399 protein-coding genes, 6 tRNA genes, 1 other RNA gene, 6 pseudogenes, 1 CRISPR repeat array and 1 riboswitch (2 of these 414 only partly in view) are annotated in these 455,641 nt (G+C 58.5%); of the genes and pseudogenes, 152 read left to right on the top strand and 260 right to left on the bottom strand.

Annotation, left to right across the window (positions count from 1 at the left end; all coding sequences use genetic code 11):
- Positions 1-1,947, bottom strand: the 5' portion of a protein-coding gene (locus AC22G1_RS13755) for a S41 family peptidase (RefSeq protein ID WP_487313872.1). Its footprint begins 1,326 nt before the window's first position; only the first 1,947 of its 3,273 coding nucleotides appear in the window; its start codon is at positions 1,945-1,947; its stop codon lies beyond the left edge, outside the window.
- A gap of 223 nt (positions 1,948-2,170) precedes the next feature.
- On the opposite strand from AC22G1_RS13755, the gene AC22G1_RS13760 reads away from it, so the two are divergent.
- Positions 2,171-4,162 carry a putative bifunctional diguanylate cyclase/phosphodiesterase gene (locus AC22G1_RS13760; RefSeq protein WP_487313873.1) on the top strand — a complete coding sequence of 664 codons (1,992 nt, stop codon included), beginning with the start codon at positions 2,171-2,173 and terminating at the stop codon, positions 4,160-4,162.
- On the opposite strand, the gene nlpI is transcribed toward AC22G1_RS13760, so the two are convergent.
- The 15 genes from nlpI to rlmE form a co-directional block, all read right to left on the bottom strand.
- Positions 4,089-4,967 carry a protease adaptor lipoprotein NlpI gene (gene nlpI, locus AC22G1_RS13765; RefSeq protein ID WP_487313874.1) on the bottom strand — a complete coding sequence of 293 codons (879 nt, stop codon included), beginning with the start codon at positions 4,965-4,967 and terminating at the stop codon, positions 4,089-4,091. The two genes, AC22G1_RS13760 and nlpI, sit on opposite strands and share 74 nt — an antisense overlap.
- Positions 4,968-5,062: 95 nt before the next feature.
- The gene (gene pnp, locus AC22G1_RS13770) at positions 5,063-7,261 is read right to left on the bottom strand and encodes a polyribonucleotide nucleotidyltransferase (protein ID WP_487313875.1); all 2,199 of its coding nucleotides are present in this window, start codon (positions 7,259-7,261) and stop codon (positions 5,063-5,065) included.
- Between the two features lie 154 nt (positions 7,262-7,415).
- Entirely contained in the window at positions 7,416-7,685 is a 270-nt protein-coding gene (rpsO, locus tag AC22G1_RS13775; RefSeq protein WP_050658528.1) for a 30S ribosomal protein S15, read from the bottom strand.
- Between the two features lie 94 nt (positions 7,686-7,779).
- Positions 7,780-8,712 (bottom strand): tRNA pseudouridine(55) synthase TruB, encoded by a 933-nt coding sequence (gene truB / locus AC22G1_RS13780; protein WP_487313876.1) that lies wholly within the window; start codon positions 8,710-8,712, stop codon positions 7,780-7,782.
- Positions 8,709-9,110 carry a 30S ribosome-binding factor RbfA gene (gene rbfA, locus AC22G1_RS13785; RefSeq protein ID WP_487313877.1) on the bottom strand — a complete coding sequence of 134 codons (402 nt, stop codon included), beginning with the start codon at positions 9,108-9,110 and terminating at the stop codon, positions 8,709-8,711. Before rbfA ends, truB begins: the two co-directional genes overlap by 4 nt.
- Before the next feature lie 65 nt (positions 9,111-9,175).
- A complete protein-coding gene (gene infB / locus AC22G1_RS13790) occupies positions 9,176-11,839 on the bottom strand; it encodes a translation initiation factor IF-2 (RefSeq protein WP_487313878.1) in 2,664 nt (887 codons plus the stop codon).
- A gap of 27 nt (positions 11,840-11,866) precedes the next feature.
- Positions 11,867-13,378 (bottom strand): transcription termination factor NusA, encoded by a 1,512-nt coding sequence (gene nusA / locus AC22G1_RS13795; RefSeq protein ID WP_487313879.1) that lies wholly within the window; start codon positions 13,376-13,378, stop codon positions 11,867-11,869.
- A 30-nt stretch (positions 13,379-13,408) separates the two neighbouring features.
- The gene (gene rimP / locus AC22G1_RS13800) at positions 13,409-13,864 is read right to left on the bottom strand and encodes a ribosome maturation factor RimP (protein ID WP_123421643.1); all 456 of its coding nucleotides are present in this window, start codon (positions 13,862-13,864) and stop codon (positions 13,409-13,411) included.
- Positions 13,865-14,082: 218 nt separating this feature from the next.
- Positions 14,083-14,159, bottom strand: a tRNA-Met gene (locus AC22G1_RS13805).
- Between the two features lie 59 nt (positions 14,160-14,218).
- Positions 14,219-14,305 (bottom strand) — tRNA-Leu (locus AC22G1_RS13810).
- Between the two features lie 13 nt (positions 14,306-14,318).
- A complete protein-coding gene (gene secG / locus AC22G1_RS13815; RefSeq protein ID WP_050658490.1) occupies positions 14,319-14,651 on the bottom strand; it encodes a preprotein translocase subunit SecG in 333 nt (110 codons plus the stop codon).
- A gap of 194 nt (positions 14,652-14,845) precedes the next feature.
- A complete protein-coding gene (gene glmM / locus AC22G1_RS13820; protein ID WP_487313880.1) occupies positions 14,846-16,186 on the bottom strand; it encodes a phosphoglucosamine mutase in 1,341 nt (446 codons plus the stop codon).
- Between the two features lie 3 nt (positions 16,187-16,189).
- Positions 16,190-16,987 carry a dihydropteroate synthase gene (folP, locus tag AC22G1_RS13825; RefSeq protein WP_487313881.1) on the bottom strand — a complete coding sequence of 266 codons (798 nt, stop codon included), beginning with the start codon at positions 16,985-16,987 and terminating at the stop codon, positions 16,190-16,192.
- 54 nt (positions 16,988-17,041) lie between these two features.
- Positions 17,042-18,964 (bottom strand): ATP-dependent zinc metalloprotease FtsH, encoded by a 1,923-nt coding sequence (gene ftsH, locus AC22G1_RS13830; RefSeq protein ID WP_487316726.1) that lies wholly within the window; start codon positions 18,962-18,964, stop codon positions 17,042-17,044.
- 45 nt (positions 18,965-19,009) lie between these two features.
- On the bottom strand, positions 19,010-19,639 hold the full coding sequence (gene rlmE / locus AC22G1_RS13835; protein ID WP_487313882.1) for a 23S rRNA (uridine(2552)-2'-O)-methyltransferase RlmE: 630 nt from the start codon (positions 19,637-19,639) through the stop codon (positions 19,010-19,012).
- Positions 19,640-19,714: 75 nt separating this feature from the next.
- Between rlmE and yhbY the strand changes: the two genes are divergently transcribed.
- Positions 19,715-20,008: a ribosome assembly RNA-binding protein YhbY gene (gene yhbY, locus AC22G1_RS13840; protein ID WP_050658485.1), complete on the top strand. Its 294-nt coding sequence runs from the start codon at positions 19,715-19,717 to the stop codon at positions 20,006-20,008.
- 42 nt (positions 20,009-20,050) lie between these two features.
- Here the strand turns inward: yhbY and greA are convergent, their stop codons facing one another.
- A complete protein-coding gene (gene greA / locus AC22G1_RS13845) occupies positions 20,051-20,527 on the bottom strand; it encodes a transcription elongation factor GreA (protein ID WP_050658484.1) in 477 nt (158 codons plus the stop codon).
- Between the two features lie 178 nt (positions 20,528-20,705).
- Here greA and AC22G1_RS13850 point away from each other — a divergent pair, with 178 nt between their 5' ends.
- A complete protein-coding gene (locus tag AC22G1_RS13850; RefSeq protein ID WP_487313883.1) occupies positions 20,706-20,954 on the top strand; it encodes a hypothetical protein in 249 nt (82 codons plus the stop codon).
- A gap of 83 nt (positions 20,955-21,037) precedes the next feature.
- The gene (locus tag AC22G1_RS13855) at positions 21,038-21,706 is read left to right on the top strand and encodes a YiaD family glycine zipper/OmpA-like lipoprotein (protein ID WP_487313884.1); all 669 of its coding nucleotides are present in this window, start codon (positions 21,038-21,040) and stop codon (positions 21,704-21,706) included.
- 26 nt (positions 21,707-21,732) lie between these two features.
- Here the strand turns inward: AC22G1_RS13855 and AC22G1_RS13860 are convergent, their stop codons facing one another.
- Genes AC22G1_RS13860 through phbB form a run of 3 tightly spaced genes read right to left on the bottom strand, consistent with a single transcriptional unit; the run spans position 21,733 to position 24,412 of the window.
- On the bottom strand, positions 21,733-23,307 hold the full coding sequence (locus AC22G1_RS13860; protein ID WP_487313885.1) for a PHA/PHB synthase family protein: 1,575 nt from the start codon (positions 23,305-23,307) through the stop codon (positions 21,733-21,735).
- Between the two features lies 1 nt (position 23,308).
- On the bottom strand, positions 23,309-23,656 hold the full coding sequence (locus AC22G1_RS13865; protein WP_050658480.1) for a phasin family protein: 348 nt from the start codon (positions 23,654-23,656) through the stop codon (positions 23,309-23,311).
- 12 nt (positions 23,657-23,668) lie between these two features.
- Positions 23,669-24,412, bottom strand: coding sequence for an acetoacetyl-CoA reductase (gene phbB, locus AC22G1_RS13870; protein WP_487313886.1), 744 nt, complete (start codon positions 24,410-24,412; stop codon positions 23,669-23,671).
- 464 nt (positions 24,413-24,876) lie between these two features.
- Here phbB and AC22G1_RS13875 point away from each other — a divergent pair, with 464 nt between their 5' ends.
- On the top strand, positions 24,877-27,135 hold the full coding sequence (locus AC22G1_RS13875) for an Ig-like domain-containing protein (RefSeq protein ID WP_487313887.1): 2,259 nt from the start codon (positions 24,877-24,879) through the stop codon (positions 27,133-27,135).
- 425 nt (positions 27,136-27,560) lie between these two features.
- On the opposite strand, the gene carB is transcribed toward AC22G1_RS13875, so the two are convergent.
- From carB to AC22G1_RS13930, 11 genes are all read right to left on the bottom strand, one after another.
- Positions 27,561-30,776, bottom strand: coding sequence for a carbamoyl-phosphate synthase large subunit (gene carB / locus AC22G1_RS13880; RefSeq protein ID WP_487313888.1), 3,216 nt, complete (start codon positions 30,774-30,776; stop codon positions 27,561-27,563).
- 2 nt (positions 30,777-30,778) lie between these two features.
- On the bottom strand, positions 30,779-31,909 hold the full coding sequence (carA, locus tag AC22G1_RS13885) for a glutamine-hydrolyzing carbamoyl-phosphate synthase small subunit (RefSeq protein WP_487313889.1): 1,131 nt from the start codon (positions 31,907-31,909) through the stop codon (positions 30,779-30,781).
- 320 nt (positions 31,910-32,229) lie between these two features.
- The gene (locus AC22G1_RS13890) at positions 32,230-34,074 is read right to left on the bottom strand and encodes an alpha-amylase family glycosyl hydrolase (RefSeq protein WP_487313890.1); all 1,845 of its coding nucleotides are present in this window, start codon (positions 34,072-34,074) and stop codon (positions 32,230-32,232) included.
- 10 nt (positions 34,075-34,084) lie between these two features.
- Positions 34,085-36,424, bottom strand: coding sequence for a glycoside hydrolase family 31 protein (locus tag AC22G1_RS13895; RefSeq protein WP_487313891.1), 2,340 nt, complete (start codon positions 36,422-36,424; stop codon positions 34,085-34,087).
- Positions 36,421-38,250: a glycoside hydrolase family 13 protein gene (locus AC22G1_RS13900; RefSeq protein ID WP_487313892.1), complete on the bottom strand. Its 1,830-nt coding sequence runs from the start codon at positions 38,248-38,250 to the stop codon at positions 36,421-36,423. Before AC22G1_RS13900 ends, AC22G1_RS13895 begins: the two co-directional genes overlap by 4 nt.
- Positions 38,250-40,268: a glycoside hydrolase family 97 protein gene (locus tag AC22G1_RS13905; protein WP_487313893.1), complete on the bottom strand. Its 2,019-nt coding sequence runs from the start codon at positions 40,266-40,268 to the stop codon at positions 38,250-38,252. Before AC22G1_RS13905 ends, AC22G1_RS13900 begins: the two co-directional genes overlap by 1 nt.
- A 112-nt stretch (positions 40,269-40,380) precedes the next feature.
- Positions 40,381-41,901, bottom strand: a complete 1,521-nt coding sequence (locus tag AC22G1_RS13910) for a tryptophan halogenase family protein (protein WP_487313894.1) — start codon at positions 41,899-41,901, stop codon at positions 40,381-40,383.
- A 70-nt stretch (positions 41,902-41,971) separates the two neighbouring features.
- Positions 41,972-44,785, bottom strand: coding sequence for a TonB-dependent receptor (locus AC22G1_RS13915; RefSeq protein WP_487313895.1), 2,814 nt, complete (start codon positions 44,783-44,785; stop codon positions 41,972-41,974).
- A 285-nt stretch (positions 44,786-45,070) separates the two neighbouring features.
- Positions 45,071-45,868 carry a 4-hydroxy-tetrahydrodipicolinate reductase gene (gene dapB, locus AC22G1_RS13920; RefSeq protein WP_487313896.1) on the bottom strand — a complete coding sequence of 266 codons (798 nt, stop codon included), beginning with the start codon at positions 45,866-45,868 and terminating at the stop codon, positions 45,071-45,073.
- Positions 45,865-49,005, bottom strand: coding sequence for an efflux RND transporter permease subunit (locus tag AC22G1_RS13925; RefSeq protein WP_487313897.1), 3,141 nt, complete (start codon positions 49,003-49,005; stop codon positions 45,865-45,867). The genes dapB and AC22G1_RS13925 overlap by 4 nt, the downstream gene beginning before the upstream one ends.
- A complete protein-coding gene (locus AC22G1_RS13930) occupies positions 49,002-50,069 on the bottom strand; it encodes an efflux RND transporter periplasmic adaptor subunit (RefSeq protein WP_487313898.1) in 1,068 nt (355 codons plus the stop codon). Before AC22G1_RS13930 ends, AC22G1_RS13925 begins: the two co-directional genes overlap by 4 nt.
- A gap of 232 nt (positions 50,070-50,301) precedes the next feature.
- Here AC22G1_RS13930 and AC22G1_RS13935 point away from each other — a divergent pair, with 232 nt between their 5' ends.
- Entirely contained in the window at positions 50,302-51,600 is a 1,299-nt protein-coding gene (locus AC22G1_RS13935) for a Na+/H+ antiporter NhaC family protein (protein WP_487313899.1), read from the top strand.
- A gap of 26 nt (positions 51,601-51,626) precedes the next feature.
- Here the strand turns inward: AC22G1_RS13935 and AC22G1_RS13940 are convergent, their stop codons facing one another.
- Positions 51,627-52,535 carry a LysR family transcriptional regulator gene (locus AC22G1_RS13940; protein ID WP_487313900.1) on the bottom strand — a complete coding sequence of 303 codons (909 nt, stop codon included), beginning with the start codon at positions 52,533-52,535 and terminating at the stop codon, positions 51,627-51,629.
- A gap of 94 nt (positions 52,536-52,629) precedes the next feature.
- On the opposite strand from AC22G1_RS13940, the gene AC22G1_RS13945 reads away from it, so the two are divergent.
- On the top strand, positions 52,630-53,484 hold the full coding sequence (locus AC22G1_RS13945; protein WP_487313901.1) for an aldo/keto reductase family oxidoreductase: 855 nt from the start codon (positions 52,630-52,632) through the stop codon (positions 53,482-53,484).
- Positions 53,485-53,757: 273 nt separating this feature from the next.
- Positions 53,758-55,824 (top strand): putative bifunctional diguanylate cyclase/phosphodiesterase, encoded by a 2,067-nt coding sequence (locus tag AC22G1_RS13950; protein ID WP_487313902.1) that lies wholly within the window; start codon positions 53,758-53,760, stop codon positions 55,822-55,824.
- A gap of 37 nt (positions 55,825-55,861) precedes the next feature.
- Here AC22G1_RS13950 and AC22G1_RS13955 read toward each other — a convergent pair whose 3' ends face one another.
- From AC22G1_RS13955 to AC22G1_RS13975, 5 genes are all read right to left on the bottom strand, one after another.
- Positions 55,862-56,230, bottom strand: a complete 369-nt coding sequence (locus AC22G1_RS13955; RefSeq protein ID WP_487313903.1) for a VOC family protein — start codon at positions 56,228-56,230, stop codon at positions 55,862-55,864.
- Positions 56,231-56,293: 63 nt separating this feature from the next.
- On the bottom strand, positions 56,294-56,992 hold the full coding sequence (locus AC22G1_RS13960) for a helix-turn-helix transcriptional regulator (protein WP_487313904.1): 699 nt from the start codon (positions 56,990-56,992) through the stop codon (positions 56,294-56,296).
- Positions 56,993-56,998: 6 nt separating this feature from the next.
- Positions 56,999-57,736: a CDP-diacylglycerol diphosphatase gene (locus AC22G1_RS13965; RefSeq protein ID WP_487313905.1), complete on the bottom strand. Its 738-nt coding sequence runs from the start codon at positions 57,734-57,736 to the stop codon at positions 56,999-57,001.
- 70 nt (positions 57,737-57,806) lie between these two features.
- Complete coding sequence (gene pssA / locus AC22G1_RS13970) at positions 57,807-59,162, bottom strand: CDP-diacylglycerol--serine O-phosphatidyltransferase (protein ID WP_487313906.1); 1,356 nt, start codon at positions 59,160-59,162, stop codon at positions 57,807-57,809.
- A 168-nt stretch (positions 59,163-59,330) separates the two neighbouring features.
- Complete coding sequence (locus tag AC22G1_RS13975) at positions 59,331-60,704, bottom strand: sugar porter family MFS transporter (RefSeq protein ID WP_487313907.1); 1,374 nt, start codon at positions 60,702-60,704, stop codon at positions 59,331-59,333.
- Between the two features lie 372 nt (positions 60,705-61,076).
- Here AC22G1_RS13975 and AC22G1_RS13980 point away from each other — a divergent pair, with 372 nt between their 5' ends.
- From AC22G1_RS13980 to AC22G1_RS13990, 3 genes are all read left to right on the top strand, one after another.
- Positions 61,077-62,021, top strand: coding sequence for a cation diffusion facilitator family transporter (locus AC22G1_RS13980; protein WP_487313908.1), 945 nt, complete (start codon positions 61,077-61,079; stop codon positions 62,019-62,021).
- Between the two features lie 252 nt (positions 62,022-62,273).
- A complete protein-coding gene (locus tag AC22G1_RS13985) occupies positions 62,274-63,785 on the top strand; it encodes a pectate lyase family protein (protein ID WP_487313909.1) in 1,512 nt (503 codons plus the stop codon).
- A 179-nt stretch (positions 63,786-63,964) separates the two neighbouring features.
- Positions 63,965-64,186: a hypothetical protein gene (locus tag AC22G1_RS13990; RefSeq protein ID WP_487313910.1), complete on the top strand. Its 222-nt coding sequence runs from the start codon at positions 63,965-63,967 to the stop codon at positions 64,184-64,186.
- Positions 64,187-64,219: 33 nt separating this feature from the next.
- Here the strand turns inward: AC22G1_RS13990 and AC22G1_RS13995 are convergent, their stop codons facing one another.
- Positions 64,220-65,014, bottom strand: a complete 795-nt coding sequence (locus tag AC22G1_RS13995; protein WP_487313911.1) for a M48 family metallopeptidase — start codon at positions 65,012-65,014, stop codon at positions 64,220-64,222.
- 141 nt (positions 65,015-65,155) lie between these two features.
- On the opposite strand from AC22G1_RS13995, the gene AC22G1_RS14000 reads away from it, so the two are divergent.
- Positions 65,156-65,620, top strand: a complete 465-nt coding sequence (locus AC22G1_RS14000; RefSeq protein ID WP_487316727.1) for a GNAT family N-acetyltransferase — start codon at positions 65,156-65,158, stop codon at positions 65,618-65,620.
- Positions 65,621-65,670: 50 nt separating this feature from the next.
- Here AC22G1_RS14000 and AC22G1_RS14005 read toward each other — a convergent pair whose 3' ends face one another.
- The 4 genes from AC22G1_RS14005 to grpE all read right to left on the bottom strand — a co-directional run bounded on the left by AC22G1_RS14005 (position 65,671) and on the right by grpE (position 70,145).
- On the bottom strand, positions 65,671-66,087 hold the full coding sequence (locus AC22G1_RS14005) for a DoxX family protein (RefSeq protein WP_487313912.1): 417 nt from the start codon (positions 66,085-66,087) through the stop codon (positions 65,671-65,673).
- Positions 66,088-66,288: 201 nt separating this feature from the next.
- Complete coding sequence (gene dnaJ / locus AC22G1_RS14010; RefSeq protein ID WP_487313913.1) at positions 66,289-67,431, bottom strand: molecular chaperone DnaJ; 1,143 nt, start codon at positions 67,429-67,431, stop codon at positions 66,289-66,291.
- A 67-nt stretch (positions 67,432-67,498) separates the two neighbouring features.
- Positions 67,499-69,421 (bottom strand): molecular chaperone DnaK, encoded by a 1,923-nt coding sequence (gene dnaK / locus AC22G1_RS14015; RefSeq protein WP_487313914.1) that lies wholly within the window; start codon positions 69,419-69,421, stop codon positions 67,499-67,501.
- A gap of 178 nt (positions 69,422-69,599) precedes the next feature.
- Complete coding sequence (gene grpE, locus AC22G1_RS14020) at positions 69,600-70,145, bottom strand: nucleotide exchange factor GrpE (RefSeq protein ID WP_487313915.1); 546 nt, start codon at positions 70,143-70,145, stop codon at positions 69,600-69,602.
- Between the two features lie 107 nt (positions 70,146-70,252).
- On the opposite strand from grpE, the gene nadK reads away from it, so the two are divergent.
- From nadK to AC22G1_RS14035, 3 genes are all read left to right on the top strand, one after another.
- Positions 70,253-71,131, top strand: a complete 879-nt coding sequence (gene nadK / locus AC22G1_RS14025; protein ID WP_487313916.1) for an NAD(+) kinase — start codon at positions 70,253-70,255, stop codon at positions 71,129-71,131.
- A 64-nt stretch (positions 71,132-71,195) separates the two neighbouring features.
- Positions 71,196-72,860 (top strand): DNA repair protein RecN, encoded by a 1,665-nt coding sequence (recN, locus tag AC22G1_RS14030; RefSeq protein ID WP_487313917.1) that lies wholly within the window; start codon positions 71,196-71,198, stop codon positions 72,858-72,860.
- Positions 72,861-72,928: 68 nt separating this feature from the next.
- Positions 72,929-73,312 (top strand): outer membrane protein assembly factor BamE, encoded by a 384-nt coding sequence (locus AC22G1_RS14035; protein ID WP_487313918.1) that lies wholly within the window; start codon positions 72,929-72,931, stop codon positions 73,310-73,312.
- Here AC22G1_RS14035 and AC22G1_RS14040 read toward each other — a convergent pair.
- Together AC22G1_RS14040 and AC22G1_RS14045 are read right to left on the bottom strand one after the other, a co-directional pair.
- Positions 73,309-73,689, bottom strand: a complete 381-nt coding sequence (locus AC22G1_RS14040; protein ID WP_487313919.1) for an RnfH family protein — start codon at positions 73,687-73,689, stop codon at positions 73,309-73,311. The two genes, AC22G1_RS14035 and AC22G1_RS14040, sit on opposite strands and share 4 nt — an antisense overlap.
- Positions 73,649-74,083 (bottom strand): type II toxin-antitoxin system RatA family toxin, encoded by a 435-nt coding sequence (locus AC22G1_RS14045; RefSeq protein WP_050658525.1) that lies wholly within the window; start codon positions 74,081-74,083, stop codon positions 73,649-73,651. Before AC22G1_RS14045 ends, AC22G1_RS14040 begins: the two co-directional genes overlap by 41 nt.
- A 109-nt stretch (positions 74,084-74,192) precedes the next feature.
- Between AC22G1_RS14045 and smpB the strand changes: the two genes are divergently transcribed.
- Positions 74,193-74,669 (top strand): SsrA-binding protein SmpB, encoded by a 477-nt coding sequence (gene smpB, locus AC22G1_RS14050; protein WP_050658446.1) that lies wholly within the window; start codon positions 74,193-74,195, stop codon positions 74,667-74,669.
- A 30-nt stretch (positions 74,670-74,699) separates the two neighbouring features.
- On the opposite strand, the gene AC22G1_RS14055 is transcribed toward smpB, so the two are convergent.
- The 23 genes from AC22G1_RS14055 to flgB form a co-directional block, all read right to left on the bottom strand.
- Positions 74,700-74,933, bottom strand: a complete 234-nt coding sequence (locus AC22G1_RS14055) for a hypothetical protein (RefSeq protein WP_487313920.1) — start codon at positions 74,931-74,933, stop codon at positions 74,700-74,702.
- A 143-nt stretch (positions 74,934-75,076) separates the two neighbouring features.
- Positions 75,077-76,057 (bottom strand): flagellar motor protein MotB, encoded by a 981-nt coding sequence (locus AC22G1_RS14060; RefSeq protein WP_487313921.1) that lies wholly within the window; start codon positions 76,055-76,057, stop codon positions 75,077-75,079.
- Complete coding sequence (gene motA, locus AC22G1_RS14065; protein ID WP_487313922.1) at positions 76,057-76,914, bottom strand: flagellar motor stator protein MotA; 858 nt, start codon at positions 76,912-76,914, stop codon at positions 76,057-76,059. The genes AC22G1_RS14060 and motA overlap by 1 nt, the downstream gene beginning before the upstream one ends.
- A 2-nt stretch (positions 76,915-76,916) precedes the next feature.
- The gene (locus AC22G1_RS14070; RefSeq protein WP_487313923.1) at positions 76,917-77,618 is read right to left on the bottom strand and encodes a FliA/WhiG family RNA polymerase sigma factor; all 702 of its coding nucleotides are present in this window, start codon (positions 77,616-77,618) and stop codon (positions 76,917-76,919) included.
- Positions 77,619-77,628: 10 nt separating this feature from the next.
- Complete coding sequence (locus AC22G1_RS14075) at positions 77,629-78,123, bottom strand: flagellar basal body-associated FliL family protein (protein WP_487313924.1); 495 nt, start codon at positions 78,121-78,123, stop codon at positions 77,629-77,631.
- Between the two features lie 12 nt (positions 78,124-78,135).
- Positions 78,136-79,386, bottom strand: a complete 1,251-nt coding sequence (locus AC22G1_RS14080) for a flagellar hook-length control protein FliK (RefSeq protein ID WP_487313925.1) — start codon at positions 79,384-79,386, stop codon at positions 78,136-78,138.
- The gene (gene fliT, locus AC22G1_RS14085) at positions 79,386-79,679 is read right to left on the bottom strand and encodes a flagellar protein FliT (RefSeq protein WP_487313926.1); all 294 of its coding nucleotides are present in this window, start codon (positions 79,677-79,679) and stop codon (positions 79,386-79,388) included. The genes AC22G1_RS14080 and fliT overlap by 1 nt, the downstream gene beginning before the upstream one ends.
- A gap of 187 nt (positions 79,680-79,866) precedes the next feature.
- Positions 79,867-80,250: a flagellar export chaperone FliS gene (gene fliS, locus AC22G1_RS14090; protein ID WP_050658438.1), complete on the bottom strand. Its 384-nt coding sequence runs from the start codon at positions 80,248-80,250 to the stop codon at positions 79,867-79,869.
- 18 nt (positions 80,251-80,268) lie between these two features.
- Positions 80,269-81,579 (bottom strand): flagellar filament capping protein FliD, encoded by a 1,311-nt coding sequence (gene fliD, locus AC22G1_RS14095; protein WP_487313927.1) that lies wholly within the window; start codon positions 81,577-81,579, stop codon positions 80,269-80,271.
- 63 nt (positions 81,580-81,642) lie between these two features.
- A complete protein-coding gene (gene lafA / locus AC22G1_RS14100; protein ID WP_487313928.1) occupies positions 81,643-82,479 on the bottom strand; it encodes a lateral flagellin LafA in 837 nt (278 codons plus the stop codon).
- 217 nt (positions 82,480-82,696) lie between these two features.
- Positions 82,697-83,524, bottom strand: a complete 828-nt coding sequence (gene lafA, locus AC22G1_RS14105) for a lateral flagellin LafA (RefSeq protein ID WP_487313929.1) — start codon at positions 83,522-83,524, stop codon at positions 82,697-82,699.
- A gap of 122 nt (positions 83,525-83,646) precedes the next feature.
- Positions 83,647-84,633 carry a hypothetical protein gene (locus AC22G1_RS14110; protein WP_487313930.1) on the bottom strand — a complete coding sequence of 329 codons (987 nt, stop codon included), beginning with the start codon at positions 84,631-84,633 and terminating at the stop codon, positions 83,647-83,649.
- 5 nt (positions 84,634-84,638) lie between these two features.
- Positions 84,639-85,538: a flagellar hook-associated protein FlgL gene (gene flgL / locus AC22G1_RS14115; RefSeq protein WP_487313931.1), complete on the bottom strand. Its 900-nt coding sequence runs from the start codon at positions 85,536-85,538 to the stop codon at positions 84,639-84,641.
- Entirely contained in the window at positions 85,538-86,878 is a 1,341-nt protein-coding gene (gene flgK, locus AC22G1_RS14120; RefSeq protein WP_487313932.1) for a flagellar hook-associated protein FlgK, read from the bottom strand. The genes flgL and flgK overlap by 1 nt, the downstream gene beginning before the upstream one ends.
- 1 nt (position 86,879) lies before the next feature.
- Positions 86,880-87,299, bottom strand: coding sequence for a rod-binding protein (locus AC22G1_RS14125; protein ID WP_487313933.1), 420 nt, complete (start codon positions 87,297-87,299; stop codon positions 86,880-86,882).
- Between the two features lie 11 nt (positions 87,300-87,310).
- Positions 87,311-88,429 (bottom strand): flagellar basal body P-ring protein FlgI, encoded by a 1,119-nt coding sequence (locus AC22G1_RS14130; protein WP_487313934.1) that lies wholly within the window; start codon positions 88,427-88,429, stop codon positions 87,311-87,313.
- A 13-nt stretch (positions 88,430-88,442) separates the two neighbouring features.
- Entirely contained in the window at positions 88,443-89,108 is a 666-nt protein-coding gene (flgH, locus tag AC22G1_RS14135; protein ID WP_487313935.1) for a flagellar basal body L-ring protein FlgH, read from the bottom strand.
- An 11-nt stretch (positions 89,109-89,119) separates the two neighbouring features.
- On the bottom strand, positions 89,120-89,905 hold the full coding sequence (gene flgG, locus AC22G1_RS14140; RefSeq protein WP_050658428.1) for a flagellar basal-body rod protein FlgG: 786 nt from the start codon (positions 89,903-89,905) through the stop codon (positions 89,120-89,122).
- Positions 89,906-89,924: 19 nt separating this feature from the next.
- Positions 89,925-90,656 (bottom strand): flagellar basal-body rod protein FlgF, encoded by a 732-nt coding sequence (flgF, locus tag AC22G1_RS14145; protein ID WP_487313936.1) that lies wholly within the window; start codon positions 90,654-90,656, stop codon positions 89,925-89,927.
- 10 nt (positions 90,657-90,666) lie between these two features.
- Positions 90,667-91,857 carry a flagellar hook protein FlgE gene (flgE, locus tag AC22G1_RS14150; RefSeq protein ID WP_464948978.1) on the bottom strand — a complete coding sequence of 397 codons (1,191 nt, stop codon included), beginning with the start codon at positions 91,855-91,857 and terminating at the stop codon, positions 90,667-90,669.
- Positions 91,854-92,516: a flagellar hook assembly protein FlgD gene (locus tag AC22G1_RS14155; protein ID WP_487313937.1), complete on the bottom strand. Its 663-nt coding sequence runs from the start codon at positions 92,514-92,516 to the stop codon at positions 91,854-91,856. The genes flgE and AC22G1_RS14155 overlap by 4 nt, the downstream gene beginning before the upstream one ends.
- 9 nt (positions 92,517-92,525) lie before the next feature.
- Positions 92,526-92,963: a flagellar basal body rod protein FlgC gene (flgC, locus tag AC22G1_RS14160; protein ID WP_487313938.1), complete on the bottom strand. Its 438-nt coding sequence runs from the start codon at positions 92,961-92,963 to the stop codon at positions 92,526-92,528.
- A gap of 1 nt (position 92,964) precedes the next feature.
- Positions 92,965-93,384: a flagellar basal body rod protein FlgB gene (flgB, locus tag AC22G1_RS14165; RefSeq protein WP_487313939.1), complete on the bottom strand. Its 420-nt coding sequence runs from the start codon at positions 93,382-93,384 to the stop codon at positions 92,965-92,967.
- Positions 93,385-93,541: 157 nt separating this feature from the next.
- Between flgB and flgA the strand changes: the two genes are divergently transcribed.
- From flgA to flgN, 3 genes are read left to right on the top strand one after another with little or no spacing between them, the layout of a single operon-like run.
- Complete coding sequence (gene flgA, locus AC22G1_RS14170) at positions 93,542-94,177, top strand: flagellar basal body P-ring formation chaperone FlgA (RefSeq protein ID WP_487313940.1); 636 nt, start codon at positions 93,542-93,544, stop codon at positions 94,175-94,177.
- 59 nt (positions 94,178-94,236) lie between these two features.
- Complete coding sequence (locus tag AC22G1_RS14175) at positions 94,237-94,497, top strand: flagellar biosynthesis anti-sigma factor FlgM (protein WP_050658421.1); 261 nt, start codon at positions 94,237-94,239, stop codon at positions 94,495-94,497.
- Positions 94,494-94,922: a flagellar export chaperone FlgN gene (gene flgN / locus AC22G1_RS14180; RefSeq protein WP_487313941.1), complete on the top strand. Its 429-nt coding sequence runs from the start codon at positions 94,494-94,496 to the stop codon at positions 94,920-94,922. The genes AC22G1_RS14175 and flgN overlap by 4 nt, the downstream gene beginning before the upstream one ends.
- Here flgN and AC22G1_RS14185 read toward each other — a convergent pair.
- The 16 genes and pseudogenes from AC22G1_RS14185 to AC22G1_RS14260 all read right to left on the bottom strand — a co-directional run bounded on the left by AC22G1_RS14185 (position 94,882) and on the right by AC22G1_RS14260 (position 109,201).
- Positions 94,882-95,301, bottom strand: a complete 420-nt coding sequence (locus tag AC22G1_RS14185; RefSeq protein ID WP_487313942.1) for a flagellar FliJ family protein — start codon at positions 95,299-95,301, stop codon at positions 94,882-94,884. The genes flgN and AC22G1_RS14185 overlap by 41 nt on opposite strands.
- Positions 95,301-96,617: a FliI/YscN family ATPase gene (locus AC22G1_RS14190; RefSeq protein ID WP_487313943.1), complete on the bottom strand. Its 1,317-nt coding sequence runs from the start codon at positions 96,615-96,617 to the stop codon at positions 95,301-95,303. The genes AC22G1_RS14185 and AC22G1_RS14190 overlap by 1 nt, the downstream gene beginning before the upstream one ends.
- The gene (locus AC22G1_RS14195) at positions 96,614-97,273 is read right to left on the bottom strand and encodes a FliH/SctL family protein (protein WP_487313944.1); all 660 of its coding nucleotides are present in this window, start codon (positions 97,271-97,273) and stop codon (positions 96,614-96,616) included. The genes AC22G1_RS14190 and AC22G1_RS14195 overlap by 4 nt, the downstream gene beginning before the upstream one ends.
- A gap of 2 nt (positions 97,274-97,275) precedes the next feature.
- Complete coding sequence (locus AC22G1_RS14200) at positions 97,276-98,271, bottom strand: FliG C-terminal domain-containing protein (protein WP_487313945.1); 996 nt, start codon at positions 98,269-98,271, stop codon at positions 97,276-97,278.
- Positions 98,258-99,940, bottom strand: coding sequence for a flagellar basal-body MS-ring/collar protein FliF (gene fliF, locus AC22G1_RS14205; protein WP_487313946.1), 1,683 nt, complete (start codon positions 99,938-99,940; stop codon positions 98,258-98,260). The genes AC22G1_RS14200 and fliF overlap by 14 nt, the downstream gene beginning before the upstream one ends.
- An 11-nt stretch (positions 99,941-99,951) precedes the next feature.
- Entirely contained in the window at positions 99,952-100,284 is a 333-nt protein-coding gene (gene fliE / locus AC22G1_RS14210) for a flagellar hook-basal body complex protein FliE (protein ID WP_487313947.1), read from the bottom strand.
- Between the two features lie 9 nt (positions 100,285-100,293).
- Positions 100,294-101,280, bottom strand: coding sequence for a sigma-54 interaction domain-containing protein (locus AC22G1_RS14215; RefSeq protein WP_487316728.1), 987 nt, complete (start codon positions 101,278-101,280; stop codon positions 100,294-100,296).
- Between the two features lie 54 nt (positions 101,281-101,334).
- Positions 101,335-101,613, bottom strand: a pseudogene (locus AC22G1_RS14220) (sigma-54-dependent Fis family transcriptional regulator); the annotation flags it as partial.
- Positions 101,610-102,371 carry a MotY family protein gene (locus AC22G1_RS14225; protein ID WP_487313948.1) on the bottom strand — a complete coding sequence of 254 codons (762 nt, stop codon included), beginning with the start codon at positions 102,369-102,371 and terminating at the stop codon, positions 101,610-101,612. The pseudogene AC22G1_RS14220 and the gene AC22G1_RS14225, both read right to left, overlap by 4 nt.
- Positions 102,372-102,714: 343 nt before the next feature.
- Positions 102,715-102,802: riboswitch (cyclic di-GMP riboswitch) on the bottom strand.
- Between the two features lie 189 nt (positions 102,803-102,991).
- Positions 102,992-105,058, bottom strand: coding sequence for a flagellar biosynthesis protein FlhA (flhA, locus tag AC22G1_RS14230; protein WP_487313949.1), 2,067 nt, complete (start codon positions 105,056-105,058; stop codon positions 102,992-102,994).
- A gap of 6 nt (positions 105,059-105,064) precedes the next feature.
- On the bottom strand, positions 105,065-106,198 hold the full coding sequence (gene flhB / locus AC22G1_RS14235; RefSeq protein WP_487313950.1) for a flagellar biosynthesis protein FlhB: 1,134 nt from the start codon (positions 106,196-106,198) through the stop codon (positions 105,065-105,067).
- Positions 106,195-106,983: a flagellar biosynthetic protein FliR gene (fliR, locus tag AC22G1_RS14240; protein WP_170164096.1), complete on the bottom strand. Its 789-nt coding sequence runs from the start codon at positions 106,981-106,983 to the stop codon at positions 106,195-106,197. Before fliR ends, flhB begins: the two co-directional genes overlap by 4 nt.
- Complete coding sequence (gene fliQ, locus AC22G1_RS14245; protein ID WP_050658410.1) at positions 106,980-107,249, bottom strand: flagellar biosynthesis protein FliQ; 270 nt, start codon at positions 107,247-107,249, stop codon at positions 106,980-106,982. The genes fliR and fliQ overlap by 4 nt, the downstream gene beginning before the upstream one ends.
- Positions 107,250-107,256: 7 nt before the next feature.
- On the bottom strand, positions 107,257-107,982 hold the full coding sequence (gene fliP / locus AC22G1_RS14250; RefSeq protein ID WP_487313951.1) for a flagellar type III secretion system pore protein FliP: 726 nt from the start codon (positions 107,980-107,982) through the stop codon (positions 107,257-107,259).
- Positions 107,979-108,341, bottom strand: coding sequence for a flagellar motor switch protein FliN (fliN, locus tag AC22G1_RS14255; protein WP_487313952.1), 363 nt, complete (start codon positions 108,339-108,341; stop codon positions 107,979-107,981). Before fliN ends, fliP begins: the two co-directional genes overlap by 4 nt.
- On the bottom strand, positions 108,338-109,201 hold the full coding sequence (locus tag AC22G1_RS14260; protein ID WP_487313953.1) for a FliM/FliN family flagellar motor switch protein: 864 nt from the start codon (positions 109,199-109,201) through the stop codon (positions 108,338-108,340). Before AC22G1_RS14260 ends, fliN begins: the two co-directional genes overlap by 4 nt.
- Positions 109,202-109,348: 147 nt before the next feature.
- Between AC22G1_RS14260 and AC22G1_RS14265 the strand changes: the two genes are divergently transcribed.
- On the top strand, positions 109,349-109,849 hold the full coding sequence (locus tag AC22G1_RS14265) for an Mpo1 family 2-hydroxy fatty acid dioxygenase (protein WP_487313954.1): 501 nt from the start codon (positions 109,349-109,351) through the stop codon (positions 109,847-109,849).
- A gap of 77 nt (positions 109,850-109,926) precedes the next feature.
- Positions 109,927-110,544, top strand: coding sequence for a LysE family translocator (locus AC22G1_RS14270; protein ID WP_487313955.1), 618 nt, complete (start codon positions 109,927-109,929; stop codon positions 110,542-110,544).
- Between the two features lie 6 nt (positions 110,545-110,550).
- Here AC22G1_RS14270 and AC22G1_RS14275 read toward each other — a convergent pair whose 3' ends face one another.
- The 4 genes from AC22G1_RS14275 to AC22G1_RS14290 form a co-directional block, all read right to left on the bottom strand.
- Positions 110,551-113,148: a hypothetical protein gene (locus tag AC22G1_RS14275; RefSeq protein ID WP_487313956.1), complete on the bottom strand. Its 2,598-nt coding sequence runs from the start codon at positions 113,146-113,148 to the stop codon at positions 110,551-110,553.
- Positions 113,149-113,264: 116 nt separating this feature from the next.
- The gene (locus tag AC22G1_RS14280; protein WP_487313957.1) at positions 113,265-114,236 is read right to left on the bottom strand and encodes a calcium/sodium antiporter; all 972 of its coding nucleotides are present in this window, start codon (positions 114,234-114,236) and stop codon (positions 113,265-113,267) included.
- The gene (locus tag AC22G1_RS14285) at positions 114,236-115,084 is read right to left on the bottom strand and encodes a mechanosensitive ion channel family protein (RefSeq protein ID WP_487313958.1); all 849 of its coding nucleotides are present in this window, start codon (positions 115,082-115,084) and stop codon (positions 114,236-114,238) included. The genes AC22G1_RS14280 and AC22G1_RS14285 overlap by 1 nt, the downstream gene beginning before the upstream one ends.
- 126 nt (positions 115,085-115,210) lie before the next feature.
- Positions 115,211-117,136, bottom strand: coding sequence for a methyl-accepting chemotaxis protein (locus AC22G1_RS14290; RefSeq protein ID WP_487313959.1), 1,926 nt, complete (start codon positions 117,134-117,136; stop codon positions 115,211-115,213).
- Between the two features lie 346 nt (positions 117,137-117,482).
- Between AC22G1_RS14290 and AC22G1_RS14295 the strand changes: the two genes are divergently transcribed.
- Positions 117,483-118,313, top strand: a complete 831-nt coding sequence (locus AC22G1_RS14295; RefSeq protein WP_487313960.1) for a L,D-transpeptidase family protein — start codon at positions 117,483-117,485, stop codon at positions 118,311-118,313.
- Between the two features lie 37 nt (positions 118,314-118,350).
- Here AC22G1_RS14295 and AC22G1_RS14300 read toward each other — a convergent pair whose 3' ends face one another.
- Positions 118,351-118,614 carry an Lpp/OprI family alanine-zipper lipoprotein gene (locus tag AC22G1_RS14300; RefSeq protein WP_050658400.1) on the bottom strand — a complete coding sequence of 88 codons (264 nt, stop codon included), beginning with the start codon at positions 118,612-118,614 and terminating at the stop codon, positions 118,351-118,353.
- Between the two features lie 111 nt (positions 118,615-118,725).
- Positions 118,726-118,890, bottom strand: coding sequence for a hypothetical protein (locus AC22G1_RS14305; protein ID WP_157052901.1), 165 nt, complete (start codon positions 118,888-118,890; stop codon positions 118,726-118,728).
- A gap of 547 nt (positions 118,891-119,437) precedes the next feature.
- Between AC22G1_RS14305 and AC22G1_RS14310 the strand changes: the two genes are divergently transcribed.
- Positions 119,438-120,451, top strand: a complete 1,014-nt coding sequence (locus AC22G1_RS14310; RefSeq protein WP_487313961.1) for an alpha/beta hydrolase — start codon at positions 119,438-119,440, stop codon at positions 120,449-120,451.
- Between the two features lie 39 nt (positions 120,452-120,490).
- Here AC22G1_RS14310 and AC22G1_RS14315 read toward each other — a convergent pair whose 3' ends face one another.
- Positions 120,491-121,054, bottom strand: a complete 564-nt coding sequence (locus AC22G1_RS14315; protein WP_487313962.1) for a TetR/AcrR family transcriptional regulator — start codon at positions 121,052-121,054, stop codon at positions 120,491-120,493.
- A 547-nt stretch (positions 121,055-121,601) separates the two neighbouring features.
- On the opposite strand from AC22G1_RS14315, the gene AC22G1_RS14320 reads away from it, so the two are divergent.
- The 8 genes from AC22G1_RS14320 to AC22G1_RS14355 all read left to right on the top strand — a co-directional run bounded on the left by AC22G1_RS14320 (position 121,602) and on the right by AC22G1_RS14355 (position 129,924).
- Positions 121,602-122,924 carry a PAS domain-containing sensor histidine kinase gene (locus AC22G1_RS14320; protein ID WP_487313963.1) on the top strand — a complete coding sequence of 441 codons (1,323 nt, stop codon included), beginning with the start codon at positions 121,602-121,604 and terminating at the stop codon, positions 122,922-122,924.
- Positions 122,917-123,552, top strand: coding sequence for a response regulator transcription factor (locus AC22G1_RS14325; protein WP_487313964.1), 636 nt, complete (start codon positions 122,917-122,919; stop codon positions 123,550-123,552). The genes AC22G1_RS14320 and AC22G1_RS14325 overlap by 8 nt, the downstream gene beginning before the upstream one ends.
- A gap of 105 nt (positions 123,553-123,657) precedes the next feature.
- Positions 123,658-124,026: a response regulator transcription factor gene (locus tag AC22G1_RS14330; RefSeq protein WP_487313965.1), complete on the top strand. Its 369-nt coding sequence runs from the start codon at positions 123,658-123,660 to the stop codon at positions 124,024-124,026.
- 785 nt (positions 124,027-124,811) lie between these two features.
- Complete coding sequence (locus tag AC22G1_RS14335; RefSeq protein WP_487313966.1) at positions 124,812-127,565, top strand: bifunctional diguanylate cyclase/phosphodiesterase; 2,754 nt, start codon at positions 124,812-124,814, stop codon at positions 127,563-127,565.
- Positions 127,566-127,608: 43 nt separating this feature from the next.
- On the top strand, positions 127,609-128,043 hold the full coding sequence (locus AC22G1_RS14340; protein ID WP_487313967.1) for a hypothetical protein: 435 nt from the start codon (positions 127,609-127,611) through the stop codon (positions 128,041-128,043).
- Positions 128,044-128,145: 102 nt separating this feature from the next.
- Positions 128,146-129,090 carry a GlxA family transcriptional regulator gene (locus AC22G1_RS14345; RefSeq protein WP_487313968.1) on the top strand — a complete coding sequence of 315 codons (945 nt, stop codon included), beginning with the start codon at positions 128,146-128,148 and terminating at the stop codon, positions 129,088-129,090.
- 135 nt (positions 129,091-129,225) lie between these two features.
- Positions 129,226-129,516, top strand: a complete 291-nt coding sequence (locus AC22G1_RS14350) for a putative quinol monooxygenase (protein ID WP_487313969.1) — start codon at positions 129,226-129,228, stop codon at positions 129,514-129,516.
- Positions 129,517-129,648: 132 nt separating this feature from the next.
- Positions 129,649-129,924, top strand: a complete 276-nt coding sequence (locus AC22G1_RS14355; RefSeq protein ID WP_487313970.1) for an Rdx family protein — start codon at positions 129,649-129,651, stop codon at positions 129,922-129,924.
- 24 nt (positions 129,925-129,948) lie between these two features.
- Here AC22G1_RS14355 and zigA read toward each other — a convergent pair whose 3' ends face one another.
- From zigA to AC22G1_RS14370, 3 genes are all read right to left on the bottom strand, one after another.
- Complete coding sequence (gene zigA, locus AC22G1_RS14360) at positions 129,949-131,151, bottom strand: zinc metallochaperone GTPase ZigA (RefSeq protein ID WP_487313971.1); 1,203 nt, start codon at positions 131,149-131,151, stop codon at positions 129,949-129,951.
- Positions 131,152-131,258: 107 nt separating this feature from the next.
- Positions 131,259-132,038 carry an SDR family oxidoreductase gene (locus AC22G1_RS14365; RefSeq protein WP_487313972.1) on the bottom strand — a complete coding sequence of 260 codons (780 nt, stop codon included), beginning with the start codon at positions 132,036-132,038 and terminating at the stop codon, positions 131,259-131,261.
- Positions 132,035-132,364 carry a nuclear transport factor 2 family protein gene (locus tag AC22G1_RS14370; protein WP_487313973.1) on the bottom strand — a complete coding sequence of 110 codons (330 nt, stop codon included), beginning with the start codon at positions 132,362-132,364 and terminating at the stop codon, positions 132,035-132,037. Before AC22G1_RS14370 ends, AC22G1_RS14365 begins: the two co-directional genes overlap by 4 nt.
- Before the next feature lie 109 nt (positions 132,365-132,473).
- Between AC22G1_RS14370 and AC22G1_RS14375 the strand changes: the two genes are divergently transcribed.
- On the top strand, positions 132,474-132,788 hold the full coding sequence (locus AC22G1_RS14375; RefSeq protein ID WP_487313974.1) for a winged helix-turn-helix transcriptional regulator: 315 nt from the start codon (positions 132,474-132,476) through the stop codon (positions 132,786-132,788).
- 24 nt (positions 132,789-132,812) lie between these two features.
- Here the strand turns inward: AC22G1_RS14375 and AC22G1_RS14380 are convergent, their stop codons facing one another.
- Genes AC22G1_RS14380 through AC22G1_RS14390 form a run of 3 tightly spaced genes read right to left on the bottom strand, consistent with a single transcriptional unit; the run spans position 132,813 to position 134,971 of the window.
- The gene (locus AC22G1_RS14380; protein WP_487313975.1) at positions 132,813-133,706 is read right to left on the bottom strand and encodes an SDR family oxidoreductase; all 894 of its coding nucleotides are present in this window, start codon (positions 133,704-133,706) and stop codon (positions 132,813-132,815) included.
- Positions 133,707-133,715: 9 nt separating this feature from the next.
- Positions 133,716-134,231: a hypothetical protein gene (locus AC22G1_RS14385; RefSeq protein ID WP_487313976.1), complete on the bottom strand. Its 516-nt coding sequence runs from the start codon at positions 134,229-134,231 to the stop codon at positions 133,716-133,718.
- Positions 134,232-134,233: 2 nt separating this feature from the next.
- Entirely contained in the window at positions 134,234-134,971 is a 738-nt protein-coding gene (locus AC22G1_RS14390) for an SDR family oxidoreductase (RefSeq protein WP_487313977.1), read from the bottom strand.
- Positions 134,972-135,082: 111 nt separating this feature from the next.
- On the opposite strand from AC22G1_RS14390, the gene AC22G1_RS14395 reads away from it, so the two are divergent.
- Positions 135,083-135,973 (top strand): LysR family transcriptional regulator, encoded by an 891-nt coding sequence (locus AC22G1_RS14395; RefSeq protein ID WP_487313978.1) that lies wholly within the window; start codon positions 135,083-135,085, stop codon positions 135,971-135,973.
- A gap of 32 nt (positions 135,974-136,005) precedes the next feature.
- On the opposite strand, the gene AC22G1_RS14400 is transcribed toward AC22G1_RS14395, so the two are convergent.
- The 9 genes from AC22G1_RS14400 to AC22G1_RS14440 form a co-directional block, all read right to left on the bottom strand.
- Positions 136,006-138,162 carry a TonB-dependent siderophore receptor gene (locus AC22G1_RS14400; protein ID WP_487313979.1) on the bottom strand — a complete coding sequence of 719 codons (2,157 nt, stop codon included), beginning with the start codon at positions 138,160-138,162 and terminating at the stop codon, positions 136,006-136,008.
- A 113-nt stretch (positions 138,163-138,275) separates the two neighbouring features.
- Positions 138,276-139,460 carry a PP2C family protein-serine/threonine phosphatase gene (locus AC22G1_RS14405; protein ID WP_487313980.1) on the bottom strand — a complete coding sequence of 395 codons (1,185 nt, stop codon included), beginning with the start codon at positions 139,458-139,460 and terminating at the stop codon, positions 138,276-138,278.
- Between the two features lie 8 nt (positions 139,461-139,468).
- Positions 139,469-140,050, bottom strand: a complete 582-nt coding sequence (locus AC22G1_RS14410; protein ID WP_487313981.1) for an MlaC/ttg2D family ABC transporter substrate-binding protein — start codon at positions 140,048-140,050, stop codon at positions 139,469-139,471.
- Entirely contained in the window at positions 140,047-140,505 is a 459-nt protein-coding gene (gene mlaD, locus AC22G1_RS14415) for an outer membrane lipid asymmetry maintenance protein MlaD (RefSeq protein ID WP_487313982.1), read from the bottom strand. The genes AC22G1_RS14410 and mlaD overlap by 4 nt, the downstream gene beginning before the upstream one ends.
- A 32-nt stretch (positions 140,506-140,537) precedes the next feature.
- Positions 140,538-141,332: an MlaE family ABC transporter permease gene (locus AC22G1_RS14420; RefSeq protein WP_487313983.1), complete on the bottom strand. Its 795-nt coding sequence runs from the start codon at positions 141,330-141,332 to the stop codon at positions 140,538-140,540.
- Positions 141,332-142,129, bottom strand: a complete 798-nt coding sequence (locus AC22G1_RS14425) for an ABC transporter ATP-binding protein (RefSeq protein ID WP_487313984.1) — start codon at positions 142,127-142,129, stop codon at positions 141,332-141,334. Before AC22G1_RS14425 ends, AC22G1_RS14420 begins: the two co-directional genes overlap by 1 nt.
- 7 nt (positions 142,130-142,136) lie before the next feature.
- Entirely contained in the window at positions 142,137-142,460 is a 324-nt protein-coding gene (locus AC22G1_RS14430; RefSeq protein WP_487313985.1) for an STAS domain-containing protein, read from the bottom strand.
- Positions 142,461-142,471: 11 nt separating this feature from the next.
- Positions 142,472-142,876: an ATP-binding protein gene (locus tag AC22G1_RS14435; protein WP_487313986.1), complete on the bottom strand. Its 405-nt coding sequence runs from the start codon at positions 142,874-142,876 to the stop codon at positions 142,472-142,474.
- A 195-nt stretch (positions 142,877-143,071) separates the two neighbouring features.
- Complete coding sequence (locus AC22G1_RS14440; protein ID WP_487313987.1) at positions 143,072-143,512, bottom strand: c-type cytochrome; 441 nt, start codon at positions 143,510-143,512, stop codon at positions 143,072-143,074.
- Between the two features lie 136 nt (positions 143,513-143,648).
- Here AC22G1_RS14440 and ssrA point away from each other — a divergent pair.
- Positions 143,649-144,008: a transfer-messenger RNA gene (ssrA, locus tag AC22G1_RS14445) on the top strand.
- Positions 144,009-144,772: 764 nt separating this feature from the next.
- Complete coding sequence (locus AC22G1_RS14450; RefSeq protein WP_487313988.1) at positions 144,773-146,299, top strand: Eco57I restriction-modification methylase domain-containing protein; 1,527 nt, start codon at positions 144,773-144,775, stop codon at positions 146,297-146,299.
- 3 nt (positions 146,300-146,302) lie between these two features.
- On the opposite strand, the gene AC22G1_RS14455 is transcribed toward AC22G1_RS14450, so the two are convergent.
- On the bottom strand, positions 146,303-147,319 hold the full coding sequence (locus tag AC22G1_RS14455) for a BsuBI/PstI family type II restriction endonuclease (RefSeq protein ID WP_487313989.1): 1,017 nt from the start codon (positions 147,317-147,319) through the stop codon (positions 146,303-146,305).
- Between the two features lie 684 nt (positions 147,320-148,003).
- Between AC22G1_RS14455 and AC22G1_RS14460 the strand changes: the two genes are divergently transcribed.
- From AC22G1_RS14460 to AC22G1_RS14480, 5 genes are all read left to right on the top strand, one after another.
- Positions 148,004-148,465: a (2Fe-2S)-binding protein gene (locus AC22G1_RS14460; RefSeq protein WP_487313990.1), complete on the top strand. Its 462-nt coding sequence runs from the start codon at positions 148,004-148,006 to the stop codon at positions 148,463-148,465.
- Positions 148,462-150,696, top strand: a complete 2,235-nt coding sequence (locus tag AC22G1_RS14465) for a xanthine dehydrogenase family protein molybdopterin-binding subunit (RefSeq protein ID WP_487313991.1) — start codon at positions 148,462-148,464, stop codon at positions 150,694-150,696. Before AC22G1_RS14460 ends, AC22G1_RS14465 begins: the two co-directional genes overlap by 4 nt.
- A 21-nt stretch (positions 150,697-150,717) precedes the next feature.
- A complete protein-coding gene (locus AC22G1_RS14470) occupies positions 150,718-152,031 on the top strand; it encodes a c-type cytochrome (RefSeq protein ID WP_487313992.1) in 1,314 nt (437 codons plus the stop codon).
- Positions 152,032-152,235: 204 nt separating this feature from the next.
- Positions 152,236-152,817 (top strand): TetR/AcrR family transcriptional regulator, encoded by a 582-nt coding sequence (locus AC22G1_RS14475; protein WP_487313993.1) that lies wholly within the window; start codon positions 152,236-152,238, stop codon positions 152,815-152,817.
- Positions 152,818-152,956: 139 nt separating this feature from the next.
- Positions 152,957-153,460 (top strand): hypothetical protein, encoded by a 504-nt coding sequence (locus AC22G1_RS14480; RefSeq protein WP_487313994.1) that lies wholly within the window; start codon positions 152,957-152,959, stop codon positions 153,458-153,460.
- A 57-nt stretch (positions 153,461-153,517) separates the two neighbouring features.
- On the opposite strand, the gene AC22G1_RS14485 is transcribed toward AC22G1_RS14480, so the two are convergent.
- Positions 153,518-154,678: an MFS transporter gene (locus AC22G1_RS14485; protein WP_487313995.1), complete on the bottom strand. Its 1,161-nt coding sequence runs from the start codon at positions 154,676-154,678 to the stop codon at positions 153,518-153,520.
- Positions 154,679-155,377: 699 nt separating this feature from the next.
- On the opposite strand from AC22G1_RS14485, the gene AC22G1_RS14490 reads away from it, so the two are divergent.
- Together AC22G1_RS14490 and AC22G1_RS14495 are read left to right on the top strand one after the other, a co-directional pair.
- The gene (locus AC22G1_RS14490) at positions 155,378-155,923 is read left to right on the top strand and encodes a hypothetical protein (RefSeq protein ID WP_487313996.1); all 546 of its coding nucleotides are present in this window, start codon (positions 155,378-155,380) and stop codon (positions 155,921-155,923) included.
- A 233-nt stretch (positions 155,924-156,156) separates the two neighbouring features.
- Positions 156,157-157,197, top strand: coding sequence for an MsnO8 family LLM class oxidoreductase (locus AC22G1_RS14495; RefSeq protein WP_487313997.1), 1,041 nt, complete (start codon positions 156,157-156,159; stop codon positions 157,195-157,197).
- Between the two features lie 31 nt (positions 157,198-157,228).
- On the opposite strand, the gene AC22G1_RS14500 is transcribed toward AC22G1_RS14495, so the two are convergent.
- Complete coding sequence (locus tag AC22G1_RS14500) at positions 157,229-158,119, bottom strand: LysR family transcriptional regulator (RefSeq protein WP_487313998.1); 891 nt, start codon at positions 158,117-158,119, stop codon at positions 157,229-157,231.
- A gap of 103 nt (positions 158,120-158,222) precedes the next feature.
- On the opposite strand from AC22G1_RS14500, the gene AC22G1_RS14505 reads away from it, so the two are divergent.
- From AC22G1_RS14505 to AC22G1_RS14515, 3 genes are all read left to right on the top strand, one after another.
- Positions 158,223-158,666 (top strand): (R)-mandelonitrile lyase, encoded by a 444-nt coding sequence (locus AC22G1_RS14505; protein ID WP_487313999.1) that lies wholly within the window; start codon positions 158,223-158,225, stop codon positions 158,664-158,666.
- Between the two features lie 239 nt (positions 158,667-158,905).
- Positions 158,906-159,760: a DUF3737 family protein gene (locus AC22G1_RS14510; protein WP_487314000.1), complete on the top strand. Its 855-nt coding sequence runs from the start codon at positions 158,906-158,908 to the stop codon at positions 159,758-159,760.
- An 8-nt stretch (positions 159,761-159,768) separates the two neighbouring features.
- Positions 159,769-160,926 (top strand): MalY/PatB family protein, encoded by a 1,158-nt coding sequence (locus tag AC22G1_RS14515; protein WP_487314001.1) that lies wholly within the window; start codon positions 159,769-159,771, stop codon positions 160,924-160,926.
- 49 nt (positions 160,927-160,975) lie between these two features.
- On the opposite strand, the gene AC22G1_RS14520 is transcribed toward AC22G1_RS14515, so the two are convergent.
- The 7 genes and pseudogenes from AC22G1_RS14520 to AC22G1_RS14550 all read right to left on the bottom strand — a co-directional run.
- The gene (locus AC22G1_RS14520) at positions 160,976-161,413 is read right to left on the bottom strand and encodes a cyclophilin-like fold protein (protein ID WP_487314002.1); all 438 of its coding nucleotides are present in this window, start codon (positions 161,411-161,413) and stop codon (positions 160,976-160,978) included.
- The gene (locus AC22G1_RS14525) at positions 161,406-162,602 is read right to left on the bottom strand and encodes an MFS transporter (RefSeq protein WP_487314003.1); all 1,197 of its coding nucleotides are present in this window, start codon (positions 162,600-162,602) and stop codon (positions 161,406-161,408) included. Before AC22G1_RS14525 ends, AC22G1_RS14520 begins: the two co-directional genes overlap by 8 nt.
- Positions 162,603-162,648: 46 nt before the next feature.
- Positions 162,649-162,876, bottom strand: a complete 228-nt coding sequence (locus AC22G1_RS14530; protein ID WP_487314004.1) for a tautomerase family protein — start codon at positions 162,874-162,876, stop codon at positions 162,649-162,651.
- Positions 162,877-162,886: 10 nt separating this feature from the next.
- Positions 162,887-163,669 (bottom strand): carboxymuconolactone decarboxylase family protein, encoded by a 783-nt coding sequence (locus tag AC22G1_RS14535; protein WP_487314005.1) that lies wholly within the window; start codon positions 163,667-163,669, stop codon positions 162,887-162,889.
- A gap of 55 nt (positions 163,670-163,724) precedes the next feature.
- Entirely contained in the window at positions 163,725-164,471 is a 747-nt protein-coding gene (locus AC22G1_RS14540; protein WP_487314006.1) for an SDR family oxidoreductase, read from the bottom strand.
- 163 nt (positions 164,472-164,634) lie between these two features.
- A complete protein-coding gene (locus tag AC22G1_RS14545; RefSeq protein WP_487316729.1) occupies positions 164,635-165,018 on the bottom strand; it encodes a cupin domain-containing protein in 384 nt (127 codons plus the stop codon).
- Between the two features lie 51 nt (positions 165,019-165,069).
- Positions 165,070-165,555: pseudogene (locus AC22G1_RS14550) on the bottom strand ((R)-mandelonitrile lyase); the annotation flags it as partial.
- A 270-nt stretch (positions 165,556-165,825) separates the two neighbouring features.
- On the opposite strand from AC22G1_RS14550, the gene AC22G1_RS14555 reads away from it, so the two are divergent.
- The gene (locus tag AC22G1_RS14555) at positions 165,826-166,722 is read left to right on the top strand and encodes a LysR family transcriptional regulator (protein ID WP_487314007.1); all 897 of its coding nucleotides are present in this window, start codon (positions 165,826-165,828) and stop codon (positions 166,720-166,722) included.
- A 28-nt stretch (positions 166,723-166,750) separates the two neighbouring features.
- Positions 166,751-167,653 carry a LysR family transcriptional regulator gene (locus AC22G1_RS14560; protein ID WP_487314008.1) on the top strand — a complete coding sequence of 301 codons (903 nt, stop codon included), beginning with the start codon at positions 166,751-166,753 and terminating at the stop codon, positions 167,651-167,653.
- Between the two features lie 3 nt (positions 167,654-167,656).
- On the opposite strand, the gene AC22G1_RS14565 is transcribed toward AC22G1_RS14560, so the two are convergent.
- Both AC22G1_RS14565 and AC22G1_RS14570 read right to left on the bottom strand, forming a co-directional pair.
- Positions 167,657-168,571, bottom strand: coding sequence for a LysR family transcriptional regulator (locus tag AC22G1_RS14565; protein ID WP_487314009.1), 915 nt, complete (start codon positions 168,569-168,571; stop codon positions 167,657-167,659).
- A gap of 10 nt (positions 168,572-168,581) precedes the next feature.
- On the bottom strand, positions 168,582-169,283 hold the full coding sequence (locus AC22G1_RS14570; RefSeq protein ID WP_487314010.1) for a hypothetical protein: 702 nt from the start codon (positions 169,281-169,283) through the stop codon (positions 168,582-168,584).
- A gap of 173 nt (positions 169,284-169,456) precedes the next feature.
- Between AC22G1_RS14570 and AC22G1_RS14575 the strand changes: the two genes are divergently transcribed.
- The 7 genes from AC22G1_RS14575 to AC22G1_RS14605 all read left to right on the top strand — a co-directional run bounded on the left by AC22G1_RS14575 (position 169,457) and on the right by AC22G1_RS14605 (position 175,997).
- The gene (locus AC22G1_RS14575) at positions 169,457-170,455 is read left to right on the top strand and encodes an LLM class flavin-dependent oxidoreductase (protein ID WP_487314011.1); all 999 of its coding nucleotides are present in this window, start codon (positions 169,457-169,459) and stop codon (positions 170,453-170,455) included.
- A 9-nt stretch (positions 170,456-170,464) separates the two neighbouring features.
- The gene (locus tag AC22G1_RS14580; RefSeq protein WP_487314012.1) at positions 170,465-171,568 is read left to right on the top strand and encodes an alkene reductase; all 1,104 of its coding nucleotides are present in this window, start codon (positions 170,465-170,467) and stop codon (positions 171,566-171,568) included.
- Positions 171,569-171,600: 32 nt separating this feature from the next.
- Positions 171,601-171,927 carry an EthD family reductase gene (locus tag AC22G1_RS14585; RefSeq protein ID WP_487314013.1) on the top strand — a complete coding sequence of 109 codons (327 nt, stop codon included), beginning with the start codon at positions 171,601-171,603 and terminating at the stop codon, positions 171,925-171,927.
- A 44-nt stretch (positions 171,928-171,971) separates the two neighbouring features.
- Positions 171,972-172,907 (top strand): nuclear transport factor 2 family protein, encoded by a 936-nt coding sequence (locus AC22G1_RS14590; protein WP_487314014.1) that lies wholly within the window; start codon positions 171,972-171,974, stop codon positions 172,905-172,907.
- A gap of 288 nt (positions 172,908-173,195) precedes the next feature.
- Positions 173,196-174,410, top strand: a complete 1,215-nt coding sequence (locus AC22G1_RS14595; RefSeq protein ID WP_487314015.1) for an MFS transporter — start codon at positions 173,196-173,198, stop codon at positions 174,408-174,410.
- A gap of 54 nt (positions 174,411-174,464) precedes the next feature.
- Positions 174,465-175,433, top strand: coding sequence for an alpha/beta hydrolase (locus tag AC22G1_RS14600; protein WP_487314016.1), 969 nt, complete (start codon positions 174,465-174,467; stop codon positions 175,431-175,433).
- Positions 175,434-175,574: 141 nt separating this feature from the next.
- Positions 175,575-175,997 (top strand): MerR family transcriptional regulator, encoded by a 423-nt coding sequence (locus tag AC22G1_RS14605; RefSeq protein WP_487314017.1) that lies wholly within the window; start codon positions 175,575-175,577, stop codon positions 175,995-175,997.
- A gap of 39 nt (positions 175,998-176,036) precedes the next feature.
- On the opposite strand, the gene AC22G1_RS14610 is transcribed toward AC22G1_RS14605, so the two are convergent.
- From AC22G1_RS14610 to AC22G1_RS14620, 3 genes are read right to left on the bottom strand one after another with little or no spacing between them, the layout of a single operon-like run.
- A complete protein-coding gene (locus AC22G1_RS14610; protein WP_487314018.1) occupies positions 176,037-177,455 on the bottom strand; it encodes a coniferyl aldehyde dehydrogenase in 1,419 nt (472 codons plus the stop codon).
- Between the two features lie 3 nt (positions 177,456-177,458).
- Positions 177,459-178,712 carry a saccharopine dehydrogenase family protein gene (locus tag AC22G1_RS14615; RefSeq protein ID WP_487314019.1) on the bottom strand — a complete coding sequence of 418 codons (1,254 nt, stop codon included), beginning with the start codon at positions 178,710-178,712 and terminating at the stop codon, positions 177,459-177,461.
- On the bottom strand, positions 178,709-179,596 hold the full coding sequence (locus AC22G1_RS14620; RefSeq protein WP_487314020.1) for an acetoacetate decarboxylase family protein: 888 nt from the start codon (positions 179,594-179,596) through the stop codon (positions 178,709-178,711). Before AC22G1_RS14620 ends, AC22G1_RS14615 begins: the two co-directional genes overlap by 4 nt.
- 162 nt (positions 179,597-179,758) lie before the next feature.
- Between AC22G1_RS14620 and AC22G1_RS14625 the strand changes: the two genes are divergently transcribed.
- Positions 179,759-180,670 (top strand): NAD-dependent epimerase/dehydratase family protein, encoded by a 912-nt coding sequence (locus AC22G1_RS14625; RefSeq protein ID WP_487314021.1) that lies wholly within the window; start codon positions 179,759-179,761, stop codon positions 180,668-180,670.
- Here the strand turns inward: AC22G1_RS14625 and AC22G1_RS14630 are convergent.
- The gene (locus tag AC22G1_RS14630; protein ID WP_487314022.1) at positions 180,663-180,974 is read right to left on the bottom strand and encodes a hypothetical protein; all 312 of its coding nucleotides are present in this window, start codon (positions 180,972-180,974) and stop codon (positions 180,663-180,665) included. The two genes, AC22G1_RS14625 and AC22G1_RS14630, sit on opposite strands and share 8 nt — an antisense overlap.
- A 224-nt stretch (positions 180,975-181,198) precedes the next feature.
- Between AC22G1_RS14630 and AC22G1_RS14635 the strand changes: the two genes are divergently transcribed.
- The 3 genes from AC22G1_RS14635 (at position 181,199) to AC22G1_RS14645 (ending at position 183,970) form a co-directional block, all read left to right on the top strand.
- Positions 181,199-182,023 (top strand): radical SAM protein, encoded by an 825-nt coding sequence (locus AC22G1_RS14635; protein ID WP_487314023.1) that lies wholly within the window; start codon positions 181,199-181,201, stop codon positions 182,021-182,023.
- Between the two features lie 31 nt (positions 182,024-182,054).
- The gene (locus AC22G1_RS14640; protein ID WP_487314024.1) at positions 182,055-182,951 is read left to right on the top strand and encodes a bestrophin family protein; all 897 of its coding nucleotides are present in this window, start codon (positions 182,055-182,057) and stop codon (positions 182,949-182,951) included.
- Positions 182,952-183,079: 128 nt separating this feature from the next.
- Positions 183,080-183,970, top strand: a complete 891-nt coding sequence (locus AC22G1_RS14645) for a LysR family transcriptional regulator (RefSeq protein ID WP_487314025.1) — start codon at positions 183,080-183,082, stop codon at positions 183,968-183,970.
- A gap of 107 nt (positions 183,971-184,077) precedes the next feature.
- Here AC22G1_RS14645 and cydB read toward each other — a convergent pair whose 3' ends face one another.
- The 4 genes from cydB to AC22G1_RS14665 form a co-directional block, all read right to left on the bottom strand.
- Positions 184,078-185,088: a cytochrome d ubiquinol oxidase subunit II gene (gene cydB / locus AC22G1_RS14650; RefSeq protein WP_417360939.1), complete on the bottom strand. Its 1,011-nt coding sequence runs from the start codon at positions 185,086-185,088 to the stop codon at positions 184,078-184,080.
- 14 nt (positions 185,089-185,102) lie between these two features.
- A complete protein-coding gene (locus AC22G1_RS14655; protein WP_487314026.1) occupies positions 185,103-186,476 on the bottom strand; it encodes a cytochrome ubiquinol oxidase subunit I in 1,374 nt (457 codons plus the stop codon).
- A 98-nt stretch (positions 186,477-186,574) separates the two neighbouring features.
- Complete coding sequence (locus AC22G1_RS14660) at positions 186,575-188,899, bottom strand: FdhF/YdeP family oxidoreductase (RefSeq protein ID WP_487314027.1); 2,325 nt, start codon at positions 188,897-188,899, stop codon at positions 186,575-186,577.
- A 323-nt stretch (positions 188,900-189,222) separates the two neighbouring features.
- Positions 189,223-190,503 carry an alginate export family protein gene (locus tag AC22G1_RS14665; protein WP_487314028.1) on the bottom strand — a complete coding sequence of 427 codons (1,281 nt, stop codon included), beginning with the start codon at positions 190,501-190,503 and terminating at the stop codon, positions 189,223-189,225.
- Between the two features lie 276 nt (positions 190,504-190,779).
- Here AC22G1_RS14665 and modA point away from each other — a divergent pair, with 276 nt between their 5' ends.
- From modA to modC, 3 genes are read left to right on the top strand one after another with little or no spacing between them, the layout of a single operon-like run.
- Positions 190,780-191,427 carry a molybdate ABC transporter substrate-binding protein gene (gene modA, locus AC22G1_RS14670; RefSeq protein WP_487314029.1) on the top strand — a complete coding sequence of 216 codons (648 nt, stop codon included), beginning with the start codon at positions 190,780-190,782 and terminating at the stop codon, positions 191,425-191,427.
- 8 nt (positions 191,428-191,435) lie between these two features.
- Entirely contained in the window at positions 191,436-192,122 is a 687-nt protein-coding gene (modB, locus tag AC22G1_RS14675; protein ID WP_487314030.1) for a molybdate ABC transporter permease subunit, read from the top strand.
- Positions 192,123-192,131: 9 nt separating this feature from the next.
- Positions 192,132-193,226 carry a molybdenum ABC transporter ATP-binding protein gene (modC, locus tag AC22G1_RS14680; RefSeq protein WP_487314031.1) on the top strand — a complete coding sequence of 365 codons (1,095 nt, stop codon included), beginning with the start codon at positions 192,132-192,134 and terminating at the stop codon, positions 193,224-193,226.
- On the opposite strand, the gene modE is transcribed toward modC, so the two are convergent.
- Positions 193,223-194,032 (bottom strand): molybdenum-dependent transcriptional regulator ModE, encoded by an 810-nt coding sequence (gene modE, locus AC22G1_RS14685; protein ID WP_487314032.1) that lies wholly within the window; start codon positions 194,030-194,032, stop codon positions 193,223-193,225. The two genes, modC and modE, sit on opposite strands and share 4 nt — an antisense overlap.
- A gap of 124 nt (positions 194,033-194,156) precedes the next feature.
- On the opposite strand from modE, the gene AC22G1_RS14690 reads away from it, so the two are divergent.
- Positions 194,157-194,420 (top strand): DUF4031 domain-containing protein, encoded by a 264-nt coding sequence (locus AC22G1_RS14690; protein WP_487314033.1) that lies wholly within the window; start codon positions 194,157-194,159, stop codon positions 194,418-194,420.
- A 4-nt stretch (positions 194,421-194,424) separates the two neighbouring features.
- Here AC22G1_RS14690 and AC22G1_RS14695 read toward each other — a convergent pair whose 3' ends face one another.
- Positions 194,425-194,916: a DMT family transporter gene (locus tag AC22G1_RS14695; RefSeq protein ID WP_487316730.1), complete on the bottom strand. Its 492-nt coding sequence runs from the start codon at positions 194,914-194,916 to the stop codon at positions 194,425-194,427.
- Positions 194,917-194,918: 2 nt separating this feature from the next.
- Complete coding sequence (locus tag AC22G1_RS14700) at positions 194,919-195,356, bottom strand: DMT family transporter (protein WP_487314034.1); 438 nt, start codon at positions 195,354-195,356, stop codon at positions 194,919-194,921.
- 111 nt (positions 195,357-195,467) lie between these two features.
- Between AC22G1_RS14700 and AC22G1_RS14705 the strand changes: the two genes are divergently transcribed.
- Positions 195,468-196,403: a LysR family transcriptional regulator gene (locus AC22G1_RS14705; protein ID WP_487314035.1), complete on the top strand. Its 936-nt coding sequence runs from the start codon at positions 195,468-195,470 to the stop codon at positions 196,401-196,403.
- 22 nt (positions 196,404-196,425) lie between these two features.
- On the opposite strand, the gene AC22G1_RS14710 is transcribed toward AC22G1_RS14705, so the two are convergent.
- Complete coding sequence (locus AC22G1_RS14710; protein WP_487314036.1) at positions 196,426-197,421, bottom strand: aldo/keto reductase; 996 nt, start codon at positions 197,419-197,421, stop codon at positions 196,426-196,428.
- 391 nt (positions 197,422-197,812) lie between these two features.
- Here AC22G1_RS14710 and AC22G1_RS14715 point away from each other — a divergent pair, with 391 nt between their 5' ends.
- The 3 genes from AC22G1_RS14715 to AC22G1_RS14725 all read left to right on the top strand — a co-directional run bounded on the left by AC22G1_RS14715 (position 197,813) and on the right by AC22G1_RS14725 (position 200,509).
- A complete protein-coding gene (locus tag AC22G1_RS14715; RefSeq protein WP_487314037.1) occupies positions 197,813-198,085 on the top strand; it encodes a XapX domain-containing protein in 273 nt (90 codons plus the stop codon).
- A gap of 88 nt (positions 198,086-198,173) precedes the next feature.
- Positions 198,174-199,070, top strand: coding sequence for a glyoxalase (locus tag AC22G1_RS14720; RefSeq protein ID WP_487314038.1), 897 nt, complete (start codon positions 198,174-198,176; stop codon positions 199,068-199,070).
- A 53-nt stretch (positions 199,071-199,123) separates the two neighbouring features.
- Positions 199,124-200,509 (top strand): alginate export family protein, encoded by a 1,386-nt coding sequence (locus AC22G1_RS14725; RefSeq protein ID WP_487314039.1) that lies wholly within the window; start codon positions 199,124-199,126, stop codon positions 200,507-200,509.
- A 43-nt stretch (positions 200,510-200,552) separates the two neighbouring features.
- Here AC22G1_RS14725 and AC22G1_RS14730 read toward each other — a convergent pair whose 3' ends face one another.
- Positions 200,553-201,680 (bottom strand): branched-chain amino acid aminotransferase, encoded by a 1,128-nt coding sequence (locus AC22G1_RS14730; RefSeq protein ID WP_487314040.1) that lies wholly within the window; start codon positions 201,678-201,680, stop codon positions 200,553-200,555.
- A 191-nt stretch (positions 201,681-201,871) separates the two neighbouring features.
- On the opposite strand from AC22G1_RS14730, the gene AC22G1_RS14735 reads away from it, so the two are divergent.
- Complete coding sequence (locus tag AC22G1_RS14735) at positions 201,872-202,129, top strand: YkgJ family cysteine cluster protein (RefSeq protein WP_487314041.1); 258 nt, start codon at positions 201,872-201,874, stop codon at positions 202,127-202,129.
- Here the strand turns inward: AC22G1_RS14735 and AC22G1_RS14740 are convergent.
- Positions 202,126-203,025, bottom strand: coding sequence for a LysR substrate-binding domain-containing protein (locus AC22G1_RS14740; protein ID WP_487314042.1), 900 nt, complete (start codon positions 203,023-203,025; stop codon positions 202,126-202,128). The two genes, AC22G1_RS14735 and AC22G1_RS14740, sit on opposite strands and share 4 nt — an antisense overlap.
- A gap of 128 nt (positions 203,026-203,153) precedes the next feature.
- Between AC22G1_RS14740 and dkgB the strand changes: the two genes are divergently transcribed.
- Complete coding sequence (dkgB, locus tag AC22G1_RS14745; protein WP_487314043.1) at positions 203,154-203,957, top strand: 2,5-didehydrogluconate reductase DkgB; 804 nt, start codon at positions 203,154-203,156, stop codon at positions 203,955-203,957.
- Positions 203,958-204,011: 54 nt separating this feature from the next.
- Here the strand turns inward: dkgB and AC22G1_RS14750 are convergent, their stop codons facing one another.
- Complete coding sequence (locus AC22G1_RS14750) at positions 204,012-204,548, bottom strand: carboxymuconolactone decarboxylase family protein (protein ID WP_487314044.1); 537 nt, start codon at positions 204,546-204,548, stop codon at positions 204,012-204,014.
- A 118-nt stretch (positions 204,549-204,666) separates the two neighbouring features.
- Here AC22G1_RS14750 and AC22G1_RS14755 point away from each other — a divergent pair, with 118 nt between their 5' ends.
- Positions 204,667-205,578: an AraC family transcriptional regulator gene (locus AC22G1_RS14755; protein WP_487314045.1), complete on the top strand. Its 912-nt coding sequence runs from the start codon at positions 204,667-204,669 to the stop codon at positions 205,576-205,578.
- Here the strand turns inward: AC22G1_RS14755 and AC22G1_RS14760 are convergent.
- On the bottom strand, positions 205,523-207,325 hold the full coding sequence (locus tag AC22G1_RS14760; RefSeq protein WP_487314046.1) for a PAS domain-containing sensor histidine kinase: 1,803 nt from the start codon (positions 207,323-207,325) through the stop codon (positions 205,523-205,525). The two genes, AC22G1_RS14755 and AC22G1_RS14760, sit on opposite strands and share 56 nt — an antisense overlap.
- A gap of 352 nt (positions 207,326-207,677) precedes the next feature.
- Between AC22G1_RS14760 and AC22G1_RS14765 the strand changes: the two genes are divergently transcribed.
- Positions 207,678-209,024, top strand: a complete 1,347-nt coding sequence (locus AC22G1_RS14765; protein WP_487314047.1) for a diguanylate cyclase domain-containing protein — start codon at positions 207,678-207,680, stop codon at positions 209,022-209,024.
- On the opposite strand, the gene AC22G1_RS14770 is transcribed toward AC22G1_RS14765, so the two are convergent.
- The 3 genes from AC22G1_RS14770 to AC22G1_RS14780 are packed head-to-tail and all read right to left on the bottom strand — an operon-like array spanning position 209,021 to position 211,338.
- Positions 209,021-209,659, bottom strand: coding sequence for a cytochrome b/b6 domain-containing protein (locus tag AC22G1_RS14770; RefSeq protein WP_487314048.1), 639 nt, complete (start codon positions 209,657-209,659; stop codon positions 209,021-209,023). The two genes, AC22G1_RS14765 and AC22G1_RS14770, sit on opposite strands and share 4 nt — an antisense overlap.
- A gap of 9 nt (positions 209,660-209,668) precedes the next feature.
- On the bottom strand, positions 209,669-210,211 hold the full coding sequence (locus AC22G1_RS14775; protein WP_487314049.1) for a response regulator transcription factor: 543 nt from the start codon (positions 210,209-210,211) through the stop codon (positions 209,669-209,671).
- The gene (locus tag AC22G1_RS14780) at positions 210,208-211,338 is read right to left on the bottom strand and encodes a sensor histidine kinase (protein WP_487314050.1); all 1,131 of its coding nucleotides are present in this window, start codon (positions 211,336-211,338) and stop codon (positions 210,208-210,210) included. Before AC22G1_RS14780 ends, AC22G1_RS14775 begins: the two co-directional genes overlap by 4 nt.
- Positions 211,339-211,540: 202 nt before the next feature.
- Between AC22G1_RS14780 and hpf the strand changes: the two genes are divergently transcribed.
- A complete protein-coding gene (hpf, locus tag AC22G1_RS14785) occupies positions 211,541-211,897 on the top strand; it encodes a ribosome hibernation-promoting factor, HPF/YfiA family (protein WP_487314051.1) in 357 nt (118 codons plus the stop codon).
- On the opposite strand, the gene AC22G1_RS14790 is transcribed toward hpf, so the two are convergent.
- On the bottom strand, positions 211,894-213,561 hold the full coding sequence (locus AC22G1_RS14790) for an EAL domain-containing protein (RefSeq protein WP_487314052.1): 1,668 nt from the start codon (positions 213,559-213,561) through the stop codon (positions 211,894-211,896). The two genes, hpf and AC22G1_RS14790, sit on opposite strands and share 4 nt — an antisense overlap.
- A 159-nt stretch (positions 213,562-213,720) precedes the next feature.
- Here AC22G1_RS14790 and AC22G1_RS14795 point away from each other — a divergent pair, with 159 nt between their 5' ends.
- Both AC22G1_RS14795 and AC22G1_RS14800 read left to right on the top strand, forming a co-directional pair.
- The gene (locus AC22G1_RS14795; RefSeq protein ID WP_487314053.1) at positions 213,721-216,015 is read left to right on the top strand and encodes a penicillin acylase family protein; all 2,295 of its coding nucleotides are present in this window, start codon (positions 213,721-213,723) and stop codon (positions 216,013-216,015) included.
- Positions 215,991-217,541: a VRR-NUC domain-containing protein gene (locus tag AC22G1_RS14800; protein WP_487314054.1), complete on the top strand. Its 1,551-nt coding sequence runs from the start codon at positions 215,991-215,993 to the stop codon at positions 217,539-217,541. The genes AC22G1_RS14795 and AC22G1_RS14800 overlap by 25 nt, the downstream gene beginning before the upstream one ends.
- A 45-nt stretch (positions 217,542-217,586) precedes the next feature.
- Here the strand turns inward: AC22G1_RS14800 and AC22G1_RS14805 are convergent, their stop codons facing one another.
- From AC22G1_RS14805 to AC22G1_RS14850, 10 genes are all read right to left on the bottom strand, one after another.
- Entirely contained in the window at positions 217,587-218,360 is a 774-nt protein-coding gene (locus tag AC22G1_RS14805) for a DNA/RNA non-specific endonuclease (protein WP_487314055.1), read from the bottom strand.
- Between the two features lie 282 nt (positions 218,361-218,642).
- Positions 218,643-223,711: direct repeats of the CRISPR family, unit length 28 nt; unit sequence TTTCTTAGCTGCCTGGGCGGCAGTGAAG.
- A 129-nt stretch (positions 223,712-223,840) separates the two neighbouring features.
- A complete protein-coding gene (cas6f, locus tag AC22G1_RS14810) occupies positions 223,841-224,404 on the bottom strand; it encodes a type I-F CRISPR-associated endoribonuclease Cas6/Csy4 (RefSeq protein ID WP_487314056.1) in 564 nt (187 codons plus the stop codon).
- Positions 224,405-224,406: 2 nt separating this feature from the next.
- Complete coding sequence (csy3, locus tag AC22G1_RS14815) at positions 224,407-225,432, bottom strand: type I-F CRISPR-associated protein Csy3 (protein WP_487314057.1); 1,026 nt, start codon at positions 225,430-225,432, stop codon at positions 224,407-224,409.
- A gap of 14 nt (positions 225,433-225,446) precedes the next feature.
- Positions 225,447-226,418, bottom strand: a complete 972-nt coding sequence (gene csy2, locus AC22G1_RS14820) for a type I-F CRISPR-associated protein Csy2 (RefSeq protein ID WP_487314058.1) — start codon at positions 226,416-226,418, stop codon at positions 225,447-225,449.
- Positions 226,411-227,754, bottom strand: a complete 1,344-nt coding sequence (gene csy1, locus AC22G1_RS14825) for a type I-F CRISPR-associated protein Csy1 (RefSeq protein WP_487314059.1) — start codon at positions 227,752-227,754, stop codon at positions 226,411-226,413. Before csy1 ends, csy2 begins: the two co-directional genes overlap by 8 nt.
- Before the next feature lie 38 nt (positions 227,755-227,792).
- Entirely contained in the window at positions 227,793-231,164 is a 3,372-nt protein-coding gene (gene cas3f, locus AC22G1_RS14830) for a type I-F CRISPR-associated helicase Cas3f (protein WP_487314060.1), read from the bottom strand.
- Positions 231,161-232,141, bottom strand: a complete 981-nt coding sequence (cas1f, locus tag AC22G1_RS14835; protein ID WP_487314061.1) for a type I-F CRISPR-associated endonuclease Cas1f — start codon at positions 232,139-232,141, stop codon at positions 231,161-231,163. The genes cas3f and cas1f overlap by 4 nt, the downstream gene beginning before the upstream one ends.
- A 90-nt stretch (positions 232,142-232,231) precedes the next feature.
- Entirely contained in the window at positions 232,232-233,086 is an 855-nt protein-coding gene (locus tag AC22G1_RS14840) for a BrxR family helix-turn-helix transcriptional regulator (RefSeq protein WP_487314062.1), read from the bottom strand.
- Between the two features lie 104 nt (positions 233,087-233,190).
- Positions 233,191-234,381: a M24 family metallopeptidase gene (locus AC22G1_RS14845; protein WP_487314063.1), complete on the bottom strand. Its 1,191-nt coding sequence runs from the start codon at positions 234,379-234,381 to the stop codon at positions 233,191-233,193.
- A 62-nt stretch (positions 234,382-234,443) separates the two neighbouring features.
- Positions 234,444-236,852 carry a beta-L-arabinofuranosidase domain-containing protein gene (locus AC22G1_RS14850; protein WP_487314064.1) on the bottom strand — a complete coding sequence of 803 codons (2,409 nt, stop codon included), beginning with the start codon at positions 236,850-236,852 and terminating at the stop codon, positions 234,444-234,446.
- A 103-nt stretch (positions 236,853-236,955) separates the two neighbouring features.
- On the opposite strand from AC22G1_RS14850, the gene AC22G1_RS14855 reads away from it, so the two are divergent.
- Both AC22G1_RS14855 and AC22G1_RS14860 read left to right on the top strand, forming a co-directional pair.
- On the top strand, positions 236,956-238,710 hold the full coding sequence (locus AC22G1_RS14855; RefSeq protein ID WP_487314065.1) for a DUF885 domain-containing protein: 1,755 nt from the start codon (positions 236,956-236,958) through the stop codon (positions 238,708-238,710).
- A gap of 396 nt (positions 238,711-239,106) precedes the next feature.
- Positions 239,107-242,106 carry a TonB-dependent receptor domain-containing protein gene (locus AC22G1_RS14860; RefSeq protein ID WP_487314066.1) on the top strand — a complete coding sequence of 1,000 codons (3,000 nt, stop codon included), beginning with the start codon at positions 239,107-239,109 and terminating at the stop codon, positions 242,104-242,106.
- Between the two features lie 387 nt (positions 242,107-242,493).
- Here the strand turns inward: AC22G1_RS14860 and AC22G1_RS14865 are convergent, their stop codons facing one another.
- The 8 genes from AC22G1_RS14865 to nhaC all read right to left on the bottom strand — a co-directional run bounded on the left by AC22G1_RS14865 (position 242,494) and on the right by nhaC (position 255,549).
- Positions 242,494-245,178 carry a DUF5695 domain-containing protein gene (locus AC22G1_RS14865; RefSeq protein ID WP_487314067.1) on the bottom strand — a complete coding sequence of 895 codons (2,685 nt, stop codon included), beginning with the start codon at positions 245,176-245,178 and terminating at the stop codon, positions 242,494-242,496.
- A 20-nt stretch (positions 245,179-245,198) separates the two neighbouring features.
- Positions 245,199-248,342 (bottom strand): beta-galactosidase, LacZ type, encoded by a 3,144-nt coding sequence (gene lacZ, locus AC22G1_RS14870; RefSeq protein ID WP_487314068.1) that lies wholly within the window; start codon positions 248,340-248,342, stop codon positions 245,199-245,201.
- Positions 248,343-248,407: 65 nt separating this feature from the next.
- Positions 248,408-249,844: an aldehyde dehydrogenase family protein gene (locus tag AC22G1_RS14875; protein WP_487314069.1), complete on the bottom strand. Its 1,437-nt coding sequence runs from the start codon at positions 249,842-249,844 to the stop codon at positions 248,408-248,410.
- Between the two features lie 11 nt (positions 249,845-249,855).
- Positions 249,856-250,854 carry a 4-hydroxyproline epimerase gene (locus AC22G1_RS14880; protein ID WP_487314070.1) on the bottom strand — a complete coding sequence of 333 codons (999 nt, stop codon included), beginning with the start codon at positions 250,852-250,854 and terminating at the stop codon, positions 249,856-249,858.
- A 16-nt stretch (positions 250,855-250,870) separates the two neighbouring features.
- On the bottom strand, positions 250,871-251,767 hold the full coding sequence (locus tag AC22G1_RS14885) for a dihydrodipicolinate synthase family protein (RefSeq protein ID WP_487314071.1): 897 nt from the start codon (positions 251,765-251,767) through the stop codon (positions 250,871-250,873).
- A 123-nt stretch (positions 251,768-251,890) separates the two neighbouring features.
- A complete protein-coding gene (locus AC22G1_RS14890) occupies positions 251,891-253,123 on the bottom strand; it encodes an NAD(P)/FAD-dependent oxidoreductase (RefSeq protein ID WP_487314072.1) in 1,233 nt (410 codons plus the stop codon).
- A gap of 135 nt (positions 253,124-253,258) precedes the next feature.
- Positions 253,259-253,909: a GntR family transcriptional regulator gene (locus AC22G1_RS14895; protein WP_050658307.1), complete on the bottom strand. Its 651-nt coding sequence runs from the start codon at positions 253,907-253,909 to the stop codon at positions 253,259-253,261.
- A 215-nt stretch (positions 253,910-254,124) separates the two neighbouring features.
- Positions 254,125-255,549: a Na+/H+ antiporter NhaC gene (gene nhaC / locus AC22G1_RS14900; RefSeq protein ID WP_487314073.1), complete on the bottom strand. Its 1,425-nt coding sequence runs from the start codon at positions 255,547-255,549 to the stop codon at positions 254,125-254,127.
- A 28-nt stretch (positions 255,550-255,577) separates the two neighbouring features.
- Between nhaC and AC22G1_RS14905 the strand changes: the two genes are divergently transcribed.
- On the top strand, positions 255,578-255,769 hold the full coding sequence (locus AC22G1_RS14905; RefSeq protein WP_487314074.1) for a hypothetical protein: 192 nt from the start codon (positions 255,578-255,580) through the stop codon (positions 255,767-255,769).
- An 89-nt stretch (positions 255,770-255,858) separates the two neighbouring features.
- Here AC22G1_RS14905 and AC22G1_RS14910 read toward each other — a convergent pair whose 3' ends face one another.
- From AC22G1_RS14910 to ffh, 8 genes are all read right to left on the bottom strand, one after another.
- Positions 255,859-262,515 carry a M36 family metallopeptidase gene (locus AC22G1_RS14910; RefSeq protein WP_487314075.1) on the bottom strand — a complete coding sequence of 2,219 codons (6,657 nt, stop codon included), beginning with the start codon at positions 262,513-262,515 and terminating at the stop codon, positions 255,859-255,861.
- A gap of 116 nt (positions 262,516-262,631) precedes the next feature.
- Positions 262,632-265,352 (bottom strand): protein kinase domain-containing protein, encoded by a 2,721-nt coding sequence (locus AC22G1_RS14915; RefSeq protein ID WP_487314076.1) that lies wholly within the window; start codon positions 265,350-265,352, stop codon positions 262,632-262,634.
- Entirely contained in the window at positions 265,345-265,881 is a 537-nt protein-coding gene (locus AC22G1_RS14920) for an ECF-type sigma factor (protein ID WP_487314077.1), read from the bottom strand. The genes AC22G1_RS14915 and AC22G1_RS14920 overlap by 8 nt, the downstream gene beginning before the upstream one ends.
- A gap of 145 nt (positions 265,882-266,026) precedes the next feature.
- Positions 266,027-266,380 (bottom strand): 50S ribosomal protein L19, encoded by a 354-nt coding sequence (gene rplS / locus AC22G1_RS14925; RefSeq protein ID WP_050658305.1) that lies wholly within the window; start codon positions 266,378-266,380, stop codon positions 266,027-266,029.
- A 30-nt stretch (positions 266,381-266,410) separates the two neighbouring features.
- On the bottom strand, positions 266,411-267,157 hold the full coding sequence (gene trmD / locus AC22G1_RS14930) for a tRNA (guanosine(37)-N1)-methyltransferase TrmD (protein WP_487314078.1): 747 nt from the start codon (positions 267,155-267,157) through the stop codon (positions 266,411-266,413).
- Positions 267,157-267,675: a ribosome maturation factor RimM gene (rimM, locus tag AC22G1_RS14935; RefSeq protein ID WP_050658303.1), complete on the bottom strand. Its 519-nt coding sequence runs from the start codon at positions 267,673-267,675 to the stop codon at positions 267,157-267,159. The genes trmD and rimM overlap by 1 nt, the downstream gene beginning before the upstream one ends.
- Positions 267,676-267,711: 36 nt before the next feature.
- Positions 267,712-267,954: a 30S ribosomal protein S16 gene (rpsP, locus tag AC22G1_RS14940; protein WP_050658512.1), complete on the bottom strand. Its 243-nt coding sequence runs from the start codon at positions 267,952-267,954 to the stop codon at positions 267,712-267,714.
- A 157-nt stretch (positions 267,955-268,111) separates the two neighbouring features.
- Positions 268,112-269,479, bottom strand: coding sequence for a signal recognition particle protein (gene ffh, locus AC22G1_RS14945; protein WP_487314079.1), 1,368 nt, complete (start codon positions 269,477-269,479; stop codon positions 268,112-268,114).
- Positions 269,480-269,613: 134 nt separating this feature from the next.
- On the opposite strand from ffh, the gene AC22G1_RS14950 reads away from it, so the two are divergent.
- Complete coding sequence (locus tag AC22G1_RS14950) at positions 269,614-270,414, top strand: cytochrome C assembly family protein (RefSeq protein WP_487314080.1); 801 nt, start codon at positions 269,614-269,616, stop codon at positions 270,412-270,414.
- Between the two features lie 60 nt (positions 270,415-270,474).
- Entirely contained in the window at positions 270,475-271,743 is a 1,269-nt protein-coding gene (locus AC22G1_RS14955) for an HlyC/CorC family transporter (protein ID WP_487314081.1), read from the top strand.
- A gap of 35 nt (positions 271,744-271,778) precedes the next feature.
- Here the strand turns inward: AC22G1_RS14955 and AC22G1_RS14960 are convergent, their stop codons facing one another.
- On the bottom strand, positions 271,779-272,378 hold the full coding sequence (locus tag AC22G1_RS14960; RefSeq protein ID WP_487314082.1) for a transglycosylase SLT domain-containing protein: 600 nt from the start codon (positions 272,376-272,378) through the stop codon (positions 271,779-271,781).
- Between the two features lie 472 nt (positions 272,379-272,850).
- Here AC22G1_RS14960 and AC22G1_RS14965 point away from each other — a divergent pair, with 472 nt between their 5' ends.
- Positions 272,851-273,975 (top strand): trans-sulfuration enzyme family protein, encoded by a 1,125-nt coding sequence (locus AC22G1_RS14965; protein ID WP_487314083.1) that lies wholly within the window; start codon positions 272,851-272,853, stop codon positions 273,973-273,975.
- A 29-nt stretch (positions 273,976-274,004) separates the two neighbouring features.
- On the opposite strand, the gene gshA is transcribed toward AC22G1_RS14965, so the two are convergent.
- Positions 274,005-275,576 (bottom strand): glutamate--cysteine ligase, encoded by a 1,572-nt coding sequence (gene gshA, locus AC22G1_RS14970; protein ID WP_487314084.1) that lies wholly within the window; start codon positions 275,574-275,576, stop codon positions 274,005-274,007.
- Between the two features lie 251 nt (positions 275,577-275,827).
- On the opposite strand from gshA, the gene AC22G1_RS14975 reads away from it, so the two are divergent.
- Positions 275,828-277,069, top strand: a complete 1,242-nt coding sequence (locus AC22G1_RS14975; protein ID WP_417357346.1) for a dicarboxylate/amino acid:cation symporter — start codon at positions 275,828-275,830, stop codon at positions 277,067-277,069.
- Positions 277,070-277,134: 65 nt separating this feature from the next.
- Positions 277,135-277,308: a hypothetical protein gene (locus AC22G1_RS14980; protein WP_487314085.1), complete on the top strand. Its 174-nt coding sequence runs from the start codon at positions 277,135-277,137 to the stop codon at positions 277,306-277,308.
- 151 nt (positions 277,309-277,459) lie between these two features.
- Here AC22G1_RS14980 and AC22G1_RS14985 read toward each other — a convergent pair.
- The 10 genes from AC22G1_RS14985 to AC22G1_RS15030 form a co-directional block, all read right to left on the bottom strand.
- Positions 277,460-277,536 (bottom strand) — tRNA-Arg (locus tag AC22G1_RS14985).
- Between the two features lie 25 nt (positions 277,537-277,561).
- Positions 277,562-277,638 (bottom strand) — tRNA-Arg (locus tag AC22G1_RS14990).
- 56 nt (positions 277,639-277,694) lie between these two features.
- A tRNA-Arg gene (locus AC22G1_RS14995) sits at positions 277,695-277,771 on the bottom strand.
- Positions 277,772-277,787: 16 nt separating this feature from the next.
- Positions 277,788-277,878: transfer RNA gene (locus tag AC22G1_RS15000), tRNA-Ser, on the bottom strand.
- A 155-nt stretch (positions 277,879-278,033) separates the two neighbouring features.
- Entirely contained in the window at positions 278,034-278,228 is a 195-nt protein-coding gene (csrA, locus tag AC22G1_RS15005) for a carbon storage regulator CsrA (protein WP_487314086.1), read from the bottom strand.
- Between the two features lie 118 nt (positions 278,229-278,346).
- Positions 278,347-279,549: an aspartate kinase gene (locus AC22G1_RS15010; RefSeq protein WP_487314087.1), complete on the bottom strand. Its 1,203-nt coding sequence runs from the start codon at positions 279,547-279,549 to the stop codon at positions 278,347-278,349.
- Positions 279,550-282,174: an alanine--tRNA ligase gene (gene alaS, locus AC22G1_RS15015; protein WP_487314088.1), complete on the bottom strand. Its 2,625-nt coding sequence runs from the start codon at positions 282,172-282,174 to the stop codon at positions 279,550-279,552. It lies immediately after the preceding gene.
- Positions 282,175-282,195: 21 nt separating this feature from the next.
- On the bottom strand, positions 282,196-282,627 hold the full coding sequence (locus AC22G1_RS15020; protein WP_417357341.1) for a regulatory protein RecX: 432 nt from the start codon (positions 282,625-282,627) through the stop codon (positions 282,196-282,198).
- Between the two features lie 11 nt (positions 282,628-282,638).
- Positions 282,639-283,688 (bottom strand): recombinase RecA, encoded by a 1,050-nt coding sequence (recA, locus tag AC22G1_RS15025; protein WP_487314089.1) that lies wholly within the window; start codon positions 283,686-283,688, stop codon positions 282,639-282,641.
- A gap of 69 nt (positions 283,689-283,757) precedes the next feature.
- Complete coding sequence (locus tag AC22G1_RS15030; RefSeq protein WP_487316731.1) at positions 283,758-284,270, bottom strand: CinA family protein; 513 nt, start codon at positions 284,268-284,270, stop codon at positions 283,758-283,760.
- Positions 284,271-284,321: 51 nt separating this feature from the next.
- Between AC22G1_RS15030 and mutS the strand changes: the two genes are divergently transcribed.
- A complete protein-coding gene (gene mutS, locus AC22G1_RS15035) occupies positions 284,322-286,880 on the top strand; it encodes a DNA mismatch repair protein MutS (RefSeq protein WP_487314090.1) in 2,559 nt (852 codons plus the stop codon).
- Here the strand turns inward: mutS and rpoS are convergent.
- The 16 genes and pseudogenes from rpoS to rlmD all read right to left on the bottom strand — a co-directional run bounded on the left by rpoS (position 286,877) and on the right by rlmD (position 302,096).
- Positions 286,877-287,809 (bottom strand): RNA polymerase sigma factor RpoS, encoded by a 933-nt coding sequence (gene rpoS, locus AC22G1_RS15040; RefSeq protein ID WP_487316732.1) that lies wholly within the window; start codon positions 287,807-287,809, stop codon positions 286,877-286,879. The genes mutS and rpoS overlap by 4 nt on opposite strands.
- Positions 287,810-287,899: 90 nt before the next feature.
- Positions 287,900-288,271, bottom strand: a pseudogene (locus AC22G1_RS20410) (murein hydrolase activator EnvC family protein); the annotation flags it as partial.
- Positions 288,272-288,693: 422 nt separating this feature from the next.
- Positions 288,694-289,272 (bottom strand): YqaA family protein, encoded by a 579-nt coding sequence (locus tag AC22G1_RS15050; RefSeq protein WP_487314092.1) that lies wholly within the window; start codon positions 289,270-289,272, stop codon positions 288,694-288,696.
- Complete coding sequence (locus AC22G1_RS15055; RefSeq protein WP_487314093.1) at positions 289,269-289,907, bottom strand: protein-L-isoaspartate(D-aspartate) O-methyltransferase; 639 nt, start codon at positions 289,905-289,907, stop codon at positions 289,269-289,271. The genes AC22G1_RS15050 and AC22G1_RS15055 overlap by 4 nt, the downstream gene beginning before the upstream one ends.
- Positions 289,908-289,931: 24 nt before the next feature.
- Positions 289,932-290,681 (bottom strand): 5'/3'-nucleotidase SurE, encoded by a 750-nt coding sequence (gene surE / locus AC22G1_RS15060; protein WP_050658284.1) that lies wholly within the window; start codon positions 290,679-290,681, stop codon positions 289,932-289,934.
- Positions 290,678-291,679: a tRNA pseudouridine(13) synthase TruD gene (gene truD / locus AC22G1_RS15065; RefSeq protein WP_487314094.1), complete on the bottom strand. Its 1,002-nt coding sequence runs from the start codon at positions 291,677-291,679 to the stop codon at positions 290,678-290,680. The genes surE and truD overlap by 4 nt, the downstream gene beginning before the upstream one ends.
- A complete protein-coding gene (ispF, locus tag AC22G1_RS15070; RefSeq protein WP_487314095.1) occupies positions 291,676-292,152 on the bottom strand; it encodes a 2-C-methyl-D-erythritol 2,4-cyclodiphosphate synthase in 477 nt (158 codons plus the stop codon). The genes truD and ispF overlap by 4 nt, the downstream gene beginning before the upstream one ends.
- A 3-nt stretch (positions 292,153-292,155) precedes the next feature.
- Positions 292,156-292,842 carry a 2-C-methyl-D-erythritol 4-phosphate cytidylyltransferase gene (ispD, locus tag AC22G1_RS15075; RefSeq protein WP_050658281.1) on the bottom strand — a complete coding sequence of 229 codons (687 nt, stop codon included), beginning with the start codon at positions 292,840-292,842 and terminating at the stop codon, positions 292,156-292,158.
- The gene (gene ftsB / locus AC22G1_RS15080; protein ID WP_050658280.1) at positions 292,835-293,146 is read right to left on the bottom strand and encodes a cell division protein FtsB; all 312 of its coding nucleotides are present in this window, start codon (positions 293,144-293,146) and stop codon (positions 292,835-292,837) included. Before ftsB ends, ispD begins: the two co-directional genes overlap by 8 nt.
- Before the next feature lie 65 nt (positions 293,147-293,211).
- The gene (locus tag AC22G1_RS15085) at positions 293,212-293,886 is read right to left on the bottom strand and encodes a glutathione S-transferase N-terminal domain-containing protein (protein WP_487314096.1); all 675 of its coding nucleotides are present in this window, start codon (positions 293,884-293,886) and stop codon (positions 293,212-293,214) included.
- Between the two features lie 79 nt (positions 293,887-293,965).
- Positions 293,966-294,673 carry a hypothetical protein gene (locus AC22G1_RS15090; protein WP_487314097.1) on the bottom strand — a complete coding sequence of 236 codons (708 nt, stop codon included), beginning with the start codon at positions 294,671-294,673 and terminating at the stop codon, positions 293,966-293,968.
- A gap of 43 nt (positions 294,674-294,716) precedes the next feature.
- A complete protein-coding gene (eno, locus tag AC22G1_RS15095; protein ID WP_050658511.1) occupies positions 294,717-296,012 on the bottom strand; it encodes a phosphopyruvate hydratase in 1,296 nt (431 codons plus the stop codon).
- 59 nt (positions 296,013-296,071) lie between these two features.
- The gene (gene pyrG / locus AC22G1_RS15100; protein WP_487314098.1) at positions 296,072-297,709 is read right to left on the bottom strand and encodes a CTP synthase; all 1,638 of its coding nucleotides are present in this window, start codon (positions 297,707-297,709) and stop codon (positions 296,072-296,074) included.
- A 114-nt stretch (positions 297,710-297,823) separates the two neighbouring features.
- On the bottom strand, positions 297,824-298,615 hold the full coding sequence (gene mazG / locus AC22G1_RS15105; RefSeq protein ID WP_487314099.1) for a nucleoside triphosphate pyrophosphohydrolase: 792 nt from the start codon (positions 298,613-298,615) through the stop codon (positions 297,824-297,826).
- Complete coding sequence (gene relA, locus AC22G1_RS15110) at positions 298,612-300,792, bottom strand: GTP diphosphokinase (RefSeq protein WP_487314100.1); 2,181 nt, start codon at positions 300,790-300,792, stop codon at positions 298,612-298,614. The genes mazG and relA overlap by 4 nt, the downstream gene beginning before the upstream one ends.
- Positions 300,792-302,096: a 23S rRNA (uracil(1939)-C(5))-methyltransferase RlmD gene (gene rlmD / locus AC22G1_RS15115; RefSeq protein ID WP_487314101.1), complete on the bottom strand. Its 1,305-nt coding sequence runs from the start codon at positions 302,094-302,096 to the stop codon at positions 300,792-300,794. The genes relA and rlmD overlap by 1 nt, the downstream gene beginning before the upstream one ends.
- An 87-nt stretch (positions 302,097-302,183) precedes the next feature.
- Here rlmD and barA point away from each other — a divergent pair, with 87 nt between their 5' ends.
- Positions 302,184-304,877 carry a two-component sensor histidine kinase BarA gene (barA, locus tag AC22G1_RS15120; RefSeq protein WP_487314102.1) on the top strand — a complete coding sequence of 898 codons (2,694 nt, stop codon included), beginning with the start codon at positions 302,184-302,186 and terminating at the stop codon, positions 304,875-304,877.
- Between the two features lie 221 nt (positions 304,878-305,098).
- Here barA and AC22G1_RS15125 read toward each other — a convergent pair whose 3' ends face one another.
- Complete coding sequence (locus tag AC22G1_RS15125; protein ID WP_487314103.1) at positions 305,099-305,881, bottom strand: ImmA/IrrE family metallo-endopeptidase; 783 nt, start codon at positions 305,879-305,881, stop codon at positions 305,099-305,101.
- Positions 305,882-306,467: 586 nt separating this feature from the next.
- On the opposite strand from AC22G1_RS15125, the gene AC22G1_RS15130 reads away from it, so the two are divergent.
- Entirely contained in the window at positions 306,468-307,298 is an 831-nt protein-coding gene (locus tag AC22G1_RS15130; protein WP_487314104.1) for an undecaprenyl-diphosphate phosphatase, read from the top strand.
- Positions 307,299-307,345: 47 nt separating this feature from the next.
- Here AC22G1_RS15130 and AC22G1_RS15135 read toward each other — a convergent pair whose 3' ends face one another.
- The 13 genes from AC22G1_RS15135 to rpoE form a co-directional block, all read right to left on the bottom strand.
- The gene (locus AC22G1_RS15135; protein WP_487314105.1) at positions 307,346-309,436 is read right to left on the bottom strand and encodes a phosphatase PAP2 family protein; all 2,091 of its coding nucleotides are present in this window, start codon (positions 309,434-309,436) and stop codon (positions 307,346-307,348) included.
- A 175-nt stretch (positions 309,437-309,611) separates the two neighbouring features.
- Positions 309,612-309,977 carry a holo-ACP synthase gene (gene acpS / locus AC22G1_RS15140; RefSeq protein ID WP_123420246.1) on the bottom strand — a complete coding sequence of 122 codons (366 nt, stop codon included), beginning with the start codon at positions 309,975-309,977 and terminating at the stop codon, positions 309,612-309,614.
- Positions 309,974-310,699 (bottom strand): pyridoxine 5'-phosphate synthase, encoded by a 726-nt coding sequence (gene pdxJ / locus AC22G1_RS15145; RefSeq protein ID WP_487314106.1) that lies wholly within the window; start codon positions 310,697-310,699, stop codon positions 309,974-309,976. Before pdxJ ends, acpS begins: the two co-directional genes overlap by 4 nt.
- Entirely contained in the window at positions 310,696-311,376 is a 681-nt protein-coding gene (gene recO / locus AC22G1_RS15150; RefSeq protein ID WP_050660682.1) for a DNA repair protein RecO, read from the bottom strand. Before recO ends, pdxJ begins: the two co-directional genes overlap by 4 nt.
- On the bottom strand, positions 311,376-312,269 hold the full coding sequence (gene era, locus AC22G1_RS15155) for a GTPase Era (RefSeq protein ID WP_050660683.1): 894 nt from the start codon (positions 312,267-312,269) through the stop codon (positions 311,376-311,378). Before era ends, recO begins: the two co-directional genes overlap by 1 nt.
- Entirely contained in the window at positions 312,262-312,936 is a 675-nt protein-coding gene (gene rnc / locus AC22G1_RS15160; protein WP_487314107.1) for a ribonuclease III, read from the bottom strand. Before rnc ends, era begins: the two co-directional genes overlap by 8 nt.
- A 44-nt stretch (positions 312,937-312,980) precedes the next feature.
- Entirely contained in the window at positions 312,981-313,898 is a 918-nt protein-coding gene (gene lepB / locus AC22G1_RS15165; RefSeq protein WP_487314108.1) for a signal peptidase I, read from the bottom strand.
- 28 nt (positions 313,899-313,926) lie between these two features.
- On the bottom strand, positions 313,927-314,847 hold the full coding sequence (lepB, locus tag AC22G1_RS15170) for a signal peptidase I (RefSeq protein WP_487314109.1): 921 nt from the start codon (positions 314,845-314,847) through the stop codon (positions 313,927-313,929).
- Between the two features lie 9 nt (positions 314,848-314,856).
- Positions 314,857-316,647, bottom strand: a complete 1,791-nt coding sequence (gene lepA / locus AC22G1_RS15175; protein ID WP_050660687.1) for a translation elongation factor 4 — start codon at positions 316,645-316,647, stop codon at positions 314,857-314,859.
- Between the two features lie 70 nt (positions 316,648-316,717).
- Positions 316,718-317,188, bottom strand: coding sequence for a SoxR reducing system RseC family protein (locus AC22G1_RS15180; RefSeq protein WP_487314110.1), 471 nt, complete (start codon positions 317,186-317,188; stop codon positions 316,718-316,720).
- Complete coding sequence (locus tag AC22G1_RS15185; RefSeq protein ID WP_487314111.1) at positions 317,185-318,219, bottom strand: MucB/RseB family sigma factor regulatory protein; 1,035 nt, start codon at positions 318,217-318,219, stop codon at positions 317,185-317,187. The genes AC22G1_RS15180 and AC22G1_RS15185 overlap by 4 nt, the downstream gene beginning before the upstream one ends.
- Positions 318,216-318,797: a sigma-E factor negative regulatory protein gene (locus AC22G1_RS15190; RefSeq protein WP_487314112.1), complete on the bottom strand. Its 582-nt coding sequence runs from the start codon at positions 318,795-318,797 to the stop codon at positions 318,216-318,218. Before AC22G1_RS15190 ends, AC22G1_RS15185 begins: the two co-directional genes overlap by 4 nt.
- An 11-nt stretch (positions 318,798-318,808) precedes the next feature.
- Positions 318,809-319,393, bottom strand: a complete 585-nt coding sequence (rpoE, locus tag AC22G1_RS15195; RefSeq protein ID WP_123420569.1) for an RNA polymerase sigma factor RpoE — start codon at positions 319,391-319,393, stop codon at positions 318,809-318,811.
- 180 nt (positions 319,394-319,573) lie between these two features.
- Between rpoE and nadB the strand changes: the two genes are divergently transcribed.
- Positions 319,574-321,175 carry an L-aspartate oxidase gene (gene nadB / locus AC22G1_RS15200; RefSeq protein WP_487314113.1) on the top strand — a complete coding sequence of 534 codons (1,602 nt, stop codon included), beginning with the start codon at positions 319,574-319,576 and terminating at the stop codon, positions 321,173-321,175.
- Here nadB and AC22G1_RS15205 read toward each other — a convergent pair.
- Complete coding sequence (locus tag AC22G1_RS15205; protein WP_487314114.1) at positions 321,147-321,503, bottom strand: hypothetical protein; 357 nt, start codon at positions 321,501-321,503, stop codon at positions 321,147-321,149. The genes nadB and AC22G1_RS15205 overlap by 29 nt on opposite strands.
- On the bottom strand, positions 321,478-321,741 hold the full coding sequence (locus tag AC22G1_RS15210) for an FAD assembly factor SdhE (RefSeq protein WP_487314115.1): 264 nt from the start codon (positions 321,739-321,741) through the stop codon (positions 321,478-321,480). The genes AC22G1_RS15205 and AC22G1_RS15210 overlap by 26 nt, the downstream gene beginning before the upstream one ends.
- Before the next feature lie 128 nt (positions 321,742-321,869).
- Between AC22G1_RS15210 and ygfZ the strand changes: the two genes are divergently transcribed.
- Entirely contained in the window at positions 321,870-322,850 is a 981-nt protein-coding gene (gene ygfZ / locus AC22G1_RS15215) for a tRNA-modifying protein YgfZ (RefSeq protein ID WP_487314116.1), read from the top strand.
- Positions 322,851-323,033: 183 nt separating this feature from the next.
- The gene (locus AC22G1_RS15220; RefSeq protein ID WP_487314117.1) at positions 323,034-323,381 is read left to right on the top strand and encodes a DUF3718 domain-containing protein; all 348 of its coding nucleotides are present in this window, start codon (positions 323,034-323,036) and stop codon (positions 323,379-323,381) included.
- A gap of 26 nt (positions 323,382-323,407) precedes the next feature.
- On the opposite strand, the gene AC22G1_RS15225 is transcribed toward AC22G1_RS15220, so the two are convergent.
- Positions 323,408-324,064 (bottom strand): COG3650 family protein, encoded by a 657-nt coding sequence (locus AC22G1_RS15225; protein ID WP_487314118.1) that lies wholly within the window; start codon positions 324,062-324,064, stop codon positions 323,408-323,410.
- Positions 324,065-324,237: 173 nt separating this feature from the next.
- Between AC22G1_RS15225 and AC22G1_RS15230 the strand changes: the two genes are divergently transcribed.
- A complete protein-coding gene (locus tag AC22G1_RS15230) occupies positions 324,238-325,494 on the top strand; it encodes an NAD(P)/FAD-dependent oxidoreductase (protein ID WP_487314119.1) in 1,257 nt (418 codons plus the stop codon).
- Here AC22G1_RS15230 and AC22G1_RS15235 read toward each other — a convergent pair.
- Complete coding sequence (locus AC22G1_RS15235; RefSeq protein ID WP_487314120.1) at positions 325,469-327,742, bottom strand: putative bifunctional diguanylate cyclase/phosphodiesterase; 2,274 nt, start codon at positions 327,740-327,742, stop codon at positions 325,469-325,471. The two genes, AC22G1_RS15230 and AC22G1_RS15235, sit on opposite strands and share 26 nt — an antisense overlap.
- A 91-nt stretch (positions 327,743-327,833) precedes the next feature.
- Here AC22G1_RS15235 and AC22G1_RS15240 point away from each other — a divergent pair, with 91 nt between their 5' ends.
- Both AC22G1_RS15240 and AC22G1_RS15245 read left to right on the top strand, forming a co-directional pair.
- Positions 327,834-328,907, top strand: coding sequence for a metalloprotease (locus tag AC22G1_RS15240; protein ID WP_487314121.1), 1,074 nt, complete (start codon positions 327,834-327,836; stop codon positions 328,905-328,907).
- A gap of 25 nt (positions 328,908-328,932) precedes the next feature.
- Positions 328,933-329,967, top strand: a complete 1,035-nt coding sequence (locus AC22G1_RS15245; protein ID WP_487314122.1) for a sensor domain-containing diguanylate cyclase — start codon at positions 328,933-328,935, stop codon at positions 329,965-329,967.
- Positions 329,968-330,056: 89 nt separating this feature from the next.
- On the opposite strand, the gene AC22G1_RS15250 is transcribed toward AC22G1_RS15245, so the two are convergent.
- On the bottom strand, positions 330,057-330,692 hold the full coding sequence (locus AC22G1_RS15250; RefSeq protein ID WP_487314123.1) for a response regulator transcription factor: 636 nt from the start codon (positions 330,690-330,692) through the stop codon (positions 330,057-330,059).
- The gene (locus AC22G1_RS15255) at positions 330,692-331,750 is read right to left on the bottom strand and encodes a sensor histidine kinase (protein ID WP_487314124.1); all 1,059 of its coding nucleotides are present in this window, start codon (positions 331,748-331,750) and stop codon (positions 330,692-330,694) included. Before AC22G1_RS15255 ends, AC22G1_RS15250 begins: the two co-directional genes overlap by 1 nt.
- Positions 331,751-332,095: 345 nt before the next feature.
- Between AC22G1_RS15255 and AC22G1_RS15260 the strand changes: the two genes are divergently transcribed.
- The 7 genes from AC22G1_RS15260 (at position 332,096) to AC22G1_RS15290 (ending at position 338,659) form a co-directional block, all read left to right on the top strand.
- A complete protein-coding gene (locus AC22G1_RS15260) occupies positions 332,096-332,518 on the top strand; it encodes a hypothetical protein (protein WP_487314125.1) in 423 nt (140 codons plus the stop codon).
- A gap of 72 nt (positions 332,519-332,590) precedes the next feature.
- Positions 332,591-333,493 carry a DUF2726 domain-containing protein gene (locus AC22G1_RS15265; protein ID WP_487314126.1) on the top strand — a complete coding sequence of 301 codons (903 nt, stop codon included), beginning with the start codon at positions 332,591-332,593 and terminating at the stop codon, positions 333,491-333,493.
- Positions 333,494-333,632: 139 nt separating this feature from the next.
- Positions 333,633-335,210 (top strand): ABC-F family ATPase, encoded by a 1,578-nt coding sequence (locus tag AC22G1_RS15270; RefSeq protein WP_487316733.1) that lies wholly within the window; start codon positions 333,633-333,635, stop codon positions 335,208-335,210.
- Positions 335,211-335,331: 121 nt separating this feature from the next.
- A complete protein-coding gene (locus tag AC22G1_RS15275) occupies positions 335,332-336,141 on the top strand; it encodes a tetratricopeptide repeat protein (protein ID WP_487314127.1) in 810 nt (269 codons plus the stop codon).
- Between the two features lie 91 nt (positions 336,142-336,232).
- Positions 336,233-336,613, top strand: a complete 381-nt coding sequence (locus tag AC22G1_RS15280; RefSeq protein ID WP_487314128.1) for a GntR family transcriptional regulator — start codon at positions 336,233-336,235, stop codon at positions 336,611-336,613.
- Positions 336,606-337,349, top strand: a complete 744-nt coding sequence (locus AC22G1_RS15285; RefSeq protein WP_487314129.1) for an ABC transporter ATP-binding protein — start codon at positions 336,606-336,608, stop codon at positions 337,347-337,349. Before AC22G1_RS15280 ends, AC22G1_RS15285 begins: the two co-directional genes overlap by 8 nt.
- Positions 337,346-338,659, top strand: a complete 1,314-nt coding sequence (locus tag AC22G1_RS15290) for a hypothetical protein (RefSeq protein WP_487314130.1) — start codon at positions 337,346-337,348, stop codon at positions 338,657-338,659. Before AC22G1_RS15285 ends, AC22G1_RS15290 begins: the two co-directional genes overlap by 4 nt.
- On the opposite strand, the gene AC22G1_RS15295 is transcribed toward AC22G1_RS15290, so the two are convergent.
- Positions 338,656-340,980: a DNA polymerase II gene (locus AC22G1_RS15295; protein WP_487314131.1), complete on the bottom strand. Its 2,325-nt coding sequence runs from the start codon at positions 340,978-340,980 to the stop codon at positions 338,656-338,658. The two genes, AC22G1_RS15290 and AC22G1_RS15295, sit on opposite strands and share 4 nt — an antisense overlap.
- Positions 340,981-341,094: 114 nt before the next feature.
- Positions 341,095-343,023 (bottom strand): methyl-accepting chemotaxis protein, encoded by a 1,929-nt coding sequence (locus tag AC22G1_RS15300; RefSeq protein WP_487314132.1) that lies wholly within the window; start codon positions 343,021-343,023, stop codon positions 341,095-341,097.
- Positions 343,024-343,485: 462 nt separating this feature from the next.
- Here AC22G1_RS15300 and AC22G1_RS15305 point away from each other — a divergent pair, with 462 nt between their 5' ends.
- The 6 genes from AC22G1_RS15305 (at position 343,486) to AC22G1_RS15330 (ending at position 348,066) form a co-directional block, all read left to right on the top strand.
- On the top strand, positions 343,486-345,036 hold the full coding sequence (locus AC22G1_RS15305) for an EAL domain-containing protein (RefSeq protein ID WP_487314133.1): 1,551 nt from the start codon (positions 343,486-343,488) through the stop codon (positions 345,034-345,036).
- An 83-nt stretch (positions 345,037-345,119) separates the two neighbouring features.
- Positions 345,120-345,344, top strand: a complete 225-nt coding sequence (locus tag AC22G1_RS15310; RefSeq protein WP_487314134.1) for a hypothetical protein — start codon at positions 345,120-345,122, stop codon at positions 345,342-345,344.
- A 165-nt stretch (positions 345,345-345,509) separates the two neighbouring features.
- Entirely contained in the window at positions 345,510-346,046 is a 537-nt protein-coding gene (locus AC22G1_RS15315; RefSeq protein WP_487314135.1) for a cytidine/deoxycytidylate deaminase family protein, read from the top strand.
- A gap of 132 nt (positions 346,047-346,178) precedes the next feature.
- Entirely contained in the window at positions 346,179-346,832 is a 654-nt protein-coding gene (nfsB, locus tag AC22G1_RS15320; RefSeq protein ID WP_487314136.1) for an oxygen-insensitive NAD(P)H nitroreductase, read from the top strand.
- Positions 346,833-346,966: 134 nt separating this feature from the next.
- Positions 346,967-347,410, top strand: a complete 444-nt coding sequence (locus tag AC22G1_RS15325) for a hypothetical protein (RefSeq protein WP_487314137.1) — start codon at positions 346,967-346,969, stop codon at positions 347,408-347,410.
- Between the two features lie 116 nt (positions 347,411-347,526).
- Positions 347,527-348,066 (top strand): phosphatase PAP2 family protein, encoded by a 540-nt coding sequence (locus AC22G1_RS15330; RefSeq protein ID WP_487314138.1) that lies wholly within the window; start codon positions 347,527-347,529, stop codon positions 348,064-348,066.
- An 81-nt stretch (positions 348,067-348,147) separates the two neighbouring features.
- Here AC22G1_RS15330 and AC22G1_RS15335 read toward each other — a convergent pair whose 3' ends face one another.
- The 7 genes from AC22G1_RS15335 to AC22G1_RS15365 all read right to left on the bottom strand — a co-directional run bounded on the left by AC22G1_RS15335 (position 348,148) and on the right by AC22G1_RS15365 (position 358,392).
- Positions 348,148-349,668 carry an FAD-dependent monooxygenase gene (locus AC22G1_RS15335; RefSeq protein ID WP_487314139.1) on the bottom strand — a complete coding sequence of 507 codons (1,521 nt, stop codon included), beginning with the start codon at positions 349,666-349,668 and terminating at the stop codon, positions 348,148-348,150.
- Between the two features lie 273 nt (positions 349,669-349,941).
- Positions 349,942-350,784: an alpha/beta fold hydrolase gene (locus tag AC22G1_RS15340; protein ID WP_487314140.1), complete on the bottom strand. Its 843-nt coding sequence runs from the start codon at positions 350,782-350,784 to the stop codon at positions 349,942-349,944.
- Between the two features lie 434 nt (positions 350,785-351,218).
- On the bottom strand, positions 351,219-352,928 hold the full coding sequence (locus AC22G1_RS15345) for a methyl-accepting chemotaxis protein (RefSeq protein ID WP_487314141.1): 1,710 nt from the start codon (positions 352,926-352,928) through the stop codon (positions 351,219-351,221).
- Positions 352,929-353,120: 192 nt separating this feature from the next.
- Complete coding sequence (locus AC22G1_RS15350; protein ID WP_487314142.1) at positions 353,121-354,503, bottom strand: M16 family metallopeptidase; 1,383 nt, start codon at positions 354,501-354,503, stop codon at positions 353,121-353,123.
- Positions 354,500-355,828, bottom strand: coding sequence for a M16 family metallopeptidase (locus tag AC22G1_RS15355; protein ID WP_487314143.1), 1,329 nt, complete (start codon positions 355,826-355,828; stop codon positions 354,500-354,502). Before AC22G1_RS15355 ends, AC22G1_RS15350 begins: the two co-directional genes overlap by 4 nt.
- 137 nt (positions 355,829-355,965) lie before the next feature.
- Positions 355,966-357,147 carry a carbohydrate porin gene (locus AC22G1_RS15360; RefSeq protein WP_487314144.1) on the bottom strand — a complete coding sequence of 394 codons (1,182 nt, stop codon included), beginning with the start codon at positions 357,145-357,147 and terminating at the stop codon, positions 355,966-355,968.
- Positions 357,148-357,351: 204 nt separating this feature from the next.
- Complete coding sequence (locus AC22G1_RS15365) at positions 357,352-358,392, bottom strand: GGDEF domain-containing protein (RefSeq protein ID WP_487314145.1); 1,041 nt, start codon at positions 358,390-358,392, stop codon at positions 357,352-357,354.
- A 167-nt stretch (positions 358,393-358,559) separates the two neighbouring features.
- On the opposite strand from AC22G1_RS15365, the gene AC22G1_RS15370 reads away from it, so the two are divergent.
- The 8 genes from AC22G1_RS15370 (at position 358,560) to AC22G1_RS15405 (ending at position 363,428) form a co-directional block, all read left to right on the top strand.
- The gene (locus tag AC22G1_RS15370) at positions 358,560-360,029 is read left to right on the top strand and encodes an ankyrin repeat domain-containing protein (protein ID WP_487314146.1); all 1,470 of its coding nucleotides are present in this window, start codon (positions 358,560-358,562) and stop codon (positions 360,027-360,029) included.
- Positions 360,026-360,367 (top strand): YceK/YidQ family lipoprotein, encoded by a 342-nt coding sequence (locus tag AC22G1_RS15375; protein WP_487314147.1) that lies wholly within the window; start codon positions 360,026-360,028, stop codon positions 360,365-360,367. The genes AC22G1_RS15370 and AC22G1_RS15375 overlap by 4 nt, the downstream gene beginning before the upstream one ends.
- A 349-nt stretch (positions 360,368-360,716) precedes the next feature.
- Positions 360,717-361,190 (top strand): hypothetical protein, encoded by a 474-nt coding sequence (locus AC22G1_RS15380; protein ID WP_487314148.1) that lies wholly within the window; start codon positions 360,717-360,719, stop codon positions 361,188-361,190.
- 163 nt (positions 361,191-361,353) lie between these two features.
- Positions 361,354-361,674 (top strand): hypothetical protein, encoded by a 321-nt coding sequence (locus AC22G1_RS15385; protein WP_487314149.1) that lies wholly within the window; start codon positions 361,354-361,356, stop codon positions 361,672-361,674.
- Positions 361,675-361,739: 65 nt separating this feature from the next.
- Entirely contained in the window at positions 361,740-362,096 is a 357-nt protein-coding gene (locus AC22G1_RS15390) for a hypothetical protein (protein ID WP_487314150.1), read from the top strand.
- 109 nt (positions 362,097-362,205) lie between these two features.
- Positions 362,206-362,670: a hypothetical protein gene (locus AC22G1_RS15395; RefSeq protein WP_487314151.1), complete on the top strand. Its 465-nt coding sequence runs from the start codon at positions 362,206-362,208 to the stop codon at positions 362,668-362,670.
- Positions 362,671-362,904: 234 nt separating this feature from the next.
- Positions 362,905-363,144: a hypothetical protein gene (locus AC22G1_RS15400; RefSeq protein ID WP_487314152.1), complete on the top strand. Its 240-nt coding sequence runs from the start codon at positions 362,905-362,907 to the stop codon at positions 363,142-363,144.
- A 122-nt stretch (positions 363,145-363,266) separates the two neighbouring features.
- Positions 363,267-363,428 (top strand): transposase, encoded by a 162-nt coding sequence (locus tag AC22G1_RS15405; protein ID WP_487314153.1) that lies wholly within the window; start codon positions 363,267-363,269, stop codon positions 363,426-363,428.
- Positions 363,429-364,001: 573 nt separating this feature from the next.
- On the opposite strand, the gene msrA is transcribed toward AC22G1_RS15405, so the two are convergent.
- From msrA to xerD, 10 genes and pseudogenes are all read right to left on the bottom strand, one after another.
- Positions 364,002-364,508 (bottom strand): peptide-methionine (S)-S-oxide reductase MsrA, encoded by a 507-nt coding sequence (gene msrA, locus AC22G1_RS15410; RefSeq protein WP_417362078.1) that lies wholly within the window; start codon positions 364,506-364,508, stop codon positions 364,002-364,004.
- A 1,042-nt stretch (positions 364,509-365,550) separates the two neighbouring features.
- Positions 365,551-367,668 carry a putative Ig domain-containing protein gene (locus AC22G1_RS15415; protein ID WP_487314154.1) on the bottom strand — a complete coding sequence of 706 codons (2,118 nt, stop codon included), beginning with the start codon at positions 367,666-367,668 and terminating at the stop codon, positions 365,551-365,553.
- A gap of 84 nt (positions 367,669-367,752) precedes the next feature.
- Positions 367,753-368,220, bottom strand: a complete 468-nt coding sequence (locus AC22G1_RS15420) for a hypothetical protein (RefSeq protein ID WP_487314155.1) — start codon at positions 368,218-368,220, stop codon at positions 367,753-367,755.
- Positions 368,221-368,468: 248 nt separating this feature from the next.
- Positions 368,469-368,641, bottom strand: a pseudogene (locus AC22G1_RS15425) (amino acid--tRNA ligase-related protein); the annotation flags it as partial.
- Between the two features lie 71 nt (positions 368,642-368,712).
- Positions 368,713-369,894: a hypothetical protein gene (locus tag AC22G1_RS15430; RefSeq protein WP_487314156.1), complete on the bottom strand. Its 1,182-nt coding sequence runs from the start codon at positions 369,892-369,894 to the stop codon at positions 368,713-368,715.
- Between the two features lie 180 nt (positions 369,895-370,074).
- Positions 370,075-371,583, bottom strand: coding sequence for a lysine--tRNA ligase (gene lysS / locus AC22G1_RS15435; protein WP_487314157.1), 1,509 nt, complete (start codon positions 371,581-371,583; stop codon positions 370,075-370,077).
- A 54-nt stretch (positions 371,584-371,637) separates the two neighbouring features.
- Positions 371,638-372,736, bottom strand: a protein-coding gene (gene prfB / locus AC22G1_RS15440) for a peptide chain release factor 2 (protein WP_123420289.1) whose coding sequence is annotated in 2 segments (ribosomal slippage) — positions 371,638-372,660 and positions 372,662-372,736 — 1,098 coding nt in all. Because the reading frame shifts where the segments join, the coding sequence is not laid out codon by codon here.
- Positions 372,737-372,804: 68 nt separating this feature from the next.
- Positions 372,805-374,514, bottom strand: a complete 1,710-nt coding sequence (gene recJ, locus AC22G1_RS15445; RefSeq protein ID WP_487314158.1) for a single-stranded-DNA-specific exonuclease RecJ — start codon at positions 374,512-374,514, stop codon at positions 372,805-372,807.
- A 77-nt stretch (positions 374,515-374,591) separates the two neighbouring features.
- Positions 374,592-375,299, bottom strand: a complete 708-nt coding sequence (dsbC, locus tag AC22G1_RS15450) for a bifunctional protein-disulfide isomerase/oxidoreductase DsbC (RefSeq protein WP_487314159.1) — start codon at positions 375,297-375,299, stop codon at positions 374,592-374,594.
- Between the two features lie 76 nt (positions 375,300-375,375).
- On the bottom strand, positions 375,376-376,287 hold the full coding sequence (gene xerD / locus AC22G1_RS15455; protein WP_487314160.1) for a site-specific tyrosine recombinase XerD: 912 nt from the start codon (positions 376,285-376,287) through the stop codon (positions 375,376-375,378).
- On the opposite strand from xerD, the gene fldB reads away from it, so the two are divergent.
- Positions 376,286-376,810, top strand: a complete 525-nt coding sequence (gene fldB / locus AC22G1_RS15460; RefSeq protein ID WP_487314161.1) for a flavodoxin FldB — start codon at positions 376,286-376,288, stop codon at positions 376,808-376,810. The two genes, xerD and fldB, sit on opposite strands and share 2 nt — an antisense overlap.
- Positions 376,811-376,834: 24 nt before the next feature.
- On the opposite strand, the gene brnQ is transcribed toward fldB, so the two are convergent.
- Both brnQ and AC22G1_RS15470 read right to left on the bottom strand, forming a co-directional pair.
- Entirely contained in the window at positions 376,835-378,151 is a 1,317-nt protein-coding gene (gene brnQ, locus AC22G1_RS15465; protein ID WP_487314162.1) for a branched-chain amino acid transport system II carrier protein, read from the bottom strand.
- Between the two features lie 68 nt (positions 378,152-378,219).
- Positions 378,220-378,918 (bottom strand): tRNA1(Val) (adenine(37)-N6)-methyltransferase, encoded by a 699-nt coding sequence (locus tag AC22G1_RS15470; protein WP_487314163.1) that lies wholly within the window; start codon positions 378,916-378,918, stop codon positions 378,220-378,222.
- 83 nt (positions 378,919-379,001) lie between these two features.
- Between AC22G1_RS15470 and srmB the strand changes: the two genes are divergently transcribed.
- A complete protein-coding gene (gene srmB, locus AC22G1_RS15475; protein ID WP_487314164.1) occupies positions 379,002-380,351 on the top strand; it encodes an ATP-dependent RNA helicase SrmB in 1,350 nt (449 codons plus the stop codon).
- A gap of 47 nt (positions 380,352-380,398) precedes the next feature.
- Here the strand turns inward: srmB and AC22G1_RS15480 are convergent, their stop codons facing one another.
- Positions 380,399-380,758: a YkgJ family cysteine cluster protein gene (locus AC22G1_RS15480; RefSeq protein WP_487314165.1), complete on the bottom strand. Its 360-nt coding sequence runs from the start codon at positions 380,756-380,758 to the stop codon at positions 380,399-380,401.
- A 253-nt stretch (positions 380,759-381,011) separates the two neighbouring features.
- On the opposite strand from AC22G1_RS15480, the gene AC22G1_RS15485 reads away from it, so the two are divergent.
- From AC22G1_RS15485 to AC22G1_RS15495, 3 genes are all read left to right on the top strand, one after another.
- Entirely contained in the window at positions 381,012-381,401 is a 390-nt protein-coding gene (locus AC22G1_RS15485) for a DUF6491 family protein (protein WP_487314166.1), read from the top strand.
- A gap of 102 nt (positions 381,402-381,503) precedes the next feature.
- Positions 381,504-381,872, top strand: a complete 369-nt coding sequence (locus AC22G1_RS15490) for a DUF6491 family protein (RefSeq protein ID WP_487314167.1) — start codon at positions 381,504-381,506, stop codon at positions 381,870-381,872.
- A 175-nt stretch (positions 381,873-382,047) separates the two neighbouring features.
- Complete coding sequence (locus AC22G1_RS15495) at positions 382,048-383,655, top strand: endonuclease (protein WP_487314168.1); 1,608 nt, start codon at positions 382,048-382,050, stop codon at positions 383,653-383,655.
- A 27-nt stretch (positions 383,656-383,682) separates the two neighbouring features.
- Here the strand turns inward: AC22G1_RS15495 and AC22G1_RS15500 are convergent, their stop codons facing one another.
- Both AC22G1_RS15500 and AC22G1_RS15505 read right to left on the bottom strand, forming a co-directional pair.
- Positions 383,683-384,789 carry an HD domain-containing phosphohydrolase gene (locus AC22G1_RS15500; RefSeq protein ID WP_487314169.1) on the bottom strand — a complete coding sequence of 369 codons (1,107 nt, stop codon included), beginning with the start codon at positions 384,787-384,789 and terminating at the stop codon, positions 383,683-383,685.
- On the bottom strand, positions 384,776-387,274 hold the full coding sequence (locus tag AC22G1_RS15505; RefSeq protein ID WP_487314170.1) for a sensor histidine kinase: 2,499 nt from the start codon (positions 387,272-387,274) through the stop codon (positions 384,776-384,778). Before AC22G1_RS15505 ends, AC22G1_RS15500 begins: the two co-directional genes overlap by 14 nt.
- A gap of 423 nt (positions 387,275-387,697) precedes the next feature.
- Between AC22G1_RS15505 and AC22G1_RS15510 the strand changes: the two genes are divergently transcribed.
- Positions 387,698-389,377 carry a methyl-accepting chemotaxis protein gene (locus AC22G1_RS15510; RefSeq protein WP_487314171.1) on the top strand — a complete coding sequence of 560 codons (1,680 nt, stop codon included), beginning with the start codon at positions 387,698-387,700 and terminating at the stop codon, positions 389,375-389,377.
- A gap of 42 nt (positions 389,378-389,419) precedes the next feature.
- Here the strand turns inward: AC22G1_RS15510 and yaaA are convergent, their stop codons facing one another.
- Both yaaA and AC22G1_RS15520 read right to left on the bottom strand, forming a co-directional pair.
- A complete protein-coding gene (gene yaaA / locus AC22G1_RS15515; RefSeq protein ID WP_487314172.1) occupies positions 389,420-390,193 on the bottom strand; it encodes a peroxide stress protein YaaA in 774 nt (257 codons plus the stop codon).
- 76 nt (positions 390,194-390,269) lie between these two features.
- A complete protein-coding gene (locus AC22G1_RS15520; protein WP_487314173.1) occupies positions 390,270-391,745 on the bottom strand; it encodes an alanine/glycine:cation symporter family protein in 1,476 nt (491 codons plus the stop codon).
- Between the two features lie 184 nt (positions 391,746-391,929).
- Between AC22G1_RS15520 and rdgC the strand changes: the two genes are divergently transcribed.
- Entirely contained in the window at positions 391,930-392,844 is a 915-nt protein-coding gene (gene rdgC / locus AC22G1_RS15525) for a recombination-associated protein RdgC (protein WP_487314174.1), read from the top strand.
- A gap of 38 nt (positions 392,845-392,882) precedes the next feature.
- Here the strand turns inward: rdgC and AC22G1_RS15530 are convergent, their stop codons facing one another.
- On the bottom strand, positions 392,883-393,737 hold the full coding sequence (locus AC22G1_RS15530) for an HDOD domain-containing protein (protein ID WP_487314175.1): 855 nt from the start codon (positions 393,735-393,737) through the stop codon (positions 392,883-392,885).
- Positions 393,738-393,853: 116 nt separating this feature from the next.
- Between AC22G1_RS15530 and trhP the strand changes: the two genes are divergently transcribed.
- From trhP to AC22G1_RS15565, 7 genes are all read left to right on the top strand, one after another.
- Positions 393,854-395,137 carry a prephenate-dependent tRNA uridine(34) hydroxylase TrhP gene (gene trhP, locus AC22G1_RS15535; RefSeq protein WP_487314176.1) on the top strand — a complete coding sequence of 428 codons (1,284 nt, stop codon included), beginning with the start codon at positions 393,854-393,856 and terminating at the stop codon, positions 395,135-395,137.
- Entirely contained in the window at positions 395,134-395,373 is a 240-nt protein-coding gene (locus tag AC22G1_RS15540) for a YfhL family 4Fe-4S dicluster ferredoxin (protein ID WP_050657684.1), read from the top strand. Before trhP ends, AC22G1_RS15540 begins: the two co-directional genes overlap by 4 nt.
- 122 nt (positions 395,374-395,495) lie before the next feature.
- Complete coding sequence (locus AC22G1_RS15545; RefSeq protein ID WP_487314177.1) at positions 395,496-396,875, top strand: YjiH family protein; 1,380 nt, start codon at positions 395,496-395,498, stop codon at positions 396,873-396,875.
- A 75-nt stretch (positions 396,876-396,950) separates the two neighbouring features.
- The gene (locus tag AC22G1_RS15550) at positions 396,951-397,892 is read left to right on the top strand and encodes an aq_1923 C-terminal domain (RefSeq protein WP_487314178.1); all 942 of its coding nucleotides are present in this window, start codon (positions 396,951-396,953) and stop codon (positions 397,890-397,892) included.
- 81 nt (positions 397,893-397,973) lie between these two features.
- Complete coding sequence (locus AC22G1_RS15555; RefSeq protein ID WP_487314179.1) at positions 397,974-398,534, top strand: lipid-binding SYLF domain-containing protein; 561 nt, start codon at positions 397,974-397,976, stop codon at positions 398,532-398,534.
- 144 nt (positions 398,535-398,678) lie between these two features.
- A complete protein-coding gene (locus AC22G1_RS15560; protein WP_487314180.1) occupies positions 398,679-400,220 on the top strand; it encodes a methyl-accepting chemotaxis protein in 1,542 nt (513 codons plus the stop codon).
- An 86-nt stretch (positions 400,221-400,306) separates the two neighbouring features.
- Positions 400,307-400,957 carry an HAD family hydrolase gene (locus tag AC22G1_RS15565; protein WP_487314181.1) on the top strand — a complete coding sequence of 217 codons (651 nt, stop codon included), beginning with the start codon at positions 400,307-400,309 and terminating at the stop codon, positions 400,955-400,957.
- 29 nt (positions 400,958-400,986) lie between these two features.
- On the opposite strand, the gene gpt is transcribed toward AC22G1_RS15565, so the two are convergent.
- The 6 genes from gpt to pstS form a co-directional block, all read right to left on the bottom strand.
- Positions 400,987-401,457: a xanthine phosphoribosyltransferase gene (gene gpt, locus AC22G1_RS15570; protein WP_487314182.1), complete on the bottom strand. Its 471-nt coding sequence runs from the start codon at positions 401,455-401,457 to the stop codon at positions 400,987-400,989.
- Between the two features lie 4 nt (positions 401,458-401,461).
- Positions 401,462-402,793, bottom strand: a complete 1,332-nt coding sequence (locus AC22G1_RS15575; RefSeq protein ID WP_487316734.1) for an NCS2 family permease — start codon at positions 402,791-402,793, stop codon at positions 401,462-401,464.
- A 130-nt stretch (positions 402,794-402,923) separates the two neighbouring features.
- Positions 402,924-403,724 (bottom strand): phosphate ABC transporter ATP-binding protein PstB, encoded by an 801-nt coding sequence (gene pstB, locus AC22G1_RS15580; RefSeq protein ID WP_487314183.1) that lies wholly within the window; start codon positions 403,722-403,724, stop codon positions 402,924-402,926.
- Positions 403,724-404,557 (bottom strand): phosphate ABC transporter permease PstA, encoded by an 834-nt coding sequence (gene pstA, locus AC22G1_RS15585; protein ID WP_050657692.1) that lies wholly within the window; start codon positions 404,555-404,557, stop codon positions 403,724-403,726. Before pstA ends, pstB begins: the two co-directional genes overlap by 1 nt.
- Entirely contained in the window at positions 404,554-405,489 is a 936-nt protein-coding gene (pstC, locus tag AC22G1_RS15590) for a phosphate ABC transporter permease subunit PstC (protein ID WP_417354446.1), read from the bottom strand. The genes pstA and pstC overlap by 4 nt, the downstream gene beginning before the upstream one ends.
- Before the next feature lie 76 nt (positions 405,490-405,565).
- A complete protein-coding gene (gene pstS, locus AC22G1_RS15595) occupies positions 405,566-406,609 on the bottom strand; it encodes a phosphate ABC transporter substrate-binding protein PstS (protein ID WP_487314184.1) in 1,044 nt (347 codons plus the stop codon).
- 27 nt (positions 406,610-406,636) lie between these two features.
- Between pstS and AC22G1_RS15600 the strand changes: the two genes are divergently transcribed.
- The gene (locus tag AC22G1_RS15600; RefSeq protein ID WP_487314185.1) at positions 406,637-407,131 is read left to right on the top strand and encodes a hypothetical protein; all 495 of its coding nucleotides are present in this window, start codon (positions 406,637-406,639) and stop codon (positions 407,129-407,131) included.
- 63 nt (positions 407,132-407,194) lie between these two features.
- On the opposite strand, the gene AC22G1_RS15605 is transcribed toward AC22G1_RS15600, so the two are convergent.
- The 6 genes from AC22G1_RS15605 to scpC form a co-directional block, all read right to left on the bottom strand.
- Complete coding sequence (locus AC22G1_RS15605) at positions 407,195-408,736, bottom strand: M17 family metallopeptidase (protein WP_487314186.1); 1,542 nt, start codon at positions 408,734-408,736, stop codon at positions 407,195-407,197.
- Positions 408,737-408,844: 108 nt separating this feature from the next.
- Positions 408,845-410,275 carry a PepSY-associated TM helix domain-containing protein gene (locus AC22G1_RS15610; protein WP_487316735.1) on the bottom strand — a complete coding sequence of 477 codons (1,431 nt, stop codon included), beginning with the start codon at positions 410,273-410,275 and terminating at the stop codon, positions 408,845-408,847.
- 5 nt (positions 410,276-410,280) lie between these two features.
- The gene (locus AC22G1_RS15615) at positions 410,281-410,529 is read right to left on the bottom strand and encodes a hypothetical protein (RefSeq protein WP_050657697.1); all 249 of its coding nucleotides are present in this window, start codon (positions 410,527-410,529) and stop codon (positions 410,281-410,283) included.
- Positions 410,526-410,729, bottom strand: coding sequence for a hypothetical protein (locus AC22G1_RS15620; RefSeq protein WP_487314187.1), 204 nt, complete (start codon positions 410,727-410,729; stop codon positions 410,526-410,528). The genes AC22G1_RS15615 and AC22G1_RS15620 overlap by 4 nt, the downstream gene beginning before the upstream one ends.
- A 91-nt stretch (positions 410,730-410,820) precedes the next feature.
- Positions 410,821-411,867: a DNA polymerase IV gene (dinB, locus tag AC22G1_RS15625; RefSeq protein WP_487314188.1), complete on the bottom strand. Its 1,047-nt coding sequence runs from the start codon at positions 411,865-411,867 to the stop codon at positions 410,821-410,823.
- A gap of 93 nt (positions 411,868-411,960) precedes the next feature.
- Positions 411,961-413,463: a succinyl-CoA:acetate CoA-transferase ScpC gene (gene scpC, locus AC22G1_RS15630; protein WP_487314189.1), complete on the bottom strand. Its 1,503-nt coding sequence runs from the start codon at positions 413,461-413,463 to the stop codon at positions 411,961-411,963.
- Positions 413,464-413,743: 280 nt separating this feature from the next.
- Between scpC and AC22G1_RS15635 the strand changes: the two genes are divergently transcribed.
- Positions 413,744-414,484 (top strand): outer membrane protein OmpK, encoded by a 741-nt coding sequence (locus AC22G1_RS15635; protein ID WP_487314190.1) that lies wholly within the window; start codon positions 413,744-413,746, stop codon positions 414,482-414,484.
- Between the two features lie 22 nt (positions 414,485-414,506).
- On the opposite strand, the gene AC22G1_RS15640 is transcribed toward AC22G1_RS15635, so the two are convergent.
- A complete protein-coding gene (locus AC22G1_RS15640) occupies positions 414,507-414,734 on the bottom strand; it encodes a hypothetical protein (RefSeq protein WP_487314191.1) in 228 nt (75 codons plus the stop codon).
- 110 nt (positions 414,735-414,844) lie between these two features.
- Between AC22G1_RS15640 and AC22G1_RS15645 the strand changes: the two are divergent.
- The 11 genes and pseudogenes from AC22G1_RS15645 (at position 414,845) to AC22G1_RS15695 (ending at position 425,618) form a co-directional block, all read left to right on the top strand.
- Positions 414,845-417,280, top strand: a pseudogene (locus AC22G1_RS15645) (heavy metal translocating P-type ATPase).
- Entirely contained in the window at positions 417,277-417,918 is a 642-nt protein-coding gene (locus tag AC22G1_RS15650; RefSeq protein WP_487314192.1) for a class I SAM-dependent methyltransferase, read from the top strand. The pseudogene AC22G1_RS15645 and the gene AC22G1_RS15650 overlap by 4 nt, the downstream one beginning before the upstream one ends.
- Complete coding sequence (locus AC22G1_RS15655; protein WP_487314193.1) at positions 417,912-418,265, top strand: cupredoxin domain-containing protein; 354 nt, start codon at positions 417,912-417,914, stop codon at positions 418,263-418,265. Before AC22G1_RS15650 ends, AC22G1_RS15655 begins: the two co-directional genes overlap by 7 nt.
- 56 nt (positions 418,266-418,321) lie before the next feature.
- Complete coding sequence (locus tag AC22G1_RS15660; protein WP_487314194.1) at positions 418,322-418,804, top strand: TspO/MBR family protein; 483 nt, start codon at positions 418,322-418,324, stop codon at positions 418,802-418,804.
- A 49-nt stretch (positions 418,805-418,853) separates the two neighbouring features.
- The gene (locus AC22G1_RS15665; protein ID WP_487314195.1) at positions 418,854-419,729 is read left to right on the top strand and encodes a patatin-like phospholipase family protein; all 876 of its coding nucleotides are present in this window, start codon (positions 418,854-418,856) and stop codon (positions 419,727-419,729) included.
- Positions 419,730-419,752: 23 nt separating this feature from the next.
- Positions 419,753-421,399 carry a sensor domain-containing diguanylate cyclase gene (locus AC22G1_RS15670; RefSeq protein WP_487314196.1) on the top strand — a complete coding sequence of 549 codons (1,647 nt, stop codon included), beginning with the start codon at positions 419,753-419,755 and terminating at the stop codon, positions 421,397-421,399.
- Positions 421,400-421,438: 39 nt separating this feature from the next.
- Positions 421,439-422,134: a glutathione binding-like protein gene (locus AC22G1_RS15675; RefSeq protein ID WP_487314197.1), complete on the top strand. Its 696-nt coding sequence runs from the start codon at positions 421,439-421,441 to the stop codon at positions 422,132-422,134.
- A 74-nt stretch (positions 422,135-422,208) separates the two neighbouring features.
- Positions 422,209-423,402 carry an aminotransferase class V-fold PLP-dependent enzyme gene (locus AC22G1_RS15680; RefSeq protein WP_487314198.1) on the top strand — a complete coding sequence of 398 codons (1,194 nt, stop codon included), beginning with the start codon at positions 422,209-422,211 and terminating at the stop codon, positions 423,400-423,402.
- The gene (locus AC22G1_RS15685; RefSeq protein WP_487314199.1) at positions 423,399-423,776 is read left to right on the top strand and encodes a SufE family protein; all 378 of its coding nucleotides are present in this window, start codon (positions 423,399-423,401) and stop codon (positions 423,774-423,776) included. Before AC22G1_RS15680 ends, AC22G1_RS15685 begins: the two co-directional genes overlap by 4 nt.
- 2 nt (positions 423,777-423,778) lie before the next feature.
- The gene (locus tag AC22G1_RS15690) at positions 423,779-424,603 is read left to right on the top strand and encodes an AraC family ligand binding domain-containing protein (protein ID WP_487314200.1); all 825 of its coding nucleotides are present in this window, start codon (positions 423,779-423,781) and stop codon (positions 424,601-424,603) included.
- A gap of 67 nt (positions 424,604-424,670) precedes the next feature.
- Positions 424,671-425,618 carry a DMT family transporter gene (locus AC22G1_RS15695; protein ID WP_487314201.1) on the top strand — a complete coding sequence of 316 codons (948 nt, stop codon included), beginning with the start codon at positions 424,671-424,673 and terminating at the stop codon, positions 425,616-425,618.
- Here AC22G1_RS15695 and tcdA read toward each other — a convergent pair.
- Complete coding sequence (gene tcdA / locus AC22G1_RS15700; RefSeq protein ID WP_417362018.1) at positions 425,608-426,381, bottom strand: tRNA cyclic N6-threonylcarbamoyladenosine(37) synthase TcdA; 774 nt, start codon at positions 426,379-426,381, stop codon at positions 425,608-425,610. The genes AC22G1_RS15695 and tcdA overlap by 11 nt on opposite strands.
- A 141-nt stretch (positions 426,382-426,522) precedes the next feature.
- On the opposite strand from tcdA, the gene AC22G1_RS15705 reads away from it, so the two are divergent.
- Positions 426,523-427,704 carry an acetyl-CoA C-acetyltransferase gene (locus AC22G1_RS15705; protein WP_487314202.1) on the top strand — a complete coding sequence of 394 codons (1,182 nt, stop codon included), beginning with the start codon at positions 426,523-426,525 and terminating at the stop codon, positions 427,702-427,704.
- A 38-nt stretch (positions 427,705-427,742) separates the two neighbouring features.
- Here the strand turns inward: AC22G1_RS15705 and AC22G1_RS15710 are convergent, their stop codons facing one another.
- The 5 genes and pseudogenes from AC22G1_RS15710 to AC22G1_RS15730 all read right to left on the bottom strand — a co-directional run bounded on the left by AC22G1_RS15710 (position 427,743) and on the right by AC22G1_RS15730 (position 433,481).
- Positions 427,743-429,617 carry a putative bifunctional diguanylate cyclase/phosphodiesterase gene (locus AC22G1_RS15710; protein ID WP_487316736.1) on the bottom strand — a complete coding sequence of 625 codons (1,875 nt, stop codon included), beginning with the start codon at positions 429,615-429,617 and terminating at the stop codon, positions 427,743-427,745.
- Positions 429,618-429,728: 111 nt separating this feature from the next.
- A pseudogene (locus tag AC22G1_RS15715) lies at positions 429,729-430,268 on the bottom strand (CBS domain-containing protein); the annotation flags it as partial.
- 78 nt (positions 430,269-430,346) lie between these two features.
- Positions 430,347-431,498: an HD-GYP domain-containing protein gene (locus AC22G1_RS15720; protein WP_123420316.1), complete on the bottom strand. Its 1,152-nt coding sequence runs from the start codon at positions 431,496-431,498 to the stop codon at positions 430,347-430,349.
- 113 nt (positions 431,499-431,611) lie between these two features.
- Positions 431,612-433,048, bottom strand: a complete 1,437-nt coding sequence (locus AC22G1_RS15725; protein WP_487314203.1) for a coniferyl aldehyde dehydrogenase — start codon at positions 433,046-433,048, stop codon at positions 431,612-431,614.
- 67 nt (positions 433,049-433,115) lie between these two features.
- A complete protein-coding gene (locus AC22G1_RS15730; RefSeq protein ID WP_170163980.1) occupies positions 433,116-433,481 on the bottom strand; it encodes a DUF3293 domain-containing protein in 366 nt (121 codons plus the stop codon).
- Between the two features lie 359 nt (positions 433,482-433,840).
- Between AC22G1_RS15730 and arcA the strand changes: the two genes are divergently transcribed.
- Positions 433,841-434,569, top strand: coding sequence for a two-component system response regulator ArcA (gene arcA / locus AC22G1_RS15735; RefSeq protein WP_050657719.1), 729 nt, complete (start codon positions 433,841-433,843; stop codon positions 434,567-434,569).
- 52 nt (positions 434,570-434,621) lie between these two features.
- On the opposite strand, the gene arcB is transcribed toward arcA, so the two are convergent.
- Positions 434,622-436,946 (bottom strand): aerobic respiration two-component sensor histidine kinase ArcB, encoded by a 2,325-nt coding sequence (arcB, locus tag AC22G1_RS15740; protein ID WP_487314204.1) that lies wholly within the window; start codon positions 436,944-436,946, stop codon positions 434,622-434,624.
- Positions 436,947-437,328: 382 nt separating this feature from the next.
- Between arcB and gltB the strand changes: the two genes are divergently transcribed.
- The 10 genes from gltB (at position 437,329) to AC22G1_RS15790 (ending at position 450,322) form a co-directional block, all read left to right on the top strand.
- Positions 437,329-441,654 carry a glutamate synthase large subunit gene (gene gltB / locus AC22G1_RS15745; RefSeq protein ID WP_487314205.1) on the top strand — a complete coding sequence of 1,442 codons (4,326 nt, stop codon included), beginning with the start codon at positions 437,329-437,331 and terminating at the stop codon, positions 441,652-441,654.
- The gene (locus AC22G1_RS15750) at positions 441,648-443,057 is read left to right on the top strand and encodes a glutamate synthase subunit beta (RefSeq protein ID WP_487316737.1); all 1,410 of its coding nucleotides are present in this window, start codon (positions 441,648-441,650) and stop codon (positions 443,055-443,057) included. Before gltB ends, AC22G1_RS15750 begins: the two co-directional genes overlap by 7 nt.
- A 48-nt stretch (positions 443,058-443,105) precedes the next feature.
- Positions 443,106-443,816 carry a 5'-methylthioadenosine/S-adenosylhomocysteine nucleosidase gene (mtnN, locus tag AC22G1_RS15755; protein ID WP_464949143.1) on the top strand — a complete coding sequence of 237 codons (711 nt, stop codon included), beginning with the start codon at positions 443,106-443,108 and terminating at the stop codon, positions 443,814-443,816.
- A 34-nt stretch (positions 443,817-443,850) separates the two neighbouring features.
- Positions 443,851-444,657 (top strand): hypothetical protein, encoded by an 807-nt coding sequence (locus AC22G1_RS15760; protein WP_487314206.1) that lies wholly within the window; start codon positions 443,851-443,853, stop codon positions 444,655-444,657.
- A gap of 58 nt (positions 444,658-444,715) precedes the next feature.
- Positions 444,716-445,093 carry a DUF2721 domain-containing protein gene (locus AC22G1_RS15765; protein WP_417362004.1) on the top strand — a complete coding sequence of 126 codons (378 nt, stop codon included), beginning with the start codon at positions 444,716-444,718 and terminating at the stop codon, positions 445,091-445,093.
- A 60-nt stretch (positions 445,094-445,153) separates the two neighbouring features.
- Positions 445,154-445,624, top strand: a complete 471-nt coding sequence (locus AC22G1_RS15770; protein ID WP_487314207.1) for a nuclear transport factor 2 family protein — start codon at positions 445,154-445,156, stop codon at positions 445,622-445,624.
- Between the two features lie 87 nt (positions 445,625-445,711).
- The gene (locus tag AC22G1_RS15775) at positions 445,712-446,593 is read left to right on the top strand and encodes a kinase (RefSeq protein WP_487314208.1); all 882 of its coding nucleotides are present in this window, start codon (positions 445,712-445,714) and stop codon (positions 446,591-446,593) included.
- On the top strand, positions 446,586-447,335 hold the full coding sequence (locus tag AC22G1_RS15780; RefSeq protein WP_487314209.1) for an HAD-IIB family hydrolase: 750 nt from the start codon (positions 446,586-446,588) through the stop codon (positions 447,333-447,335). Before AC22G1_RS15775 ends, AC22G1_RS15780 begins: the two co-directional genes overlap by 8 nt.
- A gap of 2 nt (positions 447,336-447,337) precedes the next feature.
- The gene (locus AC22G1_RS15785) at positions 447,338-448,564 is read left to right on the top strand and encodes a glycosyltransferase family protein (RefSeq protein WP_487314210.1); all 1,227 of its coding nucleotides are present in this window, start codon (positions 447,338-447,340) and stop codon (positions 448,562-448,564) included.
- Positions 448,565-448,567: 3 nt separating this feature from the next.
- Positions 448,568-450,322 carry a sugar phosphorylase gene (locus tag AC22G1_RS15790; protein ID WP_487314211.1) on the top strand — a complete coding sequence of 585 codons (1,755 nt, stop codon included), beginning with the start codon at positions 448,568-448,570 and terminating at the stop codon, positions 450,320-450,322.
- Between the two features lie 32 nt (positions 450,323-450,354).
- Here the strand turns inward: AC22G1_RS15790 and mdoH are convergent, their stop codons facing one another.
- Both mdoH and AC22G1_RS15800 read right to left on the bottom strand, forming a co-directional pair.
- Positions 450,355-452,469 carry a glucans biosynthesis glucosyltransferase MdoH gene (mdoH, locus tag AC22G1_RS15795; protein WP_487314212.1) on the bottom strand — a complete coding sequence of 705 codons (2,115 nt, stop codon included), beginning with the start codon at positions 452,467-452,469 and terminating at the stop codon, positions 450,355-450,357.
- Positions 452,466-454,001: an OpgD/OpgG family glucan biosynthesis protein gene (locus AC22G1_RS15800; protein WP_487314213.1), complete on the bottom strand. Its 1,536-nt coding sequence runs from the start codon at positions 453,999-454,001 to the stop codon at positions 452,466-452,468. The genes mdoH and AC22G1_RS15800 overlap by 4 nt, the downstream gene beginning before the upstream one ends.
- Positions 454,002-454,212: 211 nt before the next feature.
- Between AC22G1_RS15800 and AC22G1_RS15805 the strand changes: the two genes are divergently transcribed.
- Positions 454,213-454,797, top strand: a complete 585-nt coding sequence (locus AC22G1_RS15805) for a nucleoside deaminase (protein ID WP_487314214.1) — start codon at positions 454,213-454,215, stop codon at positions 454,795-454,797.
- Between the two features lie 164 nt (positions 454,798-454,961).
- On the top strand, positions 454,962-455,641 hold the 5' portion of the coding sequence (locus AC22G1_RS15810) for a S8 family serine peptidase (protein ID WP_487314215.1). Its footprint extends 1,354 nt past the window's final position; only the first 680 of its 2,034 coding nucleotides appear in the window; the start codon lies at positions 454,962-454,964; its stop codon lies off the right edge, out of view.

A 455,641-nucleotide genomic window follows, 5' to 3' on the forward strand; every position in this document is an offset into this window, starting at 1 on the left:
TTCTGGCTGGCTTTGCTTGCGCACAAAAAGCTGCTTGCCGTCATCAGACAGCCCGTACTGGGCAATATCCCCGGCAAAGGTTTCCAGCTTGGGCGAGAGCCGGTCAAAGGCCAGGGTTTTGAGGCTGGCCGCGCCCTGCCCGGCCGGACTGTCTTCCACATAGAGGCGGTCTTGGCTCACGCTGAGCACGCTGTAGTTACCGGCGGCCACCGGCACCTGCCACAGGCGGGCGGCAATAGAGCCCCACTCGATGCCGGCTTTGCCGTCATCGGCCTTCTCAGCGGCGGCCAGCAGCTCGCTGGGCTTTTGGAAGGGGAACACCGCTTTAGGGTCCAGGGCCAGGGCAAAGATGTCGGTGCGTTTGTCGAACATCGGCCCCATGTTGCGATCGCCCCAGGGCGAGCCGGGAGTGGCGTTAAAGCTGCGGTTAGAAAGGAAATACAGCCACTTGCCGTCAGGGCTGAAGGCCGGCGAGAAAGACTCGTACTTGCTGCTGGTCAAAAACTGCTGCTTGGCGGTAGCGGTGTCAAACAGCAATACCTGGCTGCGCTCATGGCCCACAAGGGCGGCGCCGATGGCCAGGTAGCGGCTGTCGGCCGACCAGGCAAGATCGCCAAAGGGGCCAAGGCCGGGGCCATTACCCAGGATCTTGTTGTTGCTGCCGCTATTAAGGTCAAGCAAGTAGAGGTTGCCGTCGTTGTCGTCGTTGGCCAAGTAGCGGCCATCGGGCGAGAGGCTCAGGCTCCAGCGCAGGCTGTGGCCGCCCTGGGTAAGCTGCTTGGCATCGTTGCTGCCGTCGGCGGCAAAGCGCCAGATCTCCTGCTCGCCGCTGGCATCGCAAATGGCATAGACCCATTTGCCGTCTTTACTCAAAAGCGCGCTGCGCACCCGGCTTTGGGCCGGCACGGCGATATCCACCAGCCTGGAGCCATCGGTGCCGGCAATGGCAACCCGGCCCCGGGCGGTCAGCACCACCTTGTTGCCCTTGGCATTAAGCTCGGCGTCGGTGGCGTATTTGAGCGGGTCTTTAAGCCAGCGGGGCTGGCGATAGGGCTCGTCGGTATTGAGGGTGATATCGAGCTTTTGCGCCTCGCCCTTGGCGAGATCCAGCAGCATCACATCGGCGCCCAGTTGAAAGACAATGCGGCCCTCTGAAAGCCGTGCATCCTTGACCGGCCAGTCGCGGTAGTGGGTGAGCTGGCGAGTGTCGCTGCCATCGCTGGCCATGGACCACAGGTTGGGGTTGCCGTCTTTGTCGGAGACATAATAGAGGCGGCCCTGATAATACATGGGGTCGCGCTCGGAGCCGGCGTCTTTGGCGCTCAGCAGTTGGGCCTCGTCGTTGCTGCCCAGCTTGAAACGCCACAGCTCACCCTTGGCGCCGCCCCGGTAAACCTTGGCGTGGTCACCGGTAACCTGCAGGCCGAAGCGGGCAAAATAGAGGTACTGGCCTTGCTCGTCCAGGCTGCCTTGGATGGCATTGGCCAGCGGCAGCGCCGTAACCTTGAGGCTGGCAGGGTCCACCTCCTTGAGCACCCAGGTGCTGGAAGGGCCAAAGGCGTTGTCGGTGGCGTAGAGCAGCTTGCCGTTAGCTGTCCAGCCTTGCAGCCGCACATGGCTTTGCTCGAAGGTCACCCGTTTGGGCAGGCCGCCGGCAACCGGCATCACATAGGCCTCGGGGGCACCTTCATAATTGGCCACGAAGGCCAGGCTCTTGCCGTCTTGGGACAAAACCGCGCCCGACTCCTCGGCCGGTTTACTGGTCAGGCGATGGGCGCTGCCGCTGCCCAGTTCATCCACCCAGATATCCCCTTCAGATGTGAAAACCAGGGTGTCGCCACGTAAGTCGGGCTGGCGGTAGTAACCGCTGTGGCCGCTGTTGGCCAGTGCCTGGCCGCTCATACCCAGAGCAGCCAGACAGCAAAGAAAGCTGTAACGAAGTTTCATAGCGCGTTCTCTTATTTTTAGGATGGGGTGCCGCCGTCAACGTAGCTCAGTTCAAGCTACTCTCGCTGATACTCAGATAAAACAGCCACCAAGGTAAAGTGCGAGTGATCTCCGCCGGATGACCGGCCTCGGTACTTCAGCAAATAATGTTAAGGCTTTGTTGACCTTCGCCTAAAAAGGCATCACTGTAAATAAACGAGCAGTCATGCCTACTAGGTTTGCCATGATCAAACACCAAAAAGCCAAGCTCAGCAGACGTTTGATGCTGTCTACCTTGAGCCTGAGCTTCCTGATGATGGTGATGCTGATCCCGGTTCAGTATTTCATGGACAAGAAAGAGGCCGAGAACGGTGTTGCAGCAACCAGCACCCAGATAGTCCAGGGCTATCTTCCCACCTTGGCAGCCGCCATTTGGAACTTCGACCCTGACCGCACCCGCCTTAACCTGCAAAGCCTTATTCAGCAACCTTTTGCCGCCTACGCCGATGTCAGTGGTGACATTGCCCTGACCGTGGGGGTAAAGCCGGTCAACAGCATCGATTTTCAATACCCCATAGTGGCGGATAACGGCAGTCATCTAGGTCAGCTCTCGGTGAGCTTTGACAAAGACGTTATCAGCAAGCACGCCTGGGACAAGGTACGCAGCGCCTTTTGGACCTTGAGCCTGTATACCCTGATCCTCTCTGGCTTGCTGCTGTGGCTGGTGCAAAAGGTGGTAACCCGCCGGCTGCTGCGTCTTTCCCAGTTCGCTCAAGGCCTGCGCCTGGATAACCTGGAGGTCGCCCCTACCCTCTACTTCAAGCGCAGCCAGGACGAGCTGGACCAGCTCACCAAAAGCCTGTTGGACATGCGTAACCAGCTGGCCGCCGACCGCAACGAACTAAAACGCTTTGAGACCGAACTGGCCCGGCGCGCCAGTGAAGACCAACTGACCAGCCTACCCAACCGCTTCAGCTTTTTAGAGGCCCTTTACCGGCAGCTGGAAACCGACGCTCAGTTCTCGCTGATGTTTTTGGACTTGGATGGGTTCAAGAAGGTTAACGACGGCCTTGGCCACAGCATCGGTGATGAGCTTTTAAAGAAAACCGCCCAGCGCCTCAAAGAGCTGGGGGGCGAGTGCAGTTTCCTGGCCCGCTACGGCGGCGACGAGTTTGTCATTCTGGTCAATCAGGGCAGTGAAGAGAGTATCAAGGCCATTGCCGACCGCCTCACCGACGGCTTCTCCCGGCCCTTTCACGTGGCCGGTAACGTCCTCTATCTGTCGGTGAGCATTGGTATTGCCCGCCACCCCCAGGACGCCGACAACGGTGAAGAGCTTATCCAGCGGGCAGACGTGGCCATGTACCAGGCAAAAAATCTGGGCCGCTCTCGCTACCTCTTTTTCGATCAATGCATCTACGACAACATGCGCCTCAAGCTCAGCATGGAAGAGCAGCTTCGCAAAAGCCTTGAGCAAAAGGATTTCACCCTGGTCTACCAACCTATCTACAACACCCATACCGGTAAGATAGTGTCGGCCGAGGCCCTGCTGCGCTGGCCTTACGGCAGCCCTGATGTGTTTATTCCACTGGCCGAAGAAACCGGGCTTATTCTGCCGCTGGGGCTTTGGGTGTTGGAAGAAGCCCTGACCCAGGCCAAGCGCTGGCAAGATGCCGGTACGCCGCTGGTGGTCTCGGTTAACGTCTCCCACAATCAGTTACACCAGCCGAGCTTTGCCGACAAGGTTTGCGAGCGCCTGCAAAAATGCGGCCTGGAACCGTCCATCTTGCAGCTGGAGATCACCGAAACCGCGCTGATGGAAGACTGGCAAGTCAGTATCGCCAATATCCAAAAACTGCGGGACATGGGGGTGCGCATCGCGCTTGACGATTTTGGCACCGGTTATTCGTCGCTGTCGCACCTGCAGCAGTTGCCACTTGATTGCCTGAAAATAGACAAGAGCTTTATGGCGCGGATCCACGAGTCGCCTCGGGATATGGCCCTGGTCCAGGCCTTGGTGGAACTGGCCAAGGCCTTGTCATTGAAGGTGGTGGCAGAAGGGATTGAGTATGAAGAGCAAATGCTGCTGGCCAGGACCCTCGGTATTCATTACCTGCAAGGTTTTTTCCTGGCCAAACCGCAGCCGGTAGAGCAGTTGGAGCTTAACCGGCCTTTTGCAGCGTTAAGTCACGGCGCATCCGCTTCAGCTCAAGGCGTGCATAACGGAACTCGATAAAGTCCTGCACATTGGTAGTAAGCGCCAGCTTAAAGAAGTTGATGGCCGCGCCTACCTCACCCTTCTGCTGGTGCAGTTTGCCCAGGTAAAAGTAGGCTTCACAGAGGCGCTCGGCCAGGGTGCGGTTGGAGTCGACGTTGTCTTTAAGGCCATCGATAAAGGCCGCTTCACTGATCTTGCCCTCATAGAGCGCCACCAGTTGGTTGGCCCACACATCGCCATGGAGCTTGGTGGCGTTATAGGCCAGCCGGGTTTTAGCCTCGGCCGGGTTGGTCGCTTCTTCAGCCAAGTACAGCCACAGCACCCGGTACGGGTCGTTGGGCTGCAGGTTCAGGAAGGTTTCCAAATCCTGGGTGGCCAGCTCTGGCCGGTCGCCGTAATACAGGGCAATGCCGCGGTTAAGAAAGGCGTACTCGTGCTTTGGGTCCAAATCGATGGCCGCATCCAGCGCTTCATAAGCCTGCTCGTACTCTTCGGCAGAAATGGCCTGGATACCGATAAAGTTGTAGGCATCGGCCATGTCCGGCTTGAGCTGGATGGCGCGGTTAAAATCGCGCCGGGCCAGGGCCTTGAGCCCCACCGAGTCGTATACCACGCCACGACGGTATAACACCTGGGCACGCTGCTCGTTGTTCAGGTCGGCACGGTTCAGGATCTCTTCAAGACGGGCCAGCTCCACTTCAGACTGAAAAGAAGTGGCCAGGGGCTCGGCGAGGATAAGTTTGCTGTCTTGCTGGGAGGTCGAAGGCAAGGAGGCACAGCCTGCCAACATCAGTGGGATCAGGACGGCCAGTGTCTTTCGCATAATCCGTGTCTCTTCTCTGCAATGGCTACATCCTGCCAGAAGCCCAAACAAAAGGGGAGCCAAAGCTCCCCTTTTTCCAAAATAAGACCTAGGTCTTATTCGGTTTTGTTGGCGTCGGCCTGGGCTTCGGCTTCCACTTCAGCAACCGGCTCGGCTACGTCGGCAGCAGGGGCCGGCTGAGCAGCTTCAGCGGGGGCTTCGGCTTGCTCGGGCTTGGGCAGCGCTTCTTTGATGGACAGGCGTACACGGCCTTGACGGTCCACTTCCAGACACTTGACCTTCACTTCCTGGCCTACTTTCAGGTGGTCAGCCACGTTTTCGATACGCTCTTCGGCGATCTGGCTGATGTGCACCAGGCCTTCTTTACCGGGCAGAATGGCAACGAAAGCACCGAAATCAACGATCTTGGTGACTTTACCGTCGTAAACGCGGCCCACTTCCACTTCGGCGGTCAAGTCTTCGATACGGCGGATAGCGGCCTGAGCCTGCTCACCGCTGACGGCGGCGATTTTCACGGTGCCGTCGTCTTCGATCTCGATGGTGGTGCCGGTTTCTTCGGTCAGGGCGCGAATGACGCTGCCGCCTTTACCGATCACATCACGGATCTTCTCGGGGTTGATCTTCATGGTGTGGATACGGGGCGCGTAGGCAGAGATGTCTTCACGCGGGCCGTTGATGGCCTGGTCCATCACACCCAGGATGTGGATACGGGCATCGTGGGCCTGTTTCAGGGCCACTTGCATGATTTCCTTGGTGATGCCTTCGATCTTGATGTCCATCTGCAGGGCGGTAACACCCTCGCGAGAACCGGCCACCTTGAAGTCCATGTCGCCCAGGTGATCTTCGTCACCCAGGATGTCGGACAGCACCACAAAGTTCTCTTCTTCTTTCACCAGGCCCATGGCGATACCGGCCACGGAGGACTTGATCGGTACACCGGCGTCCATCAGCGCCAGAGAGGAACCACAGACAGAGGCCATGGAAGAAGAACCGTTGGATTCGGTGATCTCGGAAACCACACGCACGGTGTAGGGGAACTGCTCGGCAGAAGGCATCACTGCCAGTACGCCGCGCTTGGCCAGACGGCCGTGGCCGATTTCACGGCGCTTAGGGCTGCCCATCATACCGGTCTCACCTACGCAGTAGGGAGGGAAGTTGTAATGGAACAGGAAGTTGTCAGTGCGCTCACCAGTCAGCTCGTCGAGGATCTGGGCGTCACGGGTGGTACCGAGGGTAGCCACTACCAGAGCCTGGGTTTCGCCACGGGTGAAGATGGCGGAGCCGTGAGTGCGGGGCAGTACGCCGGTGGCCACGTCCAGGGCACGGATCATCTGCGGGTCGCGGCCATCGATACGGGGCTCGCCAGCCAGCACACGGCCACGGACCAGGGTCTTCTCGACTTTGGAGAACAGATCGCCGGCTTCTTTGGTGTTCAGCTCGGCGTCGTCGGCCAGCAGGCTTTCCATCAGGGCAGACTTGATGGCGCCGATGGCAGCGTAACGCTCCATTTTGTCCTGGATGCGGTAGGCGTCGCCCAGTTTTTCCCAGACAGCGGCTTTGATTTTGTCTTTAAGCTCGGTGTTTTCGGCAGGGGCAGTCCACTCCCATTTGGGGGTGTTCACTTCGGCAGCCAGTTCGTTGATGGCGGTGATCACGGTCTGCATCTGTTGGTGACCGAACATCACGGCGTCCAGCATCACTTCTTCAGCCAGCAGTTCGGCTTCGGATTCCACCATCAGTACCGCACCTTCGGTACCGGCAACGACCAAGTCCAGCTTGGAGGAGGCCAGTTCGGCGGTGGTGGGGTTCAGCACCAGGTGGTCGTTGATGTAACCGACGCGAGCGGCGCCGATGGGGCCGGCAAACGGAATACCGGAGATGGCCAGGGCGGCGGAGGTGCCGATCATGGCAACCAGATCAGGGCTGACTTGCGGGTTGACGGAGACAACAGTCGCCACAACCTGGACTTCATTCTTGAAACCGTTGGGAAACAGGGGGCGGATAGGACGGTCGATGAGGCGAGCAGTCAGGGTTTCGCCTTCGCTGGGACGGCCTTCACGCTTGAAGAAACCGCCGGGGATCTTACCGGCTGCGTAGGTGCGCTCCTGGTAGTTCACGGTCAGCGGGAAGAAATCTTTGGATTGGTCGGCTTCTTTTTTACCGACAACGCTCACCAGAACTACGGTGTCGTCCATGCTGGCGATAACGGCAGCGGTGGCTTGACGCGCCACGGCGCCAGTTTCCAGAGTAACGGTGTGCTGACCGTACTGGAAGGTCTTGATAATTGGTTTCACAGATTGTCCTTAGGATCAGCCGATCCTTGATTTTTTTGGTCGCTTACTTTGCGCGCCAAGTATATAGCAGCTATTCGGCAAGAGGTAGCCACCCGGCTTTAGAACAAAAAAAAGGGGGCCGAAGCCCCCTTTTCCTTGCAAGGTCAAAGTCGAATTAACGACGCAGACCCAGCTTGCCGATCAGATCGGCATAACGCTGAACGTCTTTCTTCTTCAGGTAGTCCAGCAGTTTGCGGCGCTGGGAAACCATGCGCAGCAGACCACGACGGCTGTGGTGGTCTTTCTTGTGCTGGGAGAAGTGACCTTGCAGATGGTTGATCTGGGCAGTCAGCAGGGCAACTTGAACTTCCGGGGAACCGGTGTCGTTTTGGCCGCGGCTGTGTTCAGCAACGATTTGAGCTTTTGCTTCAACGCTTAGTGACATGATGTACTCCTGATTGATAAAAGCATGGCCGATCACTAATTCAGCCATGCACGAGGCTGCGCATTCTACCCCAGGGCCGGATGGCTGCCAAGGGTCAGTGCGCAACCACCATACGTTTGGGGGCAACCTTGCCGTCGTCGTCGATAATTCCGACGCCGATAAAGGTGCCCTCTTCCAGCAACCGCACCAGCCCTTCGCTGGGCGCACCGGGTACCTGCACGGCCTGGCCTTGCTTGAGGTAATAGGCGCTGGCCTCTTTCACCTCAACCGCTGGCATGTCCTGCACGGCGCTGTCCATGGGCAACAAGAAGCTGTCGAGGTAGTCGCCGGGGCTCACTTCGTCGGCCCTGGCCTTTTCCAGCAGCGCTTCCAGGCGCTCCAAGGTCACCACCCGCTCCATGGGGTAGTCGGACACCTTGGTGCGGCGCAGCATCACCACGTGGGCGCCGCAGCCCAGCACTTCGCCGAGGTCGTCCACTATGGTGCGGATATAGGTGCCTTTGGAGCACTCCACGTCCAGCTCCACTTCGTCGCCTTCAAAGCGCACCAGGGTCAGCTTGTAAACGGTGATGGGGCGCGCTTCGCGGGGTACTTCGATGCCTTCGCGGGCGTATTTGTACAAGGGTTTGCCCTGGTATTTGAGGGCCGAGTACATGCTGGGCACCTGCATGATGGGGCCGCGGAATTTATCCAGGGCTTCCAAGAGGTCGCCCATCACCACATCCACGGGCCGCTCTGACACCACTTCGCCATCGGCATCGGAGGTATCGGTGCGCACCCCCAGCTTGGCGATGACCCGGTAGCCTTTATCCGAGTCCAGCAAGAACTGCGAGAACTTGGTGGCTTCCCCAAAGCAGATCGGCAGCATGCCGGTGGCCAAGGGGTCCAGAGCGCCGGTGTGGCCGGCCTTCTGGGCAAAGAAGATGCGTTTGACTTTCTGCAGGGCGTCGTTGGAACTCAGGCCCTGGGGTTTGTCCAGCAGCAGGACACCGTCCAGCGGACGGCCCTTGGACCGACGCTTGCTCATTCCTTGTCCTCGTCCTCGCGACCGCTTTGCACTTTCTTGGCCTCGTCTTTTGCGATGGCTTGGCTGACGGCGTTGGAGATCCGCATCCCTTCAATCAGGGAGGTATCGTGGACGAATTTCAGCTCCGGCACGATACGCAGGCGCAGGCGGCCGCCCACTAGGCTGCGGATATAAGGTTTGGCTTCTTGCAGACCCTTAAGGGTTTCCTTGACCTTCTCTTCATCCTGTTCAAACAGGGTGATGAACACCTTGGCGTGAGAGAGGTCGCGGCTGACATCCACCCCGGACACGGTGACCATGCCAACGCGGGGATCTTTGACTTCGCGCTGCAGAATCATCGCGATTTCCCGTTGCAGCTCTTGGCCGACACGGCGGGTACGACTGACTTGACTTGCCATATGATTTGCCTTTTTAAAGACAAGGACGGGGGCGCTTGGCCCCCGTCCTTATGGTTGTTGTTTCCTTAGAGAGTCCGTGCAACCTCAACGGTTTCAAAGACCTCAATTTGGTCACCGACGCGAACATCATTGTAGTTCTTAACGCCGATACCACACTCGTAGCCGTTCTTAACCTCGGCCACGTCGTCTTTGAAGCGGCGCAGAGATTCCAGCTCGCCTTCGTAGATAACCACGTTTTCACGCAGCACGCGGATAGGCGCAGAGCGCTTGACCACACCTTCAGTGACCATACAGCCGGCCACGGCGCCGAACTTGGGCGACTTGAACACGTCGCGCACTTCGGCCAGACCGATGATCTCCTGCCTGAATTCCGGTGCCAGCATGCCGGTCATGGCTTGCTTCACTTCTTCAAGCAGTTCGTAGATCACGCTGTAGTAGCGAAGATCCAGGTTCTCGGTCTCAACTACCTTGCGGGCAGAAGCGTCGGCACGGACGTTAAAGCCAAGCAGGATAGCGTTGGAAGCGGCAGCCAGGGTGGCGTCGGTCTCGGTGATACCACCTACGCCGGAGCCCACCACTTTGACCTTCACTTCGTCGGTGCTGAGTTTCAGCAAGGAGTCGATGATGGCTTCCACAGAGCCCTGTACGTCGGCTTTGAGTACCACGTTCAGCTCGGAGACTTCGCCTTCGGCCATGTTGGCAAACATGTTCTCAAGCTTGGCCTTCTGCTGGCGAGCCAGCTTGACATCACGGAACTTGCCTTGACGATAGAGCGCCACCTCACGGGCTTTCTTCTCGTCACGCACAACGGTGGCTTCGTCACCGGCTGCCGGCACGCCAGACAGACCCAGGATCTCAACCGGAATGGAAGGACCGGCTTCTTTGATTTCGGCGCCCACTTCATCACGCATGGCGCGGACACGGCCGTATTCCAGACCGCACAGTACGATGTCGCCCTGCTTGAGGGTACCGGACTGCACCAGCACGGTGGCCACGGGGCCACGGCCTTTATCCAGGCGCGATTCCACTACCACACCGGTGGCCATACCGTCTTTGATGGCGGTCAGCTCCAGTACTTCAGACTGCAGCAGGATGGCGTCCAGCAGGTTATCCACACCCTCACCGGTTTTGGCGGAGACAGGTACGAACTGCACTTCACCGCCCCAGTCTTCGGTCAGCACGTCGTTCTGAGCCAGTTCGCTCTTAACGCGGTCCGGGTCGGCCTCGGGCTTGTCCATCTTGTTGACGGCAACAATCAAGGGAACACCGGCCGCCTTGGCGTGCTGGATGGCTTCCTTGGTTTGCGGCATGACGCCGTCGTCGGCGGCAACAACCAGTACCACGATGTCGGTGGCTTTGGCACCACGGGCACGCATGGCGGTAAAGGCGGCGTGACCAGGGGTGTCGAGGAAGGTGATCATGCCTTTCTCGTGCTCGACGTGGTAAGCACCGATGTGCTGGGTAATACCACCGGCCTCGCCTGCGGCGATCTTGGCCTTACGGATGTAATCCAGCAGTGAGGTTTTACCGTGGTCGACGTGACCCATGATGGTCACCACCGGCGCGCGAGGCAGAGCCTGGGCTTCGGTGTCACGGTCCAGCAGTACCGCTTCTTCCAGTTCGTTTTCTTTGCGCAGTACAACCTTGTGGCCCATTTCTTCGGCCACCAGTTGCGCGGTTTCTTGATCGATCACCTGGTTGATGGTGGCCATGGCGCCCATTTTCATCATCGCTTTGATGACTTCGGTCGCTTTTACCGCCATCTTGCTGGCCAGTTCGCCAACAGTGATGGTTTCACCGATCTGTACGTCGCGGGTTACCGGCTGAACAGGCTTGTTAAAGCCATGCTGCATGGAAGCCGGGGTACGGCCCTTGCCCTTCTTGGGCAGGCGGGAGCTGCGGCGGTCAGCATCACGCTCACGCTTATCGCTGTTGCGTTTGCTTTGGCCTTTGGCCTTGGCAGCACCACGGCGGCGACCTTCGGACTCGCGCTCGGCTTCCACTTCTGCTTCTTTGACGTAGGTAGACTTATCGTCTTCGTCTTCGGCAGGCTTGTTCTTGGCTTCCTCAGCCAGGCGCTTTTCGCTTTCCTCGGCCAGGCGGCGGGCTTCTTCTTCCAGGCGCACAGCGTCGGCTTCGGCCTTTTTCAGGGCCTCTTCTTCCTGCTTACGCTTGAGGGCGTCAGCTTCGGCTTTCAGGCGTTGCACTTCAGCATCGTCCTTTTTGGCAGTGCCGGCAGCTTTAGGCTGGTTACCGGCAACGGCTTTGGCCTGAGCTTCTTTGCGGGCTTTGTCTTCCGCTTCGCGCTTGGCCTTGGCTTCAGCTTCAGCAGCAGCGCGAGCAGCCGCTTCCTGGCGAGCCTTTTCTTCGGCTTCCAGGCGGGCTTTCTCAGCAGCCGCTTCGGCTTCCTGGCGCGCCTGCTCTTCAGCCGGATCGCGTTTTACGAAAGTGCGCTTCTTACGCACTTCCACCTGTACCTCTTTGGTACGGCCACCAGCACCACCGACAGACAGGGTGCTTTTGGTCTTACGGGTCAGGGTCAACTTGTCAGGGGCACCTGCATTGCCGCCATGCTGCTCTTTGAGGTGAGACAGCAAGGTCTGCTTTTCGTCTTCGCTGACCTCGTCTGAAGCGGCCTTTTTGATGCCGACCTCAGCAAACTGTTGGATCAGGCGATCAACCGGCGTACCTACATCATTGGCAAGTTTTTCAACTGTAACTTCTGCCATCTAAATCTTTCCTCCGTTGATCCCGTTTTAGGCCTCGGCGTTGTCACCGAACCAGCAGATGTTGCGGGCGGCCATGATCAGCTCGCCTGCTTTGGTTTCATCCAGCTCTTCGATGTCGGCCAAATCGTCAACGCCTTGTTCAGCCAGGTCTTCCAGGGTACGAACGCCTTTGCCTGCCAGTTTAAAGGCCAGGTGGCGGTCCATCCCTTCCAGATTCAAAAGGTCCTCAGCCGGCTCGGCGCCTTCGAGGCTTTCTTCGTTGGCCAGTGCAGCGGTAGTCAGGGCTGCCTTGGCGCGATTACGCAATTCTTCTACCAAGTCCTCGTCGAGACCATCGATCTCGAGGAACTCGGAAGTGGGGACATAAGCAATTTCTTCAAGGGTCGAGAAACCTTCTTCCACCAACAGCGCCGCGAAATCTTCGTCGATTTCCAGCTTATCGATGAACTGCTGCAGCAGTTTGTCGTTCTCGGCCTGGTGCTTGGCTTTCATGTCCGCCACGGTCATGACGTTCAGTTCCCAGCCGGTCAGCTGGCTGGCCAGACGCACGTTCTGGCCGCCACGGCCGATGGCCTGGGCGAGATTGCTCTCTTCCACGGCGATGTCCATGGCGTTGGCATCTTCATCAACGATGATGGAGGCCACGTCGGCCGGCGCCATGGCGTTGATAACGAATTGAGCCGGGTTGTCGTCCCACAGCACGATATCGACGCGCTCGCCTTCCAGTTCACCGGAAACAGCCTGAACGCGGGCACCGCGCATACCGACGCAGGCGCCGATAGGGTCGATGCGGCGATCGTTGGTTTTAACGGCGATCTTGGCGCGGCTGCCAGGGTCACGGGCAGCGCCCTTGACTTCAATCAGCTCTTCGCCAATTTCCGGCACTTCAATGCGGAACAGTTCGATGAGCATCTGCGGCTTGGCGCGGCTCAGGAACAGCTGGGCACCACGGGCCTCGGGCTTGACCGCAAACAGCAGGGCGCGAACCCGATCGCCGGGGCGGAAAGATTCGCGGGGCAGCATTTCGTCGCGGTACAGCACGGCCTCGGCGTTGTTGCCAAGGTCGAGGATAACCATGTCGCGGCTAGCCTTTTTAACGGTACCCGTCACCAGTTCACCGACGTTGTCGGCAAACAGCTCAACCACCTGGGCGCGCTCGGCTTCACGGACCTTCTGCAGAATGACCTGCTTGGCGGTCTGGGTGGTGATGCGGTCAAAGGTGATGGAGTCGATCTGCTCTTCGATGAATTCACCGGCTTGCAGTTCGTCGTTTTCTTCCATGGCGCGGGCGGCGGACAGCGTCACTTCTTTGAGCGGGTGCTCCAGGACGTCGTCACTGTCTTCAACAATCAGCCAACGGCGATAGGTGTCGAAGTCACCGGTTTTGCGGTCAATGGCGACGCGGACGTCGATTTCCTTGTCATGCTTTTTCTTGGTGGCGGTCGCCAGGGCTGCCTCCAGCGCTTGAAAAATCTTCTCGCGCGGTACGGCCTTCTCGTTAGAGACAGCGTCGACAACCAGCAGGATCTCTTTATTCATCAGGATGCCTCGTTACACCTTTGCCGTTATTCAAAACTGTGGAACCAGGTTGGCTTTATCGATATTGCTGAAAGCGAAGCGGTCTTCCTTGCCTTCGTATGCCAACTGGATCATGTCACCTTCAATGGCAACCAGCTTGCCTTTAAAGCGGCGACGACCCGCCACCGGCACAACCAGTTTGATTTCGATGTCCGAGCCTACCACTTTTTGAAAGTGCTCAGGCACAAACAGCGGCCTGTCCAGGCCGGGAGAGGACACTTCAAGGAAGTATTCGCTCTGAATGGGATCCTCGACATCCAGCACAGAACTGACCTGGTGGCTGACCTCGGCACAATTATCCACCGTCACCCCATTGGGGCTGTCGATATAGATCCGCAGTGTGGCACTGCGGCCAGCGCGGGCCATTTCAACGCCTAGCAGTTCAAAGCCAAGGGCTTCGACGGCGGGCGTCAACATCTCTGTCAATTGCTGTTCCAGTCTTGCCAAGGGCAATCCCTCCAAAAACAAAAAAAGGGCTAACGCCCAGTATCACAGCCGACTACGCGCGAAAGCATAGTCGATACCCCCACCGCGAGGCGATAAAGCGGCCTGCCGTGGACTTTAGATAGCAAAAAGCCCCGAACGATGCGGGGCTTTCTTCAACCTTAGTTGACAGACCCCGCATGGGGCCGGCTAATCAAAGGCAGCGCCTCTGATTAACTGTTTGGTTGCGGGAGCCGGATTTGAACCGACGACCTTCGGGTTATGAGCCCGACGAGCTACCAGGCTGCTCCATCCCGCGACAAACAGGTCGGCATCTTACTGGACTTGAAGGATTTTATCAAGCCAAAGAGCCTTGGTTGGTGCCGAGAGCGGGACTTGAACCCGCACGCCAATTAAGGCACTACCCCCTCAAGATAGCGTGTCTACCAATTCCACCATCTCGGCAAATTCACTTACATCAGTTGGTCGGTACGTCCGGCTTTTCTGATGACGGCTGCTCTTGCTTTTGTTGCTCAGCGGCCGGTTTTTCCAGGTTCTGCCATTTATCGTCTGGCTTGGCCTGGTGGGCTGTCATGTTACCGAGCACCAGGCTCAGAACGAAAAACAGCGTTGCAGCTATCGCGGTAGCCCGGGTCAGAAAGTTTCCTGAACCACCGGCACCAAATACGGTATTCGAGGCACCTGCTCCGAAAGACGCTCCCATATCGGCACCTTTACCTTGCTGGATCATTACCAGACCGATAAGTGCCAGCGCCACGAGCAGGTAGACCACTAACAGAACTTCATACATATCAGCAGTTTCCTGTCTCTGGCAGGGAGTGGTCCCCGCCGCGCCGTGATTGTCGCAAATTAACAACCACTGTCAAGCGGCTTCGAGATGACTTGCCAGCGCTTAGCGCCCTTCACCTCGAAAGCGGGGCAGATATTAACGAAGCCCTCGCCCCCCCGCAAGCTGATTTTCAAAAAAGACAACCGAGTGCTGTTTTATTGGGCAACCCTGGTTACAACGTCGGCGATCGCGCGGGCCAAACGGTCAACTTGGCCAGATTCGGCCCCTTCCACCATCACCCGTACCACCGGCTCGGTACCGGATTTTCGCAGCAAAACCCGGCCGGTATTGGCCAGTTCCGCTTCGGCATCAGCCACCGCCTGCTCTACATCGGTGTGGGTAACCGGGTCCTGGCCCTTCTGGTAACGCACGTTGATAAGCTTTTGCGGATACTTGGGCATCTGCGCCGCCAGCTCGGCCAGGGGCTTGCCTGTGACCACCAGGGCGTGCAGCACCTGAAGCGCGGCAATGATACCGTCACCGGTGGTGGTGTGGTTAAGGCTGATAATGTGCCCTGACGACTCGCCGCCCAGGTTCCAGCCATTGGCCTTGAGTTTTTCAAGCACGTAGCGGTCACCCACCTTGGCCCGCTCGAAGGCAACGCCCATTTCCTTGAAGGCCACTTCCATACCGAAGTTGGACATCAAAGTACCGACAACGCCGCCGCTCAGCAGCCCTTGGCTTTGCCAGAAGCTGGCCAGGATAAAGATAAGCTGGTCGCCATCCACCAACTTGCCGTTATGGTCCACCATCATCAGGCGGTCGCCGTCACCGTCCAGGGCTATCCCGAAGTCGGCCCGCACTTCCTTGACCTTGGCCGCCAGGGCCTTGGTGTCGGTGGCACCGAAACCGGCATTGATGTTAAAGCCGTCCGGGTTGGTACCGATGGTAACCACATCGGCGCCCAGCTCACGAAACACCTCAGGGGCAATGTGGTAGGTGGCACCATTGGCGCAATCGACCACCATACGCAGCCCTTTTAGCGACAGCTGCGACGGGAAACTGGATTTACAGAATTCGATGTAACGGCCAGCGGCGTCGTCCAGGCGGCGGGCCTTGCCCAAATGCTCGGAGTTGATACCGGCCATGGGTTTATCCAACTCGGCCTCGATGGCCAGCTCGATTTCGTCAGGCAGTTTTTCACCGTCGGTGGAGAAGAACTTGATGCCGTTGTCGTGATAGGGGTTGTGGGACGCGGAGATCACGATACCGGCTTCGGCCCTGAAGGTACGAGTCAGGTAAGCCACTGCCGGGGTGGGCATAGGGCCCATCAGCTCGATATTGATACCGGCCGCCGACAAACCGGCTTCCAAAGCCGACTCGAGCATGTAGCCTGAGATACGGGTGTCTTTACCAATCAAAATCTTATGGGTGCCCTGACGGGACAACACCTTACCGGCCGCATAGCCCAGTTTCAGGGCAAATTCGGGGGTAATGGGGTGCTCACCCACTAGGCCACGGATACCGTCGGTGCCAAAATACTTACGTTCGCTCACGCCTTAGACTCCCTGCTCAGTCGCTTGCCAGACCCGTATTGCATCACAGGTTTCCTGGACATCATGGACGCGAATAATACCAGCCCCCTGCTGAACCGCAATCAAGGCGCAGGCGATGGAGCCTGCCAGCCGCTCGCCAAGGTCCCGGCCCAAGAGATGACCTATCATGGACTTTCGCGACATACCCACCAGCAGTGGCAGCCCCAGGCTTTCAAACTCTCGCAGCCTTTTGAGCATCACGTAGTTATCGCCAAGGGATTTGCCAAAACCAAAGCCAGGGTCGAGCCACAGGCGCTCACGGGCAATCCCTGCCGCCTCACAATCGGCAACGCGCTCGGCCAGAAAGGTGCTCACCTCGGCCATCAAATCTTGGTACTGGGGCGCCTGCTGCATGGTGCGGGGCTGGCCCTGCATGTGCATCAAGCAGACTTGCACCTTGGAAGCAGCCACCGCCGCCAGCGCACCGGGTTCGAGCAGGGCGCGAATGTCGTTAATCATATCGGCGCCAAAGCGGATGCTTTCACGCATCACCACGGCTTTGGAGGTATCGATGGAGACCTTCACGTCAAAACGTGCCTTGATGGCTTCAACCACCGGCACCACCCGGTCGACTTCTTCTTGCTCGGGCACCTCAGCGGCGCCAGGGCGGGTAGATTCGCCGCCGATATCCAGCCAGGCGGCGCCTTCCTTTATCAGCTGCTCGGCGTGGCGCAGGGCGCCGTCAAAATCGTTGTGGCGGCCGCCGTCCGAGAAGGAATCGGGGGTGACGTTGAGAATGCCCATTACTTCAGGCTGAACCATGTTTATTCCTTAGCACGATAAAAGAAAACCCCGAGCAAGCTCGGGGTTTTGGCATCAGTTGGCGGGGGCCTCACCACCGGTTGGTCGGATTGGCTTATCAGCCGTTCCTTCCGGCGGCGGCGTGTTATCGGACTTGGGCGGTTGCCAGTCGGCAGGGGCCCGGACCTCGCGACGGTTCATCAGATCGTCGATCTGTTTGGCGTCGATGGTCTCGTACTTCATCAGCGCGTCCTTCATGGTGTGAAGGATGTCCATGTTCTCTTCCAAGATCTTCTTGGAACGCTGATAGTTACGGTCGATAACGTGCTTGATCTCTTCGTCTATGGCGCGAGCGGTGTCGTCAGACATGTGCTTGCTCTTGGCCGCGCTGCGGCCCAGGAACACTTCACCGTCGTCGTCGGCGTACAGCAGCGGCCCCAACTTCTCGGAAAGGCCCCACTGAGTCACCATTTTACGGGCGATGTCGGTGGCGCGTTCGATGTCGTTGGAGGCACCGGTAGTCACCATTTCAGAACCGTAGATGATTTCCTCGGCCAGACGGCCACCAAAGAGGCTGGAGATCATGCTCTCAAGCTGCTGCTTGGAGTGGCTGACCCGGTCACGTTCCGGCAGGTACATGGTCACACCCAAGGCGCGGCCACGGGGGATGATGGACACCTTGTATACCGGGTCGTGCTCGGGTACCAGACGACCGACGATGGCATGGCCCGCTTCGTGATAAGCGGTCATTTCCTTTTCTTTCTCGGTCATCACCATGGAGCGACGTTCGGCGCCCATCATGATTTTGTCTTTGGCTTTTTCGAACTCTTCCATGCCGACCAGGCGTTTGCTGGTACGGGCAGCAAACAGCGCCGCTTCGTTAACCAGGTTAGCGAGATCTGCACCTGAGAAACCGGGGGTGCCACGGGCGATCAGCGCTGGCTCGACATCGTCGGCCACCGGCACTTTGCGCATGTGCACTTTGAGGATTTGCTCGCGGCCACGAACGTCCGGCAGGCCTACCACCACCTGGCGGTCGAAACGGCCGGGGCGCAGCAGGGCCGGGTCAAGCACATCAGGCCTGTTGGTGGCGGCGATAACGATAATGCCTTCGTTACCTTCAAAGCCGTCCATCTCAACCAGCATCTGGTTAAGGGTCTGCTCGCGCTCGTCATGACCACCGCCAAGGCCGGCGCCACGTTGGCGACCAACAGCATCAATTTCGTCGATAAAGATGATGCAGGGGGCGGCTTTTTTGGCTTGGTCGAACATGTCACGGACACGGGACGCACCCACACCCACGAACATTTCAACGAAGTCGGAGCCGGAGATGGTAAAGAAAGGTACCTTGGCTTCACCGGCAATGGCTTTGGCCAGCAGGGTTTTACCGGTACCGGGAGGGCCTACCATCAGCACGCCCTTGGGAATTTTGCCGCCCAGTTTCTGGAACTTGGAAGGGTCGCGCAGGTAATCCACCAGCTCGGACACTTCTTCCTTGGCTTCTTCCACACCGGCTACATCAGCGAAGGTGGTTTTCACCTGATCTTCCGACAGCAGTCTTGCCTTGGATTTACCGAAGGACATGGCGCCTTTGCCGCCACCGCCTTGCATCTGGCGCATGAAGAAGATCCACACACCGATAAGCAGCAGCATCGGGAACCAGTTGATGAGGATGCTGGTCAGCAGGCTGGGGGATTCAGGCTTGGTTGCATAAGCCTGGACACCGTGGGCTCGCAGGTCGTTGATGAGGTCCTTGTCGTACCCGCCAGGGATAACGGTCTCAAAGTGCTCACCACTGGTTTTAGTACCGGTGATCACGCTGGTCTTGTTATCAACCCGGACGTCCTTGATCTGGCCCTTTTCGGTCCAGTCAACGAACTGGGTATAACTTACATTACTGCTGCGGCTCGAGTCCGAACCGTTGAAGCTTTGGAATACCGCCATCAACACAACAGCGATAACCAACCAGAGAATCAGATTTTTAGCCATGTCGCTCAACTTAAGCACCTCTTGAGGCTGTGGGGCGCGCTAAACGGCAGGGTACTATAACTTGTACCCGGTCGCCACAATGTATACTTCCGATGACCGTGATCGGGATGAGTCCGGTTTTCGGGTCTTGACCGTTGTAAAAGCGGCTCTTACCGACTTCATGTAATCCTCGAAGCCTTCACCCATAAAGACTTTGACCACGAAGCTCCCGCCAGGTGCCATGACCTGACGGCACATATCCAATGCCAGTTCCACCAAATACATGGCCCGGGGCTGGTCAACGCCTTTGGTTCCGCTCATGTTCGGCGCCATGTCGGACAGTACCACACTGACTTTCTGGCCACCGATACGTTCCAAAAGGGCGTTAAGCACCGCTTCTTCACGAAAATCGCCCTGCAAAAAGGCAACTCCCGGCAAAGGGTCCATGGGCAGAATGTCGCAGGCAATCACTTCACCCTGCTCGCCCACCAGTTCACTGGCATATTGCGACCAGCCACCAGGAGCGGCGCCCAAGTCCACCACCGTCATGCCGGGGCGGATCAATTTGTCGCGCTGCTGAATTTCTTCAAGCTTGAACACCGCCCTGGACCTCAGTCCGCGCTTTTGGGCCGCCAGGACATAAGGGTCATCAAAATGCTCTTTTAACCAGCGACTAGAGCTGGCGGAACGCTTCTTCTTGGGCATGAAGGTCTCTTGACGTTTATCTTGGACTATAAATGGCGATAAAATTACGGTTTTCAACCCACAAGGGTCATTTACATGGAACTCACGCCGAAACAACGGCAACACCTCAAAGCGCTGGCGCATCCCCTCAAGCCAGTTGTACTGCTTGGCAGCAATGGTCTGACCGAAGGCGTGCTGGCCGAAATCGACCAGGCGCTTGAGCATCACGAACTGATTAAAGTGAAGGTGCCAACCAAAGAACGTGAACTGAAAGTTGCCATCTTTGAAACCATCAGCCAGCAGCTGTCTGCTGCCAAGGTTCAGATGATCGGCCACATGCTGGTGCTGTACCGCCCGGCCAAAGAGCCGGTGATCCGCCTGCCCCGCTAAGTTTCAATGCAAAGAAAAAGGCCGCCAACGCGGCCTTTTTTATCAGACGTAATCGACCTGGGTAATTTCAAACTCTTTGGCACCGGACGGGGTCTGTACCGTAACCACGTCGTCCAATTGCTTACCCACCAGCGCTCTGGCAATGGGTGAGCTCACCGAAATCAGGTTCAATTTGATGTTGGCTTCGTCGTCACCGACGATGCGGTAAGTCACTTCATCGTCGGTATCAAGATTCAGCACCGTCACAGTGGCACCGAAAATAACCCGGCCGTTGTTGGTCATCTTGGTGACGTCAATGATCTGAGCATTGCTCAGTTTGCCTTCGATTTCTTGAATGCGACCTTCACAGAAGCTCTGCTGCTCACGGGCAGCGTGATACTCCGCGTTTTCCTTGAGGTCGCCCAGTTCCCTGGCCGTCGCAATGGCTTCAATGATCTGCGGACGACGCACGCTTTTAAGGTGCTTGAGTTCTTCCCGCAGCTGGTCGGCGCCCGCTTGGGTCATGGGGATCGGCGTCATGGCGTCTCCAATTAATAAAGTGGCTAGAAACAAACAATAGAAGACCGACAAAACCCATTGGGTTATGCCGGTTCCGTCATACTTTTCCCGCATTCTAGCCAAAACCCTCACCCAAGCGCCAGATCTAGCGTCCAGAAGCATCTACACTGTTTTAGATTGGGCTAATGGAGCATATGAGATGAGCGCAACGCTGCCACCAGCTGAACGCCGGAACGACCCCAAAGATCTCCGGCAAAACTTCGAAATATTGGGAGAGCTTCAGCTGGATGCTGTGTATGCCTTGATGAAAGTGGGCGCCAGGTTGCTCTTTGTCAGGGCAGCGCAACTGGCTCCCCTGGCGGTGCTGGAGCACGGCAGCCATTACATCACCGTCGACGATGAGGGCAAAATCGATCTCCACCCGGCGATCAGTATTCGAAGTCACTGAATTAATTATGAACCTAGCCGTTGAGACCTGTTCTGACTCCAACGAGCTTTGTTAATATCCAAAAAAAATTCGGAGACACTTCCATGTTCAACTCCAAACGTATCGCCGTTACCGCCCTGGCCGGTGCCATTATGCTGGCCGGCTGTACCACAGTTGACTCCCAGACCGGTGAGCAGCGCACCAATAAAACCGGCACAGGTGCCGCCATTGGTGCCATCGCTGGTGCCATTCTTGGTAAAGCGACCGGCAGCCATCACCGTGACCGCGCCCTAGTTGGGGCAGCCGTTGGCGCCTTGGCTGGCGCCGCTGTCGGTAACTACATGGACAAACAGGAAGAAGAAATTCGCCAGCAAACCGCCGGCTCCGGCATTGATGTGCAGCGCAATGGCGACAACCTGCTGCTGACCATCCCCAACGGCATCACCTTTGATGTTAACCGCGCCGACGTCAAACCCGAGTTCCAAGGCGTGCTGACCGATCTGGCCAGCACCCTTAACAAGTATCCCAAGACCATGGTGGAGATCTCCGGTCACACCGATAGCACCGGCTCTGCGGCCTACAACCAGACCTTGTCCGTTAACCGTGCCGATTCGGTGAAAAGCTTTTTGGTGCGCCGTGGTGTGATGCCCGAGCGCTTGAGCACCGTTGGTTACGGCCAGACCAAACCCATTGCCAGCAACGCTACAGCAGAGGGCCGCGCCAAAAACCGCCGGGTGGAGATTGAGCTCATCCCCATCGTCGACAATAACTAAGAAAAAACGCCCCGAGGGGCGTTTTTTTATATCTTCACTTTCACATACTGCCCGGGGGCCGGGGTGATGCCTTCGGGTACCGCTCTTGCCGGCACCATGGCGTCGGATTGCTTGTCCAGCCACTGATACCAATCCGGCCACCAGGAGCCCGGCTTGGCATCCTCTTCACCATCCACCTTATAACCATATTTATTTTTGGCTGGCGGGTTGACCACCCCTGCCACATGGCCGGCACCGGAGGTTACCAGCCGCTTTTTGTTACCGCCAAAGAGCCGCGCCGAGGCAAAGGCGCTCTTGGGGGGAACGATATGGTCTTTGTCTGCCGCCAGCACATAAACCGGTACGTTGACCCGGCGAAGATCCATCTTGTAGCCGTCGAGCTTCCAGCTTCCCGGCTCGGCGAGACGATTTTCCAGGTAGGTGTTTTCGATGTACTCCCTGAAAAAGGTGGCTGGCAAATGGGTAACATCGGAATTCCACACCAGAATATCGAATGCCGGTGGCTTCTGGCCCAGCAGGTAGCGGTTCACAAAGGCCGGCCAGTAAAGCTCCTGCTCGCGGAGCAGTGAAAAGCCGGTCGCCATCAGCCTGCCATCCATATAGCCAATCTGGTCGGTTACCGTCATCACGCTCTTAAGCAGCGCCGGCACCAGCAGCAAACCCGGCTCGCCGGGTTCGGCAAAGTCCAAGAGTGTGGTCACCAGAGTCAGGCTGGCAATACGTTTGGCGCCGCGGGCAGCAAGCCAGGCCGACGCCAAGGCCAGCAAGGTGCCGCCGACGCAGTAACCCATGGCATGCACTTGGTTCTCTTCGGTCAGTTCCCTGACCCAGTTGATGGCCTCAATCACCCCTTGCATGTATTCAGTCATGCCCAGGTCGGCATGCTGGGCGGTGGGGTTGACCCAGGACATCAAAAACACCGTGTGGCCCTGGTCTACCAAGTGGCGCACAAAGGAGTTTTCGGGTTTTAAATCCAGCACGTAGTACTTGTTGATGCAGGGGGGGACCACCAGCACCGGCGTCTTGTGTACCTGCTCGGTACTGGGGGCATACTGAATGAGTTCAAACAGGGGAGATTGTCTTACTACTTGGCCAGGGGTGGTGGCCAAGTCTTTACCCAGCTCATAGAGCTTGGTGTTGCCCAGGGGAATATTGAGCCCGATGGGGCTGTTGTCCATATCCTCCACCAAGGATCCCAGGCCCCGCACCAAGTTGTCGCCGCCCTCTTCCAGGGTCTTGGCAAGCACCTTGGGGTTAGTAAGCAGGTAATGGGCAGGGTCTTGCATCTGCATGGTTTGGCGCGCCCAAAAGGCCAGCTGCTTCTTGTCCTTGTTGGGCACATGTTCGAGGTTGTCGATGCTCTCCTGCCAATAACCATTCATCAGCTTGTGGCTTTGCTGGAAGTATTGCCAGTACTCCTCAGGCTTACCGTCACTGAGCATCTTTTCGACGTTGTCTTGCCAGAGGCGACTCTGCGCCTGCCACCAGTTGGCCCCCGCTGCCCAGAAAGCCTGGGGCTGGTTGGCCGCGGCAGTTACCAGTTGGTCACCCATGGCCAGCATGGGAGGCCAGCAGGCCTCCCAGGGGTTGTCATGGGGCATATCAGCCTTTCACCTCTTCCTTGGCGATATCGGCAAAGACCTGGCTGAACTCCTTTCGCAGGCCTTCATTGAGCTCTAGGAAGGACTTGCAGTCCTGCATGAAGCGTTTGTTCAAATCAGCCATCTGGCTCATCTGCACCTGCCCGACCATGGCGGTATCGCCCTTGGCGGCGGCGTCGTTGAGCTTTTTGGCGTACTCGATTTGGCTCTGGGTGTAGGTGTCCAGGGCATCAATCTGGTACTTGCTGAGCTTGGCCACGTTATCCAGCAACATGGTGTTGATTTGCGCCAGCGGCTTAAGCACATCCTGTTGTTGGCCATTGGCTTGGCGGATCCAATCTTGAAACATAACGATCTCCTTTTAATGCATGTGTTGTCCGCCATTGGCGGAAATATTGGAACCGGTGATAAAACCTGACTCGGGGGAAGCGAGAAAGGCGACGATGCGGGCGATCTCGGCCGGGTCGCCAAGGCGACCAACCGGGATCTGGGCAATGATGGAGTTGCGGATCTCCTCAGGCACCGCCATTACCATTTCGGTGGCGATGTAACCGGGGGAGATGGTGTTGACGGTAATACCTTTATTGGCCACTTCCTGGGCCAGGGCCATTGTCAGGCCGTGCAGGCCGGCCTTGGCGGCCGAGTAGTTGGTCTGGCCCAACTGGCCTTTTTCGCCGTTGATGGAGCTGATGTTGATAATGCGGCCGTATTTGTGATCCAGCATCTGCGGCACGGCGGCGCGGCAAAGGTGGTAGGCACCGGTGAGGTTGGTCTGGATAACCTCCAGCCAGTCATCTTCCATCATCTTTCTAAGGGTCTTATCGCGGGTGATACCGGCATTGTTGACCACCACCGACAACGGCCCCAGCTCCTTCTCAATAACCGAGATAGCGCTGAAGACACCGTCCTGGTCGCAAATGTCGGCCAGTACCAGATAAGGGTCAAAGCCCAAGGCTTTTTCCTGCTCAACCCAACGTGCGGCTTTTTCAGGGCAGCGACACAGCGTCGCCACCTTGTAGCCTTCCTTTGCTAAAGCGCGGCAGATCGCCGTGCCAATACCGCCATTTGCCCCAGTAACTAAGGCGACTTGTCCTTGTACGTCCATCGAGTTCCCCTGAGAGAGCAGTTGATTTTCTCTAAAGCTAGTCCAGGGCTAGAGCCTCAGCTCTAAATTTTCATGAAGATTTTTTGTACAACAGATTAATCCATGATCAGGATCAAAATACGGCGGCCAGAAGGGTTACCGCTGTAACATGCGGAAAACAGAGTGGTTTCTGATATGAAACAGCAATCATTGGCAATAGTTGCCTCGTTCAGTTCCTTGCGTGCATAAAGGCCACACTGGCGAAAACGCCGTTTTCCGCCCCTAGTTGTTGCGGATGCACACTTTTATCACCTTACGAAGTTCCGTACCTTCAACGGCTTAGTTCTGTAGTCGTCCACGCCAGGCAATTCGGCGGTCAAGACGTTTTGGCACAAAAGTAGGCAAGATTAAAAAACCAAATAAAGTGATTTGCTAAACATGTCGTTTTAATAGGGGGTCAACGTAGTACACAAAAGGAACGCTGTGTGATTAAGAAGACCTCCCTTGCCCTTTTTGCGGCAACCTTGCTGTCAGGATGTGGCAGCAGCAGTGACGATACCTCTACTTCCCCCGAGGTCCCTGCCAACCAGGCACCGCAATTTACGTCTACAACCCTTGAAAGCATCAACGGCGTGGCCGTGCCGGTAACACTCAACGACCTGGCCAAAGACCCTGACGGTGATACTCTTTCACTGGTCAAAATTACCGCACCACAGCATGGCAGCCTGAAGTTGGTCAATGACACCTTAAGCTACCAACCCGCCGCCGGATTCATCGGTAGCGACAGTGCCGAGCTCACTTTGACCGACGGTCAGGCTCAAACCACTGCCACCTTGAACCTGCAATCTTTTGCTCAGGTCACCCTAAACGGCCAAGTGGTAGATGACCCCATCCCCGGCGCCACTGTGACCGCCAAACTCGGCAACAATACTTTCAGCGCCAAAGCCGACAACCAAGGCAACTACCAGCTGCTAATCAAGAGCCTGAGTAATAATGATTTTGTGACCCTTACCGCCACCGGCGATGCCAGCCAGGGTATGGGAGCGGTCAAACTGGTGAGCCTACTGGGTGAAATGGCAGGACTGGTCGGTAAAGCAGGTGAGGACGCAGTGCTGGATGCCGATGAAGATAGCGCTACCCAGGTGACCAACCTCTCCACCGCCTATTACCTGCTGCAAAAAGAAGCCAAAGGCAGTGAGCCGGCCAGCGATGCCGATATCGCCACTTACGCTCCGGCCATCTCGCCAGAGAAAATGCTGGAAGTGGCCGCCGTCATCAAGCTCATCCTTGATGACAGTAACTACAGCCTGCCTCAAGGCTTTAGCGATGTGCTGGCCTTCACCGCCGACATCGCCGCCTACAACAGTTTTGTGACTAGCCTGACCGCAGCCAACCCGGACGATAATGCGCTGACCCAGATGGTCAATACCATCAAAGCCGACCCGGTGCTGGCCTCTAAATTCAGTACCGATACCCTGCCAGGCAGCTATTACACTCTCTCATCGGCCATTCCCGGATACTTGGCTGTGGGTGCTGACAAGCTGAGCTTTAATGCCGATGGCACAGGGCAACTAGTATCAAATTCAGGAGCTGCTTCATTTACGTGGCAAGTTGAGAACGGGCAACTGGTAACAACCTTCACCACCCCCTCGACTTATCTACAGTACAACACCAGCGTATATGGTCTATTGGACTCGAAGCAAACCTCTCTCTATATCCAAGCCCACGGGACCGACAGCATCAAAGTCACTCGCCAAGTAACAGGGTTGACCATCAAATTGCTGGCCGATGGTAGCCCCAACAAGGTAGTGGCCATGGACATGACCTACAACGACCTTATAGGCGACATCGTCCTTGACGGGCAGACCATCAACATCGACCAGTTAGATCAGCACTGGCTATACCTGACTGCACTGGTAGATGCCAAAGCTAACGCCCTAAATTTCGATGTCGATGACATTGCCGGTACCTGGGCCCTGCCCACCCCTTATCAGCCAAGTGACCTACGTAGTACTCCCCGTCCCTTCAACGATGACGTGCTGACCCTTAACGCCGATGGCACTGGTTATGCACAACTTGCTGATGCAGCAGTCAGCTGGACCCTTGATGCCGGTAAACTAAACCTGCACTTTGCCGATGGCCGTTATGAGACAGTGACTCTTGCCGCCAAGGCAGACCAACTGCAAACCGGCGCCGTTGAGCTGTTTGATGCCAATCAGCAGCTGCAAAGCTTCGACTACGACTATATCGTCAAACAAAGCCCAGATATCGTCTTTACCCCGGCGCAGCTGGTGGTGCCTGAAAACCAGTACTGGGTGAGCCTTCTTAACGTTTGGGACAGTCAATGCTGGCATGACGGCAACTTTGACTACAGCGGCTGTGGCGATTTTGGCTGGGAGTTCTTTGCCGATGGCACCGGTAGCAACCTCTATCACGACGTGGATTACGACACTGGCGCCTTAACCCCAGTGCGGCAAGAGTCGACCTGGCAGATAGCCGAGGATGGCTCGCTGGATTTCACGCGTAAAATCTCTGAGAGCCTCACAGAGCAGCGCCACTGGCTCCCCTTGGCGTTCCAGCAAGATGGGTTGATGATTACCTTTGAATCAGCCAGTCGCCCCGACGGCAATGGCGGTACCTATTCGCTTGTTGAGCCGCGTATCAACCTGTACCGATTGTGGCAATTGCCTGAAAACAGCCAAGCAGCAGCGACTCGTATCCAGGCCATTCATCCCAAGCAGTAACAGTACAAACCGGCGTATTGGAAGCTGGTTTGATGCTGAAAGTAAAAAACCACCTTCTTAGAAGGTGGCTTTGAGAGAAGGCCCCCTAGAAGGGGGCTTTCGTCTTTATGAGCCCGCTGACAGTAGTTCTAGCTGTTCTGACTCTTTCTCTTTTTTCTCTTGGTGACGCACATAGGGTTCTACCCCGTTTCTACGGACGGTTTAATAACGGGGTAGAACCCGGCGCCAGTAGACGTGCGATGATGATTTGTAACGCCTCACGCTAGTTACTCTCCTTCGACTGTTGGTAGCAATCGTTGGCTAGTGTCTAGCGTGGGCTCTCTACGGGCATAGCCCAGACTTGACGATCACCACCTCCATAGGAGGTGGTTTAACGCTGACAACAAAAAGCCCCGCATCAGCGGGGCTTTTTTACACTTAAGCGCTTAGCACTGCTGGTGCATTTCCTGGACGGAAATAACCGAGTCGCGGTCGGAGACCAGCAAGCTCTGACAGGTGGCAAAGGCGGCATTGAGGGTGGTGGTGTAGCTCACCTTGTTCATCAGTGCCCCGCGGCGCATCACCTTGGAGTCCTCGATGGCCTGGCGACCTTCGGTGGTGTTGATGATGTAGCTGTACTCACCGTTTTTGATGCGGTCCACAATGTGTGGGCGGCCTTCATGCACTTTGTTCACCAGGCGCGGGTTGATACCGGCTTCGCCCAGTACCACGGCGGTACCGTGGGTGGCGTCCAGTTCAAAGCCCAGGGCCAGCAGCTGACGAGCCAGCTCGACGGCGCGCGCCTTGTCGGTGTCACGCACGGAAATGAGCGCCCGGCCACCTTTGGGGGTGACGCTGTTGGCGCCCAGCTGCGACTTGGCATAGGCCTCGGGGAAGGTTTTACCCACACCCATGACTTCACCGGTAGAGCGCATTTCTGGGCCCAGGATGGGGTCAACACCCGGGAACTTGGCAAAGGGCAGCACCGCTTCTTTAACGCAGTAGTAAGGCGGGATCACCTCGCTGCTGATGCCCTGCTCGGCAAGAGACTGGCCAGCCATGACGCGGGCGGCAATTTTGGCCAGAGACAAGCCGGTAGCCTTGGACACGAAGGGCACGGTACGGGACGCGCGGGGGTTTACCTCGATGAGGTAAATCTCGTTGTCCTTAACCGCGAACTGGGTGTTCATCAGGCCGATAACGTTGAGCTCAAAGGCGAGCTTACGCACCTGTTCACGCATCCGGTCCTGAATGTCTTTGGACAGGGTGTAAGGGGGCAGTGAACAGCCGGAGTCGCCGGAGTGCACGCCCGCTTGCTCGATGTGCTCCATGATGCCGCCAATCAGCACGTCGGTGCCGTCACAGATGGCATCGATGTCCACTTCCACGGCGTCGTCCAAGAAGCGGTCCAGCAGCACCGGGCTGTCGTTGGACACTTTCACGGCGTCGGTCATGTAGCGGCGCAGGTCCACTTCGTCATAGACGATTTCCATGGCGCGGCCGCCCAGCACGTAGGAGGGGCGCACCACCAGCGGGTAACCGATGGTCGCCGCCTTGGAGATAGCCTGCTCCAGGTTGGTGACGGTGGCGTTCTCGGGCTGCTTAAGGCCCAGGCGCTCAACCGCTTGCTGGAAACGCTCACGGTCTTCAGAGCGGTCGATGGCATCTGGGCTGGTACCGATGATAGGCACGCCGGCCGCTTCCAGGGCACGGGCCAGTTTCAGCGGAGTCTGGCCGCCGTACTGAACGATAACGCCCTTGGGTTTTTCCAGGCGCACTATTTCCAGCACGTCTTCGAAGGTAATGGATTCGAAGTAGAGACGGTCGGAGGTGTCGTAGTCGGTGGACACGGTCTCGGGGTTACAGTTGACCATGATGGTTTCATAACCGTCTTCGCGCATGGCAAGGGCGGCGTGAACGCAGCAGTAGTCAAACTCGATACCCTGGCCGATACGGTTCGGGCCGCCACCGATAACCATGATTTTCTCACGGTCAGAGGGGTTGGCTTCGCACTCTTCGTCGTAGCTTGAGTACATGTAGGCGGTGGAGCTGGCAAATTCAGCCGCGCAGGTATCGACGCGCTTGTAAACGGGCACGATGTTGTTGGCGTGGCGGATTTTGCGCACTTCACTCTCGGCTACGCCGAGGATGGCCGCCAGGCGGGCATCCGAAAAGCCCTTGCGCTTGAGTTTGCGCAGGAACACCGGGTCCAGACCGGCTAGGCCCTTCTCGGCCACGGCTTTTTCGTCTTTGAGCAGGTCTTCGATTTGCACCAGGAACCAGGGGTCGATGTTGGTCAGCTTGAACACATCGTCCATGGTCATGCCGCTGCGGAAGGCATCGGCGATGTACCAAATCCGCTCGGCGCCGGCTTCTTTAAGCTCACGGCGCAAAATGGAGATGGCTTCCGGGTCTTCCAAGTCCACGATGGGGTCAAAGCCGTTGGCGCCCACTTCCAGGCCGCGCAGGGCTTTTTGCAGGGATTCCTGCTGGTTACGGCCAATGGCCATCACCTCACCCACGGACTTCATCTGAGTCGTGAGGCGGTCGTTGGCACCGGCAAACTTCTCGAAGTTAAAGCGCGGGATCTTGGTAACCACGTAGTCGATGGACGGCTCGAAGGACGCCGGGGTCTTGCCACCGGTGATGTCGTTCATCAGCTCGTCCAGGGTGTAACCTACCGCCAGCTTGGCCGCCACCTTGGCGATGGGGAAGCCGGTGGCCTTGGAAGCCAGGGCTGAGGAGCGAGACACCCGCGGGTTCATCTCGATAACCACCATGCGGCCGTCTTTGGGGTTCACACCAAACTGCACGTTGGAGCCGCCGGTTTCCACACCAATCTCACGCAGTACCGCCAAGGAGGCGTTACGCATGATCTGGTATTCCTTGTCGGTCAGGGTCTGAGCCGGCGCCACGGTGATGGAGTCGCCGGTGTGGATACCCATGGGGTCGAAGTTTTCGATAGAGCAGACGATGATGGCGTTGTCGTTGCGGTCACGCACCACTTCCATCTCGTACTCTTTCCAGCCAATCAGGCTCTCGTCAATCAAGAGCTCGTTGGTGGGGCTCAAATCGAGGCCGCGGCGGCAAATTTCTTCGTATTCTTCTTTGTTGTAAGCAATACCGCCACCGGTGCCGCCCATGGTGAAGCTGGGGCGGATAATGCAGGGCAGACCGATGTCATCAATGATGTCTTCGCAGTCTTCCCAGCTGTGGGCGATACGGGCGCGGGGCACGGCCAGGTTGATGTTGGCCATGGCATCAACAAAACGCTCGCGGTCTTCGGCCTTGTCGATGGCATCGGCAGTCGCGCCAATCATCTGTACGCCGAATTTTTCCAGCACGCCGTGCTTGTCCAGGTCCAGGGCGCAGTTCAGCGCGGTCTGGCCGCCCATGGTGGGCAGAATGGCGTCGGGGCGTTCTTTTTCGATGATCTTGGCCACCACTTCCCAGTGTACCGGCTCGATGTAAGTAGCATCGGCCATGCCCGGGTCGGTCATGATGGTGGCGGGGTTGGAGTTCACCAAAATAACCCGGTAACCCTCTTCACGCAGGGCCTTACAGGCCTGGGTGCCGGAGTAGTCGAACTCACAGGCCTGGCCGATAACAATGGGGCCAGCGCCGAGGATGAGAATGCTTTTAAGGTCGGTACGTTTTGGCATGATTACCCCCTGGCCGCCATCAGTTCGATAAAGTGGTCGAAGAGCGGTGCCGCATCGTGCGGACCCGGGCTCGCTTCAGGGTGGCCCTGGAAGGAAAACGCCGGCTTGTCGGTGCGGGCAATACCTTGCAGGGTGCCATCGAACAAGGATTTGTGGGTAGCGCGCAGGTGCGCGGGCAAGCTCGCCTCGTCTACCGCAAAGCCGTGGTTCTGGGCAGTGATCATCACCACGTCACGGTCCAGGTCTTTAACCGGGTGGTTACCGCCGTGGTGGCCGTGGCCCATCTTGACGGTCTTGGCGCCAGAGGCCAGCGCCAGCAGCTGGTGACCGAGGCAAATACCAAAAACCGGAGTGTCGGTTTCCAAGAAGGCTTTGATGGCGTCGATGGCGTAGGTGCAAGGCTCCGGGTCGCCAGGACCGTTGGAAAGGAAGATGCCATCGGGGTTCAGGGCCAGCACCTCTTGGGCAGAGGTTTGGGCAGGTACTACGGTCAGTTTGCAGCCCCTGTCAGCCAGCATGCGCAGGATGTTGCGTTTAACGCCGTAGTCATACGCCACTACGTGATATTTGTAGTGCTCGTCGCCGAATTGCTTGAAACCCTCACCCAGGGTCCAGCTGCCTTCCGTCCACTGGTAGCTTTCCTTGGTGCACACCACCTTGGCCAAGTCCATGCCCTTAAGGCCAGGGAAGGCTTTGGCGGCGGCCAGTGCCGCAGCTTCGTCTACGTCACCGGCAATGATGCAGCCGTTCTGAGCGCCTTTCTCACGGAGAATGCGGGTCAGCTTACGGGTGTCGATATCGGCGATGGCAACGATATTGCGGGCTTTGAGGTAATCAGAGAGAGAAGCCTGATTACGGAAGTTGGAAGCAACGAGGGGAAGATCGCGGATCACCAGGCCAGTGGCCCAGATTTTATCGGCTTCTTCGTCTTCGGTATTGGTACCGGTGTTGCCGATATGGGGGTAGGTCAGGGTAACAATTTGTTGGGAATACGAGGGATCAGTAAGAATTTCCTGGTAACCCGTCATTGAAGTATTAAAAACTACTTCGCCGACCGCTTTTCCAGTGGCCCCAATGGCCGTGCCCTGGAAGACGGTCCCGTCTTCAAGGACCAAGAGCGCTGGCTGACTCAAGACAACCTCCATAGAGTTAGTAACTGAGAGAAATCAGTAACTTACCATCGGAGCTGAGCATCAAAATGATGCGTTTTACCGAGCTTTTGGCAAATTGGCGGTATGATAAAGACGTGGGCTGACCTTGTCCATTAATTTTTTAGAAAAGGTTTTCGTGATGAAAATGACGCCAAGGCGCCATTTTCACAGCTTTACGTGTACGCAAACCGCCGTTGACTGACTGCATAAAGCGCGCAAATTCTCACATAAAAATTCAACTAAGCGCAATAAAAAACCGGCCATAAAGCCGGTTTCAATAGTTTAGCCCCGTTTTCTGGGTGTTATTGCAGTTTTGGCTCGAAGGCGGCAGCGCCATAAGCGCCCAGCTGATAGTGCCACTGCCCTACCCCTTTGCTGACCACCAGGGTGCCGCTGTTGCTGCCAAGAATGTCGCTAAGGGCGTATTGGCCGTCGGCCAGTTTCCACTTTTCAATCAATGCCTTGGGCACAGCTACCTGACCTTCTTTGGCGCTCGCGGCAAAGTTGGTGGCCACCAGCACCTGCTGGCTGCCCTGCCAGCGGGCAAAGGCAAAGACCTTGTCATCGCTCTGCGTCAGCGCCTGGCCGGCGCCACCGAAGGCGCCCTGGCTACGGCTGAGGTTCAGCAGCTTTTGGTAAAAGCCGCGCAGGGCCTTTTCCTTGGCAGACAACTGGCCGCCGTCAAAGGCGCCGCCGTTCATCCAGCGCTGCACGCTCGGCACATCCCAATAGTCGAAGATGGTGGTGCGGCTGGCTTTGCCAAAGCCAGCGTCGCGGGCGCCGGGCTCGCCAAGGGCCTGGCCGAAGTAAACCATGGTGGCGCCGTCATCCATCAGCGCCGACACCGCCATGGCCGGAATGGCCTTGACCGGATCGCCGGCAAACTCGGGGCTGGCGATGCGCTGCTCGTCGTGGTTTTCCAAAAAGTGCAGCTGGTGGGCGGCAATGTCCTGGTTACGCACCAGAATATCGGCGAGCGCCTGGGTGCCTTCTTTACCTTGGATGATGGCTTTGAGGCTGTCGTAGGTTTCTACCTTGTCGTAGAGGTAATCCATTTTGCCCAGGCGAATGTAGTCGCGGTACTGGGCCGGGTTGTAGACCTCGGCCATCAGCAGGGTGTCGGCCTTGTGCATCTTGATGGCGCTGTTGAGGTAGCTCCAAAATTCCACCGGCACCATTTCGGCTACATCGTAGCGAAAGCCGTCGACGCCCTTATCCAGCCAATAAAGGGCGATGTCCTTGTACTTAACCCAGCTGTCCGGCACCGATTTCCCCTGCCAAAAAGCCGCGTGGGCGCGGTAATCCTTGTTTTCAAAACCGGCGGGTAGCTGCGGGAAGTCATAGCTGCCGTCGGGGCGCACCCCGTAGTTTATCTTGACCGTTTCATACCAGTCGTCCAGGGCCGGCTGCGGGCTGCGGCTGCCGTTACCTGTCCACTTGGCGGGGTTTTCGGCAAACTGGCCGTCGGCCAGGGGATGAGGCAAGCCGCCCAGGGGTTTGTCCCCTTTCGGCACTTTAAACGCCTGGCCCGGTACGTAATAGAAGTTGTTGTCGCGCTTATAGACCACACTGCTGTCGTCGTTTCGGCCAAAGTCCCGGTCCGGGTAGACGCTGGAGTGATAGCGGCGGGCCACGTGGTTGGGCACGATGTCGATGATGACCTTCATGCCGTGGGCATGGGTGCGCGCAATCAGGGCCTCGAACTCTTCTAAGCGCTTGGCCGGGTGGGTGGCCAAGTCCGGGTCAACGTTGTAGTAGTCCTTGACCGCGTAGGGCGAGCCAGCGCGGCCCTTGACCACGTCCGGGTCGTCTGCCGCTATGCCGTAGGCGCTGTAATCGGTGACCTGGGCATGCTCGGGAATGCCGGTGTACCACAGATAATTGACCCCCAGCGCCTTGATGGAGGCAAGGGCGGCGTCGTTGATGTCGGCAAATTTACCGACCCCATTTTGCGCTAGGGTGCCCCAGGGCACCTGGCTGTCGACCTTGTTGCCAAAAAGGCGGGTAAACATCTGGTAGATAACCGGCTTGCCGGAGCCTTGGGGCTGCACGCTGGCCGACGCCTCTTGAGCGGCATTGCTGGCAACCGGTGCCTCCGAGCAGGCAGCAAGCATCACGCAAAGGGCCAGGGAAGAGAGCTTGTTCATGATGTCATCCTTACTGCAAGTCGAGGGTGCGCGCGGCGCCGTCCCAGTCAAAGGTTAGGGTCAGCTGGTCGCCGTCTTGTTTGAAGCTATGGGGTTTGCCGTCCAGTAAGGCGGCCTTGACGGCGCCTGGGTGGTGGATAACCAGGGTCAGGCGGCGGCTCTTGGGCATGCCGGGGTATTGGCCTTGGCTGGCAAGCGTCACAGTCAGGCCTCCTTGCTGGCGGGCGCTAAAGCGCAGCAGCTGGTATTGGCCCTTAGCGTAGGCGTCCGGGGTGTGGCCGTCGTCTTCATACATCTGGCCCTGGGCCTCGGTTACCGACGGGTCGGCCCAGTAATGCAGGGTCAGCGCCTTGCTGGAATAGCTGTCGGTGCTTTGGGTTGGCGCCACCATGGGCACGAAGCTACCGGCTTTTACCAGCACCGGCAGGGTCTCGACGGTGGTGGCGCGGGTGTAGCTTTGCCCCCCTTCGATGCGCTTACCGCTCCAAAAATCAAACCAGGCGCCCTTGGGCAATTGGGTGGTCACGGTTTTGGCGCCCTGCTCGGTGACCGGGGTCACCAGGAAGGCATCGCCCCAGAAGTAGCTGTGGTGATTGTCAAAGTCTTTGACATCATCGCTTTGCATCAGCATCGAGCGCATCAGCGGCTTACCGGTGGTGCTGTTCTCAAAGGCCAGGCTGTAGTTGTAGGGCAGCAGGCTGTAGCGCAGCTTGATGTAATCCCCCACCACTTTTTGGATATGGGCGTCGTGGAACACCGGCTCAGGGGCGATTTCCTCCTGGCCGTGGGGGCGAAACACCGGCTGGAACACGCCGTATTGCAGCCAGCGCAGGTAAAGCTCAGGGTCGAACTTACCACCACCGGCAAAGCCGCCGAGATCCGAGTGAATATACCCCAAGCCCTGGGCGCCCATTTGCAGCGCCAGCTCCACTTGCGGCTTGAGGCCACCCCAGCTGCGGGACACATCGCCGGTCCAGGGCATCATGCCAAAGCGCTGAGAGCCGGCATAACCGCTTCGCATCAGGATAAAGGGCCGCATGTCAGGGCGATGCTGGCGCACCCCGTCGTACACCATCTCGGCCCAGCGGTGGCCGTAGGCGTTATGCAGGGCATCGGCTGAGCCTTCGGCATGCACCAGGTTCGAAGGGTGCACTTCCGGCTCGCCAAGGTCGCCCCAGAATCCGGCTACCCCTTCATCCAGCAAGCTCTGGTATTTACCCCAGAACCAGTCGCGGCCCTTGGGCGAGAACACATCCACCAGGCCCGTGTGGCCGAAGAAAAAATCATAGGTTGCCGGTTTGCCGGTGGCGTCCGGGGTGATGGCGCCAGCGCTGAGCGCTTCGTTCCAGCACTTGGAGGTGGTGAGGATAAAGGGCTCGGTAATGAGCACCGTTTTTACCCCGTCTTTTTTAAAGTCGCGGATCATCCGCTCCGGGGTTGGGAAGGCGGTTTTATCCCAGGCCAGGTTGCCCATGTGGCCTTTGACGTCTTTGCCGAACCAGTAAAGGTCCAGCACGATGGCGTCCAAAGGAATGCCGGCTTCTTTAAAGCGGTTAACCACATCCCGGGCTTCGGCTTCGCTGTGGTAGCCAAAGCGGGAGGCAAAGTTACCCAGCGCCCAGCGCGGCGGCAGCGGCTGGTGGCCGGTCAGCTGGGTGTATTCTTCGGTGAGCCCGGCGTAGTGGTCACTTGCTACCACCACATAGGCGCGCCGGCCGGTCTCGGCACTGAAGGTCATTTGGTCGCCCTGGCTAGCACCCAAATCCATCTCGCCAGAGGCGGTGTTGTCAAACAGCAGCAGGTATTTTTCGCTGGAGAGGATCAGCGGCAAGCTGTAATACATCTGCGCCGCTTCGGTGGTGTAGCCGTAGCTCGCCTTGTTGTAGAGCGGCAGTTTGTGGCCGCGCCTGTCCATGCCCAGCACCCGCTCGCCGCCGCCCATGAGCTTTTCACCCTGTTGCAGCGAAAAGCCAAGGTTTACCCCCTGTTCGCCTTTAAAACCGCTACTTTCGGCCAGTAGCAGGTGCTCACCTCTGTAGTAGCGAATTGTAAGGTTCCGGGTGTCTATCTCAGCCCTGAGCCCCGGCAGGCGGTACACCAGGGTGTCGCCCTTTTGGCTGAGCTCGGCCTTGACCGCCGTTTGGTGAACGATGGCCCGGGAGGCCGGTTGCTGGCTGCCAGCCTTGAGGTATTCGGTTTGGATGGCATCGGCATCCAGGGGGGTGAGCACCAGCTCACCGCCAGCCTTAGGGATCACCAGGCGATTGCCGTCCAGGTGATAGGCAGGCTTGCTGGCACAACTGGCCAGCAGCACGGAAAGGGATAAAGGCAGATAACGCAGTTTCATCATTTAAGCTCCAGCACCCAGGCTGTTTTGGCAGGCACCGTCAAGGTGCCGGTCAGGGAATAGGTATTGCCGCTCAGCACCTCATGGCCCAGTTGGTGGCCCTTGAGTTCGGCAAAGCGGCCAAGGTCCAGGGTCTGGGCCTTGTCGTTCTTGTTCATTACCACCATCACCTGCTGGGCAGGGCTGAGGCGAAAATAGCTGTACACCCCGTCTTGGGGCACGTAGTGGACCAGACGGCCGCTGATGGCAGGCGCCGTTTTGCGCCAGTTCAGCAGCTTTTGCATAAAGCCCAGGGCCTGGCGCTGGCCGCCATCAAGGCCGGTACCGGTAAAGGCGTTGACCTTGTCCCCCGGCCAGCCGCCGGGGAAATCGGCCCGCAGCACGCCGTGGTCACTGCTGTTGGGGTCCATGGCCAGCTCGGTGCCGTAAAAGAGCTGGGGAATGCCACGGGTGGTGAGGATAAAGGTCATGGCCATCTGCCACAGGGCCCGGTCGCCCTGGAGCTGGGTCATCACCCGCGCCATGTCGTGGTTGTCGGCGAAGATCACCAGGTTATTGGGGGCGCTGTAGAGAAAATCGTTGGCAAGGGCCTGGTAGAGCATGCTGATGCCGCTGTTCCAGGTTTCAGGCTCGGTCAGGCCCTTGATGAGGGCGTCTTGCAGCGGAAAATCCATCAAGGACGGCAAGTTGCTGACATAGCCGTCTTTGGGGTGATTGCCCCGCTGCCAGTAACTGGTGATGGCTGGGTTAGTGCTCCACTCCTCCCCCACCATGTTCAGATGCGGGTACTCGCCCATCAGCGCCGCGCTCCATTGGGCCAGGAAGGTTTGATCGGAGTAAGACCAGGTATCGATACGGATGCCGCTAAGGCCAGCGTATTCCACCCACCAGATGCTGTTTTGAATGAGATAAGTGGCCAGATGCGGGTTGCGCTGGTTGAGATCCGGCATGCTGGGCACAAACCAGCCGTCGTTAAACTGGGCCCGGTCGCTGGCCGCCACATGGGGGTCGTGCAGGGTTTCGCGGCGATGGTTGGTGGGGTGAAAGTGAGTGCCGTTCAGCCAGTCCTGGCTGGGCAAGTCTTTCACCCAAGGGTGGTTGCTGCCGATATGATTGAGCACCACATCGATGATAAGGCCCATGCCGCGGGCCTTGGCGGCCTGACTCAAGGTCCGGTAATCGGCATTGCTGCCAAAGCGCGGGTCCACCTGGTAAAAATCGGTGGCCGAGTAGCCGTGGTAGCTGTAACTCGCCATGGCGTTTTCCACCACGGGGTTTAGCCACAGCTGGGTTACCCCAAGCTTTTCAAGGTAATCAAGGTGGTCCATCACCCCTTTGAGGTCACCGCCATGACGGCCACCGGGCAGGCTGCGGTTTGCCTTATCGCCGTAACCTTTCACATCGTCATTGCCGGGGTCGCCATTGGCAAAACGGTCCGGGGTGATGAGATAAATCACGTCTTTTTGGGAAAAGCCCTGGCGCATCGCCGAACCCGGGGCCCTGGCCAGCAGCGGATAGTGGCGGTCAAAGTGCTGCCCGGCCACCTCAAAGGCCAAATTAAGCTCCCCGGCCTTGGCCTTTGGCGCTATGGCGAGGGTCACAAAGAGGTAGTCGGGGCTTTCAAGGGCCTCTGCTTTGACCAGCGACACCCCGGCATGGGGAGCCAGGGTGACCTTAGCCTTGGCAATGTCCTTGCCGTAGACCATCAGTTCGACGGTGGGCCTTTTCATCCCCACCCACCAGTTGGCGGGCTCGATTTTATCTAAGGTCGCGGCCTGGGCTGCCGTCGCTGTCAGCAGGGCTAACACACAGAAAAACAGGCGCATCATTACTCCAGAGCCTTGAAACGGATGGCGGCGCCGCCACTGGTGGCGAGCCTCAGGGTCAGGGTGTCACTGCGGCTCACCGTCTTTTTCTCGATGACATAATCGTAAGGATTGCTCTGCCAGTCGGCCTTGGCGCCATCGCGGTAAATTTGCGCTTCATAGCGTGTGCCGCTATCCAAAAAATCCAGCTTCACTGGCAGCACCCGCGCCTGCTCATCGGTAATGGCGCCCAGGTACCAGTCCTTGCCACCCCGTTCCTTACGGGCCATCACCAGGTAGTCGCCAACGGCGCCAGCCAGCGCCTTGCTCTCTTCCCAATCGGTGGGCACGTCGCGGATAAACTGAAAGGCGTCCAGGTGCTTTTGGTAGTTTTCAGGCAAGTCCGCCGCCATCTGAATGGGGCTGTAAATGGTCACATAGAGGGCCAATTGTTTGGCAAGGGTGGTCTGCACTCGGTTACCGTCTTTGAGATCGGTGGGCGCCAGGTCGAAAATGCCGGGGGTAAAGTCCATGGGCCCGGCCAATAACCGGGTAAAGGGCAGCATCACGGTGTGTTCGGGGCTGTTGGGCGGCGTGCCCCAGGCGTTGTATTCCTGGCCACGGGCCCCTTCTCGGCTGATCCAGTTGGGGTAGGTGCGGCGAAGGCCGGTGTCTTTGATGGGTTCGTGGCTGTTGATGGCAATATGGTATTTGGCCGCTTCGGTCACCACCTTCAGATAGTGATTAACCATAAACTGGCCGTCGTGCCATTCATGGCGGCGAATACCCTTTGAGTCGCGACGGTCGATTTCGCCGCCGTCAGCCACGTAACCGGTTTTAACCTGGCTGACCCCCAGCCGTTGATAAAGCGCCATGGCGTCATCCAGTTGCGCCTCGTAATTGCTGACATGCCCGCCGGTTTCATGGTGGCCAATCAGTTTGACCCCTTTGCCGGCGCCATAGGCAGTGACGGCCTTTATGTCGAAGTCGGGATAGGGCTTGGTAAAGCTAAACTTATCGCCGTTTTTGACCCAGTCACCGTCCCAGCCCTGGTTCCAGCCTTCGACCAACACGCCGTCAAAACCATAACGAGCGGCAAAGTCCATGTAACGCTCGGCATTGGCGGTGGTGGCGCCGTGATGCGGGCCGCTGCCCCAGGTCATCCGCCCCAGATGCATGGCCCACCAGATACCGATGTACTTGCCGGGTTTCACCCAGGACACATCTCCCAGCTTATTGGGCTCATTGAGGTTGAGGATGAGGCTGGAATTGACCAAATCGGTGGCGCTGCCCACTTCGAGGGTGCGCCAGGGGCTCATAAAGGGGGCGGCGGTTTTCACCTTGATACCGTCGCTCCAGGGGGTGAGGTCGGCCTTCAATACCCCGGGACGGCGCTGGTTGAGGGTCATGGCGGCGTAATTGACCAACGCCGCTTCGTGGATACTTAAGTGCACGCCCCCCGGCAACTTCATGGTCAGCGGCGTCTGGGCACTTTGCACCGCCTCAAGGGCGCTGGTGCGATAGGGGTATTCGTAGCGGTCCCACTGGCGGGCAGGGATAGACCAGGCGGTGACCTTGTCGCTTTCGGCGATACGAAATTCGGTGCGCTCGTCGGTGATATTCACGGTGCTCAGATGCGGCTGAGCCGGTACTTCGTAGCGAAAGCCAAGGCCATCATCAAACACCCGGACCCGCAGCACAAAGCGTTGGCCGGCGTCGTTGGCAAAGGTGGCGGCCAGCTCGTTGTGGTTATCTTGCACATAATGGCGCTCCCCCCAGGGCTGCTCCCATTGGCTGTCGCTGTGATGGCGCGCCACCTTGACTATCCGATAGCCAGGGCCCATGTCGCCAATTTCCAGCGTGCTCAGCCCAAGGGCAGAATCCCCCAATAGCGCCCGGCCCTGGCGGCTGACTTGATAGTGAGGGCTATCGTCGTCACTCAAAGTAAAGGTCAGCTTGCCGTCGGGCGAACTCACCGCCAGGCTTTGAGCCAGCACAGAAGCCGGCCCCAGCATCAGCAATAAAGGCAACATGGCGCGCATGGTGATCTCCTCAGTCGCGGGTGCATGCCGGCGACATGTTATTGGCCCAAGGGGCAACTTGACGCTTACGCTAACGGCCGCAGCCGTTGGCAACAAGGCATTGCAAACGTATTCAACCCTTTGTCGTCAATCCCTTACCTTTGGTCGCGGCCAGTTCCCTAGCTCTGGCCAGAAAATCGCCATGACGGGGCAATTTGTCGCGGGTGGCGGTGATGATGGTGGCCAGATTGGCCAAAAAGCCCTCCAGCTCCTTGCCATCGAGGCTGTCGGCCAGCGGGTCGTAGTCGGCCGGCAGCAGGTTCTGGCCAATCAATACCTGTTGCCAGGCCACCTCGCTAAATAGCTCGGCGCCTTCCCTGAACACCCGGCCGCAATCACCAAAGAGTGCCAGGCGCCGGCTCAGGCTCGGGGGCAGCGCCATCTCGCGCATGGCCTGCCAAAAGGGCTCGGGCCGCTGGTTAAGGTGATAGTGCAGGATGATGAAGTCGCCAATAGCCTCAAATTCCTCGGCGCTTTGGCGGTTAAATTCCGCCACCGCCGAGGCGGCGATGCCCGTGCGCGGGAAGAGTTTGATAAGGCGGGTGATGCCGCTTTGCACCAGGTGCAGGCTGGTGGACTCCAAGGGCTCTAAAAAGCCGCTGGCAAGGCCGAGGCTGACGCAGTTTTTCAGCCACTGCTGGCGCTGGCGCCCGGTTTTAAAGCGAATGAGCCTCGGCTCGGCCAGGGCCTTACCGTCAATGGTGGCCAACAGCTTCGCCCGGGCTTCGTCGTCCCCCAAGTAGCGGCTGGCATACACCAGGCCGTTGCCGGTGCGGCGTTGCAGCGGAATTTGCCACTGCCAGCCCACATCATGGGCGATGGCGCGGGTGTAGGGGCGCGGCTCGCCGGTATTTTCGCTCGGTACCGCCAGGGCGCTGTCGGCCGGCAGGTAATGGCCCCAGTCTTCAAACTGGCCACCAAGGGCTTCGCCGATAAGCCGGGCCCGCTGGCCACTGCAATCGATAAAAAGCTCCCCCGCTACCCGCTGGCCAGAAGCCAGCACCAACTCGCCAATGGCGCCTTGCTCATCCAGCGCCACCTCCACCACCTTGCCCTCGATACGCTTGACCCCAAGGCCTTCGCTGTAACGGCGCAGCAAGCCGGCGTAGAGCCCGGCGTCAAAATGGTAGGCGTGTACCAAGCCCTTGAGAGGGCTGTCTGGCACCTTGGGCAGGGGAATAAAGCGCCCGGCCTTGGCGGCCTGGTAGTTAAGGGAGTAATCCCACAGCCCCCGCCGGTGGCCTTGCTGGCGTGCCCTCAGCCAGTAATGCATAAAAGGGGTGATGCCGAGATCCCGGCCCAGCTCGCCAAAGGCGTGCATGTAGCGCTCCCCTTCCTTCCCCCAGTTTTCAAACTCGATACCCAGCTTGATGGTGCCCTGGGTTTCGGTCAAAAACTCGGCCTCGTCGATGCCAAGGTAGCGATTAAAAAGGCCGATGGGCGGGATGGTGGCCTCCCCTACCCCGACGGTGGCAATCTCGTCCGACTCCACCAGGGTAATGGCCAGTTGCTTACCCAGGCTCTTTACCAGCATCGCCGCACTCATCCAGCCGGCGCTGCCGCCGCCGAGGATCACCACATTTTTGATTGTCATCACCGCCCCCTAAAAAAATGCCCCAACAACCGTTGGTTGTCGGGGCAAGTGTCATGGTCACACAGAGAGATTAGAACTTGTAGTTAACGCCGAGCAGGTAGTTACGACCGTACACCTGGTAGTCACGCACCTGGCGGGCATCGCCGGACTCGGTGGTGGTAAAGGGCTCGTTGGTCAGGTTCTGGCCCTGGAGCATGATGGTCAAGCCCTTGAGGGTTTCGATACCGGACTCAGAGAAGTCGTAGCTAATCTGCGCGTCCCAGATCTCGGAGCCTTTGACATTCACCGGGGTGCGGGCAAAGGACAGGCCGGACACCTCACCGTTGAAGTCGCTGCGCTTACGCATGCTGGTACGGAATTGGAAGCCGTTCTTCTCGTAGAACAGGGTGGCGTTGTAGATCTGGCGAGACAGGCCGGGCACCTGGATGTTGGTGCTGGCGTAAGTCACGCTGTTGTCGGCGTTAATGGCAGACGGGTAGTTAAAGGACACGGCACTGGTGTTGTAGGTGGCACTCAGGATGGCACCAAAACCTTCCAGGTAGTCGCTAAACAGCTCGCCCGGCAACGACAGGGTGAACTCGGCGCCCTTGATGTAACCGCCGTCGGTGTTCTGCCAGGTGTTAACCACGCCCTGGTACTGGTACACGGTACCGGTAGTGAGCGGCGGCACACCGGAGAAGTCCTCGATGGTGGGCACTTCAAACTGCCAGTTTTTCAGGTCTTTGTAGAACAGGGCGGCACTGAAGTAACCTTGGCCTGCAAAGTAGTTCTCGTAGCTCAGATCGTACTGGTTGGCGATATAGGGCTTGAGTTCGGGGTTGCCGCCACCGCCGCTCCAGGGGGAGTTACCCACCGGGGCGTTTGGCACGTTAAGGGCCGGGTTGAAGCTGTAGCCGTAGCTGGAGTTCATGCGGTCCATGCGTGAGCGGGTCAGGGTGCGGGCAGCACCGAAGCGCACGAACTGCTGATCGGCCACTTCAAAGCTCAGGTTCAGGCTGGGCAGGAACTCGTTGTAGCTGGTGCCACGGTCCACCTTCTGAATTTGGGTAGCACCGTCCACAACGGTGGTCTGGTTACCCAGGGAGCTTTGGTTGGTGTGCACGTACTGGGTACCGACGTTGCCTTTTACCGGCAGGCCAAAGACCATGCTGTCGATATTGGCCATCACGAAACCGGTGGTGACTTTCTCTTTCACTTCCCAGGAGTTTTGCGCCCGTTGCGGCTCGGTGGCGCCCTGGTCGAACTCGTCGTAGTAGCCGTCGTCGTACAGACGCTTGGAGTCATAGCTCAGCATGTTGCCCATGCCGATGAAATCAAGGCTGGTGGGCGACAGCAGGTACTCAGCAGGCACCGCCAGCATACCGGGGTAGGCTTTAAGGGTCAGGTAGGTGCCGTGGTCCTCGCGGGTCTTGGTGCGCTCGGAGTAGTGCACGCCAAATTTCACGCTGCTAATCACGCTGTTGTCGGTGTAGCGCTGGGCGGTGAATTTAACGGCTTTGATTTCGTCGTCGATTTCGGGGCGGTTGATAAAACCGTCCTGGCCGTCGCTGGGTACGGCAATACCGTTACCCCAGCTCAGCGGGCCGCCGAGCATGATGAGGTTCGGGTCGGAGTAATCCAGGCCTGGGGTGAAGTGAGCACCCTCGGCGCCGCCGTTGAGGTTAAAGCCGATGTCGTCAGCCACACCGCCGGTGTCGCCGCGGCCGGTACCGGAGTAAGACTCAAGACTGAAAATTTCCCGCTCGACCTTGGAGTAGCTCAGGTCGCCACCCAGCACCCAGTTTTCGCCCAGGTTGTATTCGAGGTTCAAGCCAAAGGAGTTGAGGTCAGCCTTGCGCTGGTCGTAGTCGTTACGTACCACAACCCGCTGGTCGTGAATGATGCCGCTGGTGACAAAGCCGTCGTCTACTTGCAGGTTCTCGATGCTGCCCTGGCCGTAGAATGCCGGGATCTCGATACCGCGCAGCCGCTTCTCGTCTTTGAAGTTGATGTGCATGGCATCAAGGGTGGCGTGGAATTTGTCGTTAGGCGCAAATTCCACAACCCCCATAACAGTGTCGCGGGTCAGCTCGCTTGAGCGTACATAAGGCTTGGCGCCGCCCAGTACCAGATTGCCGTCGGCATCGTTGGCAAAGCCCCAGCTATTCCAGCGCTGCTCGTTGCTGGGAGAATCCATGTGGGCGTAGGCAATGGCCACACCGATGGTGTCGTCGGCAAACTGGTCGATGTAAGACACGCTGGAGCGCCAGCCTTTGTCTTTGCCATCGGGGTTGAGCTTGCCGATGTCGTTTTTCTCACCGGTCAGGGTGGCAGAGAAGCTGCGCTTGCCTTGTTTTAGGGGGCGCACGGTCTGCAGATCGATGGTGCCAGCAATGCCCTGGCTGGTGAGGCTGGCGTCGGGGGTCTTGTAGACCACCACCGCGTTCATGATCTCGGAAGGATAGAGGTCCATTTCCACGCCACGGCCGTCACCGATGGAGACCTGCTCGCGGCCGTTGAAGGTCACGGTGCTGAAGTCTTCGCTCAGGCCGCGAATGGAGATACCGCTGGCGCGGCCGTCGAGGCGCTGGGCAGCCACACCGGGCAGGCGGGCGATGGACTCGGCGATACTGGAATCGGGCAGCTTGCCGATGTCTTCGGCGGAAATGGCCTCAACGATGGAGGTGTTGGTCTGCTTGATCGCCTGAGAGCGTTGCAGACTGGCGCGAAAGCCCGTGACTTCAATCACTTCGACGTCTTTGTCGGCGTCCTGTTTTTTGTTCTTGGTATCAGCCGGTGCCTGTTGATCAGCATCAGCGGCCCAGACTTTGGCAGGCAGCACGGTTACGGTCATACCTGCTGCGGCCAGCGCCAGTGCCAGTACATTTGGCTTGAATGTTGCCATCGTTTCCCCCAGACCCAATTGGGCTATTGTTCGACTCATCAGGCGGCTGATTTATTGGATTTACCTTTACGTCAACAGGCAGCCGCTACCCGACCTGAATGCTACGCAATAGCCAGAACCCCCGACAACGCTATGCATACGTATTCAGAAGCAATTGGTCATATTCTTTTAACCTGTTGTTCGAAAAAACCTGACCTGGGTCACCCTCGGCCATTGCCGCATGCGTCAAGGCGCGCCCATAAAAAAACCGCAGCCAAGGCTGCGGTTTTTGTTAACAAAAGCGGCTTAGCCGTTAAGGCCCAGCACGTCTTTCATGTCGTAAAGGCCAGGGCCTTTACCGGCCACCCAATGGGCGGCGCGCAGGGCGCCGGTGGCAAAGGTGTCGCGGTTGTGGGCCTTGTGGGTCAGCTCGATACGCTCGCCGTCACCGGCAAAAAGCACGGTGTGCTCGCCGATAATGTCGCCGGCCCGCACCGTGGCAAAACCGATGGTCTGGCGGTCGCGCTCGCCGGTAATGCCTTCACGACCATAGACGGCGCAATCTTTAAGGTCACGGCCCAGGGCCTTGGCCGCCGCTTCCCCAAGGGCCAGGGCGGTACCGGAGGGGGCGTCTTTCTTGTGGCGGTGGTGGGCTTCCAGTACCTCGATATCCACCGTGTCCCCCAGCACCTTGCTGGCCAGCTCCACCAGCCCCAGCAGCAGGTTCACCCCCACGCTCATGTTGGGGGCAAACACCACCGGCACCTTTTTAGCAGCATCGGCCAGCGCCGCTTTTTGCGCCCCATCAAGGCCGGTGGTGCCGACGATCAGCGCTCGGCCCTGCTTGGCGCAATCAGCGGCCACCAGGGCGGTGTTTTCTGGGGAAGTAAAATCGATAACCACATCACCGCGGATGTCTGTGCCCAGGTTCACGCCCAGGGCGTCGATACCGGCGAGGCTCCCGGCATCCACCCCGATAAGGCTGTTGCCGGGGCGCACCTGGGCGCTGGCCAGCTCGGCTTTGGGGTCGGCGGCCAGGGCGCGAATAAGGGCGCGGCCCATACGGCCGTTGGCGCCCAGAATGGCAATGCGTGTCATGGTCATAGGTCTTCCTCCAGCGAGGGCAACACTCTAACCGCTTTTCCTTCCTGTTTCAGCGCTTCATTGAGCTGACGGGCCACATGCTCGGGGGAGCGGGTGCGCCGCGCCATCCAGGCGTACATCACCGGGGTCACCAGCAGGGTAAAGAAGGTGGAGATGATGATGCCAAACAGCACCACGACCCCAATCACGTAGCGAGTCTCGGCGCCGGCGCCGCTGGCCAGCACCAAAGGCACGGCGCCGGCGGCGGTGGTGATGCCGGTCATCAAAATGGGCCGCAGCCGCTGGGCACAGGCGTTTAAGAGCGCCTCGTCAAAGCGCTGGCCCTCGTCGCGCAGCTGGTTGGCAAACTCGACAATCAAAATGCCGTTTTTGGCCGCCAGGCCAATCAGCATGATGATGCCTATCTGGCTGTAAATGTTGATGGTTTGCCCAGTGAGATAAAGCCCCACCAAGGCGCCCAGCATGGCCAGCGGCACCGCCAGCATGATAACCACCGGGTGTATGTAGCTCTCGAACTGGGCCGCCAGCACCAAGAACACCACCCCCAGGGCCAGGGCGAAGATGAAGTACACCGAGCTGCCGGAGTTTTTGTAATCCAGCGACGGCCCCTTGTAACTGATGGAGGCCTCGGCCGGCAGCACCCGGGCGGCCAGGTTGTCCATGAAATCCAGGGCCTGGCCCAGGCTGTAGCCGTCCGCCAGGTTGGCTTCCACGGTGATGGCCCGCATCCGGTTGTAACGATTAAGGGCCGAGGCGTCGGCAATTTCCTCGATTTTCACCACCGAGGAGAGCGGCACCAGCTCGCCGCTCTTATCCGAGCGCACATAGATGCCGCCAATGGCCTGGGGCGAGCGCTGCTTGTCGCGCTCCCCTTCCAAAATCACGTCGTATTCCTCGCCGCCGCGCACAAAGGTGGTCACCACCTTGGAGCCGAGCATGGTTTCCAAGGTGCCGCCAATGGTGCTCATGGTGATGCCAAGGTCGGCGGCGCGGCTGGTATCAACCGTTATCTTGAGCTGGGGTTTGGTTTCTTTGTAGTCGTCGTCTATGCCCACCAAACCGGGGTTTTTGGCCGCTTCTTCTTCGATGATGTCGCGCCAGGCCCGCAGGCTGTCATAATCGGGGCCGCCAATAACAAACTGCACCGGCTTGGCGGTGCCGCGGCCAAAGGCGCTGCGCACTATGGTAAAGGCCCGCACCCCGGAGATATCGCTTATACGAGCGCGAATATCGGCGGTCACTTCGCTGATGGGCCGGCGCTCGGACCAATCTTTCAGCGACACCACGATCTGCCCGGTGTTGTAGGCCCGCACCCCGCCCCAGCCGCGAGGGGCGCGGCTTATCATGCGGTTAACGTCTCCATCGGGGCCAGCCATGGGCAGCAGGCGGCGCTCTATCTCGTCCATGTACTTTTCCATGTAGGAGTAGGAGGCGCCTTCGGGGCCGTTGATCAGCACAAACAGCGAGCCACGGTCTTCGCTGGGGGTAAATTCGCTGGGCACATGCTCAACAAACCAGGCCACCGCCCCCATGCTGGCGATAACAAAGCCCAATACCCAGATGGGGTGGCGAATAAGGTGCTCAAGGGCGCGCCGGTAACCACGGCCAAGGCTGTCAAGGCGCCGCTCCATAAAGCCTGAAAGCCCGGAGTGACCGTCATGGCGGGTGAGCAGCTTAGAGCACATCATCGGTGACAGGGTCAGCGCCACGATGGCCGAGAACACCACCGCCGAAGCCATGGCCACGGCAAACTCGGTAAAGAGTTTGCCAAGGTCCCCTTCCAAAAAGGTGATGGGCAAAAACACCGACACCAGCACCGCCGTAGTGGCAATGACCGCAAAAGACACCTGGCGCGAGCCCAAAAACGCCGCCACCAGGGGCGACTCGCCCTCTTCAATGCGCCGGTGAATGTTCTCCAGCATGACGATGGCGTCGTCCACCACCATGCCGATGGCCAAAATCAGCGCCAGCAAGGTCAGCAGGTTGATGGTGTAGCCAAGGGCATAAAGGATGATCACCGCCCCCATCAAGGATACCGGCAGCGCCAGGGCCGGTATGAGCATGGCCCGCACCGATCCTAGGAAGATGTAAATCACCACCACCACCAGCACCATAGCGATAAAGAGGGTCTCGTACACCTCTTGCACCGAGCGCTCGATAAAGACCGAGGAGTCGTAGCTGATGGCAAGCTGCATCCCCACCGGCAGGGTTTTGTTGAGGCTCGCCACCAGTTTGTGGGCGTCGCGGGCCACTTCCAGGGTGTTGGCGGTGGAGGTTTTACCTATCCCCAGGCCCACCATGTTCTCGCCGTTGCCGCGAAACAGCTTGCGGGTTTCGTCGGTGCTTTCTTCCACCCGGGCCACGTCCGAGAGTTTGACCAGGTAGCCATCAGAGCCGCGCCCTATCACCAAGTTGGCAAAGTCTTCCTGTTTCTCGTATTGGCGCTGCAGGCGCACCGTGAACTGGCGGTCCTGGGCTTCCAGATCCCCTGCCGGTAACTCCACGTTCTGGCTGCGAAGGGCGCTTTCTACGTCGGTCACAGTAAGATTACGGGCGGCCAGGGCTTGGCGGTCCAGCCAAATACGCATGGCGGTGCGCTGCTCGCCGCCGATGCGTACCCGCGCCACGCCGTTGAGTACCGAGAATTTGTCGACCAGGTAGCGGTCGGCGTAGTCGGAGAGCTCGCGCACCGTCATCCGGTCTGACGAGAGGTTCAGCCACATCACGGTTTCGTCGTCGGAGCCGGCCTTGGACACCTCCGGCGGGTCGGCTTCTTCCGGCAGGTTATTGAGCGCGCCGGAGATCTTGTCACGCACGTCGTTGGTGGCGGCATCGATGTCGCGGCTGATATCGAACTCGATGGTGATATTGGAGCTGCCGTCTTGGCTGCTGGAGGTGATGTTGCGAATGCCCTCGATGCCCGAGACCCGGTCTTCAAGAATTTGGGTGATGCGCGACTCCACCACCGCCGCCGAGGCGCCCCGGTAGCTGGTTTGAATGTTCACCAGCGGCGGGTCGATGCTGGGGTATTCGCGCAGCGGCAGTTTGCCAAAGGCGACGATGCCGAAGATAACCAATAGCAGCGACAGCACCGACGCCACCACGGGGCGGCGCACCGACATATCGGTGAGCATCATGCCTTGGCCTCCGGGAAGTCTTCCTTACGCACTTCCACCTTGGCCCCTTCGCGCACCTTCAAAAGGCCGCGGATGATCACCTGCTCCTTTTCCTTAAGGCCTTGGGTGACCTCGACAATACCGGGCTGGCGCAAGCCGATGGTCACCGGCCGCTGCTCAACGATGTTGTCTTCATCCACCACAAAGACGTAATGCTGGGATTTGATTTGAAAAACGGCGGCAGCCGGCACCGCCAGCGCCTCACGGGCCTCTTTAACCAGGCGAATGCGCAGCAACATGCCGGGGCGCAGCAGGCCGTCTTTGTTGTCCAGTTCCGCCCGGACTGCGGCGCTGCGCGACACCGGGTCGATACGGGTATCGACGCTGGACACCTTGCCCTGGAAGCGCTCGGAGGGCACCGCTTCAGCGGTGGCATAAATGTCTTTGCCGGGTTTTAAGATGGGCAAGAACCGCTCCGGCACCGTGAAGTCGAGCTTGATGGGGCTGACATCATCGAGGGTAGTAATGGCGGTGCCGGGGCTGATCAGGGCGCCAGTACTGACTTCCCGAAAACCCAGCACCCCGTCAAAGGGGGCGCGCACGAAGCGGTCGTCCAGTTGAGCCTGGGCCTGAGCCACTTTGGCCTTGGCTATCTCCACGGCGCTTTGCAGGCGGTCAAGCTCGGAGGCGGCAATGGTTTTGGTGCGCACCAAATCGGTAATGCGGCGGTATTCGCGGTCTTGTTCTTTTAAATCTTCGTTGGCCGCATCCAGAGCAGCCTGTTCTTCCTGGTGGGTCAGGGTCACCAGCAATTGCCCGGCTTTGACCTGCTGGTTATCACGAAAGTGCACCTTTTCAATCTTGTCGCTGACGGTGGCAGTCACGGTAATGGACTCAAAGGCCTTGGTGGTGCCCAGGGCCTCGATTTCGTCAGACAGCAGTTGCAGCTTGACCGGGCTGGTCACCACCCTTACTACCGTTGCCTGAGGGCCGGTGTTGGCCACCGGCGCCTTGCCCTGGTGCCACCAGAGCCCCGCTGCGGCTCCTGCCAGGATCACGGCCCCCACTACCGCTGCTTTTTTCATTTCGCTGTACTTCCGTTCTTTTTTCACTATTTGTAATAGTCGCACCAATAGTGAATACCTTGTTACGGGATCAGATATGCCGATAGCAGGCCGCGATAAGAGGTGTAACCGGGTAGCAACAGGGATTTCCATCTGGACGTCCAGACGTTGACACTGATAGCCTGCTGACGTAAATTTGCGCGCCTTTACGCCCAGTGGGCTCCTTTTTTAATCGGTACCCTTGAGGAATTTGATGTCCAAGCCCCACGCCTCTCCCCTGCCCCTGCTGCCGCTCCTGGTGTTTTTGGCCCTGTTTTTGGGTGTGGGTACGTACCTGAGCCTGACCGGCGTTGATTACGCTTTTTACCAGCTGCCGGCTCCGGTGGCGGTGTTGCCGGCGCTGATTGTAGCGGTGCTTATCTCCCGCGACAGCATCAATAAAACCGTCGAGCAGTTCCTGGCAGGCTGTGGCCATTCCAACATCATGGCCATGTGCATCATCTATCTGTTGTCCGGTGCCTTTGGCGCCGTGGCCAAGGCTACCGGCGGTGTCGATGCCACCGTGGCCCTGGGCCTGAGCCTGGTGCCGGCTTCCTTGCTGTTGCCGGGGCTTTTTGTCATTGCCGCCTTTATCGCCACCGCCATGGGCACCTCCATGGGCACCATCGCCGCCCTGGCGCCGGTGGCCCTGGGCCTGGCCCAGCAAGGGGACTTGCCGCTGGCGCTGACCGCCGGGGCGCTGCTCTCAGGCGCCATGTTCGGCGACAACCTCTCCATCATCTCCGACACCACCATCGCCGCCACCCGTACCCAGGGCTGCGACATGAAAGACAAGTTTCGCGCCAACTTCCGCCTGGCCCTGCCTGCCGCCATCCTGACCCTGTTGTGGCTGGGTTTTGCCAGCAGCGGCAGCCATGTTATTGACGCCAAAGACTTCCAACTGCTGCCGATACTGCCCTATGTCACCATCCTGGTGCTGGCGGTGGCCGGCCTTAACGTCTTTGTGGTGCTCATTTTGGGTATCGTACTGGCCGGTTTGGTGGGCCTGAGTGGCGACTACAGCCTCGCCAAGTACGTCAAAGACATCTACGCCGGCTTTACCGGCATGCAGGAGATTTTCATGCTGTCCCTGCTGATGGGGGGCCTTGCCTACCTGATGGAAAAGCAAGGGGGCCTTGCCTGGCTTGCCGCCAAACTGGGCCACGGCAGCACCGGTAAAAACGGTGAGCTGGCCATTGCCGGCCTGGTGTTTACCACCAACTTCTGCACCGCCAACAACACCGTGTCCATTATCGTCAACGGCCAACTGGCCAAGGACATCGCCCAGCAAAACGCCATCAGCCCGGTGCGAAGCGCAAGCCTTTTAGACATCTTTGCCTGCGTCAACCAGGGCCTGGTGCCCTGGGGCGCCCAAGCCTTGCTGCTGGGCTCAAGCTTTACCCTCTCGCCCCTGGCGGTGGTCAGCCACTCCGGCTACGTGCTGGTGCTGGCCGCCATTACCCTTGCCACGGTGCTGGTGCCCGCTGCCCGGCGGCTGCTGGTCAAGCACTGAAAAAAGCCCCTCAGTCGAGGGGCTTTTTATACCTGCGGCGCTTGGGTTTTGACAAAGTCGATAAAGGCCCTGAGCGGCGCTGGCACGAGGCGCCGTCCCGGATAATAAAGATAAGGGCCGCTGAACCATTGCCACCAGGGCTCCAGCACCGGCACCAACCGGCCATCGGCCAGGTAAGGGGCCAGCCACTGCTCGAACAGTTGGATAACGCCGCTACCAGCAACTGCGGCGTCCACCGCCAAATCCATGGCAGCGCCAATGTTCACCGTCAAAGGGCCAGTCACTTCCACTTTGAGCGCCTCACCGTCTTTTTCAAACTCCCAAGGCTCGGGGGCACCCTGGCCAAAACGGCCGGTAATACAGGGGTAACCCAGTAATGCAGAAGGGTGGGCAGGCTCTCCCAGCTTTGCCAACAACGCAGGCGCCGCAGCAATGGCAAAGCGTTGGCGCCTCGGACCGATGGGCAGGGCAATCATGTCTTGCTGGAGCTTCTCGTCGTACCGAATGCCGGCGTCGCAACCGGCTTGAACGATATCCGTTACGTTACTGTCCGCCATCACTTCTAGCTTGATATCCGGGTAAGCGGCTAAAAAGGCCGGCACGATGGACGGCAATACCAAGCGCACCGCACTGACCGGCACATTAAGCCGCAAAGTGCCGGCTGGTTTTTCGCGAAACAGATTAACCGCGTCTAGGGCCGCTTCGACTTCGTTCATGGCGGGAGCCAATTTAGCCAGCAGCGTCTGGCCAGCCTCAGTCGGCACGACGCTGCGGGTGGTACGGTGCAACAACCTCACCCCAAGGGCAGCTTCAAGGCGGCGAAGCGCATCGCTCAATTGCGAAGCACTGGCACTGCCAACCCTGGCCGCTTGGCGAAAACCGCCGGCTCTTGCCACCGCCACAAAAGCATTGAGATCGCCAAGCCCCACATTCATTGTCCGATATCCCGCACAGCCCATAGTCATTTATTCGTATTGTTGCACATGCAGCAGGCGCCTAGGCTACAAAGCTCGGCAAAAGGAGTAACTCATGCACACTGATACCTTCACACTGGGCGACAAACCGGTTCACCGGCTGGGCTATGGCGCTATGCAATTGGCAGGCCCCGGCGTGTTCGGCCCACCCAAAGACTGGGCCCAGGCCACAGCCGTTTTGCGCCAAGCTCTGGAAGCCAGCGTCAACCATATCGACACTTCTGACTTTTATGGCCCCCACCACACCAATAAGCTCATCAAAGCGGCCTTGCATCCCTACCCAGAGAGGCTTTGCATCGTCACCAAGGTTGGTGCTCGCCGCGACGACAAAGGCGCTTGGCTGCCAGCCTTCAGCCGCCAAGAGCTGATTGATGCGGTACACGACAACTTGCGCCACTTGGGGTTGGAGCAACTTGATGTGGTGAACCTACGGGCGATGTTTGACACCCACGGCCCGGCTGAAGGCGACCTTGAAGCGCCGTTCTCGGTGCTGGCAGAACTCAAGGAACAGGGGCTTATCAAGCACTTGGGGCTTAGCAACGTCACCCCCAGGCAAGTGGCGGAGATGCGCCGTATAGCGCCTATTGTTTGCGTGCAAAACCACTACAACCTGGCTCATCGCCGCGATGACGCCCTTATCGATGCCCTGGCCTGCGACAACATTGCTTACGTGCCCTACTTTCCTTTGGGCGGCTTCTCGCCATTGCAATCATCTACGTTAAATGACGTTGCCAGCAGCCTTGGCGCCACACCGATGCAGGTAGCCCTGGCCTGGTTACTAAAGCGCTCGCCCAATATTCTCGCCATTCCCGGCACTTCATCGGTTGGCCACCTCGCCGAGAACCTAGCCGCGGCCCACTTGGTGCTGCCAACCGAAGCAATGGCACGATTGCACGAGATAGGCGCCTAAAAGAGGCCCCTCTGTTGAGGGGCTTTTTATTTGCGCCAAGGCCGCCCGGCCTTGGCATCTTTGCCAACCTGTCTTTTTCAACTGCTTTACCTCTGTAGCGCCCCACCTAAACTTGATAGGGATCAACTCGCTGTTTGGCGAGGCCGCAGCCTCGCCAGACAGCGACTAAGCTGGATATCGGCACATTCAAAAATTGCCACCCCATTCTGCCGATGTTCGCAGTGGCCTGTAGCAGGTGCTTTATGTATCCCGCGCCAAGGAGTCTCAACCCACATGCACAAGGCTGCCTATACCAACCCCCAACAACAGCGCCAGCACTGGCGGCGCAGCACCCTTGTCTATGTGTTGGCGCTGGCTTTTATTGCTGTCTTGTCCCTTACCTCTCATTTTTTGGTGCAAAGCATTGTTAATAAACAAGAAGCCACCGCCCGAGTCGTCAACCTGGCTGGCCGTCAGCGGATGCTGTCCCAGCGCATTACCCTCTTTGCCAGCGAGCTGCTGACCAGCCGCCAGAATTACGCTGCCGAGATTTTGCGTGACGATTACCTCGATGCCATCAACACCCTGGAAAAGGTGCACCTGGCGCTCCTTAATGGCTCAGAGGAACTGCATATTCCCAAGCCCAGCTCCGCCGATATCGTGCAAATTTTTACTGCTTCGCCGGTCAATCTGGACCAACGTATCAAGCAGTTTCTGACCCAAGCCCGGCGCATTGCCGACCCGGCCCTTAGCCTTGATGAGCGCACCAATGCCTTCGAGCAAATAAAGGCCACCGCCTATTACGATATTGTCGGCTCCCTGGACACCCTGCTATTCCAGTACCAAAAAGAAAGCGAAACAGCGATACGCAAGCTTCAGAATTACAACAAGATCTCCCTGCTCGGCATGATCACCACCTTGATCATCGAGGCCTTTTTCATCTTCCGGCCGTTGCTGCTGAGCCTGTACCGGCGCGAACAGCAATACCTCAAGCTGTTAAAGGAAATGGACAGCGAGATAACCGAGCGGGTGCGCTTTCAAACCTTTACCGATTCCCTCACCGGCCTTCTCAACCGTTTGTCGATGCTGGAGCGAATTCAAACCTGTATCGAACTTGCCGAGCAGGGCAAAGGCAACTTTGTAGTAATTTCAGTGGGGGTTGACCGCTTTGAAGACATGAACAACAGCCTGGGCCACGACAAAGGTGACGAGCTGTTGTTCTCCATCGCCAACCGCCTGCAAAAGCTGGCCAACGGCTCCGGGGGCTTTATCGGCCGCATCACCGGTGAAGAATTTGCCATTACCCTTGAGCAGCGCAAAAACAACATGGAGCTGATGCGCTTTTTGCGCCAGCTGTCTCAGTCCATCGCCAACCCGGTGCAAACCGAGCATTTTGCCATTCAGGTGACTGCCTCGGTGGGCCTGGCCTTCTACCCGGATGACGGCCATGACGCCCGCGAGCTGCTGATGCATGCCAACCAGGCCATGCGCATTGCCAAAGACGAGGGGGGAAATTGCTTCCGCTTCTTCCAGCCGGCCATGACCACCTACATGACCCGCCGCATCAAGCTCGAGCAGGAGCTGCGCCAGGCGCTGGCTGACCCGTCGCAGCTGCGCCTCTTCTACCAGCCCAAGGTGGATTTGGGCAGCGGCAGCATTATTGGCGTCGAAGCGCTGCTGCGTTGGCACCACCCGGAGGAAGGGATGATCTCCCCCATGGAGTTCATCCCTATCGCCGAAGACTCGGGGCTTATTCTCGATTTGGGCGACTGGGTACTGGTGCAAGCCCTGGAGCAGCTGAGCCGCTGGCAGCGAGGAGGGGTCGATATCGGCATGGCCATCAATGTTTCGGTCAAGCAGCTTTTGCACCGCGACCTTTGCGACCGCATCCTGGCCCTTAGCCAGCAGCAGGGTATCGCTCCCGATGCGGTGCAGTTGGAGATCACCGAAACCCACATCATGAACGACATGGGCCGCATCATCGCCGCGCTGTGCGCTCTGGATAAAGCCGGCTTCACCCTGGCCATAGACGACTTCGGTACCGGCCATTCCAGCTTGTCGAGACTGCGGGATTTGCCGGTCAAGGTGCTGAAGATTGATAAATCCTTCGTCAAAAACGCCATGCGCGATAAAAAAGAAGCGCAGATAGTCAAAGCCATTATCGACATGGGCCATTCCCTGGATAAAACCATCATTGCCGAAGGCATCGAAACCCAGGAGCAAATGCAGCTACTGACCGAACTGGGCTGCGACGAAGGCCAGGGCTATCTTTTTGCAAGGCCGATGCCGGTGGAGGAGCTGGATCTGTTGCTGCGCCAAAACGCGCGGTACTGGCACCCCAAAGACCGGGCCGGCCCCTGAAATGCCCTCATAAAAAAGGCGCCGTTAGGCGCCTTTTTTATTTTGCCGGGCAACAAACCCGCAGCAGATGGCCGTCGATATCTTCGGCCACAAAGGTGTAGCCAAAGGGCATGGCCTGGGGCTGCTGGGTAATGCGCAGGCCAAGCTCCCGCCAATGCTCAAAGCGGCGGTTAACATCGCTGATGTCGTCCACCAACAACACCAGTTCGGCGGCGCCGGCAGCCGGCAGGGTTTCTGGCAAGACCGACTGGCGGCTTTTCAGGGCCACGAAGCTGCCGCCATCGAGGGCAAACATCGCAAAGTCGGTAGAGTGCTGCGCCGCCGGGCGGGCCAGCAGCGCCTGGTAGAGCGCTTGGCTTTTGGCGCAATCATTAACGTAAAACAGCACCATGGTTTGGGTTTTCATCTGCGTTTTCCTTGGCAGTGTTGAAGACCCGGCCATAGTGGCAAAAGGGAGTGTCAGAAAGTGTCAGCAGCCGCCGGTCGGGTCGATACCCTCGGCCTGCTGCCACTGACGCAGCAGGCGCTGGCGCGATACTGGGTAGCGCTCATCAAGGGCGGTGAGCTGCTGGATGCGGTCTACTCGAAAATGGCGATGGGCGCCCCGCGCCTCGCACCAGGCCACCAGCATCCGGCAATGGTCGAAAAAGCCCATGGCAAAGGGCCATACCACCCGCTGGCTGGGGGCGCCGTCCTTGTCTTGGTAATCAATGAGCAGCTTGTGCTGGCGGCGGATGGCCTGGCGCAGCATGCCAAGGTCGGTTTGGGTGGCCGGCAGCGCCGGGCCGGGGCCGATCAGCAGGTTGGTGGCAGCAAGCTCTTGGCGAAGGCTCTGAGGCAGCACCGCCGAGACCTTGGCCAGCATGTCACGGGCGGCGCCTGCAAGCTCCGGGTCGGCCCGCTGGCTGACCCAGCGCGCCCCCAGCACCAGGGCTTCAATCTCCTGGGCACTTAGCATCATCGGCGGCAGGGTAAAACCGGGTTTAAGGCTATACCCCAACCCCGCCTCTCCTTCGATATCCGCCCCCTGGGCCTGCAAGGCAGCAATGTCTCGGTACAAAGTGCGAAGGCTCACCCCAAGCTCGGCCGCCAGTTCCTGGCCACTGACCGGAAAACGGCGGCGGCGAAGGTTTTGCATCAGTTGCAACAACCGGGCGGCGCGAGACACGGCTTATCAGCCTTTCACTATGGCGCAGTCGTGGTCCTGAATTTCTTCGGCCGAGCCCTGGCTGCCACCAGTGCCGGCGCGGGTGGCCATCAGTACCAACTGGCCGTCAGGCAAGGTGGCCATGGCCATGCCATAGCGCCCCATCTCGCCCTTGGCACCTGGCACTTCCTCGGCCAGGTGCATAAAGACGCTCTCCTGGCCCAGCTCGTTCGGGCTTAGGGTACGCAGCAGGTAAGGATGCCCCATCAAGCTTTGGCTTTGCCATTGGCGGCCAAGGCCAGGGGCCAAGGTGTCAAGCTGCTGGCGAAGGGCCGGGCGCAGGCAGGAGATATGCACGTGCAGCTGATTTTGGCTGCGTCCATAGGCCGAGTTGATGGCCAGCGACAAATCGCTGTCTGGCACCTTGTGGCCATAATGCTGGCTGGCGAGCTGGCGCTGTTGCCAGGCCAGGGCAAAAAAGTGCGGCGTCGATGCCTTGAGCAGCAGCGGGCTTTCCATCCCGGTGATTTTGGCGGTGGGCATCACCAGGTATTGCAGCACGCCACGCCGGTCTTTTAGGGTGACAAACCCGGCTTTGACATCAACCGACTGGCAAGGCGCCGGCTCGCCCTTTTGCGCCATACCCGGCACGCATTTTTGGCTGATAAGTTGCCACAGGGCATCGGAATTATGCGGCGCAGCATTGGCGCAGCCGCCGAGCATCAGCACTGCCAGCAGCATTCCCAAGGGACGAAGAAAAGGCATGTGGATTTTCCTTATTTTTGATAAGCGCAGCCAGCATAGCGCCAACGGATGACAAGACGCTTAGGCCTTGTCAGAGAATGCGGTTAATCAGCCTGTCGATGCGTACCCGGCGCAGGCGGCGGATCAGTTTTTTGACCTTGGCCGGGTAATCGCCAATGGCCTGCAAGTCGGTAAAGTGCACCACTTGCTGGCAATGGTGGCGAATACAGGCCAGCTCTTGCTGGCGCAGCTCGCGAAGCTCGGCCTTGGGGTCGTCAATCAGCACGGCGTTTTCCAAATCCAGGCGCCAGGCACGGGGATTGAGGTTGTTGCCGGTGATCATGGTCCAGCGCTCATCGACCCAGATACCCTTGAGGTGATAGCTGTTGTCACCGTCCTTCCAAAGCCGCACCACCAGTTGGCCGCTGTCCACAAAGGTTTGCAGCCGCGCCAGGAACCGGCGTAGGTTTATCTCGTAAAGATAAGGCAGGGCGCCAATCACCCGAAACGGCTGGTCCGGGGAGATAAAAAAGTCATTGGCAGTCTTGTCGCCGACAATGATCTCCACGGTTTTGCCCTGGCGCAACAAGCGGATAATGCGCTTAACCAGCTCCCCCGGCAGGTTGAAATAAGGGGTGCACAGGGTCAGGCTCTGCTCGGTGGCGCTGAGCAGGTGGCTGATGGTGCTGTTAAGGGCGTTGCCTTTGCCGAGCCCCACCAAAGGGGTAACCGCCAGCTCGCCACGGCGGCTGTTGTCGGTGAATTCATATCCCCTGCCCTGCAGCTCTTTTCTGAAGCGGCGCATGGCGTTTTTCAGCTGCTGGCTGGAGGGGCGGTCTGCCAGGTTCAGGCGATTAACAGCCTGGCCGCCAATCAGGTGGCTGGCTATCCAGTTGTAAAAGGCATCGGCCAGGGCCGGGTTTTGCAGCAGATGGTAACGGTCGTAGCGGTATTTTTGGTGCTGCTGCAGGTAAACGTCGTTGAGGCTGGCACCGCTGTAGAGCAAGGTGTCGTCGATGATAAAGCCTTTAAGATGCAGCACTCCCAGCGCTTCGCGGGTATTAACCGGCACCCCGTACACGGCGATATCAAGCTCAGGATGGGCCATCGCCTCCTGGCAATACCAATCGGCATTGGTGGCCGATTTGGCATCCCCGATGCGCCCGCGCTGAGCCCGGTGCCAGTCCACCAGTACCGACACCTCCAGTTGCGGCCGCGCCGCCTTGGCAGCATAGAGCGCAGCCAGCACGCTGCGGCCACCGTCGTCGTTTTCAAGATAGAGGGCCGACAGGCAGATGCGGCATTCGGCCTTGGCGATGCATTCGAGCAGGGTTTGGTGAAACTGGCGGGCGCCGTGCAGCACGGTGATGCCGGCAGCGTCTTGCGACAACCTGGGCAGGTTTTCGAGGTATTGCAGGTGCTTGTGGCGCTTAAACAGGGACAACATCAAAGGCGCTTCTTATTGTTCATCCATGGCCTCCATGCCATCGAATTCTGACTGGGCGGCAATACTACCACTGGATAAACAGCCACTTCCATTTGTCACCTGCCCAAAAGGCGGCCCCGGTCACCTTTTCGCGCCCCAAAAGAAAAGGGGCCAAAGGCCCCTTTCACATCAGCTTGGCAAGCCTATGGCCTTGAGCTTGGCCCCGCTCATCAGGTTGGCTTCAATACGCTCCAAAGCCACCCCTTTGGTTTCGGGCACGAAGAGGATGGTCACCACGATAAAGACCGCGTTGAGGCAGGCGTAAAGCCAGAAGGTGTTGGTGGTGCCGATGCTCTCCATCAGGGTCAGGAAGGTGGCCCCCAGGATCATGTTGGATACCCAGTTGGTGGTGGTGGAGCAGGAGATCCCGAAATCACGGCCTTTAAGCGGCTGAATTTCGGCGCACAAGATCCACACCATGGGCGCGGCGCTCATGGCATAACCAATGATGCAGATAATCGCCATCAGCACCGCCAAGTAAGCCAGCACCGGGGTGTGGTTGCCGCCCTCAATCATCTTCAGCAGCAGCCCCAGGCAGAACATACCGGCGCCCATAATGGCAAAACCGATTTTCAGTGCCGGCTTACGGCCCCAGGTATCAATGAACGGCGCCAGGATGGCGGTGGTGATCACAAAGGCCAACCCCACCAGCACGGTGCTTATCATCTGTTCAAGGTGGCTGGTAAAGCCGGCCAGCTTGAACACGGTGGGGGCGTAGTACATCAGGATGTTCATGCCGGTAAATTGCTGCATAAATTGCAGCACCATCCCCAGACCAACACTGCGGCGAAAATGGCGGTTGGTTTTAAACAGCTCAAAGCCAGACTGCTTTACCTTGAGGCTGTCGACGATATCCGAGTACTCGCTATGGGCTTCGTGGTCAGACTCGCGAATGCCATGCAACACGGTTTTGGCCTCATCCATGCGGCCACGGGAGGCCAGCCAGCGAGGGCTCTTGGGCATCATCATCACCGCCCAAATCAGCAGCACGGCCGGGATAACCAGCACCGCAAACATCGCCCGCCAGTTGCCGGTCAAACCGAAATAGGTGTCGGACAAAAAGGCCAGCACGATGCCGGAGTTGATCATCACCTGATACATGGCAATGCGTTTACCCCGCTCTTCCTTGGGGGACATTTCCGACAAGTACAGCGGCGCCGAGTAAGAGGCAATACCGATGGAAAAGCCTTGGATAATCCGAAACACCAACATGGTGGTCAGGTTAGTGGCAAAGGCGCAGCCCAGGGTGCCAACGGCAAACAGCACACCACTGCCGATAAGGCTGGAGCGCCGGCCTAAACGCGACGACAACCAGCTGTTGGACACCGACCCCAAAGCGGCCCCCAACATCATGGTGCTGACTATCCATTCTTGGTCTTGCGAGCTGATTTGCCACTCGCTGGTGATAAAGGGCAAGGCCCCGGCGATGATGCCGATATCCAGGCCAAAGAGTAACCCGGCCAGGGCGGCAGCGATTGTTACGATGCGCTTTCTGCTGAACATAACCACAAGTACCTATTGTCAAAATAAAGGGCGCAGACGCCATTACGCGAACGAGCCAGTAATGGCAGTACCTTTACGTCTACGGAAAACCTACCCCGACATAGATAAAGCTTTGGCGTCAAAACCTCAATAAGTAATTTAATACTACAATAGTATTAGATCGGTTATCAGCTTGCTGCTAACGCGCATTTAACCCAATAAAAACAAAAGGATGAGAAAAGGACGCCACAGGCCTTACCGCCAAAAGCAGCGCTAAAAACAGTGCGAATTTATCGAAGCAATCCCCATGGCAGCGACCTGACGCCACGCTTTGCCCACCCCGTTTGGCGTGTCACACTTAGCGCTTTGCACCAGAAAAGGACCTGTTACAACGTGGCTTCTGAATCCAAGGCCGTGATCTACGCCGCCATGGCCGGCAACCTGCTTATCGCCGTCACCAAATTTATCGCCGGGGGCATTACCGGCTCCTCGGCCATGCTGTCCGAAGGCATTCACTCGGTGGTAGACACCGGCAACCAGGGCCTGCTGCTGCTTGGCCTAAAACGGGCCCAGCGCCCCGCCGATGCCAACTTCCCCTTCGGCTACGGTAAGGAGGTGTATTTTTGGAGCTTTGTAGTGGCGATGCTGATTTTCAGCATCGGCGCCGGGGTCTCTCTCTATGAAGGGGTGCGCCATGTGCTGCACCCAGAGCCCATGACCTCGCCGATGGTGAACTACGTCGTGCTGGCGCTTGGTATCGTCTTTGAGGGAGCCTCCTGGGCCTTTGCCCTGAACGAGTTTCGCAAAACCAAGGGCAAATGGACTTACATGGAAGCGGTGCAGCGCGGCAAGGACCCGTCCATGTTCATGGTGGTGTTTGAAGACTCGGCGGCGCTGCTGGGGCTTTTTGTCGCCCTAGGCGGGGTGGCCCTTAGCCAAGTCACCGGCAACCCGGTCTTTGATGGCGCCGCCTCCATCGTTATCGGCCTTATTCTGGCCGGCACCGCCATTTGGCTGGCCATTGAAACCAAGGGCCTGCTGATCGGCGAAAGTGCCAATAAAAGGGTGGTAGACGGCATTCGCCGCCTGGCAGAGAAAGAGCCGCTGGTTGAGGCCGTTCATGAGCTGCTGACCATGCACATGGGCCCTGATTTCGTGCTGGTTAATATTAGTGTGCGTTTTGACAGCCAAAGCAGCGCCGTGCAAATCGAGCAGTGCATTGCCCGCCTGGATAAAGCCATTAAAAACGAATTTACCACCGTCAAGCGGGTCTTTGTGGAAGCCGAATCCTATTACGGGGTGGATAACGGCACAGTTGAAAACTCAGAAAACAGCTAACACAGCATAACCCTGGCTAAAGGACCCTGTATGAAAATACGGGGTCTTTTTATAGGCGATTAAAAAGTAAAAGAAAAATAAAGAATAGCAGCAGATTACTTTTTCACTTTATTACCAAGTGCTTTTTCATTGAGGGAAAGTTTCAAATGTAAAACACCGGCATTTTCTCACTACCTATACTCGGCAACGCTATGCAGCGAGTACATCGACAAGATGTTTCATCATAAAGACAAAAACGCCGAGGAATAAAATATGTTCACCGTTAAAAGAACCAGCCCGGGTTTAACCCTCGGGCTGCTGGGGAGCCTTTTTGCCAGCCATCCGGCCCTGGCCGCCATCGAAGGTTATGCCACCTTAAATGGCGGCACCACCGGCGGCGCCGGCGGCAATGTGGTCTATGCCACCACCGGCACAGAGATCAACCAGGCCATGTGCAGCCGGGCCGCCGACGACACCCCGCTTATCATTTACGTGACCGGCACCATCAACCACGGCAACACCAGCAAGGTATCGGGAAGTTGCGATACCACCGACAGCGAAATTCAATTCAAGCGAGTCAGCAACATTTCCCTTATCGGTACCGACCAGGGCGCCCTGTTTGACCAGATAGGCATTCATATCCGCGAAGCGTCCAATATCATCATCCGCAATATCCATGTGCGTAACGTGAAAAAGTCCGGCTCGCCCCTTTCCAACGGCGGCGATGCCATCGGCATGGAAAGCGACGTGCACAATATCTGGGTAGACCACAACGAGCTGGAAGCCTCAGGGGGCGAAAGCGACGGCTACGACTCCCTTATCGACATGAAGGCCACCACCCAGTATGTGACGGTGTCCTACAACTACCTGCACCATTCAGGCCGGGGCGGCCTGATGGGCTCGAGCGATTCCGACACCGACAACACCTATGTGACCTTCCACCACAACTGGTACGAAAACGTCGACTCGCGCATGCCGCTGCTGCGCCACGGCACCGCCCACGCCTACAACAATTACTACAACCACATCAGCAAGTCCGGCATGAACCCCCGTATCGGCGGGCAGATCAAAGCCGAGAACAACGTCTTTGAAGACGCCCAGAACCCCATCGGCACCTTCTATACCGACGACATGGGCTTTTGGGATGTCAGCGGCAATATCTTCACCAATGTTACCTGGCTGGATAACGACACCAACCACCCGGCCGGCCCCAACCCGGTATCCACCACCAGTATCAGCATCCCCTACAGCTACCAACTGGATGATGCCAATTGCGTCAAAGCCATTGTGCTGGCCAGTGCCGGGGTCAATAACGGCCTGCAAGTCTCCGATGGCAGTTGCAGCACCCAGGGCGGTGGCGACAACGGCGGCGGTGACAATGGCTCGGGCGGCGATAACGGCGGTGGCAGCGGCGAACTGGGCAGCAACCTCTCCCTTGGCGCCGGCTCCGACGGCTCCAGCAAAGGTAGCGGCAGCTATGGCGATGTGCGCGATGGCGACATGGCAAGTTACTGGGCCCCCAGCAGCGCCACCGGCCGCATCTCCATCAAATGGAGCAGTGCCACCAGCCTTAACACCATCGTTATTCGCGAAGCGGCCGGCTTTGAAGGCCATATTCAAAACTGGACAGTGGTGGACAACGATACCGGCAACACCCTGGCCAGCGGCACCGGCGCCGGTACCATCACCTTTAATAGCGTCAGTACCCATAAGGTGAATTTCAATATCACCAGCAGCAACGGCACCCCGACGGTGGCGGAGTTTGAAACCTATAATGCCCAATAAAATAAAAAGCCCCGCCCGGGGCTTTTTTATTTTTCAAAACCTGTAGGAAATGACAGTTGCTAGAAAAGTATTCACAGCCTTTCCCCCACTTAATTCCTTTGCTGTGATGTTACTCACACTCAAAAAATTAAAAAACAATTAAAAGATAACAACTAACTTACAAACAAGGAGTGTTATCCATGAAGAAAGTCATTTCACTTTTTTTCGCCACAATGACATTGCTTTCTGCATTCAGCTTACAAGCGGCTGTTCCCCATGCCTTCCTCATTTACTACTACGATTCTCCGGAAATGGTAAATGTTGTCGGCTGGTATTACCGAGGCTGCTACACAACAAACAGCTGGGGAGTAAAAACCCCGTACTATCGCTACGATGAAGAATCGAATTTCGAGTGCGAATAAATCAGTGAGAAAAAGGCGCCCAAGGGCGCCTTTTTAGTTAGTGGCTCTTTTACACTGCGGATGTATAGCTGCCTTTTGGTAATAAGGCATCACCTTGGGCACTTGGTCCGACAGCGCCTGGATACGGCTGGCAGGGCTGGGGTGGGTAGAGAGCAGTTCTGGCGGGGTGTCGCCGGCGTTTTTCTCCATGTTGTGCCACAGCACCACCGCCTGGTTGGGGTCAAAACCGGCCTTGGCCATCAGCTCCAGGCCGATTTGGTCGGCTTCCGATTCGTGCTTGCGCGAATAAGGCAGCAGCACCCCCACCGTCGCCCCCACCCCAAGAGCCGCCATATAGAGCCCTTTGTTGTCGACATTGGACAGGCCAAGGGCCACAGCGGCCAGCACCGAGACGCCCGAATAAATCTGGTTTTGGGTGAGCCGCTCGTTGGAATGGTGAGCCAATACGTGCCCAACCTCATGGCCGATAACGGCAGCCAGCTGATCTGGGGTTTGCGCCACTTTAAGCAGGCCCGAGTACACGCCAATCTTCTTGCCCGGCAAGGCAAAGGCGTTTACTTCTTTGGAATCAAACACCACCACTTCCCAATCCCCTTGCTGCTCGGCTGGCAACACCCGGGTGATGGCACCGGCCACGCACTGCACGTACTGGTTGGTCTTGGGGTCGGTATCAATCTTCTCTTTCTTTTTCAGCTCGTCAAAAGACTGGGTACCCATCTGGGCCATGGTCGACTCGTTGTTAAACAACAACTGCTCACGGCCGGTGGGGCTTTGGGTACAGGCGCTCATCAGCAATGCCACCATGGCCAGGCTGAAGGTCTTCTTCATCTTGTTGCTCCTCCTGGAGTTTTCCCTATTGTTTCCTCAGTCGCCGCTGAGCGCAACAGCCCTTGGCCTGTGCCGGCCTTGTGTTAAGTTATCGACCTGTTTATTGCAGGAGTATCCCAGGTGCCTTATCACATTCGCCCCATGAAACCGGCCGACAACGCCGCCGTCGCTCAGGTGATCCGCGACGTCTCAGCCGAATATGGCCTGAGCGCCGACAAAGGTTATGGGGTGTCCGACCCGCACCTAGATAACCTTTTTGACTACTACCGGGAGCTTGGCGGGCGCTATTGGGTGGTGGAGCTTGACGGGCACATTCAGGGTGGCGGCGGCATGGCGCCATTAAGCGGCGCCAGCGACACCGTTTGTGAGCTGCAAAAGATGTATTTTCTACCCTCGCTTCGCGGCCAGGGTGCTGGCAAGGCCCTGGCCGAGCTTGCCATGGCAGAGGCAAGGCAAAGCGGCTTTAAGCTCTGCTACCTCGAAACCACCGCCGCCCTTGGCGAGGCGCTGGGGCTTTACCAAGCTTTGGGGTTCAAGCAGCTCACCCACCCCATGGGAGAAACCGGCCACGGCGACTGCGAGATTTGCATGGCAAAAACCTTGTAACGCCCACAACGCAAAAAAGCGCCCGATGGGCGCTTTTTTACTGCTAAGGCTTAGCCTTTGAGTTTGGCGTCGATGCTGAAGCGGCCAGCGCCCAGGACCATCAGTGCCAGGTAACCACCGGCGATGGAGATGTTTTTGTAGAAGTTCAAAAACTGCGCCTGGTCACTCAGGTTAGAGTGGAAGATAAAGGCGGAGACAACGCTGAACACAGCCATGGCCAGGGCCACAAAGCGGGTTTGGTAGCCGACCAGCAGGGCCAGGGAACCACCCACTTCCAGCAGGATAACCAGCGGCAGCAGCGCACCGGGTACGCCCATGGATTCCATCCAACCAGCGGTGCCTTGGTAGGCGGAAATTTTGCCGATACCAGCCTGGATAAAGAGCAGGATAAGCAGCACGCGGGCACCCAGGGTAAAGACGCCAGCCAGGGTAGAGTTGGGGTTAAATTTGATGATTTCGGTTTTCATGATGATTGCTTCCAAATCGTGTTGAGTTGATGGAGAGCATTATCCTCTTTTAATTTAGAACTAAAACTCCATAAAATCAGCAATACCATTCTATTTTATAGAATAATTGAAGCGCCCAGCGTTTTCTCACCAAGGCCAGCTATCACTGAGCTGCAGGCATAAAAAAAGCGCCCTATGGGCGCTTTTTCAATGGCTTAAGCCTTAGCTCGATAAGTCGTCAAAGAAGCGTTTCACGCTGTCAAAGAAGCCTTCGGCCTTGGGTTTGTGACGCTTGGCAGACTCACCGGCGAGGGTCTTTTCCAGCTGTTCGAGCAGCTCACGCTGTTCGCTGGTCAGGCTGACCGGGGTTTCCACCACGGTTTTGACCATCAGATCGCCAATGGCGCCGCTACGTACCGATTTCACACCCTTACCGCGCAGGCGGAACATGCGCCCGGTTTGGGTGCCCTCAGCCACCTTGAGCTTGACCCGGCCATCTAAGGTCGGCACTTCAATCTCGCCGCCAAGGGCCGCGGTGGTAAAGCTAATCGGCATTTCGCAGTAGAGGTTGTTACCGTCACGCACGAAGATGGGGTGGTCTTTGACGTGCACCTGCACGTACAAGTCCCCCGCCGGCGCACCAAACTGGCCCGCCTCCCCTTCTCCTGCCAGGCGAATACGATCGCCAGTGTCGACCCCGGCGGGGATCTTCACAGACAAGGTCTTGGTCTTTTGCACCCGGCCCTGGCCGTGGCACTTATCGCAAGGGTCGGTAATTTCCTTACCAGAGCCGCCACAGGTAGGACAGGTCTGCTGGACCGCAAAAAAGCCCTGGCGCATCTGCACCTGGCCTATACCGTTACAGGTAGAACAGGTCTTGGCGCTGGTGCCGGGCTTGGCGCCGCTGCCGTCACAGACATCACAAGGCGCGTAAGTGGGCACCTTGATCTCTTTGGATACCCCACGGACCGCCTCTTCCAGGCTCAGCTCCATGTTGTACCGCAGATCGGCGCCCCTGGCTTGCTGCCGGCCACCGCCACGACGGCCGCCACCGAAAATGTCGCCGAACACATCGCCGAAGATATCGGCAAAGTCGGCGCCACCGGCGCCACCACCAAAACCGCCGCCGCCCATGTTCGGGTCGACCCCGGCATGGCCGTAACGGTCGTAAGCGGCGCGTTTGTCGCTGTCGGTCAAGATCTCGTAGGCTTCTTTAACCTCTTTGAACTTGGCCTCGGCTTCAGCGTCGCCAGGATTGCGGTCCGGGTGATATTTCATGGCGAGCTTTTTATAAGCCCGCTTGATGTCTTTCTCTTCGGTGCCGCGCTCGACGCCCAGCACTTCGTAGTAATCACGCTTCGACATAAATCTCAGGTCCGCTTGAAACGATTGACGGGCGCACATGGGCGCCCGTGTTTATAAGGCCGGGGCCTTACTTTTTATCGTCGTCTTTAACTTCTTCGAACTCGGCGTCAACCACGTCGTCACCGCCCTGGTTGCCACCGGCCTGTTGGCCGCCGGCAGCTTGTTCCTGCTGCATTTTTTGCTGCAGAATTTCCATCAGCTTGCCAGAGGCTTCAATCAAGGCCTGTTGCTTGGCTTCAATTTCGGCTTTATCGGTGCCTTTGATGGCGGTTTCCAGCTCGCCAAGGGCCGCTTCGATTTTGGCCTTGTCGTCGCCGCTCACCTGGTCGCCGGCTTCTTCAAGCTGCTTGCGGGTACCGTGTACCAGCGCGTCGGCTTGGTTACGCACCGACACCAGCTCTTCGAACTTCTTGTCTTCCTCGGCGTGGGCTTCGGCGTCGCGCACCATTTTCGCCACTTCGTCGTCGGACAGACCGGAAGACGCCTTGATGGTGATCTTCTGTTCTTTACCGGTGGTTTTGTCCTTGGCAGACACGTGCAGGATACCGTCGGCATCGATGTCGAAGGTGACTTCGATTTGCGGCATACCGCGCGGGGCGGCCTGGATACCGTCCAGGTTGAACTGGCCCAGGGACTTGTTGTCGCTGGAGCGCTTACGCTCACCTTGGAGCACATGGATGGTCACTGCAGACTGGTTGTCTTCGGCAGTAGAGAACACCTGGCTGTGCTTGGTGGGGATGGTGGTGTTTTTCTCGATGAGCTTGGTCATCACACCGCCCATGGTCTCGATACCCAGCGACAGCGGGGATACGTCCAGCAGCAGCACGTCTTTTACGTCACCGGCCAGTACGCCACCTTGCACCGCAGCACCGGCAGCCACCGCTTCGTCAGGGTTGACGTCTTTACGGGGCTCTTTGCCGAAGAACTCGGTTACCGCTTGCTGCACTTTAGGCATACGGGTCTGACCGCCGACCAGGATAACCTCGTCGATGTCGGACACGGACAGGTCAGCATCCGCCAGGGCCACTTTCAGCGGCTCGATGGTGCGGGTGATGAAGTCTTCAACCAAAGATTCCAGCTTGGTGCGGGTTACTTTGATGTTCATGTGCTTGGGACCGGTGGCATCTGCGGTGATGTACGGCAGGTTCACGTCGGTCTGCTGCGCAGAGGACAGCTCAATCTTGGCTTTTTCAGCCGCTTCTTTCAGACGTTGCAGGGCCAGCTGATCTTTAGTCAGATCAACGCCTTGCTCTTTCTTGAACTCTTCAACCAGGTAGTTGATCAAGCGGTTGTCGAAGTCTTCGCCGCCCAGGTGAGTGTCACCGTTGGTGGCCAGTACTTCGAAGGTGTGCTCGCCGTCCAGTTCGTCAATCTCGATGATGGAGATATCGAAGGTACCGCCGCCAAGGTCGTATACGGCGATTTTCTGGTTGCCTTTTTTCTTGTCAAGGCCGTAAGCCAGCGCGGCCGCAGTGGGCTCGTTGATGATGCGCTTCACTTCCAGACCGGCAATTTTACCGGCGTCTTTGGTGGCCTGACGCTGAGAGTCGTTGAAGTAAGCCGGCACGGTAATAACCGCTTCGGTTACCGGCTCGCCGAGGAAATCTTCGGCGGCTTTTTTCATTTTCTTCAGCACTTCGGCAGAGATCTGCGGCGGAGCCAGTTTTTTGTCTTTTACGCCAACCCAGGCGTCGCCGTTGTCGGCAGCGATGATGGAGAACGGCATGATTTTCACGTCACGCTGTACTTCATCGTCAGTGAAACGACGACCGATCAGACGCTTGATAGCGAACAGGGTGTTTTTCGGGTTAGTCACCGCCTGACGCTTGGCGGACTGGCCAACCAGGGTCTCGCCATCGTCGGTGTAGGCGATAACAGAAGGGGTAGTACGAGCACCTTCGGCGTTTTCAATAACGCGCGCTTTGTCACCATCCATGATGGCCACACAGGAGTTGGTGGTGCCCAGGTCGATACCGATAATTTTGCCCATATCAGTCTCCACTAAACAGCTTGATAGTTGATGGTTGATAACGTGGGGGCCTTGCTTGAATTTTCAAGTCCGTTATCAACGAATTGCCTTTGACCCTTATGTGGGGAGGGACAAATCCCTTTTCAAGGCAAAAACAGAAAAAAACCCGGCTTTTGCCGGGTTTTTTAGCAAAAGCACGTTAACCGGCGGTGCTGACCACCACCATGGCCGGGCGCAGCAGGCGGCCATTAAGGCTGTAGCCCTTTTGCACCACGGTCAGCACGGTGTTGGCCGGATGTTCGGGGCTTGGCTGCATGGCCATGGCCTGGTGCAGTTCAGGGTTGAAAGGCAGGCCCACCGGGTCTACCACTTCCAGACCGTATTTGTTGGTGGCTGAGTGGAAGGATTTCAACGTCAGCTCAATACCTTCAAGCATCGGCTTGAGGGCTTCGTCGCTGACATCACCCAGCTCCAGGGCGCGCTCCAGAGAGTCAGCCACCGGCAGCAGGTCGCCAGCAAACTTCTCCAGGGCAAATTTATGGGCCTTTTCCACATCCTGGGCGCTACGGCGGCGGATGTTGTCTACTTCGGCCTTGGCCCGCAGCACGGCTTCACGCTGCTCGTTCAGCTCCGCTTCCAGGCGGGCCACTTCCGTTTGCAAATCCACTTCTGGCAGGTGCTCTTCGGCCGCTGCAGCTTCATGGGCTTGCTGCTCATCCATTGGCTTGTCCGTTTCTTGGGTCATTGCCTGTCTCCTCAATACAACGTGCGGCTTATTATGGGGGCGATAACGCGGGTTTCAAGAGATGCGCGCTCGGTTATACTGCCGATGAAGGCCAAAGGGGCGGATAAATGACGCAAGCTTTTAAAACCATTGCATTAATTGGCAAACCCAAACATGACGGCGCCAACCAGACCGTGATGGCCCTGTACCGTTGGCTGGCGGACCAGCAATATCACCTGCTGGTGGAAGAGCGCACCGCCGAGGGCTTGGACGTGCCCAAAGCCTGCCTGCGCGACCTCGCTTCCCTCGGCGAAGAAGCAGAGCTTGCCATCGTTGTAGGCGGCGACGGCAACATGCTGGGCGCGGCCCGGGTGCTGGCCCGTTTCGATGTGGCAGTGATTGGCGTTAACCGCGGCAACCTCGGCTTTTTAACCGATCTTGCCCCCGACAACTTCGAAGCGCCCCTAAAAGAGGTGCTGGCCGGGCGTTTTCAAACCGAGTACCGCTTTTTGCTCGATGCCCAAATTTACCGCCATAAGCGGCTGGTGGCTTCCAATACCGCCGTCAACGAGATGGTGCTGCACCCCGATAAGATTGCCCACATGATCGAATTCTCGGTGAGCATCGACGAGCAGCATGTCTACAGCCAGCGCTCAGACGGCCTGATTGTCTCCACCCCAACAGGCTCCACCGCGTATTCACTGTCCGGCGGCGGCCCCATCGTGCACCCGAAGATGGACGCCATCGTGTTGCTGCCGATGTTCCCCCACACCCTGTCGAGCCGGCCGCTGGTGGTGGAGGGCAACAGCCTTATCACCCTGAAAGTCACCTCCAATACCGACGACTTGCAAATCACCTGCGACAGCCAAGTGGTGCTGAGCCTGCAACCTGGCGACGAAATCCGCATCCAAAAGAGCGCCTTTCCGCTGCGCATGGTGCATCCGCCAGGCTACGACTACTACGAAGTGCTGCGCTGCAAATTGGGCTGGGGCTCAAAACTTTACTAGCCCCCTCTTTACTGTATGAAAATCCAGCTTATACTGGATGCAATTACAGTAAGGAGCTTTCTCAATGCTGGTCCAACTCACCGTCAGTAACTTTGCCATCGTGCGTTTTCTGGAACTGGAGTTCAGCCGGGGCCTGACCGCCATCACCGGTGAGACCGGTGCCGGTAAATCCATCGCCATCGACGCCCTGGGCCTTTGCCTTGGCGAGCGCAGTGAGGCCAGCATGGTGCGCCCTGGCGCCGACAAGTGTGAAGTGGCGGCCCGCTTTGATGTCAGTGCCCTGCCCCTGGCTCAGGCCTGGCTAAAAGACAATGAGTTGGACGACGAGCAGCAATGTATTTTGCGCCGCACTGTCACCTGCGAAGGCCGCTCCCGCGCCTTTATCAACGGCCAACCGGTGCCGCTCTCCCAGCTAAAGCAACTGGGGGAAAGGCTGGTGAATGTACACGGCCAGCATGCCCACCACGCCCTGTTAAAGCCCGACCATCAGTTGGTGCTGCTGGACCAATACGCCGGCCACAAAAGCCTGCAAGAAGAGGTGCGCAGCGCCTGGCGCGCTCAAAAGGCCCTGCGCCAGGAGCTTAGCGAGCTGCAAAGCACCGAGGCCCAGCGCGACGCCCGCCGCCAACTGCTCGAATACCAGGTTCAGGAGCTGGACCAATTCGCCCTGGAAGAAGGGGAATTTGAGAAAATTGAGGCAGAGCACCACCGCCAGGCCAATGCCGCCAACCTCATCAGTGAATCGGGCCAGTGTTTGGCGGTACTGTGCGAGGATGACCAGCTCAACGTCAGCGACATGCTGCGCCAGGTCACCGACCGCCTTGGCCGCCTGCAAGGCGACGACGCCGCCCTTGAGCCCATAGTAGCCACCTTGTTTGATGCTGCCGCCTTGCTGGACGATGCCAGCCACGAGCTGAGCCGCTACCAGCAGCGCCTGGAAATCGACCCCGAGAGTTTTGCCCAGCTCGAAGAACGCCTCAGCAGCGCCATTAATCTGGGGCGCAAACACAAAATTCCCACCCACGAACTGCCAGTACTGCACCAGCAATTGGCCGAAGAGCTTAAATCCCTCACCGACAGCGACGACCGCTTGGCCGCACTGGAAGCGGAAGTGGCAAAAGCCCAGCAAGATTACCTGGCCTGCGCCCAGCGGCTCAGCCAAAGTCGCGATCGTCACGGCAAAGCCTTGGCTAAAGCGGTGCAAAAAGTGGTGCGGGAGCTCGCCCTACCCCACGCCCAATTCGATATCGACATCGCCTTTGACGGCGAAGCACCCGGCGCCAGTAACGGCCTGGATAAAGTGCAGATGCTGGTTTCCACCAACCCCGGCCAGCCGCTGGCGCCCATGGCCAAAGTGGCCTCGGGCGGCGAGCTGTCGCGTATTGGCCTGGCTTTGCAGGTACTGACATCCAAGCAAGAGCAAACCCCAACCCTGATTTTTGACGAAGTGGATGTGGGGATCTCCGGCCCCACCGCCGCTGTGGTGGGTAAATTGCTCAGAAGCCTTGGCGAGCACAGCCAGGTGATGTGCGTGACTCACTTGCCACAGGTGGCAGGCCAGGGTCATCAGCAGCTTCGGGTTACCAAGAAGACCCAAAAAGACAGTACCGAGACCCAGATGGAGGCCTTGAGCGGTGACCAACGCATCGACGAATTGGCCCGTTTGTTGGGTGGAGATGTGATAACCGAGGCAACCCGTGCCAATGCCAGGGAACTTTTGGCACAATAAAGGCTCTGTTGCTGCATGTTGCCGGGCGAGGCTATCATGCGCCTGAAAGTTTTGAGATGGATAACAGAATGAAAAATGCCTTGCTGGCCCTGACCCTGGGCCTGAGTGTGATGAGTTTGAGTGGTTGCGGCCTGATTTACCGCATCGATGTGCCCCAGGGCAATTACCTGGAACAAGACCAGATTGACAAGCTGCAACCGGGCATGACCCAGGAGCAGGTGACTTACGTGCTGGGGACTCCCCTGCTCAAAGACAGCTTTAAAAGCGGTACCTGGTATTACAAGTACCTTTACCGGTCAGGGCGTACCGGCACCAGCATCAGCAAAGATGTGATAGTGCAGTTTGATGCCAGCAATAAGCTCAAAAGCATCAGCGCCGAAGACTTTAAAATTCCTGCCGCTTTTGGTGGCAGCCCGGCGGCGGCCACCAAGGCCGACACCAAAGCCGGTTAAGTGTCTGCGCGCAGGGGGTTGGGTCGGCCCCCTGTGGTTTTATCGGCGCGGCCCTCTTCTTTGGCCTTCTCGGCCCGGCGGCGGCGAATATCTTTAGGATCGGCGGTCAACGGCCGGTAAATTTCGACCCTGTCTCCCTCCCGCACCTTGTCGCTCAGCTTGCAGCTGCGAGACCAGATCCCGACATCATTTTTGGCAAGATCAAGGTCGCTAAACCGGCCCAACATGCCGGAGCGTTCTATCACCTCCTGCACCGTTGCCCCTTCCACGACCTTCAACGCGATGAGTGCCTGGCGCTCAGGCTCGGCGTAGGCCACTTCCACATTTAGCAGGCGCTCAGTCACGGTATATCTCCATGGCGCGCTGGCAAAAGGCATTGACCATGGCGTGGGTCAACTGCTGGAAAATACCACCAAAAGCGATGCCCACCAGGGTGGAGGAAAACTCGAACTCCATTTCCAACTTCACAGTACAGCCCTTCTCGCCGTGGGGCAGGAAATGCCAATTACCCCGTAGGAACTTAAAAGGCCCATTGACCAGTTCCATGGCGATACGGTCGGGTGCAAAAAGGGTGTTACGGGTGGTAAAGGACTTACGCACCGGCCCTTTGGCCACGTCCAGGGTTGCGGTCATGGCGTTATCGGTCTGGCCCAGTACCCTCGATGCCACGCAGCCCGGCAGAAAGGCCGGATAGCTGGGCACATCATTAACCAGATCAAACATGGCCTGGGGAGGAAAAGGTACTTGAGCTTGTCGCTGAATGCGCGGCATGGCGTTTTGCATTAACTATGGCTTTGCAGCGAATGATATCACTTGTTATCTGGCTGGGCATCCGGGCAAAATGCCATGCATTCAAACAGCCTTTGCGTATAATGCGCGCATGACCAAGAAAAAAGCCCTCAAAGGCGGTGACACCGACATCGCCCAGAATAAAAAAGCCCGTCACGACTACTTTATCGAAGAAACCTTCGAAGCCGGTCTTGCCTTGCAAGGCTGGGAAGTAAAGAGCCTGCGGGCCGGCAAGGCCAACATCAGCGAGGCCTATATCGTCCTCAGGGACAGCGAAGCCTACCTGTTCGGTGCCACTATTCAGCCGCTCAATACCGCCTCCACCCATGTGGTGGTGGACCCGACCCGCACCCGTAAATTGCTGCTCAACCAGCGCGAGCTGGAAGTCCTTTATGGCCAAGTGCACCAGAAGGGAAAAACTGTTGTGCCACTGAAGATGTACTGGAGCCGTGCCTGGGCGAAAATCGCCATTGGTATCGCTCGCGGTAAAAAAGAGCACGATAAGCGGGATGATGTAAAAGACCGCGATTGGCAGCGGGAAAAAGCCCGGGTCATGAAACGTGGTTAAAAAAAGGCGCCCCTAAGGGCGCTTTTTTATTCAGACAAAAATGGCTTTGAGTACGAAAAACCCCAGGCATATCGACGACACCGCCACCGGATACAGCAAATAGCTGTCGCGGCGGCGCCGGCCTCTTTTGATGGTGATGTTGCACAACATGACGTTGAACAATACCAGCATCACCGGCACTGACAGCGCCCAGGCGCCTACCAGGTGGGATTGGCTCATTCCGTAACTCGCTACCAGTACCAGATTTAATAAAATCAGGTACATCAGGAACTTCTGGATAGCATCAACACGCCGCTTACGCTCCGGTATCGCCATAATCCATCTCGCTCAGCAAGTCTGTCTTTAAGACTAAACGACCGAAAATGAACCTATGTTTAGCACACCGGGGGCTTTGTTGTTACATACGGCTAACGGGTTACCGGTTCATTGGCCTTGGCCGCTTTGTCTGCCTGAGTCAGGGCATTGCCCGGTTGTTGACGGTCAAAAATAGACAACAAGCTGGCCTGGGCCTTTTTGGTCAATAGCAGGATCTCAATACGCCGGTTGTCACTGGCATCGGGGTGAGACTTGTCTACCGGGGTACGGTCAGACATGGCCGCTACCTGCAACACCCGCTGCTTGGGCATGCCGCCAATCTCCAGTACCCTTCTGGCCATCAGGGCCCGGTCACCAGACAGCTCCCAGTTGCTGTACTGGTTGCTCTGGTAAGGGATAGAGTCGGTGTGGCCGGAGATCACTATGCCGTTTTTGACGTGCTGAAACACCGGCGCCAGGGCCATCAACAGGTCTTCAAAAAACGGGCTCATGTTCACCGAGCCACGGGCAAACATCTGGCGGTTTTTGTCATCCTGAATACTGATGCGAAGGCCTTGCGGCACCACTTCCACGTCCAGGTTGTTGCTGGCAGTCAATTGCTTGGCCATTTCCTTGATAACAGCGGCCAGCACCGCCAGAGATTCTGGAGACTGGAAATCCCCGTCGATAATGGAGTCGAGCTTGGGCCCCTGCCCTTTGCCCGGCTCCACATCCCCTTTGGGCACCTGGCTATACATGGAGATGCCGGATTTACGGTCGCCGCTGGTCAATAGCTGCGCCGCAACGCGCTCAACAATGGCCGGCTGGCCTTCAAGGTCGATGGGAAAGGGGCTGTTAGACAGGTCAAAGGGGTTCTTGGACTGGTCAAACACCGAGTAGTCACGCAGATTGGACGCCAGCACGTTGCGCTCTTTTTGGTTGGTGACCGACAGCAGCCACAGCACCAAAAACAGTGACATCAACGCCAGAGTAAAGTCGGCAAAGGCCACCTTCCAGGCGCCACCGCTCTGCTCTTCGTGGCCAGAGCGGCGCTTGCGCTTGATGATGACCGTTTCGTGCGGTGTCCGCTGCATCACATGGCCTCGCTATCGAGCCAGCGTTCCACAGTGGCAAAGCTGGGTTTAACGTCCATCTCCAGCACCCGGCGCCCGGCGTCCACGGCCAATAGCGGCGATTTACCCGCTACGTGGGAAGTCAGCACCGCCTTTACGCATTCAAGAGTGGAGATTTTGCGGTGCACCAGCTCGGCCATGGCAGCGCCAGCCGGCTCAAACAGGCAGTAACAGCCGAAGATACCGATAAAAGTCCCCACCAGCGCCGCCGCCACGTGCACACCGATCTCCCCCAAGGGGCCATCGAGGTGCTGCATGGTGATGATGATACCGCCCACCGCCGCCAGGATACCGAAGCCGGGCATGGCTTCACCGGCGCGGTGCAGGGCCTTAGAGGCGCGCAGCAGGTCGTCTTCGATGGCCAAAATCTCTTGCTCCAGCACCGCTTCAAATTCGTGGGCCGATATTTTGCCCATGGCCAGCATCCGCAGGTTGTCGGTGATGAAGTTCACCAGAATGGGCTCTTTGAGCACCTCGGGAAAACGCTGAAACAGCGGGCTCGCCATGGGCGCTTCGATATGCTCGTCCAGCACTTTGAGGCCCTTTTGGCGAATTTCGTCCAGCAGGGTGTGCATAATCATCAGCAGTTCGCGAGCCAGCTGCGCCTCGCCCTTACGGCTGGCCAGCAGCCCTTTGAGCTGGTGCAGTACTTCTTTGAGCACGGTTGTGGAGTTACCGATAACCATCGAGCCCAGCGCCGCCCCGAGGATGATCACCATCTCGGAGGGTTGCCACAGGGCAATGAGTTTGCCGTTTGCCATCACAAAGCCGCCGAAGACGCAGAGCGCGACCAGGCCAACACCTAACAGTTTTTGCATTTTCAGTGCCTCTCAAGAAAGGAATTGAGATTGCTCAGACACTCTTTGTGCAACTGGCAAACCCGGGATTCAGTGAGTCCCAGTACCTGGGCGATTTCTTTCATGTTCAGTTCGTGCTGGTAGTAAAGGGTCAGTAGTAGCTGCTCACGAGGATTGAGCTTGCCCAGCACTTTGGCCAGGGTCCGCTTGATCTCGAACACATCACTGTTACCACCGGCCGGTTCCAACTCTTTTACCAGCCAGTCATCCAAGTGCTGCATCTCGCAGGCCTGGTTGGCGTACACCAACTCCCGCACCTGTTCGATGGTGATACCCATTTCATCGGCTATCTCCTGCTCCGCCGGCTCGCGGCCAAGGCGGTTGTAGAGCTTGCGATGATTGTGGTTGAAATCGTGGGCTGCCTGGCGCACCTGCCTTGGCCGCCAGTCCTGGCGGCGCAGCTCGTCCAAAATGGCGCCGCGCACCCGCTTGAAGGCAAAGCTTTCAAAGGCTTCGTCAGGAGTTCCGTAACGGCGGATGGCCTCAAGCAAGCCCATCAGGCCCACCTGTTCAAAGTCGTCCATGCCAAACGAGGCGCTGACCTGGCTACGAAGGTGCGAACAGGCCCTTTTGACCAGGTGGGCATAGCGCCGCATCAGCAGGGCTTCGTTGCTGGCACTGCTGTGGGAAACGGGGTCGAGGCTTTCTGCGCGGTACGGTTCCATTGCCGTTCTCCTACTGAACAACCACTTTGGTAAGCAGTACTTCATCCAACGACAGCTGATAGCCGTAACGCTTGACGGTCTCGAGGATCTTGCCTTTGAGCGCTTGTTGTAGCGGCTCGATATTCTGGATGTCTTTGCGAACCTGATCGTATTGGCGGTTGGCAAAATACTGCATCAGGGCGTTACGAATAACCGGCTCCAGTTCATCGCTTTCCTTGGGCACCCGAGGGTCATGGCTGACCAGAGCCAGCTCCATCATCATGTAGTGCTGCACGTCGTCGCCGGGAATGGAGATAACGAACTTGCCAAGGGGGTGAAATATTGCCTTTTCGCTCATTTTCACCGCCGGCGGTGGCGCCGGAGCGAACAGCTTTTTCACATCCAGCATGCCGCTGTAAACGGCATAACCGGCGCCTGCCAGCACCAGTACCGATACCCCGGCAAGAGCCAGCAACAGGCTTTTTTTCTTGCCCGAAGGGGGCGTTTTTTCCGTTTCGTTCGCCACTGCGTTGACTCCTTAGGCTGTTGTGCTCACCCAGCCTTGGGGGAGATCAGGCTGAGCACGTTGTTCATCGTCGCCGCTGGCAGTCACCTGCGCGGCCATGATCTGAGGTTCTTGGGAACGGGGGTCACCGCTACCCTGGCGTCCGGACTGGCCCCTGTCCTGGCCCACCGATACTTCCACCTGGGTGCCGTGCTGCTGCACCAAATCCAGGCGCAGCCGGTCGAGTTGTTGGTGCAGCATGTCCCGCACCATTGGCTGGCTGGCCTGCAGGTGCACGCTCAGACGATCGCCTTCCATGCGCACCGTCAAATCGACCCGGCCCATATCCGGCGGGTCTAGCCGCACCCGGGCTTCTTTGATTTGCTGGTTCACTTGCAGCTGCAAGCGATCGCCAAGGGCCGCAGCCAGCTCCTGGCCGTTTTGCAATTGGCCCGGCTGGCTTTGAGCCGCAGTAGCCGCCGCCATCTTGATGGGAGCCCATTCCGGCAGCGCCGTTAACTTGCCAGTACCGCTTTGCTGGCTTGCCAGCAAGCTGTCTTGGCTGGGGGCGCCAAGATGGAGGTTCTTATCGGTACTGCTCATCAGCTCCAGCTTGTCGAGCTTGAGGGCGTCGCCTCCCCCTTGAGCCAGCTTCGGCTCTTTGGCACCGGCTCCGCCAATGCTATCTACTGTGCCGGTTGCACTCGCGGCAGTGGCATCCTGGCTGGGATGGGCCGGTATTTTTAGGGTGATTTGCGAAAAAGGCAGGTTGAGGGTCAGTACCTTCGCATCTGCAGTACTGTCGCTTTTGTCCTGCGTTTCAGTCTTTTTGTGTGGATCTTTATCATCCGCTTTGGGTTTCGCTGTAGCCTCGGTCAGCGCAGCTTGAGCAGGCTCTAAAGCCACTGGCGCCTTGGCCTCAGTCTCAGTGGTGTTCTGCTCTTTGGCAGGCACCTTGATATCGCGAAAACCGCGCAGCGCCAGCGCCGTTGGGGTGTCCTGTGAGCTATCTGCGCCCTCGCTCGTATCCTTGCCGTTGACAGTGGCTTTAGATGCGGCCTCGGCGGCAACCTCTTTGGGCGTCAGCGCATCCTCACCGGCGCGCTGCGGGTCGGTTGCCTGAAGCTGCGGCTGCGCAAAAGTCTGTGGCTTGGCCTCGGCTCCGGCTTTGACAGCGGCCATCTGCCGGCCAAAAAAACCCTTAGGTGCGCTGTCGCCACTGGCCTTGATATCGCCGGCCTTGGCAAATTGACTCACCGGTGCAGCAAAATTATGGGTTTTCATCAAAAGTCCTCTAGCTGCTGGTAGGCCCTCAGGCCTTCCTGCCGGTCCTGGTGTTTGTTGAGCGTTTGCTGTAACCGCTGCATCTGCTGCTCGGCCAGTGCTCTGGCCTGGCCATGGGCGCTGGCCAGCTGCGCAACCGCTGGCGCCAGCTCTTTGGGCTCGGGGCCAAGCTGGCCCATCAGGCGGGCAACTTGCCGGTCTAATTGGGCCAGTTGCTGCCAATTGCCCTGCTGTGCGCTGTCTAACAAGGCCTTGGCCAAAGCCAGGACCTGCTGCGATGAAATTGACGCCATCCGGTTATTGCCTGTCATTTCTCCAGCTAGAGCAAAGCAAATGCCAAGCCAAGAATTTAATCAAACAAAATCAATGAGTTAAAACCGAACCCTCGCCATTGCGGAAGCGCCGCTTCCGCATGGGGAAAAATAAGGGGAAAAGACGGCACCAGAGGAAAAAGACAGGCTCAAGGCAAAAAAAAGCGGCCTAGCTGGCCGCAATGTTTTCCCATCCGTCCTTGAGGTCTCCCATCACCTTGTAGATGACCTCCAAGCCGGACAAATCGTTACTGACACTGACTTCAAACAGGCGCCGGCCACAAAAATCGTAAAGCTGGTGCAGGTTTTCGGCCAATTGGCCGCCTTTTTCCCTGTCCAGTGCCGTGTCCAGGCCACTTAAGATATCCAGGCACTTAGCAATGGATTTGGCCTTACGGTCAAACTGTTTGGCTTCGATGTGGCCTTCTACCCTGGCCAGCTCGTCTAAAAAGCCCTCAATCAGCATCAGCACCAGGTGGTGCGGGTCGGCAGAGGCGGCCCTGGCATCCAGTTGGGTGTGCTTGTAGGCATCAAAGCCGGAATCATCAAACATGCTTGCTCCTGCGCGCTATTAACCGAACAAACCTGAGGTCTGCTGCATTTGGCTGACGATGGTCTGCATCTGAGTGAACTGCGAAACGTAGCGGTTGTATTGTTGCTCCATTTGCAGATCAAAAGCATCCATGCGGTCACTAAGCCTATCCAGGTTCGCCTGAGTACTGGAGATGGTGGTCTTGAACACTGAGTCTGTGCCATTAACATAGCTATCGAGCATGGTGTCGAGCTTGTCCATCAGCCCGTCTTTGTTACCCAGCACCTGGTTCAGCCCTGAGGGATTGGCTTCCAAATAATCACCCAGCTTGTCCTCGTCAAGGCTCAGTTTACCGTAACGATCACTCTTAATGCCCATGGATGAGAGGTCGGCGCCATTAAGTAGCGTACGGACCTGCCCTTGCAGCATCCGAGAGGTACTGTCACCAGACAGAGTCGGTGACTGGCCATCTGCGGCGGTAGTGTACTTCTTGATGGTATCGATAAGGGTGTTATAGGCATCGATGAAGCTGTTGAGATCGTCCTTGGTGGCATCCATGTCGCGGCCCACCGAGAAGGTAATGGTCTCACTCGGGTCGGTCTGCACCTTTTTCAAATCGATAGTCAGGCCGTCGATAACGTTATCAAGGGTGTTGGAGTCCGAGCTGATGGTCAGGCTCTGGTCGGCGCCCAGCTGCACTATGGCGTCTTGTGCTTTGCTGAGCTGACTCTTGCCAGCAATAGCCGTGTCCAGATCGCTCAGAGCCGGGTCGCCATCGGTGCTGATGCTCATGGCATTGTCCGCGCCGGTTTTCTCACTGGTCAGCATCAGTTTGACACTGGTGCCGGTGCGCACCAAAGAGGCCTTGATACCGGTGTTATCGCTGGCGCTGTTGATGGCGTTACGCAGGTCAGCAACGGTAGCGCCAGCCGGCAACTGGCTCATGTCGATACTGAAGCTGTCACTGCCCAGAGCCAGGGTCAAGGTGCCGCTGTTACCCACAGTGGAGGTTTCGGAGGCAAAATCCAGGGCGTATTGGTCGGCGCTGGCCAGCTGCGACACGTGCAGTTGGTACTGGCCTTCGACCGCGTTGGAATCGGCAGTAATGCTGGCATAGCTGTCGTCAGACTGGGTAACGCCGTAATCTTTGAAGGCATCGCTACCCGAGAGCTTGGATACCGCATCCTGAAACGCCGTGAGCTGAGTGGAAATGGCGTTATAGGCACTGAGCCGGTTTTTGTAATAGGTCTGCTGGCTGGAAAAATACGAGTCCATCTTGGCCCGGTCGGCCTGCACGTATTGAGTGGCCAGACTTTGCACGTCAAATGAGCTGCTGCTTACTGTTGCCATTGTTGCATCCTATTAGAAAAACGGGGAAAAGCCCCCGCGATGCAGGGGCCTTTGCGACTGCGATTAGCGCAGCAGTGAACCAACCAGGCTGGTGACGGAGTTGGCGTTGGACAGTACGCTCACGCCGGTCTGCATCAGCAGCTGTTGTTTGGTCATGTTGGAGGTTTCGGCGGCAAAGTCGGCATCCATGATGCGGCCTTTAGCAGCGTCGGTGTTCTGGCTGATGGAAGACAGGTTATTGATGGTGTGGTCAAGACGGTTGATGTTGGCACCGAACTTGGCACGAGCAGCACCGATGGCGTCTTGCAGGGTATCCAGGTTGTCCATGGCGGTAGAAGCAGTAGCGCTGGTGATGGCCGTACCGGCGGTGGTGATACCACCGGTAATGGCAGTGATCTCAGTGCTAGCATCAAAGCTCAGGGTCTCGGTGGAGGAAGCACCGATCTGGAAGGTCACAGCGCCGGTACCCAGTTTGCCACCGGACAGCAGAGTCTGACCGGAACCGTAGGTGGTTTTGGTCATAATACGGGTCAGTTCAGAGCTCAGTTCGCCGTACTCGGAGCTCATAGCGGCTACGTCTGAAGTACCGTTGGTACCGTTAGCTGCTTGGGTAGCGAGGTCTTTCATACGAAAAACGATGCTGGAGGCTTCGTCCAGTGAGCTGTCAGCAGTTTGCAGCATGCTGATGGCGTCTTGAGAGTTACGCTGGGCAACGGTCATACCACGGGTTTGCGCGGTCAGACGGTTGGCGATTTGCAGGCCGGCGGCATCGTCGGCAGCGCTGTTAACGCGCAGGCCGGTACCCAGGCGCTGCATGGCAGTAGACAGCATGTTGTTGTTCTTGGTCAGCGAGTTCTGGGCAACCAGGGACGCAAAGTTGGTCTGAATTGACAGAGCCATGAGTATTCTCCTGAAGGTTAAACGCCGCCGGTGCGGCCATTTGTGATTGCTTCAAGAAATTAAAACGACGCAAGGCAGTAAAAACTAAAACAGCTGCGGGGATTTTTTAAGAGCGATGTCGCAAAAAATGCTCTGTGTATGTCAAAGGCAAAAGGCGCCTTTCGAGCGCCTTAAAAATAAAAAAGCCCCGCCTTGGCGGGGCTTTTTTGCTGTGCGCTTAGCGCAGCAGAGAGCCAACCAAGCTGGTGACGGAGTTGGCGTTGGACAGTACGCTCACGCCGGTCTGCATCAGCAGCTGTTGTTTGGTCATGTTGGAGGTTTCGGAAGCAAAGTCGGCATCCATGATGCGGCCTTTAGCAGCGTCGGTGTTCTGGCTAATGGAAGCCAGGTTGTTGATGGTGTGGTCAAGACGGTTGATGTTGGCACCGAACTTGGCACGGGCAGCACCGATGGCGTCTTGCAGGGTGTCCAGGCTACCCATTTCAGCAGTGGCGCTGGTAGTCAGGTCAACCAAGCTACCTTGGGCAGTGGTGATGGCACCGATTTCGGTAGCACCATTAAAGGCAAGGGTTTCAGTGGAAGAGGCACCGATCTGGAAGGTCACAGTACCGTCCAGCTTGCCACCAGCCAACAGGGTTTGGCCGGAACCGTAGGTGGTTTTGGTCATGATACGGGTCAGCTCGTTTTTCAGCTCGCCGTATTCGGAATCCATGGCGGAGATATCAGAAGTACCGTTGGTACCGTTAGCCGCTTGGGTAGCGAGGTCTTTCATGCGGAACACGATGCTGGAGGCTTCGTCCAGGGAGCTATCAGCGGTTTGCAGCATGCTGATGGCGTCTTGGGAGTTACGCTGAGCAACAGACATACCACGGGTTTGCGCGGTCAGACGGTTGGCGATTTGCAGGCCGGCGGCATCGTCGGCAGCGCTGTTAACGCGCAGGCCGGTGCCCAGGCGCTGCATGGCGGTAGACAGCATGTTGTTGTTCTTGGTCAGCGAGTTCTGGGCAACCAGGGACGCAAAGTTGGTCTGGATTGACAGGGCCATAAGTATTCTCCTGAGGGTTAAAGGCCGCCTCTGCGCGGCTTTGTGATTGCTTCAGGAAAGTAAAACGACGGGCAGGAAGGAAAAATGAAACGCAAAAATCAATTTGCAGAAAATTCAGGCAATCAGAGCGATAACAAACTGACAACTGACTGGCGGGACAGGTTAGCCTGGGCCATCAAAGCCTGAAGCTGGGCACCAAAATCGCCCCCCTTGATATAGCTTTTGATTTCACTGCCAAGGGCGTCTGGGTCCTGGCTGGCCAATTGCGCGGCGGAACGCAACGCCTCCATACGGGCCATCAGTTGCTGGCGCTGGGCTTGCAGCGCCTTACGGTGCTGCTCAAGGGCCACCAGTAAAGCCCTGAGTCTGGCCTTCTCGTAATCAAGATTGGTGCCTTCGAGGCCGTCAGCCAATTGCTCCAGCACCTGGGGCTGGGCATCAAGGCCAATGGGAATAGGGTTGCCGGCCGGCACTCGGATGCCCTGCCCCTGGAAGGTCCATGGCGATGAGAACAATGCCTCGGGGCCGGTCAGTTGCAGCTTACCCTGGCCACTTAAGCTGGCCGTGATCCCAAGTCTGGCAAACTGGGGGGCAAGTTCTGCAAGGGCGCGGCTTTGGCTGGCCTGGGCACCCAATTTCAGTGACAGGTTATTGCCGCCGGGCAGGCCGATACGCACGGTCTCGCCCTGATTGCGGGGGCTCAGCAAATCGACCCGGTTCATCAGATAGTGACTTTGGCCCTGCTTGCTGTTGGGGCTTAGCTCCCCGTCCAGCCAGCCGTCGCTTTTGACCTGATGTGCCAAGGCCCTGGCTTGGTTGGCCAGGGCCTGGGATTGTCCGCCGTTTTGATCCAACTGCCGGGCAAGGTTGACCAGTTGCCGGTAGGTGCTGACGATGCTCTGCTCCATCGATTGCAGCATCGATAACCGGCTTTGCGCCTGGCTCATCAATGCCCACTGGCCGTGGCGCTGCACCTTAACCCCTATCTCGCCGCCGCTGTCACGGTTTTGCACCTTGGCCGGCGCCTGGGCTTCGTCATAGCCAGAGCCGGCTGCCACCCCCAATGTTTGGGGGCGGGTGTCCTTGCTGTTAAGGGCGGAGATCTGCATGGCCATCAGAGATAATCGAACAGGCTTAGTTGACTCAGTTGACTATAGGTTTTCTGGGTAGCGGTCAGGGCCAGCTGAATTTGGTTGGCCCTGTCGGCAGCATCAGCATAATCGAGGTCTTTGATCTCACCAATGATTTTGTCATTGGCAAGGCTGACATCCTGGCGAGCGGTATCAAGGCTTTGCAAGCTGCTGATACGGCCGCCCACATCGGTCAGATTGCGGTTGATGGTATCGACGGTATGGCTGACCCTGTTGGTCATGGTGCCGCCCACCGTGGTCATGTCAGTGCCAGGGGTTTCCAGAGCGGTGATGTAGCTGTCGAGATCCTGGAAGAAGCTGCCACCGGCATCAAAGTAAATGCCTTCAACCGAGATATTGGCGCCCATGGATACCCCTTTGGCCACTTGCACCTGGCGGGTGAGGTTGTCACCTTGGTAGATGAGGTTGCCGCTACCATCGTCCACCACCGGCGGCTGGTCGACCTGGCTGCCAGCCATCAGATAATGGCCGTCACCATCCTGGGCATTGGCAAAGTCCACCAAGTTGTCGCGCAGGCTTTTAAGCTCCGAGGCGTAAGCCAAGCGGTCGGCATCGGTGGCCGAACCGTTGTTACCAGAGAGCACCAAGTCCTGCACCCGCATCAATACGTTGAAGCTCGAATCAAGGTAACTTTCCGCCTGCTCCAAAGAGCTGGAGGTGCTTTCGATGTTTTTACCGTACTGGTCGAGGTTGCTCTGCTCGCGGTTAAGGCCCAGCAGGGTAACGGTGCCCAGTGGGTCGTCTGACGGCTTGGTGATGCGGTTGCCTGAACTCATTTGTTGGATGAGGGTGGCGTAGGCATCGCCCTGGCGGCTAAGGCCCGCCAGCACATATTGATTAAGCTGACCGCTGCTGACCCGCATCAGAACATCCCCATCAAAGTGGAAAACACGTTATCGGCGGTGCTGATCACCTTGGCATTGGCCTGATAGGCCTGCATGTATTGCATCAGCTTGGCCGCTTCTTCGTCCTGGTTTACGCCGCTTACCGAGTCGCGCTTACTTTGGGCATCAAGGCGCAGGCTGTCACTGGCGGTAGCCAAGGATTGGGCCTGGCCAGAACTTACTGCCAGGTCGCCAACCAGTTTGCTGTAATCGTCGTAAAAACCGGCCTTCATCTCGACAATAACCCCAAGGTTACTGTTATCGCCGCTGCCGCCCACCGGGTTACCGGTGCCATCGTCGCCGATAAAGGCAAGGTTTTCCGGGGTCATGCTGCTGTCCACAGCCAGCGAGCCGGCAGGGCTTGCCGGGTCGTAGCTAAACAGCGCCGCGCCGGGGTTGCCGTTAAGATCAAAACCGGCAGCCAACTGGCTGTTGATGCTGTCGGCCAGGTTTTGGGCCTGGCTGTTTAGGCTGGTGCGAAGGTCGTTAAGCTCACCGGTTTTGTAATCGCGGTTAGCCCCCAGTGACCCGCCGACATCGCTCAGGGTAAAGCTGTCGTTGACGAATTTAAGGTTGATATCGTCACCGCTGCGGCTGAGGGTGGCGCTGCGGCTACCAATGACCAGCGGCTGCCCACCGGCCAGAGACAGGGTAATGGAGCCATCGCTCTGGTTGCTGGTCTTTACCGACACTTCTTTGGACAGGGCCAACACCAGCTCGTCGCGCTGGTCTTCCAGCGCCGAGGTATTACCGCCTTTAGCTTTGACCTCGATAATGGACTGGTTAATTTTGGCGATGCTCTGGGCCTGGGTGTTGATGTCGGTCACGGTGGCGTCGGCCTGCTCGTCGAGCTGCTTTTCCTGCACGTCAAGGTTGCTCGACAGCTGGTTGAAGCGGTTGGCCAGGGCCTGAGCGGTGGCCAGAATTTGCTGGCGCGGCGCAATGGATTGCGGCGAGGAAGAAGCCGCCGACAAGGCAGAAAAGAAACTGTCCAGGCCGTTGCTGATGCTGAGCTCGTCGCTACCAAACACCGATTCCATCTGGCCAATCATGGTCTGGAATTGGCTGTCGTAGCCGCTTTGGCTGGTAGCGCGCCAAAGCGCAGCATTGAGGTAACCGTCGCTCACCCGGCGCAAGGACGACACTTCCACGCCGTCGCCCGCACTGCTGGTGCCAAAGCCGCCACCGTTTCGGGCGCTGAGCAGCGCTTCTTGGCGGCTGTAGCCGGGGGTGTTGATGTTGGCGATATTCTGGCTCACCACATTGAGGCTGTATTGAGAGGCCTGTAGGCCTGACAGCCCGTTATTCAACATGCTCATATCAGTTACCGTCACCAGTTCGGATCAGTGGCTGGCGAAGTGCCGCCGTGCTTATAGAACCAGAAGCGACGCTGGCCTCGGAATTCTTTAACGCCGCCGTTACCTCGCTGGTGTTATCAGTGACATTGCCCCCCAGTTGACGGGTCATGGCATCGGCAATGCCGATATGAGCCTTGTGGGACATATCCAGCGCCATCTGGCTGTCGGCCATGGACTGGTAAAACTGCTGCTGGCGGCTGTTAAAGAGGCTGTCTTCGTCGGCCAGGGCTTGGTTGGCCTGGCGCATTTCCTTTAACACCATTTGCAGGAACATGGCTTCAAATTCGCCGGAGGCCGCTTCCAGCCCTTCCTTCCCCTTGAGGTTTCGAAGGCTGGTGGTGTCCTGGTAGAAATGGCTATCGGTTGCGTTGATGCTGTTCATGGTCATATTCCTCAGATCACCACCAGGTCGCCTTCCAGGGCACCGGCTTCATCCAGGGCCTGGAGGATGGACATGATATCGCCAGGAGACGCGCCCAGGCTGTTGACGGCCTGCACTATGGTTTCCAGGGAGGTACCGTCAGGCCAGACAAACATGGCCGGGTGCTCCTGATCCACATTGACCTTAGAATCGGGGGTGACCACGGTACGGCCAGGGTTATTGGAACGGAAGCCGCCGCCATTGGGCTGGGAGACGTTGTAGTCTTCGGTGATGGTCACGGTCAGGCTGCCATGGGTCACGGCGGCCTTGTGCACCTTGACGTCCTGGCCCATTACCACGGTACCGGTGCGGCTGTTAAACACCACCCTCGGGCGCTGGCGGCCCATGTCGACGCGAATGTCCTGGAGCATGGACATAAACACCACCCGCTGTTCGTTATCTACCGGCGCTTGCACCAGCACCCGGCCAGCGTTCTGGGCTGCCGCCACCTTGGGGCCGAACACCTTGTTGATGGCCAGCTCCACGTTACGGGCGGTCTTGAAATTGGGTACTTTGAGGTTCAGCACCACCTGCGGCTTGGCGTGCGCCGCCATGGGCACTTCCCGCTCGATGGTGGCGCCGTTGGGAATAAGCCCCACGGTAGGAATGTTAACGGTTACCGAGGAGCCGTCATTGCCGCTGGCATTAACGCCGCCCACCACCAAGTTGCCCTGGGCCACCGCATAAATCTCGCCGTCAACACCGCGCAGCGGGGTCATCAGCAAAGAGCCGCCCAGCAGGCTTTTGGCATCACCGATAGACGACACCGTTACGTCCACGGTCTGGCCACGGCCAGCCACGCTTGAGAGGTTGGCATGCACCGCCACCGCCGCCACGTTTTTCAGCTTCGGGTCGATGTTCGCCGGCAACTGCACCCCAAACTGCTTGAGCATGTTGGTCATGGACTGGCTGGTAAATTTCACCTGGTTGCGGTCGCCGGTGCCAGACAGGCCCACCACCAGGCCGTAGCCCACCAGTTGGTTTTCCCGAAGGCCCTGAACATCGGCGATGTCCAGCAGCGGCCGGGTTTGAGTTTGAGCCTGAGCGGTCAGAGTCAGCAGGCACAGCAGCCCACACAGCAAACGAGACATGGGTCAGCTCCAGTTAAAAGGGAAACAGCGGGCTCTGGAAGAACCGGGTCAACCAGCCGGGTTGGTTGCTCTCGGCCAGAGAGCCGCGCCCGGCGTAGGCGATTTGAGCATTGGCCACCCGCTGCGACGAGATGCGGTTTTGATCGTCAATGTCATCGACCCGCACTAAACCGCGAAGGCGCAAGAACTCGTCGCCCTGGTTGAGCTTGATCCACTTCTCGCCCCGTACCGCCAGCACACCGTTGGCCATCACTTTGGCAACGGTCACGGTGATATAGCCGGTCAGAGAGTTTTGCTGGCTGGCACTGGCGCCACCGGCAAAGTTGCGGTTGGCATCCACCGAAGCGCTGGCGTCGTTAAGGGTCTTGTTGCCAAACACCGGCGCGGCAATACCGATACCGGATTTCTTATCAAGGCTGGTATCGGCCTTCTTGGACGACTGGGTTTGCTCGTTCAGCACGATGGTGAGGATGTCCCCCACCCGGTAGGCGCGCCGGTCTTGGAACAGGGTAAACATCTGCACCTGGGAATACAGGCTGCCGTCTTCGCCGGGCGCGGCGTTGTTTTCCACCAGGGTCGGTGCCCAGTCGGATTCCCCCGGCTCGGGCACGGCGATGTCGTAATGGGCACTCTGGCAACCGGCCAGAGTCAGCATGAATAAAACCGCCAGAGCGCGCATTGGACTTCCCCTTACACAGATTGACTGATGAACTTGAGCATTTGATCGGTGGACGACACCACCTTGGCGTTCATCTCGTAGGCCCGTTGAGTGGCGATCATATTGACCATCTCTTCCACCACCGAGACGTTGGAGCCTTCCAGGGTTTTTTGCTTGATGGCGCCAAGGGCTTCATCACCGGGCACACCTTCCTGGGGCTGGCCGGAGGCGGCGGTTTCCCGGTACAGGTTGCCGCCCATGGCTTCAAGGCCGGCGGGGTTGGTGAAGTTAACGGTGGTGATCTGGCCAAGCTCCTGGGGCTGGGCGTCACCGGCCACTTGGGCGGTAACGGTGCCGTCGGTGCCCACGGAAATTGCCAGGGCGTTTTCAGGAATTTGAATTTGCGGCACCAGCGGCAGGCCGTCGCTGTTAACCATCAGCCCGTCACTGTTGCGGTTGAACTGGCCGTTGCGGGTATAGGCAATCTCGCCGGACGGCATCTCAATCTGGAAGAACCCTTCGCCAACGATGGCCATGTCCAGATCCTGGCCGGTGGTCTCGAAGTTACCTTCGGTAAACACCTTCTGGGTGCCGACAATGCGCACCCCGTTACCCACTTGGATACCGGTAGGCAGCTGGTTTTGCTGGTCCTGCTGGGCACCGGGCTGGCGCTCAAGCTGGTAGAACAAGTCTTCAAAGGCAACCCGATCGCGTTTAAAACCGACGGTGTTAACGTTGGCCAGGTTGTTGGAAATGGTGGCCATTTTGGCGTCTTGCGCGGCAAGACCGGTTTTGGCGACCCACAGAGCTGCTTGCATCTTTTATTCTCCTTTGGCCTTAAGAGCCGCGAATCAGGCGGCTGCCGGCGGAAGACAATTCATCGGCGGTCTTCATCATCCGGATCTGCACCTCGAAGGTGCGCGACAGCGACAGGGTATTCACCATCTCGTCCACGGCGTTGACGTTGGAACGCTCCAGATGCCCTGACTCCACCACCACGTTGGGGTCAACAGCGGCAGTAGCGCCGCTTTGCTGGCGAAAAAGACCGTCTTCACCCTTATCCATACCGCTGATGGGCGGGTTGACCAATTTGAGCTGGCCTACCTGCAAGGTGGCGTTGCCCCCTACCGGCACCACGGTGATGGTGCCGTCCTGGCCCACGGTGATAGAGCGGTAGTCAGGTACCTGGATGGGGCCATCGACCCCAGTTACCTCATGGCCGTCAGAAAGCAGCCGGCCGTCGGCGTCCACACTCAGGTTGCCAGCGCGGGTATAAGCCTCGTTGCCGTTGCCATCCAATACCGACAAAAAGCCGCTGCCACGGATGGCCACGTCCAGAGAGCGGCCGGTTTCTTCCATGGCACCGGGGGTAAAGTCGGTGGTGGGGCGCTGCTCTTGAGCCAGGATCTGCGAGGCAAAACCGGGCCCTTGCACCTGGTAGGCCGACACCGATTCCATGTCGGCCCGAAAGCCGGTGGTAGCGGCGTTGGCCAGGTTGTTGGCGTGGATCCGCTGAGCAGTCAGGGTATGCAGGGCACCGCCCATCGCCGTGTAGAGGTAACGTTCCATGGCTCAATCCTTACCAGGAGCTAAACAGCACCTGAGTCATCTTGTCGGCGGTGCTGATGCTCTTGGCGTTGGCCTGATAGTTACGCTGAGCGGTCATCAGGTTTACCAGTTCACCGGTCAAATCCACGTTGGAGCCTTCATAGGCGCCGGCAGTCAGGCTGCCCATGCCGCCAGTGCCGGGGTTACCCAGGGTGGCGTTGCCGGAGGCAAAGGTAGAGGTCCAGGAGGTACTGTCGCTCTTATCCAGGCCGTTGGGGTTGGCAAAGTTGGCCAGTACCACCTGCCCTTGCAGCAAATCTTTACCGTTGGTGAATACCGCGTACAGCGAGCCGTCGTCATCTACTCGCACCCCGGCCAGCTCACCGGAGCTGTAGCCGTCGGCGTCATAGCTGGCGCTAAAATCGGCGGCGTATTGGGTGGTGCCGGTGTAATCCATGGTCACGGTCATCGGGTCGGCACCGGCCGGGGCCATGGTCAGGGTCACGGGGGTAGCCGGGGCGGCCAGGGTACCGTCGGTGTTAAAGCTCAGGGCCTGGGTAGCGGGGGTGCCCATGGCGGCGCCGTCCATGTAGTAATGGCTGGTCCAGTTGTTGGCGCTGTCTTTAACGAAATACTGGGTCACGGTGTGCTCGGTGCCCAGGGAGTCGTACACGCGGCTGGTGTAGGAGTAGTTAAAGGAGTTGGCGTCGGTAGGGTCGAAAGTGGGGTTGGTAGGCACAGCGGCGTCAGCGCGCATGTTGGCCTTGAACGCCACCGAGGTGCTGGCTTTGGCCGGCAGGTTGGAGGCGGAAACTTTCAGATCGGTTACCACACCGGTGGCCAGGGCGCCGTTGGCATCCACACTGTAGCCTTGCAGTTTGTCGCCGCTGGCACTGACGATGAAGTTGTTGGCGTCCTTATTGAAGGTACCGGCGCGGGTATAGGCCATCTGACCCATGGCGTTTTTGGTGACGAAAAAGCCCTGGCCGGAGATGGCCATGTCCAGGTTACGGCCGGTGAACTCCTTGGAGCCATCCTTGCTGAAATCCTGGGATACCTGGGCGATTTCCACGCCGCCTGCTTCACCACCGGCGTAAAGCGCGGCGTATTCGGCACGGGCCGCCTTGAAACCGGCGGTAGACACGTTGGCGATGTTCTGGGAAATAACGTCCAACGCCTGGTTAGTGGAACGCAGGCCGCTCAGGCCAATGTTGTAACTCATGAGGGTTCTCCAAGAAATTCACTGACACTGAACAGAGACAGGCTGCCAACACCGGCGACCTGCAGTTGGATATCGCTGCCGTCGGCAGGAATGCTGACCTTCTCAACCTGGCGGTTGAGATAGGGGGTGTAGTTTTGGGTGTCATCGCCGTTGGCAGCCACCACTTCGAGCTTGTAAACACCGGCCGGCAGCTCATCGAGATTGAAGGCTACGTCACCGGCCGCCTGGGTACCCAGAGATTGGGTCTGCACCACCTGGCCGTTGATGTCGGTTACCTTGACGGTCACCGACTGGGCACTTTCAGTGAGGCGCACCTTGCCTTGCAGGCTCTCGGCTTTATCCAGGCTGATGTTCTCAACCGGTACGCTCACTTCTTTGCCCACCAGTTGGGCGCTTTGCAGCACTTGCTGGGTATCGAGCAGGGTATTGCCCTGGCTTTGCAGGGTATTGAGGTTCTGGATACCTTCCACCGTGGACAGCTGCGCCAACTGTGACAGGTACTGGGTGCCGTCCATGGGGTTCAAAGGGTCTTGGTTGTTGATCTGGGCCACCATCAGCTGCAGGAATTCGTCCTGCAGGCCAGCGGCACTGTTGCTGGCGATGGAGTTACTGGTACTGCCGCTGCTGCTGGTGCTGCTGTCTACCTGGGATACGCTCATTGGGGGTCCTTATGCCTGGCCCAGACGCAGCAGGGATTGCTGCATGCTGTTAGTACGGGTGATCACATCGGCGGCGCTTTGGAAGGTACGGGAGGCAGACATCATGTCGGCCATCTCTTCCACCACGTTGACGTTGCTGTAATAAACGAAGCCCTTGCCATCGGCGATGGGATTGTTAGGTTCGTAGCGGCGGTCGACGTTGCGGTCAGACTGCACCAGGTCGGCTACCCGCACCGTGGCGTTGCCGAGCATGGGGCCGGTTTCGCCGCCATTGACGTCCATGCTTTGATAGAGGGTGGCAAACACCGGCTTTAGGGCGTGGTAGGCCTTTTGCTCGGAACCAGCCACGCTGTCAGCGTTGGCCAGGTTGGAGGCCACGGTATTCAGGCGAACCGTCTGGGCGCGCATGGCGCTGCCGGCTATCTCGTAGATGCTGTTAAAGGCCACGTTACTGTCCCTCTATCGCTTTGCGGATACCGCCAAGGGTAAGATTCAAAAAGGTCAGGCTGGTCTGAAAGTCCATGGCGTTGGAGGCAAACTGGGTTTGCTCCACCCCAAGTTCAGAGGTGTTGCCGTCTTCGGAAGGCTGCATGGGCACCCGGTAGCGCAGGTCGCTGGAGAAATCCGCGTCCGGCAGACGGTCCTGGCTGCTCATGTTGGCAACACCGCTGGCCACGTCCTTGAGGGCGGTTTTGAAGTCGTAGTCCCGGGCCAGATAGCCGGGGGTGTCGACGTTAGCCAGGTTACCGGCGATAACCCGGGACCTTTCCACCTGCATGGCCAGGGCGTATTGATGTACCCCCAAGGCTTTGTCCACACTAATGCCCATAATTGGCAACTCTTCCTCAATGTCGATACGATCTGACAAACAAGGCTTGTGCCAACTTTAAAGACAAGCAAAAACAATGAATTACAAACAAGACACTCTCAAAAGGAAGGCCAAGCGGAAGCAAAAACTTCCGCTATGGAAAACCGCCCTTCCTCTTTTACTGCTCACCCTGCCGGTTTTGAGCTGGGCAGGGGATTTGAGCCAGGCGCTTCGCGGTGATGCCCGGGCCCGCTTGGCCAGTTATGCCCGCCAGGCCGCTTGGCCGCGCGATTACAAGGTCAGAACCAGCGCCTGGCTACCGGCCAGCGCCAAGGAGCTGCCCCCTTGCGAAACGAGCCTTGCCTTTGCGCCCAGCAATGCCAACGACAAACCCTGGGGCCGCATTCCTTACGATGTAAGCTGCCAGTCGCCCCAGTGGCAATTGCGGGCCAGGGTGGAGGTCACCGTCACCTTGTCGGTATGGACGGCGCGCCGCAGCATGCGCCGCGGCGAGAACCTCAGCCAGGGGGATTTGGTGCGCCGGCCTGTGGTGCTGGATGATATCTACGGCGGCTTTATCACCGACGCCAGCCAGCTCCTGGGCTATGAAGCCCGGCGTAACCTGCGCTCAGGCCAGGTGCTTAGCGCCAACATGGTGGCGCCGCCGATGCTGGTGCGTAAGGGCGAGGATGTGGTGATCCGGGTGCGGGTGCAGGGGGTGACGGCCAGCATGAAGGGCCAGGCCCTTAGCGACGGCGGCAAAGGCGACAGCATTCGGGTGCGTAACTTGTCGTCAGGCAAGGAGCTGAGCGCCTGGGTGGTAGAAAAAGGCGTGGTGGAAACGCGTTTTTAAAGTTTTTTTCCGCCCCGGTCGTTTACCCTTGTTACGGTAAATCATTCCATGGTGCGCTTATGAAGATCGACTCCAGTACCAACGTTTACAACCTGGCGCCCCGCGCTAAAAGCGAGGCCCCTGTGGCCAACACCAAGGCGGCGCCGGCCAAGAGCCAGGCTCCCGAGATAAACAACCAAGATCTGGCCGCCGTGATGCAGGGCAGCTCCGATGTGGACGTCAATAAAGTCAACGCCGTGCGCCAAGCCCTGGAAGCCGGCCAAATTCGCTTTGACGCCGACGGCTTGGCCGAATCTATCCTGGCTACCCATCAGCCATGAGCGCCAAAGAAGCTGTCCTGACCCTGCTGCAAGCCATCAAGGCCGACACCTTGGAATGTCAGGCACTTCAAGCTCTGCTGGTACGCCAGGAAAAACTGCTGAGCCAGGCCGATGCGAAAGCGCTGGCCGCAATCAACACCGAGGTGATGGCAAGTCTTGCCCGCCTTGGCGAGCACGCCCGGGAGCGCAGCGCCCTGCTGCAAGGCTTGGGGGTTGACCCCAACGAGCAGGGCATGGCCAAGTTGATTGCCAAGCTGCCAAGGCACATGGCTGACAAAGCCGCGCCCCTTTGGCAGCAACTTGGCAGCCAACTGGCCCACTGCAAGACCCTTAACGAGCGCAACGGCCAAATTCTGGCCAGCCAGCGTGAGCTGTTGGGCGAGCTTAGCGGCCAGGGCCTCGTTGACTACGGCCACGGGCGCTGATCCACTCATCCAGCTGCTGCTGCTCGCGCCGCTCGTTCTGCCGTAGCACTTCCTTGTCCTTTTTCTGCTGTACCCCTTCCAGCCCCTTTACCTTGCCGAACTGGCGCAGCAGCATTTGCTGCTGGTAGTTCAAATCCAGTTGGGCCAGCTCCATCTCCTGGCGCTGGCTGGCCAGCAACTCCCCCAACTGGCCACGAAGGGCCAGGCGGTTTTGGTGAAAAAGGGCGCTGTGGCTTTGTACCAGGCCCAGGCTCTGGTCGAACTCGCTCAGGATCTCAAAGCGCTGGCGATGCTGCTCCAACTGCTGGCGGCTGTGGTTTTTCTGCTGGCCCAATTCGTCCAGAAGCGCCTGCTGGCGCTCTAAAAAGCGTTCAAACATCAGTTAAACACCTCTTTAAGGGCCGCCACGGCGCCAGCAAAATCGGCCGCCTGGTGGGTATCTTGTTGCAAGAACGCGGCAATGGCCGGGTAGCGGCGCACCGACTCGTCCAGCTCCGGGTCCTGGCCCGGCTGATAGCCGCCAAGGGGCAACAGCTCCCGCACCTGCTGGTAGCGAGAGAGCAGCCTTTTCAGGCGCAGCGCCCATTGGCGGTGCTCACCGTCGGTAACCTGCTGCATTACCCGGGAGATGGAGGCGTTGATGTCGATAGCCGGGTAGTGGCCAGCTTCGGCCAGGCTTCGGCTCAGCACGATATGGCCATCGAGGATGGCCCGGGCGGCGTCGCTGACCGGGTCTTGCTGGTCGTCCCCTTCCGAGAGCACCGTATAAAAGGCTGACAAGGAGCCGTTGCCGCTGCCGTTACCGGCCCGCTCGGCCAGCCGAGTCAGCGCCGCAAACACTGAGGGCGGATAACCACGGGTCGCCGGCGGCTCACCAATGGCCAGGGCCAGCTCACGCTGGGCCTGGGCGTAGCGGGTGAACGAGTCCATCAGCAGCAGCACGTCCTGGCCCTGGTCGCGATAGTACTCGGCCAGGCGATGGCACACCTCAGCGGCGCGCAGGCGAAGGAGCGGCGATTGGTCGGCCGGCGCGGCAATGACCACTGCCCGGCTAAGGCCCTCTGGACCCAGCGCGTCTTCAATGAATTCGCGCACTTCCCTGCCCCGCTCGCCGATCAGGCCAACGATCACCACCTGGGCCTGGGTATAACGGGTCATCATGCCCATCAGCACGCTTTTACCGACCCCGGGGCCGGCAAAAATGCCAAGGCGCTGGCCTTTGCCGGGGGTCAACAAGGCGTTAAGGGCGCGCACCCCCACATCCAAGGGGGCCTTGATGGGGGCGCGAACGAGAGGGTTAAGGGGCTGGCTGTTGAGGCTAATAAGCTCGCCGACCGGCGGCGGGCCGCCGTCCAGGGGCTGCATCATGCCGTCCAGTACCCGGCCCAGCAGCGCCGGGCCTACCGGCAGGCGCCACTCGTCTTCCAAGGGGCGCACGCTGGCACCGGAATAGAGCCCGGAGACAGTGCGGTAGGGCATTAAAAAGGCGGTTTCTCTATCAAAACCCACCACTTCGGCCAGCACCGGGCCAGAGCCTTTGGTGTCGACCAGGCAGCGCTGGCCTATCACCAGCCGGCAACCCACCACCTCTAAGGTGAGGCCAGTCACCCGGACCAGGCGGCCAGCCACATCCCCAAGCTCTACCTCACCGAGCTTGCCAGCGGCCCGGCTGAGACGCTCGGAAAGGGCTGTCACTGCTCGCTCTCCAGCTCACCGCGCACCTGCTCCATGCAATTTTGCAGGCGATCTTCGCTGTGAATAACCAGCTGTTGCTGGTCGCTCTCCAGGCGGCAATCGCCGATGGCAAGGGCGCTGTCGGCCAGCAGCGGATACTCGCCGCAGCGGTTGACTCCAACCTTGGCCAGGCGCTGGTGATCGTCACTGCTCAGGTACACCTTGATAGGCCCTTTGGTGCTATCAAGGCGCCCCACCGCTTCTTCCACCAGGGTCAGAATTTGCCGGGGGTTGAGGCTGAGCTCAGCGTGAATAACCCGTCTTGCCACCTGCTCCACCAGGGCGCAGAGGCTGTCGGTGTTATCGGCCAACTGCTGCTGGCGCGCCGTCTCCAATTGCTGCTGCACCGCCATCAGTGGCGACAGGGCCGCTTCAAAGGTGGCGCGGCCGCTGGCTTCGCCCTTGGCGTTGCCGTCTTTAAACCCCTCGCTAAAGCCCTGCTCCTGGCCCTGGCGGCGGCCATCGTCCAGGCCTTGGTGCAGGCCCTTCTCCTGGCCTTGCACAAAGCCGTCGTCATAGCCTTGCTGGAAGGGGTCGGTCTGGCCGCTTTCCTTGGCGTTAAGGGACGACAGGGAAATAAAGCGGTGGCGCCGGTAGTTTCCTCTGAGCTTTTCCATGATCAGGCTACCGTTTTTTCTTCAAACAGCTGGTAGTTAAGCTGCTGCTGTTCGTGCAGGGTCCGCACCAGCTGCATGATCTCGCTGCGCGCCTGGTTGGCGCGGCTGAGCGGGACCTGGCCCATGGCCAGTTGGGCATCTTCGAGGCCTTGGGCCATCCGTTTGGGCAGCGCCGCCAGCAAGGCGTCCCGCACGTCCGGATCGGCGCCTTTGAGGGCCAATGCCAGGGTCTCGGTGGGGATCTCTTGCACCAGCGCTTGCAATACTTCGTCGGACTGGCGAGCCAAGGTCATGAAATCGTACATGTTGTCGGCCACCATACCGGCGGTGTCGGTGTCATGGAGCTTGAGCATGTCCATCAAGGCAGCGCGGTCGCCCTGGTAGCGGTTGAGGATGTCAGCCGCTTGGCGGATACCGTCCACCTTGGCGGTGGATTGCTCGGAGACAAAGGCCAGGCACCGGCCCAGGGTCACCCGCAGCTCGTCCAGCACCTGGTCGGACACTTCCTTGAGGTTGGCGACCCGGAACAGGATGTCGTCGTGCATGTTTTCCGGCAATGCGGCCAGTACCGCCGAAGCGTTTTCCGGCGGCAAGAAGGCCAGCAGCACCGCTTGCAGCTGCGGGTGCTCGTTACGGAAGAACCGGGCCAGGGTGTCGGCCGGCACCCACTGCAGGGCCATCATTTCCTGACGCAGAGCGTCACCATAGATGCTGTCGACCATACCTCTGGCCAGGCGTTTACCCAGGGCTAAATCCAGGGTGCGCTCCAGGTAGTGGCGCGAGGCGCTGCTGATGCCGCTGTGCTCACGGTAGTGGTCGAAAAAGTGCTGCATCACATCCTTGGCTTCTTGGGTGGACACCCCGCGCAGCTTGGCCATGCGCATGGACACGGCGGTCACTTCGTCGCGGCTCATCCGGGCCATGACCTTGGCGGCGTTGGCTTCACCCATGGACAGCAGCAGGATGGCTGCCTTATCGAGATCGTTACGCTGGCTCATGATGCTGCTCATTGTTGCTCACCCATTGTTTGACCACTTCGGCTACCCGCACGGTTTCCTTGTCTACCAGGAGCTGCAGGTGTTTAAGCTGGACATCCCACTCGGAGCCGGGAGGCGGCAACGTTGCCAGCATCGCGTTTTCATCATCTTCATCAAGCTCGCCTTGGCGGCTCTCGGCCCGGGCCGCTTGCTCGGCAAGGGCCAGGGCTTCAGCGGTGGCGACAGATTTATCAGCGCTCGTCTGAGGCCTGACCAAATGGCGCACCAAAGGCCGAACCCCAAACAGCACCAGCAGCAGTACCATCAAGCCGCCCACGGCGTAGCGGATGTAATCCTGCCACATGGGATCTTGCCACCATTTAAGCTCGGGCATCTGGATGGGCGCTGGCTCGGGGGCGAAGTTGAAGCTGTTGAGGCTGAACTGGTCGCCACGTTTGTCATCAAAACCGACGGCGGTTTTCACCATCTGGGTGAGGTTGTCGAGGTCGCTTTGGGTCCAGCCGCCTTCGGGGGCCTTGGCGCTGTTAAGCAGCACCGACACCGACAGGTGGCTCAGGCGGCCTTCGGCATATTTGGTGTGGGTTACGGCACGGCCGGTCTCGAAGGTACGGCTGGTTTCTTCGCGCTGGCTCACCGCTTTTTGCGGATCGTTTTGGTTGTTCTGGCCATTGGCCTGGTTGGCCGGCACCGGCGGCCTGTTGCTGAGGGCGCCGGGAATACCCAGGGCTACCGAGTCGGTGGAGTTATCCTTTTTGGAGGTTTCGCGGGTCACCACCGGATTGCCGTTCAAGTCTTCACGGGTTTCGTTGACCGAGGAGAAATCCACGTCGGCGGCCACTTCAACCCGGAAGTTGTCGCTGCCCAACAGCGGTTGCAGCATGCTGCTGGCACGCTGGGTCATGCGGTCTTCCAGTTTGCTGGTGTAATCCATCTGCTTGCCGGAAAGACGGGCCGGGTCGTTCATGTCACCGATACCGGCCGACAGCAGCTCGCCTTTTTGGTCCACCACCGACACCGCGCCGGTGCTCATGCCCGGCACCGAGCCAGACACCAGGTTGATAATGGCTTCCACCTGGCTGGGGGTTAAGGGAGACGCCAGGTCCACCATCACCGCCGCGCTGGGCTTTTGCTCTTCACGGCCCACAAAGAGGGTACGCTTGGGCACCGCCAGGTGCACCCGGGCGCTACGCACTTGGTCGAGGGCGATAATGGTGCGGGCCAGCTCGCCTTCCAGGGCGTGCAGGTAACGGGCCGACTCCATGAACTGGCTGGTGCCGAGGGTCGACATGTTGTTCAGTTCGTCAAAACCGGCCGGCAGTGACGCCTTGACCCCTTTGGCGGCCAGGCGCATACGGGCATCAGCCAGGCGGTCTTCTGGTACCAGCACGTTGCCGCTGCTGCCGTCGAGGCGAAAATCGATATTTTCCTTCTCGAGGGTGTCGATGATGGTGGCCTTGTCGTAAAGCTCCTGCTTGCCATAAAGCGGTACGTAGTGGCGGGTGCTGGTCCACAACATCACCACGATGGCCGCCGCAACAATGGCAGCCAGCAGGGCGATCACCAGCACCGAGCGCGAATCGCCGGACAGCCGGCGCCAGCGCCCGGCAATGGATTTGAACCCCGAGTTCAGGGTAAAGCCGCCAGGGGCGGCAGTAATCAGTTCAGCCATGTCCCTATTCCTTACAGCGGCATGCGCATGACGTCGTCAAAGGCCGACGCCAGCTTGTTGCGAACCTGCACCAGGGCCGAGAAGCTCAGGCCCGCCTTTTGGCTGGCCACCATGGCGCCAACCAAGTCGTCGCTTTGCCCGGTTTCCACGGCTTGCATCAAGCTGCCGGCGGTCTTTTGGTCAAAGTCCACCTTATTGACGGCGGCTTTCATGGCATCAACAAAGCTGCCTTGGGAGTCCGAGCCGATGCTCAGGCTGTTGGGAGCAATGCCGTCGGCTTCTGCGCTCATTTTGCTGAGCTGTTGCAGCAGACTGGCCTGGGTACTGATGGTATCGATCTTCATGTTGTGTCCTTAGCCAGTGACGACAAGTTGGTTGATGTCGATGCCCTGCTCACGCATGGCAGCAAGCTTGTAACGAAGGGCCCGGGTGGTTACCCCTAAGGCGTTGGCGGTGCGTTGGCGGTGGCCGTTGAAGCGGCGCAGGGTGTCCAGCACATGCTGGAACTCAGCGCATTTCTTGGAGGCCTGCAAGGAGGTAACCGGAATATCAAACACCGATTCCTGGGCCCGTGGCAGCATCAAATCTTCAGGTTGGAGCATCAGGCCCCGGGCCAAAATAAGGGCGCGCTGGATAACGTTCTCCAGCTCCCGCACGTTGCCGGGCCAAGGGTGTGACACCAGGCTGCGGGCCGCTTCGGGGTGCAATTCAAAGGCGGTGCCTTCGCCGTACTTTTGCAAGAAGTGTCGGGCCAGGGGCAGGATGTCGTCAGGCCGTTCCCGAAGCGCTGGCCAGCAAAGGGGCAGCACATCGAGGCGGTAGAAAAGGTCTTCACGAAAACGGCCTTTGGCCACTTCTTCGCGCAGGTCTTTGTTGGAGGCGGCAATGATGCGAACGTTGAGCTTAACCTTCTGGTTGGAGCCGAGTTTTTCCAACTCGCGCTCTTGCAGCACCCGCAGCAGCTTGGCCTGCAGGTCCAGCGGCATCTCGGAAATTTCATCGAGCATCAAGGTGCCGCCATTGGCGTGCTCAAATTTACCGGTTTGAGACTGCACCGCGCCGGTAAAGGCGCCCTTGGCATGGCCAAAGAGGGTGGACTCAAGCATGGTGTCGGGAATGGCTGCGCAGTTCACCGCCACATAGGGCTGGGCGGCACGGGGCGATTGCTCGTGAATGTAACGAGCCAGGCATTCCTTACCAGTACCGGACTCGCCGCTGATAAGAATGGAGGCGCTGGTCTGGGCCGCTTTCTTGGCCAGTAGCAGCACCTGACGCCCGGCCTGGGAGGCCACCACCATGTTGGGGATGGGCTCGTGCAAATCCACCACGTGGTCAATCATGCCCAGCAGCTGCTGGCGGGTGAAAGGCTTTAGCAGATAATCGATTGCGCCCTGGCGCATGGCATCGCTGGCCTTGGCACTTTGATTGCCCCTCACCAGCGCCACTACCGGGCTCTTGGGGTGGGAGCGGCGGATACGAGCCACAAACTCACTGATGGGCGTATCCAGATCCGCATCCACCAGCACCAGCGCCGGGTTGCCCTGATGCAGGCACACCAGCGCCGTGGCGCAATCCTCAGCCACCAGCAGTCGATAGCCGGTTTGTTTTATTTCTTGGTATACCGGATCTTCAGACCCTCGCGGGTCTACAAGCAATATGGTCTTTTCCATCATCGTTTCCCTAACCGGTTCCTGATCACCCGGATGGTCACCCGCCGATTTTGCTCACGGGCCTGGGCAGTCTGATTGTTGGTGGATGGATAACGATCGCCATGGGCGCGGGTCTGGATAAGCTTTGCGGACATCCCGGCTTCAAGGAGGGCCGCTTTAACATCAGCGGCTCTTTCTCTGGCCAGTTGCAGGTTGGCAAGGTGGTCACCGGTATCATCGGTAAAAGCGTCCACCAGCACTTTGTCTACGCCCTTATCAAGGGCCACGTAACGGCTCAAGCTACGGAGCTGCTGACGCTGCTCCAAAGTCAAAGCCCGTGCGCCAGGGGCATAGAACAGGGAAATATCCCTGGCCTGGCGGTAAGACATAGGGGCCAGCACGTCCAGGCAATGGCGAAAGGCGGTGGCCGCCTGCTGCCATTTGACACTGGGTAGCTCCACGATTTCTGCGGGAAAGGACACCTTGCCCCACAGTCCCTTGTCCATGGCTTCCAGCAGTGCTTTGCTCTCCGCTTCACCGAAGTTCAGCGGCAGCTTGCCTGTGGAGTCATAACGGGGACTTTGCAGCGGCGCCAGCCAGGGCGGGTTATGCCATGACAGGGCGATGTCCTTGGTTGATGACAAATGAATGCTGGGCTCCACCACCAGAGTAAGCGGTTCACCGGCATAACGAACAAAGCGCACCTCACCAAAATTGGTGACAGGCAGCCCCAGGGTGCAAGCAAAATGGTCCCCGGAGAATTGCCAAGCGACATTGTCCATTTGGGGCCTGAAGGTTTCGACCGCATGGGCCGAACACGCCAAGCCACCCAGCATTAGCATTGCCAGAAATGATCTGTGCATTTCTTTCCTCAACCAGCAAAAAACAAGTAAAGCAGTGCCTAAAGCCCACTACCTGCAGCTTGATTACCCACCAGGGGGTGTCGAGGAAAGCTTGGTTCCAGTTGCAGCGTACATAATGATCGTGCCTACTCAAAGTTTTAAAATGAGTAGCTGGATAAGGAAATAACGCTTAAAAATCAATTTCTTGCGTTATTCGAGGAAAGGATTGCCCGTTAGAACATAGCGGCAACGTCATGTCTGCCACTGTCGACAACACCTTAGCTCTGGCAACCCCGCTATCTTAGAAGCGAACTTCCTTAGACCGGAGGCTTTGCGTCCCGGGCTTTCGCCACGGTTTGCCCTTATCGGCAGCCAAGTCGAGACATCAACTTCCCAAAACTTGAACGGAAGATTAACGTCACGGGGTAAGCATATATTTACATCCCGGCTGCGTAAAGTGCCTACCTTCAAAATTATGAAAAAATTAATATTTCTTCTTGAAAAGAATTAGGCACATAAAAATCAAACAGTTAACCTGCCGTTTTAAACAGGTCAAGCCATCAGCCTAAGGTGCCAACTACATCAATATGCATCTTTTCTGGCACTTCGTTGTAAGACAACACCTTGAGTCCACGGGCAAAAGTGCGGGCGTAACGGGCCAGCAAGGGCCTTAGTTGCGGCGTTACCAGCAGCACGGGTGAATGGCCCTGGCGCTGCATTTCATCCTTGAGCTGCGGCATCACCTGCTGCAGCTTGCCAAGCAGGCTCGGCTCGATGGGGAAGCTGTCCAGCGCCACCTTGCCACCAGCCTGGGCCTGATTGAGCGCTTTGAGTAGGGTCTGCTCCAGTTTGTCATCCAGGGTCATGGTCACCAGTTGCTCTTTGTCGCCAACGGCGGCCTTGATAAGGCTGCGGCGCAGCGCATAACGCACATCGGCGGCCAGCAAGATGGGGTCTTTGGTGAGTTCGCAGCTGTCTACCAGGGTGGTAGCGATGGTGCGAATATCCATCAGGCTGACCTGGTCGGCCAGTAACTGGCGATACACCCGCAGTTGCTGAATGGGGCTTAGCTGAGCATTGAGGCTCTCAAAAAGCTTCTCAGAGTGAGATTTGAGCCTCTCGCCAAGGGCAATAACATCGTCATGGCTGAAGATCTCTTCTAAGTGCTCGCGCATCACCTTGCCAAGGTGGGTAGCAATAACGGTGGCGCTGTCTACCACCGAGTAACCAAGGTTCAACGCCTTGGCTTTTTGGTCCACCGCGATCAGCACCGCATCCATCTGGTAGGCCGGCTCGATGGTGAGTTCACCATCGAGTTTGCCGTAAACGTCGCCGTTCTGAATGGCCATCAGCCGCTCAGGGTCCACCTCCCCTTGGCTAATCATCACCCCGCCGAGCTTGATGCGATACTCGCTGGCACCCAGTTGCAGGTTGTCGCGGATGCGCACCTCCGGCACCAAAAAGCCCATCTGCTCGGAAAGAATTTTGCGCACGCCCCGGACCCTGGCCAAGAGCTCGGCGCCCTGGCTTTTGTCCACCAAGGTGACCAGGCGATAACCGAGATCGATAGACAGGGTGTCGACATAGGGTAAATCGCCCCAGGCCAGAGGCTGCTCACGGGTGAGCCTGTCAGACAGCTCTTCTAAATCCTGGGCTGGCGCTTGCTCGGGTTTGACCAAACCCTGGCGCCAGCCAGCAAAGGCCAGCACCGCGCCAAAGCCGAGGAAAACCGCGGTGGGCATTCCAGGAATGATACCCAGCATCACCATCACCGCAGCTGCAGTCCAAATCACCCGAGGTGAGGCCAGCAGCTGCTGGTGAACCTGGTCGGACATTTCCGACTCGTCGTTGACCCGAGTCACGATAATGGCGGCGGCGGTTGCCAGCAGCAGCGACGGGATCTGGGCCACTAGGCCATCACCTATGGTGAGGATGGCGTAGAGCTTGAAGGCATCGGCGCCGGAGAGATGATGCTGGAACACCCCGATGGCCAAGCCGCCAAGAAGGTTAATCACCAGAATCATCAAGCCGGCGATGGCATCGCCGCGCACAAACTTGGAGGCCCCGTCCATGGCGCCGTAAAAGTCAGCCTCGCTGGCCACGTCCTGGCGGCGCTGCTTGGCCTGGCCTTGGTCGATAACCCCAGCGTTAAGATCGGCATCGATGGCCATCTGCTTGCCGGGCAAGGCGTCCAGGGTAAAGCGGGCCGCCACTTCGGAGATCCGCTCGCCACCTTTGGTGATCACCACGAAGTTGATGATCATCAAGATGACGAACACCACCATGCCCACCACGTAGTTGCCGCCGATGACCACTTCCCCGAAGGACTGGATCACCTTACCGGCCGCGTCCGAACCGTTATGGCCGTTTAGCAGCACCACCCGGGTGGAGGCCACGTTCAGGGTCAGGCGCATCAAGGTGGCGATGAGCAGGATGGTCGGGAACACCGAGAAATCCAACGGCCGCTTGGCTGAGACCGCTACCAGCAGCACCAGCACCGCCAGTACGATGTTGAAGGTAAACAGAGTGTCGATAAGCCAAGGTGGCAGCGGCAAAATCATCATCGCCAGTACGGACAGCAGTACCAGCGGAATAGCGGCGTAAGAACTGATAAAGGGCAACTTCACCTTGGTTTACCTATCTCGTCTTAATGAAGCGGGAATTTTAAATTGCGGCAGCGGCGCTGGCTTGCGCCCACCTTTAGCCTTGAAGGCATTGAGCTGAATAACGTACATCAGCACGTGGGCCACGGCGTTATAAAGCCCGGCTGGCACTTCTTGGTCTATCCGCGTTGAATGATAGAGCGCCCGGGTAAGCTCCGGCAGCTCAAGAATGGTTTTGTCGTGTTGCCCTGCCACTTCGCGGATGCGAAGGGCCAGCTGATCGGTGCCTTTGGCCACCAGATAGGGGGCTTCGGCGGCGTCTGGGTCATATTTGATGGCCACCGCGTAGTGGGTCGGGTTAGTGAGAATAACGTCGGCCTTGGGCACCCGTTGGTCGATGCGCTGGCGCGAGATCTGCATCTGCAACTGGCGGATGCGGTTTTTCACTTCCGGGCTGCCTTCGTTCTGCTTGTGCTCGTCTTTGACTTCCTGCTTGCTCATGCGCAGCTTTTTGAGCATCGACCAGCGCTGGAACGGCACGTCCAAAATGGCGACAAACAGCAGCACCAGCCCCAGCCAGATAAAAACCAAGGCCAGCAGGCGAAGGCCACCTTCCAATCCCATACCGAGAGGCTGGCGATTAAGCCCCATCAGCACCAGCCAGTTGTCCCAAAGCATCCAGGCCAGCACCAACAGCAGCAGGGATACCTTGAGCATGGATTTGAGCAATTCCACCAGGCTCTGGGACGAGAACATCCGCTTGATACCGGTGAGCGGGTTTAGCTTGCTGAACTTGGGAGCCAGGGCCTTGATGGACAGCAACCAGCCACCGGGCAGCAGGCCGCTGACCAGCGATGCCAGCCAAATGATCACAAAAAGCGGAGCAAAAGCGCTGATGGCAAGGCGCCCGGCTTCGCCGAGGTGTTTAAGCATCATCGCCGGGTCATTGCTGTCGCTGTATTCGAGCTCGAACTGTAGGTGCATTATCGCATCGGCAAAATGGCCAAAGCCTTTGGAGAGCGACAGAAGCAGCACCCCGCCCAGCAGCACCAGGGCCGCGCTTTGCAGCTCACGGGAACGGGCAACCTGCCCTTCTTCGCGGGCCTTTTCAAGGCGGCGCGCCGAGGGAGCTTCTGTTTTGTCCTGGCTGCTGCTTTCGCTCATCGCACGCCTCCGGCCACCATCAGCCGCATCTGGTCCATGGCCTGGCTGGCAAAATCGGCAAAGCGGCCGGGAATGCCAGACACCGTCAGCAGCACACACAGCAAGCCCAGCAGCAAACCGAGGGGGAAACCCAGGGCAAAGATGTTAAGGGACGGCGCCGAGCGGTTCATCACGCCAAAGCACAGGTTGACCATCAACATGGCAATCACCGCTGGCATAGCAAGGATAAGGGCGCTACCGAACATCCAGCCAAAGAGCCCGAGAATACGGTTGAGATCCAGGGAAAAAACGCTCTCCCCCGGCGGCCAGGTGACAAAGCTCTCTACCAGCACGTCAGTCACCACCAGGTGGCCATCGAGGCTGAAGAACAAAAAGCCCGCCAACAGGAACATCAACTGACTCATCAGCGGCACCGAGTCGCCGTGGGTGGGATCGTTCATCACCGCCGCCGACAAGCTCATCTGCATGGACAATATCTGCCCGAGCATGGTCATTACCGTGAACAGCATCTGCACCATCAGCCCCAGCAGGCCGCCAAACAGAATTTGCTGCCCGGCCAGCACCAGGGCTTGCAAAGAGAAAGGGTCCACCGCCGGCATGGCCGGCATCATGGGTGCCAGTAGCGCCGCCAGCAAAAAGGCCAGCAGGATACGCACCTGAGGCGTTTGCAGGTAATCGCCGAAGATAGGCATGGCCCACAGCAGCGCGCTTATCCGCAAAAAAGGCCACCAGACCTTGCCAAGCCAAGCCACCAGCTCGGGGGCAGACAAGGTCATGTAACTCATCCCAGGGCCACCGGAATAGCAACGAACAGGTTGTGAAACACGTCCATGATGCGCTCGAGCATCCAGTTACCGGCAAACACCAGCATGCCGAGGGTGACCAGCAAACGGGGCAGGAACGACAGGGTCTGTTCGTTGATTTGGGTAGCGGCCTGAAAAATGCTGACCAAAAGGCCAACGATAAGGCTCGGCACCACCAGTACCGACACGATAAGGATGATGTTCAGTACAGCGTCGTAAATCAGCGAAACCGCCATTTCAGGAGTCATGGCGGCGCTACCCGAAACTGGCCGTCAGGCTGCCGACCGTCATGGCCCAACCATCCACCAGCACGAAGATCATCAGCTTAAACGGCAGCGAAATAACCAGCGGCGACAGCATCATCATACCCATGGCCATCAATACCGAGGCCACCACCAGGTCGATGATGAGAAAGGGAATAAACAGCATAAAGCCGATTTGAAAGGCGGTTTTAAGCTCGGACAACACGTAAGCCGGCATCAGCACCGTGAAGGGTATTTCGTCCGGCTTTAAGGTCAGCGGCTCATCGGCAATGCGCAGCATCTGCTCAAGTTCGGGCTCCTTGGTCTGCTTGAGCATAAAGGTGCGAAGCGGTACCTCGGCTCGGGCAAAGGCGTCCTTGAGGGTGATCTGGTCATTATCGAACGGCACGAAGGCGTTGTCGTAAATGTCGGTCCAGACCGGGCGCATGATAAGGATGGTAAGGGTAAGAGCAATGCCCACCAGCACCCTATTCGGCGGGCTTTGCTGCAGGCCAAGGGCCTGGCGAAGCACCGACAGCACGATGATGATGCGGGTAAAGCTGGTCAGCATCAGCAGCATGGCCGGCAGGAACGACAGCGCCGTCATCAGCAGCAAGATTTGCACGTTCAGGCTGTAATCGTCGGCGTCCGAGCCGTGCTTGACGCTGAAAATAGGCAGGTCTGCCGCCAGTACCGGTACCGGCAGCAGACTGACTAAAAGCCAGAACAGTTTTTTCATGAGCCGCTGGACAGTTGCTTGAGGCTGAGTTCGTCCAGGACTTCGGTGAGGCGAAGGCCGTATTTACCGTCAACCACCACCACTTCGGCCTTGGCCAGCAGGGTGCCGTTGACTCTTACGTCCAGCGGGGCGCCGGCGCTTTTATCCAGCGGCAGCACTTCACCGCTGCCCAGGCCTAAAAGTTCGCCAAGGCTGATTTCCACGCTGTCTACTTCCAGGGTCAGTTTGACCGGGATGTTGCGCAGCAAGGAAAGCTCGGCAGCGGCCTTGGCCGGCTGCGCTTTGTCGTCCAGCAGACCGTCGAGGTGGTCGTCGTCGAAATTCAGGTCGTCCAGGATGTCGTTTTTCTTATCGCTCATTTTGTTTCTCCAATGCCGTCGCCAATACGAAGTACCAGTTGATCGCCCTGCTCTGCCAACTGGCCACGCAAGCAGCTGACTTTGCCAATCCGTGCCGAAACGGTTTCACCCATCTCGATAGGCAGGATATCTCCGGCCTTGAGCTTGCCAAGCTCGCCAAGGCTTAAGGAAAGCTGCGCTACCGTGACCTTGAGTTTTACCGGAATGGCGTGGGCACATTGCTCAAGCTGCGGCTTGAGGGTAGACGGCATCACCGCCAGGGGTTGAGGGTTGGGGTCAAAATCGGTTGACCAACTGCACAGCCAGCGCAGCTGCCCCTCCCCCACCTTGATGGTGAGTTCGGCGCCCACTTGCTGTTGCTGGGGCGAGCGGTTATGCCACTGGCTTTGCCAGCCTTCGAGCTTGATACCCAGCTTGCCAAAAAAGGCGCCAAGCATACTGTGCAGTATCTTCTGGGCAAGCCTTTCTTCGGTTTCCGAGACCTGGCGCCCTTCAATTTTTTTAACCGGTGCAAGCTGGCCGCCAAAAAAGAGCTCGGAAAGACTGAATAAATCGCTATGGGCAAAACCCATGGACACCAGCGGTTCGCTTTTATGGTCCGGGCCTGCGCCCAGCCAACATTCGGCGTCCTGGCCCTGGCTCTTCCAGGGCGACAGGGTGATTTGAACACCGGTGTCGTTAAAGAGATGACGGCAATGCACACTGAGTGCATCAGCCACGTGGGTGTTTAACCTGTTGAGGGTGGCGCACAGCGCGGCCACCCGCCGGTTTTCACCAAGCAGGTCAAACTGTGGGTATTGTGCGGCCTCGGCGCCTTTTATAAAGCGCTTACCCTGACCGCCCAGGGTTTTATCCTGCATGCATTAACTTCCCAAACTCACGAAAAAGAGCTCCCCTGCATCTAGCAAAGCGTCCCGATGCGGGCTGGACTTAAATCTATTCTCCATTATTTTGACTCATAAAGATAAGTCACTAATCCCTTAGAACAATTGACAGCAGGCAGCGCCATGAAAACCTTAACCGAATACTTAGCCCAATACGCCGGCTACCACCGGGATAAACACAATATCCTCACCCATTTGGTGGGGATCCCCCTGATTGTGATAGCGCTCAACGCCTTATTAAGCCGCCCTGCCCTTTGGTTAGGCCCGCTGCCGATAAGCCCAGCCAGCCTGTTGACCCTGCTGGCTTGCCTTTTCTACCTGCGCCTTGAATGGCGCCTGGGCAGTTTAATGACGGTGCTGATGGTTCTTGCCCTTTTTTGTGGTGAGCGGCTTGCCGCCCTTAATACCGCCGCCTGGCTTGGCTGGGGCATAGGGCTTTTTGTTATTGGTTGGGCCTTTCAATTTATTGGCCATTACTTTGAAGGCCGCAAGCCTGCCTTTGTCGACGATATTGCCGGCCTGATTGTCGGGCCGCTGTTTGTGGTCACCGAACTGCTGTTTGCCGCTGGCTTGCGCCAAGAGCTAAAGCGTCAGGTTGAAGATAAGGCTGGGCCGCTGCACTGAGTATAAAAAAGCGCCTGAGGGCGCTTTTTTATCGCCCGGGCCTTCCTTACACTGGCGCCTTCAGTAAGGAGCCCTTCATGACCTTTCACAGCGCCTTGTCGTTCTTTTTGGCCATTTATGTATTCTGCCTGACCCCAGGCCCCGGCGTCTTTGCCATTTTGTCGCGGGCCCTTAGCCGCGGCGCTGGCGCTTGTTTTTGGCTGGGCCTTGGCATGATCAGCTCCGATATTCTTTACCTGCTGGCCGCCTGTTTTGGGCTGGCCGCCATTGCCACACACTTTTCAAGCCTGTTTATGGTTATCCGCTTTGCCGGCGCCGCTTACCTTTTGTACCTGGCGTATAAAATGTGGTCGGCGCCGGTCAGCGCCCTAGATGACAACGCCGGCGACAACAAAACCCAAGGGGTGATGAGCTTTGTGCAAGGAATGGCGATTTCGCTGTCCAACCCCAAGGTCATCCTTTTTTATATGGCCTTTCTGCCCACCTTTATGGATTTATCCAGCCTCACCGGCCAGGGGATTGCCCTGGTGGTGGCGCTGACCTTTTGTGGCCTGCTGCTGGGGGTTTTTACGGTGGCGCTTTTTGCTGCCAAAGCAAGGCTTTGGTTTCGCTCGGACCGAGCCATGAAGGGGCTTAATAGGGGGGCTGCCAGCTTAATGGCCGCGGCCGGCCTGTTTCTGGCCAGCCGCGGTTAGTGAGGGTTATTGGGCAGCAGGTGCTGGCCACATGGCATCAATCCAGCCTTGCCAGATACCAAGGCGCACCGGATCGGCTCCCATGGCGGTGGCCCGCCACAGACCGTACTGCTCAATCTGTTCGGTGGTGATGCCATAAGAGGTGGTGTGCATGTAGCGGCTGCCGTCGCTCCTTACTCCAAGCGGGGTGCGGGCACTGTCGAGACAGTAGCGGAACCCGGCAATAGGTTCGCTCTCACCCAGTTGGGTATTGTTCGGGTCGCAGCGGCGCCAATCTTCCGCTTTGGTGTCGGCATAGAGACTGTTGAACTGGTTGATAGCGCCGTTCACGACCATCAGATACAACCCTGGCGTCAGCTCATCGAGGAAGGCAAAGGGCGACCCGGCGTGGCCGAACTCGCTGTCACTGTCGATAAAGTTGTTTACCGCCAAGTGTTTGGCTACCTGGGCCCGGCCATAACGCCCCTGGTTAGCCACCAAGTCGCTCTCTGAAGGGTCATAAAGCACGATGTCGTTGTTAACGTACTGGGCCGATTTAATGCGCCCTTGCAGCAGACGAATATTGTGCTCTTGCTGGGCCGCTTTTGCCGCCGGCGTTGCCGAGCCCACAGTATTGGCCGCCAGTTCGTCAAAGAAGGTCAAATAGGGCCAGTCCATGGGGTAGTTCACCCAGCCACTCTGGGCGCCCGGGTTGATGGTCATTTGCAGCTGATACCACTGGTTGGAGCGGTAATACGAGCCCATCAGGTTGTTCGCTTCCCAGGCCTGATACCACTCGCGGGTGAAGTTACCGGCACTGTCCTTGTCCGCCTGATAAAGCATATGAGGGGCGAGATAGAACACGCTCGGGGTATTAAAGGGCCAACCATGGGCCTCGCCCCGCCCTTTCCACTGGCCCGTTGCCTGGTCAACCTCGCCGATAAACCATTGCTGGTTGCCTTCCAGGTGATAGTGCTGGGCCAAGTCCCATTGGCGCACACTGTTCCAATGCAAAAGGCTGCCCATGGCCCGTTCGATAAAGGCATTAGTACCAAAGGCGTTGGCGGGCTTACCGGCAATGGTATTGGCGTCGATACGGCTACTGAGGTTAGCCGCACCTACTTGCGCGCCGTACTGGCTGTAAGGCGCGATATGGTCGCCACGGCCGCCGCCCAGGAAGCTGTAAGACTCCCAACCAAACTGGGTAAACATGGCCATGATTTGCTCGCGCTCCAGGGCGCTAAGCTGGCTCCAGTCCGCCGGGTTGGTGGCATTTTGGTGGGCGGTTAACCAATCAATCAGCCCCTGATAACGGCCTTTGGGGTCCCAGTGGCCGTTAACAAATTGGGCGCCGCCGTCAAAAGCCCCTTCAGTATTGGCGGCAACCGGCCACACATCCAAGGGATGCACCTGGGGCAGCCAGGCATTCCAATCAGGAAACTGAAGCGGTACCGGCATTTCCCGCACATTGAGGGTGGCGTTAGCGTCCATCACTTGGTCTACGTCATCCTGGGTGATATCTGCCAGCGCATTTTTACCAAACAGCGCTGCCGCTGCCGCTGCCGGAGAGGCAGCAACCGCCTCGAGGCCGGCACCAGCCGACCAACCCACAGCGCACTGCGGGTCGTCGCAATCCAGCCCCGGGCCTGGCTGGTAAGGAGGGTTCCAGGGCCGTGCCTTGTCTACATAAGGCACCTGCGTCAGGGAATAACGCAGGAAGTCGGCTATCTGCTGGCCCTGCTCAGCACTCAAGCCATGAAAACGGCTGCGCTGAACAATGGCGTTGTCGGAGTAATTGAAATATTGCAGATCCCAACCGTCCTCGGCGTGGCAAGACGAGCAGCTGGCATGAATAGTCCGGTTAACAATACTGGATTTGGTCAAAAGATCTTTGCCGTACCACAGAGCTTTACCAGCTTCGGCATCATCTTTATTTATATTGTCAGCCGATCTTTCAAGCTGTGGATCTACCCTGGTTATTTCATCAGTTGATACCTTTTCATTATTGGCATCGGTAATTTCAATATTGAGAATACGAAATCCGTTTGACTCGCCATCGGTACCATTAAACCGAAATTGCACCCGGTTTAGTGCCGGGCTCGCCACCAGGCGCTGGCGCATGGCGCTGTCTAAAATCAGCGCCATATTAACGGTGTAAAAGCCGCCGTTAATACCTCCTTGCACCTTAACGGTATCTTCCACTTCCAGATTGGCATCGGTGACATCAACCCAGGGAATGTCGGCGCTGTCATCCATCCCCCCCAGCACCCTGACGCTGGCAATCACGTTACTGACCGGGCCATCGGTATGCTCATACTCCGGCGCCCCATAGCTGCCACAGCGGTGGCATTGAAACCAGAGCTTGTCCGCCTGGGCAAGGCCTGTGCTGTCAAGGCTTAAGGCAACGTCTTTAACCAGCGGGCTGGCCGGGTTGCCATCCCCCAGCACCTCAACCGGCAGGGTTAATTGATGGCTGGTAGTGACCGGTTCCGGGATGGCAACCGGCTCAGGAGTGGGGTCATTGGCTTGTTGAGTCTGGCTGGCGCCACAAGAAGAAACCGCAGCGAGCATTAACGGAATGAAATACCGCAGCGATACGGATTTAGGTATCTGGCTTTTTTTCATCTAAGCGTCCTCCCAAAAGATTTATCGAATTATGGGAGAACCACGACCATTAACCGGCGTTAATTTAACGTTAAACAGAGAAATAACAAAAAAGGAGCCGCAGCTCCTTTTTGAAATCAGGCATTCATTATTCCGTAAAATAAATAGCTGCTATAGCCAATGTAAATCAGCAAAAGAATTAAACCCTCAAAGCGATTAATTCGCCCTTGGCGTTTAAAACCATAGCCCATGATAAACAGCAATACCGTCAGCACGGCCATCACCAGCCAGTCGCGGTGCAGCACCAGCGCCTCTACGCTCATGGGTTTGATGGCCGCTGCAATACCCACCACCGCCAGGGTGTTGAAGAGGTTGGAACCAATCACGTTACCAAGGGCGAGATCGTGTTCGTTTTTACGCACGGCGGCAATGGAAGAGGCAAGCTCCGGCAGCGAGGTACCGATGGCAACGATGGTAAGGCCAATCACCAGGTCGCTCACCCCCAGGTGGTGGGCAATGGTTACCGCGCCCCATACCAAGATGCGCGAGCTGATAACCAGCAATACCAGCCCGATAACAAGCCAGGTAAGAGCCGGCTTTAAGGCCATGGGCTGGCTGTCTAAATCCAGGTCCACTTCCTGGCCAATGGCATCGCCACGCTGGCGAAGGCCTTGGACAATACTCCAGCCCATCAGCAGCGCAAATACCCCCAGCAGGATGCCAGCGTCCAGGCGGTCAAGCTCACCGTCCATCAGCAGCGCACCAGACAGCAGGGTAATGGCCCCCAGTACCGGCAGCTCTTTTTTGATGACCTGAGACTGCACCGCAATGGGACTTAGCATCGCCACTAGGCCGAGAATAAGGGCAATGTTGGTGATGTTGGAGCCATAGGCATTGCCAAGGGCCAGATCCGGGTTGCCGTCCAGCGCCGCCAAGGCCGAGACCACCATCTCCGGGGCCGAGGTGCCAAAACCTATCACCACCATGCCGATAAGCAGCGGTGGCATACCGGCATAGCGAGCGGTGGCGGCGGCGCCATCCACAAAACGGTCGGCACTCCAAACCAGCAGCGCTAGGCCGCCTAAAATAGCCAAGATGGCAAGTAACATCAGTCAACATCCTTGTTAGTGAGCGCGCTGCCGGGAGCCATGGTAAGCACCCGCTGCGGGAAAGGAATGGTCAGCCCGGCCGCTTCAATTTGCTCCTTGATACGCCGGTTCATGTCCCAATAGAGCGGCCAATAGTTATCCACGCTGGACCACAGCCGCAGCTGCAGATTAACGCTGCTGTCTCCCATGCTTTGCACCATCACCTGAAAGGCGGGATCTTTCATGATCCGCTCTTCGCTTTGTGCAAGCTCAGTCAATACCGCCAGGCCTACCTCCAGGGAATCGCCGTAGGAAATGCCCACAATCAAATCCATGCGGCGCTTGCCATTGCGGCTGAAGTTCTTGATGGGAGAGCCCCACAAGCTGCTGTTGGGGGCACTGATGTAGAGGCCGTCCGGGGTTTCCAGCACAGTGGTAAAGAGCCCAACTTCCCTGACCGTGCCAGAGAAGCTGGCGCACTCGATAAAATCGGCCAATTTAAAGGGTCGCAAAATCAGCAGCATGATGCCGGCGGCGATATTGCTCAGGGTGTCTTTAAGCGCCAGGCCCACAGCAAGGCCAGCAGCACCCAGAAGGGCTATCAGGCTGGAGGTATTAAAACCAAGGATATCAAGAACAATCACCACCCCCACCAGGTAAATGGCGTAGGCAGCCAGGCTGCTCAGCAAGGGTACCAGGGTAGCATCCAGGCGGTGCAGGCGCTGATGAGCTTTGCTGACAGAGCGCCGGGCCCAGCCAGACAACACCATGGTCGCCAATACCACCACGATGGCCAACAAGGCCTTGTAGCCCACGTCCATAATGAGTTCGGCATGGCTTTGCCAGAACGCCTGAAGTTTTTCGGTCAAGATGGTCACCCCAAAAATCGTAAGACAGGGGATCTTAAAGGCTGAAGAGGTAAAAATCAGTACGGTAAAAGGGGGATTTAGCTCGGAAAAAGTTGAATAGGGCCGGCAAAGCCGACCCTGACAAGGTTAATGGGTGCGGTAATTGCCGACCAAGCGCTCCAACTGCCCGGCATAGCCATTCAATTGGTTGGCATGGCTAAGGGTTTTTTCCGACAGCTCCCGGTTCTTGTTGGAACCGTCCGCCAGCGAAACCAGAGTTTTGTTGATGTCTTCGGCAACAATTTGCTGCTCGTGAGCAGAAGCGGCGATGTCGGTGTTAAACCTGTTGATGTTAGATACGGCTGCCAGGATGGCGCTGAGGTTCTCGGCAAGCTCGGCTACCGCATCAGCGTTGTCGGTAGCACTGGCGCTGCTGAGCTCAATCACGGCGCTGGCCTGAGCGGCATTGCCCTGCAAGGTGGCAATCATCTGGTGAATTTCTTCGGTAGAGGTTTGGGTGCGGCTGGCCAGTGAGCGCACTTCGTCGGCGACCACCGCAAAACCTCGGCCTTGCTCACCGGCCCGGGCTGCCTCTATGGCCGCATTAAGAGCCAGCAGGTTGGTCTGCTCGGCAATATGCTGGATAACCTCGAGCACTTTACCGATGGCGTCACTGGCTTTACTCAACTCGGTGATCACCGCTTTGGCATCCCCCAGCTCCTCTGCCTGCTTACCGATTGCCGCTTGCGTGCGGGCCAGCATTTTTTGCCCTTCACTGCCCTGCTGGTCGGTCTCGCGGGTGAAACCGGCTGTGTCTTCGATGCGGTTAGCTACCTCAGCAATGGATTGGCTCATCTGCTCAATAGCAGCGGCCACCATGTCGGTATCCTTGACCTGTTCGCCCTGGGCCCGGTCAGATTCTTCAGCCAAAGCAGACATGGACTTAGCAGACTCGGTCAAGGTACACGCCATTTGTTTGACTTGGCTAACCGTCTCATGAACTTGGTCGAGCATTTTGTCAAAGCCTCGAGACATTACCGCCAGTTCGTCATTGCCGGTGGCGTTGAGGCGCAGGGTAAGGTCGCCGTCACCATCGGTGATTGCCTGCAGGCGGCTGTTTACACCGTTTAGGGGCAATGTCACCATCTGGCGCAGCAGCATCAGCAACACCACAATCAAAATGGCGCCACCGATAACAAAACCGCCCAGCAGCCACAGGCTTTTTTGCCAGATGATGCCACTGACTTCACGGTTATCAATACCGGTAACAATCTTGTAGCCCCAAGGAGTGAAGTCGGTCTTGGCCAAGGTCCAATTCGCTGCATCCCCAGACAAGACCTTGGCAATGGTGCTGTCATCCTGGCTGGTAGAATGAAAACGCACCCGCCCCAGGTTGTCCTGAAGAACCACAAAGCCTTTAGTCATGATCCGGCTTTCTTCGACAAAGCGCTCAAGTACCGCCATGTCAGCTTTATAGCCCACGTACCAGATACCAATCACCTGCCCAGCGCCATCGCGCATGGGCTCGTAGCCAGTCAGGTAGGGCGACCCCAGGATATCCACCTGGCCATAAAAAGCCTGCCCTTGACGAATAGCAGCCATGGCCGCGCCAGATGGCGCCAGCACAGTACCGGTAGCACGCTGCCCGTCTTTTTTGACATTGGTTGAGACGCGGACAAAGTCGTCACCGGATTTAACGAACAAGGTTGCGGTGCCGCCCATTTTCTCGGTCAGGCTGTCCACCAGTTGGTATTGATTGGCTTGGCTTTGGCTACCCAGCAGCAGGTTGGGCACCTGGCGGCCCATCACCGACACCTCACTACCCAAGGCAGGCGTACCCAGTTGCAAACCCATGGTTTTCAAAACCGCCATGGAGCTGTGCACTTGAGCCAGCATCAATTGATTGGTGACGCTGAGGATGCGCTGAGTTTGATCAGCCGCTTTTCTGGCCTGCCGATTGGCTGTTTCCAAGGTTTCCTGGCGAGTTCCCAGCACACTGGCAACACTCAGCAAAATCACAAAAACGACAAGGAGGGACAAAATGGCGAGAGAAAACTTACGGGCGATCGTCATACTGGCTCCGACATGTTGATAATGGCTTATCGACATCCCGCCGATAAATACGCATTGGTTAGTAGGATTCCCTCCCGGGCGGTACATTGCCGCCAAATTTGACACTGGGTTAAAGACCGAGCAAAAGTCTCAGGTATTTTACCCCACACAGGGCATTTGGCGCCTCTATTTTTGTACAAATGCTAACCAGCTCGCATCCAGGCAGGCCGGCATTCAGCAATCGTCTTACTAAACAGGATAAGATGAACGGCAGTGCCATCCGCCATTCGCCATTGGGGACGCCATGCGTTTTTTGATAGCCCTGCTGTTCGTGACTACCTTTCCTGCTTTTTGTGCGGTTTTTCCGATGCCTGCAGCCAATCAGGCCCTCATCGGTAAACCCAGTACCTACACCGTTAAGCAGGGTGATTCCTTTGAGAAAATCGCCCGGCGTTTCGGCGTTGGTCCTTTGAACATCATCGAAGCGAACCCGGGACTGGACCCTCTGCTGCCCCCTCCCGGTACCCGCCTTACTTTACCCACGGCATTATTGCTGCCGAATGTGGAACGCAGCGGCATCGTCATCAATCTGGCTGAGCTGCGTCTTTACTATTTCGACAACAGTGCGAAAAAACTTTATGTCTTTCCGGTAGGTATTGGTCGTATCGGCCTGGATACGCCCCTTGGTGTGACCAAGATCGTACAAAAGGAAAAGAACCCCACTTGGACCCCCACCCAAGGCACCCGCGACCGCTTCGCCGCCGAAGGTAAATCCCTTCCCGATGTGGTACCTGCAGGGCCAGACAATCCGTTGGGGCTTTTTGCCATGCGCCTGGGCTTTGGCCATGGAGAGTATCTCATTCATGGCACCAACCAAGATGTAGGTATTGGTATGCGGGTAAGCGCCGGTTGTATCCGCCTTGAGCCCAAAGATATCGAGAGTCTTTTTGCCATGGTGCCAGCCGGTACTCAGGTAAGGATCATCAACGAGCCGGTAAAAACGGCCAAAGAACCCGATGGCCGCTTCTATATGGAAGTGCACAAGCCGCTGTCCCGCACCGGGCAAGACACCCAGGTATTGACCCTGTCACGCACCCAGCAACGGCAGCTGAGCGAGAAAACCATAGACGACAGTAAGGTACGTGAAGCGCTGCGACTGCAACCGGGGGTACCGCAATTGGTGGGATGGTTGAACTAAAATGAGGTATTAAAAAAGGCGCCAGCGGCGCCTTTTTTTATTTTTTGTAGTAGGTCGAAGACATATTGTCGATGCGCTGGTTGGCCCTTTTGGCCTCCATGCTGGCCTGTTCGGCGGCAGCTTTGGCATCTTGTACTTCCTGCTTCAGCATCGCCTGATCGGAGGCAATCTTATCTACCTTCGAGCTCAGCTGGTCGAGCTTGTTGGACAACATCTCACTTTGGCTACTGGTGTTGCTGGAGCAGCCAAAAAGTGCGGTAGATGCCACAACCAGGGCAGCCAAAGTCAATGTACGCTTCATATCCACTCCTTTTTCTTTAGGTGACAATCATTTATCGCTGAGTTTAGATTCGCTGGCTAGAGTTTGGCATAAAAATAAAAATCTGCTTCAGCTTCGTTGTCACCCAACCACCTAGCGCTCCAGGGGGCCGTAGTCTCTGTCCCTCGAAGGGCAAAAGTCGTGAATTTCATTTGAAAAATCAGGAAGTTCATCTTCGACTCGCTGGTCCTTCAATGGTTGCTGCTCCGCTAAAACCAAGGGCTTGGGCAGTTTCTTCTTCACATTTTTCTCGTTCATCTTTCGCCTCCTTGTGCTCTGTGGTCATAAAGCTTTAGTTCATCGGCAAGGCCACTGGCAAGCACATTTTTTCACCAAAAAGAGCAAGTTGTTCTTGCACAAGAAAATCTCTTTTTACGCTACCGGCACTTTTTACCCACCTAAAGCTGGCTGACCGACAACCGCACACAGTGACGTGACCAGCGTTCCCCGAAACAAGGCGATCCGACTAGCCGATAGAGCAAGAACAAAAAAGTCATTAATTATCAAAGTGATAACCAGTTATGACTCAAATCCTTATCGCATCACCTTTAACAGACGTTTTACCTCTCCCCCCTTACTAAGGCCGAGTCATTCCGCGATACTGATTCGTATTAAGTTTTAAAGCTTAATAAAAACAATGACTAACCATGGCGAAACGACCATGGAGACAACCTGGTGGTAAAGGCGTCTCAGCCGCTTGTGAAAAAGCGATAGCACCTATCGGTGCATTTAGTTATCGCGATAATCATTATTGCGATAACTTAGTCCTCGTTCTCAAAACCAAACCACTTAAGAGGAAAACATCATGAAAGGCATTACCAAAATTCTTGCTGCTTCTGCTTTGGCTCTGACTGTAAACAGCGCCTTTGCCGCCACCGACACTCATACAGAACGCCACGTTGCCGCTTTCCTGAAAGCGCTGAACAGCAGCGGTGGTAAACCGATGCAGGATTTGACTCCCAAAGAAGCCCGCGCTGTGCTGACTAACGCCCAAAAAGGCGCTGAGCTGCCTCCTGCCGATGTCACCACCAAGGTCATTCACACCAACGGTAAAGACATCAAACTGGTGATTGTGCGCCCCCAAGGCAGTACCGGTGACTTGCCTGCCTTCATGTTCTTCCACGGCGGTGGCTGGATCCTGGGTGACTATCCCACTCACGAACGGTTGATCCGTGACTTGGTTGTCCGCTCCGGCGACGCCGCTGTCTACGTTGACTACACCCCGTCACCGGAAGCCCATTACCCTGTTGCCATCAATCAGGCTTATGACGCCACTAAATGGGTTGCAGAACACGGTAAAGAGATCGGTGTTGACGGCAGCAAGCTGGCCGTTGCCGGTAACAGCGTCGGTGGCAACATGGCAGCCGTTGTCAGCCTGATGGCCAAAGACAAAGGCACCCCCCATATCCGCTTCCAGCTGCTGCTGTGGCCGGTAACCGATGCCAACTTTGATACCGGTTCTTATAAGAAGTATGCCGAGGGTTACTTCCTGACCCGCCCGATGATGAAATGGTTCTGGGATGCCTATACCACCAACCCCAAAGACCGCGCTCAGATCTACGCTTCACCGCTGCGCGCCAGCATCAAAGAGCTCAAAGGCCTGCCGCCGGCCCTTATTCAAACCGCAGAAGAAGATGTGCTGCGTGATGAAGGCGAAGCCTACGGCCGTAAGCTCAACGCTGCCGGTGTAGATGTCACTTCCGTTCGCTACAACGGCCTCATCCACGACTTCGGCCTGCTCAATGCCCTGGCTGACGTACCGGCAGTAGAAGCCGCCCTCGACCAAGCCGGCACCGCGCTCAAAGAGCACCTGAAATAACAGCGCCGCTACAAAAAAAGGCCCCATCAGGGGCCTTTTTTACTCTTTGCTCTGCAAGATACTGCCAATCGCCTGTTGGCAAATATGTTCGGCGAGCTGCTCATCAGCGACCGCCCTCGATAGCGACAAAGCACCAACCAAAATACAAAGCCAAACCGTCGCCCTGTTTTTTTGTTCCAGTTCGGTATCCCCCGGCGCACAGGAGGTCAGCAGCGCCATCAGGTTACTCACGCCACTGTTAAAAAGCCCTTTTACCGCCGGTTGTTGGCGAGAGACATCGGCGTTCAAGGCTGCCAGCATACATCCTTGCTGCGGCGTGTCACGGTGATCGGGGGAAAGGTAGTAATTGACCAGCGACGGTAGCCCCTGTTTGACCAGCAGTTGCCATTGAAGGTTGTTTTCTTCCAGCATCAACTCCAAAGACTGGATAACCAGTTGCTGCTTCGATTCAAAGTGGCCGTAAAAGCCGCCTCGGGTCAGCCCGGCAGACTGCATCAGGGCATTGACACTGACCCCGTCAAACCCCCATTGGCGAAACAGCTGCGACGCACTCTCCAAAACCCGCTCGTGATTGGCCTGAGCTTCAGCCCGCGTGACTTTCATAATCGATTCCTTTTTTATTTGTCCTGCCGGAACCTCGGCCACTCCTAGCCAAGTTCATATGCCCAGCGGCGCTGCATTATGTATTTTGTCGCTTGCCTTTCGGCTAATCCCTGTACAAAGGTAACGGAGAATCGAGCGCAGATTGGAAATACTCTGTTATCAAGAGCATGTAAATAACGGTGATTAACCTATTGTCTGAATTTGTATAAGTTAAAGCCTTAAGGAAAAACCGTAGCCAGCGCACTTAATTATCGCTATTAGTATTTTTCAATAGCCTTAAAGTACTACGCAAGATTAACGTTATTAACGTTACAATCTCCTGCGTTCTGGCAGAGTATGCGGATATGCATTGCAAAGCAGCCATATTTCATCAAACATAGATGACACTTGACATGTTCCCTTTTTGGAATTGATTTAGTCCTCTCATGCCATGATAAATAAATATCCTTTTGCCACATTATTGTCTTCAGGGGTCAGCCACGTATTGCTGAAGGCACTGATATTGCTGGCTACACTGGCTATTTTTATTATCGACACCCTGACATCCTTGGATATTGCCGTAGCCGTACTTTATGTGGCGGTGATCCTGATGGGCATTAGACTGTTTAGCCCAAAAGGCCTGTTGCTGATGTCCATCGCCTCCATCGTGCTGACCGTCTTTGCCTTTTTCTTATCCCACGGTATCGATTTCGAGTCATCCGCTTTTGCGCGATGCCTGGTCAGCCTGGCCGCTATTTGCATCACCTCGGCCTTGGCCATGGGTAATAAAAGCTTCCAGGACGCCCTCAAACGCCAGGTACAGATGCTTGGCCAAACCCACGACGCTATTATCCTGACCGACCTGCAAGACAAGATTGAGCTGTGGAACCCTGGCGCCACCAGCCTTTATGGCTGGCACTTTGACGAGGTAAAGGGGCGCAGCAGCGACGACATACTGGCGACCCAATACCCATCCAATCGCGCTGAAGCTAAAGAATGGTTGACCGCCCATGGCCAATGGGAAGGGGAGCTCACCCAAATCGGTAAAGACGGGCAACCGGTTATCGTCTCCAGCCGCTGGTCTCTTATCCGGGATAACCAGGGGCACCCCACCCGCATTCTTATCACCAACAACGATGTTACCGACCACAAACAGGCCGATGCCGCCCTACATCAAGCACAAAGCGAGTTGGCGCACGCCGCTAGGCTCAGCACCCTGGGTGAACTGGCCGCCTCTTTTAGCCACGAGATAAACCAGCCGCTGGCCTCCATCACCACCACCGGCGAAGCCTCTTTGCGCTGGTTAAAGCGCGACCCGCCAGACCTCACGGAGGTCACCGATTGCATGAACCGCATCATTACCGAGGCGCGCCGGGCCAGTGAAGTGATCAAACGCATACGTAACCTTGCCCGCAAGACCGAGCAGGTTCACGCCCCCTTGGATCTACAGGATGTGGTCAAGGAATCACTTGCCTTGGTTGAGCGCGAACTCAAAGCCGAGAGGGTCATCGTCAAAACCCAGCTCAAGGCTACACCGGTGATGGGCGACTACATTCAGTTACAACAGGTTGTGATTAACCTGCTGCTTAACGCTATTCAGGCACTGGCCAGCAACGAGCAGCGTTACCGGCAGATATCCGTGGTACTGAGCGACGCTGACCCGGTGGTTTGCACCGTGAATGACAACGGCCCCGGCTTATCGCAAGAGGTGGCTGGCAACATGTTCAAGGCCTTTGTCACCACCAAGGCCACCGGCATGGGTATGGGATTGTCGATTTGCCGCTCCATCATCGATATGCATGGCGGCGCCATCAATGCGCAAAACCGCGAAGAAGGCGGGGCCAGCGTGGTATTCACGCTCCCCCGGTTAGAGGAAGTAAGCAGTGATTAAAGCCAGCACCAACACCGATGGCACTCAGGTTTTTATTGTTGACGACGAGCAAAGCGTCCGCGACTCGTTAAGCAGCTTGTTGCGCTCTGTGGGGCTGGTTGTCAAAGCCTGCTCGTCTACAGCCGAGTTTCTGAGCTTTGACATGCCCAAAAATCCCTGCTGCCTGATTTTGGACGTGCGGCTGCAATGCGCCAGCGGCCTGGATTTTCAGCGCCAATTGGCCGACCAGGGCATTATGGTCCCCATCATCATGATCACCGGCTACGGCGATATCGCCATGTCGGTGCGGGCCATGAAAGCCGGCGCAGTGGATTTCCTGGCCAAGCCCTTTCGTGACCAGGATTTGCTAGATGCGGTGATGGCCGCCTTAGACAAAGATCAAAACCGCCGTTCCAGCGAGCTGGAAAGCTTTGACGTTCAGCAACGTTTTGACACCCTTACCCCTCGTGAGCAGGAGGTGATGCAGCTGGCGGTATCCGGGCTGATGAATAAACAAATCGCCGGTGAGCTTTCCCTGAGCCTGATTACGGTAAAAGTGCATCGCGGCAACGCGATGAAAAAAATGAAGGCAAAAACCTTCGCCGAGCTGGTCAGAATGTCTGAATCGCTCAAAAAATCAGCAGAATAAGCAAAGTCTTTTTTATACCTCAGTATGATGTTGCTCTGGTGTTGATTGCGCTATCGTGTAGCAGTCGGTTTATCCCGGCCTTTCTCACTAGACAGGTATGCCGTTTTGTCGACCCCATCGTTAGTTGCAATCATTGATGACGAAGCCCCAATAAGGGCTGCGTTAAATAGCTTGGTAAGAGTGCTGGGATACCAGGCTGTGGAATTTGATTGCGCCGAAGCTTTCCTCGCATCTGCGGCTTATAGCGACAGCCAATGCCAGTGCCTCATCGTCGATGTGCAAATGCCGGGCATGAGTGGCCTGGAACTGCTGGATAAGTTAAAAAACGAAGCAAACCCGCTGCCCGTTATCATTATCTCGGCGCATTTTGAGAGCAAAACAAAGCAAAAGCCGGAAGGCGCCCTTTGCATGCTCAGCAAGCCTTTTTCTGCCGAGCAAATGATTGCCTGCCTTGACGAGGCCTTAAGCGCCTAACCCCGTATTGCCTCTTTAAGCTACCTAAGGGCCCGCATTTGGACCCTTAGTTTTAGCGCGTATTGTCTTTGCACCGCGATGGTATCACTGCCCAAAACAGGCGAATTTCAGATAAAAAAAACTGGCCATTCAGGCCAGTTGTCGCTTAAAGGCTCGCCGAAGCGACCAGTGCGGGGGATGAAAGAATAGCGCCCAGAGGTTGCGAGCTAATACCAAAAAGAGAAAAAGCAACCTCATACATCGTTATTACCAAGCCGCTTCTTTGCAGATAAAAAATATCCGCCAGATGCACATTTAGATTACCGGGCAGCTATGTAAATTCCATCCATACTTTGGCGCGCTAACATTCATATAAAAGTATGGGCAACCTATACCTTGGTTTGTTTTTACGTTTATCTGGCCTTTGGCCGTCTGAAATCCGTAATTGATGACCGCTATCCATACTTAGGTATAAGAGGTTCAAACCAAGGCGCAACGCCAATCCAGCCTAGGTAGAAGTGTTTTACTCGCCAGCCTTTTCTAGGATCACCCATAACGGAAATCCGTAACGCGATTTCGTCCTTTAAGGTGCTCCTCGGAGGCAACGGCAATGCAACAGGACAACATCAAATCAAGGCAGCGGCCTAAAGTGGGATTTAAAAAGATCCCTGTTGTCTACGCCATGCTCTGGGAGCCTGGTTTTGGCCCTCATCTGCTGACCCTCAAAGCGCCATCCCCCAAAGTCCAGCCCCGGCACAGCTTTCAGCGCCACGGGCTGCAAATAGTGAAAACGCGGAGTGGCAGCCATGAGTGATGACAACGATTTCACCCTGCTGACTACCCCGCCGAGCCCTTACAAAAAACTTTGGCTTGGCTTTAGCGCCATCTTGGTAGTGCTGCTGGCAGGCTTTCTGGTCTCCTCTTATCTACAGACCAAACGCCACACAGAAGCTGAGCTGCAAAACCTGAGCCTGGCTCTGGAATCGCAGCTAGACCAAGGGCTTATCGAGCCAGTCAGGGTCGATTTGGACCGTATCGCCAACCTGTTACCGCCTTCTTTCTTCGCTCAAGGCCACCAACTGGCGGCCGACAAAAAACACCTGACCCAACTGGCCGAACAAATGTCCTTCAGCCGTTACTTTGATGTGCTGAACGACCAGGGGCAGGTGATCTTTCGCTCCCAACCGGCTAACGACATCCCCAGCATCGACAAGCTCTATTCCCCGGCCCTTTTCTTTCGCAAACTGCTCAGCTCCACCAGCACTCCTCAGGCCGTTGTCATTGAGCCAGACCGGGTAAATCAGGTGCTGCACCTGGCGGTGCCGGTCTATGGCAAAGACAAAACCTTCCCCGAGGGCTGGGTCGCCACCAGCTTGTCGTTAAAAGCCATTACCGCGCTCTTTGCCCAGTTGGATATCGGTAAAGATGGCGAGATCTTGCTGCGCCAGCAAAACAGCGGCGACATCCTGCTGCGCCGCCCTGCCCTGCCGGATATCTACCGCCAGTACCCCACTGTGCAGGCCGACCAAAAGCTTATCCATGACGGCAGTGACGGCCTTACCACCATGCCGTCGGTTGTGGACGACCAAAGCCGCCTGTACAGCTACCGCACCCTGCCTAATCTGCCGTTGGTGCTGGAGGTTGGCCTTTCCAGCCGCGATTACCTGGCCCAGTGGCAGGCTTATGCCCTGCTCGCCTGCGCCCTTTGCGCCATTTTGTTCCTGGTACAACACTGGCTGAGCCGCAAATTGCTGATGACCAAACAGCGGGAATGGCAAGCGGTGGAACGCTTTCAAAGTAGCGAAGCACGGGTCAATTACCTGCTCAACGCCGTTGGCCACCCGATCTTTGTGATAGATGGCCAGGGCCGCTGCACCTATTGCAACCTGGCCGGCGCCGCCTTGCTGGGTTTTGAAAACCCCGAGGCCCTGCTCGATAGCCGTATCGACAGCCACTTTATCGACGAGCGCGGCTTCCCTGACAAACTCAGCGAGCAAGTGCTGGCTGCGGTAGGTAAAGGGGAGTATTTCCACTGCGAAGACTGCGCCTTTATCAATGTCGACGGCAAAGTGGTGCCGGTGGAAGTCCGGGCTTACCCCAATACCCAGCAGGCGGATGGCGCCATCCTTACCCTGCAGGACATCTCCGAGCGCCGCCAAAGCGAAGAGCGCATCGCTTTTATGGCTTACCACGACCCGCTGACCGGCCTGCCCAACCGCTGGCAGCTGGGTGAGCAGTTCGACAAGGTGGTGAACGACGCCAATCAGCGTGGCGAAATGGCGGTACTGCTGTATTTCGACCTCGACGGTTTCAAAACCATCAACGACACCCTGGGCCACGAAGTGGGCGACAGGGTATTGCAGGAAGTGGCCAGTCGCCTAAGCAGCATGCGCCCACGCCTGAGCGTGGTAGCCCGCCTCGGCGGCGATGAATACCTGGCCCTGGCCCGGGTACCGGACATTTTCATGCTGCGCGACCTGCTGGACGCCATCTTGGAACATTTTGTCAGCCCGGTGATGGACGGCGATACCCGCCTGGGCGTAACCCCCTCCATTGGCGTGGCCATGTACCCCGAGCACGGCAAGGATTACGACACCTTGCTCAAAGCCGCCGACATGGCCCTTTATGCCGCCAAGGCCGCCGGCCGTAACACTTACGCTTATTACTCGGCAGAGATGGGTGAAGACGGCCTGCGCCGCCTGCAAATTCAAACCGAGCTGCGCCAGGCCTTTGAAAACAACGAGCTTACCCTCTACTACCAACCGCAGTTTGACGTTCAGACCGGCCATATTGTCAGTGCTGAAGCCCTGCTGCGCTGGGAACACCCGGTGGCCGGCGCCATCTCGCCGGCCGAGTTCATCCCGGCCGCGGAAGAGTGCGGCATGATAATTCCCATCAGCCGCTGGGTGTTCAGTGAAGCCTGCAAGCAGGCGGTTATCTGGCAGCGCCTGGGCCTTGGCCGCATCGTCATTGGTGTCAACTGCTCCGGAGTGCATTTCAAGCAAGGGGATCTGGTGGCTGACGTTAAAGCGGCCCTGGACCAATCCGGGCTCGACCCGGCACTGTTAGAGCTGGAGCTGACCGAGTCCATGCTGATTGAAAGCTCCCAACGGGTCACCCAGATCATCGACCAGCTCAAAGCGCTGGGGGTGCAGTTGTCCATCGACGATTTTGGCACCGGCTATTCCAACCTCGCCTACCTCAAGCGCTTTGCCGTCAGCAAACTCAAAATCGACCGCTCGTTTGTCCAGGGGCTGCATCTGACCAAGGACAACGACGCCATCGTGCGCGCCATTATCAACCTGGCCCACAGCTTTAATCTCAAGGTCATCGCCGAAGGGGTTGAGTCGGTCGAAGAACTGCGCCTGTTGCAAGAATACCAATGCGACATTCTCCAGGGCTTTCATTTCTCCCGCCCGCTAAAGCCGCAGCAATTTATTGAATTTGTTGAGAAACACTTAAATGTCCGCCCGGAGCCTCAAGCCACACCGGCAAGGCCCAGGAATCTTTATACCCTGCACCGCCCAAGGCGTGTTCAGGCGTTGCCAGCGTCGTCTTAAACCAGCGCAAGCGGCCTAACTCATCAGCCCAAGGAGCCTTGTCATGACCAACGTCAACGTGCTCAAGCCCAGATTAAAAGGCGCGGCCAGCCTTATCGGCCATGGCCTGGCGATGCCGCTGGTGGGTATCGGCCGGCTGGGGCTGCTGGTCTGTGGCCTGGCACTGGTAGACATCGCCCTGCTGGCACTCTTTGTCACCAGCCTGCTGGGGATATTTGCCCTGCCGCTACTGGGGCTGCTGAGCCGCCCGCGCCGGGGCCGGATGGGCAGAAGAATGGCAAGGCAGCTGCGCACCGCAGCCGCCACTTTGACCGCCGCACTGCTGGTTGGCGGCCTGTTTCTCACCAATGCGCTGGCCGGGGCCCTATACCCCAGCGGGCGCGGTTCATTGGCGGCGCGGCGCTCAGGTATGTGCCTGGTGCTGGCTGCCTTTTACATCTGGCTGACCCTGGTGCACCACCCCAAGGCACGCAGCTAGCTATTGCCGGGGGCTCCCGGCCAGAAACGGCTTTCATGGTCGCAACCGGCCAGAAAGTGAGGCTAAGCCCGGCAAGCCGGGCCCGGAAAAATCGAGGACGTTATGCACAAGGTCGGCTTTTTGTTGGAAGAGGGTTTTCAAGTCATGGCACTGTCTACCCAGGCGGTCTTCGAGTCCGCCAACCTCACCTTTGGAGAGAAGTTCTACCAGGTGGAAAACTACTCCATGAGCGGCGGCGACATTCGCTCTTCCCTTGGGATGGTGGTACAAACCCGCGCCGTGGATGAACACAGCACGGCCGACACCTGGATAGTGGGCGGCGTCAACGACCCCATGGCCGCCCCGGCCAGCCAGGCCAAAAAACGCTTTTTACAAAATGCCGCCTTCCATGCCAAGCGCATGGCCGCCATTTGCTCCGGCGCCTTTTATCTGGCTGAAGCCGGCCTCCTTGCCAATAAAACCGCCACCACCCACTGGGCCCTGGCTGGCGACATGCAGCAGCGCTTTAGCGATGTCCATATCGACGCCAACCGCATCTATGTGGCCGATGGCAATATCTGGACTTCTGCCGGCATGACCGCAGGCCTGGATCTGGCGCTGGCCATGGTCGAGCAGGACCTTGGCAGCGAAGTGGCCCGCTCTGTGGCCCACAAACTGGTGATGAGCCAAAAACGCTCCGGCGGCCAAAGCCAGCATTCCGAGATGGTGGACCTTTCCCCCAAATCCAGCCGCATCCAAAACGCCCTGGAATACGCCCGGCGTAACCTCAAAGGCAGCCTGACCGTTGACGATCTGGCCGCCGCCGTACACCTGAGCCCCCGCCAATTCAGCCGGGTGTTTCGTCAGGAAACCGGCCATACCCCGGCCAAGGCCGTAGAAGGTATGCGCCTGGAAGCGGCGCGCCTGCTAATAGAACAAAGCCGCCAGACCCTGGACGTGATAGCCAAAGAAACCGGCTTTCGCGACCGCCGCCACATGCGCGAAGTCTTTATCCGCGGCTTTGGCATTCCGCCACAGATCCTGCGCCAAGGGGCGCGGCTCGGCTAAAGCCAGCCTTTGACTTTCGCTTTTTGCACGAAAGTCTTTCCCAGCGCCAGGGCTTTTTGGCAAAGGCTAACCGGCGCACCCTGACACCGGCCCTCAAGCGAGGCAGCCGGTGTTTTTTAATCAGGAGAAGCAGTGATGCATGAAGAACTGGCGGTGGTTGCCACCATAGTTGCCGAGCAAGGCTTTGAAGCCGAGGTACTGGCAGCCCTCAAAGCGGTAGAACTCACCACCCAAAACGAAGATGGCTGCCTTTACTACCACCTTTATCGCGACAGCGCCGACAGCACCCGGCTGGTGATGCTGGAGCGATGGCGCGACCAAGCCGCCCTCGATGCCCATATCGCCGCCGCCCCCTTCCAGGCCCTGGCCAAAGCGTTAGAGGGTAAAGCGCAGCTACAAGTAACCACCTTGAGTAGGGAGCTTTAATGCGCCAAAGGCCCGGCTCTAACGACCGTCATCAAAAAGGAGGCAAATGCCTCCTTTTTATTACCGCTGCCTCTTGCCCCTTACCTGCCGCCCACCAAGCTGCTATAAAGCCGCTTTAAGCCGGGAGCCGCCATGAGCAAAGCCACCCTCGACATCTATTACTGCCGCCAATGCAACTGGATGCTGCGCGCCGCCTGGATGGCCCAGGAACTGCTGAGCACCTTCAGCGACGACATCGCCAGCCTGACCCTACACCCGGACACCGGCGGGCGCTTTGAAATTCACTGCAACGGCCAATTGATTTGGGAGCGAAAACGCGACGGCGGCTTCCCCGAGGCCAAAGTGCTCAAGCAAAAGGTGCGCGATGTGATAGCCCCAGACCGGGATATGGGCCATATCGACAAGTAAAGGCCGCCCGTGGGCGGCGTTTTTTTATTCCCAGGCCGGGAAGGGGTCGCTCAGGGTCTGCCAGTATTCGCGGCCAGCCAGCAGGGCTTCATCGTCCAGCAGGCAGCCGTCGAGGGCCGCGCGAATGGCGGCCTCATCGAGGTTTTGGCCGATAAACACCAGCTCCTGGCGCATGTCGCCAAAGGGCTCTTGCCAATGCTCGGCAATAAAGGCCAGGGAGTCTTCATCGGTAGGCCAGCTGTCTTTTGGCACCGCCTTCCAAAAAAGACCGGCAAAGCCGTATTGGGCCACGCCGCCGGCTTGGCTCCATTGCCCGGCAAATTGTGGGCGGGTGGCGAGCCAAAAATAACCTTTGGAGCGGATCAGGCGGCCGGCGAAATCGCTATGGTGCAGGAAATTGAAAAACCGCTCGGGGTCAAAGGGCCGCCGGGCCCGGTACACGAAACTGCTGATGCCGTATTCTTCGGTTTCCGGGATGTGCTCGCCGCGCAGCTCCTTTAGCCAGCCCGGCGCCTGGGCCGCCTTATCAAAGCTAAATAGCCCGGTGCCCAGCACCTCGTCGAGCGCCACATTGCCTTGGCTTATCGGCACCATTTTCGCTTCACTATTAAGGCCCCGCAGTACCCCTTTGAGTTCTTCAAGCCGCTCTTGGCTGACCAGGTCGGTTTTGCTTATCAGCAGCACATCGCAAAACTCCACCTGATCGGTGAGCAAGTCGGCCACGTTACGCTGGTCTTCTTCGCCCAGGCTCTCCCCTGCCTCTTTGAGGCTGCGGCCCTTTTCAAATTCATCCAAGAAGTTGACCGCGTCCACCACCGTGACCAGGGTATCGAGGCGGGCCACATCAGAGAGGCTCACTCCGTCTTCGTCGGCAAAGGTGAAGGTCTCGGCCACCGGCAGCGGCTCGGAGATGCCGGTGGACTCAATCACCAAGTAATCAAAGCGGCCCTCTTTGGCCAGACGCGTCACTTCCAGAAGCAAGTCTTCACGCAAGGTGCAGCAGATACAGCCGTTACTCATCTCCACCAGCTTTTCTTCACTGCGGTTAAGGGTCACTTCCTGGTTGACCAGGGCCGCGTCGATGTTCACTTCGCTCATGTCGTTGACGATCACCGCCACTTTGAGGCCATGGCGGTGGTTGAGAATATGGTTGAGCACCGTGGTTTTACCGGCGCCCAAAAAGCCGGACAGCACGGTGACCGGCAGGCGTGTATCGGGAAGGGTCATCAATCAGCCTTGTTATAACATCACAAAATCCAGGTTGTTATAACATAGCAAATCGCATTTGCACCAGCGCCCAAAAAGAAAAGCCGCCACCAAGGCGGCCTTTGCCGTCAGGCGGTAGGAATGGTGCCGCCGTCGATAACAAACTCGCTGCCGCTGATGGCGCTCGCCCTTTGCGAGATCAAAAACACGATAAGGTCGGCCACTTCATCCGGCCTTGCCGGCCTGCCAAGAGGGATGCCGCCCAGCGCATCCATCACGCTTTGGCGGGCCGCCTCCAGGCTGCAACCGTTGCTGGCGGCGATGCGCTCGGTCAGGGCCTTGGCGTTTTGGGTATCAATCCAGCCCGGCGACACCCGCACCACCCTCACCCCGTGCGGGGTCACTTCCTTGGCTAGGCTCTTGCTGTAAGTGGACAAAGCCGCCTTGGCCGCCGCGTAGGCGGTGGTGGACTCGGGCAGCGGCAGGCTGCGCTGAATGGAGGTGACATGGAGCACCACCCCCTGGCCTCTGGCCACCATGGCCGGCACCAGGGCCCGGTCAAGGCGCACTGCCGGCATCAGGTTAAGGGCCAGTTCCTGTTGCCAGATGTCGTCAGTCAAGGCCTTGAAGCCACCGCCCGGCGCCTTGGAGCCGCCTACCAGGTGAATAATGGCGTCCAGCGGCCCGGCGCCAATGACCTGCTGCTCCACCGCTTGGCAGCCCTCGGCTGTGCTGACATCGGCGGCCATGTAGCGCACCCCGTCACCGCTTTGCTCCGGCACCGTACGGGCCACCGCCGTAACCTTGGCGCCAGCCGCCACCAGGGCGCGAACCACGGCGCTGCCGACATCGCGGGTGCCCCCCGTGACCAGCACTTCTTTACCAGCCAATTCCAAGGCAAAGCTCATGGTGCTATCTCCAGGTGATCAATCTGGTCGCCGGCCAGGCCAAAGCGGTAACGCAGCACGATGGGGCTGCCGGGAAAGTTGCCGGTGAGCCGGGCTGTGACCAGCACAAAGTCCCCCTCTTGGGTAAACGAGAGCGGCTCGGCGCGGTATTGGTAAGCCTGGCGAGTATGGATAACCCAATTAAGGATCTCGGCTTTTCCTCGACGCCACTGGCCTTCGTCTTTAACCTTGGCGGTGTCGCTAAAGCAGTCGGCAATGCCGGCATGATCCTCGGAATTCCCCAACTCGAAGTAGCGTCCCAGGGGCTGGGGCAGTTGCAGAGTCATAAGCGCTGTCCGTTGGTGATAAATGGCCCAGCCAATATAGGAACTAACAAACCAAATGAACAGTACTGACAAAAAGGTAAGTTACTCACCCACTGGTAGGATAGAGGACGTGACACCGGACGCCGCGGCCTCGGGCACCGAGTCGGTGCTTAGGCTGCTGGAGGGGCGCTGGAAGCTCATCATCATCTTTCATTTGTTCGACAAAACCGTGCTGCGCTTTTCCGATCTGGACAGGGCGATACCGGGCGTGTCGCAAAAAATGCTGATTCAGCAGCTAAAAGAGCTCGAACGTGACGGCATCGTCGAGCGAAAAGCCTACCCGGTGGTGCCGCCCAAGGTCGAATACCGGCTGACGCCTTGGGGCCAGGGCATGTGCCCGGCCCTTGATGCCCTGCTTGAATGGGGCGCGCAAAAACCCCAATAAGGCGGCGCGGGGCCGCCGTTGGTTTCAGCGTTTAGGGCTCAGCAGATCGGTTAACTTCATGGCCTGGTAAATCTCGCGGCGCATCCGGTCGGCCACCATATTCACCACTTCGGCGCCGTCCTGGCTTGGGTCAACATGCACCCGAAACGGCCGGCTGCCATGGGGCATCCCCACCACGTCCACCAATTTGCGCGCCACCTCGGCCGGGTCGGCATCGGCCGGCTCCAAAGCCGCCAGGCCGGCAAGGGCCTGCTCCGCTACACCACGGTATGGGCCTTGCAGATAGGCCGCTTCCACCTCGGCATCGGCCGGTTTCCCGGAATGGGCAAAGTGGTTGGTGCCCTTGGTAAAGGCGCCGGGCACCATGATGGTGCTCTCGATGCCAAAGCGGCTCAGCTCGGCGGCGTAGGAGACCGCCAGGGCGTCCATGGCCGCCTTGGCGGCAAAATAAGGGGCCAAGAACGGCGGGGTGCCGCCCCGGGTGGAAGACGAGCCCACCCACAGCACCAGTCCTTTACCCTGGCGGCGAAGGTGCGGCAGGGCGGCGCGGTTAAGGCGCTGGGTGCCAAGCACGTTGACATCATACTGGGCCGCCAACTGCTCGGGGGTGAAGGCCTCGGCCGGCCCGAACACCATATGCCCGGCGTTATGAACAATCACGTCCAGCCGTCCGCTCTCGGCCAATACCTGCTGCACCGCCTGCGCTACCGACTCTTCATCCTGCACGTCCAGCTCGACTGTGCGAAGGTCCTGGCCACGCTCGGCTGACCAGTCCGCCAGCTCAGACGCCAGTGTGGCGTTGCGGCCATGAAGCTGGCGCATGGAGGCATAAACGGTGTGGCCGGCTTCGGCCAGGGCTTTGGCGCTCATCAGGCCAAAACCTGAAGAGGCGCCGGTGATCAAAATGATCTGTGACATGGTTGACTCCTAGCGGCCCTCAAGGGCCGTATCAAAAAGGGGGGTGTAAAAATCGCGCCCGGCCTGCAACTGGCTGTCAAAGGCAAAGCCGCTTGCCAGCATCGCGTTCATATCGCTTGCCAAAATGCGCATCACATAGCTGCCGGTGGTGGTGATAAGGGCGCAATCCTGGCCTTTGGCCAGCGCCGGGTTAAACCACTTGCCGGGGGCGCCATGGCCGCTGGGGTAATGGCGCTCACCGCAAACCAGCTCCCAACCACCGTCCAGCAGCACCCAGTAGTCAGGGGCGCTGGCGCTGCGGGCAATAACGGCCCCGGCCTCGGCATGCCACTCGGCGCTGTGCTCAATCACCCAGCGCAGCTGGTGGGTGCTAAGGGCCGTGAAAAACGGCGTGTGGCGCAGCAAGTGCAGGTAAGTGGTGGAAGGGGTCATGGTCTTTTTCCCGTCGGCGTCCAAGGCGGTTGCCCCCTGGCAAGCGCCAAGGGCCAAGCCCAAAAGCAGCGCCAGGGGCTTAAAGGGCGTCATGCTCAGGCCACGCCGCCGTTGGCGCGCAGCACCTGGCCATTCACCCAGCCGCCATCGGGGCTGGCCAAAAAGGCCACCACTGCGGCGATATCCTCGGGCTGGCCCAGGCGCTCCAGCGGCGGCATCTTGGCAAATTGGCCAATCAGCTCATCGCTTTTCCCTTCGAGGAACAGCTCGGTTTCCACCGGGCCGGGCGCCACTGCGTTGACGGTAATGGCGCGGCCACGCAGCTCTTTGGCAAACACCTGGGTGAAGGCTTCCACCGCAGCCTTGGTGCCGTTATAGATGGCGTAACCGGGCATTTTCAGCGCCAAGGTGGTGCTGGAGAGGTTGATGATGCGCCCACCGTCGTTAAGGCGCGTGTGCGCCTCGCGCAGGGTGTTGAACACCCCCTGGGTGTTGATGGCGAAGTACTGCTGGTAGAGGGCGTCAGAGACCTGGGCCAGGGGCTGAACCTTTAAGATACCGGCGTTGTTGACCAGCACATCCACCTTGCCAAGGTGCTGCTCTACAGCGCTGAACATGGCGCTCACCTCACCGGCGTCGGCCACGTTGGCCTGCACGGCAAACGCCTTGTGGCCCTGAGCTTCAAGGCTTGCCACCAGCGCCTTGGCAGCATCAGCGCCGCTGGCGTAGTTGATGGCAACGGCAAAACCGTCTTTGGCCAGGCGAGTGGCGATACTGGCACCAATGCCACGGGAGCTGCCGGTAACCAGCGCGACTTTTTGTTGAGTAGACATAACCTTTTCCTCTCGTGTTGTTTGACGAGAACGAGGTTATGCCTTTCACCTCACAAGATAATTACCCTATATTGGCCATCATAATTCCATTTACTTTAACTATTAGGCGCCATGGATCGATTCCAGGAAATGCAGGTGTTCGTGCGCATCGCCCAAAGCGGCAGCTTCTCCAAGGCCAGCGAGGATTTGCTGATCCCAAGGGCGACGGTGTCCAACCTCATCAAACGCCTTGAGGGGCGGCTGGGAGTGCGGCTTTTGGAACGCACCACCCGCCAGGTGCGGCTCACCCAAGAAGGCAAAGGCTATTACCGGCGAGCCATGCGCATCCTTGCCGACCTCGAAGAAGCCGACACCGCCTTTCGCGGCGCCCCGCCCAAGGGGCTGCTGCGGGTCAACCTGCAAGGCACCCTGGCCAAGTTTTTCGTGTTGCCGGCCCTTGCTGATTTTGTGGCCCGTTACCCCGATATCACCTTGCAGCTGGGCGAGGACGATCGCTTGGTGGATCTGGTGCGCGAAGGCATCGATTGCGTGCTGCGCGCCGGCCCCTTGCGAGATTCCTCCCTGGTGGCCAAACCCCTGGCCCAGATGCGCCAGGTTACGGTAGCAAGCCCGGGTTACCTGGCCCGTTTTGGCACGCCGAGGAGCCTTGAAGATTTGGCCGGGCACCAGGCGGTGGCCTATATCGCCAGCACCACCGGCGTGGACGCCAGCCTCGATTTCACCGTCGATGGCGAGCTTAACAACATCAATTTGGACACGGTGGTGTCGGTAAACGGCGCCGACATGTACACCGGCGCCGCCCTCGGCGGCCTGGGGCTGATACAGGTGCCGCGCTATCGCATCGAGCGTGAGCTTCAAGAAGGCGCGTTGGTGGAAGTGCTGGCCGCCTTTGCCCCACCGGCCATGCCGGTGTCGGCGCTGTACCCGCAAAATCGCCAGCTCTCGCCCAGGGTGAGGGTGTTTGTTGATTGGCTGGCCGAGCGCTTTAGCCAGGCCCAGTGACCAAAACGCCAGCCCGAAGGCTGGCGTTTTCTTTAGAAGTGATAACTCACGCCCAGGGTGACATCCCGTGGCTTGCCGTAGCGGTAGAAGCTGTAGGCCGGGGTGCTGGCGGTCATGTAGTTGTAGTAGGTCTTGTCGAACAGGTTATCGACATTGAGCTGCAAACTGAGGTTATCGGCCAGCTCATAACGGGCCATCAGGTTGACCAGCGCATACGCGCCCTGCTCCAGGCGAAGGTCGGTGCCCTGGGAGTAACTCTCGCTTTGCCAGTTAACCCCGCCGCCAACCGTCAGCGCCGGCAAGGCATCGACAAAGCGGTAGGTGGTAAAGAGTTTGAGCTGCTTGCGGGGGCTGGTGGTGGCCACCCTGGCGCCGCTGGCGTCTTCGGCATGAAACTGCGAGTAACCGGCCGAAAGGTTCCAGCCTTCTACCGGCTGGCCCACCACTTCCACTTCAAAGCCCTTGCTCTCGGAGCCCTTGGCGCCGTAGTAAGCCTTGCTTTGCTGGGCGTTGCCTTCAAAGGTGGGGTCGAGGGTGGCGAGGTTGTCCTGATCGGTCTTAAAGAGCGCCAGCGAGGTGTGCAGGCGGTCATTCAAGAAGGTGCTTTTCAGGCCCAGCTCATAGCTTTTACCGGTAACGGGGTCCAAGTATTGGCCGCTGGCGTCCTTGTAGTTTTGCGGATTGAAGATCTCGGTGTAGCTGGCATAAAGGCGGTGCTGGGCGGTGACATCATAAAGCGCGCCGGCGTAGGGAATAAAGACGCCGTCATCGCCAAAATCGGTGGCAGTGCCATAGCTGATACCGCTTCGCTTCCAACTGGACACCCGGCCACCGGCGATAAGCTTGAAGCGGTCACTAACCGACAAGCGCGTGGCGGCAAAGGCGCCTTTTTGGCGGGTGTCGATATCCTGAACCCGCGCGCTCTGGCTCTGCCACTGGGGCTCGGTAAGGCTACCCCACTGGTAAAAATTGGGCACCGGCACGCTGTCGTAGCCGCTGCTCATGTCGCCGCCTATGGGGTCGAAGGTGTCGGCAGTGGCATCCTGGGTGCTGTAAAGGGCGCCCATTACAAACTCGTGCTGGCGCGAGAACAGGCTGTAATCCCCTTTGAGCTGCAGATCAAAGCTGTCTTGGTTACTTTCCCCTTCACTGCGATAACGCTGGGCACCGAGGCCGGCGCCGGTGTCTTGGTCCAACAGGCCTGAGACATACAGCAGCTTGGTTTTGCTGGTGTATTCCATGCGGTTGTAGTTGGCCACCAATTGCCAGCCGTTGCCAAAGCTGTGGTTGAGGTTGGCAAAGTAGTTCTTGTTGGTGGTTTCCCAGCGATTCCAACCGGAGGCAGTGGTTTTGGAGCGGCTCCAATGGGTTTGCGTGCCGTCGGCAAAAAAGGCCGGCAGCGCGCCCCAGGTGGCGCCTTTAGGGTCGCTGTGCTGGTAGCTGGCGCCAAGGCGCAGCAGAGTGTCGGCGCTCAGGTCGGTATCCACCACGCCGTAAAGCACCTGTTTGCGGTCTTGGTAGTTGTCCCAATAGGAGTCGCCGTCCACCACCTTGGCCACCAGCCTGCCCCGCACCGAGCCACTGGCATTGAGCTTGTTGGCCACATCGGCAGTCACCCGCTTGGTGTCCCAGCGCCCGGCCGCTACGTCCAGATAACCGGTAAGGCTGGTGCTGTCGGCATGCTTTCGCACCAGGTTGATGGAGGCAGAAGGGTCGCCGGCGCCGGTCAGCAAACCGGTGGCGCCGCGCACAAACTCCACCCGCTCGTACAAGGACACGTCAGCCATGGTTTCCCCGGCGTCACCGGCCAGGCTCCATGACAGCGGCACGCCGTCAATCTGGTAGTTGGTTATCTCAAAACCCCGGGCCTGGAAGCTGTTACGCACGTTGTCGTACTGCTCGGCCGAGAGGCCGGTGGCGTTGAGCACGGTATCCAGTACGGTATTGAGGTTCTGATCGCGGATGCGGTCTTTGGTGATCACCGTTACCGACTGCGGGGTCTCGCGAAGGGTCAACCCAAGGCCGGTGGCGGTGTCTATCACTTCGCTGACGGTGTAATTGCCGGTGACGGTTATCTTCTCAACATCGGCGTTTTTGTCCGCCTTTTGCTCGGCGATAGCCTGGGGGCTTAGCAGGCCGGCAATCACGGCGGCCAGTGGCAACATCTTGAAGGTAGGCGATGGGTTCATAACGGCTCTCCCTGTTTAATTGCAGGGAAGGCTAACGGTTATGATAACCATTATCAATTAACAAATCGTTCAGGCGACGGGATCCAAAGATGATCCGCCGCCTTTGGGCAATGTTAACCGGTGAACTGGATGGCGCACATGGTCATGTCATCCTGGAACTGCCCGCACTGGCAGAACAGCTGCAACTGGTTTTCCACGTGGGCAATAAGCTGCCGGGGGTGGGGGTGGCTTTCCAGCAAGGCCTTTTCCAGGCGCTCGAAACCGAAAAACTCCTGCTGAGGGTTTTTGGTTTCAATCACCACGTCGGTGTAGATAAAGAGGATATCGCCAGGCTCGATGCCGTGGGCATGAGACTGCCACTCGTAATCGCGCAGCACGCCAATAGGAATGCCGCCCTGGTCGAGGGTGATCAAGCGGTCGCCCCGGCGCAAATAGGCGTGGGGGTGGCCGGCATTGGCGTAGAAAATGGCCTTTTTTTCCGGGCGATAACGGATGAGGTTGGCGGTCAGCAGCGAGCCCCGCTCCTTGCGGGTAAAAAAGTGCCGGTTGATGTAATTGAGCACTTCCGACGGCGCCGTCTCGGCTTCGGTGGGTTTGTAGGTGCGAAGGATGGCGTCCACCATGGCCGACTCTACTGCGGCGCTGGGGCCGTGGCCGGTGGCATCGGCGATGATCACCCCCATCTGGTGGGGATGGTCGGTCATGTTCTGGTCAGATTCGAGGTTGACGATATCGAGATAATCCCCCCCTGCACCTCGCAGCGCCCGGTACACAAAAGCAATCTCGGTACCGGGAATTTTAAGGCCGGGGTCCGGCAGCATCAGCTGCTGCAGGCGGCTCATCTCTTCTCTTGCGTGCTCGCTGAGCTGGCGATGCTCGGCCAGCTCTTTGCGGGCCACTTGCAGAGCCTGGCGGGTCAGCGCCCAACCCAGGAACAAAAAGATTTGTTCAATCTCGCCTTGAGAAAGCTGCCCTGCCGGGTCGAGCAACAAAAGCCAGCGGTGATGGGGCTGCTCCGGCAGCGGCACAACCCAAGTCAGCACTTCACTTAACGGGCTAATGCCTTGGGCAAAGGCACTGGGCTGCTCAAGGGCGGCAAGTTCAATCAAGGTGTCGCGGCTGAGCCGGGTGGCGTTGGCGCTCATCAGGCTGCCGTCGGCAGCCAACGGGTGCCAGCAGGGCCCCTCGATGGAGTTTTCAAGCAGCAATGCGCTAACGCCGCTACCGGCGGCACTGACAACACGGCTCCAGGGGTTCTCCCCGGAGCCGGACTGAGTAAGACAGGACAAGTTGGCCATCAATCGACTTATTTAGTGCCTTCGGCAAGTTTGGCTTTAAGTGTAGCGATCAAACCGTCCACACCCTTGGTGCGCAAAATACCTTGGTATTCGCTGCTAAAAGAGCGCACCACCGAGATACCTTCGGCCGAGAAGTCGTAAAGCTTCCATTGGTCGTTACGCAGCAGCAGCTGGTAAGTCACCGGGATGTCTTTGCCTTGGGAGAGCACAATGGACTCAACGGTGGCGTAGCGCTTGCGCTCGATGTCTTCGCTTTTGAAGGTCACCGCTTCGTTGGTGTAGTTTTGCAGCAGCGTGTAATAGGTGTTGGTCAGCACCTGCTGGAACACGCCCATGAAAGCTTTTTTCTGCTCGTCGCTGGCCTGGCGCCAGTACAGGGCCAGTACCCGCTGGGAGCAGGCCTGCAGGTCAACGTATTTGCCGATCACCTGCTCCAAAGCCGCCTTGCGCTGGGCTTCGGGCTCTGCTTTGTTCTGGGCGATTTTCAGGATCTCGCCCACCGCTTCCTTGGCCACCTCGGTGGGGGTTTCGGCGGCGCTGGCCAGCCAGCTGAAACTGGCGAAAAACAGAAACGCGATAAGCTTCTTCATGATTTGTTCCCGTTGCTGCTGAACATGTATTTGCTGATCAGCTCTTCAAGGCTGATGGAGGGTTCGGTTTCGACGATTTCCTCACCGTTGGTGAGATTCACATCGGAGCCGCCGGGGGCGATTTTGACAAAACGGTCGCCGATGATACCGGCTGTGCGGATGGAGGCAACCGAATCTTCTGGCACTTCCACTTCATCTTCCAGCGACAGGGTAACCACGGACTCGAACTTTTTGGGGTCAAAAACAATCCGTTTCACAACGCCAACCCTGACCCCGGCTGCTTCCACAAAGGCGCCTTCCTTCAAACCGGAGGAGCTTTGAAAGCGGGCCACCAGATCATAGTGGCCTGCATTGGATACCGCTGCCCCGCCAATGTTGATCGACATATACAGCAGCAGGGCGGCACCAGCGACCACAAACAGCCCCACGATAAAGTTCACACCGATATTCTTCATGTCGTCTTCCAATTAACTTGTTGATTACTAAGCTAGAGCAGCAAGGAGCTGATCACGTAGTCGCTGATCAGCATCAAAATGGCACTGAGCACCACGGCATGGGTGGTGGCCCGGCTGACACCGGCGGCGCCGGCCTGTTCCCGGTCAAGGTGCAGGTAGTAGCCGTACACCAAAGGCACCCACATCACCACCAGGCCGAACACCAGGGATTTGACCTGCCCCATCATCACGTCGTGCAGGTTAACGGTGTCGAAAATGCCCTGGATATAGGCCCCTTCGCTTTCGCCGTGGATGATAACGCCGACGATATAACCGCCCGCTATCCCCACCATGTCGAACACCGCCGTTAGGATAGGCACTGCCACAATGGAGGCCAGCAGCCTTGGCAGCATCACGTAGCGGTAGCTGTCGATAGCCATGCAGTCGAGGGCGTCAAACTGCTGCTCGTTGCGCATAATGCCAATCTCGGCGCAGGTGGCGGAGCTGACCCGGGCTATGACCATCAGCGCCGTCATCACCGGCCCCAGCTCGCGGATAAGGCTAAGGGCCACCGCCGAACCAAGCAGGTCTACCGAGCCAAAACGCACCAGGGTGTCGTAGAACTGCAGCGCCACCACCATGCCGGTAAAGAGCGACGACACCAGCAGTACCGGCAAGGAGCGCACCCCCACAAAGAGGATTTGCTTCACTATCTCTTGAAACGGCGGCACGGCGCTAAACAGGCTGGCCAGGGTTTTAACTAAAAACACCATGCCAAGCCCTACCCCGCCGACAATGCTGCGGGTGCGAGCCCCTACCGCGTTAATGCCTCTAATCACCATCAACATCAGCGTTTCTCCCCGGTCAGCAGCCGTTGCAGGTAGGCGTCGGCGTCCACCGGCTCATGGCGCGGGCGGCGGTTAATCAGGTTTTGAATGCGGATATCCGGCGACTGTTTTATCTCGTCTACCGTGCCGATTTGCGCCACTTTGCCGTCAAACAGCACCATGATCCGGTCGGCGATTTTAAAGGCGCTTTCCAACTCGTGGGTGACGATGACCATGGTCATGTTCATGGCGGCGCGCAGCTTGAGGATAAGCTCGTCAAGCTCCACCGAGGTAACAGGGTCAAGCCCGGCCGAGGGCTCGTCAAAGAACAGGATTTTCGGGTCCATGACAACGGCCCGGGCCAGCCCTGCCCTTTTGAGCATGCCGCCGGACAGCTCGGCAGGCATCAGGTTCTCAAAACCGGCCAGGTTCATCAGCTCAAGCTTGAGGCGCATCATGATATCGATGGTGTTTTTATCAAGCTTGGTGTTTTGCTCCAGCGGCAGGCGCACGTTCTCGCCCACAGTAAGGGAGCTCAACAGCGCCCCGCCCTGAAAGGCCACCCCCATCTTGCGGCGAAGGTCTTTTAACTCGCGGGCCGAGGCGCGGTCTACATCCAGGCCGTCTATCAATACCTGGCCGGAGCTGGGCATCTGCAAGGCCAACAGGTGCTTTAGCAGGGTACTTTTCCCCGAACCCGAAGCGCCCATGATCACCATGATCTCCCCGGGTTTGACCTCCAGGTTGACGTCAAACAGCACCTGGCGCGGGCCATAGAAGCCGTTTAGCTGCCGAACCGAGATAACAGAATCACTCATAAGGGCGTTATTCCTGTAGCGCGTCCAGGGAGCTTACCAGCGAAAATACCGAGTCCAGGCGGGTCAGTTGCAGCACCTGCAACGGCGCGCCGCTGGCACCACTGATATGGAATTCAAGTTTGCGGGTTTTGGAGAGGTTAAAAGTCTCGACCAGGGTGGCCATGCCGGAGCTGTCGATATAGTCGAGGGCGGAAAAATCCACCACCAGGTTAGCCTGTTTGTCTATCTGGTCGAACAACGCCTTTTTGACCTCACGGGAGTTGTGCAGGTCCACTTCACCGGTCAACTTGACCACCTTAAAGCGCCCAAAGTCGGACAGGGTAATTTGCATAAGCTTGCGCCTTAGAGTTTTAACTTGAGTTCCAGCCAGTTGCCTTTGCCGGGGTGGGGTAGCAACGCGACACTGTCCATGACGTGATGGATAAGATGCAGCCCCAAGCCACCAGGTTTAAGCGGTTCTGCATCCTTGGGACGCAGGCACTGCTCGGATATGGGGGGGCAGTCGTCCTTTATCAAGAAAACGCCGTAGCCGTTTTCTTCCTTAAAGGAGACTTCGATATGGAATTTGTCGGAAAAAGAACAGGTGTGACGGATGACATTGGCGCAGGCTTCGTCGATGGCCAGCACCACTTCATTGCTACGCGCTTGGGTCAAACCGAAGGCCTGGCAGGCCTCTTTGACCGTTTTGCGAATGGTGTAGAGCTCTGAAGTACAAGACTTGCAGCTGATCCCCGCCATGTTTTGCATTGATGCCACCGTTACTTAGAAGGAAAACACCGACCTGCTCTGTCTCCTTAATCTTATCGACCTCAACGTTAGCGAAATGTACTGATAAAGCCAACGATGATATAGCGCATCCAGTCTAAAGATTTATTACGCCAACGCTACCTTTTGCCCTCAACATGGCAGTAAAGCTGCCCCAAAGGGCAGCTTTTCGGTCACTTAGCGATTCTTGAATTCAGAATGGCAAGCCTTACAGTTCTTTGCCGTCGCCATAAAGGCCGGCTTAATGGTACTCAAGTCACCACTTTGAGCCGCCTCGGCCAGATTAGTTGCATCGTTCTGAAAATGGGCGAGCTTGGCCTTGAACTCGCCAGGCTTTTGCCACACCGCCTCTTTGGCCTTGGTGTCGCCCTTGTCAGAACCTGGGTACAAAAAACCCTCCAGCGGCATCTTTGACAGCGCCGCCAGGCTCTCGGCCCGGTACTGAAACTCCTTGGCATCAAAGGGCTTCTCACCTTTGACCATGGCGCCCATTTCACCGAACTGGGCCGCTACCAAGGTAAACACCGACTGGCGGTAGTGAATGGCCTCGTCCTTATCGTCAAAAGCCTGGGCCAAGGGGGCAACCAGCACCAGGGTTGCCAAAACCAGCTTCTTCATATTCTCTCTCCATGCACGACTTGCTGTTTAAGTTATAACCAACTCAATGCCTTACGGTACCACAACTGCTCAAGATCACAGCGAACGACCCTTGGATGCAAGGCCCCCGCTCTGATATAATCGCCGTTCACCACTTGGGGCCGATCAGGATTCGACGGGGATCGCGAAACCCAAGGTGCATGCCGAGGTGCGGTTGGCCTCGTAAAAAAACCGCAAACTAATAGTCGCAAACGACGAAAACTACGCACTCGCTGCCTAATAAGCAGTAGAGAGCCCTTCCCCCTTAGCCCGCCTGTCGGCTTTGGATCAGGAAGGTCAAACCAGACAGGATCGCGTGGCGGCTTCGCCTGGAGCCAAGACGTTAAAACCAATCAGGCTCGCTACCTGACAGCCTGTCGACCGGCGTTCTACGTAGTTAACTAAAAGATCGACTAAGCATGTAGTACCGAGGATGTAGGGTTCACGGACGGGGGTTCAAATCCCCCCGGCTCCACCAAACAAAGAAAAAGGCCACCGCAAGGTGGCCTTTTTCTTTGTTTGAAGGTGCTGGTGGTGTGAATGAACGCCACCGGGTTCACCAATCGGCAGGACAGCCGATTGGCACAGCGCTTAGCGCTGCCCAGAGGGCGAGCACCAGGGATGGTGCGAGTGAAATCCCCCCGGCTTGGCCTCCGCAAGGAGGCCTGTTTGTTCGCGGTAGCTTGGAGGGATTTACGACCCCCGTAGGGGGTTCACAAAATGGCAGGATAGCCATTTTGGAGCGCCGCAGGCGACCCCAAAGGGGCGAGGGCCAAGGATGGCCCGAGTCACCAGTTTGTCCGGAACAAACTGGAACAGCCGCAGGCTGGCCCCGAGCGTAGCGAGCGGGTGAGGCGCAAGGATGCGCCGAATAAATCCCCCCGTTTCAGGAAGGTGTTGGTGGTGTGAATGAACGCCACCGGGTTCACCAATCGGCAGGACAGCCGATTGGCACAGCGCGTAGCGCTGCCCGTAGGGCGAGCGCCAAGGATGGTGCGAGTTGACCCCCTAGTTAGCATTATCGATTTGCTATTGCGTGAGGCAATCAGAATGCATTGAGATAGGGGGAAACCCCTATCGATCTTTTCATGTTTAGTGCCGTAAATTGCTACCCAAAGTAGGTCGTGGAATTAGCGACCTCTAAAAGACACTTTCAGTAGCCCTTGCAAACCCAAGACGCGATAATCACTCAAACTCAAGCAAAGAAAAACATTTGCTAACAATGTAATGGTGAGAAATTTTATGAAGTTACAAGATGCGGAGCCTTTGGCTGTTCTAGCTCTGGATAGAGCGGATGCAGCGCGCCGCAAGGTCTCACCAACACTTGATCCCAAGCAGCGTAGCAAGCTAGGTCAATTTATGACGCCTGCCTCGGTGGCTACTTTTATGGCAGGTATGTTCGACCAACTCCCCAAGCAAATACGACTACTCGATGCCGGAGCAGGGGTCGGCTCTCTGACTGCTGCCTTTGTCCGCGAAGTCTGCAACCGGGAGTCCCGCCCGCAATCACTCGACGTGACCACCTTTGAGGTTGATTCCGTGCTTGGGCAATACCTCGCTGAGACATTGGCCTCTTGTGAGGAAGAATGTGCAGACGCTGGAATTCAATTCACTTACAGAGTAGTTGCTGAGGATTACATTCTTAACGCGTCAGAAGCCCTGCTATCTGAGCACTCCGTACCGGAGCAGTATGACTGTGCAATCCTCAATCCCCCCTACGCCAAAATAAACAGCAACTCCAAAACCCGAAAGGCGCTGAGGAATTTGGGGATCGAAACGTCAAACTTATATACCGCGTTCGTAGCGGTCGCCCTCGACCAGTTGAAACCGAAAGGCCAGCTTGTTGCTATTACACCTCGTAGCTTCTGCAATGGCTCCTACTTCGAGCCCTTCCGGCGCTTCATGCTTAAGCGCTCCGCTTTGCGCAAGATCCATGTGTATGAGTCGCGTAAGCAAGCGTTCAAAGATGATGAAGTCCTACAAGAGAACATTATTTATCAGCTTACTAAGTCACAGCTACAACCGCAGACGGTGCGCCTATCCCTGAGTCATAGTCCTCAGGATATCGAAGCGACTGGCCGGGATGTGCCGTTCACGGATGTTGTTTTGCCGAATGACCCGCATGTGTATATCCGGCTGGCGGTATCTGAACAGGATAGCGAGCTGGCCGAACGGGTCCGCACCTTACCGTGTATGCTCCGTGACTTGGGCGTCACTGTATCGACTGGGCGCGTGGTGGACTTCCGAGCAAGGGACTACCTGAGAATGGACCCCGAAAGAGATACGGTGCCACTGATCTATCCTTGCCACTTCAACGGCGGTTATGTCGCATGGCCTAAGCCCGGAGCGAAGAAGCCCAACGCACTGGTTTCGAATAGGGAAACCGCGTCACTTATGGTTCCGCGCGGCACCTATGTACTGACAAAACGGTTTACCTCGAAGGAGGAGAAGCGCCGCATTGTCGCGGTGGTTTATTCTCCGGAGCGAATCGACGCGGAGCTTGTGGGGTTTGAGAATCACCTCAACTACTTCCACATGAGTGGTGCCGGGCTCCCGGGCGACCTCGCGCGCGGGCTCGCCTTGTTTCTGAACTCAACAGCGGTTGACCAGTATTTCCGCCAGTTCAGCGGCCACACCCAAGTCAACGCAACCGACCTCCGTAACCTCCACTATCCGACAGTGGAGCAGCTTGAGAAGGCGGGGCGTCACTTTGGTGAAGCGCTCCCGCCGCAAGAGCAGATTGATGAAATTGTCGAGGCCCTGCTGTAGGACCTACTCGAAGGAATCGACCCGGAAGTGTTTAGCTGGGTCCGCCTGAATCCAAACGTAGCTACCTACCGCGAGGTTGCCGTGGGCTCCTTGTCGGGCTGCGGTCTCTTTCCATGTGCGATAGGTTGTTGTGAAATCAACGCCAGCTTTCCCGCAACGCCCCGCCATCGTAGTGAGTTGATTGACCTTGTGCAGGTCTACCTCTCCATCACTGGTAACGGCCTCAATTACCCACAATCGGTCAGTCTCCGGGTTCCATAGGAGCAGGTCCGGCATAGCGTCACCAAGCTGTAAATCAATCCCAGCCCGCTCAAGTGCCGCCCGGTCCTCTGCCGTTATCCGATCGCCGTCCCCGTCATCGACATAGATCACCTCATAGCCCGGAAGGAACCGGGTCGCATAGTGGTCTGCGCTCGCACGGATCAAGTCACTGTGACCAGAGTCAACCAACTGACGAGAAGTCTCAGCCATAGCAGCTTGAAACTCGCGCCTCTGTCTTGCAGCATCCTGACTCGCCCAAGCGGTAAGCATGTCGGGCCATTGATCGTCCGGGGCTTGGAGTATTGCTTTAAAGTCCTCCGCGAGCCGATAGGAGGAGTTGGGAGACTTCGCCTTGACGTGGCCGTGGATGAATTCTTCCCCATGTAAAAGTATCGGCTCAATTCCGCCCAGCTCTCGAAGGGGTTTGATCCAGTAGTCCCGGCCCTCGCGATCCAACTTACCGTTACCGCGCTGAAGGATGCCGATATGGCAGGCAAGGTGCGCCGTGGTCGCACCGTCGCTGAACTTTGTACCTTGAGGAGCTTTCGAGAACCAGCTGTTTGTCTCGTTGTCGAGAAGTGCAAAGACACCATCTACAAGATCAACATTGTTGCCAAGATCGAGTCGAGCGAGAACTTGCCTAATTTTGTCTTTTGTTACGCCTTGGTACGCGGAAGGAATTGGAAAGCCAGTTTCGTCAATTCGCTGCGTTCGTAGTATCGCAATTCTTTCGTGTAGAACCATTAAGTACTTGTCCATCCTGGAAAAAATAAGGCTGTCCGCATGATATGCTACGATGCAAAACGAGTCTATACCCCTTAGTTTCCTGCTGTTTTCGTGACTGTGGAAACGTTTTATTTCTTAGACTGCCTAAGAGGAGATTCAAAACTGATGGGTTCCACCCCGTTATGGTACTTGGCACACTCAACTTCGAAATTATAAAAGGCCAGTTCGAGAGGGCAGGGCTCATCTGGTCGCTGAGGTGCAGCAATAGGCCTGAAATTCGTGCTCATCGTTTCATCCTTGAAATCTTTGCTTATACTGATAAAAAAGCCTTTATAAAAAGGCTTTTTTAACGATTACCGCCCTGCCCTACCTATAAAAACCGCGTATTCCCTCGCTTAAATGTTTTTAACCCATAAAAACTGAGAGCAGTAAAAAACAATAAGATTTAAAATTAAGTCAACGAAGCACGATTTATTGAATACCTCTTCGCTCTATAAAATCAAAGCAACCAAACAGCGAGCGGGCTTTATTTACCACTCCCCCTAAAACGCCCCCAGTAATGAGAGTTTTTATTATTTACCCGCGCTGTTAATGCTTTGGCAACAGTGTTTATAGGGTGATTGGCCTGCTTGGCGCTACCTCTGGCGGGGGCGACTCTCTATCTTATCCAGTAAACCGGCTTCTTTTTCAGTCACTCATCTTATTGGTAGCGCACCTATGATCAGCTTTTCTGTAAACGGTAATACCGTTGATTTTAATGGCGACCCACAAATGCCACTGCTGTGGTTTTTGCGGGATGAAATTAACCTCACCGGCACCAAGTTTGGTTGTGGCATGGCGCTGTGTGGCGCTTGCACCGTGCATGTAGACGGCAAGCCCATTCGCGCTTGCATGACGCCGGTGGCCTTTGTGGCGCAAAAAAGCGTTACCACCATCGAAGCGGCCGACAAGGACCGCATTGGCCAGGTGCTGCAAGCGGTGTGGATTGATAAGCAGGTGCCCCAGTGCGGCTATTGCCAGTCTGGGCAGCTGATGTCTGCCATTGCGCTACTGAAAACCAACCCCAACCCTACCGATGCCGATATCGACGCGGCCATGAGCGGCAATATCTGCCGATGCGCCACCTACCCTCGTATTCGCGCCGCCATCCATAAAGCCGCACAGGAACTGACATCATGAGCACTGAGCAAAAGTCGCCGGCGCTGCTGGAGGCGGCGGTATCGCGCCGTCAGTTTCTGGCCGGTTTTGGCGCGCTGACCCTGGCAGTGAGCTTTAGCGGCCCCATGGCCATTGCCTCGGAGCTTGGCGACAAGAGCGCGCTGACCTTCAAGCCCAATGCCTTTATCCGGGTGGATAAAGACGGCATGGTGACCGTTATCTCAAGCTACCTGGAGATGGGCCAAGGCACCTTTACCGGCCTTGCCACCCTGGCAGCCGAGGAGCTGGACATCAACCCAAGCCAGCTGCGGGTAGAAGCCGCTCCGGCCGACGTAAAGCTTTACATGAACCCGATTTTGGCCAGCTGGGGCGACAAGGTTCAGGGTACCGGTGGCAGCACCGCCATGGCTGGCGCCTGGCAACAAATGCGCACCGCAGCCGCCACGGCGCGCCAGATGCTGCTTGAAGCCGCCGCTCAAACCTGGGGCGTGCCAGCCTCCACCCTTAGCGTTAAAGACGGCGTGATAAGCCAGGCTGGCTCTGGCAAAAGCGCCGGTTATAGCGACTTTGTGGCCAAGGCCAGCACCCTGCCCTTACCAGCGGCTAGCGCCGTCAAACTCAAAGACAGCGCCGCCTTTACCAAGATTGGCGTGCGCGGCGCCATGCCGCGGGTGGACATTCCCGCCAAAGTAAACGGCAGCGCCATTTACACCCAAGACATCCAACTGCCCGGCATGTTGGTGGCGGTTATTGCCCACCCACCAAGGCTGTTTGCCAAGGCGCTCAAGGTCGATGCCAGCAAGGCCAAGGCCGTTCCCGGCGTGGTAGCGGTGCTGGAAATACCGGGCGATAGCACCATCCAAGGCGGGGTGGCAGTGCTGGCTAAAAACACCTGGGTTGCCAAAAAGGGGCGCGACGCCCTTGAGATAACCTGGGACCCAAACACTGGTCTTAACTGGGATTCAGACACCCTGTTCACCCGCTACCGGGAGCTTGGCGCCACCAAAGGCACCACCGTTATCAACCGGGGCCAGCAGCCCGAGGCGGTGCCCGAGGGCGGCCAGGAGCTCAAAGCGGTGTTTGAGCTGCCCTATCTTGCCCATGCCCCCATGGAGCCTATGAATACCGTGGTCCAGATAACCGAGGGCCACTGCCAAATATGGAACGGCGAGCAATGGCAAACCGGCAACCAAGCCAGTGTTGCCAAAGAGCTGGGGCTGACCCCAGGGGATGTGGAGATCACCCAGCTTTATGCTGGGGGCAGCTTTGGCCGCCGGGGCAACCTTCATTCCGATTACGTGCTGGAAGCGGCCCGCATCACCAAGGTGGCCTACGCCCAGAACATCAAAGTGCCAATCAAGATGGTGTGGATGCGCGAAGACGACATGCGCGGCGTGGGTTACCGGCCAATGACAGTGCATGACACCCGCCTGGTGCTCGATAAAGCCGGCAATATCAGCGCTTGGCGCTGGCGCATTGTTGGCCAGAGTTTTTCAAACAAACCCACCACCGAAGTCGACGAGTTGCTGATTGAAGGCTCGGCCGACATGCCCTATGCCATTGCCAACCTGCAAGTAGAGCAGCACATTCCCGATTTTGTGGGCATTCCTACCAGTTGGCTGCGGGCCGTGGGCCACACCCACACCGGGGTGGTTGAAGAATTGCTGGTAAGCCAGGCAGCGGCCATGGCCGGTAAAGACCCTTACCAATACCGCCGGGCCATGCTCAAAGACAAACCGCGCTATTTGGCGGTGCTTGACCGGGTTGCCAAAGACGCCGGCTGGGATATGCCGCTGCCAGGCGGCAACAACGGCCAGCAGCGAGCGCGCGGCATCGCCATCCACCAGGCGTTTGGCACCATTGTCGCCCAGGTGGCCGAGGTGAGCGTTGCCACCGACGGCAGCTACAGCGTCGATAAAGTCTATTGCGTGGTGGACTGCGGCCATGCCATCAACCCCAGCATTATCGAGGCCCAGGCACAGGGCTCGGTGGCCTTTGGGCTGTCGTTTTTGCGCCAGGAGATCACCCTTGCCAAGGGGCAGGTCGTGCAAGGCAACTTCAACACCTACCCGGTGCTGCGCATCAACGCCATGCCGCAAACCCAGGTGTCGATTATCGACTCCAGCCTGGCCCCCACCGGCATGGGCGAACCGGCGGTGCCCCCCATAGTACCGGCGGTGTTGGACGCTCTGGCCAGCATCACCAAACAGTACCCAACCCGCTTGCCCGTGGGCGATTACGTTACGCGTTAACCAAACGCAGTGGAGAAACGCATGTCTTGGAAGAAACTGCTGGGTGTTGCCGTAGCGGTAGCGGTTGTGGCGGCCGGCGCTCTGTTGGCCTATGGCCGCTTTGCCCCCCGAGGGCCAGACCCAGTGCCCCCTGTTGCCGGGGTGCCAGCGGATTTGAACGGCGCCATGAGCCACGGCGAGTATCTGGCCAAAGCCGCCGATTGCGTGGCCTGCCATACCGCCGAGAACGGCGGTACGCCCTATGTGGGCGGCCGCGCCTTTAAACTGCCCTTTGGCACAATTTTTTCGACCAACCTCACACCAGATAAGGAAACCGGCATTGGTAGCTGGAGCGACGACGCCTTTGTGGCCGCCGTGCGTGAAGGAGTTGGCCCCCATGGCCTGCTGTACCCGGCCATGCCTTACACCTCTTATGTGCAAATGAGCCGCGCCGATGTGCTGGATATCAAGCACTACCTGATGAGCCTCAAACCGGTGCATAAGGCGCCGCCGGCCAATACCTTGTCGTTCCCCTTTAACCAGCGCTGGACCATGGCCTTTTGGAACGCGGTGTTCCTTGATGCCAAGCGTTATCAGCCCGATGCGGCCAAAGGTGAAGAGTGGAACCGGGGCGCTTATCTAGCCGGCGCCCTTGGCCACTGCGGCGAGTGCCACACGCCACGCAGTATCGGCTTTGCCACCAAGTCTCATGACTACCTGGCTGGCGCCGACCTCGAAGGCTGGAAGGCGTACAACACCACCTCCGATGACGCCTACGGCCTTGGCGACTGGAGCAACGCCCAACTGGCCGAGTTTTTGTCCCGTGGCCATGCGCCGGGGCGAAGCTCTGCCGCCGGCCCCATGGCCGAGGTGGTAGAACATAGCCTTCAGTACCTCACTCAAAGCGATATTCATGCCCTGGTGGCGTATCTTCGCAGCGTGTCGCCGCGCACCAGCGAGGGCAGCGGCAAGGTCAATATCGACCCTGCCACCCTCAAAGGCGCCAATGCAGTGCTGCCAGCCAATGCCGCCTTACAGGCCGACGCCAGGGGCAAAATGTTGTTTGAGGGCGATTGCGCCGGTTGCCACCAGTGGGACGGCGCCGGGCGCCAGACACAGTACGCTTCCCTTAAAGGCAGCCATGCGGTGAATGACCCACAAGGCCACGCCTTGGTGCAGGTGATCCTCAACGGCACCCAGCTCAACGTTGGCGGCGCGACCCAGTTTATGCCCGGCTTTGGTGCGATTTACTCTGACCAGGATATCGCCGCCATCTCCAACTACATGCTGCATCACTTTGGCGATCAGCAAGGTCAGGTAACGGCCCAGCAGGTAAAAGCGGCTCGCCAGCAATAACCTGCCTTCATAAAAGCGCCCCGGTACCCAGTGCCGGGGCGTTTTTGTTTATCCGCACCGAGCGCTCTTAGCGAAACAGCGCCAGCCCGCAAAACGTATCTTGGTTGTTTTTACACCAGCCCATTGACAGTCAACCTACCAACTAGTAGATTCACACCTCAAGAGATACCAGCCGGTTAACGGCCCCAGGCAGAGGTAGTGGCGATGAGCACAGCACTTTCCCCCAAAGCGGCAGAGATTGCCCAGCACGCCCGTACCCTGCTGGAGGCTGGCGGTTACAACAGCTTTAGCTATGCCGACATCTCGGCGCGAGTAAACATCAGCAAGGCCAGCATCCATCATCACTTCCCCAGCAAAGCAGAGCTGGTGCGGGTGGTGGTTGCCCGCTACCGCGAAGAAGCGCGGGCCGGTATGGCGGCGCTAGACACGCAGCTTGCCGACCCTTTAGCCGAGCTCAAGGCGTATTTGGGGTATTGGGTAAATTGCATTGAAGGCCAAGTCTCGTCCTTTTGTCTTTGCGCCATGCTGGGCACCGAGCTGCCGGCCCTGCCCGATGACATCGCCCTTGAGATCCGTGGCCACTTCAGCGATCTGGCCGCCTGGCTGGCAAGCTTGATGGAAAAAGGCAGCCAAAGCGGGCAGCTTCGCTTAACCCAGGCCCCAGCACTGGAGGCCGAGGTGTTTATGGCCACGGTGCACGGCGCCATGATGTCGGCCAGGGTTTGCCAAGATACAAAGGCGTTTCAAAGCATTACTACCTTGTTGATAGAGAAGTTGGTGGCCTGATCGGGTGCCAACACAAGGGTCCCTTGGGCCCCTTTTTTTGGCACCGTCAACCTACCAACTAGTAGACAGAGTTTGATACACAACACCTACCGGCCCCTTTGGCGCCGCAGGTTAACCCTTAACCAAAGAGGTCTATCCCATGGCACACCCCATTTCACCCTTAGGCGTTGTTCACACCCTGGTTAGCCTGGTCCCCATTGTGGCGGGGATCTACAGCTTCGTGCGCTATCGCAAGATAGACACCAGCCAAACCCCCGGTAAGGTTTACTGGGTCAGTATGGTGCTGGCCGTGTTGACCTCGTTCGGCGTCTCCAGCACTGGGGGCCTCAATGCCGGGCATATCTTTGGGGTATTTATTCTGTTCATCATGTTCGGGGCCATGCTGGCGACTCGCCTGCGCTTTTTAGGCAGGCTGCGCCCCTACCTCTATACCTTTGGGCTGTCTTTTAGCTTTTTCCTGTCTTTAGTGCCGGGCACCAATGAGACCCTGACCCGGCTGCCGGTAGCGCACCCCTTGGCCAGCGCTCCCATGGCGCCGGTGGTGCTAAATACCCTGCTTATATTGCTGGCGCTCTTTGTGGTGGGTTTTGTGGTGCAGTGCCGGTTGATTTACCTGCAAAACCGCAACGCCAAGCTCGCCTGAGCGGCAACAAAAAAGCGGCACAGGCCATAGAGCCTGTGCCGCTTTTTTTAAAGAGTTTTAGCGCCTATTGGTCAGTTGCAGCACCGTTGCCACCAGCACAAAGCCGATGCCAGTAAGGCTAAGCCCAACCCAGCCCATGGCGCCCACCATGATGCTGCCCACGGCAGTGCCGCTGGCACCACCCAGGAAGTAGCAGACCATATAGAGGGTATTTAACCTGCTACGGGCATTTTCAGACAGCGAATAGATGTTGTGCTGGTTGCTGACCATGCCAGAGCGGTTGCCAATATCCACCAGCGCCATGGCAATCAGCAGCACCACAATGCTGGCCGGCACCAAGCCAATAAGGACAAAGGCCAGCAGCACCAGCATGGCGCCAAAGAGGGTAACAGCCTTGGCGTGCCAACGGTCAACGGCCCGGCCGATATAGGGCGACGCCAGCAGGCCGGCAATGCCCACCAGGCCAAAGGAGCCGATTTGGGTGACCGACAAGCTCAAGGGCGGCTCGCTGACCAACTCGGCCAGCGTTCCCCACAGGCTTGAGAAAGCAGCAAAAAAGCAAAAACCGGTTAGGCTGGCCCGGCGCAGCACAGGCTCGGTGCGAATGAGTGTCCAAAGAGACAAAAACAAGGCCCCTATGGGCTGCTTTTGAGTCACTTTATGGGCCGGCACTCGGCCGCGCACGATAAACAGCAACACCAGGTTAAGCACGGCGGCCACTACAAACATGGTGCGCCAGCCCCAAATATCCCCCACCGCGCCGCTCAACGTTCTGGCAAACAGCAAACCGGCAGAAAGGCCGCTCAGCAACGTGCCTATTACCGCGCCTCGGCTGGCCGGATCGGTCACGGCAGTTGCCGCCGGGATAATGATTTGCGCCGACACCGCCGTCAGCCCCAGCAGCGCGCTGGCCAGCAACAACCAGGCAAAGGACGGCGCCGCCGCGACCACCAGGGCGCTGGCGCCGTTGGCTAGCGCCAGGAAGGTCAGCAACTTGCGGCGATCAAACAGATCCCCCAGCGGCACAAACATCAGCAGGCCCAAGGCGTAGCCCATCTGGGTAACGGTGGCTATCTGGCCAGAGTGCTCGGCGTTGCGGCCAAAGCTCTCTCCCATCAGTGCCAGCAACGGCTGGTTGTAATAGATGTTGGCCACCGCCATTGCACAGGCCATGGCCAGTAAAAAGAGCGTTGACCGAGGTAAACTGGCCTGTTGCATAGGGACTCCTGAGCGGATAAGAAAAAACGCCACCAAGGCGTGTATTCTCTGTTAACGAAAAAGGACGCGGCCTGCGCCCTTAAAAGCGCCGCATGGCCTCAAATACAGCAATAAAACGAAAAGGCGACAATACGGCGAAAAATAAAAAACCATTTGCCCTTTTACCCTGGCGACTCGTTTTCATAATGTAAAAAAAGCCCCAATAGCGAGCGCTTTATTCCCAAAACAAAAACAACATTGAAACACCTTGGCGCTTTACCTTCCCTTTGGCAAAATAAAAACGGAATACAGCGCTGGGATTGGTCAAAATTTAACAAAAAAGGCGCACTGCTCTCTATTATACCGGCGTATAGATTGACACCCAGCCCCACTATTGCCATGGTGGTTATTGACTACCTGCCACCAGCCCATTCTATTTACCACCTTCTTTGGCTTTATCACCGGATTCATTTCACCACCCAATTACCCAAGCGGTGCTAAATCCCCCTCAAAAAACGGCGAAGATGAACAGGCCTTTAATGCCATGCGCGGCTGTTTTTCTAAGCGTATACCAAAGTGTATCACGCTGATTTCACAGTATAATTGCTGGTCAAATCCCAGCTGAGTAGTGTTGAAAGCGAAGGGTTAAGGCAGACGATATCTCGCCCCCTTCATGGCAGAGAAATGATGCCATTATCACTTTCAGTTGAGGATTTAAAAATGAAAGTTCTTGAAGATAAAATCCTGTCGCAATCTGCATTTTCCTTCGACATCAATGTCCCTCTTGAGCAAGTCGACATTGCCGACTGGTTATTCAACCTGCCCGAAGCAGAATATCAACGCTGCTGCGCACCGGACCACATTTCAGCTGGCACCACCAGTACTGACGATGGCCGCCGTATGTCCATCAACGTTGAGCAAATTGGCACCGGCCTGGTTATCCAGCACTATGTCGCCGAAGAGGCAACGCCAGCTTATTGCAAAATGAACTCCATCTCCGATGTATTCACCAAAGCCGGTCGTACCCAGGTCAATGTGATTTGGGAGCTCATCGCTGAAGCGGTGGACGAGAAAACCACCCGTTACACCAACCGTGTGGTTTCCCACCCCACCGACGCCTTTATGGCCTTTATTGCCGAAAACGGCCAAACCTTTGAGCAGGCCGCGGCGGCTCGTCAGGACGCCAGTGGCGACCACAACCAGCGTGAAACCCCGCTGTTTGCCCAAAGCATTGCCCGCTGGGCAGAGAAAAAGCAAAAAGGCTGAGTTTTGTGGCCGTTAAGGCCCGCTATTACCTTTCACCCCGGCCGGTTGAAACCGCCCCCAGGTGAAAGCCGGTTCGCAAGGCCTTATAAGTGAAACCGCTTCACTTTTAAGGCCTTGGATACCGCGAAGCTCCCCCAATATCTGTTCACCTGCGGTACCACGCCCCCAACCCTTATTGCCGCAGGTGCCTCAATGGCGCTTGGCATTGCCTGGCGCCCCAAGGAGTGAGCGCCATGAGCAACAAACTGACACTGTCGATTTTGGACATCGGGCCTATTCGCTCGAACCAGTCGGCAAGCGACTGCTTCAACTCCATGCTGGAGCTGGCCAAACTGGGCGAACGCCTTGGTTATCATCGCTATTGGCTGGCCGAGCACCATAACGTTAACGCCGTGGCAGCCAGCCATACCGCCAGCTTTGCCCCGGTTATTGGCGCTGCCACCAGCCGTATTCGCATTGGCGGCTGCATCCTGCTGGCCCACTACCCGCCGCTGTTGGTGGCCGAGCAAATGGGCCTGGTAGAAGCCTGCTTTCCCGGCCGGGTTGACCTTGGCATTGGCCGCTCAACCGGCGCCGACTGGACAACCAGCTCAGCGCTGCGAGGCGGCGCGCCAATGAAGACCAGCGAAGGGATGATCAACGATCTGCTCAATTTGCTGGCCTTTATCCGCCCCGAGGGCACGGACATAGGCAAAGGCGAAGACGCTTTGACCGTCCAGGCGGTGCCCAATGCCACCAGTTCCCCGGCGCCCTGGATACTGGGCACCTCTTCGTATTCTGCGCAGATGACAGCAGAGCTTGGCCTGCCCTACGCCTTTGGCTATCACATCCGCGCCGAGGGCGCCAAAGAGGCCATTGCTCTATACAAGGCGCGCTTTAAACCCAGCATCTGGCTGACCGAGCCCAAGGCCCTGGTGTCGGCCATTGTGGTGGTGGGTGACACCGACCAGGAAGCCGAGCGCCTGGCCCGCTCGCAGCTTTACTTTATGTCGGCCTTTCGCTCCGGCGAGCCGGTAGAGCCGCAGCTGCTGGCCGAAGAGGCCGACAGGGTGGAGTTTCCGCCCCGCTACCGGGGGCTGGTGGAGATGTTTCTGCGCTCGTGGATAATCGGCTCGCCAGATAACGCCGCGCGCCAAATTGCCAGCCTCGCCGAAGAGCTTGGGGTCAGTGAAATGATGATAAACCCGGTTACTGCCGCTTATGCCTCGCAGCCAGCCAATCGCGCGCCCAACCGCGAATTTACCCTAAGGGCTCTGGCCGAACGGCTGCTGTGAGCCCAGACAAAGGCAGTGCCCACTGCCTTTGTCACCTTAGTTTGAGCGCCTCCACCACCACTTTAAAGGCCGCGGTCTGCTGGCGCCGGCTGGGGTAGTAGAGATGGTAGCCGTCGAAGGGCTCGCACCAGTCGGCCAGCACCTCCACCAGCGTCCCGGCCGCAAGGTGCGGCTCCACCAGGCCATTGGGCAGTTGCGCCAAGCCGATACCAGCCAGGCAAGCATCAAGAATTTGCAGGGAGCTGTTCATGATAAGGGGCCCGCTCACCCGCACTCGCGATTCCCGCCCTTTTTTTGAAAACTCCCAGGCATAAAGGCCGCCGTGGGTGGGCAGACGCAGGTTAATGCAGCGGTGCGCCGTCAGCGACTCGGGGGTTTGTGGGGTGCCGGCTTCGGCCAGGTAGGCCGGCGCCGCTACCGTCATCAGCCGCATTCTTGGCGCGATGGGCACCGCCACCATGTCGGCGGCTATCATGCCCCCTACTCTAACTCCGGCATCAAAACGCTCGGCGGCGATGTCGGTAAGGCCATAGTCGGTGATGAGCTCGATGGTGAGCTCAGGGTAGCTGGCCAAAAGCGGCGCCAGTTTGGGCCACAGCACATGGCGGCTGGCAAATTCATCGGCGGTAATGCGCACGGTGCCGGCCGGGTTGTCGCGCAGCTCGGCAAGGCTTGCCAGGTGACCGTCGATTTCTTCTAGCAGCGGCGCCACGTTTTGCAGCAGCCGCTCTCCGGCTTCGGTGCGGGTGACACTGCGGGTGGTGCGGGTCAATAGCCGCACCCCAAGGCGCTCTTCGAGGGTTCGCAAGGTCTGGCTCACCGCCGAGGGCGACACCCCCAGATGGGCGGCGGCGCGGGTAAAGTTGCCCTCACGGGCAACGGCCACAAATACCTTGAGTTCATCCAGGTTTGGCAACGGCATTGTGAAGTACCTCTTAAAACAGGGTTCTTAATTAGCCATATTATCAGCGCAATCTGGCACTGTTATCTTTTCATCACCCCACCCAAGGCAACTGGAGCCGGTGATGAGCAATACCGATAACAAAGACCTAGACATGCTGGTGCACCGCGCCGGTGCCACTCCGGCCATCAAAGGCCCGGCCGACTGGTTTACCGGCAATGTGCGCATTGACCGCATCTTCAATGCCCCCGCCCCGTCTCGCATTGGCCTGGCGGTGGTGAACTTCGAGCCCGGCGCCCGCACCAACTGGCACTCCCATCCCCTCGGCCAGACCCTGCTGGTAACCGACGGTGTGGGCTGGACCCAGTGCGAAGGCGGCCCGAAAACCGAAATTCGCCCTGGCGACCTCATCTGGTGCAACTGTGGCCGCCGCCACTGGCACGGCGCCACCGACACCACCGCGATGCAACACGTGGCCGTGCAAGAGGCCCAAGACGGCAGCCCGGTTACCTGGTTTGAGCCGGTGTCCGATGAAGACTACCTGGCAGGCCCGGTCAAAAAAGACTGAGCACGCCTTTTACATAGCCGGCCCCAGGGCCGGCTTTTTTATGCCCATCATTGCGACACCCCGCTTTTATGACGCCAAGTCATAGGTCCATGCCAATCCAGCCTATTTATTGAGTTCAGGCCGGGGCGTTTAATGGGCCATCGGCTAGCCGAGCCTCAGCCCATCAGGCCGATACCGCATCACGAGGCCGGTCCCTTGCCACCCGGCCAGCCATTTTTGACCAGCCAAGAGCCGTATCCATGCATCTCATCAAAAACACCTTTTTCGAAGGCGAGCGCGCCTGCTTTGCCGCCAACCATACCCGCTTTGAGAACGTCAAGTTCTACCCGGGCGAGTCTGCCATCAAGCACAGTCACCATGTCGAGGCTTACCGCTGCCAGTTCATGGGCAAATACCCCTTCTGGCACAACCATGACGTGGTGATCGACGACTGCCTGTTCACCGTCTACGGCCGCACCGCCATCTGGTACAGCCAGAACGTGCGCATCAGCAACTGCCAGGTAGATGCCCCCAAGATGTTCCGGGAAGTAGACAACCTGGTGGCCGAAAACCTCAAGATGCCCAACGCCGAAGAAACCGGCTGGAACTGCCGTGATGTGGTGCTGCGCAACATCGAAGCCGCCAACGGCGACTACTTCTTTATGAATGGCCGCAATATCGAGGTGGAAAACCTGCGCCTGCAAGGCAACTACAGCTTCCAGGACGCCAAGAACGTGGTGGTGCGCAACTCTCACCTCAATTCCAAAGACGCCTTCTGGGGCAGCGAGAACGTCACCGTTTACGACTCGGTGATCGACGGCGAATACTTAGGCTGGCACTCAAAGAACCTGCGCCTGGTTAACTGCACCCTGCGCGGCACCCAGGCCCTTTGCTACTGCACCAACCTGGTGCTGGAAAACTGCATCATGGAAGAGACCGACCTGGCCTTTGAGTACAGCACCCTCACTGCCGACGTAAAAGGCCATATCGACAGCGTGAAAAACCCCCAGGGCGGGCGCATCAACGCCGGCTCCATTGGGGAGATCATCCTCGATGCCCATTGCGTTAACCCTGGTGCATGCCTTATCACCGCAGAGAATACCGCCAGCGCCTAAGGACACTCATGGATTTTGATTTCGACACCCCGGTTGTCCGCCGCGGCAGCCACAGCGTGAAATGGGACAGCGCCCAAGACCCCGACGTGCTGCCCATGTGGGTGGCCGACATGGACTTTCGCACCGCCCCGGCGGTCATCGACGCGCTAACCCAGCGCGCCCAGCACGGCCTCTTTGGGTATGCCAAGGTCCCTGACAGTTACTTTGCGGCGGTAACCGGCTGGTTCGCCCGCCGCCACGGCTTTGCATTTGACCGCGAGGCGCTGATTTTCACCACCGGCGTGGTGCCGGCGCTGTCGGCCATTATCCAGGCGCTCTGCCAGCCAGGGGACGGGGTCATAGTGCAAACCCCGGCCTACAACTGCTTTTTCTCGTCCATCCGTAACAGCCAGTGCCGGCAAATCGACAGCCCGCTGCGCCTGGAAAACGGCGACTACCGCATGGATTTTGCCGACCTTGAGCAAAAGGCGGCAGACCCGCGCAATACCCTGCTGCTGCTGTGTAACCCCCACAACCCGGTGGGCCGGGTGTGGAGCAAGGAAGAGCTGACCCGCCTGGGGGAGATTTGTCTGGCCAACAACGTGACCGTGGTATCTGACGAAATTCACTGCGACCTCACCCAGCCGGGCTTTACCCATACCCCCTTTGGCAGCATCAGCGACGCTTTCTTGCAAGGCTCGGTGACCTGCTCATCCCCCAGCAAGCCCTTTAATATGGCCGGCTTGCATGTGGCCAATATCCTGGCCTGCGACCCGCAAAAGCGCCGCCTGATTGATAAGCAAATCAATATCAACGAGGTATGCGAGATAAGCCCGTTCGCGGTGGCGGCCCTGACGGCGGCCTACAACGAGGGCGAAGCCTGGCTCGACGCCCTGCGCCAGTACCTGGCTGATAACTACGCCTTGGTAACCGCCTTTGTGGCCGAGCACCTGCCGCAAATCAAGGTCTGCCGGCTGGAGGCCACCTACCTGGTGTGGCTTGACTGCCAGGCCTTTGGCCAACCCAGCCAGACCCTCGCCGACACCCTGATGGCGCATCAGCTGTGGCTAAGCGCCGGCACCCTTTACGGCGAGGCCGGTGAAGGCTTTTTACGGATGAACATCGCCACCAACAGAGCCCGGGTGCAAGAGGGCCTAAACCGCCTCAAAGCCGCCCTGGCTCCCTAAAAAAAGGCCGCAATAGCGGCCTTTTTTATTGCGTCGGTTACCTGCGGTTTTACTGCTCGGCCTGGCGGATGGTCACCGCCAACGGGCCGGATTTTCGCAGCAGTTCGAGGCTGCCCTCGATGCTGCCCAATTTGACCAGCCCGGAGGCGCGGCCAAAGTCCTTGTGGAAAATGGCCAGGTTGCCCCAGGGGGCGTAGTAGGTGATGTCGCCAGCTTTGGCGGCGGTGCCGGACGGCTCGCCCTGGGTAGAGAGGCGCTTGGGAAGGTCGGCCACTTTTTCGATGGCGGCGTAGTCGGTCAAAGTCAGGCTAAGCGGCAGCAGGCTGTAAAAATCCTTGGCAGCGCTGCTTTGGCTATTAAGGGTGGCGCTCAGGGTCTGGCCCTGAATATCAATACGGATGCGCATGGCAGGCTCCTGGGGTTCTGAGGCAGAGGCAAAGGCGCTGGCACAAAGCAGCAGCGAACTTAGGGTAAAACGGTTAAACATGACGTTGTTCCTTAACTGCAGGGCGCTCCCTGGCGGCGGCCAATACGCACAGGCAACCCACCAGCGCCAAAACCCCATAGCCGCAGGCCACCTGCAGCAGGCTAAAGCGCTCCGACATTTGCCCAGCGATCAAGGTAGGCACGGCGGCGCCGGTATAGGAGGTGGCGTAAATCACCGACAACACATTGGCCCGCTGGGCGGGGGCAAGCCCGGCCACCATGGTTTGGATACTGGCGGCAAGCACTGCCCCCTGGGCGGTACCGGCCAGCACGCTGGCCAGCAAAAAGGTCGCCAGCAAACCGGCCTTTAGCGACAGCAGCAGCCCGAATAACGCCACTGTAAAAACCACCATGCCCAGGCGCTGCACCGGTACCGGCCGAAAACGCCCGGCAATGGATGCACCAATGACACTTGGCGCCATCACCGAGGCAAACACCAAGGCGGCAGCCACGGCGCTAGTGGAATGGAGCTGCTCACGGGCCATGGCCGGGCCAAAGGCCTGGAAGAAACCGCCAAGGGCCCAGGTCGAGACAAAAACACAGGCCGCCACCGGAAAGGCTTTTTTGGCCGCCGGCGGCAGGGCAAAGTGAGGTTTGAGCGCCCCCAGCAGGCCCGGTTGAAGCGCCATGGTTTCGCGGCCACGGGCCAGCAGCAACATGCACAGCACCAGCAACACCAGTACCACCAAAAATGGCAACTGGCGCGCCATGGGGCCGTATTCCACCAGCACGCCTGAGCCGATACCACCGATAGTCAGGCCAGTCATGGGCCCGCAGCTGATCACGGCTGGCGCCACCCATTCGGGCACGCTTTGGGAGGCGTCCACTATCCAGGCTGCCAGTGCTGTGGAAGCCAGGCCACAGGCCAGCCCTTGCAGCAGCCTTCCTATCAGCAGCGGCGCAACCTGATGCAGGTGCAAAAAGAACAGGCAAGCCAGGGCCGCCAGCAGCACCGCCAGTATCGACACCGGCCGGCGGCCAAGGTGGGTTGAGAGGCGGCCAAAGATCAGCAGCGCCGACACCGCCCCGACAAAATACACCACCGAGCTTAGGGACAAATCCACGTAGCTCAGGCCATCCTGGGCGCGGTACAGGCCATAAAGGGGAATGGGGGTTGCCGATGCAACAAAGGTGGCCACCAGCGATAACGCGGCGCCGATAAAGGTGAGGCTATCGCCGTTACTGCGCACCAAATGCACTCCTGAAAAAAGATGGCGCCCCAAGGGGCGCCGGGTATTACATCTCGTAGCCGGGCTTTTTATAAAGGCTGTCCCATTTGGCTTTGATTTCGGGCCGGTACACCTGTTCGGCCCAGTCATCCAGGCTGATTTCTTCAAAGGCCACCGATACTGGATCGGCGCCGTGATCCAGAACCTGCATCACACTCTGGGTGATTTGGTCAGCCAGTTGCTGCTTTTGCTGCTCGGTTTTACCGGGAATGAGTTTGACGACAATGTGTGGCATGAATGACTCCTTAAGCGCCCTTACGGCTTGCAAACACCTTCTTCACCACCGGTAAGGCGGAGAAGACCTTGGGCCAACCGGCATAAAAGGCCAGTTGGGTCAGCATTTCTGAGGCCTCACTCTGGGTCAGGCCGTTATCCATGGCTTTGTTGAGGTGAAACGGCACCTGCTCGGCCTGCCCGGTGGCAATGAGCGCACTGACCGTGACTAAGCTGCGGTCGCGCGGCGCCAGCGCTGGCCTTAGCCACAGGTTTAAAAACAGCGCTTCGGTGGTGTAATGCACCACGCCGGGGGCGGTGTCGCCATAAAGCCCGGCCACCAGTGCCTTGCGCTTGGCCTCGGTATCTTTGTCCAACGCCAGCAGCTTGGCTTTGGCCGGTGGCAAGGCGCTTTGGGGGATATGGCGTTTGGCAAAGATCTCAGCGCAGGCATTGGCGGCCGCTTCGGCGTTGCCAAGGCCGGCGTAAAACGCCAGGTGGTAAATCACTTCGGAGATCTCGGCCGGGGTCAGGCCATTGTCCAAGGCCCGGTCAATTTCCGGGGCCAGCACCGAGCTTTGGTCACGGGCGATCATGGCGCCAAGGGTGACCAGGCTGCGGTCGCGCCCGCTAAGGCCAGGGCGATGCCAAAGCTCTTGGTCTACCAGCTTTTCTTTTGCCTCTGCCAAGGCTGGCGACACCCCGCTCGTCTCTGCGCCAAGCGCTCCTGCACTCATCAACACCGGCAACGCCAAGAGCAGCGGTTTGGCCAAGAGGCGGGGGCCAAAAAGGCGGTTAAAAGCAAAAGAAAACATGGCAATACTCCCATTGAAAAGCGCAGGAGGCGGTAACCCGCCTCCTGCTGCCTGATTAGATTTCCTGGGCGGTAGGGCGGAACAGGATTTCGTTGATGTCCACGTCCTCAGGCTGGCTGATGGCAAAGGCCACAGCGCGGGCAAAAGCCTCAGCCGGGATAGCGAACTGGTCATAGAACGCCTGCATGCCAGCACCGATGTTTGGGTCGGTAATGTGGCTCGGCAGCTCGGTGGCTACCGCGCCGGGAGACAGCACGGTGGTGCGCAGGCCGTAAGGGGTGACTTCCTGGCGCAGGCCTTCGTTGATCACCCGCACCGCATGTTTGGTGGCGCAGTAGATGGTGCCGGACGGCGTAACCTTGTGGCCGGCCACGGAAGACACGTTGATGACGTGGCCGCTTTTACGGGCCTTCATGTGGGGCAACACGGCAGCAATACCGTAGAGGGTGCCTTTGATGTTGATATCAATCATGTTGTCCCACTCGTCGACCTTGAGGCTCTCGAGCATGGACTGCTGCATCAGGCCGGCGTTGTTGACCATCACATCCACCTGACCAAAGGTACTGATGGCGGCGTCTACCAGGGCTTGGACCTGGGCTTTGTCGGTAACATCGGTTTGCACTGCCAGCGCCTTGCCGCCGGCTTGTTCCAGCTCGGCCACCAAGCTTTGCAGGCGGTCCAGGCGGCGGGCACCCAGCACCACGGTGGCGCCCAGGGCGCTCAGGTGGCGGGCAGTTGCCTCGCCCAGGCCGCTGCTGGCACCGGTAATAACAACGACTTTACCTTCGATATTGTTGCTCATGGGGTTGCTCCATTCAGGTGTTAGCGGTAGCCGCTGCCGGGCGCTTCTCGCCGGGCAGCGCTGTCTGTTACCAGCCACTATAGAGAGATTTATTTATTGATTAAGATGGCTAAAGCGAATGCACCCATGCATATAAATCATGAATATCCCATTCGCGTTGCCGTTACTGCGCTTCGGGCAGGGTCAGCCAGGTCACCGCATTAGCGCCAACAAACTGCTGAATGGCCACTTCGGTCAGAGAGCTGCCCTTGGCGGCGCCATGCCAGTGCTTAACCCCGGCCGGCGTCCAGACCACATCGCCACTGCTGACTTGCTGCGGCGCCTTACCTTCTTGTTGCACCCAGCCAAGGCCGCGGGTGACGATCAGTAGCTGCCCTTTGGGATGGGTGTGCCAGGCGGTTTGGGCGGCGGGCATGAAGCTCTCATAAACGGCGCTCAAGTCAGTTTGGTCATTAGCAAGAAAAAGCGGCGAGCTGATGGCGTCGCCCCGGTATTGCTTATCGGTGCCCCGAAAATCAGCCTGGTGGCCAGGGTGTAGCACCACCATGGTGTTGGCGTGGGTCAGGGCCTTGAGTTTTGCTGGCGAAAGGGCGCTGAGATAATCCTTGTCGCTGACCTTTTCCAGCCAATTGACGTTGTTACCGTCCACCGCTTCCTGGATGGCGTAGTGGGTCATGGCGCTGGTGTCGGTAGCACCATGCCAATGCTTGACTCCGGCCGGCGTCCACACCACGTCACCGGCATTAATAAGTTGCTTGGGCTGGCCTTCTTGCTGCACCCAGCCCTGGCCCTTGGTCACCACCAGCAGCTGCCCTTTGGGGTGAGTGTGCCAGGCCGAACGAGCGCCGGGGTCGAAGGTCACCTCCCCTACCGACAAGTCGCTTTGCCCGGCTTTGGGGAAAAACACCGGGGTAATGGTGGCGTGGCCGGTAAAGCGCTTTTGTGGCCCCTGGATAACCGCCTGGCTGGCGTTTTTAAAGATTTGCATATCAGCAATTGGAGCGTCAGAGTCTGCGGCCGCCGCGCCCGAGACCAGCATCAACGCCGCCCCCATCAGACCGAGTGTGCGGATTGTGGTTTGCATAAAGATCCCCTGTGGTTGCCAAAGCGGCCGAGCCTTGGCGGCGCCGGCAGCATCAACCCAGCAGCATTGCCCAGGGAGAGCAGGCGATTAAGCGCACCCACCAGAATACGGATATGAGCAAATCTCATATATCCGCTGCAGCCCAGGCGGTACAAGGCCTGGAAACAAGACGCAATCTAGGGGTAAGGGGGGGATGGCTTGCTATCTGTCGGGGCAAACACATAATTTGGAGCAACATAATAGATGCCGTTTCATTGAGGACGCTCATAAGTGAGCCGCGAAAGTTACAGCGATCTGCTGGCGTTTATTGCCGTCGCCAAAGAGCGCAGCTTCACCCGAGCCGCCGCCAGCCTGGGCATTTCCCAGTCGGCGCTCAGCCACACCATTCGCAAACTTGAAGAGCGGATGGGGATACGGCTGCTAACCCGCACCACCCGTAGCGTCGCCCCCACCCAGGCCGGTGAGCGGTTAATGATGCGAGTGGCCCCCCATTTCGAGGAAATTGATGCTGAATTGGCTGGCCTTAACGAGCTAAAGGAAAAGGCCTCCGGCACCATTCGTATCTCGGCCAGCGACCACGCCATCGACACCATTTTGTGGCCAAAGCTGGCGCCTTTTTTAAAAGAGCACCCGGATATCCATGTGGAGTTCAACTCCGACTACGGCCTGACCGACATCGTCGAGCACCGTTTTGACGCCGGGGTGCGCTTTGGCGAGCGCCTCGGTAAAGACATGATAGCGGTGCGTATCGGCCCGGATCTGCGCATGGCGGCGGTAGCCTCCCCCGAGTATCTAGCCAGCCATGGCCACCCCAAGACGCCGCAAGACTTGGTAAAACACAACTGCCTCAACCTGCGCCTGCCCACCTACGGCGGCCTTTACGCCTGGGAGCTGGAAAAAGGCGAGCGCCAGCTTAATGTCAATGTGCAGGGGCAGTTGGTGTTCAACGGCGTGCGGCCTATTACCCGGGCAGCGGTGCAGGGCTTTGGCATCGCCTTTTTGCCCGAAGACTGCTTTACCGAGCACATCGAAGACGGCACTTTGGTCAGGCTGCTGGAAGACTGGTGCCCGCCATTTACCGGCTATCACCTTTACTACCCCAACCGCCGCCTGGCTTCACCGGTTTTCGATCTGGTGCTTGAGCAGCTGCGGGTATCCAGCCGCTAGCCCTTTAACCCAAAGGTAGTGACCCATTTTGGCAAGAGAAAACCTCAACGATCTGGTGGCCTTTGTCACAGTAGCCCGGGAGCGCAGCTTTACCCGGGCCGCCGCCCAGCTCGGCATCTCCCAATCGGCGCTCAGCCACAGCATGCGCAACCTCGAAGCGCGGCTTGAGGTGCGGCTGTTAACCCGCACCACCCGCAGCGTGTCGCTGACCGATTTGGGCCAGAAATTTTTGGACGATCTGGGCCCGGACCTGGACGCCATTCAAGACAAGATCCAATCCATCAAAGACTTGAGTGACAAGCCCTCCGGCACCATCCGTATTTCCACCTCGGACATGGCTGTTTATGGCCTGCTGTGGCCCAAGCTCAAATCCTTTCTAAAGGAGTACCCCGATATCCGCCTGGAGCTGATTGACGACTACGCCCTGGTGGACATCGTGGCCAAGGGCTTTGATGCCGGTACCCGGCTGGGGGAGCACTTGTCAGACGGCATGATCTCGGTGCGCATCGGCCCGGATGTGCGCTTTGCGCTGGTGGCCTCCCCTGGCTACCTGGCTCAGCACCCGGCCCCGGCTCACCCCCATGATGTGATGGGCCACAGCTGTATTGGCCTGCGCCTGCCCACTCACGGCAATTTGTATGTGTGGGAGTTTGAAAAAGACGGCAAGGCCCTTAACGTCAAAGCCGATTGCCAACTGGTGTTTAGCCGCACCGAGCAGCAAATCATGGCTGCCCGCGAAGGCCAGGGGCTGGCCCACGTGCCACGGGACATGGCCCAGCCCTATCTCGACAGTGGCGAGCTGGTTAGCCTGTTGGACGACTGGTTTCCGCTGTGGGACGGTTTTTACCTCTACTACCCCAGCCGCCGCCAGCCTTCCAAGGCTTTTGAACTGCTGCTAGACAGGCTGCGCCACCATCAGCAACAGCCCTGAGGCTTAGCCATCTAACAGCCCTTGCTCGGCAGCGGCCACCAGCGCGTCCACCACATGGCGGATCTTGGGTAACAACTGCCGGTTTTTAGGCCACAGGGCATTGATGGGCATCTCCCCTCCCGAGTGGCCGGCCAGCACTTCGGTAAGCTCGCCCCGGGCCAGGTGTTCACCCACCAGCCACAGCGGCAATTGCGACAAACCGCAGCCAGCCAACACCGCAGCCAGCATGGCGTCACCGTCGGCAAACTCATGGGTGGGCGGTGGCGTGTAGCGGCGAATGTGGCCGTCTTTTTCCTTGAGCAGCCACGACAGCGGCTGATTGCGGCGAAATCCCACCACACATTGGTGGCCAGCCAGTTCCTGGGGGGTCATGGGCTCGCCGTTAAACAGCAGGTATTGAGGAGAGGCGCAGATCACCAGTTTCTGGGTGGTCAGGCGCCTTGCCACCAGGCCGCTGCTGTCGGCCAGCTCACCTATGCGTACCACCAAGTCGACCCCTTCTTCGATAAGGTCGACAAAGCGCTCGCTAAAAGTCACCGTCAGGGCCAGCTCCGGGTAGCGCCGGCCAATATCCAGCAGCAACGGCAAGATACGCCGGCGCCCAAAGGCGGCGGGCAAGTCTACCCGCAGCCGCCCGGCCGGGCGCATGCGGTGGGAGCTGAGCTCCGACTCGGCCTCCTCCAGGATCTCCAGGGCGTTTTGGCAACTGGCCAGATACCGCTCACCGTCAGGGGTGAGGCTCAAGCGCCGGGTGGAGCGTTGGAACAAGGTCAGGCCCAGCCGCGCCTCAAGACGGCCAACACTTTTGGCCACCGCCGACTTGGTCAGCCCAAGGCGCTCAGCCGCCGCCGTAAAGCTGCCTTGCTGAGCCGTGGTAACAAAGGCGGTAATGCCGCCGAAATGATCCGTTGTTCGCATCGCTCCTCTCTTATCTGCCGGGGTCAAATGCCTCGATAGTCAGGTAACGGCCCTGGCGTTCACGCAAGATAAACCGGGCCTGCCGGGTGCCAAGGGTAATGGCCAGTTCTAGGCCGTTTGGCGCCGCGTTGAGTGCCGATAATGGCGCCGGGGCACTTTCTGCCAGCCACCTTTGCCACTGCTGGGCCTGCGCCTTGTCGCCCATCAGCGCCCCCAACGCGGCCAATTCTCCCCTTGCCTCCAGGTAACGAAGATGCGCCGTAAGTGATGCCAGGCGATTGGCGGCAAAAGACGGGGCAAAGTACCGGGCCGGATTGGGCGCTACCGGGGTCTTTTGGATAAAGTGAAAGGCGGCCCTGTCTTGCCGGTCAAAGCGCAGTTGGGTGTGATAGGCGATCACGGCCCCGCCCAGGCGGCCATCATTTCCCAGTACCTGGTAGTGCACTGTCATATCCAGCTCGGCGCTGTCCGGGCCCGTTTGGCGAAAGCGCGGCTCGGTGATGACATGGGCGTCTTCTTCCCAGGGCACCGACCCCAGCCAGCGGGCCATAGCAGCGCTTCCTTCAGCCAGTAACTGGCGGCCGGCATGCACCAGGCGCACATCCGGCGTGAATATCGCCAGATGCTGCGCCACAGGCTCGGTTTGGCCTTCAAAAAAGGCAAACCAGCGATGGGCGATGTCGATGCTGGCATGAAGCCTGGCCTGATCCATAAATGCGGTCCTCTCGGTTAGGTGGCGACGCCAGCATACGCCGAGCACAACAGGCACATTGGCGAATATATGTCGCCATTAAAGCGAACGAAAGGGCGTTTATCGCAAGATAGCTCACAGACATACTGCCAACCCGACCAAGCCACAGGGCTAAATCGACTGAGGAGTTTGTCATGAGTAACGCCGATATCCCGCTGTCATTGCTGGATCTGGTCCCCATTACCGAGGGCCACAGCATCAGTGACGCCCTGCATCACAGCACCGCGCTGGCCCAGGCGGCGGAGGCGGCCGGCTACCACCGCTATTGGGTTGCCGAGCACCATAACCTGACCGATATCGCCAGCGCCGCCACGTCGGTAGTGCTCAGCCATATCGGTGCCAAAACCCGCACCATCCGCCTGGGTTCCGGCGGGATCATGCTGCCAAACCACGCGCCGCTGATGGTGGCCGAACAGTTCGGCACCCTAGAATCCTTGTACCCGGGGCGTATCGATCTGGGCCTTGGGCGAGCGCCGGGCACCGATATGGAAACCGCCCATGCCCTGCGCCGCGACACCCGGGCCAAGGGCCTGGACTTCCCGCAGATGGTCGATGAGCTGCAAAGCTATCTGGCGCCGGCCAAGCCGAGCCAGAGGATCCGCGCCATTCCCGGCAACGGCCTGGCCATTCCCCTTTGGCTGCTGGGGTCGAGCACCTTCAGCGCTCAGCTGGCTGCCATCAAGGGCCTGCCTTTGGTGTTTGCCTCGCACTTTGCTCCCGATGCCATGACCGCCGCGGTGGAAATCTACCGCAGCCACTTCCAGCCTTCGGCCCAGCTCGATGCCCCCTACGTGATGATTTGCGTGAACGTGGTGGCCGCCGATTCGCAAAAAGAAGCCGAGCATCTGTCCACCACCGAGCTGCAAAAATTCCTGAACCTGGGCCGGGGGGTCGATACCTTGCTGCCCAAGCCGGTGCAAAGCATGGACGACATCTGGCACACCATCGAAGCCCAGCGGGTTTTGAGCCAGTTGCGCGAGTCAATCTGGGGCACGCCGGCCCAGGTAAGAGAAGGCTTGGCGTCGCTGGTTAAGCGCACCGGGGCCAACGAGATCATGGTCAACTCCTGGATCCACGACCCACAGGCGCGCATCTATTCCCACCAGTTGATCGCCCAGGCCTGGCAACAGTAAGGAGCGCTGATGAAAACCCTGCTCAGCCCCTTCAGACTGGCCGATACCTCCCTTGCCAACCGGGTCGTGATGGCGCCCATGACCCGTTCGCGGGCCATTGACGGCCACCCGGATGCACAGACCGCCCGCTACTATGCCCAGCGCGCCAGCGCCGGGCTGATGATCTCAGAAGGGTTACCGGTATCGGCCCAGGCCGTGGGGTATCTGCATACCCCGGGTATTTACCTGCCAAGCCAGGTGGCTGCCTGGCGCCAGGTTACCGATGCCGTGCATGCCAAAGGGGGCCGCATTTTTGCCCAGCTTTGGCATGTGGGCCGGGTTTCGCATCACAGCTTGCAGCCCGGAGGCCAGGCCCCGGTCAGCGCGGTGGCGGTGGCAGGGGGCAGCGCCTATGCCTTTGACAGCAACGGCCAACCGGCCACCGTACCGGCCAGCAGCCCGGTCGCCCTCGACGAAAAGGGCATAGGCGCGGTTATCCAAGAATTTCGCCAGGCGGCCGCCAATGCCATGGCGGCCGGTTTTGACGGCGTCGAGCTGCACGGCGCCAACGGCTACCTTATCGAGCAATTTATCAACCCGGTGCTCAACACCCGTAGCGACCGCTACGGCGGCCAGAGCTTGCAAAGCCGCAGCCGGTTGCTGCTAGAGATAGTGGCCCAAATAGCCGAAGAGATAGGCGCCGGGCGCCTGGGGGTAAGGCTCTCGCCATTCAATACCCTGCAAGATATGCCCCCCTACCCGCAAACCCTTGAGACCTACGCTTTTATCAGCGAAATGCTCAATGAGTACCAGCTGGCCTATGTGCACCTGGCGTGCCAGGGGGCGGTACTTAGCAGTGGCCTGCTGGCCGAGGTGCGCCGCCGCTGGCAAGGCCCGCTGATCCTCGCCGGGGGCCTGACCCCCGAGCAGGCCGACAACCTCATCGCCGAAGGCATCACCGATCTGGCCGCCTTTGGCACGCCCTTTATCGCCAACCCCGATTTTGTGGAGCGCATCCGCCACCAATGGCCTCTCGCCATGGTGGACAGGGCCAGTTTTTACGGCGGTGGCGCTAAAGGCTACACCGATTACCCCCCTTACCAACCCCAAGGCGCAGCGCCGGCAACAAGCTGAGCGCGCCTTCTGTTCACAAAACGGAGTCATTCATGTCAGAGACTAAAGGTTTTAAACACGTTGGCCTTATCACCAAAAAAGCGGACCAGAGCTTTGAAGAGTTCGTGGCGCACTGGCTGGAGGTACACAGTGCCATTGCCGTTAAGGTGCCGGGCCTTCGCAAATACGTCATCAACCCTATCGACCGGGAGCAATATCCCGACTCCCCCATCGATGGCTTTTCCGAGTTGTGGTTCGACTCCCTGGAAGCCGCCGAGGCCGCTTTTGCCTCGCCGGTTGGCCAGGAGGCCTTTGCCGATGTCCCCAACTTTGCCGAGCACGTTGCGGTGACCTACATCACCGAAGTGCAAAAGTTCTAAGCCGCGCCGGGCCACAGCGGCCCGGCCCAGGCAAGCGAGGCACCATGAGTAACATCATTAAACGCGGTGAGGCGCTGTCGTTGTTGGCCGATTTCCTGGCACTTTGGCAGGGGCAGCCAGGCACGGCCAATCCCTTTAGCGACACCATAAACCTGCTGAGCAGCCACAAAGGTAAACGTCAGGGGCTGGCCGAGGTCACCCAGGCCTTTGCAGAACCCAACGACATGGCCCTTATCGCCACCAATCACTATGTCACCGGTAACGATCAGGGCCTGGCCATGGTTAGCGCCTATCTGGGGGGCGAGGTGTCTGCCAAAGGCGCCAGCCAGCCCTCCACCCTGCTAGGTGGCGTGCTGAGATTGACCCTGACCAGGGAAAACGGCAGTTGGAAGATAAGCGAGTTGCTGGTCAATATCGGCTGGGTTGAGGGCGACAGCCGGCTGTTAAGCACCTGGAAGTTGCCCCCTGGGCAACGGGGCTGGCGCCCGGGCGATCTTCCGCCGGTGCTGGTCAGTGAGCTCGACTCGCCCTGGGTCTGCCTGCCGGACAACCAGGTTGAGGCCAGTGTCGAAACCCGCATTGCCGAGGCCTACTCGCGCTACAGCTGGGGGATAGACCAAAACGACATGGCGCTTTTTAAAAGCTGCTACACCGAGGATGCCAAAGGCCTGTTTCCTCCCCTTGGCCCGCTGGAAGGCTTGCATGACATCACCGGTGCCTTGAAAGAATTTCGGCGCCACTGGCCCTGGATGCAGCACTATGGCGTGCCGCTGAAGATTGTTGTGGCAGAGGATGGCCAGCACGCCCAGATGTGGGTTGGCCGCCTCATTCCCGGGCACCGGCTCAACGAACACCAGCAGCAGCTGTACGGGGCCTACTACCGTATTGAGCTGCGCCTTGAGCAAGGCTTGTGGAAATTTAGCTGGAGTGAATACGTGCCGGGCTGGCTGACCGAGGCGCAAATGCCTTACCACCAGTAGCACCTTGAAAAATGCGGCGGTCGCTTAAAAGAGCTGCCGCCGCAACGGGCTTTGCCTGCATTAATTAAAAAATGAATTAATCCGCTGCTGCCGGATTGGCACTCACACTAAAAAAGCTATTAATAAACATAAAAATCAAACAGTTAAATTAATGAGTAAGCCTCATAACCAATGTGAGGCGAATTCGCTTAATTTCTGCTCAGCGCTCCTTATCATGACCTCTCCCATCTTTTATTTGCTTGTGCTGCCAGCAAGGCGCTGGCACAGAGTTTCGCTGTGGAGTGTGAAATGTCCCCAACCTTGTTGCCCGCCAAACAGATGTGGAGCGCCATTGGCTCCATGGCGCTGTGCGTGGCCATGCTGATTGCCTCGGAGTTTATGCCGGTCAGCCTGCTGACCCCCATTGCCGCCGATCTCAATGCCACCGACGGCATGGCTGGCCAGGCCATTTCCATCTCCGGTTTTTTTGCGGTGCTGACCAGCCTGCTGATAGCCCCCATTGCTGGCCGCTATGACCGCCGCCATGTGCTGCTTGCCATGACGGTACTGATGCTGGTGTCACTGGTGCTGATTGCCAGCGCTGCCAACTTCAGCCTGCTGATGGTGGCAAGGGCGCTGCTGGGTATGGCCGTTGGCGGCTTCTGGGCCCTGTCCACGGCCACCGTCATTCAACTGGTCCCCAAGGCCATGGTGGCCCGCGCCCTTGGCATGATTTACATGGGTAATGCCGTAGCCACCGCCTTTGCCGCGCCCATCGGCGCCTACCTGGGCGCCATTGTGGGCTGGCGCGCCATCTTCTGGGGGCTGGTGCCTTTGGTGCTGTTGAACCTGGTTTGGCAGCTGCGGGCCATGCCCTCCATGCCGCCCAAAGCCGGCATTCCGGTATCCAGGGTCTTTGCCCTGTTAAAACGCCGCCATGTGGCCTTTGGCATGACCGCAGTGATGCTCACCTTCTCGGGCATGTTTGCCACCTTTACCTATCTTCGCCCCTTTTTAGAAACCCGTACCGGGGTTAGCGCCAGCCAGCTTTCGCTATTGCTGCTGGGGCTGGGGCTGGCCGGTTTTTTGGGCACCAAGCTGGCCAGCAAGCTGCTGGAAAAAGAAAAGCTCTTTCCCATGCTGCGCTGGCTGCCGCTGGTGATCGCCGCCCTGACCCTGAGCCTGGTGTGGCTGGGGGGCCGGCTGGAAGGCGCCGCCGCGCTGATGATCGCCTGGGGCCTGGTGTTTTCGGCCATTCCGGTGTGCTGGTCGGCTTGGTTGGCCCATGCCATGGGCGATGACGCCGAAAGCGGTGGCGGCTTGATGGTGGCCGCCATCCAGCTCTCCATCATGCTCGGCGGCGCCGTCGGCGGCCTGCTGGTTGACCAAATCACCATTGTCGCCACCTTCCTGTTTGGCAGCGCCCTGCTGGTGCTGGCGTCCATGGTGATTGGCCGCGGCTTTAGGCTGGGCCGGCACCCGGTGGGGCGGCACCCGCTGGCCCAGCCAGACACCATCGATTAATCCCCGTTGCCCCTGGCAACCTCACTTTATCGACACCGCGTCAAAGGAACCGTTATGCCTCAAGATGCCAATAACTTTTATCAAAGCGACAAGGTCACTCAGCAAAGGGTGACCTTTCAAAACCAGTACCGGATGCAGGTAGTGGGCAACCTTTTTATCCCGAACGGCCTGGATAAAACCCAGGGCCACGCGGCGCTGGTGGTGGGCCACCCCATGGGCGCGGTCAAGGAGCAAAGTGCCAATCTTTATGCCACCAAAATGGCCGAGCAGGGCTTTGTCACCCTGGCGGTAGATCTGTCGTTTTGGGGGGAAAGTGAGGGCGAGCCACGCAACGCCGTTTCACCTGACCTTTACGCCGAAACCTTCAGCGCCGCCGTGGACTTTCTCGGCACCCGCCCCTTTGTCGATCGCCAGCGTATCGGCGGTATCGGCATTTGCGGCAGCGGCAGCTTTCTTATCAGCGCCGCCAAAATCGACCCTCGCCTCAAGGCCGTTGCCACCGTCAGCATGTACAACATGGGCGACGCCAACCGCCACGCCCTTCATAAATCCTTGAGCCTTGAAACGCGCAAGCAGGTGATAGCCGAAGCCGCCGAACAGCGTTATGTGGAATTTAGCGGTGGCGAGCCCCTGTACACCAGCGGCTCGCCCCATAAGATTGACGAAAACTCCCACCCCATCGAGCGTGAGTTTTTTGATTTCTACCGCACCGCGCGCGGGGAATTTACCCCCAAGAGTTCGTCACCGGCCCTGACCACTCACCCCACCCTTAGCAGCAATGTGAAGTTCATGAACTTCTATCCATTCAACGACATGGATGCCATTTCGCCGCGCCCGCTGCTGTTTATCACCGGCAGCGAAGCCCACTCGAAAGAGTTCAGTGAAGATGCCTATCAGCGCGCCATCGAGCCCAAGGAACTGTTTGTGGTGCCAGGCGCCGGCCATGTGGATTTGTATGACAGGGTTACCCTTATCCCCTTTGACAAACTGACCGGCTTCTTCCGCCAGCACCTGCCGGAATAACGGCGCCCAAGTGCGCTCTAAGCTCCTACCAAGGCGCTGCCTTCTCCTTGGCAGCGCCTCAGCCTTACGCTTTACCCAAGGTAATATCATTCCCATCAAGGTAACCTTGGGTAGGGCTTTTTAAGGTATGAGCAAGGCAGCATGAATATTGGAGAATTGGCAGAGCGCACCGGGCTTGCGCCATCGCGTATTCGCTTTTACGAACGCATCGGCCTTTTTAAGCTGGTAAAGCGCAAGGCCAACGGCTATCGCAGTTATCCCCCCGCGGCGGTGCAGGCCCTGAATCTCATCAGCAGTGCCCAGCAGGCGGGCTTTAGCCTGGACGAGCTGCGCACCCTGTTGCCGCCGGATCTCAATGATTGGCAGCACCAAGAGCTGCTGGCGGCCCTGAAGGCCAAGGTGGCGGACATCGAAGCTTTGGAGGCGCGCCTTGCCAATAGCAAGGGGCAGCTACTGGCCATTATCGGGGATATCGAGGCCAAGCCGGCGGATATAGACTGCGCCGCCAACGCCAAGCGGGTGCTGGCCAAGCTGCAAAAGGGCAAAGACCAGCAAGAAGAATGATAAAAGCCGGGGCAAGCCCGGCTTTTTCGTGGCAGACCGCTAGGGCCTTAGCAGCAGCGCCGTTGTCCATTTGGCCAGCTTGCCAAAGGGCGCCCGCAGCAGCCGTGGCAAGGCCCAGCGCCCCTGGATAAAGACCCCTTTGCCGTGGCTCATGGCCCTGAAGCCTTCAATGCCGTGGTAGGCCCCCATGCCGCTGGGGCCGACGCCACCAAAGGGCAAGTCGTCCTGAACCACATGCAACAAGGTGTTGTTGATCCCCACATTCCCCGAGGTGGTGCGGGCCAGTACGGCGGCGCATTGCTGGTCGGTGGCGCCAAAGTAATAGAGCGCCAGCGGCCGGGGCCGGGCATTGATAAAATCGATGGCCTCTTCCAGGGTGCGGTAGGTCAGCACTGGCAATACCGGGCCGAAGATCTCTTCTTGCATCACCGCCATCTGCGCCGTGGCCCCAAGAATCAGGGTGGGAGCCAGGGTGCGTTCCCTGGGCTTTGCTGCCCTGTTCCCCAGGGTTAGCACCTCGGCGCCCTGGCGGCGGGCATCGTCAATCAGGTTATTGAGGCGGTCAAAGTGGCGCGGGTTGACGATGGCGGTGTAGTCGTCGCTGTCCGGCCCTTTGGGATATAGCTGGGCCACTGCCTGTTGGTAATGGGCTATGAAGGCGTCGCGTTCATCCTCATGCACCAGGGCGTAATCGGGGGCGACGCAGGTCTGGCCGCCATTGGCCAACTTGCCGTAGGCAATATGGGCGGCGGCCTCAGCCTTGGCATGGCCGGGGGCCACCAGGGCCGGGCTCTTGCCACCCAGCTCCAGGGTCAGGGGCACCAGGTTGTCACTGGCTGATTGCATTATCTTGCGGCCCACCGCCGTACTGCCTGTAAAAAACAGGTGGTCGAAGGGCAAGCGGCTGAAATCGGCGCCCAGCTCAGGCCCGCCCAGCACCACCGCCACTTCCTCTTTGGGGAAGCTGGCCGCCAGCATTTCCTGCAATAGCGAACTGGTGCGCGGCGTCAGCTCCGACGGCTTGACCATGGCCCTGTTACCCGCGGCAAGGGCGGTAGCCAGGGGAATAAGAGTCAGGGACAGGGGGTAATTCCAGGGCGCCATGATGCCCACCACCCCCAGGGGTTGGTAGCTCACATAGGCCTTGCCTGATTGGTAGTAGAGGCTGACATGGCGGCGCTGCGGTTTCATAAAGCGGCGCAGCTTTTTACTCAGGTAGTCGATGGCCTGCACCACCCCCATCAGCTCCATGATGTCGGTTTCAAAGGCCGAACGATGGCTAAAATCGGCGCTGATGGCGGCCTGTAACCGCTGCCGGTAGGCCAGCACTGCTTTGCGCAACATAGCCAGCCGCGCCTTGCGCTGGCCAAGGCTGGGCGCGGCTTGCGCAAGAAAAGCGCTTCGCTGGGCGGCCAGCAAGGCCGGGAGATCCTGGTGGATGTTAAGGGTGTCTTGCATGATTTAGTGCCCCTCGCCAAGCGTAAAGGCCATGCCGCTGTGGCGGCGCAGGCGCTCAAGATAACCCTCGCCAAAGGCGCTGGCCGGAGTCCAAAAACCGCCGGGCCTGCCGGTTTTCTCACTGCCTGCTCGCATATCAAGGGCCAAAAAGAGGGCGGCTTGGCCCAACATCTTGGCGGTGGCGCCATAGCCTGGGTCCCGGTCGCCTGTGACCTTGAGGCTAAGGGCCCGGCCAGCCTCGCCCTTGCCCCAAAAGCGCAGGTCAAAGTAACCGGCAAGCTGGGCGGCGGGGCTTGGGCCCTCGCCGGGTTTGGGCAGTAAAAAGCGCTGCATCAAGTAGCGCCCCGGCTTAAGTAAAGCGCCGAGCATAAAGGCCCCCAGGGCCGCCACCACTCCAAAGGCCTTAAGGCGGCCCTTGAGGCCAGGGCCGGTCAGCAGCCCCTCGTTGTAGCTAAAGTCCTGGCCGTAGGCCTGCCCCAAGAGGGCATTGGAGCGGTGCACCACCCGTTCGTTAACGGCGGCCATCAGAAAGGGCGCCGCCCAGGACTGGGCGTTGTGGTCGTATTCGGCGGCTTTGACTTGATGCTGGCGGGCGCTGTTGAGCGGCGCCGGTGGGCACAGTGAATAGGGATTGTTGATGTCCTTGCGGATAGCCGGGTCGGCCAGGGCCTCTTCGATGAATTGAAGGATGCTGGCTACTGTGCCGCCAGAGGCGCCGCCTTTCATGGCCTTGACCCTCATGGTGACCTTGCCAAGGGGCTGGCCCCAGCGTTTGACGGCTTCTTGTTGCAAAAGCCACACCCCCATATCTGAGGGCACAGAGTCAAAGCCGCAGCAATGAACGATGCGGGCGCCGCTTTGGCGGGCGGCGGCCTGGTATTTGTCCACCATCCGCTTTATCCACTGGGCCTCACCGGTAAGGTCACAATAATCGGTGCCCCCTTCGGCGCAGGCCTTAATCAAAGGCTCGCCATAGAGGGCATAGGGGCCGACGGTGGACACCACGGCCTGGGTTTGGGCGCAAAGGGCGGCGATTTGGCTGGCGTCGGTGGCGTCGCTAATGAGTATCGGCAAGTCTTTGTCCGCTTCCCCCAAGGAGGCCTTAAGGGCTTCGAGCTTGGTGGCCGAGCGCCCGGCGATGGCCCAGCGCAGCGGTTCTTGGCTTTCTGCCAGGTACTGGCTCAGGTAGCGGGTCAAAATTTGGCCAACAAAGCTGGTGGCGCCGAACACCACCAGATCAAAACGGGGCGCTGTCATAGGCGGGCTCCTAAAGGGGTGGGTAGATGCAGGGCCGATTGGGCGTCCTGCACCACATCAAAACGCAGCACCAGCCCCGCCCCCAGCTGTTGCAGCAAGGTGCTCAAGGGGCCCTGGCCCCGGGTCAGGCGCAGTTTTCGCGGCAGCAGCTGCTGGGCAAAGGCCAGGGTATTGGTCTGCACCAGGGTTTGCTGCCAGCGGCCGTCAACTTGGTGGACCATGGTGGCTTGGCTCATATGAGACTGGCTGGGCACCCGGCGAAGGCGCGGCAGCGGCGCGCTGAGCGCCAAGTCCACCTTGCCGTCTGGCCCCAGGATGCGGGCACTGGCCTTATCGCTTATCTCGAGGTCGATATCGGCCCGCCATTTGGGCAGCTGGTAAGCCTCTACACCCCGCACTCTCGCTATCTCGGTGGTGACCGGCAAGGCCAGCACATGGGCATGAAAATGACGCTGGCCCATGGCGCTGATGAGTTCACCCAGCTGCGAGCCCTTGGCCCCTGGCGCCCGAACCACCACGGCGACTGAGGCCTCCTGGTAGGGGTCATTGTCGCAAAGGTCGTAGGCGAAAAAAGTGAGCGCCACCAGACCATAGCCAGGCAGGGCCCGCAAGGGTTCCAAAGGCACCGGCAAGGCTGCTTTGAGCTTGGCCATGGGGGCCAGCATCAGCAACTGCAGGTTTTGGCTGCGGTAGTAAAAGTTGGGGGCCCAGGTCAGGCCTATCCGCGAGTCGAGCTGGCGCTTGGGCAAGGTGCGAAACCAGCTGATGTCCCCAGCCAAGGGGTCTTTGGCCACCTGATCCAGGTCCGGGTTCATACGGTACCTGTGGTAATAGCCGCCGGCTATCACATCCACTTGCTGGCTGCCGAAGGTCACTTGGGTCATATCTTTTTCCATCACCTTGCCTACCTTGATTTAAAACCCAGGCGCCACTCTAAGGTTAAATCTCACTTTAAGGTCAATAGGCTGAGACCAGGCTTGACCTTAAATCTGGCTTTAACCTTAGCCTTAGTGCTACTGCAATAACGAGCAAAGAGGCAAGACAAGATGCAAACCATACTGGGCGCTAGCGGACAAATTGGCCAAGAACTGGCAAAGGCGTTAAAAGCGGACTTTACCGAGCAAATCCGCCTAGTTAGCCGCCGGCCGCAACAGGTTAACGGCAGCGACCAGCTGCTGAGCGCCGATCTGTTGGACGCCGGCCAGACCATGGACGCCGTAGCCGGCTCAGAGGTGGTCTACCTCACCGCCGGCCTGCCCATGGACACGGCGCTCTGGCAGGCCCAGTGGCCGCTTATCATGGAAAACGTCATCAACGCCTGCGCCGCCCACAAGGCCAAGTTGGTGTTTTTCGACAACACCTACATGTATCCCCAGACCAGTGCGCCCCAGACCGAAGAGACCCCCTTTGTGCCTTATGGCGCCAAAGGCCGGGTGCGGGGCGAAATTGCCAGTATGCTGCTTGAGGCCATGGCAAAGGGCCGGGTGCAGGCCCTTATCTGCCGGGCCCCGGAGTTTTACGGGCCGGGCAAGACCCAGAGCATCACCAACGCCACCGTCATCAACCCCTTGAAGGCAGGTAAAGCCGCCAAGGTGTTCTTGCGCGATGACACCCTTAGAAGCCTTATCTACACCCCCGATGCCAGCCGGGCCATGGCGCTTTTGGGCAACACCCCGGACGCCTTCGGCCAGACCTGGCACCTGCCTTGCGACGACAACCGCCTTACCTACCGCCAGTTTGTGACCCTGGCCGCCAAGGTGCTGGGGGCGGCGCCCCGCTACAAGGTGCTGAAGGCCTGGCAGCTCAAACTGGCCGGGCTTTTTAGCCAAACCTTGCGGGATGCGGCAGAACTGTTGCCCCGCTACCAGGTGGATAACCTTTTTGTATCGGACAAGTTCAAAGCGCGCTTTCCCGACTTTAAGGTCACGTCTTTTGAAGAAGGGCTCAGGGCTATATAGGCAGCCGTGGGAACAGCTCTTTTTCTTTATCCAGCGCCCAGGATTGGCGGTGCTGCGCCTCGGAGATGGGCGATTGCAGCCAGCGCAGCATGTCTTCCCACAGCCACTGGCAGGCGGGGCGAAAATACCCCATGTGGCCGATGCTGCAGCCATGCACCTCGATGTCTCTGCAACTTTGCGGCGCCTGGCTATAAGCCTTGATGAAGGCGTCTCGCGATTGCACCAGCGCCCATAGGTCGTCCAGGGCGTTGGCCGCCATGATGGGGGTGGTGACGCTGGCATATTGGGCTTTGAGATAGGCCATGTCTGGCCCCTGCCACCCAAACCAAACCAAACCAAAAAAATAAAAGCAACGAATGGCGTTAATGCCCTTTTAATTTTCTTTGTTTAAGCGGGATTTACTCAATAGACAACGCTTATCAAGCGGTAAATTCAAACGATTTCACAGCACTCCTGATATTTGCCAAGATCCAGCCATGGTTGTTTTTATTGCATGTTCACCGGGCTTATGACGAAAAGGGTGTGAAAATGGCAACATTCAGCTCGTTTTTAACGGGACGTTATTTACGGATCTCACTTTTAGATTCTTGTCATTTTCAATGTGAATACTGCGTTGATAAAAACGCGCAGCATTCATCTCTCAGCGCATCGGTTGCCCTGACCCTCAATGAACTGAGCCTGCTGATAAAAAGCCTGGTTCACCTTGGCCTTCGCAAGGTGCTGCTGGCCGGCTGTGAGCCGCTGCTGCGGGGCGACATCATTGCCCTTTGCCGGCGCATTGCCCACCTGCCCGGGCTGGTTGAGCTGGCGCTGCTGACCAACGGCCAACTGCTTGCCGAACAGGCCGCCGCGCTCTTTACGGCCGGGCTGTCGCGCATCGGCGTGCAGCTGGATAACCCCGCCGCTCTTGCCCCCAAGGCGCGCCTGGCAATAGATGCTGGCTTTAGCGCCGCAAATGCAGCGGGCTTTCGCCACACCACCTTGCTCAGCCGGTTACCAGCCGCAGCGCCTGCGGCGCAGCTGGAGTCTTTGTTGGCCCTGGCCCTGCATCACCGGCTGGACCTCACCCTTATCAGCGAGGATGTCAAAGCCCTGGCCAAGACCCTTGGCAACTACCCTGCCCTGGTAACAAAGGGCGCGCAGCAATGGCACCTGGCCGGTAGCGCCGACACCCAGTTGCAACTGCTGCCGGCCAAAGCGCAAACGCCAACCCATTTGCATTTAACTGCGGCCGGCACCTTATCCTTTGAAAATAAAAAGGCGCCTTTTCTTGATTTAAAAAATACCCTTGCCCATTCACCGGGCAGTTTAATTAAAATTAACAGCGTTATTCGCGAATTTATGGGCGAGTAATAATGCCTGCCTTTTTAAAAGCTGACATGCCATGATCATCCGCCGCGACACTTTTTGGTTTTCCACCCTTACCATGCGCAAGGGCTCAATTGTTAAACGTGTGGCCTGGCGCTGCTTGCTGATCACCTTGTTGGCCTGCATCATCGTGCTGGTGGAAAAACACTACCCCTCCACCTTTACCAAGGTCAGTGCCACCCCTTTTACGCTGCTGGGGTTGTCCCTTTCCATATTCCTCAGTTTTCGCAACAACGCCTGTTATGCCCGCTGGTGGGAAGGGCGGCAGATGTGGGGCAAAATCATCATCGAGGTGCGCTCTTTTATCCGCGAAAGCATTGCCCTGCCAGAACCCGCGCGGCGCGTCGCCCTTTACCAGCTGCTGGGCTTTGCCCATGCCCTTGGCGCCCGCCTGCGCGGTGCCAGCGAGTACCGGGCCGCCAAGCCCTGGGTGGCCGAGCTGAGTGACGACGGCTGCGACAACATCAGCGATCTGCTGCTTCGCCAGCTGGGGGAGCGCTGCGCAACACTTGCCAAAGAAGGGCAGATGAGCGAATGGCGCTACATTACCCTGGAGCAGCGCCTGCAAGGCTTAAGCGAGGCCCAGGCCAACTGCGAGCGCATTAAAAACACGCCGCTGCCCTTTCCCTACACCTTGCTGCTGCACCGCACCACCTTCCTGTTTTGCCTGCTGCTGCCCATCGCCATGGCCGAGCCCCTGGGCTGGCTGGCGCCGCTCTTTACCACCATGGTCAGCTACACCTTTTTTGGCCTCGATGCCATTGCCACCGAGCTGGAAGACCCCTTTGGCATGGAGGACAACGATCTGCCCCTCGACGCCCTTATTCGCACCATAGAGCGGGAGATCCTGGCCGCCACCGGCACCAAGGCCCTGCCGCCGCCACTTAAACCGGTGAATTTTGTACTGAGCTGACGGCGCCGCCGTCGGCTTTTTTGCGTTTTAGCCAGCACTCTCACCGCCCCCGCCTTGCCAAGCCCCGCGCCAGCATCGTTAATTACCCTCATCGACATTGCGGTACGCCGCCAGCCATAGGGCCTTTTATGGATATAAAACAACTCAAATTTCTTATCGCCCTCGACCAAACCCGCCACTTTCGTAAAGCCGCCGAGCTTTGCCACGTTACCCAGCCCACCCTGTCCATGCGCATCAGCAAGCTTGAAGACGAGCTGGGCCTGGAGCTGGTCAGGCGTGGCCACCGCTTTGAGGGCTTTACCGACTCGGGGCTGCGCATTCTGGCCTGGGCCAAGACCCTGCTGGCCGCCCACGACGGCCTCAAGGTCGAAGCCGCCAGTTGCCGGGGCCAACTGGTGGGTAACCTGCGTTTAGGCATGGTGCCGCTGTCGAGCTTTGACGCCATGGAGCTGGTAAAACCGCTATCCAGCCAATACCCGGAGCTGTCGTTTCAGCTTTCCTCCATGAGCTCAGAAGACATCATCGAGCACCTTGGCAGCAACCAGCTGGACCTTGGCCTTTGTTACCTCGACGAAGTAGACCCGGAGCGTTTTGACATCATCGAACTGGCGGTCACCGAGATGGGGCTGCTGTTTGACGAGCGCTATTTTCGCTTTGCAAGCACCACCCTTGATTGGCAAGAGGTGGTGTCGGTGCCCCTTGGCATGCTGAGCCGCACCATGCGTTTTCGCCAGGCCATCGCCGTCAAACTGGCCGGCCTTGGCCTACACGCAAGAACGGTGCTGGAGAGCGATTCCACCTACCAGCTGATGCAGGCGGTAAGGGCCGGGGTGTGCTGCGCCGTGATGCCCCGCCATAGCGGCATGGAAAGCCTCAGCGACACTTTGCAATTGCTGCCCATTGGCGACGGCGCCACCCATTCACCGGTGGGCCTGGTGATGCGCCGCGCCGAGCCGCGTTCGGCGCTGGCCGAGCAATGCTTTGCCGCCGCCCAAAAGGTGCTCAGTATCGGCCTGTAAAACAGGCAAAAAAAAGCGCCAGCGAAAGCCGCGGCGCTTGTGCAAAGGAGGGCAAGACCCTCTGAGGTGGGTTACAACGCAAACAGGATTAGGGCTTCACTGGCAAGTTAGTGGTAGGCGTCCCCTACCCGCACCTTGCCGCGGAACACGTAATAGCCCCAGCAGGTGTAGGCCAGGATGATGGGCAAGATGAACAAGGTGCCAATCAGCGCAAACAGCTGGCTCTGGATGGGCGAGGCAGCGGCCCACAAGTCTACCGATGGAGGAATGATGTTGGGCCAGAGGCTAATACCCAGGGCCGCGTAGCCCAAGAACACCAGCAGCAGCACCCCCACAAAAGGCAGGTGCGAGTGGTGGCGGCGCAAGGTCTTGCGGATAAGGGTGGCGGCCAGCAGTGCCAGCACCACCATCAGCCCGAAGCCAACCCCGTGCCCGGCCACCCAGAAGCGGGCCATGTCGCCATGATTGGCACCGGTCCAGAAGATGGTTACCGCAATAATGAGCGCCAGCAGGTACAACAGCGGTTGGCTGATGCTGCGCATCCGCGACTCAAGCATGCCGTCGGTTTTAATCAGCAGCCAGGTGCTGGCCAGCAGCGCATAGGTCACCACCAGCCCCAGGCCGCAAAAGAGCGGGAACGGCGCCAGCCAGTCCAGGGCCGAGCCGGCAAACTGGCGGTTGGCCACCGGAATGCCCGACACATAGGTGCCAAGGGCCACGCCCTGGAAAAAGGTGGCCAGCAAAGAGCCGCCGATAAAGGCTTTGTCCCAGATGTGGCGGCTTTCATCCGACGCCTTAAACCGAAACTCAAAGGCCACGCCGCGAAAAATAAGCCCGGCCAGCACCAACACCAGCGGGATATAGAGCGCTTCTAAAATCACGGCGTAGGCCAGGGGGAAAGCGGCATACATGGCCGCCGCCCCAAACACTATCCAGGTTTCGTTGCCGTCCCATACCGGCGCCACGGTGTTCATCATCACGTCCCGCTCATGGCGGTCCTTGATGAAGGGAAAGAGGATGCCAAGGCCGAGATCAAACCCGTCCATGACCACATACATCATCAAGCCAAAGAGGATGATGACAGCCCAGATGACCGAGAGGTCGATACTTTGAATCATGAGTCAGTCCCCGGTTATTCAGTGATGGACAAAGGTCTGCGAAAGGCGCCGTGCTGGTCGCCATGGCCGTCGTCGCCCTGGGCCGGGCCTTTTTTGACTAGGCGCAGCATGTAGCCAATACCGACGGTAAAGACGGCGAAGTAGATGACCACAAAGAGGGCAAGGGAGAAGCTCAGCTGGTAGACATCGTGGTTGGATACCGCATCTTTGGTGCGCAGCAGCCCATACACCACCCAGGGCTGGCGGCCCATTTCGGTGGTGATCCAGCCGGCCAGCAGGGCGATAAGGCCGGACGGGCCCATCAGCATCACAAAGCGCAAAAACAGGCGATTACGGTACAAACTGCCACGGCGGCGAAGCACCAGCGCCAGCAGGCCGCTCAGCACCATCAACATGCCCAGCCCCGCCATCACCCTGAAGGTCCAGAAAATCACGGTGGAGTTGGGCCTGTCTTCCTTGGGGAAGCTCTTTAAGGCCGGGATCTGCTTGTGCAGGCTGTGGGTGAGGATCAGGCTGCCAAGGTAGGGGATCTCCAGGCTGTATTTGGTTTTCTCGGCGGCCATGTCGGGAATGCCAAAGAGGATAAGGGGGGTCGCCTCGCCGGGTTTGTTCTCCCAGTGGCCCTCGATGGCGGCAATTTTGGCCGGCTGGTGCTCCAGGGTGTTAAGGCCGTGGGCATCCCCCACCACCGCCTGCACCGGCGCGGCGATAAGGATCATCCACATCGCCATGGACAGCATCTTGCGCACCGGCTGCGAGTCGTTGCCGTTAAGAAGATGCCAGGCCGCCGAAGAGGCCACAAAGAAGGCGGTGGAGATAAAGGCCGCCAGCGCCATGTGGCAGAAGCGATAGGGGAAGGACGGGTTGAACACAATCTTGAACCAGTCCACCGGCACCACCCGGCCGTTGACGATGTCAAAGCCCTGCGGGGTCTGCATCCAGCTGTTGGAGGAGAGGATCCAGAACATGGAGATCAAGGTGCCGATGGCCACCATGATGGTGGCGAAAAAGTGCATCTTGCGGCTCACCTTGTGCCAGCCAAACAGCATGACCCCCAAAAAGCCCGCTTCGAGGAAGAAGGCGGTCAGCACTTCATAGGTGAGCAGCGGGCCGGTCACGGCGCCGCCCACGTCGGAGAAACGGGACCAGTTGGTGCCAAACTCGTAAGACATCACCAGCCCCGACACCACCCCCATGGCGAAGTTGACGGCAAAGATCTTTGACCAGAAGTGATAGAGGTTCTTGTAGACGGGGTTGGCCGTTTTCAGCCAAAGCCCCTCAAGCACCGCCAGGTAACTCGCCATCCCGATGGTGATGGCGGGAAAAATAATGTGAAACGAGACCGTGAACGCGAACTGTATCCGCGCCAGATCTAGAGCATGCAACATGTTGTTCCCCTTGTTTTTGGACGCAAGGACTGGCCGGGGCGGCCGTCTGGCGGCCCTGGGAGTCGGTGGTAAAGCGAGGGGCGTCCCTGCCCGGCGGCTCAGACGGCCGAAGAAGCGATCAGCCCGTCGGGCTTGGCTTTCTCGAGCTTGATGGCCACGAATTTGGAAGTAGGCGTAAAGGTGGTGTCGCCGTAACTTTCCAGAGGCACCAGCGGGTTGGTCTCCGGGTAGTAGGCGGCGGCTTGGCCGGTGGGCATGTCGTAGGCCACCAGCTCAAAACCGCTGACCCGCCGCTCGCGGCCGTCGTCCCAGAGCGCCACCATGTCCACCTTGTCACCGGGGGCAAAGCCCAGGCGGCGGATCTCTTGTTCGTTGATAAACACCACTTCCCTGAGCCCAAACACGCCGCGATAACGGTCGTCCAGGCCGTAGAGGGTGGTGTTGTACTGGTCGTGAGAGCGCAGGGTTTGCAAGATGAGGTCGGGCTGGTCGCCACGGGCCAGCACCTCGGGATTAACCAGGCTTACCGGCAGGGCGCTGGCGATAAACTGCGCCTTGCCACTGGCGGTATGCCAGCGGCGCTCGGCGGCACCATTGCCAAGGTAAAAGCCGCCGGGGCGCTGCAAGCGGGTGTTGAAATCGCGAAAGCCGGGAATGGTGTCGGCGATAAGGTCGCGAATGCGGCTGTAATCGCCAATGAGATAGTCCCAATCCACCGGGAAATTGCCCAGGGTGGCCTTGGCGATACCGGCCAGGATAGCGGGCTCTGAGCGCAGCAGTGCCGAGCCGGGTTTTAGCTGGCCAAAGGACAGATGCACCATGGAGAAAGTGTCTTCCACCGTGATGCCCTGCTGGCCCTCGGCCTGCATGTCAATCTCGGTGCGGCCCAGGCACGGCAGGATGATGGCGTCTTTACCCACCACCAGGTGCGAGCGGTTGAGCTTGGTGCTGATTTGCACCGTTAACGCGCAGTTTTTAAGGGCGCTGTGGGTACGAGGGGTGTCGGGGGTGGCCTGGGCAAAGTTACCGCCAAGGGCAATAAACACCTTGGCACGGCCCGCTTCCATGGCCTGAATGGCCTGCACGGCGTTATGGCCGTGGCCACGAGGCGCTTTGAATTTAAAGCGTTTTTCGATGGCGTCCAGCAACCAGGCGGGGGGCATTTCATCAATGCCCATGGTGCGGTCCCCCTGCACGTTGCTGTGGCCCCGCACCGGCGACAAACCGGCGCCAGGCTTGCCAACGTTACCGCGCAGCAGTTGCAGGTTGACTATCTCCTGCACTGTTGGCACCGAGTGCTTGTGCTGGGTAACCCCCATGGCCCAGCACATGATCACCCGCTCGGCGCGCCGGTACATGCCGGCGGCAAGCTCGATGTCGCTCAGGCTAAGGCCCGATTGCGCGATGATCTGCTCCCAGGAGGTGGCGTCCACCTCGGCCAGGTAGTCGTCCATGCCAGTGGTGTGGGTGTTGATAAAGTCGTGGTCGAACACCGCCGGCTCACCTTTTTGCTGGGCTTCACGCTCCCACTGCAACAAAAACTTGGCCATGCCGCGAAAGGCGGCCATGTCGCCCCCCAGCGCCGGGCGAAAATAGGCGGTATTGGTAGGCTCGGCGCCGTTACTGAGCATCTCCAGGGGGTGCTGAGGGTGCTGGAACCTTTCAAGGCCCCGCTCTTTCAAGGGGTTAAAGCACACTACCTGGGCACCGCGTTCTACCGCTTCACGCAGGGGTTCGAGCATGCGCGGGTGGTTGGTACCGGGGTTTTGGCCAATCACGAAGATGGCGTCGGCCTTGGCGAAATCGTCAAACACCACGGTGCCCTTGCCCACCCCCAACGTGGTGCTCATGCCGTGGCCGCTTGCCTCGTGGCACATGTTGGAGCAATCGGGGAAGTTGTTGGTGCCAAAGGCCCGTACAAAAAGCTGGTACAGATAGGCCGCTTCGTTGCTGGCGCGCCCGGAGGTGTAAAACTCGGCCATGTCAGGAGAAGGCAGGCTGCGAAGGTGCTTGGCCACCAGGGCAAAGGCGTCGTCCCAGCCGATGGGCTCATAGTGATCGGTGGCGGCGTTGTAGCGCATTGGGTGGGTCAGGCGGCCTTGGTATTCGAGCCAGTAATCGGTTTGGCGCAGCAGCTGCGCAACACTGTACTTGGCAAAGAATTCAGGGGTGACATAGCGGCCGGTCGATTCCCAGTTCACCGCCTTGGCGCCGTTTTCGCAAAATTTCACCATGCCGCTTTCAGGGGACTCGCCCCAGGCGCAACCGGGGCAGTCAAACCCGTTGTTCTGGTTGGTCTTGAGCATGGCGCGCAGGTTTTTCAGGGGCTTTTCACTGCCCAGCCAGCTTTTGGTCACGCTTTTTAACGCGCCCCAGCCTGCCGCCGGGCCTGAATAGGGTTTGATGTTGTCACTGTTGCTCATCGCTGGCTCCAAGGGCGCCTTAATAGACGCGGTGCTGAAAAGACCGACTGCCCTCCCCCCATGTCTATTGCCGGTTTCGCAAAAAACAGGCAATAGCGGGCCGCAAGCGACGAAATGTCACTTGTTAAACAGGCTCAAAGACGAGTTTCAATACCGGGGAGCGGGTTCGATTAAGAAAATAATGAAATAGCCGGCCACTATCCAATCGAAACATTTGAAGCGCTAATCAACGCTATCTATCAGTGCCAGTGGGCGGCGTAAAAAGGGGGGCGTTGCCAATAAAAAAAGCGCTTCATCAAGAAGCGCTTTTAGCGGCCTGGCCTTTAGAACTTGTAGGTGGCCTGGGTGTAGAAGTAGCTGGTGTTGCCGTCGTCCGGGGCGCTCGGGGCATCGCGGAAGAACTCGCCCTTAATGAGGTAGGCGCCGCCAATTTCCAGTTGCAGCTGCTTCATCAAATCGATGCGCCAGCGAGCCTCGATTTGGTGGCCGACAAAGCGGCCGCTGTCGCCGCTTGCATCACGCAGCCCGGAGCGCGATTGCGAATCGTGGGCCGAGGCCAGCCATACAGCGCGGTAGGCGATAAAGGCGCTTTTGCCAATACCGGGTTTGAAATCCCACTGCACGCCGGGGGAGATGATGTTGGTGCGGGCAAAGGCGCCGTAAATGCCGGTGGGGCCAAAGTCGAAGCGGCTTACCCCGAACAGGGTGTTAAAGCGCTGGGATTTGCCGTCGTTCGGATCGCTGTCGCCACTGGCGTAATCGGCCAGCAATGACAGGCGCGAGGCCAGGGCGTCATCAAACTGGTAACCGATCTGGCCGTGGAACATGCCGGCGTTGACGTCCAAATCGCCGTTGTCACCAAACTGGTAGGCCGCTTCTACCTCATAATGCCACTGGTTGGCGGCGATGGCGTTGAGGTTGCGAAAGCCCAGGGTGCTGAGCTTGAGCCGGCCACGGTTGCTGTCGGTGCCGTAATAGTAAAGCTCCAGGTCGGTGGCGCCCTTGTGGTTCCAGTCCAGGCCCCAGACGTGGTCGTTGCTTTCTTTGTCCAGGTGGGTCTTGTTGTGGTCAAGGTCCTGGCGGTTATCGGGGCGGATGGTCACCGGGTTGAAGTAAAACGCCTGCCAGGTGGCGAAACCGTCGTTATAACTGCCGTAAATACCGTCAAAAGCGTTGATGGTGTTACGAAAACGCTGGCGGGCCATCAGGCGGCGGCTGCCGATATCCAGGGTCTGGCGGCCCACCCGCACCTGCCATTTGTCGCCGTCATGCCAGCCCAGCCAGGCTTGCAGGGGCTCAAGGGTGTTCACATCATCGGTACCGAGGGGGGTGCCGCTGTCGTCGAGCCAGGTGCGGGCATCTTCCAGCTCTACCTGGCCAAGCAGGTTCTCGCCCTGGTATTTGAGGCTGGCCAAAAGCTGTGAGGCCAGCACGCTGTCGTCGCCATGGGCATTGGCGCGGTAGGCGTTTTGCAGGCTTTCATAACGCAGCCGGTAATGGCCGTCGAATTGCCAGGGTGAGGCCTGGTCTGCCAGTACCGCCGAGGAACAGAACAGCAGCGATGCCAAAGGCAACAACGTAGGAAAGGATTGCCCTTTCTTCATGACTTGAGCTCCCAAAAAAGAAAAATAAAAAATAAGAAATTTCGCTTTCACAGCCGAGATGCTGGATTCATGACTTTTAAATATGCGATATATAAAACGCTATATAACGGTAAGCAGAATGCTTTAGAATGACAAGCATCAAAATGAAAGTTGATTGAGGTGAAAGGTATGAAATTGGTTAAAAGTCTGTCTTTAATAACTGTTATTTATTTATTCATTAGTCCCGTCTATGCAAAAGACATTCAAGTGGCGGTAGCGGCCAACTTCACGGCACCGATGAAGCAAATCGCCCAACAATTTGAAAAAACCTCCGGCTACAAGGTGAGCCTGGCCTTTGGCTCTTCCGGCAAGTTCTTTGCGCAAATTAAAAACGGCGCCCCCTATGAGATATTCCTCTCTGCCGACCAGGCCAAACCCATCGCCATGGAAAAAGCCGCCCTGATGGTACCTGGCAGCCGCTTTACCTATGCCATCGGCACCCTGGCGCTGTGGTCGCCTAAAGCCGGGGTGGTCAAAGACGGCGGCGAGCCCCTGCAAAGCGGCCAGTTCAACAAGCTGTCTCTGGCTAACCCCAAGCTGGCCCCCTATGGCCTGGCTGCCACCCAAACCCTTGAAAAAATGCACCTTACCGCCGCCACCCGCGCTAAATGGGTGCAGGGTGAAAACATCTCCCAGACCTACCAGTTTGTGGCCTCCGGTAACGCCGACATCGGCTTTGTGGCGCTGTCGCAGATCATGAGCAATGGCAAAATCACCTCCGGCTCCAGCTGGCTGGTGCCAAGCGAGTATTACAGCCCCATCCGCCAGGACGCAGTGCTGCTTAAAGCCGGGGCCGACGATGCCGGCGCCAAAGCGTTACTTTCGTATCTTCAAAGCGATGCCGCTCGCGCTATCATCCATGCCTACGGCTATAAAACCGAGTAACCCCATCCATGGCTTTTTCCGACGCTGACCTTGCCGCCGTTTGGCTCACCCTGAAGCTGGCCAGCACCGTTACCGCGCTGCTGCTGTTGTTGGGCACCCCCATCGCCTGGTGGCTGGCCCGCACCCGCTCCTGGCTTAAAGGGCCCATCGGCGCCCTGGTGGCCCTGCCGCTGGTGCTGCCGCCAACGGTGCTGGGTTTTTACCTGCTTATCGCCATGGGCCCTAACGGTTTTGTGGGCAAGGCCACCAGTGCCCTTGGCCTTGGCACCCTGCCCTTTACCTTCTGGGGACTGGTGGTGGCGTCGGTGATTTATTCGCTGCCTTTTGTGGTCCAGCCGCTGCAAAACGCCATGGAAGCCATGGGCGAGCGGCCTTTGGAAGTGGCCGCCACCTTAAGGGCCGGCCCCTGGGACCGGTTCTTCAGCGTGGTGGTGCCCCTTGCCAAACCCGGTTTTATCACCGCCGCCGTGCTGGGCTTTGCCCACACCGTGGGGGAATTTGGGGTGGTGCTGATGATAGGCGGCAATATCCCCGGCCAGACCCGGGTGGTGTCGGTACAAATTTATGACCACGTCGAGGCCCTGGAATACGGCCATGCCGAGGTGCTGAGCGCCGCCATGGTTGTTTTTGCCTTTGTGGTACTGCTGGGGCTTTACAGCCTGCAACGTAAAAGCAGCCTGTGGGGCCTCAAGTAAGGAGTGATGGTGTCTAAACACGGTATCGAAGCCCGCTTTGCGCTGGGGCTGACCGGCAAGGGCGAGTCGGCCTTTAGCCTGGATGTTGACCTCACCCTGCCCGGCCAAGGGGTCAGCGCCATTTTCGGCCACTCAGGCTCAGGCAAAACCACCTTGCTGCGCTGCCTGGCCGGCCTTGAGCGCGCCCCGGTGGGGCGCTTGACGGTCAATGGCGATACCTGGCAAGACCAGGGCCTCTTTTTGAAAACCCATAAAAGGCCGCTGGGGTACGTGTTTCAAGAATCGAGCCTGTTCCCGCACCTTACCGCCAAAGGCAACCTCGATTACGCCACCAAGCGCTCTGGTAAAGCCACCCCCGAGGCGCTTTATCAAAAGGTGCTGGCGGTGATGGGTATCGAGCCGTTGCTGGGGCGATACCCGCACCAGCTCTCCGGCGGCGAGCGCCAGCGGGTGGCCATTGCCCGGGCGCTGTTGATCCAGCCCAGCCTGCTGTTGATGGACGAACCCCTGGCCGCTCTTGATATGGCGCGCAAGCAGGAGATCCTCCCCTACCTTGAAAAGCTGCGTACCACCTTTGCGCTGCCGGTGGTGTATGTCAGCCACGCCATGGATGAAGTGGCGCGCTTGGCCGACCACGTGGTGGTTATGCAAGCAGGCAAGGTGAAGGCCGAAGGGGCCGTGGGGGAGGTGTTTTCGCGCCTCGATTTACCGCTGCCGGCAGGGGACGACGCCAGCGTGGTGTGGCAAGGGCAGCTGGCAGAGCGAGACCCACTGTGGCATCTGGCCAAGGTGGCCTGCCCTGGGGGCGCGCTTTGGGTCAGAGACAACGGCGATACCCTGGGCGGCCCGGTGCGGCTTCGGGTTCAGGCCAGAGACGTGAGCCTGAGCCTTAGCCGCCACAGCGATTCGAGCATCCTTAACCTGCTGGCGGTCGAGGTGGAGCAAATCGTGCCAGACAAAGACGACGCCATGGTGCTGGTGCGCCTTAAGGCCCAAAACGACCACCTCATTGCCCGCCTGACCCGCCGCTCGGCCAGCACCCTGGCCTTGCAACCAGGGCAATCTTTGTGGGCGCAGATAAAATCGGTGGCGATTGTCCGTTAACCTTCTTTGAGCAAAATGACGCTGGGCGCTTTAAAAAGCGCGCAGGCGTCTATCCCTTCGGCAAGGGCCAGGCTTTGGGCACTGGTGTTGGTGACGATGGCGCTCACCGCCTTGCCGCCGCCGATATCCAGGGTCACGTCGCTGTTAACGCTGCCAGTCAGCACCCTGGCCACCTTGCCCACCAGCTTGTTGCGGGCGCTGGTTTGAATGGTTGTGTCAGTGCTCACTATCACCGATGAGGCTTTCACTAAAGCGATAACCTCGCTGCCTTCCACCAAGCCCAGGCGCTCGACGCTGTCACGGGTGATCATCGCCACCAGCGGCTGGCCGGCGCCAATATCCAACTCCACTTCAGCGTTGATGGCGCTGGCGGTAATGCGGCGAATAAGGCCGCGAAACTGGTTCCTGGCGCTGGTATGCAAGCTGCCTCCTTTCATAAATGACGCCACATCGTTAAGCGACTGCACCTTATTGCCCAGTTGGGCGATAAAGCGCCGGTGCTCGTCCTGCAACTGTTCAAAGCCCGCCACGATGCGAAGGCCATGCTCGGTGAGCCGGGTGCCGCCGCCCTGGGCGCCGCCGGTGGTGCGGCTTACCAGCGCTTGGCTCGACATATTGTTCATGGCATCGATGCGATCCCAGGCGGTTTTGTAGCTTATTCCCACCAGCTTGGCGGCCTTGGAAATAGAGCCGCTTTGTTCAACGGCCTTAAGCAGCGCCACCTGCGCCTCGGCCAGGGGCTGCTGGCCGTTGGACCAGAAGATATCGCCCTGCAACTGGCCCTTGGGGCCCTGGGGTTTGGTCATGCACTTTGCCTTTGCAAGAAGCGTTGGCGCCATTATCACCAATAGCCGCCGCGGTTGCGACCTTTGCCGCCAGCCCCCAGCTTTGGTAAAGTGCAGGCGTTTTTTTAAGCAAAAGAGCGTGGTAGTGGCGGTTTACGTAGACAACATGCAGGCGCCCTTTCGGGGCATGGTGATGTGCCACATGCTGGCCGACACCGAGGCCGAACTTCATGCTATGGCCGATAAAATCGGCATACAGCGGCGCTGGCATCAGCACCCCGGCACCCACAAAAGCCATTACGACATCAACCAGGACATGCGCGCCCTGGCCGTTGCCCACGGCGCCGTGGAGATCACCTTAAAAGAAAGCGGGCGCATTGTCCGCGCCCGCCGTCTGGCCAAAACCTGAGCCCTTAGCTCTTCTCAGCCAAGGCCTCTGGCGCCGCTGGCTCGGCGCTGGCCGCTTTTTTATTACTCAAGTAGATAAACCACAGCGCCGCCGCCAGGCACAGCGCCGCCAGCACCCTGTTACTGGAAAAGGCGATGGCCTCATTGCCCAGCCAACCGAAGCTGTCTATCACCATGGACATGGCCAACTGCCCGAGGATCACAGCCACCGTGGCCACAGCGGTACCAATGCGCTGCACCGCAAACACCATGGTCAGCACATACACCAGCCCCAAAAACGAACCGGTCAGCTGCCACTTGGGTACATCAAACAAAGTGACATTTCGGGCCGGCTCGAAAAACAGCACCAGCAACCCGCTCACCAGGGTACCTACCAAGAAGGTTAAAAAGGTGGCCCTGATACTGCCCTGCACGGCGCCAAGGCGCCCGTTTACCGCCGCCTGAATACTCAGCAGCGCGCCGCCCAGCACCGCCAGCAGCACCATCATTAACACCAACATCATTGCCCTCCTGCGATAAGCGCCAGTGCCGCCGCCACAAAGCCAAGGGCGATGAGGTGGTGGCGATTAACCGGGCGCTTTGGCACCCCAAAAAGACCGAAGTGGTCGATAACGAGACTTTTCACCACCTGCCCGGCCAGGATGCCGGTCATGGCCAAGGTGACCCCGATAACCGGGGTAACGATGGTGAGGATCACCACATACCCCGGGCCGAGGATGCCGCCGGTCAGCTGCCAGCCTGGGGCGCTGAAAAACGATACCGGCTGGCGCGGCCCCCACAGCAGCATCAACAAAAACGCCAGCACCGCCTCTACCGCAAACAGGCTAAAACACGCCCAGTAATGCCCTACCTGTTGGCCAAGTGGCCCCAAAATGCCGGCCTCAACTGACAAGCCCATGCCGGCTATCACCACCAGCACCATGGCAAGCAACTTCATAACGCCTCGCGCTTTCAATCAATAAAGCGGGCATTTTAGGGAGGGATACTTGTTTGAAAAATGCGATGATAAACACAACTTCTGTGCAAGATACGCATAAGGAACAGGGCCATGACGGTCAATATCAAAGCCATGCAGCTGTACGTGGCCACCCTGGAGCTGGGCAACTTCTCGGAGGTGGCGCGCCGTGAGGGCATGTCCCCCTCTTCGGTGTCGCGTATCGTGCAGCAACTGGAGACCGAGCTTGGCAGCCAGCTGCTCTATCGCAATACCCGCGCCGTTGAGGCCACCGAAGCCGGACGCCTTTATGGCGACACCTTCCGCCAGATGCTCGCCACCCTCGACGACACCAACCGGCGCCTGCAGGCCAGCCAAAGCGAGCCCGGCGGCCTGGTACGCATCAATGCGCCGGTGACCTTTGCCCAAAAGCACATCGTGCCCTGGCTGGCCGAGCTGACCGGCCGCCACCCTGCCCTTCGCCTTGAACTGGTGCAAACCGACGACTTCATCAATCCCCTGGCCGACGCCGCCGACTTGTTGTTTCGCATCGCGCCACTGCAAGACTCCGGCCTGCACCTGCGGCTGGTCGACAAACCCCGTTATTTTCTGGCCGCCAGCCCCGGCTACCTAGCCCGGCACGGCGCGCCGCAAACACCGCAGCAGCTCTACCAGCACAACTGCCTGGTCTATAAAGGCAAAATGGGGATGCAGCGGGCCTATTTCAGCGCCGCCGGGGCGCCGCTGGAGGTACACACCTTTGGCGGCTCGCTGGTGGCCAACAACGCCGACAGCCTGGTCAGCGCCGCCCTGGATGATGTGGGTATTGTGATGATGCCCGATTGGCAAATAGGCCACCTGCTGCAAAGCCGAGCGCTGCAGCCCGTGCTGAGCGACTACCAAGTAGCACCGGGCCACCAGCAGCAGGTAATTGCCATGCTCTACCCTCAGGCGCGTTTTTTACCGGCGGCGGTGCGCAGCGTGATTGATTTTTTTGCCGAGAAATACGGCCCCACGCCTTATTGGAAATACCCATCAAAAGACCAATAAAAAGCGCCTTGCGGCGCCTTTTTTATTGGTGCCCGGTAATGCTGTGGGGCTGATAGTGCTGCTCAAGCTGGGCGATTTCCTCATCGGTTAGCTTAAAGGCCAGGGCCGCCACCGCATCGTCCAGCTGCGCCGTTTTCGAGGCGCCAACAATGGGCGCCGAGACTTGCGGCTTGGCCAGCACCCAGGCCAGGGCCACCTGAGCCATGGGCACGCCCCGGGCCTTGGCCACCGCCTCGACGGCATCAATCACTTGGCCATCGGCCTGCTCGGTACGCTCATACAGGGTTTTCCCAAAGACATCGGATGCGCTGCGGGCCGTGCCCTGGCCGCGTGGGCGAGTCAGGTGGCCACGGGCCAGCGGGCTCCAGGGCATCAGCCCAACGCCTTGGTCGGCGCACAAGGGGATCATCTCCCGCTCCTCTTCGCGGTACAGCAGGTTCAGGTAGTTCTGCATGGACACAAAGCGGGTCCAGCCGTTTTGGCTCGCCACCGCTTGGGCCTTGGCAAATTGCCAGGCAAACATCGAGGACGCGCCGATATAGCGGGCCTTGCCGGCTTTTACCACGTCGTGCAGCGCTTCCATGGTTTCTTCGATGGGGGTGTCGTAGTCCCAGCGGTGGATTTGGTAGAGATCCACATAATCGGTGCCGAGGCGGCCAAGGCTGGCGTCAATCTGCGCCATGATCGCCTTGCGCGACAATCCCTTACCGTTGGGGCTGGCCGGGGCGCCAGCGGCGCCGGGCGGGAAGAACACCTTGGTGGCCAGCACGATGTCGTCGCGGCGAGTAAATTCCTTGAGAAACTTGCCCACCATTACTTCTGAGGTGCCAGCAGAGTAGCTGTTGGCGGTATCAAAGAAGTTGATGCCCTGCTCCACGGCGTGGCGAAAAATGGGCCGCGAACGTTCTTCATCCAAGGTCCAGGGGTGGGCGCCGGCGTTTGGCTCGCCAAAGGTCATGCAGCCCAGGCACAGCCTGGAGATGTCCAGCCCGGTAGTGCCCAGTTTGGTGTATTCCATGGTGGCTCGCTCCTTTGCGATAGGCCCGGCCGCCAGGGCACCGGGCCATAAGATGTTGGTAATACCCAGCCTACCATTTGCCCCCCATGCCCAGCCCAAATAAACGCTGTGTTTTACAGCAACGCCTTTTATTGGGCCGCCTGAACATCCTTTAACGTTAATAACAAAACGCGGCGCATATTTAATAAAGGGCAAAAACAGCCAGAAAATAAGCCGTTAAATGTAAATGCGGCTATCTGCTTTAAAAAGTGGAAACAAAGTTATTCCAGGCGGCGCGTATTACGACACAGATCCGCCATTTATAGTCCGGATATCACTCGCCACTTTCTTTCGTCAGGCCGCAAGCAAGCGCAGCCTGCGGCCTGTTGTTGCCTTTAAGGAGTTTCGCATTATGAAGATCTATTTATTTTCCCTGGCTGCCGGTTTATTGGTAGGCGTGATTTACAGCCTGCTCAATGTCCGCTCCCCCGCGCCGCCGCTGGTGGCCCTGGTTGGTCTGCTGGGGATCCTGGTCGGTGAGCAGGTGATCCCGGTTGGTAAACAGCTGCTCAAGGGCACCGCCTTTTCTACCGCCTGCGACAAAGCTGACGCGGTAGACCATGTGCTTGGCCAATTGCCGGGCCGCCAGGCCGATAAAAAAGCCGAGCAAGAAGAAAAAGCCTGAATAACGGGCTTCGCCCCTGGCGAAGCCGGCTTCAGCCTTGCCATTACACGCCATTCCCCTTCGTTGTCTTTATCAAGGAGTTCATCCCGTGCCTTCTATTAAATCCCTGCTGCTTGGCGCCCTGTTTGCCGGCAGCGCCGCGCTGTCATCCCAGGCCGCCATGGCCGAAGACGCCGGCTTTGCCGTCGGCCCTCAATACGACACCACCCACGTTTATGTGGATGCCAAAGACTTCAACCACTTTGTGAAAAGCTTTGTGGACACCTTCGGCGGCAAAACCAGCAAGCAAGGGGTGTTTCAGGTAACCCCGACCGCCAGCAAGACCATGTCGCAACTGGCGCTGACCCCGGCTGGCACCATTTCAGTATTCGGTTTTAAAACCCCGGTTCCCTACCCCTTTGGCGCCGAGCGTACCGGCTACCTGGTCACCGACATGGACGCGGCCCTGGACTCGGCAGTGAAACACGGTGCCACCCGCCTGGTAGAAGCCTTCCCTGACCCCATCGGCCGCGACACCGTTATCCAGTGGCCGGGCGGCGTGAACATGCAGCTCTACTGGCACACCCAAAAGCCCCATTACGACCCCCTGGCAACAGTGCCGGAAAACCGCATCTATTTGACCCAGGACGCCGCCGACACCTTTATCAAGGACTGGGTTGCCTTCTCCCATGGCACAGTGGTGTCTGACGAGAACGCCGCCCCCGGCAGCGCCGCTGGCCTTAGCCACCCCATCCGCCGGGTACGCATTGATTCTGGCTACGGCAAGATGACGGTGCTGGTGACCAAGGGCCAACTGCCCTGGCCCTATGGCCGCGACATGACCGGCTATGAAGTCAGCGACCTCAAAGCCACCTTGAAAAAGGCCAAAGCCGCCGGTGTTGAAGTGCTGGTTGCCCCTTATAACGCCGGTGACCGCGAAGCGGTGATGGTGCGCTTCCCCGGCGGCTATATCGCCGAAATTCACCAGCTGCACCACGCCTCCTAATCCGCTGCACCCTTAAGGCCGGGCTTACCCGGCCTTTCTTTTAAGGATCCACCATGACATATCGCCACCGAAGCTGGCTGCTGCTGGCGCCGTTGCTGGCCATGGCCGCAAGCACTGCCAATGCCGCTACCGGCCGCCCGGCCATCCTCTCCAATCGCTGGCAAGAAGACTGGTCAGCCCTGGCCGACCCGGCCCTGAAAACCCAGCCTCTCGATAGCCTCAAATACATCTCCCTCGGAGACGACCCGGCCAACTACCTGTCGTTGGGGGCCAACCTCAGAGAACGCTATGAAACCAACCACAGCCCCCGCTTTGGCACGGTTGCTGGGCAAGGCGACGGCTACCTCATCAACCGCATGGAAGTGCATGCCGACCTGCGCCTGGGAGAGGTACAAACCTTTGTGCAGTTGCAAAACGACAGCGCCCCCGGGAAGAAAAACAAAGGGCCGGCCGACGCCAACAAGCTGGATTTGGAGCAAGCCTTTGTGGCGCTGGTACACCCCATAGGCAATGACACCCTCAAGATACGGGCTGGCCGCCAGCAGTTCGCCTTTGACTTGCAGCGCTTTGTGTCAGTTCGCGAAGGGCCTAACGTGCGCCGCTCCTTTGACGCCCTGTGGTCAGACTATGAAACCGGCCAGTGGCGCTTTATCGGCTATTACAGCCAGCCTGTGGTCAACAAGGACCGCCACAGCTTTGACGACACCAGCTCCCACCACCAGCGCTTTTATGGTGCCCGCGTCGAGCGCCTGGTGCTGGGGGGCAACGAGTTGTCGGCCTATTGGTCACGCTTTGCCGACGCCGACGCCCACTTCTTAACGGTGTCAGGCAACGAGCAGCGTGATGTCTGGGATCTGCGTTTTGCCGGCAAAAAGGCAAACGTTGATTGGGACCTGGAAGCCATGTTGCAAACCGGTGATATTGGCGGCCAGCGCATTCGCGCCTGGGGCTCGGGCAGCCGGGTTGGCTACACCTTCAAAGACGTAGCCCTGGCGCCAAGGCTTGGCATGCAACTGGACGCCGCCTCCGGCGATACCAACCCCAACGACAACAAGCTCGGCACCTTTAACCCCTTGTTCCCCAATGGCTCATACCTGAACCTCGCGGGCTACACCGGCTATGTGAACTTCATTCACGTCAAACCCTCCATCACCATCAAGCCCATGGCGAACTTGAGCCTGATGGGCGCGGTGGCCGGGTTGTGGCGGATGACCACTGACGACGCGGTGTACACCATGCCCAGCATCGCCGTGCCCAACACCGCTGGCCACGGCAGCCGCTACACCGGCGCCTACGGCCAGCTGCGCCTGGACTGGAAGGTCAACGGCCACCTGAGCACCGCCATCGAAGCGGTGCACTACCAGGTGGGTAGCAGCCTCAAAGCCGCTGGCGGCTCGGACAGCGATTATCTCGGGGTCGAATTTAAATTCGGCTGGTAACAAAAAGGCCTCCCAAAGGGAGGCCTTTTCTTAAGGAGCGGCGTTAGCCAAGCTGCACCATCCAGCCGTGGGGGTCTTCACTGCGGCCGTATTGGATATCCAGCAGCGCGGCCTTGAGCATGGCGGTCACTTCGCCGCCTTCGCCGTTGCCGATGGTGAAATCGTGGCGGTTGCCGGTCACCTTGCCGATGGGGGTAACCACTGCGGCGGTGCCGCAGGCAAAGGCTTCTACCAGGCGGCCGCTTTGGGCGTCTTGCTGCCATTGGTCGATGGAGTAGCGCTCTTCGCGCACCGTCAGGCCCTTGTCCATGGCCAGTTGGATGATGGAGTCGCGGGTAATACCGGGCAGGATGGTGCCGGTCAGGGGCGGGGTCTGGATGGAGCCGTCGTCAAACACGAAAAAGACGTTCATGCCCCCCAGCTCTTCCACCCATTGGCGCTCCACGGCGTCGAGGAACACCACCTGGTCGCAGCCCTGGCGGCCCGCTTCGAGCTGCGCCACCATGGCCGCGGCGTAGTTGCCGCCGCATTTAACATCGCCGGTGCCGCCAGGGGCGGCGCGGGTGAAATGGTCAGACACCCACAGCGATACCGCTGCTGCGCCGCCTTTAAAGTAGGCCGCCACCGGCGAGGCAATAACGCTGAACAGGCACTGGTCAGCCGGTTTCAGGCCCAAGGTGGCGTCGGCCGCCAGCATAAAGGGGCGCAGGTACAGTGAGGCGCCGTCCTGCTCGGGGATCCAGTCGCGGTCAAGGTCGCTGATGGCCTTTACCGCCTCGATAAACAGTTCTTCGGGCAGCGGCGCCATGGCCAGGCGGCGGGCCGAATTGGCAAAGCGGCGGGCGTTGGCGTCGGGGCGAAACAGCGCCACGCCGCCACCAGCCTGGCGGTAAGCCTTGAGGCCTTCAAAAATTTCAAGGCCGTAGTGCAGCACGGTGGTGCCGGGGGAGAACTGAAAATCATGGCGAGCCGCCAGCTTGGCGTCATACCAGCCGCGCTCATTGCTGTGCTGTACCGTCACCATGTGGTCGGTAAAGACCTTGCCAAACACCGGGTTGGCGAGCAGCGCCTGGCGCGCCTCGGCAGAAGTGGGGTTGGCGGTAGGCTCAATAACAAGGCTCGGTGACGGCTGGCGGGTCATGGGTACTCCAAAAGGTCTGACGGTTTTCATGCTGTGCCGGACGGCGTCTTTAACTGCGCGGCCCGGAGCCTTCAGAGACTGCCTTTGTCGCCACAAAAGTGCAATAGCCCAGCGCCGCCTAACGACATTGCGAGCCAAGGCACAGTCCGCCGCCGCTTTGAGTGATCTGGCAGCGCTTTTCGGTCACAATCGGCGCCCAACTTTTGTGGTGCCCCAATTGAATGAATTGTCGTGAACACTGCGGGGCCTGCTGCACTGCGCCGTCCATCACCAGCCCCATCCCCGGCATGCCAGACGGCAAGCCCGCCAACGTACCCTGCGTGCAGCTCGATGAGCAGTTTCGCTGCAAGATTTTCGGCAAGCCCGAGCGCCCGGCCTTTTGCGCCGGCCTCAAACCCTCTAATGAAATGTGCGGCGACAGCCGCAGTCAGGCCATGAAGTGGCTTGGGGATCTTGAAATAGCCACCCGCCCGCTTTAATCAAAACCCCGCTCGCCAATGGCGCCGGCCAGGTAGGCAATAAAAGAGCTTATCCGCGCCGACACCGCCGTGTTGCGATAATACACGGCATTGATGCTCTGGCGCTGGCTGAGGGTTTGCTCGTCAAACAGGCTCACCAGGCGCCCGGTTTTACGGTCATTTGCGGTCATAAAATCCGACAAACAGCAGATACCGCCGCCATTGAGTGCCAGTTGCCGCACCGTTTCGCCGCTTGAGGCACGAATGGCCGGGCGCACGTGCAGGCGCTGGCCCCTGGCGTCCAGCAGCGGCCAGTCGTTAAGGTGCTCGGGCTGGCTAAAGCCCAGCAAGGGGTGCCCGGCAAGCTCGCTCACCTGCTGCGGCGTACCGGCCTTTGCCAGGTAGTCGGGGCTTGCCAGTACCCGCACCTGGCTTTGGCCTATGGCTTTGGCGTGCAAGGTAGAGTCTTTGAGCTCGCCGATGCGAATGGCAAGGTCGGTGCGCCGCTCCAGCAAGTCGATAATGCCCTCGTTGCTGTTAAGCTCCAGCTCCACCTCGGGGTACTGGCGGCGATACCCGGCCACCAGCGGCGCGATAACGTGCAGCATAAAGGGGGTGGCAGCGTCCACCCGCAGCAGGCCGGCCGGTTTGCTGCGCCTGATGGCCAGCATCTCTTCACTGGCCTGCACCGAGCTGATGATGTCGCGCACCCGGGCCAGGTAATCCCGGCCCTCCTCGGTTAACGACAACCGCCGGGTGGTGCGGCGCAGCAAGGTGGTGCCGAGCTTTTCTTCAAGCCGCGCCAAGGTGCGGCTGGTGGCCGAGACGGTCTGCTCAAGCCGCTCGGCGGCCGCGCTGATAGAACCGCAATCCACCACCGCAATAAACACTTGCATCTCGTCGAGGGTCGCCTTCATCTTTGACCTTCTATCAAATATCTTTCCAGCTTTAATGGCTTTTTTGGAAAGTATCATCCCGGCAGACTGGCGTTAATTCAAGGTCCGGCATCCGGCCGGTTTTTCCCTTACCCATTGAGGAGATGGTTATGCGCATTCCCGCCTTTGGCGTTGGCACCTTCCGCCTGCAAGGCCAGGTTGTCATTGATTCGGTACGCACTGCGCTGGAGCTTGGCTACCGCGCCATCGACACCGCCCAGATTTACGGTAACGAGGCCGAGGTCGGCCAGGCCATCGCCGAGAGCGGCGTGCCCCGCGACGCACTTTTTATCACCACCAAGATTTGGGTAGACAACTACCACCCGGACAAGCTGATCCCAAGCCTCAAGGAGAGCCTGGCCAAACTGCGCACCGAGCAAGTGGATCTGACCCTCATCCATTGGCCGGCGCCCGGCAATGGCGTGGCTCTGGCCGACTACATGGCGGCGCTCAATGAGGCCAAGGCCCAGGGCCTGACCCGCCAGATTGGCGTGTCCAACTTCAACATTGCCCAGCTCAAAGAGGCCATGGCGGTGGTGGGTAAAGACGCCATTGCCACCAACCAGATTGAGCTCAGCCCCTACCTGCAAAACCGCAGCGTCACCGCCTTTATGAAAGACGCGGGCATCCAGGTAACCTCTTACATGACCCTGGCTTACGGCAAGGTGCTGGCCGACCCGGTGCTGGCCGACATCGCCCAGCGCCACCAGGCCACCCCGGCCCAGGTCGCCCTGGCCTGGGCCATGCAGCTTGGTTACTCGGTTATTCCCTCTTCCACCAAGCGGGAGAACCTGGCCAGTAACCTGCTGGCCCAAGAGCTGGTGCTTACCGCAGAGGATATGGCGAAGATTGCCGAACTGGAGCGAAACGGCCGCGAAGTAGACCCTAAAGGCCTGGCCCCAGACTGGGATTAAGCAGAAGGTTAAAAATAAAAAAGGCGGCCTGGGCCGCCTTTTTTATTGGCCGGGTTAGTTCACTTTGGGAAAGTCCAGCACGGTGTCGTTGACCCTGTTGATCATATTGGTAAAGAGGATGGCGCTGATGGCGCTGATGGCCTCGACTATCTGGCGGTCGCTGTAACCGGCCGTTTTAAGGGCCTCAACTTTGCTGGCGGCCAACGTGCCGCTGCTTGCCACCAGATCGCGAGCAAAGGTGATAAGGGCGTCGATGGCGGCGTCATCTTGGTAGATACCGTGGCGCAGCGCCTGAATTTGCTCGGCGCTAAAGCCCGCGCCTTTGGCGGCCAGGGTGTGGGCTGCCAGGCAGTAATCACAGCCGCTCACTTCGCTCACCGCCAGATTGATGGCCTCCAGCTGTTTGGCGTTCAGGCTGCCCTTTTTCAAGGCGGCGTTATGGGCCAGGGCCTGGGCCAGCACCGCCGGGGCGTTGCTGCCGATAACGGCGTAAGAGTTGGGCACTTTACCCACGGCGCCTTTGATGGCGGCAAAGAGTTCGGCGGTTTGGCCAGTGGCGTCGGTGACGGGCAGGGTCTGTAAACGGCTCATGGTGTCTCTCCTGATAAATGCTGTCGCCCCGTTGGCGATGGCTTCATATTAGGGAGCGGCCGGTGCACAATCTGCGCTCAAAAATCGCTACTTTATGCTCTATCGTCTCAGGAGGGTCATGGACAACCTCAGCCACCTCGTGCAGCTACTGGCGCCCCAATGCAGTGTTGACCTCCATTGTCGCTTTGCCGGCCACTGGCAGGCAGACCACCCGCAGCAGGCTCTGGGGGTGATCCCCTATCACTTGATTTTGCGCGGCAGCGCCGTGCTGGAGCTGGGCAATAAACGCCTTGCCTTATCGAGCGGCGACATCGTGCTGTTGCCAAACGCCAGCGCTCACCAGCTCAAAAGCCTCACCCATAAAGGCCAGATGGCGCCGCTACTGACCCGCCACGGCGGCGCTTTAACCGCCCTTGAGCGCCAGGGCGACGGGCCTGAATTAGAGATGCTGTGCGGGGAGTTCAAGATAGGCCGCCATGGCGCTTTGCTGTTTGGCCAGCAGCCGCCCTGGCTGCACATTGCCACCCAGCAGCGCGATGATTGCCAGGAGTTGGGCGCCCTGGTGCGGATGATGGCAAGAGAAAGCCAGGCCAATGCCCCCGGCGGCGCGGCCATTGTAACCGAGCTGTCGGCCGCGCTTTTTACCCTGGTGCTGCGCGCGCTGCTGGCCGAGCAGCACACCGCGCAAGGCTGGCTAAAGCTGATGGCCAACAGCCGCATCGCCGGGGCCATTAGCGCCGTACTGGCCGAGCTCCAGGCTCCTTGGACCTTGCAACGCATGGCCGAGTGCTGCCATTTGTCTCGCGCCAGTTTTGCCCGGCACTTTGCCGCCAGCTACCACCTTACGCCCCAGCAATGGCTCACCCAGGTGCGCATGACCTTGGCCGCGAGGTTGCTGCTGGAGCAGCCCCACGGCATCGGCCTTATTGCCGAGCAATGCGGTTATTTGTCACAGGCCGCCTTTAGCCGGGCCTTTAAAGAGGTGCATGGTCAGCCACCTGGGCAATATCGGCGGCCACCGGCAGGGTAAAGCTAAAGCGGGCGCCGCCACTTGCCGGGGTTTCGGCCCAGATCTGCCCGCCGTGGGCTTCGATAATGGAACGGCAAATGGAAAGCCCCATGCCCATGCCTTCTTCGCGGGTGGTATAGAAGGCATTGAACAGCTGCTGATGCTGGCCGGGCGGTATGCCCATGCCAGAATCGGTAACGCTGAAGGTCAGGCTCTGGCCTGTTTTACTGATATCAAGGCGCAAGTGGCGGGCCTCTTCAGGCACCTGGGCCATGGCCTGAATGGCATTTAAGATGAGGTTCAGCAGTACCTGCTGCAACTGCACCCTGTCGCCAGTGATTGGCGGCAAAGATGAAGGGTGCTCCAGGCTTGAGCGCACCTTTTTTCGCTCCAGCTCGTGGCGCACCATGGCCAGCACGTCATCAATCAGCGCCACGCATTGCAAAGGGCCGTGCTGGGCCTGGCTGTTGCGGGCCATGTCCCGCAGCCGGCGGATGATCTCCCCGGCCCGGCGCCCTTCGGCCACCATGGCGGCCACACCGGCTTTAATTTCTTCCGTGGCAAGCTCGGGCTGGTTTAGCCAAAGTTGAAGCGCCTCGCCATGGGTGACCACGGTGGTGAGCGGCTGATTGACCTCATGGGCAATAGAAGCCGCCAACTCCCCGAGGCTTAGCACCCGACTGGTATGGGCCAGCTCGGCCTGGGCCTTGATAAGGGCCTCCTGGGCACATTTACGCTCCTGAATATCGGTGCTGGTGCCGTACCAGCGAGCTACCTGGCCGTCGTCACCGTAAATCGGCAAGGCGCGGTGTAAAAACCAGCGGTAGCTGCCGTCACTTAGCCGCAGCCTGGCCTCCACTTCCAAACCCTGCTTTTGAGACTGCCAGGCCAGTTGCCACTTGGCGTCCCACTGGGCAGTGTCGTCGGGGTGGAGCAATTGGCACCAGCCAAGCGTCTTGGCTGACTCCCCAAACCCCTGCGCCTGCCAATGGGCGTTAACGTAGTCGAGGGACATATCGGGGCGGCTTATCCACACCAGCGCCGGGATAGTAGCCAGGGCAACCCGTTTGCTGCGCTCTTGCTCTTTGAGGCTGGCCTCGGCCTTTTTGTGTTCGGTGATGTCGTTGTTGCTCTCCAGTATCGCCAGGGGCCGGCCACGGCTGTCGCGCAGTAGCGCCCAGCGGCTGGAAACGGTCAGCCAGGCGCCGTCGGCGCGCTGCTGGACCAGCTCGCCCTCCCAGCGGCCGGTGCGCATCAGCTCGCTGGTGATGGGAGCAACCGATTGCTCGGCACCGGTGTTAAGGAGCTCATGGCTCACCCGGCCCTGAACCTGCTGGCGGCCAAAACCGTAGAGCTCTTCGGCGCCGCTATTCCAATACTGAATTTTATCGTCAAGGCCGCGTACAAAGATGGCGTCGTGAGTCAGCTCCAGCAGGCTTGCCTGGCGCTCAAGCTCACGAAAAGCGTTGCGGCTACGCCCCACCAAGAGGCCGGTGGCAATAATGGCAACCAGGCTGATAACGAAATGGAGCGGGTTGCCCGAGCCCAGCATGAACCCCAGCCAGGAAAGGCCCAAACAGCCAAGGATGATGGCGATAAGCCCCAGGCGACTGGCAAAGTTGGCGGCCATGGCCACCACAATCACATACAGGGTGGCCATGGCCATATCGAAATGGGTGAAGTAATCGAGGCTGAAAATCAGCAAAGCAACCAGCAAGGTCAGGGTGATGCAGAGCCGTTTGGGCACCGGGATCAAACTGTATGACAACGGAGGATTCATCAACGCCTTGCCTCACTCATTATTGATACCCGTCCAGCAGCGGTGCGGCGCTCTGGGCCAACAAACTGCAAGAGGAGGAAAGTACCCACAACAAAACCACAAGGCCGAATTGCTCCTGCCGCATGTCATACAAATTGGAAGTATTTGTAAATGCTAAAGGAAAAAACCTTCACCCACAGCCACTTGGCTCAACAATGGCGCTAAAGCGTCTCATTTTGGCCGTCCAGTGCATGACGGCACGTTATTATTTCGTTAATGCAAGCTGGCGTTAGCGGCGGTTGACTTGCACTGCGCTACGGATGGCCTGACTATGTTACATAAATAGAATTCTGGGCATCCGATGCGACAGCACCACCAACAGCTTTCCCGACTGACCTACCTGGGCACCCTCGTTATCTTTATCTTGGCTGTCGGTACCGTTGAGATATTCCACCACCTGATCTCCGTTAATCGCCAGGCCGATGCCAGGGCCCGGGTCACCAACGAGCTTATAAACCTTCGCACCCGTATCGAAGCCCACAGCAACGCCGCCATTTACCTGGTGCGAGGCCTTGCCGCCTACCTGCAGGCCTACCCCGACGCCACCCGTGAGCAAATCGACCCGGTTATCAAGAACATTTATATCGACGGTAAGAGCATTCGCAGCATCGCGGTGGCGCCGGACTTGGTGGTACGGATGGTCTATCCCCTCAAGGGCAACGAGAAGGTTCTCAACGTGGATTTTCGCACTGTGCCCGAGCAGTGGCCCTATGTGGAAAAGGCAGTGGCGCTCAAAGAAACGGTGCTGGACGGACCGGTGAATCTTATCCAGGGCGGCCGGGGGCTGATTAACCGCACCCCGGTGTTTGTTAAAGAAGGCAAGCTGTGGGGCGTGATAAGCGTGGTGCTGGATATCGACAAATTGCTGGCCGCCTCCAATTTCACCGCCGAACCTGCCGGCCTTCACCTTTATCTCTACAATCCCTCCAAGAAGGACAAGGGGTTTATCTTTGGCGACCCCAAGGTGCTGGAGAGCCCAGAGCACATCAGTCTGCCTTTATACCTGCATAACGAGACCTGGATGCTGGCCGCTACCACCCAGCAGCCCAAGGGGCTTTGGTGGCTGCAGCTGACCCGGGTGATAGGCTGGCTGGCATCCATGGTGTTTGCCGGTATGTTCTTTACCATCATCCGTGAGCACAGCCGCAACAAGATATTGGTTAACACCGACAGCCTGACCGGCCTGCCCAACCGCCGCGCCTTTTACCAAAAGCTTAATGACAACCTCGGCCAATACCGTAAAAGCGGCGAGCCGTTTTGTATTGTCTATCTCGACCTCAACGGCTTTAAGGAAATAAACGACAACCACGGCCATGAAACCGGCGACGACGTGTTAGTGATGGTTGCAAGGCGCCTGCAGGAAGTGTCACGCCCAAGTGACCAGTACTACCGGTTGGGCGGGGACGAGTTCGTTGGGGTGCTAGACGGCATCAACGGCAGTGAACAGGCCGAGGCCATCGCCCAGCGGCTGCTAGAAGCGGTTAACCGCGATATGCACCTGGAGAACCGCTTGGTGCTGCGTATCTCAACGGCCCTGGGTTACAGCTTCCCAAGCCCGGGGGACGACATCGATACCCTGCTGACCCGCGCCGACAAGCGCATGTATCAAGACAAGCACCGCGATAGCGAGCCTGATTACACCATTTAAAGGCCACTGCCCCAGGCCCAGTACAACAGCCCCCACAGCAGCAGGAAGCAAAACCAGGCCGGCCAACTGGCCCGCACCTGGCTGGGGCCGTCGATACCCCGTTTACGGCCGGTAAACATGGCCGGTACCAGCCGCTCGCCCTTGGCGCAGTGCAAAATAACCGCCAGCAAGTGGGCAAGGCCCAGCCAGACGATGAAATCAAAATTCAGATGATGCAGGCGGGTGAGCCAGGTGGCGGTTTCGCTGCTTACCAGATGGCTGAGCGGCCCCTCGGTGAAGATTTCGTCACTGGCAAAAAGCCCGCTGCCAAGCTGAATACCCACCACCAGCAATAGCACCAGCACCATCCAGCCGCCCAGCGGATTGTGGCCCACCGTTACCGGCGCCTGGCCTTTGGCCAGGGCGCGGCCATAGGCAAAGGCCTTGAGCGGCGACACCACAAAGTGGCTGAACCGGGCGCTGGCCGAGCCGACAAAGCCCCACAGGATGCGGGTCAACCAGAACGCCAGCAGAGTCATGGCCAGCCATTGATGCCACACCATTTCCCCGGCCTCGGCGCTCCACCAACAACCGATGAGCAGCAGCAACTGCCCCCAGTGAAAACCTCGGATAAAGCTGTCCCAAACCCTGACCATGACATGTCCCTATGATGAATGTGCGCTGTTGTCCGCCTCGCAGGCGACCGGATGTTTGGCCAGTTTACGTTGTAGTGTGCGCCGGTGCATGCCAAGGGAGCGGGCGGTGGCGGAAACGTTGCCGTCGTTGTCGGCCAGCACCTTCTGGATATGCTCCCACTCAAGCCTTGCCGGCGGCAGCGGCGCCGCCTCGGCGCCAAGCCGCTGCTCGCCACCGATGGCCGCCAACAAGGAGGCCATGTCCAAGGGCTTGGGCAGATAATCGTCGGCCCCGGCCTTGATGGCCGCCACCGCCGAGGCAATGGCGGCGTAGCCTGTTATCACCAAAATGCGCGCCTGCGGCAGCAGCGCCCGCAGCGGCTCGATAAAAGGCAGGCTGGTGGCGGCGCCAAGTTTTAAATCCAGCAGCACCACTTGCGGATCAAAGGCCTTCGCCTCACCAAGCAGCGGCTCGCAGTGGCTAAGGTGGCGCACCTCAAAGCCTTTGCGGCTAAGGACCCGCTGCAAGGTTTGGCCGAGGGCTTGGTCGTCTTCCAGCAGCAGCAGTTTCATGATTTTGCGAGCCCCACTTCCAGCCAGCTTTGGCTGCCATCGCCCTCGATGCGTAAAAAGCCCCCCAGCCGCTCGAAGCTGGCATGGGCCAGGAACAGGCCAAGGCCGGGGCCGGGGTGGCGGTCTGAGGGCAGCGGCTGGCCAAGGGCTTTAGCGAGCTCAGGAGCCAGCCCCGGGCCGCCGTCGTCAATTCTCAGCAGCCAATGGCCGGCATCGCTCGACAGCGCCAGATGAATAACCGAGCCCTGATGGGCGGCGTTATCCAACAAATTAAGGATGGCCGGCACCAGGGTGGCATCCCCTTTGACTTCGCCCTCGATGCTGGCCGGCAGCACCAGTTCGGCCTCGGGGCGCAGCAGCCGAAAACGCTCGGCCAGGGCGCCAAGCAGCGCCTCCACGGCCATGGCCCCGGCAGGCTGGGGCTCTGCCGCTTCACGAATTTTTTGTAAGAGTGCGCTGCAACGCTCAAGGGCCTGGCGCAGGCTGCCAAGGCGGGGGTCGGGCTGCTCGTCGGCCAACTCATCGGCGGTCAGCCTGGCAACGGAAAGCGGGGTAGCCAGCTGATGGGCCGAGAGCGCAGCCTGAGAAGCCACCGCCATCACCTGCTCGGAGCGCAGCTGGCGCTCGCGCAGGTTGCTGATCGCCGCTTGCTGGCGGCGCATCACCTTGCTGGTGCGAAGGGCAAAGATCACCATGATCGCCATGGTCAGCATGGCGTTGGCCCACATGCCCCAATAGTGGCCGGGCTTGTGCCAGCCCATGTCGTCCGGCAGCAGCATCAGTGAGCTGTAGCCGGCCACTGCCAGCACCGAGATCCACACCGCTGCGCCTTCGGCTTTGGCCAGTAGCACGATCACCACCGGCAACAGGTACAAGGACACAAAGGGGTTGGTGTGGCCACCGGAGAGGGCAAACAGTAAGGTCAGCAGCACCATGTCCACCAGCAGCAGGGTCCAGTGGGCATTAAAACGCAGGCTGACGGCGCCCAGCAGCCCCTGGCAAGACCAGATAGCCAGTAACCAAAAGAGGTGATAGGGAAGTTCGGCAATGCCCACCCAGAGCAGCATCAGGGCTTCGCTGGCCCAGAGGATAAGGCGCATGGCCTGGATGTCTTTGGCGGCTAACACGGGGATAAATCCTCTCAACTATGCCTGCCTGTTGGCCCCTCGGCAAGGCCATTTCGGCAGGTTCTGCCAGGTAATTCACGCTTTATTTTGCCGCGGCCCAAAAGCCATAAAAAGTTGATCAAGATCACATGACAGCGGCGATGCAAAGGCGTAGGTTGGGGGTGAAGGCAATACACAAGTGATGACTCATGGAGGTCTTTATATGCGTATCGACATCACCAGCCGGACCCAGCCAGTCACCGCCGCGCTTGAGGCTCAGATCCAAAAACAACTGAGCAAACTTGAACGCTTCGACGTGCCCTTTATCAACCCCAAACTGGTTATCGACCGTGACGGCATGGCCGTGGTTATGGAAGCCAGCATCGGGTTGCCCAACGGGGACTTGGTGGCCAAGGCGCGCGATCTGGACGGCTACGTTGCCTTAAGTGCCCTGACCCAAAAACTGCAGCGACAACTCAAGACCTACCTGCACAAACCCCATGCGCACCGCGCGGTGCGCTCCAACAGGGCCCAACTACTGGACGTGGAGAGCCCAGCGGCGGAAAACCCCGCCTTTTAACCAACCACTTCGTCCTGCTGCTCCTGCCACTCCAGGGGCAGCAAATCCAACCGGGAGGGGCGACCGATAAGGTTGCCCTGAGCATAATCCAGCCCCAGCCTGCGCACGAACTCCAGCAACTCCGGCTTATCCACAAACTCCGCCACCACCGGCAGCGACAAGCCCCGGCACACCGAGGCAATGCCCCGCACTATGGCGCGGTCGCGGCGCGAGCGTAACAGATCCTGGATAAGGCTGCCGTCTATCTTCACGTAATCCACCGGCAGGGCCTGCAGGTACTTAAAAGACGAAAAGCCGCTGCCAAAATCGTCGAGGGCAAAGCGCACCCCTACCTCTTGCAGGGCCCGCATAAAGCGGCGCGCTTCCTTGAGGTTGTCGATGGCCACCGATTCGGTGATCTCGATGCAAAGGGTCTTGGCCGGTACGGCCGCCTCGGCCAGCCACTGGCGAATGGCCAGGGCAAAGCGGCTGTCAGAAAGGCTCTGGCCACTTAAATTCACCGCCAGCACCAGGTGATCGTGCAGCTGCGGATGCTTGCCCAGCCAGTCGATAACGGCCTTTATCACCCAGCGGTCAAGGCGGCTGGTGAGGCGAAAATCCTCGGTTGCCGCCAAAAAGCGCCCGGGGCTTAGCATTTCACCTTCGTCCCCCAGCATCCTTACCAGCACTTCGGCCCGTAGCTGCCCGTGTTGGGGTTTAAGGGATTCGAGGGGCTGGTAGAACAGCAGGAAGTTGTCGGTGTTGATGGCGTGGCTCACCGCCTTGGCCCATTTGGAGGCCTGCAGACGCTGCACCAGTACCGGGTGGTCGGCGCTGAATCTCACCCAGGGCTGGTCTGAAGCCAGGTGGCAGGCAAAGTCGGCGCGGCGCAGGCCTTCCCACAGATCCATACCCTCTTCGGCTTCACAAACCCCGGCTTTGACCGCCAGCGGAAAGCCCTGGGGAATGCTTTGGTCCAGCGCTTCGTCCAGCACCTTGATAAGGCCTTCGAGCCGCTCTTGCCAGGGCTTGGAGCCGTCGAGGCGCAGCCAAAAGGTGTCGCCGTCAGGGCGGGCGGCAAATTCGCCGTGGCGAAGCGCCCCTTCCACCAGCTCCCCTAGGCGGCGCAGCAGGTTGTCGCCGGCGTCCAGGCCCAGGTTGTCGTTAAGCAGGCGAAAGCGGCTGAGGTTAAATTGCACCAGCAAGGCGCCACTCAGGCCCTCGGAGGCCAGGCGCAAAATAAAGCCCTGGCGGTTCAAAAGGCCGGTCAGGCCGTCTTTTTGCAGTTGCTGGCGCAGGGTACGCACCTGTTGTTGCTGGCCGCGCTGGCAGGTGATTTGCACCCACAGCAGGCCGTCGCGGCGGTAGCCCCAGAGCTGGTAGTCAGGCACCTGTTGCTCGAAAAAGGCGCTTTTACCGTCGCGCCAGGCGCGCAGGGCAGCCAACGGCCAGGGCAGCACCAAGGCCGACACATGGCTGCCGACGGCGGCCTTGGGGTCGTCAAAGAGGTTATTAAGGGACGTGCTGACGCTCTGGATATCCAGGTCTTGATTTAAAGCAACCCAGCCTGTCCTTGCCTGGTTTGCCAACTCGTCGCGCACTTTCAGTTGCTGTTGTAAGTGGTCGCAGCGCTTTTGCAAAAAGCGTTTCTGGCGAAAACCCAAACCCCAGAGCAACATAAACATCAGCGCAGTTCCCGCACTGCCGCCGACGGCCAACCATTGTGGCGCCATGTCTTCTCCATCTAAGGTGCAGTCTTTGCGCTGCTTCCCAATGCCTGAGCTTCTTTGTATCGTTGGCTCAGTATTCTGATGGACTGATCTGAAACAGCAAGGAAAATTATCGTGAAATGGCGTATTGGAGCACTAATACTGGCGTTACTTGCTGTTTCTCCCCTGGCGGTGATGTATTTCAATACCGCCAAGCTCGACGGCACCGTCAAACTCCCCGGCCTCAATGCCCCGGTGGCGGTAAACCGTGACAACCGTGGCGTGCCCCTTATTCTTGCCAAAAACCAGTTGGACTTGGCCCAAACCCTGGGCTACCTGCACGCTCAGGACCGCTTCTTCCAGATGGACTTGCTGCGCCGCCTCTCTGCCGGCGAGCTGGCCGCCCTGGTGGGCGACAAGGCCCTCGACCATGACCGAGACATCCGCCGCCACCGCTTTCGGGCTAGGGCCGAAGCAGCCATCAGCGCCATGGCCCCACAAGACCGGGCGCTGCTGGTGGCTTACAGCAACGGCGTAAACAAGGGTCTGGCTGACTTACTGACCAAACCCTTTGAATATTGGCTGCTGCGCCAAACGCCCCGCCAATGGCGCCCCGAAGACAGCCTGCTGGTTATAGACAGCATGTATCTTGATCTCCAAGGCAACGCCGCCAAGCGCGAATGGAGCCTGGCTGCCATCAGCCAGCGCCTGGACGACGAACAAAAGGCGTTCTGGTTCCCCTTTGGCGGCCGCTTTGACGCCGCGCTGGACAGCACCTTCCCGCAACCAGCGCCGCTGCCCAAAAGCGGCTGGCCCGACATGCAGGCGCCACCGGCCAGCCCCGCGCCCGAGCAAGCCCCCGGCTCCAACGGCTGGGCCGTGGCCGGGCGCTTTACCAACGACGGCGCCGCCATGCTGGCCTCCGACATGCACCTGAGTTTGCGGGTGCCCAATATCTGGTATCGCATGGCTGCCCGCATTGGCGACAACATGGAAGTGGGCCTGACCCTGCCCGGCACCCCGGCGCTGGTGGTGGGCTCCAACGGCCATATCGCCTGGGGCTTTACCAACTCTTATGGCGATTTTTCCGATCTGGTGGTGGTAAGCGACGCTGGCAATAACCAATACCAAACCAGCGACGGCCCCAAAGCCTTTACCGACCACCCGGAAACTATCCAAAGCAGCAGCGGCCACAGCGAAACCCTGGTGGTAAAAGACACCCAATGGGGCCCGCTGATGGGCACCCTGCCCGACGGCCGCCCCTACGCCCAGCTCTGGACAGCCCAGCAGCCGGGGGGCGTGAACATCAACCTGATGAAGCTGGTGGACTGCCCCGATGTCAGCTGCGCCCTGGCGCTCGCCCCCACCATGGGCATTCCCACCCAGAACATGATGGTGGCCGACACCCGTGGCAACGTGGCCTGGACCTTAGCCGGCCCCATCCCCGAGCGCCTGGGCTACAGCGGCTTGGCGCCGGTGGATTTGAGCCAGGCCGGTGTCAGCTGGCAAGACCGGCTCCCGGCCAGCGCCTACCCCCGGCGCATCAATCCCCCCAGTGGCCGCATCTGGAGCGCCAACCAGCGGATGCTGGGCGGCGCCGAGCTCAGCCGTATCGGCGATGGGGGTTATGTGCTTGGAGAACGGGCCGGGCGCATTCGCGATCTGCTGAAAAGCCAAAACCTCTGGGACGAAAAAGGCTTTTTTGCCATGCAGTACGACAACAAGGTGCCGGTTTACGATTTCTGGGCCAAGCTGCTGGCCAACGAGCTGTCGCAGATGCCGCCCTCGCCGGATTTTGTTAAAGCCCGCCGCCTGGTAGACGAATGGGACGGCACCGCCGCCAGCGGCTCCCAGGCCTTCGTGATGATCCACGATTTTCGCCAGGCCATGCTGGGGCTGGTGTTCGCCCCCTTCTACAACCTCGACAAAACCCTGCCCGGCTTTGATGCCGCCAGTATCGACAACCAGTGGGAATACCCCCTGCGCCAGCTGCTGAGCCAGCAGCCGCCGGCCATGCTGCCAAAAGGCTATGAGTCCTGGCAGGGGCTTTTGAGCGAGCAAACCGCCCGCCAGGTTACTCGCACCGCCGAGGCTGGCTGGCCCACCTGGGGCAGCGTCCACCAAAGCCACATCCGCCACCCGCTATCGGCCGCCCTGCCCGGCTGGCTGGCCCGCTACCTCGATGCCCCGGTGTCGCCCCAGTCTGGCGACAGCTACGCGGTGCACGTTACCGGCGCCGCCTTTGGCGCCTCTGAGCGGCTGGTGGTGACCCCCGGCCATGAAGACCGCGGCATTCTGGTGATGCCAGGCGGCCAGAGCGGCAACCCCTTCAGCCCTTATTACTTAAGCGGCCACAAAGACTGGCAAGACGGCACCCCCGAGCCCTTGATGCCCCAGGAAGCGCGATGGCAGTTGACCTTAACGCCCTGAGTGGCACCTATTATCTGGCCCATTTCGAAGCCCTGCTGGGGGCAGTAAAAGGTCGCTACGGCGACCTTTTTAGCGAACAAGAAAACCAGTGCCTTGACGATTTTGCCGCCCTGCCACTGGATGGGCGCGCCCTTTACACCCGCTTTTTAAGCCGCCGTGGCCAGTGCTTTCGTGAAGATAAACTGCGCTACCCCGAGCTTGATCTGCCGCTGGCCATTGAGGCTTTAAAAGAGGCCGGCTTTATTACCCCCATGGCCCCCGAGCAGGCCCTGCTGCTGCCACTGCTTACCAAGGCCGAAATCGCTGCGCTTTTTAGCCTCGATAAACGCCTGGCGCGCCCCGCCCTTATCGAAGCGGCCCAGGCTTTGCCCTACCGGGCACCGCCTTTTGCCCTGTGGCAAATGCAGCACGAGGCGCTGATGCGCCGCTGCCTGCTGCTCTATTTTGGCAATGCCTACCAAGACCTTAGCGAGTTTGTGATAACCGCCCTTGAGCATGTGCGCTACGAGCCCTACCCCCTTGATAGCCAAAGCCGCTACTACCAAAGCCGGGGCCACTTGGAACGCCACTTTGCCCTTGCAGAGCTGGCGCAAACCCTCGATGCCTGCCCCGACCACGCCCTAGGCGCCTTGGCAGAATGCTGGCCTGCCGGGGATGACAACCGCTGGCAACGCCTGACCCTGCAACTGGCCCGGCGCCTTGAGCGCAGCAAAAATCTGCCCTTGGCCCTGGCGTTTTACCAGCGCCTCACCCTGCCCCCAGCCAGGGAGCGTAGCGTGCGGCTGATGGAAAAAACCGCCGGCCAAGAGGCGGCCTGGCAGGCCCTGGCGCCCATATTAAAAGCGCCCCAAGATGCCAGCGAACAAGACTTTATCGACGTTTTTGCCAAGCGCCTGGCCAGCAAGCTCGGCCACAGCCTGCCCCAGTTACCGGTAAGCAGCGTCAGCGAGCAGCAGCGGCCCTTGCCAGAGGGCAGCGAGCGGGTCGAGCAGAAAGCCCTTGGCTATTTCGATGCCGGTATGCACAGCGAGAACCAACTCTTGACCGGCCTTTTTGGCCTGCTGTTTTGGGACATTGTCTTTAACCCGGTGCCCGGCGCCTTTTTCCACCCCTTTCAGCGCGGCCCCAAAGATTTGTTCAGCCAGGGCTTTTATGAAAAGCGCCAAGGGCTTATCGAGGCCCGGCTTAATGAAATTGAGCAAGGCTGGCAACAGCGGGCCAAAGCCACCCTCGCCGCCAAGGCCGGCATTGCCAACGATCTGGTGTATTGGCCGCTGTGGCGCGCCGAACACCTGGCCCTTGCCAGCCATATCCCCGGCCACCACCTGGCGCTTTGGTTTCGCCATTTTCTAAAAGACCCGCGCCACCACCGCAGCGGCTTTCCCGATCTGCTGGTGGTCGATGGCGGCCAATACCAGCTGGTGGAAGTCAAAGGCCCCGGCGACCGGCTGCAACCGGGGCAAAAACGCTGGCTGCGCTTTCTCGCCCGCCACCACCTGCCGGTCTCGGTGCTGCACCTAAAATAAAAGGCCGCCAGCAACAGCGGCGGCCTGCAAACCTTTGGGCTTTGCTTAGTTACAACCCAGGGCCGCCGACAAACCGCCGGTTTGCCCTTCCACCGCCGACTCCTTATAGGACGGCAGGGTCGGCATGATGTTAAGGCCGGTGCGGCTTTCCACCTCGTTGACCGTTACCTCGGTGGCGCAGAAGTTCGCCGAGCGGGCCAAGTCCTGCTCCATGATAAAGGCCGAGGCCTCCACCCAGCCGTTTACGTCGGTGATCACCACCTTGAAGTAACCAGAAGGAATGGTGTGGGCCTCATCCGCCTGGGGCAAGGTGCCGAAATACCACTCGTAGAGCGGCCCGGTTACCACATACACATCTTGGCCGGAGCGAGCCACCGCCCGCACCGCCGACTCCAGATCCACCCAGGGGCCCTGGTTGAGGTTGGAGGCCTGGGGCGTGATGTTGGACAAGTAGTTGGTCATGGCCCAGTCGCTGGTGTTGCTAAAGGACGCCAGCGGCACCTGATGTCCACGGTCGGTGCCCAGCACCGCGTTGGCATCGGTGTAATCGGCCGGCTCCAGGGTCGCCGAAGCGGCAATGCTGGGGTCGGCCTTCCAGGTGCGGGTACGGGTCGGGCCGTCGATGGTGCTGGCGGTGACATGGTAAGCCGCCCAATCGGCAAACTTGGTCGACGCGTTGTTTTGCAGGGTATAGATGGAACGCTCGATCACCTGGCCCGATTTACCGGTAGGACAACCGTAAACGCAATTGGCCGCCAGCAACGGACCGGAAAACAGCGCCGATGCGATCAATAACAGGGATGACAGTGTTTTTTTCATATTAAGTATGCTCGTTGTTGTGAAAAAACCAGAATGACTAACGAGCATTAAATTAACATCGCAGTTTTTTTAACTTTTAAATTCTTACCCTGGTCAATTTAGCGGCTGGACAAAGACAAATATCTCCGATAGTGCCACCCATTTTTTAGTTATTTAAAAGAGTCAGCAACAAGTACGCCTTTTCGCCATAGAAACCCACACTATGAATTTAAGAAAGCGCTGACAGAATTGATGTGGCACCAATGAAAAATTAAATCTATTAAGTCAGATTTGGAATATCGCTCTCTGAACTGCCTGGGCGGCAGTGAAGGGTACGCTTGAGGGATACACCGATGCTTAAATTTTCTTAGCTGCCTGGGCGGCAGTGAAGGGTACGCTTGAGGGATACACCGATGCTTAAATTTTCTTAGCTGCCTGGGCGGCAGTGAAGCTTTTCTTCTGCTGTTTTTGCCCTTTCTTCGTTTTCTTAGCTGCCTGGGCGGCAGTGAAGGGCAACATACTAACAGGAGCGTAAAAGTGGCATTTCTTAGCTGCCTGAGCGGCAGTGAAGGCCGCAAGATCGAAACCCTGGGCTTCTCCTACTTTCTTAGCTGCCTGAGCGGCAGTGAAGTTTAGCGCCCTTCTCGTCGCCGTCTACTGCCATTTCTTAGCTGCCTGAGCGGCAGTGAAGTTTGGCGTCCACTGAGTTGAGGGACCGCACTTTTTCTTAGCTGCCTGAGCGGCAGTGAAGATCAAGTCCCCCCGCGATGCGGTTTATGATCATTTCTTAGCTGCCTGAGCGGCAGTGAAGTAAAACCATCGTCAAATGCGCCAGCAAATATTTTTCTTAGCTGCCTGAGCAGCAGTGAAGATTTATCTGCCCTAGCATCGACGCCGGATAAATTTCTTAGCTGCCTGAGCGGCAGTGAAGAGGCGCAGGAGCCATCGAGCGTGTCCGAATTATTTCTTAGCTGCCTGAGCGGCAGTGAAGGGTTTGCCGCCAGTAGTCCGGCACCAGTTCGATTTCTTAGCTGCCTGAGCGGCAGTGAAGTGCGAGGTCAAATCGTAGGTGCGCGACATAATTTTCTTAGCTGCCTGAGCGGCAGTGAAGGGCTGTGTCGAACTGCGGCTTATTGCCGGCATTTTCTTAGCTGCCTGAGCGGCAGTGAAGCGATACTGCCACATGGATTGTGGCGCCTGGTATTTCTTAGCTGCCTGGGCGGCAGTGAAGCTAAGCAAGCGCCGACGATGCCAGCGCCAGTTTTTCTTAGCTGCCTGGGCGGCAGTGAAGAGTGAAGTCGTCATGTATCTTACCGGCGAACTTTTCTTAGCTGCCTGGGCGGCGGTGAAGGGGCTGGGAGCTGATAAAGACCCTGTTTTCATTTTCTTAGCTGCCTGGGCGGCAGTGAAGCACAGCTACGCTGTGCGCCACGAACCAGGGCATTTCTTAGCTGCCTGGGCGGCAGTGAAGTGGGGGAGTGCATTACCGTCTCCTTGCCTCGCTTTCTTAGCTGCCTGGGCGGCAGTGAAGATGCTGTTTGCCACGTTCTACGTCATCAAGGTTTTCTTAGCTGCCTGGGCGGCAGTGAAGTTATCCACGTCCTCGGCGGCCTTGTTCATCTTTTTCTTAGCTGCCTGGGCGGCAGTGAAGTGTTGATTTCCATGGTTGCCCCATTTCCTTTTTTTCTTAGCTGCCTGGGCGGCAGTGAAGCCATCGCCCTGGACTTTCTGATCTTCGGCAACTTTCTTAGCTGCCTGGGCGGCAGTGAAGTGGTTGAAGAGCTGGCCGACGTGGCCAGGCCTTTTCTTAGCTGCCTGGGCGGCAGTGAAGGATTTCGGCGAGGTCCAGGTTATCGATGCCATTTTCTTAGCTGCCTGGGCGGCAGTAAAGGTTGTCCCGCATATAGCGCATCGTCTACAGATTTTCTTAGCTGCCTGGGCGGCAGTGAAGTGGCTGGCCGTTGTCGGCAGTGCGTAGGGTTTTTTCTTAGCTGCCTGGGCGGCAGTGAAGGTGGAGCGCCAGCGCCGCTCCATGGAGTGGGCTTTCTTAGCTGCCTGGGCGGCAGTGAAGGCATTATTTTGTCGTTGAACCGTTCTTTTCCCTTTCTTAGCTGCCTGGGCGGCAGTGAAGACCGCGACAACTTCAGTGACCGTGAAGTCATGTTTCTTAGCTGCCTGGGCGGCAGTGAAGTGTGACGAGGCCATCATTCGCCAAGAAATCGATTTCTTAGCTGCCTGGGCGGCAGTGAAGAACTTCGGGGTGGTTTACGGCGGCGTGCCACATTTCTTAGCTGCCTGGGCGGCAGTGAAGGCGCCAACATTGATGGTTTTCATTTTGTGTTTTTTCTTAGCTGCCTGGGCGGCAGTGAAGCTGGAGCACCGGGGCCAGCTTGGGATACCGAATTTCTTAGCTGCCTGGGCGGCAGTGAAGTATCTGATTTATAAAAACTGGGATGCCATCAATTTCTTAGCTGCCTGGGCGGCAGTGAAGATACCACCAGAGTTAAAGCACCTGATGGCATTTTTCTTAGCTGCCTGGGCGGCAGTGAAGTTGTACTGGTCTACCAGTGTTCTTGTGTACATTTTCTTAGCTGCCTGGGCGGCAGTGAAGCAGGGACTCGCTGATAGCGGATGGCGTATTGATTTCTTAGCTGCCTGGGCGGCAGTGAAGCTTTGCGTTGATGGCCCTTTTTGTTCTGCTGATTTCTTAGCTGCCTGGGCGGCAGTGAAGCCTTCGCCAGACGCCCTCCTGGTTAGCCTAGTTTTCTTAGCTGCCTGGGCGGCAGTGAAGGGAACGCCATCTTCGTCAAGGACAACCTCCATTTTCTTAGCTGCCTGGGCGGCAGTGAAGATCGACTATTCAAACGCATCACTTTTCGATCCTTTCTTAGCTGCCTGGGCGGCAGTGAAGTGGCTATGCCATAGAACTCATCTTTTGTCGGTTTTCTTAGCTGCCTGGGCGGCAGTGAAGCGCTCTGTGCATGCTGGTAACCTGCATTCAATTTTCTTAGCTGCCTGGGCGGCAGTGAAGACCATAATCTGAACTTCGCTCTTGATTGATTTTTTCTTAGCTGCCTGGGCGGCAGTGAAGTGAAAATGCGGACCAGCCAATTGCTCGATAATTTTCTTAGCTGCCTGGGCGGCAGTGAAGGAGACGGGCACCCGGTACCAGCCCGGTGCCGATTTCTTAGCTGCCTGGGCGGCAGTGAAGGCTCAGGTTTCGTGTTGGCCTCTTCTTCCTGATTTCTTAGCTGCCTGGGCGGCAGTGAAGACCATCGAAGATGGTGATTTGTTTGATTTAATTTTCTTAGCTGCCTGGGCGGCAGTGAAGAAGTTCCGTCATCGAACTGGGTCCGGATGATTTTTCTTAGCTGCCTGGGCGGCAGTGAAGCGGTATGCCAAGCCGGCTTTGGCAAGAATGGTTTTCTTAGCTGCCTGGGCGGCAGTGAAGATACCGTTTAGTAAGTCCCTGTCAAACGCTAATTTCTTAGCTGCCTGGGCGGCAGTGAAGGTCCCAGCGGTCCACCGTGCGGGGGTGTCTGTTTTCTTAGCTGCCTGGGCGGCAGTGAAGTGGGACCCTGAGGGCACCTACAAAGTGCCAAATTTCTTAGCTGCCTGGGCGGCAGTGAAGATGGATTTGTTTGCAGATCTGCAATCGGGAAATTTCTTAGCTGCCTGGGCGGCAGTGAAGGGTTTCAAGTTCCATAAAGCTGGTGTGATCTTTTTCTTAGCTGCCTGGGCGGCAGTGAAGTCGCGTATCTCTGCCCTTATCTTCTTGATGGTTTTCTTAGCTGCCTGGGCGGCAGTGAAGTTTTTGCATCACCGTTCTGGTTTGGTGCGTATTTTCTTAGCTGCCTGGGCGGCAGTGAAGGAGTTTGTCAGTATCAGGCCGGTGGTTGGTATTTTCTTAGCTGCCTGGGCGGCAGTGAAGCAAGAACAACACCAGTTGACGGAACCTCTTTTTTTCTTAGCTGCCTGGGCGGCAGTGAAGAGGTATAAACACCAAAAGAGGTTCCGTCAACTTTTCTTAGCTGCCTGGGCGGCAGTGAAGGCCAGTTCTCTGACCTGTTAGAATTCTCTGATTTTCTTAGCTGCCTGGGCGGCAGTGAAGGTAGGCGTCATCGACTCCGACTATCGTGGCGATTTCTTAGCTGCCTGGGCGGCAGTGAAGATAGCTCTACCTCTGAGCTACAGGGCCTGATTTTTCTTAGCTGCCTGGGCGGCAGTGAAGAAGAATGGTCGCAGCAATAGCGAGGATGAAAATTTCTTAGCTGCCTGGGCGGCAGTGAAGAAGACGCGCATCATAGGGCCCCGGGTCACTTATTTCTTAGCTGCCTGGGCGGCAGTGAAGCTTTTAAACCGCCCACCCGTCGAACTGGGGTATTTTCTTAGCTGCCTGGGCGGCAGTGAAGAATGAATCTTTAATGCCGAGCAAATAGGTGCATTTCTTAGCTGCCTGGGCGGCAGTGAAGAACGGCGAGGTCACAGCGAGTAATGCGGATAATTTCTTAGCTGCCTGGGCGGCAGTGAAGACGAGTTCCGCGACGTTGTGAAACCCGAACTTTTTCTTAGCTGCCTGGGCGGCAGTGAAGTGCGTATCTTGAGCGTGAAGGGCACAAGTACATTTCTTAGCTGCCTGGGCGGCAGTGAAGAAAAGCGCAAAAGCGTCATTCGTACCTTCTGCTTTCTTAGCTGCCTGGGCGGCAGTGAAGTACACCAAGCGACTCAGGCGCGGTATGCAAGGTTTCTTAGCTGCCTGGGCGGCAGTGAAGCCAGCATCGCGGGGAAGATAGGCCGCCTTATATTTCTTAGCTGCCTGGGCGGCAGTGAAGTAAACCCTTTTCGGCAACTTTCACATACCGATTTTCTTAGCTGCCTGGGCGGCAGTGAAGTTAAACATCTTGTTACTGAGCCAAAGAATGTTTTTCTTAGCTGCCTGGGCGGCAGTGAAGCACCGTCAGTTCCTGGAGCAGCTCCTCCCGCTTTTCTTAGCTGCCTGGGCGGCAGTGAAGACAACCCCAACACGGTGCTGCTGCGCCTGGATTTTCTTAGCTGCCTGGGCGGCAGTGAAGTGCCGATGGCGGCGGGCAGCTCTGCGTGAGCATTTCTTAGCTGCCTGGGCGGCAGTGAAGAACGCCATGCTGTGGCATCCGAATACATTCAATTTCTTAGCTGCCTGGGCGGCAGTGAAGCTATGACTGCCTCGCTTGGTCTCGCTGGGTTTTTTCTTAGCTGCCTGGGCGGCAGTGAAGATTGAGCTGCGCCGGGCCATGCCGTTTACCTGTTTCTTAGCTGCCTGGGCGGCAGTGAAGAAGCCTATTGGGCGCCGATAACCGGTACTAGCTTTCTTAGCTGCCTGGGCGGCAGTGAAGTAGAGCCTATCCAACCTAACGTTTTGATTGTTAAAGAGCAATGGTGCAAAAAGGCAGCGCAGCCCTTTTGTGGAGCTGCGCTGTAAGGTGTTGTTTTTAAAGGCCCTCTACAGAGCCTTTAAAAAAGGGTCAAAACCATGGGATGGTGGCTGATGGGCTTAAGCCGTAGCGGTTAAACAGGCCAGGCTGCGGCGCCTGCTGTAATGGCCCCAGTTCCAAAAACAGGCGAAACCGCTGGCCGGTACTGCCACTTTGCAGCTGCAAGTACGGCAAGTTAAGCCATTTAGCGGCGCTGTCGGGGATCCGCACTTTGGCTTCTTGTTCACTGATGCCCAAACACTTGATGCTGCGGCGGCGAAGCCGCTCAGGGCTGCTTTTGGCTTGTACCCGCTTTAGCTGCCGGTATTGAGCATGGTCAGGCACCAACGCAATGGCACCTACCTCGGTATGGTCGCGCATTCCCAACAGCCATGGCTCGGCCATCAGCATATCGAGGGGCTTGGCATAGCCAAATAAGCGCATCACGCCCCCCAGCCCGGCATGCTGTTGCTCCATTAACGGAAAACTCACCCCGACTTGCAGTTCGCCGCGCTGTGCCAACACCCGATGTAATTTACTGAACAGCGTGGCCATCAGATGCGCAGCCGAAAACTCTGGATCGGGCCGCAGCCGAATATCGATGTAATGGTTCATGGTTAATCCGCCTTACCAAACACGCCGCCACGAATAAGCGTTGCCACCACAAAATGCTGCTGCTCCTTTGCGGGTTCTTTGTCGGCGGTGATCCAGTTATCAAGCAGGGTGTAGAAATCCATTTTGGCTTTGGGTTGGCGATAGGCTTTGCCTTCGGTGGTGACCGAGCCGTAGGGCTCAACGGCAATGGGGCCTAGATCTTCGCCCGCTTCGCTCGGATACCAGGTGTCGATAGTGCGAAGGGCATTACCGATTTTTTGCGAGTGAATGCCAGCGATACCCTCGACGCTGTAAAGGGTTTTACTTTTACGATCGCCCTGGGATTTGTCGAGAATAAGCTCTTGGGATGGAAACACTTCTTGCCCGGCGCCAAGGCGCACATAAGCGCTAATGGCCAGCAATACATGCTGCTCGCCAGCCAAGCCTTGTTCAATCAGCTTGGCAAGCTCGGCCACGGCGCTGTGGTTGCCAAACTCACGCAGCGAATGGGCCAGGGCGTCAAAGGTCCAGCTTTGCTGAGGCTGGCCATCGACCAGATGGCTAACCACCACTTCCACTTGCTCGGCGCCAAAACGGTTGCGCCATAAGAAGCGGCCATTGGCGAGGTTACTGGCGTAGCGACTGGCCAGTTCAGCAAAGCCATGCTGACTCACATAACCGGCCACCGTTTGTTTGAGCTTGTCGCGATAAGCGATGTCATTACAGGCTGAGGGCTGCCCGGTACCGGCCAACACCCGCAGGGTAAAGGCCACTTTCAGGGTATCGGTAGTGGCTTGCAAGGCCGCCACATCAACGGTTTGCAGGTTCGGCTTTTCTATCTGGGCATCGAGTTTGGCCGGGTCCAACTCTTTGGCTTTAAGGCGGTTGGAAATAGTGCCGCGTACCGACTTGGTTCCCACGCTAATACCTGGCCAGCCCTGGCTTTGCTGGCGCTCGTGCCAGTTGCCGGCAAACATCAGGGCGTCAGAGGGGTCAAGCTTGCGTTCAAAGGCCAATACCGAAGCGGTTTTTACTGGTGCAGTTGCCATATTCAGGTTCCTTTTCAAATGTGAGAGGTTTCAACAGTAAATTCGTTAAGACAGCGATACACGCCTTCTTCAGGCAGGGTGACGGGGTACCAAAGCAGTTGCTGGTGCCCCTCCAGCCGGTGCGGACTCAGCCACTGGCCAATGGAATAAAGGCTTTCTACAAAGCGAAAGGGCACCCGTGGGTCGCGGGCGTTAGCCACTTGGCCTGGTGCATAGGGGTCGGACAAAGCCCCGAAGCCAACCGGAATGGGGACCAGCCAGCCGGGCGGGCGCCGCGCTTGCCATTGCACTTTGTCGGTGCCTTGCTCTTGCAAGGGCTTTATCTGCAAGCTCGACAAATCCAGCCAGGCATCAAGGCGCGAAGCCGCAGGGTTGCTTTGTTGCAACTCTTCCAGCCGCGTTTGCAATAAATCGTCACGGCAAACCAGGGCAAAACCCGGCAGCCATTGGCGCGACAGTGTGCGAAAGATTTTATGCCGGGTCTCGGCGCTATCCCCCAGGCTGACAAGCTGCGGCTTTTGATAAAAAGCACGGGTGCCGGGCTTGGCAGCTAGCACGCTACCGCCAGCAACCCGCATGGTTGCCAGGGTGTCGGCGCAGTATTGGGCCATCTGGGCATATTGCTGTGGGTCTGCTGCCATGCCCTGCCCCGCCACCCCAAATACCAGGGTGATCTCCAGGTGGGCGCGCCCTTCTTCGACAATGGCGGCCGTTGAGCCGTCTTTATCCACGGGGTTGCGGGTCAGGCGAAAGGCGCGGGTGTAGCCCCCTTGGGTAACCTGGGCTTCAAAGTGATGGCAAATCACCCCCACACTCAAGAACTGCAAGCCGATATGGCCATGGGTTTTACGCTCTAGCGCGGTCATCAAGCCAGTAAAGGCGGTGATGGCCGGGAAGCCCCAGGTCATAGGGCTGGAGATACAGTTGGCGTTTTGTACCTTGATGCGGGGCACTACCAGCAAGCCGGTTTCTGGCGAGTTAGTCATGGCTCAACTCCTTTTGTAACTGATCCAGCTCTTGTTGCAGGTGCTTGAGCCAATGGCGCCAGTCATCGTCGAGCTTGACCTCCTTTTGCCATTGCGCGAACTCCGGGTCGCCCACCGGCAGCCCGGCTTTATGGAGCTGGGCGTTAAGCCAATTAGCAAAACGCTCGCGGATTTGCTGTGGCCAATCGGCTTGTTGGCGATGCTCGGCAAAGTCGAGGTCCGATTTGGCGCGGTAGGGGTCTAGCCAGAAGATCTCTTCTTCCACTAAGCGGCAGTCCGGGTGCTGGCTCCAGCCTGGGTTTAGCTCCCAGAACTCGGCGCCAAATTGCAGCAACTCATCCACCAAGGCTGAGGTAAGGGAAAAACGGGTTTCGCGGGTGCGCAGGTTTTTCGGTGGCTCGGCCTTTAATAACCCCTGCAAGGCTTTGACGGTGTGGCGCACAGCCGGGCGCCGACCAAAACGCTTGAAAACAGAATCGGTTTTGAGAGGCGGCGTAAGCAAGCTGGTGTCCCAACTGGGTGGCAGAGACGCTAACAGGTAGTTATTACCACCACGCTCACTGTTGAGCTGGCTGATATTTTGCGGCTTGGTACCACCGAGTTTTTGCACCGCTAGGTTGGGGTAGTCGCAATAACCGGTTTCATGAAAGTGGCCATTGCGGCGCGCCTCACGCGCCGCTTTGGCTTCTTCCCCAAAGCGGTGCTGGTTGATGCGAGTAAAAACCTCATGGGCCAGCGAGCTGGCATAAAGGGGCGCCAACACCTGATAGTGAAGGTCGTTACCGGGGTCTTCGCCGGTTAACCAGTAAATCTGTTTGGCCTGTGGGTGACTGGCAAGAGCACCATCGCTGCCAAGGAGGCTGGCAAAAGCCGCCAGCCACTGTTCAGCCTCGGCGGCGTCTTTGCTTAGTGCCGCCTTGAGGGCGGCATCATCCGCCAGCGCCAGCTCCAGCAAGGTATTGCCACGCTCGTCGGTCAGCTTTAAAAACTTGTACACATCCAGCGCGGCGGCGTTACCCACTACATCGGCTTGAAAGCCACCTGCCAAATCATGGCTACCCAGCAATGAATGGGCTTTTAAGGTGCCAGGGCTAACGTAAAGATTGCTGCCTTTGGCATCAGGGTGAATGGCTTTGAGGGTGTGGGTAACACTTTGGATTTGCCCTACCCGGCGGGCAGCACTTTCCAACCAGGCGTCATATTGATACTGCGCCGTGAGCAGAGCGTATTTAGGGTCATCCGCTGCTAGCTTTTCCAGCTTGGCAGCCAACCGCCCTTGGATAAACTCGGCGATAAGCGCACGTAGTTTTTGAGATTGGCTTTCTAGGTCAGCCATAAATAGCCCTCCCAAGGGTATTTCTGTTTTTCATCCTTTTACCTCCGTTTCCTAAATCCCAACACCGGGTGAAAGTGCCAGCCTCGTTCGTTGTCTGGCAGGCGCACCGTGGCAAAGCGTTTGGCACAATCCTCCAGTGGCATATCCAAGGCCGTTGCCAAGGTGGTAAGGGCCACCAGCAGATCGGTTTCTGCCCACGGGCTGACCCTCTGGCCGCTGAAAATACGGTGGTTATCGTAGGTGAGCAGGCTGTTATCGACTGGAATGGTTTGCCGTTCCTTGGGTATGAATTCGTAACAAAGCAACTGCTGCTGGTCGTCATCGGCTAAAAACACCAAGTCGCGATAACGCCGGTTGTCTTCACGAAAGGGAAAGCGCTGGGGCAGCACCCCGGTTAAACCGATGTGGGGAATGGCCCAGCAACTGTAAGCACCCAGCGGCGGCACTACCGGGGTGCTAGCCCCTCGGCGGCCAGGCGTCACCGAAGGCGCGCTGAGGTTTGGGTGCATCACATCGCGAATGCGCTGGTGCTCCAAATCCACCAACTGGCCATTGGGGTTTAGTGGTGCGGGCTCCAATAGCCTTGGCCGGGCATCAATAACGCGGTATTGGCCAGGCTGCAAAATGGTGCCGAGGCGATGCGCGTGCAGGCGATGCCCAAGCGATTCGTATCCGGGCCGGCAAAACGCAGGCTGGCGCGGCTCGGCCAGGTGTTTAAGGTTGGTGTCGAGAATAAGCAGGTTGTCCCCTTGCGCGGCCCCTGGGCGATGGCGGCGGATGCGCCCGGCCAGCTGAATAAGCGAGCGCATGGAAGAGGGCTCGGCAATGGCCCAGTCGTAGTCGTGGTCGCGGCCCACTTCGGTAACCGGGCTACCTAGCACCACAAACAGCTGCTGCGGCTCGGGGTGGTTGTCGAGCCGCTGGCGAATATCCGCTAACGCAAATACCGCATCCGGGTCACGCCGGTTAAGGGCCGAGTCCAGCCGGTGCTCGATGGCCGAGCGCAAGAAAAGCGGAAACTGCGAGTGATACACACACAAATGCAAGCGCCAACCGGCAGGCAGTTCAGCAGCAAAAAGGGCCAAGGCAACCTCAATCAGTGGCTCGATATTGGCCAGGCGAATAAGCCCGAAGCTGACGTTTTTCTCGCTTTTAGGGTCTGGCTGGCCGTGGGCGGCATGCAGCTTTTGCATGTGTTCAAGAAGTAACGGCGCCAACATCTCACCGGCTTTTTCCCGAGCGACCGGTGCCGGTGGCAAGGCAACTAATGCCCCAAGGCGCCGGGCCTCGTCTTCTGCCAGTTGCCGGTAGCGTTTGCTGGCAAAGCTGTGATGGGCTTTAGCAAAATCATCAAGGGCCGGGCAGTCGTTATGCTGGGTGCGGTGTTCATCAACCCAGGCGCAGCAAACATCAAGCGCCGTGCCCGGCTCGCCCCGATATTGCTGGTAGGCCTCGCGCCCCTTCAGGTAAGCATTGAACAAACCTTCCACCAAGGCAGGGGGCAAGGTGGCAGAAGATAAAATCACCCGCCGCCCCAGTAGGCCGGTCCAATACACCAGGCGGGTCAACCCATGGCAATCGGCTAAATCAAAGTCGTCCGGCTCATCGAGGATAAGGTCGCTACTGAGCAGCCGCAGCATCGGCAAAATATGATGGCCACCTCGCAAGCTCTCAGTGGCAGGCATCAGGTGGTCGATGGTGCATACCAAAAGCGGAGCATCCAGTAACTGGCGGCTACGCCCCTCAAGCATCAATCGCGTTAATAAGGGGTGGGTTTGGCCATTGCCTTCAAAATACAGATGGTCCTGCGGCTCTGATAACGATGCCGCAGAAGCAGAGCCATGCTGCTCTGACTGGTGCTGGTAGTGCTCTTGTAAATCGCGATGTGCTTGGCCGCCAACCAGTACCGCCAGTTCGTGTTCACCAAGTTGCAAACGCTCTCGCAGCGCTTGGCCGGTTTGCAAAGTGAGGGTTCTAAGCCCCAAGGCAACGGTAAAGCGGGCGCCGCGCAAAGGATCAGCCAGGGCATAGGCGATACGGCCATTGGCCAGAGTCTTACCGCAGCCGGTGGAGGCCATGTTCACCACAAAAAGCCCCTGTTGCACCGAGCGTTCCCGAAGAGACAGCGCCATGTCTGCCGCTTTGTCTTGCCAGCGAAAGCGCGGGTTTTGGCTGCGTTTTCGAAGCCCTTTGTGCCGGGCCAGGGTTGGCAAGTGGCGCTCAACGCCTGCCAGTGCATGGCTGACAATTCCGGCTTGGGCACAGACCCCCAGCAGGTGCTCGTCCAGTGGCTGATTAAGCTCGCCCGTTGCCCTTAGGGTATTGGCATAAAGCCGATAGCCAGGCAACGCCGAAAGGCGACGCGGGTCCCGGCAGCGGCTTTTATCGGCGCTATGGGTAGTGACCCCCAGCGATGAATAGTAGTGGTCAGCCAGCATCAAGCAGAGCCGCGAAAGATGCATGACATAGGGGCTATCAAGCCAGCGCTGCGGGCTTTCGTGCTGCTGGGCCAGTTGCAGGCGCTTGGCGATTCGGGCAGCCTGCTTTTGCCAAGGCGGGGTAACAACTGGTAGCTCGTCATCAAAGTGCCAGTAGCTTTGCAGCTCTTTGGCCGCGGCAGGCTCGACAATCTCATTCCAGCGGGCGTCGATTTTACTGAGTAGCTGCTGAAGCTGCTGGGCCTGAAGCTGGTCGTCTTTGCGGCCATAGGGCAGTTGCTGGTCATGCTGGTTGTAGGCAGGGTAAGCCGGCAGCCGGTGGTGGCTTAAGATAAGCCAGCCAATGGCGCTTGCCAGGGGCGGCATTTTGGCAAAAGGCCTATCGCAGTGGCTGTCTAGGCCGTCTTTTTGCAAATTGGCAAGCCAACGGGCATGGTCCTTTAGCGAGGGTTCTACCAGCCTTTGCAACCACTGTTCATCGCTATCGGTGCCGACAAAGGCCTGAAACAGACGCAGCGATATCCACTCATGGCGATAGCGATTTCGCTCGCTCAATTGGCCTTTAAGGCGGCGCTGAAACGCCAGGCAAGCTTTACCTAAGTCATGCATCAAGGCAGCCATGGCCGATAACAGGTAAATAGCCTCGCCGCAGTGCCAGTCGTTCTCGTCATCTGCGCGCAACACATCGCGGCGGGTGATGTTGGTAGGTACCGCGCCCTGCTCGTTAAAGCGCCCGGCATCACCCACTATCCAAACCAGTTCGCTGTGGTCGTGGCCACGGATCCAGTGGCAGGCCACAGCGGTATTTCGCCTAGCGGTTTTTCGCAGCAACTTTCTTAAGGTATCAAGCCCCGCTTGGGTAATGCTGGTTTGCCAGGTGCGGCTACCTCGGCGCTCGGCAAATTGGTCGAGGATACGGCGGCTCTCGGCCAAGGCTCTTTTGTCACATTGCGCGATCAGCAGCACGTTCATAGAGCCGCTTCCTGCCCCAAGGTGGTAGCCGTTTCCTTGAGATGGTCAATCATGAAATCCAGCGCTTCGCTTTGGGTCAGGCTCTCGATACAGCGCTGGCGAAACTGCTGTTCGTCGTCCCCTTGCATGGCGCTGATAAAGGCCAGGGGCAAAATGGTGGCGTCTTTAACCAGGTCAGCCACATCAAATACCAAGCCGCCACGCCGGGTTTTACCGTGCAGCACTGCCAGCCCATGGGGCAGGCCCAGCACCCAACAGGCCGTTGCTCCCAAGCCGTAAGCCAGGTAGTTGCCGTGATCAAGAAAGCGGTTGGCAGGGTCGGCACCGGTGCCGTTTTTGGCTCGAACAAAATCGCCATAGCCGGTGGCTTGAGCAGCAAGTTTGAAGAGCAGCTTGGTCAGCCGCGCTTCTTCGGTCAGTAAGGTGGTGTGGTCCTGGGCCTTGAGCACATCGGCTTGCGCCTTAGTCAGGGCCTGTTCCAATGGCGCTTTATCCAGTTGAAAGCCCGCATTGTGCAGCGCCTTATCCCTCAACCACTGTGTTTTCAGCCTGTTAATTCGTGCCAACTGCACATTTTTGGCCGCTTGCAAACGCAGTTCGTCGTTGAACCAAAACCGCACCCAGGCTTGTAGGTATTCGGTAGGCCGGTACTCGCTTTGCGGTGAGAACCACGCCACATCCATGCCCATTTCCGTGCCGCTAAACAGCGGAGTCCCTCCACCGCCACAGAAACCGACCATCACGCCAGCTTTGGCCAGCTCCCGCATCGCCGCTTGAGTAACCGAGGTGCCGGTGCCTAACAACACCGTTGTGGTATTGGCGATAGGAATATTCCAATAGAGCTGACGCTGGCCTTCACCGGTGACGTATTCCACCCGGCCACCATTGACCAGCACGCGGCAGTGCTGCAGGTAATAAAGGTTGGCCCTTTTTGAATGCAAAATGGTCTTCATGTCCGACGGTGTAAAATCTTGCATCAAAGCATCTCCCGCTGTGTCACTGCACCTTACCCTCTCCTAACTTCTTGCCAACACTGTGGTTTTTCACATGTCGCCTGAGGCGACATGTCAGCCGCCAAAGAGCCAGGGCTTAACCTCGTCGATGTTGGCGAGAATAAGCTGCTGGGCGGCGGGGTTGCCGTCGAGCATCTTGGTGTGGATGTGCATATCCAGTAGCAGGTAGTTGGCAAGGGCGGCGCGGCTTGGGAGCAAAAGCTCACCGTTTGCCATGCCGTAGTCGGCGGCCAGGGCGGCTTGCTGGGCGGGGCTTAGGCGCGGGTCGGGTTTGATGCAGAGGGTGATGTGGGTGTGCCAGGCAGTGTCGTCTGGCAAGGGGGCCAAGGGCCGGCCCATTAGCTCGGGCTCGCCACGAAAACGGCTTAGCACAAAGTCGCGGTAGCCCTGACTTTGCTCGCACCAGGCACGCAGGTGCCAGCGCTGGGCAGTTTTGACAAAACGGGTGGGGATAATCACCCGCCCTTCGCGGCTGGGGTTGGTGACGCCGAGGTAGTCCACCTCCAGCCGTTGCTGCTGGCGAAGGGCTTTGACCAAAGGGCGAATAAGCCGGGCGCTAACCCGGCGCGGGGCAAGGGCGGTGGCGCCCGCTTCGAGGTGGTAGGCCGCCTTGGGCACCAGGCTTGGGCGCTGCTGGGCCGTTACCCAGTCAAGGTATTCCCCCACATCACCGCTAATAAGGGCAGGTTTGAACCACTGCGTGGGTACATAACCTTTGGCAGAGGCGCTGTAGGCAAGCTGGTGGGGATAGCGGGCGCGGTAACTGGCCAGTTCCTTGCTGGCCTGCTGGCGACCAATGGCAAAGAAGTGGCTCACATGGCCGGTGGTGACCCGGCCTTCCCAAAAGGCGAAAAGTTCGATGAGCCAGCAACGCTGATTGGCGCTGCCTTGGGCATTAACGGCATCCATGCACGACTAGGCTTTTAATTAAAACACCGCCCTACTATGCCCTTTGATGAAAAAACTTGGCAACGACCCGACATAAAAAAGCCGGCGATTTGCCGGCTTTTTTATTAAGGCCCGAAGGGGCTATCGATGCTGTGGGCGGGCTGGGTGAACCAGCGGGGGCCTTGGTCTGTCATGTAGAAGTGGTCTTCCAGGCGCACCCCGAATTCGCCAGGTAGCACTATCATCGGCTCATTGGAAAACACCATGCCCGGCGCCAGGGGCAGCGGGTTGTCTTTGACCAGATAGGGCCATTCGTGGATGTCCATACCCAGGCCATGGCCGGTGCGGTGCGGCAGGCCCGGCAGGTTGTAGTCTGGCCCCAGGCCGTCTGCAACCAAGGAGGCGCGGGCGGCGGCGTCGACATCGCCACAGGGCTGGCCCACTTGTGCGGCGGCAAAGGCGGCGAGCTGCGCTTTTTTCTCCGAGGCCCAAATGGCGCGGGCTTTATCGCCAACATTGCCAAAGCCGTAAGTGCGGGTGATGTCAGAGAGGTAGCCTTTGACCTTGCAGCCGGTGTCAATCAGTACCAAGTCGCCCTTTTTCAGCAGCTGCGGATCTTTCACCCCATGGGGGAAGGAGGTGGCTTTGCCAAAGAGCACGATGCAAAAGTAGGAGCCGCTGGCCCCTACCTTCTGGTGGGCCTGGTTGATAAAGCGCTCCACCTCCGTGGTGGAGATGCCTTCATAAAGGATGCTGGCCGCCGCCTTGTGTACGGCGATGGTCATGTCCATGGCGGTTTGGATAAGGGCAATTTCCGCTGCTGACTTGTGCATCCGGCAATGGGCGCTAACCTCGCCGCCGTTGATGATACTGAGCCCCGGCGCCGCCTTTTGAATGCCATCGGCCACGAAAAAGGCGGTGGACTCATCAATAGCCAGCACCTTGCCCGCCACCTTGGAGGCCAAGAGGGCATAGGGGCTTTCGTGCTCGTGCCAGCCGTGAAGAGGGGCCTCAAGCAGCAGCCGTTCGCGGATGGAGTCAATCTCAAAGTGCGGCACCAAATAGCAAAGCTCGCCGCTTTGGCTCAGTAGCGCCCCCACCAGCCGCTCACTGGGGTACCAGTCAAGGCCGGTAAAGTAGGAGAGATTGGTACCGGCGTTGAGATAAAGGGCGTCGATGCCGTTGGCCTGCATGTAGGCGCAGGCTTTTTGGATACGCGCCTGGTGTTCCTCCAGGCCAATAGCCTGGGTATTGAGGGTCATGTCAGACAGGCCCGCCAGGGCCTCGGTTGCGGTTTTGCCGCCAATTGCGTTCATGTTGAGGGGTCCTTACTACACAAAAGGGCGGCCCAGGGGCCGCCTTTGAAGAGGTTGTCTACTCAGGCCGATTGCTGTTTGGGCTTAAACAGCAACACGCCAAATACCGGGCCGGCGGTGTTGCCGGGTTCGGGCTCAAAGCGCACTCGCACCTGTTTTTTGCCCTGGGTCAGGGCCGGCGGGATGTCGTATTCCACATCGAAAAAGGCGCCGGGCTTGTCAAAGTCCAGGGTCTGGCTGGCGATGCGCTTGCCGTCAATCAGTATATGGAAAAGTCGCTTGCGCTCCTCCCCCCAATAGGTGGCCTGCAGCTTAAGCGGGCCGGGGGCCGTTTTGAAGGTAAATTCAAAGAAGCCACCGGTGCGGGCGTCGCGGCCATTGCGGCCCCGGTACACCACCGGGTAACTGATCTCGGCTTCCAGCTTGTGGTCGCGCTCGGCTTGCATTTCCCCCAGGTGCATGACATCCACCGAGCGGGCGGCCAGGTCTTTAAGCCGTTCTTGCTCGGCGGCATAGGCCACTTCTTCGGCGGCCCATTGGGCGTCGTTAAAGCGCTTGAAGTACACGGCGCTGCGCCGGTGATGGTTGGCATAAAAGGGTGAGAAGGTCATCTCTGCCGGGCGGCCAATGCCCTGGGTTTTATAAAGGGCGCTGCTTTCGTCCATGGCGCTAAAGCCCGCCAGCAGGTCGTTACCGGCCAGGGCCGGGGCGGTGCCGTCGAAGGTGTCTTGGCTGCTGCCAAGGTCGGCGGCCAGCACCATGGGGCCACGGAGCAACGCCACCACACTATCGTCGCCCTGGGTGCCTTCAAGGCGCAGGGTCATGGGCAGAGTGAGGGTAATTTCATCCCCGGCCTTGAAGCGGCGGCTGAGGTAGACGTAACCGCGGTCTTGGCTGACCGCCACCGGCTTGCCGTTAAGGGCCAGGGTCCAGTCGGCGCCAGCCCAGGCGGGAATGCGCATGGCAAGGGTAAAGGCCTGCTCGGCTTTCTCAACCTTCAGCTTTATCTCGCCCTGGTAGGGGTAGCTGGTATTGAGGCTAAAGGCGGCTTTGCCCTCGCGCCAGTCGGCGCTGGAGGGAATATAGAGGTTAACAAAGAAGGTGTCGGCGCTTTGCCAATAGATGGAGTCGCCGTGTTTGGCATTACTTTCCATACCGGTGCCGGTGCAACACCAGAAGCTGTCAAAGGGGGTGGAGTGCTCCCGCACCGCTCCTGACATCAGCGGCATCATGTAGGTAACCATGCCCGATTCTGGGTCGATTTGCGCCAGGATATGGTTCAGATGCGCCCGCTCGTAGTAATCAAAGTAGGCCGCATTAACCCCCCAGCTATAAAGGTGGCGGGTCAATTTGAGCATGTTGTAGGTGTTGCAGCCCTCGCAGGTTTGCTCGGTGATGTGGTTGGCGATGGCGTCGGGCTCGTAAAAGTATTCGCGGTCGGCGTTGCCGCCAATCACGTAGGAGTGGTGCTCGGTGACCGCTTCCCAGAAAAACTGCGGCGCGGCGCCTTTGCGCTGCTCACCGGTCAGCTCATGGATACGAGCCAGGCCAATGAGTTTGGGGATCTGGGTATTGGCGTGGATGTTGGCCAGCTCGTCCTTGCCGTCGGCCAAGGGGTCTAGCACCTTTTTGTGGTAGAGCTTTTCGGCCAGGGCCAGCCAGCGTTGGTCGTTGGTACGGGCATAAAGCTCGGCAAAGCTCTCGTTGATGCCGCCGTGCTCGCAGTCCAGCACCTGCTGCACCTGGGCCTCACTTAAAGGCGCGAACACCCCTTCGATATAGCCCCCCAGTTTCACCGCCACCGGCAAGGCTTGGTCCAGGCCGCAATAGGTTTGGGCGTCAAAGAGGCCGGTATAGAGCTTGTGCCAGTTATAGAAGGGCACCCAGCAACCGTTGAGATCAAAACCCGCTGAGCGGATATCGCCGGCCTTTATCTCGGCAAAGATCTCCTTGCCATCGACGATGGATTTGTCTTTTCGCTTGCGGGTAAAACCCGCCACGTAACCGTCGCCCTCGGCGTCCTGGGCTTCGGCCAATTCGCTGATGATGTAGCTTAACCGGCGTTTCGCCTCAAGGCTGCCGGTCTGGGCGTGAAGCAGCGCCAGGGCCGACATATAGTGGCCGAGGCTGTGGCCAGCGATGGTGTCGGCTTCCCAGCCACCATAGACCTCGCCTTTGGGCTTGAGGCCGGCAAAGAGCCGGAAGTTATGCAAAAAGCGGTCGGGTTCCAGTGCCATCAGGTAGCGGCTGTTGGCTTCCTGAGCGGTTTTAAAGGGCGATGGCAGCAGCCTTACCTGATTGAGCGGCAAGGCGCTGGCGGTGCCGGGTAAGGGCTTGGCACCGGCCAATTGTTGGCTGGGCTGCTCGGCGCAGCCAGCCAGTGAAAGACTGCCAAGGGCCGACAAAGCGGCAAGGGCGGATACGCCTTTTAAAACCTGGCGCCTGCTGGTGGTCAGGCAAAGATGGCACATAAGGGCTCCCGTTGTGGTCGTCGCCGACGTAGGTCTTTTTATCTCAAGTTATATACGGTATACGATATATAGACTAACAAACCAATTCAAGGAGCTAGGTGTGATGAAGTTAGCAGCCCTACCACGGGCCTTGTTTTTAGGGGCCGCGCTGGCCGCAGCGCCCTTAAGCCAGGCCCTGGCCTCGGCCACCGATGACGCATTCAAGAAGATTTACAGCGACGAATGGCAGTGGCGCCAAGACCAACAGAGCGTGGACGAAGACAGCCCCGCCACCGCTATCCCCACCGCCCTGCCCGATGTCAGCTTTGCCACCCAGCAGGCCCACCTCAAGCATTGGCAACAGGTGGAAGCGGCCCTGGCCAAGCTCGATAAAGCGCAGTTGAGTTATGAAAACCAAGTCAATCTGGCGGTGTACAAAACCCAGCTTGATTCCTTGATCTCCGACGTGGTGAACAAGGTGTATGAGCGGCCGCTCTCCGGCGACACCTCGTTCTGGGGCGATCTTACCTATATGGCCAAGGGGGATTTTCACAGCGAGCAGGACTATCGCCACTACCTCGAATGGCTGGCCACCATGCCCCGCTACTTTGAGCAGAACATCGACAACATGAAAGCTGGCCTAAAGCGCGGCTTTACCCTGCCCAAGATAACCCTCGACGGGCGCGACGCCACCGCCGCCTCGGTGGTGGCTGCCAAGGGCGAACACAACGTCTTCTATACCCCCTTCAAGCACCTGCCCGCCACCTTGCCCGAGGCGGTGCAAAAAGACCTTCAAGCCAAGGCCAAGGCAGCTATTGCCCAGTACGTAATACCGGCCCACCAGGCGGTGCTGGATTTTCTTCGCAAGCAATACATTCCGGGCGCCGTTACCTCCCTTGCCGCCGAAGATCTGCCTAACGGCAAGGCCTTCTACCAATCGCAAATCGAGAAATACACCACCCTCGACATGACCCCGGACCAGATCCACCAAATTGGTCTTGATGAGGTGGCGCGGATCCGCGCCCGCATGCAAGAGGTGATGAAAGAGGTCAAATTCAAAGGCAGCCTTAAAGACTTCCTGCACTTTTTGCGCACCGATCCGCAGTTCTACGCCAAGACCCCGCAGGAGCTGCTAAACCACGCCGCCTGGATAGCCAAGGAGTTTGACGGCGTGGCCGACAAATACTTTGGCCGCCTGCCAAGGCGCCGCTTTGCAATCGTACCGGTGCCGGCCGACATTGCCCCCTTCTACACCGGTGGTCGGGGCGGCCCGGGGATTTATCTGGTCAATACCTACGATCTGCCATCGCGGCCCTTTTACTCGCTGCCGGCTCTGACGCTGCACGAGTCTGCCCCCGGCCATGCCTTCCAGATGCCGCTGGCCGCCGAGAACAAAGATTTGCCGGTGTTTCGCCGCAACTACTACATCTCGGCCTACGGCGAAGGCTGGGCCCTTTACTGCGAAGCCCTGGGCGAAGAAATGGGGATCTACAAAACCCCCTATGAAGTCTTTGGCATGCTGAGCTACCAGATGTGGCGCGCCGCCCGCCTGGTGGTAGACACCGGCATTCACGCCAAGGGCTGGACCCGCAAGCAGGCTCAGGACTTCCTGCTGGACAATACCGCGCTGTCTACCCACGAAGTCACCACCGAAGTGGACCGCTACATTGCCTGGCCGGGCCAGGCGCTGTCTTACTACTTGGGTGAAATGGCCATCGAGAAGGACCGCAAGCGTGCCGAACAGGCCCTGGGGGCCAAGTTCGATATCCGCGCCTTCCACGACACCGTGCTGCAAATGGGCTCGGTGCCGCTCAAGGTATTGTCTGACCGCATCGACAAGTTCATTGCCGACGGCGGCCCCTCCCCTTACAACGACTAAGCAAAAGCCCGGCAGATGCCGGGCTTTTTGTTGGCAGACGCGCCGCGCCAACCTGGGAACTTTTGTGCACGCCAGGGCCAGTTTTGGCCGCCTTTCCCCTTGTTAAAAGCCGCCCACCGCGCCGGCCATTTTCCAGCGCTAATTGCTAAAAGCCTGTAACGGCGCTGTATCGCCAGGGCCTGACATATTCTGTCAAAGCCATAGCCAGCGCGGCCTTGGCGGCCCCTAAAAGTTTGAGCGAGATCTGATCATATAACGAATATCGTATAATATATTTGACATACGTTATTTCAGAGTGCAGTTATTAACCAGGTCAGACAGACAGTTCCGGCTTTCCCGACCTCGGCGAAAAAAGGGGTTCTGACACCGATAAGCGTGTTTAGCGAGAGAGAACCCATGACAAACCAAAAACCATTAGCACCTGGGGTTCTGGCTATCTGTGCACTGCTGGGAATAACCACGCCCAGCCTGGTGCAGGCACAAGACGCCAACACAGACAGCAGTCAGACTCAGAGTGACATTGAAGTAAAACCGGTCAGCGCCCAGACCGGCGTGGAAGAGGCCAGCGCCAAATCCAAAGACAAGAACACCGAGACCATCACCGTAACCGGCTCGCGCATTCAGCGCGCCGAGTACAGCTCCAACAGCCCCATCTCGGTGCTCACCAACAAGGAAATGAAGCTCCAGGGCACCACCAACGTGGAAGAAGCCCTGAGCCGGATGCCGCAGTTTACTGCCGACGCCAACGAGAACGTCTCCAACGGCTCTGACGGCAGCGCGCAAATCAACCTGCGTAACCTCGGCTCCAACCGGGTGCTGACCCTGATTGACGGCCAGCGCATCCTGCCCACCATGGGCATGGACATCAACTTCATTCCCTCAAGCCTTATCAAACGGGTAGACGTGGTCACCGGCGGCGCCTCGGCGGTGTACGGCTCCGACGCTATCTCCGGGGTGGTGAACTTCATCATGGAAGACGACCTCAACGGTTTTGTCTTCGACACCCAGGGCGGCGCTTATCAACACAAGAACGACAACGACTCAGTGCGCAGCCTGGTGGACAGCTACGGCTACCAGAACGCCAGCAGCTCGGTGTTTGACGGCAAGAAGTACAACTTCTCCCTGGCCGGCGGCACCGATTTTCTGGACGGCAAGGGCAACATCACCCTGTATGGCACCTACCGTAAAACCAACCCCGTTACCCAGGACAAGCGCGATTACTCGGCTTGCGCCCTAAACGCCAACGACACCCTGGACGGCCTCGCCTGCGGCGGCTCCTCCAACAACCCCTGGGGCCGCTTTTACGTGCTGAGCGGTGAAAACAGCGGCGGTTCTTACAACAACGTCAAAGACGGTTCCAAAACCTGGGACGCCTACAGCGATGACTACCTGTATAACTACACGCCGCTGAACTACATCCAGCGTGACGACGAGCGTTATACCGGCGGCTACATGGCCCACTACGACTTTGACAACGGCACCCGCCTGTCCAGCAGCTTCATGTACATGCATGACAGCAGCTTCTCCCAGGTAGCGCCTTCGGCCCTGTGGTTCGGTTCGGACTTTGCCATCAACTGTGACAACCCGCTGATGAGCAGCCAGCAGGCCTCACTGCTGTGTGGCAGCGCCGCCGGCACCAGCGAGCAGGTAGACGCCTACGTGGGTTATCGCCTGGACGGCACCAATGCCCGAGCCCGCCGCGACGATCTGCAGCACAGCGATTACCGCTTCAACCTGGCGGCCAGTGGCAACCTTACCGACAACATCACCTACAACGTCAGTTACCTGCACGCCAAGGCCAATTACTCCGAGCAGTACCAGAACGACGTCGACCAGCTTAAAGCCGCCGACGCCCTGCTGGCGGTGGATGATGGCAACGGCAACGTGGTGTGTTTGTCCGGTAACAGTGGCTGCGCCCCCATCGATGTGTTTGCCTACAGTGGCATCTCCGATGCTGGCCTTGACTACATCCTCACCACCAGTGAGACCAACAGCGAGCAGACTCTGGACGTATACAGCGCCTACAGCCAGATTGACTTGGACGCCTATGGCATCAAGTCGCCTTTCGCGTCCATTGGCCCGGCCATGGTAGTGGGTTTGGAGCATCGCCAAGAGGTGTATAACTTCAACGCCGACGCCGTCTCCGAGGCCAACGGCTACGAAGACGCCTACGGCAAAATCAAGGTAGACGAAGCCTACACCGAGCTGGACGTGCCGTTGGTGGAAGACGCGCCTGGCGTGAAATACCTGGGGGTTAACGGCGGCTATCGCCACTCCAAGTACAAAAACCACGACTCAAGCGACGCCTCAAGCTACAGCGCCAACACCTTCAAGTTTGAGCTGACCTACTCCCCCATCGACGATATTCGCCTGCGCTCAAGCTTTAACAAAGCCATCCGCGCGCCCAATATCAGCGAGCTGTTCTCGTCGCAAAGCCTCGGCAACTACTCGGGTACCGATCCGTGCTCCGGCACCAACCCTGCTGCCAGCCAGATTGAGTGTGCCAACAGCGGCGTAACCAGCGCCCAGTACGGCAACATCGTCGAGTGCCCGGCCGACCAGTGTGTGGCCATGTACGGCGGCAACCCCGACCTCAAGCCGGAAGAAGCCAAAACCTTCACCGCTGGTGTGGTACTGACCCCGCGCTTTATCGAGAACCTGAGCCTGAGCCTGGACTACTACCACATCAAGGTTGACGACTACATCAGCTCGGTAGACCCGACCCTGATCCTCAACCAGTGTATCGGTACCGGTTCAAGCTTCTACTGTGGCCTTATCCACCGCAGCCCCAGCGCCGGCTCTTTGTTCGGCACCACCGGCTACGTGATCTCCACCACCCTCAACACCGGCTACCTGCGCACCTCCGGTGTGGACATGAACCTCAACTACGACGTCGCCCTGAACGGCTGGGGAAGCCTCAACTTCAACCTGGTGGGTACCTGGCTCAAAGACATGACCACCGAGCCCCTGCCCGGTCTTGGCAGCTACGACTGTAAAGGCCTGTATGGCCCCACTTGTGGCCAGCCTGCACCGGAATGGCGCCATAACGCCCGGGTCACCTGGGACACCCCCTGGCACGGCCTGGAAGTCTCAGCCCTGTGGCGCTATATCGGCAGCGTGGATCTCTCCACCAACGACAGCAACCCGCTGCTGGCCGGCGACAGCACCTTCTATGTCAGCGACCATATCCAGGCTTACAGCTACCTGGACTTGGCCGCCAACATGCCGCTCACCGACAACATTCAGGTGCGCATTGGTGCCAACAACCTGCTGGACAAAGATCCGCCGATCATCGTCAGCAACCTGGCCACCGGTTTTGTTAACGGCAACACCTACCCTGGTATCTACGATGCCCTGGGCCGCGAGCTCTACGTCGGGCTCACCGCCAAGTTCTAAACAACCGTCATGGCAACACTTTTGGCCCCTTTTAGGGGCCTTTTTTGTGGCGCTGTGTTGATAAAGGCGCCGGATATCCAGCCATAAAAAAGCCCCCGCTTGCGGGGGCTTTTGGGTTTGTCAGCGTTAAACCACTTCCTAAAGAGGTGGCCAAACCAGGGCTAAGCTCCTAGAGAGCCCATTATCAGAACGATGCTGGTGCCGGTGATTGCCGTGATGCTGTTGCGTTGGTGGCTGTTGTTCACCAAAAGAGCCAGCACATAGATGAGAAAAAGCGTTGAACAAGCAGGTGCCAGCCCTTGGTAAGAGGCTGTAAACACGAAAGCCCCCTAAAAGGGGGCTTTGTCTCAAAGCCACCGTCTTAGAAGGGGGCTTTTTCTTATGGCTTTAGTCTTTAACCAGCTCCACCGTGGTAGGGCCATCGCCAAGGGGGATAACGTAGCGCCCCTCGGCCTTTTCTAGCCTTGCCTTGGGGCGATAAGCGCCGCCCAAGGCCTCGATGCTGAGCATCGCCTGGCGGGTGTGGGCATCTTTGGGCGCCAGGGTCAGGCGCACTGTGCCGTCTTGCCCCAGGGTCAGCTGGCGAAAGCGGCCGGCATCGAGGGTCAGATACAGCTCTTGCGGCGCCAGGTAGGCGCGGTTTTGAAAGGCGTCTTTGGGGGTGAGGGTCACCTCGTTACCTTGCTCACTGACGCTGCCACCAAAACCCAGCCAGCCAAAGCGGGGGTCTTTAACCAAGTAGCTGCCAATGCCAAAGGCGTGGCCAAAAAAGCTGGTGCCGTAGTCGCCGCTGTAAGGGTCAAAACGCAGCATGTCGGGGAAGCTGTGAAAAGCCGCCGAGGCAAAGCCGTGCTGGTCGATGTTGGTCAAATCGCCCATCATGCCGCCGTAGGCCACCCGCAGCAGGTACAGATCCCCCGGGTTTTGCCGGTAGCTGTCGAGCAGCGGCAAGGCATTGATGGTGGAGCCGTAATGGTGCAGCTGGCGCTCGATGCGGCTGTATTTACCGGCGTAGAGAAAATCCCAAAAGCGCCGGGCGCTGCCGTTGTAACCCCAGTGCGGCTGGGTGAAGTCGTAGCCGAGAATCACCTCGCGGGTCTCATCGGCCTGCTCGGTTTTGCCAAAGTGGCGCATCCAGGCGTACACCTCTTCCTGGCCGGTAGAATCCCAGGGCATTTCACTACCGAAGGGGTACTTGAGAGAAGCCCAGTGCTCGGCGCGTTTTTTCATGGCCGCTTCCAGACGGTCGGCCTCGGCTTTGAGGCCTTCGGAGCGCAAGTCAGCCAGGATGGCCACAAACACACTGCCTTCCATCTGCCCAAATTGGGCGTAATGGGGGGCAAGCTCGGTCATGGCCATGCTGGTGTGATAGGCCTGCTCCAAATACCAGTGCCAGTCGTGGGCTTTAACCAGCCCCTGGTGGAAGCGGGCCAGGCGATAGAGCACCCACTGGGCCGCTGCCACATGGGGGTAGTTGTAGGAGCGGCCCACATCGGCGGCGTCTTTTTTGTTCCAAGACGCCCAGGTGCTCCAATCGACGTTTTTGTCGTAAGCAAAATCGGGCAGCGCCTTGGGGTCGTAATAAAAGAGGCTTTTTTTAACGCCGTACTGCTCAGGGCCACTTTTTACCTGCAGGCGCCCATCCAGCACCTGGGTGTAAAAACGCTCGAACTTGGCCACCTCGCTGGCGTCGGGCTGGCCCAGCTCCTTCATAATGGCGGCCAGCCAGGGGCCGGCGCCGCCTTCGTCAGAGAGCCCGGCAATCCACACCCGCGGCTCTTGCAAAACCAGGTGCCCCGCTTCGTTATCAAAACCCAGCACCGCCGGGCCGCGGCCAAAGGGGTCATCTTTGCCTTCATACCATTGCTGGTGGTAGAGGAACTGGCCCATCTTGGCCACGGCTTTGGCCATGGGGTCGGTCACAAAGTAGTGGATGCTTTGCTCACTGCCGTCCTTGTAGCGGATATCGAGCCGCGCCCGGCCCCAGGCTTTGCCAGCCACCTTGAAATGCTGCCAGTCGCCTTTGGCCGGCGCCGGGGTGATGGCCAGGGCACCTTCGGGGCTAACGGTGATAGCGGCGATGGGGCTTGGGCTATCTAAAAACAGCTCGGCTGGCATATCGGTAGGCACCACGTAACCGGGAATGCCCACCGCTACCGGCCGTTGGTTGGCCTGCAAGGTGCTTTCAATACCGCGAATGGAAGGCGAAAGGGCAAAGCGCAGCGCCGTTTGCAGCGTTTCACCGGCTTTTAGCACCCGGCTGGTGGGGTCGTTCCACTGTTTGGCGCCCTGCCAGTCGGTGTCGCTAAAGCCCTTGCTCAGCACCTGCCAGTCATAAAAGCCTTCAAAGGTGTGGGTGCGGTGGGTGGGATCGTTATAGATCTTGGGGCTGCCATCGGCGTTTTTGGCGTCCAGCAGCGGCCGCCAGTTCTCAAGGCCGGCGTTTTGTTTGGGCAATACCAGTAGCGCCGGGCCCTTGCCATTAAGGCGGGCCACCTGCACATAGCCGCCGTCGCGGCCCATGTAGGGCTCGGCGTAGCTGGCCTGCTCGTGGGCTTGGTCCAGGGTGCGGCCGGTGATGATGTTGTCAAACACCATGGGGATGCCCAGGCCGCCAAGCTCGATGTCCCGGCCACTGTGGTTGCTAAGGGTAAAGCGCAGCACCAGTTGGCCGTCTTGTTGCAGCCAGTCTCGGCGCACCTCAAGGGGGATACCGGCCAGATCGGCGCTGATATCGCTACTGGCCAGCAGCTCACCGCCAGCTTTTAGCGGCTTCACCTTGGTGGTGGCAAGGGCGCTTGAGAAATCCTGCCAGGCCCCCTCCCCCACAAAGCGCAGGCGAATATCAATATCTCCCAGCTGGTAATAACCCGGGCCCTTGCGGTCGCTGTGGGCCGAGGGCAGAAAGTCAAAACCGCCAGCCCCCTTGGGCTTCATGGCCAGCAGAGTCTGGGCATCGTCACTGAACGTGAGAGTAAATTGCGGCGTGTTGATGGTCTGGGCCTTGGCACCGGCGCTGGCAACCGCCAGGGCCAGCAGGCTTAGCTTAAAAGGCGTGAAACGGCATGGCATTGTCATTTAAACCCTTTTTGTCAAAGGCCCAAGGGGCTTAGGTAGAGGTGCAGGGCGTAGGGGCCCTGATGCTCGGCCGGCAGAAGCCGGTACGGTTTATAAGGCAGCGCGCCCCAGCTGGTGTCGCCCCCCAAGCCGCGCTGGCGAAGGTCCAGGGTGACCTCGGTCAGCGGCCGAGGCTGGATATCGCTGGTGTGGCGGTTAGGGCCGTCTTTGGGCTGGTCAAAATCGGCCAGGGTGTTGTGGTGGGCGCCAAAGTCAAAGGTGGGCCCGCCGGTAATACGCAGGCCAATACCGGCGCCGTTGGTCAGAGCCAGCCAGCGGTTGTCGCTACGGTTACCGTTTTCCTGGGGGCGAATATAGGGGGTGTAAAGGTCGCTCACCTTGGCCTGGTAAATGCCGAGGTAGGCGCTTTGCTTGCGATCCTGATAGTTCTCCTGGGGGCCACGGCCGTACCAGCGCGCTTGGTCAAACCCCTGAGGCATTTGAAATTTCACCCCAAAACGCGGCATCTCCGGCAAGTCTTTGGCAAGCTGCGCCTGGTAATCGAGGCGAATAACGCCGCCGGGGCTGATGCGATAATCCAGGCTCCCTTGGCTGTGCAGGGTAGGAAAGGCGAGCGCCAGGTGCAGCCGCAGGTCGGCGCCGTCTTTTTGCACCTTCACCAAGGTGACTTCGGCCTTGGCGGCCGCCTCTTTGTAAAAGGCCGCGCTTTGCTGGCCGAACTTGTTGCCGTAGTCGTTATCGGTAAGCGGCCGCCAGAAGTTAGGGAAGAGTCCCTCCTTCAAGGTTTCAACCCCTTTGACCCGGTAGCTTTCCAGGCGGCCATTAAGGGTGTTAAAGCGCATGGCAACAGCGCCGCTGGTTACGCTCACCTCGCCATAGCGCTGGCTGACCGCAAGGGCCGGGCCTTTGGCCGCCGGGGCCAGTGGCGGCGCCTTTTTCAGCACGAACTGCTCGCTTGCCACTTCAAAATCCGCCGGGCTGTAGGGGGTGGCGGCCTTTTGGAAAAAACCGAAGGTCACGGCGTATTCGTGGCCGGGCCGGTAGTGAAAATCCGCCAATTGGCCGAGGGCAAAGCGCTGGTGGGCACGGGGCGCGGCCAGCAACGCCGGGGTGGCACCGGTGAGGATGGGCTGGCCGTCTTCGAGCAGCGTCCAGCGCCCGTAAAAACCGCTCAAATCAGTAAAATAAAAGCGGTTTTCAAGCTGGTACTGGCCGTTTTCGGTGCGGCTGATGGCCAGGTTTTGGTAGGTCTTTTTCACCTCAATCAGAGCCGGGTGCGGGGTACGGTCGCTGCTGACCAGGCCATTGGCGCAGAAGTTGCCGTCGTTCTGGCCGCCGGGGGGCTCAAAATCGCCGCCGTAACCAAAATAAGCGCGGCCCTCGGCGTCGTGTTTAAGTAGCCCCTGGTCAACCCAATCCCAGATGTAGCCGCCTTGCAGTTGGCGGTGGCTGCGCACGAAATCCCACAGCTCCTTGAGGTTGCCGTCGCTGTTGCCCATGGAGTGGGCATATTCAATCCAGATAAAGGGACGGTCGGGGTACTTGCCGAGATACTTGTCGGTGAGCATCTCCCGGTCGGCGTACATCCAGGAGATGATGTCGGTCATCTTCTCGTGGTACCAGAAGCGGCGAAACTCAAACTGCACCACCCGGCTTGGGTCCATGGCTTTGGCCAGGCGGTATTCGGCGGCCATGTTGGCACCGGGGCTGATTTCATTACCCAGCGACCAGGAGATGATGGACGGGTGGTTGCGGTCACGCAAAATCATGCCCCGCAGCCGGTCGAGGATGGCCTCTTTAAACTGCGGATCGTTACCCAGGCCATGCTCGTCAAAGCCGTAGCCGTGGGCTTCGAGGTTGGCCTCGTCAATCACATACAGGCCAAACTGGTCGCACAAACGATACCAGTAAGGGTCGTTGGGGTAGTGGGAGCTGCGCACCGCGTTGATGTTGTTTTGCTTCATCATCTTGATGTCGCGCAGCATGCTCTCACGGCTGATGGTCTGGCCCGTTACCGGGTCGTGCTCGTGGCGGTTTACCCCTTTGATGGTCACCGCCTCGCCGTTCACCAAAAGCTGGCCGCCTTTGAGCTCGACGCTTCGAAAACCAATGGCTTGGCTGACCACTTGGCTGATCTTGGCGCCGTTTTTAAGGGTCAGCTCCAGGCGATAAAGGTTGGGCTGCTCGGCCGACCAGGCCTTGACGGCAGCAAGCGTGGCCTTGAACTGGGCCTTACCATGGCTCGCCGGCGCCAGGGCCAGAGCCCGGCTTTGCTGCCAGATAACCTTGGCGCCGTCATAAAGCCGCGCCTGAACCTCGCTGCTGGCCGGGAATGGCTCGGTGTTGGCCAGCTCCACCGCCAGATCCAAGGTGCCGTCCTGGTAGTGATTGCTCAGCCCCGCCAGGGCGTGAAAATCCCAAAGCGCGGTTTTAGGCACCATCTTTAGCTGCACATCGCGGGGAATGCCGCTCATGCGCCAAAAATCCTGGTCTTCTAAGTAGCTGCCGTCGCTGTAGCGATACACCTCTAGTGCCAGGGTGTTGGCGCCGGGGTGCACCAGCTCGGTGATGTCAAATTCGGCCGGGAGCTTGGAGTCCTGGCTATAGCCCACCTTGGCGCCGTTCACCCACACATAAAAGGCCGATTTAACGGCGCCAAAGGTGAGGATAATGCGCTGGCCATCGCTGCTCGCAGGCAGGGTGAAGTCGCGCCGATACGAGCCCACCGGGGCATAGCTGTGGTCAATAAAGGGCTTTTGCGGCTTAAAGGGGTAACCGGCGCTCACATAGATGGGGTAGTCATAGCCCTGCATCTGCCAGTTGCCGGGCACCGCAATCTTCGCCCATTGGCTGACATCAAAATCGGGCCGGTAAAAATCTTTGGGCCGGCCCTCTGGGGTGGGGGAGAAATGAAAGGCCCACTGGCCGTTAAGGGAGAGCTGCTGGCTCGACGCCCCTTCATCCCCTGCCGCCGCCAGGGCGGCGCTCTGGTAGGGGGTGAACCAGGCCCTTGCCGGTAATTTGTTTATCCGAAACACCGCCGGGTTTTCCCAGTCGTTGTCATGGCTGATGGCCGCAGGCGGCATCTGCTGACAGGCCGATAACAACAACAGCAGACTCAAAAATGCATAGAACGGGGCTTTTCGGATAACGGTCACGGCAGTCTTCCTTAGATAAAAAAAGGGCCCGCAATGGCATCACCATCGGGGCCCTTTGGGCGGACTTAAGCCTTGAGGTAGGTCGTCCTGGTATGGGTGTAAAACTCTTTGGCAGCCCTGCCCTGCTCGCGGGCGCCGTAGCTGGAGGCGCCCACGCCGCCAAAGGGCACGTGGTAGTCGATACCGGCGGTGGGCAGGTTGATCATCAACATGCCGGCACGGGCGTAACGTTTGAAATGCTCGCTGTATTTAAGCGAACCGGTGCAAAGGCCGGCCGAGAGCCCAAAGCGGCTGTCGTTGACCATGGCCAGCCCCGCCTCGTAATCGGCCACCCGAAACACCGCCGCCACCGGCCCGAAGATCTCTTCCTGGGCGATGGGGTCTGTCGGTTTTGCGTGGTCAAACAGGGTGGGGGCGAAAAAGCACTCGGGCAGCTCTTGGGCCGTACCGCCAAACACCAGTTGGGCACCGGGGTGGCGCTCCATGGCGGCACTCTGGCGGCTTATCAGCGCCTTCTGGCCTTTGGAGGCCAGCGGCCCGATGTGGGTAGCGCCGTCCAGCGGGTTACCCAAGCGGTGCTCGCTGATGCGAAGGCTCAGGCGCTCGACAAAAGCATCGGCGATGGCCTCTTCAACGATAATGCGCGAGGTGGCGGTGCAGCGCTGGCCAGCGGCCAGGAAGGCGCCGTTAAGGGCGGTTTCCACGGCGCTGTTAAGGTCGCAATCTTTGAGTACTAGGAGCGCATTGACGCCGCCCATCTCGGTTTGCACCGCCACGCCGCGCTCGGCAGCGGCCATGCGCACCTTCTTGCCGGTGGCCACCGAGCCGGTAAAGCTCAGGGCATCTACGCCGGGGTGGCTGCAAATGGCCGCGCCGGTCTCGCCAGCGCCCAGCACCATGTTCACAGCACCAGGCATAACGCCGGCTTCGGCAATAATTGCCATCAGCGCCGCACCGGTGGCAGAAGAAAGCTCAGAAGGCTTCCACACCACGGTGTTGCCAAAGGCGAGCGCCGGGGCGATTTTCCAGGCAGGAATGGCGATGGGAAAATTCCAGGGAGTGATTTGGCCAATCACCCCTTTGGGGGCGTATTCGATTTCCACCATGGCGCCATTGCGGGTGGACTCAAGCCGCTCGCCGACAATGCGTAGGGCTTCGCCGGCAAAAAAGCTGAAGATCCGGGCGGCGCGGCCCACTTCGCCCTTGGCATCGCCCAGGGTCTTACCGGTTTCCCGGGCGATCAGCCGGGCCAGCTCGTCGCTTTTGGCGTTGATAAGGCTGGCCACTTTAGCCAAGGCGTCGGAGCGGGCCTCGATGCCCTGATCGCGAAAGCGGCCAAAGGCCTGCTCGGCGCTGGCTACCGCCTTGGCAACCAGGGCGGCGTCTGCCACCGGAATGGCCACTTTAAGGTCGGTGGCATCGGCGGGGTTGTACTGGGCCAGCAGGGCCTCGCCCGCAACCGGCTCACCGCCAATATGGTGAAATAATTCAATAACCTGCATTACAACTTTCCTTACACCACCAAGAAACCTTCCGGGAAGGGCTCCTGGTCATCAATCCAAATCTGGTTAAAGCCGGTGGCATAGGCCGTTCCCTGAATGGAGGGAATGATGGCGCTTTGCCCGGCAAGCTCGGTGGCCGCTTCCACCCGGCCGATAAAGCGGCTTTTGATATAGCTTTCGTGGATAAAGGTATCGCCGGGTTTAAGCACGCCCTTGGCCGCAAGCTGCGCCATGCGCGCCGAGGTGCCGGTGCCGCAGGGGCTGCGGTCTATGGCCTTGTCGCCGTAGAACACCGCGTTGCGGCCATGGGCATCGCTTGAGGCCGGTTTGTCGGCCCACAGCACATGGCTGACGCCATTGATGGCGGGATTTAAGGGGTGTACCGGCTTGAACTGGGCCTGCACCGCGGCGCGAATTTGCGGGCTTAACCGCAGAATGTCGCTGGCCGAGAGGCTGTCGAGGCCGCTATAACCCGGCTGGGGGTCGACGATGGCGTAGTAGTTGCCGCCGTAGGCCACATCCAGGGTCAGGGGGCCAAAACCGGGCACGTCAATCTCGATGCCTTCGGCGGCCAGATAACTGGGCACGTTGCGCAGCTTGACCCATTCAACCTTGGCGCCGGTCTTTTGATATTCCACTTCGATAAGCCCGGCCGGGGCTTCCATCACCAGGCGCCCCTCGGTCTTGGGGGTAATAAGGCCGTGTTCCAGGCCAAAGGTGATGATGCCGATAGAGCCGTGGCCGCACATGGGCAGGCAACCGCTGGTCTCGATAAACACCACCCCGAAATCGGCGCGAGGGTCTTTGGGCGGGTAGATAAAGCCGCCAGACATCATGTCGTGGCCACGGGGCTCGAACATCAGGCCCTTACGGATCCAGTCGAACTCGGCCATAAACTGCTGGCGCATGTCGCTGAGGCTTTCGCCGCCAAGGGGCGGATGGCCGCCAACCACCAGGCGTACCGGGTTACCGGCGGTATGCCCATCGATACAGAAAAAGGTATGCCTCATGGTGCGGCCTCGACCGTTAGCGTTGGGTAGGACGGGTGGCGGCGGCTTTTTCCACCATGGCAATCACTTCTTCGCGGCGCTTGCCAGCCAGCGGCAGGCGAGGCATACGTACCCGCTCGGAGCCGCGGCCCATGATCTCTTCGGCAAGCTTGATGGCTTGTACCAGATCGTAACCGGCATCGAGGTGCAGCAGCGGCATGAACCAGCGGTAAATCTCAAGGGCGCGGGCCATATCGCCGGCGTTAAAGGCGCGAACCAGCTCTACCGATTCTTGCGGGAAAGCGGAGGTCAAACCGGAGATCCAGGCGCAGGCGCCCAGCATCATGCCTTCGAGAGCCACGTCATCGAGGCCCGCCAGCACGTGGAAGCGGTCGCCATAGGCATTGATAAGGTCGGTGTAGCGGCGGGTATCGGCGGCGCTTTCCTTGATGGCAACGATGTTGTCTACCTCAACCAGCTTGGCCAGGGACTCGATGCCGATATTCACCCGGTAAGAGGTGGGGTTGTTGTAGAGCATGATCGGCAGGTTGGTGGCAGCGGCCACGGCCTTGAAGTGGGCGATCAGCTCGTCTTCGGTGGGCACATACACCATGGCCGGCAGCAGCATCAGGGCGTCTGCGCCCAGTTTCTCGGCGTCTTTGGCAAAAGCGATGGCGCGCTCGGTGGTGAACTCGGATACCCCGGCGATGATGGGGCTCTTGCCTTTGGCTTCCACAGCGGCTGCTACCACGGTGCGTTTTTCTTCGGGCTCCAGGGAGTTGTTCTCACCGCAGGTACCGATGATCACCAGGCCATCGACACCGTCGTTGAGCAGGTTGGTAAACCCTTGCTGGGTGGCCTTGAGATCGATTGCGAGGTTTTCGTCAAACTGCGTGGTTGCCGCAGGGAACACACCGGACCATTGCATACTCATCATTTCCTCACTGGATAGTTACAACTTTAAATTCACATATACATTATATCGTATACTAAATTCGTTCAAGCCGTTATCTGTGACAGCTTGATTAAATCTGAGCCAGGCCACATTTTTACTGGGCTAGCAGCCAAAACGCGCCAGCGAGAAAGGGGCCAGGGGCTGCGCCATTTTTTCGCCGCTTAGCAACTGGCCGAGCAAAATGGCGGTGGCCGGGGCCAGGGTCAGCCCCAGGTGCTGGTGGCCAAAGGCATAGTAAAGATTGCTGGCCTTGTCGCTCTGGCCCATGGCTGGCAGGTAATCGGGCAGGGTCGGCCTGGCGCCGTACCACTGGCTGAGGTTATGGGCAAAAGGCAGGCCGAGCTCGGCCGCGTGGCGCAGCAGCTGCTGCCATTTGCGCGGGTCGGGTTTGGCATCAAGGGAGCTCAGCTCCACAAAGCTGCAAGCCCGCAGCCGGTCGCCAAAGCGGGTCACTATCAGGGAGCGGTCTTCAAAAACCACCGGCGGCAAACCGGCAGGCCAGAGGCTGTCGTCACAGTCGGCTTCGATGTGATAGCCGCGCTCGGCCATCAGCGGCACTCCGGGGTGGATATTGGCCAGCACCTTGGCAGAAGCGGCTCCGGCGCATACCAGGATTTTGTCAAAGTCCGCCCCGCCGGGCAGCGTCGCCCTGCCCTCCTTGATAACCAGCGGCGCGGCGCTTTGGCTCAGCCACTGGCCACCCCTGGCGATAAAGGCGGTTTTCAAGGCCTTGGCCAGGGCTTGATGGCGGGCAACCTGGCCGGTGCCGGTAAAGGCAATGCCCCCTTGCAGCGGCTCGCTGAGCTTTTGCTCAAGCGCCCCCAACGCCTCCTGGGAGAGCGGCGCAAAATCCGCGGTGCCAATGTCGGCCTGCTGCCAGTGCTGCAAGCCCTTGGCAGCGCTTTTGGGCGACTCCCACAGTACCCAGTGCCCGGCGTTTTGCACCAGGGCCGGCTCGCCCAACTCTTCAGCCAGAGCCGCCCAGGCTTGGTCGGCATTGGCCACCAGGGCGCCAAGGGCGGCCTTGCCTTTGGCAAAACGGCGGGGGGTCGCGGCTATAAGGTAGCGCCAGATCCAGCGATAAATGCCGGGGGCGGAGAAATCAAAATCCAGGGCGCCCCCTACCCGGAACAGGCGCCTGGGGGCCGAGCGGATGGCGGCGATGGACGCCAAGGGTGCTGGCTGCTCGGTAGCAATGTGGCCGGCGTTGTTCCAAGACGGCGCCGCTAGGGCCGGATCGTCGTCCAGCACCGTGACATCAAAGCCGCGGCTTTGCAGGTGAAAGGCACTGCAGCGGCCCACCACGCCGCCACCGATGATCGCAATACTGGGCACCCTTTGCTCCGTCGTCCTGAGAACCTCATTCCGTATACTATATATAAAATACTAAGTGAGCAACGCACCACAGAACCTGCCACAGCGGCGCTTTGGCGCCATAAAAAAAGCCAACCCGGAGGTTGGCTTTTTGGCTTATTCGGCCTGGAGCTGTTGGCGCAGATCGTCCAGGGTGCCTTTGGTGTGGTCTTTGATGAGCTTTTTGACCAGCTTGGCGTCGCGGGCCATCCAGGCATCAAAGATCAGTTGATGCTCGTGGAAGGCGCTTTCCTCACGATTAGGTGGCTCAAGGTGTTTGCGCACGTAACGCTCGGACAGCAGGTGCAGCTTGAGCAATACGTTTTGGGTAACACTGCGCTTGGCCGGGGCCGTCAGCGCCAGGTGGAACTGGCGGTTGATGGATACCGCATCGGGGGAGCACTCGTCCGACAGGGCGCGCAGCTTGATAAACACCTGCTCGGCATAGGCGCGCTCTTCGTCGGTTGCAACTTTGCAGGCGTCGGCAGCCGCCTCTGGCTCGACCGTCATCCGCAGGTGAAACACGTCTTCGGCTTCGTCTATGGTCAGCGGGCGGACCAAAAAGCCCCGGTTGGGATGCGAGATAAGCAGGCCGTCGTGTTCGAGGCGGGTCAGGGCTTCTCGCAGCGGGATCTTGCTGACCCCCAGCCCCTTGGACAGGGCATCTTGGCGGATCGGCTTGGACGGGGCCATGTCATTTGACAGGATCCGTTCGCGCAAGATCTCGTATGCCTGTTCGGACAGGGTCTTGACCACAATTGATGACATATTGGCTCCGAAGCCTAACGGCAGTTTCTGCAAAGCGCGGTGCTGGCACGAAAGAGGAAAGGCTTATCTAGGTGCGGCATAAGTAACGAGCTTAGGCAAACATTATACTATATACCCGCTGCGCTGCCTACTGCCTGGCGCTCCGGGGTGGAGACAGTCTGTTGGCAGCAGATTGCCAAAAAATGAAAGGCCGGGGTGCAACCCGGCCTTTTTGGTCATTCCGCTTCCAGCGCCGCCTCGGGCGCCTCATCTGCGGCCTTTTTTTTATCGAAGCAAAAGATGTTGGCGTAGCAATAGAAGATAGAGATAGACAGCCCGATAAAGTGGTACCACAGATATGGCAGGTAAGCGGTGGTGGCCACCCCCAGGGTGGTGGCCATAAAGACGCCGCCATCGGTCCAAGGGATCATCGGGGTGGTAACGGTGCCGCCCGCCTCGGTGTTACGGGACAGCACCCGCCGGTCTACCCCCAGCTTGTCGTAGTTCTTGGCGGTGATGGTGGTGGCGGTAATAAGAGACACATAAGCCGCGCCCCCTAGGAAGTTACCCAAGAAGCCAGCAAAGATGGTAGACAGCCCCAAACGCCCCTGGTTGGTGGCCCAGCGCTGCAGGCCGTTGGAGATGGTGGCCAAGACCCCGGTTACCTCCATCAGGCCGCCAAGGCCAAGGGCCAGTATCACCAGCATGATCACCTCCAGCATCGAGACAATACCGCCGCGGTTAAGCAGGATATTGAGAAACTCGAGGCTCGACTGGATATGGTTGCCCTCGTAGAGGGTCTTGATGGCCGCCACCAGCGGCATCTGCTCGAACAGGCAAGCCCACACCACGCCCAGCACGGCGCCAAAGAAAATCACCGGCACCGACGGCAGCTTCATCACCAGCATGGCGATCACCGCCAGCGCCGGCAGCAGCATGTACCAGGCAATCTGATATTGCCCGGACAGCGCTTCCATCACCTGAGTAGCCCGGCCGACGTTGCCGCCATGGCCGTACTGAAAGCCCACCAGCAAAAACAGCAGGCCACTGAGGGTCACTGCCGGCACCGCCACGTAGAGCATGGATTTTACGTGGTCGATAAGGCCCACCTTGCACAGGGAGGCTGTCATGACCGTGGTGTCAGACAGCGGCGAGAGCTTGTCGCCCACGTAGGCGCCGCTGATCACCGCCCCCGCCACCAGCGGCATGGGAAAGTCAAAACCGGCGCCAATACCCATCATCGCTACCCCGGCGGTACCGGCGGTGCCAAAGGAGGTGCCAGTGGCAAGGGAGGTGACCATGCAGATGAAAAACGCCGCCATCAAAAAGATGTTGGGGTCCATCACCGACAGCCCCAGGTAGATGATGTTGGGCACGATGCCACCAGCCATCCAGCTGCCGATCAGGGCGCCAACGGCGATCAGCACCAAAATGGCGTCCATGCCCTGGTTGATGCCGGCGGTAATGCCGTCCTGCATCCGCCCGTAATCGAGCTTGAGGTATTTGCCAAAGCCCAGCATCACAAACCAGCAGCCCAGCAGCGCCAGTTGGATAGCCATCTCCAGCACATGGACGAACAGGAAAATCACCCCGATGATGGCCAGGGCCAGCAGCGAGATCTCCAGGGCATTGGGGAGGCGGCGGGAAGAGGGCTCTGTCATAACTGAAATCCTAACGCGTTGTTTTTATATGAATGAAGTCGCCTTTATCGCTTTGGGAGCGCCGGTAAAGGCAAGGCCCTTGCCAGGCCATTGCGCCGCCGCCAACAAAGCGAATAAAAAATACCGTATACGATTTAAAAAGAGAGAACAACAGCTCAAACCGACACCAGAGGCGCCGGAAAGTGACCTTCGTCATAGGATGAAAAACAATCTTTATTGAACGCCCAAGCGAATATGCCGACGCAAAATAAAAAGCCCCGCAAAGGGGCTTGGCATAAAAAACCCCGCCAGCAGGCGGGGTGTAATGGTTTAGCGGCGGCGCCGAAGGGCCAGCAGCAGCAGGGTTAAAAACCCGGCGCTGCCGCCACCGCCCGAGCCTGCCGGGGGAGCCGGTTGGGGCTCTGGTGTACCGGCCAGGGTCACGGTCACAGTGCTGGCCTCGCCAAGGGCCACGTTGGTGCCGGTGGCGAGCGGCGCCTGCAGGGCAACCTGGAAGTCGCGATTGCCCTCAACCGCCATCACCTCCACCTCGATAAGCTTGGTGGCGGTATCCCCCGGCGCCCATTGCAAGGTGCCACTGGCGGCCTGGTAATCACGGCCGGCAACAGCGCTGCCATCGACCGTGCTCCAGGGCAGGCTGATGGTACCGGCCGTATTGCCAGCGCGGCTCACCGCCAGGGTCACGGTACCGGGCTGGGTGGCATCCACCTGGGTTTGGGCGCTGACAAAGGCCAGTTGGTCGTTCTCTGGTTCACCGTCACCGATTTTCACCAGGTACAGATCGCCAGCAGTATTGCCACTGCCGCCAAAGGTATCTTGATAGGCGTCTTTTAACGGCACACTGCTGCCAGCCGAGACATTACCGGCCACCACCACATCGCCCTCTGGGGTCAGGCCGATAGCGGTGTTACTGGTGAGGTCGTTAACCTCGCTGCCAAAGCGGGTTGACCACAATATGGCTGGCACCGAGGGGTTGGCGTTATCCACCGCCCCAATACGCATGGCAAAAATATCCTGGCTGGTCACGCGGGCAGTGAGGCCCGGAGGCGGGTTAACCACCGGGAAATTAGCCGGGGCCGTGGTACCTGCCAACAGCACTTCGCCATCGGCCGTCACATGGATATTGCCCAGTACCTCCCCGATAGCCATGCCACCATCGTCTACCTTAGATCCACCGTAGGTAGTGGCGTAAACCAATTGGCCATCCGGGGTAAATTTGGCGAGGAACACGTCACCAACCGAATCGATGTTGGTTTTATCGCTGTTAAGGAACGGAAACTCGATATAGGAGTTGGTATGACCGGCCAGATAGATATTGCCATCGTCATCGACCCCTACCCCTTTGGTGTATTCGTTGTTGTTACCCCCAAAATAGGTGCTGAATTTTACCTCGCTGCCATCGGCGCTCAACTTCACCAAATAGGCGTCTCTGGGGGTGGAGTAGGAGGACACATTTTCACCAGCGGTGTAGAGATCCAGCGCCGGCTGATAAGCGTTAACCATGGTGATATCCCGCGAGCGGGTGGTACCGGCCAGGATAATGCTGCCATCCTTGGCCAGGGCTATGCGATCAATCTCGTCGCTGTAACTCCCGCCAAGATAGGTTGAGAACACAAGCGACTGCCCATCGGCAGCAAAACGGGTAACAAAGCCGGTATTCACTTTTGGCGACGGTGATGCCAAGGGATTCACCAGAGGAAGATCAGGCGCTTCGGTAAAGCCCACTATGGTTGCCTGCTGCTGGTCATTCACTACTAGATCCAGCCCGTCGGTAATACCGTCGTAGCTGGGGCTGCCCAAGAAGGTGGAATACAACAGCTCGCTGCCATCACTGCTGACCTTGCTAAGAAAACTGTTACAGTTGTAGCTCTCTGCATTGCCCATATAGGGCTGCACCATTGGGTAATCGGTAGAGCAGGTCCAGCCGGTAACGTAGGCATTGCCGTCTTTGTCTACCGCGATGGCACGCAGGTAGTCGTCATAGGTACCGCCAATGTAGGTGGTGTAGATAAGCCGCTGGCCATCGCCGCTAAAGCGGGAGATAAAACCCTCGTTGCTGCCCTCAACCCCGCCGTGCTCGGGGTAAACGCTGCCGTCGGTGCCCAGGCCCAGGGAGTTGGTCCAGCCTGCCACCAGGATGTCACCGTTGGGAGCAATAGCCATGTCTCCCAGGTTTTCGGCGCCTTCACCGCCATAAAAGCTGGCGTATTTGAGCACCGGGTCAATCACCAACTGCCGGGCAGGGTCGTATTCCCCTACCCCAAAACCCACAACCCAGTTTTCGCCCTGGCGGCGCAGCTGATAGTGGCTGGCAACCGGTTGGCGCTCGCCGCCTTGCATTTGGTAGGTCACCGGCGCCTCTAGGCGCACGGTTTTACCGGCCACGCTCAGCAGCAAATCGCCTTTCTGGTCGATACGGGCGTCATCCAGGCCCTGGTAGCTCAGCTGAATGTTGCGCGGGTCAGCCCCAGGCGCCACCACGAAGTCGTATTCCAGCAGTTGCTGCTTACCGTAATAGACAAGGTCGATGCCGGCATACACGTCCGCAAAGCGGACTTTTTGATAGCTCGGCACGTTGTGGCGCCACGTTTTGGCGTCATTGCCTATCAGGTAGTTGTGGGTGCCGCCAAGCAGCCCTTCCCCTTGGGCTTTTCCGGTCATGGATGCGCCCAGCAGATTGGCCTGAATGTGGCTGGGGCTGTGACTTTGCGGGTCCATCATCAACAGCTTGGCTGCACCTTGATTAAGGGTTAATCGGTACCCCTGGCCTTTGGCCACAAAACCCTGGCTGGCGTCTTGCTCAAAGCTGAGCGGCAACTCGGCCAGCCGCTGCGCCTGGCCAGCGGCTTGCACCGGCAGCGCCAGGGAAGCCAGCAGGCCAGAGCCCAAGGCCAGTAATTTCTTTTTACTGCGCCCACGCAGCAACAGCGGCAGCAGCAACAAGGGCGAGAAGGCGCCGCCACCGCCAGATGAGCTGGGCTCAGAAGGTTCTGCCATGCTCAGTGCTTTCATGTTCACCACCACGTCCGAAGAGATGCTTTGCTGACCGTCGCTGACCGTCACTTCAAAGGTCAGTTGCTGGGTTTTATTGTCAGGGGTAAAGGTCACCGTTGCTGCACCCGGGTCGCTCAAGGTCACCGCGTCGCCGCCGGTTTGCAGCCATTGGTAAGTAAGGGTGTCGTTGTCAGCGTCGATGGCGGTCACCGCCAGAGTCACCGGTAGCGGCTGGCCGGCGTAGGTCAGGGCGTTGGCGGTAACGGGCTCAGGCACCGAAGTAAAGTGCGGTGGACGGTTTTCCACGACGCCGTCTTCGGCCAATACAGCAGTAAAGGGAGGTTCAACTATCCCATCAAAGAAGATGTTATCAATCAACCAGCCAGTGGTACTGCCAACAGAGTCAGTTGCAATACGGAATCGAAAACGTACGTTGTCACCAGCCAGAGCGGTGCCGAAACTTAGCTGAGTAGGATTGAGCTCGGTAGTTTCTGGTGAACCAACATCATGAAAAACATATGCTGGGCGCATATTGGCAGCGTCCTCATCCCCATTAAAGGCATATGCCCGGCCGTTGTAACTGGACCCTTGAGTAAACTCGCCACCAGCATCCACCACGTCTTGCCAATCACCACCGTTGATGCTGATCTCCACAACCCCACCATCCCAGCCGATAGGGACTAGCACACCGTCTATCCTGTCATAGCTTCTTGCCTCGAAAGAAAACCACTGCGACCAGTTAAAGGTGAAATCTCCACTACCTACTGTTACCTCGGGCGTGACGAGGCTTGAGTCGATCGGCGCACTGGGAGCTTGTCCCCACCAAGCAGAGCCGGTGGAATAATACTCACTCCAATCAGCAGGGCTCCAGCCGTAGGAAGGATCTGCACTTGCAGCAAAAATCCCTCCGTCTATGGTCGTTGACCAGTCAGTTGCAAGTGCCGCAATTTGATTCAGCTCCTCAAGCTCCCGTTGATGAGGTGCTACGTCGTAATTGACATAAAAAGCACCCTCCAACGTATCAGGAATAAAAACGGCCTCTTCATCAGGACTGACATCATCAAAGATCACCGACAACGAAACGCGTTTAATAGGCTCATCGTCATCCAACGTGATCATCATTGAGCCTGTTACCTTCTGGCCTTTGGCGACAGGGGCAAAAACGATTTGATTACCATCAGGGAAACTGAAGTCGGCATTTGATTCGATATGCGCATTGATAGGTACGGTGATATCGCTAGTGCCCTTGTTGGTCAGGGTGATGGTCAACAGCGCCGTCTCACCTTGGTCCAGGATACCGTCGTTATCAATCCAGCCCAGATGGCCGTCCTCAAAGTTGAAATCAACGATGGCGCTGTCTACTGCTAGCGAACCGGCAAAGGCGTCGAAGTTCTCCTTCACACCACTCATATCAACGCTGTCCCGACTTGGCACCACCGCGCCAACCCCCATGCCGCGTTTAGCAAAGGCTTTGGCCATTAACCGAAAGTCCTTTTCGTCGGTGGCTAGGGCGGCGGCCAACAAGGCATCGCGGGCCTCAAGGAAGGTGGGCATAACCGGCGTTAGCTTAAGCCCGGCGATGATGTAGTCCTGCATCCGGGCGCGGGCACTGGCAAAGTCATAACGCGGGTCGTTCAAGAGAGCGGCATAGACCTCCCACAGAGCGCTGGCCCACACCTCACCAAGGTTATGCACCTCGGGGTTGTTGCCCCCATCACGGCCACCGTTAACCGGAATATTGAGCGGCAAGCTGGCGTTGACTTCGATATAGCGCAGGGTCAACGGGTTGATGTTCAAATCGGTTGAGTAGGGATAGCGGCGAATACCAAAGTAGGGGTTTTCCAGCACATAACCGCCGATACTGTAGGCGCCCTGATACTGCTCGTTGCCGGGCAGCAATTGGTCTTCTGGCCGCACTTCCATCAGCAGCGCGGCAAAATCGGACCAACCTTCCCCCATGCCTCGGCCCTGTTGGTTGCCAAGGCCGTTGCCATCACCAATCAGCCGGTTGGAGATGTGGTGAAAATACTCGTGGGCGATGATGCCATTATCCATGGTGCCGTCGTGAGGCAGGGCCAGCTCGCGTTTCATGTGCAAGGTGATGGCCTCGCCGTGCTCCATTCGGTAGCGAAGGCGGGCGCCATCAGTGACACTGACTGACATGGCGGGAATGGTCAGGGTTTCATCGACCCCTGACATGTTGATGATGCTGTCGTCGCCGTTCATCACCAGCACCCCAAGGGCACCGGCCGCCTGGGCATTGGCTACCTTAACGGTAAAATCGCAGCTGCCACGGTGGATAAGGGCGATATGCCCCTGGATTTCCTCGGGGTTGTCCGGCGCCCGGCAGGCGTTGTCCTGGCTGCCGTTGAGATAATTGGCCAGGGGCGCTTGCAGATCAAAACTCTGTGGCCCGAAGCTCGCGGTACCAAAGCTGTAGCTGTCGCCAGCACTGGTGGTGACACTGCCAATGGCGCGGGCCGAGAACAGGTACATCTGCATCCGCGGGCTGATGCCGTCTGGCGGGGTGTACATGTTGGCGTTGTCGGTAGAGCTGGCATCCTGGCCCTCGGAGAGCAGCGGGTCGCCCTCTATGCCGCCGCGCCCGTAGTTACTTTGCTGGGCGTTGCCGGCTTCTTCGTTAAAGCCATGGTCGTACCAAAAGTCATGCAGCCAGTTGTTGATGTAGAAGAGGTTAACAATGGCGGCGTTGCGGGCTTCGGTGGTGGTGGGGTCGCCGTCCACTTGCTGGGCATAGTGAAAGCTGTTGGCGCCGTTGGTCTGGGCACGAAAATCGGCGGAGTTGGGGGTAAAACCGTCGTTGGGGCCGTCACTGCCGTCTGCATTGAGCACGCCGTCCAGATCCAGGTAGGCATCGGTGTTGTTGCCTGTGGTTTCAGTGGCGCCGCTGGCCAGCCAAGGGTCGCCGGTGGAGATGGGGCCGTGCTCAAGGCTGATGTCGTTCATCACCCCAGGGGTTCGGTCAAAGGGCGCCGACGGCATACTGGTGAAAGGCACTTTGTCGTTGCCGAGCGGGCCATCATAGGGGCCGTTTTCATCGCCATAGACGTAGTAATTGAATTTCTCAAAGGCCACTAGGTTATTGCGGGCCAGCACCTTGCCACTGGCAGCATCAATCACATAGCCATAACCGCTTTGGGTGGCGCCATCGGCGCTTTCACCGGAGGCGACCACCTGATAGGCAAGCACCAGGCTGCCATCGGCCAGGGGATACCAGATCTGACGTACGTACTGCTTGGCAGCTGGACGGGTGTCGTCAGTCAGCTCACCGGCAAACGCAAATTGCTGAAAACGGGCATTACCGCTGCCCTCGGTCAAACTAGCGGGGTCCAGCTCAAGGCCCTGATCCTGCCAGGCTTTTAGCAGTGCCTCTTTGGCACTGAGGGTGGCCGCGGTTTTACTGGTGGCCGCAGACTGCGGGGCAAAATAGCCCGACGCCGCTACCGGTTTGCTGTTTTTATCCAGCAGCACCGCCACCTGGCGGCCGTAAACTTCGATACCATTGAGTTGCTGGCGATAGCGCAGCACCGTCATCCCGTTGCCGTTTGCAACTGGGCTGTCGATAAGCTTTGCCTGGGTGATGCTGGTGCGGTCCAGGCTCATCTTGCCAACTTGATGCAGCAAAAAGTCTCGCGCTTTGCTGTCTGCCGCCGTGGCCGGGTCAAGGGGGGTCATCTTGGCGGCGCTACTGGTTTGGGCTTTGGCAAACACCAGGGTGGCGGCGCCAAGAGCTTTATCGATTTGCCCCTGGTAGCCCTGCACCTTGGGCAAGGTAGCGACTAGCTGCTCACTTTGCAGACGATGGTGCATGGACTGCGTGGAGGAGCTGTCCTGCTGCTGTTTCTCGGTAGCGGTCAGGAAGCTATCAAAGTTGCTGTTGTTATTGGGGGTTGCCGCATGGCAGGCGGTGCTAAACAGCACTGCCTGGGCAACCAGGCTCAGTTTGCGCATGGTTATTCCCTGTTTCACAGGCGGTAACGAAAACCGCCTTCTACAGGGACAAACGCGAACGCCGTGAAAAAACCTTCACTTAATTTTCATAGAAACAACATTTTCGTGACCAAGATCTAACCTTCGGCGCGATTTCCCTTTTCCTGCAAGGCCAGGGTATGGCGCAGCTGGTGCATAAAGGGCAAGCGATCATCACTGGCATCTAGCCCCTGCAGCACCGCCATGGCGCCATCGAGCAGCCCCAATGCCTCACGGGCCGGCGCCGCTCCGGGCTGCGCCGCCAGGCTTTTGATAAGCAGCCAGGCGCGTTCGGCCCACACCTTATGGCTGCGGGCATAACGCATTTCCGTTAGCTCAAGGGCGCGGCGCTGATATTGCGCGGCCTCAACGTAACGACCGGCCACCACCATGGTTTGCCCAAGGGCATCGAGCACCAGGCAGTTATGGTAAGCATCGCGGCCTTCCAAAGCGGTTATGGCGGCCAGAGCGCCGGTTTGCAGCTCGATGGCTTTGTCCACTTTCCCCAGCACGGCTAACGCCCTGCCCCACTCGGAGGCAGCCAGCGGCACCGAGAAACTGTGCGGACCTAAGGTATCCCTTTTAAGCTCATAGGCCCGGCGATAATAAAACTCCGCTTTTTCATCCTGTTCCATCTGAAAGTAGAGCTCGGCTCGCTCGGTGAGCAGCCGGCGCATCACATCGTCAGCGTTGCCAGGCACGCGCCGCTCAGCCTCGGCGTAGAAGGTCTCGGCAGTGTCAAACTGGCCCTGGCGCTGATAAACATTGCCTTTGTCCAGCAGCAGCGACGCCACCTCCCGGCTCAGCACCGGCACTTGCGGTGATAACAGGGCCAATGCGGTATCGAAGCTTTGCAAAGCATCCTCAAAATGCCCGGCACTCGCCTGCAACTTGCCAAGGAAAGACAGCGGCTTCCACTGGGCAATAGCGTCTTTGCCCAGCACCTGGCGGTAGCGGCTGATGGCATCAAGGAGCGCCGCCTTGGCGGTGTCCACATGGCGGGCACGCAGCAGCATTTCGCCGCGCTGGGCCTGTACTTCGGCCACCAGGGTGGAGCTGGTATCGCCGCTGGCCAGGGCGTCTTGATAGGCTTGGTTGATCAGTTGCAGGCTGCTGTCTTTGACTCCTTCACGCTGAGCCAAAAAGCTGGCGAGCCGCGCCTTGACCCTTGCCGCATCGGCGCCATGACTGGCGCCCAAGCCGGTCAAAATGGCAAGGGCTTCGTTCAGATCGCCCTCGGCGTCCAGGCGGCGGTCTCTGGCAAAGTGCACGGCGGCCAATCGGTATAAAGTCAGCGCCACTTCCAGGCTTTGGTTGCCAAAGCGCAGCCGCTGCTCGGTCAGGGCGCGCTCAAGTACCTGCTGGCTTGCCTCAAAATCCCCCAGGCTAAATTGGATCTCGCCAAGGTCGCCATAAAGCTCGGCGCGCAGCGCCGGTTGGTTGTCGAACTCGTTTTGCAGCCTTGCTACGGCCCGCTGCACCAGTTGCTGGGGGCTGCGCTGCTCCGGCTGCATGCGGCTCAAGGGGTCCATTTCACTGAACACCGACACCAAAAAGTCTTTTACCTGCTCGGCGCGTTCGCGTTGCACATTGGCCACATTTGCCGCCAGATGGGCCTGATGAGCCTGCCAGGCCACGGCGCCGGTGCCTGTTACCACCACCGAGACCAACAGCGCACTTACCCCTACGGCGAGCCGATTGCGGCGCAAAAACTTGCTGGCTCTTAACCAGGCTCCAGGGGCTTTGGCCATGATGGGCTGGTGCTGAAGGTGGCGCTGAATGTCTTCACTCATGGCCACCACCGAGGGGTAACGCTCCGTCGGCTCAACGGCGATGGCTTTGGCCACGATGTTATCGAGATCCCCAGCAAGGCGCCGGCCAAGCCCTAAGGGCTCGACGCGCTGGCTCATCAGCGGAAAAGCACTGCATTCCTGAGGCAGCGCATCAAAAGGCAGGCGCCCCGCCAGCAGGCGGTAGCTCAGCATTCCCAAGGCGTAGACATCGGTGAGAGTGGTGATATTGCCTTCACGGCGCTGCTCGGGAGCGGCATATTCAGGGGTGAAGACCCGCTGCCCGGATTGGGTCAGCTCGGCTTGCTTACCCGGGTCAACCAGCTTGGCGATGCCAAAATCCAGCAGCTTTACCGAGCCATCCAGGGTAACCAGGATATTGGAGGGTTTGAGATCCCGGTGCACCACTAGGTGGGCATGGGCAAAGGACAAGGCCTGCACCACCTGTTGCAGCAGGGCCAGGCGAGCGTTGATGTCCAGGTCGCGCGCCTCACACCATTGGTCAAGCGGCTCACCGGCAACATGTTCAAGCACCAGATACAGCTGGCCCTGCGCCGTGGCGCCAGCGTCAAGTAATCTGGCGATATGCGGGTGCGCCAGCTTGGCGAGGATCGCCGCTTCTTGCAAAAAACGCTCTTTGATAACGGGGCTGTGCAGGTGACCGTGCAGGATCTTCAGCGCCACCTGGCCCTGATAGAGGCCGTCGGCCCTTGCGGCCAACCACACTTCCCCCATGCCGCCGCTGCCAAGCTGGCGCTCAAGGCGATAATTGCCAAGCACCGTACCAGCCCGGTGGCCGGCCATGTTCAGGCCGCTGCGCTCCAGCCAGTCAGAAAAGGGGCTGTCGAGAAACCGCGCTTCCTGCAGCTGGGTTGCCACCCCCAGTAAAACGCCCATCTGGGTACGAATGGTATCGTCACTGCAGGGCCAACTTGCCAGGGCTTGCTGACGCTCGGCTTCAGGCAGTTCGATAAGCTGCGCATAACCTTCAAGGGCTTCGGCCCATTGGGCGGAATTCAGCTCAGCCATGGAGTTTTTGGTACAGAAAAGCCCGCGCCTTCTCCCAGCTGCGCCAAACGGTAACGTTGGACGCCCCCAGATGCTCGGCGATTTCATCGAGGGAAAAACCGCCGAAAAAGCGCATCTCCACCACTTGATGGGCACGGCTGTCGATATCGGCCAGCTGCGCCAGGGCGCGGTCCAGGGCTTCAACATCCCAGTCTTGGCTTTGCAGGGGATTGAGTTCGGTAACCAAGGTCAGAGCCCGCTTGCCGCTGCCGCGCTTGAGCGCGCCTTTTTCTCGCAGGTAATCCATCAAAACCGAGCGCATCACCGTGGCGCTGTAGGCAAGAAAGCTGCCTTTGCTGTCCACCGGCAACTCGCCACAGCGCTCCATGCGCAGGTAGGTTTCGTGTACCAGAGAGGAGACGTCAATCAGGGTAAGGGAAGAAGTGGCCGCCAGTTTCTGCCTGGCTAATTGGTTCAGCTCACCGTAGTGGGCAGCAAAACGTTGCGCGGCACCCGGCTCGGCCAGCATCGTGGCGCTGTTGTGTTCCATAACCCCTCCCTTGCAGCGAAGCAGTCAGGATTATGAAAAAAAAACCAAATGGCAACATAAGAGATACATCTAGGCGTCTATATGGGTAGACGCTCACAAAAAAGCCCCGCCAGGTGGCGGGGCTTTCAGCTTTATACAGCGACCATTACTTGGTGGTCAGCTTCTCGCGGATACGTGCGGCCTTACCGGTACGGCTGCGCAGGTAGTACAGCTTGGCACGACGGACGTCACCACGACGCTTGACCTCGATCTTAGCGACCAGAGGACTGTGGGTCTGGAATACGCGCTCAACGCCTTCGCCGTTAGAGATCTTACGAACGGTGAAAGCAGAGTGCAGACCGCGGTTACGGATAGCAATAACCACGCCTTCAAAGGCCTGCAGACGCTCTTTATCGCCTTCTTTAACACGGACGGAAACAACCAAGGTATCGCCCGGTGCAAAAGCGGGGACGTCCTGTTTCAGCTGCTCGTCTTCAAGTTGCTTGATGATGTTGCTCATAATTTCAAGTTCCCTAGGTGTAACTGAGACTTAACAGTGATCCGCTTGTTCGCGGATAAATTCAGCAAGAAGTTTTTCCTGCTCGTCAGTCAGAGCTAGGTTGTCCAGCAGATCCGAACGCCGCTGCCAGGTCCGCCCCAGTGACGCTTTCAAGCGCCAGCGGCGGATGGCTTCGTGGTCACCGCTCAAAAGCACATCAGGTACCTGTTGCCCGTCAAGGACTTCCGGTCGCGTGTAGTGGGGGCAATCAAGTAGCCCCGTCGCGAAGGAGTCTTCCTCGGCGGACTGTTCATGACCCAGTACCCCCGGCACCAGCCGGGCAACCGCATCAATCAGTACCATGGCGGGGAGTTCCCCACCCGAGAGGACGTAATCACCGATGGACCATTCTTCGTCCACCAGGGATTCAATCACCCGCTCGTCTATGCCTTCGTAGCGGCCACACACCAGGACCAGGTTTTTGGCCTGGACCAGGCTTCGGACGCCGTGTTGGTCAAGCTTTCGCCCCTGGGGGGAAAGATAGACCACCTTAGCCTGTTCGCCCGCTGCGCTTTTGGCGGCAGCAATGGCGGCTTGCAGCGGTTCGACCTTCATCAGCATGCCGGGGCCGCCGCCATAAGGCCGGTCGTCCACGGTGCGATGCTTGTCGGAGGTAAAATCACGAGGATTAATACACTCCAGCTGCAATAAACCTTTGTCGATGGCTTTTCCCATCACACCATGGTCGGTCAATGCCCGAAACATGTCAGGGAAAAGGGTCACTATCGCCAGCTTCATCAGAAGCTGGGATCCCAGTCCACTTCGATGACACCGGTATCGGTGTCGACCTTTTTAATGAACTGATCCATGACGAAGGGGATCAATCGTTCACGTTGACCAAAGCTGTCGCGGCTGTTGGCTTTCACCACCAGCACGTCGTTGGAGCCGGTCTCCATCAGGTGGTCTACCTGGCCAAGGTCGTAACCCTGGAGGTTTACCACGCGGAGCCCTTCCAGGTCGCGCCAGTAGAAGTCACCCTCAGCAAGCTCCGGCAGCTGCTCGGCGGGGACAGCGATGTCCAGGCCGTTCAGAAGCTCAGCGCCATTGCGATCGGTAATTTGGTCCAAGAGCACAACGAGGCCCTTGTTGTGGCGTCGCCATTTGACGATGCCGGTTTCCTGCCAGGTCCCATCACGGCCCAAGAGCCAGGGTTGGTAGGAAAAAATGTTTTCCGGGTCATCGGTGAAGGAATTCACTTTTACCCAACCTCGGATGCCGTAAGGCGCGCCGAGCTTGCCAACAGTGATCTTTTCCATGAAAAGCCCTTACCTCTACCGAAAAACTTAAGGCTATTAAGCCTTGTTGCTCTTAACCAGTTGAGCAACGCGATCGGTCATGGAAGCACCCTGGGAAACCCAGTGAGTGATGCGATCCACGTCCAGACGCAGTTTCTCTTCCTGGCCACGGGCTACAGGGTTGAAGAAGCCAACGCGCTCGATGAAACGCCCGTCGCGGGAGTAACGGCTGTCAGCAACGACAACTTGATAGAACGGACGCTTTTTAGCGCCGCCACGTGCCAAACGAATGGTAACCATACCGTCCTCTTGGTTGATACAAGTGAATGGCGGGCCCACGAGGGGACCCATGCTGTAAAGCCCGGCAATTTTACTCAGATTGCTCGCTTTTGCAAGAAAAGGCGGTGAAGGGGGCAAAGAAACAAAAAAGGTGGCCCAGGCCACCTTTTTTTACGGCTTAGAATTTGGGCATGCCGCCAGGCGGCATCATGCCTTTCATGGAGCGCATCATCTTCATCATGCCGCCCTTGCCGGACATCTTTTTCATCATTTTCTGCATCTGGGTGAATTGCTTCAAAAGCTTATTCACTTCATGCACTTCCACACCGGCGCCAGCGGCGATGCGGCGCTTGCGCGCGCCTTTGATGATGTCGGGAGTACGGCGCTCACCCGGGGTCATGGAGCTGATGATGGCGCCCAGGCGCTTGGTCATCTTGTCGTCCATCTGGCCTTTGATCTGCTCGGAGATCTGGCCCATGCCCGGCAGCTTGGTGAGCATGCCCATCATGCCGCCCATGTTGTTCATCTGCTCGAGCTGCTCACGAAAGTCTTCGAGATCAAAGCCTTTGCCCTTTTTGACCTTTTCAGCCAGTTTGGCGGCTTTGTCCCTATCAACGTTGCGTTCGACTTCTTCGATCAGCGACAACACGTCGCCCATGCCGAGGATGCGCGAGGCTACCCGGTCAGGGTGGAAAGGCTCGAGGGCGTCAGATTTCTCACCCATCCCCAGGAATTTAATGGGCTTGCCGGTGATGGTGCGGATGGACAGCGCGGCGCCGCCACGGGCGTCACCGTCGACCTTGGTAAGGATGACGCCGGTGAGCGGCAAGGCTTCGTGGAAGGCCTTGGCGGTGTTGGCTGCGTCCTGGCCGGTCATGGCGTCAACCACAAACAGGGTTTCCACCGGGTTGACCGCTTTATGCAGGCGCTGGATCTCGCCCATCATCTCGGTGTCGATGTGCAAACGGCCGGCGGTATCGAGCAGCAGCACGTCGTAAAAGCCTTTCTTGGCCGCGTCGATGGCGCCTTTGGCGATGGCAACCGGGTCTTGGGAGATATCGGAAGGGTGGAAGGTCACCCCCACTTCACTGGCCAGGGTTTCGAGCTGCTTGATAGCGGCCGGACGGTAAACGTCGGCACTGACCACCATCACCTTCTTCTTGTGGCGCTCTTTTAAGAAGCGAGCCAGCTTGCCGACCGAGGTAGTTTTACCGGCACCTTGCAGGCCGGCCATCAGCACCACCGCCGGCGGCTGGGCGGCCAGGTTGAGGGCCTCGTTGGCCTCGCCCATGGCGGCTTCAAGCTCGCTTTGCACAATTTTGATAAAGACCTGGCCCGGGGTCAGGGATTTGGTGACCTCGGCCCCCAGGGCCCGTTCCTTGACCTTGGCCACGAAGTCGCGCACCACCGGCAGGGCCACGTCGGCCTCCAGCAGCGCCATGCGCACTTCGCGCAGGGTATCCTTGATGTTGTCTTCGGTCAGGCGGCCGCGGCCACTGATGTTTTTCAGGGTGCGTGTAAGCCTGTCGGAAAGATTCTCAAACATCGATGCTTTATCCCAGGATGCGTAACTGCCTGGCAGTATACCCCAAACACCGGGCCAGTCCGAAACACCGCTATTCACTTTTACAAAAGCCGTCCCGTAGAATGGCCCTTCATAAAAAGGAAGCGTTCCAGGCCATGTTGACCTCTATATTCTCCCTGCTTGCCGCTGTGCTCTACGCCCTGTCTGCCATTTTGGCCGCCAGCCGCCTGTTCGCACATGCAGGCCCCAACCGCGTGCATACGGTGTCTTTGGGCTTTGCCGCCGCCGGTGCTCACCTGGCCAGTTTGATGATCCTCATCACCACCGGCGACGGTGAAAACCTCGGGGTGGTGAACGTGGCGTCCATGTCCAGTTGGGTGGTGGTAATGCTGATGACCTCGGCGGCAATGCGCCTGCCGGTGTTGCAGCTGATGCCCATTGTCCACGGTTTTGCGTCTTTGGTGGTGCTGGCCGCCTGGCTGGTGCCGGTAAAATGGATGCTGCACCTGCGCACCGAGCCGGAAGTGGTGGTGCATATCACCCTTAGCCTGATTGCTTACGCCATCATGGTGATCGCCGCGTTGTACGCCCTGGAGATGGCTTTTATCCGCCGCCAGCTCAAGTCGCGCCGCCTCTCTGCCCTGCCCGCCTTCTTGCCGCCGCTGATGACGGTGGAGCGCCAGCTGTTCCAACTGATGCTGGTGGGTTTGATTGTGCTGAGCTTGGCCCTGGGCTCCGGTTTTGTGTTCCTTGGTGCCATGTTCGCCAAGGCCACCGCCCACAAAACGGTACTGTCGCTGATGGCCTGGGTGGTGTATGCCAGCGCTCTTTATGCCCATTATCGCCATGGTTGGCGGGGTAAAGGCGCGGTGTGGGCCTGCCTTGCAGGGGCGTTTTTACTGACATTGGCCTACTTTGGCAGCCGATTTGTCCAGGAAGTGATACTGCGGTCTTGATCACAGCCCCCCCTTCGCGTAGTAAAATGGGTGTTCCTGTATTTTTAAAGGACACCCCTTTTGGACGACATATCGACGGGTACCTTAGTTATTACCCTCGTGGTACTCATCCTGCTTTCGGCGTTTTTCTCCAGCTCTGAAACCGGCATGATGTCGCTTAACCGTTATCGGTTACGGCATCTCACCAAGGAAGGCCAACGCAGTGCCCAACGTGCCAGCGAATTGCTGGAACGCCCCGACCGCCTGATCGGCCTCATTCTTATCGGTAACAACCTGGTCAACATCGGTGCCTCGGCTATTGCCACCATCCTTGGCGAACGCCTGATGGGTGGCCTGGGGATCTTGCTGGCCACCATCGTTTTGACCCTGGCGGTGTTGTTGTTTGCCGAGGTCACCCCCAAGACCCTGGCCGCCCTCTACCCCGAGAAAGTGGCATTTCCGGCGTCCATCGTCCTCAAGGTATTGCTGAAAGTGTTCTACCCCCTGGTGTGGGTAGTAAACGGTATTTCCAATGGCCTGTTGGCTGTGCTGCGCATCCGCCCCAGCACTGGCGGCGGCGATAGCCTCTCAAGCGAAGAGCTGCGCACCGTGGTGGCCGAAGCCGGCGCCATGATCCCAAGGCGCCACCGCGACATGCTGGTGTCCATCCTCGACCTTGAGAAGGTGCAGGTCGAAGACGTAATGACCACCCGCTCCGACATCAAAGGCATCGACATCAACGACGACTGGAGCACCATCGTCAAGCAGCTGACCCACGCCCAGCACACCCGGGTGCTGCTGTACCGAGACAACATCGACGATGCCGTGGGCTTTGTCCATGCCCGCGACGCCCTGCGGTTGCTGTCGAAAAACCAGTTCACCAAGTCGGCGCTGCTGCGGGCGGTGCGGGAGATTTACTTCATCCCCGAAGGCACGCCCCTTAACGTGCAGCTCTTGAAGTTCCAGCGCAACAAGGAACGCATTGGCCTGGTGGTGGACGAATACGGCGATATTCAGGGCTTGGTGACGCTAGAAGACATCCTTGAGGAGATCGTCGGCGACTTCACCACCGATCAGGCGCCATCTGCTCATGAGGAGATAGTGCCTCAGCCCGATGGTTCCTATCTGGTGGAAGGGGGCATTTCTCTTCGCGAGCTGAACAAGGAAATGAACTGGGATTTCCCCACCGACGGCCCCAAAACCCTCAATGGCCTGATCCTCGAGCATTTAGAGGAGATCCCCGAGGCCAATATCTCCATCCGTCTGGCGGGCTACCCGCTGGAGATCATGGATGTGAAGGACAACATGGTCAAAACGGCGCGCATCCTGCCGCAGTTCAAAAGAGACTGACCAAAAGGCCGCATCCGCGGCCTTTTTTCTGCTCCTTAGAACCAATCCCAGAAGCCTTTTTTCAAATCATCTTTACAGCCCCAGTATTGCTTAGAGAAGGTTTTGGCGCGGCTTTCCACCTTGCGGGCCACCTGTTTGAGCCAGGGCTTTTTGTTGTAGCTCTTGCGGTTATAACCGCCCCAGCCTTCGTGGTAGGCAAGATACTGGCCGTAGGCGTCCCATTTGGAGACCCCGGTGAGCTTACGGGTTTTGTCGATAAACCAGCCCATGAAATCCAGGGCATCGTCAAAATCGTCGCGGTCGGCGCCCCAGTTGCCGGTCTCGCGCATGTAATCTTGCCAAGTGTCTTCCTTGGCCTGGGCATAACCATAGGCGCTGGAGACCCGGCCCCAGGGGATAAAACCCAGCAGGTAATCGCGAGGCGGCAAGGCGTCGTGGCGAAAGCTCGACTCCTGATACAGCATGGCGAACGGGATGTGGGGCGGTACCCCCCATTTTTTTTGTACGTCCATGGCGGCGTCGTACCAGTCGTCCTTTTCCCTGAAGATGGAGCACAGGTTATCGGGGTGCTTAGGGGGCGCCGTGGCGCAACCTGCAAGAATAAGTACCGGCAACAGCCATAGAAATTTCTTCATTAACAACGTCTTCCAATAAATTCGCAAAAAAGTTGCCAGAGCTGGCGAACTTTCTCAAGGCAAGTGCCTCTAAATTACCGCAAGCAGCAAACATTTCATGTCATATCCCTGGATGGAGGCCTTTATGGCCTCCCTTTTTTTGCCTGGCATTTAGCTGAATAAGCAGCAACAGGCTACCGGAACTTTCCCGGCCAGATGCAATCAGATGAAGTGAAAGCAGCAAACTTTCTTTTCATGACATCTTTCCCTGTAAGGAGGCCACTGGCCTCCTCTTTTTTTGCCCGCGATTTGTGCCTGAGACATAACTGAACGGGCGGCAATAGCAGCCCGGAACTTTATTGGCTGCCGGTACTCAGATGTAGTGAAAGCAGCAAACTTTCTTTTTCATGACATCTTTCCTGTTAGGAGGCCACTGGCCTCCTCTTTTTTTATCGGTATGCTGTTAGCACCCTAACGCAAGACCGAGGCCAGGATGCGCAAGAAAACAGCCCTTATTCATGGTCACCACCATGATGATGCCATGGGCTCCATCAGTCCCCCTATCTACCAGAGCAGCTCCTTTACCCATATCGGTAACGACAGCGAGTTCAGGTACAGCCGTGGCGGCAACCCGACCCGCCAGAACCTCGAAGACCTCATCGCCCATCTGGAGGGCGGCCAGCGCGGTTTTGCCTTCGCCACCGGCATGGCAGCCATTACCACTGTGCTGATGATGCTCAAAAGCGGCGATGAACTGGTGATCTGTGCCGATCTGTACGGCGGTACCTTCAGGGTCATTGAGCAGGTGCTCAGCCAAATGAACGTGGCCATTCGTTTTGTCGACGCCAGCGACAGCGCCGCGGTCAAAGCAGCAGTAACAGCGCAGACCAAAATGCTCTATATCGAGACGCCGTCCAACCCGCTGCTAAAAGTTACCGACATCGCCGCCATGGCTGAGATAGCCAAAGCCCACGATATTCCCCTGGTGGCAGACAACACCTTTGCTACCCCCTATTGGCAAAACCCCCTGGCCCATGGCGCCGATATCGTTATTCACAGCGCCACCAAGTACCTGGGCGGCCATTCCGATCTGATGGCAGGGTTGGTGGTCACCCGCGACGATATCTACGGTAAGCGCATCAAGCGCCTGCAAAACACCATAGGCGCCATCCTCGGCCCTCAGGACAGCTTCCTGCTGATCCGCGGCATGCGCACCCTTGGGCTGCGTATGGAGGCCATTGAGGCCAACACCCGGGTGCTGGCCGACTGGCTCAAGGACCACCCGGCGGTCAAAAAGATGTACTACCCGGGCTTTGCCGACGCCGCCAGCAAAGCGGTGCACGACAAGCAAAGCGACGGCTACGGTGGCGTGATTACCATTGAGCTTGAGAGCCAGCAAAAGGCCGAGGAATTGGCCCGGCGCTGCCGCTACTTCGTGCTGGCCGACAGCCTCGGCGCCGTGGAGAGCATGATCAATATCTCCGCCCAGATGAGCCACGGCTCCTTTCCGGTAAAAGAGCGCTTGGCCCTTGGCATTAGCGATAGCCTGGTGCGCTTGTCGGTGGGTATCGAAGACGTGGAAGACTTAAAAGAAGACCTGGCCCAGGCCCTGGCATAAAAAAGCCCCGCAGTTGCGGGGCTTTTTTATCAGGCGACGCCGGCTTTGGCGTTATGGAAGTAATCGGCTAGGAACTCATCGAAGGGCACCTCGTCCTTGGCCTCAAGCTGCACCTGGGCAGCGAGGGACCTTGCCGCTTCTTGCTCGAAGAAGACCTCGCTCCAACGCTGATAGGGGCTCGCCAGCAAAGTGCTGCGGTGCGCGTCGGCAAGCGCCACCCCAAGGCGGCCATCAGTGCTGCTGTTCATGGCTGCCAGCAGCCTTGCCGAGGGCGTCAGGGACGAGTCGCTTATCTTACGGCGCTGCACGTTCAGGCTGTCTTGATAGGCGCGGCCGCCTTGCTGGGCATCGAGGCCTTCGGCAATGCGCTGCCAAACCGGCATCAGCTCGGCAAACCAGTCGGCCATAGCCAGGGGCTGCCCTTTGCGCTTGAGCATCAAACCGGGTTTGCGCCCTTCCAGTACCGTGGCTTGGAAGTTGGCGAGGTTCTCGCTCCACTGAGTGTTATCCAAATGCTCGGCATCCAGTAGCAGGCAGGCCAGCAGGAAGATATCCATAAAGCGCACGGTGTCGCTATCAACCCCGGTGGGGCTGAACGGGTCGACATCCAGGGCCCGCACTTCGATGTACTGTACGCCGCCACGGGCCAGGGCCTCGGAGGGCTTTTCACCGCTCTCGCTCACCCGTTTGGGGCGGATGGGTGCATAAAGCTCGTTCTCGATTTGCAGCAGGTTGGCGTTGAGCTGGCGATACTGGCCGTCAACCTTCACGCCGATTTTGGCAAACTCGTCGCTGGGGGTGGCAATAACGGCACGTAAATCACGGATATAACCATCGATGCTGTTGTGGTCGATACGAAGCCCAGCTTGGGCCGAACTGGTATAGCCCAGGTCTGACAAACGCAGCGAGGTGGCATAAGGCAGATAGAGGCTGCCGGTCGCGCTTTTTTCAAACGGCAGATGGTGCTCACGCCCGCCAAGGAAGGAGTTACACAGCGCCGGCGAGGCGCCAAAAAGGTAAGGCAGCACCCAAACCAACTGGCGGTAATTGCGCAGCAGCCCCATGTAAGCGTCGGACTGGCTGCCCTGCTGCCAGTGAGCCCAAAAGTCCTCCGGCAGGGAGAAGTTGTAGTGCACACCGGCAATGAGCTGCATGACCGGCCCGTAGCGGTTCTTCAGGCCTTCGCGGTAAACCCGCTTCATACGGCCGATATTGGAGCTGCCGTAGTTGGCCAGGGGAATGGCGTCAGGTTCACTGATATAGCACGGCATGGACAGCGGCCAGAGCCGCTCTTGCCCCAGGTGCTTGAGGGTAAAAACGTGGATGTCGTTCAGCGACGCCATCAACTGCTCGACCGAGTCGGTGACCGGGGTGATGAACTCCAGCAGGTTTTCGGCAAAGTCGGTGGTGATAAATTCGTTGGTCAGGGCAGAGCCCAGCGCCTGGGGATGGGCAGAAACGGCCATGTCACCTTGGGCAGTGATCCGCAACGCTTCCCGCTCTACACCGCGCTTGGGGGTAAACAACAGGGGCAATGCATTCTGGGCCGCCAGATCGTCAAGACGGCGTTGCAACTGATTGAGCAAAGAAAACCTTCCCATTTGTGCCGGGCTTGCAACAATCTAAGGCCCAGATTGAAAACAAGGCAACTCCCGGCTGGCTGTTACCAAGTGGCTAAGCGTAATCTGTGACACCCCCCGGATGCAAAATCTTTGCGAGGGCGATCACGTAAAATCGGTCTTTTTGAGAAAAGGGTTCTTAGCTTAGAACGTAAGCGAATTGTCCTCTATCCCCTGATTTTCCTACTATTCCTCCTTTGCCTATGTTCGGGCATAACAAAGGGTGGAACAAAATGTTTGCGCTATGGAACCGAATTCCCCTCTGGCAAAAGGTACTGGCAGGCTTTGCGCTGGGGGTACTGGCCGGGGTTGTGCTGGGCGAGAAGGCCGATTACCTCAAACCCTTGGGTGACGCCTTTATCCGGCTGATTAAAATGCTGGTGGTGCCATTAGTGCTATTTGCCATCATCAGCTCGGTCACCGCCATGGGCGGCGGCGACAACCTTAAACGCCTGGGCCTGAAAACCATCGGGCTGTTTTTGCTCACCGCCCTTATCGCCTCCCTGCTGGGCATGGCCATCGGCAGCCTCTTTAACTGGGATTTTGGCAAGCAGTTGCTTCCTGGCAACTTTACCCCCAAACACATCCCCTCGGTCAGCCAGGTGTTTCTCGACTTCCTGCCTGCCAACCCCATCAAAGCCATGACCGACGGCAACATCCTGCAGCTCATCGTCTTTGCCGCCCTGGTGGGAATCGCCATCAATGTGGTGGGAGAAAAGGCCGAGCCGGTGCGTAAGTTTGCCGTGGCCGGCAGTGAGGTGATGTTTCAGATCACCCGCTTTGTTATTCAACTGACGCCCATCGGCGTCTTTGGGTTGATGGCTTGGGTGGTGGGCGCTTACGGCCTGGCCGCACTGCTGCCGCTGGCCAAATTTGTAGCGGCGATTTACATCGCCTGCCTTATTCATATCTTCGTGGTGTATGGCGGCCTAGTGAAACTGGCCGGCTTTAGCCCGCTGCGGTTTTTCAAGGCGGTGTTTCCGGCGCAGATGGTGGCCTTTACCACCTCGTCGAGCTACGGCACCCTGCCCATGTCCACCAAGGTGGTGACCGAGAACCTCCATGTATCGCCCAAATACAGCAGCTTCGTGCTGCCGCTGGGCGCCACCATCAACATGGACGGCTGCGGCGGTATCTACCCGGCCATCAGCGCCATCTTCATCGCCCACATCTACGGCATTCCCCTGGATTGGACCCAGTACCTGATGATTGCCCTGACCGCCACCCTGGCTTCGGTAGGCACCGCTGGCGTGCCCGGCACCGCCATGGTGATGCTCACCGTTACCCTCAACGCCGTTGGTCTGCCTTTGGAGGGCATCGCCTTTATCGCCGCCATTGACCGGGTGCTGGATATGATGCGCACCGCCACCAATGTCACCGGTGACATGATGGTGGCGCTAGTAGTGGGCAAGAGCGAGCAGCAGGTGGACATGAGCCGGACCCAGGCGCTGCCACAAAACGCCCAAAGCGCCTAAACTGGTGCTATAGGCCAACAAGGGCGGTAAGCTTTTGGCTTACCGCCCTTTTTTATCAGTGCATTATGAGCCGACTCTTTCTTGTTCCACTGCTGCTGTGCATCGTTTGGTATCTGGTGATGCGCTACTTCCACATTCCTTTTGCCAAGGGCCGCATCGGCTTTTACTGGATAATCGCCATCAGCGCCCTGCTGATAGGCTTTATGACCCTGATGGTGTTTATCACCCCACACGGCTAAGTAAAGCCAAGCACAAGGCGCTGGCAGCCCTTAGCAGCTAAGACAGCTTATAGCCGCTCAGAGCGCTATAGAGAACCATTGAGATGGGTTAAGAAAAGACGCTGGGTCTGAAATGCAAAAAACCCGCTCGGTGAGCGGGTTTTTCTTAATATGGCGCGACCAGGAGGACTCGAACCTCCAACCGCCTGGTTCGTAGCCAGGTACTCTATCCAGTTGAGCTATGGTCGCAAATTTTGGTTGTTTTTTATCTGAATGGCGCGACCAGGAGGACTCGAACCTCCAACCGCCTGGTTCGTAGCCAGGTACTCTATCCAGTTGAGCTATGGTCGCAGTCTTCAGACAAAAAACGCTTACCAAGGGTAAGCGCTATTCAACACATTTCAAGATGGCGCGACCAGGAGGACTCGAACCTCCAACCGCCTGGTTCGTAGCCAGGTACTCTATCCAGTTGAGCTATGGTCGCATCTTGAAAGCGTCGATGGCGGTGAGGGGGGGATTCGAACCCCCGATGGGCTTTTGACCCATACTCCCTTAGCAGGGGAGCGCCTTCAGCCTCTCGGCCACCTCACCTCGACGGATGCGAATACTACCGGAACGACTTGGCAAGTCAAACACTTTTTCCGGACATCCGGGTTGGTTGCGCAGCCTTTAAACAAAGCGGATAGAAAAACGGCAACCTTGTTGAAAAGGTTGCCGTTAACAGGAATCGACAGCGAAGAAAGCGATCAATAATTACCGTTCGTGTCTTCGGGATCCTTTTCTGCCTGGATACGCTGATAAATCTCTTCACGGTGAACAGACACTTCTTTAGGTGCGTTCACACCAATGCGTACCTGATTACCTTTAACACCCAGTACAGTCACGGTGACTTCGTCACCAATCATCAGAGTTTCGCCAACACGGCGAGTCAGAATCAACATCGCTTTGCTCCTTGCAATGAAAGCCGCTCAAATTGCTTCATTCGTAGCTTAGTATAAAGCCAACCCCTTGAACCTCAAGAAAATTGGCCGAACATTCACCTGCAGGTCATTAACCGGACTACGCGCCGATCAGGGTGTGGTGCAAAATTCTCACTGCTTGCGCCATATCCTGCTGCGCCAGAACCAAGGTTAGGCGCCTGGCCGAGGTAAGGAAATGCCGTGCCTCTATCTGTTTATCAGATAACGCCCCACAGGCGATAGTGGCGATATCGGACCTGATGCCAACATCATTACCGATAACAGACACCTTGGCCACTTCCTGGCGATGTAAAACATCGATAGCCCCCATCGCTGCCGCACTGGCCTGCAACATGGGGAGGGCCTGGCCAAAGTCGCCCAAGGGTACAGTAAAAACCAAGCCATTACTCGCATCATCAGCGCCACTGAGCATATCCACATCGATACCGGCATCGATAAGCGGTTCCAGCAGGGGCCGCACCTGCTGGCCATCGGGTGCCAGCCCTTTGACTGTTACCAGCACCGACTGCAAGCAGCAGGCAATGCCGCTAATGCCCTGGGGCGCCGCCTCGTCAAAGGTCATCAGGGTGCCGGCGCTGTGTTCGGCAAAGCTCGATAGCACCCTGAGTTTGACCTTGTGGCGCCCGGCGTGCTCAACCGAGCGCACCTCAAGCACCTTGGCGCCTAGGGCCGCCATGGCCTGCATCGACTCGAAATCGATGTACTCAAGGCGCCGCGCCTTGGGTTCGAGCCGTGGGTCTGTGGTGTAGATACCGTCCACGTCAGTAAAAATTTGGCACTCCTCGGCCTTGAGCGCCGCCGCCAGGGCCACGGCCGTGGTATCGGAGCCGCCACGGCCCAGGGTGGTAATAGCGTTGTCGGGGCCTCGGCCTTGGAAGCCAGCCACAATCACTACTTGGCCACGGGCCAGCGCCTGGTTGATTACAGTGGTGTCGATACGCTCGATGCGGGCTTTGCCGTGACGGTGGTCGGTATGGATACGGACCTGGTCGCCGGTCAGGGAAACAGCAGGCTGGCCGCGGGCCTTGAGGGCCATGGCCAAAAGAGCAATGGTGGTCTGCTCGCCGGTGGCCAGCAGTACATCTAATTCGCGCCGGTCTGGCTCAGGCGACAACGCCTGAGCCATGGCGATAAGGCGGTTGGTTTCACCGCTCATGGCTGAGACCACAACCACCAGGTCGTGGCCCTGTCGACGGCTCTTGATGATGCGTTCAGCAACGGCTTCGATGCGCACCAAGGAGCCGACCGAGGTGCCACCGAACTTCTGAACCAACAAGGCCATTTAGAGCCGTGCCTGTACCCAGTCCTTAACCGAGGCCAGGGCGCCCTTGAGGGCGGCAACATCGCTACCGCCGGCCTGGGCCATGTCAGGGCGGCCACCGCCCTTACCGCCCACCTGGGCCGCTACCATGCCGATAAGCTCGCCAGCCTTAACCTTGCCAGTCAGGCCTTTGGAGACACCGGCGATGAGGCTCACCTTATCGTCGCCAGGTACACCAAGTACCACCACCGACTCACCACTTAGCTTGTCTTTGAGCTTGTCGACCAGCTCGCGCAGGGATTTGGGGTCGGCGCCAGGCAGCTCGGCAACCAGCAGTTTGATACCGCCAAGTTCCTCGGCCTGTTCGGCAAGGGCAGCGCCAGCTTGAGCCGCCAGCTGCGCCTTGGCCTTCTCCAGTTCCTTTTCCAGCTGCTTGGTGCGATCCAGCTGCTGGGCGAAACGCTCGGGCAGGCCAGCAACGTCGGTTTTAAGGCTGGCCGCCAGGCTACCGACCATGTGCTCGCGCCCTTGCAGCCAGGACAGGGCGCCTTCACCGGTCACCGCTTCGATGCGGCGCACACCGGCGGCAATACCGGCTTCGGACACCACTTTAAAGAGGCCAATGTCGCCGGTACGGCTGACATGGGTACCGCCACACAGCTCGGTGGAGAAATCGCCCATCTGCACCACACGCACTTCGTCGTCGTACTTCTCGCCAAAGAGCGCCATGGCGCCAGCGGCCTTGGCCTCGTCGATTTGCATCAGGCGAGTAGTAACGGCGTGGTTGGCACGGATTTCGTTGTTGACCAGGCGCTCAATCTCAACGATCTCAGCGTCCTTGACCCCTTCGAAATGGGAGAAGTCAAAGCGCAGGCGCTCAGGGTCCACCAGCGAGCCTTTTTGGGTGACGTGCTCGCCCAGCACTTTGCGAAGGGCGGCGTGGGCCAAGTGGGTAGCGCTGTGGTTGAGGCGAATAGCGTCGCGGCGGGTTTTATCCACCTCGGCTTTTAGCTTGTCGCCCAAGCTGACGCTACCTTCCAGCACCTTACCGTGGTGCAAAAAGGCATTGGCATTCTTGGTGGTGTTGCTGATGGCAATGCGCACACCGTCGCTGCTTAGCTCGCCGGTGTCGCCCACCTGGCCGCCGGACTCGCCGTAAAAAGGCGTGCGCTCCAGCACCACCAGTACCTGATCGCCGGCCTGGGCCGATTGCACTTCTTCACCCTCTTTGATGAGAGCCACCACCGGGGATACGTCACGGACCCCGTCGTAACCGGAGAACTGGGTCTCACAATCCAGACTCAGGCGGCTGCCGTAGTCAGCGCCAAAGTTGGAAGCCTGCTTGGCGCGCTGGCGCTGGGCTTCCATGGCGGTCTCAAACCCGGCTTCGTCCAGGGTCAAGCCGCGCTCACGGGCCACGTCGTTGGTCAGATCCACCGGGAAGCCGTAGGTGTCATAGAGCTTGAACACCACGTCGCCGGGAATGACGGTACCGTCAATTTCCGCCAGGGCTTCGTCCAGCAGTTTCAGACCGCGCTCCAGGGTTTTACGGAACTGCTCTTCTTCCATCAGCAGCGCTTTTTCGATGATGGCCTGCTTTTCCTTGAGTTCGGGATAGGCATCGCCCATCACCTCGCCAAGGGCCGCCACCAGCTTGTAGAAGAAGGGCTCGCTGGCGCCCAACTGGGCACCGTGACGCACGGCGCGGCGCACGATGCGGCGCAGCACATAACCGCGGCCTTCGTTGGACGGCATAACGCCGTCGGTCACTAGGAAGGAGCAGCTACGGATGTGGTCGGCGATTACCCGCAGTGATTTGTTTTCCAGGTCGGTGGTGCCGATGATGCCAGCCGCCGCCTTGATAAGGTGCTGGAACAGGTCGATTTCGTAGTTGGAATGCACATGCTGCAGGATAGCGCTGATGCGCTCCAGGCCCATGCCGGTATCGACGCTGGGCTTGGGCAGCGGGTCCATGCGGCCATCGCTATGGCGGTTGAACTGCATGAACACGATGTTCCAGATCTCGATGTAACGGTCTCCATCTTCTTCCGGGGTTCCCGGAGGGCCGCCCCAGATGTGCTCGCCGTGATCGTAGAAAATCTCGGTACAAGGGCCGCAGGGGCCGGTGTCGCCCATGGACCAGAAGTTATCAGAGGCGTAAGGCGCGCCTTTGTTGTCACCGATGCGAATAATGCGGTCGGTCGGCACACCGATGTCCTTGGCCCAGATGTCATAGGCCTCGTCATCGGTTTCGTACACTGTGACCCAGAGCTTTTCTTTGGGCAGCTTGACCACGTCGGTCAAAAACTCCCAGGCATACTGGATGGCGCCTTCTTTGAAGTAATCGCCGAAGCTGAAGTTGCCCAGCATTTCAAAGAAGGTGTGGTGACGGGCGGTGTAACCGACGTTTTCCAGGTCGTTGTGCTTACCACCGGCGCGAACGCAGCGCTGGGAGCTGGTGGCTCGGCTGTAGGGACGCTTGTCGGAGCCAAGGAAAACATCCTTGAACTGCACCATGCCGGCATTGGTAAACAGCAAGGTGGGGTCATTGGCCGGGATCAAGGAACTGGAAGGCACGATCTGGTGGCCTTTGTCCTTGAAGAAGTTCAAGAAAGCGTCACGTATATCAGCGCTGGTCATGCTCATGGAAAATCCTGTCGGTTGTCTTCAGGCGCGTTCTACTTTGGCTAAAACGGCGCGGATCTGCTCAGGAGAAAAGCCCCTGCTGGACAGATACCGGGCCCTTTTCGCCCAGTCTTTCGGGCTCGTGATGGCGGCGTCGCGAAATCGCCTATTATAGGCAGCTTGTGCCTGTTCGAACCAGTCGGGCTGATCGTCCGCAAGGACCGCTTTGGCGATGTCATCGGGGATGCCTTTCTGGAACAGTTCGGCCTGGATGCGCTGGGAACCATATCCCTTTTGCAGCAGGCGTCGAACGGCACTTTCGGCATAACGGTAATGATCCAGCAAGCCTTGCGCAAGCAGCTTGTCGATAAGGGGCTGGATTTCAGAAGAAGAAAAGCCCCTGCGGGCCAGTTTATCGGCCAATTCGCGGGGGCTGTGTTCTCTAAGGGCAAGCAGCCGAACGGCTGCTTGCATCAGGTCGTCACTCAGAACTCGTCTCCCTCGACGAGGGCTTCGCTAACGTTATCTTCGGTGGCGCCAGTGCCGGGAGTTACCAGCAGGGCTTGGCGGATCTTGCCTTCAATCTCGGCGGCAATATCTTTGTTTTCCAAAAGGAATTTAACGGCATTGGCTTTACCTTGGCCAATCTTGTCGCCCTGGTAGCTGTACCAGGCACCGGCTTTGTCCACCAGCTTCTGGGACACGCCCAGGTCGATAAGTTCGGCTTCCTTGGAGGTACCGGCACCGTACATGATCTGGAACTCGGCCTGTTTGAAAGGCGGCGCCACTTTGTTCTTCACCACTTTGACGCGGGTTTCGTTACCCACCACTTCGTCCCCTTCCTTCACCGAACCGATGCGGCGGATATCCAGGCGCACCGAGGCGTAGAATTTAAGGGCGTTACCGCCGGTGGTGGTTTCGGGGTTACCGAACATCACGCCGATCTTCATCCGGATTTGGTTGATGAAGATACAAAGGGTGTTGGACTTTTTGATGTTGGCGGTGAGCTTACGCAGCGCCTGGGACATCAGGCGAGCCTGCAGGCCGACGTGGCTGTCGCCCATTTCGCCTTCGATTTCCGCTTTCGGGGTCAGGGCGGCAACGGAGTCGACAATCACCACATCTACGGCGCTGGAGCGTACCAGCATGTCGCAGATTTCAAGGGCCTGCTCACCGGTATCGGGCTGGGACACCAGCAGGTCGTCCACATTCACGCCAAGCTTGCGGGCATAGATTGGGTCCAGCGCGTGTTCGGCGTCGATAAAGGCGCAGGTTTTACCTTGCTTTTGGGCTTCGGCAATGACCTGCAGGGTCAAGGTGGTTTTACCGGAAGACTCCGGCCCGAAAATTTCGACAACACGGCCAAAAGGCAGGCCACCGATGCCAAGGGCAATATCCAGGCCCAGTGAGCCGGTGGATACGGATTCAATACTCAGCACCTGGCTGTCGCCCATCCGCATGATGGAACCCTTACCAAACTGGCGCTCAATTTGACCCAGCGCTGCTGCAAGGGCTTTCTGTTTGTTGTCGTCCATTTCCGGCTCCAAAGATCCGCAAGAAGGTGAATTCAGTTGCAGGGAAGTATACTGTATGACCGTACAGTATCAACCCCTGTCTACAGGGATTTTTTCCAAAAGCCCGGTCAAGGCCGCAAAAACGGCCTGTAGCCGCACCGCCTGGCGATCGCCGGCGAAGTGAAAGCAGCGGCTTTCGCAATGTTGCTGCGAAGCCCAGGCCATCCACACTGTGCCAACCGGTTTGTCCGGGCTGCCGCCGTCAGGCCCGGCAATACCGCTGGTGGCCACTGCCAGGTCAGCGCCCGCTTGCTGCCGGGCGCCTTGTGCCATCTGCACCACAACCGGCTCAGACACGGCGCCAAAGCCAGCGAGGTTTTCTTCACTTACTCCCAGACGCCGCATTTTGGCGGCGTTGGCGTAGGTGACAAAGGCCTCGTCAAACCAAGCAGAGGAGCCGGCGATATCGGTGATGGCCCCGGCGATAAGGCCACCGGTACAAGACTCGGCGCTGCTTAAGCGTACCCCGGCGGCCTTGGCTGCCAAGCCGAGCCTGGCGGCCAGCTGCTGAATTTCATCCCAGGTAGGAGTGTGGGCTGGCATTTTGGTAGACTCTCGGACAGTCAAATTCAACGTCATTATCTAGACCTGCCCATGCCCTCGCAACCATTGGAATCCCATACTCCCATGATGCAGCAATACCTGCGCATCAAAGCCCAGCACCCAGACGTGTTGCTGTTTTATCGCATGGGGGATTTTTACGAGCTGTTTTTCGATGACGCCAAAAAGGCGGCCGCCTTGCTGGATATCTCCCTGACCGCCCGCGGCCAAAGCGGCGGCGAAAAAATCCCCATGGCTGGGGTGCCCTACCACGCCGTGGAAGGTTATCTGGCCAAAGTGGTGGCCATGGGCGAATCGGCAGCCATTTGCGAGCAGATCGGCGACCCGGCCACCTCCAAAGGGCCGGTGGAGCGTCAGGTGGTGCGCATCGTCACTCCCGGCACCGTCAGCGACGAAGCGCTATTGACCGAAAAACGCGACAACCTGCTGGCCGCGGTATTTGGCAAGGATGGCCGCTTTGGCTACGCCACCCTGGACATCACCTCTGGCCGCTTCCTGGTGTCGGAGCCAGACGGCATTGATGATTTAAAAGCCGAGCTGCAGCGCACCAATCCGGCCGAGCTTTTGTACCCGGAAGACTTTGACACCAGCCTGCTGGGTGAACGAAAAGGCCTGAGGCGCCGGCCGCTCTGGGAGTTTGATCTCGATACCGCCCAGCGCACCCTTACCCAGCAGTTCGGTACCCGCGATTTGGCCGGCTTCGGCGTGCAAAGCGCCAAGCGTGCCCTGGCTGCCGCCGGCTGTTTGCTGCAATACCTCAAAGATACCCAGCGCACCGCCCTGCCCCATATTCGCGCCATCAAACTGGAAGCCGAAGACGAGGCCGTGGTGCTGGACGCCGCTACCCGGCGCAACCTGGAGCTGACCCAAAGCCTGGCTGGCAGCACCGACAACACGCTGTTTTCGGTGCTGGACCGCTGCGCAACCCCTATGGGTTCAAGGCTTTTGGGGCGCTGGCTGCACCGGCCGCTGCGCAGCGTCGAGGTTATCGAGGGGCGCCTCGATGCCATCGATTATTTAAACCAGCAGCTTCTGGACGGCCAGCTTCGCGAGTTGATGAAGCAGGTCGGGGATCTTGAGCGGGTAATGGCGCGGGTGGCGCTGCGTTCGGCAAGGCCGAGGGATCTGGTGCGGGTACGCACGGCGCTGGCGGTGATGCCTGAGCTTGGCGAGTTGCTCAGTGGCAGCCAAGGGCGCCTTGCCGCCCTTAAAGGTCACTGTGCGCCGCAGCCAGAGCTGTACGAGCTGCTGCAAAACGCCATTATCGACAACCCGCCGGTGCTCATTCGTGACGGCGGCGTCATTCGCCCCGGCTACAACAGAGAGCTGGACGAGTACCGGGCACTGTCAAAAGGCGCCACCGATTTTCTCGAGCATATCGAAGCCAGGGAGCGCCAGCGCACCGGCATCAACACCCTCAAGGTCGGTTTCAACAGGGTTCATGGCTATTTTATTGAACTGACCCGGGCCCAGTCGCACCTGGCTCCCACCGATTACCAGCGCCGCCAAACCTTGAAAAACACCGAGCGCTACATCATCCCCGAGCTCAAAGAATACGAAGACAAGGTACTGACCAGCCAAGGCAAGGCCCTGGCCCTGGAAAAGCAGCTTTATGAAGCGCTGTTTGACCAGTTGCACCCACAGCTTGAAGCGCTGCTGCGCCTGGCTGATGCCTGCGCCGAGCTGGACCTGCTGGCCACCCTTTGCGAGCGAGGCCAAAGCCTTAATTATTGCCGCCCGGCCCTCAAAGCCGAGCGCGGCATTCGTATCGATGGCGGCCGCCATCCGGTGGTGGAAGTGGTGCTGGACAGCCCCTTTATCGCCAACCCGGTGGCGCTCAGTGATGCCAAGCAGATGCTGATGGTAACCGGCCCCAACATGGGCGGTAAGTCGACTTACATGCGCCAAACCGCCCTCATCACCCTGCTGGCCCATATCGGCAGCCCGGTGCCGGCCGAGAGCGCCGAAATTGGCCTGGTAGACCGCATCTTTACCCGTATCGGCGCCGCCGACGATCTAGCCTCGGGGCGCTCTACCTTTATGGTGGAAATGACCGAGACCGCCACCATCCTCAATAACGCTACCGAGCGCAGCTTGGTGCTGATGGACGAAATAGGCCGCGGCACCTCCACCTACGACGGCCTGTCCCTGGCCTGGGCGGTAGCGGACTTCCTGGCCCGCCAGAGCCGCAGCCTCACCCTCTTTGCCACCCATTATTTCGAGCTGACCGCCCTTGCAGAACAACTGGACGGGGTGGATAACGTGCATCTGGATGCGGTGGAGCACGGCGATACCGTGACCTTTATGCACGCGGTGCAAAGCGGCCCGGCCTCAAAGAGTTTTGGCTTGCAGGTGGCGCTCTTGGCTGGGGTGCCCAAAGGCGTGGTCAAAGCGGCGAGGCAAAAACTGGCAGAGCTGGAGAGCCACACACCGGTGGCTGCGGGCCAGGCGCCACAGCCGCGGCAAATTTCCCTGGCCTTAAATGAAGAACCGGCTGTTGTCAGCCGGCTCAAATCGTTGGATGTGGATGCGCTATCTCCAAAAGAGGCCTTGATGCTGCTTTATCAGCTCAAGGAAGACGCCGGTTTTTAATCGCTAAACAGCGCTTCGGCGTTCAAGCCCTCCTGAAACAGGCGCTCTTTCAGGCGCCTTAACGCCTCTACCTGGATCTGGCGAACCCGCTCGCGGGTGAGCCCGATCTCATGGCCCACTTCTTCCAGGGTTGCCGGCTCATAGCCCAGCAAACCGAAGCGGCGTGCCAACACTTCCCGCTGCTTGTCGGACAACTCGTCCAGCCATTTCATCAAGCTGGCCCGGATATCGTTGTCTTGCAGCTCATACTCGGGGCCCATTTCCTTTTCGTCGGCAATAACGTCCAGCAGGGCTTTGTCCGAGTCGCCACCGATGGGGGTATCCACTGAGCTGATCCGCTCGTTCAGGCGCAGCATTTTGGCTACATCATCAACGGGTTTATCGAGCTTGGTGGCGATTTCTTCAACGGTGGGTTCGTGGTCCAGTTTGTGGGCCAACTCGCGGGCGGTGCGCAGGTAAACATTGAGTTCTTTGACCACATGAATGGGCAGACGGATGGTGCGGGTCTGGTTCATGATGGCGCGTTCGATGGTCTGGCGGATCCACCAGGTGGCGTAGGTAGAGAAGCGGAACCCCCGCTCGGGGTCAAATTTTTCAACGGCGCGGATCAAGCCCAGGTTGCCTTCTTCAATCAAATCCAGCAGGGCAAGGCCGCGGTTGTTATAACGGCGTGCAATTTTAACGACCAGTCGCAGGTTACTTTCGATCATGCGTTTGCGGGATGCATCGCAACCTCGCAGCGCTTTTCGTGAAAAAAAGACTTCCTCTTCCGCGCTGAGCAGCGGTGAGAACCCTATTTCACTCAGATACATCTGGGTAGCGTCCAGGCTCTTTTGGAAATCGTCCCCTAACGTGATTTCCTCTTGCTGGTCTTCCACTTCTTCAGTAGAAACTTGGGCTTCCTTGTCCATGACTTCGATGTCGTCCATGTCATGGCTATCTTGCTTCTCAGATTTTTTGCGGGCCATAAAGCCTCCTGTCAACTCGTTGTCGAACACTCCGCTATTTGGTCATTGTTGTTATCCTCGTTTGGGTAGTTTTAACAGCGGGTTAATGGCTTCTCCCCGGCGGCGGATCTCAAAATGGAGTTTCACGCCATTGGTGCCGGAGTCACCTTTGCGGGCAATCAATTGCCCTGCTTTAACCCACTGTTGCTCCTTGACCAGCAGTTCATCGTTGTGCGCGTAGGCGCTAAGGTACTCATCGTTATGTTTGATGATGATGAGTTTCCCGTAACCCCGCAGCGCACTCCCCGCGTAAACCACTTTGCCTGGAGCGGCAGCAACTACAGAGTCTCCCCTGTTGCCGTCGATGTCTAGCCCTTTGTTGCCTTTTTGAGCATCAGAAAAGCCTAAGATCACCCGGCCTGTTGTCGGCCAACGCCATGAAATCCCTGGGCTGGCCGAAGAAGATGTAACTTTTTTGTTAACATCTTGATTTTGACTGTACTGATCCGCTATCGGCTTAGCAATCGTTTTCTTGGGATTTTTTGAGTTGCTCTGCACCGGATGCCTGACGACTTTGGCAGGAGCTGATGACAACTTGATGATTTGGCCGGGATAAATGGTGTAAGGGGCACGGATGTGGTTACGGGCGGCAAGCTCCCGGTAATCCATACCGGCGCGAAAGGCAATGGAATAGAGGGTATCGCCCCGGGTAACCCCGTAACTGCTGCCGCGAATGGGGTCGTAGTTGACCACCTGCACGGCAGCTTGTTCGGTGGAAAGGGAGATCACGGGGGCTGGCCTGTCGGCAGTACATGCCGACAGTAGCAGGGTTAGAAAGAGAACAACCAGCAGCCCGCGCATAACCCCTATCTGAGTATCAGGTAAGCCGCGACCGCCAGGAGCACGGTGGCCCATCCCAGCCAGTCGATGTAGTGGCGCAGTTTTTCTTCCATGCGCGCCCCGCCCAGTTTCATCAGGCCGGCGACCAAAAAGAACCGGGCCGCCCGGCTGACCAGAGACATCAGCATAAAGGGCAGAAACATCATTTGCATTACACCGGCCGTCACCGTGAAGAACTTGTACGGCAGCGGTGAAAAGCCGGCCAGCAGCACTATCCACAGCCCATATTGGCTAAACCACTGCTGCGCCTTAACGAGCTGATGGTCATACCCCACCCAGTGGATAAAGGGCTGCACCACCGGCTCGAACAGCAGCCAGCCAAGGGCAAAACCCACGGCGCCGCCGATAACCGAAGCCAGAGTCGTTAACAAGGCAAAATGCCAGGCCTTTTGAGGCTTGGCCAGGGACATGGGCGCCAGCATCACGTCCGGCGGAATGGGCCAGAAGATGGCCTCACAAAAACTCATGGACACCAGGTAACGCGAAGCGTGGGGGTGCGCAGACCATCTGAGCACCTTGTCGTAGAGCACCGAAAATATTTTCACAAAAGGCTTCCAGAAATCAGGGGCACGAAGCGCACCCACTCTACATCGTCCACGGTATAGGTTTGGCCCTGGCGGGTGATCACCTTGAGCAGCTGCTGGTCGTCCCCTACCGGGATAACCATCACCCCGCCGTCGGCCAGCTGCGCCAACAGGGCGTCAGGGATGGCGCTGGGGGCGGCGGTCACAATGATGCCATCAAAGGGCGCTTTGGTTGACCAGCCCTGCCAGCCGTCGCCATGTTTCATCTGCACGTTGTGCAGATCCAACCGCTGCAACCGCCTGCGAGCCTGATATTGCAGGTTCTTGATGCGCTCGACGCTGAACACCTGCTCGCAAAGTTGTGCCAGTACTGCGGTTTGATACCCCGAGCCGGTGCCAATTTCCAGCACCCGGCCCAAAGAGCCGCCCCGAAGCAGCAACTCGGTCATGCGCGCCACAATATAAGGCTGGGAAATGGTCTGGCCTTCCCCTATGGGCAAGGCGGTGTTGTCGTAGGCCTTATGGCCCAGCACATCGTCTACAAACCAGTGCCGGGGTACGGCAGCCATGGCGGCCAGTACCCTTTCATTACAGATCCCTTCCTGACGCAGCTGGGCTGTCAGGCGGGTGCGTGCTCCTGCGCCGTCGTTGGCCATAGTCTCCCTTTACGTGCTTGAGGGTTAAAGGTCTTCCAGCCAGCTGGCCATGGGGCTTAGCATCCGGTGCGCAGTCAGGTCTATCTGCAGCGGCGTCACCGAAATGCGGCCTTGGCTCACCGCATGAAAATCCGTCCCCGGGCCGGCGTCGGCGCCTTGCCCCGGCGGGCCCAACCAAAAAATGGGCCGCCCGGCAGGGTCGGCGGTGCTGACCATGCTCTCGGCCCGGTGCCGGTACCCAAGGCGGGTCACTTCCACGCCGCGATACTGGGTTTTCGGAATGTCCGGCACGTTGATATTCAAAATGTGCATCGGCGGCAAGGGGTGCTGCTCAAGCCGCCCGACAATGCGAGCCGCGATGTCGGCCGCGTCCTGGTAATGCTGCAAGGTACGCCCCACCAGGCTCACCGCCACCGCCGGCAGGCCAAGGTGGCGCCCTTCGGTGGCGGCTGCCACCGTGCCCGAATAGAGCACGTCGTCCCCGAGGTTGGCCCCGGCATTGACGCCGGCCACCACCAAGTCGGGCTGCCAATCGCTGAAAAGGCCATTGATGGCAAGGTGCACGCAGTCGGTGGGGGTACCCTTGACCGCCCAAAAGCCATTTTCAAGCTGCTGTGCTCGAAGCGGGTTTTCCAGGGTCAGGCTGTTGGAGGCGCCGGAGCAGTTACGATCCGGCGCTACCACCCGCACTTCGCCAATCTCGGCCATGGCCCTTGCCAGGGCCGCGATACCGGGGGCGTGAACGCCGTCGTCGTTACTGACCAGAATCTTCATGCTTGGGCCTCAGTGCGGCGCTCGGGCTCCACCAGCTCGGCCACATTGGCCAGCAGCGCCGTGGCAAAACTGCCGGTAGGCAGGGTAAAGCCGAGGGTAAGGTCCTGGCCCTGCCATTGCCAGCTGATGGCAGGCTTTAGCCACAACACTCGGCGGTCACTACTGGCAAGGCGCTCTAAGCCTTCGGTGAAGGCGCCTTGCTCGGCGCAGGCTTCAAGCTCAAGTGCGGCGGCTTCTTCAAGAGGTTTCACCCCGCCCCGGCCCCACAGCGGGCCGGTAAGCTGCACATCGCCTTCATCGAGGCGTTGTTGCAGGCTTGCCAGCTCGGCCTCTTCGGCCACAAACACCGAGTGGGAGCCCGCCAGCATCAGCACGTCTCCGGGGATCACGGTGTCCATCAGCCCTTTGGCCTGGCGATGGGCGGCAACCTGGTTGAACAGCATGGAGCGGGCGGCAGAAATGGCCATGGACTGGCGCGGCTTTTTCATGCGTTTGCCGGCCAGTACTTCCTCAAACACCTTGAGGTTGCGGTCATCGTGGCCAAAACGCTGGTCGCCAAAAATATTGGCAAAGCCGTTGGCGGCAATGGCGCTCAAGGCTTGCTCGGCCTGGGCTTGGTCTGACACTTCCCGCAGCACAATCTCAAAGCGGTTGGCCTTGTGGGTGCCAATGCGCAGTTTCTTGTTGTGGCGGGCGGTTTTGAGAATCTTCAGCTCGTCGCTCTCGATGGCGGACAAGTCCGGGTCTTCTTTACCCGGCAGCCATACCGACAACCACTGGCGGGTGACGGCGTGGCGGTCTTTAAGGCCAGAGTGGGACACGTCCCGCTCTTTGAGGCCACAGGCCTCGGCCAGCAGTTTGGCGGCCCACTGGGTGTTCATGCCGCGCTTTTCAATCAGCACAAAAAGGTGTTCGCCTTCGCCGCAAGGCTCAAAGCCCAGCACTTCTTCAACAAAAAAATCTTCGGGCTGGCTTTTAAAAAGGGCGGTAACACTCATAGGGCTTTCTCCAGCAGTACCACCGCTTCCACGGCAATGCCTTCTTGGCGGCCTACAAAACCGAGCTTCTCGGTGGTGGTGGCCTTAACGTTGACCTGGCCGATTTCGCAGGCCAGATCGCCTGCAATGGTGCTGACCATGGCGCTGATATGGGGCGCCATCTTCGGCGCCTGGGCCATGATGGTGACATCCAGGTTGCCTATCCGGTAGCCCTTTTCGGCCACCAGGCCTGCCACATGGCGCAGCAGCACCCGGCTGTCGGCATCTTTGAAGGCGGCATCGGTATCGGGAAAATGGCGGCCGATATCGCCAAGGGCCACTGCCCCCAGCAGGGCATCAGCCACGGCATGCAGCACCACGTCGCCATCGGAGTGGGCCACCAGGCCAATAGAGTGTGGCACCACCACGCCGCCAAGGACGAGGTCGCGCTCGGCGCCAAACTTGTGTACGTCAAAACCATGGCCAATGCGCATGGGTTACTCCTGTTGGCTAAGCAACCAGCGAGCCAAAGGCAGGTCCGCCGGTTCGGTGATCTTGAGGTTGTCGCTGCGGCCTTTAACCAAGGTTACCGCCAGCCCCAGGCGCTCGATGGCGGAGGCTTCGTCGGTAATGCTGGCCCCTTCACTCAAGGCCTCGCCAAGGGCTTGGCGCAGCAGCGCAGTGGGGAAACACTGGGGGGTGAGCGCCCGCCACAGGTGTTGGCGCGGCACCGTTTCTTCGATGCTATGGCCATCGGCAGACCATTTGACGGTATCCACCACCGGCAGCGCCAAAATGGCGCCCTGCCCGGCTTTGGCCTTGGCCACCAGTTGATTGACATCGGCCTCGGTAATAAGAGGCCGGGCGGCGTCGTGCACCAGCACCCAGGGGGCGATATCGGGATTAACGGCATTAAGGCAGGCCAGCACCGAATCGGCACGCTCTTCACCGCCAATCACGGTGCGAAGCCGCGGGTGTTGGGCCTGGGGCAGCTCGGCAAAGTAAGGATCGTCTTCTGCCAAGGCCACCACCACTTCGCTGATAACCTCCATGGCCAGCAACCGGGCCAGGGTTTCACCGAGAATGGCGTTGTCGGTCAGTTGCAGATATTGCTTGGGCTTGCCCGCGCCCATGCGTTTGCCAATACCGGCAGCGGGCACCAGGGCGACCAGTTTGTCAGTCATTGTTATCGGCCGATCCGTTTTTGTCGTCGTACTTGGATTGCAGAACCCGGTAGAAGGTCTCGCCATCACGGATCAGGCCCAGCTCGTTGCGGGCACGTTCTTCTACCGCGGCCAGACCTTTACGCAGATCCTTGACCTCGGCGTACATCAAATCGTTACGCTTTTTCAGTTCGGCATTCTGGGTTTGAATGCGGGCGATATCCGCCTTGAGTTGCCAGTGATCCTTGAGGGCGTTGTCGCCAAACCAAAGGCGGTATTGCAACATCCCCAGGAGCACCAGGAGCACTATTGCCAATCGAGCCATGCTGTCTCCTGTCTGTCCTGGGGTCCTATTATGGTGGGCACCAGCCCCTTTGGGAATGCCTAAGCTCAGTCAAAAGCGCAGACATTCAGCCCTTTTTGGCTGGCCGGGCGGTTTTTGCAGCGCTCGTACCAGGCCATCACGGTGGGGAAGTCGTCAAGGCCGATGGCCTGGTAACCGTTGTAGCCCCAGTCCAGGCAGCCCACCCAAGGGAAGGTGGCAATGTCGGCAATGCTGTACTCGCTGCCCATGATGTACTGGCGCCCTGCCAGGCGCTTTTCCAAAACCCCCAGCAAACGCCGGGCCTCGTTGCGGTAACGGTTGACCGGGTAAGGGTCCTGGCATTTGTCGGCGGCGTACTTATAGAAGTGGCCGAACTGGCCGAACATCGGGCCGATACCGGCCATCTGGAAAAAGACCCACTGAATACACTCGATGCGCTCGCTCGGATCCTTGGGCAGCAACTTGCCGGTCTTCTCGGCCAGGTACAGCAAAATGGCGCCAGACTCGAACAGCTTCAGCTCGCCGCCGGGGCCGTCCGGGTCGACAATGGCAGGAATTTTGTTGTTGGGGTTGATGGCCAGGAACTGCGGGTCGAACTGCTCGTCCTCACCGATGCGAACGGTATGGGCCTCGTAGGGAATGCCCAGCTCTTCAAGGGCGATGGACACCTTCTGGCCATTAGGCGTAGCGAGGGAAAAAAGCTGAAGACGCTCGGGGTGATTGATGGGCCACTTTGCCATGTCGTGCTCCTTATCAAAATGCGGGCTGCAAACCATGCCGAGGGTAACACCGGGCATTGCCCACGCCTACCCTGGCGCCTTAGCCCTGGTGTTGGCGCTTTTTGATAAAGGATTGAAAATCAGGGCCTTTGTCTTGGCAAAGGCTGCTTGAAAGCCAGCGGGTCTCCTTGCCGCCCACCACATCCACCTCCTGCAACAAAGCGCACTCGCCATGGGGCCCGCGGTATAGCCGCTGGCCGCCGCCCAGCTCAATGATCTGCGGCTCGTTCTTCTTTACCGTCGGCCTTGGCAGGGCGTCGGCGCCGGGCTTGGCGCTGTCCAGCCATTGCTGCTGGCGTTGCTGCTGAAGGCGCTTAAGGCTGCTCTCAAGCTGCTGGCCAAAATCCTGGCCGCCGCCTTCTTGGCGGGCAAAAGGGTCAGCCGGCAAGGTGCCGCTGCGGCTGGTTGCCGGTTGTTGCCCAGGCGCCGCACTTTGCGGGCCGCTACTTTGGTTACTCCCTGCCGCTGGCAACACCGTTGCACTGGTGTGGTCCTTTTTCACCACGGCATTTGGGTCCTGGCCGGCATCGCTGCTTTGCGCCTGGGGTTTGGGGGGCGTGAAGATAAGCTGGGCCGAAATAGGGTGGCCGCTAGGCGGCGCCGGCACCACAGGCAAAGAAGGCTTGACCAGCCACAGCAGCAACAGGTGCAACCCCAGGGCCAGGGCGCCAAAAAGCCAATAGCCCTTAAAGGCCGACGGCTGCGCCTGAGGTTTGTCTGGTAAGGATGGAGACTGCATGCTGTCCATAAAAAAAGCCGCCCGTAGGCGGCTTTTATATCATTGTTTTTGCTTACGCCTGACCTTTGATTTCGCTCAGGCCGCGGTAAGGAGCATCGGCGCCCAGACGCTCTTCGATGCGCAGCAACTGGTTGTACTTGGCAACCCGGTCGGAGCGGCAAAGAGAACCGGTTTTGATTTGGCCAGCAGCGGTACCGACGGCGAGGTCGGCAATGGTGGCATCTTCGGTTTCGCCGCTGCGGTGAGAGATCACGGCGGTGTAACCGGCGGCCTTGGCCATGGCGATCGCTTCCAACGTCTCGGTCAAGGAACCAATCTGGTTGAACTTGATGAGGATGGAGTTACCGATACCTTTGTCGATACCTTCTTTGAGGATCTTGGTGTTGGTGACGAACAGATCGTCCCCTACCAGTTGGATCTTCTCGCCCAGCTTCTCGGTCAGCACTTTCCAGCCAGCCCAGTCTGACTCGTCCAGGCCGTCTTCGATGGAGACGATGGGGTATTGCTCGGTCAAACCGGCCAGGTAGTCGGCGAAACCTTCGGAGCTGAAGGATTTGTCTTCACCGGCCAGCACGTATTTGCCGTCTTTATAGAACTCGGAAGCAGCGCAGTCCAGGGCCAGGGTCACGTCTTTACCCAGCTCGTAACCGGCGTCGGACACCGCTTGCTTGATAACGGCCAAGGCATCGGCGTTGGATTTCAGGTTAGGGGCAAAGCCGCCTTCGTCACCCACAGCGGTGTTCAGACCCTGCTTTTGCAGCACCTTTTTCAGGCTGTGGAAGATTTCGGCGCCCATGCGCAGCGCTTCGCGGAAGTTGGGGGCAGACACCGGCTGCACCATGAATTCCTGGATGTCGACGTTATTGTCGGCATGCTCGCCACCGTTGAGGATGTTCATCATCGGTACCGGCATGGAGTACACGCCAGGGGTGCCGTTCAGTTCGGCTATCCACACGTACAACGGCTTCTTCTGGCTGGCAGCAGCGGCTTTGGCGTTGGCCAGGGACACAGCCAGAATGGCGTTGGCGCCCAGCTTGGCTTTGTTGTCGGTACCGTCCAGTTCAATCATGGCGGCGTCGATGGCGGCCTGTTCCAGGGCGTTTTTACCCAGCAGGGCGGCCTTGATGGGGCCATTGATGTTGGCAACGGCGGTCAGCACGCCTTTGCCCAGATAACGGGCCTTGTCGCCGTCGCGCAGTTCCAGCGCTTCACGGGTACCGGTAGAGGCGCCGGAAGGGGCGCAGGCCAGGCCAATGCTGCCGTCGGCCAGGTGGACTTCGGCTTCAACAGTGGGGTTGCCGCGGGAATCCAGAACTTCGCGGGCAATGATGTTGGCAATAGTGGTCATCTGATTGCTGTCCTTCTTGTAAAAACAAAGGCCGTGCCCATCGGCACGGCCCATTGAAATCAGGCTTTTTGCTTATGGCCTTCCCAGGCCGCCTTCACAAAGCCGCCAAAGAGCGGGTGTCCGTCCCGTGGCGTTGAGGTGAATTCGGGGTGGAACTGACCGGCCACGAACCAAGGATGTGAGGGGATCTCAATGATTTCAACCAGTTTCTTGTCGGCTGACAGGCCGGTAAAGGCCATGCCCGCTTTCTCCAGCTCGGGGCGGAACTTGTTGTTCACCTCGTAGCGGTGGCGGTGACGTTCGAAAATGGTGTCAGAGCCGTACAGGTCATGGGCCTTGGTGCTGGGCAGCAGGTGGCACAGCTGGCTGCCAAGGCGCATGGTGCCGCCAAGGTCGGAGGCTTCGCTGCGGGTTTCCACGGCGCCGTCTTCGTCCAGCCACTCGGTAATAAGGCCCACCACCGGTGCCGGGGTGTCTTTTTTGAACTCGGTGGAGTGAGCGCCTTCGATGCCAGCCACGTTACGGGCAAACTCGATAAGCGCCACTTGCATCCCCAGGCAGATACCCAGGTAAGGCACCTTTTGCTCACGGGCATACTGGGCGGCCAAAATCTTGCCTTCCACGCCACGCTCGCCAAAGCCGCCGGGCACCAAAATGCCGTCTACGTTTTCCAACAGGCTCATGCCTTTGGTCTCGATGTCCTGGGAGTCGATGTACTTGATGTGCACCGACACGCGGTTTTTCAGGCCAGCGTGCTTGAGGGCTTCGTTAACAGATTTGTAGGCGTCGGGCAGCTCAACGTATTTACCGACCATGGCGATAGTGATTTCGCCCTGGGGGTTGGCTTCCTGGTAAACCACCTGTTCCCACTCGGCCAGATCGGCTTCGGGGGCATCAAGATGGAAACGCTTGCAGACCAGCTCATCCAGGCCCTGGGATTTGAGCAGCGCCGGGATTTTGTAGATGGAGTCCACGTCTTTGAGGCTGATAACGGCCTTTTCTTCGACGTTGGTGAAAAGGGCGATCTTGGAGCGCTCGGAGGCCGGCAGAGAAGCGCGGTCGGTACGGCACACCAGGATATCGGGCTGGATACCGATAGAGCGCAGCTCTTTGACCGAGTGCTGGGTCGGCTTGGTTTTTACCTCGCCAGAGGCGCCCAGGTAAGGCACCAGGGTCAGGTGCATGAACATGGCGCGGTCGCGGCCCACTTCGGTGCCCATCTGGCGGATGGCTTCGAGGAAAGGCTGAGACTCGATATCCCCCACGGTACCGCCAATCTCAACGATGGCGACGTCATGGCCTTCGGCACCGGCAATAACGCGCTCTTTGATTTCGTTGGTGATATGGGGGATCACCTGGATGGTGGCACCCAGGTAGTCGCCACGGCGCTCCTTGCGCAGCACATCGGCGTAGATACGGCCGGTGGTGAAGTTGTTGCGGCGGGTCATCTTGGTGCGGATGAAACGCTCGTAGTGGCCCAGGTCCAGGTCGGTCTCGGCGCCGTCTTCGGTCACGAAGACTTCCCCGTGCTGGTAGGGGCTCATGGTGCCTGGGTCAACGTTGATGTAAGGGTCGAGCTTCATCATGGTCACTTTCAGACCACGGGCTTCGAGGATAGCGGCCAGAGAGGCGGCTGCAATACCCTTACCAAGGGAGGATACAACTCCACCCGTCACAAAGATGTAATTTGTCGTCATGTAAAACCTGAGCGCGTTAAGAAGTGGGGATCTTGGGACGGGATGACATTATAGAGGAAAAAGGCGCTTTCTCACAATGCGAAGCGCACATCAAAGCGCCCTTTTTCTCGGCGGTCAGGCCAGTGGCGGTTCGTCGGCCTTTACCGCCTGCCAGTGCGCCTCAAGGCGCTCAAGGCCCTGCTCGCCCATGGTTTCACCGGCTGCAGCTACCCGCTGCTCTATGGCCCGAAAGCGCCGCTCGAACTTGCCGTTGGCGCGGCGCAGCGCCGCTTCCGGGTCCAGTTTGAGGTGGCGAGCGAGGTTGGTGACGGCAAACAGCAGGTCGCCCAGCTCATCTTCCATGCGGTCGATGTCGCCTTTGGCCACCTCCACTCGCACTTCATCTATCTCTTCATGGATTTTGTCAAACACCGGGGTGAGGTCGTCCCAGTCGAACCCAACCCGGGCCGCCCGCTTTTGCAGTTTGACGGCGCGGCTAAGTGCCGGTAGCGCCTTGGGCACATCGTTGAGCACCGAATCGCCCTGCCCCTTGCCAGCCCGCTCTTCGGCCTTGATGGCCTCCCAGTTGGCCTTGAGCTGCTCACTGTCTGCCACATCCTGCTCGCCAAACACATGGGGGTGGCGGCGCACCAGTTTGTCGCTGATGGCTTTGGCCACCGCGTCAAAATCAAAGGCGCCTTCTTCCTTGCCAAGCTGGGCGTAAAACACCACCTGGAACAATAAATCTCCCAGCTCGTCCCGTATTTGGCCCCGGTCGCCACCATTGATGGCATCGGCCACTTCGTAGGCTTCTTCGAGGGTGTGGGGCACGATGGAGGCAAAGTCCTGGGCCTGGTCCCAGGGGCAACCGCCGTCGGGGTCCCGAAGGCGGCGCATGATGTCGAGCAGGCGTTCTAGCTGGGTCATTTCTGGGTAATACGCTTGGCTTCAAAAACGTCGGGTATCTGGCTGATACGGGCCAGCACCTTGCCGAGGATGTCGAGCTTTTGCAGGCTTACCTGCACCTCGATGGTGGCAACGTTGTTGTTGTAATCGGTGTGGCTGCGCATGGCCTCCACGTTGACCTTCTCGTTGGCGAGGATCACGGTAATGTCGCGCAGCAGGCCGTTGCGGTCCGCCGCCTGGATGCGCAGGGTGGCGCCAAAGCTCTGGCCCGGGGTGTCGCCCCAGTCTACTTCCACCACCCGCTCGCCGTGCTTGCGGGCCAGCTTGAGCAGCTCGTCGCAATCGGTGCGGTGCACCGAAATGCCGCGGCCCTGGGTGATAAAGCCGACGATGTCGTCTCCCGGCACCGGCTGGCAGCAACCGGCGATGTTGGTCAAAAGGTTGCCCACCCCCTGCACCACAAAGGGGCTCTTGCCGGCTTTGCGGTTACCAGAGGACTTTTGGTTGATTATCTCGGCAACCGCTTCGTCGTCGGTGACTTCCCGCTTGAAGTAGTGGCTGTTGAGGAAGTTAACCACCGGATTGAGCTTGATGTCGCCGCCGCCGATGGCCACCAAGAGGTCGTCGAGGTTGAGCATGTTGAACTTCTCAACCGCCACCTGGGCATGGCTCATGTCCAAATCAAGCCGCGCCAGCTCCCGCTCCAACACCTCGCGGCCAGCGGCCAGGTTTTTGTCGCGGTCAAGCTGCTTGAACCAGTGCTGCACCTTGGCCCGGGCCCGGCTGGAGCGCACGTAACCCAGGTGCGGGTTTAGCCAGTCGCGGCTGGGGTTAGGCTCTTTGCCGGTGAGAATTTCTACCTGATCGCCGGTTTGCAGCTGATAGGTAAAGGGCACGATGCGCCCGGAAATTTTGGCGCCGATGCAGCGGTGGCCCACCATGGAGTGGATGTTGTAGGCAAAATCCAGCGGCGTGGCACCGGCGGGCAGGTCCACCACGTCCCCTTTGGGGGTGAACACGTAGACCCGGTCTTCCACCACCTGATGCTTGAGATCTTCGACCAGATCCCCGGCGTCGGCCATTTCTTCCTGCCATTGCAGGATTTTGCGAAGCCAGGCCACCTTGCTTTCAAGGCCGGCATCTTTGCCGCCGGCGCCGCCTTCTTTATAGGCCCAGTGCGCTGCCACCCCCAGTTCGGCCTCGTCGTGCATGGCCTGAGTGCGAATTTGGATTTCCACCGTCTTGCCAACCGGGCCCACTACCACGGTGTGGATGGAGCGATAGCCGTTGGGCTTGGGGTTGGCGACGTAGTCGTCAAACTCTTTGGGAATATGGTGATACTGGGTGTGCACCACGCCGAGGGCGGCGTAGCAGTCTTGCAGGCGCGGCACGATCACCCGCACCGCCCGCACGTCAAACAGCTCGTCAAAGGCGAGATGCTTGCGGCTCATCTTCTTCCAGATGGAATAAATGTGTTTGGGCCGACCGTAAACCTCGCCGTTGATGCCCTCTTCTTTAAGCGCGCCGGTGAGGTTGGCCACAAAATCGCGGATGTAGTCTTCGCGGTCGATACGGCGCTCGTCCAACAGTTTGGCGATGCGCTTGTAGGTATCGGGGTGCAGGTAGCGAAAGGACAAATCCTCCAGCTCCCACTTGAGCTGGCCTATCCCCAGGCGGTTGGCCAGGGGGCCGTAGAGGTTGGCGGCGGCCTTGGCCACCAGCACCCGGGTTTCTTCGTCGGCGTCTTTGACGGCGCGCAGCTCAACGATGGACTCGGCCAGTTTAATGACCACCGCCCGCACGTCGTTGACCATGGACAGCACCATGCGCCGCACTTTATCCACCTGGTTGGACGAGGCCGCGCCCTGGTGCAGGGTGCGGATGGCGTCCATGTCCAGCACCGAGTCCAGCAAGCTGGCAAGGCCGGTGCCGTAGGTGTCTACCACCTGGTCGTGGTTGAGGGTCTTGGCCCGGTAGGGTTGCAGCAACAGAGCGGCCAGCAGGGTGTCACCGTCCATGGCGAGATCGGAGAGGATCTCCACCATTTCCTGGGCGGCGGCGCGCTGGCGGTCGTCGGCCAGCGCCTCACAGGCGAGCCGCAGCCGCGCCATGTCCTGTTCTTTGACGTTCAGCGCCGACAGCCACGTCTGGGTGTCCAGCGCCCCTTGCCCCTGGTGTGTACCACGGATGGATACCATCACCCCTCCCGGATAAAAAGTGCCATCAACTCCACATGGGCGGTCTGACTGAACATGTCCATCAGCCCCAATTGCACAAGCCGGTAGCCCCCTTCGATAAGCAAGGCGGCGTCCCGTTTCCATGTGGAAGGGTTACAGGATACATAGAGCACCCGGCTGGGGCCAGAGCCCGCTGCCAACGCCTGGCAAAGCACCTGGGCGCCGGGGCGGGCCGGGTCTAGCAGCGCGGCGTCAAAACCGCTGGCCAAAAGCGCCTGCACGGCGGCCGGGTCGTCAAGGTTGAGGGTTTGGGAATCGAGGTTATCAAGGCCATTGGCCTCGGCATTGGCCTGGTTGCGGGCGGTCATGGCCGCTACCCCTTCTACCGCCACCACCGCTTTAGCCCTTTTGCAAAGGGGCAGGCTGAAGTTACCCAAGCCGCTGTAGGCGTCCAGCACCCGCTCGGTTTTGGTGGGGGCAAGCCAGGCCATGGCCTGAGCCACCATGGCGGTATTGATGGCGCTGTTCACCTGGATAAAATCTGCCGGGCCCACGCCAAGGGCAAGGCCATCCAATGGATAGCCAAGGCTAACGGGGGCCTCTGGCCAATGCTGGGCGATCGCCTCTTGCTGGGTGTAAAGGACCACGTCTTGGCTTTGTGCCCAGGCAATCAGCTTTTCCAGGTCGCCCTTGGGCAGTTTGCCGGTCAGGCGCCAAAGGGCGGCGGTATGGGGCGGCAGGTGTAAAAGCTCCACGTGCCCGAGCAGCTTGTGGCCCTTTAAGGTGGCCAGCAATTCTTGCAAGGACGGCAGCAGGCGGGCCAGGGCTGGGTCGGCCACCTCGCAATGGCTAATCGGAATGATGTTTTGCGAGCCCACGGCGCGAAGGCCAAGCTGGCCCTGGTGGATAGCCAAGCGCATGGTGCGCCGGTAGCCAAAGGCCGGGCCGGTCAGGGGCGGCTGCCAGGCGCCAACCTCGATGCCGGCGCGGCGCAGCTCGTCTTTTAAAGCCGCTTCCTTGTAGTGGAGCTGGCGCGGCGCCGCCAGGTGCTGCAACTGGCAACCGCCGCAGCGGCCCACGTAATCACAGCGCGGCGCAATACGCTCACTGCTGGTCTCAACACGCCCTTGCAGGCGGCCACTGGCTACCTTACCCTTGGCTGTCAGCCTCGCTGTTACCCGCTCCCCGGGTAGGGCGCCAGGCACAAAGCAGACCAGGCCGTTGCTGCGCCCCACCCCCTGGCCATGCAAATCCAGGCTGGTGATGGTAACTTCTTGAACAACAGACTGTTGTTGACGTTGCTTTGTGCGATAAATCTGTACCATTGTAACCCTTGGGGATTGGCAAAAGGCTGTGCCATTATAGCGGCGAGAATGGATGCTCATCTTTTGTAAAGGACGCTTGTCACCGGCATGACCAGATTCGGCCTACGCGCCTGGGTGTTAATACTGACCCTTGCCCCAACACTGCTGATCGGCACCCTGTTGGGCGGGTATTTTACCCTGCAACGTTATCAAGAGGTACTTGAACACCTCAAAGATAAAGGCATGTCGGTTGCCAACTCCCTGACCATTTCTGCCGAGGCCGGCCTGGTACTGGAAGACCGCGAGCAGCTCAAGCGGCTGGTCAGCGCCATGCACAGGCGCAACACCGAATTCATCAAAAACATCGCCATCTACGACAAGACCGGAACCCCCATGGTGTCGTCGACCTTTCACCGCGATTTCCCGCTGATGAAGTTGCCCCCCGGCCAGCCCATTCCCCAGGAACCCACCTTTGCCTATGTAGAAGGGCGGCTGATGCTGCGGGCCCCCATTGTTGCCGACACCAGCTTTTACGCCAGCTACCGCGACAAGATTGACCCGGCCCACCCGATCCTCGGTTACGTCACCATCCAGCTGAACCAGGACGCCACCAAGCTCGAGCAATACGACGCCCTGTTCCGCACCTTGCTGATCGTCTTTATCGGCATCATGGTGCACCTGCTCTTTACCTGGCGCCTGTTAAAACACGTGACCGACCCCATCTCCAACATGGTAAGCGCGGTGGATCGCATCCGTGAAGGCAAGCTCGACACCCGGGTGCAAGGGGTGCTGATTGGCGAGCTCGATACCCTCAAAAACGGTATCAACGCCATGGCTAAATCCCTGGACGAATACCATGCCGACATGCAGCACAACATCGACCAGGCCACCTACGACCTGCGCATGACCTTGGAGCAGGTGGAAATTCAGAACATCGAACTGGATAAAGCCCGCAAACGCGCCCAGGAAGCCAGCCAGGTGAAATCCGAGTTCCTGGCCAACATGAGCCACGAGCTGCGCACCCCACTCAACGGCGTGCTGGGCTTTGCCCGCCAGTTGATGAAAACCCAGCTTACCCCCAGCCAGACCGACTACCTGCAAACCATCGAGCGGTCGGCCCAGCATCTGCTGGCCATCATCAACGACGTGCTGGACTTCTCCAAGCTCGAGGCCGGCAAGCTGCAACTGGACCACACCCCCTACTCCTTCCACGACGCCCTGTTCGAGGTGGTAGACATGATGGGCGCCAACGCCCGCGAGAAGGGCCTGGAGCTGTGCCTGCACCTGCCCACCGACACCCCCGACGCCCTGGTGGGGGATGCCCTTCGCCTCAAGCAGGTGCTGACCAACCTGATGGGCAACGCCGTGAAATTCACCGCCCAGGGCGGTATTGATGTCACCATCAGCCACAGCTGCACCGACGACAGCGAAGAGTGCGAACTCAAGGTCACGGTGACCGACACCGGGGTCGGCATCGACGCCAAACAGCAGCACCTCTTTAACGCCTTTGCCCAGGCCGACGCCTCCATTACCCGCCGCTTTGGCGGTACCGGCCTAGGCCTGGTGATCTCCAAAACCCTGGTGGCGCAGATGAACGGCCAGATGGGCCTGGAAAGCCAGCTTGGCCACGGCTCCACCTTCTGGTTCTCGCTACCGGTCAAGCGCGCCAACATGGTGTTCCACGATCCGCTGCCCATGAAGCCGCTCAAAGACAAAACCCTGGTGCTGGTGGGCGGCAGCCGCCGTACCCGCCAGATGCTGAGCCTGCTAAACCAAAGCTGGCCCTTCGTGCTGAAAAACACCGACGACCCAACCCTGATGCCCGAAGCCGATTTCGTGCTGATAGACCGCCTCGAGCAAGTCAACCTGGCCGATCTGCTGCGCACCATGGACAAACCCGCCGGCGCCAAGCTGATTGGCCTGTCCAACCACGCCGACCCACGGGTGCGCGAGCAGCTGATGCAACTGGGGCTCGACCAATGCCTGGTTAAACCGCTGACCGCCCCAAGGCTGTACCGCGCTCTGGTGGGCGAGCAGGCCAGCGTCAAACAGCAACCGGCCCTCAGCGCCCCCAGCGCTCTGGCTCCCCTGCCCCCAGGGCGCATCCTGGTGGTGGACGACAACGCCCCCAACCTGAAATTGATGGCGGCACTGCTGGAAGACACCCCCTGCGACGTTCACACCGCCACCAGCGGCATGGCAGCCCTTGAAGCGGTGGAGAAATGGCCCTTTGACGCCATCTTTATGGACATTCAGATGCCCAACATGGACGGCGTTACCGCCATGACCCGCATCCGCGAAAAACTGGGCGACAAATGCCCGCCGGTGATCGCCGTCACCGCCCACGCCATGGCCGGCGAGCGGGAGAAACTGCTGGGCCAGGGCATGGACGACTACCTCACCAAACCCATAGACGAGCGCACCCTGCACGCCTGCCTGCTGCGCTGGCTGAGAAAGAACATCGTACTGGACTGGGAGCTGGCCCTGAGCCAGGCCGGCGGCCGCGAAGCCCTGGCCAAAGACATGATGAAAATGCTCATCGACTCCCTGCCCCAAACCCGCCAGGACTTAGAACACGCCCTTGGCGGCAACGACAGCGAAGCCCTCTACCAAGTGGTGCACAAATTCAACGGCGCCCTCGCCTACACCGGCACCCCGCGCCTGAAAAACCTCGCCCACGAAATCGAAACCCAGCTGAAAAAAGGCGCCACCACCACTGAAGTCGAGCCGGAAGTGTTCGAGCTGATAGATGAGATGGATAAGCTCAATGAAGAAGTGGGGCGGCAAGGGCTGGTAGAGTGATGGGCTGAAGCTCTGAAGTTATAATTACTGCCATAAATACATATTTAGTCGCTTTGTCAAAAGCTCCAAAAAAGTCGAAAGTAAAGCCAATCAGAACCACGATAAAAAGCATTTAAAATCAAAAGTTTGAAAAGCAATATTAAAATAAAAAATAACATGGGTTAGGCAGGAAGGCCGGGCATAAGCTCGGCTTTCCTGCGAGAGTCAATCATTTACCTAGTCTATACGGCAACTAGGTTTAACTCATCTAAGCGGATAGCCATGGCCCCATCTGAAACACCGAATCGGCTAGCCAAAGACATAATAGGCGCTGTGTTAAAGAAGTTACTACTCGCCAGAACTAACGATAATTTACTGGTCGATACCGTTTTATCTCTAAGCCCTAACCTATCCGACGGATCTAATGCGTAGATGTTGCCTGGGTTTAGAGAAAACTGCTCACACGAGAAGGTTTCAGTAAAGACTTTGCGAACTTGTTTGGCGGGCATCAGAAAGCAGGCTGCAAATTTATCGGCTTCTTTTTCCATCCTATTTCCCAATGAGCGGGTCCCGTCCAAGGGGCGATCCCGGTGTAAGCCAGTTCCTTTATGAAGTACTGCGTGCCCTAACTCATGCCCTAGCGTGAAGTTTTGTACCGCCAGTGGGAATTGTCGTGATATACGGACCATCAAATCAGCTTGATCGATAGTACCGGCAACCTCGACTCCATTATGTAAGCCAAGTCCTGTTTCGTATTCCAATTGGAAACCTAACTTTTTGAAAACGTTAGCTGGATTCAAGATAGGCATAACCTCTCTTTCTCCGAAAAGAGTATCTCTCTTTTTCCAAAGCAGGCGCTGTAACTGAGTAGTGATCTCTTCTATTTCCTCAAAACTATACTGAGATTTTTTGTCACCACCTCTCAATGCCTTGATATCGGCACTGTCCAATCTATAAAACTCACTTTCGTCGCCGAGAGAAGCATAGGGGTTACCAGAGCGGCGCCTTTGAGATAAATCATTCATCAGAGACCTCACACATAATCAACACCAAAGTTCAAATTGTAGACAGTAAATAAAAGGGAGACCAAAAATGAAAGCAGCCTGACCAAGTAGAAGGTTAAGTTTAAAAATTCGTTAACCAGGCGAAGCTGACTACCTCAAAGGTAATTCCTAGACTGGCTTACTCCACCGAAGCAAGTTAAGTGGAGTGCTGAGCCGCCAGGAATGGAGAGGCGGCCGAGGCGGAGGGCAAGGCAGGTGAGTACGTGTGGGAACGCGTGTAAACCGTTGTCCCGAGTCACGCCCGCCGGTGCGGGAACCGGCGTTAGAAGGTCACACGCCGTTCTCCAGGGCTGAAAGGCATTGGTGCTAAAGGCCACAAAAGCCGCCCCATCCCCCACACCGCACAAACCTTAAAACAACCTTAATTTTCAGGTGCTTCTTGGTGATATCCCGCTAAATGAACCCTGCCTCACAGGCTGGCGAAAAAGCCCGGCTGTGGCGCTTTGGAGGCAAGGGAACTTTGCTACTATCGGGCGCGACCAATAACCAGGCCAGCCACTGGCCATGACAACAAGGGCAGTCGCCCAAACCACAGAAGGAAGTACCGATGGAGTTGTGGGTTGCCGTTCAGGCGATAATTTTGGGGGTGGTCGAGGGGATCACCGAGTTTTTGCCCATCTCCAGTACCGGCCATCAGATCATCGTTGCCGACTTGCTTGATTTCACAGGCGAGCGGGCCATGGCCTTTAACATCATCATCCAGTTGGGGGCCATTCTGGCGGTGGTGTGGGAGTACCGTAAAACCATCGCCACCGTGGTGGTGGGTTTGCCAAACCGGGCCCCGGCCCAGCGCTTTACCGCCAACCTGCTGGTGGCCTTTTTCCCGGCGGTGATCCTGGGGCTGGCCTTTGCCGACGACATTCACAAGTACCTGTTCAACCCCATTACCGTGGCCACCGCCCTGGTGATTGGCGGCGTTATCATGCTGTGGGCCGAGAAGCGCCAGCACACCATCACCGCCCAGAGCGTTGACGACATGACCTGGCAGCAGGCCCTGAAAGTGGGCTGCGCCCAGTGCCTGGCGCTTATTCCCGGCACCTCCCGCTCCGGCTCCACCATCATCGGCGGCCTGCTGTTTGGGCTATCCCGTACCGCCGCTACCGAGTTCTCGTTCTTCCTGGCCATTCCCACCATGCTGGGAGCCGCTGTGTACTCGGGCTACAAGTATCGCCACCTGTTCCAGATGAGTGATATCCCGGTGTTTGCCCTGGGCCTGCTGTTCTCCTTTATCTTCGCCATGGTGGCGGTCAAAGCGCTGCTGAAATTCGTGGCCTCCCACAGCTACACCGTCTTTGCCTGGTACCGCATCGGCTTTGGGCTGCTGATCTTGCTGACCTGGCAGTTCCACTGGATAGACTGGAGCAATGCCAAGCCTTAAACGCAAAAAAGCCGCTCGATGAGCGGCTTTTTTATTGGCCCGAGGGCTTATTGCACTGTGGCGATAACAGCAGTGTCGGTGTAGCTCAGGGCCACTTTCACGGCGCCGGCGCTGACACTGGCGAACTCACCGGCCAGCTTGCCAGCACTGATGAGGGTGAACTGGGTGCCTGCAGCGGGCTGGCTGCTGAAGTTAAGCACCAGTTGGCCGCCGCTGATATAAGCGGTGCCGGTGGTTTGCAACTGGGCGGCGTCGTCGTCCATGTCGATGGTGAGGGTGCCGTCGTCCTGGGTGAAGTTGGCTACCGTCACCGCGCCGGTGGCGTTAACCAGCACATTACCGGCACTGAGGTACAGGTCGCCGGCGCCAAAGGCGCTGGGAGACTGGGCTTCCAGGCTACCTGCCTTGACCAGGGTGCCGCCGCTGTAGCTGTTGGCGCCAGTCAGGGTCAGGGTACCGGTGCCTTCCTTGGTGAGCAGGCCGGTGCCGCTAATGTCGTTGCGCCACCAGTCGTGGCTGCTAAAGCCGCCGTCCGCTGCGTCCATGTCCACAGTCACGTCGCCATTAAAAGCGCCGTAGCCGTCGCTTGCCATCACAAGATCCAGGCGGCCCCAGCCGTTGGACTCATCGAGGATGGGGTAGCCGGAGTCAACTTCGGTAGTGGCCAGCACGGCGCGGCGCTGCTCGGCGCTGAGGTAGGGCTGGCGGCTCGCCAGCAGCAGCTCGGCGCCCTGGGGCACGACCGCAGCGGCGCCAGCGGTGCCGGTTTGGGTAAAGCCGTAGGTCAGGCGCGCTCGGTACAGCGCCTTCATGGCGGCGTGGTCGCTGTAGCGGTTGTTGTTAAAGACGCTGGTGTTAACGGCGCTGCCATCAACCAGGCTGCCAGGGTTGGCAACGGTGGTGTGGGCGTAGGCATAGAGGCTCATGTCGGCGCTATCGGCCATGGCGCCAAAGTAAGACTGGGCCTTGGTGTAGGCCGCCTGGGCGTCGTTTTGAATGGTGCTTTGGCCAAGGGCGTAAGCAGCCACCGCCAGGGCGTGGATACGGCCGCCAATCACGTCTACCGGCGAGTGCATACCGGCCAGGATACGGTTTTCACCCAGCTGCGAGCCACGGGTCAGCATCTCGGCGTAGCGCTGCGGCAAGGCATAGGCATAAGCCATGGCCGCCAGGTAGCCGGCATTGGTATGGCCTGAAGGGTAGGCGCCATCTTTGCGGCGATTTTCCTGGTCGTCGGCGATGATGCTGCTCTCGTGGTGGCGGCGCGCACATACCAGGCCCGGCACCACTTTCACGCTGCTGGTGTAGCTGTCGAAGATCCAGCTGTTGTCGGCACTGCTGTCGGCATCGACGCAGCTGTAGTTGGCCGAGCCCAGGTAATCCACTTGCCCGTCATCGTCCATGCGCCAGGGGCGCGGGGTGGAGAACAGGTACTTGGAGGCGCTGGTAGAAGCTGGCGCGGCTTGGCGGAAGTCGTAAACCAGCTGGTAGATGGCGCCAAGCTCGCTGTCGCTGCTGCCGGCATATTGGATTCCGTCGTTGTTGGCGGCGCTGTAATGGGCGTTACTGAGCACGTCAGACAGCGCCGGGGCATGGATATCGGTATAGGCGCCGGCACCGGCCACGTAGGCTTCGGTGAGGGGGCCGTAGCCGTCAATCACGCTGTAGTTCTTGCTGCGCTGATCATCGAGGAAGGCCTCGACGGATTGGTCCTGGCTGCGGTTAGCGGTGACCTTGACCACGTACTGGATGTTTTCCTTCCACACCGTGGCGTTGACTATCTGCTGGCCGTCGAAGTTATCAGGGCCATTGCCGTTGGCATTTTGCTGCCAGCCAGCAAAACCGGCGGTCCAGATGTTGTTGATGCCCTTAAGCAGGTTGGCGATGGGGTTTTGGTCGATGTTGTAACGCAGCGCCGAGTCGGCATTGTTGGCGGCGTTCTCGGCCGACGGCAGCGGGTAGTCCACCGCCGGTAGCGGTACGCTCAGCTCGCTGCCAAGGCCGGTGGGGATGGCCGGCTTGGTTATCTCAACGCTGGGGGTATCGTCATGGCTGTCATTACAGCCGGGCAGTACCAGGGTCAGGGCGGCCAACACGGCCAGGGACAAGGCGGAACGTTGCAATGGGTTGGGGTACATGGCTGGGGGTCCTTTTATAAAAAGTCCCAGCACCCTAAGCACTCTTTATGAAAGCTCAGTGACTGTTTTGTTAACCCTTGATTAGGAAGGGTAAATTAACTTGGTATATGAAATTTTTTATACCAAATGATGAAAATACCCGGCAAATCAATAAAAAACCCGGCCAGTGCCGGGTTCAACCTTCGAGGATAACGGTGGCCATGGCCAGGGCCTTTTCGTCTGACAAGGCCAGGTGGCAATGGCGCACCCCCATGGCGTCGGCCAGGGCTTTGGCCTGGCCGCTTAGGCGCAAGATGGGCTTGCCGGCGGCATCGTTACTGACTTCAAAATCCTGAAAGCTCACCCCGGCGGCAATGCCGGTGCCAAGGGCCTTGGCCGCCGCTTCCTTGGCGGCCCAGCGCTTGGCTATAAAAGACAGCGGCTTGCCCCGCGCTTCAAACTGGGCCTGCTCGGCAGCGGTAAGCAGCCGTTTGGCAAAGCGCTCACTGGCGCGCTCGAAGCGGCCAATTTGCACCACGTCGTTACCCAGGCCGAGGATCACCTGGCGGCCACCATCAGCGCTTTCATGTCCCGCACGGCTTTGTCCAGGCCGTCAAACAGCGCCCTGGCGACAATGGCATGGCCAATGTTGAGCTCATAGATTTGCGGCATGGCGGCGATGGGCTGCACGTTGTGGTAATGCAGGCCATGGCCGGCGTTAACGGTGATGCCAAGGCTGTCGGCCAGCTCTACGCCGCGGCGGATGCGCTCCAGCTCCTTGGCCTGCTCGCTGCCCTGGCTCTCGGCGTAGTGGCCGGTGTGAATTTCAATAAAAGGCGCCCGGCACTTGGCCGCCGCTTCTATCTGGCGCGGATCGCAGTCGATAAACAGCGACACCAAAATGCCCGCCTCTGCCATGCGCTGGCATGCGGCGTTAACCCGCTCGAACTGGCCGACGACATCCAGGCCGCCCTCGGTGGTGAGCTCTTGGCGCTTTTCCGGCACCAGGCACACAAAAGCGGGTTTGACCTGCTCGGCAATGGCCAGCATCTCGTCAGTGACCGCCATCTCCAGGTTCATACGGGTCTGGATGGTGTCTTTGAGGAGAAACACGTCGCGGTCTTTAATGTGGCGGCGGTCTTCGCGCAGGTGGATGGTAATGCCGTCGGCCCCGGCCCGTTCGGCCACAAAGGCGGCTTCCACCGGATCCGGGTACTGGCTGCCACGGGCGTTACGCACGGTGGCGATATGGTCGATGTTCACACCAAGATGGATTGGGCTCATTGGACTCCTCCTGCGAGTCGAAAAAGCTCCCTGCTTTTTAGCGGTTTGTCCCCCAGATGCGGGGCCAGCAGGGCACGGCAAAAGTGTTTGGCGATGCGCCGGGTGTCCTCATCCTGCCAAAGGTCCTGAGCCATGGCCAGCAGCGCCTGGCCAGGGTATGGGCCTTTCACATCGCTCACCAGGCCCTCTTCGGGCAGCAGTTGGTAACGCCCTTGGGGATTGAGGGGCTGGCCCTGGGTGTCGCGCCACAAATCAACACCATAACCCAGGCGATGACACAGGCTCAGCTCAAAGCGGCGCAGCACCGGCTCCACATCTGCGCTACTCAGCGCCAGCAGGGTTTGCTGGTAGAGGCGAAACAGGCCATCGGTCTCAACACCACGGGGCACCAGGCGAATAAGCAGTTCGTTGACATAAAAGCCCGCGTACAGGGCATTGCCGGTGAGGGGGTGGGCGGTTTTAACGTCAATGCTGCGGGCGTTTTTCAGATCGCCCTGCCCAGCCAGGGTCAACTCGAGCAGCACAAAGGGCTGCATGGCAGCCCTTTTATGACTCTTCTTGGCTGCCATGCCCCGTACCACGGCGCCGACCCTGCTGTCGTCTTCAAGCAAGAGCTCAGCAAGGGCGGCGTCGTCCAGGTACGGACGGCGGTGCAGCACATAGGCCCCCTGGGCCATTAGTCGTCCCCGTAACCCAGGGAACGCAGGGCCCGCTCGTCGTCGGCCCAGCCAGATTTCACCTTCACCCACAGCTCAAGGTGCACCGGGTAGTTAAAGAGGCGCTGCATGTCTTGTCGGGCGTCGGTGCCGATGCGCTTGAGCTTGTCGCCCTTGGCGCCGATCACCATGCGCTTTTGCCCTTCCCGCTCCACGAGAATAAGGCCATTGATATGAAAGCGGCCTTCTTCTTCCTTGAACTGCTCAATCTCAACCGTCACCGAGTAAGGCACTTCGTCGCCGAGGTTACGCATCAGTTTTTCACGGATGATCTCGGCGGCCATAAAGCGGCTGGAACGGTCGGTAATGTGGTCGTCGGGGAAGATGTGCTCGCACTCGGGAATGCGCTTTTCCACCTCGGCCCGCAGGGCTTCTACCTGGGTGCCCTTCTCGGCGCTGATCGGCACGATGGCGGCAAAATCAAACTGCTCGGACAGCCATTTAAGGTGCGGGAACAAGTCGTTCTTGTTCTTGACGTTATCGACCTTGTTAACCGCCAGAATAACCGGCTTTTTCTCGGCTTTGAGCTTTTCAAGCACCATCTGGTCGTCGTCTTCCCAGTGGCTGCCTTCCACCACGAACACCACCACTTCCACGTCGCCCAGGGAGCTGGCGGCGGCGCGGTTCATCAGGCGGTTGATGGCCTTTTTCTCGTCCTTATGCAGGCCGGGGGTGTCAACGTAGATCACCTGCAGGTCATCCTGGGTGTCGATACCCAGGATGCGGTGGCGGGTGGTCTGGGCCTTTTTGGAGGTGATGGATACCTTCTGGCCCAAAAGCTGGTTCAAAAGGGTTGATTTACCCACATTGGGGCGGCCGACAATGGCCACAAAACCACAGCGTTGCTCAGTCATTTAATTGCTCCAGGGCTTGCTCGGCGGCGGCCTGCTCTGCCTTGCGGCGGCTGGAGCCTACGCCCATAAAGGGGTTGTCGATACCGTCCACCAGGCAGGACACGGTGAAGGTCTGCTGGTGGGCTTCCCCTTCCACTTTCTCCACCTGATAGTGTGGCAGAGGCAGGCGCTTGCCCTGCAGGTATTCCTGCAGCCGGGTTTTGGGGTCTTTCTGGGCGACGCCGGGCTGAATGGCCTCAAGGCGGCTGTCGTACCAGCTAAGGATAAGGTCACGAATGGTGGGTAAGTCTGAGTCCAGGTAAATGGCGCCAATCAGGGCTTCGACGCCGTCGGCCAGGATGGACTCGCGGCGAAAGCCGCCGGATTTCAGCTCGCCCGGCCCCAGGCGCAGAAAATCGCCCAGCTGGAACTCGCTGCCGAACTCGGCCAGGGTTTTGCCTTTGACCAGGGTGGCGCGCATCCGCGACATATCCCCTTCGTTGGCCGCCGGGAACCGGTGATAGAGGGCGTCGGCAATGACGAAGCTCAAAATGGAGTCGCCCAGGTATTCCAGGCGCTCGTTGTGCTGGGAGCCGGCACTGCGGTGCGTCAACGCCTGGCGAACCCGCTTTTCGTCATTGAAGCGGTAGCCCAGGCGGCGATACAAAGTCTCTAAAGAATGGGTCATCTCTCTTCCAATAAAGAGGGCGGAGTGTCCGCCCTGCTGAATCGTTATTTTATGGGACCGATGCGTCCGAATCTAACCCCGGTTGGAACCCAGCTTGGTAGCCAGCTGTCCGGACCGCGGTCCATGTTAAAGCTCATCCAGATAAATACCGCTTTGCCCACCAGGTTTTCTTCCGGCACGAAGCCCCAGAAACGCGAGTCGGCGCTGTTGTCGCGGTTATCACCCATGGCGAAATAATGCCCGGCCGGCACCAGCCACTGGCCGCTCTGCTGCCCCGGCTGGCGATAGTACTCGCCTACCCTGTCGGGTAGATCCGGCGCCTGCAAAATATGGTGCTTTACCTCGCCCAGGGTCTCAAGGCGGTTGTCCAGCGGGTAGTTGCCGATAAAAAAGGCGCCAAGGCCTTCATCAACGCTGGCTACTTCGGCAAGGGCCGGGCAAGGCTGCTGGCCCTTGCAGGCCGGCTGCACATAAAGGTGCTTGTTGCGGTAGACAATTTTGTCTCCCGGCAGCCCCACCACCCTTTTAATCAGGTCGATTTTCGGGTCGCGCGGGTCCTTAAACACAAACACATCGCCCCGTTTGGGCTCGCCGGTGGCAATCACCTTCTTGGCAAAAACCGGGTCTTTAAGGCCGTAGGCAAACTTCTGTACCAGCACAAAGTCGCCCACCAGCAAGGTGGGCATCATGGAGCCGGAGGGAATTTGAAACGGCTCAAACAAAAACGAGCGCAGTATCATCACCGCCGCGATCACCGGGAATACCCCGGCGCTGTTCTCTACCCAACCGGGCTGGGCCAGTAGTTTGTCACGCTCCGGCCCCTCCAGGGTGCCACCGGCTGCCGCTTCGGCATCGGCCAGTTGGCTGCGCCGCTTCGGGGCCCAGCGGTAGCGGTCCAGGGCCCAGACCAGGCCGGTGGCCAGGGTCAACATCACCAGCAGGATAGAGAAATACTGTGCCATCCGTATGCGCCTTCTCGGTCAGGGCCTGTTAGTGAATGGGGCCCAGGCGGCCAAAGCGCACGCCGGTGGGAACCCAACTTGGCAGCCAGCTGTCGGGGCTGCGGTCCATGTCAAAGCTCATCCAGATAAAGACCGCTTTACCCACCAGATTCTGCTCCGGCACAAAGCCCCAGAAGCGCGAATCGCGGCTGTTGTCACGGTTATCGCCCATGGCGAAATACTCGCCTTGCGGCACTATCCATTCGTCAGGGCGGGTGCCGGGCTGCTCGAAGTACTCGCCAACCCGGTCAGGAAAGGCGTAGTTGAGCAGGATATCGTGCTGCACAGTCCCTAAGGTTTCGGTGCGCCTATCCAGCGGGAAGTTGCCGAGATAAAACTCGCCCTTGCCCTTGTCGACACTGGTCACTTCGCTCAGGCCAGGGCATTCCTTAACGCCCTCGGCGCAAGCCGGCTGGATATACAAATGCTTGTTGCGATAGATGATTTTATCCCCCGGCAAGCCCACTACCCGCTTGATGTAATCCACCTTGGGATCTTCGGGGTATTTGAAGACGATGATATCGCCGCGCTTGGGTTTGCCGGTGGGGATGATGGTCTTGGCAAAGACCGGGTCCTTGATGCCGTAGGCAAATTTTTCCACCAGGATAAAGTCGCCCACCAGCAGGGTGGGCATCATGGAACCGGACGGAATTTGAAAGGGTTCAAACAGGAACGAGCGCAGTACCAGCACCGCCGCAATCACCGGGAAGGCGCCGCGGCAACTCTCTACCCAACTGGGATGGGCCAGCATCTTCTCACGGCTGTCCTGATCCAGTTCGCCACCGGCGGCCTGTTCGGCTCGGGCCAGGGCGGCCCGGCGTTTGGGCGCCCACAGCAGTTTGTCCAGCAACCAGACCAGGCCGGTGCCCAGGGTGATGAGCACCAATAAAATGGAGAAGTACTGCGCCATGAATTGTCCTTATTTACCCACTTTCAAGATGGCGAGGAAGGCCTCCTGGGGCACTTCAACGTTCCCCAGCTGCTTCATCCGCTTTTTACCTTCTTTCTGTTTCTGAAGGAGTTTTTTCTTACGGGAGACGTCACCACCATAACATTTGGCGGTTACGTCCTTACGCAGCGCCTTAACGGTACTACGGGCAATGATGTGGTTGCCGATAGCGGCCTGGATGGCGATATCGAACATCTGGCGAGGGATAAGCTCTTTCATCTTCTCCACCAGTTCGCGGCCACGGTATTGGGCGTTGTCCTTGTGGGTGATGATGGCCAGGGCGTCAACCCGGTCGCCGTTGATCATCACGTCCAGGCGCACCATGTCGGCCACCTGGAAACGTTTGAAGTTGTAGTCCAGGGAGGCGTAGCCACGGCTGGTGGACTTGAGGCGGTCAAAGAAGTCCAGCACCACTTCGGCCATGGGCAGCTCGTAAGTCAGCGCCACCTGGTTGCCGTGGTAAACCATGTTGGTCTGCATGCCACGCTTTTCGATACACAGGGTAATCACGTTACCCAGGTACTCTTGGGGCACCAGGATGTGGGCCTCAACGATGGGCTCGCCAATCTCCTCGATATTCTGGATGGGCGGCAGCGCCGAGGGGTTGTCCACCTGCACCGTTTCACCGTCGGTCTTTTTGACCTCGTAAATTACGGTAGGGGCAGTGGTGATAAGGTCGAGATCGTATTCGCGCTCCAGGCGCTCTTGGATGATCTCCATGTGCAGCATGCCCAAAAAGCCCAGGCGAAAGCCAAAGCCAAGGGCGGTGGAGGTTTCCGGCTCGTAAAAGAGCGACGCGTCGTTCAAGGACAATTTGCCCAGGGCGTCACGGAAAGACTCGTAGTCGTCAGAGCTGATGGGGAACAGGCCCGCGTAAACCTGGGGTTTGACCTTTTTAAAGCCCGGCAGCGGTTTGTCGGCGCCGTTACGGGCCAAAGTCAGGGTGTCACCTACGGGGGCGCCGTGGATGTCTTTGATGCCGCACACTACCCAGCCCACCTCGCCGCATTTAAGGCCGTCGGTGTCTTTTTGTTTGGGGGTGAAGATACCGATGCGGTCCACATCCCAGTTCTGGCCGGTGCTCATCACCTTGATTTTCTCGCCTTTTTTCAGCGAGCCGTGCTTGATGCGCACCAAGGACACCACCCCAAGGTAGGGGTCGAACCAGGAGTCGATGATAAGGGCTTGCAGCGGCGCGTCCGGGTCGCCGACCGGGGCGGGAATGGCCTGGACAATACGCTCCAGCACGTCTTCAACGCCGATACCGGTTTTGGCCGAGCAGCGCACTGCGTCGATGGCTTCGATACCAACGATGTCTTCAATCTCGGTGGCCACCCGCTCAGGGTCGGCCTGGGGCAGGTCAATCTTATTGAGAACCGGCACCACTTCCAGGTTTTGCTCCAGGGCGGTGTAGCAGTTGGCCAGGGTCTGGGCCTCTACGCCCTGGCCGGCGTCTACCACCAGCAGCGCCCCTTCACAGGCCGCCAGGGAGCGGGAGACTTCATAGGAGAAGTCCACGTGACCGGGGGTGTCGATAAAGTTGAGCTGGTAGGTTTCGCCGTCTTTGGCGTTGTAGTTGAGGGTAACGCTCTGGGCCTTGATGGTAATGCCGCGCTCGCGTTCCAGATCCATGGAGTCCAGCACCTGCTGCTGCATTTCGCGGTCGGTCAGGCCACCACAAACCTGGATCAGGCGGTCGGACAGGGTAGATTTGCCATGGTCAATGTGGGCAATAATGGAGAAGTTACGAATATGCTTCATGAGGCTAGGATGGGTCCACGTCAATGCTGGGTCGCAAATGCGGGGATTTTACGCTAAACCGCCAGGCAAATCACCCGCCCGTCACCGCAAGTTCCATTCTGTCTCTTTCGCGGCTCAGCACCTTGATAAGCTTGGGCTCTGCCACCAGTCGCCCGGCCAGATAACCGGCCCAGCGAAAACCGCCGTAGCCGCCGCCCACCAAGGCCGGCAACACCCACAACTCGGACAACGCCAAGCTGGTGGTTAACTGGCTGGCCAGCACCGCCGCCACAATAAGGCACAGCAGCGGCAGCAGATACAGAATCAGGGTGCCGCGCACCAAGCTTTGCTCGGTAATGCCTACCCGCACAAAATCCCCTACCGCCACGGCTTGGTCGCAGTGCATGTCCAGCACGTCAAGGCGGCGGTTAACGGCTTTGGAAAGCTGCCCCGAGCCACATTGCTCGTTGCTGGAGCAGCTGTCGCAACTGGACTGGCGGCGAAACTGGACCCGGATCAACCGGCCCTTCACCGCCACCACTTCTACGTCACGCTCCATCATGGCTGGCCACCGGTCAGGCTGACCTGGCGCGCCACCCGCTCAAGGGCTGCGGTAGGCACAGTGCCAACGGCCATCACCTCGGTGCCGCCGTGGTTGATGCCCACCAGGTTGAAAAAGCCGTTCTGGTGGATGGTCAGCTCCTGGCGCGGGGCGCTGGGGTTGATGTACACGGCAATCTCGGCCAAGCCATCGGAATAGAGCCAGTAATCGACCCCTTCGCCCAGCAAGGCCAGGCGATGGTAGTTGGCGGTAACCGGGTGAAAGCCCGGCGGCAGCCAGTTGACCTTGCCAAGGGCCTGGGGCGAGCCTTGACTGGGCAGGGCGCTGGGGGCAGGGAACTGGGCCTTGGCTACCCGCTGGATATGGTCGGACGGGGCGTCCAGTTTATCCATGTCCACCACCATCAGCTGCTCGATCACCTCGGCATTCTGGGCCACACGGTCTACCCGCAGCGGCAGGTGGTTGTCTCTGTCTATCCAGATCCAAAAGCCGTGGCGGTAGTTGTCCTTGGGCACGATGCGCAGCAACTGGGCCGGATGCCCCGCTACCCGCGACACCCCTGCCAACACAAGGTTGTAGTGGTTAACAAGGTCGGCCGGCGCGGTCAAAAGCGCGTCGGGGATAGGGCCACGGATGCTGTCGGCCTTGTAGGAAAAAGGCGCATGGTCCATGTCCAGCAAGGTGACCACGTCGCCCTTCCTGACCACTTCCCGCGGCGGCCCGTTAAGGAACACCAGGTGCTCGATTTGTTCGCCGTCAATCACCCCATGCTCATAACGGAACGGCTGTACTCGCCCTTCCTGGACCTTGACCAAGGACAACACGTAGTCGTCATTGGTCAGGGCGTGGGACAAGGCATCGAGCCATTGCAGCGCCTGGGCCTGATTTTGTTCGGCATCTTGAGACGAAGGATTGTGCTGGGGCAGCGCCTGGGCGCTTTCAGTTTGGGGCTGGATACCGGGGGTTACCCCCTGGTTGGCCGGCACAGTGGTCGCAGTGACCGCTGCCAGCACCAGCCAGGGGAACATCATTGCGGATTCGCCTCGCTATCCTCGGTCACTTTTTCATCGTCCTGCAACCGCAGTTGCTGGGCGTGGTCCTGCAGATAGGCGTTAACGCGGCGTTGCTGCTCGGCCTGAATAAGACGCCCTTGCTCGCCGTTCGGCGGGCCAGCTTCCAGGCTCACCGGCGCGGCAGTACCGATAGCCGGCAGGGTAGACAAAACTGGGTTGCTGACCGGTTGCGGCACGTCGCTCTTGGCGCCGTACTGCTGAACACCGATCACCGCCACCAGGGCAACGGAGGCCGCTACCGCCATCTGGGCCACCGGGCGCCAGAAGCCTTGCAGGCCACGGGGCTTGGCTTTGGTTTCAGTCGCCTTGGGGGCCAGCAGCGCCGGTTCCTCGTCCAATGCGGCAGCGACCCGGTCCGTGATGTCAAAGGACATCTGAGCCGGCAGTTCACCGCGCAGGGCATCACCGATCAGGTGATAGCGCTGCCAGCGATCGGCCGCCTCTGGGTCTGATTTGATTTCTTCCAGCCAGGTGGCATCCAGCGGATGCTGGTTGTCCACCAGGGCAGAGAAGAGTTCGTCACGATGCTGTGCCATAGTTTTTACCCTTAACGCCTGAGCAAAGGTTGCAGCCGTTTGTCGATAGCTTCGCGGGCCCTGAAGATCCGCGATCGTACTGTCCCTACGGGACAATCCATCACGACAGCTATCTCCTCGTAACTGAGCCCTTCCATCTCCCGCAAAGTGATGGCTGATCGCAAATCGTCCGGCAGGGACTCAATGGTTTCAAACACCACTTTCTTGATTTCTTCCGACAGCAGCATGCGCTCTGGGCTGTCGACTTCACGCAGCGCATCGGCGCCGTCATAAAATTCTGCTTCGTCCGCGTCTACATCATTGGCCGGCGGACGGCGGCCCTGTGCCACAAGATAGTTCTTGGCACTGTTCACGGCGATGCGATAAAGCCAGGTATAAAAGGCACTCTCGCCGCGAAAATTAGGGAGTGCCCGGTACGCCTTGATAAAGGCTTCCTGCACCACATCAGGCACGTCCCCCTGATTTTTCACATACCGGCCCACCAAATTGGCCAGCCGGTGCTGATACTTGGCAACCAGCAGATTAAACGCCTGTTTGTCGCCTCGCTGGACGCGCTCAACCAACGCCAGGTCGTTATCTACGGTCTGCTCATTCATCCGAGCCGATTCTCCCAACATGTTCTTCTCATTTCTGCGTTGTGACTCGGTACAAGCGCCAACTCTATGACGCGGCGGTTAAGGGGAAGTTCAATGCATTCGTAACTTTTTGACTCTCCCTCGGATTTGGAGGGATACTGCGCCGCATCCAGTCACTTGCCCCGCCCGCCATCATACTGTATGCAAGCAGACACTGACCATCTCTGTGACGTCCTCGTTGTCGGCAGCGGCGCTGCCGGCCTGACCTTGGCCCTGAAACTGGCCGACACCGCCCAGGTGTTGGTGCTGGCCAAAGGTCCCCTCAAAGAGGGCTCCACCTTTTATGCCCAAGGCGGCATTGCCGCCGTCTTTGACGAAACCGACACCGTTGAGTCCCACGTGGAAGACACCATGGTGGCCGGTGGCGGCATCTGCGAAGAAGACGCGGTGCGCTTTACCGCCAGCCACGCCAAGGAAGCCCTGGAATGGCTGATTTCCCTTGGGGTGCCCTTCGACCGCGAAGAAGACGACGACTCGCGCTTTCACCTGACCCGCGAAGGCGGCCACAGCCACCGGCGCATTCTCCATGCCGCCGACGCCACCGGCCGCGCCGTGCAGTTGACCCTGGTGGAGCAGGTGCGCAATCACCCCAACATTCGCCTGCTCGAAGCCCATAACGCCGTGGATTTGCTCACCGGCCGCAAATTCGGCCTCGATACCGACCGCTGCTTCGGCGCCTATGTGTGGAACCGCAACAAGATGCGGGTGGAGACCATCCGTGCCAAGGCGGTGGTGCTGGCGACCGGCGGCGCCTCCAAAGTTTACCAGTACACCTCCAACCCCGACATCGCCTCGGGCGATGGTATTGCCATGGCCTGGCGGGCCGGCTGTAGGGTAGCCAACCTCGAATTCAACCAGTTCCACCCCACTTGCCTGTACCACCCCCAGGCCCGGAATTTTTTGGTCACCGAAGCCCTGCGCGGTGAAGGCGCGGTGCTGCGCCGCCCCGACGGCAGCCGCTTTATGGACAAGTACCACGAGATGGGGGAGCTGGCACCACGGGACGTGGTAGCCCGGGCCATCGACCATGAAATGAAGAAGCTGGGCGCCGATTGCGTGTACCTGGATATCTCCCACAAGGACAGCGACTTCATCATCAAGCACTTCCCAACCATCCATGAAAAGCTCAAAGGCCTTGGCATCGACATCACCACCAGCCCCATTCCGGTGGTGCCGGCCGCGCACTACACCTGTGGCGGCGTGGTGACCGACATGCAGGGCCAGACCGATGTGCCCGGCCTCTACGCCATAGGGGAAGTGGCCTACACCGGCCTGCACGGCGCCAACCGCATGGCCTCGAACTCCCTGCTCGAATGCCTGGTGTTCGGCACCGCCGCCGCCGAGAAGATAAACACCGAGCTTGGCCAACTGCAAAGCCTGCCCATGGCCCCGGCCTGGGACGAGTCCAAGGTTATCGACTCGGACGAAGAAGTGGTGATCGCCCACAACTGGCACGAGCTGCGCCTGTTCATGTGGGACTACGTAGGGATAGTGCGCACCAACAAACGCCTGGAGCGGGCCATGCACCGCATCGAGCTGTTAAAGCAGGAAATTCACGACTACTACGCCAACTTCAGGGTCTCCAACAACCTGTTGGAGCTGCGTAACCTGGTGCAGGTGGCCGAGCTTATCGTGCGCTGCGCCATGGCAAGAAAAGAGTCGCGCGGCCTGCATTACAACCTCGATTACCCCGGCCAGCTGGAGAACGCCGGCCCTACGGTGCTGAGCCCAGGCAGCGTTTGAGCCGGCGCCAGTCGGCCTCGCCAAGCTCTGGCCGATAAACCCAGTACCACGTTGAGCCCGCCTGGAACATCACCAGCAGCGGGCTTTTCATTACCCGGCGGACAACCACCGGCTGGCCATCAAGGCGCACCATGCCGGCCTCATTTAGCCACAACAGCGCCGGGGCGGCCGGCAAGGTCACTAAGTAAAGGAGCGGTAACAGCAGCAATGCTTGCCAGCCAAGCCAGCAAAGAGCGGGGAAAATCAGCAGCAACGGCGCCCGCTTGAGCCAGGGGCGCCAGCGCCATGAACGCAGGTGGAGGTTATGGCTTGATACGGGCGTGGACACGGTCGAGGATGAGCTGCACCATGGCGGCCAGCTCCGGGTCAGGGCATTGCTGGTGGCCCATCACCCAGGCAAAAAGATCCGGGTCGTCCTGGGTCAGTAGGCGCTCGAAAGTGACCTTGTCCTTGTCGCTCAGCTCGTCATAGGCTTCGTCGACAAAGGGCTCAAACAGCACGTCCAGCTCCAGCATGCCGCGGCGGCAAGCCCATTTGAGGCGTGACTTGTTCTTGTTATCGGTCATGTTGCGCAATACTCCGGCAAATTTTGTTGGCCAAGTTTACCTGCTTTTGGCGCCGCTATCAGCCTGCACTTCAATTGTGGCCGCCCCTTGGTGGTATGATGGCGCCACTTATTCTGAGGAGGTGATTGATGTCATCCTGGCAAAGCATCCTTGGCACCTTGCCACAAAGCCCCCTGCCCCTGAACCAGCCCACCTTGGCGCTGATGCCCCTGACCGAGCTGGGCCTGGTGCGCCTGGCAGGCGTTGAGGCGCAAAAATTCCTGCAAGGTCAGGTCACCACCGATCTGACTGTTTTACCTAAAAGCCAAGCCAGCCTCGCCGCCCAGTGCGACCCCAAAGGCAAGATGCAGGGGCTCTTTACCCTGCTATGGCAGCAAGACGACATCCTGCTTATCCAGGCCCGCGACGCCATCGCCAGCCAACTGCCCGGCATGGCCAAATTTGCGGTGTTTAACAAAGTTACCCTGAGCGATGCCAGCGACGAGCTGCTGATGCTAGGGGTGAGTGGCAGCAGCGCCAGCGATGCCTTGCAAGCCGCTGGCTTGCCGCTGCCCGCCGCGCCCCTTGAGGTGAGCCCGGTAGAAGGCGGCTTTGTGCTGAACAAAGGCGCGTCTCGCTACCTGGTGGCCCTGCCCGTTGAGGCCATGAAGGCCCTGGTTGGCAAGCTGCCCGATGCCTGGTTTGAACCTTCGGCCTGGCAAGGACTGGAGGTACTGGCCGGTCAGCCCTGGCTGCCCGCAGCCTTGCAGGGCGAGTACATTCCTCAGCAACTGAACCTTGATAACCTCGGCGGTATCAGCTTTGAAAAAGGCTGCTACATCGGCCAGGAAGTGGTAGCGCGGATGCATTTTCGCGGCGGCAACAAACGCGCCCTTTGGCAACTGGCCGGCAGCGCCGACCAAGCCCCCAAGGCCGGAGACGAGCTGGAGCTCAAACTCGGTGAAAACTACCGCCGTGGCGGTGTGGTGGTAGCGGCTTATCGCTTTGCCGAAGGCGAGCTTCGGGTACTGGCAGTGGCCAGCAATGATTTGGAGCCCGACAGCGCATTTCGCCTCAAAGACACCCCCGAAAGCACCCTCGCCCTGGTCGCCGAGGGCAACAAGCTGTAAGCAACTGTTCCCTTATGCAAGAGATTGCATAAGGGAATACTGATGAAACTTAGCGCCTTAGCCCATTCCCTGCCGATATCGCCTGACACACTCTGTTACAGACCGTATCAGCCATCCAAGCCCCCTCTTCCAGACTTAGACATGGACACCGACACCCCTGTTTTGCGTTTGGAGGAAGTGAAGATGAAATTGGCCTCGATACTGATCCTTGGCGCCACCCTCGCCGCCGCACCGGCCCTGGCACAAACCCGTTATGTGGCTGCCGACAATAGCCTGGGAACCCAGCTTTGCATTTCAGCCGCCACCGCCACCCCAATCGGCATGGTGATGGAGCTCAAAGAAACTCACCTGAGTTACCATTTTCTTGCCAACAACCTGCGCTGCAACGACATGTCAGTGGGGCGCTTTGCCGCCGAAGCCGGCAATGACCGTGTTGCCAGCCAGTTCCTGAGAAGGATGAAGCAGCAGATTGAAATCAAAGACATTGTTGCCAAAGCCGACGTGCCGCTTATGGTGCAGGGCAGCCTGTAATAACAAAGGCGCCGCTGGCGCCTTTGTTATTTGAGGAAATTGCCGCAGCCATGCAGTTGTTGGCTCTCCAGCCGGATATCCACCTTGGTGTCAAAGCGCTCGCCGCTCATGTCGTCAACGCAGGGGCCGGGGCTTAGGGTGGCGCTAAAGCCGCTGCCCTCAAATAGGGTCTTGTCGCCTTGTTGCAGGCGCCGGGCGCCGCTTTTGAAGCGTTGCTGGCCGTAATCGGTATCAAGCTCCATGGCGGTGCCGGATATCTCCAGCTGCCAGCCGGGCTCGTTGCCCAAAGCGCGAAAGTCCACTCCTTTAAGCTTGGCGCTGTCCCAGGCGGTGGCCTTGGGGTCGAGCCGGCAGCTCTGGCTGGCGCCTCTGGTGGTCAAGGTGGCCTCTTTGCCGCTGGTAACCAAGTGCAGCTCGGTGCCGGTGTATTCGATGCCATTACTGCTCTGGCGCTGCTGCACCGACACTTTTTGGCCATCAAGATACAACATGCTGCTGCCGCCCTTTCGCTCCAGTACCAGGCTGGTGTCGGTGCAGTGATAGACCCTGGCGCCAGGGCCGGCTATCCGCTCGGAGAGATCCGGCGCTTCTGGCGCTTTGGCTGTTACCGGCAAATCAGTGTTGCCTTTGTCGCCGCAGCCGCTTAGCAGTACCAGTACAACCGGCCAGATGTGTTTGCTCATAAATCCCCCCAACCTTGCAGCTGTAACCTTAGCCACCCCAGTTCAACCCAGCCTGACAATGGCTTGGTAACCGCCTTTTCACCCCGTTTACCGGGCGCTAACCAGCTGATTTTTTTACTTAGCGATGGCTTCGCAGCTTTGGTAACGTAGGCCAACCCCCGAGGAGACGTTTTATGAAGCGTATTGTGATTGTCGGCGGTGGCGCCGGCGGATTAGAGCTGGCTTGCCGGCTGGGTCGCAGTCTTGCCAAGAAACATCTGGCCCAGGTGCTGCTTATCGACCAGCACCGCCAGCATGTCTGGAAACCGCTGCTGCACGAAGTGGCCACCGGGGCATTCAACCCTGAACTTGGCGGCGCCGACTACCTGAACCTCGCCCGCCTGAGCGGCTTTCAGTTTATCCAGGGCCAACTTACCGAACTGGACCGGGAAAACCGGCAACTGACCTTAGCCCCCACCCGCGACGGCAAAGGCCGCTTTCTTAACAGCAACCAGCATATTCAGTACGATTTTCTGGTGATGGCGGTAGGTAGCCAAAGCGCCGATTTCGGCACCAAAGGCGTGGCCGAACATGCCTTCTTCCTCGACGGCCCCGAGCAAGCCAACCTCTTTCACGACCACCTGCTGGCACGGGTGCAAAGCGAAACTTTAAGCGAAACCCCGGCCAAGCTGTCGGTAGCCATTGTTGGCGCCGGCGCCACCGGCGTAGAGCTCTCTGCCGAGCTTCGCAGCGCCGAGAAGGTGTTTCGCCACTACGGCGCCAAGCACCTGAGCCTGGATTTGACCTTGCTGGAAGCGGGCCCCCGCATCTTGCCGGCGCTCAACGAAAAAATTGCCGCCAAAGCCCAGCGCGAACTCAACAAGCTTGGGGTGAAGGTGCGTACCGGCGCCAAGGTGATTGAAGCCACCAAAGACGCCTTTGTGCTGGACGGTGACGAGCGTATCGAAGCAGATTTAATGGTGTGGGCCGCCGGTATCAAAGGCGCCGATTGGCTGGCCCAGCTGGGGCTTGCCACCTCCCGGCGCAACCAGTTCGAGGTCAACGGCCAGCTGCGCACCTCCGACGAGCATATCTACGCTCTGGGGGATTGCTGTGATGCCGCCCCGCCACGGGCCCAGTCTGCCAACCAGCAGGCCATCTTCCTCAACAAGCTGTTTGCGGCGCTGGTCAAGGACGAGCCCTTCAGCGACGAGTTCAAATACCAAGATTACGGCTCGCTGGTGTCGCTGGCCAACTACAGTGCCGTGGGCGGCCTGATGGGCTCTATCGCCAAAGGCACGTTGTTTGTGGAGGGCCATATCGCCCGCTGGATGTACATCTCTTTGTACCGCAAACACCAGCTGGCGATGTTTGGGCTGTGGCGCACCATTGGCATGGTGATCGCCGACAAGTTCAACGGCTGGGTCAGGCCTCGCCTGAAACTGCACTAAGCCTGGCTGCGCCCTGGCTTGAAGACAGGGCGCCAGCCAGCACCGGCTCACTTAGATAAAAGCCCTGCACTGTGTCGCAACGCATCTTTGCCAGCAGTGCCAGGGCTTTTTCGTCTTCTACCCCTTCAGCCACCACCTCGATAGCCAGCCCCTGGGCCAGGGCAATCACCCCTTCTACCAGCCTGGCTGAGCGCGTATCACTGGCCATGGGCTGCACAAAGCTTTTATCCAGTTTCAGCACCTCGGGGGCGAAGTCTTTGAGGTGCGACAGGCTCGAATAACCGGTGCCAAAGTCGTCCACCGCCAAGCGAATGCCTTTATTGCGCATGCCATTTACAAAGGCCAAGGCTTGCTCAGGATCGCGCAGCAGCGCGCCTTCGGTGAGTTCCACTTCTAACAGCGCACCGGCCAGGTCGTGGCGGTTAAGCTCACCGGCAAAAAAATCCGCCAGATCCGCTTCATCCAATTGCACTGCCGACACATTAATGGCCATGGTCAGCCCCGGCCAAAGCGCCTGCCAGGCCTTAAGCTGCGCAAGGGCGGTGCTGGCCACCCAGCGCCCCACCTGGCGGATAAGGCCGGTGTCTTCCAGCAGCGGCACAAAATCACAAGGCGGAATAAGGCGCCCGTCCTGGCTCCAGCGAATAAGCGCTTCCACTCCAACCATACGCTGGGCGTTGATGCTGAATTTGGGTTGGTAGACCAGCAAAAATTCGTTGTTGGCCAAAGCGGTGCGCAGGCGGTTTTCCATCCGTACTCGCTCCAGCGTCGGCCCGCTGAGGGTAGTGGAGTACAAGCGGTAGTTGTCGCGCCCCGCTTGTTTAGCCGCATACATGGCCACTTCGGCGCACCTCAGCAGGTTCTCGGCGTCGTCGCCATGCTCGGGAAAGCGCACCAAGCCAAGGCTGTGGGTCAGCACGTGGCGGTCGCTGCCAATCACCAGGGGCTCGGCCACCCCCTGGCGAAGGTGGGCCACCAAGGCTTCAAGCTCTTCAAGGCTCAAATCCCGGGGAGCGGCGAGGATAAATTCGTCGCCGCCGCTTCGCACAATCAGCATTTCGTCGCCAAAGCGGCTGCGCAATCGATGGGCCAGCTGCACCAGCACTTCGTCGCCCACCTTGTGGCCAAGGGTGTCGTTGATGTTTTTAAAGCGGTCCAAATCCAACAGGCACATAAAGCCGCTTTTACCCTGGCGCAACCAGCGATTGAGGCTTTGCCCCAGCAGCGCCCGGTTAGCAAGGCCGGTGAGTTGGTCGTGGTGGGATAAATGCCAGATACGGCTGCGCTGAGTGCGGCTTTCGGTGATGTCGGTCATGATGCCCGCCACCTTGAGGGTGCGGCCATCGTCGTCGGTGACCGGATAGGCGTTGTCCTTTATCCAGCGCTCGTTGCCGTCTTGGTCCAGTACCCGATATTCAAGCTCAGTTTCGCCACGAAGGCGCTGGCCGGAGGCTATCACCCGGGCCACCTTGTCCCTGTCCATAGGGACTATGGCATCCAGCCAGTCTTCGGCATCCACGTAGAGCATATGCGGGTCACGCCCCAGCAGCGCCTGGTACCCGGGCGACACATATTCGATGCGGCGACTGGCCACATCAAAGCTCCAAAACACCTGGGGCAGGCGGCTAACCAGCGCCTGCATCATCTTCTCGCTTTGGGCCAGCCGCTGGCGGGCCTGGCGTTCGCGAGACAAGTCCACCGCCGCCACCAGCACCAGTGTGTGGCTGTCAAACTGCAACTGCCGGGCCAGTACCGACACACTTAGGCCATTGGCCAACAGCATTTCGTCTTTCAGTGCTGACAGGTCACCGGATAACAAGGCGGAATCGAACAGCGGATGGAACTGGCTGGCAAAGATCTGGTCTAGGTGGGACACCTCGCCCACCATGGCCAGGCTCTGATGATTTTGCTGGATCACGCTACCAGCGGTATCCACCAGCCAAAGGGCCAGGGGGTGTTCGTTAAAAAGGCTTTGATAACTTTGTGTTAAGGCCAGCTGCCGATCATAAATGCGCCGCTGACTTTGGGCGAAGCGGTCAATGAGGCGGTAGAGGATAAGGGCCGTCATCAACACGAAAAAACTGCCCTTATAGGTTTGCACCCAGGGATTGTCACCAAAGAGCAGCAGGCTTAGTTGATCGGACCCCCAGATCCACAGCAACGCCAGTACGCAGTAAATAACAGCAATCCGAATGGGCACCAAGCGGTAACGTCGATCGTATGAAGAGGCGTTATGGGTGTCTGTCATTGAGCATCCAAGCGGGCTAAATCAAAAAAAGGCGTTAGCTTTTAATGACTTTACCTAAACACATTTTTACGACAAACGATAGAATTACCCAATGCGGTTAACCTTTCATTGCGCAGGCCACCAGTTCACCCTCACCCGCAGTGAGGGCCTTGAACATCTTTTCGTCGATGACAAGCCGGTCAGCCTGCGTGCTGCCAGCAGTCTTGAGTCCGAGCATTGCTTTTCGGTTGGTGACGATAACTGGCAGGCAAAATTGCTCTGGCAACCCCAGCAGCGCAGCCTTCATTACCAGATGCAACTAAACGGCCAGCGCGCCGGCGAAGGCCAGGTGCTGTGCAGCGAGCCTTTCGAGCCCGAGCAGCCCGTGACTCCCCCCCAAGAACCCACTGAGCCCACCGAGCAAAGCCGCCACGGCAAGGGCTTAGGCTGGTTGGCCTTGGCACTTAAGCTCTTTAAAAGTGCCTCGGCAGTGAAGGTGGCCCTGGCCGGCGCTTCTTTTGCCTCTTATGCCTACCTCTTTGACTGGAAAATCGCTCTGGCCCTGATCGCCATCCTGGTTATTCACGAATATGGCCACCTTTTGGCCATGAAGCGCTTTGGCATCAAAACCAAGGGGATTTACCTCATCCCCTTTGTCGGTGGGGCAGCGGTGCCCGCCGAGCAGTTTAAAAGCCAGTGGCAGGAGCTTTATGTCGCCCTGGCTGGCCCCAGTGCCGGCCTTGCCAGCACCTTACTGGCCTATGGCGTCTGGCAATTTACTCAAAACCCCTGGCTGGGGGCCGTCACTGCCCTTGGCGCCTTTTTGAACCTGGTAAACCTCTTGCCTATCCACCCCCTCGACGGCGGCCGGGTGCTCAAGGCGGTGATGGCCTCAACCGGCAACCAACTGGCGTTCTATGGCCTGCTGGTGGTATCGGCCCTGGGGTTTGCCCTGAGCCTGTATTTTGGGCTGTTGCTACTGGCCATCTTGCTGGTGGCGGGGCTTTTGGATCTTTTAGGTGAGCGCAACCAGCCAACCCGGCAACTGCCCATGAACAGCTGGGGCATGGTTGTGGGCGGCGCCTGGTACAGCGCGGTGCTACTAGCATTACTGGCCCTGGTGTGGGCCATGGCCGATAGCGGCTTGCCTGGAACGCAAATTCCGCATTTACTATTGTCATCCTAAGGAGTTCAAAACAAAGGGGAAGCCGATGTTGGCACCGGTAGTGCCCAGTAACGAGCCAGAACGACTGGCCTCACTGGAGCGAAGCGGATTATTAAAAAGCGGTGAAGATCCGCGTTTTACCCGCATTGTCAGCTTGGCAGCCAAGATGTTCAAAGTCCCCATGGCCTTGATATCGCTGGTAGCAGAGAACGAACAGCGCTTCAAAGCCAAGGAGGGGTTAAGCGATAGCTCGGCGCCGCGCAGTACCTCCTTTTGTGGCCATGTGGTGGCCCAGGCCGCCCCTATGGTGATTGAAGATGCCACCCAGGATGCCCGCTTTTTTGATAACCCCCTGGTGACCGGGCCGCCGGACATCCGCTTTTATGCCGGCCACCCCATCTATTTTGAAGGCCAAATCCTTGGCACCTTGTGCCTTATCAGCCCCAAAACCCGCAGCTTTAACGAAGAAGACATGGACACCCTGGCCAGCCTCGCCTCCTGGGTAGAAAACGAGGTGCGCCTCAATGCCATGACCCAGGAGCGCAACCTACTGAGCGGCCAGTTGGAAGTGGCCAATCGCCAAGCCATGACTGACCACCTCACCGGGGCCTGGACCCGCCGCATTCTGCCCACCCAAGTAGCAAGCGATGTCAACCGCCGCACCGCCGTTTATCAAACCAGCACTGCCGTGGCGGTAGATTTGGATTGCTTTAAAGGCATTAACGATGAGCTGGGCCACGATGTGGGGGATGCGGTGCTGGTAGAGCTGGTGGCGCGCCTTGGCCATAACCTTCGCAGCAACGATTTGGTGATACGGCTGGGGGGCGACGAATTTTTGCTTTACCTGGGCAGCTGCCCGCTGGAAGAGGCCGAGAAACTGGCGGCCCGGCTTTTGGACGCCATTTGCCTGCAACCTGTGGTCATTAACGAGGCGCTGTCGGTACCCATCAGCATCAGCATGGGGATAGGCAGCAGCGATCAGTTGGAGCTGGATGCCCTTATCGCCCTGGCGGACGACGCCCTCTACGACAGTAAACGCAAGGGCCGGCGCTGCTATTCAAGCAGGCAACTTTACCGCTAACCCCTTACGCCCTGCCCTGTCGCCCATGGCGCGGGGCCACTACTCTTAGCGGGTTTTCATTCCTTTAGCTGGCACGGAAGCCCGTCTTTTTACAGCAAGCCCATGCTCATGGCCTTGAGCACCGCCTGGGTCCTGTCTCTGACCTCAAGCTTGGCCAAAATGGCCGACACCTGGTTTTTTACCGTGCCTTCCGATTTAAACAGGGTATTGGCGATTTCCTTGTTGGCGTAGCCGGCCGCCATCAGTTTGACGATCTCCACTTCCTTTTCACTTAAGGCAGGGGCGCTGTCAGCAGGGCCGCCTGCCTCCCCGGCCAGCATGCGCCGGGCCAGGGTCTCGGTCAGGCCCGGCTGGATAAAGCGGCCGCCGCCAGCCAGCTTTGCTACCGCCTCAACTAGAGTCTCCATGGACACGTCTTTGAGTAAAAAGCCCTTGGCCCCGGCCGCCATGGCTGCTGCCATGGCTTGGCTGTCGTCAAAGGTGGTGAGTACCAGTACCGCAGGGCCGCTGCCGCCGAGCTTGTCCAGCACCCCCTGACCATCCAGTACCGGCATGCGAAGGTCTAAAAGCATCACCTCTATGCCGTCATGCTCGCTCAACAGCTGCAGCGCTTGTTGGCCGTTGGCGGCGGTTGCCACCACCTCGACTTGCCCGGACAGCGCCAGCAAAGAGGCGATACCGTCTCGCACCAGCGCCTGATCGTCCACCACCAGCACTTTTATCATCACCCGCCTCCCAGCTCGGCTTTAAGCATCAATGCCTCTTGTTCGCGGCCAACTTGCAAGGTGCCACCGGCGGCGGCGACCCGCTCGGCCATCCCCTTAAGGCCCATGCCTTGGCGCCAGTTGGCTGCCAGTTTGCCGTTGTCCCGATAACGCCACTCATAACCTCGGCCCTTGGGGGTCAGGGTCAGCCAGGCGCTGTTGGCCCCGGCATGGCGCAAGGTGTTGGTAATGGCCTCGCGGCTTAGCAAAAACACCAGCTGCGCCAGTTGCGGCTCAGCCAGGGCGCAAAGCTCCAGGTGCAGGTTAAGCCCCACCGCAGGGCCTGCCAGTTGGCCAAGGGCGGCTTTGAGGTCGAGGTTTTCGTCGCGAATATCGCTGACCGCGCTTCGCACCGAGCCAAGGGCGTCCCTGGCCTGCCCTTCCAGCACCGCCAGTTGGGTCAGCTGTGGGTGGGTGCGCCTTTGCACCTGCAAACCGATGGCAAGGGCAGTGAGCTGGTGGCCAAGACTGTCGTGCAAATCGCGAGCGATACGAAGCCGCTCGGCCTGGCGGCCGGTTTCTTCCAGCAGCAGTTGGGTGGCTTGCAACTCGCGGTTAAGGCTCTCCAGCTCTTGCCTTGCCAACTTTTCAGAGCGGGCCGATTGCGCCATCCCCAAAGAAAAGAGGTGGAAGCTGTACCAAAGCCCCAGCCAGATAAGGTCAATCCCCTGGTAGTGAAAGTGTTGGCTCAGCACAAAGGCGCTGGCCATGGCGAGTGTCGCCAGCAGTGGCCAGCGCCGTGGCAGGTAAAGCGGCGCGCCGGCGCACCAGATAACCCCCAGCACGCCCAGGTAGCCAAAGCTATTGAAACTAAACAGCGCCACAGCCGAGGCCCCGGCCAGCAGCCAGCCCCAGCGGCCGTGCCAGTGGGCGCACTGCAACACAAAGCCGAAGAAGAAAAGCAGCATCAGCCCCAGCGCCAGCATGGAGCTGCCCTGGGTTGCCATAAAGCCAGTCACCACCAGCCAGGTCAAAGAGCCGGCCAGGAAGTTGGCATTGCGATAGAAGTCTTTGTTCATGCAGGCATTATGGGCCAGTAACGGGTTTTGCCAATAGGCCACAAGTCACGGCAAGGCATTCTCGGTTCGTAACATTTTCGTCATGTTATACAAAATGGCGACAGGTCCGCGCAGTTCGTGACCTTGAGCACATAAGATGAAAAACATTTAACACAAACAAAACCTTGCTTATTGACAGCTCAGTTTTTGAACTGCAATGTGAACCACTTTAGAAGGCCCTGATAAAGAGCCCAAAAACACGAATTGGCTTAACACGCCGTTAAAGAGACCCTCCTCATTCCGGCCGGTCCGGAAGACGATAAGAAGTTGTCGGGTTTCCAGGCAACAGCGGGAAGATTGACGACCATGCGCATATTCAAAGGCTCAGACAAACTGATTTACAGCCAAGCGGTGGGGACTGCGGTGATTTTGGTAGCCGCGCTTATCGCTAACAACACCCAATACCTTGGCGATATCACCGGGCCAGGCCTGATGTGGAGCCTAGCCGGAGTGCTGGCCAGCATCATGTTGGCCAACTGGCTGATGGACAACAGGGTCCACGGCCTGATGTTTGACGACGAAGCCATCGAGATACGCTATCGGCGCCGCCGCATTACCCTGAGCCGCCAGCAGATCACCCGCATCGAGTCGGTGGGCAGCAGCCAGGCGCCGGCTTGGTTTGTGTATACCGACGAGCAGCGCTACCTGGTGCAAACCGAGAAGTTTCCGCGCTGGATCCGCTTGCAGATCCTCGATCAGATGCAAAAATTTCGCCGCGACTTGCGTTGAGACTGGCCGGGTCAGTAAAACGACAGCCTTTGGCGTTTAGCATCGAGAGGTAATCACTCCTGGTAACGTCCGATGCTCACTGACGAACTCTCCTTTCTCAGACCCTTTATCTATGCCGGGGCCGGTCTTATTGTGCTGGCCCTGCTGCTTTATATCTGGCGGCGCTTGCGGCTTCGCAATGCCTATGAGCGCACCCCGCTGTTCAATGACCGGGAGTTGGCCTTTTTACCGCTGCTGGACGAAGCCTGTGGCCGCGATTACCGGGTCTTTGCCAAGGTGCGCTGGGCCGATGTCATTGGCGTGCAGGCCAGATTCAAAGGCAGCGACTGGCAGCGAGCCTTTAACCGCATTTGTGCCAAACGCCTCGATTTCGTGCTGTGCCGCCCGGACGACCTGGCCGTGATGCTGGTGCTGGAATTGCTGCCCGAAGGCAAACCGAGCCGCGACCGCAAAAAACGCGACAAGCAGCTCATCAAGATTTGCGACAAAATCGGCCTGCCCCTTATCCAGCTTGATGTGAGCAACAATCCCCGCGCCATCGATATCCGCGCTCGTATCGAGCAAGCCCTCAAGGGCCGCAAGCCTGAGCCGGTACTGGCGCGCCCAAGTAAAGCTGCCGCAGAGCCCGATGCCGTTATCCCCCCGCAGCAAAGCGTCGCCGAGCCGCAGGCCCCAGTGCCAATCCAAGAGGATGACGAGCCGCTGCCGCCGCTGGTGGCCAGCCGCCAGGCAGAAGAAGAGGCCCTGGTGGAGATAAGCAGCGACGCCCCCCTTGAGCGGGCCGAGAAGCACTGCCCCAAGTGCGACAGCCCCATGCAAAAGCGCACCGTCAGCAAAGGCCAATACCAGGGCCAGGTATTTTGGACCTGCGCCAACTACCCCCTTTGCAAAACGGTGCTGCCGGTTGACCAAGACAAGCCCAAAGCCCGGGAAGTGACCAGCGAAGGGCTCTTTACCCTGCGCGCTTCCCGCTGATTTCCCCCAAGGCGCCACCGGCGCCTTTTTATGGCGATTTTTCCGCCAGGGCCATTGCTCCTGTCACACAAAATCAGTAGGCTTGCGCCCCTTATTAACCAAGGGGTATCCCAGAGTGCTGACCACCGCCAATATCACCATGCAGTTCGGCGACAAGCCGCTTTTCGAAAACATCTCCGTCAAGTTTGGTGAGGGCAACCGTTATGGCCTGATCGGTGCCAACGGCTGTGGTAAGTCCACCTTCATGAAGATCCTCACCGGCGAGCTGGAACCGAGCGGCGGTAACGTCTCCCTGGCACCCCATACCCGCATGGCCAAACTGGGCCAGGACCAGTTCGCCTTCGAAGACTTTTCCGTTATCGACACCGTGGTGATGGGCCATGCCGAGCTCTGGGCCATCAAGGCCGAGCGCGACCGCATTTACAGCCTGCCGGAAATGAGCGAAGAAGACGGCATGAAGGTGGCCGACCTTGAAGTGCAGTTTGCCGAGATGGACGGCTACAGCGCCGAGTCCCGCGCCGGTGAACTGCTGCTGGGTCTGGGCATACCGCTGGAGCAACACTACGGCCTGATGGCCGCCGTAGCCCCCGGCCTCAAGGTGCGGGTGCTGCTGGCCCAGGTGCTGTTCTCCAACCCCGACGTGATGCTGCTGGACGAGCCCACCAACAACTTGGACATCCACACCATCCGTTGGCTCGAAGGGGTGCTCACCGCGCGCGACTCCACCATGATCATCATTTCCCACGACCGCCACTTCTTAAACCAGGTGTGCACCCACATGGCGGACATGGACTACGGTGAGCTGCGCCTCTATCCGGGCAACTACGACGAATACATGACCGCCGCCGAGCAGACCCGCGAGCGCCTGTTGGCCGACAACGCCAAGAAGAAAGCGCAAATCGCCGAGCTGCAAACCTTCGTTAGCCGCTTCTCGGCCAACGCCTCCAAAGCCAAGCAGGCCACCAGCCGCGCCAAGCTGATTGACAAAATCCAACTGGAAGAAGTGAAGCCTTCTTCCCGCCAGAGCCCCTTTATCCGCTTCGAGCAGGCCAAACAGCTGTATCGCCAAGCGCTGCAAGTGGAAAACCTGGCCCAGGGCTACGACGGCGAGCTGCTGTTCAAAGACTTCAAGCTGAGCGTGGAAGTGGGCGAGCGCATCGCCATCATCGGTGCCAACGGCGTGGGTAAATCCACCCTGCTCAACACCCTGGCCGGCGCCATGGAGCCCAAAGCCGGCGATATCAAATGGTCCGAGAACGCCAACATCGGCTTCTACGCCCAGGATCACGCCGAAGATTTCGCCATGGACACCAACCTGATGGACTGGATGGCCCAGTGGCAGCAGGAAGGGGACGACGAACAGACCCTGCGCGCCGCCCTTGGCCGCATGCTGTTTAGCCAGAACGACATCAAGAAGAAGGTCAAAGTGCTGTCCGGTGGTGAGCAGGGCCGTATGCTCATTGGCAAGCTGATGATGCACAAGCCCAACATCCTGTTGATGGACGAGCCCACCAACCACATGGACATGGAGTCCATCGAGGCGCTGAACCTGGCCCTGGAACACTACAAGGGCACCTTGCTGTTCGTGTCCCACGATCGCCAGTTCGTAAGCTCCCTGGCCACCCGCATCATCGAGGTGACCCCGACAGGTATAAAAGACTACCTGGGCAGCTACGACGACTACCTTAAGGCCCAAGGCATCAACGAGATGCGATAAGCCAACAGAAACAGCGCCCTAGGGCGCTGTTTTTTATCGACCTTTTGTTACAAATTTTCTCTTAAGGCTAACCAAATAGCGGTCGTACTCTATAAGTGAATTAACAACAATAGCTTGCCTTATGATGTCCCGTACCACCGCCCTTTTCCCCCTGTTGCTTTCCCTGCTGGCTGGCTGCGCCGCCCACACCGATAACCCAACGTCTCCCCGTGCCGACTACGCCACCAGTTTAGATAACGCTCACTTTGCCCTGGCATTGGGCCAGCTCAATCAGGCTGCCAAACAAGGCGACCTCAAGGCAAGGCAGTATCTTAAACAGCACGGCACTTGGCTTCGCACTCAGGTCACCCTGGAACAGAGCAGCGCCGAGACTCAAGCCCTCTACGCTCAAAAGCTGGACAATCCCAAAGGTAATACCCTGCCCGACTACCCGGCGGCGGCCCACTGGGCAAGCCTTGCCGCCAAGGCAGGTAACGCCCAGGGCCAATACTGGCTGGCCCGCTTTTATGAAGCAGGCCAGGGCCTGGCTCAAGATCCCGACCAAGCCTTCTACTGGTATCAGCAAGCCGCCGCCCAGGGGCTGAGCGAAGCCCAGCGCCACCTGGGTTTGTTGCTGGAAAGCGGTGAGCTGCTGCGCCCCGATTTACACCTGGCCGCCCACTGGTATCGCCAGGCAGCAGACCAAGGCGATAGCCAGGCCCAATATCAGCTGGGCCACTTTTACCAGCTGGGCCGCGGCGTTACTCAAGACCTTGGCGCCGCCAAATACTGGTATGAACTGGCCGCCAAACAGGGCCAACCCAAGGCTCAATACCAGTTGGGATTACTGCTACCCGCAAGCGACCCTAAAGCCCGCTACTGGCTGCAACAGGCCGCCCGCCAGGGCAATGTCCAGGCCATAGACCGCCTCTCCATCAGCGCCGTGCAGTAAGCCCGCAATAAAAAAACGCCGCTTAGCGGCGTTTTTTATTGTTGTTGTTTTCTTCACCCAATGTGTATTAGTGTATCAATACACAATACAGGTGAAGACATTGTTTAATCTCAACCCGCAATCCGGCATACCGATTTACCGCCAGCTTTATGAGCAGGTGAAACGCCTTATTGCCGCAGGCCAGCTAAAACCTGGCGAGGCGCTGCCATCGGTCAGGGAACTGGCGGTGCACCACAGCGTTAATCCCATGACCATTTCCAAGGCATACAACCTGCTGGAAGCGGAAGGTTTGTTGCTACGTCAACGCGGTAAACCCATGACCGTAGCCCCGCAGGCCGAGCAGGCCCAGGAAGCAAAAGCCCTACTAACCCCCCTAATTCACAACATGATCCAAGCCGCTCGCCAGTTGGCACTGAGCGACGACGATATCATTCAGGCAGTACGCCAGGGATTGGAGCAAAACCATGACTGAGACAATGGTAACGCTGGACGCATTGTGCCAGCAGTTCGGTAAGCAAATGGTGCTGGACAGCATCAGTACTGATGTTAAACAAGGAGACGTTATTGGCCTGCTAGGGCTCAATGGCGCTGGCAAAACCACCCTATTGGAAACCCTGCTGGGGTTTGCCCTGCCTAGCAGCGGCCAATGCCTGTTGTTTGGCCACCCCGCCACCGAGCTCAACGCAGCCAGCAAGGCGCGCATCGGTTTTGTGCCCCAGCAAGACGAACTGCTCCCCAATCTCAGCGGCCAACAAAACCTGGATCTGCTCAGCGCCTTCTACCCAAACTGGGACAAAGAAAAAGTTGCCGCGCTGGCCAAGGAGTGGGACATCCCCCTTAACAAACGGGCACAGGCTCTCTCAGTCGGCCAACGTCAGAAACTCTCCATATTGTCGGCATTAGGCCATGATCCAGACTTTCTGATCTTCGACGAACCCGTCGCCAGCTTGGACCCACTAGCCCGCCGCCATTTCTTACAAACGCTGATAGAACTGATTGGTGACACCGGCTGCACACTCATCTTTTCTACCCACATTGTTTCGGATCTCGAACGGATCGCTGATCGTATCTGGATCCTAAAAGAAGGGCGGCTAGTGGTAGACAGCACCCTGGATGCGCTCAAGGAAAACGCCCTGCAAGCCACCGGCACCGATGGCTTTAATGCTCCTAACAGCCTGGAAGACATCTTTTTGGAGTTACATGGATGAAAGGTTATCTGGCAGTACTCAAATACTTTTTTGCCTACCTGCCGCTGCTGCGCTGGCTCAGCTATCTGGGGCTGGTACTGTGTGTCATCAGCTTGCTGCCGGTAGGCTGGGCCGACATCGCCAGGAAGGCCGGGCTGTTGGCGCTCCTTTTCGTGCCGGTTCTGGCTGGAGGCTTTCAGTTTCGCCACCTAATCAGTAACCCGCGTTTCACCCTGGCCCCCAATGCCAGGCCGCTATTAGCGCTGGCACTGGCGACAATTGCCTTGCTGGCCGCCCTGGGTGCAGCCTGGCTTACTGACCAACCGACCACCTTTACCTGGGTCTTTTTAGTGGTTACCAGCTATCTGCTGCTGAGCCAGTGGGCAATCTGCTATGCCTGGGGAGGTGTGCTCATCACCGGGCTGATAGTCGCCTTGGCAAACCTCCCGTCGCACCTGGCTACTCCCTGGTTGAACAGCTTGTTCCAGCAATATTGGTCCTTGGTTTTGTTGGGCACCACACTGGCCTGGGTGGCTTTCTATATTTGGCTGCCAAGGCAAGTCAAGTTGCGCTCGCCACAGCCCTTCAATGGCAGCCTGATACGAGCCATGACAGAGAACAAAGATAGCCCCCAAACCGCCCAGGGAGACCCGGTCTGGGCCATGCTACTGGCGGGTAGAGGGAGCCTTAGTCGCAACCTTCGGAGCTATTGCCTGTTATTTTGGGGCTATCCGGTGTTAATGGGTTTGCTTCTGTGCATTCAGGATTGGAGCCTGAAGCCTTTCCTTGCCTTGTTTAGCGATGGCCACAGCGCCTTTTTATTCACGTTTTACGGTTTTTTGATGGCCCCCATAGTAACTCTGGAGGTAGTGCCGCGCCTGCGCTGGCTCTGGTTACGCCAACCTGGCCATAGGACCGAACTTTGGCAAAAGCTGGATAGCTTGCTGTGGCGCCAGACGTTTATCGCATCGGCACCTTTTTTGGCAGCAATCGCCATGATAGGCATCGGCACAAAGACAGCTCCAATCGCCCTTTTGCTGATGGTACCGCTCGGTTGTAGCTACCTGTGGGCGTCACAACAACTGGTGTGTTGGTTACGCCAGTGCCAATGGCCGATGCTTGTCAGCTGCTTGGTTGGTATTGGGCTACTGGGCTTATCATTGGCCTTGGCCATCCATTGGTTCCTCGGAAATAATTCGGCCTGGATTGCGCTGGCTTACAATCTGATAGTGGGTCTAGTAGCCAGGCAAGGCCTGAAGATGGCCCTGAATCGTCAGGATTGGATCCGCCTAAAGCCAAAGTCACCAAGCCAATGGCAAAGGGGCTTTTAAAAAAGCCCCATCTGGCCGCCGATAAGCTGTTCGAACTCGAGGTTGATAAAGGGCAGGATGGCTTCGGCTACCGGCTTTAACTGGCGGTCGATGTAGTGCTGGTAGTCGATGGGACTTTGCTGGTATTCCAAAGGCTCGGGGCCGCTTAGGGTCATCAGGTAGCTGATACTGCCCTTGCCTTGGTATTTGAGGGTTTTGCCGGCCTTTTTATTGTGCTCGTCGGCCAGGCGCGCGGCCCGCACATGGGGCGGCACGTTCTTCACGTATTGATCGAGCTTGCGGCGCAGGCGCTTTTTATACACCAAATCGCCATCGCGCTTGCCGGCCAGGGTGTCTTCCACCGTGGTGCGGATAAATGCCGAGGGATCTTGTTCTTCAAACACCAAGCGGTAGAGCTCGGTCTGAAATTGCTTGGCCAGTACCGTCCAGTCGGTGCGCACCGTCTCCAGCCCCTTAAACACCAGTTCGCCGTCGCTTTTAAGGCCGGCGTAGCGTTTTTTAGAGCCCGCCTCCGAGCCGCGAATGGTGGGCATCAAAAAGCGCTGGTAGTGGGTCTCGTATTCCAGCTCCAGGTGGCACTCGAGGGAAAACTCGTCCTGTAACGTCTGTTGCCAGCGCCCGTTGATAGTGGCTGCCAGCCCTTTGCCTATGGCGTCGGCCTGGTCATGGTCGAGGCCGTCGTCCAAGAGCACAAAGGTGGAATCGGTGTCGCCGTAAATCACCTGGTGGCCGGCTTCTTCTACCCACTTGGCGGTCTGCTGCATGATGGCGTGGCCGCGCAGGGTAATGGAGCTGGCAAGGCGGGTGTCGTAAAAACGGCAGCCACCCGAGCCCAGTACTCCGTAGAAGGAATTCATCAGGATTTTGATGGCCTGGGAGCGAGGCGCGTCTTTTTGGCGCTTGGCCTCGTCCCGGGCTTGCCAGAGCTCGGTGATTATCTCGGGCAAAAAATGCTTGGTGCGGGAGAATTTGGCCTCCCGAAAACCGGGGATGGCGTCTGCTTCCACCAGCCCTTCAATCAGCCCCAAAGGGTCGATTTTAAAGGTGCGGATAATGCTCGGGTACAGGCTCTTAAAATCCAGCACCAGCACATTGCGATAGAGCCCTGGCCTAGAATCCATCACGTAGCCACCAGGGCTGGCAAGGCCGCCACCCAAGGGAAGGTTGGGGGCCACAAAACCGGCGCGGTGCAACTTTGGCAGGTAGAGGTTGGTAAAGGCCGCTACCGAGCCGCCGGCGCGGTCAAGCTCAAGGCCGGTCAGTTGGCTGCGCAGCACGAGAAAATCCAGCAGCCGGGTCTTGGCAAAAATGTCCCACACCAGCACGCAGTCTTCGAGGTTGTAGGCGGCCAGTTTCGGCTTGTTAAAGCGAAAATCGTGCTCAATCTCGGCCAGGCGGTTATCCACGTCTTCGGTTTTCTTGCCGCGCCCCAAAAGGGCCTGGGAGACAAATTCCAGGCTGAAACTCTCGAAGTTGTAGGTGGCAATTTTGAGGGCGTCGATGCCATCGATGGCCACCCGCCCCGGCAGGGACGCAAAGGCTTGGCCGTCGCCGGTGGCATCGCGTATCCAAAGGGCCTCACCGCCCCGGCCAAGGCGCAGGGTCATGCCGTGGCGCTCCGCCCTTTTGGCCAGGAGCCGCAGGTCAAAGGCCACCACCGACCAGCCGATGATGATGTCGGGGTCCAGGCGAGTGATTTCGGCTTCAAGGCGTTGCAGCAATGCCTTTTCATCGGCTACCCAGTCTATCTCGCCATCGCTGGGCTCAGGCGCTCCCACCATCAGCACCTTGGCAGCGCCGTTGCCATAGAGCCCCGCCGAATACAGCTCGCCCTTGGCCGAGCATTCCAAGTCCAGGCTCAGCACCTTGAGCTTGGGCCGGTAGTCGGCGCCTTTTATTCGCACCTGGCGCCACTCGGTATAACCGGCTTTGGCGGTTGGCGTGCCGTCAAAAGCGATGGCGCCGCGGGCAAAACGTTCCATCAGGTAACGGTCGGAGAGTTTGATGTCCGCTTCCAGCACTTCGATGCCGTTGCTGGTGAGCTGCGCCTGGCCCTGCTTGTGGGCCTCAAGGGTGGCGAAATAGAGCATGACCACCGGCTCGCGGGCAAAGCTTTGAAACCCCAGTTCTTTGACGTCCGCCAGGCTCCCCGCCAGCAGGCTCTTGGCCTTGGCCAGGTGATTGGCCGCCACCATCAACACCGGCTGTTCCCCTTCCACCACCAGTTTGGCCGGGCCGTCAGGGCAGCTCAGCCAAAGGTGAATTTCGGTTTTACCAGCGATATCGCGATGATGGCGGGAAAGTAAAAAGCCCTGGGGCAAGGGTCTGTCTCCACTGTGGCAGCAGCGGCCAGTTTACTGGTTAAAAAACCAGTATCAACGTTTTTATCGGCGGGCGGTGACCAGACACAAAAAAGCGGCCCTTGGGCCGCTTGTTCAGATTTTGAATTTGCCCACCAGGCCGTGGAGCTCGGTGCCAAGCCCGGCCAAGGTTTCGGTGGAGTTGGCGGTTTCCTCCGAAGCCTGGGCGGTTTGCTCGGCAATTTCCCGCACCCGCACCACGCTGCGGTTTATCTCTTCGGCCACCGTACTTTGCTCTTCGGCGGCGGTGGCGATTTGGTGGTTCATGTCCTGGATGCGGGACACGGCATTGGCAATGTCGGTTAAAGACGCGCCGGACTGCTGGGCCAGGGTCACGGTTTCGTCGGTGAGCTGGCGGCTGCGCTCCATCATCTGCACCGATTCCTGGGTGCCGTGTTGCAGGTTGGCGATAAGGTTTTCAATCTCGGCGGTGGATTCTTGGGTGCGCCGTGCCAGGCCCCGCACTTCATCGGCCACTACCGCAAAGCCGCGCCCGGCTTCACCAGCGCGGGCCGCTTCGATGGCGGCGTTCAGCGCCAGCAGGTTGGTTTGCTCTGCCACCGCTTTAATCACATCCAGCACAGTGCCGATGCTGTCGCTGTCGGCCTTGAGTTTTTCCATGGCCATGGCGGTGTGGCCAATTTCCTGGGACAGCCCTTCAATTTGCTGCACGGCCCTGGCAATCACCTTGTTGCCTTCGGCGGTGGTGTGGTCGGCTTCGGAGGCGGCCACGGCGGCCAGCTCGGCGTTGCGGGCCACTTCCTGCACAGTGGCGGTCATTTCGTTGATGGCGGTGGCCACCTGATCGGTCTCGGCGCGCTGGCGCTGCATGCCGGCGCTATTTTGTTCAGTCACCGCCGACAGCTGCTCGGCAGAGCTGGCCAGTTGCTCGACGCTGCCGCTGATCTGGCTCATCACATCGCGCAGGTTCTGGTTCATATGGGCCATGGCCTGCATCAGCTCGCCCAGCTCGTCTTTACGTTCAACTCGAATATTGGTGCTCAGATCGCCATCGGCAATTGTGCGAGCCACGTTCACGGTGTCTCGTAGCGGGCGCACTATTTGGCGGGTAATAATCCAAGCGCCCAGCACCCCCAGCACCAACGCCAGCGCCGACACCACAATCAGGGTGAGGATGGCCGAATGGCTGTCGGCTTCGCGTTTGTCGGATTGAGACTCCATCAGGCGGTCAACCTGGGCACCCAGTTTCAGGGCTTCGGCGTCCATCTCTTTACGCAGCGACTCCTGCTCGCCCACCACTTTGTTGAGCTGCAATACATGCTGGCGATAACCGGCCAGGGCCTTGAGGGCGTCATCGAGGATTTGACGGTCACCACCGCCAATATTGAGGGTGTCGGCCAGTTGCTGGATCTCGGCCATGGTCATGGTGGCGGCATCGAGGTTTTTGCTGCTGCCATCAAAAATATAACCGCGCATGTAGTAGCGCAGCATGGCCACCCGCTGGTTGATGTCGGAGGCCAGCAGGGCATTGGACACCACCGCTTCGTCGGCCATTACCTGGGCCATGCCCCCCAGGCTTTTGTTGAGTTCGGTAACCTTGCCCACCATGATGTTGCCGATTTTCACCCAGCTGGTGCGGATCTCGGCTTTCTTGTTGGACAGCTCCACAAAGCGGGTGAATTCGCTTTGGTACTCTTTGGCAATGCTGTTGATGTCACTTAGGGTTTTGATATCAGCAGCCACGTGAAACAGCGGCTTCTTTTCTTGGGCGACACTGGCAATCTGTTTGATGGCCTTATCAAAATCGCCGACTTTGGCATCGTCACCCGACACCAGATAATCGCGGCGGCTCACCTCGGCGTCCATCAACAGGTCGTTGACCATCCCCCCAACAGCGACTTTATCGCTTCTTGCCAGCATGGCATTTAACCCACGGCTCCCGGTCACGGCCACCACCAGGGTCAGCACCAAAACGATGCCAAACCCCCACGAGAGCTTGGCGGCGACTGACAGGTTATCCATGATACGGGTTAGGTTACTCATCGGGGGGTTGCCTCTTTTATGCACGAGCTGCCCATCTATAGCGACACCGGTGCGCGGATCTTGAGCGGACCATAGAGGAAACTCAAGGTTTTTGGGATGACCAAAATCAATAACGAATCATTTAACACCATGATAATCATGGTTATTTACAACATTAACCAAGGCGTTAACCTTTGTTCTCAAAGGTAGCCGAAAAGTGTTCCTCTGCCAGTGGCGTAACAGCACGGCTGGATGCACGATGCCTTCACGCCGCCAGCACAGGGCAAAACTAGGCATATGTGAAAAATTTCGCTACTAAGTGGCCTTTTTTTGATCAAGACTACTTTTTTGAGAAACAACAGTTCCATAGCCCTCTACGGTGCTGGCGAAGTGAAAAACAACAAGATAATGTGACAGTTATCGTAAACAGTAAGTACTAATAAACTGGCCAGCCGTTAAGGCAGCGCTGACACGGATGTATCGATGACCCTCAGGACCCAACTGGCCAAGCACACCTTCTCGACCTTGCTGTCTGTGCTTACTGCCGTGCTGTTTTTCGTCATTGCCTTACAACTGATCCTGGTCAGCGCCCGCCATGAGTTGCAGCAAAACGGCCAGGAGACCCTGGCCACCTTTGACGCCATTTTCGGCGAGATCCAATCAGTTACCCACTCCCTCAACAGCCTCGGCTACACCGATTGCAGCCGTGACAACCTGCTGGCTATGCGCCGGGCCGTGTTTAATGCCAACTACATCAAGGGCATTGGCTTTTTCCAAGACGGCAAACTGGTGTGCGCCACCAGTTCAGGAAGATTAAAAACGCCGCTCACCGAGCCCAAGCCCGATTACCAAGATGCCCAAGGCAATCAATTCTGGCTGCGCTCGCGGATCATGTTGTTTCGTGACGACACCACGCCGCGTTACGCCTTTATCGCCCAGTACGGCCGCTATAACGTGGTATTGGAGTTGCAGGAGCGGATAGCACAAGCCCTTCGCAACGAAAGGGAGTGGGAGCTGGTATTCCAAGGCCAGGAGCCAGTGCATATGGCAGGCGTGGAAGGGTTATTCGGCGCCGGTGAGCTTGGCCAAAAGCAGCTCACCAATACCCGTTTTAGCGCTTGTAGCAGCCAATACCCTCAATATTGCCTTGCCCTTCGCCAGTCATCGCGGGCAGTGCTTGAGCAAAACAGCTACCTGATGGTGGTGGCTTTTATCTTCAGCTTGATAGTGGGCGCCGCCACCAGCATCGGCCAAAGTTTGTATCGCGATTACCGCAGTTCCATCCGGGTCAGGTTACGCCAGGGCTTGAGGCATCAAGGTTTCTACTGGCTGCTGCAACCTGTGGTGGACATGGCCTCCGGCAAGGTGATTGGCGCCGAGGCTCTGGCCCGCTTTGCTGACGACATCGGGCCGTTATCGCCGGACCAGTTTATCGATCGTTTACGGGAGCTGGAGCTGGCCTGGCCCTTTACGGTGCAGATGCTAAACCGCACCTTGGCCGAGCTTGAAGCCTGCACCGAACTGCCGGCGGGCTTTAAGGTGAGTTTCAATATCTACCCTCACCTGCTTGCCACCAGCGCCATTCGCGAATTAATGGCCCTGCCGGTCATCAAGGCCAGCCGCTTTAAATTGGTGTTTGAGGTTACCGAAGACGAAGAACTGGACAAGGCCCAGGCGCAAGCGAACCTGCACTACCTGCGCCAGCAGGGCATTGGCCTGGCGGTGGATGACTTTGGCACCGGTTATGCCAATCTTGGCCAGCTCATCAAAATGGACTGCGATGTTTTGAAAATCGATCGCAGCTTCGTCACCGACATGGAAGAGAACAGTGTGCGTTCTTCCCTTATTCCGCAAATCGTCGGCATCGCCCGCCAGCTGAATGTGCAGTTGGTGGCCGAAGGGGTAGAGAACGAGCGCCAATACCAAGCCCTTAGAAAACTTGGGGTGGATTACGCCCAGGGTTGGCTGTTTGGTAAACCCATGACCTTGGGCGAATTGGTTGTGTTACTGGAGCAACAAGCCGCAGCGGCCTGAGGGAAGCCCTTCCTCTTAGTAAGGCCGCAAGGCGCCTTTACCTTGAAGCCGTCCAACAGGGACACACTATCAAGGAGAAGATCATGCCTACCATTACCCTCGTTCACAATGCCGACAACCAAAACGGTGTTCACAACATGCGTGGCCAACCGGGTGGTATCCCGCTGACGGGCCTTGCCGGTGCCAACGCCGTCTTTACCTGTACCAATCCCTTGGCCACCATCCGGGGTATCACCAGCGTTGATATCGTTTATAACACTGGCGTCCCAGCCCCGGAAACCATCCAGGTAAGTTCGGTACAGGCCTGAGCCAAAGCCGGTTACTGCGGTAGCCGGCTTATTTCACTTTTCAGCTCGTCAATACCCCCACTTCAGCGCATCACCATGGAAAAGCTTCCCCTGCCAACCGGCAACGGCACTTTTTATCCTGCCCCTAACCGGCAACCGCTGGCTCTCAAGGAAAGGAGAACACCCATGCCCGTAATCGTCCGTCACTTAACTCCCAACAACGCCCTGCAACCCGGCTATGCCACGGCCCAAGTGCTGGCCCAGGAAACGGTGCTGCATTTTGCCGCCGTGCGCGGCACCAATGTCGGCATTGGCCCGGCTTCTTGCTGCGCGGCACTTGCCGTACAGCCCAGCCATCAGTTTCCGGCGTTGCCGGGCCAAGGTTTTGGGGTGGCTTTTGGTAATTCGCAAGTGGCTGCCGGTGGCCTTGACCAAGGCCCGGTTGGCAACCACGCCGAGCGCTGCGCCCTCACCGCCGCGGGCAATAACCACCTGGCGCTGACCAACCCGGCGGTGATGTTTGTCGAGCTGGCACCCTGCAATGGCTGCCTGAATTGGTTAGAGGGTAACGGCGGCGGCGTTGCCAACCCTTACGATTTTGGCCCCCATGGCGACACCCTGAATGTCTGGTACGCCTTTGACTACCCGGATGTACACCAAGCCCTACAGGCCTTTCATCTGCTGCCCATCGACCAGCAGCAAGCCGCCGTGGCGCTGTGGTAACGCCTAAAATACAGGGGCAAAAGCCCCTGTATTTTCAAAGCAACATTGAAAGTGAATCTGCCATTTCGGCGTTTTACTTGCGCGAAGCAGCGGTTAGGGTAAGCAATCCCCCAACCTCGCTGCAGGACCCCAATGAACATCACCGATTTTGCCAAGGCCCGTTATTCAACCAAGGCCTTTGACCCCAGCAAAACCATTAGCGACGACAAAATCGCTCAGCTCAAGGAGCTGGCGCGGTTTAGCCCGTCAAGCGTTAACTCCCAGCCCTGGCACCTGATCTTGGCCGCGACTGAAGCAGGCAAAAACCGCATCGCCAAAGCGGCTCAGGGCGGTTACAGCTTTAACGAAGCGAAGATCAAAAACGCCTCCCATGTGCTGGTGTTTTGCGCCAAAACCAGCATTGATGAGCACTACATCGAAGAGCTTATCGCCACCGAAGATGCCGATGGCCGTTACCCCACCGAAGAGGCCAAAGCCGGTGGCCGCCGGGGCCGCACCTTTTTTGTCAATCAGCACCGCTTTGCCCTTAAAGATGCCCAGCATTGGATGGAAAAACAGGTCTACCTGAACCTCGGCACCGTGCTGCTGGGCGCCGCAACGCTGGACATCGATGCGGTACCCATCGAAGGCTTTGACGCCCAGGTCCTGGATGCCGAGTTCGACCTGCACGCCAAGGGCTATACCAGCCTGGTGATTGTGGCCCTGGGCTATCACAGCGAAGACGACTTCAATAAAAAGCTACCCAAGTCTCGCTGGCCTTTGTCACGCATCTTTACCGAGTGCTGAAAAACACCGGCCATGGGCCGGTGTTTTTTATCTCCCCCGTTTTAGCGCAGCCTGGTCTTTACCGGGCCTGCCGCCAGGGTTAAGGTAATTCGAATTTACCTTTTAATAACAATAAAACGGATAGGGAAAACCCCATGAAAAAAGCCCTTTTTGCGCTGCTGCTCACCCAAGCCAGCCTGCTCCCGCAACCGGTGCTGGCTGCCGATGCCTCGGCCAATCTTGGCCAGTGTTTGATTGATTCTCTTAATGGCCGGGAACGCAAACAATTGGCCCAGTGGATCTTCTTTGCCATGTCCAAACACCCCGACATCCAGCAATACGCCAAGGTCAGCGCCCAGAACATTACCCTTTCCAATAAAAGCACCGGCGCCCTTATCACCCGCCTGTTAACCGAAGACTGCCCAGCCCAGGCCAGTGCCGCCCTGAAAACCTCCCCCACCGCCTGGCAAGGTGCTTTTCAGATGGTGGGCCAGGTCGCCATGCAGGAGCTGATGACCAACCCCGATGTCAGCGCTGCCGTGACCGGCTATACCCAGTATCTGGATATGGACAAGATCCGCGAATTGGGAGCCAAATAACACTTTAAGGCTTGGCCGGTAACAGCCCGGCTGCCTTGGTAACATTTCTTAATAAAGCGCTAAGCAACGGCTTTGAGGATGGGCCCGTCCTTGTCGTAACCAGGTAAGCCGTACCGATGAAGTTCCATTCCATAAAGCTGGCCGCCGCCATTAGCCTTTTAAGCGCATTTGGCGCCCACGCCTCCGATACCTGGGAAACCATCAGCAATGTCAGCACCGATGCCCTGATCGCCGGGGCCTTTGTGGTGCCCGCCTACAAAAAAGATTGGGAAGGCGCCAAGCAAGCCGCCTTTTCCATCGGCAGCGCCGCCGGTACCAGCATTGTGGCCAAGCACCTTATTCATGAGGAGCGCCCGGACCACAGCGGTGACGACAGCTTTCCATCCAACCACGCCAGCGCCGCCTTTGCCGCCGCCACCACCCTGAACATCCGTTACGGCTGGCAATACGGGGTGCCGGCCTACGGCTTGGCAGCACTCACCGCCGTTGGCCGGGTGCAGGCTGACCGCCACTACTGGAAAGACGTGGTGGCCGGCGCCGCCATCGGCACCACCGCCGGCTATCTCTTTACCCACAAGTTCAGTGACAACCTGGCTATCGCCCCCTGGTTTGACGGCCATGGCGATACCGGGGTAATGGTCTCCATGCGCTGGTAAGCCGCGCATAACGCAAAAAGGAGGCCCCGGGCCTCCTTTTTTCATGGTGATAACACTGCTTTTTGGTGATAGCCCTGAGGTTTAGCGCAAAAAAGCCACGCCTTTGATGGCGCCAATAAGCTCGGCCAAAGGGTCTTTTGGCATACGCTGGCATCGCCAACCCACCACCCCATCGGGGCGCACCAGGGCGCTGCCGTCCACAAGGCCAAAAGCCTGGGCTTGGGCCTCGCTCAGCACCAGGGTGTGAACCGGGATATTGAGCTTCAGTGCCGCGGTACTGGCAAGGTCCTGCCAGCGCGACTCGGCAAACACCAACGTCAGCTCCTCGGTAAAAGAATCAAGGCTCGATACCCCGTCCGCCAGCCACAGGTGCGGCGCCCTGACGCCGGGCTGGCCTTGCCAGGTATCAGGGTGAGCCGCAGCCGGTAGCTCGCTGCTGGCGCCCAAAATCGCCGCCGAGCGCTGCAACTGGCCAAGCTCCATGGCCTCATTGCCAAAAAGGGTTACCCCCTCCAAAGGCGCCTTGAGGTAACGTCGATAGTCGGGGCGGGCAAAGGTTTGCTGGTAACGCAGCGCCCCTATGGGTTGGCGCTCGGCGCTGTAGCTGTCAAGGAGCGCCGGGGCCGAGCGACCCTTGAGCACCCAGGCAAGCTTCCAGGCCAGGTTGTAAGCATCCTCAATACCGGTGTTGGCGCCAAAGCCGCCACGGGTAGGGGGCAATTGATGGGCTGCGTCTCCGGCCAGAAACACCCGGCCCTCTTGGTAGCGCTCGGCGATAAGGCCAGCCATGGGCCACTGGCCGGTGGTGAGCACCTCAAAAGGCACTTCCCGGCCCAGGGCCTTGGGAATGGCGCGGCAAAGCGCTTCGTCATCCAAGCCCTTGTCGCTCACCCGCATCAGCGCCCAGCGCCCCTCGCCATAACTGGTCAAAAAGGTCTCAAGGCCGGGCTGGCTTATCTCGAACTGCTGAACACCTCGGCTTAGCAGGGCGTCGGCCGCCGGGCAGGAAAACAGCACGCTACTGACGGTGCGAAGCTCGCCGCAGCCCTGGCGGGTAATGCCAAGCTGCTCGCGAATGGCGCTTTTGGCACCGTCGGCACCAATAAGGTAGCGGGCCTTGATAAGGCGCCGCTCGCCGCTGTTGCGCTCTGTTACCCATAGCTGCACGCCGTGCGCGTCCTGGTGCCAGTTGAGCATCTCCCATCCCAACCACAGGGACGAGCCAAGCTGCTCGGCCTTTTGGCGCAGTATGGGTTCGAGCCGGTCTTGGGCAATGGCGGCGCCTTGGCAAGGTGAAAGGTTCTCACAGCCGCTGCCCTGCCCTGGTGTCCACAGGGTTTCGCCTTGCCAGGAGCCAAAGAGACTGTCGGCTTTTACCCGGCGCAGCCGCACGCCGGGCGCCACCTGCGGGATATCAGCCCCCAGGCCTACCGCCCGAAAGTACTCCAAGGTGCGTTCGGTAAAGCCCATGGCTCTTGGATGGGGCAGGCTTTGTGGGTGTTTTTCAATCACGATATTGGCGATACCGCGCCAGGACAGAAATACCGACGCGGCGAGGCCCACCAGGCTACCGCCAACAATCACTACCGGGATGTCATTCATGTGTCTTGCTCCATACAGTGTCAAACCGGGACAGGGCGTTCTGCTGGGTGCAAGGAGGGAGAGAGTGCCGCCAAAAGACCCGACCAGAAAACGCACATGTCCGTTTTCTGTCGTGGTCCGCGGCCCAGAGGGCTGGAATAAAGCAGCATGACACTGCCGACCGGGGCTTACCAAACCGGTCCACCTTTTTCGACCGGGCCTTTATAGCACGGCGCCCAGGCGATAAAAAGCCCGGCCGAAGCCAGGCTTTAACACGCAAAGAGAGTTGGCGACTTAGCCTTTGATAAAGGCCAGCACGTCGGCGTTGAATTTGTCGGGATGTACCTGAGCCAAGCCATGGGGCGCACCCTCGTAGATTTTCAGGGTAGCGTCTTTGACGATCTGGGCAGTTTTGGCACCGGAGGCACCGATGGGCACGATTTGGTCGTCGTCACCGTGGATAACCAGGGTCGGCTTATCAATTTTCTTGAGGTCTTCGGTGTAATCGACTTCAGAGAATTCGCGGATACAGTCGTACTCGCCCTTGATGCCGCCTTGCATGCCCATCAGCCAGAACGACTCTTGCAGGCCGGGTTTGACTTCGGCGCCCTCACGGTTAAAGCCGTAGAAGGGCACAGTCAAATCTTTAAAGAACTGGGCGCGGTTGGTGGCGGTGCCTTGGCGGATACCGTCGAACACGTCCATGGGGGTGCCTTCAGGGTTGGCATCGGTTTTGAGCATCAGCGGCGGTACGGCACCAACCAGCACCATTTTGGCGACACGGGCGGAGCCATGGCGACCCACGTAGTGAGCAATTTCGCCGCCGCCGGTGGAGTGGCCAATCAGAATGGCATCTTTGAGATCCAGCGCTTCGATAACCTCGGCCAGGTCGTCAGCGTATTGGTCCATGTTGTTGCCGTCCCAGGGCTTGTCGGAATTACCGTGGCCACGGCGGTCGTGGGCAATAACACGGTAGCCGTTCATGCCGAAAAACAGCATTTGGGCGTCCCAGGCGTCACCGGCCAGAGGCCAGCCGTGGGAGAACACGATAGGTTGGCCGGTGCCCCAGTCTTTATAAGCGATGCGGGTGCCGTCTTTGGTGGTGATGTATTGGGTGCTGGTAGTGTCGATAGACATAATTGATTCCTCGAAAGTTTGGCCCTGCATTGAGGGGATTTATCAAAAGCCCGAGCCTGGATACCGGTTCATTCGTGGCTGCTTCATCTGGATAAAAATGAACAGGTATCAGCGACTCAAGATGCCTATCCAAGGTAGAGGAATCAGGATTTTTTTAAAGACGGCATCTGAAAAAACTCTTGTTCCTTAAATAGATACAATGACATAGCGCTGTCACAACCAATGCACTGACCCCACGCCATTTTTTGAAACCTGCCTTACATAACTTAATCGCCTATTTACCAGCTTTGCTTTTTTGCCGTTAATTCACATTAACGGCGACGCAAATAATAAAAAGGCACGTCATTTAAGACATGCCCAAGAATCACACTCAAAAATAGCGGCCATAAGAAACCGTTAATAACCTCATTAACGGCCTATTCATGGCCCGCTTATCATGACACCGCCACCTCGTTTTTTATCCGAAAACGAGACACCATTTGCCGCAATCTGGCGGCCTGTTCTGACAAGTCTTCACAGGCCCGCTCGGTTTGGGTAGAACTGGCCAGTACCCGCTGCCCGGCGTCGCGGATATCCACCACGTTGCGGCTTATCTCCTCGGCTGCTGCCGATTGTTGTTCGCTGGCGGTGGCCATCATGGCATTGGCGTCGTTGAGCTGGGTCAGGGCCTGATAGCCACTGCTAAGCTCGGTTTTGGCGGTGTTGATACATTGCGAGGTCTCGAGAATTTTCTCAGAGCTTTGGTAGATCATCTCGGCGGCGCTACCGGCGTTACCTACCAGAGTGCCAATCAGGTTTTGGATCTCCTGGGTGGCGTCCTGGCTGCGCGACGCCAGCGCCCGCACCTCATCGGCCACCACCGCAAAGCCCCTGCCCTGCTCGCCAGCCCGGGCCGCTTCAATGGCGGCGTTGAGGGCCAGGAGGTTGGTCTGTTCGGCAATGCCGTTGACGATGTTGATGAACTCTTTGATTTTCTCCGTGCTTTGGCGAAGGTCGTCAATCATCTGCCGGGATTTGTCGGTGCTCAGCACTAGCTCTTCGCTCAGGCGCTGGGTTTTGTCCATGGTCACGCTGCCCTGCTTGATGCTGTTCTCGGCCTGGGAGCTGCTGGCAAAAGTGTCTTGGGCGTTGCGGGCCACCTGGGAGATGGTGGTGGACATCTGGTGGATGGCGCTTGAGGCCTGCTCGGTATTTTGCTGCTGCTGATTGACCGCCTGGCGGTTGTCTTTGGCCATTTGCGAGAGCGAAGTAGCCGAACTCACCATCTGGTTAGAATGGCTCATGATGCTGGCCACCATGGTGCTCAATGAACCGGCCATCTGCCCCATGCATTGCAGCAACCGGCCCAACTCGTCCTTACGGTTTACCTCAATCTCGACATCGAAATTACCGTCTGCCATCTGCTCGGCCACGTGGCGCGCCTGGGCTACCGAGCCAACTATTTGCCGGCTGATCACCACGCTCACGCCAATGCCCAGCAGCAAAGCGGTGGCGGTGAGGAACACCGTTTGCCACAGGGCATGTTTCTCGTCGGCTTCGGCGTTCATGGCCACCGACTCCCCTACCGCTTCAATGCGGCCAATAAAGAGGGTCAGCTCCTGGTTCAAGGCCTGCTGGCGCTGCTCAAGGGCCTGAGCCTGATCTTTAAAAGCGGCAGGCTTTTCACTTTTTTGCAGTAGCTCAATCAGGGCAAAAGCTTGTTTTTCAAAGGCGTCATGATGCTCGATGATCTGCTGCAATTGCTGGACGAGGCTCAGCTCGGTTTCTTTGACCTCGGCGGAAATGCTGTGCTCGATGGCGCCGCTCAGCAGCCCCTGGGCCTGGGTAATGTTTTTATCGAAATCCAGCAGCATTTCCCGGTAGCGGCGCATCATCTTGGCCACATCGTCACGGCTGGCATCCATGGGAATGTCCATAGCCCGAAAGGATTGCTCCAGCACGGTGGCGCTTTGGATCTGGCGCACGGTGATTTGGCTGGTCAGCTGCACCAGCGGGATGGTTTCGTGGGCTATGCCTTTAATTTCTTCGGCGATTTTGCCCATTTTTATCATGCTGAACGCCGAGATAAGCACGGTGATGGACAGCACCATGGCAACCAGCAACACGATTTTGAGGGCGACGGATTGATCCTTTAACCACTGCATACCCCATCCTCTTGAGATGAAAAGGGATGCGGCTCCTTGCCTGCTTTAAACGACCGGAGCCGCTGACATAACTATGGAGTGTAGTAGCCCGGCGCCATTTCTGGGCATAAGGCTCTGAGATGCCATGAAAAAATGCCCAATTTTTAGCCACAAAAAAGGCCCTTGCGGGCCTTTTGAAAGGGATTAGAGGGATTAGGGGGAAAAGTCTTTGGCGTCGATGCCGGTTTCAATCACCTCGCCGTACTTGCCAGCAAATTTGCGCAGCTCATCTGCATTACCAATGAGCACCATTTGCAAATTGCCCTCCGGAAAGAGCGCCGGGATCAGGGCCTTGGCCTGCTCCAGGGTCAAGCTCTCAACCTCGCTGCCAAACTGGCCATAACGGTTCATGTCCAAACCATAAAGGGCCGAGCGCGACATGGCCGAGGCCAGGGCGTCATTGGTGCTGAGCTTGGGCGGGAACTGGCCAATCAGGTAGCTCTTGGCCGAGGCCAGGGTGGCTTGGTCCAACTTACCGCTAAAGAGCTTTTGATAGGTGGCCAGGGCCAAATCGATGGCCGGCTCGCTGGTGGCGTTACGGGTAAAGGTGGAGATGTAAAAAAGGCCGCCGGAGCTGGTGCTATAAAACCGCGAGCCAGCGCCATAGGTGTACCCCTTCTCTACCCGCAGCGCCTGGTTAAGCCAGGAGGTAAAGCGCCCGCCCAGCACAGTGTTCAACACTTCGGCGCGGGCCCAGTCGGGGCTGCTGGCCGCAAAGCCCTGGCCACCAATCATAAAGGTGGTTTCGGTGGCATCGGGCTTGTTGACGATAAGCACCCTTGCCTTGTCAGCCACCGCTGGCGCCCGCATCTTCATGCGCGGCGCTTCGCGGCCGGTTTGCCAGCTGCCAAGGCTGTTACCAAGCGCCTTGGCAAAAGCGGCGGCCTCAAAATCGCCGGCGGCGCTCACTACCACGTTGCCGGGGTTATACCAGCGCTGATAGAAGCCTTTGACATCAGCCAGGGCAATATCGGCCACACCGTTTTGGCTACCGGCAACAGGGTTGGCAAAGGGATTGTCGCCCCAGGCCAGGCGCTTGAAGTAAGGCTTGATCACTTCCCTCGGGCTTTCCCTGGCCTGGGCCAAATCGGCTAGGTGCAGGGCGCGCAGATTGGCAAAATCGTCGTCATTAAAGCGGGGTTTGCTGAGCACGTCCTTGATAAGGGCCAGCATAGCAACCTTGTCTTTGGCCATAAACTGGCTGTGCAGCTCGGTGCCCTCTTCGCTGACGCTCACCTCCATGGAGGCGCCCAGGCTGTCGAGTTCGCTTTCCAGCTCGCCTTTAGTGAGCGCTTGGGTGCCTTGCAACAGGCTGTTGCCGGTAAGCCAGGCCAGGCCTGCTTTACCGTCATGCACGGCGCCGGTTTTCACCAATACCACTACGTCAATCAGCGGCACGTTATGGCGGGCCATCAATTGCAGCTTTACCCCGTTATCCAGGGTTTGGGTGGTCATGGCAGGCAGCTTCATGTCGACTCCGGCAACGGCGCCTTGGCTGGCAAGGGCCAGGCCCAGGGCAAAAATAGCGTGTTTCATTCCTTGTCCTCCTGGCTGCCCAGCACACCGACAGTACGATTGGCCTTGGTCAGGTATTTGGCTGCCACGGCCTGCACCTGGGCCGGGGTAACCTTGGCGTAGTCGTCCGCCATGGAAAAGAGCTTGCGATAGTCGCCGTTGTAGAGGGCGTAACTGCCCAGGGCATTGGCCATACCGTTGATGGTTTGCAGCTCGTTGTACTGGCTCACCAGCAGCAGGTTGCGGGCTTTGGTGAGATCGGCCTCGCTGATGCCGTGGTCGCGAATGTCTTTGATTTGAGCCAGCAGCGCCTGTTCAAGGGCAGGCTCGGTCACACCGGGGGCCGCTACGGCGTAGAGGTAAAAGAGGGTTGGGTCCAGGTTGTTGGGCAGGTAGGCAAACACATCGGTTGCCACTTTTTGCTCGTCCACCAGGGACTTTTTCAAGCGGGCGCTGCGCCCCTCAGAAAGCAGAGTTGCCAGCAACTTCAGGGCCGGGGTGTCGGCGTCTTTGGTGGCGGGCACATGGTAGGCCACCATCAGGTTGGGGCTGGTTACCGAGGGCTTTTGCACGTAAAGGCGGCGCTCGCCGGTTTGCTTGGGCTCAACCGTTACCACCGGAGGCGGCGGGCTTTGCGCCGGGATAGCGGCAAAGGCTTGGGTGGCCAGGTTTTTTACCTTGGCAAAATCCACATCGCCTGCGATGACCACCAGCGCATTGTTGGGAGCGTAATAGGTGCGGTGATAGCTCTCCAGATCGTGCTGGGTCCAGGCCTTGATATCAGACTCGTAACCAATCACCGGCCAGGAATAAGGGTGGGCGGTAAAGGCCACGCTCAGCAGCGGCTGGTTGAGGGTCTCAAAGCTGGAGTTTTCAAGGCCGGTGCGGCGCTCAGACGCCACCACTTCCCGCTCGGAGGCCACCATTTTCGGGTCGATAGCCAAGTGGGCGATGCGGTCAGATTCCAGGTCAAAAATGGTTTTAAGGCTCGAAGAGGGAAACCAGTCGGTATAAACCGTGATGTCTTCGGTGGTGTAGGCATTGTTGGCGCCGCCGGCGGCTTCCATCACCTTGTCAAACTGGCCGGGGCCGTATTTCTTGGCGCCGTTAAACATCATGTGTTCGAAAAAGTGCGACAGCCCGGTAATGCCAGGGCGCTCGTTGCGCGAGCCCACTTTCCAGAAGGTGTACATGTTGGCGTTGGGAATGGCGCTGTCTTCGAGCACCAGAAACTGCATGCCGTTTTTAAGGGTAAAGGTTTTTACGTCCTTGGCGTCGTAGGCCGCGGCAGGCAAGGCCAGCGCCCCCAGCACACCGGCCATCAGCAACCGGGAAAGTGGCTTCATTATCAAAACTCCTTTTGCGAATGCCATAAGGTAACGGCCAGGGCCGCATTACCCCAGTATCAAAATGTAAAAAGCTTTGTCTTTCAGCGATAAACCTACCCTGCTTGCCTTACCGCTAGCTGGCAGCGGCGCGCTTTTTAAAGATTGACCTGCACGCTGAGCTGAAATGCCAGGGCATTGCCGATATCCCGACGGCTGTCCGGGTGCGCGATGTATTGCAGATCGGGCTGGATACTGAGCCAGGAATTCACCGCCGCCTGGTAGCTGAGCTCCCATGCCGCTTCGGTGGCGCCAAAATCTTCGGTGCTGTCGTCGGGGCGGTAGTGGCGGCTATTACGGGCCAGGGCCAAGGCGATACCGGCAGTGTCGTCGGGGCGGTGGCTAAAAGGCTGGGTAAGGGTGAGCCCCAGACCCAGATAGCGAGCAAAGCGGTTGGTTTGAGGGCTCGCCACGGCGCCTTGCACAAAGCCGCCCAGCACCTGCCCCGGCAGCTTGCTTGACACATAAAGCCGCCGGTCAAGCAGCACATAAAGCCCGTTGGAGCGGGCGTTATTGCCGCCATCCAAGGCCCCCTGGCTATGGGTGTAACCCCAAACCCCAACAGCCAACTTGTTGTCATAGGGCGCCAGTGACGATACCCGCCCTACCATGTCGGGCTGCCAGCCCTTGGGGGGCTCCCCTGTTTGCTCACGGTCAAGCCAGGCCCATTCGCTTATCCACAACAAGCCGTCATTCTGGGCAAAGGGCCCGTCGGGGGCGCCGTCCCGGTACACCGGGGTGTCATCCAACAGGGCGGTGCGCCACACCATGTCTTTGAAGGGTTTGTAATCCACCCGCACCCCCACCGAGGTAGCAGGGAAGATAGACGGCCCAGCCGGGCCGCTGCCAGCAAAGCTTGGGTCCATGCCAAAGGAGCTGTTGAGAAACAGCGAGGCCGAGTTGAGCCGGTCAAACTCGCTGTTTACATCGTAAAGCCCACCCAGTACCGACCAGCGCGAATCGTCGCTGTTGTATTGGGCCCAGGCTTCATAGAGGCGATTGAGGTGCGACGCGGCAATGTTGCTGGCGCCTTGGGCGTCACCGGTTAGTGCGCTGGGGTCGCCGCCGCGCACCAGCAGCCCTTGGGTAAAAAGCGTCAGGCCCGGCATGCCCCAAAGGGCACCGCCGTTTCCTTGCAAGGAGGCGTAAATGTTGGTGAGGCCGGTACTGCCACGTTTGAGGCCGCCACGCAGGTTGCTGTAGAACTCGCTCGTCATGGAGAGTTCGGCCTGGACGGCTTTGGCATCGTCGTCATCGTCGGCGCGGGCGGGGTTTGCCAAACAGCAGGCGCCAAGGCACAAGGTCAGTGAAAGTACAGGCAACAATGCCTTGGGTGATGTCATTGGCAAAACCTTTACTCAGCAGGCAACCGAACCAGTGCCGACATGATAGGCAGAGAAAAGCGCCTTCATACAATCTGATTTAAAGATTAACCAAGCAACACACAATCTACTGAAGCGAAAACCTACTAGCCCGCCAAGGGGTTAGGCCTGATCCGCTACCACGGTATTGCGCCCCTGTTCTTTGGCCTGATAGAGCCGAATATCCGCCTGGCGGTAGAGGCTGTCGAAGTCGTCGCCGTCTTTTAACCATTGGGCAAGGCCAATACTGACCGTAAAGCTCACCGGCTGCCCTTCGGCCATCAGGGTGAGATCGGCCGCTGCGCGGCGCAGCTTCTGGGCAACGTCCATGGCGCTTTGGGTGTTGCAACCGGGCAGCAGCAAGCAAAACTCCTCGCCCCCTACGCGAAACACCCAGTCTTGCTCGCGGGTGGCGCTTCGCAGCATCTGGCTCAGTAGCCGCAGCACTTGGTCGCCCGCTTCGTGGCCGTGGTTGTCGTTGATTTGCTTGAAGTGGTCGATATCTAGCAGTACCAGGGTAAAGGCATGCTGTGGCTGGCTTTGGCATAGCTGGGCAAACACATCTTCAAGATAAAGACGGTTATAAAGGCCGGTTAACGGGTCTTGGGCAGCAACGGTTTGTAGCCTTGCCACCATCTGGTGGCGCTTCGCTTCGTAGACATGGCTAAGAGCCCAGATAAAGACGTAGGTGAGCCCCGCATTTATCCCCACCGCCACCGTCGCGTTACCGCCGCCGGGCGGCTGCGCCCACACCAGCACCGCCACACCGGCGATGCCCACCACGCCGGTAATAACCCCGCCCCACAGTAACCCCAGCAATAGCAAACTGGTGGTGGGCACCAGCAGCAGCCAGTAAAAACCGTCGTTAAGCATGGCCTTGGTGACCAAGCTATGAAGCACGGTGGCGCTAATAAAAATCACCAGCGACGTGGACCACCAATGCAGGTAGGGCGTCTTGGGCAGGCGCCATAAAAAAAGTGCGCTATAGGCCACGATAATGGCCTCGATAATGGCGATGGAGTCTAGGCCATGGGCCCTGAAATTGAGCACGCTTAACGCCAGCGACACCACCATCACCACCCACAGCAGTACCCGCAACAAGGCACGGCGGAACCGGGATTTTTCATCCCAGAGGGTGGGTAGCGTCGCTAACCGCTTGGTCATGAGGGGGAGGCTCCAGCAAGGAAAGGGCATCACCATATTCGCCCAGCCTAAGAAAATACCTTGATTCTGTTACAAATTCCATGCGCCAAGCCTTGTCGGAGCTGAGCTTGCCCTCTAAGGTACAGCCCACAATGCTGGCCCTTTATGGTTAAAAAAGGACGTACACCATGAAACCCCTCGCCCTGTTATTGCCCCTGCTGTGCCTGCCGGCCCTGGCCGATACCGACTTTACCGGCAGCGGCACCCTGGCAGGCGCCGCCATCACCATGACGCTGCATATCACCGATAACGGCGAGGTTTCGGGCCATTACGCCTACCAAAAATACCAGCGCCCAATTGCCCTTAGCGGCACGGTGCAAGGTAAAAACCTGGCGCTGCAAACCGGCCCGGCGCTGGCCGAGCGCTTCAATGGCACCTTATTTGGCGCAACTAACGAGATAACCCAAATCGCCGGGCTCTGGCAGGGCAAAGGCAACGCCTTTGAGTTTGTGGTGAGCAACCAGCCGGACCCTTACCGCGACCACCAGATAAGCTGCCAGGAAATGGCCGAGCTGCCCGCCCTAGTGTTTAGCAACAATGCCGACCTTGGCTCCGGCAGCGGCTCGCCCAATAAGGTTGACTACCAGTGCCCGCAAAGCCTTGCCCAGCTTGATTTTCTCAAATCGCTGCTGGTCCTGGCTGACACCATTCGAGACCCCAACCCATTGCCACAAGGCTGCACCGGCACCATGCGCTTTGCCATCTGGCGCTATCACGCCTTTGAATTGGCGCAGCTCGGCTACTACCCGCAAAAAACCTTCAAGGGCCAAGACGACAGCCACTACTTTAAAACCTGGAGCTACCAAAGCCTCTATAACCGCGCCCTCTACCAGCAATACCAGGCGCTGGCTGCCAAGGCCCTGCCAAAGCTCAGTAGCTGGTACCAAACAACTGCCTCAGTGGACGCCACTACCGCCAAGGCGTATGCCGATAACGCCCTTAACGCCATCGCCAACTGGGCCTATGGCGCGCACCCAAGGCGATTACAAACCGGGCAACCGGTGCCCCACACCGAAGAAGCCCTGGCCGGCAACAGCCAGCCCTTTCTCAATGCCTTGGCTGGCGCAAGCCCCAGCCAGAAGCTGACCAGCCTGCGCCAACTGCTGGTGGCAGCCCCAGACTCCCCGCTTATCTCAGCGCTGCTTGATGCCATGGCCCAAATCAAAGAGCCGCCACGGAGCGAATCACCGCTGTCCCTTGCCGTTACCCACCCAGCGCTGCTGGCGGCACTGTTAAAGAAAGGCTTTAACCCCAATCAGCAAAACGACTTTGGCAAAACCCCGCTTTTTTACGCCATCCAATTTAACCAGCCCCAGGCGGTAACAGACCTGCTGGCCGCTGGCGCCGACATCAACCACGGCTACCAGCTTCAAGACGCCAACGACTGGCGCTTTCAATGCGCGTTTAATATCGAGCACTGGCAGCGCACCCCCTTGATGCACGCCGCCCAGCACAGCGATACCGCCATGCTTACATTACTGCTCGCTAACGGCGCCCGCCTCGATGCCAAAGACAGCCTGGGCAAAACCGCCCTCGATTACGCCAAAGACAACCACATGGACGCCAACGCCGCCTTCTTGCAAGAGGCCAAGCCATGAGCGCCCGCCCCCTTTTTTGGGCCAGCGCCTTGCTCGCCTGCCTGCAACTTAGCGGCTGTGGCAGCACCTTACGCTACGCCTTCGACGACAGCCCCAACCCCTGTAGTAAAACCGGTTACATCTATGGCGGCACCCGCATTGACGGCATGCTGATTGGCAACAGCTTTACCGGCCCAGACCGCTCAGCCGCCCTCGGCGCCTTTGGCCTGGTTGACCTGCCTTTTAGCCTGGTCATGGACACCCTGCTGCTGCCCCTGGCCATTCCCCTTGAAAGCCACTACCACAGCGCCTGCCAACAACAAAAAGCCGCCGACACCGCAAAAAGCGCAACACCTTAATCTCAAAGGCTTTACCGAAAACAAGGCGGTGGTTAATGTGGGGGTAATGGCTAGGTTTGGAGTTTAGTGCCGCAGGGAAGAGAATGGGACATTGGGAACCACACTCAAGGGCGGTAGCGTAACCGCCACTCATCATCAAGCCAAACTATCCAACTGATAAATAAAGATTTATTCAATAACGCCACACTAACTAAATCGTTGCGCACCGATACATTATCTGGATGGTGCTGGCATTTCTCATCGCAAAAAAATGAATGCCTTGACGCAAAGACGTAACAAAAACTGAGCCTTATCACAGCTCACCTACACGAGAAACGTTGTAATGAAATCTCTTCTACTGATATCAGTCTTGACCATTTTCTCTTTCACCAGCAACGCAACAGAAGACACCTCGAATAAAAGCGTTACACCAGCCAAGCCCAATATGACGCTGTCACAGAAAGAGACATGGACCAATTTGTTGGGCAAGTGGTATGGCAAACAACCCACCACTGACGGCAGGGTACGAGAAGAATTGGTTGAGCGTTTCCCCGGTGTTTATAAGGTTACTTTCCGTACATACGATAAAAGTGGTCACCATGAGGATGAAGTAGAAATGGGTCTGTGGGGTGTAGCAGGGCCAGTTTATTTCAGCTTTTTCCAAGGCTGGTTGAGGGACGGTCAGTTCGTACAAGCCGACCCCAGAGACCCCAATAACGCCGATGCTTACAACATCATTAGCCTCGACGGCGATACCTTTGTTTACAAAGGTATCGCCACAGGTAATGAGTTCACCTTGAAAAAGGTGCCTGATGATTTCACCCTGTCGGAAAATAAAAAATGAGATAACCCTACCATATGCCATGTTTTAGCCGCTCTATGCATGTGAGGTTCGACACCATTTTTGAAAATCATGCGACATGGCTGAACCAATGATTGAAAAATTCAATTAACTACCGGTGTGATTATTTTCACTTCAAACTATCACAAATGCAGTACCAAGAAAAATGAATAAAGCCATCCTAGTATTAATGCTCATATTCCTTACAAGCTGTGAAGGCAAGGCAGACAACCGAATTGGGTATGGAGTAACTGTAAAGAATAAAATAAGCGAAACATGCTTTAATAAAACGACCTCTTCTTTCGAAGATAATAGTGGATATATTGTGACCATCAAGTATGCAGCTACCAGTGGCTACATCATCAGTTACGACATCGATATTAATGGTGAATACACCATTGATGATATTGGAAAGTTTTACAGGAAAGCTGAGACAACAAGAGTGAGTTTCCAGGAAAAGTTAAAAACGCTATGCCAGGAGCAGTAACTTTATCCGCCAATTACAATTAGTAGGCTATGAATGCTCCAGACTCCCTATAAAAAGGCTTTTTCTTGAATCAATTCTACTCCAATAAACCACTACCCCGCTCCTGGCAACTGATCTTAGGCATTGTAGGAATAGTTGTAGGTCTCTTCGGGCTATTTAAGGCTGTCTTCGCAGAAGACACCGGCTTTTGGCTTGTCTTTGATGTGTTTGTTGCACTTCCTTTAGGTTACTTGGGCTATTTGCTGTTGTTCTCCAACAACAGCAGTAGGAACAAAGGATTATTCAGTAGCTATTTTCTCCACTTCTTTGGTGGCTTCTGGTTGGTGGCAACAGCCTACTTCGCCATATCAGAGCAGGATATCTCACCGTTTGCTGCCGCCTTAGGCGTAGGCAGTATTACATTGGCTAGAAGTAGAAAATGAGTAGAAATATCTGGTAACGTAAGAAGTAACTCGTTTCTTCATCATTCCATATAAATATATGATCAACATCTAGTATGATCAGAATCAAATACAAAAAGGATAACATCTTGTGAGAAAACTTCTACTAGTAAGTTCACTACTTATTTCCGGGTGCACTGGCTTGGCAAGTTCAGTAGATGATTTACATGCAAACTCTTACAAACCAATCGAATATAAGTCAAACAGATCACCAGTAGATGCATACTCTTATTTAAAAGATAAAATGATGAATTGCTATGAATACCATGGGTCATTGACTACAGCAGTCCCAGTTTCAGGAGCATTCATTACAAACAGTGTTAAATCTGATAAATTTGTCGAGGGCAGGGAATTAGGCAATAACAGCTATGAAATTTCACTTAGCCAAAAAGTAGGGATTCAACCTCGTGGTTATATGGAGGTCGTAGATATTAGCAGATCAAAATCTTACACTTCAGTGATAGTTTATCCATTGAATAGATTCTGGGTACGCCATGCAGAACGAATCGAAACATGGTTAGCTAATGGGGAAGTCACCGATTGTAAAATATGGTGATTCTGATTACCTTTTACTGAGCAGTAGGGCATTCTTACTGATAGCGAAATTTACATTTGGAATGCCCGTAGCTAAAACTCAAGTAAACGTTATTTTATAACTATTCCAATGCTTTGAGTTTGTTACGGATATGCTTGCTAAAAAATGACTATTTAACAAATATAGATTACCAAAAATCAGACTTAACTTTCACCCGATTTGCAGCCAGAGAATTTCAAGTTAGCCGGAATCGATATGAAAGACAATACCCCAATCGACTCGCAGGAACGGAATATCCGCTTTGGATGCGGCGCGTTTGCCGGGATTTTCCTAGGTGCGTTTATAGGGTTGTTCGTTATTGGCCTCAGCGCCGGACCTTTGTGGGTATTTTCTCTCTTCATCGCGGTCATGTTTGCACTTCTGGCAGTCAGGTATGGCGACAGATTTTGGATGCGGTTCATCAAAACCCTTCGTGATGTCGCCCATTTTCTATAGAAATAACGGCCCTACGCTACTATGCCTCAATAAAATTTAGGCCCTAACGAAGCCACCGCTCTTGGGCCTGGACCTCACCCGCTTTAACGGACACGCATCGCTAACTCACTGAGAGGTAGTGGATGCCTACTTACAAGACCGGAAAACGCACCCAGCAGTACAGCCTGGAGTTCAAGAAAAAAGCCGTGCTGTGGAGCCATGAACCGCACCGCAGCGTCAAGGAAGTGGCCGAGGCGCTGGACATTCCCTCTTCATATTGTCTCGCCGGCAGCCGAATTCCGTAAAGGTAAGCAGGGGAAATAGAGAGCAGCCACTTCTATATGCCAACAAAATCAGATATCTAACGAAGCCCCCCTCTTTCCCGCCCGTTAAGTGCAGCGCTTCGCTGTCGGGGCGAGCACGTTCAGAAATCAGTCCGGTGGACTGATTTTAGCTAGGGAGCGAGAGCGGCTTGTCCGCGAACTGGCGTGAAGGGTCAGCTGAGGCAAGGATGCCGAAACAGGTGAATACGTGTCGGGACACGCGTATGAACCGGTGAACCGAGAACGACCAAAGGCGAAGAAGAAGCGACAAATTTGCCTGGAGCAAATTTGAATATCGGAGCTTGCGACAATTACCCGGCAGGGCGAGGACCAAGGATGGTCCGAGTAAACATGGGCGAGGTTTTTGGTTGGGCAGCCCCGCTGACTTTTGACCTCAAAAGTAGGGCGCGTGCAGTGGCGCCACCCTGCTTATAAAGGAATCTTGGCATAACACCAAATCCTCTGACCAACACGCCTCCCCCACCCCATACCCCCAAAAGAAAAAGCCCCTCAATGGGGCTTTTCCTTTCCTATGTGGCATAAGCCAAAACGAGCTCAACCCCGTTTAGGCAACACCCAATTCGGCCGGATAAAGTGGCAGGTGTAACCGTTGGGGAAGTGCTCCAGGTAATCCTGGTGCTCGGGCTCGGCTTCCCAGAAATCACCGGCAGGGGCCAGCTCGGTGGCTACCTTGCCGGGCCAGAGGCCTGAAGCATTCACATCGGCAATGGTGTCTTCGGCCACCGCTTTTTGCTCATCCCCCAGGTAAAAGATGGCGGAGCGGTAGCTGGTGCCCACATCGTTACCCTGGCGATTAACGGTGCTCGGGTCGTGGATTTGGAAGAAGAACTCCAAAATCTTGCGATAACTTATCTGCGCCGGGTCAAAGATGATTTCAATGGCTTCGGCATGGGTGCCATGGTTACGGTAGGTGGCATTGGGCACATCGCCGCCGCTGTAGCCCACCCGGGTGGAGAGCACACCAGGGTAGCGGCGTATCAGATCCTGCATACCCCAGAAACAGCCGCCGGCCAGAATGGCCTTCTCGGTTTTCGCAGTCATAAAGCCTCCTATGTTCAGCGCCCTACTCTACCAGCCCGGTCAAGCCAGGGCGACGCACAGATAGCGATTGCGATAAGCGATTTATACACCGACAAAACGGCTTTTATCATATGTTGGCAAGTACAGCTGTTTCAGGTCCAGCACAGGCTAAAAAGACGTGAACGATACTGCCAGCTACTCTCTTTTCACCTCGTACCATTGATATTTACGGACTTGAAGATAAAGAAACTGACAGGTTGGACATATGGCTCAGCCAGAATTTAGGAATTAAAAAATGCCGAGCACACTTAGCATTATTTTTTCAGCATCGGCATTCACAATGGTAATCCTTGGCCTAATATTCACTAGGATATCAGTTAATTTTATAGACAAAGAACTTATTAAAACCCTGTACCAGATTGGGATAGCGGTATAGGAGCTAGAGCGCCGATGTATGCGCTCATTATTTTTTTCAAATTTTTTGAGCGACGTAGTCTATTTTCTCACGAATCTTATATCAGGCAATATGCAAGACCACTAGATCGCACTCTCGCTGTAATATTCTTGGGTTCGTTTTTTATTGTAGTGACAACTATTTTGGCCAGCTTAACATTTTAAGCTAGCAGAAGTTTAATCTAGATTAAAATATAATGTCTCGTTTGCATGTTGTACGCATTGATATTTACCACGGTTCAACGATGCTATTAACAGTTTCGACATGGATGCCATGGTTACGGAAGGTAGTATTAGACACACCTCTACACTAAAGCCCATCAGTGTGGAGGAAAACCAGGGTAATGCTCTATTTATACCAATGAAAATTAATTTTTAATTCTAACGTTAAAACTCCTTCTCCCTCAGCATACTAAACGAGGCTTCATGACAATTTATTTTTTACAAACCCAAAAAAAGAAATGATAAAAAATCATTAATACCATCGTTTAAAATAAAAAACAAGCTCTATAAATAACCATTAATTTAAAATTCGGCTTTATCTCTATATGAACAATTAAATAATGGGTTAGTAGCTTAGTTTGCTACTAACCCAAACAGTTAATAACCTTTACTTTAAATAATTACTCTTTTTCATTCGCCATAGCAGCAATATACAAAAGCTTAACAGTTCGAGAATTGATAAACAACCACCGCCACCACCACCGGAGTTACTGGGAGCATCGCCAGCTGAAGTTACAGTAGCAATCATTATTACAGGAAGTGTGACTGACAGCCCACCAGGGTCGGTTGCTGTTACACTACCATTATAAGTTCCAGACATTGTTGGACTACCGCTCAAGTAGCCACTAGAAGACACAAATATTCCCGGAGGGAAATTTTTATAAGTAAATGTTAAATAACTTCCTTCAGGATCAACTATGAGTTCATTAAAGTCTGCATCGTATGTGTAGTCTGAACTAACACTCTCAGATAACGAATCAGTTAAAAGATAAGGAGCTTGATTAATATCATGTATTCTTAAACCAACTTCGATATCAGTGTCTATATTTTCATTTTCTATATGGACATATTTAAATATTACATCCCCATCATGGAATTTAGTGAAGTCATTATTCACTAAAATAGTAGATGTATATCCATCGGAATTTAGCTGTAGAATTTCGCCTGAGACACTTTCTATTTTGAATGCTGTTTCTTCACCAACACCAAAATAACTCCTCCAGTTGATCGTTAGCGGTTCATCCTGATAAATATCAAAAATAGGCTCATGAGAAAAGTAAATAGGTGACTTATTTATCTTTTTAATAGCGAATGTACTATCGCCCAATAAATCAAGAGCATAATAATTATTTATAGCCTTCAAGCTTAAATCACTTGAGGCGTCAAGATTAGTTATGCTACCAACTATATGATAAGCATTTTCTATACAAATATGCCTACCGCTATCATCGTAATAAAATAGCTCATTATCCTCACTAGGTACCTCACCGCAACTGTCAGCAACAGATGGATCCCAAGCGCTGATATCTGTTTTCAACATATCATTGTTTTTAAAATTGTAAGCAACGGAGGATGAGAAAACAATTTTACTACTGGGACGAAAGAAATAGTTAGAGTTTACTCCTAGATCACCTACTTCGCTAAAACCATCTTTGTTTAGAAAGTAAACCCTGTTTTGTGAGCGATATACAACTCCATCTTTCCAAGTGAAATATTTATCATTAGGAATATATATTCCTTCAGGTATATCTCTTTCTACACATCCACTAAAATCACCATTGCTGTTTAATGATATATCGCAAAGAAAATATGTAGAAGAAGCCGTATTGGTGGAAAAAATATAAGCGTACCCCGAAGAGTAAAATACATTAATACTATCCCCACCATTAAAATCTTTATTTCTTTCTATAGGAATCCAATATCCTGCTGTATCTCTTTTAAATATATCTAAAGAAATAACAGCTCGCTTTGTTATAAAAAGAGCAACACCAGCGTCTTCATTTATTGCACTACCGACATAAGTCGTATAGCTTCCGCTATTATCATCAAGATTGAAAAAAGCTTTTTTTGATATCACACCATTATCATCTACGGCATACAGACCCGCCGTTCCAGCAATAGCATTTTTGTATGAAAAAAAATAGCCATTTTCTAAAACTTTTACAGTTGCATTAGATAGCTCTGTATTCAACTCAGAACTTAATTTTCGATTACTTGATATGTAAGTAACTTTCCCATTATTTATCTCAAAAACGGACTCCCCAACAATTACTCTATTCCCTATTGGAATCCCTTCATCTAAGCTAATTGGAAATGGCTTGCTTCTAAAAAAATGATATACATCACTTAACTCAGTTGATGCACTAAAGTCATTATGATAGATAGATGAGCTATCAAAGTAACAGAACCCACTCTCTGTAGAGAATATAACCGTTGATGTGTTTTCATAAAAACTAAAAAATATACCATCAGTAGCACAATTACTATCTATTGCAACTGATTGTGAAGGAAGCGTTTCTCCACTATCGATTCCAGAAAGTGAAGCATAATAATATGCTCCATTTGAATTATAGATAATAGAATCGTTGTTTCTATCGTACCATATTTTAGTTAGGAAAAGCGGATCATTAGAGAGTGAAAAGGTTCTATATGAATCAGTATCTAAATTATATATAGAGAAATCACCATCATGAACAAGCAATGTATTTGAATCACTACGATACAATGCAGAGTAGCCACTACTGTGAGGGGTATAGTTAATCGCAGATAAGGAGTAATCATCTACGCTTAGTTTATAGATACCTGAATATCAGTATAAAATTAAAGATTCATTATTTATATTACCAGCATAATGTTCAAGATTCTTTGAAGAAATAAGAACGGGACCATTATCCCCACTCAAATCCCATTTAAAAATACCTACAATCGTACCAAATACGATACTAGAATCTTTTGAAAAAGCCCATTTAGGAGCACAGGAACTTTTGGGTGATACATTAGAGCTACAAACATATGATGAATAAAAAGATGCTGGTAAATAGTAGTTTTTATTTAAATCATACCCGTCACTGGTAATCTCAAACTCAGCAATACTCCACGCTCCTTGAACACTCCACGCCTTATCAGAAATTCTGACTTGACCAAAGCTATTGAGGGGATATGAGCTTGATATTTTAACATCAGTATCACTAGTAAGAGTATAACCAAAGACTGATTTACAACAGATCAAGAGACTGAAGTATAAAAGCGTTCGGAGATAGCCAATAAATAAATCCATGAAACTTCCCTATTAATTTTCAGTAAAATCCAATTCTAAACAACAAGTTAACGTCTAACAAATAGAATAAATTGTGATACTAGACTTTAATCACATATCAAAGAGTTTTATATCCGAAATTATGCCCTTCCAAGTTGATAGACATGAAGGACCTAGACCCGAAGTATGATTAATAAAAATAGTAGTTATGGTTTCATATCACTAGATGCACAACTATGAAACGATAAATAGCAGAAAAATAAAGGCGCTTATTTATGGCGCATATGGGGGAACAGCAGTACGCCTCTGATGGAGGCGCTGTCGGTGAGCAGCATCACCAGGCGGTCGATACCGATACCTTGGCTAGCGGCAGGCCGTGCTCGAGAGCGGTAACGGTGTCGGCGTCATAGAACATGGCTTCTTCGTCACCGGCGTCCTTGGCTTCTCCCACCAAACCGCCTTGTCGATGCCCGCAGGGATATAGCCCACTCCTTGCGCCCGACTTTACCAGCCTTAACGCTGCTGGCGGCAATAGCTCCAATTGGCCACGTTCTGGCAGGTGTAAATATTCACGCTGTTGTTGCTGGGAATAACCGGGCTTGGCAGTGGCATGCTCTGAATATTTTGCAGCGCTCTGTTGGTCATGTTCTGGCTGACCTTGTTGAGGTTGTCCAAGGTGTTACTCAACGCCTGATATTGCTGCTGGCGCTGGATCTGGGCCACCATCTGCTGCTGTTGAATCTGCGCGGCTCTCTGCTGGCGAGCATTAGCCTGGTACTGCGCCGTTTTACGCAGCTCATCACCGAAAGCGGCAAAGGGATTGGAGCTGCAAAACTCAGACAATTCACTACCGTGGGTTTGGCAAAGCTGAGCACTGGCAGAGCGGTACTTGCTGAAACCTTCGGCAAAATCATTCTCACTTATCGGCATGTACTGATTCGTTTGCTGCACCTCATCGACGATATAGGGCAGTATCGGTGACGCATCCTCATATTTACCATTATGAACAGTGACCACGGAGCCGTTACGCAACCGAACAGCTCCGAACATCAACTTGCTTGCTGCCATGACATTAAAGGTTGCCGCAATATTGTTAGTGCCATCTTGGCTGGTTTCTACCATAAAGGTGGTGCCATTACCGTAGCCGTGCATAACGCGCTGCGAGCCCAACAGCTTATTCACGGCACCCGCAAAGACATCGCCTTTCACCTGATCGATAAATAGATAGCCATCAGTCAGGCTGTAATAACCGTCCTGATCCAGCGTCAATTGCAACTGGCGCCCAGAGCGATATAACTCGGTACCCCGCCCGACAAAAAGCAGGTGGCTCTGGTTATTAAAATGCCAGAAGGTCACAGATTTACCGGGGGCGCTGTATTCTTCCAAATTCAGAATGCGGTGCTCACCGTTGATTAGCTCGGAAACGCCAAGGCCACTGGCATAGCCCCTTTTACAGCGTCCAAACCATTTGGCTTGTTGAAATGCACCGTCACCGACCAATGCGATACGACAGGGTGTTTTCTGGTTTTTGGCTTGCAGGTAGCGCACTTGCCCATGGCCGGGAGGAACAGCAACAGGCTGGGCTTTTAGTTGATCAAAGCTGTTGGTTAGCTGGGCCGAATCCACCTCAGGCATGGTTTGGCTGCAAGCGCTGAGCAAAATCACCGCTAGTAACGTCGCGACCTTCTTCACCATCAAAATCCTTCTTAAAACCTGGCATCAGCCAACAGCAAAAAACAACATCTGCCTATATTACCCAAAGCCAGTTTTGACACAATCAAATCGCCTTTTTATTAAGCAGCTCATTCTTGATGTTGAATCGATGCCAATAAAAAAGCCCCTTGCGGGGCTTTTTCATTTTCCAACCAAAGGCGCTTATTTATGGCGCATATGGGGGAACAGCAGCACGTCACGGATGGAGGCGCTGTCGGTGAGCAGCATCACCAGGCGGTCGATACCGATACCTTGGCCGGCGGTAGGGGGCAGACCGTGCTCGAGGGCGGTAACGTAGTCGGCGTCATAGAACATGGCTTCTTCGTCACCGGCGTCCTTGGCTTCTACCTGGGAGCGGAAGCGCTCGGCCTGGTCTTCGGCGTCGTTAAGCTCGCTAAAGCCGTTGGCCAGCTCGCGGCCACCGACGAAGAACTCGAAGCGGTCGGTGATAAAGGGGTTGTCGTCGTTACGACGGGCCAGCGGGCTCACCTCGGCCGGGTAGGCGGTGATGAAGGTGGGCTGGATCAGCTGGGCTTCGGCCACTTCTTCGAAGATGTAGGTTTGCAGCTTGCCCAGGCCATCGGTCTTGCTGACCTTCATGCCCAGAGACTCGGCAATGGCCTTGGCCTTGTCGAAATCCGCCAGATCCGCCTCGGTAACATCGGGGCGGTATTTGATGATGGCCTGGGTCATGGTCAGGCGCTCAAAGGGCTGGGCGAAGTCGTAATCCACGCCTTGGCTTTGGAAGGCGGTGGTGCCCAGCACTTCTTTGGCCACGGTGCGCAGCATGGCTTCGGTGAAGTCCATCAGATCTTGGTAATCGGCGTAGGCCCAGTAGAACTCCATCATGGTGAACTCTGGGTTGTGGCGGGTGGAGAGACCTTCGTTACGGAAGTTACGGTTGATCTCAAACACTTTCTCGAAGCCACCGACCACCAGGCGCTTGAGGTACAGCTCAGGGGCGATACGCAGGAACAGCTCCATATCCAGGGCGTTATGGTGAGTCATAAACGGCTTGGCGGAGGCGCCACCGGGAATGGTGTGCATCATGGGGGTCTCGACTTCCAGGAAGTCGTGGCCGGTCATGAAATTGCGGATGGCGTTAACGATTTTGGAGCGGTTGATGAAGGTCTGGCGGGACTCTTCGTTGGCAATCAAATCCAGGTAGCGCTGGCGATAGCGGGTTTCCATGTCGGAAAGACCATGGAATTTGTCCGGCAGCGGGCGCAGGGCCTTGGTCAGCAGTTCGATGGCTTCAACGTGGATGGAGAGCTCGCCGGTGTTGGTTTTAAAGAGGAAACCCTCGGCACCGATGATGTCGCCCAAGTCCCATTTTTTGAACTCGTCGTTGTAGAAGCCTTCGGGCAGGTTGTCCCGGGCTACGTAGATTTGGATTTTGCCGCTGCCGTCCTGGATGGTGGCAAAGCTGGCCTTACCCATGATGCGGCGGGTCATGATCCGGCCCGCTACCTTGACGCGTACCGGTTCGCCTTCGGCCAGCTCTTCCTTGGTGGCTTCGCCGTATTTGGCTTGCAGCGCGTCAGCGTTGCTGTCCTTGCGGAAGCTATTGGGGAAGGCCACGCCCTTGGCACGCAGGGCATCGAGCTTTTCCTTGCGCACTTTGAGCTGTTCGTTGAGATCCAGTTCCGGGCTTTGGTTTTGTTCGGTCATGACATTTAAACCATTGAGTAAGGGATAGGGGCGCGCCGCGCCCCGCTCAAATAATTACAGGCCGGCCTTGAGGCTGGCTTCGATAAAGCGATCCAGGTCGCCGTCCAGCACCGCTTGGGTGTTGCGGGTCTCGACGCCGGTGCGCAGGTCTTTGATGCGCGAGTCGTCCAGCACGTAGGAGCGGATTTGGCTGCCCCAGCCGATATCAGACTTGGACTCTTCCAGCTTTTGCTGCTCAGCCATGCGCTTTTGCATCTCCAGCTCATAGAGCTTTGCCTTGAGCTGTTTCATGGCGTAGTCCTTGTTCTGGTGCTGCGAACGGCCCTGCTGACACGCCACCACGGTGTTTGTGGGCATGTGGGTAATACGCACCGCAGACTCGGTACGGTTAACGTGCTGACCACCGGCACCGGAGGCGCGGTACACGTCAATACGCAGGTCGGCCGGGTTGATCTCGATGTTCACCGAGTCGTCCACTTCCGGCGACAAGAACACCGAGGCAAAGGAGGTATGGCGGCGGCCACCGGAGTCAAACGGGGATTTACGCACCAGGCGGTGTACGCCGATTTCGGTACGCAGCCAGCCAAAGGCATAGTCGCCCTGCACGTAGATGGTGGCAGATTTAATACCGGCCACGTCCCCTTCGGAGAGTTCAGTGATCTCGGCTTTAAAGCCGTGGGCGTCGGCCCAGCGCAGGTACATGCGCAGCATGATGTTGGCCCAGTCCTGGGCTTCGGTACCGCCGGAGCCAGCCTGGATGTCCAGGTAGGCGTTGCTGGGGTCCATCTCGCCGGAGAACATGCGGCGAAACTCCAGCGCCTCGAGCTTTTTGGTCAGCTCGTCCAGCTCGGGCTGAATTTCGTTGAAGGTGTCTTCGTCTTCGGCTTCAACGGCCAGCTCCAAAAGGCCCAGCACGTCTTCCAGGCCTTGGGTCATGGTGTCGATGGTTTCCACCACCATTTCCAGCGCGGCGCGCTCTTTGCCAAGGGCCTGGGCTTTTTCAGGCTCGTTCCAAACGCCGGGCTGCTCAAGCTCGGCATTGACCTCTTCTAGACGCTCTTTCTTGGCGTCGTAGTCAAAGGTACCCCCTAAGAACCGCTGTCCGCTCAGACAGGTCCTGTACTTGGGTCTTGATAGGATTCGTTTCAAACATGGGCGTTGTGTCTCTGTGTCAGCCGCCGAAAAAGAGGCAGAATTTTAGCCTATTTCTGCCCCCAGTTCCTAGGCCGGCTCGATGTGATCTACCAGTAATTGCACCGACTGGCGGCCTTTGTACTCGTTGATGTCCAGTTTATAGGCAGCCTGGACCCATTCAATGGCCGGGTTGGGCCAGGTATCTAGGTCGGCATTGAAATGAATGGCGTCAATCAGCTGCTCGCGCCCGGCAGGGCTTAGTACCAGTTTCAAATGCTTTTGCCCCACCAGCCGCTGGCTAACCACCTTGAAGTGGCCATCAAACACCGGCTCGCTAAAGGCCTGGCCCCAGGGGCCGCCGTCACGTAAAAGCTGCGCCGTCTCCAGGCTGAACTCACTGGGCAATAGCTCGCCGTCACTTAAAATTTCGCCGGTCAGCATATGGGGTTCGAGCTTGGCCTCGGCCGCTTTGACAAAAGCGGCATTGAAACGCTCGAAATTTTCCGGGCGAATAGACAGCCCCGCCGCCATGGCGTGGCCACCAAACTTGATGATAAGGCCGGGGTTTTGGGTGTCTACCTCGTCTAAAAGGTCACGCAGATGCAGGCCGGGAATGGAGCGGCCCGAGCCCTTGAGCTCGGTCTCGCTTGCCGGGGCAAAGGCAAACACCGGCCGGTAAAAGCGCTCCTTGATACGGGACGCCAAAATGCCAATCACCCCCTGGTGCCAGTCTTCCCGGTACAAGGCGATACCGGCCGGGGCCTCGGTGATATCCACCTTAGCAAGGGCCGCCAGCGCTTCTTGCTGCATGGAGCTTTCAATCTCGCGGCGCTCGCGGTTAAGGCTGTCCAGTTCGGCGGCAATGAGCCGGGCCTGGTGAAAGTCGTCGGTGACCAACAGGCTTACCCCCAGGGACATTTCATCCAGGCGCCCGGCGGCGTTAATGCGTGGCCCCAAAAAGAACCCAAGGTCACTTGCCGCCAGCCGTCTTGGCTCGCGCCCCGCCACCTCGCAAAGAGCCAAAATGCCGGGGCGGCAGCGCTGGGCGCGAATGCGGTTAAGGCCCTGATGCACCAAAATGCGGTTGTTGCCATCCAGCGGCACCACGTCGGCAACGGTGCCCAAGGCAACGATGTCCAACAGGTCGGCGAGGTTGGGTTCGGCCCGATTGGCAAACCAGCCTGAGTCGCGCAAATGGGCGCGCAGCGCCAGCATCAGGTAAAAAGCCACCCCTACCCCGGCCAGGGCCTTGGAGGGAAAGGCGCAGCCTTCGAGGTTGGGGTTAACAATGGCATCGGCACAGGGCAGCTCGCTGCCCGGCAGGTGGTGGTCGGTAACCAGCACATCAAGGCCAGCGGCCTTGGCGGCAGCCACCCCGGCAATGGACGAGATGCCGTTATCCACGGTAATAAGCAGCTCGGCGCCCCGCGCCACCGCCACCTCGACAATCTCCGGCGACAGCCCATAACCGTACTCAAAGCGGTTGGGCACCAGAAAATCCACCTGCTCTGCCCCCAGCATTTTTAGCGCCAGGATACAAAGAGCCGAGCTGGTGGCGCCGTCGGCGTCAAAATCGCCGACGATAAGCATGCGCTTTTGCGCCGCCAGCGCCCCGGCCAGCAGCTTTACCGCCGCATCCATGCCTTTTAAGGCCTGAAAGGGAGCCAGGCCCTTGGCACTTTTTTCAAGTTCACTAAGGGCCTTCACGCCGCGGCTTACATAGATACGGGTAAGCAGCGGCGGCAAAGGCCAATTGGGCAATTCTTGCGGTTCGGGACGGCGGACTATCTTTGGCATGGACGAAAAAGGCGGCTTGCGCCGCCGTTTTTTAATGTTCTGATGGCCCACAGTCTAAGCAATGTGGGCGCCTATCTCTACTGCTTTTCCAGCGCCTGCACCAACCGCTCCGGCGGCAAGTAACCAGGCACCAGGGTGCCGTCTTCGAGGATCATCGACGGAGTGCCGGTGACATTCAAAGAGCGGCCCAGTTGGTAATGCTCTGGCACCGGATCGTCGGCGCAGCTGGCCTTGGGCACCTGTTGGCGGTGCTTGGCCAGGTTCATGGCCGCTTGCTGGTCTTTGGCGCACCACACCGATTCCAGCTCGGTGGCGGCAGGGGAACTGAGCCCGGCACGGGGGAAGGCCAAATAACGAATGGTGATGCCCAAATCGTTGTACTGCTTCATATGGGCGTGTAGGCGCTGGCAATAGCCGCAGTCGGTGTCGGTAAAGACGGTAACCACATGCTTTTGCTGGGCGGCGGGGAAGACGATCATCGAGGCCTCATAAGGCTTGATGGCGGCCAGGCGCACGTCGTCCAGGCGTTTTTCGGTGAGGCTGGTGAGCTTGTCGTCCTTGAGGCTGTAGAGGTTACCCGACAGCACATAGTTACCGTCTTCTGAGACATAGAAAACGCTGTTGCCAGCCACCACTTCAAACATGCCCGGCACCGGCGACGGAGCGATGGTTTTCACTTTGGCCCCAAGTTTGGCCTGTACCTTGGCCCGGATCTCCTTCTCACCGGCCTGGGCACCCACGCTTATCAGAGCCAGGGCCAACAGGCCCCCGGTAAATGCGTTCATCCTTCCATTCCTCATTTGCTCCCCATTTGCGGGGCAACGCTACAAGCTGTTAACAGCAACTGCAAGGGCGTTGCGACTAACCGCGGGGATGATGCTGACCATGAAAGCTTTTTAAACGCTCCCTGGCTACATGAGTGTAGATCTGGGTGGTGGAGAGATCCGCATGACCCAGCAGCATCTGCACCACCCGAAGGTCGGCGCCGTGGTTAACAAGGTGGGTGGCAAAGGCGTGGCGCACCGTGTGTGGCGAAAGATCGCTTTTCAGCCCTGCCTCCAACGCATAGCGCTTGATGCGGTGCCAGAAGGTCTGGCGGGTCATCTGCTGGCCGCGCTGGGAGGGAAAGAGCACGTCGCCGTCACTGATAAGGGCCGGGCGGGCGTATTTAAGGTATTGGTCCAGCCAATGCAGGGCCTCTTCGCCCATGGGTACGATGCGTTCCTTGTCGCCCTTGCCTATCACCCGCACCAAGCCTTGGCGCAAGTTGACGCAATCGCGGGTCAGCCCCACCAGCTCGCTGATGCGAAGGCCGGCGGCGTACAAAAGCTCCAGCATGGCTTTGTCGCGAAGGCCAATGGGCTCTTCCAGGTTTGGGGCGTCAAGCAGTAAATCGACGTCCGCTTCCGAGAGGGTCTTGGGTAGCGGCCGGCTAAGGCGCGGGCGCAGCAGTGGCGCCGTGGGGTCGTCGCTGCGGGCCTTTTCACTGAGCAGGTACCCGTAATAGCGCTTGGCGGCGCTTAGCAGCCGGGCGGTGGAAGAGGCTTTGTAGTCCGCGTGTTGGCGCCAATCGAGAAAATCGCGCAGGTCATCGCTGCTTAACTGCTTAAAGGCGCGGCCATTAGCCCTTGCCCACTGGGCCAGAGCTTTTAAATCGCGGCCGTAACTGTCGATGGTGCGCTCGGAGAGGCGCTCAACCAGCAGCAGGTGATCGAGAAAGGGCTGATATTCTGCTAAGCTGCCGCCATCGCTTTTGTTGTCTGAATTAGTCATGCGAATTGGCCTTTTTTACGGCTCCACCAACTGCCATACCGAAATAGTCGCAGAAAAGATCCGCGGCGTCATCGGTGAAGAGTTAGTGGAACTCAATAACCTCCGTGATGTTCCCGTGGCCTTGATGGCCGATTACGATCTGTTGGTCCTCGGCATTCCCACCTGGGATTTCGGGCAATTGCAGGAAGACTGGGAAGACCAGTGGGACGCCCTCGATAGCGCCGAGCTGGACGGCAAAACCATCGCCCTGTACGGCATGGGTGACCAGTTGGGTTACGGCGAATGGTTCCTCGACGCCATGGGCATGCTCAAGGAAAAGCTCAGCAGCCACCAGGTGCGTTTTATCGGCGCCTGGCCGGTGGCGGGCTACGAATTTGACGCCTCCAAAGCGCTGAGCGACGACGCCAGCCACTTTGTGGGCCTGGCGCTGGATGACGACAACCAGTGGAAGCTCACCGACGAGCGCCTGCAAAGCTGGTGCGTGCAAATCCTCGAAGAATACGCCGCGTCCCTCGGCGAATAAAAAAGGCGCCTTCTGGCGCCTTTTTTAATTAAGCACTTCCGAGCGCACGGCTTCTGCCCGCCGGAACATGGCCATCACCACCAGCGCGGCGGCGGTAGGCACCAGCCAGCCCAGGCCATCTTCAAAGAACGGCAGGTGCGACAGCCACTGCTCAGGCACCGGCAAACCGGCAGCCTTGAGGCCATCGAACAGGGCAAAGAAAGCGGTGATGCCCACCACCAGTTGCTGGCCCCAGCGCTTATGCCCCACTACTCCTGCCAACAGGCGCAGCGCCACCAGGGCAACAGCCACCGGATAGACAAAGAACAGCACCGGCACCGAGATGGCAATAAGTTGGCTCAGCCCCACGTTGGCCACCAGCGCTGAGCCGGTTGCTACCACCGCCGCCACCAGTTTGAGGTTAAGGCCCAGGGTTGCGTTGAAATACTCGGCGCAGGAGCTGGTAAGCCCCACGGCCGTGGTGAGGCAAGCCAGGGTTACCACCGCCGCCAGCAGATACAGGCCAGCCGGGCCAAACAGCGCTTCGATGGCGGGCACCAGTACGTCGGCGCCGTCTTTGGGGTTGGTTACCAGGTGGCCGGAGGTGGCCCCCAGGAAGAACAGGGTGATATACACCAGGGCCAGGCCAGTAGCGGCCATGGCGCCAGCCATACACAGGTAACGAAACTGCGCCTTGCGGTCTTCTACGCCACGGGATTTAAGGGCGTTAACAATCACCAGGCCAAACAGCAGCGCACCCAGGGTATCCATGGTCATGTAGCCTTCCAAGAAGCCCTTGGCAAAAGGCGCCTTGTGCCAGGCGACGTTGGAGCTGCCAATCTCCCCCAGGGGATGGAACACCAGCATCACGGCGATGGCGGCCAGCAGCACCAGCAGCACTGGGGTTATCACCTTACCCACCACGCTCAACAGCTTGCCGGGGCGGATGGCCAGATAAAAAGTCAGAGCAAAAAAGCCAAGGCTATAAAGGGCCTGGGTCAGCCAGTCGGGGTTACTGATAAAGGGGCTGAAACCGAGCTTATAAGCCACCAGGCCGGTGCGCGGCGTGGCAAAGAACGGGCCCAAAATCAGGTAAATGGCGATACAAAGCGCCAGCGACAGGCCCTTTGGCAGCACTTTGGAGAGGGTTTCCAGGCCGCCGCCCGCCAGGGCCACGGCAATAATGGTGAGCAAAGGCAGGCCCACGGCGGTCATCAGGAAGCCGACAATGGACGATGACAAGTCACCGGCCGATTGCAGCCCCGCCAGGGGCGGGAAAATCATATTTCCTGCGCCCAGGAAAAAGGCGAAGGTCATGAACCCCAGCGCCAGTACATCAGCGCCTTTCAACTCTTTGGCCACGCATTAACTCTCGAAAAAAAGTGAAGGCGAAGGGGTACCATGATTTGCGCCGGGGCCACAACCTTTGATTAGAAGTTGAGGTAAAAATCCCTGCCCAGTGCACGAAACGCCGCCGTCCAGCGGCCATCGAGCTCGCGAAGTACGAGCTCTGAGCAGTCAAGCGCCCCAGGCTGGCGGCGCCATTGCAGCAAGGCCCGCACCGGCTCGGTTTTACCGGCCACCGAATACACGGCGCAGCGCCGGTAAAGGTGATAGCCCTGCTCGGCCATGGGCTCGCACCATTGCTGCTGCGTTTGCCAGGGCAGCACCATGGCCACCTCTTCGCCGCCAAGGCGGGCGCAGTTGGCGGCCAGCACAGGGGCCGGCAAAGCGCTGATATGCCGCGCCTGGTCGCGCCCGGCGTGGGGCGAGCGCACATCGGGGCTAAAAAAGGGCGGGTTGGAGACAATCAGCCGGTAGGGCCCGCCCACAAAGCCATTGATATCGCCCTGGTGCAGGGTGATGCGCCCGGAAAAGGGGCTGGCGGCCACGTTATCTTGGGCCTGGGCGCAGGCATCACTGTCGAGTTCTACCGCATCGAGGAGTAAGGCCGCTCCGCGCTGGGCCAGCATCAAGGACACCAACCCGGTGCCGGCGCCGATGTCCAGCACCGCCCCTTGTTGCGGCAATGCCGCCCATAGCCCCAATAACACGCCGTCGGTGCCCACTTTCATGGCCGAGCGCTCGTGAGCGACAAAAAATTGTTTGAACTGGAAACCTTTACTCATAGCTGCGAGATTGTACCCCAGTGCCACTTTGCCTAAAATCAGCGCCCCCTTGCCTGTGTTGCAGGCCAACCTGAGGAACTCCCATGGCATTTGAACATCTGGAACTGGACCCGGCCCTGCTTGAAGCCGTCAGTGAACTGGGCTTTAAGAAACCGACCGCCATCCAAAGCCAGGCCATTCCGGCTGCCATGGACGGTCACGATCTGCTGGCCATGAGCCCCACCGGCACCGGCAAAACCGCCGCCTTCTTGCTGCCGGCCCTGCAACACCTGTTGGATTATCCAAAAAAGCGCAAGGAGCCGCCACGGGTTCTGGTGCTCACCCCCACCCGCGAGCTGGCCTTGCAGGTAGAAGCCGACGCCAAGGCCCTGGCCGGCAAGACCCCCATCGGCATCGGCTCGGTGATTGGCGGTGTCGATTATAAAGTCCACGGCAAGGCCCTGGGCGGCGAAGTAGACCTCATCGTAGCCACCCCTGGCCGGCTGGTGGAGTACATCGAGAAAGACCTGTTTGACTGCATCGCCGTGGAGATCCTTATCCTCGATGAAGCCGACCGCATGCTGGAAATGGGCTTTCAAAAGGACATGGAGCGGATCCTCGAGAAATGCGAGCAGCGCCGCCAGACCCTGCTGTTCTCTGCCACCCTCGAAGGCCATAACCTCGAGCAGTTTGCCGAGAAGGCGCTGACCGATCCGGTGGAGCTGAGCGCCGACCCGTCCCGCCGCGAGCGCAAGAAAATCCACCAGTGGGCCTATTACTGCGACGACAAAGCCCACAAGTTCAAGCTGCTGCTGGCGCTTTTGAAAGATCCGGAAGCCGAAAAGGTGCTGGTGTTTGTCAAAACCCGCGACAAGCTGGCCGAACTGCGTGACCAGTTGGCCGGGCAAAAAGTGCCCTGCGTGTGGTTGCAGGGGGAAATGGCCCAGGACAAACGCAACAACGCCGTGGCCCGCTTTAAAAGCGGCCAGGTGCCGGTGCTGCTGGCCACCGATGTGGCCGCCCGCGGCCTGCATATCGACGACATCAGCCATGTCATCAACTACGACATGCCCCGCACCGCCGACATTTATATCCACCGCATCGGCCGTACCGGCCGGGCTGGTGCCAAAGGCACCGCCATCAACCTGATTGAGGCGCACGATCTGTCCATGCTGCGCCGGGTTGAGCGCTACCAGAGCGACCCCATCAAGGTGCGAGTGGTGGACGAGCTGCGGCCCAAGTCCAAGTTCAAAGAGCCGGTGAAAAAGAAAAAGGACAAGACCCTCAAGCCCAGTGCCAAAAAGGCCCTGGCGAAGAAAAAGGCCAAAAAGGAAGGCAAGCAACTGGAGCGCAAAAAGCTGCGCCACCGCGACACCAAGAACAAAGGTGCGCCGCGCGGCAGTGAAGCCCGCCAGCGCAGCGATGTCGCCCGCGGCAAGACCGGCGAAGAGTAAGCCCCGGCCCAATAAAAAAGGCAGCGCAAGCTGCCTTTTTTATTGCCTCACGCCGCCGGTGCGATGTGGATGATCGGCAGCGGAGCCAGGCCGTGGTGGGCACGGGCCTTGTCGCAATCGGGGTTATGAATGCCAAGAAAGCCTGAGTATTCAAATTCCCGGCAGGGGCTGGGCCGCTTTTCATACATGGTGCAGGCCACCGCCTGGCCAATGTCGCCACCCAAGGACACACAGCGGCAGCCATTGCGGCTCTCGGTGCCCTTCATGCAGCTCAAGTACGGGTTGACCTGTGAGGTCAGCTCATCGGGTACGGTGCCGCCGCCCAGTTCCGACTCTGCCCAGTAAAAGGACACGCGAAAATAGGCGCAGCAGGCACCACAGGAAACGCACGGATTCACTACAGTCATGCAGCACGCACTCCGCACCTTATTCAGGTAAAGAATTGATATTGTTGAAAACACAAAGAAAATGGCCGGTCGGCCAACTGCCGGGAAAGGACATCCCAAACAGCGCTCTATTCTCGTCTGGCTCGGGGGATTTTGACAAGATCCCCGGCGAGGAATTTTAGCGGCCCTGCAAACAGACTATTTCCATAATGGCGCCGCACTTCTGGCCATAATAGCCCTCTGAAATCTTGTACTTAACAGAGGAGAAGCCGTAATGAAAGTCGTGCTCAAAACCGCCCTGGTTGCTCTGCCCCTGCTGCTCAGTGCCTGTGCCAGTCACCCTGAAGCCAAAGCCAAACCTATCCCTTGGAACAAGTACGTGACCCGCCAAGCGGTAGACGTTATGAACCCCGATTTTAGTAATTTCCGGATTGTCGGTACCGATCAGGTAGTGTTGTGGGACAGCCCAAGAGAAGCCTACCTGGTCACCACCGCCGGCGGCTGCTTCTTTGACAATTCCTACCCGGTGCTGGGCTTTACCAACCGCGACCAAATGTTCAACCCCCTCACCGACACCATCATCTACGACCACCAGCGCTGCCCTGTGGTCAAGATTGACCAGCTCAATACCGAGCTGCTCAAGGCCGATGGGGTATTCAAGTAAAGCCAGCTTGGCACCAGGGCCCTGCCCGCTCTGGTGCCCGCCGCTATACTCGCCCGGCACGGCGCGCTATAAAGGACGGGAGCCAACACAAGGAGTGACCCGATGCGCATCCTGTTTAGCCTGCTGGCCTTGTTGCTCAGCGCCTGCGCCGCCAAACCGGCCGAACCGGTGGACTGGCAGCAGTACACCAGCAGCGAAGAGCAGCAAATTCGCTCGTTAAGCCTCAGCCGCTTTGAAATCGCCAGCCGCGACCAGGTGATCATCTGGGACGGCATAAACAAGGCCTACCTGCTCACCACCACCACCGGCTGCTTTTTAGACTCCACCCTACCGGCCCTGGCGTTTAGCCGCGGCAATGCCCTGATCCGGGTACGCAGCGATGCGGTGCTCTACGGTGGCCAGCGCTGCACCATCAAACGCATTCAAGGCCTGGACGTGCTAAAAATGCGCCAGGACAACCTCACCCCCTGACTCCCAAGGCAGAGAAAAATCGGGCACGGTTCAGGCTGCCTGGTTTGATGAATTTTTCGCGAAGATAGCCAATAAGCAGGTCAAAAAGCGGGCAATGCCATTGCCCACTTTTTAACATTCCTTTATCAAAGCCCGGTGCCTTTGCACACAAAACCACAATCACAGGGAGTTGATAATGAAACCTTTTTGGCTTTTAGGATTGAGTCTGGGCCTGGCGGCCACGGCTCAGGGGCAGGTGGTGATCAGCGAAGTGCTGTACGACGCCCCCAACAACGACAGTACCGAGGAGTTTGTCGAGCTATACAACAGCGGCTGTAGCGCTGTGGATCTGTCCGGCTACCAATTGCAGGACAACAGCACCAGTTTCAGCCTGAGCGGCAGCCTGCCGGCTGGCGGCTACCTCACCGTAGCCCGCTCCAGCAGCGGCTTTTACAGCTTATTTGGCAGTAACCCCGATATTAGCGGCATGACCCTGGCGCTGGGTAACTCCGGCGACTACGTCAAATTGCTGCAAGGCACCAGCCTTATCGACCAGGTGGGCTGGGAAGGCGGTCTTTCCGGTTGGAGCCTTAACGCCAGCAACGTGGCCATCGAGCGGGCGGCCTTGACGGCCACCAGCAACCAAGACGATTGGCGAGTCGCCGCCACGGCCGGCAGCCCCGGCAGCGGGCCGCTGCAAAGCGATTGTGGCAGCGGCGATGACGGCAGCGGCACCCCAAGCGCCACCGCTCTTGCCAACGGCGTGGCCAGCACCGGCCTTGGCGGCCAGAGTGGCCAGCTGCAAAGCTTCTACATCGATGTAGACAACGCCCCGGTCACAGTAGTGACCAGTGGCGGCAGCGGTGATGCCGACCTCTACCTCAAAGCAGGCAGCGCCCCCAGTACCAGCAGCTACGATTGCCGCTCCATTCAGTCGGGTAACAGCGAAAGCTGCGTGGTGTCCGCCACCGGCCGGGTCTTTGTCAGCCTTTACGGTTACGCCACCTACAGCGGCGTCAGCCTGACCGCCAGCTTCGACACCGGCAGCGATAACGGCGGTGGTGATGGCGGCGATACCGGCGGCGGCAGTAGCGACACCGACAGCTACTACGCCTCGGCCCTGGGTAAAAGCGGCAGCGCCCTCAAGGCGGCCCTCAACGCCATCTTGCAAGACGCGGTGCACTTCAGTTATTCCCAGGTTTGGGACCAACTGGAATACACCGACGAAGACCCAAACAACAGCAACAACGTGATTTTGCTCTACTCTGGCCGCTCCGAGGCCAAGAGCTTCAGGGCCGGCCAGACCAACGACCAGGACGCCTGGAACCGCGAGCATGTCTGGGCCAAAAGCCACGGCTTTCCATCGTCCAGCCAATACGCCTACACCGACATCAACCACCTGCGCCCGGCCGATGTGTCCATCAACAGCGCCCGAGGCAACAAGGATTTTGACTGGGGCGGCACCGCCCTTAGCGAATCGCCCGAGAACAAAACCGACAGCGACAGCTTTGAACCGGCCGATGCGGTAAAAGGCGATGTGGCGCGGATGCTGTTCTACATGGACGTACGCTACGAAGGGAACGACAGCTCAGGAGTGCCGGATTTAACGCTGGTGAACAGCACCGGCACCAGTGGGGCCCAGCTTGGCGACCTGTGCACCTTGCTGGAATGGAGCGCCCAGGACCCAGTATCGGATTGGGAGCGGCGCCGCAACGAGCGGGTGTTTGAGCGCCAGCACAACCGCAACCCCTTTATCGACCACCCCGAATGGGCCCAGTCCATCTTCGGCGCCAGCTGTAACTAACCCAAAAGCCGCCCAAGGGCGGCTTTTTTATCCGGCCTGCAGCGCAGCGCCGCCCAACACATCAGGCGTGCAGGCTCCCGCCAGCCGCTCCCGGATAGCTTCTACCTCGTCCTGGACCTCTAAAAAGGCGCTCACCAATCGCGGGTCAAGTTGAGAACCAGCCATGGCTTCCAGCATTTGCGCGCAGTGTTGTGGCCCTTTGGGCTCTTTGTAGGGGCGAGTTGAACGCAGCGCGTCGTAGACGTCACAGACGCTGGTAATGCGGGCGCAAAGGGGAATGGCTTCACCTCTAAGGCCCCTTGGGTAACCGCTGCCATCCCACCATTCGTGGTGGCAGTAGGCGATTTCAGCCGCCATGTTGATAAGCTCGCTTTTGGTACCAGCACCCAAGATCTGATGGCCGATGCTGGCATGTTGCTGGATGATTTTGCGTTCATCCGGGTTGAGCTTGCCGGGTTTTAGGAGGATTTGGTCGGGGATGCCAATTTTGCCCACATCATGCATGGGCGCCGCCACCTCGATTTGCGCGCAAAAATCGGGGTCACAGCCAATATGGCGAGCCAACAGGGCACCACTCATACCGATGCGAATAACGTGTTCGCCGGTTTCGCTGTCGCGATAGGCTGCTGCCCTGGCCAGGCTGAAGATGATTTCCATCTGTGACTCGCGCAGCTTTCTGGTGCGCTGCTCTACCAGTTGCTCCATATCCCAAAGCCGTTGGTTCAACGCGCGGTGCAGGAAGCTGCGCTCCAAGGTGTTGGTAATGCGCAGTAGCACTTCTTGCACGTCAAAGGGCTTTACGATGAAGTCGCAAATTCCCTTACCCAGGGCTTGGTGGCGAAGCTCCCTGTCGTTAAGGGCGGTCACCATGATCATGGGCGGCGGCGTCAGCAAGTGCTCACGCAGCACATCCACCAGCTCCAGGCCGGTCAGGCCCGGCATGTTTTGGTCCATCAACAACAGGTCTACCGGCTGCGATTGGATATAGGCCAGCACTTGGCGAGGATCGGTAAGACTGTGAATATGCCGGTAGCCGCCGATGTCGAGGATCTCGGTCATCAGCAATACATTGGTCTGGATATCGTCTACCACCAGGATCTGGGCATTTTTGATTGCCGGATCAACTGACCTCATCTGCGCGTTCTCCTGTCCAGGGCAGCCAGAAAGTAAAGGTGGAACCGCTTCCTTCTTTACTGTTGACCTCAATATAGCCTCCCATCAACTCCGCCAGCTCCTTACTCACCGCAAGGCCAATGCCGCTGCCGTTGATGGCCGAGTTGGCGTTGCCTAACCGCTCGAACGGCTCGAAGATGCGCGCCGTGCTGTGGTTAGGAATGCCGATACCGGTGTCTTTCACCTCAAAACCGATGTTGCCTTCCCGGTAGGTTAGGCCCACCACAACAGAGCCGCCGGCCTTGTTGTATTTGATGGCGTTACTGAGCAGGTTAAGCAGCACCTGCTTGATACGCCCACCATCCCCAAGATAACTAAGAGAGCCACTAAGCTCGCTGTTAAGTACTACCTGACGCTTGGCCGCCTCGGGGGCCATCATTGCCAGGCATTGCCCCGCAACATCGGCCAGATCAATAAGGGCCGGAGCGAGGCTCAGGCTGTGTTTTTCAAGCCGCACATGCAGCAGCAAGTCTTCAATCAACTGATTAAGGTGCTGGCTGGCCGCCACTATCTGGTTAACAGAGCGTAATGCGGCGGGGTCTGTCACCTGGCATTGCAGTACTTGGCTGAACCCCGAAATGGCATGGAGCGGCGTTTTCAGCTCGTGGGACACAGAAGACAAAAACAGCGACTTGGCCTTGCTCGCCTCTTCTGCGGCGTCTCGGGCTTCTTTGAGCGCACTTTCGATTGCCTTGCGGCGGCTGATATTGGCGGTAATGCCAGTAACACGGGGCTGTGGGTCGTTAATTGGAGTATTGAGCTGGGCCCTGGCATTGAGCCAGACCCAATCACCAGCGCTATTTTTTACCCGGTAATCAAGACTGAAGGGCTCGGCGGTTTTCAATGCCTGCCCAAGCACCTCTTGCATGCGCTGCCTGTCATCAATATGGCAACTGTCCAGATACTGCCTGAGGCTTAACGAGCGAGGGGGCTGGCCGCTTCCACTATGGGCATACACCAAAAACTGATGGTTATTGGGCCAATATTCCCACACCACATCACCACTGTTTTCAAGGGCTTGACGGACCCGGGTTTCGCTGGCTTCAAGGGCGGCAACGGTCTCGCCCAGGGCTTGGCCCATATCGGCTACCCCATTGGCAAAATGCTGAAGCTCAACCAACGGCAAAGGCGGCGCTTTGGTCTGGTAATTGCCCTTTTTGATAGCAGTGACCATGTCGATGATGGCCCCAACCGGCCCGGACAAGCTGTCGCTGAGGCGCCGCGCTTTGGCGTGGACGTACAAGAAAAAAACCAGATAAAACAGCACTAACCCCGCGATCATCAGCAGCCCGACATGCCGAAATCGCTGCGCCAGGCCGTTGGCATTGGCAAAGAGGGTGTTTTCATCCACCACGGTCAGCAGCGTCCAGCCGTTGTCGGGGATCCGCGCCCAAGCCAACATCCGGTTACTGCCGCCCAGCTGCATCTGCATAACGCCTTTGGGCTTGGCGGCAATGGCGCGGGCCAGAAGCGCAGTGTCCTGGCGCTTATTCAGATTAAAGGCAGCCGGCAGCGCGGTTTCTTCAGATACTTTCTTAAGGCCTTGCGGCTGAGCAGGTAAGGCAAAGTCTCGCTGGCCGGACTCGGGCACAGCCAGCATGGTCATGTCGTTATCCAGCAGCAAGGCATAACCTTGCCAGGGTAACTTGATGGCGAGGATGGTGTGGATGATCCTCTCCATGGTGATATCAAAACCCACCACCCCTTCGAGAAAATCACCGCGATACACCGGCGCAACGACCGACGTCATCCAGCCACTGCCGGCCGGGTCCAGATAGGTATTGGTCCAGACCGGTTCACGCTTTGGGTCGTGGGCGCCGTCGGCCAGGTAGTAAAAGTTGAAGCTGGGAATATCCAGGGTAGCCAGGTACTGCGCCTGGGTATCGAAGAAAGGGTAGATACGGTTGTAGCTGTCAAAGCTGTTGAAATAGCTCTGCACAACCAGCGGCTGGTCTTCTACCAGCGATATCATCAAGGGGTCCAGCCGGCTCAGGCGGTAGACCTTGTCCAGGCTCTGGCGTTCAGCCGGAGTAATGGCAGAGTAAAAAGAGGCGGCGCCACCGATATCGGCGATGCTGTGCAGCACACCATTGCCATTGCGCACGTAGTTGGCCCGCTCTTCAGCCGGCACCTGCCGGTAGGGCGTTTGCAGCGCCTTGGCGGTTTGCTCAGCAAATACCTTCAGCAAAGTCTCGACGCCACTCAAGCGACTTACGATAAGCTCCGCTTCTCGCTCGGCTTCGTGGGCCAGAGCCACCGTTGCAGTGTCATGCAAGTAGTTGATGTTGCTGTTGCGAATAGTGGCATTGGTGGCCAGGTACGCCACCACCAACAATGCTTCCACCAGCAATAGCGGCACGATGGAGTGGCGCAGGAAGGCGAGCCATAACCAGGAGCGAAAACGGATGTGATAAACGGATTCCAAAGCCACGACAACCTGCTGCATTTGGTTTATACAAGCATCGCAATTAGGCATTTGCGATTATTTGACTCATGCAAATGACTTATAGCGCTAAACAAGGTTCGCTGCCTGAAAATTGCACAGACTGCTTGGCCGCTCACAGCACTCAGTTGAGCCAGTGCCGAGATCCTGCGCAAGCTACCAATAAATGACTTTTACAATCAGCCAGTTGGCATATTCCTCTGGCAGCACCAGACTGGTGTGCAGGCATTGCTTATAAAAGGTAGAACCCCTAATGCCTGATTGGCTAAAGATCGGACCACCCCAGGTCGCTTACAGCCAGTAACAGAAAGGTTCTTCACACTGACCGCAGTCGTTAGCCCAGGCGGCGTCAGCACCATTGGGTGCCTTGCGCCCTACCCTTTCATCCAATCCTTGCCACTGTCGTTTGACAAGGGAGAGTAAGCCTTGGCTATCAACATCAAATCGAAAGTTATTCTGCTCGCTATTGTGCCTTGCCTGCTGATGGCAACGGTTATCAGTGCCATCACCTGGTATGTCCTGCAAAACCTGGCAGCCCAGGAAGTAGCCCATACCCAGCAGCGCTTGTTGGAAGAACGTAAGCTGGCCCTCAAGCACTATCAGGAGATCGGCGAAGCGGCCATCAAACCGATTTACGATGCCTCAGCGCCCGGCGACATGGCCGCCCGCGACAAGGCTCTTGAGATCCTCAAACACCTTTTGTACGACAAAGCCAGTTACTTCTTCGGTTACGATTCCAGCTACAAAAGGGTGTTCTGGGCCGACAAGAACATCGATATCGGCAAAAGCTTTGCCGACGCCAAAGATGCCAACGGCGTCTACGTTATTCGCGGCCTGGTGGATAACGCCAAAGACGGCAGCCACTACCTGCGTTACGACTGGACAGTGCCCGGCAGCAGCAAGCCCATTCCCAAACTCGGCTACACCAGTTACCTGCCGAAATGGGATTTGGCCTTCGGCACCCAGGTAAACCTCGACGATATCGACGTGGAAGTGGCCAAGGTGGCAGCCACCACCCAGCGCCGTATAAACAACATTACGTCGCTGATTGTCACCGTTATTCTCGGCAGCCTGGTCGTGGTGGCGATAGTGGGCACCGTGCTTGGCCGGGGCCTGGTTAAGCCGCTACTGGTTATCAAGGAAAACCTCGACGACATTGCTGCCGGCGAAGGTGACCTCACTCGCCGCCTGCCTGAGCGCAGCCAGGACGAGCTGGGCGCCCTGGCCCGCTCCTTTAACCGCTTTGTGGAGAAAATCCACGGCCTGGTGCGGCAAATCACCGAGATGACCGGCCAGCTCAACAACCTGGTTGGCGACATGGCCGACCAGGCCCAGCGCTCCGAGGCGGCCATGAACCGCCAGCGCCACGAAACCGACCAGGTAGCCACCGCCATCCACGAGATGTCGGCCGCCGCTTCTGAGGTGTCTACCAGCGCCCAAGGAGCCGCCACGGCGGCGCGTGAGTCCAGCGACGTAGGTAAAGGCGCCAAACAGGTGGTGAGCCGCAGTATCGACAGCATTCACCTGCTGATTGGCGAGATTAGCGACAGCAGCCAGTCACTGGACCAGCTGCAAAACGACGTACAAGCCATCGCCAGCGTAGTGGAGGTGATCCGCTCCATTGCCGACCAAACCAACCTTTTGGCCCTCAACGCCGCCATTGAAGCGGCCAGGGCCGGTGACGCCGGCCGCGGCTTTGCGGTAGTGGCAGACGAAGTGCGGGCGCTGGCCAGTCGCACCCAGCAAAGTACCCAAGAGATCCAGCAGATGATAGACAGCCTGCAACAGGGTACTCAGCAGGCGGTAGTTACCATGGGCCGCTCCAGCGAAACCGGCCAGAGCACCGGCGTGCTGGCCAATGAAGCCGGCCAATCCCTGGACGCCATTGCCCAGTTGATTGAAACCATCAACGACATGAACGCCCAGATAGCCAGCGCTTCGGAAGAGCAGCACGCAGTGGCCGAGGAGATCAGCCGCAGCATGACCCAAATTGCCCGGGAGGTAGACAGCGTGGCCGACGATGCCAAAGGCGCCGCCGGCACTGCCAAGGGCTTGTCGGGGGTAACCGAACGCCTGGGCAACCTGGTCAGGCAATTTCGCATCTAAACAAAAAAGCCGGCAGTTGCCGGCTTTTTTTATCAATGCATTTTATTGCTCGTGGCGCAGGAACACCCAGGTATCGCCCTTGGATTGTTCGGGGCTGAAAAAATAGCCGCCGTAGTCAAAGGCCTTGAGGTCTTCGGCTTTGCCAAGGCCTTTGTCGGCCGCATAGCGCACCATCATGCCCCGGGCTTTTTTGGCGTAGAAGCTGATGATTTTGAACTGGCCGTTTTTCTCGTCCTTGAACACCGGGGTAATAAGCCGGCCCTTGACCTGCTTGGGTTTGACCGACTTGAAGTACTCGGTGGAGGCCAGGTTCACCAGCTCGTCATTGCCACTCTCGGCCAGGGCCTGGTTGACCTTGTCGGTGACGATATCGCCCCAGAACTGGTAGAGGTTGCTGCCACGGGGGTTGTTAAGGCTGGTGCCCATTTCCAGGCGGTAGGGCTGCATCAGATCCAGCGGTTTGAGGAGGCCATAGAGACCGGAGAGGATGCGCAGGTGCTTTTGCACATAACCCAGGCCCTTGTCGCCAAGGCTTGGGGCATCGAGGCCGGTGTACACGTCGCCGGTAAAGGCCAGCACCGCCTGTTTGGCGTTATCGGGGGTAAAAGGCCTGTGCCACTCGGTAAACCGGGCAGCGTTAAGGCCAGCCAGTTTGTCGGAGATACTCATCAGGCTGGACAGCTCGGCCGGGGACAACTGGCGGCACACGTCGATAAGCTCGGCGCTTTGCTCAAGCAGCTCGGGCTGGGTGAAGGTGTCGGTAACGGGCGGGGTTTCAAAATCCAGGGATTTGGCCGGGGACACCAGCATCAACATGGGCAAGACTCCTTAAATCAAGTGCCCGCCACTCTAACAGATAAGCGGCCGCTAGGGGCCGCTTATCTGTCGATTGCTACGTTCGCTCGCTGCTCTTTTGCTGCTCCCAAACCCCGGGAGCGAGCTTGGGTTTGAGCTCGGGGAATTTACGCAGATCAAAGAACGGCGTCTTACCGGCGGCGCGCTGGCAGTTGTAGTCTCTGGCCACCTTAAAAACGATGTTGGACAGCAGCAAAATGGCAATGAGGTTAACAATGGCCATCAGCGCCATGGCGAGGTTGGCCATATCCCAGACGATTTGCAGCTTGGCCACGGCGCCAAACATCACCATGCCCAGCCCCAGCACCCGGTAGATACGGATGGCGGTGTCGGAGTCTTTGAGGAAATCGACGTTGATTTCGGCGTAGTAGAAGTTGGCCATGATTGAGGTAAAGGCAAAGAAGAACAGCGCTATGGCCACAAAGCCGTTACCCCAGCCGCCCACCTGGGAGCTGAGCGCCGCTTGGGTCAGGCTGACCCCTTCCACGCCGCCGGTGATCTTAACCCCAGACAGCAAAATGATGGACGCAGTCGCGGTGCAGATAACCAGGGTATCCACAAAGACCCCCAGCATCTGCACGTAGCCTTGGGAGGCCGGGTGCGGCGGCGTAGGCGCGGCGGTGGCAGCGGCGTTGGGGGCAGAGCCCATGCCCGCTTCGTTGGAGAAAAGCCCCCGCTGAATGCCTTCCATCATCGCCTTGGCAATGCCGTAACCGGCAAGGCCGCCAGCAGCCTGCTGGACCCCAAAGGCAGAGCCGATGATGAGCTTGAAGATGGCCGGCAGCTCAGAGATGTTCATGCCCACCACAATCAGCGCCACCGCCAGGTAGCCAAGGGCCATAAAGGGCACTACCACTTCGGCGACGCTGGCAATCACCCTAAGGCCGCCAAACACCACCAGGGCGGTGAGCAGCACGGTGGCCACGCCGGTTATCCAGCGCGGCACCGAGAAGGCCGACTCCACCGCCTCGGAGATGGAGTTGGACTGCACGGCGCAGAACACCAAGCCGAAGGCCAAAATCAGACACAGCGAGAACAAGATGCCCATCCAGCGGGCCTTGAGGCCAAACTGCATGTAATAGGCCGGGCCGCCACGGAAGTTACCGTGCTTGTCCTTGACCTTGAACACCTGGGCCAGGGTGCTTTCGACAAAGCTGGTGCTCATGCCGATAAAGGCAATCAGCCACATCCAGAAGATGGCGCCGGGGCCGCCGGCGGTGAGCGCCACCGCCACCCCGGCCAAGTTGCCGGTACCAACCCGAGCGGCAAGAGAGGTACAGAGCGCCTGGAAGGAGGACACGCCGCTGCTGTCACCCTGGCGGGAGTTTTTCAGCACCGAGAACATGTGGCCAAAATGGCGCACCTGAATGAATTTCAGACGAAGCGTAAAGTACAGACCGGCACCGATCAGCAGGTAGATCAATACCGATCCCCACAGCAATCCATTGAGCCAGTCCACAGCGGCACTGAAGTAGGAGAGGAGCAGTGCCCAGATATCTTGGTTTTCTTTCATGGCTGTATTACTTGTTGGGGAACACCGGTTCCGGCCTTTTGGCCGAAACAAAGAGCGGGAGTCTAGCACCGACCGCCAGGCGTCCATACCGCAAAAACGTGACCTGTGCGACATTTAGAAACGCTTTTACCCATCTGCTCCCTTTCATATACTCTTGCCCTTCACCCGCATTGAAGGACCCGCCATGTGGTTTAAAAACCTGATGTTGTACCGCCTGACCAAGCCACTTGGGCTGGTGGGTGACACCTTTACCCAACGCCTGGCCGACAACCGCTTCAGCCCCTGCGGCAGCCAGGACATCGCCCGCTATGGCTTTGTAAACCCGGTAACCCGCCGCGAAGAGGGCGAGTTGGCCCACTTTGGCGACGGCTGCTGGCTGCTGTGTGTACGCCAGGAAGAAAAACTGCTGCCTGGCGGCGTGATCAAAGAGCTGCTGGACGAGAAAGTCGACGAAATCCAGCAGGCCCAGGGCCGCCCGGTTGGCCGCAAGGAAAAACAAAGCATGAAGGAAGAGATCGTCACCGATCTGCTGCCTCGCGCCTTTGTTAAAAGCCGCTTTACCTACGCCTACATCAGTGAAAAACAAAACCTGGTGGTGGTGGACTCGTCCTCTGCCGCTCGCGCCGAAGAAGTGCTGGGGCTGCTGCGTAAATCCATCGGCTCGCTGCCGGTCACCCCAGTGACGGCAGCCACCCCGGTGGCGGTTAGCCTCACCGACTGGCTAAAAACCCAGGCGCCCAAGCCCTTTGAAGTGGAAGACGAGGCAGAGTTTAAATCCCTGCTCGAAGAAGGCGGCGTCATTCGCACCAAGAAGCAGGCCCTGAACGACGACGAGATAAGCACCATCCTCGACAACCAGCGCATGGTCTCCAAGCTCGCCATCAACTACCCGGACAACCTGTCCTTCGTGCTGGACGAGAACCTGGGCATCAAACGCCTCAAGTTTGCCGATGTCTTGCGTGAAGAAAACGACGATATCGACGGCACCGACCGGGTTGCCCGCCTGGACGCCGATTTCGTGCTGATGACCCGCACCTTCGAGCAGTTCATCCCCGAACTGCTGGCCGCCTTGGGCGGTGAGGCCGACCAACTGGCGTAACAAAAACCCATGAAAAAACGCGGCCAAGGCCGCGTTTTTTATAGGTCGAAGGCTTCTTTGAGTTCCGCCAAGGGCTCGGTAAAAGCCGGGTCCTCAAAGTAATCACTTGAGGGGATCAGCCCCTTGGCCAGCGCTTCAGCGGTCAAAGCATCGGTGTCGACGCCATAGCGCTGAAGCAAACCGCAGCTGAGCGCGCCTAAGCGCACAAAGGTGGCGTAATCGGGCTCGGGGGCCTTGTAGTCCGGGTCCTTCCAGTGGCGCACCACTTTTAACAGGTCCTCGTTAAAACCCCAAGAGCGCAGGATATTGAGCCCCAGTGGCTGGGCCAGGCGGTTGAGCACCTTTTTCAGCAGATAAGGGCTGGTGACCGCGTCCGGCATTTGCTCGGCCTCGGCCAGGATGGGCAGCACCCCGATATTGTGGATAAGCCCCGCCAGTTGGGCGCCGTCCACCGTCAGTTGCCGGGGGTTGGCGCCGCCCCTTGTCAGATACGAACCCAGCAGCAGACAAGCAGCGCTGGACACCGACACGCTCTCTTCCCACTCGGTCATCATCACGTCCTCAATGATGGGGTGGGAGCAGATAAAGAGCTGCTGCATGGCAGCGGCGGTGACCATGGAGCGGATCTGGCGGGTGCCGATGCGGCCAAGGGCGCCCTGGATGGAGTCTACCGCTGCCACCCGCCGGTAATGGGCGGTGTTGGCCATGCGGATCACCCGGGCGGCCAGGGCCGGATCCTGGCGGATGATATCGGCCAGTTCGTCCAGGGCTATCTCGTCCTTTTCGGTGGCCGAGCGCACCTGCAACGCCACCTCTGGCAGGGTGGGCAGGATCAGTGAGTCGTTCTTGATCTTGTGGATCAAGGATGCAAGCAAGTCGTTTTCATTGGCCATGGTTATCGAGCCATTCATCGTTATAGTGCCTAATCACTATACCTTAAGGCAGATCAATTTCATCCATGCAAAGCGGCGCTATGCTGCGCTCCCTTTAGCAGCCAGCCCAATATTCCATGCCAGCCCCAGAACTGCTCTGCCCTGCCGGTAGCCTCAAGCACCTCGAATACGCCTTTGCCTATGGCGCCGACGCCGTTTATGCCGGCCTGCCCCGCTATTCGCTGAGGGTGCGCAACAACAGCTTTACCCCCGAGAACATCCAGCAGGGCATCGACCGCGCCCATGAGCTTGGCAAAAAATTCTACTTGGTGGCCAACATCCAGCCCCACAACACCAAGGTCGATACCTTTATCCGTGACATGGCGCCGCTCATTGCCATGGGCCCTGACGCCCTTATCATGTCGGACCCCGGCCTGATTATGCTGGTGCGCAGCCATTTCCCGGACATGGCCATTCATCTGTCGGTGCAGGCCAACGCCATCAACTACGCCAGTGTCGACTTTTGGGCCCGCCAGGGCATAGCGCGGGTCATTCTGTCGCGGGAGTTGTCCCTTGAGGAAATCGCCACTATCCGTGAGCGCTGCCCCGGCACCGAGTTGGAAGTCTTTGTGCACGGCGCGCTGTGCATGGCCTTTTCCGGGCGCTGCCTGCTGTCGGGCTACATCAACAAACGCGACCCCAACCAGGGCGCCTGCACCAACGCCTGCCGCTGGCAATACAAGGCCAGCGCCGCCCGCGAAGACCAAAACGGCGATGTGGTCAGCCGCGAGCCGCAGATCATGGTGGTTACCGAGCAAAGCCGCCCTAACGAGCCGATGGCCGCCGAAGAAGACGAACACGGCAGCTACATCTTTAATTCCAAGGATTTACGGGCGGTGGAGCATGTGCCGGCGCTGGTGGCCATGGGGGTGCATTCGCTGAAGATTGAAGGGCGCACCAAAAGCCACTATTACGTGGCCCGCACCGCCCAGATTTACCGCCAGGCCATCGACGATGCCGTGGCCGGTAAACCCTTTGACGAGGGTTACCTGCAACAGCTCGAACATCTGGCCAATCGCGGTTACACCGAGGGCTTTTTGCGCCGCCATGGCCCGGCCAGCCTGCAAAACTACCAAAGCGGCAAACCTGAGTCGCCCCACCAGTTTGTCGGGGAAGTGTTGGGCGAGCAGCAGCAGGATGGCAGTGTCGATATCACCGTCAAAAACCGCTTTGCCCTGGGCGATAACTTGCTGCTGGTCACCCCCAAGGGGAACTACCCGCTGCACCTTGAGGCCCTTTTTGACAAAAAAGGCCAGCCCATTGCCGTGGCGCCCGGCGATGGCCATCAGGTGAAAGTGGCGCTGCCCCAGGCAATCGACTGCCGCCTGGGCCTGCTGGTCCGCCTGGGAGACACACCGTGACCCTGAGCATCGACAGCGATTGCATCAACTGCGATATGTGCGAGCCCGAGTGCCCCAACAAGGCCATCACCATGGGCCTTGCCATTTATGAAATCGACCCGGCCCGCTGCACCGAGTGCGAGGGCCACTACCCTGAGCCTCAGTGCGTCAACGCCTGCCCCATCGATTGCATCAGCCAGGGAGAGGTTGAAAGTAAAGAGACGCTGCTGGCCCGCTTTGCCGCCCTTTGGGGCTAGCCGTTATTTTGCGATCCCCGCCAAAGTCCCCCGCCGCTGCTCTTTACCCGGGCAGCGGCCCGTGGTTCACTTGCGCCCTTTGAAAAAAGAGCGCCCCGAGGGCCCTGAAAGGAAAGTCCAACGTGGAAAAGGTGACAGCCGCAGACGCCCCCCAATTCAAAGGCTCCAGGCTTCGTAACTATCTGATGTTCCTTATCCCATCGCTGATTGGGATCGGCCTTTTCATGACCCCGCTGCGCTACCAGGGCGACATCACCATCGCCATTGCGGTGGTGGCCAAGAGCTTTAAAGCGCTTTTGGAAGGGGTTATGCCCATCCTGCTGACCCTGATTGTCAGCCTCTCGGCCCTGGTTACCGTCTTTTCCCAACTGTTCAAACCCGCCAACGTGATGGCCAGCCCCTTTCTCAAGGGCCTGTTTTGCCCCAACTGGCTGTGGACATTGGTGCGGGTGATTGGCGCCGTGTTTGCTGTGCTGATTTATAGCGGCAAGGGCCCGGCCTACCTGCTGGACCCCAACACCGGCGGCCTGGTGTTTGGCGATTTGCTGCCAACCTTGTTCTCGGTGTTTATTTTTGCCGGTTTGCTGCTGCCGCTGCTGCTGGATTTTGGCCTGCTCGAATTCGTCGGCACCTTGATGACCAAGGTAATGCGGCCGGTATTCAAGCTGCCCGGGCGCAGCGCCGTGGACTGCTTTGCCTCCTGGCTGGGCGACGGCTCGGTGGGCATTCTCTTGACCGGCAAGCAATACGAAGGCGGCTTTTACACCCAAAAAGAAGCAGCCATCATCGGCACCACCTTCTCGGCGGTGTCCATCACCTTTTCCTTGGTGGTGCTGGCCCAGGTCAAACTGGAAGGCTATTTCCTGCCCTTTTACGGCGCCATCTGCCTGGCCGGTGTGGTAGCCGCCATCGTGGTGCCGCGCCTGCCGCCCCTTAGCTGGAAGAAAGATCACTTTATCGGTGGCAGCCCCCGCACCGGTGAAGAAGAAGCCATTCCCGGCCACCACGGCGTGATGAGCTTTGGCCTGGAGCGGGCCCTGCACCGCGCCGACAGCATCGAGAGCCTGAAAAAGCCCCTGGGCGATGGCATCAAAAACGCCCTGGACATGCTGCTGGGAGTGTTGCCGGTGGTGATGGCGGTGGGCACCATTGCGCTGCTCATCGCCGAGCACACTCCGGTCTTTGGCTGGCTGGGTAAACCCTTTGTGCCCTATCTGGAACTCTTGGGCATTCCCGAAGCGGTGGCCGCCTCCAAAACGGTGATGGTGGGCTTTGCCGACATGTTCATCCCCTCGGTGCTCATTACCGGGGTAGACAACGAAATGACCCGCTTCGTGGTAGCGGCCATGTCGGTGACCCAGCTGATTTATCTCTCCGAAGTGGGTGCCCTGCTGCTGGGTAGCCGCATTCCGGTCAACTTTATCGAGCTGTTCGTTATCTTCATTCTGCGTACCCTGGTGACCCTGCCGGTGATTGCCGCCGTGGCCCACTGGGTGTTCTAAGCCCGCTTTACAGCCCCCAAAGGCGCCCCTATGATGGGCGCTTTCTTTATTGCACCCCTGATAAGGACATCCCCCATGAGCAAAGTCATCAAAGGCGTTATCGCCGTTGCCGTTATCGGCGCCGTAGGCGTGCTGGGCACCAACTGGTATTTGAGTAAGCAGCTCAACGATACCATCGCTATTCAACAAAAGGAGTTTGCCAAACACGGTATGACCCTGAGCTACAGCGATGCCTCGGTTAACGTTCTGACCCACAGCTGGAGCATCAGCGGTTTTGACTTCCAAGGCCCAGAAGGCAGCTTGTTCAAAGTGGCCGAAGTCAGCTCCAACAACTTCGACATGGACCAGGTGCAGCCCCACAGCCTGGCGGAATTTTCCGGCCTGGAGCTGAGCCCAGAGCTGCTGCAACAAGCCCCAGCCGAGCTCAAGGATGCCCTGGGCAAGGTTAAGCTTCACGGCCGCCTGGAAAGCCACTACGACGCCAGCAAAGGCACCTTTGAGTCCAGCACACTGCTGGACGACAAGTCCCTTGGCGAAGTGGAAATGCAGTTCAGCACCGCCGGTGCCACCCCCTTTATCGAGTTCGCCAACCAGTACAGCCAAAAGCTGAAAGACAACCAGCCCAGGGGCGCCGACGCCGAGCGTCAGTTGCTGGGCCAGATGATGCCCAAGCTTCAGCAAATGGTGATCAACAACGTTAGCCTGCGGGTAAAAGACGGCGGCCTGGTGGACTTGTTCTACCGCTTGCGCGCTGCCGATACCGGCCTCGATAAGGCCAGCCTTCAGCAGCAGCTGGGCCAGCAGGTTGCCATGAACCCGGTGCTCACCGACGCCCAGCGCCAAACCCTGCAAGACTTCTTCCAGGGCGGCCACGAGCTGACCATCAAGGCAAGCCCCAGCGAGCAGCTCTCGGTCGGCGAAATGATGACCCCCGCCTTCCAGCAGCGCTTTAGCACCCCGCAGCAATTGCTGCACTTTCTTGGCCTGACCTTTAACGGTAACGGCTTCGAAGCTTAACCAAAGGGCGCCAAATGGCGCCCTTTTGGTAAGGGTTCATCCGGGCCGCCTATAGTCAGAGGCAGCAATAAGGAGGAACCCATGGCATTACGTACCCTGACCGCATCCTTGGGCCTGGCTCTGTTGCTCTCGGCCTGCACCAGCACCGGTGACACCCCGGCCGAGAAACGCCAGGCGGTGCTGCAAATGCAGCAGCAAACCCTGGCAAAGCTCTATGCCAAGCACCCAGGAGCCCGCACTACAATCGCCAACGCCTATGGCTACGGCGTCTTTGATCTGGCCAACCAGAACCTGATTTTGCTGTCCACCTCCGGTGGCTACGGCGTGCTCACCGACCAGGCAGGCCACCACACCTACATGCGCATGGGCGGTGGCGGTATCGGTTTTGGGCTGGGGATCAAGGACTACAGCGAAGTGGTTATCTTCAAGCACAAAGCGGATTTCGAGCGCTTTCGCGACTTTGGCTGGGACGCCTCGGCCCAGGCCGAAGCCACCGCCAAGGCCAACGACAGCGGCGGCGATGTGGCGGCCAATCAGTCGGTGGATTTAGACGTGACCACCTACCAGCTCACCGAGTCGGGCATTGCCTTGCAAGCGACCATCGGCGCCGCCAAATACTGGCGCTGGGATGAACTCAACTGACAGGGGCCTTCGGGCCCTTTTTCATTGCCCCACTCTTCGCCTTGTCAACGAATTGGACTATATCAGTTAAGCGTTGAATATCTTAAAGTTCATGACCATTTAGCCGATACTAGCCAGTAGAACCTTTCCCAAGGAAGACAGCTTATGCGCAAGAATCTCCCTGTAGTCGACTCAGAGGTACAGGTACCTGAGGGAGAAGAGCTGGTCTCGACCACCGATCTGCGTGGCGTGATCACCTACGCCAACGACGCCTTTATCAAGGTCTCGGGCTTTAGCGAGGCCGAGCTCGTTGGCCAGCCCCACAACATGGTGCGCCACCCGGACATGCCATCGGCGGCTTTTGCCGATGTCTGGGCCAAGCTCAAAGCCGGCCGCCCCTGGCGCGGCATGGTGAAAAACCGCTGCAAGGATGGCCGCTATTACTGGGTGGATGCCTACCTGACCCCGATCATGGAAGGCAAGCAGTGCGTGGGCTTCCAGTCGGTGCGCCGTAAAGCGACCCGCCACCTTATCGAGAAAGCCGAGAAGGCCTACGCCCGCATCAACAAGGGCGAGAAGGTCCGTAAACTGGTGGACCTGCGCGGCTTTAGCTTTGGCGGCCTGCCGGTGATAGTGCTGGGCCTGATTGCCTTTTTTGTATTTGGCTTTAATACCGCCCTTACCTTCTGTATTGGCGGCCTGGTGTCGGCGCTGGGCATCTTTGCCTGGCTGCGCCCGCTGTGGGTACAAGACGAACAGGCCACCAATTTTCACAACCTGCATCTGTCCCAGGCCATTTACGTGGGCCACGGCTTTGGCGCCGGCATGCGCTTTGACGCCATGATGAACTGGTCCCGTAACGCCGCCATGTTGGGCCGCACCAAGGACGCCACCCATTCGCTGAGCGACGTGTCCGCCAACCTGGTGCGCAGCGTTACCCACACCCGCAAGGAAGTGCTGGCCCAGGAAGACGAAGCCAACAAGATGGCGGTGGCCATCAACCAGTTGACCGCCACCATCCAGGAGATCGCCCGCTCCAGCCAGAACACCTCTGACGAAGTGCGCGACACCCACACCCAGTGCGACAACGCCCGCACCGCGCTGAAAGACTCGGCGGTGCGCATTAATAAACTCCAGGATGACGTAGAAGAGTCCGCCCGCGCCGCCGAGGCCCTGCAAGCCGAGACCCAGAAGGTCACCAGCATCATGGGCGAAATTGAAGGCATTGCCGACCAAACCAACCTGCTGGCCCTGAACGCCGCCATTGAAGCGGCCCGCGCCGGTGAACATGGCCGCGGCTTTGCGGTGGTGGCCGACGAAGTGCGCGCCCTTTCCAGCCGCACCCAGCAGTCGGCCGGTGATATCCGCGACAGCCTGGCCGGTATGCGCCGCATGCTCGACTCCTGGCGCGAGCTGATGGAGCGCAACCGCGAGCACGCCCAAAGCTGCGTGGACGGCACCCAGGCGGTGACAGTGACCCTGGACGACATCTTTGGCCGGGTTGCCGAAATCAACGACTTGGCGGCGCAAATTGCCACCGCCGCCGAAGAGCAAAACGCGGTGGCGGTAGAGGTCAACGACAACATCCAGCGCCTCAAGGATTTGTCCGAGAGCACCTCTTATGCCATGGACGAGCTGGAAAAAAGCGGCCTGCTGCTCAACAAGAACACCGACCGCATCGCAGGCCTGGCCCGCACCTTCGGCTAAGCATTAGCACCCCTATCAAGGCCAGCCATCGAGGCTGGCCTTTTTGTTATCATGGCTCCCCCCACGCCGTACCCGGAGCCAACACCATGTCCCAGCAGGTTGCCGTATTCGACCTCGACCACACCCTGATTGATACCGATAGCGCCAACGGTTTTGGCCTCTGGGCCCACCGCCAGGGGCTCTGGGCCGTGGACGACCTGCACGGCAAACTGGCCCACTGGCACCGCCTTTATGTAGAAGGCGCCCTGCCAGTGGACGAATACTTGGCATTTATCATCTCCCCCTTTACCGGCCAGCGCCGCGATACCGTCGCCGCCTGGGTGGATGCCTTTGCCCAAGAGGAAGTGGCCCCCAAGGTAAGGGCCGACGCCATGAGCGCCGTTAGGCGCCACCAGGAGCAGGGCCACCGGGTGATAGTGGCCTCCGCCACCATCGCCCCCATCGTTGAGGGGGTATGTAGGCTGCTGGGGTTAGATGAAGTGATAGCCACCGAGCTGGCAGTCGAGGGCGGGGTCTTTACCGGCCAATGCCAGGGGGTGCCCAGCCTCGGCCACGGCAAGGCCTGGCGGTTGGCCCAGCATCTGGGTGAAAAGCCGGCCCTGCTGCACGCCTATTCCGATTCCATCAACGATCTGGCGCTGCTGAGCCTTGCTGATAGCGCCCATGTGGTGACCCCGGACCCAAAGCTGGCCGCCATCGCCGAAGTGCGCGGCTGGCCGGTGTATCACTGGCGATAAAAAAACCGGCCTTGAGGCCGGTTTTTTTATCAGTCGCGCCCGGACAAGGGGGCTTGGAAGGCAGGGCCCATATCCCAGGGCTGCTCAATCCAGGTGTCCTGGGCAATATCTATTACGTACTCGTCGATAAAGGGCTTGCCGCTTGGCTTGGCGAACACCGCCACCAGCTTGGCCTTGGGGTACATTTCCCGCAGGGCCCGGGCGGTATTGCCGCTGTCTACCAGGTCGTCCACCACCAGCCAGCCTTCGCCGTCACCCACCGCCTCGCTGGCCGGTTTGATGATGTTCAGGCCGCGCTGGGCGTCGTGGTCGTAGGAGGAAATGCACACGGTATCGACGTTGTGCACACCCAGCTCACGGGCCAGTACCAGAGCCGGGGCCATGCCGCCACGGGTCACCGCCACTATGCCTTTCCACTGCTCGGCAGGCAGCTGACGGGCTGCCAGTTCGCGGGCGGCCTGATGAAAGGCTTCCCAGGTGACCAGATATTTTTTTGTCATAGCATCATCCTGCAAAAGCAAATTTCAAGAAGAACAGAATCGCCAGCACCCACACCGCCGGGCTCACTTCTTTGAAGCGGCCAGCCAGGGCCTTGACCAGGGCGTAGCTGATAAAGCCGAGGGCAATGCCGGTGGCGATGGAATAGGTCAGCGGCATCATGATCAGCACCACCGCTGCCGGTACCGTTTCGGTCAGGTCATCCCAGTCCAGGTGGCGAAGACTAGTCAGCATCAGCACCGCCACGTACACCAGGGCGCCGGCGGTGGCAAAGGCCGGTACCATACCGGCCAGGGGCGCGAAAAAGAGCGCGGCCAGGAACAACACCCCAACGGTAACGGCGGTCAAGCCGCTGCGGCCACCGGAGGCAACACCAGCGGTGCTTTCCACATAAGAAGTGGTGGTGGAGGTACCCAATGTGGCACCGACGATGGTGGCGGTTGAATCGGCCAACAATGCCTTGGAAAGCCGTGGCAGGTTGCCCTTTTTATCAAGAAGATCGGCCTTTTGCGCCACCGCCAGTAAGGTGCCTGAGGTGTCGAACAAGTCCACGAACAAGAAGGCAAAAATCACCGACAGCATGGAGATACTAAAGGCGCCGGCCAAGTCCATCTTGGCAAAAGTGGGGGCCAGAGACGGCGGCGCCGACACCAAGCCTTTGTATTCGGTAAGGCCAGCCACCAAGCCCAGCACGGTGATCAGCAAAATGGCAATCAGCACCCCACCTTTTACCCGCCGCGTCTCCAGCGCCACAATCAGGAAAAAACCGAGGATAGCCAGCAGCACCGAGGGTTTACTCAAATTGCCCAGGCTCACCAGCGTGTCCGGGTTGTCCACCACCACGCCGGCGTTAGTCAGGCCAATCATGGCCAGGAACAGGCCGATACCGGCGGCTATCCCCACCTTCAGCGCGCCGGGGATGGAATTGATTATCCACTCACGAATTTTGAACAGCGACAGCAGCACGAAGATACAGCCACTGAAGAACACCGCGCCCAGGGCGGTTTCCCAGCTGTAGTGGTCGTGCAAAACCACGGTGTAGGTAAAGAAGGCATTAAGGCCCATACCCGGTGCCAGGGCAATGGGATAGTTGGCCAGAAAGCCCATCACGAAACAGCCAAAGGCGGCTGCCAGACAGGTGGCCACGAAAATCGCGCCCTGGTCCATACCGGTCTTGGCCAGTACCGACGGGTTGACGAAGATGATGTAGGCCATGGTCAGGAAAGTGGTGATACCGGCTATCACTTCCTGACGGGTATTGGTGCCGAGCTCAGAGAGCTTGAACAGTTTTTCGAGCATGGGGGAGCCACTCAAAGACGGAGAATGGCGCGCGATTATCCAAGCAGGGCAAACGTTTTGCAAGGCGCGAAACAGCCATTCCCGAGCTGTATCAGGTTACCACCATGTTACCCAAAACCCCTGGTCGGTAAAGTGCTAATAAAAAAGGCCGCTTACGCGGCCTTTTCGGTTAACCAAATGTACCCTGCACATAATCTTTGGTGCGGGCATTAACCGGTTTTTTGAACACCTGCTCGGTTTCACCGAACTCAATAAGCTCGCCCAGGTACATAAAAGCGGTGTAGTCGGAGATCCGCTGCGCCTGCTGCATGTTGTGGGTCACGATGACGATGGTGTAGTGCTTGCGCAGCTCGCTGATGAGCTCCTCGATACCCTGGGTAGCTATGGGGTCCAGGGCGGAGGTGGGCTCGTCCATCAAAATCACCTCGGGTTTGAGGGCGATAGTGCGGGCGATACACAGGCGCTGCTGCTGGCCACCAGAGAGGCTGGAGGCGTCGCTGTTGAGCTTGTCTTTCACTTCGTTCCACAGCTGGGCCTGTTCCAGGGCCTCACGCACACGCTTGTCCATCTCCTTGCGGGACAGGCTCTCGTAGAGCTTGATACCAAAAGCGATGTTGTCGTAGATGCTCATCGGGAAGGGGGTGGGCTTTTGGAACACCATGCCCACCTTGGCGCGCAGGTCGTTCAGGCTCACCTTTTTGGTCAGCACGCAGCTCTCATCCAACAACACGTTGCCCTCAGCGCGCTGGCCGGGGTAGAGCTCATAAATGCGGTTCAAACAGCGCAGCAGGGTGGATTTGCCACAGCCGGACGGGCCTATCATCGCGGTAACGCGATTCTTGTAGATAGGCAGGCTCACTTCGAACAGGGCCTGCTTGTCCTTACCGTAGAAGAAATTCAGCCCTTGAACGTCCATGCGTTTTTTAAGGGGTGAAGCCTGGTAATTCTGGATATGGGCGACCTGGCTCATCAGGACCTCCGTTTTTTCAGTTGCGGCAGTACCCGCGACAAAATGTTGAGAAGCAGGATGGCCATGGTGATCAGCAAAGCGCCGGCCCAGGCCAGTTGGTTCCAGGATTCGTAAGGGCTCATGGCGAACTGGTAAATGGTTACCGGCAGGTTGGCCATGGGCTCATTGGGATTGAGGGTCATAAAGCTGGAGTTAAGAGCGGTAAACAGCAAAGGTGCCGTTTCACCGCTGATGCGCGCCACCGACAGCAAAATACCGGTCACGATACCGGTACCAACACTGCGATAGCACAGGCTGACAATCACCTTCCAGCGCGGGGTACCAAGGCCGGCACCGGCTTCACGCAGGTTACGGGGCACCAGTTTAAGCATCTCTTCGGTGGTGCTGATGATGATGGGCAGGGCAATGATGGCAAGGGCGATACTGCCGGCCCAGCCGGAGAAGTGCCCCATGCCTACTACTACCAGCTGATACACGAAGAGGCCCACCAGGATGGAAGGGGCGCTCATCAGCATGCCGTTCAAGAAGCGGATGGTGTCGGCGGTCTTGGAGTTCTGGCCAAACTCGGCCAGCCAGGTACCGGCCAGCACCCCAATCGGGGTGGCCAGCACAATACCCAGAGCGGTCATCATCACGCTGCCGATAATGGCGTTGGCCAGGCCGCCTTCACCGCCGGGGCCCGGGGTGACTTCGGTAAACAGCGACCAGCTCATGCCGGCCAGGCCTTTTTCGAACAGGGTGTAGAGGATCAACACCAATACGCCCAGGCCCAGCAAAGTGGCACCCAGACAGAAGGCCTTGAACAGCACGTTCTTGGCTTTACGCATGATCATTGCATTTTCCTCCGCAGCAGCACCCGGGCTGTGCCCATCACCACGAAGGTGATCATGAACAGCACCAGGCCCAGGCCGATAAGAGAAGCGATGTGCGTCTCACCGGTGGCCTCGTTGAACTGCTCGGCGATGGTGGCGGAAATAGAGGTAGCCGGCATGAACAGGCTGACGTCCATGCTCTGGGCGCCGCCAATCACGAAGGTGATAGCCATGGTTTCCCCCAGAGCCCTTCCCAGCGCGAGGATCAGCGCGCCGAAAATGGGGCCCTTGATGGCGGGCAACAAAACCTTGGCAATCACTTCGAACTGGGTAGCGCCGATACCGTAGGTGGCTTCACGCAGTACGTTGGGCACTGTGCTGAGCGCCTCTTTGATAAGGGAGGTCAGAATTGGCAGGATCATGAAGGCCAGAATGATGCCTGATGTCAAAAGTCCCACACCCATGGGGGGCCCACTGAATAAGCTGCCGATAACCGGCAGCTCTGCCAAATGCTCACCAGCCCACATCTGGAACCCTTCCGAGAACCAGGGGGCAAACACAAAGAGACCCCACATGCCGTAGATGATGCTGGGCACGGCGGCCAGCAGCTCAATGGCAATGGACAATGGCTTGGACAGCCATTTGGGGCTTAGCTCGGACAGGAAGATGGCCACGCCCACGCCAACGGGCAAGGCCAGCAACACGGCGATAAGCGACGACACCAAAGTGCCGTACAGGGCGTTAGCGGCCCCGAATTGCTCATTTACCGGGTCCCATTCATTGCTGAAAAAGAATCCCAGGCCGAACTTTTCGAGGGCCGGCCAGGCGCCTGTCACCAGCGACAACAGCAAAGCAAACATCAATACAGCGATGAGCCCTGCACTGGCCATGCTGGCCTTACGGAAGAATCCATCGCCGTCCACTGGGAATGCCTTGAGCAGTAATGCTTTCATAGTCAAAGGTATCAGCTCTACAAACAACTAAACCCCCGCGCCGAAGCACGGGGGTGAATTTCATGACAAGTTACTGTTAGTAAACAGCTTTGCCATTGTTTTTGATGTCCTGGGTCCACATGGATTCAACCATTTTGACCACATTGGCGGGCATCGGTACGTAGTCCAGCTCGGTGGCCAGCTTGTCGCCTTTCTCGTAACCCCACTGGAAGAACTTCAGAACTTCCTTGGCAGTCTCAGGGTTAGCCTGCTCTTTGTGCATCAGGATGAAAGTAGCGGCAGTCATCGGCCAGGAGTCGGCACCAGGCTGGTCGTTGAGGATCAGCTTGAAGCCAGGAGCGTGGGCCCAATCGGCGTTGGCAGCAGCGGCCATGAAGGCTTTCATGGAAGGCTCTACGAAGGCGCCAGATTGGTTTTGCATCTGGGTGTAGGTCAGGTCGTTGGTTTTGGCATAGGCAAACTCAACGTAACCGATAGAACCCTTGGTGCGCTTAACGAAGTTGGCCACACCGGCGTTGCCTTTACCGCCCAGCTGGTGAGCTTCTTTCGGCCAAGCCACTTCTTTACCTACGCCTACGTTGGCTTTCCAGTCGCCAGAAACGCGGCTCAGGTAGTCGGTGAAGTTGTAGCTGGTACCGGAACCGTCAGAGCGGTGTACGGCGTAGATAGGCAGGTGAGGCAGTTTCAGGCCGCCGTTCAGCTTTTTCAGCTCAGCGTCGTCCCAGAATTTTACTTTGCCCAGGTAGATGTCAGCCAGGGCTTCGCCAGACAGTTTCATTTCACCGGCTTTCACGCCAGGAACGTTAACAACGGCAACGATGGAGCCCATAACGGCCGGGAACTGTACCAGGCCTTGCTTGTCCAGCTCGGCTTTGTCGAGCGGCGCATCGGAAGCACCGAAGTCAACGGTGTTAGCGATGATTTGTTTGATACCACCACCAGAACCGATAGCCTGGTAGTTCAGTTTGACGCCGGTTTCCTTGTTGTATTGCTCGGCCCATTTGGCGTAAACAGGATAAGGGAAGGTAGCGCCAGCGCCGTTGATCACGGTGTCTGCAAAAGCAGAGGCTGAACCCAGAACAGCGCAGCTAAGTACCACACCTTTAAGCAACTTATTCATATCGAGATCCTAAAACCAGTTGGTGAGATGAGACGCCTTGGCGCCTCCTTTTTTCATCAGGTCGGCAGTTTTTTACCATCGCAAGATGACGGCTATGTGACAGCTTTAGGACAGTTGCTGGAGATGGGGGGTATGAAAGGGAAAAAAGCCAATAAAAAAGGGCCCTTGCGGCCCCTTTTGTCATCACAGGATTTTTTATTTTTTCTTTGGTGCCTTGGACCACTGAGTGGGGTAAAGGAACAGCGGCATGCTGCGCTGCTCACCCTTGGCCGGCGGAAAAACACCCTGGTTGGCAAAAGGAAAGACGATTTTCATAGTTCAGCTCCTCAATTTCGTTCACAGGCTTCTCGGCACTTGCCCTCTTGGGCGCCTGATCTCGGTTCCGTGGAGATTCTTATCCCCCAATCCATGGAGTTAGCACGAGGAGGTTTTCTCAACCTCGAAGCCAGTATAGCAAAATGTAGTTTTATTACAATAAAACCAAACAAAAAATCCGTAAAATACCAGTTTACGCTGGCGTAAAGTAATTTAATTACAAAATAAGGGCAAAAAAAGCCCACCTCGAGGGTGGGCTTGTCGCTTACGTTAAAGCAGGTAACTGGCGGCCAGGGTGATCACCGGGGCCGCAGAAGGGGCGCCATGTTGCCAGTCGCCCCCTTCAATGCCTGAGCCGGCAATATCCAGGTGGGTGTAGGGAATGGGCTGGGCACTGTCCAGGCCGTGTTTGGCAAGGCCGGAGGCGATATCCAAAAAGGCCATGGGGAACTGGTGGCCTCGGGCGGTGACAGAAGAACCGGCATTGTTACAGCTCAGCACGTCGTCGGCGCGGGTGCGCGGCGCAATAAAGGCGTAGTCTTCGCGGCGCACGCGGGACACATCGGCCGGGTCGCCGTACAGGTCGCCAAGGGTAGCCAGGGTGCGGCCGATGTTAAGCTCGCGGGCCGGGCCGTTTTCCACTACAGCGGTGTAAGGGCCAAGGGCGCGGGCGGCATGGCCGGTCAGGGTAGCGATGGAGAAAATTTCCGGCTCCACCGCATCAACCGCCGCTTCACGCAGGTGAGAGAGGAGGTCGGCCAGTACCAGGCGCCCTTCGGCGTCGGTGTTACCGATGCGCACCCGCACCCCGCCGTGGCTGGTGATGATCTCGTCCGCCACAAAGCTGTCGGCACCGATTGAGTTACGCACCGCGCCAATTTCGGCGATGGCTTTGATGCCCTGGGGCTTGAGCTCGGCCAGGGTTTTCATAAAACCGGCCACGGCGGCAGCGCCGCCTTTGTCGCGGCTCATGCCGGCCATATGGCCACCCACTTTCAAATCGGCGCCGCCGGTGTCGTAAGTCACGCCCTTGCCGGCAAACAGCAGGGTCTTCTCAATGTCCCCTTCCCCTTGGTATTCCAGGCGAATAACGCAGGGCACATGGCGCTCTACCGCCAGGCTGGCGCGGGCCACCGCCATCATTAGCGGGTAGTCGCGCTTGAGGGTGTCGGTGTCGCGCAGCACGGAAACCTTCACCGGGCTGCCGGCAAAGAGCTTCTCGCAGTATTCGGCAAATTTAAGGGGCGCCATACGCTCGGGCTCGGTGCCGCAAAGGTCGCGGCCGGCGCGGCGGCCCGCTTCGATAGCGGCGGCGGCGTCCACATCCAAAGATGCCGACAGCACCCCAACCAGGGAGACCGGTTCGACTTCGGCTTCACCCAGGGCTTCACGGGCTTCCAGCGGCTGCCACAGGCCTTGCCAGAACCCCAATAAAGACAGCAGTTCGGCCTGGGCGTAGCGCTCGTCGTCCGGCACGCCGGCCACTTGCAGCAAAGGCTTGGTGATACCGGCAGCCAGGGCCAGAGCTGCGGCTTTTTTACCGGCGTCATAGAAGCGGCGCACATCGTCGTAATCGCGCAGCAAAGGGCCGGTGGCGGTGCTGATAAGGCGCTGGCCCGGCAGCTTGGCGGCGGGGATCAACAGGCTATCGCTGGCAACCCGGGCATCGATGCGGGCATGCTCGGCCAGCACGCTTGCCAAAGGCTCGGCCAGGGCCGCGCCGGGGCTATGAATAAGGATAAGGGCATCGTATTGGCCGCTCTCAAGGGCAGCTTCGAAGGAGGCTTCACGTTGTGGTTTGGCAAAGGCCATAAGAGATTTCCATTACTGAGTTTGCAGCCATTCTAGGGCAGTCCCCCGGTGCAACCAAGGGACGGCCCGCCGCGCCGCACCAGGGAACTGTAAATATTGGTGTCGGCGCTAGGACGCTGGAGGCGACAAGCGCCGGGTCAGTAGCGTGGCGCCCGCCCCCAGCACCAGGGTACCGGCCACCAGGGCCAGTGCCCAGGCCCAGAGCTCTGGCCCCTGTTTCAAGGCAATGGAGCCAAGGCTTGCCAGGGCGAAAAGCCCGCCGGTCCACCACAAAAACGCCACCCGGCGGCGCCCGGCGCCAGTAGCCATGGGCCAGAGCACCGGCAGCAAGGTCACCACCCAGAACACCCAAGGGAAGGCCCAGAACCGCGCCGGGCTATCCATGGGCAGGTAGCGGGCGGCCAGCAGCAGCGCCAGGGTACCCAGTGGCAGGCTACCGGCCAGTACCAGAGATTTGCGGTTGTAGTGATAAAGCCAGCCGCTTTTAGGCAGCCGCCCATGGGCCCGCAAGGCGCCGCCAAAGAGCATGCCAAGGCAAGCAATGCCTAAGGCGCTGAACAGCCAGATAAGGGTAATGCCACCAAAATGGCCGTAATGCAGGGCCACAAAGGCGCCGTAAATCAGCCGTGACGGGCCCATGTTGTCCTGGCGGATATCACTCAAAGGCGCCTTGGCGCCGGGAGTAAAGATTATCTCGCGGGTTTCAACCAACTCGCGGCCGCGGCTACTGGCCGCGATAACCTGCTGGTTTTGGTCCTTCCAGGGGCCAATGGTCAAGCGGGTGGGCTGGACCCCTAAAAGCGCCTCGCTTTGGGCAAGAAGGGCCGAGGGCTGCAACTGCGCCGCTGCCACCTTGGCCGCTTGGGGTACCTGGGCAAAGCCCATGTCATTCATCAGGGCGCTGCGGTCTCCCTGGTAAGGGCCCATCAGCAGCAAGGCCTGGTACAAAACCAGCAGGCAAAATGCGGCGCCGGTGATGGCGTACATCAACAGGTACGGCAGGCTGGCGATGCCAACCAGTTTGTGAAGGTCCAGCCATTTGTCCTTGGCCGAATCGGGCCGGTACTGCTGGAACTGACGCTTGAGGTTGGGCCAATGCACCACCATGCCGTTGATAAGCAGCACCAGCATCAAAATGGCCACCAGGCCTGCTAGATAAAGGCCCATGGGCAAGGACAGGGAATCGTGGATGGTGAGCAGGGTGCGCCCGGCGTTACCCCTGATGGCATCGGTAAGCACGGTGCCGTCAGCCAAAATGGCCTGGTAGCCTTTGCCGCCGTAATACATCAGCGGGAAGCCACCCTCCTCGGCCGGGTAAAAAGAGAGGCTGCCGCCTTCTTTTAATATGCCCTGCTGCTCAAGCCGATTGGCGGCTTGGTCCATGGCCTGAGGCAGCGTCAGCTGCCCTTGGCGCCCAAACTCCCATTGATAGAGGGCGTCGTGAAAAAACAGCACGATGCCGGTAAAGAAGATGATGGCCAGCGGCGGCGTGATCAATACCCCCACCCAGTTGTGGACCTGGGTCCAGTAGCGGCGCATAAAACTCACCACAGCACTCCATTAACAAGGGCCGAGAGCAGCAGCGCGGCGCCCCAGGAGGCCACCCCATGGTGCAGGCGGCGGCCATCGCACAGCATGAACATCACCACCAGCGCCCAGATGGGCATGGCGGCCAGCAAAATGCCCGCCAGGCGGCTGCCGTTTTCAATGGGCATCAGCAAGAACCAGTTAAGGGACAACGACAAGCTCAGCAGCCCGCCAATAATGAGGCTCACCAGCAAACGCAGGGTCATCGCGCCCTCCTTGGCAGCAGCAGCGGCCACAGCACCAGCCCGGTCATGGCGCCGGTTAGCGCCATGGCCCACTGAGCACTGTCGTCAAACACCAGGGTGCTCAGCACCGTCACAACCAGTACCGCGCTAATAACGGCCCAGAAATACCGGCGGTAGTGCCACCCCAACCAGGTCGCCAACAAGGTCCCTATGCCCAGCATGCAGCCTCCAAATAACAATTATTATCATTATCACGAAAGCAACAGGGCCAGGCAAGGGCCTGAACAAACAAAGGGATAGATAAAGAAAGCTTTACTCGGCAAAGGGCAGTTTGAGCTGCTGGATAACCCCCTGCCCCGCCAAGCCGACAAAAAGCCCCACCAGCCGCACCCCTTTGCCCTGGCCGCGCTGATAGGCGGTTTCCAGCAAAGCGTCAAAGAGCCCGTGGTCCAGTTCGCCGCTGACATGCTCCATGGTGGTTTGGGTAAAATCGCTGAACTTGAGCTTTACTCCCACCTTGCCGATGGCCCGCTCCCCCAGCCGGCGGGTAAGTTCCGGGGCCAGTTCATCAGCCACCCGGCGCACCGCCGCCAGGGTTTCCAGATCTTTGGGCAGGGTGGTTTCCACCCCCACCGATTTTCGCTCCCGGCTAACGGTCACCCCCCGCTCGTCGATACCAAAAGCCCGCTCATAAAGGGCCCGGCCGAATTTGCCAAATTGCAGCTCGAACCAGTCTTGGTCGCAGCGCTGGATATCGGCGCAGGTCTTAAGCCCAAGGGCCGCCAGCCGCGCCTCGGTAGCCGGCCCCACCCCGGGGATCTTGCGAAGGGGCAAGTCTTTGACAAAAGCGGGCACCGCCGCTGGGGTCAGCACAAAAAGGCCGTCAGGCTTGTTCTCTTCCGAGGCGATTTTGGCCAAAAACTTGTTGGGGGCCACCCCGGCCGAGGCGGTGAGGTTGAGCTCGCGGCGAATATCGGCGCGAATGGCTTCGGCGATCAGGGAAGCCGAGCCCTTAAAATGGGGGCTGTCGGTAACATCGAGGTAGGCTTCGTCAAGGGAGAGAGGTTCGATAAGGTCGCTGTAGCGCTCGAAGATGGCGCGAATTTGCTGGCTGACCGCTTTGTAGACCCCCATCCGCCCCGGCAGCAATACCAGTTTGGGGCACAGCAGCTGCGCCTTGTGGGTGCTCATGGCCGAGCGCACCCCGTATTTGCGGGCCTCGTAATTACAGGTGGAAATTACCCCACGCCGCTCTCGGCTGCCGCCAATGGCCAGCGGCACCGATTTGAGGGCCGGGTTGTCCCGCATCTCCACGGCGGCAAAGAAGCAGTCCATGTCCACATGAATGATCTTGCGCACACAAAACCTGTATATAAAAACAGTATTTTTTGTATTCTAGCGCCGGCTCAAACAAGTGCAACTACAAAAAAGGCGCCTTGCGGCGCCTCCTTTTTATTCGGCCAATACGCTGCGCATGTTGCCTTCGGTATTGAGGGCCTGGTGCCAGGAAAGGGCCTTTTCCAGGCAGTGCGGGGTGTGGCCGCCCCGGGTGCAGGCCTCGGCAAAGTAGCGGTTAAGGGCCGGGCGGTACAAAGGCGCCACGCAGTTGTCGATGATAACCCGGGCCCGCTCGCGGGGCGCCAGGCCGCGAAGGTCGGCCAGGCCCTGCTCGGAGACCAGAATGTCTACGTCGTGCTCGGTGTGGTCAACATGGCTGACAAAGGGCACGAAGCTCGAAATATCGCCACCCTTGGCGATGGATTTGGTCACGAAAATCGACAGCTGGCTGTTACGGGCAAAATCCCCCGAGCCGCCGATGCCGTTCATCATGCGGGTGCCGCAGACGTGGGTGGAGTTAACGTTGCCATAGATATCCGCTTCCAGGGCGGTATTGATGGCGATGATACCAAGGCGGCGCACGATACCCGGGTGGTTGGACAGCTCCTGGGGCCGCAAGATCAAGCGGTTGCGGTATTTATCCAGCTCGCGCATCACCTGCTCGTTGCGCTTGGGCGACAGGGTGATGGAAGAGCCTGAGGCGAAGGTGAGCTTGCCTGAGTCCAGTAGATCAAAGGTGGAGTCTTGCAGCACCTCGGAGTACATGGTCAGGCGATCGAAGGGGCCTTCAATCAGGCCTTCCATCACCGCGTTGGCCATGGTGCCGATACCGGCTTGGAGCGGCAGCAAAGATTCGGTGAGGCGCCCTGCTTCAATTTCTTCTTTAAAGAACTGAATAAGGTGGTCGGCAATGGCCTGGGTTTCGCTGTCGGCGGGCAGCACGTTGGAGGGGCTGTCTTTGCCTTCGGTGATAACGATGGCGGCGATTTTGCTGGCATCGATGGGAATATAAGGGGTGCCGATGCGGCTGTCCGGGGCCACCACCGGAATGGGCTGGCGGTTGGGGCGCATCTGGGGAATATAAATGTCGTGCAGCCCTTCGAGGCCAGCGGGGCTGGCCAGATTCAGTTCAATAATGACCTTCTCGGCCAAAATGGCATAACTGGCGGAGTTACCCACCGAGGTGGTGGGCACGATGCCGCCCTCTTCGGTAATGGCGCAGGCCTCTATTACCGCCACGTCCATCTTGCCCAGCTGCTTGTTGCGCAGCAGCTCTACGGTTTCCGAGAGGTGCTGGTCGATAAACATCACTTCGCCGGCGTTGATGGCCTTGCGCAAGGTGTTGTCCACCTGGAACGGCATACGGCGGGCCAGCACTTTGGCCTCGGTGAGCTTGGCGTCCAGATCGTTGCCGAGGGAGGCGCCGGTCATCAGGGTAATGGAGAAGGGTTTTTCATGGGCGCGCTGGGCCAGGGCCAAGGGCACCGCTTTGGCTTCGCCGGCCCGGGTAAAGCCGCTCATGCCCACTATCATGCCGTCTTGGATAAGCTCGGCAGCCTGCTCGGCAGACATAACCAAATCCTGCCATCCGGGCAGGCGACAACGCTGTTCAACCATGAAACTTCTCCGCACTGTGATTGTTGCTGTAGGGCGGTCCCCGAGGCAGGCTTTGAAGAGCCCTTATAAAATGTGGGGGTACCTTTGCGTGCGCAACAGTTTACGCCGACGTTCGAGGCAGACAAGTCCCGTGCGCGTAAATGGCTTTTGCGAAATCAGCGAGCGGTTAAACCCGGGGCTTTAGCGGGCAAAGCTCACATTTCCCTGGCTTGGCCGGGGAAAGCGATTGCGTTTTTGTAATGGGCCAATAGACTGTGCGCCACTTTTTGAGGAGACCCCGATGCGCGCACTGCTTTTGGCCAGCGTTTTGGCCAGCCCTGCCGCCTTTGCTGGCATGCAATGGCAAGACAACAGCCTGACCTACCTGTACGGCCAGCATTTCACCGTTAACCCCAGCACCGAACAGACCCTGACCTTCGAGCACGCCTCAGGCTGGGATTTCGGCGATGTGTTCTTCTTTACCGACGGCACCCGTTTCAACGGCGTCAAAGGCGACAACAAAACCCTGTACGGCGAATTCAGCCCGCGCTTTAGCGCCGGCAAGCTGACCGGCAAGGACCTGTCTTTTGGCGTGGTAAGCGATGTGCTGCTGGCCACCACCTACGAGTTTGGTGAAGGCAACGTCAACACCCTGCTGGTGGGCCCGGGTTTTGATCTCAAACTGCCGGGGTTCGATTACTTCCAGCTCAACTTCTATAAGCGCCTGCCCCGTGGCCGCCACGACGGTGACACCTTTCAGGTTACCCCCACCTGGCGCATGCACTTTCCGGTTGGCCAAAGCCAAATCGTCTTTGACGGTTTCATCGACTGGGTAGTGGACAGCGACCAGAGCTATCACCACAACTTCCACTTCAACCCGCAGCTCAAATACGACCTGGGCCAGGTGCTGGGGCTGAAAAAGGACAAGCTGTTTGTGGGTATCGAGTACGACTACTGGAAGCACCGCTTCGGTATCAAAGACACCGACGATTTTAAAACCACCCAGAGCGTGACCAACCTGCTGGTCAAATACCACTTCTGAAAAAGGGCCTGCGGGCCCTTTTTTAACGCCCGCTCCGGCTCACCATCAGGCTGAGCCAAGGCAGCAAAAACCACAGCAGCAAGGTTTGCCATTCCTGGGTGGGAGCCAGTTCGGCCCAGGCCAGGGTCAGCAAGGTTAACAGCAGGATAAACAGCCAGGGTTTGTCGTCGCTGTGGCGTTTGCGACAGCCCCGCCACAGTGGGAACAGCCATAAGGTAAACAGCAGAAATCGCAGGATAATCCAGTACATAAGCCCTCCTTGGCTGCGCGGATAATAATCAACAGAGCGTCTTCACTCAAGCACTTGACCTTGAACCAACTCCAGGGTTTAGCCTAAGGGCATCATCCAAGGAGGTTGTTATGTCCAACACCATGCATATTGCCCTGCCGTCCATCAGCTGTGGCGGCTGTGTCAGCGCCGTTGAAACTGCCCTGGGCGAACTGGCTGGCGTCAGCGAATTTGAGGTCAGCCTTGCCGAGCATCAGGCCAAGGTAACCGGCACCGCCGCAAGCGCCGCCGTTATCAAAGCCATTGAAGACGCAGGCTTTACCGCCGAACTTATCAAGGAGTAAGCCATGAGCCAGCATGTGCACTTGGCGCTGCTGGGGGTGAGCTGCGCCGGTTGTGTACGCACCATCGAAAAGGCCCTGGACGGGGTCGATGGCGTGGACCAGGCCCAGGTCAACCTGGCCGACCGCAGCGCCCATATTGATGGCAGCGCCGACAGCGCCACCCTTATTAGCGCCATTCAGGCCGCCGGTTACGACGCCCGTGAGCTGAGCGGCGACGACGAGAGCGATCTGGACACCCAAGCCCAAGCCGAAGCGGCTCACCTGAAAAAGCTCTGGTGGCAATGCGGCGCCGGCCTGGCCCTGGGTGTTCCCTTAATGCTCTGGGGGCTACTGGGCGGCGAGATGATGGCAATAAGCCCCACAAGCCGGATAGTTTGGGGCCTGATTGGCTTGGTGACCCTGGCCATCATGGTGCTGGCCGGTGGCCACTTTTACCGGGGCGCCTTCAAGGCCTTTGGCCACCACCAGGCCAACATGGACACCCTCATAGCCCTTGGCACCGGCGCCGCCTGGCTCTACTCCATGGCGGTGTTGCTGCTGCCCCAAAGCTTCCCCGGCGAGGCGCGCCACCTTTATTTTGAAGCCAGCGTGATGATCGTCGGCCTTATCAACCTGGGCCAGGCCTTAGAAGCCCGGGCCCGGGGCAAAACCTCTCAGGCACTGCGGCGGCTCTTGGATCTCAAAGCCAAGACCGCCCGGGTGATCCGCGGCAAGCAAGAGTCAGACATCCCGGTCGCGGCGGTGGCCAAGGGCGACAAGCTTAGGCTGCGCCCCGGCGAGACAGTGCCGGTGGATGGCGAAGTGGTTGAAGGCAGCGGCCTTGTTAACGAGAGCATGCTCACCGGCGAGCCCTTGGCCCAGGAAAAGGCCGCCGGGGCCAGCCTCAAAGCCGGCACCTTGCTGGAAAAAGGCACCCTGGTCTTTACCGCCACCGGTGTCGGCAAGGACACCGCTCTTGCCCGCATCATCGAGCAGGTGAAAAAGGCCCAGGGCTCGCGGCCCAGTATCGGCCGCCTGGCCGACAACATTGCCGCCGTGTTTGTGCCGGTGGTGATGGTGCTGGCTCTGGTCGCCGCCCTGGTCTGGTACAACCTGGGGCCAGCCCCGGCGGTCAGCCACGCCCTGGTGGTGCTGACCTCGGTGCTCATTATCGCCTGCCCCTGCGCCCTGGGCCTTGCCACACCGATGTCGGTGATGGTGGGGGTCGGCAAGGCCGCCGAGGCTGGCGTGCTTATTCGTAACGGCGAAGCGCTACAAACCCTCAGCCACATCGACACCCTGGTGCTGGATAAAACCGGCACCCTCACCGAGGGCAAGCCCCAGGTGGTGGAGGTCAATACCTTTACCGACACCGACATCAAGCCCCTGATCAAAGCCCTGGAGCAAGGCTCCGAGCACCCATTGGCCAGTGCCCTGCTGGAATGGGCCGGGGAGGTAGAGGCCGCTACCCTGGACGACTTTGACACCCTGGCCGGCAAAGGGGTCAAAGCCAGCCTCGATGGCGCGCCGCTGCTGCTGGGTAACCACAAGCTGATGGCCGAGTACCACATCGCCCTGGATGCTGGCGAAAGCGCAACAAACGCCATGATGGAGCAAGGCGCCACCCCGGTGTACCTGGCCCGTGGCAATGCACTGCTGGCGGTCTTTGCCGTGGCCGACCCCATCAAGCACGACACCCAGGCGGCCCTTGATGGCCTTAAAAAACAAGGGCTGCGGCTGGTGCTGCTGTCCGGTGACCGCCAGGGCACCGCCGAAGCGGTGGCCCGCAAGCTCGGTATCGACGAGGTAATAGCCGAAGTGCTACCCGAGCAAAAGGCCGAGACCATCACCCGGCTGCAAGGCGAGGGGCGCAGCGTTGCCATGGTCGGCGACGGCATCAACGACGCCCCGGCCCTGGCCGCCGCCAACGTAGGCATGGCCATGGGCACCGGCACCGACGTGGCCATGGAATCGGCAGATTTAACCCTGATGCGCGGCTCGTTGCTGGTGGTGGAAGACGCCATCGCCATCTCCCGCGCCACCATCGGTAACATCAAGCAAAACCTGTTCGGCGCCTTTATCTACAACAGCCTGGGCATTCCCCTGGCGGCGGGCCTGTTGTATCCCTTCACCGGCTTGCTGCTCAGCCCAGTGGTGGCAGGGGCGGCCATGGCGCTGTCTTCGGTTACGGTCGTCAGTAACGCCAACCGGCTGCGCTTTTTCAAAGGGGCAGGCAAAGCATGAGCGTGACCCCAGAGGAACTGGGCCGCCAGCTGCGCCAGCCCGAAGGCGCCCTTGGCCTGAAAGTGGCCGAAGGAATGAATAAGACCAATGCGCAAATCATCCAGTACTGCCAAGAGGCCCTGGCCCTGGTGGACGGCGAGCAGCTTTTAGAAGTGGGCCCCGGCAACGGCGCCCACGCGGCGGAGCTGTTGGCCGGCTTGCCCCATTGCCGCTACCTGGGTCTTGATAGCGCCAGCGCCATGGTAGCGGCTGCCCGCGAAAAGCCTCACCCGCAGCTTGCCTTTATGGAGGGCGATCTGCTGGCTTTTACCCCAGCCCAGCTTTTTGACAAGGTGCTGACCATCAACACCGCGTATTTCTGGCAGCCCTTGGCGCCAGCCCTGGCGCAGCTTAACCGCTGCCTGAAACTGGGCGGCACTTTGGTGCTGGGGGTACGTTCCAGGGCCACCATGGCCGGCCAGCCTCAGTTTGCCGAGGGCTTTTGTTTTTTTGACGGCCCCGAGCTCGCCTGCGCCCTTGAGAGCGGTGGTTTTCGGGTCAGTTGGCAAAAAAGGCCCGAGCGCAGCGTGACCATCCTTGGCAATGTCTTGGAAAAAGAAGCGCTTATCTTTACCGCCATCAAGGAGGCAGCATGTTAGTCAACCTTATAGGCCTGCTGGCCATCGCCTTTGTGGTGTTCTGGTTCTGGCCCCGCAAGGGCGCCAGCAAAGCCACCCCAGGCAATAGCGAGGCCACCATAGTCGTGGACGGCGGCGTGTACGAGCCCGAGCGGCCGGTGCGCCCGGCCAGCCAGCCCATCACCCTGACCTTTTTGCGAAAAGACGCCGCAGCCTGCGCCCAGTGGGTGCTGTTTGACGGGGTGGACGCCAGCGTCGAACTGCCCATCGGCAAGCCCTACACCCTCACCTTGCCGCCCCTGGCGCCGGGGGAATATGTGTTTCATTGCCAGATGAACATGTACCGCGGCACCTTGGTGGTGAAATAGCGGCGATCCAAAGGCTGATTAGCGCCGTAAGAGCCTGAAAAAATGGCGCTAATCTTATGAGCTCACCACACAAACTCCTGTCTTTACTTGTCTGCCTGGTGCTGGTTGGCATCACCGGCACCCTCGGCGCCATGGCATCGGTGGATGCCAACGTCTTTTATGCCAGCCTTAGCCAGCCGTCCTGGGCGCCGCCCCCTTGGTTGTTCGGCCCGGTCTGGACCGCCCTGTACCTGATGATGGCCCTGTCCCTGTGGCGCTACGGCCAAAGCCCCGGCAAACAAAAGTGGCCGCAGCGGCTGTTTTTGCTGCAACTGGGGGTCAACGCCCTGTGGTCCTGGCTGTTTTTCAGCTGGCACCAGGGCGCCCTGGCGATGCTGGATGTGCTGGCGCTGCTGGTGCTGATTGGCGCCTGCATTCGCGGCTTTTACCCGGTAAGCCGCTTGGCGGCCTGGCTACTGGTGCCGTATTTTGCCTGGGTGAGCTTTGCCGCTTTGCTGACCTTCAGCCTCTGGCAAGGCAACAGCCATTTACTGGGTTAAGTCGAGCCCGGCTTTGGGTACACTGGCCAAAAACCTTGCAGGACCAACGATGCAGCAGCCCAGCCGGGCGCTGGTGGTGGAAGGCGGCGCCATGCGCGGCATCTTCGCCACCGGCGTCCTCGACGCCTTTTTAGAACACCGCTACCGCCCCTTCGATTTTTGCCTGGGGGTCTCGGCCGGTTCGACCAACCTTGCCGCCTGGCTGGCCGGGCAGCAGCGCCGAAACTACAAGGTGATCACCGACTACTCCTGCCGGCCCGAGTTTATCTCCCTTGGCCGCTTTTTAAGAGGCGGCCACTGGCTCGACCTCGACTGGCTGTGGGAGGTGACCATCCGTGAAATCCGCCTGGATATCGACGCTTTTGCCGCCCAGCCGGTGCCCCTTTATGTGGTCACCACCCGGGTGGATAACGGCAAGGCCGCCTATATCAAAGCCGATGCGGGCAACCTGGAGCAGCTACTCAAAGCCTCCTGCGCCGTGCCCCTTGCCTACCGAAGCAACCCCTGCCTTGACGGCATTGCCATGACCGACGGCGGTGTGGCCGACTCCATCCCGGTTATAGAGGCTTACAACAAAGGGGCGCGGGAGATAACCGTGGTGCTGTCGCGGCCCCTTGGCTATCGCAAAAAGCCCGGCAAGGCGCCCTGGCTCACCAAAAGGCTGCTGGCAGGTTACCCGGCGCTCGCCGAGGCCATGGTCAACCGCCATCTGAGCTACAACGCCGCCATCGATTTTATCGAGCAGCCCCCGGCCGATTGCAAAGTGCGAGTGATAGCCCCAGGCGAGGGCTTTAAGGTAGGGCGCACCACCACCGACAAAGCCCGCCTTGAGGCCGGTTACGCCATGGGCCTTGCCAGTGGCCAGGCCGCCTGGGAAGCTGGACAGCCCCGCGCCCCCTCAGGCAGACTCGAAACCCTTCCTTAGTTTTTCCCAGGTAGCCACCGCCTTTGCATTCGCCCATCCCATCGAACACCTCACCCCAGGAACTGGGCCTTATCCTCGATAAGCTCGGCGAAGGGGTGCTGCTGACCGATGCACAGCACAGCGTGAGCTTTGCCAACCCTGCCGCCTGCCAGGCGCTGGGGGTAGAGCGCCCCGAGGGTTTGGCTCTGGCGAAGCTGCTACCAGCCCTTGCCCCTTACCTTGTGTCGCTGGCCACCAGCCCTCAGGCCAGCCTTGCCGGCTTGCAGGTCGAACGCAGCAACCTGGGCGAAACCCGGCACCTGAAAGTGAGCCTGGAGCCGCGCCTTGACCCGCAGCAAAGCCCCATCGGCTTTTTGGTGTTTATCAAAGACGTTTCCAGCACCGTCCAGGACAGAGCCGAGCTTCGGGACCAAAACGCTCGCCTTGAAGCCATTATCAACGGCACCCGGGCTGGCACCTGGGAGTGGAACGTGCAGACCGACCAAACCCGCATCAACGAGCGTTGGGCGCAGATGCTCGGTTACACCCGGGCCGAGCTCGAGCCCATGAGCGGCGAGGTGTTCAAGACCCTGGCCCACCCCGACGACATTGCCTTTTCCGACGAAAAACTGGCCCTGCATTTTGCCGGCAAGCTGCCTTATTACGAGCAGATTTGCCGGCTGCGCCACAAGGACGGCCATTGGGTGTGGGTACACGACAGGGGCCAGCTCACCAGCCGCGACAGCGACGGCAAACCGCTGCTGGTTACCGGCACCCATATCGACATCACCGAGTCGCGCCTGACCGAAGAGCGCCTCAATAAACTGGCCCAAAGCGTGCCGGGGGTGATTTACCAATACGCCCTGGGCCCTGACGGCCACTCCTGGTTCCCCTATGCCAGCGAAGGGATCCGCGCCATTTACGGCTTGTCGCCGCAGCAGGTCACCTCTGACGCCAGCTTGGTGTTTGAGCGGCGCCACCCCGATGACGCCGAAGCGGTAGCCGACAGCATCCGCAGCTCTGCCCGCACCCTGGGCAAATGGCACTGCCAGTACCGGGTCAAACTGGATGACAAGCAGATCTGGGTGGAGGGCAACGCGGTGCCGGAGAGACTCGAAGACGGCACCATCCTCTGGCACGGCATCATTACCGACATCACCGAACGTAAGCACCTTGAAGAGCAGCTGCGGATATTGTCCATCACCGACGAGCTGACCGGGCTTTTCAACCGCCGGCATTTGTTTAAGGTCATCGACGATACCTTCCACCAATACCAGCGTTACCAAACGCCCTTTTCGCTGCTGCTTATCGACATTGACCACTTCAAGGCCATTAACGACGGCCATGGTCACCCGGTGGGTGACGAGGTGCTAAAAGCCCTGGCCGCGCTCTTTGGCCAGTCGCTGAGGCGCACCGATGTGGCCGGGCGCATCGGTGGCGAGGAGTTTTTGGTGCTGTTGACCGGCACCCGCGCCGAGGGCGCCAACCAGGCCGCCCAGCAGCTGTGCCAGCAATTTGCCGCCCTGGCCCTGGACGACGGCCGCCTGGGGCAATTTAGCGCAACATTGAGTATCGGGGTTGCCACCGTCAACGCGGATGACAAAGACCCCGCCGCCTTGGTAAAACGGGCCGACCAGGCGGTCTACCAGGCCAAACACCATGGCCGCAATCAGGTCTGGACCGCCGACTAAACCGCCCAGCAACAGGCGACAACGCCACGGGAGCCGCAGATGATAGACCTCTACTACTGGCCCACCCCCAACGGCCACAAAATCACCCTTTTCCTTGAAGAAGCCGGCCTTGAGTACCGCATCGTGCCGGTGGATATCAGCGCTGGAGACCAGTTCAAACCCGCGTTTCTGGCCTTCTCCCCCAATAACCGCATGCCGGCCATCATCGACCATGCCCCGGCCGATGGTGGCGAGGCCATCACGGTGTTCGAGTCCGGCGCCATCTTGCAGTATCTGGCAGAAAAATCCGGCCAGTTCTGGCCCAAGGATGTGCGGGCACGCAACACCGTCAACGAATGGCTGTTCTGGCAGGTGGGGGGCCTTGGCCCCATGGCCGGGCAAAACCACCACTTTGGTGTTTATGCGCCGGAGAAAATCGACTACGCCATCAACCGCTACGTCAACGAAACCAACCGCCTGTACGGGGTGCTCAACAAGCGCCTTGAAGGCCGCGATTTTATTGCCGGCAGCGACTACTCCATCGCCGACATGGCCTGCTACCCCTGGATAGTGCCCCATGAGCGCCAGCAGCAGGATCTCAACCAGTTCCCCAACCTCAAACGCTGGTTCGAGGCCATCGCCAAGCGCCCGGCCACCCTCAGGGCCTACGCCAAAGGCGAGGCGGTGAGCAACAACCGCGCTACTGTTACCGAGCAGGGCAAACAAGTGCTGTTTGGCCAAAAGGCCCGCCCCTGACCGCGGCGGGCGCACTTGCGCCCGCCCATCGCTTTGCCGACAATGCACTTTTGTGCCCAGGCCCGGCCCTTGTTATGTTCGACCCCATCGCCTTTCGCGCCCAATTTCCCAGCCTCTGCCAGCCCGAGATCTACCTCGACAACGGTGCCAGCACCCAAACCGCTGAGGCGGTTCTTAACGCCATGGACAGCTACTACCGCGAATACCGGGCCAATGTGCATCGCGGCAGCCACAGCTGGGCCGAGCGCGCCACCAGCGCCGTGGAAGCGGCCAGGGACAGCATTCAAAGCCTGATCAATGCCGCCGACCGCCGGGCCGTGGTGTTTACCAGCGGCACCACCGCCGCCATCAATCTGGTGGCCTGGGGGCTGATTGATTACTTCCAGCCCGGGGACCGGATCTTGGTCAGCGCCATGGAGCACCACGCCAACCTGGTGCCCTGGCAGCTGCTGGCCAGGCGCACCGGCGCTGTTATCGAAGTTATTCCCCTAAAGGACGATGCCAGCCTGGACATGGCTGCCTATGAGGCGCTGCTGGCCAACAAACCCAAGCTGGTGGCCTGCTGCCATGTGTCCAACACCCTGGGGCTGATTAACCCGGTGGAGGCTATCTGCGCCAAGGCCCGCCAGGCCGGGGCCTTGACCCTTATCGACGGCGCCCAGGCAATTGCCCACCTCAAGGTGGATATCCAGGCTATCGGCTGCGATTTTTACGCCTTCTCCGGCCATAAGATGTTTGGCCCTACCGGGGTGGGAGTGCTGGCCGGGCGCCTTGAGAGCCTGGGGGAGCTGCTGCCCTTTATGGGGGGCGGGGAGATGATCAGCAAGGTGAGCTTTGACAGCGTCACCTTCAATGCCCTGCCCCACCGCCTGGAAGCAGGCACCGGCCCCATCAGCGAGATAATCGGCCTGGGGGCGGCGGCAAACATGCTGCGAACCCTCGATGCATCAGCCTACGAAGCCGAGCTCACCGCCTTGTTGCTGGACGGCCTTGCGGCGCTGCCGGTCAAGGTGCTGGGCCAGGGGCCGAGGGTGAGTTTGGTGTCCATCAGCGCCGACGGAGTGCACCATAGCGATCTGGCCCATTACCTTGCCGGTAAGGGCATCGCGGTGCGGGCTGGCCACCACTGCACCCAGCCACTGCATCAGCTGTTGGGCTTACCGGGCTCGCTGCGCCTGGCGGTTGCGCCCTACAATACGAAGCAGGAGCTGCAACATTGCCTGGCCGCCCTGGCCGAGGCGATAGCACTATTTCAGGAGATGGCATGAGCCTGTTCGACGACTTTGCCGCCGAGAAGCACTTCGAAGGTCGCACCCGTTTTTTGCTGAGCCTGGCCCGCACCCTGCCGCTGCTGGACAGCAAATCCGTCAATGATGAAGTGAGCGGCTGCGAGGCCAAAACATGGCTGCACCTTGACACCAGTACGGGCCGGGTCAACCTGCGCGGCGACAGCGAAGCGCGCATCGTCAAAGGGTTGATGGCGCTGCTGTTCAGCCTGTTTGAGGGATTGCCTGTCAAAGATGCCCAGGCGGTGAACGCCCGCCAAGCCTTCGAGCAGGCAGGCCTTGCCCGCTTTTTAAGCCCCAGCCGCAGCAACGGCCTTTACGCCATGTTGGAACGCATCGAACAGGGCCTTGCCTAACCATGGACGGGGTGCCGGCGCATTTTGCCAGCCAAACCGACCGAGCCGATTTCAAGGCCCTGGCCGGGGTGTCAGAGGTGGAGCTGTACCAGGCCCATATCGACCGCCACAGCTTTGACCCTCACACCCACCAGGCCTTTGGCATAGGCCTGATTGACCGTGGTGCCCAGCGCTTTCGCTACCGAGGCGCCAACCACCTGGCCGGCAGCGGCGCCCTGGTACTGATGAACCCCGATGAACTGCACACCGGCCAAAGCGCCAGCGAGCACGGCTGGCATTACCGGATGATTTACCTGCCGCCGGCGCTGGTGGAAAACCTCGGCGGCGCCCCAGACTGGCATTTTGGCGAGGTGCTGCAAAGCCACCCCGGCAGCACCCGCCGGCTCTCTGCCCTCCTCGGCGCCCTTTGGCAAAATAGCGATGCGCTGGCCACCCACAGCCTGCTGCTGGAATTGGTGGCGCTGTGCGCCCCCTTTGCCAAGTCGCGCCCGGCAGCGCCAGAAGGGCGCCATGATTTTTCCAAGGTCACCGCGCTTATGCACAGCGACTATCACCGCCCGCTTCGCCTTGAAGAGCTGGCCCAGCAGGCCGGGCTCAGCCCTTATCACTTCCTACGCCAATTCAAGCACCAGTGCCACGTTACTCCCCAGCAAATGCTGATGGCCATTCGCCTGTACCGCGCCAAATGCCTGCTGGCAAAGGGCCAACCCCTGGCGCTGGTGGCCGCCGCCGTGGGCCTGACCGATCAGGCCCATCTGACCCGCGCCTTTACCAGCCGCTACGGCACCACCCCGGGACGCTACCGCCAGCAGGTTTTTGGCCGGTAGCAATCTCCTACAATACGGCGCGCCCTGCCGCTGGTAGGCTGGCAAGGTATTGTTATCGGGGAAGTGCATGTTTGCCGGAGTGTTGTACGCCATCGCCGCAGGCCTATTGTGGGGCCTTATCTTTATCGGCCCCCTGCTGGTGCCCGACTACCCAGCCCCCTTGCAATCGACCGGCCGCTATCTCGCCCTTGGATTGGTGGCACTGCCCCTTGCCTGGCAGCAGCGCCGGGCGCTCGCCACCCTTAGCCGGCGCGACTGGCAGCTGGCGCTGCTGCTGGCCCTTATCGGCAACCTTTTGTATTACTGCGGGGTAGCCGGCGCCGTGCTGCGGGTGGGCACGCCCATCGCCACCATGGTGGTGGGCACCTTGCCGGTGGTGATTGCCCTGGCCGCCAACGTTTTATACCGCGACCAAGAAGGGCAGTTGCGTTGGCCGGTAATGAGCGCGGCAGTGGCGCTGATGCTGGCCGGGTTGGTGCTGGTCAATATCAGTGAGCTCAAGAGCGGCGCGGCCGGCCTTGGCGGCGGGCACTATCTGGAAGGTTTGTTGCTGGCGTTTTTTGCGGTGGCCTGCTGGAGCTGGTACGCCCTTAAAAATGCCCGTTGGCTGCGCACCAACCCAAGGCGCTCGCCGGCGGCCTGGGCCACGGCCCAGGGCCTTGCCACCTTGCCGTTATCCCTGCTGGGTTTTGCCCTGGCAAGCCTCTACCTGCACCTTGAGCAGCCACAGTTTCCTCTGCCGCTGGGGCCACGCCCCGGCATCTTTGTGGCGCTGATGCTGGCCATTGCGGTGCTCTGCTCCTGGCTGGGCACCTTGTGCTGGAACGCCGCCAGCCAGCGCCTGCCGACCGTGCTGATGGGGCCGATGGCGGCCTTTGAGATCCTCACCGGCCTTGGCTACAGCTACGCCCTTCGCGGCCAATGGCCAGACGGCGCCACCTTGGCTGGTGTGCTTTGCATGGTGCTGGCCGTGGTGCTGACGGTGGCCGCCAAGCACCAAAGTGCTAGGGCTTAACGCCGGTCAGCTTTTCGATGACCTTCGCCACCGCCACTAGGCCAAAGGTGGCGGTGACCACCATGGAGGCGCCAAAGCCCGAAGCGCAGTCCATGCGCATGGAGCCGTCGGCTTGCTTGGTGGCGCACACGGTGCCGTCGGGCTTGGGGTATTTGAGGGCTTCCGAGGAGAACACGCAGTCCACCCCGAACTTGCGGGTCTTGGAGAAGTGGTAGTTGCGGCGCAAGCGCTCTTTTAACTTGCGGGCCAGGGGGTCTTGGATGGTTTTGGTGAGATCCGCCACCTGCACCTGGGTCGGGTCAACCTGGCCACCGGCGCCGCCTATGGTGATGATGCGTATCTTGTTGCGCTTGCAATGGGCGATCATGGCCGCCTTTGCGCCCAAAGAGTCTGTTGCATCAATCACATAGTCAAAGCCAGCAGCCAAAAGTTCAGCTACATTTTCCGGGGTGACAAAATCATCGATGGCCGTCACCTGGCAATCGGGATTGATTAGGCGGATACGTTCGGCCATGACCTCGGTCTTAGGAAGACCCACTGTGGTGGTCAGGGCATGGATCTGACGGTTGGTGTTGGTGGTACAGACATCGTCCATGTCCACCAGGGTGATGGCACCCACACCGCTGCGGGCCAGCGCCTCGGCCACCCAAGTGCCGACGCCGCCGATCCCGGCCACGAAAATATGACTATGTTTCAGTACATTGGCCGCACTTTGGCCATAGAGCCGGATAATGCCGCCAAATCTGGTGTCGTAATCGCTCATCAGTTACCCCCAAACCCGGGCGCGCATTCTAGCATGGGCCGGGCTTGTAACTAATGGACTATTCCAAATTGACACAAAGAGACGGCATCATGGCTCAACTCCCCCAACCTGTTGGCGCATGTCGCCCGTTAAGGAGATAGCATGCAGGACGTAGTAATAGTCGCAGCAACCCGTACCGCCGTTGGCGGCTTCCAAGGAAGCCTCAGCCAGATCCCGGCCCAGCAACTGGCCGCCACCCTTATCCAGGAAACCCTGGCCAAGCTTGGCCTCGACGGCAGCCAGGTAGATGAAGTGCTGCTCGGCCAGGTACTGACCGCCGGTTGTGGCCAAAACCCGGCCCGCCAGGCAGCCATTCACGCCGGCCTGCCCAACATGGTGCCGGCCATGACCATCAACAAGGTGTGCGGCAGTGGCCTTAAGGCGCTGCACCTGGCCACCCAGGCCATCCGCTGCGGCGACGCCGACGTGGTGATTGCCGGCGGCATGGAAAACATGAGTCTGTCTCCCTACATCATGCCTGGCGCCCGTACCGGCCTTCGCATGGGTAACGCCCAAGTGGTGGACACCATGGTCAACGACGGCCTGTGGGACGCGTTCAACGATTACCACATGGGCATCACCGCCGAGAACCTGGCCGAGAAATACGACATCAGCCGTGAGCAGCAGGACGCCTTTGCCGCCCAGTCGCAGCAAAAGGCCGCGGCCGCCATTGAAGCCGGCCGCTTTAAAGACGAAATCACCCCCATCAAGGTGCCGCAGCGCAAGGGCGACCCCCTGGTCTTTGATACCGACGAAGGCCCCCGCGCTGGCACCACCGCCGAGAGCCTCGCTAAACTGCGCCCGGCCTTTAAAAAGGACGGCACCGTGACCGCCGGTAACGCGTCGAGCATCAACGACGGCGCCGCCATCGTGGTGATGATGAGCCGCGAAAAGGCCCAGCAGCTGGGCCTGGAAGTGCTGGCCCATGTCAAAGCCTACGCCAATGCCGGGGTAGACCCGTCCATCATGGGTATTGGCCCAGTCCCCGCCACCCAACGCTGCCTAGCCCGCGCCGGTTGGAAGGTAGAAGACTTGGATCTGATTGAGGCTAACGAAGCCTTTGCCGCCCAATCTCTGGCGGTGGCTAAAGAGCTGGGCTGGGACACCAGCAAGGTCAACGTGAACGGCGGCGCCATTGCCATTGGCCACCCCATCGGCGCCTCCGGCTGCCGGGTGCTGGTCACCTTGGTGCACGAGATGCTCAAGCGGGACGCCAAAAAAGGCCTGGCGACCCTTTGCATCGGCGGCGGCCAGGGGGTTGCCCTGGCCATCGAGCGGGACTGATAACCGCATTTAAAAAAAGGGGCCATTTGGCCCCTTTTTTATTGGCTTGAGGTTTCCCCTTCAAGCCAGCGCGGCACCGCGTCGGCCGGCAGCGGCTTTGAAAAATAAAAACCCTGGGCCTGCTGGCAGTGGTGTTTGGCCAAAAACTCGGCCTGGGCCGCCGTTTCTACCCCTTCGGCTATCACCTCCAGCCCAAGGCCACGGGCCATCCCCAGTACCGCTAGGCTTATCTCCACCTCCCCTTGGCTGCCCGGCAGGTTTTGGACAAAGCTGCGGTCCAGTTTCAGAGCATTGATGGGCAGTTTGCGAAGGTAAGCGAGGGACGAATAACCGGTGCCAAAATCGTCAATGGAGAGGCGAATACCTCGGCTGCGAATGGCTTCGAGCATGGCCAGCATCGCCTCGGCCCGCTCGGGAATAAAAAAGCTCTCGGTTATCTCCAGCTCAATCAGCTCAGGGGCTATCTGGTAGCGGCTCAGGCAGTGGTCCAGCACCCGCAGGAAATGGTCCGACTGCAATTGCAGCACCGAGAGGTTTACCGCCACCGGCACTCGGGCCAGATGCTGCCACTTTTGAAGCTGCGCGCACACCATCTCCAGCACCTGGGTGCCCAGGGTTTCAATCAGCCCCAGCCGCTCGGCCAGGGGAATAACCTCGGCCGGAGACACCTGGCCCAGCTCGTCGTCATACCAGCGCAGCAGGGCCTCCAGCCCTTCAAGGCGCCCGCTGGCGAGGTTGATTTTCGGCTGGTAATGAAGCTTGAGCGCCCCTTTGGCAAGGGCGTGATGTAGCCGTTCTTCCAGGCGCATTTCCTGGCGGGTGCGCTCGCTCATCTCGCTGTTATAAAAGCGAAACTTGTTACGCCCCAGCTCCTTGGAGCGGTACATGGCGGTGTCGGCAAAGCGCAGCAGCTGTTCTTCATTGCTGCCGTCACCGGGAAAAAGGCTGATGCCGATACTGGCTGACACAAAAAGCGCCCGGCCGTTGATGTGCATAGGCTCGTAGATGGCGTCAATCAGGCGCTGGGCCAGGCATTCCAGGCCGCCCAGGCTGTCGATTTCTGGCACCAGCACCGTGAACTCATCGCCCCCCAGCCGCGCCACCGAGTCCCCTTCACGCACGGTTTTCTCAAGGCGACGGGCCACCTCGATAAGCACCCGGTCGCCGGCCAGATGGCCGAGGGAATCATTGATGCGCTTAAACAGGTCCAAATCCACAAACAGCAATGCCACCTGATGGCGATGGCGGCGGGCATTGGCAATGGCCAGCCGTAGCCGGTCGGTAAAAAGGCGCCGGTTGGGGAGCCCGGTCAGCTCGTCAAAATAGGCCAGAGACTGGATGCGGGCTTCTTTTTGCTTGCGGTCGGTAATGTCGGTAAAGATGCCGGCGTATTTGCAGACGGCGCCGCTGTCGTCGTGAATGGCGGTGATGGTCAGCCACTCGGGGTACACCTCGCCGTTTTTGCGCTTGTTCCAGATCTCCCCTTGCCAAAAACCCTGCTCTTCAAGCTGGCGCCACATCAGTTGGTAAAAATCGTCGCCGTGGCGGCCCGAGCTCAGCAGCGCCGGGGTCTTGCCCACCACTTCGTCCTGCTGGTAGCCGGTCATCTGTGAAAAACTGGGGTTAACCGACTCGATGGTGCCGTCGGGGGCGGTGATCATGATGCCGTCCAAAGAGGCGTTGATCACCTGGGTGGCCAGGCGCAGATGCTCCACCGAGAGCCGCAGGGCGGTGTCTCGTTCGTCCAGCAAGCGGCGCAGCTGGTTGACGTATTCGTACTCGATATTGGCCAGCACATCGCTGTAGGACAGCAGCCCTAAAAGGTCGCCGCTGGCGTCCAGCACGCCCAAGTGCCGGTAGTGCTGCTGCTGAAGGGTTTGCACCGCCAGCATCAGGCCGGCGCCGCTTGGCATGGAAAAAAGCGGATAGGTGGCAATGTCATCCAGGCAATGGCCGGACGGCTCGGCCACCCAGGCCACCAAGTCGCGCTCGGTGATAATGCCCTGGCAGCCATCGGGGCGCTCCACCACCAGCGCATCGACGCATTTCTCGGCCATCAAGGCCTGGGCGGTAGCAACGCTCTCTCCCGCCGGCACCTTGACCGCCGGGCGGCGCAGGGTGCTGGCCAAGTCGCGCATCAACAGGTAATGCTCAACCCCTTGAAAACGGATGATGTCAGATTGCGTCAACATGCCCACCGGCTGCTCGGCCTCGTTCAGTACCAACAGCCGCCGTACCTGGTGGCGCTTTAGCAGGTTGGCGGCCTGCCCCAAAGGAAGCGTTGCCGGCACGCTTTTTACCGGTGCGTGCATCAAGGTGGAGATGGGCGTGGTGAGACTGGCAGGAGAGGCTAAATCCAGGCGGCGCACGTCGCCTTCGGTCCAAATGCCCAGCACCTCATCGCCTTGTTGCACCAAGATGCAGCTGACCTTGGCCTGTTGCATCAGGCGGCAGGCGTCGCGCACCGTGGTGGCGGGCGGGCAGCTAAGCAAGCCGCCACTGATGATGCTGCCAACGGTGGGCTCGGCGCTTAACGAAAAAGGGGCAACGGGAGACATAGGCATTCCACGCAAAAATTCGCATGGAAAGCCTAATCAGAAAGCAAGGGCGAGATATTACGCTGGATCAAGTTCCCTGTCGGCTCAGAGCAGATAACGGGCCACGTCGATGCTCCATTCGCTGGGGTCTTCGGCCTTTTCAATGGAATCGCTGGAAAACAGCAGGTTGAGATTCTGTACCGGCAGGTGGGAATGGCTGGCAATGGAATACACCACCTTGAGCTTGGGCCTAAGCGCCGACTCGGGGTTAAGCTCCACCACCACCGCCAAGCGGCCAGATTTGAGCCTAACCAGGCTGCCCACCGGATACACCCCCATGCAGCGCACAAACTGGCGCACCAGGTTGTCGTCAAAATGGCTGCCAGCCAGCTCCATCAGTAGCCGCATGGCTTTGGTTGGCGCCATGGCTTCCTTGTAGCAGCGCTCGGCGGTAAGGGCGTCGTAGACATCGACAATGCTCACCATCCGCGCGTACATGGACACCTCTTTACCCGACTTGCCTTTGGGGTAACCGTTACCGTCGATGCGCTCATGGTGGTTGGCCACCACGTCCATCACCTCTGGCGGCAGATCTTTTTCTTCGGCGAGGATGGCCGCCGAGTGGACCACATGGCTTTTCATCACCTCGAATTCGGCGTCGGTGAGCTTGCCAGGTTTCATCAAGATGGTTTCCGGCACCATGACCTTGCCAAGGTCATGCAGCAGGGCGCCGAGAGCCAGCTTGTCGATGGTTTCCCTGGCAATGCCCAAGTGGTTGGCAAAAATCGCCATCAGGATGCACACATTCAAAGAATGCTCCATCAGGTAGGCGTCTTTTTCGCGGATTCGGGTCAAACAGGACAAGGTAGTGGGGTGCTTGAGGGCGCCGTCAACAAAGGTGGAGGCATATTGCTGGGCCACTTCCACATCCGGGATGCCGCCATCCGACACCAGAGAGTAGAAGTCGGCCATCTGGTCGCGGGCCTTAGCGTAAAAGGTGCGGCTTTTGGCCACGCTACCAGACACCGCCGGCGCCTCTTCACTGGCAGCGGATGTATCAGGGGCTGGCGCTTCTTCTTTTTGCTCGGTGCGCGGCTCTATCCAGACACTGCTGACCCCGGCGCTACGCAGCGCCAGGATGTCCTGAGGTGATTGGATACGGCCGGATTTTTTCAGTCGATAGCCTGTGCTTTCTTCTATTCGGATGACCAAGTCACCCACTTTTAACGCTTCTATGGAGACGCAAATCTCAGGCATCTTTCCCCCTCACTGCCTGCCGATAAGCCAAGGGTGCCAGCCATGCACCTTGTCGGTTTTGCCCATCTGCAGGTAACGGTACATCACAATTTCACCGCCGGGTAAGCCGCAGCCTACCTCAGCATCCATGTTAAAAAGGCTTTCAAGGCGCCCTTGGTGTAGGGCGGGTAAATCATTGCATTCAGGGTCCAGCGCCCGCGTTTAAGCACCGGTTTGGCCTTGGACAGGCTAAGCACCCCTTCCTTGCCATGGTAGTGGCCCATGCCAGACGGCCCTATGCCGCCAAAGGGCAGGTCCGGTGCCGCCACCTGCAACAGGGTGTCGTTGATACAAACCCCACCGGCATGTATCTCATCCAACAGGCGCCGCTGCACTTTCTTTTTAAATGAAAAAGGATAAAAAGCCAGTGGTTTGGGGCGCGCTCGGATAAAAGCCACGGCCTGGGCCAGGTTGTCGTACTCGATAATGGGCAAAATCGGCCCGAAGATCTCTTCTTGCATCACCGCCAACCCAAGCGGTGGGTTGATAACAAGGTGCAGCCCCAGGCGCTGGCGGCTGTCTATTCTATCAGGCCCGCTGTGCAGCAACTTGCACCCGGCGTTTCTGGCCTCATCCAGGTAGCCACAGAGCCGCTGGTATTGGGCGCCGTTGATGACTGACGAGTAATCGCCGTTGTCCTGCCAGTCCGGGTAGCGGCGGTTAAAGCCAGCCAGCATGGCCTCGGCCAGGGCTTCGCCCTTGCCTTTGGGCACTAACACGTAATCGGGGGCCACACAAGTTTGGCCGGCGTTGAAGCATTTACCGAATAACAGCCGCTCGGCCGCCAGCGCCAAGGGCACATCATCATTAATCAGGGCCGGCGATTTGCCGCCCAGCTCCAAGGTCACCGGCGTGAGGTTCTCGGAAGCGGCATGCATCACCATGCGGCCCACCGCGGTTGAGCCAGTAAACACCAGGTGATCAAAGGGCAGCCGCGAAAACGCCGCCGCCACTTTGGCATCCCCCTGGACCACCTGCACCACCGCCGGTGAAAAATACTGGCCAATCAGCCGGGCAAAGAGCGCCGAGGTAACCGGGGTGTGCTCGGACATTTTCACCAACACCCTGTTACCGGCCGCCAACGCCGCCGTCAGCGGGCCTATGGCGAGATACAAGGGGTAGTTCCAGGGCACCATCACCCCCACCACCCCCAGCGGGTGATACTCCACCCAAGCTTTGGAGGGCCACAGGCTAAAGCCGGGGCTGCGGTTGTCTCGTTGCAGCCAAAAGCGCAGGTATTTAAGGTGATGGTCGATGCCTTCAATGGCGGGCAGCAGCTCGCCAAGGCTGGTCTCCATGGGGCTTCGGCCACCAAAGTCGCTGTCGATGGCTTCTCTTAACTGCTGCTGATTCTCTACCAGCAGCAGGCGCAGGGTCTCGAGCCATTGGCGCCGGGTTTTAATTGTCGGGAATGGCTCGCTTTCAAAAGCGCCCCTGGCCTGGTCCAGCAAATTGGACAGGCTGCTTGGCATGCTTTGCACGCGGGGGAAGGTGGCCACTTTTCCTGACATGATTTCCTCTTACCGCCTTTCTGGCGTTTTTGTTCACGCTACGCCAAAGCCCGGCGTAAAAAAAGCCTCAGCCCTGCGTGGGGCATTCCACAATACGCTCGGAAAAGAGCCCCAGGAAGCAAGGCGGCTGTTCCAGCAGGCAAGGCAGCAGGTATAACTCGTCGTTTTGCACCCAGAAGATGGCGTTCTGCTCCAGCTTCTGGCCAAGGGCCAGGGCCGGGGTTTTCGCCATCACCAGCGCCCAGGATTTCTCACGATGCTTAAGGTCTGGCGAGCAGCCCCAAAGGCTTTGCGCCTTGACGCCAGCGGCGGTGAGTTCAGCGGCCAATTGCAGGTCCCGATGGTGATTGGCCTGCTCGCTGAGCAGCTTTCCCCTGGGGTTGTGAGCAGTGACGATGGCAAAGTCCAAACGCTTCGATAGGGGCTTTGGCATCAGAAACACTGTGTTTTGATACAACAGCCATTGATCCATCGTGCTTTCCGGCAAAGAACTTTATGATTATTTTAGGCTTTGTAACAGTCTTTAGCCTAGTGCGTCAGCTTGTTAGGCCGCTGTTACATCGCTTATACTGCTCGCCCCACAGCAAGGACAAAAATTGAGCATCGAAGGGGTTTTACTGGAGTTCGGCAGTGCCGGCTGAACTTTATTGAATAGGTAGAACCCAAGTTAGCAGTTGTCGGTGTGGATTTAAGGGATTGTCAGCGCTTCGTTGCTAAAATCTCAGAACGTACATTAGTTAGTCCTTGCCCATTGTTGATGCAAAATTTTGAGTCCTAAAATTAGGTAAGCCCATGCAAACCCCTCATATTCTCATTGTTGAAGACGAAACGGTAACTCGCACCACCCTTAAAAGCCTGTTCGAAGCAGAAGGTTACGCGGTGGTGGAAGCCAGTGACGGCGCCGAGATGCATGATGTATTGGCCAACCATCCTATCGATCTGGTGATCATGGACATCAACCTGCCGGGTAAAAACGGCCTGTTGCTGGCTCGCGAAATTCGCGAGAAAAAAGATATGGGTCTGATTTTTCTGACCGGTCGCGACAATGAAGTCGACAAGATCCTGGGCCTGGAAATTGGTGCCGATGATTACATCACCAAGCCCTTTAACCCCCGTGAGCTGACCATCCGTGCCCGCAACCTGCTAGGCCGTACCCTGGCCAGCGGTAAGCCGGAAGAACACTCGGAAATCGAGCGTTACAAATTCAACAACTGGTCTCTGGAAGTGAACAGCCGCTCTCTGGTCAGCCCCAAAGGCGAGAGCTTCAAGCTGCCCCGCAGCGAGTTCCGCGCCCTGCAGTTCTTTATCGAAAACCCCGGTAAAATTCTGACCCGCGCCGAGCTTCTAAAGCAAATGACCGGCCGCGAGCTCAAGCCCCATGACCGTACCGTAGACGTAACCATCCGCCGTATCCGTAAGCACTTTGAATCTGTGCCGGAAACCCCGGAGATCATCGCCACCATCCACGGTGAAGGCTACCGTTTCTGTGGCGAAATCGAAGCCACTGAGACCGCTGTCTGAGACTAAGCAAGAACAAAAAAGCCGCCCCTTAGGGCGGCTTTTTTGTGGCCGGTTAACTGCGCTCGTCGAGCCACTGGCGCAGCAGCGCCAAGTCTGATTGCCACTGCTCGACTATCTCATCCACCCATTCGTGAATGTTCTCGTCCCAGGCCGGGGCCTCGCCGTGCTGGGCATGGTTGGCCAACTGCTGGATACGCTTAAGCCCCACGGCCGCGGCTGCCCCTTTGATTTTATGGGCCATCTCGCAGGTGGCTTTCTTGTCGCCGGCCATCAGGTTGGATTCGAGCACCTTGAGGTAGTCAGGCATCTGGTTTTCCAACAGGTCTACCGACTGCTGCATGATGGGGGCGCCAACCGCCTCGACAAACTGGCTGAGGATATCGGTATCCAGCAGTTTGTCTTCGTCTTCCTCTGTTTCGCGGCGGGTGGCCAATACCGCCCCAGGCTCACCATAAAACTCGTCGATAATGGCGCTCACCGAGGCCACCGACAACGGCTTGGAAATGGCGTCGTCCATGCCGTTCTCCAGGTACTCGTCCTTGTCTTTGATGACGTTGGCAGTCAGCGCCACGATGGGCAGCTCGGCAAAGCGCTCTTCTTCGCGCAGCGCACAGGCCACCTCGAAACCGGTCATATCCGGCAGCTGAATATCCAACAGCACCAGATCAAACAGATGATGCTGGCAGGCGGTAAGGGCTGCCTGCCCGTCCATGGCGACAGTCACCTGGTGGCCAAGCTTGGTGAGCAGCGCCTTGGCAACGGTCACGTTGAGTTCGATGTCTTCTACCAGCAGGATGTCGAGCTTGCGCTGGGCGGCGGGTTCCTCGGCGGGCAGCGCCTTGGGTTTGTCGCAAAGCGGCAGGGTTAAGGTCAAAGTAAAGGACGAGCCCCTGCCGGGCGCCGATTGCACGTCCAGCTCGCCGCCCATGGCCTCGGCCAGGTTGCGAGACACTGCCAGCCCGATACCGGTGCCGGTGGCGTGTTTCTTGCCACCCGACTCCACCTGGTAATACATGGCAAAAATCTTATCCAGCTCGGCCTTGGGAATGCCGATGCCGGTGTCGGTCACGGTAAAGGCCAGGCGGGTGCTGCCGGTGGGGGCCGGCTCTACCTTCACCGCCAGCCCCACCTTGCCCTGCTCGGTGAATTTGACGGCGTTCCCCAACAGGTTCCACAGCACCTGGCGGGTGCGGGTTGCGTCCATCTGCACCCGCTGCGGCATCTCGCCCTGGCATTCAAACTGCCAGCCAAGGCCTTTTTGCTGGGCCATCAGCTCGGCCAGGTTGGCCAGGTCTTTGACAAAGGCTGGCAGGTCCTGGGAGTCCGGCACTATGGTCAAGCGGCGCCGGTCGGCTTTATCCAAGTCGATGATGTCGTTAAAGAGGTTACCCAGGGTCTCGGCCGACACATAAATGGTGTTGAGGTAAGAGCGCTGCTGCTCGGTCAGCTCGGTGTCTTTGAGCATCCTGGCAAGGCCAACGATGCCGTTCAGCGGCGTGCGCAGCTCGTGGCTGAGGGTGGCGATAAACTGGGTCTTTTCCCTGGCGGCCTTTTCCAGGGCGTCGGCGGCTTTTTTACGCTCGGTGATATCGCGGCCAAAGCCCAGCAGCCCCAGGCGCCGGCCCGAGGCGGAGAAAAACGGCACCTTGCGCATCTCAAACAGCGCCTTGCGGCCATCGGGGTATTGCAGCCACTGCTCGTAAGTCACCTGCTGGTTGTTGGCAAACAATACCTTGTCGGTTTCGATGGCCCGCATCGCCACTTCGTTGGGGTACACCTCGAAAGGCGACAAGCCAATAAGTTCTTGCTCCTTCTTGCCGGTCACCTCTTCTACCGCCTTGTTGCAGCCGTAGAAAATGCCCTTCTCGTTGCGAAAATAAATCATGTCCGGCGAGGAGTTGATAAAAGAGCGCAGCAGAGCGGTCTGTTCACCCAAGGATTCCTGGGTCTTTTTACGTTCCACTACCTCGAGGCTCAGCCGGTCGATGGCGTCCTGGCGGGCAAACTCGGCCTTTTTACGCTCGTCTATCTCGAAGTTGAGCTGCTCGACCTTGTCCTTGAGGCTCTGGTTAAGCACTTTGTCCTGCTCGCGCAGCTGCTCAAGCTGCTCGACCAGTTGGAAGAGGTGGCGCCTTGAACGCTCGAGCTGGGCAATCATTTCCAGGAAGAAATAGAGGATCCAGGGCGCGGTCAGCAGGGTCAGCAGCAGCGGGGTCAGCAGGTCGTAAACCGTGACGTTGCCGTGCAGCAGGATATCGGTGGTGCTGGTTCCCACCAGGCTCACCAGCAGAATAAGGCTGAAAAGGGCGATACTGAACCGCGCCGTTCCCAGACGGGTCAGCAGCTCGGTAAATTTCTGCGCCCAGGCTGTCATCATAGGGTGTCGTCCTCCACAACTGGGGGCATTGTCCTTTACTCGGCCCCCCGGGGCAATCGGCAGGACAAAGAAGCACAAATGCGGCTTTGCCGGCCAGGGTCCCTTGTTAGGTACTGAATATTCCGTTGGTTTCCCGATTGCGCGGTATTTTCACAAACAAAAAATTTATTCAGGCCTTCCGGACGGCTAAACAGCCAAATAACCACATGATTTATCTGATAAAGGCGGAAGTTTTCTTCCGCTTTGTGGCGGCTTTACTGTGCGTGGGATCGCAAAAAGCCATTGACCACACCCCAGCAGGGGCTATAGGGTGAACAGTCCGCAACTGAGCATTAACATTTTTTATGCTGCATTAATGCATAAAAATGATGGAGGTGGACACATGGTTGAAGCCCATGACAACTGTGGTTTTGGCTTGATCGCCCACAAAGAAGGGCAAGCCAGTCACAGGCTGCTTCGCCTGGCCCTGCAGGGGCTTTCCCGCATGCAGCACCGTGGTGGTGTTGCCGCTGACGGCCGTACTGGTGACGGCTGTGGCCTGTTACTTTCCCTGCCGACAAAATTCTTTCGTGCTGTGGCCGAGGAAAACGGTTTCCGTTTGGCCAAGCGCTTTGCCGTGGGCATGGTCTTCCTGCCCCAAGACCCGGCCCGCGCCAAGGCCATCATCGCCGATGAGCTGGCCAAAGAGACCCTGACCATCGCCGGCTGGCGGCCGGTACCGGTAGACGAGTCGGTACTGGGCTATATCGCCCTGCACAGCAAACCCGTTATCGAACAGGTGCTGGTCAACGCCCCGCCCGGCTGGCGTAAGCGCGAGCTGGAGCGTCGCCTCTACATGGCCCGTCGCCGCGCCGAAAAACGCCTGGAAGCCGAGCAGCAAGACGCTTACATGGCGTCCCTGTCCTGCGTGGTCATCGTCTATAAAGCTCTGACCCTGGCCGCCGACTTGCCCCGCTTTTATACCGATCTCACCGATCTGCGTATGGAAAGCACCATGTGTCTGTTCCACCAGCGCTTTTCCACCAACACCCTGCCGCGCTGGGAACTGGCTCAACCCTTCCGTTATCTGGCCCACAACGGCGAGATAAACACCATTTCCGGTAACCGCCACTGGGCCCGGGCCCGCAGCCACAAGTTCGCCTCGCCGCTGCTGCCGGATCTGCAAACGGCCAAGCCCTTTGTGTCGTCCAACGGCTCTGACTCACAGGCCATGGACAACATGCTGGACCTGCTGCTCTCCGGCGGTATGGACCTGTTTAGGGCCATGCGTCTTATCATGCCGCCCGCCTGGGAACAGGACCCGGTAATGGCCGATGACGTTAAAGCCTTCTTCGAGTTCAACTCCATGCACATGGAGCCCTGGGACGGCCCGGCCGGTGTAGTGATGGCCGATGGCCGCTACGCCGCTTGCCAGTTGGACCGTAACGGCCTGCGCCCGGCGCGCTGGGTAGAGACCTCTGATGGGCTCATTACCCTCGCCTCGGAAGTGGGTATCTGGGATTACGCCGAAGACGAAGTCATCGCCAAGGGCCGGGTCGGGCCAGGCCAGTTGCTGGCCGTGGACACCTTTAAAGGCCAGGTGTGGTTTAGTGACGCCATCGACCGCGATTTGGCAGGCCGCCACCCCTACCGTGAATGGCTGAGCGAAAACCACACCAAGCTGACCCCTTTTGAGGATTTGTCGGCCGCCCAGGCCGGTATTCGTGACCTCACCGACGACCAGCTCAAGAAGGTCCAAAAATACTTTGGCCTGACCCGTGAAGAAATTCACGAGGTGGTAGAAGTGCTGGGCCGCGACGGCAAAGAAGCGGTAGGCTCCATGGGTGACGACACCCCCCTGGCCGGCTTTTCCAAGACTTCGCGCAGCCTTTTTGATTACTTCCGCCAGCGTTTTGCCCAGGTGACCAACCCGCCTATCGATCCGCTGCGCGAAGCCTTTGTGATGTCGCTCACCACCTATATCGGTGCCGAGCAAAACGTCTTTTGCGAGACCTCCGGCCACGCCGAGCGGGTGCAGTTTAAATCGCCGGTGCTGCTCTATTCAGACCTTCGCCAACTGCTGGACAAAAAAGTCCACAAGACCCTGAGCCTCGCCTACCCCAAAGACGGCAACCTTAAAGAGGCCATCATCGAGCTCTGTGACGACGCCGAAAACGCGGTCAAAGACGGCGCGGTGCTGGTGTTGCTGTCTGATCGCCATATCCACGCCGATCAGTTGATGATCCCGGCGCCACTGGCGGTTGGCGCGGTGCAAGAGCGCCTGGTTGACCGTCACCTGCGGGCCAGCGCAAACCTCTTTATCGAGACCGGCAGTGTCCGCGACCCGCACCACTTCGCCGTGCTGCTGGGCCTGGGCGCCACCGCCGTTTACCCCTATCTGGCCTTTGAATCCCTGGCGGCGCTGGTGGATGCCGGCATGCTGGATGATTCGCTCAAGGCGGTGCTGATCAAATATCGCAACGGCATCAACGGCGGCCTCAAGAAAATCCTCTCCAAGATGGGCATCAGCACCATCGCCTCTTACCGGGGCGCGGCGCTCTTTGATGTGCTGGGCCTTGATGACGAAGTGTGCAAGCTGTGCTTCCCGGGGCTAAGAAGCCCCATCGGCGGCAAAACCTTTGCCGCCATCCAGCAGCAAAGCCTCGCCGTGCACAACCAGGCCTTTATGCCGGGGCCACTGCCTCTGGGCGGCCTCTTGAAATTCCAGCCGGACGGCGAGTATCACGCCTGGAACCCAGACGTGGTGCGCACCTTGCAAACCGCGGTGCGCAGCGATTCTTGGGAAGCCTGGCAACAATACGCCAAGGCCGTGCATCAGGGCCGCGACGGTTTCCTTCGCGACAAGCTGAGCTTCAAGGCCAACACCAAGGCTATCGAGGTAGAGCAGGTGGAAGCGGCCGAGAAGCTGTTCCCGCGCATGGATACCGCGGCCATGTCCATCGGCGCTTTGTCGCCGGAGGCGCACGTGGCCCTTGCCATCGCCATGAACCGCCTGGGTGGCCGTTCCAACTCCGGTGAAGGCGGCGAAGATCCCAAGCGCCGCCGCTCCGAGGGCCGCTCTAAAATTCGCCAGGTGGCCTCAGGCCGCTTTGGCGTGACCCCGGAATACCTGGCCACTGCCGAAGTTATCCAAATCAAGATGGCCCAAGGCGCCAAGCCCGGTGAGGGCGGCCAGCTGCCCGGCCACAAGGTGTCGGTGGAAATCGCCAAGTTGCGCCACTCCACCCCCGGCACCACCTTGATCTCGCCGCCGCCGCACCACGATATCTACTCTATCGAGGACTTGGCGCAGCTGATTTACGACCTTAAAACCGTCAACCCCGAGGCGTTGGTGTCGGTGAAATTGGTATCGAGCCAAGGCGTGGGCACCATTGCCTGTGGCGTGGCCAAGGCCGGCGCCGACCTTATCACCTTGTCCGGTTACGACGGCGGCACCGGCGCCAGCCCGCTGACGTCGGTCAAATACGCCGGCGGCCCCTGGGAGCTGGGGCTGGTGGACGCCCACCACGCCTTGATAAAAGAAGGCCTGCGCGACCAGGTAATACTGCAAGTGGACGGCGGCTTTAAAACCGGCCAAGACGTAGTCAAAGCCGCCATCATGGGCGCCGACAGCTTCGGCTTCGGCACCGCTCCCATGGTAGCGCTGGGTTGCAAATACCTGCGTATCTGCCACCTCAACAACTGCGCCACCGGGGTAGCCACCCAGCACACCCTGCTGCGTGACAAGCATTTCCGTGGCCTGCCCGAGCAGGTGGAGTCCTTCTTTACCCTGATGGCCCGCGAAATTCGCGAGCTGCTGGCAAGCCTTGGCGTGGCCAGCCTCGACGAGGCCAAAGGCCGCCTGGATCTTTTGGAATGCAGCGACAGCAACATCGGCAAAGTGCTGCTAAAACCCTTGCCGGCCCTACCCGATTACGAGGTGGTGCTGCCTGAGCCCGAGCACAGCCTGAATGACAAAATTCTGGCCGAAGCCCAGCTCGACACCCCCTGGCTGGCTTATTACCCCATCAGCAACACCGACCGTACCGTGCCGGCGACCCTGAGCGGCGCCATCGCCAAAGCCTATGGCGACGGTGGCTGCCCGCAGCCCATTCGCCTGCAGTTCCGCGGCACCGCTGGCCAAAGCTTTGGCGCCTTCAGCCTGCCCGGCATGGAAGTGCGCTTGGTGGGCGACGCTAACGACTATGTCGGTAAAGGCCTTGGCGGCGGCACCCTGGTGCTGAGCCCGCCGCCTGGCAGCCATTTTGTGGCCGCTGACACCCTTATCATGGGTAACACCTGCCTCTTTGGCGCCACCGGCGGCGAATGCTTTGCCGAAGGCCAGGCCGGTGAGCGGTTCGGGGTGCGCAACTCCGGCGCCACCGCCGTTGTCGAAGGTGTAGGTGACCACGGCTGCGAGTACATGACCGCCGGCATGGTGGTGGTACTGGGTAAAACCGGCCGCAACTTCGCCGCCGGTATGACCGGTGGCCTGGCTGTGGTGATGGACCTGGACGACCGCGCCGTCAACAACGAGTTGGTGCAGTGGTGCCCCTTGAGCGCTCATAGCGACATCACTCAGCAGGTGCGCGCCCTTATCAAGCGCCACCAGAACCTCACCGGTTCGGTTCGCGCTGGCGAGCTGCTGGAAGACGCCGACTGGGCCCAACGCTTTACCTTGATCCATCCGCAAGGCTGGCAGCCGCAACTGAGGGAGGCCGTATCGTGAAAGATCCCCTGCACTTTTTAAATTTCGAGCGCCAGACCGGCGAAGTTGTGCCAGCCAAGGAACGGGTTACCCAGTTCAAGGAAGTTCAGGCCCAGCAAAACCAGCAGGTGCGTGAAGAGCAATCTTCCCGCTGCCTCGACTGCGGTACTCCTTATTGCCAATGGAAATGCCCGCTCCATAACGCCATTCCCCGCTGGCTGGAGCTGGCCGGTGAAGGCCGCATCATGGAAGCGGCGGAGCTGGCCCACCAGACCAACCCGCTGCCAGAAGTGTGCGGCAGGGTTTGCCCGCAAGACAGGCTTTGCGAAAGCGTTTGTACCTTGAACGACGAGTTCGGCGCCGTGACCATAGGCCAGGTGGAGCGCGACATCACCGACTTGGCGCTGGACGCCGGTTGGCGCCCAGACCTTGCTTATGTGGCCAAGACCGGCCACAAGGTGGCGGTGATCGGCGCAGGCCCGGCCGGTATCGGCTGCGCCGATTACCTGGTGCGCGCCGGTGTGGCGGTCACCGTCTATGAAGCAGAACCCGTTATCGGCGGCCTGCTCTCAACCGGTATCCCAGGTTTCAAGCTGGAAAAAGACATCATCACCCGCCGCTTTGAGGTGCTCAAAGACATGGGCGTGGAGTTTGTGCTGGGCACCAAAGTCGGCCAGGACATCAGTTTTAAGGAGCTGCTGGACGGCTATGACGCCGTGTTCCTGGGCCTGGGCGCCCCCCGTAGCGTCGATTCCGGCCTGGCTGGCAGCGACGCCGAGGGCTGCCTGGAAGCGGCTCATTACCTCTACGACCAAAACCTCAAGTTGATGCAAGGCACCGAGCTGCACTTTGACCAGAAGGGCAAGCACGTGGTGGTTATCGGTGGTGGCGACACCGCCATGGATTGTTCCCGCACCGCCCTTCGCCAAGGCGCGGCCAGCGTCACCCTGCTCTATCGCCGTGACCGGGAGAACATGCCCGGCTCGCCCAAGGAAGTGCGTTTTGCCGAGGAAGAAGGCCTGCAATTTGCCTTTTGCCACCAGCCGCTGGAAGTGCTGGCCCAAGGCGGCAAAGTGGAGGGCATTCGCGTTCAGGAAACCCAGTTGGGCGCCCCGGATGCCTCTGGCCGCCGCCGCCCTGAACCTGTGGCAGGCTCGGAGCGCGACCTCAAGGCCGACACCGTGGTGCTGGCCTTAGGTTTTCGCCCGCAGCTGCCGGCTTGGCTCTCGGAAGTAGGCGTGGTTGCCGACGAAGCGGGCCGCGTGCTGGCGCCGGACGGCAAGACCCTGCATCCGAAGATCTTCGCTGGCGGCGATATGGTGCTGGGGGCCGACCTGGTGGTGACCGCCATCGCCAACGGCCGCAAAGCCGCCATGGGCATTCTCGACAAACTCGGCCTCACGGCTGGGGTGACCGCAGCCTAAGGCTCGGGCTATCATTGGGGTTTTCCCCTCCGGTTAGGATGAACCCCAATGAAGCTCGGCATCATCGGCGCCATGGAACAGGAAGTGGCGCTTCTTAAAAGCCAGATCAGTAACCTCAGCACCGAAGTCGTCGCCGGCTGCGAAATTTACAGCGGCCAACTGGGCGGCGGTGACGTGGTGCTGATGCGCTCCGGTATCGGCAAGGTGGCAGCCGCCATCGCCACCACCATCCTGATTGAACGCTTCGCTCCCGACGCCATCATCAACACCGGCTCTGCCGGCGGCTTCGACCCGACCTTGGAAGTGGGCGACGTGGTGATCTCCAGCGAAGTACGCTACCACGACGTGGACGTAACCGCTTTTGGTTACGAGCTGGGCCAGGTGCCGCGCATGCCGGCCGCCTTCCAGGCTCACCCCACCCTGGTTTCCGTGGCCCAGGACGTGATTGGCGAAATGGCCAGCCACAAGGCCAAAACCGGCCTTATCACCACCGGCGACATTTTCATGTCCGATCCGGTGCGTGTTGAAGCCACCCGCAAGGCCTTCCCCACCATGATCGCCGTGGAAATGGAAGCCGCCGCCATCGCCCAAACCTGCCACCAGTTCGATGTGCCCTTCGTGGTTACCCGGGCCTTGTCCGACATCGCTGGCAAAGAATCCCCCATGTCCTTTGAAAGCTTCCTGGAAAAAGCCGCTACCCACTCCGCCGAGTTGGTAATGGCGCTGGTCGCCAAACTCAAAGACAGTGAACTGGCCTGAGTTAACCCTCCTTCTTGCCTGGCCGGCAGCCTTGGTGCTGCCGGCTTTGCCGTTTTGGCAGGCCATCTCGCGCCTGGCAGACCGGCTGGCAACCAAGGTCAACAAAGGTGAACCCCGCCAGCGGCGCTTGGCCGGGGTGCTGGCCTTTACGCTGCTGTGGGGCAGCCTGGCGCTGGTGGCCGCGTTGCTGTTTTACAGCGCCGAGCTGCCGCTGGTTATCCAGGGCCTGGCCTTTTATCTTGCCTTTAGCGACCCTCGCCCCGCCAAACTCAGCGCCGTCGGCTCCCTGGCCAAGGCCCCAGCCAGAGAACTTCTGGGCTCGGTGCTCAAGCGCGATTGCAGCCGCTACTCCCAGGAAGGGATTTACAAAGCGGCCATCGAGGGGCGTTGGCGGGTAACCAAGGAGCGCTTGCTGCTGGTGCTGCTGCTGGCCTTTGGCGCTGGCCTGCCCGCCTTTTTAATAAGAGCTTGGTGGGTGATTGGCGATCGCTGGCACCCGGCTCGCCCGGGCTTTGGTGATTTTGGTAAGGCCTTGGTGCCCATCGCCTGGCTATGCCGGGCCCTCGGGGCGCCGCTCGCCCTCTTTTGGACGGTGCTGGCGTTAAAGCCCTCGGCGCTTTTTAGCCGGGAAAAGCCCCGGCAGATGGCGATGCTGGCTACTGCCCTTAGTTGCCAGTTGGGAGGGCCGCTTCTTATCGGCGGCCATAAGATAAGCCGGGAGCGAGTTGGCCCCGGCCAGCCTGCCGATGCCGCAACATTAAGGCGCCTTGGCGTTCTGGCCATGGGCGGTGAGAGCGCCAGCTTCCTGCTGGTGGCCCTGACCTTGGTGCTGGTGCATTAACGGCGCCTTTTGCTAAGCTTCGACATTCGGCCAGCGCAATGAAATCAAAGGAAAAAGTGTGGAACTGACCCTCACCACCCCGGCGGTACTCTTCCCTGCCATATCGTTGCTGCTGCTGGCGTACACCAACCGGTTTTTGCACCTGGCCAATCTTATCCGCCAGATGCACGCCACGGAACTTAGCCCCCGCATTCGCCGTCAAATCGCCAACCTGCGCCGCCGGGTTATCCTGATCCGCTATATGCAGGAGGCCGGGGTGCTGAGTTTCCTGCTGTGCGTGCTGACCATGCTGGCCTTGTATGTAGGGTCGCCCACTCTCGCCTGGTGGCTGTTCGGGTTGTCGCTGCTGCTTTTGGGGATCTCCCTTTGCCTGTCGGTGATAGAGATCCGCATCTCGGTCAAAGCCCTGGACATCCACCTAGACGAGATGGGCTGACTTGGCGAGGCAACGGGGGTCTGGCAAACTCCGCATTTGTAATAGTAAAGAGACCCCTGAATGAGAGCGCTGTACCTGCTTATCTTACTTTTCTGCCTGCCGGCCTTCGCCGATGAAGATGCGCTGCTGCTGGCCAGAAAGTACATGCAGGCCTACACCGCCATGGATTACGGCGAGCTAGAGCAGTTCTACCACTTCGACGCCGTGTTCCAAGACCCCAGCGCCTCGGTGCAAGGCAACAGCCAGAACATCGCCGGGCGCACCGCCATCCTCGAATTTTTGAAAAAAGCCGAACAAGGGGTGGCCCAGATCCGCTTTGTGGAGAACAACCACATGGTGATCGGCAACTGGGTCATTTTGATGGGGGAATACCACTATCTGGTGTCAGGCCCCCAGTTTGGGCTTGGGCCGCAACCGGTGTGGATAGTCGTCAAAGGCATCACCGAATTACAGGTGGATACCGGCGCTGGCCAAATCCGCATTCACCGCGACATGCTGGACTACGAATCGGTCCCCTCTCAGCTGCAATAATCCTTCATAGACAGGCATTTAATCTGCATAAATCGTTTACCCCTGCCTTTTCAGTCCGTATGCTGAAATGAATGAAGGGGGACCTTTATGCACCAGGTTATACAAGACGCCGTCAAGGCCCATGGGTTACCTGAGCAGTTCCAGGAAACCGTTACCCAGCACTACCTGCCTCTGGCAGAAAAAATCATTGCCCGCAGCCAGTGGAGCCCGGCGCCGCTGGTGGTGGGGGTTACCGGCGCCCAAGGTACCGGCAAATCGACCCTGGCCGACTTTCTGGCCATCTTGCTAAGGGAAATGGCTGCCTTTAAGGTGGCGGTTATCTCCCTTGACGACCTGTACCTGACCCGCGCCGAGCGCCTGGCCCTGGGCGATACCGTGCACCCGCTGTTAAAAACCCGCGGCGTACCCGGCACCCACGATGTGGCCCTGGGCGAAGCGGTACTGGACGCCTTAGCCACCGCTTCCGACCAGCAACACACCGCCCTGCCCCGCTTTGACAAAGCCGTTGACGACCGCGCCCCCCAAAGCCAATGGCCGCACATCACCGGCCGCCCCGATGTGGTTATCCTTGAAGGCTGGTGCCTGGGAGCCGGTGCCCAGGACGACAGCGCCCTATCGCAACCGGCCAACAGCCTTGAAGCCAGCGAAGATAAAGGCGGCGCCTGGCGCCAATACGTCAACGACCAGCTCAAAGGGCCGTACCGGCGCTTTTTTGACCGGGTGCAATACCAGATTTTTATGCAGGCACCGTCCATGGACGCGGTGCTGGCCTGGCGCCAAAAACAGGAGCACAAGCTCAAGGCCCGGGTCGGCGATGGCCCCGGCATCATGAGCGACACCCAAATTGCCCGTTTTATTCAGCATTACGAGCGCCTAACCCGCCATTTGCTGGCCGAACACCCGCGCAACACCCTGGTCAGGTTCGAGCTGGACGACAACCACAGCATCAAGGCGGTGCACCATGCCTGAGTGGGTGGTAGTAACCGACCTTGATGGCACCTTGCTGGACCATCACAACTACAGTTGGGCACCGGCCCAGCCAGCCCTTGACCGCCTGGCCGAGCTTGGCATCCCGGTGGTGCTCAATTCATCCAAGACCCGCAGCGAAATTCGTGAGCTACAAAGCCAACTTGGGTTAAGCGGCCCCTTTATCGCCGAAAACGGCGCCATACTGGATTGGGGCGATGGCCAGGTTGAGGGTTTTGCCGAGCCGCGCCAACACCTGCTGACGGTGCTGGGCCAACTGCGCCTGCAAGGTTTTGCCTTTGAGGGCTTTGCCGATTGGAGCGCCCAGCAAATTGCCGCCAAAACCGGCTTGAGCCACCACGGCGCCTTACTGGCCGGGGACAGGGAATTTACCGAGCCACTGGAGTGGCAAGGGGATGAGAGCAGCAAGTGGGCCTTCGAGCAGGCACTGGCCGGGCATCAGCTTCAAGCCCAGCAGGGCGGGCGCTTTTTTACGGTAATGGGCCAGTATTCCAAGGCCGCCGCCTTTGACGCCCTGCGCCGCCATTACCCGGGCGCCCGGCTGATCGCCCTGGGCGACAGCCCCAACGACGGCCCCATGCTGGACGCTGCCGATATCGCCGTGGTTATCCAATCGGCCCGCAGCGACCAGCTCCACCCCAAGGGCCCCACCATCAGAACAACGGCGCCCGGCCCCAGCGGCTGGAACCAAGCCATACAGGACATTCTTAATCACAGGAGCTAAGCATGGCGGATTTTCACCAGAACGGGACCATCGCGACGCTGCACAACCTCACCCGCAGACCGGTAGAAGATCTGGAAAAGGAGTTGATGCGCTTTCGCCGCTATAGGCCCATGAGCCTGGTGCTGCCTTCCCTTTATTCGGAACTGCAATCACCGGCCCTGGCCGGGATCCTCGATGAGCTGGAAAAGGTGCCGTATTTGTCTGAGATCATCATCGGCCTGGACAGAGCCAATGAAGACGAATACCGCCACGCCCTGAAATACTTCTCGCGGCTGCCGCAATTTCACCGGGTGCTGTGGAACGACGGCCCCCGCCTTCGGGAAATAGACAAACTGCTGGCCAGCCACGACCTAGCCCCCAAGGAAATGGGCAAAGGCCGTAATGTCTGGTATTGCCTGGGTTACATGCTGGCAAGCGGCAAGGGCCAAACCGTGGCCCTGCACGACTGCGACATCCTCACCTACGAGCGCGGCTTGCTGGCAAGGCTGTTCTACCCGGTGGCCAACCCGGTGTTCAACTACAACTTCGCCAAGGGCTATTACGCCCGCTGCGCCGGCGGCAAGCTCCATGGCCGGGTCAACCGGCTGCTGGTGACTCCTCTTATCCGCAGCATGCAAAAGGTGTGCGGCTACAGCGAATACCTCAACTACATGGACGGCTTTCGCTACTCCCTGGCCGGGGAGTTTTCCATGCGTAAAGACTTGGTGGCGCACCTGCATATCCCCAGCGACTGGGGCTTGGAGATTGGCGTGCTCTCGGAGATGTTCCGAAGCTACGCCACACAGCGCATCTGCCAGGTGGATATCAGCGACAACTACGACCACAAACACCAGGAGCTGAGCGCCGAAGACGCCAATCAGGGCCTGTCGAAAATGAGCACCGACATCGCCAAGGCCTTCTTTCGCAAGCTGGCCACCAACGGCGAGATCTTCAGTACCGAGAAAATTCGCACCATCAAGGCCACCTATTACCGCATCGCTCTGGATTTCATCGACATCTTCAACGACGACGCCATGATCAATGGCCTCCAATACGACAGGCACAAGGAAGAACAGGCGGTGGAGCTTTTTGCCCAGAATATCGTCGATGCCGGCACCGGTTTTCTGGCCAACCCCATGGAAACCCCCTTCATGCCCAGTTGGAGCCGGGTGATCAGCGCCGTACCCAATATCCTCGATGACTTGAAATCCGCCGTAGAAGAAGACACCAAAGCCTATTTAGGAGCCTGAGCCATGGACACCCCGCTAACGCGCAAGTTATTGGCCCACTTACGGGTGATTTACCCCGAGGCCGACAACGGCCCGCTGGTGGAGCAGCTCATTGCCACCATGGCGCTGGACCCGGCCTCTCAGGCGCCCCCAACCCACAGAAACCTGTGGAACCAGAACGATGTGTTGCTGATCACCTACGGCAACTCGGTGGTAGACGAAGGGGAAAAGCCCCTGGTCACCCTCAACAAACTGCTGACCAACGAGTTGGACGATTGCCTGTCGGCGGTGCATATCCTGCCCTTTTTTCCCTACAGCTCGGACGACGGCTTCTCGGTTATCGACTATGTGTCGGTCAACGAAAGCCTGGGGGACTGGGGCCATGTCAGCACCATTGCCAAGCGCAAGCACCTGATGGCGGATTTGGTTATCAACCACATGTCGAGCCGCAGCGCCTGGTTTGAGAACTTCAAGCGCCGCCGCGACCCAGGCAAGGATTACTTTAAAGAAGCGAGCTTGGAAGACGACTTGAGCCAGGTGGTCAGGCCCCGCTCCAGCCCGCTGCTCACTCCAGTGCAAACCGACGACGGCGAGCGCATGGTGTGGTGTACCTTCAGCCCAGACCAGGTGGATTTGGACTTTGGTAACCCCCAGGTGCTGGTGGAGTTCGTGCGCATCATCCACTTTTATCTCGAACAAGGGGTGCGCATTTTCCGCCTCGATGCGGTGGCTTACCTTTGGAAGGTGCCGGGCACCAGCTGTATTCACCTGCAGCAGACCCATGAAGTGGTCAAACTGATGCGCACCCTCATCGAGCATGGTTACCCCAACGCGGTGATCATCACCGAGACCAACGTGCCCAACCGGGAGAACCTCACCTACTTCGGTAATGCCAACGAAGCCCATGTTATCTACAACTTTTCACTGCCGCCGCTGCTGGTGCATTGCTTGCTCTCGGGCAGCTGCCGGCACTTAAAAACCTGGGCCATGAGCATGCCGCCGGCCCAAAACGGCACGGCCTACCTTAACTTTATCGCCAGCCACGACGGCATCGGCCTGCGCCCAGCCGAAGATCTGCTGAGCGAGGAAGAGCTGGCCGAGTTTATCGGCACCATCAGCCGCTCCGGCGGCATGGTCAGTTACCGGCGTAAAGGCGACGAAGACAAACCCTACGAGCTGAATGTCAGCCTCTGGGACGCCCTCAAAGACACGGTGGACGGCGGCAAGAGCCACCAGCAACTGGCCCGTTTTTTGTGCGCCCACACCATCATGCTGGGCCTCGAAGGCATACCGGCCTTTTATATTCACAGCCTCTTTGCCACCGAGAACGACACTCAGAAGGTGGCGCTCACCTCCCGTAACCGCTCCATTAACCGCCACACCTGGAGCCTGGAGGCGCTGCGCACCGCATTGAGTAACGGCAGCCACCACCAGCAGGCTTATGAGGCGATGCGCCACCTTATCCAGACTCGCCGCGCCCAGCCCGCCTTTCACCCCAACGCCACCCAGTTCACCTTGCACCTGGGGCTGGAGGTATTCGGGTTCTGGCGCCAGAGCCTGGACCGAAGCCAGAGCATCTTTGCCATCCACAACGTGTCCAGCGAAGTGCAGCAGGTGGCGCTTTCCACCATCAACCTGGTGAGTACCGACTTGTGGTTCGATCTCATCACTGGCCGCCACTTCAACGACCCCCATGCCGACCTAACCTTGCAGCCCTACGAGTGCCTGTGGCTCAGTAACCGGGATTTCAGCGGCCAGGAAGCGCCACTAGAGGACTAAAAAGCCCGCCGAATGGCGGGCTTTTTCATGGCTTAGACTTCGGCGCCAACCGCCTTGTCGGCGGTCATGGCCACAAAGCGCTGGTAAAGCTCGGGGGTGGAGAGCAGCCAGGCCTTTTCCTTGTTGTCCATAAAGGAAAAAGCTTCGAGGGGGTCTGTGGTGTCAGAAAGCTTGGTAAACACCAAGGCGTCCTGGCCTTTAACCACCCCGGCCTTACGGGGCGCCACCGCATCGATGAGCGGCAGGCGGCGACGCGCCATCACCGGATCGGTCGCCAAGGTCTCCAATGTTGGGGCCTTGGCCAGCCGCTCCTCGTAATAAGGCAGGGTTTGGTCCAGCACCTTTTCGATGGCGGGCGCCTCTGCCTCTTCCGGAATACGCAGCCAGCCGCGCTCGGCAAAGTACTCACCCAGCTTGGCCGAGGCGGTGTAGTAGGACAACGGCACCGCCAGCAACATGCCGAGGATGGCCGGGGACAACCAGGCCAATAGCTGCCAGGAGTTGTACCAAGCGGCCAGCGCTAAAATGACCCCTGCCGCCACATGGCTGCGGTGGCGGCGCCACACATCACCCCAGGGCAGGCTGCCATCATCCCGGCGCTGGGGATTCCAGCCGCTGTCGGCGCCCAAGAACACCGACATCACGGCGCCGGAGTGGATGAGCATCATCACCGGGGCGATCAGCGCCGAGAGGATCACTTCCAAAAAGAAGCTCTTGATAAGACCCCAGGCACCGCCACTTTCCTGGCGAAGGCTTTTGTCAGAAAGCCCCAACGCCAGCCCCATCAGCTTGGGCGCAAAGAGCACCAACATGGTCACCGCAAACAGCCACAGCGCCCGTTCGGAGTCCAGCACCGGCCAGGCGGGGAACAGCGAGAAGGTGTCGGGGAAGTATTCGGGGCGGATAAACTGCGCCTGCAAGGCCAGGGCGAAACCGGCCAGTACCAGCAGCAGCCACAGCGGCGAGCTCAGGTAAGACATGATACCGGTCACCATGTGCATGCGGCTGACCCAGCTCAGGCCACGGGTGGGCAGCACCTTGGCATGTTGCAGGTTGCCCTGGCACCAGCGCCGGTCACGCACCGCCATATCAATCAGCGACGGCGGGCTCTCTTCATAGGAGCCGTCCAGATCCCAGGCGATATCCACCACCCAGCCGGCGCGGCGCAGCAAGGCGGCTTCCACGAAATCGTGGCTGAGGATATGGCCGCCAAAAGGCGCTTTACCGGGCAGCTCCGGCAAACCGGCACATTCCATAAAGGCGCTGGTGCGGATAATGGCGTTGTGGCCCCAGAAGTTGCCGTCACGGTCAACCCACCAGGCAAGGCCGGTGCCGACGATAGGCCCGTAGATACGAGTGGCAAACTGCTGGACCCTCGCCACCAAGGTGGTGCCGCGAATAAGGCGCGGAATGGTCTGGATAAGGCCAGCGTCGGGGTTGGCTTCCATGCGCCGGGCCAGTTGGATAAGGGTGTCAGGCGCGATAAGGCTATCGGCGTCCAACACCAGCATATGGTCGTAATGGCGGCCCCAGCGGCGGCAAAAATCGGCGACGTTACCGGCTTTACGGGCCAGGTTTTCGCGGCGGCGGCGGTAGAAGATGCGGGCCTTGTCGCCCAGGCGCTCGCGGATGGCCAGCAGCGCTTCTTCTTCTTGGAGCATCACCTCGGGGTTGGTAGTGTCGGCAATGATGAACCAATCAAAGGCCTCGCCTTCCCCGGCCTCGATAATGCCGCTCGCCATGGCTTCGATAGCCGCGAAGATCCGGGCCGGATCTTCGTTGTAGGTGGGCATCAGCACCACCGTCTTTTTGGTGAGCGGCGCCGTTTGCCACTGAGGCTTGGGGCCAAAACGCAGGGCGTAAAAACCGGCCAGGCCGGTGCTGCAGGCCAGGGCAATCCAGCAAAAGGTCATGGCGAAGAGCACCATGACGATGTATTCGGGCCAGGTTATCTTCCCGGCGGCAAACACCATCCACATTTCAAAAACGGCGTAGGCCGACAGCGCCATGGCGCTGCCCACCACCAACAGCCGCCGCCACCAGCGGGATTTGACGGCTTTTGGGTCAACCGGGGTACGGCGGTAAACAGATTTGAGGTCCTGGGGCGGCATCAAGCCGGCCAGTTCCTCGGGAGTCCCTGTACTCATGAGCCACTCACCCAGCGATACAACCAGGTTTCGGCTTGTCGGCCGTCTTCAAACTTGAGCTCCATGCGCAGCTCTGCGAGCTTGGCATCGCCCGGATGCAGCTTAAAGCTTACCCGGTAGCCCTGTACCTTGGGATTAGGCACCACGGTTACGTCGCTGATATTACCGGCCGAGGCAGTCACTACCGCTTTGGGCGGAGTGGCGGAGGGCGGCTGGGTGTCCTGGTAGTCCACCACGTAGAGGCGATCTGGGGTCGGGCCCTTGATATCGGCGCGGCCAGAGGCGGTTTCCACCACTCGCACCGCACGGGACAGCGGCTCGGTGCCCCAGCTCAAGCGGTAGGAGAAGCTGTACTCGGAGCCGGCCTTAAGCACTTCTTTGGGGTTCCAGAAGGCGATGATGTTGTCGTGGATCTCAGACTGGCTGGGGATCTCAATCAGGTTGACCGAGCCCTTGCCCCAGTTGCCCACCGGCTCAACCCACAGGCTCGGGCGCTTTTCAAAATGGGCGTCGAGATCCTGGTAGTCGTTAAAATCCCGGTCGCGCTGCATCAGGCCAAAGCCCATAGGGGCGGTGTCTTCAAAGGCGCTCAGCTGCAAGCTGGTGGGGTTGGACAGCGGCCGCCACAGGCGCTCGCCTTTGCCGTTCAAAATCAGCAGGCCATCGGAGTCGTGTACCTGGGGGCGGTAATCGTCTGCACGGCGGCGGTCATTCATGGAGAACATGTACATGCTGGACGCCGGTGCCAGGCCCACCTTGGTGAGATCGGTACGGGGAAACACCACCGCTTCTACGTCCATCACGGTGTTCTCGCCGGGGCGGATGGTAAAGCGGTAGGCGCCGGTGGCGCTGGGGCTATCCAAAAGGGCGTAAACCAGAATGGAGTTGCTTTCCTTGGAGGGCTTTTCAATCCAGAAGGCGCGAAAGGCCGGGAACTCCTCACCTTGAGGGTCGGCGGTCTTGATGGCTAGGCCACGGGCAGACAAGCCATAGTTTTGGCCTTTGCCCAAGGAGCGGAAGTTGCTGGCGCCTTGGAATACCGCCACTTCGTCGTAATAACCGCTGGCAAAAGGCGCGTGCAGGCGCAGCCCGGAGAAACCGATGTCTTGATTAGGCAGCGGCTTGGTCATGGCCTTGCCGGTGGTGAACATGGTCGGGTCAAAGGCCAGGTGCTTGGCTTCGCCGTTGTTGACGATGGCCACTTCCACCGGATCTTTGAAATACAACCCACGCAGGAACAGCTGCATCTGGTAAGGCAGCCCTTCTTTGGCCCAAATAGCCTTGTTGGGGTCGAAATGAATATCGCTGTATTCGTCGTAGGAGAGGTCGTCAAGGACGTCAGGCAGGGGTTTGTCCGCAGCCTTAAAAGGCTTTTTGGCCAGTTGCCGGGCCAGTTCGACCACGGTGTCACGGCTAAAGGGGCCGTCTTTGGTGTAAGTGGCCACTTCGGGGGCATCGGCCGCCATGGCTTTAACCATCAGGCAAAGTGGCAACAGCAGCAGCGCGGCTATTCTTAGAGTTGGTCGGTTCACCCTTCCTCCTTGGCCCAAAGGGCCCGTAAGACCAAACGGTAATCTTTCCATACCCCCAATAAACTCATGCTGTATAAGCACATGGAGAAATTACCGAACTGGATCACAACAGCTTGTTATAGAAACGTTTTCGTAAAAAATCTTCTTTTTATGAAGGGAATCGGCGTGTTAATGGCTAGACACAAGCTTTTCACAAAAAAGGAGTTTGCCCATGATCTTGGACACCCACACCGCTTCCCCCAGCCTGACTCTGTCGGCCAAGCTGCCTGAGTGGATCATACCGTTAGTGGACTGGCAAAAGCACTATCAGGACGATAATGAAAAAATGCGTCTTGCCATACAACTTGCTAAAGAAAATGTGGCAAGGGGCACCGGTGGCCCGTTCGGCGCCGCCATTTTCAGTGAACAGGACGGGCGATTGCTGGGCGTTGGAGTCAATGCGGTGGTGGCCAACCACAATTCCTGCCTGCACGGGGAAGTGACCGCCATCATGATGGCTCAGCACCAATTGCAGGCCTTTTCCCTCAAATCGGTGCCCTGTGCCCTCTTTACCTCATGCGAGCCTTGCGCCATGTGCCTGGGTGCCACGTTGTGGAGTGGCGTGCAGCGACTGGTGTGCGCCGCCAGCGGCGACGACGCCCGGGCCATCGGCTTTGATGAGGGCCCGGTGTTTTACGAGTCTTACCGCTATCTGGAAAAGGCCGGCGTTAAAGTGGAGCGTGGCCTGTTACGTGCTGATGCAAAAGGCGTTTTAGACAATTACCAGCGCGATGGCGGCCCCATTTACAACCCCTGACCCTGTATAAAAATACTGTTGGATAATGACCAACCAGTGGTATCAAAAGAGCGATCAGGATCACTACAGAATTGAAACATTTGTGAAATGGTGAAGCCCCCTGTGCCCCAGATAAGGCAGTCGGTAAAAGCACAGGACAACAACAATGCAGAGGACGACTCACCATGAAAGTATCGCAAGTGTCTTTGCGCCTGGCCCCCGTAGCCCTGGCTCTTTGTTCCGTTTTGGCTCCCTCGGTCAGCGCCGCCAAAGGCATGACCCCGCCCTTCCTAGATGACAGCAACGACCAAACCGCGACCCGCTACATCGTCAAGTTCAAGGAGCGGGGCAACATGAGCCTGCAGGCCATGAACGCTCTGGAGCGCAAAAGCCGCGCCCTGGAAAACGCCAACCTGGTAACCAAGACCGGCGGTAAGGTACGTAACCGCCTGGAGCGCTTCAACGCCATTGGTGCCACCCTCACCACCGCCGAATTCCGTAAGCTCAAAGCCGACCCTGATGTCGACTACATCGAGCCCGACCCTATTCGTAAGCCCATGTCCACCACCCTTGGCGAAATTTTGCCTTGGGGTATCAGCAAGGTGCAGGCCGCCGGCACCCTGGGCGCCAACGCCCCGTCCGGCAAGAAGGTTTGTATCATGGACACCGGCTTTGCCCTGGGCCATCCCGATTTGACCACCAGCAATGTCAGCGGTGAAGGCAACAGCGGCACCGGTGTATGGAGCTCCCCCGGCGTTAGCCACGGCACCCACGTTGCCGGCACCATCGCCGGTATCGGCGGTAATGGCGAAGGGGTGGTGGGGATCTTCCCGAACCAGCAGGTTGACCTCTACATCGTCAAAGT

The organism is Gallaecimonas zhanjiangensis, from assembly GCF_057624825.1.

What these genes read in the sequence shown, in the direction of transcription:
- AC22G1_RS13760 (WP_487313873.1), top strand. Translation starts at nt 2,171, where the DNA reads ATGATCAAACACCAAAAAGCCAAGCTCAGCAGACGTTTGATGCTGTCT.
- nlpI (WP_487313874.1), bottom strand. Translation starts at nt 4,967, where the DNA reads ATGCGAAAGACACTGGCCGTCCTGATCCCACTGATGTTGGCAGGCTGT.
- rpsO (WP_050658528.1), bottom strand. Translation starts at nt 7,685, where the DNA reads ATGTCACTAAGCGTTGAAGCAAAAGCTCAAATCGTTGCTGAACACAGC.
- truB (WP_487313876.1), bottom strand. Translation starts at nt 8,712, where the DNA reads ATGAGCAAGCGTCGGTCCAAGGGCCGTCCGCTGGACGGTGTCCTGCTG.
- rbfA (WP_487313877.1), bottom strand. Translation starts at nt 9,110, where the DNA reads ATGGCAAGTCAAGTCAGTCGTACCCGCCGTGTCGGCCAAGAGCTGCAA.
- infB (WP_487313878.1), bottom strand. Translation starts at nt 11,839, where the DNA reads ATGGCAGAAGTTACAGTTGAAAAACTTGCCAATGATGTAGGTACGCCG.
- nusA (WP_487313879.1), bottom strand. Translation starts at nt 13,378, where the DNA reads ATGAATAAAGAGATCCTGCTGGTTGTCGACGCTGTCTCTAACGAGAAG.
- secG (WP_050658490.1), bottom strand. Translation starts at nt 14,651, where the DNA reads ATGTATGAAGTTCTGTTAGTGGTCTACCTGCTCGTGGCGCTGGCACTT.
- folP (WP_487313881.1), bottom strand. Translation starts at nt 16,987, where the DNA reads ATGGTTCAGCCTGAAGTAATGGGCATTCTCAACGTCACCCCCGATTCC.
- rlmE (WP_487313882.1), bottom strand. Translation starts at nt 19,639, where the DNA reads ATGCCCAAGAAGAAGCGTTCCGCCAGCTCTAGTCGCTGGTTAAAAGAG.
- yhbY (WP_050658485.1), top strand. Translation starts at nt 19,715, where the DNA reads ATGGAACTCACGCCGAAACAACGGCAACACCTCAAAGCGCTGGCGCAT.
- greA (WP_050658484.1), bottom strand. Translation starts at nt 20,527, where the DNA reads ATGACGCCGATCCCCATGACCCAAGCGGGCGCCGACCAGCTGCGGGAA.
- AC22G1_RS13850 (WP_487313883.1), top strand. Translation starts at nt 20,706, where the DNA reads ATGAGCGCAACGCTGCCACCAGCTGAACGCCGGAACGACCCCAAAGAT.
- AC22G1_RS13855 (WP_487313884.1), top strand. Translation starts at nt 21,038, where the DNA reads ATGTTCAACTCCAAACGTATCGCCGTTACCGCCCTGGCCGGTGCCATT.
- AC22G1_RS13860 (WP_487313885.1), bottom strand. Translation starts at nt 23,307, where the DNA reads ATGCCCCATGACAACCCCTGGGAGGCCTGCTGGCCTCCCATGCTGGCC.
- AC22G1_RS13865 (WP_050658480.1), bottom strand. Translation starts at nt 23,656, where the DNA reads ATGTTTCAAGATTGGATCCGCCAAGCCAATGGCCAACAACAGGATGTG.
- phbB (WP_487313886.1), bottom strand. Translation starts at nt 24,412, where the DNA reads ATGGACGTACAAGGACAAGTCGCCTTAGTTACTGGGGCAAATGGCGGT.
- carB (WP_487313888.1), bottom strand. Translation starts at nt 30,776, where the DNA reads ATGCCAAAACGTACCGACCTTAAAAGCATTCTCATCCTCGGCGCTGGC.
- AC22G1_RS13890 (WP_487313890.1), bottom strand. Translation starts at nt 34,074, where the DNA reads ATGAACAAGCTCTCTTCCCTGGCCCTTTGCGTGATGCTTGCTGCCTGC.
- AC22G1_RS13895 (WP_487313891.1), bottom strand. Translation starts at nt 36,424, where the DNA reads ATGATGAAACTGCGTTATCTGCCTTTATCCCTTTCCGTGCTGCTGGCC.
- AC22G1_RS13900 (WP_487313892.1), bottom strand. Translation starts at nt 38,250, where the DNA reads ATGATGCGCCTGTTTTTCTGTGTGTTAGCCCTGCTGACAGCGACGGCA.
- AC22G1_RS13905 (WP_487313893.1), bottom strand. Translation starts at nt 40,268, where the DNA reads ATGCGCGCCATGTTGCCTTTATTGCTGATGCTGGGGCCGGCTTCTGTG.
- AC22G1_RS13910 (WP_487313894.1), bottom strand. Translation starts at nt 41,901, where the DNA reads ATGACAATCAAAAATGTGGTGATCCTCGGCGGCGGCAGCGCCGGCTGG.
- AC22G1_RS13915 (WP_487313895.1), bottom strand. Translation starts at nt 44,785, where the DNA reads ATGGCAACATTCAAGCCAAATGTACTGGCACTGGCGCTGGCCGCAGCA.
- dapB (WP_487313896.1), bottom strand. Translation starts at nt 45,868, where the DNA reads ATGACCATGACACGCATTGCCATTCTGGGCGCCAACGGCCGTATGGGC.
- AC22G1_RS13925 (WP_487313897.1), bottom strand. Translation starts at nt 49,005, where the DNA reads ATGATGCTCACCGATATGTCGGTGCGCCGCCCCGTGGTGGCGTCGGTG.
- AC22G1_RS13930 (WP_487313898.1), bottom strand. Translation starts at nt 50,069, where the DNA reads ATGAAAAAAGCAGCGGTAGTGGGGGCCGTGATCCTGGCAGGAGCCGCA.
- AC22G1_RS13935 (WP_487313899.1), top strand. Translation starts at nt 50,302, where the DNA reads ATGTCCAAGCCCCACGCCTCTCCCCTGCCCCTGCTGCCGCTCCTGGTG.
- AC22G1_RS13940 (WP_487313900.1), bottom strand. Translation starts at nt 52,535, where the DNA reads ATGAATGTGGGGCTTGGCGATCTCAATGCTTTTGTGGCGGTGGCAAGA.
- AC22G1_RS13945 (WP_487313901.1), top strand. Translation starts at nt 52,630, where the DNA reads ATGCACACTGATACCTTCACACTGGGCGACAAACCGGTTCACCGGCTG.
- AC22G1_RS13950 (WP_487313902.1), top strand. Translation starts at nt 53,758, where the DNA reads ATGCACAAGGCTGCCTATACCAACCCCCAACAACAGCGCCAGCACTGG.
- AC22G1_RS13955 (WP_487313903.1), bottom strand. Translation starts at nt 56,230, where the DNA reads ATGAAAACCCAAACCATGGTGCTGTTTTACGTTAATGATTGCGCCAAA.
- AC22G1_RS13965 (WP_487313905.1), bottom strand. Translation starts at nt 57,736, where the DNA reads ATGCCTTTTCTTCGTCCCTTGGGAATGCTGCTGGCAGTGCTGATGCTC.
- pssA (WP_487313906.1), bottom strand. Translation starts at nt 59,162, where the DNA reads ATGTTGTCCCTGTTTAAGCGCCACAAGCACCTGCAATACCTCGAAAAC.
- AC22G1_RS13975 (WP_487313907.1), bottom strand. Translation starts at nt 60,704, where the DNA reads ATGTTCAGCAGAAAGCGCATCGTAACAATCGCTGCCGCCCTGGCCGGG.
- AC22G1_RS13985 (WP_487313909.1), top strand. Translation starts at nt 62,274, where the DNA reads ATGTTCACCGTTAAAAGAACCAGCCCGGGTTTAACCCTCGGGCTGCTG.
- AC22G1_RS13990 (WP_487313910.1), top strand. Translation starts at nt 63,965, where the DNA reads ATGAAGAAAGTCATTTCACTTTTTTTCGCCACAATGACATTGCTTTCT.
- AC22G1_RS13995 (WP_487313911.1), bottom strand. Translation starts at nt 65,014, where the DNA reads ATGAAGAAGACCTTCAGCCTGGCCATGGTGGCATTGCTGATGAGCGCC.
- AC22G1_RS14000 (WP_487316727.1), top strand. Translation starts at nt 65,156, where the DNA reads ATGAAACCGGCCGACAACGCCGCCGTCGCTCAGGTGATCCGCGACGTC.
- AC22G1_RS14005 (WP_487313912.1), bottom strand. Translation starts at nt 66,087, where the DNA reads ATGAAAACCGAAATCATCAAATTTAACCCCAACTCTACCCTGGCTGGC.
- dnaJ (WP_487313913.1), bottom strand. Translation starts at nt 67,431, where the DNA reads ATGTCGAAGCGTGATTACTACGAAGTGCTGGGCGTCGAGCGCGGCACC.
- dnaK (WP_487313914.1), bottom strand. Translation starts at nt 69,421, where the DNA reads ATGGGCAAAATTATCGGTATCGACCTGGGCACCACCAACTCCTGTGTG.
- grpE (WP_487313915.1), bottom strand. Translation starts at nt 70,145, where the DNA reads ATGACCCAAGAAACGGACAAGCCAATGGATGAGCAGCAAGCCCATGAA.
- nadK (WP_487313916.1), top strand. Translation starts at nt 70,253, where the DNA reads ATGACGCAAGCTTTTAAAACCATTGCATTAATTGGCAAACCCAAACAT.
- recN (WP_487313917.1), top strand. Translation starts at nt 71,196, where the DNA reads ATGCTGGTCCAACTCACCGTCAGTAACTTTGCCATCGTGCGTTTTCTG.
- AC22G1_RS14035 (WP_487313918.1), top strand. Translation starts at nt 72,929, where the DNA reads ATGAAAAATGCCTTGCTGGCCCTGACCCTGGGCCTGAGTGTGATGAGT.
- AC22G1_RS14040 (WP_487313919.1), bottom strand. Translation starts at nt 73,689, where the DNA reads ATGCCTTTTGCCAGCGCGCCATGGAGATATACCGTGACTGAGCGCCTG.
- AC22G1_RS14045 (WP_050658525.1), bottom strand. Translation starts at nt 74,083, where the DNA reads ATGCCGCGCATTCAGCGACAAGCTCAAGTACCTTTTCCTCCCCAGGCC.
- smpB (WP_050658446.1), top strand. Translation starts at nt 74,193, where the DNA reads ATGACCAAGAAAAAAGCCCTCAAAGGCGGTGACACCGACATCGCCCAG.
- AC22G1_RS14055 (WP_487313920.1), bottom strand. Translation starts at nt 74,933, where the DNA reads ATGTACCTGATTTTATTAAATCTGGTACTGGTAGCGAGTTACGGAATG.
- AC22G1_RS14060 (WP_487313921.1), bottom strand. Translation starts at nt 76,057, where the DNA reads ATGCAGCGGACACCGCACGAAACGGTCATCATCAAGCGCAAGCGCCGC.
- motA (WP_487313922.1), bottom strand. Translation starts at nt 76,914, where the DNA reads ATGCAAAAACTGTTAGGTGTTGGCCTGGTCGCGCTCTGCGTCTTCGGC.
- AC22G1_RS14070 (WP_487313923.1), bottom strand. Translation starts at nt 77,618, where the DNA reads ATGGAACCGTACCGCGCAGAAAGCCTCGACCCCGTTTCCCACAGCAGT.
- AC22G1_RS14080 (WP_487313925.1), bottom strand. Translation starts at nt 79,386, where the DNA reads ATGAAAACCCATAATTTTGCTGCACCGGTGAGTCAATTTGCCAAGGCC.
- fliT (WP_487313926.1), bottom strand. Translation starts at nt 79,679, where the DNA reads ATGGCGTCAATTTCATCGCAGCAGGTCCTGGCTTTGGCCAAGGCCTTG.
- fliS (WP_050658438.1), bottom strand. Translation starts at nt 80,250, where the DNA reads ATGTTTGATGATTCCGGCTTTGATGCCTACAAGCACACCCAACTGGAT.
- fliD (WP_487313927.1), bottom strand. Translation starts at nt 81,579, where the DNA reads ATGGCAACAGTAAGCAGCAGCTCATTTGACGTGCAAAGTCTGGCCACT.
- lafA (WP_487313928.1), bottom strand. Translation starts at nt 82,479, where the DNA reads ATGGCTCTGTCAATTCAGACCAACTTTGCGTCCCTGGTTGCCCAGAAC.
- lafA (WP_487313929.1), bottom strand. Translation starts at nt 83,524, where the DNA reads ATGGCCCTGTCAATCCAGACCAACTTTGCGTCCCTGGTTGCCCAGAAC.
- AC22G1_RS14110 (WP_487313930.1), bottom strand. Translation starts at nt 84,633, where the DNA reads ATGCAGATCTCCGCCCTTAACAGCAAGGACACCCGCCCCCAAACATTG.
- flgL (WP_487313931.1), bottom strand. Translation starts at nt 85,538, where the DNA reads ATGCGGGTCAGCAGCGGTCAGCTTAATCAATATGTGCTGGCGGGCCTT.
- flgK (WP_487313932.1), bottom strand. Translation starts at nt 86,878, where the DNA reads ATGAGCATGTTGAATAACGGGCTGTCAGGCCTACAGGCCTCTCAATAC.
- AC22G1_RS14125 (WP_487313933.1), bottom strand. Translation starts at nt 87,299, where the DNA reads ATGAACAGCATCAACGCAACCGATAGCCATTTCTACCAGGACACCACC.
- AC22G1_RS14130 (WP_487313934.1), bottom strand. Translation starts at nt 88,429, where the DNA reads ATGTCTCGTTTGCTGTGTGGGCTGCTGTGCCTGCTGACTCTGACCGCT.
- flgH (WP_487313935.1), bottom strand. Translation starts at nt 89,108, where the DNA reads ATGCGCGCTCTGGCGGTTTTATTCATGCTGACTCTGGCCGGTTGCCAG.
- flgG (WP_050658428.1), bottom strand. Translation starts at nt 89,905, where the DNA reads ATGCAAGCAGCTCTGTGGGTCGCCAAAACCGGTCTTGCCGCGCAAGAC.
- flgF (WP_487313936.1), bottom strand. Translation starts at nt 90,656, where the DNA reads ATGGAACGTTACCTCTACACGGCGATGGGCGGTGCCCTGCATACCCTG.
- flgE (WP_464948978.1), bottom strand. Translation starts at nt 91,857, where the DNA reads ATGAGTTACAACATTGGCCTGAGCGGCCTGCGTTCCACTAACCAGGCG.
- AC22G1_RS14155 (WP_487313937.1), bottom strand. Translation starts at nt 92,516, where the DNA reads ATGAGCGTATCCCAGGTAGACAGCAGCACCAGCAGCAGCGGCAGTACC.
- AC22G1_RS14175 (WP_050658421.1), top strand. Translation starts at nt 94,237, where the DNA reads ATGAAGATCGACTCCAGTACCAACGTTTACAACCTGGCGCCCCGCGCT.
- flgN (WP_487313941.1), top strand. Translation starts at nt 94,494, where the DNA reads ATGAGCGCCAAAGAAGCTGTCCTGACCCTGCTGCAAGCCATCAAGGCC.
- AC22G1_RS14185 (WP_487313942.1), bottom strand. Translation starts at nt 95,301, where the DNA reads ATGTTTGAACGCTTTTTAGAGCGCCAGCAGGCGCTTCTGGACGAATTG.
- AC22G1_RS14195 (WP_487313944.1), bottom strand. Translation starts at nt 97,273, where the DNA reads ATGGAAAAGCTCAGAGGAAACTACCGGCGCCACCGCTTTATTTCCCTG.
- AC22G1_RS14200 (WP_487313945.1), bottom strand. Translation starts at nt 98,271, where the DNA reads ATGAGCCAGCGTAACGATCTCGATAAGGCAGCCATCCTGCTGCTGTCC.
- fliF (WP_487313946.1), bottom strand. Translation starts at nt 99,940, where the DNA reads ATGGCTGAACTGATTACTGCCGCCCCTGGCGGCTTTACCCTGAACTCG.
- fliE (WP_487313947.1), bottom strand. Translation starts at nt 100,284, where the DNA reads ATGAAGATCGATACCATCAGTACCCAGGCCAGTCTGCTGCAACAGCTC.
- AC22G1_RS14215 (WP_487316728.1), bottom strand. Translation starts at nt 101,280, where the DNA reads ATGATTGACCACGTGGTGGATTTGCACGAGCCCATCCCCAACATGGTG.
- AC22G1_RS14225 (WP_487313948.1), bottom strand. Translation starts at nt 102,371, where the DNA reads ATGGACAATGTCGCTTGGCAATTCTCCGGGGACCATTTTGCTTGCACC.
- flhB (WP_487313950.1), bottom strand. Translation starts at nt 106,198, where the DNA reads ATGAGCGAAAGCAGCAGCCAGGACAAAACAGAAGCTCCCTCGGCGCGC.
- fliR (WP_170164096.1), bottom strand. Translation starts at nt 106,983, where the DNA reads ATGAGTTACATGACCTTGTCTGCCCCCGAGCTGGTGGCTTGGCTTGGC.
- fliQ (WP_050658410.1), bottom strand. Translation starts at nt 107,249, where the DNA reads ATGACTCCTGAAATGGCGGTTTCGCTGATTTACGACGCTGTACTGAAC.
- fliP (WP_487313951.1), bottom strand. Translation starts at nt 107,982, where the DNA reads ATGAAAAAACTGTTCTGGCTTTTAGTCAGTCTGCTGCCGGTACCGGTA.
- fliN (WP_487313952.1), bottom strand. Translation starts at nt 108,341, where the DNA reads ATGAGCGATAAGAAAAACGACATCCTGGACGACCTGAATTTCGACGAC.
- AC22G1_RS14260 (WP_487313953.1), bottom strand. Translation starts at nt 109,201, where the DNA reads ATGCAGGATAAAACCCTGGGCGGTCAGGGTAAGCGCTTTATAAAAGGC.
- AC22G1_RS14265 (WP_487313954.1), top strand. Translation starts at nt 109,349, where the DNA reads ATGAAAACCTTAACCGAATACTTAGCCCAATACGCCGGCTACCACCGG.
- AC22G1_RS14270 (WP_487313955.1), top strand. Translation starts at nt 109,927, where the DNA reads ATGACCTTTCACAGCGCCTTGTCGTTCTTTTTGGCCATTTATGTATTC.
- AC22G1_RS14275 (WP_487313956.1), bottom strand. Translation starts at nt 113,148, where the DNA reads ATGAAAAAAAGCCAGATACCTAAATCCGTATCGCTGCGGTATTTCATT.
- AC22G1_RS14280 (WP_487313957.1), bottom strand. Translation starts at nt 114,236, where the DNA reads ATGTTACTTGCCATCTTGGCTATTTTAGGCGGCCTAGCGCTGCTGGTT.
- AC22G1_RS14290 (WP_487313959.1), bottom strand. Translation starts at nt 117,136, where the DNA reads ATGACGATCGCCCGTAAGTTTTCTCTCGCCATTTTGTCCCTCCTTGTC.
- AC22G1_RS14295 (WP_487313960.1), top strand. Translation starts at nt 117,483, where the DNA reads ATGCCTGCAGCCAATCAGGCCCTCATCGGTAAACCCAGTACCTACACC.
- AC22G1_RS14300 (WP_050658400.1), bottom strand. Translation starts at nt 118,614, where the DNA reads ATGAAGCGTACATTGACTTTGGCTGCCCTGGTTGTGGCATCTACCGCA.
- AC22G1_RS14305 (WP_157052901.1), bottom strand. Translation starts at nt 118,890, where the DNA reads ATGAACGAGAAAAATGTGAAGAAGAAACTGCCCAAGCCCTTGGTTTTA.
- AC22G1_RS14310 (WP_487313961.1), top strand. Translation starts at nt 119,438, where the DNA reads ATGAAAGGCATTACCAAAATTCTTGCTGCTTCTGCTTTGGCTCTGACT.
- AC22G1_RS14315 (WP_487313962.1), bottom strand. Translation starts at nt 121,054, where the DNA reads ATGAAAGTCACGCGGGCTGAAGCTCAGGCCAATCACGAGCGGGTTTTG.
- AC22G1_RS14335 (WP_487313966.1), top strand. Translation starts at nt 124,812, where the DNA reads ATGAGTGATGACAACGATTTCACCCTGCTGACTACCCCGCCGAGCCCT.
- AC22G1_RS14340 (WP_487313967.1), top strand. Translation starts at nt 127,609, where the DNA reads ATGACCAACGTCAACGTGCTCAAGCCCAGATTAAAAGGCGCGGCCAGC.
- AC22G1_RS14345 (WP_487313968.1), top strand. Translation starts at nt 128,146, where the DNA reads ATGCACAAGGTCGGCTTTTTGTTGGAAGAGGGTTTTCAAGTCATGGCA.
- AC22G1_RS14350 (WP_487313969.1), top strand. Translation starts at nt 129,226, where the DNA reads ATGCATGAAGAACTGGCGGTGGTTGCCACCATAGTTGCCGAGCAAGGC.
- AC22G1_RS14355 (WP_487313970.1), top strand. Translation starts at nt 129,649, where the DNA reads ATGAGCAAAGCCACCCTCGACATCTATTACTGCCGCCAATGCAACTGG.
- zigA (WP_487313971.1), bottom strand. Translation starts at nt 131,151, where the DNA reads ATGACCCTTCCCGATACACGCCTGCCGGTCACCGTGCTGTCCGGCTTT.
- AC22G1_RS14365 (WP_487313972.1), bottom strand. Translation starts at nt 132,038, where the DNA reads ATGAGCTTTGCCTTGGAATTGGCTGGTAAAGAAGTGCTGGTCACGGGG.
- AC22G1_RS14370 (WP_487313973.1), bottom strand. Translation starts at nt 132,364, where the DNA reads ATGACTCTGCAACTGCCCCAGCCCCTGGGACGCTACTTCGAGTTGGGG.
- AC22G1_RS14380 (WP_487313975.1), bottom strand. Translation starts at nt 133,706, where the DNA reads ATGTCACAGATCATTTTGATCACCGGCGCCTCTTCAGGTTTTGGCCTG.
- AC22G1_RS14385 (WP_487313976.1), bottom strand. Translation starts at nt 134,231, where the DNA reads ATGACGCCCTTTAAGCCCCTGGCGCTGCTTTTGGGCTTGGCCCTTGGC.
- AC22G1_RS14390 (WP_487313977.1), bottom strand. Translation starts at nt 134,971, where the DNA reads ATGTCTACTCAACAAAAAGTCGCGCTGGTTACCGGCAGCTCCCGTGGC.
- AC22G1_RS14395 (WP_487313978.1), top strand. Translation starts at nt 135,083, where the DNA reads ATGGATCGATTCCAGGAAATGCAGGTGTTCGTGCGCATCGCCCAAAGC.
- AC22G1_RS14400 (WP_487313979.1), bottom strand. Translation starts at nt 138,162, where the DNA reads ATGAACCCATCGCCTACCTTCAAGATGTTGCCACTGGCCGCCGTGATT.
- AC22G1_RS14405 (WP_487313980.1), bottom strand. Translation starts at nt 139,460, where the DNA reads ATGGCCAACTTGTCCTGTCTTACTCAGTCCGGCTCCGGGGAGAACCCC.
- AC22G1_RS14410 (WP_487313981.1), bottom strand. Translation starts at nt 140,050, where the DNA reads ATGAAGAAGCTTATCGCGTTTCTGTTTTTCGCCAGTTTCAGCTGGCTG.
- mlaD (WP_487313982.1), bottom strand. Translation starts at nt 140,505, where the DNA reads ATGAAGAATATCGGTGTGAACTTTATCGTGGGGCTGTTTGTGGTCGCT.
- AC22G1_RS14420 (WP_487313983.1), bottom strand. Translation starts at nt 141,332, where the DNA reads ATGTTGATGGTGATTAGAGGCATTAACGCGGTAGGGGCTCGCACCCGC.
- AC22G1_RS14425 (WP_487313984.1), bottom strand. Translation starts at nt 142,129, where the DNA reads ATGAGTGATTCTGTTATCTCGGTTCGGCAGCTAAACGGCTTCTATGGC.
- AC22G1_RS14430 (WP_487313985.1), bottom strand. Translation starts at nt 142,460, where the DNA reads ATGCAAATTACCCTGTCCGACTTTGGGCGCTTTAAGGTGGTCAAGTTG.
- AC22G1_RS14435 (WP_487313986.1), bottom strand. Translation starts at nt 142,876, where the DNA reads ATGCAAAACATGGCGGGGATCAGCTGCAAGTCTTGTACTTCAGAGCTC.
- AC22G1_RS14440 (WP_487313987.1), bottom strand. Translation starts at nt 143,512, where the DNA reads ATGAAGAAGCTGGTTTTGGCAACCCTGGTGCTGGTTGCCCCCTTGGCC.
- AC22G1_RS14450 (WP_487313988.1), top strand. Translation starts at nt 144,773, where the DNA reads ATGAAGTTACAAGATGCGGAGCCTTTGGCTGTTCTAGCTCTGGATAGA.
- AC22G1_RS14455 (WP_487313989.1), bottom strand. Translation starts at nt 147,319, where the DNA reads ATGGACAAGTACTTAATGGTTCTACACGAAAGAATTGCGATACTACGA.
- AC22G1_RS14460 (WP_487313990.1), top strand. Translation starts at nt 148,004, where the DNA reads ATGATCAGCTTTTCTGTAAACGGTAATACCGTTGATTTTAATGGCGAC.
- AC22G1_RS14465 (WP_487313991.1), top strand. Translation starts at nt 148,462, where the DNA reads ATGAGCACTGAGCAAAAGTCGCCGGCGCTGCTGGAGGCGGCGGTATCG.
- AC22G1_RS14470 (WP_487313992.1), top strand. Translation starts at nt 150,718, where the DNA reads ATGTCTTGGAAGAAACTGCTGGGTGTTGCCGTAGCGGTAGCGGTTGTG.
- AC22G1_RS14475 (WP_487313993.1), top strand. Translation starts at nt 152,236, where the DNA reads ATGAGCACAGCACTTTCCCCCAAAGCGGCAGAGATTGCCCAGCACGCC.
- AC22G1_RS14480 (WP_487313994.1), top strand. Translation starts at nt 152,957, where the DNA reads ATGGCACACCCCATTTCACCCTTAGGCGTTGTTCACACCCTGGTTAGC.
- AC22G1_RS14485 (WP_487313995.1), bottom strand. Translation starts at nt 154,678, where the DNA reads ATGCAACAGGCCAGTTTACCTCGGTCAACGCTCTTTTTACTGGCCATG.
- AC22G1_RS14490 (WP_487313996.1), top strand. Translation starts at nt 155,378, where the DNA reads ATGAAAGTTCTTGAAGATAAAATCCTGTCGCAATCTGCATTTTCCTTC.
- AC22G1_RS14495 (WP_487313997.1), top strand. Translation starts at nt 156,157, where the DNA reads ATGAGCAACAAACTGACACTGTCGATTTTGGACATCGGGCCTATTCGC.
- AC22G1_RS14500 (WP_487313998.1), bottom strand. Translation starts at nt 158,119, where the DNA reads ATGCCGTTGCCAAACCTGGATGAACTCAAGGTATTTGTGGCCGTTGCC.
- AC22G1_RS14505 (WP_487313999.1), top strand. Translation starts at nt 158,223, where the DNA reads ATGAGCAATACCGATAACAAAGACCTAGACATGCTGGTGCACCGCGCC.
- AC22G1_RS14510 (WP_487314000.1), top strand. Translation starts at nt 158,906, where the DNA reads ATGCATCTCATCAAAAACACCTTTTTCGAAGGCGAGCGCGCCTGCTTT.
- AC22G1_RS14515 (WP_487314001.1), top strand. Translation starts at nt 159,769, where the DNA reads ATGGATTTTGATTTCGACACCCCGGTTGTCCGCCGCGGCAGCCACAGC.
- AC22G1_RS14520 (WP_487314002.1), bottom strand. Translation starts at nt 161,413, where the DNA reads ATGTTTAACCGTTTTACCCTAAGTTCGCTGCTGCTTTGTGCCAGCGCC.
- AC22G1_RS14530 (WP_487314004.1), bottom strand. Translation starts at nt 162,876, where the DNA reads ATGCCACACATTGTCGTCAAACTCATTCCCGGTAAAACCGAGCAGCAA.
- AC22G1_RS14535 (WP_487314005.1), bottom strand. Translation starts at nt 163,669, where the DNA reads ATGTTTTCTTTTGCTTTTAACCGCCTTTTTGGCCCCCGCCTCTTGGCC.
- AC22G1_RS14540 (WP_487314006.1), bottom strand. Translation starts at nt 164,471, where the DNA reads ATGAGCAACAATATCGAAGGTAAAGTCGTTGTTATTACCGGTGCCAGC.
- AC22G1_RS14545 (WP_487316729.1), bottom strand. Translation starts at nt 165,018, where the DNA reads ATGGTGGTGCTACACCCTGGCCACCAGGCTGATTTTCGGGGCACCGAT.
- AC22G1_RS14565 (WP_487314009.1), bottom strand. Translation starts at nt 168,571, where the DNA reads ATGCGAACAACGGATCATTTCGGCGGCATTACCGCCTTTGTTACCACG.
- AC22G1_RS14570 (WP_487314010.1), bottom strand. Translation starts at nt 169,283, where the DNA reads ATGGATCAGGCCAGGCTTCATGCCAGCATCGACATCGCCCATCGCTGG.
- AC22G1_RS14575 (WP_487314011.1), top strand. Translation starts at nt 169,457, where the DNA reads ATGAGTAACGCCGATATCCCGCTGTCATTGCTGGATCTGGTCCCCATT.
- AC22G1_RS14580 (WP_487314012.1), top strand. Translation starts at nt 170,465, where the DNA reads ATGAAAACCCTGCTCAGCCCCTTCAGACTGGCCGATACCTCCCTTGCC.
- AC22G1_RS14585 (WP_487314013.1), top strand. Translation starts at nt 171,601, where the DNA reads ATGTCAGAGACTAAAGGTTTTAAACACGTTGGCCTTATCACCAAAAAA.
- AC22G1_RS14590 (WP_487314014.1), top strand. Translation starts at nt 171,972, where the DNA reads ATGAGTAACATCATTAAACGCGGTGAGGCGCTGTCGTTGTTGGCCGAT.
- AC22G1_RS14595 (WP_487314015.1), top strand. Translation starts at nt 173,196, where the DNA reads ATGTCCCCAACCTTGTTGCCCGCCAAACAGATGTGGAGCGCCATTGGC.
- AC22G1_RS14600 (WP_487314016.1), top strand. Translation starts at nt 174,465, where the DNA reads ATGCCTCAAGATGCCAATAACTTTTATCAAAGCGACAAGGTCACTCAG.
- AC22G1_RS14605 (WP_487314017.1), top strand. Translation starts at nt 175,575, where the DNA reads ATGAATATTGGAGAATTGGCAGAGCGCACCGGGCTTGCGCCATCGCGT.
- AC22G1_RS14610 (WP_487314018.1), bottom strand. Translation starts at nt 177,455, where the DNA reads ATGCAAGACACCCTTAACATCCACCAGGATCTCCCGGCCTTGCTGGCC.
- AC22G1_RS14615 (WP_487314019.1), bottom strand. Translation starts at nt 178,712, where the DNA reads ATGACAGCGCCCCGTTTTGATCTGGTGGTGTTCGGCGCCACCAGCTTT.
- AC22G1_RS14620 (WP_487314020.1), bottom strand. Translation starts at nt 179,596, where the DNA reads ATGACCCAAGTGACCTTCGGCAGCCAGCAAGTGGATGTGATAGCCGGC.
- AC22G1_RS14625 (WP_487314021.1), top strand. Translation starts at nt 179,759, where the DNA reads ATGCAAACCATACTGGGCGCTAGCGGACAAATTGGCCAAGAACTGGCA.
- AC22G1_RS14630 (WP_487314022.1), bottom strand. Translation starts at nt 180,974, where the DNA reads ATGGCCTATCTCAAAGCCCAATATGCCAGCGTCACCACCCCCATCATG.
- AC22G1_RS14635 (WP_487314023.1), top strand. Translation starts at nt 181,199, where the DNA reads ATGGCAACATTCAGCTCGTTTTTAACGGGACGTTATTTACGGATCTCA.
- AC22G1_RS14640 (WP_487314024.1), top strand. Translation starts at nt 182,055, where the DNA reads ATGATCATCCGCCGCGACACTTTTTGGTTTTCCACCCTTACCATGCGC.
- AC22G1_RS14645 (WP_487314025.1), top strand. Translation starts at nt 183,080, where the DNA reads ATGGATATAAAACAACTCAAATTTCTTATCGCCCTCGACCAAACCCGC.
- cydB (WP_417360939.1), bottom strand. Translation starts at nt 185,088, where the DNA reads ATGATTCAAAGTATCGACCTCTCGGTCATCTGGGCTGTCATCATCCTC.
- AC22G1_RS14655 (WP_487314026.1), bottom strand. Translation starts at nt 186,476, where the DNA reads ATGTTGCATGCTCTAGATCTGGCGCGGATACAGTTCGCGTTCACGGTC.
- AC22G1_RS14660 (WP_487314027.1), bottom strand. Translation starts at nt 188,899, where the DNA reads ATGAGCAACAGTGACAACATCAAACCCTATTCAGGCCCGGCGGCAGGC.
- AC22G1_RS14665 (WP_487314028.1), bottom strand. Translation starts at nt 190,503, where the DNA reads ATGAAGAAAGGGCAATCCTTTCCTACGTTGTTGCCTTTGGCATCGCTG.
- modA (WP_487314029.1), top strand. Translation starts at nt 190,780, where the DNA reads ATGAAGCAAATCGCCCAACAATTTGAAAAAACCTCCGGCTACAAGGTG.
- modB (WP_487314030.1), top strand. Translation starts at nt 191,436, where the DNA reads ATGGCTTTTTCCGACGCTGACCTTGCCGCCGTTTGGCTCACCCTGAAG.
- modE (WP_487314032.1), bottom strand. Translation starts at nt 194,032, where the DNA reads ATGACCAAACCCCAGGGCCCCAAGGGCCAGTTGCAGGGCGATATCTTC.
- AC22G1_RS14700 (WP_487314034.1), bottom strand. Translation starts at nt 195,356, where the DNA reads ATGAAGTTGCTTGCCATGGTGCTGGTGGTGATAGCCGGCATGGGCTTG.
- AC22G1_RS14705 (WP_487314035.1), top strand. Translation starts at nt 195,468, where the DNA reads ATGACGGTCAATATCAAAGCCATGCAGCTGTACGTGGCCACCCTGGAG.
- AC22G1_RS14710 (WP_487314036.1), bottom strand. Translation starts at nt 197,421, where the DNA reads ATGGAATACACCAAACTGGGCACTACCGGGCTGGACATCTCCAGGCTG.
- AC22G1_RS14715 (WP_487314037.1), top strand. Translation starts at nt 197,813, where the DNA reads ATGAAGATCTATTTATTTTCCCTGGCTGCCGGTTTATTGGTAGGCGTG.
- AC22G1_RS14725 (WP_487314039.1), top strand. Translation starts at nt 199,124, where the DNA reads ATGACATATCGCCACCGAAGCTGGCTGCTGCTGGCGCCGTTGCTGGCC.
- AC22G1_RS14730 (WP_487314040.1), bottom strand. Translation starts at nt 201,680, where the DNA reads ATGAAAACCGTCAGACCTTTTGGAGTACCCATGACCCGCCAGCCGTCA.
- AC22G1_RS14735 (WP_487314041.1), top strand. Translation starts at nt 201,872, where the DNA reads ATGAATTGTCGTGAACACTGCGGGGCCTGCTGCACTGCGCCGTCCATC.
- AC22G1_RS14740 (WP_487314042.1), bottom strand. Translation starts at nt 203,025, where the DNA reads ATGAAGGCGACCCTCGACGAGATGCAAGTGTTTATTGCGGTGGTGGAT.
- dkgB (WP_487314043.1), top strand. Translation starts at nt 203,154, where the DNA reads ATGCGCATTCCCGCCTTTGGCGTTGGCACCTTCCGCCTGCAAGGCCAG.
- AC22G1_RS14750 (WP_487314044.1), bottom strand. Translation starts at nt 204,548, where the DNA reads ATGAGCCGTTTACAGACCCTGCCCGTCACCGACGCCACTGGCCAAACC.
- AC22G1_RS14755 (WP_487314045.1), top strand. Translation starts at nt 204,667, where the DNA reads ATGGACAACCTCAGCCACCTCGTGCAGCTACTGGCGCCCCAATGCAGT.
- AC22G1_RS14765 (WP_487314047.1), top strand. Translation starts at nt 207,678, where the DNA reads ATGCGACAGCACCACCAACAGCTTTCCCGACTGACCTACCTGGGCACC.
- AC22G1_RS14770 (WP_487314048.1), bottom strand. Translation starts at nt 209,659, where the DNA reads ATGGTCAGGGTTTGGGACAGCTTTATCCGAGGTTTTCACTGGGGGCAG.
- AC22G1_RS14775 (WP_487314049.1), bottom strand. Translation starts at nt 210,211, where the DNA reads ATGAAACTGCTGCTGCTGGAAGACGACCAAGCCCTCGGCCAAACCTTG.
- hpf (WP_487314051.1), top strand. Translation starts at nt 211,541, where the DNA reads ATGCGTATCGACATCACCAGCCGGACCCAGCCAGTCACCGCCGCGCTT.
- AC22G1_RS14790 (WP_487314052.1), bottom strand. Translation starts at nt 213,561, where the DNA reads ATGTTTATGTTGCTCTGGGGTTTGGGTTTTCGCCAGAAACGCTTTTTG.
- AC22G1_RS14800 (WP_487314054.1), top strand. Translation starts at nt 215,991, where the DNA reads ATGGCAGTTGACCTTAACGCCCTGAGTGGCACCTATTATCTGGCCCAT.
- AC22G1_RS14805 (WP_487314055.1), bottom strand. Translation starts at nt 218,360, where the DNA reads ATGAAAAAAACACTGTCATCCCTGTTATTGATCGCATCGGCGCTGTTT.
- cas6f (WP_487314056.1), bottom strand. Translation starts at nt 224,404, where the DNA reads ATGAACCATTACATCGATATTCGGCTGCGGCCCGATCCAGAGTTTTCG.
- csy3 (WP_487314057.1), bottom strand. Translation starts at nt 225,432, where the DNA reads ATGGCAACTGCACCAGTAAAAACCGCTTCGGTATTGGCCTTTGAACGC.
- csy2 (WP_487314058.1), bottom strand. Translation starts at nt 226,418, where the DNA reads ATGACTAACTCGCCAGAAACCGGCTTGCTGGTAGTGCCCCGCATCAAG.
- csy1 (WP_487314059.1), bottom strand. Translation starts at nt 227,754, where the DNA reads ATGGCTGACCTAGAAAGCCAATCTCAAAAACTACGTGCGCTTATCGCC.
- cas3f (WP_487314060.1), bottom strand. Translation starts at nt 231,164, where the DNA reads ATGAACGTGCTGCTGATCGCGCAATGTGACAAAAGAGCCTTGGCCGAG.
- cas1f (WP_487314061.1), bottom strand. Translation starts at nt 232,141, where the DNA reads ATGCAAGATTTTACACCGTCGGACATGAAGACCATTTTGCATTCAAAA.
- AC22G1_RS14840 (WP_487314062.1), bottom strand. Translation starts at nt 233,086, where the DNA reads ATGGATGCCGTTAATGCCCAAGGCAGCGCCAATCAGCGTTGCTGGCTC.
- AC22G1_RS14845 (WP_487314063.1), bottom strand. Translation starts at nt 234,381, where the DNA reads ATGAACGCAATTGGCGGCAAAACCGCAACCGAGGCCCTGGCGGGCCTG.
- AC22G1_RS14850 (WP_487314064.1), bottom strand. Translation starts at nt 236,852, where the DNA reads ATGTGCCATCTTTGCCTGACCACCAGCAGGCGCCAGGTTTTAAAAGGC.
- AC22G1_RS14855 (WP_487314065.1), top strand. Translation starts at nt 236,956, where the DNA reads ATGAAGTTAGCAGCCCTACCACGGGCCTTGTTTTTAGGGGCCGCGCTG.
- AC22G1_RS14860 (WP_487314066.1), top strand. Translation starts at nt 239,107, where the DNA reads ATGACAAACCAAAAACCATTAGCACCTGGGGTTCTGGCTATCTGTGCA.
- AC22G1_RS14865 (WP_487314067.1), bottom strand. Translation starts at nt 245,178, where the DNA reads ATGCCATGCCGTTTCACGCCTTTTAAGCTAAGCCTGCTGGCCCTGGCG.
- AC22G1_RS14875 (WP_487314069.1), bottom strand. Translation starts at nt 249,844, where the DNA reads ATGCAGGTTATTGAATTATTTCACCATATTGGCGGTGAGCCGGTTGCG.
- AC22G1_RS14880 (WP_487314070.1), bottom strand. Translation starts at nt 250,854, where the DNA reads ATGAGGCATACCTTTTTCTGTATCGATGGGCATACCGCCGGTAACCCG.
- AC22G1_RS14885 (WP_487314071.1), bottom strand. Translation starts at nt 251,767, where the DNA reads ATGAGTATGCAATGGTCCGGTGTGTTCCCTGCGGCAACCACGCAGTTT.
- AC22G1_RS14895 (WP_050658307.1), bottom strand. Translation starts at nt 253,909, where the DNA reads ATGTCATCAATTGTGGTCAAGACCCTGTCCGAACAGGCATACGAGATC.
- nhaC (WP_487314073.1), bottom strand. Translation starts at nt 255,549, where the DNA reads ATGACAGAGCCCTCTTCCCGCCGCCTCCCCAATGCCCTGGAGATCTCG.
- AC22G1_RS14905 (WP_487314074.1), top strand. Translation starts at nt 255,578, where the DNA reads ATGAATGAAGTCGCCTTTATCGCTTTGGGAGCGCCGGTAAAGGCAAGG.
- AC22G1_RS14910 (WP_487314075.1), bottom strand. Translation starts at nt 262,515, where the DNA reads ATGCGCAAACTGAGCCTGGTTGCCCAGGCAGTGCTGTTTAGCACCGCC.
- AC22G1_RS14915 (WP_487314076.1), bottom strand. Translation starts at nt 265,352, where the DNA reads ATGGCTGAGCTGAATTCCGCCCAATGGGCCGAAGCCCTTGAAGGTTAT.
- AC22G1_RS14920 (WP_487314077.1), bottom strand. Translation starts at nt 265,881, where the DNA reads ATGGAACACAACAGCGCCACGATGCTGGCCGAGCCGGGTGCCGCGCAA.
- rplS (WP_050658305.1), bottom strand. Translation starts at nt 266,380, where the DNA reads ATGAGCAACATCATCAAGCAACTTGAAGACGAGCAGCTGAAACAGGAC.
- trmD (WP_487314078.1), bottom strand. Translation starts at nt 267,157, where the DNA reads ATGAAGCTGGCGATAGTGACCCTTTTCCCTGACATGTTTCGGGCATTG.
- rimM (WP_050658303.1), bottom strand. Translation starts at nt 267,675, where the DNA reads ATGGAAAAGATCACTGTTGGCAAGCTCGGCGCGCCTTACGGCATCCGA.
- rpsP (WP_050658512.1), bottom strand. Translation starts at nt 267,954, where the DNA reads ATGGTTACCATTCGTTTGGCACGTGGCGGCGCTAAAAAGCGTCCGTTC.
- ffh (WP_487314079.1), bottom strand. Translation starts at nt 269,479, where the DNA reads ATGTTTGAGAATCTTTCCGACAGGCTTACACGCACCCTGAAAAACATC.
- AC22G1_RS14950 (WP_487314080.1), top strand. Translation starts at nt 269,614, where the DNA reads ATGTTGACCTCTATATTCTCCCTGCTTGCCGCTGTGCTCTACGCCCTG.
- AC22G1_RS14960 (WP_487314082.1), bottom strand. Translation starts at nt 272,378, where the DNA reads ATGAAGAAATTTCTATGGCTGTTGCCGGTACTTATTCTTGCAGGTTGC.
- AC22G1_RS14965 (WP_487314083.1), top strand. Translation starts at nt 272,851, where the DNA reads ATGCGCAAGAAAACAGCCCTTATTCATGGTCACCACCATGATGATGCC.
- gshA (WP_487314084.1), bottom strand. Translation starts at nt 275,576, where the DNA reads ATGGGAAGGTTTTCTTTGCTCAATCAGTTGCAACGCCGTCTTGACGAT.
- AC22G1_RS14975 (WP_417357346.1), top strand. Translation starts at nt 275,828, where the DNA reads ATGTTTGCGCTATGGAACCGAATTCCCCTCTGGCAAAAGGTACTGGCA.
- AC22G1_RS14980 (WP_487314085.1), top strand. Translation starts at nt 277,135, where the DNA reads ATGAGCCGACTCTTTCTTGTTCCACTGCTGCTGTGCATCGTTTGGTAT.
- csrA (WP_487314086.1), bottom strand. Translation starts at nt 278,228, where the DNA reads ATGTTGATTCTGACTCGCCGTGTTGGCGAAACTCTGATGATTGGTGAC.
- AC22G1_RS15010 (WP_487314087.1), bottom strand. Translation starts at nt 279,549, where the DNA reads ATGGCCTTGTTGGTTCAGAAGTTCGGTGGCACCTCGGTCGGCTCCTTG.
- alaS (WP_487314088.1), bottom strand. Translation starts at nt 282,174, where the DNA reads ATGAGCATGACCAGCGCTGATATACGTGACGCTTTCTTGAACTTCTTC.
- AC22G1_RS15020 (WP_417357341.1), bottom strand. Translation starts at nt 282,627, where the DNA reads ATGCAAGCAGCCGTTCGGCTGCTTGCCCTTAGAGAACACAGCCCCCGC.
- recA (WP_487314089.1), bottom strand. Translation starts at nt 283,688, where the DNA reads ATGGACGACAACAAACAGAAAGCCCTTGCAGCAGCGCTGGGTCAAATT.
- AC22G1_RS15030 (WP_487316731.1), bottom strand. Translation starts at nt 284,270, where the DNA reads ATGCCAGCCCACACTCCTACCTGGGATGAAATTCAGCAGCTGGCCGCC.
- mutS (WP_487314090.1), top strand. Translation starts at nt 284,322, where the DNA reads ATGCCCTCGCAACCATTGGAATCCCATACTCCCATGATGCAGCAATAC.
- rpoS (WP_487316732.1), bottom strand. Translation starts at nt 287,809, where the DNA reads ATGGACGACATCGAAGTCATGGACAAGGAAGCCCAAGTTTCTACTGAA.
- AC22G1_RS15055 (WP_487314093.1), bottom strand. Translation starts at nt 289,907, where the DNA reads ATGGCCAACGACGGCGCAGGAGCACGCACCCGCCTGACAGCCCAGCTG.
- surE (WP_050658284.1), bottom strand. Translation starts at nt 290,681, where the DNA reads ATGAAGATTCTGGTCAGTAACGACGACGGCGTTCACGCCCCCGGTATC.
- truD (WP_487314094.1), bottom strand. Translation starts at nt 291,679, where the DNA reads ATGAGTGTTACCGCCCTTTTTAAAAGCCAGCCCGAAGATTTTTTTGTT.
- ispF (WP_487314095.1), bottom strand. Translation starts at nt 292,152, where the DNA reads ATGCGCATTGGCCATGGTTTTGACGTACACAAGTTTGGCGCCGAGCGC.
- ispD (WP_050658281.1), bottom strand. Translation starts at nt 292,842, where the DNA reads ATGACTGACAAACTGGTCGCCCTGGTGCCCGCTGCCGGTATTGGCAAA.
- ftsB (WP_050658280.1), bottom strand. Translation starts at nt 293,146, where the DNA reads ATGGCTCGATTGGCAATAGTGCTCCTGGTGCTCCTGGGGATGTTGCAA.
- AC22G1_RS15085 (WP_487314096.1), bottom strand. Translation starts at nt 293,886, where the DNA reads ATGGCAAAGTGGCCCATCAATCACCCCGAGCGTCTTCAGCTTTTTTCC.
- AC22G1_RS15090 (WP_487314097.1), bottom strand. Translation starts at nt 294,673, where the DNA reads ATGGACAGCATGCAGTCTCCATCCTTACCAGACAAACCTCAGGCGCAG.
- eno (WP_050658511.1), bottom strand. Translation starts at nt 296,012, where the DNA reads ATGACCACTATTGCCAACATCATTGCCCGCGAAGTTCTGGATTCCCGC.
- pyrG (WP_487314098.1), bottom strand. Translation starts at nt 297,709, where the DNA reads ATGACGACAAATTACATCTTTGTGACGGGTGGAGTTGTATCCTCCCTT.
- mazG (WP_487314099.1), bottom strand. Translation starts at nt 298,615, where the DNA reads ATGACCCAGCTAGAACGCCTGCTCGACATCATGCGCCGCCTTCGGGAC.
- relA (WP_487314100.1), bottom strand. Translation starts at nt 300,792, where the DNA reads ATGGTATCCATCCGTGGTACACACCAGGGGCAAGGGGCGCTGGACACC.
- rlmD (WP_487314101.1), bottom strand. Translation starts at nt 302,096, where the DNA reads ATGGTACAGATTTATCGCACAAAGCAACGTCAACAACAGTCTGTTGTT.
- barA (WP_487314102.1), top strand. Translation starts at nt 302,184, where the DNA reads ATGACCAGATTCGGCCTACGCGCCTGGGTGTTAATACTGACCCTTGCC.
- AC22G1_RS15125 (WP_487314103.1), bottom strand. Translation starts at nt 305,881, where the DNA reads ATGAATGATTTATCTCAAAGGCGCCGCTCTGGTAACCCCTATGCTTCT.
- AC22G1_RS15130 (WP_487314104.1), top strand. Translation starts at nt 306,468, where the DNA reads ATGGAGTTGTGGGTTGCCGTTCAGGCGATAATTTTGGGGGTGGTCGAG.
- AC22G1_RS15135 (WP_487314105.1), bottom strand. Translation starts at nt 309,436, where the DNA reads ATGTACCCCAACCCATTGCAACGTTCCGCCTTGTCCCTGGCCGTGTTG.
- pdxJ (WP_487314106.1), bottom strand. Translation starts at nt 310,699, where the DNA reads ATGAGCCCAATCCATCTTGGTGTGAACATCGACCATATCGCCACCGTG.
- recO (WP_050660682.1), bottom strand. Translation starts at nt 311,376, where the DNA reads ATGGCCCAGGGGGCCTATGTGCTGCACCGCCGTCCGTACCTGGACGAC.
- era (WP_050660683.1), bottom strand. Translation starts at nt 312,269, where the DNA reads ATGACTGAGCAACGCTGTGGTTTTGTGGCCATTGTCGGCCGCCCCAAT.
- rnc (WP_487314107.1), bottom strand. Translation starts at nt 312,936, where the DNA reads ATGACCCATTCTTTAGAGACTTTGTATCGCCGCCTGGGCTACCGCTTC.
- lepB (WP_487314108.1), bottom strand. Translation starts at nt 313,898, where the DNA reads ATGGCACAGTATTTCTCTATCCTGCTGGTGATGTTGACCCTGGCCACC.
- lepB (WP_487314109.1), bottom strand. Translation starts at nt 314,847, where the DNA reads ATGGCGCAGTACTTCTCCATTTTATTGGTGCTCATCACCCTGGGCACC.
- lepA (WP_050660687.1), bottom strand. Translation starts at nt 316,647, where the DNA reads ATGAAGCATATTCGTAACTTCTCCATTATTGCCCACATTGACCATGGC.
- AC22G1_RS15180 (WP_487314110.1), bottom strand. Translation starts at nt 317,188, where the DNA reads ATGATGGAGCGTGACGTAGAAGTGGTGGCGGTGAAGGGCCGGTTGATC.
- AC22G1_RS15185 (WP_487314111.1), bottom strand. Translation starts at nt 318,219, where the DNA reads ATGATGTTCCCCTGGCTGGTGCTGGCAGCGGTCACTGCGACCACTGTG.
- AC22G1_RS15190 (WP_487314112.1), bottom strand. Translation starts at nt 318,797, where the DNA reads ATGGCACAGCATCGTGACGAACTCTTCTCTGCCCTGGTGGACAACCAG.
- rpoE (WP_123420569.1), bottom strand. Translation starts at nt 319,393, where the DNA reads ATGAATGAGCAGACCGTAGATAACGACCTGGCGTTGGTTGAGCGCGTC.
- nadB (WP_487314113.1), top strand. Translation starts at nt 319,574, where the DNA reads ATGCAAGCAGACACTGACCATCTCTGTGACGTCCTCGTTGTCGGCAGC.
- AC22G1_RS15210 (WP_487314115.1), bottom strand. Translation starts at nt 321,741, where the DNA reads ATGACCGATAACAAGAACAAGTCACGCCTCAAATGGGCTTGCCGCCGC.
- ygfZ (WP_487314116.1), top strand. Translation starts at nt 321,870, where the DNA reads ATGTCATCCTGGCAAAGCATCCTTGGCACCTTGCCACAAAGCCCCCTG.
- AC22G1_RS15220 (WP_487314117.1), top strand. Translation starts at nt 323,034, where the DNA reads ATGAAATTGGCCTCGATACTGATCCTTGGCGCCACCCTCGCCGCCGCA.
- AC22G1_RS15225 (WP_487314118.1), bottom strand. Translation starts at nt 324,064, where the DNA reads ATGAGCAAACACATCTGGCCGGTTGTACTGGTACTGCTAAGCGGCTGC.
- AC22G1_RS15230 (WP_487314119.1), top strand. Translation starts at nt 324,238, where the DNA reads ATGAAGCGTATTGTGATTGTCGGCGGTGGCGCCGGCGGATTAGAGCTG.
- AC22G1_RS15235 (WP_487314120.1), bottom strand. Translation starts at nt 327,742, where the DNA reads ATGACAGACACCCATAACGCCTCTTCATACGATCGACGTTACCGCTTG.
- AC22G1_RS15240 (WP_487314121.1), top strand. Translation starts at nt 327,834, where the DNA reads ATGCGGTTAACCTTTCATTGCGCAGGCCACCAGTTCACCCTCACCCGC.
- AC22G1_RS15245 (WP_487314122.1), top strand. Translation starts at nt 328,933, where the DNA reads ATGTTGGCACCGGTAGTGCCCAGTAACGAGCCAGAACGACTGGCCTCA.
- AC22G1_RS15250 (WP_487314123.1), bottom strand. Translation starts at nt 330,692, where the DNA reads ATGATAAAAGTGCTGGTGGTGGACGATCAGGCGCTGGTGCGAGACGGT.
- AC22G1_RS15255 (WP_487314124.1), bottom strand. Translation starts at nt 331,750, where the DNA reads ATGAACAAAGACTTCTATCGCAATGCCAACTTCCTGGCCGGCTCTTTG.
- AC22G1_RS15260 (WP_487314125.1), top strand. Translation starts at nt 332,096, where the DNA reads ATGCGCATATTCAAAGGCTCAGACAAACTGATTTACAGCCAAGCGGTG.
- AC22G1_RS15265 (WP_487314126.1), top strand. Translation starts at nt 332,591, where the DNA reads ATGCTCACTGACGAACTCTCCTTTCTCAGACCCTTTATCTATGCCGGG.
- AC22G1_RS15270 (WP_487316733.1), top strand. Translation starts at nt 333,633, where the DNA reads ATGCAGTTCGGCGACAAGCCGCTTTTCGAAAACATCTCCGTCAAGTTT.
- AC22G1_RS15275 (WP_487314127.1), top strand. Translation starts at nt 335,332, where the DNA reads ATGATGTCCCGTACCACCGCCCTTTTCCCCCTGTTGCTTTCCCTGCTG.
- AC22G1_RS15285 (WP_487314129.1), top strand. Translation starts at nt 336,606, where the DNA reads ATGACTGAGACAATGGTAACGCTGGACGCATTGTGCCAGCAGTTCGGT.
- AC22G1_RS15290 (WP_487314130.1), top strand. Translation starts at nt 337,346, where the DNA reads ATGAAAGGTTATCTGGCAGTACTCAAATACTTTTTTGCCTACCTGCCG.
- AC22G1_RS15300 (WP_487314132.1), bottom strand. Translation starts at nt 343,023, where the DNA reads ATGAGTAACCTAACCCGTATCATGGATAACCTGTCAGTCGCCGCCAAG.
- AC22G1_RS15305 (WP_487314133.1), top strand. Translation starts at nt 343,486, where the DNA reads ATGACCCTCAGGACCCAACTGGCCAAGCACACCTTCTCGACCTTGCTG.
- AC22G1_RS15310 (WP_487314134.1), top strand. Translation starts at nt 345,120, where the DNA reads ATGCCTACCATTACCCTCGTTCACAATGCCGACAACCAAAACGGTGTT.
- AC22G1_RS15315 (WP_487314135.1), top strand. Translation starts at nt 345,510, where the DNA reads ATGCCCGTAATCGTCCGTCACTTAACTCCCAACAACGCCCTGCAACCC.
- nfsB (WP_487314136.1), top strand. Translation starts at nt 346,179, where the DNA reads ATGAACATCACCGATTTTGCCAAGGCCCGTTATTCAACCAAGGCCTTT.
- AC22G1_RS15325 (WP_487314137.1), top strand. Translation starts at nt 346,967, where the DNA reads ATGAAAAAAGCCCTTTTTGCGCTGCTGCTCACCCAAGCCAGCCTGCTC.
- AC22G1_RS15330 (WP_487314138.1), top strand. Translation starts at nt 347,527, where the DNA reads ATGAAGTTCCATTCCATAAAGCTGGCCGCCGCCATTAGCCTTTTAAGC.
- AC22G1_RS15335 (WP_487314139.1), bottom strand. Translation starts at nt 349,668, where the DNA reads ATGAATGACATCCCGGTAGTGATTGTTGGCGGTAGCCTGGTGGGCCTC.
- AC22G1_RS15340 (WP_487314140.1), bottom strand. Translation starts at nt 350,784, where the DNA reads ATGTCTATCGACACTACCAGCACCCAATACATCACCACCAAAGACGGC.
- AC22G1_RS15345 (WP_487314141.1), bottom strand. Translation starts at nt 352,928, where the DNA reads ATGCAGTGGTTAAAGGATCAATCCGTCGCCCTCAAAATCGTGTTGCTG.
- AC22G1_RS15350 (WP_487314142.1), bottom strand. Translation starts at nt 354,503, where the DNA reads ATGAAACACGCTATTTTTGCCCTGGGCCTGGCCCTTGCCAGCCAAGGC.
- AC22G1_RS15355 (WP_487314143.1), bottom strand. Translation starts at nt 355,828, where the DNA reads ATGAAGCCACTTTCCCGGTTGCTGATGGCCGGTGTGCTGGGGGCGCTG.
- AC22G1_RS15365 (WP_487314145.1), bottom strand. Translation starts at nt 358,392, where the DNA reads ATGACCAAGCGGTTAGCGACGCTACCCACCCTCTGGGATGAAAAATCC.
- AC22G1_RS15370 (WP_487314146.1), top strand. Translation starts at nt 358,560, where the DNA reads ATGAAACCCCTCGCCCTGTTATTGCCCCTGCTGTGCCTGCCGGCCCTG.
- AC22G1_RS15375 (WP_487314147.1), top strand. Translation starts at nt 360,026, where the DNA reads ATGAGCGCCCGCCCCCTTTTTTGGGCCAGCGCCTTGCTCGCCTGCCTG.
- AC22G1_RS15385 (WP_487314149.1), top strand. Translation starts at nt 361,354, where the DNA reads ATGAATAAAGCCATCCTAGTATTAATGCTCATATTCCTTACAAGCTGT.
- AC22G1_RS15400 (WP_487314152.1), top strand. Translation starts at nt 362,905, where the DNA reads ATGAAAGACAATACCCCAATCGACTCGCAGGAACGGAATATCCGCTTT.
- AC22G1_RS15405 (WP_487314153.1), top strand. Translation starts at nt 363,267, where the DNA reads ATGCCTACTTACAAGACCGGAAAACGCACCCAGCAGTACAGCCTGGAG.
- msrA (WP_417362078.1), bottom strand. Translation starts at nt 364,508, where the DNA reads ATGACTGCGAAAACCGAGAAGGCCATTCTGGCCGGCGGCTGTTTCTGG.
- AC22G1_RS15420 (WP_487314155.1), bottom strand. Translation starts at nt 368,220, where the DNA reads ATGGATTTATTTATTGGCTATCTCCGAACGCTTTTATACTTCAGTCTC.
- AC22G1_RS15430 (WP_487314156.1), bottom strand. Translation starts at nt 369,894, where the DNA reads ATGGTGAAGAAGGTCGCGACGTTACTAGCGGTGATTTTGCTCAGCGCT.
- lysS (WP_487314157.1), bottom strand. Translation starts at nt 371,583, where the DNA reads ATGACCGAACAAAACCAAAGCCCGGAACTGGATCTCAACGAACAGCTC.
- recJ (WP_487314158.1), bottom strand. Translation starts at nt 374,514, where the DNA reads ATGCCAAAGATAGTCCGCCGTCCCGAACCGCAAGAATTGCCCAATTGG.
- dsbC (WP_487314159.1), bottom strand. Translation starts at nt 375,299, where the DNA reads ATGAACGCATTTACCGGGGGCCTGTTGGCCCTGGCTCTGATAAGCGTG.
- fldB (WP_487314161.1), top strand. Translation starts at nt 376,286, where the DNA reads ATGCGAATTGGCCTTTTTTACGGCTCCACCAACTGCCATACCGAAATA.
- xerD (WP_487314160.1), bottom strand. Translation starts at nt 376,287, where the DNA reads ATGACTAATTCAGACAACAAAAGCGATGGCGGCAGCTTAGCAGAATAT.
- AC22G1_RS15470 (WP_487314163.1), bottom strand. Translation starts at nt 378,918, where the DNA reads ATGAGTAAAGGTTTCCAGTTCAAACAATTTTTTGTCGCTCACGAGCGC.
- srmB (WP_487314164.1), top strand. Translation starts at nt 379,002, where the DNA reads ATGGCATTTGAACATCTGGAACTGGACCCGGCCCTGCTTGAAGCCGTC.
- AC22G1_RS15480 (WP_487314165.1), bottom strand. Translation starts at nt 380,758, where the DNA reads ATGACTGTAGTGAATCCGTGCGTTTCCTGTGGTGCCTGCTGCGCCTAT.
- AC22G1_RS15485 (WP_487314166.1), top strand. Translation starts at nt 381,012, where the DNA reads ATGAAAGTCGTGCTCAAAACCGCCCTGGTTGCTCTGCCCCTGCTGCTC.
- AC22G1_RS15490 (WP_487314167.1), top strand. Translation starts at nt 381,504, where the DNA reads ATGCGCATCCTGTTTAGCCTGCTGGCCTTGTTGCTCAGCGCCTGCGCC.
- AC22G1_RS15495 (WP_487314168.1), top strand. Translation starts at nt 382,048, where the DNA reads ATGAAACCTTTTTGGCTTTTAGGATTGAGTCTGGGCCTGGCGGCCACG.
- AC22G1_RS15500 (WP_487314169.1), bottom strand. Translation starts at nt 384,789, where the DNA reads ATGAGGTCAGTTGATCCGGCAATCAAAAATGCCCAGATCCTGGTGGTA.
- AC22G1_RS15505 (WP_487314170.1), bottom strand. Translation starts at nt 387,274, where the DNA reads ATGCAGCAGGTTGTCGTGGCTTTGGAATCCGTTTATCACATCCGTTTT.
- yaaA (WP_487314172.1), bottom strand. Translation starts at nt 390,193, where the DNA reads ATGTTGATGCTGGTGTCCCCGGCCAAATCCCTGGATTTTGAAACCCCG.
- AC22G1_RS15520 (WP_487314173.1), bottom strand. Translation starts at nt 391,745, where the DNA reads ATGAAAGAAAACCAAGATATCTGGGCACTGCTCCTCTCCTACTTCAGT.
- rdgC (WP_487314174.1), top strand. Translation starts at nt 391,930, where the DNA reads ATGTGGTTTAAAAACCTGATGTTGTACCGCCTGACCAAGCCACTTGGG.
- AC22G1_RS15530 (WP_487314175.1), bottom strand. Translation starts at nt 393,737, where the DNA reads ATGGCCAATGAAAACGACTTGCTTGCATCCTTGATCCACAAGATCAAG.
- trhP (WP_487314176.1), top strand. Translation starts at nt 393,854, where the DNA reads ATGCCAGCCCCAGAACTGCTCTGCCCTGCCGGTAGCCTCAAGCACCTC.
- AC22G1_RS15550 (WP_487314178.1), top strand. Translation starts at nt 396,951, where the DNA reads ATGAGCAAAGTCATCAAAGGCGTTATCGCCGTTGCCGTTATCGGCGCC.
- AC22G1_RS15555 (WP_487314179.1), top strand. Translation starts at nt 397,974, where the DNA reads ATGGCATTACGTACCCTGACCGCATCCTTGGGCCTGGCTCTGTTGCTC.
- AC22G1_RS15560 (WP_487314180.1), top strand. Translation starts at nt 398,679, where the DNA reads ATGCGCAAGAATCTCCCTGTAGTCGACTCAGAGGTACAGGTACCTGAG.
- AC22G1_RS15565 (WP_487314181.1), top strand. Translation starts at nt 400,307, where the DNA reads ATGTCCCAGCAGGTTGCCGTATTCGACCTCGACCACACCCTGATTGAT.
- gpt (WP_487314182.1), bottom strand. Translation starts at nt 401,457, where the DNA reads ATGACAAAAAAATATCTGGTCACCTGGGAAGCCTTTCATCAGGCCGCC.
- pstB (WP_487314183.1), bottom strand. Translation starts at nt 403,724, where the DNA reads ATGAGCCAGGTCGCCCATATCCAGAATTACCAGGCTTCACCCCTTAAA.
- pstA (WP_050657692.1), bottom strand. Translation starts at nt 404,557, where the DNA reads ATGATCATGCGTAAAGCCAAGAACGTGCTGTTCAAGGCCTTCTGTCTG.
- pstC (WP_417354446.1), bottom strand. Translation starts at nt 405,489, where the DNA reads ATGAAAGCATTACTGCTCAAGGCATTCCCAGTGGACGGCGATGGATTC.
- pstS (WP_487314184.1), bottom strand. Translation starts at nt 406,609, where the DNA reads ATGAATAAGTTGCTTAAAGGTGTGGTACTTAGCTGCGCTGTTCTGGGT.
- AC22G1_RS15600 (WP_487314185.1), top strand. Translation starts at nt 406,637, where the DNA reads ATGAGACGCCTTGGCGCCTCCTTTTTTCATCAGGTCGGCAGTTTTTTA.
- AC22G1_RS15605 (WP_487314186.1), bottom strand. Translation starts at nt 408,736, where the DNA reads ATGGCCTTTGCCAAACCACAACGTGAAGCCTCCTTCGAAGCTGCCCTT.
- AC22G1_RS15610 (WP_487316735.1), bottom strand. Translation starts at nt 410,275, where the DNA reads ATGCGCCGCTACTGGACCCAGGTCCACAACTGGGTGGGGGTATTGATC.
- AC22G1_RS15615 (WP_050657697.1), bottom strand. Translation starts at nt 410,529, where the DNA reads ATGACCCTGCGTTTGCTGGTGAGCCTCATTATTGGCGGGCTGCTGAGC.
- AC22G1_RS15620 (WP_487314187.1), bottom strand. Translation starts at nt 410,729, where the DNA reads ATGCTGGGCATAGGGACCTTGTTGGCGACCTGGTTGGGGTGGCACTAC.
- scpC (WP_487314189.1), bottom strand. Translation starts at nt 413,463, where the DNA reads ATGGTTGAACAGCGTTGTCGCCTGCCCGGATGGCAGGATTTGGTTATG.
- AC22G1_RS15635 (WP_487314190.1), top strand. Translation starts at nt 413,744, where the DNA reads ATGCGCGCACTGCTTTTGGCCAGCGTTTTGGCCAGCCCTGCCGCCTTT.
- AC22G1_RS15640 (WP_487314191.1), bottom strand. Translation starts at nt 414,734, where the DNA reads ATGTACTGGATTATCCTGCGATTTCTGCTGTTTACCTTATGGCTGTTC.
- AC22G1_RS15650 (WP_487314192.1), top strand. Translation starts at nt 417,277, where the DNA reads ATGAGCGTGACCCCAGAGGAACTGGGCCGCCAGCTGCGCCAGCCCGAA.
- AC22G1_RS15655 (WP_487314193.1), top strand. Translation starts at nt 417,912, where the DNA reads ATGTTAGTCAACCTTATAGGCCTGCTGGCCATCGCCTTTGTGGTGTTC.
- AC22G1_RS15660 (WP_487314194.1), top strand. Translation starts at nt 418,322, where the DNA reads ATGAGCTCACCACACAAACTCCTGTCTTTACTTGTCTGCCTGGTGCTG.
- AC22G1_RS15665 (WP_487314195.1), top strand. Translation starts at nt 418,854, where the DNA reads ATGCAGCAGCCCAGCCGGGCGCTGGTGGTGGAAGGCGGCGCCATGCGC.
- AC22G1_RS15675 (WP_487314197.1), top strand. Translation starts at nt 421,439, where the DNA reads ATGATAGACCTCTACTACTGGCCCACCCCCAACGGCCACAAAATCACC.
- AC22G1_RS15680 (WP_487314198.1), top strand. Translation starts at nt 422,209, where the DNA reads ATGTTCGACCCCATCGCCTTTCGCGCCCAATTTCCCAGCCTCTGCCAG.
- AC22G1_RS15685 (WP_487314199.1), top strand. Translation starts at nt 423,399, where the DNA reads ATGAGCCTGTTCGACGACTTTGCCGCCGAGAAGCACTTCGAAGGTCGC.
- AC22G1_RS15690 (WP_487314200.1), top strand. Translation starts at nt 423,779, where the DNA reads ATGGACGGGGTGCCGGCGCATTTTGCCAGCCAAACCGACCGAGCCGAT.
- AC22G1_RS15695 (WP_487314201.1), top strand. Translation starts at nt 424,671, where the DNA reads ATGTTTGCCGGAGTGTTGTACGCCATCGCCGCAGGCCTATTGTGGGGC.
- tcdA (WP_417362018.1), bottom strand. Translation starts at nt 426,381, where the DNA reads ATGAGCGATTACGACACCAGATTTGGCGGCATTATCCGGCTCTATGGC.
- AC22G1_RS15705 (WP_487314202.1), top strand. Translation starts at nt 426,523, where the DNA reads ATGCAGGACGTAGTAATAGTCGCAGCAACCCGTACCGCCGTTGGCGGC.
- AC22G1_RS15710 (WP_487316736.1), bottom strand. Translation starts at nt 429,617, where the DNA reads ATGCCAAGCGGCGCCGGCCTGATGCTGGCGGTGCAAACCCTTCAGCAG.
- AC22G1_RS15720 (WP_123420316.1), bottom strand. Translation starts at nt 431,498, where the DNA reads ATGCCTGAGATTTGCGTCTCCATAGAAGCGTTAAAAGTGGGTGACTTG.
- AC22G1_RS15725 (WP_487314203.1), bottom strand. Translation starts at nt 433,048, where the DNA reads ATGTCAGGAAAAGTGGCCACCTTCCCCCGCGTGCAAAGCATGCCAAGC.
- AC22G1_RS15730 (WP_170163980.1), bottom strand. Translation starts at nt 433,481, where the DNA reads ATGCCAAAGCCCCTATCGAAGCGTTTGGACTTTGCCATCGTCACTGCT.
- arcA (WP_050657719.1), top strand. Translation starts at nt 433,841, where the DNA reads ATGCAAACCCCTCATATTCTCATTGTTGAAGACGAAACGGTAACTCGC.
- arcB (WP_487314204.1), bottom strand. Translation starts at nt 436,946, where the DNA reads ATGATGACAGCCTGGGCGCAGAAATTTACCGAGCTGCTGACCCGTCTG.
- gltB (WP_487314205.1), top strand. Translation starts at nt 437,329, where the DNA reads ATGGTTGAAGCCCATGACAACTGTGGTTTTGGCTTGATCGCCCACAAA.
- mtnN (WP_464949143.1), top strand. Translation starts at nt 443,106, where the DNA reads ATGAAGCTCGGCATCATCGGCGCCATGGAACAGGAAGTGGCGCTTCTT.
- AC22G1_RS15770 (WP_487314207.1), top strand. Translation starts at nt 445,154, where the DNA reads ATGAGAGCGCTGTACCTGCTTATCTTACTTTTCTGCCTGCCGGCCTTC.
- AC22G1_RS15775 (WP_487314208.1), top strand. Translation starts at nt 445,712, where the DNA reads ATGCACCAGGTTATACAAGACGCCGTCAAGGCCCATGGGTTACCTGAG.
- AC22G1_RS15780 (WP_487314209.1), top strand. Translation starts at nt 446,586, where the DNA reads ATGCCTGAGTGGGTGGTAGTAACCGACCTTGATGGCACCTTGCTGGAC.
- AC22G1_RS15785 (WP_487314210.1), top strand. Translation starts at nt 447,338, where the DNA reads ATGGCGGATTTTCACCAGAACGGGACCATCGCGACGCTGCACAACCTC.
- AC22G1_RS15790 (WP_487314211.1), top strand. Translation starts at nt 448,568, where the DNA reads ATGGACACCCCGCTAACGCGCAAGTTATTGGCCCACTTACGGGTGATT.
- mdoH (WP_487314212.1), bottom strand. Translation starts at nt 452,469, where the DNA reads ATGAGTACAGGGACTCCCGAGGAACTGGCCGGCTTGATGCCGCCCCAG.
- AC22G1_RS15805 (WP_487314214.1), top strand. Translation starts at nt 454,213, where the DNA reads ATGATCTTGGACACCCACACCGCTTCCCCCAGCCTGACTCTGTCGGCC.